This is a genomic window from Phyllobacterium sp. NPDC097923 (assembly GCF_044760925.1).
Lineage (GTDB): Bacteria > Pseudomonadota > Alphaproteobacteria > Rhizobiales > Rhizobiaceae > Phyllobacterium > Phyllobacterium calauticae.
On sequence record NZ_JBIWBL010000001.1, the window covers coordinates 1287959 to 1739837 of the forward strand.

At 59.2% G+C, this 451879-nt stretch carries 454 protein-coding genes, 8 tRNA genes, 2 pseudogenes and 1 riboswitch (1 of these 465 only partly in view); of the genes and pseudogenes, 241 read left to right on the forward strand and 223 right to left on the reverse strand.

Going from position 1 to position 451879, the window contains the following annotated elements; genetic code table 11:
• Window positions 1–636, forward strand: partial view of an endopeptidase La gene (lon, locus tag ACIQWS_RS06540; protein WP_346307361.1) — the final stretch only. Its footprint begins 1791 nt before the window's first position; the window shows 636 of its 2427 coding nt (coding positions 1792–2427); the start codon falls outside the window, past its left edge; its stop codon occupies window positions 634–636.
• A 72-nt stretch (window positions 637–708) separates the two neighbouring features.
• Here the strand turns inward: lon and ACIQWS_RS06545 are convergent, their stop codons facing one another.
• Together ACIQWS_RS06545 and ACIQWS_RS06550 are read right to left on the reverse strand one after the other, a co-directional pair.
• Complete coding sequence (locus tag ACIQWS_RS06545) at window positions 709–1311, reverse strand: HupE/UreJ family protein (protein ID WP_403173141.1); 603 nt, start codon at window positions 1309–1311, stop codon at window positions 709–711.
• Window positions 1312–1525: 214 nt separating this feature from the next.
• Window positions 1526–1601: transfer RNA gene (locus ACIQWS_RS06550), tRNA-Val, on the reverse strand.
• 190 nt (window positions 1602–1791) lie between these two features.
• Here ACIQWS_RS06550 and ACIQWS_RS06555 point away from each other — a divergent pair.
• The 21 genes from ACIQWS_RS06555 to ACIQWS_RS06655 all read left to right on the forward strand — a co-directional run bounded on the left by ACIQWS_RS06555 (window position 1792) and on the right by ACIQWS_RS06655 (window position 22683).
• Window positions 1792–1868, forward strand: a tRNA-Asp gene (locus ACIQWS_RS06555).
• A 353-nt stretch (window positions 1869–2221) separates the two neighbouring features.
• Window positions 2222–3433, forward strand: coding sequence for an MFS transporter (locus ACIQWS_RS06560; protein WP_403173148.1), 1212 nt, complete (start codon window positions 2222–2224; stop codon window positions 3431–3433).
• A gap of 441 nt (window positions 3434–3874) precedes the next feature.
• The gene (locus ACIQWS_RS06565) at window positions 3875–4240 is read left to right on the forward strand and encodes an NADH-quinone oxidoreductase subunit A (RefSeq protein ID WP_091883778.1); all 366 of its coding nucleotides are present in this window, start codon (window positions 3875–3877) and stop codon (window positions 4238–4240) included.
• On the forward strand, window positions 4231–4812 hold the full coding sequence (locus ACIQWS_RS06570; RefSeq protein WP_223615194.1) for an NADH-quinone oxidoreductase subunit B family protein: 582 nt from the start codon (window positions 4231–4233) through the stop codon (window positions 4810–4812). The genes ACIQWS_RS06565 and ACIQWS_RS06570 overlap by 10 nt, the downstream gene beginning before the upstream one ends.
• Window positions 4813–4821: 9 nt before the next feature.
• Window positions 4822–5430 carry an NADH-quinone oxidoreductase subunit C gene (locus ACIQWS_RS06575; protein WP_403173171.1) on the forward strand — a complete coding sequence of 203 codons (609 nt, stop codon included), beginning with the start codon at window positions 4822–4824 and terminating at the stop codon, window positions 5428–5430.
• A 42-nt stretch (window positions 5431–5472) separates the two neighbouring features.
• Complete coding sequence (locus ACIQWS_RS06580) at window positions 5473–6663, forward strand: NADH-quinone oxidoreductase subunit D (protein WP_346306524.1); 1191 nt, start codon at window positions 5473–5475, stop codon at window positions 6661–6663.
• Window positions 6663–7661, forward strand: coding sequence for an NADH-quinone oxidoreductase subunit NuoE (gene nuoE / locus ACIQWS_RS06585; protein ID WP_403173180.1), 999 nt, complete (start codon window positions 6663–6665; stop codon window positions 7659–7661). The genes ACIQWS_RS06580 and nuoE overlap by 1 nt, the downstream gene beginning before the upstream one ends.
• Window positions 7662–7727: 66 nt before the next feature.
• A complete protein-coding gene (nuoF, locus tag ACIQWS_RS06590) occupies window positions 7728–9032 on the forward strand; it encodes an NADH-quinone oxidoreductase subunit NuoF (protein ID WP_105735490.1) in 1305 nt (434 codons plus the stop codon).
• A gap of 12 nt (window positions 9033–9044) precedes the next feature.
• Window positions 9045–9638, forward strand: a complete 594-nt coding sequence (locus tag ACIQWS_RS06595) for a helix-hairpin-helix domain-containing protein (RefSeq protein ID WP_403173192.1) — start codon at window positions 9045–9047, stop codon at window positions 9636–9638.
• 103 nt (window positions 9639–9741) lie between these two features.
• On the forward strand, window positions 9742–11823 hold the full coding sequence (gene nuoG / locus ACIQWS_RS06600; RefSeq protein WP_403173199.1) for an NADH-quinone oxidoreductase subunit NuoG: 2082 nt from the start codon (window positions 9742–9744) through the stop codon (window positions 11821–11823).
• Window positions 11824–11840: 17 nt separating this feature from the next.
• The gene (gene nuoH / locus ACIQWS_RS06605; RefSeq protein WP_223615188.1) at window positions 11841–12887 is read left to right on the forward strand and encodes an NADH-quinone oxidoreductase subunit NuoH; all 1047 of its coding nucleotides are present in this window, start codon (window positions 11841–11843) and stop codon (window positions 12885–12887) included.
• Between the two features lie 11 nt (window positions 12888–12898).
• The gene (gene nuoI / locus ACIQWS_RS06610) at window positions 12899–13390 is read left to right on the forward strand and encodes an NADH-quinone oxidoreductase subunit NuoI (protein WP_091883764.1); all 492 of its coding nucleotides are present in this window, start codon (window positions 12899–12901) and stop codon (window positions 13388–13390) included.
• A 168-nt stretch (window positions 13391–13558) separates the two neighbouring features.
• Entirely contained in the window at window positions 13559–14179 is a 621-nt protein-coding gene (locus tag ACIQWS_RS06615; protein ID WP_403173213.1) for an NADH-quinone oxidoreductase subunit J, read from the forward strand.
• A gap of 12 nt (window positions 14180–14191) precedes the next feature.
• A complete protein-coding gene (nuoK, locus tag ACIQWS_RS06620; RefSeq protein WP_091883761.1) occupies window positions 14192–14500 on the forward strand; it encodes an NADH-quinone oxidoreductase subunit NuoK in 309 nt (102 codons plus the stop codon).
• A gap of 7 nt (window positions 14501–14507) precedes the next feature.
• Window positions 14508–16496: an NADH-quinone oxidoreductase subunit L gene (nuoL, locus tag ACIQWS_RS06625; protein ID WP_346306067.1), complete on the forward strand. Its 1989-nt coding sequence runs from the start codon at window positions 14508–14510 to the stop codon at window positions 16494–16496.
• Window positions 16496–18001, forward strand: a complete 1506-nt coding sequence (locus ACIQWS_RS06630; protein WP_403173226.1) for an NADH-quinone oxidoreductase subunit M — start codon at window positions 16496–16498, stop codon at window positions 17999–18001. Before nuoL ends, ACIQWS_RS06630 begins: the two co-directional genes overlap by 1 nt.
• 19 nt (window positions 18002–18020) lie before the next feature.
• Window positions 18021–19457, forward strand: coding sequence for an NADH-quinone oxidoreductase subunit NuoN (gene nuoN / locus ACIQWS_RS06635; RefSeq protein ID WP_403173232.1), 1437 nt, complete (start codon window positions 18021–18023; stop codon window positions 19455–19457).
• Window positions 19458–19475: 18 nt separating this feature from the next.
• A complete protein-coding gene (locus ACIQWS_RS06640) occupies window positions 19476–20306 on the forward strand; it encodes a biotin--[acetyl-CoA-carboxylase] ligase (protein WP_346306064.1) in 831 nt (276 codons plus the stop codon).
• Between the two features lie 19 nt (window positions 20307–20325).
• Window positions 20326–21999, forward strand: a complete 1674-nt coding sequence (locus tag ACIQWS_RS06645; protein WP_346306063.1) for a ribonuclease J — start codon at window positions 20326–20328, stop codon at window positions 21997–21999.
• Between the two features lie 8 nt (window positions 22000–22007).
• Window positions 22008–22412 (forward strand): methylmalonyl-CoA epimerase, encoded by a 405-nt coding sequence (gene mce, locus ACIQWS_RS06650; RefSeq protein ID WP_223615181.1) that lies wholly within the window; start codon window positions 22008–22010, stop codon window positions 22410–22412.
• Window position 22413: 1 nt separating this feature from the next.
• The gene (locus ACIQWS_RS06655; RefSeq protein WP_223615180.1) at window positions 22414–22683 is read left to right on the forward strand and encodes a DUF1467 family protein; all 270 of its coding nucleotides are present in this window, start codon (window positions 22414–22416) and stop codon (window positions 22681–22683) included.
• Window positions 22684–22766: 83 nt separating this feature from the next.
• Here ACIQWS_RS06655 and ACIQWS_RS06660 read toward each other — a convergent pair whose 3' ends face one another.
• Complete coding sequence (locus ACIQWS_RS06660) at window positions 22767–23768, reverse strand: glycosyltransferase (protein WP_403173257.1); 1002 nt, start codon at window positions 23766–23768, stop codon at window positions 22767–22769.
• A gap of 847 nt (window positions 23769–24615) precedes the next feature.
• Between ACIQWS_RS06660 and proS the strand changes: the two genes are divergently transcribed.
• From proS to ACIQWS_RS06675, 3 genes are read left to right on the forward strand one after another with little or no spacing between them, the layout of a single operon-like run.
• A complete protein-coding gene (gene proS / locus ACIQWS_RS06665) occupies window positions 24616–25965 on the forward strand; it encodes a proline--tRNA ligase (protein ID WP_403173263.1) in 1350 nt (449 codons plus the stop codon).
• Entirely contained in the window at window positions 25962–27251 is a 1290-nt protein-coding gene (locus tag ACIQWS_RS06670) for a lipoprotein-releasing ABC transporter permease subunit (RefSeq protein ID WP_223615177.1), read from the forward strand. Before proS ends, ACIQWS_RS06670 begins: the two co-directional genes overlap by 4 nt.
• Window positions 27251–27937 carry an ABC transporter ATP-binding protein gene (locus ACIQWS_RS06675; protein ID WP_105735461.1) on the forward strand — a complete coding sequence of 229 codons (687 nt, stop codon included), beginning with the start codon at window positions 27251–27253 and terminating at the stop codon, window positions 27935–27937. Before ACIQWS_RS06670 ends, ACIQWS_RS06675 begins: the two co-directional genes overlap by 1 nt.
• A gap of 5 nt (window positions 27938–27942) precedes the next feature.
• Here the strand turns inward: ACIQWS_RS06675 and ACIQWS_RS06680 are convergent, their stop codons facing one another.
• Window positions 27943–28206, reverse strand: a complete 264-nt coding sequence (locus ACIQWS_RS06680) for a hypothetical protein (protein WP_403173280.1) — start codon at window positions 28204–28206, stop codon at window positions 27943–27945.
• An 81-nt stretch (window positions 28207–28287) separates the two neighbouring features.
• Window positions 28288–28869 carry a histidine phosphatase family protein gene (locus tag ACIQWS_RS06685; protein WP_403173284.1) on the reverse strand — a complete coding sequence of 194 codons (582 nt, stop codon included), beginning with the start codon at window positions 28867–28869 and terminating at the stop codon, window positions 28288–28290.
• A 138-nt stretch (window positions 28870–29007) separates the two neighbouring features.
• Here ACIQWS_RS06685 and dnaE point away from each other — a divergent pair, with 138 nt between their 5' ends.
• Both dnaE and ACIQWS_RS06695 read left to right on the forward strand, forming a co-directional pair.
• Window positions 29008–32517, forward strand: a complete 3510-nt coding sequence (gene dnaE, locus ACIQWS_RS06690) for a DNA polymerase III subunit alpha (protein ID WP_403173288.1) — start codon at window positions 29008–29010, stop codon at window positions 32515–32517.
• Window positions 32518–32635: 118 nt separating this feature from the next.
• Window positions 32636–33517 carry a GyrI-like domain-containing protein gene (locus ACIQWS_RS06695; protein ID WP_403173292.1) on the forward strand — a complete coding sequence of 294 codons (882 nt, stop codon included), beginning with the start codon at window positions 32636–32638 and terminating at the stop codon, window positions 33515–33517.
• A gap of 262 nt (window positions 33518–33779) precedes the next feature.
• Here the strand turns inward: ACIQWS_RS06695 and ACIQWS_RS06700 are convergent, their stop codons facing one another.
• Together ACIQWS_RS06700 and ACIQWS_RS06705 are read right to left on the reverse strand one after the other, a co-directional pair.
• Window positions 33780–35096, reverse strand: coding sequence for a DNA polymerase IV (locus ACIQWS_RS06700; protein WP_403173296.1), 1317 nt, complete (start codon window positions 35094–35096; stop codon window positions 33780–33782).
• 70 nt (window positions 35097–35166) lie between these two features.
• The gene (locus ACIQWS_RS06705) at window positions 35167–35457 is read right to left on the reverse strand and encodes a DUF3572 domain-containing protein (protein ID WP_403173299.1); all 291 of its coding nucleotides are present in this window, start codon (window positions 35455–35457) and stop codon (window positions 35167–35169) included.
• A gap of 301 nt (window positions 35458–35758) precedes the next feature.
• Between ACIQWS_RS06705 and ACIQWS_RS06710 the strand changes: the two genes are divergently transcribed.
• Together ACIQWS_RS06710 and ACIQWS_RS06715 are read left to right on the forward strand one after the other, a co-directional pair.
• On the forward strand, window positions 35759–36130 hold the full coding sequence (locus ACIQWS_RS06710; protein ID WP_008122893.1) for a response regulator: 372 nt from the start codon (window positions 35759–35761) through the stop codon (window positions 36128–36130).
• A gap of 28 nt (window positions 36131–36158) precedes the next feature.
• A complete protein-coding gene (locus ACIQWS_RS06715; protein ID WP_346306752.1) occupies window positions 36159–37538 on the forward strand; it encodes a PleD family two-component system response regulator in 1380 nt (459 codons plus the stop codon).
• Window positions 37539–37621: 83 nt separating this feature from the next.
• Here the strand turns inward: ACIQWS_RS06715 and rpmG are convergent, their stop codons facing one another.
• From rpmG to topA, 6 genes are all read right to left on the reverse strand, one after another.
• A complete protein-coding gene (gene rpmG / locus ACIQWS_RS06720; protein ID WP_105735448.1) occupies window positions 37622–37789 on the reverse strand; it encodes a 50S ribosomal protein L33 in 168 nt (55 codons plus the stop codon).
• A 107-nt stretch (window positions 37790–37896) separates the two neighbouring features.
• The gene (locus tag ACIQWS_RS06725; RefSeq protein WP_403173308.1) at window positions 37897–39075 is read right to left on the reverse strand and encodes an MFS transporter; all 1179 of its coding nucleotides are present in this window, start codon (window positions 39073–39075) and stop codon (window positions 37897–37899) included.
• A 3-nt stretch (window positions 39076–39078) separates the two neighbouring features.
• The gene (locus tag ACIQWS_RS06730) at window positions 39079–39840 is read right to left on the reverse strand and encodes an NUDIX hydrolase (protein WP_374042793.1); all 762 of its coding nucleotides are present in this window, start codon (window positions 39838–39840) and stop codon (window positions 39079–39081) included.
• Complete coding sequence (locus ACIQWS_RS06735; protein ID WP_346307231.1) at window positions 39815–40246, reverse strand: DUF983 domain-containing protein; 432 nt, start codon at window positions 40244–40246, stop codon at window positions 39815–39817. Before ACIQWS_RS06735 ends, ACIQWS_RS06730 begins: the two co-directional genes overlap by 26 nt.
• Entirely contained in the window at window positions 40243–42567 is a 2325-nt protein-coding gene (rnr, locus tag ACIQWS_RS06740) for a ribonuclease R (protein WP_403173312.1), read from the reverse strand. The genes ACIQWS_RS06735 and rnr overlap by 4 nt, the downstream gene beginning before the upstream one ends.
• An 11-nt stretch (window positions 42568–42578) precedes the next feature.
• The gene (topA, locus tag ACIQWS_RS06745) at window positions 42579–45185 is read right to left on the reverse strand and encodes a type I DNA topoisomerase (protein ID WP_403173313.1); all 2607 of its coding nucleotides are present in this window, start codon (window positions 45183–45185) and stop codon (window positions 42579–42581) included.
• A 351-nt stretch (window positions 45186–45536) separates the two neighbouring features.
• On the opposite strand from topA, the gene ACIQWS_RS06750 reads away from it, so the two are divergent.
• Window positions 45537–45737, forward strand: a complete 201-nt coding sequence (locus ACIQWS_RS06750; RefSeq protein WP_346307229.1) for a hypothetical protein — start codon at window positions 45537–45539, stop codon at window positions 45735–45737.
• Here ACIQWS_RS06750 and dprA read toward each other — a convergent pair.
• The 7 genes from dprA to ACIQWS_RS06785 form a co-directional block, all read right to left on the reverse strand.
• The gene (dprA, locus tag ACIQWS_RS06755) at window positions 45711–46838 is read right to left on the reverse strand and encodes a DNA-processing protein DprA (RefSeq protein WP_403173314.1); all 1128 of its coding nucleotides are present in this window, start codon (window positions 46836–46838) and stop codon (window positions 45711–45713) included. The two genes, ACIQWS_RS06750 and dprA, sit on opposite strands and share 27 nt — an antisense overlap.
• The gene (plsY, locus tag ACIQWS_RS06760; protein ID WP_346307227.1) at window positions 46835–47443 is read right to left on the reverse strand and encodes a glycerol-3-phosphate 1-O-acyltransferase PlsY; all 609 of its coding nucleotides are present in this window, start codon (window positions 47441–47443) and stop codon (window positions 46835–46837) included. Before plsY ends, dprA begins: the two co-directional genes overlap by 4 nt.
• Before the next feature lie 22 nt (window positions 47444–47465).
• On the reverse strand, window positions 47466–48752 hold the full coding sequence (locus tag ACIQWS_RS06765; RefSeq protein WP_403173315.1) for a dihydroorotase: 1287 nt from the start codon (window positions 48750–48752) through the stop codon (window positions 47466–47468).
• A complete protein-coding gene (locus ACIQWS_RS06770) occupies window positions 48749–49714 on the reverse strand; it encodes an aspartate carbamoyltransferase catalytic subunit (protein WP_403173316.1) in 966 nt (321 codons plus the stop codon). Before ACIQWS_RS06770 ends, ACIQWS_RS06765 begins: the two co-directional genes overlap by 4 nt.
• A 268-nt stretch (window positions 49715–49982) precedes the next feature.
• Window positions 49983–50768, reverse strand: coding sequence for an ABC transporter ATP-binding protein (locus tag ACIQWS_RS06775; RefSeq protein WP_403173317.1), 786 nt, complete (start codon window positions 50766–50768; stop codon window positions 49983–49985).
• Complete coding sequence (locus ACIQWS_RS06780) at window positions 50765–51541, reverse strand: ABC transporter permease (protein ID WP_403173318.1); 777 nt, start codon at window positions 51539–51541, stop codon at window positions 50765–50767. The genes ACIQWS_RS06775 and ACIQWS_RS06780 overlap by 4 nt, the downstream gene beginning before the upstream one ends.
• Before the next feature lie 225 nt (window positions 51542–51766).
• Window positions 51767–52714, reverse strand: coding sequence for an ABC transporter substrate-binding protein (locus tag ACIQWS_RS06785; RefSeq protein ID WP_346307223.1), 948 nt, complete (start codon window positions 52712–52714; stop codon window positions 51767–51769).
• Window positions 52715–52995: 281 nt separating this feature from the next.
• Between ACIQWS_RS06785 and ACIQWS_RS06790 the strand changes: the two genes are divergently transcribed.
• Window positions 52996–54627 carry an acyl-CoA dehydrogenase family protein gene (locus ACIQWS_RS06790; RefSeq protein ID WP_403173329.1) on the forward strand — a complete coding sequence of 544 codons (1632 nt, stop codon included), beginning with the start codon at window positions 52996–52998 and terminating at the stop codon, window positions 54625–54627.
• 412 nt (window positions 54628–55039) lie between these two features.
• Window positions 55040–55387 (forward strand): DUF6105 family protein, encoded by a 348-nt coding sequence (locus ACIQWS_RS06795; protein ID WP_346307013.1) that lies wholly within the window; start codon window positions 55040–55042, stop codon window positions 55385–55387.
• Here the strand turns inward: ACIQWS_RS06795 and ruvX are convergent.
• Complete coding sequence (ruvX, locus tag ACIQWS_RS06800) at window positions 55357–55851, reverse strand: Holliday junction resolvase RuvX (RefSeq protein WP_403173345.1); 495 nt, start codon at window positions 55849–55851, stop codon at window positions 55357–55359. The genes ACIQWS_RS06795 and ruvX overlap by 31 nt on opposite strands.
• A gap of 129 nt (window positions 55852–55980) precedes the next feature.
• Between ruvX and ACIQWS_RS06805 the strand changes: the two genes are divergently transcribed.
• From ACIQWS_RS06805 to ACIQWS_RS06850, 10 genes are all read left to right on the forward strand, one after another.
• A complete protein-coding gene (locus ACIQWS_RS06805; protein WP_223615155.1) occupies window positions 55981–56685 on the forward strand; it encodes a metal-dependent hydrolase in 705 nt (234 codons plus the stop codon).
• 69 nt (window positions 56686–56754) lie between these two features.
• Entirely contained in the window at window positions 56755–58347 is a 1593-nt protein-coding gene (locus ACIQWS_RS06810; protein ID WP_403173354.1) for a hypothetical protein, read from the forward strand.
• 90 nt (window positions 58348–58437) lie between these two features.
• Window positions 58438–58725: an Asp-tRNA(Asn)/Glu-tRNA(Gln) amidotransferase subunit GatC gene (gene gatC / locus ACIQWS_RS06815; RefSeq protein ID WP_223615153.1), complete on the forward strand. Its 288-nt coding sequence runs from the start codon at window positions 58438–58440 to the stop codon at window positions 58723–58725.
• A gap of 9 nt (window positions 58726–58734) precedes the next feature.
• A complete protein-coding gene (locus ACIQWS_RS06820) occupies window positions 58735–59217 on the forward strand; it encodes a GNAT family N-acetyltransferase (RefSeq protein WP_346307126.1) in 483 nt (160 codons plus the stop codon).
• Window positions 59218–59229: 12 nt separating this feature from the next.
• Complete coding sequence (gene gatA / locus ACIQWS_RS06825; RefSeq protein ID WP_403173373.1) at window positions 59230–60711, forward strand: Asp-tRNA(Asn)/Glu-tRNA(Gln) amidotransferase subunit GatA; 1482 nt, start codon at window positions 59230–59232, stop codon at window positions 60709–60711.
• Window positions 60702–61181, forward strand: coding sequence for a GNAT family N-acetyltransferase (locus tag ACIQWS_RS06830; RefSeq protein WP_403173386.1), 480 nt, complete (start codon window positions 60702–60704; stop codon window positions 61179–61181). Before gatA ends, ACIQWS_RS06830 begins: the two co-directional genes overlap by 10 nt.
• 9 nt (window positions 61182–61190) lie before the next feature.
• Window positions 61191–61985: a YdcF family protein gene (locus ACIQWS_RS06835; protein WP_403173395.1), complete on the forward strand. Its 795-nt coding sequence runs from the start codon at window positions 61191–61193 to the stop codon at window positions 61983–61985.
• Window positions 61985–63163 carry an NAD(P)/FAD-dependent oxidoreductase gene (locus tag ACIQWS_RS06840; RefSeq protein ID WP_403177545.1) on the forward strand — a complete coding sequence of 393 codons (1179 nt, stop codon included), beginning with the start codon at window positions 61985–61987 and terminating at the stop codon, window positions 63161–63163. The genes ACIQWS_RS06835 and ACIQWS_RS06840 overlap by 1 nt, the downstream gene beginning before the upstream one ends.
• Window positions 63164–63175: 12 nt before the next feature.
• A complete protein-coding gene (locus tag ACIQWS_RS06845; protein ID WP_403173397.1) occupies window positions 63176–63916 on the forward strand; it encodes a GNAT family N-acetyltransferase in 741 nt (246 codons plus the stop codon).
• A gap of 121 nt (window positions 63917–64037) precedes the next feature.
• Complete coding sequence (locus ACIQWS_RS06850) at window positions 64038–64217, forward strand: hypothetical protein (protein ID WP_403173399.1); 180 nt, start codon at window positions 64038–64040, stop codon at window positions 64215–64217.
• Between the two features lie 683 nt (window positions 64218–64900).
• Here ACIQWS_RS06850 and ACIQWS_RS06855 read toward each other — a convergent pair.
• Window positions 64901–66433 (reverse strand): acyl-CoA carboxylase subunit beta, encoded by a 1533-nt coding sequence (locus ACIQWS_RS06855; RefSeq protein ID WP_223615145.1) that lies wholly within the window; start codon window positions 66431–66433, stop codon window positions 64901–64903.
• Between the two features lie 178 nt (window positions 66434–66611).
• Here ACIQWS_RS06855 and ACIQWS_RS06860 point away from each other — a divergent pair, with 178 nt between their 5' ends.
• Both ACIQWS_RS06860 and ACIQWS_RS06865 read left to right on the forward strand, forming a co-directional pair.
• Window positions 66612–67694: a YjgN family protein gene (locus tag ACIQWS_RS06860; RefSeq protein WP_403173405.1), complete on the forward strand. Its 1083-nt coding sequence runs from the start codon at window positions 66612–66614 to the stop codon at window positions 67692–67694.
• 1 nt (window position 67695) lies between these two features.
• Window positions 67696–68754, forward strand: a complete 1059-nt coding sequence (locus tag ACIQWS_RS06865; protein WP_403173408.1) for a M48 family metallopeptidase — start codon at window positions 67696–67698, stop codon at window positions 68752–68754.
• A 2-nt stretch (window positions 68755–68756) separates the two neighbouring features.
• Here the strand turns inward: ACIQWS_RS06865 and ACIQWS_RS06870 are convergent, their stop codons facing one another.
• The 6 genes and pseudogenes from ACIQWS_RS06870 to ACIQWS_RS06895 form a co-directional block, all read right to left on the reverse strand.
• Window positions 68757–69227 carry an SRPBCC family protein gene (locus ACIQWS_RS06870; RefSeq protein WP_346305680.1) on the reverse strand — a complete coding sequence of 157 codons (471 nt, stop codon included), beginning with the start codon at window positions 69225–69227 and terminating at the stop codon, window positions 68757–68759.
• Window positions 69217–69567, reverse strand: a complete 351-nt coding sequence (locus tag ACIQWS_RS06875) for a metalloregulator ArsR/SmtB family transcription factor (RefSeq protein ID WP_346305679.1) — start codon at window positions 69565–69567, stop codon at window positions 69217–69219. The genes ACIQWS_RS06870 and ACIQWS_RS06875 overlap by 11 nt, the downstream gene beginning before the upstream one ends.
• Window positions 69568–69637: 70 nt before the next feature.
• Window positions 69638–69871, reverse strand: a pseudogene (locus ACIQWS_RS06880) (multiprotein-bridging factor 1 family protein); the annotation flags it as partial.
• Between the two features lies 1 nt (window position 69872).
• A complete protein-coding gene (locus ACIQWS_RS06885; protein WP_403173416.1) occupies window positions 69873–70058 on the reverse strand; it encodes a helix-turn-helix domain-containing protein in 186 nt (61 codons plus the stop codon).
• Between the two features lie 70 nt (window positions 70059–70128).
• Window positions 70129–70365, reverse strand: a complete 237-nt coding sequence (locus tag ACIQWS_RS06890) for a hypothetical protein (RefSeq protein WP_403173420.1) — start codon at window positions 70363–70365, stop codon at window positions 70129–70131.
• 80 nt (window positions 70366–70445) lie between these two features.
• On the reverse strand, window positions 70446–70685 hold the full coding sequence (locus tag ACIQWS_RS06895; protein ID WP_403173423.1) for a multiprotein-bridging factor 1 family protein: 240 nt from the start codon (window positions 70683–70685) through the stop codon (window positions 70446–70448).
• Between the two features lie 124 nt (window positions 70686–70809).
• Here ACIQWS_RS06895 and ACIQWS_RS06900 point away from each other — a divergent pair, with 124 nt between their 5' ends.
• On the forward strand, window positions 70810–71013 hold the full coding sequence (locus tag ACIQWS_RS06900; RefSeq protein WP_403173425.1) for a hypothetical protein: 204 nt from the start codon (window positions 70810–70812) through the stop codon (window positions 71011–71013).
• Window positions 71014–71036: 23 nt separating this feature from the next.
• On the opposite strand, the gene ACIQWS_RS06905 is transcribed toward ACIQWS_RS06900, so the two are convergent.
• Together ACIQWS_RS06905 and ACIQWS_RS06910 are read right to left on the reverse strand one after the other, a co-directional pair.
• Entirely contained in the window at window positions 71037–71351 is a 315-nt protein-coding gene (locus tag ACIQWS_RS06905; RefSeq protein ID WP_403173428.1) for a BrnA antitoxin family protein, read from the reverse strand.
• A gap of 253 nt (window positions 71352–71604) precedes the next feature.
• Window positions 71605–72045, reverse strand: a complete 441-nt coding sequence (locus ACIQWS_RS06910; RefSeq protein ID WP_403173430.1) for a VOC family protein — start codon at window positions 72043–72045, stop codon at window positions 71605–71607.
• A 332-nt stretch (window positions 72046–72377) separates the two neighbouring features.
• Here ACIQWS_RS06910 and ACIQWS_RS06915 point away from each other — a divergent pair, with 332 nt between their 5' ends.
• The 5 genes from ACIQWS_RS06915 (at window position 72378) to ACIQWS_RS06935 (ending at window position 75850) form a co-directional block, all read left to right on the forward strand.
• Window positions 72378–72959 carry a cold-shock protein gene (locus ACIQWS_RS06915; protein WP_223615133.1) on the forward strand — a complete coding sequence of 194 codons (582 nt, stop codon included), beginning with the start codon at window positions 72378–72380 and terminating at the stop codon, window positions 72957–72959.
• An 8-nt stretch (window positions 72960–72967) separates the two neighbouring features.
• A complete protein-coding gene (locus tag ACIQWS_RS06920; protein ID WP_403173438.1) occupies window positions 72968–73480 on the forward strand; it encodes a DUF192 domain-containing protein in 513 nt (170 codons plus the stop codon).
• Window positions 73481–73682: 202 nt separating this feature from the next.
• Window positions 73683–74453 carry an alpha/beta hydrolase gene (locus tag ACIQWS_RS06925; protein WP_346307597.1) on the forward strand — a complete coding sequence of 257 codons (771 nt, stop codon included), beginning with the start codon at window positions 73683–73685 and terminating at the stop codon, window positions 74451–74453.
• A gap of 259 nt (window positions 74454–74712) precedes the next feature.
• Window positions 74713–75537 (forward strand): serine O-acetyltransferase, encoded by an 825-nt coding sequence (cysE, locus tag ACIQWS_RS06930; protein ID WP_223615130.1) that lies wholly within the window; start codon window positions 74713–74715, stop codon window positions 75535–75537.
• 106 nt (window positions 75538–75643) lie between these two features.
• Window positions 75644–75850 carry a DUF3126 family protein gene (locus tag ACIQWS_RS06935; RefSeq protein WP_105733161.1) on the forward strand — a complete coding sequence of 69 codons (207 nt, stop codon included), beginning with the start codon at window positions 75644–75646 and terminating at the stop codon, window positions 75848–75850.
• Window positions 75851–75893: 43 nt separating this feature from the next.
• On the opposite strand, the gene ACIQWS_RS06940 is transcribed toward ACIQWS_RS06935, so the two are convergent.
• A complete protein-coding gene (locus tag ACIQWS_RS06940; protein WP_403173450.1) occupies window positions 75894–76619 on the reverse strand; it encodes a hypothetical protein in 726 nt (241 codons plus the stop codon).
• A gap of 151 nt (window positions 76620–76770) precedes the next feature.
• On the opposite strand from ACIQWS_RS06940, the gene ACIQWS_RS06945 reads away from it, so the two are divergent.
• Window positions 76771–77298: a gamma carbonic anhydrase family protein gene (locus ACIQWS_RS06945; RefSeq protein WP_403173453.1), complete on the forward strand. Its 528-nt coding sequence runs from the start codon at window positions 76771–76773 to the stop codon at window positions 77296–77298.
• 12 nt (window positions 77299–77310) lie between these two features.
• Here the strand turns inward: ACIQWS_RS06945 and ACIQWS_RS06950 are convergent, their stop codons facing one another.
• From ACIQWS_RS06950 to ACIQWS_RS06960, 3 genes are all read right to left on the reverse strand, one after another.
• The gene (locus ACIQWS_RS06950) at window positions 77311–77928 is read right to left on the reverse strand and encodes a transglutaminase-like cysteine peptidase (protein WP_403173460.1); all 618 of its coding nucleotides are present in this window, start codon (window positions 77926–77928) and stop codon (window positions 77311–77313) included.
• 285 nt (window positions 77929–78213) lie between these two features.
• Entirely contained in the window at window positions 78214–78822 is a 609-nt protein-coding gene (locus ACIQWS_RS06955; protein WP_346307594.1) for a PilZ domain-containing protein, read from the reverse strand.
• Window positions 78823–78925: 103 nt separating this feature from the next.
• Window positions 78926–79555 carry a PAS domain-containing protein gene (locus ACIQWS_RS06960; protein ID WP_403173466.1) on the reverse strand — a complete coding sequence of 210 codons (630 nt, stop codon included), beginning with the start codon at window positions 79553–79555 and terminating at the stop codon, window positions 78926–78928.
• A 320-nt stretch (window positions 79556–79875) separates the two neighbouring features.
• On the opposite strand from ACIQWS_RS06960, the gene ACIQWS_RS06965 reads away from it, so the two are divergent.
• Both ACIQWS_RS06965 and ACIQWS_RS06970 read left to right on the forward strand, forming a co-directional pair.
• Window positions 79876–80574 (forward strand): rhomboid family intramembrane serine protease, encoded by a 699-nt coding sequence (locus ACIQWS_RS06965; protein ID WP_288193936.1) that lies wholly within the window; start codon window positions 79876–79878, stop codon window positions 80572–80574.
• A 125-nt stretch (window positions 80575–80699) separates the two neighbouring features.
• Window positions 80700–81131, forward strand: a complete 432-nt coding sequence (locus ACIQWS_RS06970; RefSeq protein WP_223615123.1) for a CBS domain-containing protein — start codon at window positions 80700–80702, stop codon at window positions 81129–81131.
• A gap of 23 nt (window positions 81132–81154) precedes the next feature.
• On the opposite strand, the gene ACIQWS_RS06975 is transcribed toward ACIQWS_RS06970, so the two are convergent.
• The 3 genes from ACIQWS_RS06975 to folE form a co-directional block, all read right to left on the reverse strand.
• Window positions 81155–82054, reverse strand: coding sequence for a patatin family protein (locus tag ACIQWS_RS06975; protein WP_288193934.1), 900 nt, complete (start codon window positions 82052–82054; stop codon window positions 81155–81157).
• Window positions 82055–82269: 215 nt separating this feature from the next.
• Window positions 82270–82689: a phosphoribosyl-AMP cyclohydrolase gene (hisI, locus tag ACIQWS_RS06980; protein WP_403173479.1), complete on the reverse strand. Its 420-nt coding sequence runs from the start codon at window positions 82687–82689 to the stop codon at window positions 82270–82272.
• Between the two features lie 26 nt (window positions 82690–82715).
• Window positions 82716–83342 carry a GTP cyclohydrolase I FolE gene (gene folE / locus ACIQWS_RS06985; RefSeq protein WP_223615120.1) on the reverse strand — a complete coding sequence of 209 codons (627 nt, stop codon included), beginning with the start codon at window positions 83340–83342 and terminating at the stop codon, window positions 82716–82718.
• Between the two features lie 278 nt (window positions 83343–83620).
• Between folE and ACIQWS_RS06990 the strand changes: the two genes are divergently transcribed.
• The 4 genes from ACIQWS_RS06990 (at window position 83621) to ACIQWS_RS07005 (ending at window position 87644) form a co-directional block, all read left to right on the forward strand.
• On the forward strand, window positions 83621–84067 hold the full coding sequence (locus tag ACIQWS_RS06990) for an iron-sulfur cluster assembly scaffold protein (protein ID WP_288193931.1): 447 nt from the start codon (window positions 83621–83623) through the stop codon (window positions 84065–84067).
• Window positions 84068–84074: 7 nt separating this feature from the next.
• Window positions 84075–84437 carry a membrane protein insertion efficiency factor YidD gene (gene yidD / locus ACIQWS_RS06995; RefSeq protein WP_403173492.1) on the forward strand — a complete coding sequence of 121 codons (363 nt, stop codon included), beginning with the start codon at window positions 84075–84077 and terminating at the stop codon, window positions 84435–84437.
• 302 nt (window positions 84438–84739) lie between these two features.
• Complete coding sequence (thrS, locus tag ACIQWS_RS07000) at window positions 84740–86722, forward strand: threonine--tRNA ligase (protein WP_403173497.1); 1983 nt, start codon at window positions 84740–84742, stop codon at window positions 86720–86722.
• A gap of 97 nt (window positions 86723–86819) precedes the next feature.
• Window positions 86820–87644 carry a lysophospholipid acyltransferase family protein gene (locus ACIQWS_RS07005; RefSeq protein WP_346306628.1) on the forward strand — a complete coding sequence of 275 codons (825 nt, stop codon included), beginning with the start codon at window positions 86820–86822 and terminating at the stop codon, window positions 87642–87644.
• Window positions 87645–87658: 14 nt separating this feature from the next.
• On the opposite strand, the gene ACIQWS_RS07010 is transcribed toward ACIQWS_RS07005, so the two are convergent.
• On the reverse strand, window positions 87659–88702 hold the full coding sequence (locus ACIQWS_RS07010) for a hypothetical protein (protein ID WP_346306629.1): 1044 nt from the start codon (window positions 88700–88702) through the stop codon (window positions 87659–87661).
• A gap of 124 nt (window positions 88703–88826) precedes the next feature.
• Here ACIQWS_RS07010 and ACIQWS_RS07015 point away from each other — a divergent pair, with 124 nt between their 5' ends.
• Window positions 88827–89408: a nitroreductase gene (locus ACIQWS_RS07015; RefSeq protein WP_403173505.1), complete on the forward strand. Its 582-nt coding sequence runs from the start codon at window positions 88827–88829 to the stop codon at window positions 89406–89408.
• Window positions 89409–89414: 6 nt separating this feature from the next.
• On the forward strand, window positions 89415–90020 hold the full coding sequence (locus ACIQWS_RS07020; RefSeq protein WP_403173508.1) for a flavin reductase family protein: 606 nt from the start codon (window positions 89415–89417) through the stop codon (window positions 90018–90020).
• A 173-nt stretch (window positions 90021–90193) separates the two neighbouring features.
• Here the strand turns inward: ACIQWS_RS07020 and ACIQWS_RS07025 are convergent, their stop codons facing one another.
• Entirely contained in the window at window positions 90194–91063 is an 870-nt protein-coding gene (locus ACIQWS_RS07025) for an HpcH/HpaI aldolase/citrate lyase family protein (protein WP_403173512.1), read from the reverse strand.
• On the reverse strand, window positions 91063–91518 hold the full coding sequence (locus ACIQWS_RS07030) for a MaoC family dehydratase (RefSeq protein ID WP_403173517.1): 456 nt from the start codon (window positions 91516–91518) through the stop codon (window positions 91063–91065). Before ACIQWS_RS07030 ends, ACIQWS_RS07025 begins: the two co-directional genes overlap by 1 nt.
• Window positions 91519–91700: 182 nt before the next feature.
• Between ACIQWS_RS07030 and ACIQWS_RS07035 the strand changes: the two genes are divergently transcribed.
• From ACIQWS_RS07035 to lpdA (ACIQWS_RS07055), 5 genes are all read left to right on the forward strand, one after another.
• On the forward strand, window positions 91701–92849 hold the full coding sequence (locus ACIQWS_RS07035; protein WP_403173521.1) for a DUF2336 domain-containing protein: 1149 nt from the start codon (window positions 91701–91703) through the stop codon (window positions 92847–92849).
• 290 nt (window positions 92850–93139) lie between these two features.
• Entirely contained in the window at window positions 93140–94387 is a 1248-nt protein-coding gene (locus ACIQWS_RS07040) for a 3-methyl-2-oxobutanoate dehydrogenase (2-methylpropanoyl-transferring) subunit alpha (RefSeq protein ID WP_346305911.1), read from the forward strand.
• A gap of 3 nt (window positions 94388–94390) precedes the next feature.
• Window positions 94391–95404, forward strand: coding sequence for an alpha-ketoacid dehydrogenase subunit beta (locus tag ACIQWS_RS07045; protein ID WP_403173524.1), 1014 nt, complete (start codon window positions 94391–94393; stop codon window positions 95402–95404).
• A 9-nt stretch (window positions 95405–95413) separates the two neighbouring features.
• Window positions 95414–96700, forward strand: coding sequence for a dihydrolipoamide acetyltransferase family protein (locus tag ACIQWS_RS07050; protein ID WP_403173532.1), 1287 nt, complete (start codon window positions 95414–95416; stop codon window positions 96698–96700).
• Between the two features lie 4 nt (window positions 96701–96704).
• The gene (gene lpdA, locus ACIQWS_RS07055; protein ID WP_346306053.1) at window positions 96705–98102 is read left to right on the forward strand and encodes a dihydrolipoyl dehydrogenase; all 1398 of its coding nucleotides are present in this window, start codon (window positions 96705–96707) and stop codon (window positions 98100–98102) included.
• A gap of 640 nt (window positions 98103–98742) precedes the next feature.
• On the opposite strand, the gene parE is transcribed toward lpdA (ACIQWS_RS07055), so the two are convergent.
• Together parE and ACIQWS_RS07065 are read right to left on the reverse strand one after the other, a co-directional pair.
• Window positions 98743–100848 (reverse strand): DNA topoisomerase IV subunit B, encoded by a 2106-nt coding sequence (gene parE, locus ACIQWS_RS07060; RefSeq protein WP_346305109.1) that lies wholly within the window; start codon window positions 100846–100848, stop codon window positions 98743–98745.
• 131 nt (window positions 100849–100979) lie between these two features.
• Window positions 100980–101360, reverse strand: a complete 381-nt coding sequence (locus ACIQWS_RS07065; RefSeq protein ID WP_223615098.1) for a helix-turn-helix domain-containing protein — start codon at window positions 101358–101360, stop codon at window positions 100980–100982.
• 184 nt (window positions 101361–101544) lie between these two features.
• Between ACIQWS_RS07065 and ACIQWS_RS07070 the strand changes: the two genes are divergently transcribed.
• Together ACIQWS_RS07070 and ACIQWS_RS07075 are read left to right on the forward strand one after the other, a co-directional pair.
• A complete protein-coding gene (locus ACIQWS_RS07070; protein ID WP_346305110.1) occupies window positions 101545–102471 on the forward strand; it encodes a DMT family transporter in 927 nt (308 codons plus the stop codon).
• 98 nt (window positions 102472–102569) lie between these two features.
• Window positions 102570–104582 carry an acetyl-CoA carboxylase biotin carboxylase subunit gene (locus ACIQWS_RS07075; RefSeq protein WP_403173548.1) on the forward strand — a complete coding sequence of 671 codons (2013 nt, stop codon included), beginning with the start codon at window positions 102570–102572 and terminating at the stop codon, window positions 104580–104582.
• A gap of 124 nt (window positions 104583–104706) precedes the next feature.
• Here the strand turns inward: ACIQWS_RS07075 and lipB are convergent, their stop codons facing one another.
• Window positions 104707–105423 carry a lipoyl(octanoyl) transferase LipB gene (gene lipB, locus ACIQWS_RS07080; protein WP_403173552.1) on the reverse strand — a complete coding sequence of 239 codons (717 nt, stop codon included), beginning with the start codon at window positions 105421–105423 and terminating at the stop codon, window positions 104707–104709.
• Between lipB and ACIQWS_RS07085 the strand changes: the two genes are divergently transcribed.
• The 4 genes from ACIQWS_RS07085 to ACIQWS_RS07100 all read left to right on the forward strand — a co-directional run bounded on the left by ACIQWS_RS07085 (window position 105422) and on the right by ACIQWS_RS07100 (window position 110010).
• Window positions 105422–105727 carry a hypothetical protein gene (locus ACIQWS_RS07085; RefSeq protein ID WP_403173555.1) on the forward strand — a complete coding sequence of 102 codons (306 nt, stop codon included), beginning with the start codon at window positions 105422–105424 and terminating at the stop codon, window positions 105725–105727. The genes lipB and ACIQWS_RS07085 overlap by 2 nt on opposite strands.
• Window positions 105692–105776, forward strand: a tRNA-Leu gene (locus ACIQWS_RS07090). Before ACIQWS_RS07085 ends, ACIQWS_RS07090 begins: the two co-directional genes overlap by 36 nt.
• Window positions 105777–105990: 214 nt before the next feature.
• Window positions 105991–109167: an autotransporter domain-containing protein gene (locus ACIQWS_RS07095; RefSeq protein ID WP_403173562.1), complete on the forward strand. Its 3177-nt coding sequence runs from the start codon at window positions 105991–105993 to the stop codon at window positions 109165–109167.
• A gap of 105 nt (window positions 109168–109272) precedes the next feature.
• A complete protein-coding gene (locus tag ACIQWS_RS07100; RefSeq protein ID WP_223615093.1) occupies window positions 109273–110010 on the forward strand; it encodes a BPL-N domain-containing protein in 738 nt (245 codons plus the stop codon).
• Between the two features lie 114 nt (window positions 110011–110124).
• Here ACIQWS_RS07100 and ACIQWS_RS07105 read toward each other — a convergent pair whose 3' ends face one another.
• From ACIQWS_RS07105 to ACIQWS_RS07125, 5 genes are all read right to left on the reverse strand, one after another.
• Complete coding sequence (locus ACIQWS_RS07105; RefSeq protein WP_403173575.1) at window positions 110125–110487, reverse strand: hypothetical protein; 363 nt, start codon at window positions 110485–110487, stop codon at window positions 110125–110127.
• A 222-nt stretch (window positions 110488–110709) separates the two neighbouring features.
• Window positions 110710–111981, reverse strand: a complete 1272-nt coding sequence (locus tag ACIQWS_RS07110; protein ID WP_403173581.1) for an alkyl sulfatase dimerization domain-containing protein — start codon at window positions 111979–111981, stop codon at window positions 110710–110712.
• Window positions 111982–112109: 128 nt separating this feature from the next.
• Window positions 112110–112856: an ABC transporter ATP-binding protein gene (locus tag ACIQWS_RS07115; RefSeq protein ID WP_223615090.1), complete on the reverse strand. Its 747-nt coding sequence runs from the start codon at window positions 112854–112856 to the stop codon at window positions 112110–112112.
• Between the two features lie 42 nt (window positions 112857–112898).
• Window positions 112899–113705: an ABC transporter permease gene (locus ACIQWS_RS07120; RefSeq protein ID WP_403173588.1), complete on the reverse strand. Its 807-nt coding sequence runs from the start codon at window positions 113703–113705 to the stop codon at window positions 112899–112901.
• 186 nt (window positions 113706–113891) lie between these two features.
• Window positions 113892–114356, reverse strand: coding sequence for a GNAT family N-acetyltransferase (locus tag ACIQWS_RS07125; protein WP_403173592.1), 465 nt, complete (start codon window positions 114354–114356; stop codon window positions 113892–113894).
• Window positions 114357–114627: 271 nt separating this feature from the next.
• Here ACIQWS_RS07125 and ACIQWS_RS07130 point away from each other — a divergent pair, with 271 nt between their 5' ends.
• Window positions 114628–116673, forward strand: a complete 2046-nt coding sequence (locus ACIQWS_RS07130; RefSeq protein WP_403173597.1) for an FAD-dependent oxidoreductase — start codon at window positions 114628–114630, stop codon at window positions 116671–116673.
• A 233-nt stretch (window positions 116674–116906) separates the two neighbouring features.
• On the opposite strand, the gene ACIQWS_RS07135 is transcribed toward ACIQWS_RS07130, so the two are convergent.
• The 7 genes from ACIQWS_RS07135 to ACIQWS_RS07165 form a co-directional block, all read right to left on the reverse strand.
• Window positions 116907–117908 (reverse strand): ABC transporter substrate-binding protein, encoded by a 1002-nt coding sequence (locus ACIQWS_RS07135; RefSeq protein WP_403173601.1) that lies wholly within the window; start codon window positions 117906–117908, stop codon window positions 116907–116909.
• 393 nt (window positions 117909–118301) lie between these two features.
• Window positions 118302–119684 carry an FAD-binding oxidoreductase gene (locus tag ACIQWS_RS07140; protein WP_403173602.1) on the reverse strand — a complete coding sequence of 461 codons (1383 nt, stop codon included), beginning with the start codon at window positions 119682–119684 and terminating at the stop codon, window positions 118302–118304.
• A complete protein-coding gene (locus ACIQWS_RS07145; RefSeq protein ID WP_223615083.1) occupies window positions 119681–120493 on the reverse strand; it encodes an ABC transporter permease in 813 nt (270 codons plus the stop codon). The genes ACIQWS_RS07140 and ACIQWS_RS07145 overlap by 4 nt, the downstream gene beginning before the upstream one ends.
• A gap of 3 nt (window positions 120494–120496) precedes the next feature.
• Window positions 120497–121327: an ABC transporter permease gene (locus ACIQWS_RS07150; RefSeq protein WP_346307238.1), complete on the reverse strand. Its 831-nt coding sequence runs from the start codon at window positions 121325–121327 to the stop codon at window positions 120497–120499.
• Window positions 121328–121397: 70 nt separating this feature from the next.
• Window positions 121398–122513: an ABC transporter substrate-binding protein gene (locus ACIQWS_RS07155; RefSeq protein ID WP_403173621.1), complete on the reverse strand. Its 1116-nt coding sequence runs from the start codon at window positions 122511–122513 to the stop codon at window positions 121398–121400.
• A gap of 65 nt (window positions 122514–122578) precedes the next feature.
• On the reverse strand, window positions 122579–123685 hold the full coding sequence (locus ACIQWS_RS07160) for an ABC transporter ATP-binding protein (RefSeq protein WP_403173632.1): 1107 nt from the start codon (window positions 123683–123685) through the stop codon (window positions 122579–122581).
• A gap of 126 nt (window positions 123686–123811) precedes the next feature.
• Entirely contained in the window at window positions 123812–124702 is an 891-nt protein-coding gene (locus ACIQWS_RS07165) for a LysR substrate-binding domain-containing protein (RefSeq protein WP_403173636.1), read from the reverse strand.
• Window positions 124703–124815: 113 nt separating this feature from the next.
• Between ACIQWS_RS07165 and ACIQWS_RS07170 the strand changes: the two genes are divergently transcribed.
• The 3 genes from ACIQWS_RS07170 to ACIQWS_RS07180 all read left to right on the forward strand — a co-directional run bounded on the left by ACIQWS_RS07170 (window position 124816) and on the right by ACIQWS_RS07180 (window position 129053).
• Window positions 124816–126399, forward strand: coding sequence for an amidohydrolase (locus tag ACIQWS_RS07170; protein WP_403177548.1), 1584 nt, complete (start codon window positions 124816–124818; stop codon window positions 126397–126399).
• A gap of 15 nt (window positions 126400–126414) precedes the next feature.
• Window positions 126415–127350, forward strand: coding sequence for a dimethylarginine dimethylaminohydrolase family protein (locus ACIQWS_RS07175; protein WP_403173641.1), 936 nt, complete (start codon window positions 126415–126417; stop codon window positions 127348–127350).
• A gap of 278 nt (window positions 127351–127628) precedes the next feature.
• Window positions 127629–129053 carry an aldehyde dehydrogenase family protein gene (locus ACIQWS_RS07180; RefSeq protein WP_403173643.1) on the forward strand — a complete coding sequence of 475 codons (1425 nt, stop codon included), beginning with the start codon at window positions 127629–127631 and terminating at the stop codon, window positions 129051–129053.
• Window positions 129054–129083: 30 nt separating this feature from the next.
• Here the strand turns inward: ACIQWS_RS07180 and ACIQWS_RS07185 are convergent, their stop codons facing one another.
• The 4 genes from ACIQWS_RS07185 to ACIQWS_RS07200 are packed head-to-tail and all read right to left on the reverse strand — an operon-like array spanning window position 129084 to window position 133379.
• Window positions 129084–130670, reverse strand: a complete 1587-nt coding sequence (locus ACIQWS_RS07185) for a 5-guanidino-2-oxopentanoate decarboxylase (protein ID WP_403173645.1) — start codon at window positions 130668–130670, stop codon at window positions 129084–129086.
• Window positions 130667–131854: a pyridoxal phosphate-dependent aminotransferase gene (locus tag ACIQWS_RS07190; protein WP_403177551.1), complete on the reverse strand. Its 1188-nt coding sequence runs from the start codon at window positions 131852–131854 to the stop codon at window positions 130667–130669. The genes ACIQWS_RS07185 and ACIQWS_RS07190 overlap by 4 nt, the downstream gene beginning before the upstream one ends.
• Window positions 131854–132510: a TetR family transcriptional regulator C-terminal domain-containing protein gene (locus ACIQWS_RS07195; protein ID WP_346305228.1), complete on the reverse strand. Its 657-nt coding sequence runs from the start codon at window positions 132508–132510 to the stop codon at window positions 131854–131856. The genes ACIQWS_RS07190 and ACIQWS_RS07195 overlap by 1 nt, the downstream gene beginning before the upstream one ends.
• Window positions 132507–133379, reverse strand: a complete 873-nt coding sequence (locus ACIQWS_RS07200; protein WP_105732940.1) for a dimethylarginine dimethylaminohydrolase family protein — start codon at window positions 133377–133379, stop codon at window positions 132507–132509. Before ACIQWS_RS07200 ends, ACIQWS_RS07195 begins: the two co-directional genes overlap by 4 nt.
• Before the next feature lie 170 nt (window positions 133380–133549).
• On the opposite strand from ACIQWS_RS07200, the gene ACIQWS_RS07205 reads away from it, so the two are divergent.
• From ACIQWS_RS07205 to ACIQWS_RS07245, 9 genes and pseudogenes are all read left to right on the forward strand, one after another.
• Window positions 133550–134374, forward strand: coding sequence for an ABC transporter ATP-binding protein (locus tag ACIQWS_RS07205; protein ID WP_105732939.1), 825 nt, complete (start codon window positions 133550–133552; stop codon window positions 134372–134374).
• Window positions 134375–134434: 60 nt separating this feature from the next.
• A complete protein-coding gene (locus ACIQWS_RS07210; RefSeq protein ID WP_403173655.1) occupies window positions 134435–135214 on the forward strand; it encodes a transporter substrate-binding domain-containing protein in 780 nt (259 codons plus the stop codon).
• Window positions 135215–135478: 264 nt separating this feature from the next.
• Window positions 135479–136192 carry an ABC transporter permease gene (locus ACIQWS_RS07215; protein ID WP_223615218.1) on the forward strand — a complete coding sequence of 238 codons (714 nt, stop codon included), beginning with the start codon at window positions 135479–135481 and terminating at the stop codon, window positions 136190–136192.
• Window positions 136192–137031: an ABC transporter permease gene (locus ACIQWS_RS07220; RefSeq protein WP_403173660.1), complete on the forward strand. Its 840-nt coding sequence runs from the start codon at window positions 136192–136194 to the stop codon at window positions 137029–137031. The genes ACIQWS_RS07215 and ACIQWS_RS07220 overlap by 1 nt, the downstream gene beginning before the upstream one ends.
• A gap of 194 nt (window positions 137032–137225) precedes the next feature.
• Entirely contained in the window at window positions 137226–139232 is a 2007-nt protein-coding gene (locus ACIQWS_RS07225) for a CocE/NonD family hydrolase (protein WP_403177556.1), read from the forward strand.
• Between the two features lie 121 nt (window positions 139233–139353).
• A pseudogene (locus ACIQWS_RS07230) lies at window positions 139354–140943 on the forward strand (ABC transporter substrate-binding protein).
• Between the two features lie 11 nt (window positions 140944–140954).
• Entirely contained in the window at window positions 140955–141914 is a 960-nt protein-coding gene (locus tag ACIQWS_RS07235) for an ABC transporter permease (protein WP_223615068.1), read from the forward strand.
• 9 nt (window positions 141915–141923) lie between these two features.
• On the forward strand, window positions 141924–142754 hold the full coding sequence (locus ACIQWS_RS07240; protein ID WP_288193685.1) for an ABC transporter permease: 831 nt from the start codon (window positions 141924–141926) through the stop codon (window positions 142752–142754).
• Window positions 142747–144408 (forward strand): ABC transporter ATP-binding protein, encoded by a 1662-nt coding sequence (locus tag ACIQWS_RS07245; RefSeq protein WP_346307279.1) that lies wholly within the window; start codon window positions 142747–142749, stop codon window positions 144406–144408. The genes ACIQWS_RS07240 and ACIQWS_RS07245 overlap by 8 nt, the downstream gene beginning before the upstream one ends.
• A 28-nt stretch (window positions 144409–144436) precedes the next feature.
• Here ACIQWS_RS07245 and ACIQWS_RS07250 read toward each other — a convergent pair whose 3' ends face one another.
• The 6 genes from ACIQWS_RS07250 to ACIQWS_RS07275 form a co-directional block, all read right to left on the reverse strand.
• The gene (locus ACIQWS_RS07250) at window positions 144437–145387 is read right to left on the reverse strand and encodes an alpha/beta hydrolase (protein WP_403173676.1); all 951 of its coding nucleotides are present in this window, start codon (window positions 145385–145387) and stop codon (window positions 144437–144439) included.
• Entirely contained in the window at window positions 145384–146166 is a 783-nt protein-coding gene (locus tag ACIQWS_RS07255; RefSeq protein WP_403173678.1) for a carnitinyl-CoA dehydratase, read from the reverse strand. The genes ACIQWS_RS07250 and ACIQWS_RS07255 overlap by 4 nt, the downstream gene beginning before the upstream one ends.
• A complete protein-coding gene (locus tag ACIQWS_RS07260; protein ID WP_403173681.1) occupies window positions 146159–148231 on the reverse strand; it encodes an acetate--CoA ligase family protein in 2073 nt (690 codons plus the stop codon). Before ACIQWS_RS07260 ends, ACIQWS_RS07255 begins: the two co-directional genes overlap by 8 nt.
• Before the next feature lie 189 nt (window positions 148232–148420).
• Complete coding sequence (locus ACIQWS_RS07265) at window positions 148421–149584, reverse strand: acyl-CoA dehydrogenase family protein (RefSeq protein WP_130269263.1); 1164 nt, start codon at window positions 149582–149584, stop codon at window positions 148421–148423.
• A gap of 3 nt (window positions 149585–149587) precedes the next feature.
• On the reverse strand, window positions 149588–150649 hold the full coding sequence (locus ACIQWS_RS07270; protein ID WP_403173685.1) for a carnitine 3-dehydrogenase: 1062 nt from the start codon (window positions 150647–150649) through the stop codon (window positions 149588–149590).
• A 4-nt stretch (window positions 150650–150653) separates the two neighbouring features.
• On the reverse strand, window positions 150654–151559 hold the full coding sequence (locus ACIQWS_RS07275; protein ID WP_105732925.1) for a 3-keto-5-aminohexanoate cleavage protein: 906 nt from the start codon (window positions 151557–151559) through the stop codon (window positions 150654–150656).
• A 76-nt stretch (window positions 151560–151635) separates the two neighbouring features.
• On the opposite strand from ACIQWS_RS07275, the gene ACIQWS_RS07280 reads away from it, so the two are divergent.
• Window positions 151636–152625 carry a GlxA family transcriptional regulator gene (locus tag ACIQWS_RS07280; RefSeq protein ID WP_403173688.1) on the forward strand — a complete coding sequence of 330 codons (990 nt, stop codon included), beginning with the start codon at window positions 151636–151638 and terminating at the stop codon, window positions 152623–152625.
• 93 nt (window positions 152626–152718) lie between these two features.
• Window positions 152719–153198: a thioesterase family protein gene (locus ACIQWS_RS07285; RefSeq protein ID WP_346306057.1), complete on the forward strand. Its 480-nt coding sequence runs from the start codon at window positions 152719–152721 to the stop codon at window positions 153196–153198.
• Window positions 153199–153304: 106 nt separating this feature from the next.
• Here ACIQWS_RS07285 and ACIQWS_RS07290 read toward each other — a convergent pair whose 3' ends face one another.
• The gene (locus tag ACIQWS_RS07290) at window positions 153305–154201 is read right to left on the reverse strand and encodes a LysR substrate-binding domain-containing protein (protein WP_403173693.1); all 897 of its coding nucleotides are present in this window, start codon (window positions 154199–154201) and stop codon (window positions 153305–153307) included.
• Window positions 154202–154361: 160 nt separating this feature from the next.
• On the opposite strand from ACIQWS_RS07290, the gene ACIQWS_RS07295 reads away from it, so the two are divergent.
• From ACIQWS_RS07295 to ACIQWS_RS07305, 3 genes are read left to right on the forward strand one after another with little or no spacing between them, the layout of a single operon-like run.
• Window positions 154362–155594: an aromatic ring-hydroxylating dioxygenase subunit alpha gene (locus tag ACIQWS_RS07295; RefSeq protein WP_403177561.1), complete on the forward strand. Its 1233-nt coding sequence runs from the start codon at window positions 154362–154364 to the stop codon at window positions 155592–155594.
• Between the two features lie 42 nt (window positions 155595–155636).
• A complete protein-coding gene (locus tag ACIQWS_RS07300) occupies window positions 155637–158084 on the forward strand; it encodes an FAD-dependent oxidoreductase (RefSeq protein WP_403173697.1) in 2448 nt (815 codons plus the stop codon).
• Window positions 158081–160525, forward strand: a complete 2445-nt coding sequence (locus tag ACIQWS_RS07305) for an FAD-dependent oxidoreductase (protein ID WP_403173700.1) — start codon at window positions 158081–158083, stop codon at window positions 160523–160525. The genes ACIQWS_RS07300 and ACIQWS_RS07305 overlap by 4 nt, the downstream gene beginning before the upstream one ends.
• 182 nt (window positions 160526–160707) lie before the next feature.
• Here ACIQWS_RS07305 and rocD read toward each other — a convergent pair whose 3' ends face one another.
• On the reverse strand, window positions 160708–161916 hold the full coding sequence (rocD, locus tag ACIQWS_RS07310) for an ornithine--oxo-acid transaminase (RefSeq protein ID WP_403177564.1): 1209 nt from the start codon (window positions 161914–161916) through the stop codon (window positions 160708–160710).
• Between the two features lie 28 nt (window positions 161917–161944).
• Entirely contained in the window at window positions 161945–162928 is a 984-nt protein-coding gene (gene rocF, locus ACIQWS_RS07315; RefSeq protein ID WP_403177568.1) for an arginase, read from the reverse strand.
• 176 nt (window positions 162929–163104) lie between these two features.
• On the opposite strand from rocF, the gene ACIQWS_RS07320 reads away from it, so the two are divergent.
• From ACIQWS_RS07320 to ACIQWS_RS07345, 6 genes are all read left to right on the forward strand, one after another.
• Window positions 163105–163530 (forward strand): Lrp/AsnC family transcriptional regulator, encoded by a 426-nt coding sequence (locus ACIQWS_RS07320; RefSeq protein ID WP_105732917.1) that lies wholly within the window; start codon window positions 163105–163107, stop codon window positions 163528–163530.
• A 28-nt stretch (window positions 163531–163558) separates the two neighbouring features.
• A complete protein-coding gene (gene pabB, locus ACIQWS_RS07325; protein ID WP_403173713.1) occupies window positions 163559–164953 on the forward strand; it encodes an aminodeoxychorismate synthase component I in 1395 nt (464 codons plus the stop codon).
• Entirely contained in the window at window positions 164950–165540 is a 591-nt protein-coding gene (locus tag ACIQWS_RS07330; protein WP_403173716.1) for an anthranilate synthase component II, read from the forward strand. The genes pabB and ACIQWS_RS07330 overlap by 4 nt, the downstream gene beginning before the upstream one ends.
• A 149-nt stretch (window positions 165541–165689) precedes the next feature.
• Window positions 165690–167138: an aldehyde dehydrogenase family protein gene (locus ACIQWS_RS07335; protein ID WP_346305835.1), complete on the forward strand. Its 1449-nt coding sequence runs from the start codon at window positions 165690–165692 to the stop codon at window positions 167136–167138.
• Between the two features lie 147 nt (window positions 167139–167285).
• Window positions 167286–168698, forward strand: coding sequence for a magnesium transporter (gene mgtE, locus ACIQWS_RS07340; RefSeq protein ID WP_223615051.1), 1413 nt, complete (start codon window positions 167286–167288; stop codon window positions 168696–168698).
• Between the two features lie 125 nt (window positions 168699–168823).
• Complete coding sequence (locus ACIQWS_RS07345; RefSeq protein WP_105733149.1) at window positions 168824–169210, forward strand: MerR family DNA-binding transcriptional regulator; 387 nt, start codon at window positions 168824–168826, stop codon at window positions 169208–169210.
• 188 nt (window positions 169211–169398) lie between these two features.
• On the opposite strand, the gene ACIQWS_RS07350 is transcribed toward ACIQWS_RS07345, so the two are convergent.
• The gene (locus tag ACIQWS_RS07350) at window positions 169399–170373 is read right to left on the reverse strand and encodes a heparan-alpha-glucosaminide N-acetyltransferase (RefSeq protein ID WP_403173720.1); all 975 of its coding nucleotides are present in this window, start codon (window positions 170371–170373) and stop codon (window positions 169399–169401) included.
• Window positions 170374–170587: 214 nt separating this feature from the next.
• Between ACIQWS_RS07350 and ACIQWS_RS07355 the strand changes: the two genes are divergently transcribed.
• Window positions 170588–171787 (forward strand): MFS transporter, encoded by a 1200-nt coding sequence (locus tag ACIQWS_RS07355; protein ID WP_403173723.1) that lies wholly within the window; start codon window positions 170588–170590, stop codon window positions 171785–171787.
• On the opposite strand, the gene ACIQWS_RS07360 is transcribed toward ACIQWS_RS07355, so the two are convergent.
• Window positions 171782–172501: a DUF599 family protein gene (locus tag ACIQWS_RS07360; RefSeq protein WP_346308331.1), complete on the reverse strand. Its 720-nt coding sequence runs from the start codon at window positions 172499–172501 to the stop codon at window positions 171782–171784. The genes ACIQWS_RS07355 and ACIQWS_RS07360 overlap by 6 nt on opposite strands.
• Before the next feature lie 584 nt (window positions 172502–173085).
• On the opposite strand from ACIQWS_RS07360, the gene ACIQWS_RS07365 reads away from it, so the two are divergent.
• The 3 genes from ACIQWS_RS07365 (at window position 173086) to ACIQWS_RS07375 (ending at window position 176709) form a co-directional block, all read left to right on the forward strand.
• Window positions 173086–174486 carry an L-serine ammonia-lyase gene (locus ACIQWS_RS07365; protein WP_403173730.1) on the forward strand — a complete coding sequence of 467 codons (1401 nt, stop codon included), beginning with the start codon at window positions 173086–173088 and terminating at the stop codon, window positions 174484–174486.
• 155 nt (window positions 174487–174641) lie between these two features.
• Entirely contained in the window at window positions 174642–176171 is a 1530-nt protein-coding gene (locus ACIQWS_RS07370; RefSeq protein WP_403173731.1) for a nucleobase:cation symporter-2 family protein, read from the forward strand.
• A gap of 103 nt (window positions 176172–176274) precedes the next feature.
• Window positions 176275–176709 carry a DUF1489 family protein gene (locus ACIQWS_RS07375; protein ID WP_105732907.1) on the forward strand — a complete coding sequence of 145 codons (435 nt, stop codon included), beginning with the start codon at window positions 176275–176277 and terminating at the stop codon, window positions 176707–176709.
• 10 nt (window positions 176710–176719) lie between these two features.
• Here ACIQWS_RS07375 and ACIQWS_RS07380 read toward each other — a convergent pair whose 3' ends face one another.
• Window positions 176720–176989 carry a hypothetical protein gene (locus tag ACIQWS_RS07380; protein ID WP_288193660.1) on the reverse strand — a complete coding sequence of 90 codons (270 nt, stop codon included), beginning with the start codon at window positions 176987–176989 and terminating at the stop codon, window positions 176720–176722.
• Between the two features lie 48 nt (window positions 176990–177037).
• On the reverse strand, window positions 177038–178498 hold the full coding sequence (locus ACIQWS_RS07385) for an SPOR domain-containing protein (protein WP_403177573.1): 1461 nt from the start codon (window positions 178496–178498) through the stop codon (window positions 177038–177040).
• Window positions 178499–178671: 173 nt separating this feature from the next.
• Between ACIQWS_RS07385 and ACIQWS_RS07390 the strand changes: the two genes are divergently transcribed.
• The 6 genes from ACIQWS_RS07390 to ACIQWS_RS07415 all read left to right on the forward strand — a co-directional run bounded on the left by ACIQWS_RS07390 (window position 178672) and on the right by ACIQWS_RS07415 (window position 184215).
• Entirely contained in the window at window positions 178672–179004 is a 333-nt protein-coding gene (locus ACIQWS_RS07390; protein ID WP_288193659.1) for a phasin family protein, read from the forward strand.
• 186 nt (window positions 179005–179190) lie between these two features.
• Window positions 179191–179544, forward strand: coding sequence for an ATP-dependent Clp protease adapter ClpS (gene clpS, locus ACIQWS_RS07395; RefSeq protein WP_105733146.1), 354 nt, complete (start codon window positions 179191–179193; stop codon window positions 179542–179544).
• A gap of 6 nt (window positions 179545–179550) precedes the next feature.
• Window positions 179551–182025, forward strand: coding sequence for an ATP-dependent Clp protease ATP-binding subunit ClpA (gene clpA, locus ACIQWS_RS07400; protein ID WP_403173736.1), 2475 nt, complete (start codon window positions 179551–179553; stop codon window positions 182023–182025).
• A 66-nt stretch (window positions 182026–182091) separates the two neighbouring features.
• Entirely contained in the window at window positions 182092–182850 is a 759-nt protein-coding gene (locus ACIQWS_RS07405) for an AzlC family ABC transporter permease (protein ID WP_403173741.1), read from the forward strand.
• A complete protein-coding gene (locus tag ACIQWS_RS07410; protein WP_403173745.1) occupies window positions 182847–183197 on the forward strand; it encodes an AzlD domain-containing protein in 351 nt (116 codons plus the stop codon). The genes ACIQWS_RS07405 and ACIQWS_RS07410 overlap by 4 nt, the downstream gene beginning before the upstream one ends.
• Window positions 183198–183276: 79 nt before the next feature.
• Window positions 183277–184215 carry a phosphatase PAP2 family protein gene (locus tag ACIQWS_RS07415; RefSeq protein ID WP_403173748.1) on the forward strand — a complete coding sequence of 313 codons (939 nt, stop codon included), beginning with the start codon at window positions 183277–183279 and terminating at the stop codon, window positions 184213–184215.
• Here ACIQWS_RS07415 and ACIQWS_RS07420 read toward each other — a convergent pair.
• The 4 genes from ACIQWS_RS07420 to ACIQWS_RS07435 form a co-directional block, all read right to left on the reverse strand.
• Window positions 184212–184646, reverse strand: a complete 435-nt coding sequence (locus tag ACIQWS_RS07420; protein WP_346308444.1) for an HIT family protein — start codon at window positions 184644–184646, stop codon at window positions 184212–184214. The two genes, ACIQWS_RS07415 and ACIQWS_RS07420, sit on opposite strands and share 4 nt — an antisense overlap.
• Before the next feature lie 250 nt (window positions 184647–184896).
• On the reverse strand, window positions 184897–186081 hold the full coding sequence (locus ACIQWS_RS07425) for a GNAT family N-acetyltransferase (protein WP_403173750.1): 1185 nt from the start codon (window positions 186079–186081) through the stop codon (window positions 184897–184899).
• Between the two features lie 115 nt (window positions 186082–186196).
• On the reverse strand, window positions 186197–186916 hold the full coding sequence (locus tag ACIQWS_RS07430) for a glycerophosphodiester phosphodiesterase (protein ID WP_403173754.1): 720 nt from the start codon (window positions 186914–186916) through the stop codon (window positions 186197–186199).
• 2 nt (window positions 186917–186918) lie between these two features.
• The gene (locus tag ACIQWS_RS07435) at window positions 186919–187383 is read right to left on the reverse strand and encodes a RidA family protein (RefSeq protein WP_403173757.1); all 465 of its coding nucleotides are present in this window, start codon (window positions 187381–187383) and stop codon (window positions 186919–186921) included.
• Window positions 187384–187503: 120 nt separating this feature from the next.
• On the opposite strand from ACIQWS_RS07435, the gene ACIQWS_RS07440 reads away from it, so the two are divergent.
• Entirely contained in the window at window positions 187504–188328 is an 825-nt protein-coding gene (locus ACIQWS_RS07440) for a cell envelope integrity EipB family protein (RefSeq protein WP_403173760.1), read from the forward strand.
• A 2-nt stretch (window positions 188329–188330) separates the two neighbouring features.
• On the opposite strand, the gene ACIQWS_RS07445 is transcribed toward ACIQWS_RS07440, so the two are convergent.
• Both ACIQWS_RS07445 and ACIQWS_RS07450 read right to left on the reverse strand, forming a co-directional pair.
• The gene (locus tag ACIQWS_RS07445; protein WP_403177579.1) at window positions 188331–188612 is read right to left on the reverse strand and encodes a helix-turn-helix domain-containing protein; all 282 of its coding nucleotides are present in this window, start codon (window positions 188610–188612) and stop codon (window positions 188331–188333) included.
• Window positions 188612–188935, reverse strand: coding sequence for a type II toxin-antitoxin system RelE/ParE family toxin (locus tag ACIQWS_RS07450; protein ID WP_403173763.1), 324 nt, complete (start codon window positions 188933–188935; stop codon window positions 188612–188614). The genes ACIQWS_RS07445 and ACIQWS_RS07450 overlap by 1 nt, the downstream gene beginning before the upstream one ends.
• A gap of 278 nt (window positions 188936–189213) precedes the next feature.
• On the opposite strand from ACIQWS_RS07450, the gene rpsB reads away from it, so the two are divergent.
• The 13 genes from rpsB to lpxB all read left to right on the forward strand — a co-directional run bounded on the left by rpsB (window position 189214) and on the right by lpxB (window position 202367).
• Complete coding sequence (gene rpsB, locus ACIQWS_RS07455; protein ID WP_105732893.1) at window positions 189214–190008, forward strand: 30S ribosomal protein S2; 795 nt, start codon at window positions 189214–189216, stop codon at window positions 190006–190008.
• Window positions 190009–190125: 117 nt separating this feature from the next.
• Entirely contained in the window at window positions 190126–191049 is a 924-nt protein-coding gene (tsf, locus tag ACIQWS_RS07460; RefSeq protein ID WP_346306826.1) for a translation elongation factor Ts, read from the forward strand.
• Between the two features lie 101 nt (window positions 191050–191150).
• Window positions 191151–191873 carry a UMP kinase gene (gene pyrH, locus ACIQWS_RS07465; RefSeq protein ID WP_105732891.1) on the forward strand — a complete coding sequence of 241 codons (723 nt, stop codon included), beginning with the start codon at window positions 191151–191153 and terminating at the stop codon, window positions 191871–191873.
• A gap of 57 nt (window positions 191874–191930) precedes the next feature.
• Window positions 191931–192491, forward strand: a complete 561-nt coding sequence (gene frr / locus ACIQWS_RS07470) for a ribosome recycling factor (RefSeq protein ID WP_105732890.1) — start codon at window positions 191931–191933, stop codon at window positions 192489–192491.
• A gap of 40 nt (window positions 192492–192531) precedes the next feature.
• A complete protein-coding gene (locus ACIQWS_RS07475) occupies window positions 192532–193251 on the forward strand; it encodes an isoprenyl transferase (protein WP_346306825.1) in 720 nt (239 codons plus the stop codon).
• Window positions 193248–194099 carry a phosphatidate cytidylyltransferase gene (locus ACIQWS_RS07480; protein ID WP_403173784.1) on the forward strand — a complete coding sequence of 284 codons (852 nt, stop codon included), beginning with the start codon at window positions 193248–193250 and terminating at the stop codon, window positions 194097–194099. Before ACIQWS_RS07475 ends, ACIQWS_RS07480 begins: the two co-directional genes overlap by 4 nt.
• Before the next feature lie 54 nt (window positions 194100–194153).
• Entirely contained in the window at window positions 194154–195293 is a 1140-nt protein-coding gene (rseP, locus tag ACIQWS_RS07485) for an RIP metalloprotease RseP (protein WP_346306823.1), read from the forward strand.
• A gap of 229 nt (window positions 195294–195522) precedes the next feature.
• A complete protein-coding gene (gene bamA, locus ACIQWS_RS07490; RefSeq protein ID WP_346306822.1) occupies window positions 195523–197892 on the forward strand; it encodes an outer membrane protein assembly factor BamA in 2370 nt (789 codons plus the stop codon).
• A 53-nt stretch (window positions 197893–197945) separates the two neighbouring features.
• Window positions 197946–199004: a UDP-3-O-(3-hydroxymyristoyl)glucosamine N-acyltransferase gene (gene lpxD, locus ACIQWS_RS07495; RefSeq protein ID WP_223615029.1), complete on the forward strand. Its 1059-nt coding sequence runs from the start codon at window positions 197946–197948 to the stop codon at window positions 199002–199004.
• Window positions 198997–199482 (forward strand): 3-hydroxyacyl-ACP dehydratase FabZ, encoded by a 486-nt coding sequence (fabZ, locus tag ACIQWS_RS07500; RefSeq protein ID WP_346306821.1) that lies wholly within the window; start codon window positions 198997–198999, stop codon window positions 199480–199482. The genes lpxD and fabZ overlap by 8 nt, the downstream gene beginning before the upstream one ends.
• Window positions 199482–200315 (forward strand): acyl-ACP--UDP-N-acetylglucosamine O-acyltransferase, encoded by an 834-nt coding sequence (lpxA, locus tag ACIQWS_RS07505; RefSeq protein WP_403173816.1) that lies wholly within the window; start codon window positions 199482–199484, stop codon window positions 200313–200315. Before fabZ ends, lpxA begins: the two co-directional genes overlap by 1 nt.
• Window positions 200299–201189, forward strand: coding sequence for an LpxI family protein (locus ACIQWS_RS07510; RefSeq protein WP_403173823.1), 891 nt, complete (start codon window positions 200299–200301; stop codon window positions 201187–201189). Before lpxA ends, ACIQWS_RS07510 begins: the two co-directional genes overlap by 17 nt.
• Window positions 201186–202367: a lipid-A-disaccharide synthase gene (gene lpxB, locus ACIQWS_RS07515; protein WP_403173828.1), complete on the forward strand. Its 1182-nt coding sequence runs from the start codon at window positions 201186–201188 to the stop codon at window positions 202365–202367. The genes ACIQWS_RS07510 and lpxB overlap by 4 nt, the downstream gene beginning before the upstream one ends.
• 63 nt (window positions 202368–202430) lie before the next feature.
• On the opposite strand, the gene gltA is transcribed toward lpxB, so the two are convergent.
• Both gltA and gltX read right to left on the reverse strand, forming a co-directional pair.
• Window positions 202431–203723, reverse strand: a complete 1293-nt coding sequence (gene gltA / locus ACIQWS_RS07520) for a citrate synthase (protein ID WP_105732880.1) — start codon at window positions 203721–203723, stop codon at window positions 202431–202433.
• 301 nt (window positions 203724–204024) lie between these two features.
• Window positions 204025–205449 carry a glutamate--tRNA ligase gene (gltX, locus tag ACIQWS_RS07525; protein WP_403173839.1) on the reverse strand — a complete coding sequence of 475 codons (1425 nt, stop codon included), beginning with the start codon at window positions 205447–205449 and terminating at the stop codon, window positions 204025–204027.
• 232 nt (window positions 205450–205681) lie between these two features.
• Between gltX and ACIQWS_RS07530 the strand changes: the two genes are divergently transcribed.
• Complete coding sequence (locus tag ACIQWS_RS07530; RefSeq protein WP_403173845.1) at window positions 205682–208003, forward strand: ComEC/Rec2 family competence protein; 2322 nt, start codon at window positions 205682–205684, stop codon at window positions 208001–208003.
• On the opposite strand, the gene lexA is transcribed toward ACIQWS_RS07530, so the two are convergent.
• Entirely contained in the window at window positions 207997–208716 is a 720-nt protein-coding gene (gene lexA / locus ACIQWS_RS07535; RefSeq protein ID WP_105733144.1) for a transcriptional repressor LexA, read from the reverse strand. The two genes, ACIQWS_RS07530 and lexA, sit on opposite strands and share 7 nt — an antisense overlap.
• A 188-nt stretch (window positions 208717–208904) precedes the next feature.
• Here lexA and ACIQWS_RS07540 point away from each other — a divergent pair, with 188 nt between their 5' ends.
• Window positions 208905–209747 carry a GNAT family N-acetyltransferase gene (locus ACIQWS_RS07540; protein WP_346306816.1) on the forward strand — a complete coding sequence of 281 codons (843 nt, stop codon included), beginning with the start codon at window positions 208905–208907 and terminating at the stop codon, window positions 209745–209747.
• 4 nt (window positions 209748–209751) lie between these two features.
• Here the strand turns inward: ACIQWS_RS07540 and ACIQWS_RS07545 are convergent, their stop codons facing one another.
• The gene (locus tag ACIQWS_RS07545; RefSeq protein WP_223615020.1) at window positions 209752–210780 is read right to left on the reverse strand and encodes a substrate-binding domain-containing protein; all 1029 of its coding nucleotides are present in this window, start codon (window positions 210778–210780) and stop codon (window positions 209752–209754) included.
• 420 nt (window positions 210781–211200) lie between these two features.
• Between ACIQWS_RS07545 and ACIQWS_RS07550 the strand changes: the two genes are divergently transcribed.
• The 6 genes from ACIQWS_RS07550 to ACIQWS_RS07575 all read left to right on the forward strand — a co-directional run bounded on the left by ACIQWS_RS07550 (window position 211201) and on the right by ACIQWS_RS07575 (window position 217361).
• On the forward strand, window positions 211201–212463 hold the full coding sequence (locus ACIQWS_RS07550) for an ABC transporter substrate-binding protein (RefSeq protein ID WP_403173884.1): 1263 nt from the start codon (window positions 211201–211203) through the stop codon (window positions 212461–212463).
• A 116-nt stretch (window positions 212464–212579) separates the two neighbouring features.
• Window positions 212580–213527, forward strand: a complete 948-nt coding sequence (locus ACIQWS_RS07555; protein WP_346306815.1) for a sugar ABC transporter permease — start codon at window positions 212580–212582, stop codon at window positions 213525–213527.
• Window positions 213527–214357 (forward strand): carbohydrate ABC transporter permease, encoded by an 831-nt coding sequence (locus ACIQWS_RS07560; RefSeq protein ID WP_223615017.1) that lies wholly within the window; start codon window positions 213527–213529, stop codon window positions 214355–214357. Before ACIQWS_RS07555 ends, ACIQWS_RS07560 begins: the two co-directional genes overlap by 1 nt.
• Window positions 214358–214362: 5 nt before the next feature.
• Complete coding sequence (locus ACIQWS_RS07565; protein ID WP_403173899.1) at window positions 214363–215373, forward strand: ABC transporter ATP-binding protein; 1011 nt, start codon at window positions 214363–214365, stop codon at window positions 215371–215373.
• 46 nt (window positions 215374–215419) lie between these two features.
• Complete coding sequence (locus ACIQWS_RS07570; protein WP_346306813.1) at window positions 215420–216202, forward strand: ThuA domain-containing protein; 783 nt, start codon at window positions 215420–215422, stop codon at window positions 216200–216202.
• A 109-nt stretch (window positions 216203–216311) separates the two neighbouring features.
• A complete protein-coding gene (locus ACIQWS_RS07575; protein WP_403173909.1) occupies window positions 216312–217361 on the forward strand; it encodes a Gfo/Idh/MocA family protein in 1050 nt (349 codons plus the stop codon).
• Between the two features lie 91 nt (window positions 217362–217452).
• Here ACIQWS_RS07575 and glp read toward each other — a convergent pair whose 3' ends face one another.
• From glp to ACIQWS_RS07600, 5 genes are read right to left on the reverse strand one after another with little or no spacing between them, the layout of a single operon-like run.
• Complete coding sequence (gene glp, locus ACIQWS_RS07580) at window positions 217453–218661, reverse strand: gephyrin-like molybdotransferase Glp (protein ID WP_403173919.1); 1209 nt, start codon at window positions 218659–218661, stop codon at window positions 217453–217455.
• Between the two features lie 3 nt (window positions 218662–218664).
• Window positions 218665–219165 carry a cyclic pyranopterin monophosphate synthase MoaC gene (gene moaC / locus ACIQWS_RS07585; RefSeq protein ID WP_346306811.1) on the reverse strand — a complete coding sequence of 167 codons (501 nt, stop codon included), beginning with the start codon at window positions 219163–219165 and terminating at the stop codon, window positions 218665–218667.
• Complete coding sequence (gene trpC / locus ACIQWS_RS07590; RefSeq protein WP_403173941.1) at window positions 219162–219980, reverse strand: indole-3-glycerol phosphate synthase TrpC; 819 nt, start codon at window positions 219978–219980, stop codon at window positions 219162–219164. Before trpC ends, moaC begins: the two co-directional genes overlap by 4 nt.
• Before the next feature lie 2 nt (window positions 219981–219982).
• Window positions 219983–221002 carry an anthranilate phosphoribosyltransferase gene (gene trpD, locus ACIQWS_RS07595; RefSeq protein ID WP_403173946.1) on the reverse strand — a complete coding sequence of 340 codons (1020 nt, stop codon included), beginning with the start codon at window positions 221000–221002 and terminating at the stop codon, window positions 219983–219985.
• Window positions 221003–221020: 18 nt separating this feature from the next.
• Window positions 221021–222913, reverse strand: coding sequence for a SurA N-terminal domain-containing protein (locus ACIQWS_RS07600; protein ID WP_403173955.1), 1893 nt, complete (start codon window positions 222911–222913; stop codon window positions 221021–221023).
• A gap of 154 nt (window positions 222914–223067) precedes the next feature.
• Between ACIQWS_RS07600 and tpiA the strand changes: the two genes are divergently transcribed.
• The 17 genes from tpiA to ACIQWS_RS07685 all read left to right on the forward strand — a co-directional run bounded on the left by tpiA (window position 223068) and on the right by ACIQWS_RS07685 (window position 238844).
• The gene (gene tpiA, locus ACIQWS_RS07605; protein WP_403173964.1) at window positions 223068–223832 is read left to right on the forward strand and encodes a triose-phosphate isomerase; all 765 of its coding nucleotides are present in this window, start codon (window positions 223068–223070) and stop codon (window positions 223830–223832) included.
• A 112-nt stretch (window positions 223833–223944) separates the two neighbouring features.
• A complete protein-coding gene (gene secG, locus ACIQWS_RS07610) occupies window positions 223945–224415 on the forward strand; it encodes a preprotein translocase subunit SecG (RefSeq protein WP_403173980.1) in 471 nt (156 codons plus the stop codon).
• A 208-nt stretch (window positions 224416–224623) separates the two neighbouring features.
• Window positions 224624–225304 (forward strand): L,D-transpeptidase, encoded by a 681-nt coding sequence (locus ACIQWS_RS07615; RefSeq protein WP_346306805.1) that lies wholly within the window; start codon window positions 224624–224626, stop codon window positions 225302–225304.
• A 145-nt stretch (window positions 225305–225449) separates the two neighbouring features.
• Window positions 225450–227078, forward strand: a complete 1629-nt coding sequence (locus tag ACIQWS_RS07620) for a CTP synthase (protein WP_403173990.1) — start codon at window positions 225450–225452, stop codon at window positions 227076–227078.
• Window positions 227079–227133: 55 nt separating this feature from the next.
• The gene (locus tag ACIQWS_RS07625) at window positions 227134–228030 is read left to right on the forward strand and encodes a VOC family protein (RefSeq protein ID WP_403173996.1); all 897 of its coding nucleotides are present in this window, start codon (window positions 227134–227136) and stop codon (window positions 228028–228030) included.
• Window positions 228027–228860 (forward strand): 3-deoxy-8-phosphooctulonate synthase, encoded by an 834-nt coding sequence (kdsA, locus tag ACIQWS_RS07630; protein WP_403177584.1) that lies wholly within the window; start codon window positions 228027–228029, stop codon window positions 228858–228860. Before ACIQWS_RS07625 ends, kdsA begins: the two co-directional genes overlap by 4 nt.
• 142 nt (window positions 228861–229002) lie before the next feature.
• Entirely contained in the window at window positions 229003–230280 is a 1278-nt protein-coding gene (eno, locus tag ACIQWS_RS07635) for a phosphopyruvate hydratase (protein WP_223615004.1), read from the forward strand.
• 182 nt (window positions 230281–230462) lie between these two features.
• The gene (locus ACIQWS_RS07640) at window positions 230463–230795 is read left to right on the forward strand and encodes a septum formation initiator family protein (protein ID WP_223615003.1); all 333 of its coding nucleotides are present in this window, start codon (window positions 230463–230465) and stop codon (window positions 230793–230795) included.
• Window positions 230796–230923: 128 nt separating this feature from the next.
• Window positions 230924–231955: a pyruvate dehydrogenase (acetyl-transferring) E1 component subunit alpha gene (pdhA, locus tag ACIQWS_RS07645; protein ID WP_346305418.1), complete on the forward strand. Its 1032-nt coding sequence runs from the start codon at window positions 230924–230926 to the stop codon at window positions 231953–231955.
• 13 nt (window positions 231956–231968) lie between these two features.
• Window positions 231969–233357, forward strand: a complete 1389-nt coding sequence (locus ACIQWS_RS07650; protein WP_403174005.1) for a pyruvate dehydrogenase complex E1 component subunit beta — start codon at window positions 231969–231971, stop codon at window positions 233355–233357.
• Between the two features lie 16 nt (window positions 233358–233373).
• On the forward strand, window positions 233374–234705 hold the full coding sequence (locus tag ACIQWS_RS07655; protein WP_403174007.1) for a pyruvate dehydrogenase complex dihydrolipoamide acetyltransferase: 1332 nt from the start codon (window positions 233374–233376) through the stop codon (window positions 234703–234705).
• An 8-nt stretch (window positions 234706–234713) separates the two neighbouring features.
• Window positions 234714–235352 (forward strand): SGNH/GDSL hydrolase family protein, encoded by a 639-nt coding sequence (locus ACIQWS_RS07660; RefSeq protein ID WP_346305420.1) that lies wholly within the window; start codon window positions 234714–234716, stop codon window positions 235350–235352.
• 23 nt (window positions 235353–235375) lie between these two features.
• Complete coding sequence (gene lpdA, locus ACIQWS_RS07665; RefSeq protein WP_346305421.1) at window positions 235376–236821, forward strand: dihydrolipoyl dehydrogenase; 1446 nt, start codon at window positions 235376–235378, stop codon at window positions 236819–236821.
• A 22-nt stretch (window positions 236822–236843) separates the two neighbouring features.
• Window positions 236844–237107, forward strand: coding sequence for a hypothetical protein (locus tag ACIQWS_RS07670; protein WP_403174018.1), 264 nt, complete (start codon window positions 236844–236846; stop codon window positions 237105–237107).
• A gap of 15 nt (window positions 237108–237122) precedes the next feature.
• Window positions 237123–237401, forward strand: coding sequence for a GlsB/YeaQ/YmgE family stress response membrane protein (locus tag ACIQWS_RS07675; RefSeq protein ID WP_223614997.1), 279 nt, complete (start codon window positions 237123–237125; stop codon window positions 237399–237401).
• Between the two features lie 14 nt (window positions 237402–237415).
• Window positions 237416–238381: a lipoyl synthase gene (lipA, locus tag ACIQWS_RS07680; protein WP_130269307.1), complete on the forward strand. Its 966-nt coding sequence runs from the start codon at window positions 237416–237418 to the stop codon at window positions 238379–238381.
• A 4-nt stretch (window positions 238382–238385) separates the two neighbouring features.
• Entirely contained in the window at window positions 238386–238844 is a 459-nt protein-coding gene (locus ACIQWS_RS07685; RefSeq protein ID WP_105732851.1) for a type II toxin-antitoxin system RatA family toxin, read from the forward strand.
• A gap of 77 nt (window positions 238845–238921) precedes the next feature.
• Here ACIQWS_RS07685 and ACIQWS_RS07690 read toward each other — a convergent pair whose 3' ends face one another.
• Entirely contained in the window at window positions 238922–239551 is a 630-nt protein-coding gene (locus ACIQWS_RS07690) for a DUF1062 domain-containing protein (protein ID WP_403174038.1), read from the reverse strand.
• A gap of 355 nt (window positions 239552–239906) precedes the next feature.
• Window positions 239907–240635 carry a class I SAM-dependent methyltransferase gene (locus ACIQWS_RS07695; protein ID WP_403174045.1) on the reverse strand — a complete coding sequence of 243 codons (729 nt, stop codon included), beginning with the start codon at window positions 240633–240635 and terminating at the stop codon, window positions 239907–239909.
• A gap of 299 nt (window positions 240636–240934) precedes the next feature.
• On the opposite strand from ACIQWS_RS07695, the gene ACIQWS_RS07700 reads away from it, so the two are divergent.
• A complete protein-coding gene (locus tag ACIQWS_RS07700; RefSeq protein WP_403174052.1) occupies window positions 240935–241363 on the forward strand; it encodes a GNAT family N-acetyltransferase in 429 nt (142 codons plus the stop codon).
• 2 nt (window positions 241364–241365) lie between these two features.
• Here ACIQWS_RS07700 and ACIQWS_RS07705 read toward each other — a convergent pair whose 3' ends face one another.
• The gene (locus ACIQWS_RS07705; RefSeq protein WP_403174057.1) at window positions 241366–241857 is read right to left on the reverse strand and encodes a CinA family protein; all 492 of its coding nucleotides are present in this window, start codon (window positions 241855–241857) and stop codon (window positions 241366–241368) included.
• Entirely contained in the window at window positions 241854–243047 is a 1194-nt protein-coding gene (locus ACIQWS_RS07710) for a bifunctional 2-C-methyl-D-erythritol 4-phosphate cytidylyltransferase/2-C-methyl-D-erythritol 2,4-cyclodiphosphate synthase (RefSeq protein ID WP_223615209.1), read from the reverse strand. The genes ACIQWS_RS07705 and ACIQWS_RS07710 overlap by 4 nt, the downstream gene beginning before the upstream one ends.
• Before the next feature lie 192 nt (window positions 243048–243239).
• Here ACIQWS_RS07710 and dusB point away from each other — a divergent pair, with 192 nt between their 5' ends.
• From dusB to ntrC, 3 genes are read left to right on the forward strand one after another with little or no spacing between them, the layout of a single operon-like run.
• Window positions 243240–244238, forward strand: a complete 999-nt coding sequence (dusB, locus tag ACIQWS_RS07715) for a tRNA dihydrouridine synthase DusB (RefSeq protein ID WP_403174063.1) — start codon at window positions 243240–243242, stop codon at window positions 244236–244238.
• Entirely contained in the window at window positions 244235–245392 is a 1158-nt protein-coding gene (locus tag ACIQWS_RS07720; RefSeq protein WP_223614991.1) for a nitrogen regulation protein NR(II), read from the forward strand. The genes dusB and ACIQWS_RS07720 overlap by 4 nt, the downstream gene beginning before the upstream one ends.
• A gap of 2 nt (window positions 245393–245394) precedes the next feature.
• Complete coding sequence (gene ntrC, locus ACIQWS_RS07725) at window positions 245395–246861, forward strand: nitrogen regulation protein NR(I) (protein ID WP_403174070.1); 1467 nt, start codon at window positions 245395–245397, stop codon at window positions 246859–246861.
• Between the two features lie 104 nt (window positions 246862–246965).
• Here the strand turns inward: ntrC and ACIQWS_RS07730 are convergent, their stop codons facing one another.
• The 6 genes from ACIQWS_RS07730 to ACIQWS_RS07755 form a co-directional block, all read right to left on the reverse strand.
• Entirely contained in the window at window positions 246966–247331 is a 366-nt protein-coding gene (locus ACIQWS_RS07730; RefSeq protein WP_403174076.1) for a hypothetical protein, read from the reverse strand.
• A complete protein-coding gene (locus tag ACIQWS_RS07735; protein ID WP_403174082.1) occupies window positions 247331–247870 on the reverse strand; it encodes a lipid II-degrading bacteriocin in 540 nt (179 codons plus the stop codon). Before ACIQWS_RS07735 ends, ACIQWS_RS07730 begins: the two co-directional genes overlap by 1 nt.
• A 648-nt stretch (window positions 247871–248518) precedes the next feature.
• Entirely contained in the window at window positions 248519–248869 is a 351-nt protein-coding gene (locus ACIQWS_RS07740) for a DMT family protein (protein ID WP_403174091.1), read from the reverse strand.
• Between the two features lie 165 nt (window positions 248870–249034).
• Window positions 249035–249685 carry a hypothetical protein gene (locus ACIQWS_RS07745; protein WP_403174093.1) on the reverse strand — a complete coding sequence of 217 codons (651 nt, stop codon included), beginning with the start codon at window positions 249683–249685 and terminating at the stop codon, window positions 249035–249037.
• Between the two features lie 64 nt (window positions 249686–249749).
• The gene (locus ACIQWS_RS07750) at window positions 249750–250490 is read right to left on the reverse strand and encodes a CbtA family protein (protein WP_403174098.1); all 741 of its coding nucleotides are present in this window, start codon (window positions 250488–250490) and stop codon (window positions 249750–249752) included.
• 12 nt (window positions 250491–250502) lie between these two features.
• Window positions 250503–250712: a CbtB-domain containing protein gene (locus ACIQWS_RS07755; RefSeq protein ID WP_130269314.1), complete on the reverse strand. Its 210-nt coding sequence runs from the start codon at window positions 250710–250712 to the stop codon at window positions 250503–250505.
• A 31-nt stretch (window positions 250713–250743) separates the two neighbouring features.
• A riboswitch (cobalamin riboswitch) is annotated at window positions 250744–250895 on the reverse strand.
• 65 nt (window positions 250896–250960) lie between these two features.
• Between ACIQWS_RS07755 and ACIQWS_RS07760 the strand changes: the two genes are divergently transcribed.
• The 9 genes from ACIQWS_RS07760 (at window position 250961) to ACIQWS_RS07800 (ending at window position 258164) form a co-directional block, all read left to right on the forward strand.
• The gene (locus tag ACIQWS_RS07760; RefSeq protein ID WP_403174106.1) at window positions 250961–251539 is read left to right on the forward strand and encodes a histidine phosphatase family protein; all 579 of its coding nucleotides are present in this window, start codon (window positions 250961–250963) and stop codon (window positions 251537–251539) included.
• An 86-nt stretch (window positions 251540–251625) separates the two neighbouring features.
• Window positions 251626–251997: a copper homeostasis periplasmic binding protein CopC gene (gene copC, locus ACIQWS_RS07765; RefSeq protein WP_403174114.1), complete on the forward strand. Its 372-nt coding sequence runs from the start codon at window positions 251626–251628 to the stop codon at window positions 251995–251997.
• Entirely contained in the window at window positions 251997–252881 is an 885-nt protein-coding gene (gene copD, locus ACIQWS_RS07770; protein ID WP_403174121.1) for a copper homeostasis membrane protein CopD, read from the forward strand. The genes copC and copD overlap by 1 nt, the downstream gene beginning before the upstream one ends.
• Window positions 252882–252973: 92 nt before the next feature.
• Window positions 252974–253714, forward strand: a complete 741-nt coding sequence (locus ACIQWS_RS07775) for an NAD-dependent epimerase/dehydratase family protein (RefSeq protein WP_403174127.1) — start codon at window positions 252974–252976, stop codon at window positions 253712–253714.
• 107 nt (window positions 253715–253821) lie between these two features.
• Entirely contained in the window at window positions 253822–254319 is a 498-nt protein-coding gene (locus ACIQWS_RS07780; protein ID WP_403174134.1) for a hypothetical protein, read from the forward strand.
• 112 nt (window positions 254320–254431) lie between these two features.
• Window positions 254432–255685, forward strand: coding sequence for a hypothetical protein (locus ACIQWS_RS07785; protein ID WP_403174136.1), 1254 nt, complete (start codon window positions 254432–254434; stop codon window positions 255683–255685).
• A gap of 219 nt (window positions 255686–255904) precedes the next feature.
• Window positions 255905–256780, forward strand: a complete 876-nt coding sequence (locus ACIQWS_RS07790; protein WP_403174142.1) for an aldo/keto reductase — start codon at window positions 255905–255907, stop codon at window positions 256778–256780.
• 109 nt (window positions 256781–256889) lie between these two features.
• The gene (locus ACIQWS_RS07795) at window positions 256890–257096 is read left to right on the forward strand and encodes a molybdopterin-binding protein (RefSeq protein WP_223614977.1); all 207 of its coding nucleotides are present in this window, start codon (window positions 256890–256892) and stop codon (window positions 257094–257096) included.
• 126 nt (window positions 257097–257222) lie between these two features.
• The gene (locus ACIQWS_RS07800) at window positions 257223–258164 is read left to right on the forward strand and encodes a GNAT family N-acetyltransferase (RefSeq protein ID WP_403174151.1); all 942 of its coding nucleotides are present in this window, start codon (window positions 257223–257225) and stop codon (window positions 258162–258164) included.
• 6 nt (window positions 258165–258170) lie between these two features.
• Here ACIQWS_RS07800 and ACIQWS_RS07805 read toward each other — a convergent pair whose 3' ends face one another.
• Complete coding sequence (locus ACIQWS_RS07805) at window positions 258171–258497, reverse strand: hypothetical protein (protein ID WP_288193780.1); 327 nt, start codon at window positions 258495–258497, stop codon at window positions 258171–258173.
• Between the two features lie 305 nt (window positions 258498–258802).
• Here ACIQWS_RS07805 and ACIQWS_RS07810 point away from each other — a divergent pair, with 305 nt between their 5' ends.
• On the forward strand, window positions 258803–259165 hold the full coding sequence (locus ACIQWS_RS07810) for a DUF6481 family protein (RefSeq protein WP_403174163.1): 363 nt from the start codon (window positions 258803–258805) through the stop codon (window positions 259163–259165).
• 27 nt (window positions 259166–259192) lie between these two features.
• Here the strand turns inward: ACIQWS_RS07810 and ACIQWS_RS07815 are convergent, their stop codons facing one another.
• The 4 genes from ACIQWS_RS07815 to ACIQWS_RS07830 form a co-directional block, all read right to left on the reverse strand.
• On the reverse strand, window positions 259193–259705 hold the full coding sequence (locus ACIQWS_RS07815; protein ID WP_346306180.1) for a DUF1993 domain-containing protein: 513 nt from the start codon (window positions 259703–259705) through the stop codon (window positions 259193–259195).
• A gap of 67 nt (window positions 259706–259772) precedes the next feature.
• Window positions 259773–260855, reverse strand: coding sequence for an ABC transporter ATP-binding protein (locus tag ACIQWS_RS07820; RefSeq protein ID WP_346306179.1), 1083 nt, complete (start codon window positions 260853–260855; stop codon window positions 259773–259775).
• Window positions 260852–262393, reverse strand: a complete 1542-nt coding sequence (locus ACIQWS_RS07825) for an ABC transporter permease (RefSeq protein ID WP_403174177.1) — start codon at window positions 262391–262393, stop codon at window positions 260852–260854. Before ACIQWS_RS07825 ends, ACIQWS_RS07820 begins: the two co-directional genes overlap by 4 nt.
• A 210-nt stretch (window positions 262394–262603) precedes the next feature.
• Window positions 262604–263614: an iron ABC transporter substrate-binding protein gene (locus ACIQWS_RS07830; RefSeq protein ID WP_346306178.1), complete on the reverse strand. Its 1011-nt coding sequence runs from the start codon at window positions 263612–263614 to the stop codon at window positions 262604–262606.
• Between the two features lie 339 nt (window positions 263615–263953).
• Between ACIQWS_RS07830 and ACIQWS_RS07835 the strand changes: the two genes are divergently transcribed.
• Window positions 263954–264193 (forward strand): hypothetical protein, encoded by a 240-nt coding sequence (locus ACIQWS_RS07835; protein WP_346306177.1) that lies wholly within the window; start codon window positions 263954–263956, stop codon window positions 264191–264193.
• 24 nt (window positions 264194–264217) lie between these two features.
• Here the strand turns inward: ACIQWS_RS07835 and ACIQWS_RS07840 are convergent, their stop codons facing one another.
• The 5 genes from ACIQWS_RS07840 to ACIQWS_RS07860 form a co-directional block, all read right to left on the reverse strand.
• Window positions 264218–266335 carry a peptidase domain-containing ABC transporter gene (locus ACIQWS_RS07840; protein WP_403174187.1) on the reverse strand — a complete coding sequence of 706 codons (2118 nt, stop codon included), beginning with the start codon at window positions 266333–266335 and terminating at the stop codon, window positions 264218–264220.
• Window positions 266316–267638: an HlyD family secretion protein gene (locus ACIQWS_RS07845; RefSeq protein WP_403174198.1), complete on the reverse strand. Its 1323-nt coding sequence runs from the start codon at window positions 267636–267638 to the stop codon at window positions 266316–266318. The genes ACIQWS_RS07840 and ACIQWS_RS07845 overlap by 20 nt, the downstream gene beginning before the upstream one ends.
• Window positions 267631–268113, reverse strand: a complete 483-nt coding sequence (locus tag ACIQWS_RS07850) for a hypothetical protein (protein ID WP_403174200.1) — start codon at window positions 268111–268113, stop codon at window positions 267631–267633. The genes ACIQWS_RS07845 and ACIQWS_RS07850 overlap by 8 nt, the downstream gene beginning before the upstream one ends.
• A gap of 54 nt (window positions 268114–268167) precedes the next feature.
• Window positions 268168–268548 (reverse strand): hypothetical protein, encoded by a 381-nt coding sequence (locus tag ACIQWS_RS07855; RefSeq protein WP_403174204.1) that lies wholly within the window; start codon window positions 268546–268548, stop codon window positions 268168–268170.
• Window positions 268549–268766: 218 nt separating this feature from the next.
• Entirely contained in the window at window positions 268767–269246 is a 480-nt protein-coding gene (locus tag ACIQWS_RS07860) for a hypothetical protein (protein ID WP_403174208.1), read from the reverse strand.
• A 735-nt stretch (window positions 269247–269981) separates the two neighbouring features.
• On the opposite strand from ACIQWS_RS07860, the gene ACIQWS_RS07865 reads away from it, so the two are divergent.
• A complete protein-coding gene (locus ACIQWS_RS07865; protein WP_346306171.1) occupies window positions 269982–270557 on the forward strand; it encodes a DUF1349 domain-containing protein in 576 nt (191 codons plus the stop codon).
• A 21-nt stretch (window positions 270558–270578) separates the two neighbouring features.
• Here the strand turns inward: ACIQWS_RS07865 and ACIQWS_RS07870 are convergent, their stop codons facing one another.
• The gene (locus ACIQWS_RS07870) at window positions 270579–271283 is read right to left on the reverse strand and encodes a GntR family transcriptional regulator (RefSeq protein WP_403174214.1); all 705 of its coding nucleotides are present in this window, start codon (window positions 271281–271283) and stop codon (window positions 270579–270581) included.
• A gap of 136 nt (window positions 271284–271419) precedes the next feature.
• Between ACIQWS_RS07870 and ACIQWS_RS07875 the strand changes: the two genes are divergently transcribed.
• The 6 genes from ACIQWS_RS07875 (at window position 271420) to ACIQWS_RS07900 (ending at window position 276682) form a co-directional block, all read left to right on the forward strand.
• Window positions 271420–272976 carry a sugar ABC transporter ATP-binding protein gene (locus ACIQWS_RS07875; protein WP_403174225.1) on the forward strand — a complete coding sequence of 519 codons (1557 nt, stop codon included), beginning with the start codon at window positions 271420–271422 and terminating at the stop codon, window positions 272974–272976.
• Complete coding sequence (locus ACIQWS_RS07880) at window positions 272973–274298, forward strand: ABC transporter permease (protein ID WP_403174234.1); 1326 nt, start codon at window positions 272973–272975, stop codon at window positions 274296–274298. Before ACIQWS_RS07875 ends, ACIQWS_RS07880 begins: the two co-directional genes overlap by 4 nt.
• Before the next feature lie 67 nt (window positions 274299–274365).
• The gene (locus ACIQWS_RS07885) at window positions 274366–275295 is read left to right on the forward strand and encodes a substrate-binding domain-containing protein (protein ID WP_223615208.1); all 930 of its coding nucleotides are present in this window, start codon (window positions 274366–274368) and stop codon (window positions 275293–275295) included.
• Window positions 275296–275473: 178 nt separating this feature from the next.
• Window positions 275474–275791 carry a helix-turn-helix transcriptional regulator gene (locus ACIQWS_RS07890; RefSeq protein WP_288193807.1) on the forward strand — a complete coding sequence of 106 codons (318 nt, stop codon included), beginning with the start codon at window positions 275474–275476 and terminating at the stop codon, window positions 275789–275791.
• Window positions 275784–276245, forward strand: coding sequence for an SRPBCC family protein (locus ACIQWS_RS07895; RefSeq protein WP_403174239.1), 462 nt, complete (start codon window positions 275784–275786; stop codon window positions 276243–276245). Before ACIQWS_RS07890 ends, ACIQWS_RS07895 begins: the two co-directional genes overlap by 8 nt.
• Before the next feature lie 83 nt (window positions 276246–276328).
• Window positions 276329–276682, forward strand: a complete 354-nt coding sequence (locus ACIQWS_RS07900; RefSeq protein ID WP_346308302.1) for a DUF1428 family protein — start codon at window positions 276329–276331, stop codon at window positions 276680–276682.
• A 36-nt stretch (window positions 276683–276718) separates the two neighbouring features.
• Here ACIQWS_RS07900 and ACIQWS_RS07905 read toward each other — a convergent pair whose 3' ends face one another.
• Window positions 276719–277192, reverse strand: a complete 474-nt coding sequence (locus ACIQWS_RS07905) for a DUF2127 domain-containing protein (RefSeq protein ID WP_403174248.1) — start codon at window positions 277190–277192, stop codon at window positions 276719–276721.
• A 20-nt stretch (window positions 277193–277212) separates the two neighbouring features.
• Window positions 277213–277917, reverse strand: a complete 705-nt coding sequence (locus ACIQWS_RS07910; RefSeq protein ID WP_374042735.1) for a hypothetical protein — start codon at window positions 277915–277917, stop codon at window positions 277213–277215.
• Between the two features lie 204 nt (window positions 277918–278121).
• Here ACIQWS_RS07910 and ACIQWS_RS07915 point away from each other — a divergent pair, with 204 nt between their 5' ends.
• Complete coding sequence (locus ACIQWS_RS07915; RefSeq protein WP_403174253.1) at window positions 278122–278487, forward strand: nuclear transport factor 2 family protein; 366 nt, start codon at window positions 278122–278124, stop codon at window positions 278485–278487.
• Window positions 278488–278549: 62 nt separating this feature from the next.
• Here ACIQWS_RS07915 and ACIQWS_RS07920 read toward each other — a convergent pair whose 3' ends face one another.
• Genes ACIQWS_RS07920 through ACIQWS_RS07935 form a run of 4 tightly spaced genes read right to left on the reverse strand, consistent with a single transcriptional unit; the run spans window position 278550 to window position 282283 of the window.
• The gene (locus ACIQWS_RS07920) at window positions 278550–279326 is read right to left on the reverse strand and encodes an ABC transporter permease (protein WP_346308300.1); all 777 of its coding nucleotides are present in this window, start codon (window positions 279324–279326) and stop codon (window positions 278550–278552) included.
• The gene (locus tag ACIQWS_RS07925; RefSeq protein WP_346308299.1) at window positions 279310–280140 is read right to left on the reverse strand and encodes an ABC transporter ATP-binding protein; all 831 of its coding nucleotides are present in this window, start codon (window positions 280138–280140) and stop codon (window positions 279310–279312) included. Before ACIQWS_RS07925 ends, ACIQWS_RS07920 begins: the two co-directional genes overlap by 17 nt.
• Window positions 280141–280151: 11 nt before the next feature.
• Window positions 280152–281153 (reverse strand): ABC transporter substrate-binding protein, encoded by a 1002-nt coding sequence (locus ACIQWS_RS07930; protein WP_403174264.1) that lies wholly within the window; start codon window positions 281151–281153, stop codon window positions 280152–280154.
• A 47-nt stretch (window positions 281154–281200) separates the two neighbouring features.
• Window positions 281201–282283: a 4-oxalomesaconate tautomerase gene (locus ACIQWS_RS07935; RefSeq protein ID WP_403174268.1), complete on the reverse strand. Its 1083-nt coding sequence runs from the start codon at window positions 282281–282283 to the stop codon at window positions 281201–281203.
• A 113-nt stretch (window positions 282284–282396) separates the two neighbouring features.
• On the opposite strand from ACIQWS_RS07935, the gene ACIQWS_RS07940 reads away from it, so the two are divergent.
• The 10 genes from ACIQWS_RS07940 (at window position 282397) to hflX (ending at window position 293594) form a co-directional block, all read left to right on the forward strand.
• Window positions 282397–283296, forward strand: a complete 900-nt coding sequence (locus tag ACIQWS_RS07940) for a LysR family transcriptional regulator (protein WP_188346345.1) — start codon at window positions 282397–282399, stop codon at window positions 283294–283296.
• 194 nt (window positions 283297–283490) lie between these two features.
• A complete protein-coding gene (locus ACIQWS_RS07945) occupies window positions 283491–285767 on the forward strand; it encodes an ATP-binding protein (protein ID WP_403174276.1) in 2277 nt (758 codons plus the stop codon).
• On the forward strand, window positions 285757–287118 hold the full coding sequence (locus ACIQWS_RS07950; RefSeq protein ID WP_223614954.1) for a sigma-54 dependent transcriptional regulator: 1362 nt from the start codon (window positions 285757–285759) through the stop codon (window positions 287116–287118). The genes ACIQWS_RS07945 and ACIQWS_RS07950 overlap by 11 nt, the downstream gene beginning before the upstream one ends.
• A 135-nt stretch (window positions 287119–287253) precedes the next feature.
• Entirely contained in the window at window positions 287254–287658 is a 405-nt protein-coding gene (locus tag ACIQWS_RS07955; RefSeq protein WP_403174284.1) for a RidA family protein, read from the forward strand.
• Window positions 287658–289034 carry a Trk system potassium transporter TrkA gene (trkA, locus tag ACIQWS_RS07960; RefSeq protein ID WP_288193756.1) on the forward strand — a complete coding sequence of 459 codons (1377 nt, stop codon included), beginning with the start codon at window positions 287658–287660 and terminating at the stop codon, window positions 289032–289034. Before ACIQWS_RS07955 ends, trkA begins: the two co-directional genes overlap by 1 nt.
• A gap of 21 nt (window positions 289035–289055) precedes the next feature.
• A complete protein-coding gene (locus ACIQWS_RS07965; protein WP_403174294.1) occupies window positions 289056–289820 on the forward strand; it encodes an MBL fold metallo-hydrolase in 765 nt (254 codons plus the stop codon).
• Between the two features lie 8 nt (window positions 289821–289828).
• On the forward strand, window positions 289829–290932 hold the full coding sequence (locus ACIQWS_RS07970) for a lactonase family protein (RefSeq protein ID WP_403174299.1): 1104 nt from the start codon (window positions 289829–289831) through the stop codon (window positions 290930–290932).
• A 12-nt stretch (window positions 290933–290944) separates the two neighbouring features.
• Window positions 290945–291811 (forward strand): D-amino-acid transaminase, encoded by an 867-nt coding sequence (locus ACIQWS_RS07975; protein ID WP_403174306.1) that lies wholly within the window; start codon window positions 290945–290947, stop codon window positions 291809–291811.
• 119 nt (window positions 291812–291930) lie between these two features.
• Window positions 291931–292176, forward strand: a complete 246-nt coding sequence (gene hfq / locus ACIQWS_RS07980) for an RNA chaperone Hfq (RefSeq protein WP_091885912.1) — start codon at window positions 291931–291933, stop codon at window positions 292174–292176.
• Window positions 292177–292184: 8 nt separating this feature from the next.
• Window positions 292185–293594 (forward strand): GTPase HflX, encoded by a 1410-nt coding sequence (gene hflX / locus ACIQWS_RS07985; protein ID WP_346308289.1) that lies wholly within the window; start codon window positions 292185–292187, stop codon window positions 293592–293594.
• A 6-nt stretch (window positions 293595–293600) separates the two neighbouring features.
• Here the strand turns inward: hflX and mazG are convergent, their stop codons facing one another.
• The 13 genes from mazG to ACIQWS_RS08050 form a co-directional block, all read right to left on the reverse strand.
• The gene (mazG, locus tag ACIQWS_RS07990) at window positions 293601–294422 is read right to left on the reverse strand and encodes a nucleoside triphosphate pyrophosphohydrolase (RefSeq protein WP_403174330.1); all 822 of its coding nucleotides are present in this window, start codon (window positions 294420–294422) and stop codon (window positions 293601–293603) included.
• A gap of 76 nt (window positions 294423–294498) precedes the next feature.
• A complete protein-coding gene (locus tag ACIQWS_RS07995) occupies window positions 294499–294735 on the reverse strand; it encodes a hypothetical protein (protein WP_403174333.1) in 237 nt (78 codons plus the stop codon).
• A gap of 38 nt (window positions 294736–294773) precedes the next feature.
• A complete protein-coding gene (locus ACIQWS_RS08000) occupies window positions 294774–295796 on the reverse strand; it encodes a hypothetical protein (RefSeq protein ID WP_403174337.1) in 1023 nt (340 codons plus the stop codon).
• Window positions 295797–295958: 162 nt separating this feature from the next.
• Window positions 295959–298115 (reverse strand): hypothetical protein, encoded by a 2157-nt coding sequence (locus tag ACIQWS_RS08005; RefSeq protein ID WP_403174342.1) that lies wholly within the window; start codon window positions 298113–298115, stop codon window positions 295959–295961.
• A gap of 517 nt (window positions 298116–298632) precedes the next feature.
• Window positions 298633–299103, reverse strand: a complete 471-nt coding sequence (locus ACIQWS_RS08010; protein WP_346306347.1) for a YbaK/EbsC family protein — start codon at window positions 299101–299103, stop codon at window positions 298633–298635.
• On the reverse strand, window positions 299100–299909 hold the full coding sequence (locus ACIQWS_RS08015) for an MBL fold metallo-hydrolase (protein WP_403174355.1): 810 nt from the start codon (window positions 299907–299909) through the stop codon (window positions 299100–299102). The genes ACIQWS_RS08010 and ACIQWS_RS08015 overlap by 4 nt, the downstream gene beginning before the upstream one ends.
• A complete protein-coding gene (locus ACIQWS_RS08020; protein WP_403174360.1) occupies window positions 299902–300690 on the reverse strand; it encodes a TatD family hydrolase in 789 nt (262 codons plus the stop codon). The genes ACIQWS_RS08015 and ACIQWS_RS08020 overlap by 8 nt, the downstream gene beginning before the upstream one ends.
• Window positions 300691–300711: 21 nt before the next feature.
• The gene (gene metG, locus ACIQWS_RS08025) at window positions 300712–302262 is read right to left on the reverse strand and encodes a methionine--tRNA ligase (protein WP_223613433.1); all 1551 of its coding nucleotides are present in this window, start codon (window positions 302260–302262) and stop codon (window positions 300712–300714) included.
• A 148-nt stretch (window positions 302263–302410) separates the two neighbouring features.
• Window positions 302411–303469 carry a DNA polymerase III subunit delta' gene (locus ACIQWS_RS08030; protein ID WP_403174368.1) on the reverse strand — a complete coding sequence of 353 codons (1059 nt, stop codon included), beginning with the start codon at window positions 303467–303469 and terminating at the stop codon, window positions 302411–302413.
• Window positions 303466–304140, reverse strand: a complete 675-nt coding sequence (gene tmk / locus ACIQWS_RS08035; protein ID WP_346306352.1) for a dTMP kinase — start codon at window positions 304138–304140, stop codon at window positions 303466–303468. Before tmk ends, ACIQWS_RS08030 begins: the two co-directional genes overlap by 4 nt.
• 89 nt (window positions 304141–304229) lie before the next feature.
• Entirely contained in the window at window positions 304230–305453 is a 1224-nt protein-coding gene (locus ACIQWS_RS08040) for a D-alanyl-D-alanine carboxypeptidase family protein (RefSeq protein WP_403177594.1), read from the reverse strand.
• Complete coding sequence (locus ACIQWS_RS08045) at window positions 305440–306708, reverse strand: septal ring lytic transglycosylase RlpA family protein (protein ID WP_403174376.1); 1269 nt, start codon at window positions 306706–306708, stop codon at window positions 305440–305442. Before ACIQWS_RS08045 ends, ACIQWS_RS08040 begins: the two co-directional genes overlap by 14 nt.
• A gap of 286 nt (window positions 306709–306994) precedes the next feature.
• On the reverse strand, window positions 306995–307129 hold the full coding sequence (locus tag ACIQWS_RS08050) for a hypothetical protein (protein WP_264319122.1): 135 nt from the start codon (window positions 307127–307129) through the stop codon (window positions 306995–306997).
• 538 nt (window positions 307130–307667) lie between these two features.
• On the opposite strand from ACIQWS_RS08050, the gene ACIQWS_RS08055 reads away from it, so the two are divergent.
• The 6 genes from ACIQWS_RS08055 (at window position 307668) to ACIQWS_RS08080 (ending at window position 311919) form a co-directional block, all read left to right on the forward strand.
• Window positions 307668–308453: a response regulator gene (locus tag ACIQWS_RS08055; RefSeq protein WP_403174382.1), complete on the forward strand. Its 786-nt coding sequence runs from the start codon at window positions 307668–307670 to the stop codon at window positions 308451–308453.
• Window positions 308454–308463: 10 nt separating this feature from the next.
• Window positions 308464–309012, forward strand: coding sequence for a hypothetical protein (locus ACIQWS_RS08060; RefSeq protein ID WP_403174386.1), 549 nt, complete (start codon window positions 308464–308466; stop codon window positions 309010–309012).
• Window positions 309013–309084: 72 nt separating this feature from the next.
• Window positions 309085–310383, forward strand: a complete 1299-nt coding sequence (locus ACIQWS_RS08065; protein WP_346306358.1) for a sensor histidine kinase — start codon at window positions 309085–309087, stop codon at window positions 310381–310383.
• Window positions 310380–311147: a TylF/MycF/NovP-related O-methyltransferase gene (locus ACIQWS_RS08070; protein WP_403174395.1), complete on the forward strand. Its 768-nt coding sequence runs from the start codon at window positions 310380–310382 to the stop codon at window positions 311145–311147. Before ACIQWS_RS08065 ends, ACIQWS_RS08070 begins: the two co-directional genes overlap by 4 nt.
• 130 nt (window positions 311148–311277) lie before the next feature.
• Entirely contained in the window at window positions 311278–311568 is a 291-nt protein-coding gene (locus ACIQWS_RS08075) for a hypothetical protein (protein WP_346306360.1), read from the forward strand.
• A 66-nt stretch (window positions 311569–311634) separates the two neighbouring features.
• A complete protein-coding gene (locus tag ACIQWS_RS08080; RefSeq protein WP_403174400.1) occupies window positions 311635–311919 on the forward strand; it encodes a hypothetical protein in 285 nt (94 codons plus the stop codon).
• A 75-nt stretch (window positions 311920–311994) separates the two neighbouring features.
• Here the strand turns inward: ACIQWS_RS08080 and ACIQWS_RS08085 are convergent, their stop codons facing one another.
• Window positions 311995–312189: a hypothetical protein gene (locus ACIQWS_RS08085; RefSeq protein ID WP_403174403.1), complete on the reverse strand. Its 195-nt coding sequence runs from the start codon at window positions 312187–312189 to the stop codon at window positions 311995–311997.
• A gap of 408 nt (window positions 312190–312597) precedes the next feature.
• Here ACIQWS_RS08085 and ACIQWS_RS08090 point away from each other — a divergent pair, with 408 nt between their 5' ends.
• The 3 genes from ACIQWS_RS08090 (at window position 312598) to ACIQWS_RS08100 (ending at window position 315787) form a co-directional block, all read left to right on the forward strand.
• Window positions 312598–313818 (forward strand): helix-turn-helix domain-containing protein, encoded by a 1221-nt coding sequence (locus ACIQWS_RS08090; protein ID WP_403174406.1) that lies wholly within the window; start codon window positions 312598–312600, stop codon window positions 313816–313818.
• A 44-nt stretch (window positions 313819–313862) separates the two neighbouring features.
• A complete protein-coding gene (locus tag ACIQWS_RS08095; RefSeq protein ID WP_403174411.1) occupies window positions 313863–314492 on the forward strand; it encodes a DUF6923 family protein in 630 nt (209 codons plus the stop codon).
• Between the two features lie 77 nt (window positions 314493–314569).
• Window positions 314570–315787: an MFS transporter gene (locus tag ACIQWS_RS08100; protein WP_346306365.1), complete on the forward strand. Its 1218-nt coding sequence runs from the start codon at window positions 314570–314572 to the stop codon at window positions 315785–315787.
• Here ACIQWS_RS08100 and ACIQWS_RS08105 read toward each other — a convergent pair.
• Window positions 315784–316398 carry a GNAT family N-acetyltransferase gene (locus ACIQWS_RS08105; RefSeq protein WP_403174423.1) on the reverse strand — a complete coding sequence of 205 codons (615 nt, stop codon included), beginning with the start codon at window positions 316396–316398 and terminating at the stop codon, window positions 315784–315786. The genes ACIQWS_RS08100 and ACIQWS_RS08105 overlap by 4 nt on opposite strands.
• A 68-nt stretch (window positions 316399–316466) precedes the next feature.
• On the opposite strand from ACIQWS_RS08105, the gene ACIQWS_RS08110 reads away from it, so the two are divergent.
• The gene (locus ACIQWS_RS08110) at window positions 316467–317267 is read left to right on the forward strand and encodes an endonuclease/exonuclease/phosphatase family protein (protein ID WP_403174429.1); all 801 of its coding nucleotides are present in this window, start codon (window positions 316467–316469) and stop codon (window positions 317265–317267) included.
• Here ACIQWS_RS08110 and ACIQWS_RS08115 read toward each other — a convergent pair.
• Window positions 317209–318861 carry a sensor histidine kinase gene (locus ACIQWS_RS08115; RefSeq protein ID WP_403174434.1) on the reverse strand — a complete coding sequence of 551 codons (1653 nt, stop codon included), beginning with the start codon at window positions 318859–318861 and terminating at the stop codon, window positions 317209–317211. The genes ACIQWS_RS08110 and ACIQWS_RS08115 overlap by 59 nt on opposite strands.
• Before the next feature lie 266 nt (window positions 318862–319127).
• Here ACIQWS_RS08115 and ACIQWS_RS08120 point away from each other — a divergent pair, with 266 nt between their 5' ends.
• Window positions 319128–319718 carry a response regulator transcription factor gene (locus ACIQWS_RS08120; RefSeq protein ID WP_403174437.1) on the forward strand — a complete coding sequence of 197 codons (591 nt, stop codon included), beginning with the start codon at window positions 319128–319130 and terminating at the stop codon, window positions 319716–319718.
• Window positions 319719–319733: 15 nt separating this feature from the next.
• Here the strand turns inward: ACIQWS_RS08120 and ACIQWS_RS08125 are convergent.
• From ACIQWS_RS08125 to ACIQWS_RS08155, 7 genes are all read right to left on the reverse strand, one after another.
• Window positions 319734–319823, reverse strand: a tRNA-Ser gene (locus tag ACIQWS_RS08125).
• A 224-nt stretch (window positions 319824–320047) separates the two neighbouring features.
• Complete coding sequence (locus tag ACIQWS_RS08130; protein WP_403174440.1) at window positions 320048–320275, reverse strand: hypothetical protein; 228 nt, start codon at window positions 320273–320275, stop codon at window positions 320048–320050.
• A gap of 153 nt (window positions 320276–320428) precedes the next feature.
• Window positions 320429–321406: a GAF domain-containing protein gene (locus tag ACIQWS_RS08135; protein ID WP_403174447.1), complete on the reverse strand. Its 978-nt coding sequence runs from the start codon at window positions 321404–321406 to the stop codon at window positions 320429–320431.
• A gap of 132 nt (window positions 321407–321538) precedes the next feature.
• Window positions 321539–322792: a class I SAM-dependent methyltransferase gene (locus tag ACIQWS_RS08140; protein ID WP_403174450.1), complete on the reverse strand. Its 1254-nt coding sequence runs from the start codon at window positions 322790–322792 to the stop codon at window positions 321539–321541.
• 137 nt (window positions 322793–322929) lie between these two features.
• Entirely contained in the window at window positions 322930–323733 is an 804-nt protein-coding gene (locus ACIQWS_RS08145) for an anti-sigma factor family protein (protein WP_403174452.1), read from the reverse strand.
• Complete coding sequence (locus ACIQWS_RS08150) at window positions 323730–324341, reverse strand: RNA polymerase sigma factor (RefSeq protein WP_346307044.1); 612 nt, start codon at window positions 324339–324341, stop codon at window positions 323730–323732. Before ACIQWS_RS08150 ends, ACIQWS_RS08145 begins: the two co-directional genes overlap by 4 nt.
• A 63-nt stretch (window positions 324342–324404) precedes the next feature.
• Window positions 324405–324968 carry a hypothetical protein gene (locus ACIQWS_RS08155; protein WP_346307043.1) on the reverse strand — a complete coding sequence of 188 codons (564 nt, stop codon included), beginning with the start codon at window positions 324966–324968 and terminating at the stop codon, window positions 324405–324407.
• Between the two features lie 221 nt (window positions 324969–325189).
• On the opposite strand from ACIQWS_RS08155, the gene ACIQWS_RS08160 reads away from it, so the two are divergent.
• Complete coding sequence (locus ACIQWS_RS08160; RefSeq protein WP_403174465.1) at window positions 325190–326203, forward strand: Tim44 domain-containing protein; 1014 nt, start codon at window positions 325190–325192, stop codon at window positions 326201–326203.
• A gap of 83 nt (window positions 326204–326286) precedes the next feature.
• Here ACIQWS_RS08160 and ACIQWS_RS08165 read toward each other — a convergent pair whose 3' ends face one another.
• Entirely contained in the window at window positions 326287–326661 is a 375-nt protein-coding gene (locus ACIQWS_RS08165; RefSeq protein WP_346307041.1) for a hypothetical protein, read from the reverse strand.
• A 294-nt stretch (window positions 326662–326955) separates the two neighbouring features.
• Here ACIQWS_RS08165 and ACIQWS_RS08170 point away from each other — a divergent pair, with 294 nt between their 5' ends.
• The 11 genes from ACIQWS_RS08170 to ACIQWS_RS08220 all read left to right on the forward strand — a co-directional run bounded on the left by ACIQWS_RS08170 (window position 326956) and on the right by ACIQWS_RS08220 (window position 336121).
• Window positions 326956–327612, forward strand: coding sequence for a response regulator transcription factor (locus ACIQWS_RS08170; protein ID WP_346307040.1), 657 nt, complete (start codon window positions 326956–326958; stop codon window positions 327610–327612).
• Window positions 327609–328985, forward strand: coding sequence for a HAMP domain-containing sensor histidine kinase (locus ACIQWS_RS08175; RefSeq protein ID WP_346307039.1), 1377 nt, complete (start codon window positions 327609–327611; stop codon window positions 328983–328985). Before ACIQWS_RS08170 ends, ACIQWS_RS08175 begins: the two co-directional genes overlap by 4 nt.
• Window positions 328986–329108: 123 nt before the next feature.
• Window positions 329109–329792 carry an MtnX-like HAD-IB family phosphatase gene (locus ACIQWS_RS08180; protein ID WP_223613344.1) on the forward strand — a complete coding sequence of 228 codons (684 nt, stop codon included), beginning with the start codon at window positions 329109–329111 and terminating at the stop codon, window positions 329790–329792.
• Window positions 329793–329815: 23 nt separating this feature from the next.
• Window positions 329816–331237 carry an aminotransferase class III-fold pyridoxal phosphate-dependent enzyme gene (locus ACIQWS_RS08185; protein WP_346307038.1) on the forward strand — a complete coding sequence of 474 codons (1422 nt, stop codon included), beginning with the start codon at window positions 329816–329818 and terminating at the stop codon, window positions 331235–331237.
• Window positions 331238–331241: 4 nt separating this feature from the next.
• Window positions 331242–332195: an arginase family protein gene (locus ACIQWS_RS08190; RefSeq protein WP_403174482.1), complete on the forward strand. Its 954-nt coding sequence runs from the start codon at window positions 331242–331244 to the stop codon at window positions 332193–332195.
• Entirely contained in the window at window positions 332192–332545 is a 354-nt protein-coding gene (locus tag ACIQWS_RS08195) for an EamA family transporter (protein WP_403174484.1), read from the forward strand. The genes ACIQWS_RS08190 and ACIQWS_RS08195 overlap by 4 nt, the downstream gene beginning before the upstream one ends.
• Window positions 332542–333417 (forward strand): fatty acid desaturase, encoded by an 876-nt coding sequence (locus ACIQWS_RS08200; protein ID WP_346307035.1) that lies wholly within the window; start codon window positions 332542–332544, stop codon window positions 333415–333417. Before ACIQWS_RS08195 ends, ACIQWS_RS08200 begins: the two co-directional genes overlap by 4 nt.
• Entirely contained in the window at window positions 333404–334222 is an 819-nt protein-coding gene (locus ACIQWS_RS08205) for a carboxylesterase (RefSeq protein WP_223613338.1), read from the forward strand. Before ACIQWS_RS08200 ends, ACIQWS_RS08205 begins: the two co-directional genes overlap by 14 nt.
• Window positions 334203–335381: a GNAT family N-acetyltransferase gene (locus tag ACIQWS_RS08210; RefSeq protein WP_403174491.1), complete on the forward strand. Its 1179-nt coding sequence runs from the start codon at window positions 334203–334205 to the stop codon at window positions 335379–335381. Before ACIQWS_RS08205 ends, ACIQWS_RS08210 begins: the two co-directional genes overlap by 20 nt.
• Window positions 335378–335794, forward strand: coding sequence for an EamA family transporter (locus ACIQWS_RS08215; RefSeq protein WP_346307033.1), 417 nt, complete (start codon window positions 335378–335380; stop codon window positions 335792–335794). Before ACIQWS_RS08210 ends, ACIQWS_RS08215 begins: the two co-directional genes overlap by 4 nt.
• An 81-nt stretch (window positions 335795–335875) precedes the next feature.
• On the forward strand, window positions 335876–336121 hold the full coding sequence (locus ACIQWS_RS08220; protein ID WP_223613335.1) for a hypothetical protein: 246 nt from the start codon (window positions 335876–335878) through the stop codon (window positions 336119–336121).
• Window positions 336122–336125: 4 nt separating this feature from the next.
• Here the strand turns inward: ACIQWS_RS08220 and ACIQWS_RS08225 are convergent, their stop codons facing one another.
• A complete protein-coding gene (locus tag ACIQWS_RS08225) occupies window positions 336126–336590 on the reverse strand; it encodes a flavin reductase family protein (RefSeq protein ID WP_403177599.1) in 465 nt (154 codons plus the stop codon).
• A gap of 543 nt (window positions 336591–337133) precedes the next feature.
• Between ACIQWS_RS08225 and ACIQWS_RS08230 the strand changes: the two genes are divergently transcribed.
• From ACIQWS_RS08230 to bfr, 12 genes are all read left to right on the forward strand, one after another.
• Complete coding sequence (locus ACIQWS_RS08230; RefSeq protein WP_403174499.1) at window positions 337134–337286, forward strand: hypothetical protein; 153 nt, start codon at window positions 337134–337136, stop codon at window positions 337284–337286.
• 72 nt (window positions 337287–337358) lie between these two features.
• Window positions 337359–338441, forward strand: a complete 1083-nt coding sequence (locus tag ACIQWS_RS08235; protein ID WP_346307031.1) for an alkene reductase — start codon at window positions 337359–337361, stop codon at window positions 338439–338441.
• Between the two features lie 193 nt (window positions 338442–338634).
• Window positions 338635–338793 carry a hypothetical protein gene (locus ACIQWS_RS08240; RefSeq protein WP_223613330.1) on the forward strand — a complete coding sequence of 53 codons (159 nt, stop codon included), beginning with the start codon at window positions 338635–338637 and terminating at the stop codon, window positions 338791–338793.
• A 203-nt stretch (window positions 338794–338996) separates the two neighbouring features.
• Window positions 338997–339179 carry a hypothetical protein gene (locus tag ACIQWS_RS08245; protein ID WP_223613329.1) on the forward strand — a complete coding sequence of 61 codons (183 nt, stop codon included), beginning with the start codon at window positions 338997–338999 and terminating at the stop codon, window positions 339177–339179.
• Between the two features lie 134 nt (window positions 339180–339313).
• Window positions 339314–339676: a putative quinol monooxygenase gene (locus tag ACIQWS_RS08250; protein ID WP_346307030.1), complete on the forward strand. Its 363-nt coding sequence runs from the start codon at window positions 339314–339316 to the stop codon at window positions 339674–339676.
• A 105-nt stretch (window positions 339677–339781) separates the two neighbouring features.
• Window positions 339782–340021 carry a hypothetical protein gene (locus ACIQWS_RS08255; RefSeq protein ID WP_346307029.1) on the forward strand — a complete coding sequence of 80 codons (240 nt, stop codon included), beginning with the start codon at window positions 339782–339784 and terminating at the stop codon, window positions 340019–340021.
• A 92-nt stretch (window positions 340022–340113) separates the two neighbouring features.
• Window positions 340114–340422, forward strand: a complete 309-nt coding sequence (locus tag ACIQWS_RS08260) for a hypothetical protein (RefSeq protein WP_346307028.1) — start codon at window positions 340114–340116, stop codon at window positions 340420–340422.
• Between the two features lie 313 nt (window positions 340423–340735).
• Window positions 340736–340981 carry a hypothetical protein gene (locus tag ACIQWS_RS08265; protein WP_105732755.1) on the forward strand — a complete coding sequence of 82 codons (246 nt, stop codon included), beginning with the start codon at window positions 340736–340738 and terminating at the stop codon, window positions 340979–340981.
• Between the two features lie 143 nt (window positions 340982–341124).
• Window positions 341125–341586 carry an iron-responsive transcriptional regulator RirA gene (gene rirA / locus ACIQWS_RS08270; RefSeq protein WP_223613325.1) on the forward strand — a complete coding sequence of 154 codons (462 nt, stop codon included), beginning with the start codon at window positions 341125–341127 and terminating at the stop codon, window positions 341584–341586.
• A gap of 70 nt (window positions 341587–341656) precedes the next feature.
• Window positions 341657–341971 (forward strand): antibiotic biosynthesis monooxygenase, encoded by a 315-nt coding sequence (locus ACIQWS_RS08275; protein ID WP_288191552.1) that lies wholly within the window; start codon window positions 341657–341659, stop codon window positions 341969–341971.
• Between the two features lie 423 nt (window positions 341972–342394).
• Entirely contained in the window at window positions 342395–342706 is a 312-nt protein-coding gene (locus ACIQWS_RS08280; RefSeq protein WP_223613323.1) for a (2Fe-2S)-binding protein, read from the forward strand.
• A complete protein-coding gene (bfr, locus tag ACIQWS_RS08285) occupies window positions 342672–343157 on the forward strand; it encodes a bacterioferritin (RefSeq protein ID WP_346307026.1) in 486 nt (161 codons plus the stop codon). The genes ACIQWS_RS08280 and bfr overlap by 35 nt, the downstream gene beginning before the upstream one ends.
• Window positions 343158–343223: 66 nt before the next feature.
• On the opposite strand, the gene ACIQWS_RS08290 is transcribed toward bfr, so the two are convergent.
• The 6 genes from ACIQWS_RS08290 to pcsA all read right to left on the reverse strand — a co-directional run bounded on the left by ACIQWS_RS08290 (window position 343224) and on the right by pcsA (window position 349814).
• On the reverse strand, window positions 343224–344291 hold the full coding sequence (locus tag ACIQWS_RS08290) for a BMP family ABC transporter substrate-binding protein (RefSeq protein ID WP_288191553.1): 1068 nt from the start codon (window positions 344289–344291) through the stop codon (window positions 343224–343226).
• 56 nt (window positions 344292–344347) lie between these two features.
• Window positions 344348–345268, reverse strand: coding sequence for an ABC transporter permease (locus ACIQWS_RS08295; RefSeq protein ID WP_223613321.1), 921 nt, complete (start codon window positions 345266–345268; stop codon window positions 344348–344350).
• A 1-nt stretch (window position 345269) separates the two neighbouring features.
• On the reverse strand, window positions 345270–346361 hold the full coding sequence (locus ACIQWS_RS08300) for an ABC transporter permease (RefSeq protein WP_403174529.1): 1092 nt from the start codon (window positions 346359–346361) through the stop codon (window positions 345270–345272).
• Window positions 346361–347944, reverse strand: a complete 1584-nt coding sequence (locus ACIQWS_RS08305) for an ABC transporter ATP-binding protein (protein ID WP_403174533.1) — start codon at window positions 347942–347944, stop codon at window positions 346361–346363. Before ACIQWS_RS08305 ends, ACIQWS_RS08300 begins: the two co-directional genes overlap by 1 nt.
• A 140-nt stretch (window positions 347945–348084) precedes the next feature.
• Complete coding sequence (locus ACIQWS_RS08310; RefSeq protein WP_403177606.1) at window positions 348085–349062, reverse strand: quinone oxidoreductase family protein; 978 nt, start codon at window positions 349060–349062, stop codon at window positions 348085–348087.
• A complete protein-coding gene (gene pcsA / locus ACIQWS_RS08315; RefSeq protein WP_403174543.1) occupies window positions 349062–349814 on the reverse strand; it encodes a phosphatidylcholine synthase in 753 nt (250 codons plus the stop codon). The genes ACIQWS_RS08310 and pcsA overlap by 1 nt, the downstream gene beginning before the upstream one ends.
• A gap of 162 nt (window positions 349815–349976) precedes the next feature.
• Between pcsA and ACIQWS_RS08320 the strand changes: the two genes are divergently transcribed.
• The gene (locus ACIQWS_RS08320) at window positions 349977–351176 is read left to right on the forward strand and encodes a UbiH/UbiF family hydroxylase (RefSeq protein WP_403174545.1); all 1200 of its coding nucleotides are present in this window, start codon (window positions 349977–349979) and stop codon (window positions 351174–351176) included.
• On the opposite strand, the gene ACIQWS_RS08325 is transcribed toward ACIQWS_RS08320, so the two are convergent.
• The 3 genes from ACIQWS_RS08325 to ACIQWS_RS08335 all read right to left on the reverse strand — a co-directional run bounded on the left by ACIQWS_RS08325 (window position 351173) and on the right by ACIQWS_RS08335 (window position 354507).
• Window positions 351173–352519 (reverse strand): Nramp family divalent metal transporter, encoded by a 1347-nt coding sequence (locus tag ACIQWS_RS08325; RefSeq protein ID WP_403174550.1) that lies wholly within the window; start codon window positions 352517–352519, stop codon window positions 351173–351175. The two genes, ACIQWS_RS08320 and ACIQWS_RS08325, sit on opposite strands and share 4 nt — an antisense overlap.
• Window positions 352520–352860: 341 nt before the next feature.
• A complete protein-coding gene (locus ACIQWS_RS08330; protein WP_403174554.1) occupies window positions 352861–353502 on the reverse strand; it encodes a class I SAM-dependent methyltransferase in 642 nt (213 codons plus the stop codon).
• 60 nt (window positions 353503–353562) lie between these two features.
• Entirely contained in the window at window positions 353563–354507 is a 945-nt protein-coding gene (locus ACIQWS_RS08335; RefSeq protein WP_403174557.1) for an AEC family transporter, read from the reverse strand.
• 103 nt (window positions 354508–354610) lie between these two features.
• Between ACIQWS_RS08335 and hspQ the strand changes: the two genes are divergently transcribed.
• Entirely contained in the window at window positions 354611–354949 is a 339-nt protein-coding gene (gene hspQ / locus ACIQWS_RS08340) for a heat shock protein HspQ (protein WP_346307019.1), read from the forward strand.
• A gap of 58 nt (window positions 354950–355007) precedes the next feature.
• Here the strand turns inward: hspQ and ACIQWS_RS08345 are convergent, their stop codons facing one another.
• Window positions 355008–355628 carry an invasion associated locus B family protein gene (locus tag ACIQWS_RS08345; protein ID WP_223613314.1) on the reverse strand — a complete coding sequence of 207 codons (621 nt, stop codon included), beginning with the start codon at window positions 355626–355628 and terminating at the stop codon, window positions 355008–355010.
• Window positions 355629–356225: 597 nt separating this feature from the next.
• On the opposite strand from ACIQWS_RS08345, the gene ACIQWS_RS08350 reads away from it, so the two are divergent.
• The gene (locus tag ACIQWS_RS08350) at window positions 356226–358004 is read left to right on the forward strand and encodes an extracellular solute-binding protein (protein WP_346307047.1); all 1779 of its coding nucleotides are present in this window, start codon (window positions 356226–356228) and stop codon (window positions 358002–358004) included.
• 10 nt (window positions 358005–358014) lie between these two features.
• The gene (locus ACIQWS_RS08355) at window positions 358015–358680 is read left to right on the forward strand and encodes a DsbA family oxidoreductase (RefSeq protein WP_105733124.1); all 666 of its coding nucleotides are present in this window, start codon (window positions 358015–358017) and stop codon (window positions 358678–358680) included.
• 26 nt (window positions 358681–358706) lie between these two features.
• Here ACIQWS_RS08355 and mfd read toward each other — a convergent pair whose 3' ends face one another.
• The gene (gene mfd, locus ACIQWS_RS08360) at window positions 358707–362204 is read right to left on the reverse strand and encodes a transcription-repair coupling factor (RefSeq protein WP_403174571.1); all 3498 of its coding nucleotides are present in this window, start codon (window positions 362202–362204) and stop codon (window positions 358707–358709) included.
• Between the two features lie 6 nt (window positions 362205–362210).
• The gene (locus ACIQWS_RS08365) at window positions 362211–362498 is read right to left on the reverse strand and encodes a succinate dehydrogenase assembly factor 2 (RefSeq protein WP_346307017.1); all 288 of its coding nucleotides are present in this window, start codon (window positions 362496–362498) and stop codon (window positions 362211–362213) included.
• 130 nt (window positions 362499–362628) lie between these two features.
• Here ACIQWS_RS08365 and recG point away from each other — a divergent pair, with 130 nt between their 5' ends.
• Window positions 362629–364737 carry an ATP-dependent DNA helicase RecG gene (gene recG / locus ACIQWS_RS08370; RefSeq protein ID WP_403174576.1) on the forward strand — a complete coding sequence of 703 codons (2109 nt, stop codon included), beginning with the start codon at window positions 362629–362631 and terminating at the stop codon, window positions 364735–364737.
• Window position 364738: 1 nt separating this feature from the next.
• On the opposite strand, the gene glmS is transcribed toward recG, so the two are convergent.
• The 3 genes from glmS to ACIQWS_RS08385 all read right to left on the reverse strand — a co-directional run bounded on the left by glmS (window position 364739) and on the right by ACIQWS_RS08385 (window position 368873).
• A complete protein-coding gene (gene glmS, locus ACIQWS_RS08375) occupies window positions 364739–366562 on the reverse strand; it encodes a glutamine--fructose-6-phosphate transaminase (isomerizing) (RefSeq protein WP_223613310.1) in 1824 nt (607 codons plus the stop codon).
• Window positions 366563–366668: 106 nt separating this feature from the next.
• On the reverse strand, window positions 366669–368033 hold the full coding sequence (glmU, locus tag ACIQWS_RS08380) for a bifunctional UDP-N-acetylglucosamine diphosphorylase/glucosamine-1-phosphate N-acetyltransferase GlmU (RefSeq protein WP_346305534.1): 1365 nt from the start codon (window positions 368031–368033) through the stop codon (window positions 366669–366671).
• Window positions 368034–368126: 93 nt separating this feature from the next.
• Complete coding sequence (locus ACIQWS_RS08385) at window positions 368127–368873, reverse strand: cytochrome c biogenesis CcdA family protein (protein WP_403174586.1); 747 nt, start codon at window positions 368871–368873, stop codon at window positions 368127–368129.
• A gap of 291 nt (window positions 368874–369164) precedes the next feature.
• Here ACIQWS_RS08385 and ACIQWS_RS08390 point away from each other — a divergent pair.
• From ACIQWS_RS08390 to ACIQWS_RS08405, 4 genes are all read left to right on the forward strand, one after another.
• A tRNA-Lys gene (locus ACIQWS_RS08390) sits at window positions 369165–369240 on the forward strand.
• A gap of 147 nt (window positions 369241–369387) precedes the next feature.
• The gene (locus tag ACIQWS_RS08395) at window positions 369388–369858 is read left to right on the forward strand and encodes a hypothetical protein (RefSeq protein WP_223613308.1); all 471 of its coding nucleotides are present in this window, start codon (window positions 369388–369390) and stop codon (window positions 369856–369858) included.
• Window positions 369859–370037: 179 nt separating this feature from the next.
• On the forward strand, window positions 370038–370499 hold the full coding sequence (locus ACIQWS_RS08400) for a GNAT family N-acetyltransferase (RefSeq protein WP_223613307.1): 462 nt from the start codon (window positions 370038–370040) through the stop codon (window positions 370497–370499).
• Between the two features lie 236 nt (window positions 370500–370735).
• Window positions 370736–371227, forward strand: coding sequence for a histidine kinase (locus tag ACIQWS_RS08405; RefSeq protein WP_223613306.1), 492 nt, complete (start codon window positions 370736–370738; stop codon window positions 371225–371227).
• Window positions 371228–371262: 35 nt separating this feature from the next.
• Here ACIQWS_RS08405 and ACIQWS_RS08410 read toward each other — a convergent pair whose 3' ends face one another.
• The gene (locus ACIQWS_RS08410; protein WP_346305122.1) at window positions 371263–372114 is read right to left on the reverse strand and encodes a LysR family transcriptional regulator; all 852 of its coding nucleotides are present in this window, start codon (window positions 372112–372114) and stop codon (window positions 371263–371265) included.
• 90 nt (window positions 372115–372204) lie between these two features.
• Here ACIQWS_RS08410 and ACIQWS_RS08415 point away from each other — a divergent pair, with 90 nt between their 5' ends.
• From ACIQWS_RS08415 to ACIQWS_RS08425, 3 genes are all read left to right on the forward strand, one after another.
• Entirely contained in the window at window positions 372205–372669 is a 465-nt protein-coding gene (locus tag ACIQWS_RS08415; RefSeq protein WP_346305121.1) for a RidA family protein, read from the forward strand.
• Between the two features lie 26 nt (window positions 372670–372695).
• Window positions 372696–373484, forward strand: a complete 789-nt coding sequence (locus tag ACIQWS_RS08420) for an SDR family oxidoreductase (RefSeq protein ID WP_403174603.1) — start codon at window positions 372696–372698, stop codon at window positions 373482–373484.
• Between the two features lie 80 nt (window positions 373485–373564).
• On the forward strand, window positions 373565–373942 hold the full coding sequence (locus tag ACIQWS_RS08425; RefSeq protein WP_403174609.1) for a nuclear transport factor 2 family protein: 378 nt from the start codon (window positions 373565–373567) through the stop codon (window positions 373940–373942).
• Between the two features lie 9 nt (window positions 373943–373951).
• On the opposite strand, the gene ACIQWS_RS08430 is transcribed toward ACIQWS_RS08425, so the two are convergent.
• Window positions 373952–375433 (reverse strand): MFS transporter, encoded by a 1482-nt coding sequence (locus ACIQWS_RS08430; protein WP_403174617.1) that lies wholly within the window; start codon window positions 375431–375433, stop codon window positions 373952–373954.
• A gap of 119 nt (window positions 375434–375552) precedes the next feature.
• On the opposite strand from ACIQWS_RS08430, the gene ACIQWS_RS08435 reads away from it, so the two are divergent.
• Window positions 375553–376092, forward strand: a complete 540-nt coding sequence (locus ACIQWS_RS08435) for a TetR/AcrR family transcriptional regulator (RefSeq protein WP_288191571.1) — start codon at window positions 375553–375555, stop codon at window positions 376090–376092.
• 3 nt (window positions 376093–376095) lie between these two features.
• On the opposite strand, the gene ACIQWS_RS08440 is transcribed toward ACIQWS_RS08435, so the two are convergent.
• Entirely contained in the window at window positions 376096–377508 is a 1413-nt protein-coding gene (locus ACIQWS_RS08440) for an ATP-binding protein (RefSeq protein ID WP_403174623.1), read from the reverse strand.
• Complete coding sequence (locus tag ACIQWS_RS08445; protein ID WP_403174630.1) at window positions 377505–378221, reverse strand: response regulator; 717 nt, start codon at window positions 378219–378221, stop codon at window positions 377505–377507. Before ACIQWS_RS08445 ends, ACIQWS_RS08440 begins: the two co-directional genes overlap by 4 nt.
• A 320-nt stretch (window positions 378222–378541) precedes the next feature.
• On the opposite strand from ACIQWS_RS08445, the gene ACIQWS_RS08450 reads away from it, so the two are divergent.
• The 3 genes from ACIQWS_RS08450 to ACIQWS_RS08460 all read left to right on the forward strand — a co-directional run bounded on the left by ACIQWS_RS08450 (window position 378542) and on the right by ACIQWS_RS08460 (window position 379707).
• Window positions 378542–378835, forward strand: coding sequence for a hypothetical protein (locus ACIQWS_RS08450; RefSeq protein WP_403174634.1), 294 nt, complete (start codon window positions 378542–378544; stop codon window positions 378833–378835).
• A gap of 42 nt (window positions 378836–378877) precedes the next feature.
• Window positions 378878–379105: a hypothetical protein gene (locus ACIQWS_RS08455; protein WP_403174638.1), complete on the forward strand. Its 228-nt coding sequence runs from the start codon at window positions 378878–378880 to the stop codon at window positions 379103–379105.
• A 347-nt stretch (window positions 379106–379452) separates the two neighbouring features.
• Window positions 379453–379707: a GlsB/YeaQ/YmgE family stress response membrane protein gene (locus tag ACIQWS_RS08460; protein ID WP_105732726.1), complete on the forward strand. Its 255-nt coding sequence runs from the start codon at window positions 379453–379455 to the stop codon at window positions 379705–379707.
• Between the two features lie 78 nt (window positions 379708–379785).
• On the opposite strand, the gene ACIQWS_RS08465 is transcribed toward ACIQWS_RS08460, so the two are convergent.
• Both ACIQWS_RS08465 and ACIQWS_RS08470 read right to left on the reverse strand, forming a co-directional pair.
• Complete coding sequence (locus ACIQWS_RS08465) at window positions 379786–382869, reverse strand: efflux RND transporter permease subunit (protein ID WP_403174647.1); 3084 nt, start codon at window positions 382867–382869, stop codon at window positions 379786–379788.
• On the reverse strand, window positions 382866–384089 hold the full coding sequence (locus ACIQWS_RS08470; protein WP_403174652.1) for an efflux RND transporter periplasmic adaptor subunit: 1224 nt from the start codon (window positions 384087–384089) through the stop codon (window positions 382866–382868). Before ACIQWS_RS08470 ends, ACIQWS_RS08465 begins: the two co-directional genes overlap by 4 nt.
• Window positions 384090–384262: 173 nt before the next feature.
• On the opposite strand from ACIQWS_RS08470, the gene ACIQWS_RS08475 reads away from it, so the two are divergent.
• Window positions 384263–384841: a TetR/AcrR family transcriptional regulator gene (locus tag ACIQWS_RS08475; protein WP_346305531.1), complete on the forward strand. Its 579-nt coding sequence runs from the start codon at window positions 384263–384265 to the stop codon at window positions 384839–384841.
• On the opposite strand, the gene tgt is transcribed toward ACIQWS_RS08475, so the two are convergent.
• The 5 genes from tgt to coaD are packed head-to-tail and all read right to left on the reverse strand — an operon-like array spanning window position 384842 to window position 388715.
• Window positions 384842–385975 (reverse strand): tRNA guanosine(34) transglycosylase Tgt, encoded by a 1134-nt coding sequence (tgt, locus tag ACIQWS_RS08480; protein WP_346305530.1) that lies wholly within the window; start codon window positions 385973–385975, stop codon window positions 384842–384844.
• A complete protein-coding gene (gene queA, locus ACIQWS_RS08485) occupies window positions 385972–387051 on the reverse strand; it encodes a tRNA preQ1(34) S-adenosylmethionine ribosyltransferase-isomerase QueA (RefSeq protein ID WP_403174668.1) in 1080 nt (359 codons plus the stop codon). The genes tgt and queA overlap by 4 nt, the downstream gene beginning before the upstream one ends.
• Before the next feature lie 17 nt (window positions 387052–387068).
• Entirely contained in the window at window positions 387069–387578 is a 510-nt protein-coding gene (locus ACIQWS_RS08490) for a peptidylprolyl isomerase (RefSeq protein ID WP_199537961.1), read from the reverse strand.
• 22 nt (window positions 387579–387600) lie between these two features.
• The gene (locus tag ACIQWS_RS08495) at window positions 387601–388185 is read right to left on the reverse strand and encodes a peptidylprolyl isomerase (RefSeq protein ID WP_223613290.1); all 585 of its coding nucleotides are present in this window, start codon (window positions 388183–388185) and stop codon (window positions 387601–387603) included.
• 38 nt (window positions 388186–388223) lie between these two features.
• Complete coding sequence (gene coaD, locus ACIQWS_RS08500; protein WP_288191578.1) at window positions 388224–388715, reverse strand: pantetheine-phosphate adenylyltransferase; 492 nt, start codon at window positions 388713–388715, stop codon at window positions 388224–388226.
• 197 nt (window positions 388716–388912) lie between these two features.
• Between coaD and ACIQWS_RS08505 the strand changes: the two genes are divergently transcribed.
• Window positions 388913–389068, forward strand: coding sequence for a hypothetical protein (locus ACIQWS_RS08505; protein ID WP_346305528.1), 156 nt, complete (start codon window positions 388913–388915; stop codon window positions 389066–389068).
• Here the strand turns inward: ACIQWS_RS08505 and gyrA are convergent.
• A complete protein-coding gene (gyrA, locus tag ACIQWS_RS08510) occupies window positions 389065–391785 on the reverse strand; it encodes a DNA gyrase subunit A (RefSeq protein ID WP_403177617.1) in 2721 nt (906 codons plus the stop codon). The genes ACIQWS_RS08505 and gyrA overlap by 4 nt on opposite strands.
• Window positions 391786–392101: 316 nt before the next feature.
• Here gyrA and ACIQWS_RS08515 point away from each other — a divergent pair, with 316 nt between their 5' ends.
• The gene (locus ACIQWS_RS08515; protein WP_223613286.1) at window positions 392102–392731 is read left to right on the forward strand and encodes a MarC family protein; all 630 of its coding nucleotides are present in this window, start codon (window positions 392102–392104) and stop codon (window positions 392729–392731) included.
• A gap of 1 nt (window position 392732) precedes the next feature.
• Here the strand turns inward: ACIQWS_RS08515 and ACIQWS_RS08520 are convergent, their stop codons facing one another.
• Together ACIQWS_RS08520 and ACIQWS_RS08525 are read right to left on the reverse strand one after the other, a co-directional pair.
• Window positions 392733–394028 carry an NAD(P)/FAD-dependent oxidoreductase gene (locus ACIQWS_RS08520; protein ID WP_403174685.1) on the reverse strand — a complete coding sequence of 432 codons (1296 nt, stop codon included), beginning with the start codon at window positions 394026–394028 and terminating at the stop codon, window positions 392733–392735.
• 51 nt (window positions 394029–394079) lie between these two features.
• Window positions 394080–394973 carry an AraC family transcriptional regulator gene (locus ACIQWS_RS08525; RefSeq protein WP_403174690.1) on the reverse strand — a complete coding sequence of 298 codons (894 nt, stop codon included), beginning with the start codon at window positions 394971–394973 and terminating at the stop codon, window positions 394080–394082.
• Window positions 394974–394992: 19 nt separating this feature from the next.
• On the opposite strand from ACIQWS_RS08525, the gene ACIQWS_RS08530 reads away from it, so the two are divergent.
• A complete protein-coding gene (locus tag ACIQWS_RS08530; RefSeq protein ID WP_403174693.1) occupies window positions 394993–395400 on the forward strand; it encodes a DUF2000 family protein in 408 nt (135 codons plus the stop codon).
• A gap of 8 nt (window positions 395401–395408) precedes the next feature.
• On the opposite strand, the gene ACIQWS_RS08535 is transcribed toward ACIQWS_RS08530, so the two are convergent.
• Entirely contained in the window at window positions 395409–395846 is a 438-nt protein-coding gene (locus tag ACIQWS_RS08535) for a YqaA family protein (protein ID WP_403174697.1), read from the reverse strand.
• Window positions 395847–395877: 31 nt separating this feature from the next.
• Window positions 395878–396405 carry a single-stranded DNA-binding protein gene (locus ACIQWS_RS08540; protein WP_223613281.1) on the reverse strand — a complete coding sequence of 176 codons (528 nt, stop codon included), beginning with the start codon at window positions 396403–396405 and terminating at the stop codon, window positions 395878–395880.
• Between the two features lie 435 nt (window positions 396406–396840).
• Between ACIQWS_RS08540 and uvrA the strand changes: the two genes are divergently transcribed.
• The 4 genes from uvrA (at window position 396841) to glnA (ending at window position 402721) form a co-directional block, all read left to right on the forward strand.
• Window positions 396841–399762, forward strand: a complete 2922-nt coding sequence (gene uvrA / locus ACIQWS_RS08545; protein WP_403174707.1) for an excinuclease ABC subunit UvrA — start codon at window positions 396841–396843, stop codon at window positions 399760–399762.
• 78 nt (window positions 399763–399840) lie between these two features.
• On the forward strand, window positions 399841–400641 hold the full coding sequence (locus tag ACIQWS_RS08550; RefSeq protein ID WP_403174712.1) for a DUF72 domain-containing protein: 801 nt from the start codon (window positions 399841–399843) through the stop codon (window positions 400639–400641).
• Between the two features lie 258 nt (window positions 400642–400899).
• Window positions 400900–401238, forward strand: coding sequence for a P-II family nitrogen regulator (locus tag ACIQWS_RS08555; RefSeq protein ID WP_008123000.1), 339 nt, complete (start codon window positions 400900–400902; stop codon window positions 401236–401238).
• Window positions 401239–401311: 73 nt separating this feature from the next.
• Window positions 401312–402721, forward strand: coding sequence for a type I glutamate--ammonia ligase (glnA, locus tag ACIQWS_RS08560; protein WP_223613278.1), 1410 nt, complete (start codon window positions 401312–401314; stop codon window positions 402719–402721).
• A 454-nt stretch (window positions 402722–403175) separates the two neighbouring features.
• Here the strand turns inward: glnA and ACIQWS_RS08565 are convergent, their stop codons facing one another.
• Genes ACIQWS_RS08565 through crcB form a run of 3 tightly spaced genes read right to left on the reverse strand, consistent with a single transcriptional unit; the run spans window position 403176 to window position 405409 of the window.
• Window positions 403176–403970 carry an ATP12 family chaperone protein gene (locus tag ACIQWS_RS08565; RefSeq protein ID WP_403174726.1) on the reverse strand — a complete coding sequence of 265 codons (795 nt, stop codon included), beginning with the start codon at window positions 403968–403970 and terminating at the stop codon, window positions 403176–403178.
• Window positions 403971–404005: 35 nt separating this feature from the next.
• Window positions 404006–404995, reverse strand: a complete 990-nt coding sequence (locus tag ACIQWS_RS08570; protein ID WP_403174733.1) for an RluA family pseudouridine synthase — start codon at window positions 404993–404995, stop codon at window positions 404006–404008.
• 36 nt (window positions 404996–405031) lie between these two features.
• Window positions 405032–405409, reverse strand: coding sequence for a fluoride efflux transporter CrcB (gene crcB / locus ACIQWS_RS08575; protein WP_346306200.1), 378 nt, complete (start codon window positions 405407–405409; stop codon window positions 405032–405034).
• 205 nt (window positions 405410–405614) lie between these two features.
• Here crcB and ACIQWS_RS08580 point away from each other — a divergent pair, with 205 nt between their 5' ends.
• Window positions 405615–407393: a glucan ABC transporter ATP-binding protein/ permease gene (locus ACIQWS_RS08580; RefSeq protein WP_403174741.1), complete on the forward strand. Its 1779-nt coding sequence runs from the start codon at window positions 405615–405617 to the stop codon at window positions 407391–407393.
• 91 nt (window positions 407394–407484) lie between these two features.
• On the opposite strand, the gene ACIQWS_RS08585 is transcribed toward ACIQWS_RS08580, so the two are convergent.
• From ACIQWS_RS08585 to rpsL, 35 genes are all read right to left on the reverse strand, one after another.
• Entirely contained in the window at window positions 407485–408795 is a 1311-nt protein-coding gene (locus ACIQWS_RS08585; protein ID WP_403174746.1) for a replication-associated recombination protein A, read from the reverse strand.
• A gap of 17 nt (window positions 408796–408812) precedes the next feature.
• Window positions 408813–410240 (reverse strand): DegQ family serine endoprotease, encoded by a 1428-nt coding sequence (locus ACIQWS_RS08590; RefSeq protein ID WP_374042635.1) that lies wholly within the window; start codon window positions 410238–410240, stop codon window positions 408813–408815.
• 98 nt (window positions 410241–410338) lie between these two features.
• Window positions 410339–410761: a type II toxin-antitoxin system VapC family toxin gene (locus ACIQWS_RS08595; protein WP_403174754.1), complete on the reverse strand. Its 423-nt coding sequence runs from the start codon at window positions 410759–410761 to the stop codon at window positions 410339–410341.
• The gene (locus tag ACIQWS_RS08600; RefSeq protein ID WP_403174756.1) at window positions 410761–411003 is read right to left on the reverse strand and encodes a type II toxin-antitoxin system Phd/YefM family antitoxin; all 243 of its coding nucleotides are present in this window, start codon (window positions 411001–411003) and stop codon (window positions 410761–410763) included. The genes ACIQWS_RS08595 and ACIQWS_RS08600 overlap by 1 nt, the downstream gene beginning before the upstream one ends.
• Window positions 411004–411139: 136 nt before the next feature.
• On the reverse strand, window positions 411140–411568 hold the full coding sequence (rplQ, locus tag ACIQWS_RS08605) for a 50S ribosomal protein L17 (RefSeq protein ID WP_223613272.1): 429 nt from the start codon (window positions 411566–411568) through the stop codon (window positions 411140–411142).
• Between the two features lie 67 nt (window positions 411569–411635).
• Window positions 411636–412649, reverse strand: a complete 1014-nt coding sequence (locus ACIQWS_RS08610) for a DNA-directed RNA polymerase subunit alpha (RefSeq protein WP_112526662.1) — start codon at window positions 412647–412649, stop codon at window positions 411636–411638.
• A gap of 109 nt (window positions 412650–412758) precedes the next feature.
• Window positions 412759–413148 (reverse strand): 30S ribosomal protein S11, encoded by a 390-nt coding sequence (gene rpsK / locus ACIQWS_RS08615; RefSeq protein ID WP_008124952.1) that lies wholly within the window; start codon window positions 413146–413148, stop codon window positions 412759–412761.
• Window positions 413149–413278: 130 nt separating this feature from the next.
• Complete coding sequence (gene rpsM, locus ACIQWS_RS08620) at window positions 413279–413647, reverse strand: 30S ribosomal protein S13 (protein ID WP_008124949.1); 369 nt, start codon at window positions 413645–413647, stop codon at window positions 413279–413281.
• Window positions 413648–413858: 211 nt separating this feature from the next.
• Window positions 413859–414509: an adenylate kinase gene (locus ACIQWS_RS08625; RefSeq protein ID WP_223613271.1), complete on the reverse strand. Its 651-nt coding sequence runs from the start codon at window positions 414507–414509 to the stop codon at window positions 413859–413861.
• Window positions 414506–415846 (reverse strand): preprotein translocase subunit SecY, encoded by a 1341-nt coding sequence (gene secY, locus ACIQWS_RS08630; protein WP_223613270.1) that lies wholly within the window; start codon window positions 415844–415846, stop codon window positions 414506–414508. The genes ACIQWS_RS08625 and secY overlap by 4 nt, the downstream gene beginning before the upstream one ends.
• Before the next feature lie 217 nt (window positions 415847–416063).
• Window positions 416064–416540: a 50S ribosomal protein L15 gene (rplO, locus tag ACIQWS_RS08635; RefSeq protein ID WP_105732698.1), complete on the reverse strand. Its 477-nt coding sequence runs from the start codon at window positions 416538–416540 to the stop codon at window positions 416064–416066.
• A gap of 20 nt (window positions 416541–416560) precedes the next feature.
• Window positions 416561–416761 carry a 50S ribosomal protein L30 gene (rpmD, locus tag ACIQWS_RS08640; protein WP_105732697.1) on the reverse strand — a complete coding sequence of 67 codons (201 nt, stop codon included), beginning with the start codon at window positions 416759–416761 and terminating at the stop codon, window positions 416561–416563.
• A gap of 66 nt (window positions 416762–416827) precedes the next feature.
• Entirely contained in the window at window positions 416828–417391 is a 564-nt protein-coding gene (gene rpsE / locus ACIQWS_RS08645; RefSeq protein WP_105732696.1) for a 30S ribosomal protein S5, read from the reverse strand.
• Window positions 417392–417492: 101 nt separating this feature from the next.
• A complete protein-coding gene (gene rplR, locus ACIQWS_RS08650) occupies window positions 417493–417855 on the reverse strand; it encodes a 50S ribosomal protein L18 (protein ID WP_105732695.1) in 363 nt (120 codons plus the stop codon).
• Between the two features lie 12 nt (window positions 417856–417867).
• Window positions 417868–418401, reverse strand: a complete 534-nt coding sequence (rplF, locus tag ACIQWS_RS08655; RefSeq protein WP_105732694.1) for a 50S ribosomal protein L6 — start codon at window positions 418399–418401, stop codon at window positions 417868–417870.
• Between the two features lie 25 nt (window positions 418402–418426).
• Complete coding sequence (rpsH, locus tag ACIQWS_RS08660) at window positions 418427–418825, reverse strand: 30S ribosomal protein S8 (protein WP_091876988.1); 399 nt, start codon at window positions 418823–418825, stop codon at window positions 418427–418429.
• A gap of 12 nt (window positions 418826–418837) precedes the next feature.
• Window positions 418838–419143 carry a 30S ribosomal protein S14 gene (gene rpsN, locus ACIQWS_RS08665; RefSeq protein ID WP_223613268.1) on the reverse strand — a complete coding sequence of 102 codons (306 nt, stop codon included), beginning with the start codon at window positions 419141–419143 and terminating at the stop codon, window positions 418838–418840.
• A 25-nt stretch (window positions 419144–419168) separates the two neighbouring features.
• Entirely contained in the window at window positions 419169–419732 is a 564-nt protein-coding gene (gene rplE, locus ACIQWS_RS08670) for a 50S ribosomal protein L5 (protein WP_223613267.1), read from the reverse strand.
• Entirely contained in the window at window positions 419725–420039 is a 315-nt protein-coding gene (gene rplX / locus ACIQWS_RS08675; RefSeq protein WP_105732691.1) for a 50S ribosomal protein L24, read from the reverse strand. Before rplX ends, rplE begins: the two co-directional genes overlap by 8 nt.
• Window positions 420040–420050: 11 nt before the next feature.
• Window positions 420051–420419, reverse strand: a complete 369-nt coding sequence (gene rplN, locus ACIQWS_RS08680) for a 50S ribosomal protein L14 (RefSeq protein WP_008124924.1) — start codon at window positions 420417–420419, stop codon at window positions 420051–420053.
• An 85-nt stretch (window positions 420420–420504) separates the two neighbouring features.
• On the reverse strand, window positions 420505–420747 hold the full coding sequence (gene rpsQ / locus ACIQWS_RS08685; RefSeq protein WP_099999158.1) for a 30S ribosomal protein S17: 243 nt from the start codon (window positions 420745–420747) through the stop codon (window positions 420505–420507).
• An 11-nt stretch (window positions 420748–420758) separates the two neighbouring features.
• Complete coding sequence (gene rpmC, locus ACIQWS_RS08690) at window positions 420759–420959, reverse strand: 50S ribosomal protein L29 (protein ID WP_105732690.1); 201 nt, start codon at window positions 420957–420959, stop codon at window positions 420759–420761.
• A gap of 12 nt (window positions 420960–420971) precedes the next feature.
• Window positions 420972–421385 carry a 50S ribosomal protein L16 gene (gene rplP, locus ACIQWS_RS08695; protein WP_091877000.1) on the reverse strand — a complete coding sequence of 138 codons (414 nt, stop codon included), beginning with the start codon at window positions 421383–421385 and terminating at the stop codon, window positions 420972–420974.
• 41 nt (window positions 421386–421426) lie between these two features.
• On the reverse strand, window positions 421427–422134 hold the full coding sequence (gene rpsC / locus ACIQWS_RS08700; protein ID WP_105732689.1) for a 30S ribosomal protein S3: 708 nt from the start codon (window positions 422132–422134) through the stop codon (window positions 421427–421429).
• Window positions 422134–422523 carry a 50S ribosomal protein L22 gene (gene rplV / locus ACIQWS_RS08705; RefSeq protein ID WP_008124914.1) on the reverse strand — a complete coding sequence of 130 codons (390 nt, stop codon included), beginning with the start codon at window positions 422521–422523 and terminating at the stop codon, window positions 422134–422136. The genes rpsC and rplV overlap by 1 nt, the downstream gene beginning before the upstream one ends.
• Before the next feature lie 2 nt (window positions 422524–422525).
• On the reverse strand, window positions 422526–422804 hold the full coding sequence (gene rpsS, locus ACIQWS_RS08710) for a 30S ribosomal protein S19 (protein ID WP_008124912.1): 279 nt from the start codon (window positions 422802–422804) through the stop codon (window positions 422526–422528).
• 15 nt (window positions 422805–422819) lie between these two features.
• The gene (rplB, locus tag ACIQWS_RS08715; RefSeq protein ID WP_112526650.1) at window positions 422820–423653 is read right to left on the reverse strand and encodes a 50S ribosomal protein L2; all 834 of its coding nucleotides are present in this window, start codon (window positions 423651–423653) and stop codon (window positions 422820–422822) included.
• A gap of 20 nt (window positions 423654–423673) precedes the next feature.
• Window positions 423674–423967, reverse strand: coding sequence for a 50S ribosomal protein L23 (locus ACIQWS_RS08720; RefSeq protein WP_223613265.1), 294 nt, complete (start codon window positions 423965–423967; stop codon window positions 423674–423676).
• Window positions 423964–424584, reverse strand: coding sequence for a 50S ribosomal protein L4 (rplD, locus tag ACIQWS_RS08725; protein ID WP_223613264.1), 621 nt, complete (start codon window positions 424582–424584; stop codon window positions 423964–423966). The genes ACIQWS_RS08720 and rplD overlap by 4 nt, the downstream gene beginning before the upstream one ends.
• Window positions 424584–425321, reverse strand: a complete 738-nt coding sequence (gene rplC / locus ACIQWS_RS08730) for a 50S ribosomal protein L3 (protein ID WP_105732685.1) — start codon at window positions 425319–425321, stop codon at window positions 424584–424586. Before rplC ends, rplD begins: the two co-directional genes overlap by 1 nt.
• A 25-nt stretch (window positions 425322–425346) precedes the next feature.
• Window positions 425347–425655 carry a 30S ribosomal protein S10 gene (gene rpsJ, locus ACIQWS_RS08735; RefSeq protein ID WP_008124902.1) on the reverse strand — a complete coding sequence of 103 codons (309 nt, stop codon included), beginning with the start codon at window positions 425653–425655 and terminating at the stop codon, window positions 425347–425349.
• A gap of 62 nt (window positions 425656–425717) precedes the next feature.
• Window positions 425718–426893, reverse strand: a complete 1176-nt coding sequence (tuf, locus tag ACIQWS_RS08740) for an elongation factor Tu (RefSeq protein ID WP_105732669.1) — start codon at window positions 426891–426893, stop codon at window positions 425718–425720.
• A gap of 65 nt (window positions 426894–426958) precedes the next feature.
• Window positions 426959–429046, reverse strand: coding sequence for an elongation factor G (fusA, locus tag ACIQWS_RS08745; protein ID WP_403174869.1), 2088 nt, complete (start codon window positions 429044–429046; stop codon window positions 426959–426961).
• Between the two features lie 33 nt (window positions 429047–429079).
• On the reverse strand, window positions 429080–429550 hold the full coding sequence (gene rpsG / locus ACIQWS_RS08750; RefSeq protein WP_105732683.1) for a 30S ribosomal protein S7: 471 nt from the start codon (window positions 429548–429550) through the stop codon (window positions 429080–429082).
• 60 nt (window positions 429551–429610) lie between these two features.
• Entirely contained in the window at window positions 429611–429982 is a 372-nt protein-coding gene (rpsL, locus tag ACIQWS_RS08755; protein WP_008121760.1) for a 30S ribosomal protein S12, read from the reverse strand.
• 503 nt (window positions 429983–430485) lie between these two features.
• On the opposite strand from rpsL, the gene ACIQWS_RS08760 reads away from it, so the two are divergent.
• Complete coding sequence (locus ACIQWS_RS08760) at window positions 430486–430767, forward strand: hypothetical protein (RefSeq protein WP_403174885.1); 282 nt, start codon at window positions 430486–430488, stop codon at window positions 430765–430767.
• 110 nt (window positions 430768–430877) lie between these two features.
• On the opposite strand, the gene rpoC is transcribed toward ACIQWS_RS08760, so the two are convergent.
• The 11 genes from rpoC to ACIQWS_RS08815 all read right to left on the reverse strand — a co-directional run bounded on the left by rpoC (window position 430878) and on the right by ACIQWS_RS08815 (window position 445646).
• A complete protein-coding gene (rpoC, locus tag ACIQWS_RS08765; RefSeq protein WP_346306319.1) occupies window positions 430878–435086 on the reverse strand; it encodes a DNA-directed RNA polymerase subunit beta' in 4209 nt (1402 codons plus the stop codon).
• A gap of 143 nt (window positions 435087–435229) precedes the next feature.
• Window positions 435230–439381, reverse strand: coding sequence for a DNA-directed RNA polymerase subunit beta (rpoB, locus tag ACIQWS_RS08770; RefSeq protein WP_223613255.1), 4152 nt, complete (start codon window positions 439379–439381; stop codon window positions 435230–435232).
• A gap of 194 nt (window positions 439382–439575) precedes the next feature.
• Complete coding sequence (rplL, locus tag ACIQWS_RS08775; protein ID WP_105732676.1) at window positions 439576–439953, reverse strand: 50S ribosomal protein L7/L12; 378 nt, start codon at window positions 439951–439953, stop codon at window positions 439576–439578.
• A 47-nt stretch (window positions 439954–440000) separates the two neighbouring features.
• Entirely contained in the window at window positions 440001–440519 is a 519-nt protein-coding gene (rplJ, locus tag ACIQWS_RS08780; RefSeq protein ID WP_105732675.1) for a 50S ribosomal protein L10, read from the reverse strand.
• Between the two features lie 348 nt (window positions 440520–440867).
• Entirely contained in the window at window positions 440868–441566 is a 699-nt protein-coding gene (gene rplA / locus ACIQWS_RS08785) for a 50S ribosomal protein L1 (RefSeq protein WP_182552812.1), read from the reverse strand.
• 4 nt (window positions 441567–441570) lie between these two features.
• Window positions 441571–441999: a 50S ribosomal protein L11 gene (gene rplK, locus ACIQWS_RS08790; RefSeq protein WP_105732673.1), complete on the reverse strand. Its 429-nt coding sequence runs from the start codon at window positions 441997–441999 to the stop codon at window positions 441571–441573.
• A gap of 138 nt (window positions 442000–442137) precedes the next feature.
• The gene (nusG, locus tag ACIQWS_RS08795; RefSeq protein WP_223613252.1) at window positions 442138–442668 is read right to left on the reverse strand and encodes a transcription termination/antitermination protein NusG; all 531 of its coding nucleotides are present in this window, start codon (window positions 442666–442668) and stop codon (window positions 442138–442140) included.
• A 23-nt stretch (window positions 442669–442691) separates the two neighbouring features.
• Window positions 442692–442892 carry a preprotein translocase subunit SecE gene (secE, locus tag ACIQWS_RS08800; RefSeq protein ID WP_091886799.1) on the reverse strand — a complete coding sequence of 67 codons (201 nt, stop codon included), beginning with the start codon at window positions 442890–442892 and terminating at the stop codon, window positions 442692–442694.
• A 225-nt stretch (window positions 442893–443117) separates the two neighbouring features.
• Window positions 443118–443193: transfer RNA gene (locus tag ACIQWS_RS08805), tRNA-Trp, on the reverse strand.
• A 144-nt stretch (window positions 443194–443337) separates the two neighbouring features.
• Window positions 443338–444624, reverse strand: coding sequence for a hypothetical protein (locus tag ACIQWS_RS08810; RefSeq protein WP_403174918.1), 1287 nt, complete (start codon window positions 444622–444624; stop codon window positions 443338–443340).
• Between the two features lie 74 nt (window positions 444625–444698).
• Entirely contained in the window at window positions 444699–445646 is a 948-nt protein-coding gene (locus ACIQWS_RS08815; RefSeq protein WP_403174926.1) for a hypothetical protein, read from the reverse strand.
• Window positions 445647–445986: 340 nt separating this feature from the next.
• On the opposite strand from ACIQWS_RS08815, the gene ACIQWS_RS08820 reads away from it, so the two are divergent.
• Window positions 445987–446514: an STM3941 family protein gene (locus ACIQWS_RS08820; protein ID WP_403174930.1), complete on the forward strand. Its 528-nt coding sequence runs from the start codon at window positions 445987–445989 to the stop codon at window positions 446512–446514.
• Between the two features lie 81 nt (window positions 446515–446595).
• Here the strand turns inward: ACIQWS_RS08820 and tuf (ACIQWS_RS08825) are convergent, their stop codons facing one another.
• The 3 genes from tuf (ACIQWS_RS08825) to ACIQWS_RS08835 all read right to left on the reverse strand — a co-directional run bounded on the left by tuf (ACIQWS_RS08825) (window position 446596) and on the right by ACIQWS_RS08835 (window position 448291).
• Window positions 446596–447771, reverse strand: a complete 1176-nt coding sequence (gene tuf / locus ACIQWS_RS08825; RefSeq protein ID WP_105732669.1) for an elongation factor Tu — start codon at window positions 447769–447771, stop codon at window positions 446596–446598.
• Between the two features lie 239 nt (window positions 447772–448010).
• Window positions 448011–448084, reverse strand: a tRNA-Gly gene (locus ACIQWS_RS08830).
• A gap of 122 nt (window positions 448085–448206) precedes the next feature.
• Window positions 448207–448291 (reverse strand) — tRNA-Tyr (locus ACIQWS_RS08835).
• 260 nt (window positions 448292–448551) lie between these two features.
• Here ACIQWS_RS08835 and rlmB point away from each other — a divergent pair.
• The 3 genes from rlmB to ACIQWS_RS08850 all read left to right on the forward strand — a co-directional run bounded on the left by rlmB (window position 448552) and on the right by ACIQWS_RS08850 (window position 450733).
• Complete coding sequence (gene rlmB / locus ACIQWS_RS08840) at window positions 448552–449415, forward strand: 23S rRNA (guanosine(2251)-2'-O)-methyltransferase RlmB (protein WP_223613247.1); 864 nt, start codon at window positions 448552–448554, stop codon at window positions 449413–449415.
• Between the two features lie 113 nt (window positions 449416–449528).
• On the forward strand, window positions 449529–450137 hold the full coding sequence (locus ACIQWS_RS08845) for a cytochrome b (protein ID WP_403174939.1): 609 nt from the start codon (window positions 449529–449531) through the stop codon (window positions 450135–450137).
• Between the two features lie 2 nt (window positions 450138–450139).
• Window positions 450140–450733 carry a YceI family protein gene (locus ACIQWS_RS08850; protein ID WP_403174949.1) on the forward strand — a complete coding sequence of 198 codons (594 nt, stop codon included), beginning with the start codon at window positions 450140–450142 and terminating at the stop codon, window positions 450731–450733.
• 16 nt (window positions 450734–450749) lie between these two features.
• Here the strand turns inward: ACIQWS_RS08850 and ACIQWS_RS08855 are convergent, their stop codons facing one another.
• Complete coding sequence (locus ACIQWS_RS08855) at window positions 450750–451736, reverse strand: sterol desaturase family protein (protein ID WP_403174955.1); 987 nt, start codon at window positions 451734–451736, stop codon at window positions 450750–450752.
• Between the last annotated feature and the right edge of the window lie 143 nt (window positions 451737–451879).

Sequence of the window (451879 nt, forward strand, 5' to 3'; positions counted from 1 at the left end):
GAAGATCAGGTAGGCGTTGTCACAGGTCTTGCCTGGACTGAGGTGGGCGGCGAACTGCTGACCATCGAAGGCGTCATGATGCCCGGCAAGGGCCGCATGACTGTAACGGGCAACCTGCGTGACGTGATGAAGGAATCGATTTCCGCAGCGGCATCCTATGTCCGCTCCAGAGCCATCGATTTCGGCGTCGAGCCGCCGCTGTTCGACCGCAGGGACATCCACGTGCACGTGCCGGAAGGCGCGACACCGAAGGACGGTCCGTCGGCCGGTATCGCGATGGTGACAGCCATTGTCTCGATCCTGACCGGTATTCCGGTGCGCAAGGATATCGCCATGACCGGCGAGATCACGCTGCGCGGACGGGTCCTGCCGATTGGCGGCCTGAAAGAGAAGCTGCTTGCCGCCCTGCGCGGTGGCATCAAGACGGTTCTGATCCCGGAAGAAAACGCCAAGGATCTGGCGGAAATTCCGGACAATGTGAAGAACGGCCTTGAGATCATCCCGGTATCGCGTGCCGGGGAAGTGATCAAGCATGCGCTCGTGCGTCAGCCGGAGCCGATCGAATGGACGGAACCGGTCAACGTGCCTGCCGCTGCCGTGGTCGAGGATGATGCTTCGGCGCAGATCGCGCACTGAAGTCATCGGAAATAAACAAACAAAAAGCCGGGCAAGCAATTGCCCGGCTTTTTGATTCGGCATCCGAACTGTTTAGAGCGCACCTGTCATGATGCCGACACCCGCGAGTGCCGCCAGGCCGCCAATGAGTCGCACCGCACTGGGGCCGGTGTGGCGGCTGATTCTGCCGATGGCAAAGCCGATGCCGATACCGGCGCCGTGGAGCAGGGCGGTGGCTGCCATGAAGCCGCTGGCATAGGCGAGACCGCCGGCACTTTCCGGCATTTCCGCGCCATGGGCATAGCCATGAAAAATGGCGAAGAGGCCGACGAGGGCGGTTGCAATGGCCACAGGCGCCTGAATCTCGAAGGCGACGGCTGCTCCGAGCACAATCACCGAGAGTGCGATGGCGAGCTCGACGAAGGGCAGGCTTACTCCGGCAGCGCCGAGCGCGCCGCCAGCGGCCATCATCCCGACAAACGCTGCCGGAACGAGCCACAGGGCGCGTCCGCCCAGCTGGAAGGCAAGGATGCCGACGAGAATCATCGCCAGGACGTGATCGAGGCCGGACATGGGGTGGGCGAAGCCATGAGTAAAGCCGCTGGTGTCACCCACGCCGACATGCGCATGGGCAAGGGCAGGGTAAAGCGTGGCGAATGAAAGGATTGCGATTCGTGCTGCGCGGTTGTTTGGCATGTGATGTTCCCGTTTTCTGGTTTGCTCTTGGAAGGAGGAGAACATTGTTGCCGCAGAAAATTGCTGGCGCAAAGGATAAAATATTGCAGTTGCTCACTGCGGGCGGGAAAAATCCGCAAGCGGCGAAACCCAATCACGCACGCATGTCGGCTGCGATGTGAACGGACCAGTTATCTCGGCTGAAAGAAAGGGAAGAAAACATCCCGCTGGGGAATGGTGGGCGATGAGAGACTCGAACTCCCGACATCTTCGGTGTAAACGAAGCGCTCTACCAACTGAGCTAATCGCCCCCTCACAAAGGGTGTGTGGGGAGCGTTTAGGCGTTTCGTGCGATATTGGCAAGAGGGTATGAGACACTTTTATGATTTGTTTGAAGAGTTTTTCACAATCGCATTTTTCCTGTCGACTAGCGCTTGACACTCCCCCGCGAACCCCTTAAACGACCGCTCACACCAGATGAATTTCTGGTTTGCAAAGTGCGCGGGTGTAGCTCAGTTGGTTAGAGTGCCGGCCTGTCACGCCGGAGGTCGCGGGTTCGAGCCCCGTCACTCGCGCCACTTTCCCTCTCAAGCAATTGATGTAAATGCTTGATATTACGGAAAGTGGTGCCCCGCACGCTTGCATCTCTTCTCTCCCGAATGTTCCCGTAGTCCACCGCCTGTTGCTGTCCGGTTCACACGTCTGGCTCCTGCCGGTTTCTGATGCGGCTTAGGAAAATCAGTCCTGTCTGTTTTTCCGCTGGCATGCGGACGGCGAATCTCTTCCGCTGTTTTTCAACCCGTGGATACGATTCGCCGCCGGGATGAATCGCCCCGCATAAATGCATTGCTGCGTTGCACAAAAATCAGTTGTGAAACCTTTGTGGACTAGGCAGCATGATTCCTTACTCCAGCTCTGATGGTTGCCGCCCATGCCCTTGCCGATTCTCGCTCTTGCCATTGCCTCCTTCTGCATCGGCACAACCGAATTCGTGATCATGGGTCTGTTGCCGGAAGTCGCGGCCGACCTGCGTGTCACCATTCCCCATGCGGGCCTGCTGGTGACCGGCTATGCGCTTGGCGTTGTCATCGGTGCACCCATCATCGCCATTGCCACGGCATCCCTGCCGCGCAAGCCCGTGCTCATTGGTCTTGCGATGCTCTTTGTCGTCGGCAATCTGTTCTGCGCCATTGCCCCCAATTACTGTATGCTGATGATCGCTCGCGTGGTCACCGCCTTCGGCCACGGCGCTTTCTTCGGCATCGGGTCGGTGGTGGCCGCCAGCCTCGTGCCGCGCCACAAGCGCGCCAGCGCCATCGCGCTGATGTTTGCCGGGCTGACACTTGCCAATATTCTCGGCGTGCCCGCCGGGACCGCCCTCGGCGAGCTCTATGGCTGGCGCTCGACCTTCTATGCGGTCGTCGCCATCGGTGTCGCCGCGGTCATCGCCATCGCGCTGCTGGTTCCCGCGGCCGGGGAAGAAGAGAAGGGCGGCGGCATTCTCAGCGAGATCAAGGTTCTCGGCAAACTGCAGGTCTGGCTTGCCATGCTGATCTCGGCGCTCGCCTCCGGCAGCCTGTTTGCCGTCTTTACCTATATCAAGCCGATCCTCACCGATGTGTCCGGCCTATCGACCGCGGCGGTAACCTGGGTTCTGCTGCTGTTCGGGGCCGGGATGACCGTCGGCAACGTCATCGGCGGCAAGCTTGCCGACTGGAAGCTGATGCCCACCGTCATCGGCACCCTGGTCACCGTGGTGTTCACCCATGCCCTGCTGGCGGAAGTCAGCGGCACGGCGGCAGCGGCAATCGCCGTGGTGTTCCTGTGGGGCATGCTGACCTTCGTCATCGTTCCCCCGTTGCAGATGCGGGTGGTCGAAACCGCGAGCGAAGCCCCCAATCTGGCGGCCACGCTCAACCAGGGCGCATTCAACGCGGGCAATGCCGCCGGTGCCTGGGTTGGCGGCGCGGCGCTCACCTGGGGCGTGTCCTATCAGAACCTGCCCTTCGTGGGATCGGCGCTGGCCTTGCTCGGTCTTGGCGTGGCCGTCTGGTCGCTGCTGCTCGACCGCAGGGCGCAGAAGCAGCAATATCTATCCGAAGAGGGGGAAAGGCTCAGTCTGGAGCCTCTCGCGGGTCTCTAAGCGCCCCTCTTTCCCAAACTCTGCACAACAGCATTCGCGCCCTGGCGCGCGTGCTGTTTCCACGCGCGCGGCATATCAGCATTTTGTCCTAAATCGTTTATAGGACCGAATGTCGCAGTTCTGAAAACCACGTCGCGGACAAACAGGCCGGCAAGGCACATTAATATCATTCTAAAGAGTGATTCAGCTGTGTTTTGCGGGCCAAACCGGCTTAAAACTGCGAAATTCGCGGCTTTTTATGGATATGCGTCACGAAATGGTGACAAAAAACCGGTGGTATTGGGGCGATTGTTGCACTTGCGCGCATGGCGCTAACGCGCTAACCCTCGCCGCATCGTACCGGTGTCAAAGCTGGTGCGGTCTGTCGCGTATTGGTGGCAGTCATGTGCATAACATGGCATTCTTGTCAGCCTGAGTTCACAAGGCGGAAAAAGTCGGATCATGAACGAGCTTTTAAGTTCCTACCTGCCCATCGTTATCTTCATCGGGGTAGCGCTGGTAATCGGTTTGGCACTGTTGGTTGCGCCTTTTCTGGTCGCATACAAGTCGCCAGACCCGGAAAAATTGTCGGCCTATGAGTGCGGCTTCAACGCATTCGATGATGCCCGCATGAAATTTGATGTCCGCTTCTATCTTGTCTCGATTCTGTTCATCATCTTCGATCTGGAAGTTGCCTTCCTCTTTCCGTGGGCCGTGGCCTTCAGCAAGATCGGCTGGTTCGGTTTCTGGTCGATGATGATCTTCCTCGGCGTTCTGACAATCGGCTTTATCTATGAGTGGAAAAAGGGAGCGCTGGAATGGGATTGACCGCTAGCCAAACCACCCTCGTGGCACCGAAACCCAAAGGCATTCTTGATCCCGGTACGGGCAAGCCGATCGGTTCCGATGATGCGTTTTTCGGTGAGATCAACAATGAGCTCGCCGACAAGGGATTTCTCGTAACCTCCGCCGATGCGCTGGTCACCTGGGCGCGCACCGGTTCGCTGATGTGGATGACCTTCGGCCTTGCCTGCTGCGCGGTCGAAATGATGCACACCTCCATGCCGCGCTATGATGGCGAGCGGTTCGGCTTTGCCCCGCGCGCGTCACCGCGTCAGTCCGACGTGATGATCGTTGCCGGCACGCTGACCAACAAGATGGCTCCGGCGCTGCGCAAGGTCTATGACCAGATGCCTGAGCCGCGCTACGTCATCTCGATGGGCTCCTGCGCCAATGGCGGCGGTTACTATCACTATTCCTATTCGGTGGTGCGTGGTTGCGACCGCGTCGTGCCGGTGGATATCTATGTGCCGGGCTGCCCGCCCACGGCCGAAGCGCTGCTCTATGGTGTTCTGATGCTGCAGAAGAAAATCCGCCGCACCGGCACGATCGAGCGATAGGAGAGGGCGATGTTTGAAGAAGCATTGAATGAACTCTCCAGCTACCTCCAGGAAAAGCTGGGTGCGTCGCTGAATTCGGTGGTCCTGGCCTATGGCGATCTGAGCGTTGAAGTCGACGCGGCAAAACTGCTGGATGTTCTAACCTTCCTGCGTGACGACGTGCAGTGCCAGTTCATTTCGCTGATCGATATCAGCGGCGTGGACTATCCCTACCGCTCGCATCGCTTTGACGTGGTCTATCACCTCCTGTCGCCGCGCCAGAATCTGCGCATCCGCGTCAAGGTGGCGACGGACGAAGATACACCCGTGCCTTCCGCCACGCCGGTCTATCCCGGTGCCGACTGGTATGAGCGCGAGACCTACGATCTCTATGGCGTGCTGTTCTCCGGTCATCCGGATCTGCGCCGCATCCTGACCGACTACGGTTTTGACGGCCATCCGCTGCGCAAGGACTTCCCGCTGACAGGCTTCGTCGAAGTCCGTTATGACGACGAGGTCAAGCGCGTCGTATATGAACCTGTCGAACTGCGGCAGGAATTCCGCAATTTCGACTTCCAGTCACCCTGGGAAGGCACGGATTATGTGCTGCCGGGTGATGAGAAGGCTAAAGCGAATTGAATGCGTGCGAATACAGACGTGTAAGACGCCAGGAAGCGAAATATGACTGAACACAGCGTCCGCAACTTTAACATTAACTTCGGCCCGCAACATCCTGCGGCGCACGGCGTTTTGCGTCTTGTGCTTGAACTGGACGGTGAGGTGGTCGCGCGCGTTGACCCGCATATCGGTCTGCTGCATCGCGGCACCGAGAAGTTGATGGAAGCCAAGACCTATCTGCAGGCCGTGCCCTATCTCGACCGCCTCGACTACGTGGCGCCGATGAACCAGGAGCATGCCTATGCGCTGGCCGTCGAGCGCCTGCTCGGCATTGAGGTGCCCAAGCGCGGTCAGCTGATCCGTGTTCTGTTCTCGGAAATCGGCCGTATTCTTTCGCATCTTTTGAACGTGACCACGCAGGCCATGGACGTCGGTGCCCTGACGCCGCCGCTCTGGGGCTTCGAAGAGCGCGAAAAGCTGATGGTGTTCTACGAGCGCGCCTGCGGTGCCCGTATGCATGCGGCCTATTTCCGTCCCGGCGGCGTGCATCAGGATCTTCCCGACAGACTCATCGAGGATATCGGCAAGTGGTGCGATCCGTTCCTGCAGACCGTCAAGAATCTCGACGACCTGATCACCCCGAACCGCATTTTCAAGCAGCGTAACGTCGATATCGGCGTCGTGAAGCTGGAAGACGCATGGGCATGGGGTTTCTCCGGCGTCATGGTACGCGGCTCGGGTGCCGCCTGGGATCTGCGCAAGTCGCAGCCCTATGAATGCTATTCCGAGATGGAATTCGATGTTCCGATCGGCAAGAACGGCGATTGCTACGACCGTTATCTCATCCGCATGGAAGAAATGCGCCAGTCGGTGCGCATCATGCGCCAGTGCGTCGATCTTCTGCTGGGCAAGGAGCGGGTAGGGCCTGTTTCCAACATGTCCGCCAAGATCGTTCCGCCGAAGCGCGGCGAGATGAAGCGGTCGATGGAAGCGCTGATCCATCACTTCAAGCTTTACACCGAAGGGTATCACGTGCCCGCGGGTGAGGTTTACGCTGCCGTTGAAGCGCCCAAGGGCGAATTCGGTGTGTTCCTGGTGTCCGATGGCTCCAACAAGCCATACCGCGTCAAGCTGCGCGCCCCGGGCTTTGCCCATCTCCAGGCCATGGACTTCCTGTGCCGTGGCCACATGCTGGCCGACGTCTCCGCTGTCCTTGGCTCGCTCGATATCGTATTTGGTGAGGTTGATCGCTAATGTCCGTCCGTCGTCTTGCAGAAGATAGCGTCCAACCAGCAGCCTTCGCGTTCAATCGCGAAAACACTGCCTGGGCCAAGCAGACCATCAAGAAATATCCCAAGGGCCGCGAACAGTCCGCAGTTATTCCGCTGCTGATGCGCGCGCAGGAACAGGATGGCTGGGTCACCAAGGCTGCCATCGAGCATGTTGCCGTCATGCTCGACATGCCGCTGATCCGCGTTCTGGAAGTGGCGACATTCTACACGCAGTTCCAGCTGAAGCCGGTCGGAACCCGTGCCCATATCCAGGTTTGCGGCACCACGCCGTGCATGCTGCGCGGCGCGGAAGACCTGAAGAAGGTCTGCCAGCACCGCATCCATCATGAGCCGTTCCACACCAACGAATCCGGCACTTTGTCGTGGGAAGAGGTCGAATGCCTCGGTGCCTGCGTCAACGCGCCGATGATCATGGTGTTCAAGGATACTTATGAGGATCTGACGCCCGAACGCCTCGAGGAAATCATCGATGCTTTCGAAGCCGGCAAGGGCGATACGATCACGCCCGGCCCGCAGATCGACCGTTTTTTCTCCGCCCCCGAGGGCGGCGCAACGACGCTGATTGAAGGCAATGGCGCGGCCAAGCCGAAGCGTGCGGCAAAGGCTGCCGATGCCGCTGCAGTTCCGGCCGCCAGTGCGACAAAGCAGGACGAGGCACCGGCAAAGGCCGTATCGCTCGAGGACAAGAACCGTCCCGCCGCGATCGACAAGCCAGCCGTCGTGGATGATCTCGAACTGATTTCCGGCGTCGGCCCGAAGATTGCAGGCATCCTGCATGAACTCGGCATCTATACATTTGCCCAGGTCGCCGGCTGGAAAAAGGCTGAGCGCGAATGGGTTGACGGTTACCTCAACTTCAAGGGCCGTATCGAACGCGACGACTGGGTCAAGCAAGCCAAGGCCTTGGCCAAGGGCGGCGAAGCCGAGTACATCAAGGTTTTCGGCAAGAAGCCGAGATAAGATCATTGGCGGAAACGATGTGCGTTTTCGCTGGAGAATGGACGAAGAGAGTAGGACGGGTGCGATATGCTCGCTGACAAAGACCGCATCTTCACCAATATTTACGGCCTTTTCGACAAGTCGTTGAAGGGTGCGATGTCGCGCGGCTGCTGGGATGGCACTGCGGGGATCATCGCCAAGGGCCGTGACTGGATCATCAACGAGATGAAGGCATCGGGCCTGCGCGGCCGTGGCGGCGCCGGCTTTCCGACGGGTCTGAAGTGGTCCTTCATGCCCAAGGAAAGCGACGGACGCCCGCATTATCTCGTCATCAACGCCGACGAATCCGAGCCGGGCACCTGCAAGGACCGCGATATCATGCGCCACGATCCGCATACGCTGATCGAAGGCTGCCTGATTGCCGGTTTCGCCATGGGCGCCAACACCTGCTACATCTATGTGCGCGGCGAATATATCCGCGAGCGTGAAGCGCTGCAGGCCGCCATTGACGAATGCTATGACGCCAAGCTGCTCGGCAAGAACAACAAGAACGGCTGGGACTACGATATCTATGTCCACCACGGCGCCGGCGCCTATATCTGCGGTGAAGAAACCGCGTTGCTGGAAAGCCTTGAAGGCAAGAAGGGCCAGCCGCGCCTGAAGCCGCCATTCCCGGCCAATATGGGCCTTTATGGCTGCCCGACCACCGTCAACAATGTTGAATCGGTTGCCGTTGCCCCGACCATCCTGCGCCGTGGCGCTGCCTGGTTCTCCGGCATCGGCCGTCCGAACAATGTCGGCACCAAGCTGTTCATGATCTCCGGCCACGTCAACCGTCCATGCACGGTCGAAGAAGCCATGGGTATCACCTTCCGCGAGCTTGTCGACAAGCATGCGGGCGGCGTTCGCGGCGGCTGGGACAACCTCTTGGCGGTTATTCCCGGCGGTGCGTCCTGTCCGGTCGTTCCGGCTGCCGATATCATCGATTGCCCGATGGATTTCGATGGCCTGCGCAACGTCAAGTCGTCCTTCGGCACGGCGGCTGCGATCGTCATGGACAAGTCCACCGACATCGTTCGTGCCATTGCGCGCCTGTCCTACTTCTTCAAGCACGAGAGCTGCGGCCAGTGCACGCCATGCCGCGAAGGCACGGGCTGGATGTGGCGCGTCATGGAACGCATGGCGGTCGGCAATGCGCAGAAGCGCGAGATCGACATGCTGCTCGACGTGACCAAGCAGATCGAAGGCCACACCATCTGCGCGCTCGGCGACGCGGCGGCATGGCCGGTACAGGGTCTGATCCGGCACTTCCGTCCGGAAATCGAACGCCGTATCGATGAGTTTACACGCAACGCTTCTGCGGCAAGCCCCGTGCTTGTTGCGGCGGAATAGGGTTGAGGGGATATGCCGGATACCGGAACAGACAAGCGATCGGGTGCGGACTGGTCGGCAGTGATGCCGAAGCAGATCGTTCCGGCTGCCAATCTGCTGACACCGCCGATGGGCGCGATGGCGGCGGCGTCTGTTGTGGGTCTCGGCATCGCCAGTCAGATGTGGGGTCTGTGGGCGGGTGCTCTTGCCGGTATGCTTGATGCCAACACGAAGCTGAAGCCGCTGGACGCATCGCCAGCGGCCGAGGCAAAGCAAGCGCCTGATGTTGCTGAGTTGAAGACGATCATACGCAACAAGGCTACAGAAACTGCACCAAAGGCGGTTGCTGGCAAAAAAGCCAAGCTGGCGGTGGTTTCAACGGGGCCGTCGAAACCGGCGGCAATCGCAAAGCCGGCCTTGCCGGATGACCTGAAGCGGATTTCGGGCGTTGGCCCGAAGCTGGAGCAGGTCTTGAACGGTCTTGGCATCTACACCCATGCGCAGATTGCGGCGTGGTCACCCCAGGAGATTGCCTGGGTCGATGATCATCTGAAATTCGGCGGGCGTATCGTGCGGGATGAGTGGGTCAAACAATCCGCTGCCTTGGCGGGGGTGAAGCCCGAATAAAGCCATGCTGGCTTGGACCGGCATGGAGCAATTGAAGGTATTTCAGCGGTTTCGCGGGAATGCCAAATGAAAATGCGGAATGTTCCGCGAGGTTGGACAGACGATGGCAAAGATCAAAGTCGACGGTAGGGAAATCGAAGTACCGGATCACTACACGCTTCTGCAGGCTGCGGAAACGGCGGGTGCCGAGGTGCCGCGATTCTGTTTCCATGAGCGTTTGTCGATCGCCGGCAATTGCCGCATGTGCTTGATTGAAGTGAAGGGCGGACCGCCCAAGCCTGCCGCGTCCTGCGCCATGGGCGTGCGCGACCTGCGTCCGGGCCCGAACGGCGAGACGCCGGAGATTTTCACCAACACGCCGATGGTCAAGAAGGCCCGCGAAGGCGTGATGGAATTCCTGCTGATCAACCATCCGCTGGATTGCCCGATCTGCGATCAGGGCGGCGAGTGCGACCTGCAGGATCAGGCGATGGTCTTCGGTATCGGTGCGTCGCGCTACAAGGAAAACAAGCGCGCCGTTGAAGACAAGTATATCGGACCGCTCGTCAAGACGGTCATGACGCGCTGCATTCACTGCACGCGCTGCGTCCGCTTCACCACGGAAGTGGCCGGTATTTCCGAGCTCGGCCTGATCGGCCGCGGCGAAGATGCCGAAATCACCACCTATCTCGAGCAGGCGATGACATCGGAGCTGCAGGGCAATGTGATCGATCTTTGCCCGGTCGGTGCGCTGACATCCAAGCCATACGCCTTCCAGGCCCGTCCATGGGAATTGACCAAGACCGAATCCATCGATGTGATGGATGCCGTCGGCTCGTCGATCCGCGTCGATACCCGCGGCCGCGAAGTGATGCGCGTGCTTCCACGCGTCAACGAGGCGGTGAACGAGGAATGGATTTCCGACAAGACCCGCTTCATCTGGGATGGCCTGCGCACCCAGCGCCTCGACCGCCCCTATGTGCGTCGGGATGGCCGTCTGGTTCCGGCAAGCTGGCCGGAAGCGTTCGAGGCGATCAAGGCCGCCGTTGCCAAGACGACGGGCGACCGGATCGGCGCGATTGCCGGCGATCTCGCCAGCGTCGAGGAAATGTATGCGCTCAAGCAGCTCATCACATCGCTCGGCTCCGCCAATATCGACGGACGTCAGGACGGAACGGTTCTGAACACGGCCAATGGCCGCGCCTCCTATATCTTCAATCCAAGCATTGACGGTATCGAAGACGCTGACGCGGTACTGATCATCGGTTCCAATCCGCGCTTTGAAGCGTCGCTGCTCAATGCGCGCCTGCGCAAGCGCTGGCGCGCTGCCGGAATTCAGATTGCGCTGATCGGCGAACAGGCCGACCTGCGCTTCAACTACGAATATCTCGGCGCCGGCGCAGATACCCTGGCGGAACTCGCCAACGGTTCGCTGAAATTCCATGCGGTGCTGAAGAAGGCCAAGAAGCCGATCATCATCATCGGGCAGGGCGCGCTCAGCCGTGCAGACGGCAATGCGGTTCTCGGTCTCGCTGCCAAGATTGCGGCGGATACCGGCGCGCTTGCCGATGACTGGAACGGTTTCGGCGTCATTCACACAGCTGCCAGCCGCGTCGGCGCGCTCGATATCGGTTTCGTGCCCGGCGAAGGCGGCAAGTCGGTTGCGCAGATGCAGGGGGCACTCGACGTGCTGTTCCTGCTCGGCGCCGACGAATTGAACTGGGCCGGCAAGGGCGGTGCCTTCACCGTCTATATCGGCACCCATGGCGATCAGGGCGCGCACAATGCCGACGTGATCCTGCCGGGCGCGACCTATACGGAAAAGTCCGGCACCTTCGTCAACACCGAAGGCCGTGTGCAGATGACCAACCGCGCCGCCTTTGCGCCGGGCAATGCCAAGGAAGACTGGGCAATCCTGCGCGCACTCTCCGATGTGCTCGGCAAGAAGCTGCCATTCGACTCGCTTGCCGCCCTGCGCGCACAACTTTATGCAGAATACCCGCACCTGGCCGTCATTGACGCCATCCAGGCCGGTGATGCTGCCGACATCAAGAAACTGGCCAATGCGTCAGGCACCGTCGACAAGACGGCCTTCGTATCGCCGGTCCAAGACTTCTACTTGACCAACCCGATCGCCCGCGCCTCAGCCGTCATGGCTGAATGTTCCGCGCTGGCCAAGGGCGGCTTCAAGCAGGCGGCCGAGTAGGCGGGGAAGAGACTGATATGGAAGATATTTTCGCAACCTACATCCTGCCGCTGCTGATTATCCTCGGAAAATCAGTGCTGATGCTCGTGGTGATGCTGCTGATCATCGCCTACCTGCTTTACGCGGATCGCAAGATCTGGGCGGCAGTTCAGTTGCGCCGTGGCCCGAACGTCGTTGGACCGTTCGGCCTGCTGCAGTCCTTTGCCGACCTTCTGAAGTTCGTGGTCAAGGAACCGATCATTCCATCCGGCGCCAACAAGGGCATTTTCCTTCTGGCTCCGCTGGTGTCTTCGGTGCTGGCTATGGCGGCCTGGGCGGTGATTCCGGTCAATGAGGGCTGGGCGATTGCCAACGTCAATGTCGGCATTCTCTATGTGCTCGCCATTTCCTCGCTCGAAGTCTACGGCGTCATCATGGCCGGCTGGGCATCGAACTCGAAGTACCCGTTCCTCGGTGCGCTCCGCTCCGCCGCGCAGATGGTGTCCTACGAAGTCTCCATCGGTTTCGTCATCGTCACCGTTCTGCTCACTGTCGGTTCGCTGAACCTTACGGATATCGTCTTGTCGCAGAAGACCGGTCTCGGCACCATGGTCGGCCTGCCCAATACCTTCCTTGACTGGCATTGGCTCGGCCTGTTCCCGATGTTCGTCATTTTCTTCATCTCGGCGCTGGCCGAGACCAACCGCCCGCCTTTCGATCTGGTCGAAGCGGAATCGGAACTCGTTGCCGGTCACATGATCGAGTATTCGTCGACCGCGTTCCTGCTGTTCTTCCTCGGTGAATATGTCGCCATCACCCTGATGTGCGCATTGACCACGATCCTGTTCCTCGGCGGCTGGCTGCCACCGGTCGACGTCTGGTTCCTGAACTGGGTACCCGGCATCATCTGGTTCATGCTCAAGCTTTTCTTCGTCTTCTTCATGTTCGCCATGGTGAAGGCATTCGTTCCGCGCTACCGCTACGACCAGTTGATGCGTCTGGGCTGGAAGGTGTTCCTGCCGATCTCGCTCTTCATGGTCATCGCCACCGCGGCGTTTCTTAAAATCACCGGCCTGACACCGTAAGGAGAATCAGCATGGCACAACTCGCACAAGCTGCTAAATCGCTCCTGCTGGCGGAGTTCGTCGGCGCCTTCTTCCTGTCGATGCGCCAGTTCTTCGCCCCCAAGGCGACGCTGAACTACCCCTACGAAAAGGGACCGCTCAGCCCGCGCTTCCGCGGAGAACATGCGCTGCGCCGCTATCCCAACGGCGAAGAACGCTGCATTGCCTGCAAGCTCTGCGAAGCGATCTGCCCGGCGCAGGCCATCACCATCGAAGCCGGTCCGCGCCGCAATGACGGAACGCGCCGCACGGTGCGTTATGACATTGACATGGTGAAGTGCATCTATTGCGGCTTCTGCCAGGAAGCCTGCCCGGTGGATGCCATCGTCGAGGGCCCGAATTTCGAGTTCGCCACGGAAACCCGTGAAGAGCTTTATTATGACAAGGACCGGCTGCTCGCCAATGGCGACCGCTGGGAACGCGAGCTGGCACGGAACATCGCAATGGATGCGCCGTACCGGTAACAATTGAGTGGATGGGGCGTCGTCCCGTCCGAGTGCGCGCATGTGTCTTAGGGCAGGGTGCTTCTACCCGCCCCGAACATGCGTTATGAGGCTGCGAATACGCGGAATCTCCGTGAATCGCTTTTAAAATGGCAGAACAGTCTGCCGGAATGGAAATCGGGGGAACCCATGCTGACAGGTATTGCGGCGGCGTTTTTTTATCTCTTCGCCTTCATCACCGTCGCCAGTGCGTTCATGGTGATTGCGGCGCGTAATCCCGTGCACTCCGTGCTGTTTCTGATCCTCGCCTTCTTCAACGCGGCGGGGCTCTTCCTGCTGACGGGTGCTGAATTCCTGGCGATGATCCTTCTTGTGGTCTATGTCGGCGCGGTGGCCGTCCTCTTCCTCTTCGTCGTGATGATGCTGGATGTGGATTTTGCCGAAATGAAGCGCGGGGCGCTGCAATATGCGCCCATCGGCGCGCTTGTCGGCATGATCCTTGCGGTGGAACTGATTGTTGTTCTCGGCGGTTCGGTCTTCACGCCAACTATTGGCCGCGTGGTTGTTCAGCCAACACCCGATATCGCCACGCGCAGCAATACGGCGGCGCTCGGCGACATCCTCTACACGGATTACATCTACTACTTCCAGATTGCCGGTCTCGTGCTTCTGGTCGCCATGATCGGCGCGATTGTGCTGACGCTTCGCCACAAGGAAGGCATCAAGCGCCAGAACATCTCGCAGCAGGTCGGACGCACGCCTGAAACGGCCATCGAGGTCAAGCAGGTCGAAACGGGCAAGGGTATTTGACAGGAGCGCATGATGGTCATCGGTATTGCACATTATCTGACAGTTTCGGCGCTCCTGTTCACGATGGGGATCTTCGGTATCTTCCTCAATCGTAAGAACGTGATCGTCATCCTGATGTCGGTCGAATTGATCCTGCTCGCCGTCAACCTGAATTTCGTGGCGTTCTCCGCTGCACTGGGTGATCTGGTCGGACAGGTTTTTGCATTGTTTGTCCTGACCGTAGCGGCCGCTGAGGCTGCCATCGGTCTGGCTATTCTCGTCGTGTTCTACCGCAATCGTGGATCGATTGCCGTAGAAGACGTCAACATGATGAAAGGTTGACGGGGGCATGCTGTATCTGGCGATTGTCTTCCTTCCGCTGCTCGGCTTTCTGATCGCGGGTCTATTCGGCTCGTCCATCGGCGCGAAGGCGAGCGAGTATGTCACCACCGGTCTGATGATCGTGGTTGCGGTTCTCTCATGGATCGCATTCACGACCGTGGCGCTCGGCCATGGCGAGGCGTTCAAGGTGCCGGTCATGCACTGGGTCGAGTCCGGCTCGCTGAGCTTCGACTGGGCCCTGCGCATCGATACGCTGACCGCTGTCATGCTGATCGTCGTCAACACGGTGTCGGCGCTCGTCCATACCTATTCGATCGGCTACATGCATCACGATCCGCATCGGCCGCGCTTCTTCGCCTATCTCTCGCTCTTCACCTTCGCCATGCTGATGCTGGTGACCGGCGACAATCTGGTTCAGATGTTCTTCGGCTGGGAAGGCGTGGGTCTTGCCTCATACCTGCTGATCGGCTTCTGGTTCAAGAAGCCTTCGGCCAATGCCGCGGCGATGAAAGCTTTCATCGTCAACCGCGTCGGCGATTTCGGTTTCCTTCTCGGTATTTTCGCACTGTTCGTGCTGTTCGATACGGTTCAGTTCGACACGCTGTTCCAGTCCGCCGCCCAGTATCTTCCGGCGGAGGGCGCAGGGGACGGCAAGGTGGTCCTGAATTTCCTCGGCTATGCCTTGGGCAAGCAGGAAGCGATTACGGTTGCCTGCCTGCTGCTGTTCATGGGTGCGATGGGCAAGTCCGCGCAGTTCCTGCTGCACACCTGGCTGCCTGACGCCATGGAAGGCCCGACACCGGTGTCCGCGCTGATCCATGCGGCAACGATGGTGACCGCAGGCGTGTTCATGGTTGCCCGCCTGTCGCCGATCTTCGAACTGTCGCACACGGCGCTGATCGTTGTGACGCTTGTCGGCGCGACGACCGCCTTCTTCGCCGCCACGGTCGGCCTGGTGCAGAACGACATCAAGCGCGTCATCGCCTATTCCACCTGCTCGCAGCTCGGCTACATGTTCGTGGCGCTTGGTCTTGGTGCCTATGGCGCGGCGATTTTCCACCTGTTCACGCACGCCTTCTTCAAGGCCCTTTTGTTCCTTGGCGCTGGTTCCGTCATTCACGCGGTTTCCGACGAGCAGGACATGCGTCACATGGGCGGCCTGCGCAAGCTGATCCCGCAAACCTACTGGATGATGGTCATCGGCACCGTCGCGCTGACCGGCCTCGGTATTCCAGGCACGTCGATCGGCACCGCCGGCTTCTTCTCCAAGGATGCGATCATCGAGTCGGCCTATGCGTCGACCAGCCCGGCGGCAAGCTATGCCTTCATCCTCCTGGTTATCGCAGCGCTGTTCACCAGCTTCTATTCATGGCGCCTGATTTTCATGACGTTCCATGGCAAGCCGCGCGCGTCGCACGACGTCATGCATCACGTGCATGAATCGCCCTATGTCATGCTGGTGCCGCTGTTCATCCTGGCCATCGGCGCGCTGTTTGCCGGTGTCATCTTCCGCGAATACTTCTTCGGCCACGAATATGCCGAGTTCTGGAAGGGCGCACTGTTCACCGGCAAGGAAAACGAGATTCTGGAGCTGCACCACCATGTGCCTGCTCTGGTTGCTGCCTCGCCGTTCCTTGCGATGCTCGCCGGGTTCATCCTGTCCTGGTACTTCTACATCCGCTCGCCGCAGACACCTGTCCGGCTGGCCGAGCAGCACCGCGGCCTGTACCAGTTCCTGCTCAACAAGTGGTATTTTGACGAACTCTACGACTTCCTGTTCGTGCGTCCGGCCAAGGCCCTTGGCAGGTTCCTGTGGAAGAAGGGCGATGGCTGGCTGATCGACGGCCATGGTCCGGATGGTATCTCGGCCCGCGTCGTGGATGTCACCAACCGCGTGGTGCGCCTGCAGACCGGTTACCTCTATCATTATGCGTTCGCGATGCTCATTGGGGTCGCCGCACTCGTCACGTGGATGATGCTCGGGAGCAACTTCTAATGACCGACTGGCCAATTCTATCGACTGTTACCTTCCTGCCATTGGTCGGTGCGTTCCTGATCCTTCTGATCCGGGATGACGGTGAATCCGCGCGGCGCAATATCCGCAACGTGGCGCTGTGGACGACGGTCATCACATTCCTGCTTTCCCTGCCGATCTGGTACTATTTCGACAAGGGCCATGCCGGCTTCCAGTTCGTGGAAAAGGCAGCCTGGCTCGACTCCGGGATTTCCTACCATATGGGCGTGGACGGCATTTCGATGCTGTTCGTCATCCTGACGACATTCCTGATGCCGCTGTGCATCCTGGCCAGCTGGGAAGCCATCCAGAGCCGGGTCAAGGAATACATGATTGCCTTCCTCGTGCTGGAAACACTGATGATCGGTGTATTCTGCGCGCTGGATATCGTGCTGTTCTACGTGTTCTTCGAAGCCGTGCTGGTGCCGATGTTCATCATCATCGGCGTGTGGGGCGGCAAGCGCCGCGTCTATGCCAGCTTCAAATTCTTCCTCTACACGCTGCTCGGCTCCGTGCTGATGCTGCTGGCCATCATGGCCATGTACTGGCAGGCTGGCACGACCGATATCCCGACGCTGCTGGCTTATCCGTTCCCGGCCTCCATGCAGACATGGCTGTGGCTGGCCTTCTTCGCGTCCTTCGCCGTGAAGATGCCGATGTGGCCGGTGCACACCTGGTTGCCGGATGCGCACGTGGAAGCACCAACGGCAGCATCAGCCATTCTGGCCGGCATCCTGTTGAAGCTCGGCGGTTACGGCTTCCTGCGCTTCTCCCTGCCGATGTTCCCGATTGCGTCCGCCGACTTCGCTCCGCTGATCTACACGCTTTCGGTTGTCGCCATCGTCTACACCTCGCTGGTGGCGCTGATGCAGGAAGACATCAAGAAGCTGATTGCCTACTCCTCGGTTGCGCACATGGGCTATGTGACCATGGGTATCTTCGCCGCCAACGAGCAGGGCATCCAGGGCGCGTTGTTCCAGATGCTGTCGCACGGTCTGGTTTCGGCCGCACTGTTCCTCTGCGTCGGTGTTGTCTATGACCGTACCCACACCCGCGATATCTCCGCCTATGGCGGCCTCGTCAACAACATGCCGAAATATGCGGTGGTGTTCCTGGTCCTGACCATGGCCAATGTCGGCCTGCCGGGCACCTCGGGCTTCATTGGTGAATTCCTCACGCTGCTTGGCGTCTTCCGCGTCAACACCTGGGTTGCGCTGTTTGCAACATCAGGCGTGATTTTCTCGGCGGCCTATGCGCTGTGGCTCTATCGCCGCGTCGTGTTCGGCTCGCTGGACAAGGAAAGCCTGAAGTCGCTTCTGGATATGTCGCCGCGTGAAAAGCTGGTGGTCTATCCGCTGGTGATCCTCACCATCTTCTACGGTGTTTATCCGATGCCTGTCTTCGATGCGACGGCAAGCTCGGTGCACGCCCTTATCAATCAATACAATAACGCGCTGTCCGCAGCCGCCACACTGGCGCTGAAATAGCAGGAAGAGGCCAAGGCCGATGCAGACCGACATGATTGCCAACCTGACGCTTATGGCTCCCGAACTGCTCATCGCAGTGGGCGCATTGGCTCTACTGATGATCGGGGCCTTCTCCGGTGAACGGGCGAATTCCCTGGTCAACGGACTGGCGGTTGCCGTGCTGCTTGCAGCATTGGCAATCCTCGTTCTCTTCCCGCACGATGGTCACGTCTTCGGCCGTGCCTTCGTTTCGGATCCGTTCGCGCGCTTCATGAAAGTGCTGACGCTGGTCGGCTCGATCGTTGCGCTCGTCATGTCGGTTGGCTTCGCCAAGGCGGAGAAGTTCGACAAGTTCGAGTTCCCGATCCTCATCCTGCTGTCGACCCTCGGCATGCTCTTGATGATTTCGGCCAATGACACCCTGTCGCTCTATCTCGGCCTCGAACTGCAGTCCCTGGCGCTTTACGTCATCGCTGCAATCAACCGCGACAGTGCCCGCTCGACCGAAGCCGGCCTGAAGTACTTCGTTCTCGGCGCATTGTCGTCGGGCATGCTGCTCTACGGCATTTCGCTCGTCTACGGCTTTACCGGCCATACCGGCTTTGCGGGCATCGCCGAGGCGCTGGCAGGCGGCGAGCGTCAGCTTGGCGTGGTGTTCGGCCTCGTGTTCATCTTTGCCGGTCTTGCCTTCAAGATTTCCGCCGTGCCGTTCCACATGTGGACGCCGGATGTCTACGAAGGTGCGCCGACGCCGGTGACCGCCTTCTTCGCCAGCGCGCCGAAGATGGCCGCCATGGCGCTTCTGACACGCGTTGCCGTCGAGACGTTCCAGCCGATCACCCATGACTGGCAGCAGATCATTGTCTTCATCGCCATCGCGTCGATGGTCCTGGGCGCATTCGCAGCCATCGGCCAGCGCAACATCAAGCGCCTGATGGCCTATTCATCGATCAGCCACATGGGCTACGCGCTTGTCGGCCTTGCCGCCGGTACGCAGGTCGGTGTGCGCGGCGTGGCGATCTACATGCTGATCTACCTGATCACGACGCTCGGCGTGTTTGCCTTCATCCTGGCCATGCGCCGCAAGCACGGCAATGTCGAACTGATCGAGGATCTGGCCGGCCTGTCCCGCACCAATCCGATCATGGCGACGATCTTCACCATCCTCATGTTCTCGCTGGCCGGTATTCCGCCGCTCGCCGGATTCTGGGGCAAGTGGTACACCTTCCTTGCCGCGATGCAGGCCAATCTCTATGCGCTGGCCATCATCGGTATCGTGGCTTCGGTCGTGGGTGCGTTCTATTATCTGCGCATCATCAAGATCATGTGGTTCGATGAACCGGCTGGCGGATTCGTGCCGGTTGCCGGTGAACTGCGCCTGGTCCTCGGTGTCTCGGGCCTGCTGACGCTGCTTTATGTCCTGATCGGCGGACCGGTCAGCACCTATGCGGAAGCTGCCGCGAAAACGTTCTTCTGAGGCCGGGAACCCTGATCAATGGGCTTCTCGCTCTCGCCGCTGGCGCAGCAAAACGGCTTCCGGATGGAGGCCTTCGATACGGTCGGCTCGACCAATGCGGTCGCGCTGGAGCGCGCGCAGGCTGGCGATCCCGGACGGCTGTGGATCGTTTCGAAGAAACAGGAAAGCGGGCGCGGGCGCCGCGGCCGCGCCTGGGCCACATCACACGGCAATCTGGCGGCCTCCCTGCTGCTCACCGGCAATTTCGAGTTGAAGACGGCGGCAACCCTCGGCTTTGTCGCCGGGCTTTCCCTGGCGGACGCGCTTGACGCCGTCTGCCCGCAAGGCGCGGTTTCGGTCGGCGTCGATGGTATCGGTGCCAGCAGGTCGGATTTGCGTGTCGAGCTGAAGTGGCCGAACGATCTCCTGGCCAACAAGGCCAAGCTTGCCGGCATTCTCCTGGAATCGACGCATCTGCCCGACGGGCGGTTTGCCGTCGTCGTCGGCATCGGCGTCAATGTGGTTGCTTACCCCGAGGACGTGCCTTATCCAGCGACATCGCTGAAGCAGCTTGGTGCGGCCTGCGATGCGGAAACGCTGTTTCTGGCGCTGTCCGATGCCTGGCAGGAAAACAGCCGCATCTGGAACGAGGGGCGCGGGCTTGCCGACATTCGCAAGCGCTGGCTCAAGCGCGCGGCAGGAATTGGCAGTGAAGTTGCGGTGCGGGTCGACGGCTCGGTGCTGCGTGGTATATTCGAAACAATTGACGAAGACTGCCGTTTCGTCATACGCGATAATGATGGGGAACGGGTGAAGATTGCTGCCGGCGATGTTCATTTCGGAGCAGTTGCATCGGCAAGTGCCGGATAGCCGGTTGTAAGGAGTATAAATGGCAAATTCCGATCAGGCAGAGCTCGTGTTCCTGCCTTTGGGCGGCGTTGGTGAAATCGGGATGAATCTGGCCATGTATGGCTATGGCCCGGCACACAAGCGCGAATGGGTGGTCGTCGATATGGGCGTCACCTTCGCCGGACCGGATCTTCCAGGCGCTGATCTCGTTCTTCCCGATATCCGTTTTCTGCAGGCCGAGCGGCACAATCTCAAGGGGATTGTGATCACCCATGCCCATGAGGACCATTATGGTGCCTTGCTCGACCTGTGGCCGCTGTTGAATGTGCCGGTCTATGCGACGCCGTTCACCGCCGGCTTGCTGGAAGCCAAGCGCCAGTCGGAGCCGGGTGCGCCGGATATTCCTGTCACCATTTACCGCGCTGGCGAAAGGTTCAATGTCGGCCCCTTCGAGTTCGAAGCGCTTGCCGTGACCCACTCGATCCCGGAACCGGTCTCGCTGGCGATCAGGACGCCACTGGGCATCGTCGTTCACACCGGCGACTGGAAGATGGACCCGGAGCCGTCGCTTGGACCGCTGATCGACGAGGCCGGATTCCGCGCGCTCGGCGACGAAGGCGTGCTGGCGATGATGTGCGACTCCACCAATGCCTTGCGTGACGGGGAATCGCCCTCCGAGCGCGAGGTCGGCGACAGCCTGCGTGACATCATCGAAAATGCCCGTGGCCGCGTGGCCATCACCACCTTTTCGTCCAATGTCGGACGTATCCGTTCCATTGCCATCGCCGCCCGCGATGCCGGACGCCAGGTGCTGGTGCTCGGCCGCTCGATGAAGCGGATGATCGATGTGGCCAGCGAACTGGGTTATCTCGACGGCATTCCGGAATTTCTCTCCGAAGAGGATTACGGTTTCATCCCGCGCGAGAATATCGTCATCATTCTCACCGGCAGCCAGGGCGAATCCCGCGCGGCGCTGGCCAAGCTTGCCCGTGATGAAATGCGCAATGTGGCGCTGTCGGCCGGCGACACGGTCATCTATTCCTCGCGCACCATTCCCGGCAACGAAAAGCCGATCATCGAGACAAAAAACCTTTTGATCGAGCAGGGCATCCATATCATCTCCGACGATGATCAGCTGGTGCACGTCTCGGGCCATCCGCGCCGCAATGAGCTGAAGCGCATGTATGAATGGGTGCGTCCGCGCATTCTCGTTCCGGTCCACGGCGAAGCCGCGCATCTCGTGGCGCAGGGCTCGCTTGCGGCCATGGCCGGTATTCCCGAGGTGCCGCAGGTGCGCAATGGCGACATTCTGCGTCTGGCGCCGGGCAGGGCGGAGATCATCGATCAGGCGCCGTTTGGCCGCGTCATGAAGGACGGCAAGCTCATCGGCGACGAGGAAGAGGTCGGCATTGTCGACCGGCGCAAGCTGTCCTATGTCGGCCATGTCGCGGTATCGATGCTGCTCGATGCGAAGTACAACATCATCGAGGACCCGGAAATCGTGCCGGTCGGCCTGCCGGAGAACGATCGGGAAGGCGAACTGCTTGAAGACCTGCTGTACGATGCGGCCGTTGGTGCGGTGCAGAGCATCCCGCGTGAAAAGCGTCGGGATTTGGCGATGGTCCGCGAGGCGGTGCGCCGCGCCGTCCGTGCCGCTGCCAACGAGGCCTGGGGCAAAAAGCCGATCGTCACCGTGTTCGTAACCCGCACGTGAGGTCAGGGATGCTCGGTCGTCTGAATCATGTCGCCATTGCCGTCCCCGATCTTGCCGCGGCATCGGCAGTCTATCGCGATACGCTCGGTGCGACACTCACCGAGCCGCAGGTTCTGCCGGAGCATGGCGTGACCGTCGTGTTCATCGATGTCGGCAACACCAAGATCGAGCTTCTCGAGCCCTTGAATGCAGATTCGCCCATTGCGGCGTTCCTGGCAAAGAACCCGTCCGGCGGCATGCATCACGTCTGCTACGAAGTGGCCGATATTCTGGCGGCACGAAATCAGCTAAAACAGCAGGGCGCCCGTATCCTCGGTGATGGCGAACCCAAAATCGGCGCCCACGGCAAACCGGTGCTGTTCCTTCACCCGAAGGATTTCAACGGGACGCTGATCGAACTGGAGCAAGTCTGACATGCCCATCGCAACTGGAATGGCGATCTATTTCATCTTCTGGTGGCTGACGCTGTTCACCGTGCTGCCATTTGGCCTGCGCACCCAGGCCGATGAGGATGACGTCACGCTGGGCACAACAGCCAGTGCGCCGCACAAGCACCGGATGGGACGCGTGTTCCTGATCACCACCGCGATTTCCGCCGTGGTTTTTATCCTCTTCTACATCGTCAACCAGAAGCTTGGTTTCGGCGTCGAAAGCATTCCGGTTTTCTTCCCGCAATTGCATTAGGACTGCGGTTTGATCAGGCATCCGCACCGTGGTGCATTGTGCGTGGTGAGCTTGTCGAACCACGCATAACAAATGTGCAATCGTCAAAAACCGCTTGTCCGCCGATAGTGCGACGATCTCTTGCCAAGGCAGCCCTGACAGATGCCGAAAATACTGCCCATGCATGCCGCCAGCCGCACCAGCGCTTCGCCGCGCGTGAACGGCGCCGCAGCGGCGTAGCTGCACAGTTTGACCACCCGGATCGCCAGCGAGCCGGGGATGCGCAGCAAGGTCAGCGCGCGTCGCTGGTCGAGCTTCCGGCATGTTTCAACCGAACTGCTGTCCCGGTCACGGCGGAAATGGTAGCTGAGGGTCAGCCGGTCCATCGGCACGGTTTCGTAGGCAATGGCATGCGGCGTCCAGCCGGTCCTGGCGCCGAGTTTTTTGGCGTCCCTGTACAGGCGCCAGTCTTCCCCGCCGGCCAGATCAAGCGTATCGTCGAAACGCAGTCCCGTCCGGTCAAAGAAACTCAGCCTGCCCATCCAGCTGCCGGTTGCCAGCAGAATCCGGTGCGCTTCGTTGCGCTGGCATCGCCGCCGGGCCTTGCGTTCGCTTTCCATGCCCCTGCGGTTGAGACCGGCCCAGACCAGTTGCGCGGAAAACGGCGCGTTGGCGGAAATCGGCGCGGCGCGTACGGGGGAGCCAACGATATCGAGCCTCGAGGCGTCCAGTTCCGCCAGCAGTTCAATCAGCCAGTCGGGCTCCACCCGTTCATCATCATCGGCAAATGTCATGAGATCGTGATTGCCGGTCAGGGCGCATGCCAGCGCATGGTTGCGGGCACGGGCAATGCCGAGACGCGGTTCCACCTCGTATTGAACCGTCCATTGCGGCACGAGCGCCCGGAACTGCGCGATGACATCGTGCAGTGTTGCCTTCTCATTGTTCTCGACGATGAGAAAATGCAACCCGACATCACGGGGCACGCCCATGGCGGCATAGGACTGCAACAGGTTCTGCAGCATGAACGGACGATTACGTGTAATCGTGCTTATGCATATGCTGCGCTTGCCGGGCTCAGCCGCGCCGCGTGTGTGAATTCCCATGGTTCGTCCCCGAACATTGTAACGTCGCTGATGTGCCAATCCCCGCGCCTGGCACACTGATCCTGTGACGCCAATTTAACAGGCGAAGATGAGCTGAACATTGCGACATTGGTCTTAGATCGCGCTCCGGGGATGAGGCGAAATTGTGCGAATCGACGCCGGCATCATCGTGCCGTTGCGGACCTGCCGGATGGAGGGGGGAAGGGAAATATCCCATCAAGTGTGAAGGCTGGTCGGGGTGAAGTCGCATCTGCCTGCCGACCAAGTAGTTGCAAAATAGAACTGAAGCAACGCGATCAAGACGCGGCAGTCTGTGCAACCACCTTTAAGTTTATTTGATAAGTGCTTGTATTGCCGCAACAAGACAAAAAAAATGCAAGGCTTTCGCCTTGCATTGTTAGATCGCGTCTGACCCTATTCCATTTGCATGGTGGCTGCGTATTACCGCGCCAAAGGTCACATCCTCCCAAGACTTTGACCGCGCTGGAAAGCAGAATTATTCTTACTTTCTCATTATGATTAAAAAAATAGCGGACTGCCTTCGAAATGTCACGAAAAATATTCGGTACAGTCATTTTTTGCTTACAAATCTGGCAGCGTAACAAAACTGTCACAAATCTGAGATGTCTCATTTGGCGTTGGCGGGTTCCCAACCCGCTGTTAAGCCGCTAAGAAACATTGCTGCGTCGCGGATTAATCCGGGTTTTGGGCGGGACGCGGCAACACATTTGGCGGCGTATGAGTCTTTCCGGAAATCGGCAACGATTTTTGGGTAATACGCTAACTTTGCACTTGGTTTTGCCTGATTCTTCAAGCATTCAGGCTGTGTTTCAATTTGGTGATCTCAATGCGGCTTTCCCGTTATTTCCTGCCTATCCTGAAAGAAAATCCCAAAGAGGCGGAAATCGTCTCGCACCGGCTGATGCTGCGTGCCGGCCTGATCCGTCAGGAGTCGGCTGGCATCTATGCCTGGCTGCCGGCAGGCCTGCGCATCCTCAACAAGGTGTCCAACATCATCCGCGAGGAACAGAATCGGTCCGGCGCCATCGAGCTGCTGATGCCGACGATCCAGTCCGCCGATCTGTGGCGCGAAAGCGGCCGTTATGACGCCTATGGCGACGAGATGCTGCGCATCAAGGATCGCGGTGACCGCGAGATGCTGTTTGGCCCGACAAACGAGGAAATGATCACCGAGATTTTCCGGGCTTATGTGAAGTCCTACAAGGACTTGCCGCTCAATCTTTATCACATCCAGTGGAAGTTCCGCGACGAGCGCCGCCCGCGTTTCGGCGTCATGCGCTCGCGTGAATTCCTGATGAAGGATGCCTACAGCTTCGACATCGATTTCGAAGGCGCCAAGGCCGCCTACAACCGCATGTTCGTGGCTTATCTGCGCACATTCTCGCGCCTCGGCATCAAGGTCATCCCGATGCGTGCGGATACCGGTCCCATCGGCGGCGACCTCAGCCACGAATTCATCATTCTGGCCGAAACCGGCGAGAGCCAGGTCTATTGCGACCGTGCCTATCTCGACCTGCCGGTTCCGGGTGCCGATACCAATTTCGACGACAATGCGCAGGTCGCCGATATCGTGACCAAATGGACGACGCCCTATGCGGCGACGGATGAAATGCACGACGAAGCCGCCTGGGACAAGGTCGGTGCGTCCGAACAGCTTGCCGCACGCGGCATCGAGGTCGGCCACATCTTCCATTTCGGCACCAAATATTCCGAACCGATGGGCGCCAAGGTCACCGGTCCCGATGGCAAGGAACACATGGTTTCCATGGGCTCCTACGGTATCGGACCCTCGCGTGTCATTGCCGCGATCATCGAGGCATCCCATGACGAGAACGGCATCATCTGGCCGAAGGCTGTTGCGCCGTTCGGTGCGGGCATCGTCAACATGAAGCCGGGCGACGAGGCGTGCGACGCGGCATCCGCCAAGGTCTACGAGGCCTTGACCAATGCCGGTCTCGAGCCGCTGCTGGACGATACGGATGATCGTCCCGGTGCGAAATTCGCCAAGATGGACCTGATCGGCCTGCCGACGCAGGTGATCATCGGGCCGCGCGGTGTTGCCGCGGGCGAAGTCGAGATCAAGGATCGCGCGACGGGTGAACGGGAAACCCTGAGCATTGAAGCTGCAATCAACAAGCTTGCAGGCCCCGCTGACTTTCAGGCTGGAACTCTATGACAGAATCGGCCGTCACTGCTGTACAACAGGGTCCCAAGCCGTTCTCTGCCTATGAACGGATGATCGCGTGGCGCTATCTGCGCGCCCGGCGCAAGGAAACGTTTATTTCGGTGATTGCCGGTTTCTCCTTCACCGGCATCATGCTCGGCGTGGCGACGCTCATTATCGTCATGGCCGTCATGAACGGTTTTCGCAGCGAATTGCTGACGCGCATTCTGGGCATCAACGGCCATGTCATCATGCAGCCCATGGACCGGCCACTGGATGACTACGACAATGTGATCAAGCGGATCGATGCGGTTCCCGGTGTTTCCTTCGCCATTCCCGTCGTGGAAGGCCAGGTGCTCGGCCAGGGCAATGTCGGGCAGGGCACCGGCACGCTCGTACGGGGTCTGCGCGAAGAGGATATCAACAAGCTCCAGCTCGTCGCCAAGAACGTCAAGCAGGGCACCTTCGCCAATTTCGACAAGGCGGGCGGCGTGGCCATCGGCACGCGCATGGCGGAAAATCTGGGGCTCGGCATCGGCGACAAGCTGACATTGATGTCGCTGGACGGCGATGTGACGCCGCTCGGGGTTTCGCCGCGGGTGAAATCCTATCCGGTCGTCGCCATTTTCCAGATCGGCATGTCCGAGTATGACGCCTCGATCGCGCTCATGCCGCTGGATGAAGCGCAGCTCTATTTCAACCAGGAGGGCAAGGTCCAGTCCATCGAGATCTTTGCCAACAATCCCGACAATGTCGACGCGCTGAAAAAGCCCATCGAGGATGCGGCGCAGCGTCCGCTGATGCTCACCGACTGGCGCCAGCGCAACGTCACCTTCTTCTCCGCCCTGCAGGTGGAGCGCAACGTCATGTTCATGATCCTGACGCTGATCGTTCTCGTGGCGGCCCTGAACATCATTTCCGGCCTGATCATGCTGGTGAAGGACAAGGGACGCGATATCGCCATCCTGCGGACGATGGGCGCGACGCGCAACTCGGTCATGCGCATCTTCCTGATGACGGGCGCGGCAATTGGCGTGACCGGCACGATTGCCGGCGTGGCCCTGGGTGTCCTCGTCTGCCTCAACGTCGAGCGCATCCGGCAATTCTTCTCCTGGTTGTCTGGTACGACCCTGTTCAATCCGGAGCTTTATTTCCTGAGCACCTTGCCCGCGAAGATGGATTTCAATGAAACCTTCACGGTCATCCTGATGGCGCTTGTCCTGTCGTTTCTGGCAACGCTTTTCCCCGCATGGCGCGCGGCCAAGCTCGATCCCGTTGAAGCCTTGAGGTACGAATAATGTCAGCCGGGCCCATTCTTCAGCTGACCAGCGTCGGCCGCCGGTACAATGAGATCGACCGGGAACTGGTTATTCTGGACGATGCCAATTTCTCCCTCGGCAGGGGCGAGATGGTTGCGCTTGTCGCGCCGTCGGGCGCCGGCAAGTCGACGCTTCTGCACACGGCGGGTCTCCTGGAACGGCCTGACAATGGCGATGTGATTCTGGACGGCCGCGCCTGCGGTTCGCTGTCCGATGAAGAGCGCACCGCCATCCGCCGCAACGACATCGGTTTCGTCTATCAGTTCCACCATCTCCTGCCGGAATTTTCTGCACTGGAGAACGTGATGATGCCGCAGATGATCCGCGGCATGAAACCCCGCGTCGCCTCCGAACGCGCGCAGCAGCTGCTTGATTACATGAAGGTGGGCGCACGCGCCTCGCACCGGCCGTCGGAACTGTCCGGCGGCGAGCAGCAGCGTGTTGCCATCGCCCGCGCGGTCGCCAATGCGCCGCTTGTGCTGCTTGCCGATGAGCCCACCGGCAATCTCGATCCGGTGACGTCCTCCTATGTGTTCGAGGCGCTGGAAGCCCTGGTGCGCCAATCCGGCCTGTCGGCGATGATCGCCACGCACAATCACGAACTGGCCCGCCGCATGGATCGCCGCGTCACGCTCAAGGACGGCAAGATCACCACGGTCTCCTGATCCGTTCACGCCATACAAAGCAAACGGGCGCGGAGAAATCCGCGCCCGTTTGCGTTTGGCGGCACCCGCTCGGCGGCCCGCGTTTTACCCTCTGTTAAGAAATCGACAACCATAGCGCCAATGGCAGCTTTGGTGTGCTTGACTTTGGAACAAAAATAGAACAAAACATATACATAGAGCAAACGAAGAAGGGTTTTACCGATGAGCGAACTTTTCCAGGACGTCATGTCATTCGTTACAGTCAGTCTGTTTATTGCAACATTCGCCATGTGGGTCAGCGTTATCTGAAAGAACCGGCGGGGCCGGGATGACTAGGTTTCCCCTGGTTCCTGGCCCGCGGGCGTCGCCCATCATGTCTGGTTCCACATGCGGACAACCGGTTCCGTCAGGTCGTGCTCATAGCCGAGGACGCTGATGCTGGTGGTATCCAGAACGAAAAGCGCGCCGCCTACGGGCGGCAAGCCAAGCCAGCGGGCCGTCAGCACCCGCAGGAAATGCGAACTTGAGAAGATGAGAATCCTGTCATTCGCCGCGCGGATGGCGTGGATGATCCGGTCGGCACGCGCACCGACATCGGCTGCGGATTCGCCGCCGGGGCAGCCGTCGCGAAAAAGCTGCCAGCCGGGACGCTCCGCCAGGATCGCCTTGGTGGTGATGCCCTCATAGGTGCCATAATCCCATTCCGCCAGATCGTCCTTGATCACGCGGGCGTCGCCAAATCCGGCGAGGGCGCAGGTTTTCGATGCGCGCTGGGAAGGGCTCGACCATATGGCGGAAAAGGCAAGGCCCTGCAGCCGGCCCGCCAGGGTACGGGCTGCCGCTTCGCCCGCGGCCGTCAGCGGCATGTCGGTTCGCCCGGTGTGCTGGCCGGACAGGCTCCATTCCGTCTGACCGTGCCGCACCAGATAGATTTCGGGATATGCATTGCTCATTCACGGGCCTTTCGGTGGCGCATCACAGGTTGTTCACAGTCGCACGATCCAGCGGTCAAAGTATAGGTGGACACTCCAAGGTGGTTGCCCGAGAATGCGCGGGTGGTGAATCAGCGCGTTCGCCGGAATTTTCTGGAGATGGATACAGTGGCAGACGGACAGGGCAGACCCGGCGAAGGCAGTGCGGAAAAGCAGGCGCTTCGTTTCGTCCATCTGCGGGTGCATTCCGCCTATTCCCTGCTGGAAGGCGCGCTGCAGGTCGCCAAGGTCATCGATCTCGCCACGTCCAACAAAAGCCCGGCCATCGCCATCACCGACACCAACAATCTGTTCGGGGCGCTCGAATTTGCCCAGAAGGGTTCGAAGTCCGGCTTGCAGCCGATCATCGGCTGCCAGCTCGACATCGCCTTTCACGATCAGGCGGAGGAAAGCCGCAGCGCCAACCGGCGCGAAGCGCTCGGGCTTGCGCCGCTCGTGCTGCTGGCGGCGACGGAAACGGGCTATGCCAATCTCGTCCGGCTTGTCAGCCGCGCCTATCTGGAAACGCCCGCCGGCGATCCCGTCCATGTTGCCGCTTCCTGGCTGCCGGGGTTGACCGACGGTATCATCGTTCTTTCCGGCGGCCCCGAGGGGCCGATCGCCAAGGCGATCAAGGACGACCGCATCGACCGTGCCCGCCAGCGGCTCATCCATCTGCGCTCGCTCTATGGCGACCGGCTCTATGTCGAGCTGCAGCGCCATCGCGGCTATGACCGTGCCCTGGAAGCGACCCATATCGCGCTTGCCTATGAGCTGGAACTGCCACTGGTCGCCACCAATGACGTGTTCTTTTCCAAGAGCGCCGACTATGAGGCGCATGATGCGCTGCTGGCCATTGCGGCGGGTTCGCTGCTTTCGATCGACGATCGCCGCCGCCTGACGCCCGACCATTATCTCAAGACTGAAGACGAGATGGTGGCGCTGTTTGCCGATCTGCCCGAGGCACTGGAAAATACCGTCGAGATCGCGCTGCGCTGTTCCTATTATCCAAAAAACCGCGCGCCGATCCTGCCGCGCTTCACCGGTGAAAGCGACGATCCCGAAGCGGCCCTGCAGGAGGAAGCCGACGAGCTGGCCCGGCAGGCGCGGGAAGGCCTGGCAAGCCGCATTGCGACGCTCGGCATGGCTGATGGCCACACGGCGCAGGAATATGCCGACCGGCTGGAATATGAGATTTCCATCATCACCCGGATGAAATATCCGGGTTATTTCCTCATCGTTTCCGACTTTATCAAATGGGCGAAAGCCCATGATATTCCTGTCGGTCCCGGTCGCGGCTCCGGTGCTGGTTCGCTTGTTGCCTATGCGCTGACGATCACCGACGTCGATCCGCTGCGCTTCTCCCTTCTGTTCGAACGCTTCCTCAATCCCGACCGCGTTTCGATGCCGGACTTTGACATCGACTTCTGTCAGGAGCGGCGTGACGAGGTCATCCGCTATGTCCAGGCCAAGTATGGCCGCGATCAGGTGGCGCAGATCATCACCTTCGGAACGCTGCAGGCGCGCGCCGTGCTGCGCGACGTCGGCCGCGTGCTCGAAATGCCCTATGGGCAGGTGGACCGTCTGACCAAGATGGTTCCGGCCAACCCGGCCAATCCGGTGACGCTGGCAAAGGCCATCGAGGATGAGCCGCGCCTGCGCGAAGAGCGCGACAAGGAGCCGGTTGTCGAGCGCCTGCTGGACATCGCATTGAAGCTGGAAGGGCTGTACCGCCACGCCTCGACCCACGCCGCCGGTATCGTCATCGGCGACCGTCCTCTGTCCGAACTCGTGCCGATGTACCGTGATCCGCGCTCAGACATGCCGGTCACGCAGTTCAACATGAAGATGGTGGAAGAGGCCGGGCTGGTCAAATTCGACTTTCTCGGGCTGAAAACCCTGACGGTGCTGCAGACTGCGGTCAATCTGGTCAAGCGGCGCGGCATCACCGTGGATTTGTCCAATCTGCCGCTCGATGACAAGCTCAGCTATGAAATGCTGTCGCGCGGCGAGACAGTCGGCGTGTTCCAGGTGGAAAGCACCGGCATGCGCAAGGCGCTGATCGGCATGAAGCCGGATCGGATCGAGGACATCATCGCGCTTGTGGCGCTGTATCGTCCGGGTCCGATGGAAAACATCCCGACCTACAATGCGCGCAAGAATGGCGATGAGGAGATGGCGTCGATCCATCCCAAGATCGACCATCTCGTCAAGGAAACCCAAGGCGTCATCATCTACCAGGAACAGGTGATGCAGATCGCGCAGGAAATGTCTGGCTATACGCTGGGCGAAGCCGATCTGCTGCGCCGTGCCATGGGCAAGAAGATCCGCTCCGAAATGGACATGCAGCGCGTCCGTTTCGTCGACGGCGCGGTGGAACGCGGTGTGACCAAACCGCAGGCCAACTTCATTTTCGACCTCTTGGCAAAGTTCGCCGACTACGGCTTCAACAAGTCGCACGCCGCCGCCTATGCCATCGTGTCGTTCCAGACCGCCTATATGAAGGCGCATTATCCCGTCGAGTTCCTCGCTTCGTCGATGACCTACGATATGGCGAACACCGACAAGCTCAACGATTTCCGCCGCGAGGCGCTGCGGCTGGGCATCGAGGTGGTCACCCCTTCGGTCAATACATCGTTCCGCTTGTTTGAAGTCGGCGACAACCGCATTTTCTATTCGCTCGCCGCCATCAAGGGCGTCGGCGAGGCGGCGGTCGATCATATCGTCGAGAAGCGCGGTGACACGCCCTATGCCAGCCTCGAGGATTTCTGCGAGCGGATCGATCCGCGCGTCGTCAACCGGCGCGTGTTTGAAAGCCTGATCAACGCCGGGGCATTCGATTGTTTCGGGCGCGAACGCCCGGCGCTCATTGCCGGTCTCGACCGCATCATCGGCCATGCGCAGCGCACGCAGGAAGACAGCGTCAGCGGACAGGCGGATATTTTTGGCGGCATGGCCGCAGGCGGATCACAGGGGCTGCAGTTGCCCAATGCGGCGCCATGGCTGTCGGCGGAAAAACTGCGGCGCGAATTCGAAGCCGCCGGTTTCTACCTTTCCGCCCATCCGCTCGACGAATACCGGCCGATCCTGGAAAAGATGCGGGTGCAGAGCTGGGCCGAGTTTTCCGCTGCGGTCAAGCGCGGCGCCAATGCCGGACGGCTCGCCGGAACCATCACCGCCAAGCAGGAACGCAAGACCAAGACCGGCAACAAGATGGGCATCATCCAGTTTTCCGATGCTTCAGGCCAGTTTGAGGCCGTGCTTTTCTCCGAAGCGCTGGCACAGTACCGCGATCTCTTGGAGCCGGGACGCTCCGTCGTGGTGACGGTCGGCGCCGAAGACCGGCCGGAGGGCATCAGCCTGCGCATCCAGACGGCGCAGTCGCTTGAGGATGAAGCCACACGCATGCAGAAGGCTTTGCGCCTCTATATGCGCTCCAGCGAGCCGCTGAGCGCCATCACGCCCTATCTCGCCCCGCAGAATGACGGCCAGATCGTGTCGCTCATCCTGATCAAGGAGAATGGCGCCAGCGAAGTGGAGATCGAACTGCCCAACCGCTACCGCGTCGGCCCGCAGGTCGCCAGCGCCATGAAGGCCATTCCCGGCGTCGTCGATGTGGAGATGGTTTAGGCCACAACCGCACTGAGGCGCGTTGGACTGTATCGATCGATCCCTCCCAAACCGCAAGATCGGTCGAGCGCTGTATATCCGCAAGGGGCTAGCTGGTGCCGCCACGGAGGAACAGGCGATGAAGGCGGCACTTGAAAACTACCATGCCCGGATGCAACGGGTGCTGGATCACATCGAACAGCATCTTGACGATGATCTGGGCCTGGAAGCGCTGAGCGGCGTCGCGGCGTTCTCGAAATACCATTTCCACCGGCAGTTCACGTCCACCTTCGGGTTATCAGTGCATCGCTATGTCCAGCTTGCCCGTATGAAGCGCGCTTCGTATCGGCTGGCCTATATAGACGCCCAAAGCGTCACGGATATAGCGATGGATGCCGGTTACGACGCACCCGATGCCTTCGCCCGCGCCTTTCGGCAACGGTTCGGGCAATCGCCTTCGTCGTTCAGAAAATCTCCCGATTGGGAGCCGTGGCTTGCGGCCTTCGGGCCTTTTGACAATGCGAGGAGCAAGCTCATGCAGAAGACTTTTACCACCAATGACGTGACGATTCGCGATGTGGCCCCGACGCGGGTGGCGATCATGGAACATCGGGGTGACCCTGCCATGATCGGTGCCACCATCCAGCGGTTCATCGCATGGCGCAAGGCCGCTGGGCTGCACCCCAGGACAAGTCCGACCTTCACGGTCTGGCATTCCGAGCGGCGTCCCGCATCGCCTGCCGATTACAGCATGGACCTTTGTGTCGGCACCGATCAGCCGGTCGAGGCGAACGGCGCGCAGATCAAGGCCGGCGAGATTCCCGGTGGTCGCTGTGCGGTGCTGCGCGTCGTCGGCAACACCGACAATCTGGAGCCCGCCGCGCTCTATCTGTATCGTGACTGGCTTCCCGCCAGCGGCGAGGAAGCGCGCGACTTCCCGATCTATTGCCAGCGTCTGAGCTTTTTCCCGGAGGTGCCGGAGCATGAGGCGGTCGCGGAGTTGTTTCTGCCGCTGAAATAGCGCCGGTCAATGGTGGCTTGGCCATCTCTGCTGCAAAAGGCATCCCGCGTGGTGCGTGGTTCGCCCTTCGACAAGCTCAGGAAGCTCACCATGAGGGAGCGTGAGGATTGCAGGGAGTTATATTCTGCAACCTCTGCGATTAGCCTTGCAGCCCACCCAGCCCCCTCATGGTGAGCTTGTCGAACCACGCACCATCGTCATTGCAATCCAAAACAGTCCGGATTCATTTTCTCCGAAATTTCCCGTAAATCCCTGAATCAAATCAATCAATCTCGTCCGGGACCGGCCGTGTCCTTTGCCTGATCTTGCCGAAGGTATAGCCGGTTTCGACGGCATTGTTGCCGAATTTTCCGCGCAGCTTGTCGATGGCCGTCTCCGCCACGGCCCGCTTGGTCGCCTGCACATCGACAAGATCGAGCGGATCGGCGCGGCCGTCATCGCTGAGGTCACTCACGCCGATGCCGATGAGCCGGAACCGCGTCCCGTCGATCTCCTTTTCCAGCAGCGCCAGTCCCGTGCGGAAAATCCGGTCGGCAAGCTGGGTCGGGTCGGCCAATTGGCGATTGCGGGTCTTCAGCTTGAAATCGCGGGATTTGAGCTTGAGAGTCACCGTCCGGCCGGCAATATCGGCGGCCTTCAGGCGGCGTGACACTTTTTCGGACAGCGAGCGCAGGATCGGAACCAGCTCTTCCAGCGTGCCGATATCCTCGTTGAATGTCGTTTCCGCCGATACGCTCTTGGATTCGCCGTCCGGCTCCACCCGGCGCGTGTCGATACCGCGCGACAGCTGGTAGAGGCGCTGGCCCATGCTGCCATAGGCGGCCATCAGCGCGCCAAGCTCCATGGTCTGCAATTGGCCGATGGTGCGGATGCCGTCCCGTTCAAGCGTGGCGGCAAACACCTTGCCAACGCCCCAGATCATCGTCACCGGCTTGTCATGCAGGAAATGCGGGGTTTCCGCTTCGCCGATGACGGAAAAGCCGCGCGGCTTGTCAAAATCCGAGGCGATTTTTGCCAGGAACTTGCAATAGGAGAGGCCGACGGAAACCGACAGGCCCATTTCCTTTTCCACCCGGTTGGAAAACTGCGCCATGACCCGCACCGGCGGATCGTGGTGCAGGCGCTGCGTGCCGGACAGATCGAGAAACGCCTCGTCGATCGACAGCGGTTCCACCTGCGGCGTCAGATCGCGCATCATCTGGCGGATTTCGCGCCCCACGCGCACATATTTTTCCATGTTCGGGCTGATGACCACCGCATGCGGGCAGGCCTCCAGCGCCTTGAACATCGGCATGGCGGATTTCACGCCATGAATGCGCGCGACATAACAGGCGGTGGAGACCACGCCGCGCTTGCCGCCGCCGATGATGACGGGCTTGTTGCGCAGTTCCGGATTGTCGCGCTTTTCCACCGAGGCATAGAATGCATCGCAGTCCACATGGGCAATGGAGAGCCTGTAGAGTTCCGGATGGCGCAGCAGGCGCGGGCTGCCGCATTGCTGGCAGCGGCGCCCGGCCGAGGTCTGCGCTGTCAGACAGTCGCGGCAGAATCCAAATTCAGGATCGTTGAGGGGGGCCATGATGCTCGGAACATAAATAGAACATGCCGAACTTACTGAAGAGACTGGCCTCATGCAAGCCGTTTGCGCGTTAGTACACATCCTCCTGCCGTCCGCCCGGCAGCAGCCGCAGCGCCTGCTGGAACAGGGCAGGGTCCGTCTCTCTCGCCGCGCAATAGCGCATCAGCGTCGGTTCATGCGCCAGGTAGAACTGCAGCACGCCGGCCAGAAACCCCGGCTCCTGCGCCGCCTGGCGGATTTGATCCGCCGTGATGCCCGTAAGGGCAAGAAAACGCGGCAGCAATTCACTGTCCTGCGCCAGGAAAACCAGGGCATTGATCGCCAGATCCTGTGCATTCTCAAGGTTCATCTGCTGTTTCATTCTGTCTGTCTGTCCCGAAATGTGTGTTCATCCGAACACCCTTGAAAACAATATTCCCGTTTGACCGCCTGCCGCGACCCCATTGCAGGCGGAAGGGCCAATGACCAATTGAATCTCTACAAAAGAAGATGTTCAATAAAGCCTTGGTTAAACATGATCTGCAGCATTTTTTGACCGCCGTGAAGAGTTACCTTTTCATCAATCAAAACGCGCTATTACTTGCATCCATTCAATGATGCTGCGGTGGGAGCCTTGTCAAGGCGGCAATCCCACGCCACGCATGATCAACGGGACGTTGCCAATGGTGAAGAAAGTCATGATTGTCGAGGACAATGAGCTCAACATGAAGCTCTTCCGCGACCTTATCGAAGCCAGCGGCTATGAAACGATCCGCACACGCAACGGTCTCGAAGCCCTCGATCTGGCGCGCGAGCATCGGCCCGACCTGATCCTCATGGATATCCAGCTGCCGGAGGTTTCCGGGCTGGAAGTAACCAAATGGCTGAAGGCGGATGATGATCTGCATGTGATCCCCATCATCGCCGTGACGGCCTTCGCGATGAAGGGCGACGAGGAACGTATCCGGCAGGGGGGCTGCGAGGCCTATATATCCAAGCCGATTTCCGTGCCGAAATTCATCGAAACCATTAAGTCTTATCTTGGTGATGCGTGAGCCGCCTGTTTTCCCGGAGAAGTGAACTATGACGGCCCGCATACTTGTCGTAGATGATGTTCCTGCCAACGTGAAGCTTCTGGAAGCGCGGTTGAGCGCCGAATATTATGAAGTCGTCACGGCGTCGAACGGCTATGAAGCGCTGGAATTCTGCGAAAACAACAGCGTCGATGTCATCCTTCTCGATGTCATGATGCCGGGCATGGACGGGTTCGAGGTCTGCCGCCGGCTGAAGTCGCAGCCCGCCACCGCGCATATCCCGGTCATTCTGGTGACGGCGCTCGATCAGGATATGGACCGGATCACCGGATTGAATTTCGGCGCCGATGATTTTCTCACCAAGCCGGTCAACGACCTGCAACTGCTTGCCCGGGTGAAAAGCCTGGTGCGGCTGAAGAATCTCACCGACGAATTGCGGCTGCGGGTGGCAACGACCCGCGATGTCGGCCTTGAATCCATCCTGCGCTTTCCCAGCGGTGTCGAAGCCATAGCCCGGGATGCCAAGGTGCTGCTCATCGACGAGCGGCCCGGCAGCGTCGAACGAATCAGAACGATTCTGGCCGAGGAATGCACCGTCGACGTGCAGACCGATCCGCAGACGGGTTTTTTCGACGCCATTCAGGGCAATCACGACTGCCTGATCATCGCATCGAGCTTTGCCGATTACGATCCGCTGCGCATTTGCGCGCAGTTGCGCTCGCTCGACAACACGCGGTCGATGCCGATCATAGTCGTCGCGGATCAGGGCGAGGAACCGAAGGTTCGCCGCGCGCTGGAGCTTGGCGTCAACGATTATGTGGTGCGGCCGCTCAATTCCAACGAATTGCTGGCGCGCCTGCGCACGCAGCTGCGCCGCAAGGCCTATCATGACGGCCTGCGCGCCAGTGTCGTCAAGACTTATGAGATGGCCGTCACCGACAGCCTGACGGGCCTGCACAACCGGCTCTATCTGGAAACGCATCTGGCCACCCTGTTCAAGCGTGCCGTCGACCGCCGCCGTCCGCTGTCGATCCTGATGACGGACATCGACCGCTTCAAGCTGATCAACGACACCTATGGCCACGATGGCGGGGATGAGGTGCTGCGCGAATTTGCCCAGCGCCTGCGCCGCAACGTGCGCGGCAGCGATCTCGCCAGCCGCTATGGCGGGGAAGAGTTCTTCATCGTCATGCCCGATACGGATCTGACGATGGCGGCCATTGTCGCCGAGCGTATCCGGCGTGAAGTGGCCTCGACGCCGTTTTTCGTCGATGACGGCGCCACCGGCGTGCCGGTGACCATCAGCATCGGCATTGCCAGCGTGCAGTCGAAGGATGACAGCGTGCAGAACATGCTCAAGCGCGCGGACGAGGCGCTGTATGGCGCCAAGGCGTCGGGCCGCAACAAGGTTGTCTCCGAGGCGGCGTGAGGCCGCCCGAATCGGACTGCCAATCCCCGGAAACAAAAATGCCGCCCGAAGGCGGCATTTTGAACATGCGGGAAAATCCAGGATTACTTGATCTTGGTTTCCTTGAATTCAACGTGCTTGCGTACAACCGGGTCGTACTTGCGGAAAGAGAACTTCTCTGTCTTCGTACGGCTGTTCTTGCTCGTCACGTAGAAGAAACCGGTGTCAGCGGTCGACAGAAGCTTGATCTTGATATTTGCAGCCTTAGCCATTTTCAGTTTACCTGTCTTTACTAGAAGAGGACCGCCGTTCAGTCCAACAACGTGGCTATAAGCGGAAATTCAGGCGGACATGTACCAACACTCGCCGAAAAGTCAAGCTAGTTCCTGCGCCTTATCAGCCGCGAACCGACCAGAAGCGCGTAACCGGCGAAGAATACCGCCAATGACACGGCAAATCCGCCGGGGCCCATCGCATCCATGCCAAGCCCCAGTGCCTGCGGACCCACCAGCATGCCGACGGCGTAGCAGAACACGAACGCCGCATTGGCCGAGGCGAGTTCGCGCCCGGTGAGCTGTGAGCCGAGATGCGCAAGGCCGACCGTATAAAGCCCGGCCACCACACCGCCCCAGATGAAGAACAGGCCGGCCACCAGATACCAGTTGGCGGTGATGAAGGGCAGGATGCACATGCCGGCAAGCCCGACCAGCGCGCAGACAAGCAGGATCTTGCGGCGGTCCTGCACATGGTCGCTGAGCAGGCCGATCGGGATCTGCATCAGCACATTGCCAAGGCCGATCGTGGTCAGGAGCAGGGCGGCATCCGCCTCGCTGTAGCCGATGCGCGAGCCGTAGACCGGAAACAGCGCGAAGCCGCCGGTTTCCACCGCGCCGAACACGAAGACGGCCGCCGTCGCCGTCGGCACCGCCCAGATGAAGGGCGCGAAGGGCACATGTTCCTCCTCGTGAAAATCGGGGCTTTCCTTCCAGGCAAGGAGAACAGGCAGCATGGCGAAGATGATGATGCCGAAGCCGACGGCGAACGGCGTGATGCCGGTGCTGCCGATGCGCGAAAACAGCCAGGGCCCCAGCGCAAAGCCCATGGACAGCACCGTGGCGTAGACGCCGAGCACCAGCCCGCGTTTTTCTGGCGGCGCGGCGGTGTTGATCCAGTATTCCGACAGGATGAACAGCATGGTCAGGGCGAAATGCAGGAAGACGCGCAGCACCACCCAGACCCAGAAATCGCTGAAGACATAGAAGCCGAAGAAGGAGCAGGCGCCGATCAACAGCATCAGCAGCAGGGTCGGCACCACGCCGAGCCGCGCGGCGATGGAGGCGGCGAAGGGCGCGGCAACGATGGAGGCAATGCCGGCAACCGCCGCATTGAGGCCAATCATCGTGGCGGAGTGGCCGCGATTCTCCAGGATAACGCTGAGCAGCGGAATGCCGAGGCCGATGGCGACACCGACGGCACTGATCGTCGCGATGGCCGCAACAAGGGCGCGCCAGGATGACCGGACCACGATCTGGTCGGACGTCTTCTGCATTGCATCCATGAACTAGAAGACCTCTCGGACGAAGCGCCCGTATTTCATGCGGTATTCAACGACGGTGTGGCCGGGTTGCAGGGCCGGATTGGTCTCCAGCACCGCCTGCGCCTCCTGGATGATGGCGCGGGTGATCGTCGGAATATCGAGCTTCAGGGCGTCGTTGAAGGGCAGCCAGCACAGCTCTTCGAGCTCCAGCGACGGCCCGGTGCCTTCGGGCAAGCTGTCGGCCACCGCTTCGCGGAAGGCCATGAAAAAGCGCGTGTCGAAGCGGCGCGAGCCGCCGGGCGGCGTGGTGGCGCGGGCAAAATAGCGCATGGCCGAAAGATCGGGCAGGATGCCGCGCTGGTCAAAGGCCGCCCAGTCGGGGTGGCCGATGGCGGCGGGTGCGTGCCGGCCGAGGAACAGCCCGGCTTCCTCAAACGTCTCGCGGATGGCGGAAAGGGCGAGGGCGCGGCAGCGCTGGGTGCTGGGGCGCGTGCCCATGCCCTTCAAAAGATTGCCCTCGTCGGCCGGCGTCAGCTCGCCGAAGGCGGCAATCCGGCCATCGGCCCGTTCGGTGCGCCCGCCGGGAAACACGAATTTCCCCGGCATGAAGACATGGCGCATGTGGCGCCGGCCCATGAGGATGCGCACATCCTTGCCCGTACGGTCGACGAGCAGCAGCGATGCGGCATCGCGCGGCCGCAGGCGGGCATGTGCGGCTTTGGCAGGCGCGGATTTGTCGAGGTCGCTCAATGGCATCGTGTCACCGTTCCGGCGGTTCCAGCTCATCGGTTTCGCCGCCGAAACCATGCATGTAATTGGCCCATTGCAATCCAATGATCGCGCCCTTTATCGGTTGGAGCAGGGCGATGGACATGGCAACCGTGAGGGGTGCCCAGATTGCCAGATGCACCCAGCTTGAAAGCAGGACGAGCGTTTCCACCGCAAGGAATCCGCCCAGCACAATATGGCCTACAATTGTGATGGTTATATAAGCAGGAAAATCATCGGCTTGCTGGTGGGTATAGTCCTCGCCGCAGACGGCGCAGCGGTCGACCGATTTGACGAAGGCGCGGAACAGTTTTCCTTCGCCGCAATGCGGGCAGCGGCCGCGAAAGCCGCGCCACATGGCCTGACCGACCGGGCGGGCGGGTCTTGCCGGGGCCGTATCCGCACCAAAAATATGTTCCGTCATCCCTTACCTCTTCGCCCGCCGCGGGAAAACCCGCCCGGACGTTTCTGGCTTCCGCGCGCAAAACGCTTGGCCTTGTGGTGCGAGCGCACGCCGCTTGGAACGGCATGCGGTTCGGTCAGCATTTCGAACCGCAATGCACCCGCCACCGGCAGGGCCTCGATCAGGCGCACATCGACGATATCGCCCAGCCGGAAGCCCTTGCCGCTTCTTTCGCCCGAAAGGGCATGGTTGGTTTCGTCGTAAAGATAGTAATCATCGCCGAGGGTTGAAATGGGAATAAAGCCATCGGCACCATATGTCGCAAGGGCAACGAACAGCCCGGCCTTGGTCACGCCGGAAATCCGCCCCTGGAAACTGCTGCCGACCTGTCCGGCGAGGTGATGGGCAATCAGACGGTCGACCGTGTCACGCTCGGCCGCCATGGCGCGCCGCTCCGAGGTGGAAATCAGCGCGGCGATCTCCGGAAGGTCTTCCTCTTCCTTATGGGTGATGCCGTCGGGGCCGAGCGCCAGCGCCGCGATCAGCGCGCGATGCACGATTAGGTCGGCGTAACGGCGGATCGGCGAGGTGAAGTGGGCATATTTCTGCAGGTTGAGACCGAAATGGCCAATATTCTCGGGGTTGTATTCCGCCTGCGACTGCGAGCGCAGGACGACCTGGTTGACCAGTTCCTGCTGTTCGCTGCCTTCGACGCGCTTGAGAATATGGTTGAACTGGTTCGGGCGCAGTTCGGCGCCGCGCGCCAGCGAAATATCCAGCGTGCGCAAAAACTCACGCAGAATTTCCTGCTTGGCCAGCGAGGGCGCATCGTGGATGCGGAAGATCAGCGGCTGGCGCTTGCGCTCCAGCGTTTCGGCGGCGGCGACATTGGCCTGGATCATGAATTCTTCGATGAGCTTGTGCGCATCGAGCCGCGGCGGAATCACCACCTTGTCGACCTTGCCTTCCGGCGTCAGCAGGATTTTCTTTTCCGGCAGGTCGAGTTCCAGCGGTTCGCGTGAATCGCGCCCGCGCTTGAGTACGGCATAGGCCGCCCAGAGCGGCTTTAGGATGCTGTCGAGAATGGGCGCCGTCTTCTCGTCGGTCGCACCATCAATGGCGGCTTGTGCCTGCGGATAGGACAGGCGCGCATGCGAGCGCATCATGATGCGGTGGAATGTGTGCGAAATCTTGCGCCCGTCGGCACCGAATGTCATGCGCACGGCGAGGGCGGGGCGGTCGACCAGTTCCTTCAGCGAGCACAGGTCGTTGGAAATGCGCTCGGGCAGCATGGGAACGACGCGGTCGGGAAAATAGACCGAATTGCCGCGCTTCAGCGCTTCGCGGTCGAGCGCCGAACCCGGCGTGATGTAGGCGGCGACGTCGGCGATGGCGACGGTTGCGATGAAGCCACCGGGATTCTTCTCGTCCGCGTCCGCTTCGGCGCAGACGGCATCGTCGTGATCCTTGGCGTCGGCCGGATCGATGGTGACGAGCGGCACGTGCCGCCAGTCCTCCCGGTGCGCCATGGTGGCGGGCTTGGCCTTTTCCGCCTCGGCAATGACGCTGTCGGGAAACACATGCGGAATCTCGTGCTCGTGGATGGCGATCATCGACAGCGCCCGCTCGCTGGCAACGGAGCCGATGATCTGGCTGATCCGGGCAAGCGCCAGCCCGTAGCGGCCGATCTTGCTTACTTCGACTTCAACGAGGTCGTTCGCCTTGGCATTGTTCAGCTGGGCCGGGTCAACGGAAAGCTCCGCCTGCCGCCGCTCCACCGGCTCGATCCGCCATTCGCCATTGTCGAGATGGCGCAGCACGCCCAGCACCGCATCCTTGCGGTGTTCGATGCGCTTGATGATGCGGGCCGTATAGGCCGGACCGCTCGGATCGGCGCCCTGGAAAATGCGGGCGAGAACGCGGTCGCCGACGCCGGGTGTCGGGCCCTTCTGGTTGCGCGAGGCGCGGATGAAAACGGTAGGCGGCCGATCCTCGTGATCAGCCGGCCATTCGGCCGGCTTGGCAATCAGCCCGCCATCGCCGTCACGTCCGGTGATGTCGAGGACAGCAACGCTCGGCAGGCTGCCGGGAACGGCAAGGCGCTTTGCCCGCTTTTCCACCAGGCCGTCATCGGCCAGATCGCGCAGAATGTCTTTCAGGCCGATGCGTGCATCGCCCTTGAGGTTGAAAGCCTTGGCAATATCGCGTTTGCCCGCGCGGTCCGGATTCTCCTTGATGAACTGGAGAATTTCCTCGCGGCCCGGCAGATAGGGCTCGCGACCGGTGTCTGCGGAACTGGCAGGCCGCTTTTTTCCTTTGGGTGGAGAGATACGGCGTGCCAATGTTCGGGTCCTTAACTAGCTTTTTTCGTCGCCGCCTTTTTGGCGGCTGGTTTCTTGGCGGCGGGTTTTTTTGCCGCGGGCTTGCGGGCAGGGGCTTTCTTGGTGCCCTTGGCCCCGGCCTTCTCGGTGATCAGGAGCAAGGCTTCCTCGACGGTGACGGTTGCCGGGTCCTTGCCCTTCGGCAGGGTCGCATTGACCTTGCCCCAATTGACATAGGGACCGTATTTGCCGTCGCGCACGGTGATCGGTCCGCCGTCTGGATGTTCGCCCAGCTCTTTAAGCGCCGCCGGTGTGCCGCGCCCGCGGCCCGGGCCCTTGGCCAGCTTTTCCGCCAGCACCGTGACGGCGCGGTTGAGGCCGATGGAGAACACGTCTTCCGCGCTTTCCAGATTGGCATAGGTGCCGTCATGCGAGAGGTAAGGGCCATACCGGCCGATACCCGCCGAAATCATCTTGGCCGATTCGGGATGCTGGCCCACATCCCTTGGCAGGGACAGCAGCGCCAGCGCCTTTTCATGGTCCATGGCGTCGATGGTCCAGCCCTTCGGCAGGCTGGCGCGCTTGGCTTCCTTGCCGTCGCCGCGCTGTACATAGGGGCCGAAACGGCCGTTGCGCACGCTGACGTCCTCGTCCGTATAGGGATCCTTGCCGAGCACCTTCGGCTCGTCGCCATTGCCGTTCTCACCGGAGGCTTCGCTGCCGCCGAGCTGACGGGTGAACTTGCATTCCGGATAGTTCGAGCAGCCGACGAACGCGCCGTACTTGCCGAGCTTCAGCGAGAGATTGCCGGTTCCGCAGACCTGGCAGATGCGCGGGTCGCTGCCGTCTTCGCGCGGCGGGAAGACGAGCGGGCCGAGCTGGTCGTTCAGCGCATCGAGAACATTGGTGACGCGCAGTTCCTTGATGCCGTCGACCGAACCGAAGAAATCGGTCCAGAAGTCGCGCAGGACATCCTTCCAGCGCAGCTTGCCGTCGGAAATCTCGTCGAGCTTTTCCTCCAGATCGGCGGTGAAATCATATTCCACGTAGCGCTGGAAAAAGCTCTCGAGGAAGGCAATGACCAGACGGCCCTTGGCTTCGGGAATGAGCTTGCGCTTTTCGATGGTGATGTATTCGCGGTCGCGCAGGGTGGCGAGGGTCGCCGCATAGGTCGAGGGACGGCCGATGCCGAGCTCTTCCATCCGCTTGATCAGCGTGGCTTCCGAATAGCGCGGCGGCGGTTCGGTCGAATGCTGCGTCGCGTTGATCTTTTCGCGGGCGAGGGCCTCGCCGGCACGAATCTCGGGCAGGCGGGCGCCGTCCTCATCGACATCCTCTTCCTCGCGGTGATCCACATAGGCACCGAGGAAGCCGTCAAACTTCACCACGGACCCGTTGGCCCGCAGCTGGGCAAAACTTGAACCATTCTGCGCGTCAATGTCCACGACGGTCCGTTCGATATCGGCCGACTGCATCTGGCTGGCGATGGCGCGCTTCCAGATCAGCTCATAGAGCCGCGCCTGGTCGGCATCGAGGAACTGGCGCACATCCTTCGGGTGGCGGTTGAAATCGGTCGGGCGGATGGCTTCGTGCGCTTCCTGGGCGTTTTTCGCCTTGGTCGAGTAGAAGCGCGGCTTCTCCGGCACGTATTTTTCGCCGAATACCTTGCTGATCGTCTGGCGCGCCGCCTGAACCGCTTCCGGCGCCATCTGCACGCCGTCCGTACGCATATAGGTGATCAGACCGGCGGTCTCGCCGCCAAGGTCCATACCCTCATACAGCCGCTGGGCGATCTGCATGGTGCGCGAGGCCGAGAAGCCGAGCTGGCCGGATGCCGCCTGCTGCAGGGTGGAGGTGGTGAAGGGCGGTCCGGGATTGCGCTTGGTCGGCTTGGCTTCGACGGATGCCGCCTTGAAGCTTGCGCCCTCCAGCATGGCGCGCAGCGCACCGGCCTGTTCGGCGTTCTTGATGTCGAGCTTGGCGAGCTTCTTGCCGTCGACGGAAATCAGCCGGGCTTCGAAGCCGTCATTGCGCGGTGTCTTCAAGAGCGCTGCAATGTTCCAGTACTCTTCGCGCACAAAGCGTTCGATCTCGGCTTCGCGATCGGCGACGAGCCGCAGGGCGACCGATTGCACGCGGCCGGCGGAGCGGGCGCCGGGCAGTTTGCGCCAGAGCACCGGCGACAGGGTGAAGCCGAAGAGATAGTCAAGCGCACGCCGGGCGAGATAGGCATCCACCAGCGGCATATCGATGTCGCGCGGATTGGCCATGGCGTCGAGCACGGCGTTCTTGGTGATCGCATTGAACACCACGCGCTTGACCGGCTTGGTGCCGATGGCCTTTTTCTGCCGCAGCACTTCCAGGACGTGCCAGGAGATTGCTTCACCCTCGCGATCCGGATCGGTTGCGAGAATGAGGCCGTCACTGTCCTTCAGGGCCTTGACGATATCGCCGAGACGTTTGGCGGATGCCCCGTCGACTTCCCACGACATGGCGAAATCTTCGTCCGGGCGAACGGACCCGTCCTTGGCAGGCAGATCACGGACATGGCCGAACGAGGCCAGAACCGTATAGCCTGAACCCAGATATTTGTTGATTGTTTTAGCCTTGGCGGGCGATTCGACGACGACAACGTTCATTATTGAATTGGGCTTTCCTGCTCTTGTCACATTACAAAAGCACAGTTTTCACTTCGAAACAGGTCTTGTGAAATGAACAGGCTTGCTCGGAACGTCAAGGCCTGTGCGTGAAAAATCGTTAAATGCAACTTAAAGTTGCTATTTGAAATATTGCAATTAATGATATTATCCATGCGTCTCAGGCGCTTTATTGAGAAAGGCAGCGAGTCCCGCCTTTTTTAAGAAAGCGAATCACTATTTGATTGTTTTTGTGGAGGTTCGGACTGGCAAACTGTGAAATCCACCGGATTAAAGACCTATATAATATAACTTTATTTATTTCTGTATAAATGCGTATTTAAGGACGAAGTCATGGGTGAGAACAAGTTCAGTCGGACAGAAAACATAAGATATATTCAGCAAATGCTGGGAGAATTGCGCAGTATGGCCAAGTTGAATGACCTGGACATGCTGGCCTATCTGATCGAGATCGCTTACATCGAAAGCAATGATCTTCTGGCAAAAGAGACAAATATTGTCGCCCCTCTAAAGAAGCGAAACACTTCCACCTGAGTGACGCTGCAGCCGGCCGGCCAGATCGAGTTCGAGCAGAATAAGCGATATGGCCGCCGGATGAATTCCGCTTGTCCTGATGAGGTCGTCGACATCGGCGGGCGTTGGACCCAAAAGGGTGACGATCCGGTCGCGGTCTGTCTCGTTGGGCGGGGGAATGGACGGAAAGGCGGATTCCGGCGCGAAAAACGCCGTATCGTCGAGGGAGGGCCGGTCCACAAGCGGTCCGATGGCCGACAGGATGTCGGCGGTTTCAGTCACGAGAATTGCGCCGTTCTTCAAGAGGGCATTGGTGCCCTTGGCGCGCGGATCGAGCGGCGAACCGGGGACGGCGAAAACCAGGCGGCCGAGTTCTCCGGCGAACCGGGCGCTGATCAGCGAGCCGGATCGCTCCGCCGCCTCGACAACCAGCAGGCCGAGGGAAAGCGCCGCGATGATCCTGTTGCGGCGCGGAAAATCCCGGGCACGCGGCTCCCAGCCGAACGGCATTTCGCTGATGACGGCGCCGCCGCTTGCGGGGATCGCTGCGAAGAGGTCGAGATTATCCGGCGGATAGGGCTTGTCCAGGCCGCCGGCCATGACGGCAACGGTGCCGCTGTCAAGGCTTGCCTCATGCGCCGCCCTGTCGATGCCGCGGGCAAGCCCGGAGATGACGGCATAACCCGCCTGTCCCAATTCCCGTGCAATGATCCGCGTCAGCTTGATCCCGATGAGCGAGGCATTGCGCGCGCCGACAATGGCGACAGCCGGAAGCCGAAACACCGCCGCATCGCCCTTGATCGCCACCAGCGGCGGCGGATTGTCGGCATGGCGCAGATAGCGGGGATAGTCGGGTTCGCCGATACCGGTGAAGACGGCCCCCATGCGCGCGGCCATCGCCATTTCGCGCCGGGCCTCGTCGAGGCTGGCAATCCGGATGGGACGGCGGCCGCCGCCGCGGCGCACCAGTTCCGGCAGCATTTCCAGAGCGTCGGAAGCCGAGCCGTAGCGCGCAATCAGATGGCGGAAGGTGACCGGGCCGACATTCTCACTGCGGATCAGCCGAAGCCAGCTCAGTCGCTGGCTGTCAGAAAGGCGGATGCCTTTCTGATCCTCCGTCACCCCTTGGACCCGATCTTGCCCTCGGTGCCGGCCATGAGGCGCTCGATATTGGCGCGGTGCTTGATGAAGACGATGACCGTCAGGATGAGGAAGAGCAGGGCGATGGCGTGGTAGCCCATGACATAGAGAATGATCGGGGTGGCAACCGCCGCGATCAGCGCCGACAGCGAGGAATAGCGGGTGGTGTAGGCAATGATCAGCCAGATGGCGGCGAAGATCAGCGCCACCTGCCAGACAAGGCCGAGCAGGACGCCGAGATAGGTGGCGACGCCCTTGCCGCCCTTGAATTTCAGCCAGACCGGAAAGATGTGCCCGAGAAAGGCGCCGAGACCGGCGACAATGGCGGCCTGCGGGCTGATGGCGCCGGCAATCAGCACGGCAGCGGTTCCCTTGAACATGTCAAGCAGCAGCGTTGCCGCCGCCAGCTTCTTGTTGCCGGTGCGCAGCACGTTGGTGGCGCCGATATTGCCGGAGCCGATGCTGCGCACGTCGCCGAGGCCCGCGAGCCGTGTCAGGATCAGCCCGAACGGAATGGAGCCGAGCAGGTAGCCCAGGACCAGCGCGGCGAAAAGATATCCTGCCTGCCCGTTGATGAAATCCGACATGCTCTCTTCCCCGGTTTTCTCTTCAGATGGTGAAAACGGACTTGCCCGCCACAAATGTCTGCAGAACGCGGCCCTGGAAACGGGCGCTTTCAAAACAGCTGTTCTTGGAGCGCGACCGCAGCTGTTCTTCCTTCACAATCCACGGCTCGTCAAGATCGACTATGGTCATATCCGCCCGGGCGCCCGGCTTGAGCGTGCCCGCATCGAGGCCGAAAATTTTAGCCGGGCCGCTGGAAAGCGCTTCGACGACGCGGATCAGCGGCACATCGCCATTGTGGTAGAGCCGCAGGGCGGCGCCGAGCAGGGTTTCCAGGCCGATGGCCCCGGCCGCCGCATCGGCGAAGGGCAGGCGCTTGGTGTCGACATCCTGCGGATCGTGCGACGAGACGATGATGTCGATGGTGCCGTTGCGCAGCGCCTCGACCATGGCCAGCCGGTCTTCCTCGAGCCGCAGCGGCGGCTGCAAGCGGAAGAAGGTGCGGAATTCGCCAATGTCATTCTCATTAAGTGAAAGATGGTTGATGGAGACGGCTGCAGTGGCATTGACGCCGTTCTGCTTGGCGCGGGCCACCACCTCGGCGGACATGGCCGTCGAGATTTGCGCGGCGTGATAGGTGCCCTTGGTCAGCGCGGCGAGACGCAGGTCGCGTTCGAGCGGGATGACTTCCGCTTCGCGCGGCGTGCCGGAAAGGCCGAGCCAGCTGGCATAGAGGCCTTCATTCATCACACCCGATATGCCGAGATAGGGATCCTGCGTCTCGTGCGACAGCACAACCCCGAAATCCCTGGCATAGGTGAGGGCGCGGCGTAAGAGCTGCGTATCGGCGATGGAATGGCGCCCTTCCGTGATCGCCACCGCACCCGCCGCACGCAGCAGGCCGATTTCGGTCATTTCCTGGCCCTGCAGCCCCTTGGTGACCGCTGCCGCCGGATAGACATTGACCACGGCCGTATCGCGCGCCGTGCGCCGGACGAATTCGACCAGCGCCACATTGTCGATCACCGGATCGGTGTCCGGCATCATGATGATGGAGGTCACGCCGCCGGCCGCTGCCGCATGGCTGGCCGAGGCGATGGTTTCGCGGTGTTCGCCACCGGGCTCGCCGATGAAGACGCGGGCATCGACGAGGCCCGGCAAGACGGTTTTTCCCGTGCAGTCGATAACCGCTGCCCCTTCGGGCGCACCCTGGTTGCGGGCATCGGCGCCGCTGGCAACGATGCTGCCATCCCTGACGATGATTGTTCCGGTCTCATCGAGACCGCGGGATGGATCGACGATCCGGGCATTGTGCAGAACGGTCGTGCTCATCCCGCTACTCCTTCCGCGTTGCGGCGCGGGTCCAGCAGCGCTTCCATCACCGCCATGCGCACGGCAACGCCCATTTCAACCTGTTCCTGAATGACGCTCTGCGAGCCGTCGGCCACATCCGAGGCGATTTCGACGCCGCGGTTCATCGGTCCGGGATGCATGACCAGCGCGTCGGGCTTGGCATGTTTGAGCTTTTCGCGATCAAGCCCGTGATAGTGGAAATATTCGCGCACCGACGGCACGAAGGCGCCCGCCATGCGCTCACGCTGCAGGCGCAGCATCATCACCACGTCGGCGTCTTTCAGACCCTCTTCCATCGAGTTGAAAACCTCGACGCCCATCTGGCTGATCCCGGCGGGCAAAAGGGTCGAGGGGGCGATGACGCGCACCCGCGCCCCGAGGGCGTTGAGCAGCAGGATATTGGAGCGGGCCACGCGCGAATGCAGCACGTCGCCGCAGATCGCCACGATCAGCCGGGCAACCTTGCCCTTGGCGCGCCGGATCGTCAGCGCATCGAGCAGGGCCTGCGTCGGGTGTTCATGCGCGCCGTCGCCGGCATTGACCACCGAGCAGCCCACCTTTTGCGCCAGCAGGGCGGCGGCACCGGCGGAGCCATGCCGGATGATCAGGATATCCGGCCGCATCGCATTCAGCGTCATGGCGGTATCGATCAGCGTTTCGCCCTTTTTCACCGAGGAATTGCCGACCGACATGTTCATCACATCGGCGCCGAGCCGTTTTCCGGCCAGCTCGAAGGATGACTGTGTCCGGGTCGATGCCTCGAAGAACAGGTTGATCTGCGTCCGCCCGCGCAGGACACTCTTTTTCTTCTCGGACTGGCGCGAAACCGCGATCTCGCTGTCGGCAAGGTCGAGAAGAATATTGATGTCCTCGGGGGAAAGGTTCTTGATGCCAAGCAAATGGCGGTGGGGAAACAGCAGGGGGAGCGTTTTTGATGTCATATCAAGTCCCCCCTATAGGCTTGATGCCGCCGCCCCGCAAGCGTTTGGCAGCATATCCCGCCCTGTTCCCCCTAAAAAATCCCTTGTTCTTATAAGTTCGTGACGCTGCATGAATATTGTGCGTGGTTCGACAAGCTCACCATGAGGGAGGTGGTTTGACTGCAATGCCAATCTGATAGGTTGCAGAATATGACTCCCTGCAATCCTCACTCTCCCTCATGGTGAGCTTGTCGAACCACGCACAATGGTGATGCAATAAAGTAAAACCCTAATGCGCCTCGGCGGCCAGAATGGCCTCGCTGCGGATTTCTTCCGTCAGCTTCAGCCGCATCCCGGTAAACTCCGGGCTCGCCTTCACCGTATAATGCCGGGGATGGCCGAGCGGCACGGGCATGATGGATTTGATCCGGCCCGGCCGCGCCGACATCGTCACCACCCGCGATGCCATGAAGATTGCTTCCTCGATATCGTGCGTGACGAAGATGACGGTCTTCTGCTCGTGCTCCCAGATACCGAGCAGCAGCTCCTGCATCAGCCCGCGCGTCTGGTTGTCGAGCGCGCCGAAGGGTTCGTCGAGCAGCAGGATTTTCGGATTGTTGGCGAGCGCCCGGGCAATCGCCGTGCGCTGCTGCATGCCGCCCGACAGCTGCTTCGGCCAGTGATTCTCGAAACCGCGCAGGCCCACCTTGTCGATATAGGAGGCGACGATGTCGCGCCTTTCCTTTTCGTCGATCCCGCGTTCGCGCAGGCCGAAGCCGATGTTCTGCTCAATCGTCAGCCACGGAAACAGCGTATAGGACTGGAAGACAACGCCGCGATCCGCGCCTGGGCCCGTCACTTCCTGCCCGTCGAGTGTCACTGTGCCGCTGGTTGGCCGGTCGAGCCCGGCGACAATGCGCAGGAGCGTGGACTTGCCGCAGCCGGACGGTCCGAGGATCGAGACGAAGTCGTTATGCGCAACGGTGAGGTCGGTGGGCTGCAATGCCTCGGTCGGCTTGCCGCCGTGCACGCCCGGAAAAATGCGGCTGACGCCTTTGATGACGAGCGTGCTCATGCGAGCCTCCAGGCGAAAAGCCGGCGATTGACCGATTTGAACAGGAAATCCGAAATCAGGCCGATGACACCGATGACGATGATGCCGAAAATGATCTGTCCGGTGGCAAGCAGCGCCTGGCTGTTGATGATCATGTAGCCGATGCCGGAGGATGCACCGATCATTTCGGCGACAATGACATAGGTCCACGCCCAACCGAGCACCAGCCGCAGCGTTTCGGCGATATCAGGTGCATTGGCCGGAATGAGGACGCGCTTGACGATGCCGCGATCATTGGCGCCGAGCGTATAGGCGGCTTCCACCAGATCGCGGCGCGTGTTGGCGACGGCCACGGCCACCATCAGGATGATCTGAAACACCGCGCCGATGAAAATCACCAGCAGCTTCTGCATCTCGCCGATACCTGCCCACAGGATCAGGAGCGGAATGAAGGCCGAGGCGGGAAGATACCGGGCAAAGGAGACGAAGGGTTCCAGCATGGCCTCGATGGGCTTGTAGGCGCCCATGGCAATGCCGAGGGGAACGGCGATGATGGCCGCGATGACAAAGCCGCCGACAACCCGCCAGATCGTCATGCCGATATCGTAGAGAAAATTCTGCTGGGACAACAGGAGCCAGCCGTCATGCAGCATGGTCAGGGGATCGGCGAGGAATGTGCTGGATACGAAGCCGCCGAAGGTTGCGGCGGACCATGCCGCAATGAACAGGATAAAGAAGAGGACGCCAAGCAGGACGCGTGACGACGCCCCGATCGGCTGGAGAGGTTGAACCATGAGTGTTCCGATGCAAAGAGTGAAGGTATAACCCTAGGAGTGCCGATGTTGTCCGGTTGAAGTGGCTGCAAGCTGCAGTGCGTGGTTCGACAAGCTCACCATGAGGGAGGTGGTTTGATGCAAGGCCAATCCGATGGGTTGCAGAATAGTGCTCCCTGCAATCCCCCACCTCCCTCATGGTGAGCTTGTCGAACCACGCACCCTCCTCTTGCAGCCATCAGCTGATTACTTGATGAAGCTGGTATCGACGATGGTGCTGATATCCGGCTTCTTCTTGATGACGCCAATTTCAAGCAAAAGGTCTGCCGCCTCGTCGGAGAATTTGGCAAAATCCTTCTCGAAGAAGGCCTGGTTGGCTGCCTTGTCCTGCCAGCGCAGATATTGCGCGGAATTGCCGAACACCTCTGCCGTCTGCTTCACGTCGGCACCCATGATCGCGTAGGCCTTGTCCTTATCGGCTGCGATCAGCTCCAGTGCGTCGAAATAGCTCTTGGCGAAGGCCTTGGCTGCTTCCGGATTCTTTTCGAGGAATGCATTGGTGCAGCCAAAAGTGTCCATCACGACGGGATAATCCAGCGTGGTGGCGATGATCTTGCCCTTGTCCGGGGCGGCGCGCACGGTGGACAGATAGGGCTCATACGTCATCGCCGCGTCGTTCTGCCCGGCGACAAAGGCCTGGGCCGCCGGTCCCGGCTCGAGATTGACGACCTTGACGTCCTTCAGCGACAGGCCGTTGTGCTTCAGCATCCATGCCAGGACGAAATAGGGCGATGTGCCGGGCGCCGATGCGGCGATGGCCTTGCCCTTGAGGTCGGAAATCTTGGCGACGTCGCTGCGCACGACCATGCCGTCGGCGCCGAATGACTTGTCCATCTGGAAAATCTGCTTGGTGGCGACGCCATTGGCGTTCCAGGCGATCCAGGTTTCCACCGTGGTGGCGGCGCACTGCACGTCGCCCGATGCCAGTGCCAGATGGCGGCTTGCCTGCGGAATCTTGGTCAGCGTGACGTCAAGGCCGTTCTTCTTGAAGATGCCGGCCTCCTTGGCCAGCGTCAGCGGGGCAAAGCCGGTCCAGCCGGACAGGCCGACGGAAACCGCCGTGTCCGCCTGTGACGGGACGGCGGATGCCAGAAGTGCCGCGCATGCAGCGCCGAGATACCATTTGAATTTCATCTGATTGACCCCTTTGTTCATTTTTTTGGCACGATGAATATAGAGGCATGATAGGCAGGCAGCTTTTCATTTGTCTAGACATAAGCTTGCACCCGGATACAGAAAAAGCTGCCTGAGACATTTTGCATCGGCGCCGTCATTCGGCTAGAAGAAGATGGATCGGTTAACCGCTTGTCAGAACCTTCATTCCATAAATGCGCGACTCAAGATTGCGGCGCTGACGTGTTCGGATGAAACGGGCCATGCCGTAAAGACAGCTCATATTGGATCAGGACATTTTCTTGAAAACCCACGACGTTCTCAACCAGACACCCTCCATGATCGGCCTCAACGCCTATCTCGGCGATCCGTTGCTGATGCAGATCACCAAGCGGTTTCCGCAGGCGACCCGGACGGAGCTGGAACAAAGCGGCCGGTTTGTCCTGTCCGGTGATGCGCAGGATCTGGCGCGGCTCGCCAATACGGAAACGCCCAAGCTGCGCACCCATGACCGCCAGGGCTTTCGCGTCGATGTCGTCGATTACCATCCGGCCTATCATGCGCTGATGCGCCGTTCCGTGGCGCAGGGCCTGCATTCATCCATCTGGGAAGACGGCCCGACGGAAAACGGCCTGCGCCATCAGGCGCGCACGGCGCGCTTCTATACGGCAGCGCAGCTGGAATGCGGGCATCTCTGCCCGATCACCATGACCAGCGCGTCGCTGGCGGCCTTGATGTCGTCGCCAAGCCTGTACCGCGAGTGGTCACCGCTGGTCCTGCCGCGCAAATATGATTCCAGCAACAAATCCCCGGCCAAGAAGGCAAGCCTGACGCTCGGCATGGGCATGACGGAGAAGCAGGGCGGCACGGATGTGCGCACCAATACGACGCGCGCCGAACCCGCCGGCAGCGGTTTTTACCGGATTACCGGCCACAAATGGTTCATGTCGGCGCCGATGTCCGATGCGTTCCTGGTGCTGGCGCAGGCGCGGGAAGGCTTGTCCTGTTTCCTCGTGCCGCGCATCCTGCCCGACGGATCATCCAACGGCTTCCGCTTCCAGCGCCTGAAGGACAAGCTCGGCAACCGCTCCAATGCATCGTCCGAAGTCGAATTCGACAATGCGCTGGGCCAGATGGTCGGCGCTCCGGGCGACGGTGTCAAAACCATCATCGACATGGTGACGCTGACGCGGCTGGACTGTGCCATCGCCTCGGCCGGGATGATGCGCGCCGGTCTTGCCGAGGCGGTGCACCATGCACGCCATCGCATCGTGTTTGACGGGCCGCTGTTTGACAAGCCGCTGATGCTGCGGGTCATGGCCGACATGGCGCTGGATGTGGCCGGCGCGACGGCGCTGACCTTCCGGCTGGCCCGCGCTTTCGACAATGCGGCGCAGAGCCGCGGCGAGGCGGCCTTTGCCCGGGTGATGACCCCTGTGGTGAAATACTGGGTTGCCAAGATCGCGCCCGCCTTGCTGTACGAGGCGATGGAATGCCTCGGCGGCAATGGCTACATCGAGGAGGGCAATCTTGCCCGCCATTACCGTGAAGCCCCGGTCAATGCCATCTGGGAAGGCTCCGGCAATGTCATGGCGCTGGACGTGCTGCGCGTTCTCAAGCGCGGGCCGCAGCTGTTCGACGAGGTGCTGAACTGGATCGGCGCCCAGCTCGGACGCGGCGGGCAGGGCACGGTCGAGGTGCTGCGCGCCGCCATGCGCGTTGCGGAAAATGACGAAGGCGCCGCGCGTATCCTGACCGAACAGCTGGCACTCGCCGCAGCGGGCGCCGAACTGCGGCACCTGCACTCTGAAGATATCGCCGATGCGTTCATCGAAACCCGCCTCGGCGGGCAGTGGCGCACCACCTACGGCATGCTCGATGCCCGTCACAACGCCAAGAGCATCGTCAACTCGCTCTATCCCCCGGCCAACTGAGCGCCGTTTCTGCTGGCATAGTCGTCGCGCGTGGTTCGACACGCTCACCATGAGGGAGGGTGAGGATTGCAGGGAGCTTTATCCTGCAATGTTTCCGATTGGCTTTGCAGCCCACTCATCTCCCTCATGGTGAGCGTGTCGAACCACGCATAACGCACGGTGCCCGCTGTTTTTCGACGCGCCTGCACACCGCTTTTGTCAAATATTCCCATCGACCGTGGATCAGCCCTCTTTCAAGTCCAAAAACTGCCCCGGCTAATACCTTCAATTTTAATAAAATTTTTTTAAATTAACCTTAACAAACGGTTTACGTTGCGCCTAAACTCTTAGCAGATATCAATGTGATTCGAAAATACCTCGTGATTTCACGGGGTTACACAACCGCCACCGTCTTCCCCGCTAGGAGAAATGAATGCGCAGCTTCCTGATATTCTGGGCAGGCCCGTTAAGCTTTCTGTGGGGTTGGTATTTTCTGTCGTACTACGATCTGAGCATGGGGATGTACTTCTTCAGCCGTGAAATGCACGATCTGGTCTTCACCATTTACGGCAATATTCTCGGGATCGCGCCGGAGAGCATTCCGCCGCTGGTCGCCCGTGCCTGCATCGTCGATACGGGGCTGGTTTTCTGCCTGATCGCCTTCCGCCGCCGCAAGCAGATCATCGCCTGGGTCAAGGTGTGGCGGGCAAACCGTGCCGCCGCCGCGGCATCGGCCAATACGGCGCTGGCCTATTCGAAGGAATTGCCGTCCGCGTCCTGACGCAGGCTCTGCAGGCGGTCCAATGCCCCTTGCAGGATGAACGCCGCCGCAGCGGAATCGATCCGCTCGGCGCGTTTTTGCCGTGATACATCCATGCCGATCAGCGCGCGCTCGGCCGCAACCGTCGATAGACGCTCGTCCCAGTAGACGAAGGGCAGGTCGGTCAGCTTTTCCATGTTGCGCACGAAGGCGCGGGTGGCCTGCACGCGCGGGCCTTCGCTGCCGTCCATATTGACCGGCAGGCCGATGACGATGGCGCCGACATTGTCGCTTTTCAGCGCCTTCAGCAGATCCTGCGCGTCGTGGGTGAACTTGCTGCGCTTGAGCACCGGGCGCGGATTGGCAAAGGAAAAACCCCGGTCTGAAATGGCGATGCCGATGGTTTTCGTGCCCAGGTCGAGCCCCGCGACGGTCTGGCCGTCGGCGACATGATCTTCGAGCTGTTCAATGGTCAGAACCGTCAAGGGTGTTTCCTGCACTTGAATTGGCCGGCGAAAGGCCGTTGTATTTCGCCGTTGTAATTCGAATGAATGTCACATAGCTGCAATAGACGGTTGTGGCGAGCAAAGACTGACAATGGAAGGGAAAACCACATGAAGATTACCTGGCTTGGCCATTCGGCCTTTCGCATTGAAATCGCCCAGAGCACGATTCTGATTGACCCTTTCCTCAACGGCAATCCGGGTGCGCGCGGCGTCGACCCGAAGGAAGCGACACGCGGCGCCACCCACATCATCCTGACGCACGGTCATGGCGATCATGTCGGCGATACCGCCGCCATTGCCAAGGATACCGGCGCGGTGGTGATCGGCAATGCCGATCTGGTGACCTGGCTCAACAATCGCGGTGTCGCCCGGGTCGATCCAACCAACACCGGCGGGACCGTATCGCACAATGGCTTTACCGTGACCTATGTCAACGCGCTGCATTCCTCGGCACAGATCACCGAGGATGGCGTGTCGCATTCGCTGGGTTCGGCCAATGGCGTCGTCCTGCATTTCGACAATGAGCCGACGCTCTATCACATGGGCGATACGGACATCTTCTCCGATATGGCGCTGGTCAACGAACTGCACCAGCCGGAGATCGGCATCGTGCCGATCGGCGACCGCTTCACCATGGGCGGTGCCGTCGCCGCATTGGCAACGCAGCGCTATTTCAAATTCGCCAGGGCGATCCCATGCCATTACGGCTCGTTCCCGATCATCGACCAGACCGCCGACAAATTTGTCGCCGCGATGGAAGGCAGCAAGACGCAGGTCTTTGTCGCCGGGACAAATGATCAGTTTACGGTTTGAGTTTGGGTTGCTAAAGCCGTTGTGATTTTGGTCGTCACCACGACGATAGGCTGAGCTATTGGAGGTATTGTGCGTAAACTATTCCTGATTTCCTGCGTCATGGCGTTGTCGACACCGGCTTTCGCCCAGACAATCGATGCCAAGGGCGCCGATGAGCTTGCCAATACCCTGTCGAAATATGTCGGCAAGACCGCACTCAGCAACGGCATTCTCAAGGTAACGCCCGAGGCCGACGGCTACCGCGTTACCTTCAGCACCGATGCTTTCCTCAAAACCATGCCGAAGCAGGACCTGCTGAAGGGCAGCCTGGGGGATTACAGCATCCTGACCAAGCCGCTGGCCGACGGAACATGGAATGTGACATCGGGCAATATACCTGCGGCGGCCTTCGACGTGAGCGGGCCCAAGGGCCCAGAGTCGTTCCATTGGTCGGTTGATGGCGGCAGTTGGACCGGACTGTTCGATCCGAAGATCGGCACGTTCTCGACCTCGACCTTCGCCTATGATGCGTTCAAGCTGTCGCTGAAGTCGGCGGAACAGGATATCGACGCCAGTGCCAGCGGGGCAAAGGGGCAGATGCTTGCCAAGGCCGCTGCATCGGGCGGCATCGATATCAATATGACGCAATCCCTCGCAAATTTCAGCGAAACGATCGTCACGAAGCTCCCCACGCCTGATGCGGCCTCCGAAGAAGGCGAAGCAGCCAAGACCGAAACGCCGGCTGCCGGTGAACCGGTGAAGGTGACGCTGCGCAGCGGCGAACTCGGCAGCGTTGCCGAGGGCAAGGGCTTCCGCAACCGGGAGCTCCTGGACCTGTGGGCATTCGTCGTCGCCCATATGGACGAGAAGAAGCTCAACAAGGCCGGACAGGACGAGCTCAAGCTGAAGCTGCGGGCGGCGCTACCGCTCTGGGACAAGCTCAAGGGCGAGTATCATTTCAAGGACTTCAACGTTGAAACGCCGCTGGGCAATTTCGCCGCCCAGAACATTTCGCAGGAAACCAACCTTGACGGCATCAGCAAGGATGGCGCCTATCACTATGCCATGCGCACCAATGGCCTGAAATATCCGGCCCTACCGATCCCCGAATGGGGTGTGCCTTTCCTTCCGACCGATGTGGAACTGGTGATCGGGACTGCCGGTGTCGATCTCGATACGGTCGTCAAGGGCGCCATCGATGATATGGACCTGAACCGCGACAAGGTTCTCTCCGAGGAATTTGAAGCGGCAACGGCCGCCCAGTTCCTGGTTGCGCCGCCCAAGCTCGTGATTTCTAAGAGCCTGGTGCGTACCGCCGACGCGGAACTGACGGTCGAAGGCGAGATGACCTTTGCCGGCCTGAAGCCTGCAAGTCACACCACCTGGGAAATGGCCGGTTTCGACAAGGTTGTCGAGCGCCTGAACAAGGCGGCGGAAACCGACGCCGAAATCCAGAATTACATCACCTTCGTCAAGCTGGCGAAGGATTTCGGTACGGAAGTCGACGGCGGACGGATCCGGTGGGTCGTCGATCAGCAGGCCGACGGTTCCGTTGCGATCAATGGCAATCCCGTGAAAGGTCCGGACCCGGTTGTTGAACCCGGCAGTGAGGATGTCATCGACGTACCTGCACCCGATGATGAAGAAGACAATCCGGATGCGCAGGCGGACAAGGCGCAGTAATCGGCGCCCGGCATGCCGACTTGTCCGTTGCGCTTGCCCGCAACGGACACTATAGCTGCTTGATCAAGAATTGAATTTTCGGGAATCCCAATGTCTGTCGATATTTCCACCGTCAAACGCGTTGCGCGTCTTGCCCGTATTGCCGTGAGTGAGGATGATGCGACCCGCATGACCGGCGAACTGAATGCCATCCTCGGTTTCGTCGAACAGCTGAACGAAGTCGATGTGGCGGGTGTCGAGCCCATGACATCGGTCACACCCATGGCCATGAAGAAGCGCCGGGACGTCGTCAATGACGGCGGCAAGGCGGCCGATATCGTTGCCAATGCGCCGGTCACCGAAGAGAATTTCTTCGTCGTTCCGAAAGTGGTGGAGTAAGGCGCAGCCATGACGATCACGGTCGCCATCGAAACGCCCCTGCAGGATGACGTCCGCGCCCTTGTGGATGCGCTGAATGCGCATCTTCTGCCGCTGTCGCCGGTCGAATTCCAGTTCAAGATGACGGTGGAAGAGATGGCAGGCGACGACACCACGGTGTTCATCGCCCGCGACGAAACCGGACAGGCGGTGGGCTGCGGTGCGCTTAAGCAGCATGACGCGGAAACCGGCGAGATCAAGCGCATGTTCACCCTGCCGTCCGTGCGCGGCAAACGCGTCGGTTCGATCCTGCTCGAGGCCATAACCGGGCTCGCCCGCGACAAGGGCATGTCCCGGCTTGTGCTGGAGACGGGTGTCGGCCCCGGTTTTGACGCGGCATGGCGGCTGTATGAGCGTTCCGGCTTCACCCGCTGCGGTGCGCTCCTCGATTATCCGGATTCGGAACACAGTGCATTTTACGAAAAGCGGCTCGCCCTCGCGCCAGCCCAATAAACAGGACTTGATATGACCGATCTGACCGCTCTCACCATTGCCGAGGCGCGCGACCAGCTGAAAGCCAGGGCGATCACCGCTACTGAGCTGACCAGTGCCTATCTCAAGGCAATCGAGACCGCGAACGGGGCCTTGAACGCCTATATCGCCGTCACGCCGGAGAAGGCGCTTGACATGGCCAAGGCATCCGATGCCCGTCTGGCTGCAGGCAAGGCCGGGGCGCTGGAAGGCATACCGCTGGGTATCAAGGACCTGTTCGGCACCGAAGGCATCCACACGCAGGCCTGTTCGCATATTCTCGACGGCTTCAAGCCGCATTATGAATCCACCGTCACCTCCAACCTGTGGGCCGATGGCGCCGTCATGCTCGGCAAGCTCAACATGGATGAGTTCGCCATGGGCTCGTCCAACGAAAGCTCCTATTACGGTCCGGTGAAAAACCCGTGGCGCGCCAACGGCTCCAACGCCGATCTGGTGCCCGGCGGTTCGTCCGGCGGCTCGGCCGCTGCGGTCGCCGCCCGCCTGTGTGCCGGTGCCACGGCCACCGATACCGGCGGTTCCATCCGCCAGCCCGCCGCCTTCACCGGTACCGTTGGCATCAAGCCGACCTATGGCCGCTGCTCGCGCTGGGGCATTGTCGCCTTCGCCTCGTCGCTGGACCAGGCCGGACCGATTGCCCGCGATGTGCGCGATGCGGCGATCCTGCTCAAATCCATGGCCTCGGTCGATACCAAGGACACCACATCGGTTGATATCGCCGTTCCCGATTACGAATCCATCATCGGCAAGCCGCTGACCGGCCTCAAGATCGGCATTCCCAAGGAATACCGTGTCGAGGGCATGCCGGAAGAGATCGAAAAGCTCTGGCAGCAGGGCATTGCCTGGCTGAAGGACGCCGGTGCATCCATCGTCGATATCTCGCTGCCGCACACGAAATACGCGCTGCCGGCCTATTACATCGTGGCCCCAGCGGAAGCCTCGTCGAACCTTGCCCGCTATGACGGCGTGCGTTACGGCCTGCGCGTGCCGGGCAAGGACATTGTCGACATGTATGAAAGGACCCGCGCCAGCGGTTTCGGCGACGAGGTCAAGCGCCGCATCATGATCGGCACCTATGTGCTGTCAGCCGGTTATTACGATGCCTATTACTTGCAGGCGCAAAAGGTCCGCACCCTGATCAAGAAGGATTTCGAGGACGTCTTCCATGCCGGCGTCGATGCGATCCTGACACCCGCAACCCCGTCGGCAGCCTTCGGTATCGCCGATCAGGATCTGGCATCCGATCCGGTGAAAATGTACCTGAATGATATTTTCACGGTCACGGTCAACATGGCGGGTCTTCCCGGCATCGCCGTGCCTGCCGGACTGGACAGCCGGGGCCTGCCGCTTGGCCTGCAGCTGATCGGACGCCCGTTCGACGAGGAAACCCTGTTCCAGATCGCCTATGTCATCGAACAGGCCGCAGGCAGGTTCAACGCGCCGAAATGGTGGTAATCAGGCCTGCCACGCAAGCCGACATCGCGGCACTGGCCGCGGTCGGCTCACGGGCCTGGGCTTCGAATATCTTTTCGTTTGAACCGGAACTGCCCGGCATGCGCGCGCATGTCGAGCGTGCCTACCAAGCCTTTGCCGAGGAACATTTTGCCCGCGTGCTGGTTGCCGAGGCGGATGGTGTCATTCTCGGCTGGGGCGCGCGCGAAAAGAACGATGACTACATCTCGGATATGTGGGTCGATCCCGGCCATCAGGGGCAGGGCATCGGTTCGCTCCTGCTCAAGGCGCTGAAAGCCGACATTGCCGCGGCGGGATATGCAACCGCCCGGCTTGAATCCCATGCGCGCAATGCGGGTGCCATACGCCTGTATGAGCGCGAGGGCTTTGAAATCGTGCACCGGAGCCTCGAATGGTCGGAGAGCCTCGAACGCAAGATCGAGAAGGTCAAAATGCTGGCGAACCTGACGTAGGAACTTTCAATGTTTTTCTTTGTTTCCAAGGTGTTCTGGTTCGTTGCTCAACCCTTGAATTTTTCCATTCTGCTGATGGGCCTCGCATTTTTTTCCGTGTGGTTCTCCTGGCGGCGCATGGCGATGACCGCATCCGCCGGGGCATTTCTGATCCTGGGGCTGGCCGTCTGGAGTTCGCTGGGCGCGCTTCTCATGCATCCGCTGGAAGACCGGTTCCAGCGCCCGTCGCCCGCACCGTCACATGTCGATGGTATCATCGTCCTTGGCGGCGGTTTTGAAGGCGGGGTCAATCTGGTGCGCGGCGGCTATGAGCTCAATGCCAGCGGTGACCGCTTCGTTGAAACGGCGGTGCTGGCGCGGCGTTACCCCGAGGCAAAGGTCGTGGTCACCGGCGGCGGCGGTACGCTGGTGCTGGAGGGCGAGGGCGATGCCGCCACGGCGCCGCGCCTGTTGACGGCGCTCGGCGTTGCCGCCGACCGGCTGGTTCTCGAAAATGAATCGCGCAACACCTACGAGAATGCCCAGTTCACCAAAAAGCTGCTCGACATCAAACCCGGCGAGACGTGGCTGCTCGTCACGTCAGCCTTCCACATGCCCCGTTCGGTCGGGCTGTTCCGCAAGGCGGGCTTCGACGTGGTGCCATGGCCTGCCGATTACCGCACGTCCGGCATCGAGTATCCCGGATTTGCCCAGGACAACCCGATCGATTCCCTGCAGAACCTGACGATTGTCCTGAAGGAATGGGTCGGGCTTTTCGCCTATTGGGCGACCGGCCGCACCGATGAACTGTTGCCGTCGCCATGATGAAGCAGGTGGACGTTCTCATCATCGGCGCGGGCGCTGCAGGCATGATGTGCGCTGTCGAGGCGGGCAAGCGCGGCCGCTCGGTTCTCATTGTCGATCACGCCAAGGCGCCCGGCGACAAGATCCGCATTTCCGGCGGCGGGCGCTGCAATTTCACCAATCTCAACGCCGCCCCGCAGAACTACATCAGCAAAAACCCGCATTTCTGCATTTCCGCGCTGCGCCGCTATAACCAGCGCCATTTCATCGCGCTGGTCGACCGCTATGGTATCGCCTGGCATGAAAAGACGCTGGGCCAGCTGTTCTGCGACGGTTCGGCCAAGCAGATCATCGATCTGCTGGTCACGGAGATGAAGCACGCCAATGTCGAGCTGCGGTTGCAGACGGTGGTGGAGTCCATTGAAGCAACGACGGATGGCTATGCCGTTGCGCTGTCCGGCGAGCGCGTGCGCTGTACCTCGCTGGTGGTCGCCTGCGGCGGCAAGTCCATCCCCAAAATGGGCGCAACCGGCTTTGGCTATGACATCGCAAAGCAGTTCGGCCTGGCGCTGACCGACATCCGCCCGGCGCTGGTGCCGCTGACCTTCGATGACAACACGCTCGCACCCTTGAAACCCCTGTCCGGTATTTCCGTCGATGCCGTCATCAGCCACGGCAAGACAAAATTTGCCGAAGCGATGCTCTTCACCCATCGCGGTCTCAGCGGCCCGTCGATCCTGCAGATATCGTCCTATTGGCGCGAGGGCGACACGATCAGCGTTGCCATGCTGCCGGGCGTCAAAATTCTTGACGCGCTGCGCGCCGCCCGTGCGCGCAATGGGCGGCAGGCGCTGCAGACAGCCCTGTCGGAGCTTCTGCCGAAGCGGCTGGCGCAGCTGATCGCCGAAAACAGCGGCATCCACAGCCATCTCGCCGATGTCTCCGACAAGCAGTTGCTCGGCGTCGAGAAGGCCATCAATGAATGGCAGGTCAAGCCCGCCGGGTCCGAAGGCTACCGCACGGCGGAGGTCACGCTGGGCGGTGTCGACACGGACGGGCTCGACCAGAAGACGATGGAAGCCAAATCCGTCAAGGGTCTCTACTTCATCGGTGAAGTGGTCGACGTGACGGGTTGGCTCGGCGGCTATAATTTTCAGTGGGCCTGGTCATCCGGCTGGGTGGCAGGGCAGGCGGTTTAGGAGAAAGCAGTGATGGATGATCTGAACTGGCGTGTCGAGGAAGCGTGTTTCAATGCGTGGCCATCGCCGCGGCAGGTTCTGCATGGCGGCTGGCTGATGCGGTTTTCCGGCGGCGGCGTTCGCCGCACCAATTCGGTCAACCCTTTGCGCGGACCGCGCGCCGAACCCGCCGGCGTGATCGATGCGGCGGAAAAACTCTATGGCGCGCTCGGCCGCGACTACATTTTCCGGGTTCCGACCATCGCCGATGAAATGGAGTCGCATCTGGTCGAGCGCGGTTACCGCTTCGAGGGCGGCAGCACGGTTCTGCATTGTGACCTGCGCCGCCATCGCCCAAGCGGCTCTGCTGCCGCCGAACTGTCGCGCGAGATGACGCCGGGCTGGTCGCGTGACGGCAAGCGCATCTCTGGCTGGTCGGATGATGAGCAGGCGGTTTTCACCGATATGATCGTCTCCATCGTCGTGCCAAAGGCCTTTGCGTCCGTCACCATGGACGGCCGGATCGTTGCCAAAGCCTATGGTGCCATCAGCAACGGCCTGCTGGTGCTGGAATCCGTCGCCACCGATGCGGATTACCGCAAGCGCGGCTATGGCCAGCGGGCGGTTGCAACCCTGCTCGACTGGGCGCGGGATGAAGGCGCCGAGGGTGCCTGTCTGCAGGTTCTCACCGACAATCAGCCGGCGCGGGCGCTCTATGCCTCGCTGGGTTTTGACCGCGAACTGCACAGCTATCACTATCGCCGGAAACCATAGTCGGCAAGAATCTCCAGCAATGCCGTTAATCGAATTGCCTGATGCCGGGAAACCTGCTTCCCTGACGGCACAGCGTGTCTGTTGAAGCCGCTGTGCAGTCAAACTGGGAGGGAAGACAGCCATGTGGATCAAACTGACCGACGTCAACGGCGATCACATCACACTCAACTTTGCCCATGTCGTGTCGTTCAACCCTTACGGGACGGGAACGCACATCGTGACCGTCACCGCTGGCCTGACCTTCTTCGTCAAGGAGACGATTGACCAGATCCAGCGCAAGGTCGGCATCGAGTCCATCTAGGCCGCCACACGATCACCCCGGTTGCAAAGCCCTTGGTGCGTGGTTCGACAAGCTCACCATGAGGGACGTGGTTTGGCTGCAATGCCAATCGCAGGCGCTGCAGAATATCGCTCCCTGCAATCCACGACCTCCCTCATGGTGAGCTTGTCGAACCACGCACCACAACTATGCACTCAGCCTCTGCCACGCCTGTTGCGTTAACCATAAGAGCGGGATCATCCCGGCCGAAACGGCCTTTTACTGTTGTTTCATAGTGTAATATTTACGTGATATTTACGGACGGGGAACCTTTTTACGATTTGTTGGTTTTATTCAAACGAGAGTCAAAATCGGATACAAATAGTGATTTGTTAAATCGTTTGAATTTTCTTAATGTCACAATGCATCCGAAATACAGACGCATGCTGAAACAGGATTATTCTCTTGGCGAGAGTAGTTTAACTAGAGGTGTGAACAATGCTAACAATAAATAAAGAAACGTCGTCGCCGTCTGAAGCACGTGTCATCAAACTGCCGAAGGTCGGCGTGAAGTCGAGCGCAACAATGGTCAAGGCCGCCGCCAAATTGGCAGAGCCATGTGACAAGCGCACCATTTCGCAGATCCTTCGCGAATCCAGCGGCGGCTTCAGCTTCCGCCGTTAATTCCCCGATATTCTTTCTGTCTTGAATACCGATATCCCGCCCTAAAGCGGGATATTGTCATGTTTCTTCCAGGGATTTTCGAGATCCTTGTTGCGCAGCATGCGCAGTGCCCGTGAAACCCGCTTGCGCGTGGAATGGGGCATGATCACCTCATCAATGTACCCACGCTCGGCCGCCACGAACGGCGACAGGAAGCGATCCTCGTAGCGCTTCGTGTGCGCCGCGATTTTCTCCGCATCGCCAATATCCTTGCGGTAGATGATTTCCACCGCGCCCTTGGCTCCCATCACAGCGATTTGCGCCGACGGCCAGGCATAATTGATGTCGCCGCGCAGATGCTTGGACGCCATCACGTCATAGGCGCCGCCATAGGCCTTGCGGGTGATGATGGTGATCTTCGGCACCGTTGCCTCCGCATAGGCGAACAAGAGCTTGGCGCCATGCTTGATCAGGCCGCCATATTCCTGCGCCGTGCCGGGGAGGAAGCCCGGCACGTCGACAAACGTGACGATGGGAATGTTGAAGCAGTCGCAGAAGCGGACGAAGCGCGCCGCCTTGCGCGAGGCATCGCTGTCCAGCACGCCCGCCAGAACCATCGGCTGGTTGCCGACGATGCCGACGGTGCGGCCCTCGACGCGGCCGAAGCCGACGACGATGTTTTTGGCAAAACTTTCCTGGATCTCGAAAAAGTCGGCCTCATCGACGGTTTTGCGGATCAGTTCCTTGATGTCGTAGGGCTTGTTGGCATTGTCCGGCACCAGCCGGTCGAGCGAGTAATCCGGCTCGTCCGTGTCCTGGAAACATTCGATCTCGGGAATATCGGCGGTGTTGGATGCCGGGAGGAAATCAATCAGGCGGCGCATCTGCAACAGGGCGGCCACGTCATTGTCATAGGCGCCGTCGGCAATCGACGATTTGGTGGTGTGGATCGACGCGCCGCCCAGCTGCTCGGCCGTCACCGTTTCATTGGTCACGGTCTTCACCACATCCGGCCCGGTGACGAACATGTAGGACGTGTCGCGCACCATGAAGATGAAATCCGTCATGGCGGGGGAATAAACGTCGCCGCCCGCACACGGTCCCATGATCACCGAAATCTGCGGGATGACGCCGGACGCAAGCACGTTGCGCTGAAAGATTTCCGCATAGCCGCCGAGCGCCGCCACGCCTTCCTGAATGCGCGCGCCGCCCGCATCGTAAAGCCCGATGACCGGCGCGCGGTTGCGCAGGGCCATGTCCTGGATTTTCTGCACCTTTTCCGCATGCGCCTCGGACAGCGAGCCGCCGAACACGGTAAAATCCTTGGCGAAGACGAAAACCGTGCGCCCGTTGATGGTGCCCCAGCCGGTCACGACGCCATCCCCGGCAAATTTTGTCTCTTCCATGCCGAAATCGGTGGAACGGTGTTCGACGAACATGTCGAACTCCTCGAAGGAGCCTTCGTCGAGGAAAATGTCGATGCGCTCGCGCGCCGTCAGCTTGCCGCGCTTGTGCTGGGCCTCGATCCGCGTCTTGCCGCCGCCCTCCCGCGCAATGGTCCTGCGGCGTTCAAGCTCGATCAGCACATCCTTCATGGCATCCTCCTCATTGTGATATTTCTGATATCAGGACAAACCGGCCTGCGAAAGCGGTTTGTCGGCGATATCAAACGGCCGTCGCGGCGAAATTCCGGCCGCGTGATTGCTATCCCGTCCCAAGTCGGGCTAAGCCTGTTCCTGGAGTCCTGTCGGACAAAACTGTTTCGGGGGAAACATGGAAGGCTCGCCACAACCACGGTTCGGCCGTCCGGCTGAATATACCGGTCACCGGTTTGCGTTTTCCGGCACCGCCAAGGAATATTTCGGCATCTGGATCGTCAATGTATTGCTGACGATTGTGACGCTCGGCATCTATTCCGCCTGGGCAAAGGTGCGGCGCAATCGCTATTTCTACGGCAACACCAAACTGGCCGACGGCCGGTTCGATTATCATGCCCGGCCGAAGCAGATTCTGATCGGCCGCATCCTCGTTGTCGGCTACCTCATCCTCTACAATATACTGCTCCGGTTTTCGCCGCTCCTCGGCGGGCTGCTCGGTCTGGTGTTCATCGCCGCGATCCCCTGGCTGATCGCGCGGGGTCTGCGGTTCAGCGCGCGCGTTACCAGCTACCGCAATGTGCGCTTCGATTTCACCGGCGGTTATTGGGGTGCGGTCAGGGCTTTCTTCCTCAGCAGCCTTGTGGCGGGGATTTCCTTCGGCCTGCTTGCGCCCATCGCCAGCCGGTGGACCTTGCGCTACACGCTCGGCAACCTGCGCTATGGCGGCAAGGTGTTTTCGCCGGACCCGACGATCGGCGCGCTTTATCGCGTCTGGGTTTTACCCGCCGTACTCACGGTTGCCGGGCTTTTTCTTTTCGGAATTCTGATCGCCGGCGCATCGGCCGGGCTTGCGGCAATGAAGGCGGAGGCTTCGAGCGGCGAAGTGGCATTCATTCTGCTCATATATCTTCTGTTCGTGCCCGTGCTGCTGATCTATGCCGTCACGGGACTGCTCTATTCCGCCGGCATACGCAACGCCGGTCTGAGTGCCACGACATTCGATGACAGGCACTATCTCTATTCCGACATGCCGCGCTGGACCTATGCCTGGGTCGTGATTTCCAACCTGATCGTCACGGTCTTCACGCTTGGGCTGATGCGGCCCTGGGCCGCCGTCCGGCTGGCGCGCTTCCACGCGGACTATACGGCCATTGTCTTTGACGGCGATGTCGGCGAGATTTTCTCGGATATCAAGGACAGCGGTTCGGCTGTCGGTTCGGAATTCATGGATATCGAAGGTATCGACTTTGGCTTCTGACATGGGAAAACTGACGACAGGCCTCTGGTACCGCGAAGGATCGAGCGCGGGCCGGGGAGCCAGTCTGGTTTTCGCCGACGATGCCGTATCCGTCGTTGCCGTGGACGGAACGGTCCTGTCCGCCGCCGCCTTCGATCAGATCGGCATCAGCGACCGTGTCGGGTCGATACCGCGGCGCCTGACCTATCCCGACAGAACCAGTTTCGAGACGATGGACAATGACGCCATCGATGCGCTGGTGGCGGCGCAGAAGGGGCGCAGCGCCGGGTGGGTGCACCGGCTGGAGCGGTTCCATCCGCGGCTGCTGGTGCTTGTCCTCCTGACGTTCGTCTTCGCCTTCTCGATCTACCGCTTTGCCGTGCCAGCGCTGGTCGAAGTCGCCGTCGTGGTGACGCCACCGGTTGTCCCCGCCCTCATGTCGAAAGGGACGCTGCAAACGCTCGACACCACGGTTTTCTCGCCCAGCACGTTACCGGATGCCGACAAGGTCAAGCTGAATGAGGGCTTCGGCAAACTCGCGGCCAAATCCAGCCTCGGCGCTGGCGGTTTCAATCTGAATTTTCGCGATGGCGGCATCATCGGCCCCAATGCCTTCGCGTTGCCGGACGGGACGGTCGTCATCACCGACCAGCTGGTCAGGCTGGCGGATGGCGACACGGATATGCTGCTCGGCGTGCTTGCCCACGAGATCGGCCATGTGGAGCTGAAACACAGCCTGCGCCAGCTCTACCGCGCCGCCGGGGTTGCCGGGCTGATCATGCTGATCGGCGGCGATATCGGCGGCAGCACCCATGACGTGCTGGTGCAGGGCGGCGGTTTGCTGGCCTTGTCCTATTCACGCGCCGACGAAAGCGCCGCCGACCGGCACAGCGTCGAATTGATGCAGAAGGCCGGTTTTGATCCCGCGGCCATTGCCCGCTTCTTCGCGCTGGTGGAAGAAAAGCTCGACGACCACAGCCCCACCAGCATGCTGCAAACCCATCCCGGTACGCCCGAGCGGCGGAAAATGGTGCTCGACTATGCCGGGGCGTTGAAGGCGAGGGCCGGGACGGCTAATTAGGGTCAGGCCAGTCGCTGGACGAAGGCCGCCAGCTGGCCGATGGCGGTGCCCCAGCCCTCGTCGAATCCCATTTCATCATGCTTGCGGGCGTCGGCGGCGTCCTTGTGCAGGACGCGCGAGGCGTAGCGGGTGCCGCTGCCCTCAGCTTCGAAGGTGATGATCGCGGTCAGGGCCAGCCAGGGTTCGGCCGGTTTCCAGCCGCCGGTCATGACCGTGGTGAACACCAGTTTCGCTTCCGGCACGATCTCCAGGAAACAGCCGTCGACGTGCGGCTGGAAATCGCCGCCGTCCTCACGCATGCGCGTCTCGAACGCGCCGCCGGGGTGAAGGTCAAGCTTGACCACCTTGCATTCGATGGGGGCGGGGATCCACCATTTCGCCAGATGCTCCGGCGTGCTCCAGGCCTTCCAGACGAGGGCGGGCGGCGCCTTGATGAAACGCGCAATCGTCAGTTCGGATGGGTCAACCGGCATCTTCCGCACTCCCGTTCATCTGGGTTTCGACATAATCGGCCAGCCGGTCCGCCCGGCCCTGCCAGAGGGCCCGCTGCTCCGCGAGCCAGCTTTCGGCGGCCGCGAGCCTTTCGGTATCCACCCAGCAGGTGCGCACGCGGCCGATCTTTCTGGAATGGATCAACCCGTCGGCCTCAAGCACCCGCAGGTGTTTCATGAAGGACGGCAATCCCATGGCAAAGGGTTCCGCCAGTTCCTTGACCGGGGCGGGGCCGCGGGTCAGGCGGCTGACCACGGCCCGGCGGGTGGGGTCGGCGAGGGCGTGAAAGGCGGCATCCAGCGATATCTGATAGTTTTCCATATGGAGAACTATAGTAAAAAGTTTTCCATTTGGCAAACTGTTTTAGGTGCAAAAGTGAATTGCGCTAATCCGCCAGCCGGACACCGGCGCCGCCGGCGCGCTCGGTGCCCTTGTCGAGAAAGACCACCCCAGCCGCCGTCAAGGCGTCCTTGAGATCGTCAAGCGTCCGGTCATAGGGGACGCGTTTGCCGGTTTCGAAGGTTGCAATGGTCGCCGGCGCAACCTTTGCCACCTCCGCAAGCTTGGATTGCGACCAGCCAATCAGGGCGCGTGCAGCACGGCACTGTGCGGGGGAGAGTATCACGCTATTTCAGCCTGACACCCGGCCCGCCATCGGCGGTCTGGCCATCGACGAGGAAGGAAACCCGTGCCTCAAGCACCTGTATGATGGCTTGCAGATTGTTGGTCACCGGCGTTGACCTGCCGGTTTCGAAATTGCGGACAGTGGACAGGCCCACCCGCGCAGCCTTGGCCAGATCCTCCTGAGACATGTTGGTGAGCGCGCGTGCAGCCCTGCATTGATCGGCGGTTAAAGGCTTTTTCTCCACGAGGTGTTGACCCTCAGTCCTTCCGGAGTCGTACGCCCGGCTGGCCGTGATTGAGAAATTCCACACCCGCTTCCTCAAGCACGCGCATGACAGCCCGTATCTTGTCGAGGCCGCTTGTGAGTACAGCAGGCCCCTTCTTCTCCATGGCGCTTATCGTATTGATGTTCAGGCCTGCGCCCTTTGCGAGGGTTGTTTGGTCCATATCCACAAGCGCGCGTGCCGCGCGAAGCTGGTTTCCCGTCGTCAGCAATGCACGCTCCCGATCTGGTCCGCTTGTGATTGTTCCATAGGCCCGGGCTGGCAGCAATATAGACGATGGTATGAGGGAACTTATTCCCGCCGCAGCCGCATACCCGGCCCGCCATCGATGTTTTGCCCATCGCCAAGAAAAACCACGGACTTGGCTTCAAGCGCCGCTTGAATGGCCCGCAAGGTGGACGCTTTGGGGTCGGCCAGACCGCGCTCGATATTGTTGAGGCCGGTTGTCGACAGGCCAGCCAGCGTTGCGAGCTCCGCCTGGGTCAGTCCCAGCATCGCCCGTGCGCCGCGTATTTGCTCAGGAGTAATCATGGTTTTTTGTATTCTGTAATTGATTTTTTAACAAGCGAGCTTGACGCGGTGGCAAATTGATAATAATTTAAGTATGATTGATAAAATAACAATTTTTGGATTTATATGATAGCGAGACTCCCTCATGAGCAATCGATCAACCCAGCTGGTGGATGCCAGCAATCTGCTGATTGAACTCAAGAACCTTGTCGAAGTGCTGTGCATGGCCGCGTCCGATATCCACGATGAGCGGCAGCAATGCGCAATCCAGTGCATTTGCGATATTGCCGATGAGCGGATTGCCGCAATCAATGCGGCGCTGGACGATGTGCGCCAGGAGCCGGTTTGAATCCATCCGCAGCGGGCGGATGATTATTTCACCTTGGCCTGTTTGAGGGCGTCGTTGATGCGGCTCTGCCAGCCTTTGCCCGTGGCCTCGAATTTTGCCAGGACATCCGGGTCGAGCCGCAGGGTGACCGGCGTCTTGGTCACGGCCAGAGGCGGGCGGCCACGCGCGGCGATCTTTTTGTCGATTTCGCGGGCGAGTTCGGGAAACACCTCCCTGAACGGCCGCATCTGTTGGATTTCGCCGTCGGTCAGTTCGGGACTGTCGACGGCATCCCAGTCTTCTCTGGTATAGCCGCGGCCCGGTTGGAATGCCTTCTGCAATTCGCGTTTGACAGCCATCAGATCAGCTCCCTTTCCTTCCGGTCGCCATTTGCAAGGCGTGCGGTGCGTGGTTCGACAAGCTCACCATGAGGGACGACGAGGAGTGCAAGAAACTCTATTCTGCAACATTTCTGATTGGCTTGGCAGCTATCATTTCGGCTAACTTTACAGCCCACCTTCCTCATGGTGAGCTTGTCGAACCACGCACCTTGCATCAAACACCATCCATCACCGCCGCCTCTCAGGCGGCGGTGATGACATTGGCATAAATTTACCAGCTGCCGGTATTCGGCATCGACAGCCAGGGTTCCTGCGGCGGCAGCGGTGCGCCTTTCTGCAGGATTTCGATGGAAATGCCGTCGGGCGAGCGGACGAAGGCCATGTTGCCGTCGCGGGGCGGGCGGTTGATGATGACGCCGCTGTCCTGCAACTTCTGGCAGGTGGCGTAGATGTTGTCGACGACATAGGCGAGGTGACCGAAATTGCGCCCGCCCGTATAGGTTTCCGGGTCCCAGTTGTAGGTCAGTTCCAGTTCCGGCGCCCGTTCGGCCACGGCGCGGCCCTTGTCGTCGGGAGCGGCCAGGAAAATCAGCGTGAAACGGCCTTTTTCGTTTTCAGTACGCCGAATTTCCTCAAGGCCGAATTTGTTGCAGTAGAAATCCAGCGATTCATCGATATCGCGGACGCGGACCATTGTGTGAAGATAGCGCATCGTTTTCCCTTGATGTGTGCGTCAGTGTATGAAAGGCGGCAGCAACCGGACGGCTGCCCCGGGCAATTGTGCAATTGCCTCGGGCAATCGTGTCATTGCCCCGGGGTGATCACGCGATCGCCGGGCTAGGCGCCTACATCTTTTTGGTAACATTATTTTCATGACGCCACAAATTGACAGGCTTGCAACGGGTGGTTGAACCGGTCATCACAAGATTTGCACCTGTTTTTCAACAAAAACAGCCAGATGATACTTGCCCTCATCCATTGGACAGGTGTTATTCTGACTCCAGAGAATCAGTGGTTGCTTTCAGGAGAGGAGGGGCTCGCTTCATGTCAGACAGACCAGTATCAGCCCGGCATTCCCCCGATGATGAACAATTAGCCGATGGCCTCGACCTCATCGAGGTTTCGGGCGCTATCAAATGGTTCGATGTCGCCAAGGGATATGGCTTTGTGATCCCTGACAATGCTGATCTGCCTGATATACTCCTGCATGTGACCTGCCTGCGCCGCGACGGCTTCCAGACCGCGCTCGAAGGCGCGCGTGTCGTGTGCGAAGTCAAGCAGGGCGAGCGCGGCATGCAGTGCTTCCGCGTGCTTTCGATGGACAGTTCCACCGCCGTTCACCCGACCGAACTGCCGCCGGTGCGCACCCATGTCACCGTCACGCCGTCGAGCGGCCTCGAACGCGTTCTGGTCAAGTGGTTCAACCGCACCAAGGGCTTTGGGTTTCTTACCCGCGGCGAAGGCACCGAGGATATCTTTATCCACATGGAAACCCTGCGCCGCTTCGGCCTGACCGAACTGCGTCCGGGACAGGTGGTGCTGGTCCGCTTCGGCAATGGTGACAAGGGCCTGATGGCTTCGGAAATTCACCCGGATATCGGCACGCAGCTGCCGGCATCCCACTAAGACTTCCCATGAACAGGCTGCTCCGCGTGTGCCGGTCTTTACTGATCGGCCTCTTTGCGCTGGTCCTTGCCGCATCGGCCGTGCCCGCCGCCGATCAGCAGCCGATGCATCTGCCCATCGATGCGGCGCCGCTGGTGATCAACACCGCCAGGGGCGATGTTCCCTTTCAGGTGGAGGTGGCCGATACCGACGAGGAGCGCGAGCGGGGATTGATGTTCCGCACCGACCTTAAGGACAACAGCGCCATGCTGTTCGTGTTCGAGGACAGCCGTCTCGTCACCATGTGGATGGAGAATACCCCTTCGGCGCTCGACATGATTTTCCTCGATGAAAACGGCCGTGTGTCGGCGATTCGCGCCAATGCGGTGCCGTTTTCCCGGACGACGATTTCCTCCGGCGGTCCCGCGCGGTTCGTCATCGAAGTCAAGGCGGGCACGGCCCGGCGGCTGGGCGTTGCGGTCGGCGACAAGGTCCGCCACCCCGCGATTGCCGCGGTCTGCGGCACCTGCACCAAAAAATAGGCTGCATTCGCGTGCTTCGTGGTTCGACAAGCTCACCATGAGGAAGGTGGAGGATTGCAGGGAGCTATATTCTGCAACCCATCAGATTGGCCTTGCGCCAAACCACCTCCCTCATGGTGAGCTTGTCGAACCACGCACGATGACCCATAGCATTGCGCCTTGTTTCCAGGAAAAAAGCCCCTTACCATTTTTGACCAGATCAATGAGTCCCGACCCCATGCAGTTTTTTGAGAATGATGGATTGAAGCTCGCCTATCTCGATGAGGGCGCGGGCGAACCGGTCCTGCTGATCCACGGCTTTGCCTCGTCGCACTTCTACAATTGGGTGCAGCCCGGCTGGGTGCCGGCCCTGACCGCCGCCGGCTACCGGACCATCGCCATCGACAATCGCGGCCATGGCCAGTCGGACAAGCCGCATGAAAAATCGCTGTATACGCCGACCCTGATGGCCGGGGATGCCGCGGCCTTGCTCAGGCACCTCGGCATCGCGAAAGCCCATGTGATGGGCTATTCCATGGGCGCGCGCATCACCGCTTTCCTGGCGCTGGAACATCCCGAACTGGTGCACGACGTCATTTTCGGCGGGCTTGGCATCGGCATGGTGGAAGGCGCCGGCGACTGGAATCCCATCGCCGAGGCGCTGCTGGCGGAAGACGCCGAAACGGTGACGCATCCGCGCGGAAAAATGTTCCGCATGTTCGCCGACAAGACCAGAAGCGACAAGATCGCCCTGGCCGCCTGTGTCATCACCTCCAAGGAGGAAATCAGCGAAGCCAATATGGCGCGCATCACCCAGCCAGCGCTGGTTGCGGTGGGAACGAAGGACGACATTGGCGGCAACCCGCACCGGCTGGCGGCGCTGATGCCGCAGGGCGAAGCCATCGACATCCCCAACCGCGATCACATGCTGGCCGTCGGCGACAAGGTGTTCAAGGAAGCGGTGATCCGGTTCCTGAAAGCCCATCCGCTCTGACGGTGCGCGTAAACCGCAAGAAGATGTGTGGTGCGTGGTTCGACAAGCTCACCATGAGGAATGGAGTGGGCTGCAGGGAGCTCTATGCTGCAATGGTTCCGATGAGCGTTACAGCGCCAACGCCCCTCATGGTGAGCTTGTCGAACCACGCGCAAACCGCGACACTGTTTCAGCCCGGTGAATTTGGGGTGTCAACACATCGCTTTTGCCGTATGCTGGTGGCAACGCAAGACTATTGGCTGATTGCCTGGAGTAGGACATGTCCGCAAGCAACCCGATGAAAATGACCGGATCGGTCAAACAGATGGATCCGATCTGGCTGTCCATCCGTGCCGAAGCCGAGGAAACCATCCGCCAGGAGCCGCTGCTGGCGACGTTCCTGTACACCACGATTCTCAACCACCAGTCGCTGGAGCAGGCGGTCATTCACCGCATTTCACAGCGGCTCGATCATCCGGATGTCGAGTCGGAACTGCTGCGCCAGACCTTTACCGCGATGATGGACGCCACGCCGTCCTGGTCGCAGATCCTGCGCGTCGACATCCAGGCCGTCTATGACCGCGATCCCGCCTGCACGCGGTTCATCGAGCCGATCCTTTATTTCAAGGGGTTCCAGGCGATCCAGACGCACCGGCTGGCCAACTGGCTGTGGAACGAGGGCCGCAAGGACTTTGCCCTCTACCTGCAGAGCCGCTCATCCTCCGTCTTCCAGACCGATATCCATCCTGCCGTGCCGATGGGGCAGGGCGTGTTCTTCGACCATGCCACCGGCATCGTCGTCGGCATGACCGCCGTCATCGAGGACAATGTGTCGATCCTGCAGGGCGTTACGCTCGGCGGCACCGGCAAGGAAACCGGCGACCGTCATCCGAAAATTCGCCACGGCGTGCTGATCGGCGCCGGGGCCAGCATCCTTGGCAATATCGAAATCGGCCATTGCTCGAAAGTTGCCTCCGGTTCCGTGGTGCTCAAGCCCGTGCCGCACAATGTCACCGTCGCCGGGGTTCCCGCCCGCGTCGTTGGCGAAACCGGCTGCGCCGAACCGTCCCGCGCCATGGACCAGCTCATCACCAATTTCGACTGAAACCGGGCGCTTCAGTGATTGAAACGAACATGCCGGCCCTTTACAGGGCCGGTTGCTGCATGCCACAAGCCCGCTTCACAATTTTGCATTCGACAGGAGAAACCGCGTGAAACCCGAAGAACTGAAAAAACTCGACAGCTATTTCAAGCGTACATTCAGAAACACGGAACTCACGGTAAAGGCCCGTCCCCGCAAGGACGATTCGGCCGAACTCTATCTTGGCGATGAATTTCTCGGCCTGATCTACAAGGATGAAGACGAGGGCGAACTGTCCTACAACTTCTCCATGGCCATTCTCGACATGGATCTCTAACGGTTAACGCCGTTTGGAATGGAAGTGCCGCCCGCATTCGGCGTCACTTCGGTGTCTTGAGATGGCCTTGCGCAAAGGCCAGGACCTTTTGCTCCAATTCCTGCCAGTTGGCGAGAAATTCGCGCGGGAATCGGTAGGTCAGCTGCAAATCCTCACCGATAAAAACATCCCGCTGGCAGGAGGCGAGATTGCTTTTCGACGTGGCCTCGTCGAGGCAGCGCGCGACAAAGAAGCTGCGGCCCTTGCTTTCCGGTGAGGAGACGAGCTGTTCACTGACGAAACCGCTGGTGGCGCGAAAGGTTTGGATGGTCAGGCCCGCCGGGCCTTTGATGCCGGGGCCGTCCGTCAGGGTGCTATAGACCGGACCGTAGCGGCCGGACATGTCGCGCGAGGTTGCGCGCGGCTCAAACGTCAGGAAGAGCAGCGCCTTCTTTTCCCCCGCACCGTTGAAATCCCGGATGAATTCCGGCTGGTAGCCCTGCATGTCGGGCCAGTGCAGGTATAGGTCAACCCGCTGCGCCACGCCGTCGCGCCGCTGCGCCCGGAAGCGGATGGTGTTGGCCGGCAGCGCCAGCACGCTGTTGCCGATCACCACCTCATGCACATCGGTGTCTTCCGTATGCCCGCCGAGGGAAATCGTATGGCCGAAATAATGCCCGGCAACGACAAGCCCGAGGGTCAGGAGGGCGAGTGCCGCGACGCCATAGAAAATGCGCTGCAGAAAGGGGCTGCCCGTTATCGATTCCACGCGCTGTGCGGAAGCTTGCATCAACCTTCGGGTCCTGTTGCCTCGGTTGACAGGAAGGCTAACCTCAAAGTGCTGATTTATGGTTAACCACACGTGAAAGTTGTATTCGCATCGGCATCGCCAAGCGGGCGGCGGGTCGCTAAGCTGAGCGCAAGGAATCTGAGGAGGAACCATGCCCCTATTCACGCTCGACGGCCACGCGCCTGAATTTGAACACCGGAAATCGAACTGGATCGCGCCCGATGCGACGCTGGTCGGCAAGGTCTTTCTCGGTGAAAATGCCGGCATCTGGTTCGGTGCCGTTCTGCGCGGCGACAATGAACTGATCCATGTCGGCCGCAACACCAATGTGCAGGAACATACGGTGATGCACACGGATATGGGTTATCCCCTGACGATCGGCGAGGGCTGCACCATCGGCCACCGCGCCATGCTGCACGGCTGCACCATCGGCGAGAACACGCTGATCGGCATCGGCGCCATCATTCTCAACGGTGCGAAAATCGGCAGGAATTCGCTGGTGGGTGCCGGGGCGCTGGTGACGGAGCGCAAGGAGTTCCCCGACAATGCGCTGATTGTCGGATCGCCGGCACGGGTCATCCGCACGCTGGACGAGGCTGCCATCGAACAGCTCCGGCTTTCCGCCGCCCATTATGTCGAGAATGCCAGGCGTTTCATGCGCGGGCTTGAGATCAGCTGATCCTGTCCGGCATTATTTCCCGATGCTGCCGACCAGAACCTGGCGGTCGTCGGTGATGGACACCCATGCGCCGGTATAATGCGTCGACTGGCGCTTCAGATAGTCATAGCTCGTTTCGTTCCACGGCTTGATCTGCGGTTCCAGATTGTCGAGCACATAGTCGCCCCGGTCGGTGCGCACGGTCAGAACCGCATGGCCTTCGCCGTTCATCTGGCGCACGACGGTGATCAGCAGCGCGCTGACGGGCAGACCGCGCTGCATCAGCATCCGGCGCTTGAGCAGCACATAGTCTTCGCAGTCGCCGACATTGCCGACCTTGTCGGGATAGCCCCAATATTCCTCGACGCCGTAGATTTCCATGTCCGTGGCCGGCTTGATATCCGTGTTGACCTGGGTGTTGACCTGAACCAGCTGCGCCCAGACTTTTGGCGTCAGGGACACCGGCGTGTCGCTGATGCTGCGGATGCGGCATTCGTCCTGGTAGATCTGGCAGAAATCGTAATGGCCGATGGGCTGCGAAGTGCGCCCGCCGGTCTGCATCACCGTCGCCGTGGACCGCGCCGGGCCCGCCTGGGTGCCTATGCTCATCAACAGAAGGGCTGCGCCCGCAAGAATTATGCTTTTTATCATACCGTCGTCTCCCCGGTTGAGGTGACAATGACAGGGAGACCTTGATCTGACGGAAATCTGAAGCAGTAAATCCGAACAAAACGGGTAGCAAAAAATAAACTATCACCCGTTGCAAAGTATTATTGAATATTACTGTTTTGTTTAAAGCGTGAATTTCACAAAGTATACGAAGTATATTTCGGTTAAAGTTTGGTTTTTCTCGGAAAGCAATTATTTATGATCGCTTAAAGCGTGCCGCTGCATGGCTTGCACGCTGAAGTCATTTGGTAACCAAGCGAATGATATTTAATTCTGCAGGGAGATTTCGATGGCTTCGCGGCTCTGGACCGTCGCGAACTCGATGGCAATGCCTTCCTCGAAATGGCGCACGACACGTCCGCGCATGGAGCCGAGAACGACCTGGCTGTGCAGGGCAGGGCGCATGCGGATTTCGACGGCCGCGCCGGAGATCGACAGATCGATGATGCGGCAGGGATATTCGCGGCCATCCGCCATGCCGAGCTTGGCAATGGGATTGCGCGGCGCGATACGCTGGTGGCGCCGGTCTTCCGGCATGTCCAGCTCATGCTTGTTGGCAAGCCAGGTCAGCTGCGCCGCGATCTTGTTCTTCTTGCGCTCCGATGCGACCAGCGAAAGGTAAAAGCCGTTGCTGACGAGGCGCTCCACCGTGCCTTCGATGCGGCCGATATGATCGACATAGGCGATGATGCGCTCGCCCGTGCCGGCCATGACTTCCGTGGTGAACAGGGCCTCGCCCGGCGACATTTCACTGATCTGGCCGACATGTTCGCTCCGGTCTTCCAGCATGAAGCGGCCGTAAAGTTCGACCTTCACGCGATGGAATTTTCCCGTCGTGGCGATAGTCTGGGTTGAATCGTCACGGGTCAGATGCATGAAGTGTGTCCGAAGGCTTAAAATGACTCTTTATCTCTGAAGATTAGAACACAAGTCTTAACGGCGATGTAACGCAGGCATGGTTTGCTTAGAATTTACTAACCTAATCCAAGATTTTCCCGCCGTCGAAGACCATGAGATGCCTGACCCGGCGGCTGCCATTGGGAGCAGGCAGGAGTATATTGGAAATCAGGGGCTTGTGATCTTCAGCCCGGACGCTGCCGGCAGGTATATTGGCAGGATTGCGCGGATCGATCATCGAGATGGACCGCAGGCTGTTTTCGATGATCGCGTCGGATTCCAGCCAGAACGGCTTGCCGGCCGGTGCGATCATGCCGAGCAGGTGCCGTTCATGCACCTCGTTGGCGAGGGGCAGCAGGATGAGGTTGAACAGCATCTTGCGCCCGCGGCTGCTCTTGCCCTCATAGGTCGACTGGACGACAGTCTTGCTGGTCAGGCTGCTGGCGATGATGCGCGCGATGACGGCCTTGTCCTTGGCCTGCCAGATGGAGCTGAAGCTCTGGCCTTTCAGTTCGCGGCCATAGATCGAGCAGATGCGCGTTCCCGCCAGCCGGAACCGCGCTTCGCCGGGGCCGCTGGCGCGCAGGATGAAGGTTTCGGACAGGCGCGAGCGGATGAGCGCGGGCGAAATCTCCCGCCGTTCCGGCGCTGCACGGGTTCCGCGCAGATCGTTCCAGTAGGCGAAGATCTCGCTGGTTCCGTCGTGCCGCATATGCTGCTTCCTGTTGATATTCCGGTCTTGCGCCACGAACCAAGCACCACCCGCTGTCCACGAGCGCTGACTTTGGCACCGGCAGGCGGGAAGCGCCATTGGCGAAGCGGCTGCGTCCACCGCAGGGGACGATTAAGGTTAACAAATGGTTTAGATTGAGCGGGCGGTGCCGGTATGCGACAAGGGGGGCGAGTAGAGTTCTATGTTCATGTATCCAGCTTGGGGCCGTTCAACATCATTGAACGGCCTTATTTTTGTTTGGAGAGTTTGCTGCTAAGCACGCATTGCAATGAATCAGTTGCGGGAAGAATGACAGACCTATGAGCACCCCTGATCAATCACCGGCACGCGAGCCGATCTTCAACATTCCCGGCGTCATCCTCGCCATATTCGCCATCTGCGCGGCGGTGTTCCTGGTCGAAAACTATGTGCTGACCGAGGCGCAGGACAACAATTTCCTGCTGGACTATGCCTTCATTCCCGCGCGGTTTTCCCAGTTCGGCGGATTTTATTCGCCCGCCGCTTGGCTGACCACCATCACCTATTCCTTCATGCATGGCAGTTTTGCCCATATAGCGCTCAATATGGTCTGGCTTGCCGCCTTCGGCTCGCCGCTGGCGGCGCGCATCGGGCCGCTGCGCACGTCGCTGTTCTGGATCGTCACCGCCGTTGCCGCCGTCATGATGCACTTTGCCATTTACCCCGCCAGCCCGATCCCGCTGGTCGGTGCCTCCGGCGCCATATCCGGCATGATGGGGGCGGCCGCGCGCTTCGGTTTCCGCCGCTCGACCCAGCGCAATTCCGCTGCGTTTACCGGGCCGATCCTGCCGATTGCCGTTGCGCTGCGAACCCGCACGGTTCTCGTTTTCGTCGCCGTCTGGTTCATTACCAATATCGGCACCGGCCTTTTCGCCGTCGTGCCGGGAGATGCCGCAACGATCGCCTGGGAAGCGCATATTGGCGGCTTTCTCATCGGGTTTCTGGGCATTGCCCTGTTTGATCGCAGCGACCGGCGCTGAATTGTTGGTATGATTGCAAAGCTGTTGCATTGGGGGCAACATACGCGCACCATGGCGTATTGATCGCCGGGATAAAGGAGGATCGCGGCGGTCAGCGTTAGGACTTATGTGCAAGGAGGACGTACATGACAGTCAAAATGATACTGGAACGCAAAGGCTACGACGTTTTTAGCGCAGCACCCGAAACGACCCTTGGCGACGCGGTCGCCGCACTGGCCAAACACAAGATCGGCGCCATTGTCATCGTCGATGACAAGAAGGCCATCAAGGGCATTTTGTCCGAGCGCGACGTCGTGCGCGCCATTGCTGCCGATGGCGCCGATGTGCTCTGGCGTCCCGTTTCTGAAATCATGACCATCAAGGTCAGCGTGTGCACGGAAAAGCATACGGTCAACCAGGTCATGGAAATGATGACCCGCGGCCGCTTCCGTCACCTGCCGGTCGAAAAGGATGGCCGGTTGCACGGTATCGTGTCCATCGGCGACGTGGTGAAGCTGCGCATCGAGGAAGTGGAGCGCGAGTCCCAGGAAATTCGCAGTTATATCGCAACCGCCTGAAGCGGTTGCGCTGACGGATCGGGTCAGAACACGACCTTCTGCATGCGCTCAAGCTCGCCGAGCCGGGCCATGGTTTCCTCATAGCCGAGTTTGATCGCCTCGTCGGCGCGGTGAAACTCGGCAAGCCCCACATGGCCGATTTTCGGCAGCAGCGCGATGTCAGGCGGATCGCCGGCCATGCGGGCGCGGGAAATCCGGTCCTGAATGATGTTGAACGATTCCATCATCACGCCCGTAATGCCAAGCCGCGTGGCGCGCGCCGCGCGGAAATGCGCCACCGCGCCCTCGCGTTCGGCATCGGCGGCAAGCGTCGCTCCGGCGGAATGCTTGATCACCGCGGCACGCCCGAACTGGTCGTAGTGCAGGTTCACCGCCACCACCAGAGGCTGCTCGTAGGAGCGGCAGACGGAAACCGGCACCGGATTGACCAGCGCGCCGTCCACCAGGATGCGGCCGTTGCACTCGACCGGCTCGAACACGCCGGGCAGGGCATAGGATGCCCGCATGGCGGTGATCAGGTTGCCGCGCGTCAGCCAGATTTCGTGGCCGGTGTTGATCTCCGTGCACACCGCGATGAACGGTTTCGGCAGGTCTTCGATGGACAGCTCGGAGAGATGATCGCGCAGGCGCTTGTCAAGCTTCATGCCGCCGAACAGGCCGCTGCCGCCGAACCGCAGGTCCAGCAGCGAGAAAATGCCGCGCTTGGTCAGGCTGCGCGCGAATTCCTCCAGCTGGTCGAGCTTGCCGCCGAGATAACAGCCGCCGACCAGCGCGCCGATCGACGTTCCCGCAATCATGGAAATCTCGATACCGGCCTCGTCGAGCGCGCGCAGCACGCCGATATGCGCCCAGCCGCGCGCCGCGCCGCCGCCCAGGGCCAGCGCGATGGGGGCTCTCTTGTCACTGTGGGGGGACGGATCCATGACAGGTGTTTCAGGACCGTTCGTAACGCCAATCGGTTCTGCCGCACGTAACCGTCGCGATGCCCATTCGAGCATGGCATGCACTCCTAAAGTCGTATTCGCACATTATCCCCTCACTTTGGTATCCAAAGGATGAATATTGCGGAATTATGGCCGCTTAGCCAACCAACGAAAACGAGAGCAGCCGATCAACGGCACCGGAGAGCAGAAATATGCTACGCCTCCGGCGTCATGACCAGATGGGATGTGCCATTTTCGCTGACGACCTGACGGTAGAAACATGATCGGCGGCCAGTATGGCACGTCGGGCCGTTTCCAGCCACCGTTACCTCCAGCCAAAGCGCATCCTGATCGCAATCGGTGCGCATTCGGACAACGGTTTGCAGGTTTCCGGAGGTCTCGCCCTTCTTCCACAGCGACTGGCGCGACCGCGACCAGTAATGGGCGATGCCGGTCTCCAAAGTCAGACGCAGCGATTGCGCATTCATGTGCGCCACCATCAGGAGATGGCCGTCACGCGCATCGGTGACGACGGCGGTCACGAGACCGGCGGCATCGAAGCGCGGTGCGAACACCGCGCCTTCTTCGTTTGCATGTGTGTCGGCAAGGGGCGACGAAAAGGAACCGTTGGACATGACTGCCAATTCTGCAAAAGACTGGTTTAGCGACCCTTGACGAGGGTCATGAAGCGGACCTGTTCGTTGACATCACCCTTGAAAGCACCGGTAAAGGTGGTGGTGGTCGTCGTCGAACCGGACACGCGGATGCCGCGCATGGCCATGCACATATGCTCGGCCTCGATCATGATGGCCACGCCGCGCGGGCGCAGCGACCCCTGGATCGCATTGGCGATCTGGGCTGTCATGCTCTCCTGCGTCTGCAGGCGGCGGGCATAGATATGCACGACGCGGGCGATCTTCGACAGGCCGACTACTTTCTCGCCATCGGGCAGGTAGGCGACATGCGCCTTGCCGATGATGGGAACCATGTGATGCTCGCAGTGCGAAAAGAACGGTATGTCCTTGATGAAAACGATGTCGTCATAACCGGCAACTTCTTCAAAGGTGCGTCCAAGCACTTCCTCCGGGTCTTCATCATAGCCCGAAAACAGTTCCTTATAGGCTTTTGCCACGCGCTGCGGCGTGTCGAGCAGGCCTTCACGGTCCGGATTGTCGCCGGCCCAAAGCAGCAGTGTGCGAACGGCAGCTTCCGCTTCTTCCTGGGTTGGGCGTCGTAGATTATTCTGATTGCCAGTCGGTGACTGCAAACTTTTTATTACCGCATCCATCGCGATCTCCCGTAGTCGCCCTCAAGGGAGCGACGAGTTAAACGGCAATACACGATAGTCGTTCCGAAACGAATACGTGGTGTATTGAAGCCGGCTTGGCCCTGAGGCTGAACCTGGGCGACTACATCTACCATTGACGCAGAATTTACGCCATGGCGCTTTGTGCTCGCCCGCTCACATACTATATAGAGAGTGAATTCGGGATTCATAGGGCCAAAGCGATGGACAATTGTCTGTTTGCGCTTCGCTTCGGGCCGTGTCACCAGCGGAAGCTCATTATGATCAATGACGTCTACAACACGCGCATTCTGGAGTTTGCCGGGAATATCCAGCGCCTTGGCCGTCTGGACAATCCCGATGCAACCGCCACGGCGCATTCGAAACTCTGTGGTTCGACAGTGATCGTCGATCTCAAGGTCAAGGACGGCGTGGTGACGGATTTCGCCCATGACGTCAAAGCCTGCGCGCTCGGCCAGGCGTCGTCGTCGATCATGGCGCGGCATGTGGTCGGCGCGACCAGCGAGGAATTGCACGCTGTGCGCGATGCCATGTTCAAAATGCTAAAAGAGAATGGAGCGCCGCCGCAGGGGCGCTTTGAAGATTTGAAATTTCTCGAGCCGGTGCGCGACTACAAGGCCCGGCACAATTCCACCATGCTGACCTTCGAGGCGGTGGTGGATTGTCTCGACCAGATCGAGAAGAAAAACGCCGAAGCGGCGGCCTGAACCGCCGATGTGCGCTGACCCCGCCCACAACCATTCCCGTGCGGCGGGAAAGAAATATTCCCGCAACTGGAACGGACCATGGCGCAAAACGCCGGGGCGGCTGTTCGGCACGGCCTTCGTCCGGCTGTACCAGCTGACGCTGTCCGGCTTCATCGGCAATTCCTGCCGCCACCTGCCGACCTGTTCCGAATATGCCTATGAATCCATTGCCCGTTACGGCCTGTGGACCGGGGGGTGGATGGGCCTGTTCCGGTTCGTCCGCTGCGGGCCGGGCGGCACCAGCGGTCACGATCCCGTGCCGGCAACGCTGGACAAGCGTTTTGTCTGGTACATGCCGTGGCGGTACTGGGGTGTGAGCAAACCGCACTAGGGATTTTCTGCTGTGTCATTCGCAGTGCTGTGGTGCGTGGTTCGACAAGCTCACCATGAGGGAGGAGGATGATTACAGGGAGCTAAGTTCTGCAACGTTCGCGATTGGCCTTGCAGCCCACCCAACTCCCTCATGGTGAGCTTGTCGAACCACGCACCACCCACTTGCAGCGGTCAAAACCCGCTTTTCCGCAACCGCCACTTTACGCCGGATCAATCTGCGCATAAAAGTCCGCTCGCCGGAGCCGTTCCGGTCATGAAACACCACCCGCGATTGTTGGCGGGACTGGATAGGAGCAACTGATGTCACAGACAGTTTCCAAAACTGTATCCATGCAATTCCCCGATGGCTCGAAGCGCGAATACGACGCGGCCATATCCGGTGCGGAACTTGCCGAATCCATTTCGAAATCCCTGGCCAAGAAGGCCGTGGCCTATGCGGTCGACGGCGTCGTGCGCGATCTCTCCGACCCGCTGCAGCAGTCCGGCAGCATCGAGATCCTGACCCGCGACGATCCGCGTGCGCTTGAGCTGATCCGGCACGATTGCGCCCACGTTCTGGCCGAGGCCGTGCAGGAGCTGTTTCCGGGCACCCAGGTCACCATCGGTCCGGTGATCGAGAACGGATTCTACTACGATTTTGCCAAGAACGAGCCTTTCACGCCCGATGACCTGCCGCTCATCGAGAAGAAGATGCGCGAGATCATCGCCCGCAACAGGCCGTTCACCAAGGAAATCTGGTCGCGCGAAAAGGCCCGCAAGGTCTTTGCCGACAAGGGCGAGGCCTACAAGGTCGAGCTGGTCGATGCGATCCCGGAAGGGCAGGACCTGAAGATTTACGCGCAGGGCGACTGGTATGATCTGTGCCGCGGCCCGCACATGGCCTCGACCGGCCAGATCGGCAATGCCTTCAAGCTGATGAAGGTGGCCGGTGCCTACTGGCGCGGCGACAGCAACAACCCGATGCTCAGCCGCATCTACGGCACCGCTTTTGCCACCGATGCCGAGCTGCAGTCCTACCTGCATGTGCTGGAAGAGGCGGAAAAGCGCGATCACCGCAAGCTCGGCCGCGAAATGGACCTGTTCCATTTCCAGGAGGAGGGCCCCGGCGTCGTGTTCTGGCACGCCAAGGGCTGGCGCATGTTCCAGACGCTGGTCAGCTATATGCGCCGCCGTCTCGACGGCGTCTATCAGGAAGTCAACGCGCCGCAGGTGCTCGACAAGTCCCTGTGGGAGACGTCGGGTCACTGGGGCTGGTATCGCGACAACATGTTCAAGGTCACGGTTGCCGGTGATGAAACCGACGACGAGCGTGTCTTCGCGCTCAAGCCGATGAACTGTCCCGGCCACGTGCAGATCTTCAAGCATGGCTTGAAGTCTTATCGCGATCTGCCGGTGCGGCTTGCGGAATTCGGCAATGTGCACCGCTATGAACCATCCGGCGCGCTGCATGGCCTGATGCGCGTGCGCGGGTTCACGCAGGACGATGCGCATGTCTTCTGCACCGACGAGCAGATGGCAGCCGAATGCCTGCGCATCAATGACCTGATCCTGTCCGTCTACAAGGATTTCGGTTTCGACGAGATCACCATCAAGCTGTCGACGCGCCCGGAAAAGCGCGTCGGTTCCGATGCGCTGTGGGATCGGGCTGAAAGCGTGATGATGGGTGTGCTGGAGCAGATCCAGCAGCAGTCGAACGACATCAAGACCGGCATTCTGCCGGGCGAGGGTGCGTTCTACGGCCCGAAGTTCGAATACACGCTGAAGGACGCCATCGGCCGCGAATGGCAATGCGGCACGACGCAGGTCGATTTCAACCTGCCCGAGCGGTTCGGTGCGTTCTATATCGACTCGACTTCCGAGAAGAAGCAGCCGGTGATGATCCACCGCGCCATCTGCGGCTCGATGGAGCGCTTCCTCGGCATTCTCATCGAAAACTTTGCCGGTCATCTGCCGCTGTGGTTTGCGCCGGTGCAGGTGGTTGTGGCCACCATCACCACGGAAGCCGACGATTACGGCAGGCAGGTCGCCAAGGAACTGAAGGCGGCGGGGCTGCAGGTCATCACCGACTTCCGCAACGAGAAGATCAACTACAAGGTGCGTGAGCATTCCCTGCAGAAGGTACCGGTCATTCTCGTCTGCGGCATGCGCGAGGCGGAGGAGCGGACGGTGAACATGCGCCGTCTGGGTTCGCAGAACCAGACGTCGCTCAGCCTTGATGATGCGATCCGGCAACTCGGCGAGGAAGCCACGCCGCCGGACCTGTTGCGCGCTGCTGCGGAGTAGGCCCGCACATCGCTTTGTGACAGCGTGGTGACTTTCATCACGCTGTCATGGAGTTGCGTGACTATTCAGCCGTTTCATTATTTGCCGGGATGCGATCGTGCAGTTCAGAGAACTCTCCTACGCCAATGACACCCAGTCGCGCATCACCCAATGGCTGATCCGTTCGATTGAAGGCCTGTCCGGCCGCGACCATTATGTCCGGCTCTACAATGCCTGGCGCACCGACATCGTCCCGGCGGGGATCGACGTGTTCTGCCGCATGATGGACCTGATCAACATCAAGCTCGATGTTCAGGATCAGTGGCCGCCGCAGCATCTGCCCGACACGCCGCTGGTGATTGTCGCCAACCATCCTTTCGGTATCGGCGACGGCATTGCCGCGCTGGCGCTGGCCGAACAGCTCGGCCGGCCGTTCCGCGTGCTCATCAACAACGACCTGATGAAGGTGCCGGAAATCCGCCCCTATGCGCTGCCGGTCTGCTTCGACGAAACCAAGGAAGCGGTGGCGATGAACATGGCCACCCGCCATGAGGCGGTGCGTTTGCTGAAAGAAGGCGTCACCATCGTCGTCTTCCCGGCGGGCGGCGTTGCCACGGCGCCCAAGGGTTTTGGCCGGGCGGAGGATCTGCCCTGGAAGATTTTTCCGGCCAAGCTGGTGCAGCAGGCCAAGGCATCGGTCATCCCGGTGTATTTCGGCGGGCAGAACGGCCGGGTTTTCCATCTCGCCAGCAAGATTTCGATGACGCTGCGCATTTCGCTGCTCATCCGCGAATTTCGCAAACTGTCCGGTAAGGCCATCACCGTGCGCATCGGCCGCACGATGGACTGGTCGGAACTGGCGCCGCTGGCCGACCGCAAGAATTTGCTGGATTATATGTATGGCGCAGTGTTTGCGCTGGCTCCGGCCGCAACGCGCCGCTGAGCCCCAGTCCTGGCTCAGTCCAGCGGATCGTCGCCGCTGGCGGGCTGATTGGCGGTGGAGGCGGCGCTGGCGCCGTTGGTCGCCAGAAGTTCCACATCCTGGTTGCGCCCGGCAACGACCTTGAAATCGCGCTGGTAAATCTTGTCCTTGTTCTTGGCGATGATGACGTATTCGCCTTCCGCCAGCACCATGGAGGCGAAGGCGCCGACGCTTTCGCGCACGATGTCGCCCGAGGTCGTCAGCACCGACCAGGCGGTATCGGCAAGCGCTTCGCCGCCCGCCTCGCGCACCAGTTTCATCGTCAGCTGCGCGGCACGGTGCTCCACATTGGCCTCGGTGATCTTGCCGGCCTCGACGCGGATATCCGCGCGGATGACCGCATTGGCCGTGCCGTAATTGGAGACGATCTGATAGGTCCCGGCATTCAGCCGCACCACGCTTTCAGGCTTGACGTCGGGGATGATCAGCGCCCGTTCGCCGCTGGCGTCCTCGTGGTCCTCATAGATGGAGAATCGCAGCTGGTCCTGCGGGATGCGCGCGCCGCCGGACAGAACCGCGTTGAGCTTGACGCCGCCCGCGTCGAGAATCATCGTCTCGTTGCGCTTGGCGCGGGTCATGGTGATGCGCTTGGTGGCGCCCGCCCGGCCGAAGGCCACATGCACGAGATAGCTGCCGGGGGCGAGGTTGAACGCGGTGGTGCCACCCTTGGCCGTTGCCAGCAGGGGCAGCTTGCCATCCGCATCGGCGTCCGGTGAGAACACGCGCCAGACGAGGCCGCGGCCGATGTTTTCGCCGTTCTCCGCCAGTTTCGCCGACAGGACCAGCTCGGCTTCCGTGGCAAGCGGATTGTTGGCCGGGGCTTTCGGGTTGGCATATTGGTTGAGATTGGGGATCGACGGCAATTCCACATCGGGCGTGGCGATGTCGGGTGCAAGCGCCTGCGCCCGGGCACCCGTGGTCAGCAGGCCCGTGGTCAACAGGGTTGCTGCCAGTGCCGCCGGCAAAATCCAGGATGTGCCGGAGCCGAAGCCCGCTTTCTGAGTGTCGAATATGCCCATGCACTGTTTTGATCCGAAGCCAGTGGCAATTTCAAGGCTTTTTCACGCGATCATGACTTTACACGGCCGGTGAAACCGCGACATTGTCCGCCCATTCGAAAAACAGCATCTGGTACCCCGTTTCATGCCTTCTCCCATCATTGAATTTCTGTCGCAGCGCAGCTCAACCCCCATTTCCGCCATTGGCCTTCCCGGTCCAAGCGATGAGGAGATCGAAACCATGGTCCGCATCGCCGCGCGGGTGCCCGATCATGGCCGCCTGACACCCTGGCGCTTTGTGCTGTATCGCGGCGATGCGCGCGTCGAGGTTGGCAAATATCTCGCCGATCTGGCCGAGGAGCGGGAAGGGCCGCTGACCGAACAGCGGCGTGAGCAGGAGCTGAAGCGCTTTGCCCGCGCGCCGCTGGTCATTGGCGTGATCTTCTCCAAGGTCGATCATCACATTCCGGAATGGGAGCAGTTCCTGTCCTCCGGCGCGGCGGCGATGAACCTCGTCCACGCAGCCAACGGCCTTGGCTATGCCACCAACTGGATCAGCAACTGGTATTCATCCGATGAGAAGGGCCGGGCGCTGCTCGGGCTGGCGCCGCATGAGCGGGTGGCCGGTTTTGTCCATATCGGCAGCTGCGACACGAAAGTGCCGGAGCGCCCGCGTCCGGAGGTAAAGGATATCCTGTCCGAATATGCCGGACCGTGGAAGGGCTGAGCCGCCATGTTCTACAAGTTCGATGATGGCCATGGCCTGCCGCACGATCCGTTGAAGGCCATCGTTTCGCCCCGTCCCATCGGCTGGATATCCAGCCGTTCGGCGGAGGGCAAAATCAACCTGGCGCCGTATTCCTTCTTCAACATGATCAGCACGAAACCCTGCCTGATCATGTTTTCCTCGGAGGGGCGCAAGGACAGCGTCACGTTCATCGAGGAAACGCGCGAATTTGCCGCCAATCTCGTCAGCGCCAACCTTTCGGTGGCGATGAACAAGACGTCGGTCAATGCGCCGCTCGGCGTCAGCGAGTTCGACTATGCCGGCCTCAATGCCGCCGACTGCCGGCTGATCGGCGCGCCGCGCGTGGCGGAAGCCTTTGCAACGCTGGAATGCGTCGTCACCGACATCCGCCATCCCACGGACCGTCACGGCAATCCGGTGCAGGCAATCATGGTCACCGGCGAAGTCGTCGGCGTTCACATCGACGAGGCGATCCTGACCAACGGGCTTGTCGACATGACCAAGGCGCAGCCGGTGTCGCGGCTTGGCTACATGGACTTTGCTACGGTGTCGGAAACGTTTCAGATGTTCCGGCCGAAATGGGAGGGGTGAGGTAAAAAGCCTTGCACTTACCGAAGTGCGTGGTTCGACAAGCTCACCATGAGGGAAGTGGTTGATTGCAAGGCTCATCACAGGCCTTGCAGAATACAGCCGCCCTGCAACTCGCTTCATCCCTCATGGTGAGCTTGTCGAACCACGCACTGTCAGGCATGCCGTCGAACGGCCTAAGCAGCACCAACCCGCCCCATCAGCCGTTCCGCCCGGCGCAGATGCGGGCGGTCGAACATCAGCCCGTCAATGCCGATGACGCCCGCAGCGGGATCGTCGGCGAAGGCCCGGATGATCTTTTGCGCCTGTGCCACCGCTTCGGCCGAGGGCGTGAACACCGCGTTGATCACCGGGACCTGCGCCGGATGGATCGCAAGCTTGGCGGTAAAGCCGTCGCGTTCAGCTTCGGCGCATTCGCGGGCAAGCCCGGCATCGTCCTTGTAGTTGATGTAGACCGTATCGATGGCGGCGACATCGGCGGCCGAAGCGCCGAGAACGGTCAGGGCCCGCGCCAGCCGGAACACGTCCGTATAGCGCCCGTTGTCATCGCGCACGGCGCGTGCGCCAATGACCGCCGACAGGTCTTCCGCACCCCAGGTGAGACCGATCAGCCGTGCCGACGCATCGGGGTAGCTGGCCGCCGACAGGGTGCCGAGCGCGGTTTCGGTGATGATGGCGAGAATCCGCGTCGAACCCTCCGCCGCCTCCGCATGCGCCTCGTGCACGTTCAGCTTGGCCGACAGCCGCGTGACATCCCTGCCGCTGTTGGATTTGGGCAGGAGAATGCCGTGCGGCAGCGACGGCATGACCGCGCCGAGGTCGGCATCGGCAAGCCCGCTCGCCAGATCGTTGATGCGCACGAACAGGCGCGGCGAACTCTTGTCACGGTTCGATTTGAGAAAATCCGCCGCGATCTGCCGGGCAGCGGGCTTGCGTTCGGCGCTGACCGAATCTTCGAGATCGATCAGCAGCACATCCGCGCCGCTGGCGAGGCCCTTTTCCAGCTTCTTTTCCGAATCGCCCGGCACAAACAAAAGCGAGCGCATCAGGCAGCGCTCCGGGATTTCATCATCGCCTGGCGCGTGCATTTGGCGACGAGAACACCGTTCTGATTGTAGGCGCGGTGCTCGAACGCGACGATGCCGCGATCCGGCTTGGATTGGGACAGCCGCGTTGAAAGCACCGTGGTCTCCACCCGCACCGTATCGCCGTGGAACAGCGGCGCGGGGAAGGTCACGTCGGTCATGCCCAGATTGGCAATCGTCGTGCCGATGGTGGTGTCGTTGACGGAGATGCCAATCATCAGGCCGAGCGTGAACAGCGAATTGACCAGCGGCTTGCCCCATTCGGTCTTGGCGGCGAAGTCGAAATCGATGTGCAGCGGCTGCGTGTTGAGCGTCATGACCGAGAACAGCATGTTGTCGCTCTCGGTGATGGTCTTGCGCAGGCTGTGATTGAACACGTGCCCGACTTCGAATTCTTCCAGATACAGTCCGGCCATGTGCTGGCGTCTCCTCAATGCGAATTTTTGCAAAAGACTAGGTCGGCTTCGGCAGGTTCGCAACACGGCAGCATAAACTTCTGCTTTGTGACTGATTGAACATGGTTAATCGACATGGTGAACCGATCGTAAACCTTTTGCCGCTAGCCTCGGTTGCAATAAGGGCTTGGGGTATAAAATTCATGACAATACAGCATTATCTGGCGATGGTCGGACATGCTTCTGCGGCGCAGCGTTGCCATGCCGCAGGCGCGCTGGCCCATGTCTATCTCGAAACCGGACGCGCCTTCGAGGATCGCTGTGCGGCGGAGGCGGCGCTGACGCTGCTGCTGGACGACCCGTCGCCAAAAGTGCGCCTCACCCTGGCCGAAGCTTTCTCCACCAGCGCCCATGCGCCGGCTCACATCGTCGCCGGGCTGGCGCGCGACCAGGCGGAAATCGCCGCCTACATGCTGGCGCGCTCGACGGTGCTGACCGATATTGACCTCATCGACTGCATTGCCGGCGGCTGCGCGGAAAGCCAGAGGGTAATCGCGGGCAGGGCCAAGGTATCCTTTGCCGTCAGCGCTGCCCTCATCGAGATCGCCGAACCGGTTGCCGTTCTCGAATTGCTGGCCAACAGCCGCGCCGAGATTGCCGATATCAGTTTCCGTCGTCTGGTCGAGCGCCTTGGCCATGTCGCCGATATCCGGTCGCTGCTCGCCGACGATGACCGCTTGCCCGCCGATTGCCGCCATGCGCTGGCGATCAAGGTGGCCGAAGCCCTGTGCCAGATGGATATGGTCATGGCCCTGATGGGCGAGCGCCGTGCCAGGCGCGTCACCAGTGAAGCCTGCGTCAAGGCGTCGATCAGTCTGGTTGCCGAAACGCCGCCAGCGCAATATCCGGCGCTGATCGAGCATCTGCAGCTGCGCGGCGACCTGACCACCGCCTTTGTCATCCGCATCGTCGCCTCCGGCAAGATCGATTTCTTCGGTGCTATTCTGGTGGCGCTGTCCGGGCACAACCTTGCCCGGGTGCGCAACCTTTTGATCGATGGCCGCGATGCGGCGCTCGGCGCCCTGTTCAGTGCCGCCGGACTGCCCGACAGCACGCACCAGCCGCTGCGCGTCGCGCTGCATGCCTGGCGCGATGTCGCCAATGGCAAGCTGGCCATCGGGCCGCAGGAAGTCACGCGCCGCATGATGGAGCGTCTGGCGCCGGAAAAGCCTGTATCGGCGCACGACCTGACCGCGGCCAATGACGGCATGCAGTCGCTCCTGCGCAAGATCTATCTGGAAGCGATTCGGGAGAATGCGCGCAGCCACGCCCTGGCCATCGCCGCCGCCTGACCCGGCTTTTTTCGCCATGAGCACGCATTTGATTACAAAATCCGATGCCCGTGTGAACGAATGAATATGCGCGCCGCATGTTCGGTGATGCAAAATTGCTTTTTTCCGGTGCAGCGCCGTGGCCCGGTCGCGAGGCTACACCGGAATGATCATAGATTTCATATTGTTGGCGCCGGATATTGATGCTTGCAGGCATTTTGAGAGAGCAGGGTGGAATAATAAGACAGTATTACTGACCTAATATTTCATGGTAGAGTGCGGAAACGTCGCGTGACTGGGAGGTCTGCTGAATGCCCGATGATTCCACGAGTGAATTTGGTCCACTAAGCCTGCACGTGCCGGAACCGGCCGTGCGTCCCGGCGGCGAGCCGGATTTTTCCAATGTGAACATTCCCGAAGCGGGTTCGGTGCGCCGTCCGCCCGTCGATGCCAATCCGGAGGAAATCCGCGATCTGGCGTTTTCGATCATCCGTGTTCTCAACCGCGATGGCGAGGCTGTCGGCCCCTGGGCTGGCGAACTGACGGACGAGCAGCTGGTTGAAGGCCTGCGCCACATGATGACGCTGCGCACCTTCGATGCGCGCATGCAGATCGCCCAGCGGCAGGGCAAAACCTCCTTCTACATGCAGCATCTGGGCGAAGAAGCCGTGAGCTGCGCGTTCCGCATGGCGCTGTCGCCGGGCGACATGAATTTCCCAACCTATCGTCAGGCCGGTCTTCTGATTGCCGGCGGCTACCCGATGGTCGAGATGATGTGCCAGATCTATTCCAACGAAAGAGATCCGCTCAAGGGCCGCCAGCTCCCCATCATGTATTCCTCGAAAGAACACGGGTTCTTCTCGATCTCCGGCAATCTGGCGACGCAGTATATCCAGGCCGTCGGCTGGGCCATGGCATCGGCGATCAAGAAGGATACCAAGATCGCGGCCGGCTGGATCGGCGACGGATCGACGGCGGAATCGGATTTCCACGCCGCACTGGTCTTTGCCTCCACCTACAAGGCTCCGGTTGTCCTCAACATCGTCAACAACCAGTGGGCGATCTCCACCTTCCAGGGCATTGCCCGCGGCGGTGCCGGTACGTTCGCCGCACGCGGCCTCGGCTTCGGCATGCCTGCCTTGCGGGTTGACGGCAATGACTATCTCGCCGTTTTCGCCGTGGCCAAATGGGCCATCGAGCGGGCGCGGCGCAATCTCGGCCCGACCATCGTCGAATATGTCACCTACCGTGCCGGGGCGCATTCCACCTCGGACGATCCGTCCGCCTACCGGCCGAAGACCGAATCCGATGCCTGGCCGCTTGGCGATCCCGTCATGCGGCTGAAGAACCACCTGATCGGGCGCGGCGTCTGGTCGGAGGAGCGCCACACCCAGGCCGAAGCGGAAATTCTCGACAGCGTGATCACCGCCCAGAAGGAAGCCGAAAGTTTTGGCACGTTGCATGCGGGCGGCAAGCCGTCGGCGCGTGACATGTTCGAGGGTGTCTACGAGGAAATGCCGCCGCATCTGCGTCGTCAGCGCCAGCAGGCGGGAGTGTGAGCGATGCCGCGTAAGACAATGATTGAAGCCATCCGCGACGCGATGGATGTGATGATGGAACGCGACGACAACGTGGTCGTGTTCGGTGAAGACGTGGGCTTCTTTGGCGGTGTGTTCCGCTGCACCCACGGCCTGCAGGCCAAATACGGCAAGACCCGCTGTTTCGATGCGCCGATCAGCGAAGGCGGTATCGTCGGTGCCGCCATCGGCATGGCGGCCTACGGCCTGAAACCCTGCGTCGAAATCCAGTTCGCCGACTATGTTTATCCGGCCTATGACCAGATCGTTTCGGAAGCCGCGCGCCTGCGCTACCGCTCCAATGGCGGCTTTACCGCACCGCTTGTCATCCGCATGCCGGCGGGCGGCGGCATTTTCGGCGGCCAGACCCACAGCCAGAGCCCGGAAGCGCTGTTCACGCACGTATCCGGTCTGAAGGTCGTCGTGCCATCCAATCCGCACGATGCCAAGGGCCTGCTGATTGCATCCATCGAAGACCCGGACCCGGTGATCTTCCTCGAACCGAAGCGGCTCTATAACGGTCCGTTCGACGGCCATCATGACCGCCCGGTGACGCCGTGGTCGAAGCATGAGCTGGGCGAGGTGCCGGACGGGCATTACACGGTGCCGCTGGGCAAGGCCATCAAGCGCCGCGAGGGCAAACAGCTGACCGTGCTTGCCTATGGCACCATGGTCTATGTGGCGGAAGCTGCCGCCGAGGAGACCGGCATCGATGCGGAGATCATCGATCTGCGCACGCTGCTGCCGCTCGATCTGGAAACCATCGTCGAATCCGTCACCAAGACGGGCCGCTGCGTCATCGTGCATGAGGCAACGCTGACCTCCGGTTTCGGCGCCGAACTCGCCGCACTCGTCCAGCAGCATTGCTTCTACAATCTGGAAGCGCCGGTGGCGCGGGTGACGGGCTGGGATACGCCCTATCCGCATGCGCAGGAGTGGGACTATTTCCCCGGTCCCGCACGCGTAGGCCGTGCATTCCTTGAAACGCTGGAAGGGTAGGAGCAGACGATGGGTGAATTTGTCATCAAGCTGCCGGATGTCGGTGAAGGCGTTGCAGAAGCCGAACTCGTCGAATGGCATGTGAAAGTCGGTGATCTCGTGCGCGAGGACATGATCCTCGCCGCCGTCATGACCGACAAGGCGACCGTGGAAATTCCATCCCCGGTCGACGGTGAAATCCTCTGGCTGGGCGGCGAGATCGGGCAGGTGATCGCCATCGGTTCGCCGATCATCCGCCTGAAGGTCGAAGGCGAGGGCCATGCGCCCGCTGCGGAACCGGCGAAGCCGGTCAAGGCTGAAGAGCCGAAGGTCCAGCCTGCCAAGGCGGAACCAAAGCCGGAGATCAAGGTTGAAAAGCCCGCTGCTCCGGTTGTCCATACACCGGTATCCGCGCCAGTCACCGTTGGCGCGCCGCGCGCCGAGGGCGACAAGCCGCTGGCCCCGCCGGCGGTGCGCCTGCGGGCGCGGGAAGCGGGCGTCGACCTGCGCCAGGTGACCGGCACCGGTCCGGCCGGGCGCATCACCCATGAAGATCTCGACACCTTCTTTGCCCGCGGCGCGCAAAAGCCCGTGGTCTCCGGTCTTGCGCCGGATACATCGGTCAAGGAAATCAAGGTGGTGGGCCTGCGCCGCAAGATTGCGGAAAAGATGGCGATAGCCAAATCGCACATCCCGCACATCACCTATGTCGAGGAGATCGACGTCACGTCGCTGGAAGAACTGCGCGCTTTGCTCAATGGCAAGAAGCGTGCCGACCAGCCGAAACTGACGCTGCTGCCGTTCCTGATGCGCGCCATGGTGAAGGCCATCGCCGAACAGCCGCAGCTGAATGCGCTTTATGACGACGATGCCAACATCATCCACCAGCATGGCGGCGTGCATATCGGCATTGCGGCGCAGACGCCGTCCGGTCTTGTGGTTCCCGTGGTCAAGCACGCGGAAGCCCGCGATCTCTGGGGCTGCGCCGCCGAAGTCAATCTTCTGGCCGAAGCGGCCAAGACCGGCACGGCAACGCGCGAGCAACTGACCGGTTCGACCATCACCATCACCTCGCTGGGCAGCATGGGCGGCATCGTCACCACCCCGGTGATCAACTATCCCGAAGTCGCCATCATCGGCGTCAACAAGATGATGACCCGGCCGATGTGGGATGGCGCGGCCTTCATTCCGCGCAAGATGATGAACCTGTCCTCAAGCTTCGATCACCGCGTGATCGACGGCTGGGACGCCGCAGTCTTCATTCAGCGGATCAAGACGCTGCTCGAAACGCCAGCGCTGATATTCGTGGAGGGTTGATCCGATGAAAGATATTTCCTGCAAGCTGCTGGTCATCGGCGCTGGCCCCGGCGGCTATGTCTGCGCCATCCGCGCCGGACAGCTCAATGTCGATACGGTGATCGTCGAGGCGGCGAAGGTCGGCGGCACCTGCCTGCTCGTCGGCTGCATTCCGTCCAAGGCGCTGATCCACGCGGCCGATGAATTCGCCAAGGTGGCGCATTTCGCCGCCCGGCAGACGCCGCTTGGCATCTCGGTTGCCGAACCGGCCATCGATTTCAGCAAAACCATCGCCTGGAAGGACGGTATCGTCAGCCGCCTCAACAACGGCGTTGCCGGCCTGCTCAAGAAGGCAAACGTCAAGATCGTCACCGGCAAGGCCCGCTTCCGTGACGGCAAGACCATCGAGGTGGAAACCCTGACCGGCCTGCAGATCATCCGCGCCGAAAACGTCGTCATCGCCACCGGTTCGGCGCCGGTCGAGGTGCCCTCGCTGCCGTTCGGCGGCAATGTCATTTCCTCGACCGAAGCGCTTTCGCTGCCGGACGTTCCGGAAAAGCTCGTCGTGGTTGGCGGCGGCTATATCGGGCTCGAACTCGGCACGGCCTATGCCAAGCTGGGGTCCAAGGTCACGGTTGTCGAAGCCCAGCCGAAGGTGCTGCCGCAATATGATGCGGAGCTGACCCGCCCGGTGGTCAAGCACCTGAACACGCTCGGCATCACCGTGCTGACCGGCGCCAAGGCCAAGGGGGTCAGCAGCAAGGGCGATGCGTTGTTGATCGAAACCGCCGACGGCAAGGACGAACGCATTGCCGCCGACAAGATCCTGGTCACGGTCGGGCGCAAGCCTGTCACCTCAGGCTGGGGGCTGGAAGAGATCGACATCGATATGGATGGCCGCTTTGTCCGCATTGACGACAAGTGCCGCACCTCCATGCGCGGCGTCTATGCCATCGGCGATGTCACCGGCGAGCCCATGCTGGCGCACCGCGCCATGGCGCAGGGCGAGATGGTGGCGGAAATCGTTGCGGGCGAGAACCGCAGCTGGGACAAGCGGGCCATTGCCGCCGTCTGCTTCACCGATCCGGAAATCGTCACGGTGGGCCTGTCGCCCGACGAGGCCAAGCAAGCCGGGCATGAGGTCAAGATCGGGATGTTCCCCTTCGCCGCCAATGGCCGCGCCATGACCAAGGAAGGCGAGGAGGGCTTTGTCCGGGTCGTGGCTGCCGCCAGCAACCATCTCATCCTTGGCATCCAGGCCGTCGGCCATGGCGTCTCCGAACTGTCGGCTTCGTTTGCGCTGGCCATGGAAATGGGCGCGCGGCTGGAAGACATCGCCGGAACCATCCACGCCCATCCGACGCAGGGCGAGGGGTTTCAGGAAGCCGCGCTCAAGGCGCTTGGCCACGCGCTGCATATCTAATCAACCTGTCTTCGTATCAAGGGCGCCGGAAACGGCGCCCTTTGCATGCGCCGGGCGCGGCATTGCCTTGCCACGCCCGCGATCGCATCTGGCCATTGCAAAGGAGGAAAGACGGGCGGTCCCTGGGAACGCGGGTCTTGGGTATTCTGGTATGCGATGCTTGCGATCCTGGGACCACCCGCCCCGGCGATTTCAGGTCTTGCCTGTTCTGCCTCGTTTCCTCATCGGAAACGCGCACAGCGTCAGCGCAACCTCCTCGCCCCGCAGGTTTTCCCTGCGGGACGAAGTGCCGATCCTTTCCCGACTTTCGAAGGTTTCCGGAAGCATTCCCGCCGGAAAGGACAGGGATGAGAATATCCCGGGTTGGGACGTGGTGGATAAGTTGGAGTGATTTTTGTTTGATGGGTGGATGGCAGAGCCATTGTGGGTGGTTCGACAAGCTCACCATGAGGGAGGTGGAGGGCTGCAGGGCGTTACATCCTGCAACGTTTGTGATTGGCATTGCAACCAAATCACTTCCCTCATGGTGAGCTTGTCGAACCACGCTTAACGCGTTCTGCCACCCGCTAAAAGTTGGCTCCCCCAAAACAAAATGGCGATGCAAAGCACCGCCATTTGAAACAGGTTTCATCGCTGAATATCAGATGTCCAGCTCTTCCACGAACGCGGCGCGGTCCTGGATGAAGCGGAAGCGGGCTTCCGGTTTCGTGCCCATCAGATCATCGACCGCGAGTTTTGTTTCCTCGATCCACTCCTCGTCGATCTGCACCCGCAAAAGCGTGCGCTTCTTGCGGTCCATCGTCGTTTCCTTGAGCTGGTCGGCGCGCATTTCGCCGAGGCCCTTGAACCGTCCGATCTCGATCTTGCCCTTGCCGGTGAACAGCGTGCGCATCAGTTCATCCTTGTGCGCATCATCGCGGGCATAGGCGACCTTGCCACCCTGGGCGATGCGGTAGAGCGGCGGCACGCCGAGGAACAGATGGCCGTTGCGGATGAGTTCCGGCATTTCCTGATAGAAGAAGGTGATGAGCAGCGACGCGATGTGCGCACCGTCGACGTCGGCATCGGTCATGATGATAATGCGGTCGTAGCGCAAATCCTCGTCGCGGTATTTTGACCGCGTGCCGCAGCCGAGCGCCTGGATCAGGTCGCCGATCTGCTGGTTGGCCGTCATCTTTTCCCGCCCGGCGCTGACGACGTTGAGAATCTTGCCGCGCAGCGGCAGCACCGCCTGCGTGGCGCGGTCCCGCGCCTGCTTGGCCGAGCCGCCGGCGGAATCACCCTCGACGATGAAGAGTTCGGCGCCGAGCGCACCGGTCTGGGTGCAATCGGCAAGCTTGCCCGGCAGGCGCAGCTTGCGCACCGCCGACTTGCGGTTGACTTCCTTTTCCTGGCGGCGCTTGACGCGCTCGTCGGCACGCTCCACCACCCAGTCCAGCAGCTTCGATGCTTCCTGCGGCGAGGCGGCAAGCCAATGATCGAATGGATCGCGGATGGCATTTTCGACAATGCGCTGCGCTTCGACCGTGGCAAGCTTGTCCTTGGTCTGGCCGACGAATTCCGGTTCGCGGATGAACACCGAGAGCATGGCCGCCGACGAGATCATCACGTCATCGGTGGTGATGATCGACGCGCGCTTGTTGCCGGTCAGTTCCGCATAGGCCTTCAAGCCGCGGGTGAGGGCGATGCGCAGACCCGCCTCATGCGTGCCGCCTTCGCCTGTGGGAATCGTGTTGCAGTAGGAATGGACAAAGCCGTCGCCGCCATACCAGGCAACCGCCCATTCCAGCGCGCCGTGCCCGCCGGACTTTTCCGTCCTGCCCGCGAACATGTCGCGCGTGACCTGAAAATCCTTGCCGAGCGATGCCGCCAGATAATCCTTCAACCCGCCGGGGAAGTGAAACACCGCCTTGTCGGGTGTCGGGTCCTTCGGGTCGAGCAGGGATGGCGCGCAGTTCCAGCGGATTTCAACGCCGCCGAAGAGATAGGCCTTTGACCGGGCCATCTTGAAAAGCCGGGCCGGATCGAACTTGGCGCCCTGGCCGAAAATCTCCGGGTCCGGATGGAAGGTCACGCGCGTGCCGCGACGGTTGTGCACCTCGCCGACATCCTCGATCGGTCCGAGCGGATGGCCGCGCGAGAACCGCTGGCGGTAGAGGCGCCGGTTGCGGGCCACTTCCACTTCCACGTGATCGGACAGGGCGTTCACCACCGATATGCCGACGCCGTGCAGACCGCCCGATGTTTCGTAGACGTCGGAATCGAATTTGCCGCCCGCATGCAGGGTGGTCATGATGACTTCGAGCGCGGATTTGCCAAGCTGCTTGGGATCGGGATGCGGATCGACGGGGATGCCGCGGCCATTGTCGGTAACCGAGAGATAGCCGTTCTCGTCCAGTTCGATATCGATGAAGTTGGCGTGTCCAGCAACCGCCTCGTCCATCGAGTTGTCGATGACTTCGGCAAAGAGATGGTGCATCGCCCGCTCGTCGGTGCCGCCGATATACATGCCCGGACGGCGGCGAACGGGTTCGAGACCATCGAGAACCTGGATCTGTGCCGCATTGTAGCCGCCGCTGCTGTCGGGGGCGGCCCGTGCCGGGGCCTTCGCTGCCGCAACCGGTGCGATTTTCACAGGCGGTGCCACCGGCGTCGCGGCAGGTTCGACCCTGGTCTGGTCCACCGCTGCCTGGCGTTCCCGGGCTGTTTTGACTACCGCTGAAAAGAGGTCGTTATTGTCATCCATATCGTATTTTGGCCAATGCTACAGGGGCTGCGAATCACCGGCAATCTTGACATGCTTCGCCGGGAAACGCGATGGGCGTTCGTGATCTGTTCCGGGATTCACCACAGAACTATGCGGTTAAAACCCAAGTTTCAAGCGGCTTTGAGGCGCGACACGGCTTTTTCGAGCTCTTCGATCCGCTCGCCCAGCTCCTGGTGCAGAGCCTTGAGATTGGCGATCTGGCTTTTCAGCAGGCGGTTTTCGTCCGCCGTGTCGCTCTCGTCGGGCGATTGTCCGACCCCGTGTATGAGCCAGGTCTGCGTGACCCCGAGCGATCCGGCCAGCATGAACAGGCGGTGGACACCGGGCTCCGACCGGTCGGATTCCCAGGCGGCGATGGTTTCCGGCTTGACGCCGACACGCACCGCAAGCTGCGCCACCGTCATCGACTTGGCATCGCGCGCGCGGGAAAGGCGGCCACCCAGCGTGTCCGTGTCGGGCATGGCAGTGATGATGTTGGAGATGAAATTCATGGCTTTCTCCATCTTTTTCTTGTTTTTAAAGTGTAGACGAAAGCTTTTGCACCATTTGGAAGCAGAAAAGTCAAATCCGGCGGCATTTTGCTTCCATTTTGCATTATGCGGATGATTGCATTTTTCCGCAGAGCCGATATGGCTGGGGTCCCACCTGAGCCATTTGTCCCGGAAAGGCCGCACCATGCAAAACACAACCTCGCCGCAAATGAGGGGCGTCGGAACGATGGCCGGTGCGATGTTTATCCTGCCGATGATGGATGCCATCGCCAAATGGCTGTCGACGGTGGACAGCCTGCCGCCGGCCACGGTGACGCTGTCGCGCTTCGTCGTCCAGACGATCCTGACCATGCTGATCATCGTGGCGCTGACCGGCATGCGCTCGCTCAAGCCGCACAACCTCTGGGGCAATCTGCTGCGTGGTTTTCTGATGGGCATCGGCAGCCTGTGCTTCTTTGCCGCCGTCAAATACATGCCGCTTGCCGATGCCATGGCGGTGTTTTTCGTCGAGCCGCTGATGCTGACGCTGCTCTCGGCCGTGGTGCTGAAGGAAACCGTCGGCTGGCGCCGGCGCATTGCCGTTGCGGTCGGGTTCATCGGGACACTGATCGTCATCCAGCCGAGCTGGGAGCTGTTCGGCTGGGTTTCGCTGCTGCCGCTGGGCACGGCGGCGCTGTTTGCCGTCTATCTCGTTCTCAACCGCCGCCTGGGCGTGCACGACACGCCGCTGGTCATGCAGCTCTATGCGGGCATCGGCGGCACGGTGACGGTGATCGTCGCGCTGTTCTTCGGTGCAGCCTTCGGCGTCAGCGATATGACGCTGGGCACGCCTGCAACCGGCATGTCCTGGTTCCTTTTGTTTGCCATCGGCGCGATCGCCACGGGCGGGCATCTCCTCGTGGTGCAGGCTTCGCGCCTTGCGCCGGCGTCGCTGCTGGCGCCGTTCCAATATCTGGAAATCGTCATGGCCGTCATCATCGGCCTGTTCGTATTCCAGGAGTTTCCGACCGCATCGAAATGGCTGGGCATTGCCATCATCATTGCCTCGGGTGCCTATGTGGTCTGGCGCGAGGGGAAAAAGCAGAAAACGCCGGAGCCCGCTTTCAATTAACCGGCCTGCTTTCCATGCAAGCACTGACAATAGCAGTTGAGCAAATCAGCCATTGGCAATAGAACCAGAGGCGCATTTTGTGCGGGAGGTCCATAAAAGTGTTCAAGAAAATCCTGATTGCCAACCGTGGGGAAATTGCCTGCCGCGTGATCAAGTCGGCAAGGAAAATGGGTATCGCCACGGTGGCGGTCTATTCCGATGCGGATCGCGATGCTGTTCATGTCGAGATGGCTGACGAGGCGGTGCATATCGGTCCGGCGGCGGCCTCCGAGAGCTATCTCGTCGCCGACAAGATCATTGCCGCCTGCAAGGCGACCGGCGCTGAGGCCGTTCATCCCGGCTATGGCTTCCTGTCCGAGCGCGCCTCCTTTTGCGAAGCGTTGGAGAAGCAGGGCATCGTCTTCATCGGGCCGAAACCCAGGGCGATCATCGCCATGGGCGACAAGATCGAATCGAAGAAATTCGCCAATGCCGCCAAGGTGAACACCGTGCCGGGCTTTCTCGACATCATCACCGATGCGGCGCATGCGGAAAAGATCGCCGGTGAGATCGGTTATCCCGTGATGATCAAGGCCTCCGCCGGCGGCGGCGGCAAGGGCATGCGCATTGCCTGGGACGAGAGCGAAGTGCGCGACGGCTTTGAACGCGCCACCTCGGAAGCGCGCAATTCCTTCGGGGATGATCGGGTTTTCATCGAAAAATTCGTGGTCGAGCCGCGCCATATCGAAATCCAGGTGCTGGGCGACAGTTTTGGCAACTGCATTTATCTCGGTGAGCGCGAGTGCTCGGTGCAGCGTCGCAACCAGAAGGTGGTGGAAGAAGCCCCGTCGCCATTCCTCGACGAGGCCACCCGCAAGGCCATGGGCGAGCAGGCCGTGGCCCTGGCCAAGGCAGTGGACTACCAGAGCGCCGGAACAGTCGAGTTCATTGTCGACAAGCACCGCAATTTCTACTTCCTCGAGATGAACACCCGCCTGCAGGTGGAACATCCTGTGACCGAACTGATCACCGGCATCGATCTGGTCGAGCAGATGATTCGCGTGGCGGCGGGCGAAAAGCTCGCGCTGAAGCAGTCGGACGTCAAGCTGAACGGCTGGGCCATCGAAAGCCGCCTTTATGCCGAAGATCCCTACCGCAATTTCCTGCCGTCGATCGGCCGCCTGACGCGCTACCGCCCGCCAAGCGAAGGCCCGGTCGGCAAGGCCATCATCCGCAACGATACCGGCGTGACGGAAGGGTCGGAAATTTCGATGTTCTACGACCCCATGGTGGCAAAGCTCTGCACCTGGGCGCCGACCCGGCTGGAAGCCATCGACGCCATGGCCGATGCGCTCGATACCTTCGTCGTCGACGGCATCGAGCACAACATCCCGTTCCTGGCCGCACTGATGCAGCATCCGCGCTGGCGGGAAGGGCGGCTGTCCACCGGCTTCATCGCGGAAGAATTTCCCGACGGCTTCCATCCGATTGCGCCAACCGCCGGGGACAGGGACGTGCTGGCCGCCATTGCCCTTGTGGTGGAACTGGTGCGCAAGGGCCGTCTCGACGGCCTCAGCGACCGCCTGCGGCCGCATACGGGCAAAATCCGCGCCGAATGGGAGGTGCGGATCAACGACGAATACGTGCCGGCGAAAATTCACCGCAGCGTGGCCAAGCCGCCGGTCAAGATCGAACTGTCGCTGCATGGCGGCGAAGCCATCACCATCCGCAGCGACTGGCGGCCCGGCGATGCGGTCTGGGACGGCTATATCGACGACCGCGCGATAAAGGCGCAGCTGCGTCCCGTGCTCAACGGCGTGCGCATCGACTGGAAGGGCATGTCGGTGATCGGCCATGCCATGCAGACGCATGTGGCGGCGCTGGAAAAACTGATGCCGGTGAAACTGCCGCCGGATACGTCGAAAATGCTGCTGTGCCCGATGCCCGGCCTGATCGTCTCGATCAACGTGGCGGAGGGTCAGGAGGTGAAGGCGGGTGAAACGCTGGCGATCGTCGAAGCCATGAAGATGGAAAACGTGCTGCGCGCCGACCGCGATCTGACCGTATCGGCCATCAATGCCAAGCAGGGTGACAGCCTGGCCGTGGATGCGGTGATCATGGAGTTCGCCTGATCTGGTTGCATGACCATCGTGCGTGGTTCGACAAGCTCACCATGAGGGAACTTGTTGGCTGCAATCAACCCACATCCCTCATGGTGAGCTTGTCGAACCACGCAGATCGGTTCTGCCAAATCCTCTAGCGCTCGACCGGCCCGAACACAGGCTCGAATGCGTCCCGCAGCGCCCGGTCGAGATCGTCCATGCCGACGGGCAGGCCGAGATCGACGAGGCTGGTCACGCCATGGCCGCGCACGCCGCACGGCACGATGCCGTCGAAATGGGCAAGCTCCGGTTCCACATTGATCGAGATACCGTGGAAGCTCACCCATTTGCGCAGGCGGATGCCGATGGCGGCGATCTTGTCTTCGGCGGGAGACCCGTCCGGCAGCGGCGGGCGTTCCGGCCGGGTCACCCAGACGCCGACGCGGTCTTCGCGCCGCTCGCCGCGCACGTTGAACGCGCCAAGCGTGGCAATGATCCATTGCTCCAGCGCCGCCACGAAGGCGCGGATATCCTCGCGCCGCCGCTTCAGGTCGAGCATGACATAGGCCACGCGCTGGCCGGGGCCATGATAGGTGTATTCGCCGCCGCGACCCGTGGCATAGACGGGAAAGCGGTCGGCGGCCAGGAGGTCGCCGTCCTTGGCGCTGGTGCCGGCGGTGTAGAGCGGCGGATGTTCGACCAGCCAGACCAGTTCTGCGGCCGTGCCGGCGCGAATCGCCGCGACGCGGTCTTCCATGAAGGTGAGGGCGGTATCGTAATCGGTCAGCCCGTCGGCGACGCGCCACTCCACTTTCGGGGAATCGCTTTGGGCAAAAAACGCGGAGACGAGATCGTCGCGGTTGTTCTTCATGATCGGAAACCAAACTTTCGACTGTCGCTTCATCCCGGATGAATGGCGGCGGATGGGCCGTTTGCGGCCATCAAAGCGCCGATTCCCTTGGGATAAAGATGGTGAGCCGCATATGGACTTTTTCCTGGAAGATTTCCAGTGTGCGGGGTGCGGCATAACTTTCACCCGGCTTTGTGAAAAACATTCGGGTTTATTGCCGACAGGGCTTGTTTCACTGAAATTCATTTGCTACATGCCGCGAGCCGACACGTTCGGCTTCTACCACAGTGCGGTCGTGGCGGAATTGGTAGACGCGCAGCGTTGAGGTCGCTGTGTCGCAAGACGTGGAAGTTCGAGTCTTCTCGACCGCACCATTTGGTTTCTCTTCAAGATTGAAATCATTGCAGAATAGGGCAGCCCAGCGGCTGCCCTATTGCATTTCCGACTGGCAGTCTTCCTGCCAACACCATGGTCGCTCCGCTTCTGATCAAAATAGGCCGGAACTACGGCATCTGCCGTATTGATGCAATGAACGGCGCACATTACGGATGATGGTTGCGTCGGGAATGGTGTGGGGCGAGGGGAATAATGCCGAGATCGAATTGGCCGGAGGGGCTTGTCCCCCACCGGCAGGTATGGGGTGCGCGCCCAACACTATTGGCGGCATGGCTGTTCTTCATCTGTTTGGCCGTATTCTGGCCCGCCCTGTCGCAGGCCCAGACAGCGCCGGTTGCAAATCCCGCAATGGTCACTGTCGCCTATGGCAGCACTGCCAATTCTGTAACACTCCGTATTGGCGGCGGCGCGCCGACATTTGTGGCGGTCGCAGACGCTGCAGTGCATGGGACTGCGTCAGCATCCGGAACGACGATCACCTACACGCCGGCAAGCGGTTATGCCGGAGCTGACAGTTTCACCTATACCGCCACCAATTCGAGCGGAACGTCGGCTCCAGCCACTGTTACAGTGACGATCTCACCACCTAGTTTTACCGTCACACCATCGTCGTCCCATACCGCCCAGGTTGGCGCCCCATATACGCAGACCTACACTTTCGCTGGCGGCCAAGCGCCTTTCCGTATCGCTTTCATCAGCGGCGTCCCGCATGGCGTGACCGTCACGTCAGTGACAGGCAACAGCGTTACCCTCTCCGGGACTCCGCAGGTTGCCGGCAGCTTTGGCATAACCGTGAGTGCGCAGGACAGCAGCACCGGTAGCGGCCCTTTCACAATCACCGGCGCTTTCACGCTGAATGTATCGCCATCGACAGTGACGTTAAGTCCGGTAGGGCCGACGCTGCCGGATGCCAGTTCTGGTTCCGCTTATAGCCAGACATTCTCTGCCAGTGGTGGCACAGCCCCCTATAGGTTCACGATTGTGAGCGGCGCACCTCCCGCGGGCATGACATTCAACACCGCGACGGGAGCCCTAACGGGAACGCCAAGCGCCAGCGGTACTTTCCCTTTCAGCGTGCAGGCGACGGACAGCAGCACGGGCCCCGGCACGCCGTTTTCCGCCACGAATAATTATTCGCTGGTGGTCAATGCGCCGCCGGTCATCATCGTCCTGTCGCCTTCAACCCTTCCCAACGGCACATCGGGCGTCAACTATTCCCAAACAATGGTGGCGACCGGCGGGGTGGGCCCCTATACGTTTGCGATCACATCCGGGGCGTTGCCCAACGGCATAACGTTAAGCAGCGCGGGCGTTTTGTCTGGTGCACCGACTCAGGCTGGAGCGTTCAGTTTCACTGTAACCGCCACCGACAACCAGAGTATCACCGGCGTTCAGGCCTACACATTGATAATCAATCAGGCCGCGCCGGTTGCGGTCAACGATGCCGCCGCAACCTTGGCCAACCAGGCCGTCACCATTCCCGTGATTTTCAACGATGGCGGTATAATAACCTCCATTGCCGTCACCAGCGCGCCTTTGCATGGCGCGGTGGCCGTGAACGGTCTTAACGCCGTGTATACCCCGGCCGCAAACTTCTTCGGCACCGATATCTTCACCTACACCGTCACCGGGCCCGGCGGCACGTCTGCCCCGGCGACGGTCACCATTACCGTATCGCCGCTGGCTGTCCCGGTCGCCGCTGCGCATAGCGCTGCAACGATGGCTGGACATGCCACCACCATTGACACGGCGGCGAGCGCCACCGGCGGTCCGTTCACGGGCGCGGCCATTGTTACCCCTCCGGCTTTTGGCAGCGCGACCGTATCGGGCACCAATATCATCTACACGCCGCCAGCAGGGGCGTCAGGCGCGGTCAGCATCGGCTATACGCTGAGCAACGTGTTCGGAACGTCGCTGCCGGCCACGATCACGCTGACGGTCAATCCGCTGCCGGTGGCCGCTGCCCATTCCGTCACCACACGGGCGGGAACGCCGGTGACGGTAAACCTGACAGAAGGTGCAACCGGCGGTCCGTTTACCGCCGCGACCATGGTGTCGCTCAGTCCATCGGGGTCAGGCACCGCAACCATTCGCGACAGCGGCAACGGCGGCAGCCGGGCTTTCCAGCTGGATTTTGCACCCGCCGCCACGTTCAGCGGTGTTGCTACGGTCAGCTATACCCTTGGCAATGCATTCACCACATCGGCTCCCGCCAATGTTACGATTACGGTGATGGCAAGGGCCGACCCATCAAAGGACGTGGAAGTCATCGGTATCGTCAATGCCCAGGCGGAAGGCGCACGGCGGTTTGCCGATGCCCAGCTGTCGAATTATGGCGACCGGTTGCGCCAGCTGCGCCGGGGCGGCGGCAATGAGTCCAGCCAGGGCATCAGCCTGAACACGCCGCGCCGTGACGACGGGGCAAAGGATCGGCGCGACCCGGCCGACGCAACGCCGCTCGGGTTTTTTACCGAGCCGAGACGGACCCGGCCTGCCGAGCCGTTCAACAGAGTGGTCGCGGAAAAGCCCGCTCCGTCCCGCTTCGGCGTCTGGACGGCGGGTCAGGTCGACATTGGCGATACATCCGGCAAATCCTCCGGTTCGGCCCGAGATTTTACAACCTCCGGTGTGAGTGCCGGGCTGGATTACCGTTTCAACGAACGGTTGACCGCCGGTATCGGTCTTGGTTACGGCAGGGACAGGACGGATATTGGCAGCAATGGTACGCGCAGCGAAGGTGAAAGCTGGAGCATCGGAACCTATGCGAGCTGGCGGCCGATCAGGAACACCTATCTGGAAGCCGTGCTCGGCTATGGCGCGCTTTCCTTCGACAGCAAGCGCTATCTGACGGACGATGGCGGCTTCGCCAATGGTTCCCGCGATGGGCAGCAGGTGTTCGGCAGCGTGAAGGCCGGTTATGAAATTAGCCGGGATGCCCTCTACTTCACCCCCTATGTCGGGATGGACGCATCCTGGACGAAGCTCGATGCCTTCAACGAAAGGGACGGCGGATCGAACAGCCTGCGCTTCGGCAGCCAGACGGTGAATTCACTCGTTGCCGTGGTGGGTTTTGAGACGGATTATACCTATCGTTTCACCGGCTACACGTTCACGCCGAACCTGAAAGCCGAATGGCGCTACGACATGGCAAATGCGAGCGACATTGACCTGAATTATATCGATTGGTCCGGCGGCCCGTTGTTCAGTCTCAAGGGGGATGGCACGGTGCGCAACGCGGTCCGACTGGGCCTGGGTTTCGACGTGGTGCTCGACCAGGGGCTGAATCTTGGCCTTGCCTACAACACCACGCTTGGAGAAGGCGGCGCCATTCGTCATGGCTTCAATGCAAAGGCCGGCCTGAGGTTCTAGGCGCCGTCGCTCCGTACAGCTTGCGCTGGCTGGTTCCTTCTCAAAATTAAACCGCAATTCGATTTAGGGTAGATCGCACCGCATCACTCTAAAGGAATTGTTCTGATGTTCAGCGCTGCAAAATACGCACTTCTCGCATGTTTTCTCGTGTTGAATGCTCCCGCCAATGCGTCGCAATCCGCCGTTGCGCTCGTATATCGCGGGCCCGCCGGTTGTGATGATTGTTCATCGGCGGCCGCCGAAGCCCTAAGGAACAGCACCTTCCATTTTGATGTTAAATTCATCGGCCCCAATGAGCAGCTGAAGCTGGTGCCATCCAGTTTCATTGGAGCTTCCTTATATGTACAACCCGGCGGCGGACAGGACATTGACGGCGCGAGGAGAAGCCTGGGCAAGGCGGGCATCCAGGCCGTCCGGGATTTTGTATCCAAAGGCGGCCGGTATTTTGGAATTTGCATGGGCGCGTATCTCGGTACGGATTTGGGCTTTGACATCGTCGAAGGAGAAACGGATTCCGAGGTCGGGAGGCCGGGGTTTTCCGTGTCCGATATCGGCGATCACGTGGTGCCGGTTCAATGGGCAGGGGCGTCATTGTGGACATATTTTCAGGATGGTCCGCATCTGCCCAGAAATCATGCGAATTCAGGTTTCCGGGAACTTGCCCATTATCAGAATGGCGATCTGGCGGCCGCTCGTTACGCATTTGGCAAAGGCAGCGCGACTTTGGTCGGGCCGCACCCTGAAGCGCCCCAGAAATGGTATGATCATTACGGTCTGCACAATCCTGATGGTGTGAACTCCAGGCTGATCCAAGGATTGCTGAACGCGGCGATGGCAGAATGAGGCTCCGGGGACCAGACCCGTCATCATCCGCGTGGATGCCGCTGGCAATACCAGAACAATAGCGGTCATCCCCGGGCGGAAAGAGGGGGAAAGCCCGGGGCGTCGCGGATCAGGTCAAAAACTCGGGCCGCTGTTGGTCGTCCACTCCGCATCGGGTACACCATCGGTAAAGCCGCGTTGCGCAACCACGAACGTGATGTCGGACTCCAGGACAAAGGGCGTCGTTTCATAATAGGCGGTTGCAATGCAATCTTTTTCGGCGCGTGTCAGCCCGCGGCTGGTGATGACGTCAACGTTGTATTCGTTCTCGTCGGTGGGTGCCAGTTTTACTTTATAATGACAGTCACGTGGAATATGGATCCTGATTACTTCGATGCCAAAGGGCCATCTGACCTTCACGGAACCTCCGCGATCATAGTATTGATCGGTTGTGATCTCGTTCGACAGTGCTGGAGATGATGACTTGTGCTTTGTCATTTGCTTTTTTCCTCCAATATCCCGGAAGTATCCAACAACGGTTGCATCAGGAAATCAAGGTGACGACGATGTCCCTACTTGGGTCGCGCGGGCGCCAGAAGGCTGCCGGGTGCACACCCGCCGGCAGGAGAAACAAAGCCAGATAAGAATGGTTGGATGGCGGCCATCCCGGCCCTGTGCCGGCGAAGCATGCAAGGTCCGGCGCTTTGCCGCCTGAGCCTGCTATGGCAGGTGTTCTTCGGACTCGCGCTGCGAATAGGCCAGGATCGCCTTGCCGATCAAGGAGGTCTCCTCGACGATGCAGTCGGCATAGATGGCCGCGCGTACGCGGTGAACCGCCTTGTCCTGCGGCGCGGCTGCCACGGCAAATTCGATCAGGTGTGCGGCCACGCGCGCCTGGCCCGCGGCCCGCAGCGCCTCGGCTCGTTGCGTGACGTTTTCGACGCCGCCTGCAAGGTGCGCGATTTCCCGGCCGAGGTCCCGGTCAGCCGCCGGCTTGAGATGCGCGGGGTTTCCGTCAAACCAGCCGGCATAGAGATGCCAGACGCTGCGCACGACAAAAGCGGGATCATCGTATTTCGGCAGAAGATAGGGTTTGCCGAGAAGCTCCGAGGGCACGCGGACGCTCTGCAGGATTGAATTCAGCGTGTCTCCCCTGTTCATCCGCTCAAGTGTCTGGCTGACGAGGCTCTCCAGGGCACTGGCAGCGTCATCCAGCATCTGCGCCACGCGCGCGGCGCCGGCAACGACCGGTCCATGGCCGGGAACCAGGATGTGGGGTTCGAGCGCATGCATGTTGCGCAGCGTTGACGCCCAATCCTGCGGATATCGCTGCACCTTGCGCGGATTGCCGGCATTCGGGAACACCCAAATGACGAAATCACCGCTGACCAGAATTTTCTTCTGCGGCAGCCAGACAAAGGTTGCATCGTCCGTTTCACCGCGCCCGTGCGTCAGTTCCATGCGCAGACCGCCGATATCGAGGCTGAGCCGATCGTCATAGACGTCGTCGGGGCGCCGGTGCTCGCCGGGGAAGACATAGCCGGCTTTGTTGAACTGGCGTCCCATGACGAGACTGTTCAGATCCTGCGACTGGTCATAGCGTGCGAAGCGCTGCAAGACGTTGCGGTGTGCAACGATCCGCGGGCGGGCAACACCGTTGGCGTCAGCCTCCTCGTCGAGGAGCCGGGCACCCCAGGTATGGTCGATATGGCCGTGGGTATAGATAACCGTGTGGACGGGGCTGCTGTCCCAGCGGCGGATCACATCAAGCGTTTCCCGCGCGGTCTCCCTGCCGCCCGTATCGATGAGCACCAGCCCGGCGCCGGTGCGGATGGCCGTGACATTGCCGACGACGTAATGCGTGGAGACAACAATCATATCGTCGCTGACGGTCTGCGCGGAACCGCCGGCAACCGCCGCGCTCCATTCTTCCATGGCCGCTTCGCCGCGCCATAATCTCTCGAAAAGGCGGTTCATCTCTGTGTCATGCATGGAATGGATCCTTCATCGCGATGGCCCCGCATACAGCAGGCCTCCTGACAGCCTCGTGTCAGGAGGCATTGTCCCTCCGCGCGGGTCAAGAGCGACCCGGATGTCTCCAGCATGTTTCGCGCTTGGCGCTACTGATGGCCGAAATACGCGTTCGCGACGGTTTCGGCATCGCCATCCATCTTGACCTTGCCATGCTCGAGCCAGACGATACGGCTGCAATTGGCGAGGAGCAACTGTCTGGAGTGGCTGGCGATGATCAGGATCTTGGTCTTGTTGACGAGGTCGTGCAGGCGCTCATTGGCCTTGTTCTGAAAGCTTTCGTCGCCCGCTGCCAGCCATTCGTCCATGATCAGGATTTCCGGCTGGATGACGGTCGAGATCGAAAAGGCCAGGCGCAGCTGCATGCCGGTCGAATAGGTCCTGACCGGCATGTCGAGGAAGTTGCCGAGCTCGGAGAATTCTTCGATCTCCGCCTGCTTGGCGGCCATCTCGCGCTTGGAAAAGCCGAGCAGCGCGCCGCGGATGCGGATGTTTTCCCGCCCCGTGGCTTCCGCATCGATGCCCAGCGAGATGTTGATCAGCGAGGTGCATTTGCCGTTGATGGCGATGCGCCCGCCGGAGGGATAGTACACGCCGCTCATCACGCGCAGGAGCGTGGTTTTCCCCGAGCCGTTGTGCCCGATCAGGCCGAGCCGTTCGCCGTCGTTCAGGCTCAGGCTGATCGATTCCAGGCCGCGGATGATCACATGGCCTTCGGCGTTCGAGCCGATGGTGCCGCCCGTCGCCAGACTCATGACCTGGTTCTTGAGGGACCGGCTTTTCGCATTGTAGATCGGAAAATCCACAGTGACGTTATCGAGTATCATAGAAGTCATGTTGGCCTTCGCAGGAAAATGGTGGGGCGTGCCGAAAGGGTTTTAGAGCCAATAGGTGATGCGCGAGCGGTAGCGGTTGAGGAAGAGCAGGGCGATGATCCATCCGATGATGGCCATGCCGGCAACCACGCCCCAATTAAGCGCGGTGCCCGTCTGCCCGAGCAGCGGCTCGCGGACCACGCTGATGAGATGATAGAACGGGTTGAGATCCAGCATCAGCATGGATTTGTCCGCCGGCAACTGGTGCGGCTGCCACATGATGGGCGTCACATACATGCCGACCTGCATGACATTCTGGATGATCTGAGTCAGGTCGCGATAGCGCGTGCACACCACCGCCAGCACCACCATCATCCACAGAAGGTTGAGCGAGACGAGAACGAACGCCGGGAAGACCAGCAGGGCGGTCCATCCCATGAACTTGCCGAACAGCAAGAGCACGATGGGGAAAATGACGATGTTGTGGAACAGGATGATGGAGTTGCGCCACCAGGTGCGCAGGACATAGGTGAAGAACGGCAGCGGCAATTGCAGCATCGTCTCGGTATTGGAGATGAAACTGAGGCAGCCCTCGTTGATCAGCTGCGAAAAATACCCCCACATGATGAGGCCGACGCAGATGAAGGGCAGGAACTCGGACATGGGCGAGCGGAAAATGGTGCCGAATATCAGGCCCAGGGCGCCGATGAGCACGCCCATGTTGATGGTCAGCCAGAAGGCGCCCACGCTGGAGCGCCGGTAACGCTGCGCCACGTCCTGCCAGCCCAGAAGCGCGGCGAGATGAAAATTGTTCACGGCAGCCGTGATATCTTCCCATGCGGTGATTTTCTGCGAATTCGCTATGGTCATGTCGACGCGCGTCTTTCCTTACAATGCGGGCTTTAGCATGCGGGCAAGGCCCTGCCGGACCTGCCTATACACCGGTTGGCAGAACAATTCCAAGCCGCATCGTATTTCATCAACACGGTAGAAGCGCGGCGGCATGACGATGGGTCGAGCAAAACCGGCTCCGGACAGGAGATTTGCGGTGATCGCCTAGTGCAGCGGTTTGACCAAAAAGAGGCACGGATGACCTTCCGCCCACAATGTGGGGAAGATTTCCGCCTTGAGAAAACCGTTGCGGTCATAGAAGGCGCGCGTGCTGTCGAGATGCGGTTCATGCCGGCCGCGCGGCGCCAGCGTCTTGACCGTCAGTAGCGAACAGCCGGACTGGCGCGCATGGGCTTCGGCGGCCTGGAGGAGGGAACGGCCGATCCCCCGGCCATGGAATTCCCGGCGTGTGGCGATCACAAGGATTTCCGCCGCCGCCGGCGGGTGGTATTTGAGCGCGATGAAACCGGTGCAGGTTCCGCCGTCCGTATGGGCGAGAACGGGCAGCCCGGTCACCAGATTGGCGCAGGCAGCAATGCCATCCGGTTCCTCGAACCATTCCGGCAGGCCGTTCATGATGTCGGCGCACAGGGCGCTCTTGTTGTCAGGGCAGGTGATTTCACTGATCATCGGGGCGATCTCTCCGCTGTTGGTTGCACCCATGCGAAATACGGCATGAAAAATTTTCATCCAGGATGTAGACGCGGCGCGGCCGAGCGGATTTAGGGAATTTCTTTGCGATCAAGCGGTTGTGAATGCCGGTACGATTTGCACTGAAATCGCAAGGCTGGACGGGCCGCGATGCGCATCTGACGAATCCGCACCACAATAGGTCGCGCGGGAGAAACCCGTCGGGTGATTCCCGCTGTAGGATCGCGGAAAACAACGGGAACCCAGACCATTGCCCTCACATGCCGATCCGCTTCTGCAACCCTATCAGCTGAAACATCTGCGCCTGAAAAACCGTCTGATGTCGACCAGCCACGAGCCGGCCTATTCGGAAGACGGAATGCCGAAGACGCGCTACCGGCTCTATCATGCGGAGAAGGCCAAGGGCGGCATCGCCCTGACGATGACGGCGGGGTCGGCGGTCGTCTCGCGCGAGTCGCCGCCGGCCTTCGGCAATCTTCATGCCTATAAGGACGAGATCGTGCCCTGGCTGCGCGAACTTGCCGACGATTGTCATGAACACGGTGCCGCCGTGATGATCCAGCTGACGCATCTTGGCCGCCGCACCAGCTGGAACAAGGCGGACTGGCTGCCCGTCGTTTCGGCTTCGCCGGTGCGCGAGCCTGCGCACCGGGCCTTTCCCAAGGAAGCGGAAGACTGGGATATCGAGCGGATCATTGCCGACTATGCATCGGCGGCGCAGCGCATGCAGGCGGCCGGGCTCGACGGCATCGAGTTCGAGGCCTACGGCCATCTCATGGACGGGTTCTGGTCGCCCGCCACCAACCGGCGCGAGGATGAATATGGCGGTTCGCTCGACAATCGCCTGCGCTTCACCTGGGCGGTGATCGACGCCGTGCGCCGGTCCGTCGGCCCGGACTTCATCGTCGGCATCCGCATGGTGGCCGACGAGGACTGGGAAAAGGGCCTGTCGCGGCAGGAGGGCGTCGAGATTGCCCGGCGCATCGCGGCATCGGGCAAATTCGACTTCCTCAACATTATTCGCGGCCATATCGATACGGATGCGGCGCTCAACGAGGTCATTCCGGTGCAGGGCATGCGCTCGTCGCCGCATCTCGATTTTGCCGGGGATGTCCGGCAGGAAACAAAGTTCCCGGTCTTTCATGCGGCGCGCATCGCCGATGTGGCCACCGCGCGCCACGCCATTGCCGAGGGCAAGCTCGACATGGTCGGCATGACCCGCGCCCATATCGCCGACCCGCATATCGTGCGGAAAATCGAGGCGGGCGAGGAGCATCGCATCCGCCCCTGCGTCGGCGCGACCTACTGCCTCGACCGCATCTATGAGGGCGGCGAGGCCCTGTGCATCCACAATGCGGCGACCGGCCGCGAAGGCACCATGCCGCACGCCATCGCCAAGGCGGCAACCAGCCGGAATGTGGTCGTCGTCGGGGCAGGGCCTGCCGGACTGGAGGCGGCGCGTGTTGCGGCCGAAGGCGGGCACAGCGTCACCGTGCTGGAGGCTTCGGACCATGCGGGCGGGCAGGTGCGCCTTGCCGCGCAGAATCCGCGGCGTAAGGAGATGATCGGCATTGTCGACTGGCGGCTCGAGGAGCTGCAGCGGCTGGGTGTTTCCCTGCGCTACAATGTCTGGGCCGAATCCGGCGATGTGCTTGGGCTTTCACCCGATGTGGTGGTGATCGCCACCGGCGGACTGCCGCAAAATCCGCCCCTGGCGGCGGGCGATGATCTGGTCACCTCGAGCTGGGATATCCTGGCAGGCGCGGTGAAGCCGGGCGAAACGGTGCTGCTCTATGACGATAATGGCGGCCATCAGGGCATGAGTGCGGCGGAGATGATCGCGCGCGCCGGTTCAAAGCTCGAACTCGTCAGCCCGGAACGGTTTTTCGCGCCTGAAATGGGCGGCATGAACCACGTGCCTTACATGCGCGCGTTCCACGAGCACGGGGTGCGGGTGACCATCAACACGCGGCTGATGAGCGTCGCCCGCAACGGCAACCAGCTTGTCGCGACATTGGGCTCGGATTTCGATCCGGACTATCACGAGGAACGGCTGGTGGATCAGGTGGTTGTCGAGCACGGCACTTTGCCGATCGATGATCTCTACCGCGAGTTAAAGCCGCTGTCGCGCAATGGCGGGGCGGTGGATTACGGCAATCTGGTCAATGGCGGCGCCATTTTCCCGCAGCGGCTGGCGGAGGGGCAATTCGATCTGTTGCGCATCGGCGATGCGGTGCATGCCCGCAATATCCATGCCGCCATCTATGACGGGCTGCGTTACGCCATCCGGTTTTGAGGATTGTCATGTGAAGTTGCCGCCGGGCGGGATTGGGTATCTCTCCCCTTGCGGGAGAGAACGGATTTTCTTGGATTTAGCCCCTTTGCTAAATCCTTAGAAAATCCAAGAGAGGGGAAATTCAAGTTCTCCAAAATCCCCTCTCTTGCGATTTCTAGCACTTAGCCAAGAGGCTAAGATGCTGAAATCGCTTTCTCCCCCACAAGGGGGGAGATAAATGACGTCAGCTATTGTTACTTCAGCGAAGCCTTGACCTTGGCGGCCACGTCGGCGCTGACCCATTTGGTCCAGATGTCCTCGTGGTTCTTGAGGAAGTATTTTGCGCCGTCTTCACCGGTTGCCTGATTGTCGGTCATCCAGGCGAGCAGTTCGTTGACGGTCTTGTTGGACCATGACCGCGCCTTCAGGTAGTCCATGACCGGGCCGGACTTTTCGCTGAACTTCTTGGTGACCACCGTATCCACTTCGGCCAGTTCCCAGGCGTTCTTTTTCGGGTCGGCGCAATCGGCCACAGTGTTGCAGCGCTTCCATTCCGCCGCGTTGAAAGGCGCGCCGTGATCAAGCCTGACCATCTGGTACTTGCCGAGGAGGGCGGTGGGCTCCCAGTAATAACCGACCCAGCCCTGCTTGCGTTCATAGGCCTTGGCGAGCGACCCGTCGAGGCCGGCGGCTGACCCGGTGTCAACCAGGGTAAAGCCCTTCTTCTCCGCATCATAGGCCTTGAAGAACTGTGCGGTCGCCAGCGTGCCGCCCCAGCCGGGAGGACCATTGAACACAGCGCCCTTGGAAGCGTCTTCCGGTGCCGGGAACAGTTCGGGATGTTTCAGCGCATCGTCGATGGTCTTGATGTCGGGGTGGGCATCGGCGATGTATTTCGGAATCCACCAGCCCTGCACGCCGCCGTCCGACAGCGATTTTCCGGTATAAACGAGCTTGCCATCGGCAACGGCCTTGTCGAGGATATCGCGCATGAAATCGACCCAGCCTTCGGGAGCGATGTCCGGCTGGCCCTTTTCGGTCATCGATGTCAGGGTCGGGATCGTATCGCCCTGCACGATGTCGGCATTGCAGCCATAGCCCTTGTTGAGAATGATCTTGTCGAGATTGGCGAGAACCTCCGCCGATTGCCAGTTCATGCTGGCAATGGTCACGTCGCCGCACTCGGCTGCCGATGCCGTGCCCGCGGCACCCATCAGGGCAAAGGCCATGACGCTGCTCATCAATAGTGTCTTCATGTGAGAACCCCTTTTGTTGGTTTTATGGTGGTGGAGATGGCCGTTCGCAGCAGCACCGGACGCAGGGACTGCACCCGGCCTGTACAAAGCCGATAGGAGAATGGCTGGACCATGGCTGAAACGATAACCCTGCATGGGGTGCCCGAGAAGCCCGAACGCGCCACATGCTTTGTTCTCAGCGACATGGCTGGGAAGAGCAGAATACGCTTGTTGCAATGATATCGTGCGTGGTTCGACAAGCTCACCATGAGGGAGATGGCGGGCTGCAAGGCCAATCGGAAATGTTGAGTTTGAACACTCCTGCAGAATATGGCTCCCTGCAAAGCACCAATCTCCCTCATGGTGAGCTTGTCGAACCACGCACACCAGTAATGCCATGTGTTATTTGAATGGCTAACCAATAATTTTACCCGGGTTCATGATGCCGTTCGGATCGATGGTCCGCTTGATCGTCCGCATCAGGGAAAGTTTCACCGGGTCGGCCAGCGCCTGCAGTTCCGGCATCTTTTCAAGGCCAATACCGTGTTCGGCGGAAAACGAGCCGCCCATCTGCCGCAGGTTGGCATAGACGATGTCCTTGACCGCATCCTTGTGCGGGTTCTCATCTTCGCCGGCCACGCAGATATGCAGATTGCCGTCGCCGAGATGGCCGAAGGCAAAGCCCCTGACATCGGCGCCGAGCGACGCGACGCCGCTGTCGAACTGCCTGAGATAGGCATCCAGATGCTGCAGCGGCACGGAAATGTCGAACCAGTAGCCATGCGGATAGGCACGGGTGATGACATTGCTGTCTTCGCGGATATTCCAGATGTCGTTCCGTTCCTTGCCGCTCTGGGCAATGATGGCGTCGAGCACCAGTTCGTTTTCGATGGCAGCGCCAAGCGCCTCTTCCAGCGCTGTTTGTGCGGCTTGCTGGTCGAGGCCTTCGGTTTCGACAATGAGATAGACCGGCGCTGCGGTGAATGCGGCGAGCGATGCGGGACCAAGGGCTTCGACGGCAAGGCTGAAGTAGTTCTGCGCCATGAATTCGGTGCGCAGCAGACGCAGCGCGCGATCCTGCCGGAGCGTCTGGAACAGTGACACCGCCGTTGCGGCGGACGGGCAGGCGACAAGTGCGGTGGCGGTAAACCGGTCGACCGGCGCCAGTGCGAGGACGGCGCGGGTGACGATGCCGAGCGTGCCTTCCGCGCCGATGAAAAGCTGCTTCAGGTCATATCCCTCATTGCTCTTGGTCACTTCGGCGAGATCGCTCATGATGGAGCCGTCGGGCAGGACCACTTCGAGCCCCAGCACGCGCTGGCGCATGACGCCGAGCCGGAATGCTTCCATGCCGCCCGCATTGGTGGAAATCATGCCGCCGATGGTGGCGCTGCCGCGCGAGGGGATGTCAATGCCGGTGGTAAGGCCGACCTTGGCGGCTTCCTCCTGCAGCGCCTGCAGGGTGACGCCGCTTTCGACGATGGCGGTTCCCGCCGCCGCGTGTACGGATTCGATGCGGTTGAGCGCAGCCAGCGACAGAATGATTTCGTCCCTCTGCGAGACGGCGCCGCCGGCAAGGCCGGTGCGCCCGCCATGCGGGACAATGGCGATCCGGTTGTCGTTGCAGAATTTGACGATGGCGCAGACCTGTTCGACATTTCGGGGGATGGCCATCAGCCCCGCATCGAGATTGTACGGATCGGAGCCCGGATGAATGGCCCGCAAGGCGTCGCCCGTCTTGATTCCGCCCGCGCCGGTTATCGCCTCAAGCGCTGCTACACTATGGTCTGCAATCATTTTGTCTCCGATGTCCCGCGCCGTTCGATGAAAATCCTCAGGGCGAGGATGACCGCGGTGACGATGATCAGAAGCACGGAAATGGCGGCGATGGCAGGATCAATATTGTCGCGCAGGCCCATCCACATCAGGCGTGGCAGGGTAATGGCATTGACGCTGGTGATGAACAGGGTAACGCCGATCTCCTCCCAGGACAGTACGAAGGACAGCAGCGCCGCGGTGGCGATGCCGAATTTGATATTGGGAATGATGATGCGGAAGGCGCGGGTGGTCAGATCAGCGCCAAGACCGCGGGCGGCGAGATCGATGCGCCGGTCCACCTGGAACAGCGCGACGAGGATGAGAACCACGGCAAAGGGCGTGATCATCACCGCATGGGCCAGCGCCACGCCGATCCATGTGTCATAGCCGATGAAGCTGTTGAAGGCGGAAAGCGTCGTCATGAGGAAATACAGCGTCATGGCCGATACGACGGGTGGGACGATCAGCGGCAGCAGCACGAAGCCGATGAGCAGCGCGGAAAAGCGCGGCTGGAACATCCAGATGCCGAGGCCGAACAGGGTGGCGAGCACCGTGGCGATCGCGCTGGAAAGAATGCCGATGCGCAGGCTGAGCAGCACGCTCTGTCCCCATGCCGGATTGTCGATGAGGGCCTGGTAATGTCGCAGCGACAGCGTGCCCGTCGGCATCGACAGAAACCGTTGCGGCGTGAACGAGACGGGCACCACGGCCAGAAGCGGCATCAGCAGGAACAGTGCGACAGCGGTGGCAATGATCAGGAGGACGGGACCGGGACGGGATGATTGCATGGGTCAGCCCACCAGATGCGCGGGTTTGATGAAGCGGCGCATGAGTGCGAGCAGGATGCCGATGAACAGCACCAGCACCACGCTGATCGCCGCACCGAGCCCCCAGTCGGGGCTCTGGAAGATCCGCAGATACACCAGTTCTGCCACCATGACGCTGCGGCCGCCGCCGAGAATGGCCGGGGTGACGAAGAAGCCGAGGGCGAAGACGAAGACGATCAGCGCCGCGCCGATCAGGCCGCCATAGGTCAGCGGCACGAAGACGCTCCAGAAGATGCGGCTGCGCGATGCGCCCATGCCGCGCGCCGCCAGAAGCACGCGCTCGTCAATGGCGCGCATGGCCGAGGCAATGGGAAAGACCGCGAAGGGAATAAGAAAATGCGTCATGCCGACGATGACGCCGAACTCGTTGCGAGCCAGCGCCAGCGGTTCGCTGATGATACCGGCCGCCTGCAGCCAGGTGTTGATGAGGCCGCGATTGGAGAGGAGCGCCAGCCAGCCGAAGGCGCGGGTCAGCACGGAAATCCAGAAGGGCACGAGAATGCAGAATTCCGCCAGCATGCGTTGCACCGGTGTGCCGCGCACCCAGACATAGGCGATGGCATAGGCCATGACCAGCACGGCGGCGGTGACGATCAGGCAGATGCGCAGCGTGCGGATGAACACGGACTGGACGAGCGGATCGGTAAGCACGGCGCGATATTGCCCAAGCCCCGGTTCGGGCAGGGTGACGCTCCATCTGACGACACCGAGAAACGGCACCACATAGGCAAGCCCGAGAAACAGCAGCAGCGGCGCAAGCAGCAGGATTGTTCGTGATGTCGCCGACTTTCCCATTCAAAATCCCTGTTGCTGTCAAAATGCGGCCGGTGATCTCCCCCGCAAGGGGAAGATCACCAAGCCATGCTCAAGCCGAGATGACTTTCGTGTATTCGTCGAAAGCCGAGGCATAGTGTTCGGCATACCATTCCATGTTCAGCGGGATCTGCTTGGCCATGTTGGCCGGATCGACGCAATTGACCCGCTTCTTGTCGGCTGGAATGAGCGCATCGGTGGCCGGATTGGCCGGGCCCTGTCCGAGCAGTTCGAACATCTGCAGCTGGCGTTCCGGCGTCTGCGCGCTGGCGATGAACTTCATCGCATTGTCCTTGCCGCCGGGATTGTTTTTCATGACGGCCAGGGCGCCGGGTGAAATCAGGCCCTGATCCCAGACGAATTTGATATTGCCGCCGGAATCCTTTTCGAGCAGTTGCGCGCGGGTCGACCAGATCAGCGCCATGGAGGCTTCGCCGTCCATGAGCACGGACTGGCTCTCGGCGCCGCCGCCCCAATAGGCCACGACGTTTTCCTTGAAGGCGGCGATCTTGTCATGGGCGCGCTTCAGGTCGAGCGGGTAGAGTTTTTCCGGCGCCACACCATCGGCCATCAGCGCCGCTTCCCACATCGCCGAGCCCCATTTGTAGAGGGAGCGCTTGCCGGGGAATTTCTTCACATCGAAAAAGTCGGCCATCCCCGTTGGCACGTGATCGCCGAATTTCGACGAGTCATAGGCGATGATGTAGGAGAAGAAATAGGTCGATGCCGCATGATCCCAGCCGAAGCCGGGGCGCATCTTTTTCCTGTCGACAATGGCGTAGTCGATTGGCTGGAGCATGCCCTGCTTACCCAAGGTGATACCGGAGAAGGGATCGATGTCCATCAGGTCCCAGCTGGGCTTGCCGCTCTTGAACTGGGCGGTGATGGCGCCTTCCGTCGGGCCGGAACCGTCCATCTTGACGGCAATGCCGCTCTCCTTGGTGAAGGGCTGGCCATAGGCCTTGTCATAGGCGGTCATGGCATCGCCGCCCCAGTTGACCAGCACGAGGTCTTTCGCCTGTGCCAGTGCCCGGTTCGAGCGCATGAGGGCCGGCGCACCCGCCAGCAGCATCGCGGCCATCTGGGTAAACCGGCGGCGGCTGATTTCGCCGCGTTCCACCTTTTCAGCCAGTATTTCCAGGCAGTCTTTTTGAAATGCGTGATCCATTGTGTTCCCCTAGGATTGTTATTGTCACATTCCGTATGTCCGGCCCTGTGGCCGTATGCGTGGTTCTAGGTCTGGTGCGGCAGTAAAAACCCCTGTTCTATGGGCCAGGACACCCAGACATCGGCGCGGTGCGCAAAGGGCGGCGTTGCAACCGTCGGCATCGACACCGCGATCGATGCCCCGGTGCGGGTTTTCAGGTGATAGCGGGTGACGGCGCCGAGATAGGTCGCATCCTCGACCCGGCAGGCGATGGCATTGTGCCCGGCGTTCTGCGGCGCTGCCGCGATGGTCATATGTTCGGGGCGCACGGCGGCGACGGCTTTTGGCCCGATCTGCGGTTTGGTCCGGGCAAGCACGATGGTCCTGTCCTCGAACTGCCCGGCCGCCCTGTCGCCATCGAGGCGCAGCGCATCGAGCGGCAGAAGATTGATCTCGCCGAGAAACTCCGCGACGAAGCGATTGGCCGGCCGTTCATAGACGTCCTGCGGGCGTCCGACCTGCAAAAGCTCGCCATGGTTGAAAATTGCCACGCGGGAGGACAGAGCGAGGGCCTCCGACTGGTCATGCGTGACGAAAACAAAGGTCGTGCCGGTTTCCTGATGCAGGCGTTTGACTTCCTCCTGCATCATCTCACGCAAATTCTTGTCGAGAGCGGAGAAGGGCTCATCCAGCAGCAGCACCGAGGGTTCGAAAGCCAGCGCCCGCGCAAGAGCAACACGCTGCTGCTGGCCGCCGGAGAGTTTTGTCGGCAGCTTTTTCTCGTGCCCGATGAGGCCGACCCGCTCGACCATCTCGCCGACGCAGCGCTTGATGTCGGCGGCGGAGCGACCGCGCACCTTGAGCGGGAAGGCAATATTCTGTTCAACCGTCAGGTGCGGGAACAGGGCATAACCCTGGAACACCATGCCGTAGGAGCGGTCTTCGGCCGGCACATCGGTGATATCCCGGCCATCCATCATCAGGCGGCCTTCACTCGGCGCGGTAAAGCCGGCGAGAATCATCAGGAATGTGGTTTTTCCCGATCCGGAAGGACCGAGAAGGGTGAGAAACTCGCCGCGTCCGATGTCGAGCGACAAATCCTTCAGCGCACGGAATGCACCGAACGTCTTGCCAATGGAAACAGCCTTGATCTCGGCGGCTTTCGCATCGCCCAGTTGCATGCGTTGAGGCATTGATTGACCTCTTTCCCCTTCTTTTCGGGAAAGCCTAGGCACAATCTCCGGTGACGACAATTGAAATATATTGCCGCGATACGTGAATGAAATTCACGCCAGCATGAGCAGATGTTATTCCTGACCTCATGCGTTGCGCGTTTGCGACAGGCGCGATTTCAGCCATTCCGTGAACGCCAGCTGGGCCGGATGCTCGATCTTGGCGAAATCCGTGACGAGAAAATACGACTTCGGCGACTTGATGCTGAGGTCGAACGGACGGATGAGTTGACCTGCCTTCATGGCTTTGCGGCAGGTGAGCTCATCGCCCATGGCAACGCCCTGCGCCGTGATGGCGGCGGAATAGACAAGGTTCATGTCGGAAAAGATGATGCCGCGCTCCGAATCCGGGTTCTCGACATTGGCCAGCGCCATCCAGCGGGTCCAGTCCTCGAAATCGCCCAGATGCAGCAGCGGCGCGCGCAACAGGTCTCTTGGCTCGGCGATGCCGCCGATCTTGTTGAGCAGCACCGGGCTGCACAGCGGCGTGAATTCTACCTCGCACAGCAGTTCCACCGCGCGGTTCGGCCAGTTGCCGTCGCCGAAGGCTATAAAAATATCGACAGTGGAATCAGTCACGTCGTCGAGCTTGCGCGGCGTGACGATGCGCAGCGCGACGTCGGGATATTTCTGCTGAAACTCGGCGATATGGGTGCACAGCCACAGCGACGCGAAGCCCGCCGTCGAACTCACGCACAATGATCCGCCGACACCTGCCGGGCTTTGCCGGCCGCCGGCATCGTCGATGACGATCAGCGCCTTGCGCACGTCATTGGCATATTTGCGGCCGCGCGGCGTGAGCGCCACGCCCTTGCCGTCGCGTTGCAGCAGTTCGAAGCCGAGGTCGCGCTCCAAAAGGCGCAGCTGATGGCTGACCGCACTGCGGGTGAGATGCAGCTCTTCCGCAGCACGCCAGACGCTGCCGTGCCTTGCAAAACTCTCGAGCGACCGCAGGGCCTGGGTGGAAGGAATGCGCATGAATGGAATTCCGGTTGATGAGGTGAATAGAATTTGCACGTTTTGAAAAAACATATCACTTTTTGTCCCGCCTTCCAGATGATTATCTCGCCGCAACGGGGAGATGGATCGTGATCACGGCAGCAGGAAGCACAGCGCTGGATTTTGTCGATGCGCATCAGGCCGACCTGTCGGCATGGACGCGCACCATTTTCGATTTCGGCGAAACCGCCTGGCGCGAATATCAATCGGCGGAATGGTATGTGGCGCTGCTGCGCCGCGAGGGTTTTGACGTCGAGGTCGGCTCGGGCGGCATGCCCACGGCATTCTGCGCGCACTGGACCAACAGGGCGGGAACAACTGGCAAATCCCCTGTCATCGGCATGTATGCGGAATATGACGCCGTCCCCGGCAACTGCCAGGATGCGGCCACGGTCAAACGGCCAAGACCCGGCCTGAGCGAGCATGCGGGCGGCCACACGGACCCGCATTCGGGGCTCGGCATTTCCAGTCTCGGCGGGCTGCTGGCAACAAAGGCCGCCATGCAGAAGCATGGCATTGCAGGCACGCTGCGCTTTACCGGCGAACCCGCCGAAAAGGTGCGGGGCTCGAAACCCATCCATGCCGCCAAGGGCTATTATGACGGGCTGGACGGGATGATCTCGTTTCATCCGTTCTACATGCTGCCGCTGTGCAATACGGTGCGCTGGGAGACCCACTGCGGCGCCGCCTATTCGATGATCTACCGCTTTGTCTGCGACCAGCCGGAGGGCTGGGGGCTCAGCGACGGTGCGCCGATCCCGCAATCCCATTCGGCGGTGCGCGCCCCCGGCGCCAACGATGCGCTGATGATGATGTACATGGCCTCGAAGGCGCTGCGCGATTCCATGCTGCCGCATCAGGGCGGCTGGTCGATCAGCGAAGCGATCCTGACGGCGGGGCAGGCGACGGCCGACAATCTTCCCGCCGGGCTTGCGGAAATCCAGTACATGATGCGCGTGCCTGACATTGCCATGGCCGAGCGCGTCACCGCCGTGCTCGACCGCAACGCCGAGCACGCTGCCGCCATGACCGGCTGCCGGGTGGAGCGGCACTGGGTGTGCAAGTCGCGGCCCGGTCTTGCCAACCATGCCATGGCCGAAGTGACCTGGGATGCCCTGCAGGCTGTCGGCGCACCGCGCTGGAACGAGGCGGCAAAGGCGGTTGCGCGGGAGATTCAGGTGAATGCCGGGATCGATGCGATGCGGGACCCGTTTCTCGATGAATGCGAGGCATTGATCGCGCCTCGGGAAGCCGAAGCGATCCTGCGCCGCGACCTGCCGCCATCGCAGATCAATTCCACCTCCGACGACTATACCGACATGACATGGCACGCGCCGACCGTACGGTTCTACGTGGCGCGGCCCGCCCTGAAGGCACCGAAGGGATTTGCCTATCCCGGCTGGGTGATGAATGCGCTCGGCGGTATTTCCGCGACCATCGATCCGATGGTGCTGACCGCCGCCAGGACGGTGGCGGTGACGGCCCTGCGCCTGCTTGAGGATGGCGGGGCGAGGGACAAGGCAAAGGACGAATTCATTCAGCGCACCGGCGGCGGCATTGGTGGGTCAAACTGGATCGCACCGCTATGCGACTACGAGCCGCCGATTCATTTCCGCTGGCCGGAATATGTGACCACTGCACGCGGGCGGGAGTGGTGGATACCCACGCGCCCCTGACGAGGAGACGGACCAATGACACGCCATGAACAGGGCTTTGACAGCGATGCTTTCACACTCAAGCGCCGCAATCCGAACGGCGGCACCGCGCCGCTGAAAGGCTGGGGCTTTCGCAACGAAACCGACCCGCTGACCGATGTCCTTTTGGGCTCCCCAGCCTTTCTGCGCCACATGGCGACAAGCTCGCTGTCCCGCAAGCATCTGCGCGAGGCGCCGTGCAACATTCAGACCGCACAGGCCCAGCACAAGGAACTGGTCGCCGCCTATGAGCATTTCGGTGTGAAGATCCACTGGCATGAGCCGGAACCGGAACTGCCGATGCAGGTCTATTCCCGCGATTCCAGCGTCATGACGCCCTATGGCGCCATCATCACAGCCATGTCCAACTGGTGGCGGCGCGGCGAGAACTATGCCGCGATCCGCACCTATGAAAAGCTTGGCATTCCGATCTACGACATGGTGACCGCCGGCACCTTCGAGGGCGGTGATTTCAACGTGATCGAGGAGGGCTGCGTCCTCATCGGCTGCGGCGGCGCCCGCACGCAGGAGGAGGGCGCGCGGCAGGTGGAGGAATGGTTCCGGCGGGAAGGCTGGGAGACGCGCCTTGCCTTCATCGATGAGTATTACGTGCATATCGACCTGATGGTGGTGCCGATTGCGCCGAAACTGACCGCCGTGTGCCTTGCCTGCACCGAGCCGGGCATTGTCGACTGGCTGAAAGCCAAGGGCCACGAGATCATCGATGTGCCGTTTCAGGACACGATGAATCTCGGCTGCAATTTCATGGCGCTGGGCAGGGACCGGATCATCGCGCCGTCGTCGAGCAAGACGCTGATTGACAAGCTGCGCGCGCGCGGATTCGAGGTGGCTGCGGTGGATATGAGCGAGATTTCCAAAACCGGCGGCGGCATTCACTGCATGGCACAGGCGCTGGTGCGCTCGGCGGAGTGAGAGTGGTTTTACCCCCCTCTGTCCTGCCGGACATCTCCCCCACAAGGGGGGAGATCACATTGACATCAATGATTCCGTATCATTTTCAACGTTGAAGGTTGGCTGAAACCATTGTGAAAGCTGATCTCCCCCCTTGTGGGGGAGATGGGCGGCAGCCCAGAGGGGGGTGATAGCGATAGTCGGCCACCACATAAACTTTCCGTCGTTTTTCCTTCTAGCAACCAAGCGAAAAGCCCCATACCATTTCCGGGACAAACGGCATTCATAAGGAGGCGACGATGCTCATCAAGCGGGATTTCTACATCAATGGCGCATGGGTGCCGCCTCTCATGGCCAATGATCTCGAGGTGATCAACCCGGCGACAGAAAAGCCGATCGCTGTCATCTCCATGGGCACGGCAGCCGATATCGACCGCGCCGTGGCTGCGGCGAAAACGGCCTTCCAGACCTACAGCCGGACGTCGGTGGAGGAGCGGCTGGCGCTCCTGGAAAAGCTGCTTGAAATCTACAAGCGCCGATATGACGAGATGGCGCAAACCATTACGCTGGAGCTCGGCGCGCCGATCACCATGAGCACCCAGCAGCAGGCGGATGTCGGTGTCGGCCATCTCCAGGGCTTTATCGACGCGCTGAAAGCCCTGCATATGCGCGAGGAACTGCCGAATGGCGATCTGCTGGTGCGCGAGCCCATCGGCGTGTGCGGGCTGATCACGCCGTGGAACTGGCCGATCAACCAGATCGCGCTGAAGGTCGTCCCGGTGCTGGCCACCGGCAGCACCTGTGTGCTGAAGCCGAGCGAGTTCACGCCGCTCAATGCGCTGCTTTACGCGGAGATGGTGGATGAGGCAGGCTTTCCAGCGGGCGTGTTCAACCTCGTCAACGGCGACGGTGCGACGGTGGGCGCGGCTTTGTCGAAGCATAAGGACGTCGACATGATGTCGTTCACCGGCTCGACCCGCGCCGGTATCGCCGTCAGCAAGGATGCGGCCGAAACGGTCAAGCGCGTCACGCTGGAACTGGGCGGCAAGTCGCCGAACATCGTGTTCGAGGATGCCGATCTGGAAGATCGCGTCGCGGGCAGTGTGCTCGAATGTTTCAACAACAGCGGCCAGTCCTGCGATGCGCCGACGCGCATGCTGGTGCAGCGCTCGGTCTACGACAAGGCGGTGAAAATCGCCGAAGCCACCGGCAGGCAGGCACAGGTCGGTGATCCGCAGGAGGAGGGCGATCATATCGGCCCGCTCGTCAGCCATATCCAGTATGGCCGGGTGCAGAACCTGATCGAAGCGGGTATTTCCGAGGGCGCACGGGTGCTGGTCGGCGGTGCGGGCAAGCCAGCGGGCTATGAAACCGGCTATTTCGTCCGCCCCACCATTTTTGCCGATGTGCGCAACGATATGCGCATTGCGCGGGAAGAAGTGTTCGGGCCCGTGCTCGCGCTCATCCCGTTCGATACGGAGGAAGAAGCCATCGCCATCGCCAATGACACGCCCTATGGCCTCGCCGCCTATGTGCAGACGGGCGATGCCAAGCGCGCGGAGCGGGTGGCATCAAGGCTGAAAGCCGGCATGGTGCATATCAATGGCGGCCCGCATCGCTATGGCAGCCCGTTCGGCGGCTATAAGCAGTCCGGCAATGGCCGCGAGGGCGGAAAATTCGGGCTGGAAGACTTTCTCGAGGTCAAGACTATCCACCGGCCGTAACGGGCAGAAATGGTTGATGGCGAAGCGCCATCAACCAATCAATGTTTCATCGATTTCAATCAGATAGGCCTGTCCGCTCGCCTTGGCTTTCAACAGGGCGGCGGGCAGTTCCTCCAATGTTTTCAGCTTCTGCGAAGCCACGCCATAGGCTTCTGCGATTTTCAGGTAATCGGGTGCCGAGGGACGCACGCCCACCGGATTGATGTGGACATCGCGCATGGCGCGCTCGATTTCCTGATAGCCCTGATTGTTCCAGACGACGAAAATAACCGGGACTCTCTCGTCGACCGCAGCGCCGAGTTCCCCCAGCACGAACTGAAACCCGCCATCGCCCACGATGCAGATCGTCGAGGTCTCGGGCTGGCCGAGGGCCGCACCGATGGCGGCGGGCGGGCCGAAGCCGAGCGCGCCGAAGCCTGTCGCTGCATTGAACCAGCCGCCGACGCGGTCATGATCGTAATAGAGATTGCCGGAATAGATGGCCTGCGTGGAATCGCCGACGATGAGTGAGCCCGGCAGCGTGTCGCGCAGGATATTCAGAAAGCGCACATGGCTTTGCGTGCGCGGACCGATCTCAGCCCATGCCGCATCGCGTGTTGCCAGGGCGCGGTCTTCGCCGGACTTCGTGTTGCGCCGCGCGGGCAAGGTAGCAGCGAGCGCTTCGACGGTTTCCCTGGCCGAAGCCTCGATGGGCATGAAGGCGGGACGTCGGTCGAGTTGTCCGGCATCGATGTCGATGCGCACAAGGCGTTTCAACTCGGGAAAACCGCCATCGCCATACATGTCATAATCGGTCGGTCCCATTTCCGTGCCGATGGCGAGGACAAGATCGCTTTCCGCAAGAAGAGTGCGCACGGCGGTGAGGCTGGCGCTGGCCGGGATCAGCAGCGGGTGATTGTGCAGGATGCCGCGCGCATTGGTGGTTGCCACCACGGGCGCATCCAGCTTCTCCGCCAAACCCTTGAGTTCCGCCGCAGCGCCCTTGGCGCCGCCGCCGATGAGAATGACCGGACGTTCCGCCGCAAGGCACTGGCGGGTGAGTTCCGCCATGGTTTCGGCCGATGCCTGCGGGATTGGCGCATCGGACAACTGGCGGCTCGCACCATCCAGCGGCTGCGCCATCACGTCGAGCGGTATCTCGATATGCACGGGGCCGGGACGCCGCGAGGCGAACAGCGCAAAGGCGCGGGCGAGCACGATGGGCAATTCGTCCGCTTTTTCAATGCGATGCGAGAACATTGCAACCGTCTGCAACATGGCGCGCTGATTGGGCAGTTCATGCAGGAAACCCATGCCCTTGCCGAGCGAGTCCCGCTGGTTGACGCCCGATATCACCAGCATGGGAATGGAATCGGCGCGCGCCTGGCCCATCGCGGTGATCGTGTTGGTGATGCCGGGACCGGTGATGACAAAGGCAACGCCGGGCTTGCCGGTTGCCCGGGCATAGCCGTCGGCCATGAAGCCCGCGCCCTGTTCGTGGCGCGGCGTGATGTGGCGTATCGTCGATGCGGCAAGGCCGCGATAGAGTTCGATGGTGTGGACACCGGGAATGCCGAAGACGGTATCGACATCGTAGGATTCAAGCAGATGGACGAGGGCTTCACCGACCGTGGTCATGCGGATTTCCGTTGCTGGAGGCGGGTTGCGAGGCGGACGATCCCGGCGCAGGCGGCATCGATCTTGTCATCGGCGACGCTGAGGCTGAGACGCAGGTACCCGGCGAGATTGTCGCCGAAGGATTCGCCGGGCATGACGGCCACGTGTTCCTCTTCGAGAAGACGCATGGCGAAATCATTGCCGCTCAATCCGGTGGCGCGGATGTCGGCGAGAATGAACATGCCCGCCTGCGGCACGTCGGCGCCGATGCCGGCAATGCCGTCGAGCCGCTTGGAGATCAGTTGGGCGCGGCGGAAATAGCTCTCGCGCATCGTGGCAGCGGCCACCGATGGCTGGCCGAGGGCATAGGCGGTCATGTCGGCGATGAAGGGCTGGACGCCGAACAGCATGGATTCGGACAGCGGCAGCAGTTTCTGTGTGAATTCCGCCGGGCCGACGCACCAGCCGCTGCGGAAACCCGGCGCGGCATGGGATTTGGAAATGGAGGCAACGGCAATCGTCCGGTCGGCGAGTTCCGGCCGGTCGAGCGGCGAGGCAAAACTGCCGTCAAAGATCAGCAGTTCGTAGACCTCGTCGGAGACGATCCACAGATTGTGTTTGCGGCAGACTTCACCGATCTCGGCCACTTCCTTGGCGCTCAGCACGGCCCCGGTCGGGTTGTGCGGGGTGTTGAGGAGGAGGACACGGGATTTCGGCGTGATCGCCTTTTCCAGATCGGCGGCCTGCATGCGGAAACCATTTTCCGGCCGCAGCGGAACGGACACGCGCGTTGCGCCGGTGGCGCGGACGACGCCGTCATAGGTGGCATAGAGCGGGTCGCCCGTGATGATCTCGTCGCCTTCCTCGGCAAGGCCGAGCATGACGAGCGACAGCGCGGTCTGCGTGCCGGGAAAGCACAGGATGTGTTCCGGACCGATGGCCCGGCCGGTGCGTGCGGTGTACTTTGCCGAAAGCGCCGCGAGAACGCCGGGTTCGCCACGCCCGTTGGAATAGCCGGTGCGGCCGGAGCGCATGGCGTGTTCGGCCACATCCAGCATGTCGGTGGGGGTGGGAATATCCGGTTCGCCGATGGTGAGCTCAATGATCTCATGACCCGCGCGCTTCATTTCGCGCGCACGGATATGCACGGCCCATTTATCCGATCCCAGTCCGGCCAGACGGCCGGTCACAGACGCATAGCGCATCATTGGGCGCCTCCTTCAGCTTGTAATGAAATTCCCAGTACGGCTTCAATAGCGGCAACCCCGGTTTCCGCCAATTCCCCATCGTCGAAAATATCGCCGGCAAGACAGCCTTCCAGCCATAATCCGTCGATGATGGCGTTGATAGCGATGGCGTGGCGGCGGGTATGGTTCGGTTCCGCCGGTTTGCCGGCGGCGCGCAGCGCCTCGCGGATCAGGATTTCCAGCTCGTCGCGAAAGCCGAGATAGCCGTCGCGATGGGCGGAGGCCATGGCCGGGTCGGCATGCACCAGCGCAATGAAACCCGCCCACAGCGAGAGGTTGTGCGGGTCCATGATCGGTTCGCCGAGATTGGCGGTAACGAACGCCTGCAGGCGCGAACGCGGATCGTCAGCGGCATTCTGCAAGGCATCGCTGGCCTGCACGGTCATGCGGTTCATCACGGCGCGGTAGGCGGCGCCGATCAGGTCGTCCTTGGTCGGGAAGTAATAGCGGATCAGCCCGGCGGTTACATCGGCCCGCTGGGCGATTTCGCGCACGGTCGCACCGGCAAGACCGCGCTCGGCCACACATTCAAGCGTCGCGGCGATCAGATCCTCGCGGCGCTTGTCCTCGCCCTCACGGCGAAAGGTTTTGCGTGTGGCCGATTGTGCGTTCATTGCCGGAAAACCGGACGGGTGAGGCAGGTCGGGCCGCCCTCGCAGGCAATGCACAGCGCATCCGCCTCGAAGGTCGTGACGGTGCAGCCGGCGGCTTCCATGGCGGCCTTGGTCTTTTCGAATCCCGCCACGGCGATGACTTCATAGGGCGCCGTCGGCAGCACGTTGAGGTTGAGGCCGTTGCTGGCGGCAAATTCGTCTTCCGGCGCGGCGATCAGGCGAATGCCGCGCTCCTTCAGCAGCTGGTAGAAAGCGGCGGGCAGCAGCGGCAGGTGCACCAGCGCCAGGTCTTCGGCCAGCGGCGAAATGATCGACATCAGGTGCAGGCAGGCCTCTTCGCCCTGCCACAGCGGCAGGTCGAACCCGAGGACGGTGACGCCAAGCGGCTCGAGGATGGCGGCCATCTGCTCGATACCGGCCTGATTGGTGCGCACGCCGCGGCCGATGGCCAGGGTCTTGCTGTCGACCCAGACGCAGTCGCCGCCTTCGACGGTGCCCGGCGCGACGATGCGGCCGAGCACCGGCACATCCATCTGGCTGTAGGTTTCGTGGTGCAGGTCCGTCTCGTCGAGGCGCAGGGATTTGCCCATGCGCAGCAGGATCGCGCCCTTGTCGGTGACAAGCGAGGGGTCGTGCGTGAACACGGAATCCGACAATCCGTCATTGCCGTCCCTGATCCAGGTGATGTCGGCGCCCGACTGGGCGACGAGACCGGCAAAGACGCGGTGCTGTTCGGATGCGCGGCGCGGATCGAACTGCGGACCGTAATGCCAGACGTCGCGTTCGGCGCCCGCCATGACGCGGTCAGGCATGCGCATGATGACGCGTTTCAGGGGAAGGGCCATGGACTGGGAACCGAATGCGCTCATGCGACTGCTCTCTCGTAAAAATTGTATCTGGGAGTATTTATACGCTTGCATAATTAGAGCGCAAGTGGTGTGATGCCCTAAATTAGGCAGTTTCGCCTCATGCTGACAAAACAGGCAGAAATGAACGGTGTCATGACAGCAGGTGCAAGACAACCCATGGGAACCCGGCAATGACGGAGGCGTTGCGCGCATCCGTTGCCACGGACCCGCTCCAACCCGGTGCGGCCGAACGGGCCGAAGCCATCCACGTCTGGAACCTGCACAAGAAGTTCGGCGCCCTTGAGGTTCTCAAGGGCGTTTCGCTGACAGCCAGGGACGGCGACGTGGTCGCCATGATCGGCGGCAGCGGCTCGGGCAAATCAACCTTCCTGCGCTGCATCAATTTCCTCGAAAACCCGACGAGTGGCGTCATCCGCATCAATGGCGAGGACGTGCAGATGGTCAGCGACGGCGAGGGCGGCCAGTACCCCGCCAACCGGCGCCAGATCGAGCGTATCCGCAGCCGGCTTGGCATGGTGTTCCAGAATTTCAACCTCTGGCAGCACATGACCCTGATCCAGAATGTCATCGAAGTACCGGTTCACGTGCTGGGGATGAAGCGTGACGAAGCCATGGCCATCGGCGAGCAATTGCTGGAGCGGGTCGGGCTGTCGGCCAAGCGTGATGTCTATCCCGCCTTTCTCTCCGGCGGCCAGCAGCAGCGCGGCGCCATTGCCCGCGCGCTCGCCATCCAGCCGCGCGTCATGCTGTTCGACGAACCGACCTCCGCGCTCGATCCGGAACTGGTCGGAGAAGTCCTGAAAGTGATCGGTGACCTCGCCAAGGAGGGGCGGACGATGCTCCTGGTCACGCATGAGATGAAATTCGCCCGGGAAGTGGCGAGCCATGTCATGTATCTGCACAACGGTATCGTCGAAGAAGAGGGGCCACCGGAAGAATTGTTCGGATCACCAAAATCCGAACGTTTGAAGCAGTTTATCCGTACTGTTTCATAAGTCGCATGAAAAAATACAGGGAATAATCCTGGGGAACAATAAAGAGAAATGGAGATAGGAATGAAAGCTTTCTTGAAATCAGCGGTTGCCGCCGCTGTGCTGGTTGCCGGAATGGGAGTTGCCAGCGCTGAACAGATCAAGGTCGGCATTGCCGCCGAACCCTATCCGCCCTTCGCCTCGCCGGATGCCTCGGGCAAGTGGGAAGGCTGGGAAGTCGATGTCGCCCTTGCCATCTGCGCACAGGCCAAGCTTGATTGCGTCATCACGCCCGTGTCGTGGGACGGCATCATTCCGGCGCTGACCACCAAGAAGATCGACATGATCGCCGCTTCCATGTCGATCACGCCGGAACGCGAGAAGACCATCGATTTCTCCGACAAATATTACAACACGCCAACGGTCATTCTCGGCTCGAAGGACGTCAAGATGGACGCGTCGCCGGAAGGCCTGAAGGGCAAGGTGCTCGGCGTGCAGGTGTCGACCATCCACCAGGCCTATGCGAAGAAGCATTTCGCCGCGACCGCCGCCGAAATCAAGGAATACCAGACGCAGGACGAAGCCAATCAGGATCTGGCTGCCGGACGCATCGACGCCACACAGGCCGATTCGCTGGCACTCGAGACCTTTGCCCAGACCGATGCGGGCAAGGCCTGCTGCGAAATCAAGGGCAAGGTTGCGCCCGATCTGGAAGTGCTTGGACCCGGTGTCGGTGTCGGTCTGCGCAAGGGCGAGACGGAGCTAAAGACCAAGATCAATGCGGCCATCAAGGACATTCGCACCAACGGCAAGTATGACGAGATTTCGAAGAAATATTTCAACTTCGATATTTACGGGGGGTAAGCCGCTCACTTGATGGTGGTTCGCGGTACTGGTGCGTGGTTCGACAAGCTCACCATGAGGGAGAGGGGTGCTGTAAGGCTAACCGGAAAGATTGCAATCCGAACGGTCTTGCAGAACTTGGCTCCCTGAAGTCTTCACTCTTCCTCATGGTGAGCTTGTCGAACCACGCACCAGCACCATGGGCCTTGTGAGAACGGTAACGCATTGTTTTGAATCGAGGATCGCTTGGCCGACGCATCGATTGCTCCCGCCGCAATAGCCGGCATGTTCGACCTTCTGTCGCCCAATCCGCCGGGTTGGGGCGGCAACCTCCTGCGCGGTCTGGCGAATTCGCTGCAGATCGCCGTCGGCGCCTTTGGCATGGGATTGCTCATCGGCACGGTCGGCGCCTATGGCAAGCTTTATGGCGGCCCGCTGGTGCGCGACATCGCCGCCATCTACACCACCATCGTGCGCGCCGTGCCGGAACTGGTGCTGATCCTGTTGCTCTATTATGCCGGTACCGACATGATCAACCGCGTGCTGGAAAGCCTTGGCTATCAGCGCGTCGACATCAGCGGACTGGTGGCGGGGATCGTGGTTCTCGGTTTCGTACAGGGCGCCTATGCAACCGAGGTGCTGCGCGGTGCCATCAAGGCCATTCCGCAGGGGGAAATCGAGGCGGCGCGGGCCTATGGCATGTCGCCAGTTCTGATGATGCGCCGCATCACCCTGCCGGCCATGCTGCCACATGCGCTGCCGGGCCTTGCCAATCTCTGGCTGATCTCGACCAAGGATACAGCGCTGCTGGCGGTTGTCGGTTTCAGCGAGTTGACGCTCGTCACCCGGCAGGCGGCGGGCACAACAAAGGCGTATTTCCTGTTCTTCATCGCCGCCGGCATCCTCTACCTCGCCATCACGCTGTTTTCCAATGTCATCCTTGCCAAGGTCGAGCAATGGGCGCGGCGCGGCATGCCTTCCGTCAAGGAGGCGCGGTAATGACCGAGACGCCGCTGGAAACCCCGATCGAGACATTCCCGATCCACAAGGACAGCGACACGAGCGGTCAGGCGCGCACACTGCCGCCGCACCGCATCGTTCTCATCTTCATCGGCCTCGCGCTTGTGGCCTCGGCTATTGTCTTCATGCGCTGGGACTGGCTGCCCAATTACGGCGATCTGATCCTGCAGGGCCTGTGGCGGACGATCTGGATACTGGTCGTCACCGTGATCATCGGTTTTCTGCTGGCGGTTCCGCTTGGGCTGGCACAGGCAGCCGGGCCCGCCGTGGTGGCGGTGCCGGCACGCGTGTTCTGCACGGTGATCCGCGGCACGCCGCTGCTCCTGCAGCTCTGGCTGCTCTATTACGGGCTGGGCTCGTTGTTTCCGCAATATCCGTGGATACGCAGTTCCGAACTCTGGCCTTATCTGCGGCAGGCGTGGCCCTATGCCGTTCTCGCCCTGTCCCTGTCCTATGCGGGCTATGAGGGCGAAGTCATGCGCGGCGCCTTCGCCGGTGTGCCCAAGGGACAGCTCGAATCCGCGCGGGCCTTCGGCATGCGCCGCTTCACGATTTTCCGCCGCATCTGGCTGCCGCAGGCCATTCACCGCGCTCTGCCGACGTTGGCGGGCGAGGCGGTCCTGCAGCTGAAATCCACGCCGCTGGTGGCGACGATTACGGTCGTCGATCTCTACTCCGTGGCCTCGCGCGTCAGGCAGGATACCTACATCACCTATGAGCCGCTTCTGCTGCTGGCGGCCGGGTATCTGGTCATCACCGGCATCATCGTTTTCCTGTTCCGGCGGCTGGAAAAGCTCATACCATCGAGGCTCGGATGAGACTTTTTCATCGTGACGCAAATGACCGCACATATGTCGCAAGTGTTTGGTCCGCTTAGCCGGACAGATGCGCATAGTAGGATAAAAAGGAACACCTCGCAAAAGACGAGAAAATGGGATTGATGTTTTCACCGGGTGTTCTGCCCGGTGTGCGTTATCTGTTTTCAGCTCCGCTGTGAGGACGAAAGATGATAATGCGGACAGTCGAAACATTTCAGCATCAAGTGAAAGAAACCGCCGATCTGGGCATTGTCTTGCCCGATGGCTGCCGCCTGTCGGCCCGGGTCTGGATGCCCGAGGACGCCATGGAAAATCCGGTTCCCGCGATTCTCGAATTTCTGCCCTATCGCAAGCGCGACGGCACGACGGCGCGCGATAATCTCACCCATCCCTATATCGCCGGGCATGGCTATGCCTGCCTGCGCGTCGACATGCGCGGCAACGGCGATTCGGAAGGGCTGATGGAGGATGAATATTCGGTTCAGGAGCTGAACGATGCCTGCGCGGTGATCGAATGGATCGCGGCGCAGCCCTGGTCAACAGGCAAGGTCGGCATGATGGGCATTTCCTGGGGCGGGTTCAATTCATTGCAGGTGGCCGCGCTGCAGCCGGAAGCGCTGAAGGCCATCATCACGCTCTGCTCCACCGACGACCGCTATGCCGATGACATCCATTACAAGGGTGGGCTGCTGCTCAACGAGAATCTGGGATGGGGCGCCACCATGCTCGCCTATTCCTCCCGCTCGCCCGATCCGGCTCTGGTCGGCGACAAGTGGCGCAGCATGTGGCTGGACCGGCTCGATCATGAACCGTTCCTGCCGGCCGTCTGGCTGGCGCACCAGACGCGCGACGCCTATTGGAAGCGCGGCTCGGTCTGCGAGGATTTTTCCGCCATCAAGGCCGCCACGCTGGCCGTGGGCGGCTGGGGCGATGCTTACAAGAACGCGGTGCCGCGCCTGATGGAAGGCATAAAGGCACCGGTCAAAGGCATTGTTGGACCCTGGGTGCACAAATACCCGCATTTTGCCGTGCCGGAACCGCGCATCGGCTTCCTGCAGGAGGCACTGCGCTGGTGGGACCGCTGGCTGAAGGACATCGATACGGACGTCGAGAACGATCCGGCCTATCGCGGCTATCTCATGGATTCGGTCCGTCCCAAGAGCTGGTACACGGAGCGTCCGGGGTACTGGATTGCCGAGCCGCAATGGCCGTCGAAGACCATCCGTAGCGAGGTCCTTCATCTTGGGGCGGACAAGTCGTTGAGCGCCAGACGGGGCGGGGCGTTTTCCCATCTCGTCGCCTCGCCGCAGGATTGCGGCATGATGGGCGGCGAATATTGCGCCATCTGGCTCGGGCCGGAGCTTCCCGGCGACCAGCGCCGCGATGATGCGCTGTCGGTCTGCTATGACGGCGATATCCTGGAAAAAGCGGTCGATATTGTCGGCGCGCCGGACATCAGCCTGACGGTGTCCAGCGACAAGCCTGTTGCCATGGTTGCCGTGCGCCTGTGCGACGTGCATCCCGATGGTGCTTCAACGCGCATCACCTATGGCGTGTTCAACCTGTGCCACCGCGACAGCCATGAAAAACCTCAAGCGCTCACGCCGGGCGAACCGGTAAAAATCCGCTTCAAGCTCGATGATATCGCTTATCGCGTACCTGCCGGGCACCGGCTGCGCATCGCCGTTTCCTCCAGCTATTGGCCGATGGTCTGGCCATCGCCGGAAGCGGTCAGCCTGACGCTGCATGCGGGCGCGCTCGACCTGCCGTCGCGCGATCTCGCCACCGGCGATGAATGGACCTTTCCCGAGCCCGAGGCCGCGTCGCCCTGGCAGCTCGACATCCTGCGCAAGGGCACGAACAGCCGCCGGATCGAACATGATCAGGTCAGCGGCAGGATCATCCTGTCGATCGAGGATGATTTTGGCGAAGCCAGGGACAAGGAACATGGGCTCGTCCACGGCAGCGTGGCGCGCGAACGCTGGGAAATCCATGCGGACGATCCGCTGTCCGCCTATGGCGAGACGCATTGGACGGAACTGTCCGGCCGCGACGAATGGCGCGTCCGCACGGAAACGTTCACCACGATGCGGTCGGACAAGGCCAATTTTCATCTGACCGGCCGGATCGAAGCCTACGAAAATGACGAACTGGTTTTCGAGCGGAATTTCGCCGAGACGATCGCGCGTCAATACATCTGATTGCTGGAGGAGAACGTTAGACAATCACGTTAACGGTTGAAATTTACGGGTATCAAGTCGCATAATTCACAAAAACCGAATTTGGACGCCATGCGTTCCAAGCAACAAAAGGGGAATGGGTATGTCAAGAGAACTCGATTATCTGAGCCGCAAGGTCGCCCGCGGACATCTGTCGCGGCGTGACTTTCTCGGCCGTGCAGCAGCCCTCGGTGTCACCACCGTTTTTGCCAATTCACTTCTGTCCAGTGCGGCCCTCGCGGAAGGCCCGGTCAAGGGTGGCACGCTGAAAGCCGGCATGCAGGGCGGTGCCTCGACCGACAGCATGGATCCCGCGACATGGCAGAGCCAGGTGCCGTACAAGTTCGGCCGCCAGTGGGGCGAGCAGCTTGTCGAAATCTAGCCGGACGGCACGCTCAATCCAAAACTGGCAACCGAATGGGGATCAACCCCCGACGCCAAGGTCTGGACCTTCAAGATCCGCAAGGGCGTGCAGTTCCACAACGGCAAGGACATGACGGCCGATGACGTCGTGGCCACGATGGAGCGCCACTCCGACGCCAATTCGAAGTCCGGCGCCCTCGGCGTCATGAAGGGCATCGAAAGCGTGAAGAAAGACGGCGATACCGTTGTTTTCACATTGAAAGAAGCCAATGCCGACCTGCCGTTCCTGATGGATGACTACCATCTGATGATCCAGCCGAACGGCGGCAAGGACAAGCCCACTGCCGGTATCGGCACCGGACCGTACAAGGTGGTCAAGGACGAGCCGGGCGTACGGCACATCGGCGAAAAATTCGCCAACTACTGGGATGGCGACAAGCGCGGCCATGCGGCGCAGATCGAAATCATCGTCATCAACGATGCCACCGCCCGCACGGCTGCCCTGCAGTCCGGCCAGGTGCACATGATCAACCGCGTCGAGCCGAAGATCGTCGATCTGGTCAAGCGCGTGCCGGGTGTGACCATCCAGAACGCGGCAGGCAAGGGACACTACGTCTTCATCGCCCATTGCAACACGGCGCCGTTCAACAACAACGACCTGCGTCTGGCGCTGAAATACGCCATGAACCGCGAAGACATGGTGCAGAAGATCCTGCGCGGCTATGGCACCATCGGCAATGATTTCCCGATCAACAAGGCCTATCCGTTGTTCTCGGACGATATCGAGCAGCGCGCCTACGATCCCGACAAGGCGGCTTTCCACTTCAAGAAATCCGGCCATGACGGCGCCATACTGCTGCGCACCTCCGATGTTGCCTTCCCCGGCGCCATCGATGCGGCCCAGCTCTACCAGCAGAGCGCGGCCAAGGCCGGCATCAAGATCGAGGTCAAGCGTGAACCGGGCGATGGCTACTGGTCGGAAGTCTGGAACAAGCAGCCGTTCTCGACATCCTATTGGGGCGGCCGTCCGACACAGGACCAGATGTATTCGACCGCCTATCTGTCCACCGCCGACTGGAACGACACGCGTTTCTTCAATGAAAAGTTCGACAAGACATTGATTGCAGCGCGCGCCGAACTTGATCCCGTCAAGCGCAAGCAGATGTACCGTGACATGTCGGTCACGGTGCGCGACGAGGGCGGTGTCATCGTGCCGATGTTCAACGACTTCATCGACGCCACCAGCGCCAAGGTTGGCGGCTGGGTGAAGGACGGCAATCAGGAAATGAGTGGCGGCTATGCCTTGTCCCGCTGCTGGCTGAACGCCTAAGGCCGGGGCGAATGAGCGGTCCCGTCCTCAAACTGGTGGCCCAGCGCATTGCGATGGGCCTTCTCCTTCTCCTTGCCGTCTCGGTGCTGATTTTTGCAGGCACCCAGATATTGCCGGGAGACGTGGCGCAATCCATTCTCGGCCAGTCGGCCACACCGGAGGCATTGGAAAACCTGCGGCGTGACATGGGGCTGAACGATCCGGCCTATATCCGCTACCTGCATTGGCTCGGCGGCATATTGACCGGTGATCTCGGCACGGCGCTTTCCAGTGGGCAGGACATCGCATCGTCGCTCAAGGGGAGGTTGTGGAACACGTTGTTCCTCGCCTTCTGGGCGGCGGTGGTTTCCATTCCGCTCGCCATCGGACTGGGTTTGCTGGCCGTGCGCTACCGCAACGGCTGGGTGGACAAGATCATCTCCGGCCTCGGCCTCGCATCGACGTCGTTGCCGGAGTTCTTTACCGGTTATCTTCTGATCTACTTCGTCGCCGTGCGCCTGCAATGGTTTCCGAGCGTCTCGACCGTCTATGACGGCATGCCGCTTGGCGAAAGGCTGAGCGCCATCGCCCTGCCGGTGACGGTGCTGACGCTCGTCGTTCTCGCGCATATGATGCGCATGACCCGGGCGGCCATTCTCAACGTCATGCAGTCGGCCTATATCGAAACGGCTGAGCTGAAGGGGCTGACGCCGTTCCAGATCATCGCCCGCCATGCGTTCCCCAACGCCATTGCCCCGATCATCAATGTGGTGATGCTCAACCTGGCCTTCCTTGTCGTCGGTGTCGTCGTGGTCGAGGTGATCTTCGTCTATCCCGGCATGGGGCAGTATCTGGTCGACCACGTGGCCAAGCGCGACGTGCCGGTCGTGCAGGCCTGCGGACTGGTGTTCGCGGCTGTTTACATCACCCTCAACATCATTGCTGATATCGTGGCGATTGTTTCCAATCCCCGCCTCAGACATCCCAAGTGAGGCCGCGCCATGCTGAATGTTAAGAACATCCCCATCAGCGCCTGGATCGGCCTGATCATCACGGCGGTCTTCCTGTTCGCGGCCATCTTTGCGCCGTGGGTTGCGCCTTATTCCGTCGGCGAAACCGTTGGCGATGTGTGGGAGCCCATGTCGGCGAAATACTGGCTCGGCACGGACAATCTCGGCCGCGACCTGCTTTCCCGCATGATCTACGGCGCGCGCATCACCATCTTCATCGCCGCCATGGCGACGGCGCTGTCCTTCATTCTCGGCTCGGTGCTGGGTTTTGCCGCCGCCGTCATCGGCGGCTGGTTCGACCAGCTGATGTCGCGTTTCGTCGATCTGATCATGGCGATCCCGACGCTGATCTTCGCGCTTGTGGTGCTGTCGGTCCTGCCCGGCAATGTCACCACGCTGATCCTCGTCATGGGCCTGCTCGATGCCACGCGCGTCTACCGGCTGGCGCGGGCTGTGGCGGTCGACATCAATGTCATGGATTTCGTCGAGGCGGCAAAGCTGCGCGGCGAGGGGCGTATCTGGATCATTTTCCGCGAGATACTGCCCAACGCCCTGACCCCGCTGGTTGCCGAACTTGGCCTGCGTTTCATCTTTGCCGTGCTGTTCCTGTCGGCGCTGTCCTTCCTCGGCCTCGGCGTTCAGCCGCCGGATGCGGACTGGGGCGGCATGGTCAAGGAAAACAAGGAAGGCATCGTCTTCGGCATCCCGGCCGCGCTGATCCCGGCGGCCGCCATTGCGATCCTCGCCATCTCGGTCAATCTCGTCGCCGACTGGATTCTCAACCGGACCACCAGCCTGAAGGGAGGACGTGGCAATGGCTAAAGCGCCTGCGAAGGACAAGACCGGCCTGCTTCTCGACATCCGCAATCTGCGGATCGAGGCCACCAGCTATCCGCCCGGCGAAGCGCCGCGCAATGTGGTGATCGTCGACAATGTCTCGGTAAAGGTTGAACGCGGCAAGGTGCTCGGCCTGATCGGCGAATCCGGTGCCGGCAAATCCACCATCGGCCTGTCCGGCATGGGATTTGGCCGCGGCGGCGTGCGCATCACCGGCGGCGAGGTATTGCTCAATGGACGCGACATTCTCAAAGGCGGTGCGACCATCCTGCGGCAAATCCGCGGGCGTGAGGTCTGCTATGTCGCGCAGTCCGCCGCCGCTGCCTTCAATCCGGCGCGCAAGCTGATGGACCAGGTGGTTGAAGCGGCGCTGCAGCACAGGATCGCCACGCGCGCCGAGGCGGAAAAACGCGCCGTCGGCCTGTTCAAGAAGCTCGGTCTGCCCAACCCTGAAACCTTCGGGCAGCGCTTTCCGCATCAGGTCTCGGGCGGGCAATTGCAGCGGGCCATGACCGCCATGGCACTGTGTTCCGAGCCGGATCTGATCGTGTTCGACGAACCGACAACGGCGCTCGACGTGACTACGCAGATCGATGTGCTTGCCTCGATCAAGGATGCCATCCGCGACACCAACGTAGCCGCGCTCTACATTACTCACGATCTGGCCGTGGTGGCGCAGGTGGCCGACGACATCATGGTGCTGCGCCACGGCAAGATGGTGGAATATGGCGATACGCGCCAGATCATCAAGGAACCGCGCGAGGACTATACACGCCAGCTGGTGTCGGTGCATCACATCCCGCATCAGGAAAAGACGAGCGCTGACACACCCATCCTGTCGGTGCAGAACATCACCGCGGCCTATGGCGGCGGGCTGGTCAAGGTATTGAAGAACGTCTCCGTGGATCTGCATCTCGGCCAGACACTGGCGGTTGTCGGCGAATCCGGCTCGGGCAAATCCACGCTGGCGCGTGCCATCACCGGTCTGCTGCCGCCGATGGAAGGCACGATCACCTTTGACGGGCGCACGCTTTCGCCGCGCCTTGCCAACCGCACGCGCAACGATCTGCGTGAGTTGCAGATGATCTACCAGATGGCCGACGTGGCGATGAACCCGCGCCAGACCATCGGCACGATCATCGGCCGTCCGCTCGAATTCTATTTCGGCATGCGCGGCAAGGAGCGCGACGCACGCATTGCCGAACTGCTCGACAAGATCGAGATGGGCAAAGGCTTTGCCGACCGCTACCCCGCCGAACTGTCCGGCGGACAGAAGCAGCGCGTCTGCATCGCCCGGGCACTCGCCGCCAAGCCGAAACTGATCATCTGCGACGAGGTGACCAGCGCGCTCGATCCGCTTGTCGCCGACGGTATCCTGAAACTGCTGCTCGATCTGCAGGCGGACGAACATGTCGCCTATCTCTTCATCACCCACGATCTTGCGACGGTGAAATCCATCGCCGACGCCATCGCCGTGATGTATCGCGGCGAGGTGGTGCGCTACGGTCCGAAAACGCAGGTGCTGAAGCCGCCCTTCGATGCCTATACCGACCTGTTGCTGTCATCGGTTCCGGAAATGGAGCTGGGCTGGCTGGAAGGTGCGGTCAAGAACCGGCGCATGGCAAGCGCCGGGAATTGATCTGCGTCACAAAACTGCAAAATCGGGTTTAAAGCTGGCCCGGCCAGCGCCCCTGACCCAGCAGATGCACGGCGGTGCAGATGCGGCGGAAACTGGAGCGCGCGCGCGTAACACTGTGGCGGGCACGCAGATAGCCGTGCACGAGGCCGGGCTCATTGTTCCAGATCGCCTTGCCGCCCGCCGCTGTGACGCGCTGACAATACTGCCTGCCATCGTCGGAAAGCGGATCGCATTCGGCCGAGATCACGACGGTATCGGGCAGATTAGAAAAATCCGTATCGGCCAGCGGGGCAAAGCGCGGGTCGGTCGACCAGTCGCGGCCGCCGCTTCGGATTTTCGCATAATAGGCGGTATCGCGCGTCGTCAGCATCGGTGCTTCCGCATGGGTGAGGTAAGACCCCTGGTCCTGCGCGCCGCCCAGTCCCGGATAGATCATGACCTGGCCGATCGGCGCGCGATCACCATGGCGCACATGGTGCGACACGGCTGCCACCAGATTGCCGCCGGCGCTGTCACCGCACAGGACAATCGGCAGGCTGGATGTTGCCGCCACGTGTTCGAATGCCGCAAGGCAATCCTCGAAGGCGGCGGGATGCGCGTGTTCCGGCGCAAGGCGATAGTCGACCGCGATGACGTGAAAGCCGGTGGCCTCGCAAATCTCGGCGCAGACATCGTCATGACTGTCGAGACCGCCGACGACAAAACCGCCACCGTGGAAATAGAGGCATACCGCTTCCGGATTGCTACCTGCCTTGTCGTAGAGACGCACCGGAATCGTGCCGCCATCGGCCTCGATGAAACGATCCATTGCCGAGATGCCCGCAGGGTAGCCGGCAAAGAAGGCCTTGCACATGGTGTTGTAGACGTCGCGCTGCTGCGCGACGGTATAGTCGACGGCATCGGGCGGATAAAAGCTGTTCGTCCGCTCGATGAAGGCCCAGGTTTCCGCGTCGATCAGGACTGAATAATCCGTGCTCATCTGCCCTTCCATACGGGATCGCGTTTTTCGGCAAAGGCTTTGAATCCTTCCTGACCGTCTTCCGAAGCATAAAGCATGTCAACCGTGCGGAATTTGCGCTTGGTGATCCAGTTCATCGCGTCCTGGAAGCTCATGTCTTCCGCTTCGCGCGCCACTTCCTTGATGGCGGCGAACACCAGCGGCGGGCCGCTTTCCAGAAGCCGGGCGATTTCCCACACCCGTTCCATCAGCTTGTCCTTGGGCAGGACCTCATTGACGAGCCCCCAGCGGTGCGCCTCGGCGACATCCATCCAGCGGCCGGTCAGAAGCAGGTCCATGGCGACGTGGTAGGGAATGCGCTTGGGTAGTTTCACCGTTGCGGCATCGGCCAGCGTGCCCGCGCGAATCTCAGGCAGGGCAAAGCTCGAATGGTCGGAGGCATAGATGAGGTCGCAGGAGAGGGCGAGTTCGAACCCGCCGCCCACCGCCATGCCGTTGACCGCGGCAATGACAGGTTTGTTGAAATCGCGCATTTCCTGCAGCCCGCCGAAACCGCCGACGCCGTAATCGCCGTCCACGGCATCGCCGCCTGCGGCGGCCTTGAGGTCCCAGCCGGCGCAGAAGAACTTGTCGCCTTCAGTCTGCACAATCGCGACCCGAAGCTCCGGATCGTCACGGAACTTTTGAAACGTTTCACCGAGCAGGCGGCTGGTCTTCAGGTCGATGGCATTGGCCTTCGGACGGTCCAGCGTGACTTCAAGAATACCGCCCTCGCGGCGCGTCCTGACAACATCATTCATGCAGCTCTCCCCTGGTGATCAACAAAGCATCGGCGATCCATGCGCCTTGGCCGCTGCGGCATACAAGCAGCGGATTGATATCGAGTTCAACGATCCGGCCGGCATTCTTGACCGCAAATCCGGCAATGCCAAGGATGGCGTCCAGCGCCGCATCCAGATCAGCCTTCGGCTTGCCGCGATAACCGTCGAGCAGCGGAAACATGCGCAGGGAGCGAAGGGCGGCTTCGATCTGCGCACGGCTGGAGGGCAGCAGCAGCGTGACACTGTCCTGCAGCAGTTCCACCAGCACGCCGCCGGTTCCGAGGGTCATCAGCGGCCCGAACTGCGGATCATCGACAATGCCGACGATCAGTTCCGCAACGGCGTCGGTCACCATGCGCTCGACATAGAGGCCGCTGCCGATGGCAATCAGGTCGGTTGCCGCTGCGCGCACGGTGTCCGTATCGCGCAGATTGAGCCGCACGGCATTGTGCTCGGATTTGTGCGCAACGCCGAGCGCCTTGAGCGCAACCGGGAATGTCAGGTCCTCCGCAGCCGCAATCGCGGCGTCGACCGTCTGGCAGCGCCAGCCCAAGGGCACGGGCAGGCCATGCTTCGCCAGAAGAGCCTTTGCGGCGGCTTCGTCGGGCGCCTGTTCGTCCGTGCCACGGATTTCCGGGGAGACGACCGGCTGAGCAAGGGGTGTCTTCCATGCCTTGCCGATGAAGGCGGCGGCCTCGGCCGCGTCGAATGCTTCGGCGATGCCGCAGAGCGGTGCAATGCCCTGCGCCATCAGCCCGGCCATGTACGCCTCCGGGATATTTTCCGGCAGCGAGGCGACGATGGCGCCCTTGGCCCTGTTGGTTTTGAGGGCCGATTCAAGGCCGCGCACCGTCGACCACCAGTCGACATCGGAACAGCGGTCCTTGCGCGGAAAATCGAGCACGAGACAGCTCAGGGCAAAACCGCCGGATACCATGGCCGTGAAAGTCTCGGTCAGCGCCGGTTCGTTGTTCCAGATGAACGTGTGGTAATCCAGCGGGTTGGCGACGGCGACCAGCGGCCCCAGCGTGGATTTGACCTTGGCGCGATGCTCCGGTGTGAGCGGTGGAAAGTGGATGCTTCGCCCCTCGGCACTGTCGGCCATGACGGAGGCTTCGCCGCCGGAACAGCTCATGGAACACAGCGTATCGCCATCGAGCGGCCCGTGCACATGCAGCAGTTTCAAGGTTTCGAGGAACGAGGCGATGGAATTGACGCGGGCAATGCCGAGCCGCTTCAGGAATGCATCCGACGCCGCATCCGATCCGGCCAGCGAGGCCGTGTGCGACACCGTGGCGGCGCGCGCCTGCGCGGAGCGTCCGACCTTCATGGCAACGATGGGCTTGTTCAGTTCCCGCGCCCGTTTTGCCAAAGCTTCGAATTTCGCCGCCGACTGGAACGCCTCGATGTGCAGGCCCAGCGCCGTGACCCGTTCATCCTCAAGCAGGGCAATGGCCATGTCAGGCAGGCCGGTCTGCGCCTGATTGCCTGCCGTCATCACGTGAGCAATCGGCAATCCGCGCGTCTGCATGGTCATGTTGATGGCAATGTTGGACGATTGCGTGATGATGGCGACACCGCGCTCATCGGCGGCGAGCCTGCGCCCGCCATGCTGATCCGGCCAGAGCAGGGCGCCATCGCAGTAGTTGATCAGGCCATAGCAGTTCGGACCGATAATGGGCATGTCGCCCGCCGCCGCGATCAGTTCATCCTGCAGGCGTGCGCCATCCGCGTCGTCGGCGCCAGCTTCAAGAAACCCAGAGGCGTAGCAGACGGCAACACCCGCGCCGCGTTCGCGCAACTGCCTGACGATATCGAGGGTCAGAAAGCGGTTGACGCCGACAAAGGCAGCGTCGGGACTGCCGGGAAGATCCGCAACGGAGCGGTAGGCCTTGAGGCCAAGCACTTCGTCATGTTTCGGGTGGACCGGCCATATCTCGCCGGAGAACCCCATTTTCTGCGATTGCTTGATGACTTCGGCGGCCTGAAGGCCACCGAAGACAGCGATGGTTTTGGGACGGAGCAGACGGTCGAGTGCGCGCATGTGTCAGACACCCCCCTCTGTCCTGCCGGACATCTCCCCCACAAGGGGGGAGATCAGCCAGCATTGCCGTTTCTGCGAAATTTGAAACGTTTCCTGTTGTGCAAAAGCATTCATGCCAATGTGATCTCCCCCCTTGTGGGGGAGATGGGCGGCAGCCCTGAGGGGGGTACAACCTGACCGCATAATCACTTACGCTCCGTGCGGGCGAAGCAGGGCGCGCGAGATGATATGCCGCTGGATTTCGGATGTGCCTTCCCAGATGCGTTCGACGCGTGCGTCGCGCCAGATGCGCTCAAGCGGCAGGTCGTCCATCAGCCCCATGCCGCCGTGAATCTGGATCGCCTCATCGGCGACGAAGGCGAGCATTTCCGTGGCCTTCAGCTTGGCCATGGCCATGTCCTGATCGGTGACGGTACCCTGATCGAACTTCCAGCCCGCCTCGAAGGTCAGGAGATCGGCGGCCTTCAGCTCCGTTGCCATGTCGGCGAGTTTGAACGAGACGCCCTGGAACTTGCCGATCTGCTGGCCGAACTGTTCGCGCTGCGCCGCATATTCGATGGCATGGCCAAGCGCCCGTTCCGCCCGGCCGAGACAGGTGGCCGCGACCTGCAGCCGTGTGGCACCGAGCCAGGTATTGGCAACCTCAAATCCCTTGTGAACCTCGCCAAGAATGGCATCGGCAGGCAGCCGGCAATCGTCGAATTCGACGATGGCATTGGTGTAACCCCGGTGCGAGACGTTGCGATACCCCTCACGGATCGTCATGCCAGGATGGCCCTTGTCGACGAAGAAGGCGGTGATTTTCTTCTTCTTGCCGCGCGGCGTGTCTTCCTCACCGGACGCCACGAAGAGGATGACGAAATCCGCTTCCAGCGCGTGGCTGATGAAATGCTTGGTGCCGTTGACGACCCAGTCACCGCCCTTTTCCACGGCCGTCGCCTTCATGCCGCGCAGGTCGGAACCGGCGCCCGGTTCCGTCATGGCGAGGCAATCGGACTTTTCGCCGCGAATGCAGGGATAGAGGTATTTTTCCTTCTGCGCGTCGGTACCGGCGAGCAGGATGTTGGACGGACGCCCGACGCAGGACCAGTGCAGCGCATAATTGGCGCGGCCAAGCTCCTTTTCATACAGCAGCCACGTCACGGTATCGAGACCGGCACCGCCGACGGATTCCGGCATGTTCGCCGCATAAAGACCGGCTGCTATCGCCTTCTGCTTGAGTTCGTCCGCAAGCTCCTTGCGCAGGACTCCCGTGCGCTCCACTTCCGCCTCATGCGGATAGAGCTCGTTTTCGACAAAGGCCCGCGTCGTCTCGACAATCAGCCTTTGCTCCTCCGAAAGACCGAAATCCATGATTTAAGCCTTCTTCTTGGGTTTGGTGGATTTGGCCTTTTCAGCCGCCTTGGAGACCGCAGGCTTCTGTGCCAGTTTCGACAACTGCTTGGTGTAATCCTTGTAGAGCGCACCGGCACCCCAGCCCTTGCCCTTGTTCTGGCGCGAAAGGGCATCCATGATCGCGACGAGATTGTCGTCGCGGATGCGTTCCAGCTCGCGGATGGACAGGCCATGCGCCTGTTCATCGGACTGTGCGGCGATCTTGTCGACGAGTTCATCGGTGAGTTCGGGTACGTCCATCAGCTTGGTCCACGGCCAGGAAAGGCAGGGGCCGAACTGGGCCATGAAGTGGCGCATGCCGGCTTCGCCGCCCGCCACGCGATAGACCTGGAACATGCCCATCTGCGCCCAGCGGATGCCGAAGGAATAGCGCATGATATCGTCGAGTTCCTCGACGGTGGTGATGTCGTCCTTGATCAGCCACAGCGCTTCGCGCCAGACGGCTTCGAGCAGGCGATCGCCGACAAAGGCTTCGATTTCCTTGCGGATGACCACCGGCTTCATGCCGATGGAGGCATAGAGTTCCCGCGCGGTTTCGATGGCTTCCGGCGAGGTCAGCTTGCCGCCGACGATTTCAACCAGTGGCAGGAGATAGACCGGATTGTAGGGATGGCCGACGACGAGGCGCTCGGGATGCTGCATCGATGTCTGCATGTCCGACGGCAGGATGCCTGACGTGGACGAGCCAATGATGGCATCGACCGCCGCATGCTTGTCGATCTCCGCCAGCACCTTGTGCTTGAGGTCGAGGCGTTCCGGCACGCTTTCCTGGATGAAATTGGCACCGGCAACAGCCTCGGCGATTGTCTTGGCGAAGGTGAGTTTACCCTCTTGCGGCAGGCCGCCGGGCACCATGGTCTTGTAGGCGCGGCGTGAATTCTTCATCACCTCGCTGACCTTGCGTTCCGCCTCCGGGTCCGGATCGAAGATCGAGACGTCGATGCCGTTGAGAATGAGACGGGCAACCCAGCCCGCACCGATGACGCCGCCGCCGACGGCTGCCGCTTTGCGAATGACGCTCATGATCTCACCAGCCCTTTGTCAGTTTCATGCGGGCCCGAACCTCGTCCGGTCCCAGAATGCGGGCGCCGATGCCCTCGGCGACCTTCACGGCCCGTTCGACCAGCTGGCCGTTGGTGGCAAGGACGCCCTTGTCGAGCCAGATATTGTCTTCGAGGCCGACGCGGATATTACCGCCGGCGAGCATGGCCATGGCGGCATAGGGCAGCTGGTTGCGGCCGATGGAGAAGGCCGAAAACGTCCAGTTGGCGGGCAGGTTGTTGGTCAGCGCCAAAAGCGTATTGATATCGTCGGGCGCACCCCACGGAATGCCCATGCAGAGCTGCACCATGACCGGGTCTTCCAGAAGCTTCTGGTCATAGAGCCATTTGGCCAGCAGCAGGTGGCCGGTATCGAAAATCTCGACTTCCGGGCGCACGCCAAGCGCCTTGATCTGCGCCGCCATGTCTTTCAGCATGGCAGGCGTGTTGGTCATGACGTAATCGCCTTCGCCGAAATTCATCGTGCCGCAATCGAGCGTGCAGATTTCCGGGCGCAGCTTGGCCACGTGCACGAGCCGTTCGGTGGCGCCGACCATATCGGTTCCAACAGGTGAGGGCGGCATCGGCTGTTCGGTGCTGCCGAGCGTCAGGTCGCCGCCCATGCCGGCGGTCAGGTTCAGCACCATGTCGACGCCCGATGCCTTGATCAGCTCGACCACTTCCGCATAGAGCGCGACATCGCGCGATCCTTTGCCGGTTTTCGGATCGCGCACATGGATATGCGCCACCGCGGCACCGGCATTGGCGGCGGAAATGCATTCGTCGGCGATCTGCCGCGGGGTGACCGGAACCTTGTCGGACCGGCCTGTCGTGTCGCCAGCGCCAGTGACGGCACAGGTGATGAATACGTCGCGATTGGGGGTGAGTCCCATTGCTTTGCTCCCATTTTTTCGTTGGGCAAATCATGCAGCTGTTGCAAATGCATGCTTTGCAATATACGAACTTGATTTGATGAATAGCGAAACGTCGCCCCTCTTTTTGCCCAACACCAAAACGCTTGATGTGACGGTCCTCGTCTTCAGCGGCGCATCGCTGATGTGCGTGGCATCGACCATCGATCCCATGCGCGCCGCCAACCGCGTCTCGGGCAGCACCCTGTTCAAATGGCGGATCGTGTCGCTGGATGGCAACCCGGCGATCACCACCTGCGGGCTGCCGATTGCCGTCTCCGGCGCGTTCGATCCGGCTGACAAGGCAGACATGCTGCTGATGATCGGCGGCTTCGGCACATCGGATATTTCGCGCACCACCTTCACCGCCGGCCTGCGCCGCGCCATGCATCACTACCAGATGATCGGCGGCATCGAGGCGGGGTCATGGCTGCTTGGCCGGGCGGGGCTGCTGCGGGGACGGCGTGCCACAACGCACTGGGAGGACATGGAGGAATTCACCGCCGAATTTCCCGAGGCGGATATCCGGCCGGACCGCTATGTCATCGATGGGCCCGTCTTCACCACGGGCGGCGCGTCGCCGACCTTCGACCTGATGCTGCATCTCATCCGCTCGCGCTGCGGCATGTCCGTGGCGCTCGATGTGGCGAGCGTCTTCATCTACGACGAAGCGCATGCATCCAATGTTGCCCAGCCGCTTGTCTCGCTGGGGCGGCTCGACGGCGTACATCCGAAACTCGCCACGGCGATTCGGCTCATGGAGGGGCATCTCGATGCGCCGCTCACCGTCGGTGCGATCGCCAAACGCTGCGGTCTCAGCGCCCGCAGCCTGGAAAAAATTTTTGCGAAGGCCGTGGGCGAGGGACCCGGCCGCTACTATCTGCGGCTGCGCCTGAAGATCGCGCGGCGGCTGATCACCGACACCAAAACCCCGCTGGCCGATATCGCCGCGCGTACGGGTTTTTCATCCGCTGCCGCATTCGCCCGTACGTTCCGGACGTTTGAAGGCAAGCCGCCGAGCAGCCTGCGCGCGGCAGCCAATCGTTAGGCAGCCGCCATTATCAGTCGTTTTTGACACAGTGGACGGGCGGCTGCCATGGTTCAAATGCCGCCGAGTTTTACCAATGAGGGGAATACCAGCATGCCAGAAGGTGATTTGTACCGCTCCGCTCCGATAGCCATGGAAAAGGAATGGATCGATTATAACGGCCATCTGAACATGGCCTATTACAACGTGGTGTTCGACCGCGGCGGCGACGAATTCCTTGCCGAACTGGGATTTGGCCCGAAATATGCGGCGGAACGCAAGCTGACGATCTACACGGCGGAGGTTCATATCTGCTACGTGCAGGAGATCCATCTTGACCATCTGGTGACGGTAACCAGCCAGCTCATCGATTTCGACGGCAAGCGTCTGCACACCTACAACGAAATCATTCACGTCGATGGCTGGGTTGCCGCGACGTCGGAAGTTCTGTCACTGCATGTGGATATGAACGGCCCGAAGGTTGTGCCGTTCCCGGAGGACGTGCTGCCAAAGCTTGCGTTTTACCGGGATGCCCATGCGAAGCTCGGGATTCCGGCGCGGGTTGGAAAATCGATCGGGATTAAGAGGAAGTAGGTTTGCAAGAGCACCGTGCGTGGTTCGACAAGCTCACCATGAGGGAATCCAGTGCTTTGCAAAATGCAACTTCCCTCATGGTGAGCTTGTCGAACCACGCACAAGCCTATGCAGCCTCGAACTGCTCCACCAGCCACTTCTCGAACTGGCGGATGCGCGCTTCATTGACCCGCTCCTTGCGGCAGATCATGTACCATGCACTGGGTTGCGGGACTTTCAGCGCGAACGGTGCCACCAGACGCCCCGCCTTCAGATCGTCGGCGACGAGAAAGCCCGGCGCGATGGCCAGTCCCTGACCATCGAGGGCCGATTGCAGGGCGGCGAGGTAGGTGTCGAACTTCAGCGTCACCGCCTGGCCGCTATCGGCAATCCCTGCGGCATCGAGCCACGTGCCCCAGTCCTCCGGCGCGGTATAGAGCGCCAGACGCGGCACCTTGTTGAGTGCCTTTGCCTCGGTGTCGCCCGCGATCCGCGCCGCAACCGCCGCGCTGCACACCGGAAACATCTCGGCTTTGACAAGCAGCCGGTAATGCAGGTTCATCCGCTCCGGCCGGGTCGTGTGGATGATGCCGATATCGGAACTGTCGATATTGAGTTCCCAGTCGAGCTGGCTGGTGCCGATGCGGATGGCAAGGTTCGGGTTGACCTTGCGGAAGTCGGTCAGGCGCGGAATGAGCCAGCGGATGGCGAAGGTCGCATAGGTTTCAATCGCCAGATCATCCGTCGTGCCCAGCCGGTTGATCAGCGCCGTGCCGCGGGCGATCTTTTCGAAGGCATCGCGCATATAGGGATAATACAGCGTCCCGGCATCGGTCAGCGCCACGCCGCGCGGCAGGCGTTCGAACAGTTTTACCCCGAGAATCGCCTCAAGCTCGGAAATGCGGTGGCTGATGGCCGATTGGGTGACGCCAAGCTCATCGCCCGCCAGGCGAAAGCTCAAGAGACGGGCCGAAGCTTCAAACGCGCGCAACGAGCCGAGCGGGGGTATTCGGGGCTTCGACATCATCGGGCGGCATCCTGTAAAACAGACTGTTGAGAATAATTCATGTCTTGATGAGCAACCATCGCTTGAACGGCGCCCAATGCGGAATCATTCTAATCTGCGACGCATCCGGGAAACAAGGGAGCGCGTCGGGGGACCACTCTTTTTGAGCGAGGCTAACATGGGCGCGGAACAGGCATTGGCTGGCGTTGCACCGGCAGGCGACAAGATCGACCGCATGATTGCGGACCACCGGCCCGGCCATGGGCTGACGCGCGCTTTCTACATGGACCCGGATGTCTATGCCCGGGACATGGAACGGGTGTTCCGCCGCCATTGGCACTGCATCGGCCATGCCAGCATCATTCCCAATGCGGGCGATTTCGAGCTGTTCAAGATCGACTCGGAGGCGGTGATCGTTTCGCGCACCGAGGATGGCGCGATCCACGCATTTCTCAATGTCTGCCGCCATCGCGGCGCCGAGGTCTGTACCCAGCAGAAGGGCAATGCCCGCTTCTTCGTCTGCCCCTATCACGCCTGGACCTACATGAATGACGGCAGCCTGCGCGCGGCACGGCTGATGCCGCGGGACTTCGACCGCAGCGCGCATGGCTTGAAAAAGCTGCATGTACGGGTGGCCGAAGGGCTGATCTTCATCTGCTTTGCCGACGAACCGCTGAATTTCGACATTATCGAGCAGTCGCTGCGCACGACCTGCGGGCAGTATGGCTGGGCCGATGCCAAGGTGGCGCACCGCGAGACCTATCCGGTGGATGCTAACTGGAAACTGGCCGTGGAAAATTACGTCGAGTGCTACCACTGCGGCCCGGCCCATCCGGAATATTCGCAGACCCATGCGCTTGAGCAACCGCTGGAAAAAATCACCGAGCTGAATGCGCGGATGGAGCAGCGCACCTGTGCGCTTGGTATTGATATCGCCACAGGCGACCATTGGCAGAGCTCCGCGCAAGGCAATGAAACGATTCACACGTTCCGCTATGCGCTCTATGACGGCGTATCGAGCGGCAGCCAGGACGGCTCGCCCGTCGGCCCGCTGATGGGCCGTTTCACCGAATTCGACGGCGGCGTGACCTCCATCCATCTTGGCGGCACGAGTTTCCTCGTGTGCTACCCCGATCACGGCATGATTTATCGTTTCATTCCGAAGACAGCCGATACCTGCGAGATGGAGCTGATCTGGCTGGTGCGCGGCGATGCCGAGGAGGGCCGGGATTACGATCTGGAAAAGCTGACATGGCTGTGGAAGGTGACCACGGCCGAGGACAAGACGATCATCGAACACACGGCGCGCGGCGTGCGCTCGCACTACTTCGTGCCGGGGCCCATCGCACCGATGGAACACAACGAGTTGCGGTACATCCAGTGGTACCTCGATGAAATCGCCCGGGCATGACCGGGCAGCAAAACCACAGCATGAGACCACGGGAGACTATGCATGTCTGAATTTCCAACGTCGGCGCGGGTCATCATCATCGGCGGCGGGGCGGTCGGCGTCTCGTCGCTGTATCATCTGGCCAAGGCGGGATGGACCGACTGCGTGCTTCTGGAGAAGAACGAGCTGACATCGGGCTCCACCTGGCATGCGGCGGGCAATGTGCCGACTTTCTCCGCCTCGTGGTCGGTGATGAACATGCAGCGCTATTCTGCCGAGCTGTACCGGCGGCTGGCGCAGGAAGTCGACTATCCCATGAACTACCATGTCACCGGCTCGCTGCGGCTCGCCCATGGCAAGGAACGCATGCGCGAGTTCCAGCGTGTCAAAAGCATGGGCCGCTATCAGGGCATGGATATCGATGTGCTCGGCGTCGATGAAATCAATGGCCGCTATCCCTTCATTGCGACGCATGATCTGGCGGGCGCGCTGTACGATCCGAACGATGGCGATATCGATCCGGCCCAGCTGACGCAGGCGCTGGCCAAGGGCGCGCGCGACATGGGCGCAAAGATCATCCGTTTCTGTCCGGTGACAGGCGCCCGGCGCGACGGTGACGAATGGGTGATCGCGACGCCGCAGGGCGAGATCCGCTGTGAATATGTGGTCAATGCCGCCGGTTACCGGGCGCAGGAAATCGGCAGGCTGTTCGGCCGCGAGGTGCCGATGATGGTCATGAGCCATCAATATCTGCTGTTCGATGAAATCCCCGAGATTGCCGCATGGAGCCGCGAGCAGGGCCACAAGCTGCCGCTGCTGCGCGATGTGGATTCGTCCTACTATCTCCGGCAGGAAAAGAACGGCATGAATCTCGGCCCCTATGAGCGCAATTGCCGGGCGCATTGGGCCACCCCAGACGATCCGATGCCGGATGATTTCTCCTTCCAGCTGTTTCCCGACGATCTTGAACGGCTCGAATGGTATCTGAACGATGCGATCGCCCGCGTGCCGATCCTTGGCACGGCCGGTCTGTCGAAAATCATCAATGGCCCCATTCCCTATGCACCGGATGGCAATCCGCTGATCGGGCCGATGCCCGGCGTGCCCAATGCGTTCGAAGCCTGTGTTTTCACCTTCGGCATCGCGCAGGCGGGTGGGGCAGGCAAGGTTCTGGCGGAATGGGTGACGGAGGGCGCGACCGAATGGGATATGTGGTCCTGCGATCCGCGCCGCTTCACCGCCTTTGCCGACCATGACTACAGTGTCGCCAAGGGCGTGGAAGTCTATGGCCATGAATACGCCATCCATTTCCCGCGCCACACCTGGTCTGCGGGACGCAACAAGAAGCTGTCGCCGCTGCATGCGCGCGTGACCGGGTTGGGTGCGCAGTTCGGCGTCTATAATGGCTGGGAGCGGGCAAACTGGTATGCGCAGCCCGGCGACGACACGTCGGAAGCGGCGACCCAGACATTCACGCGGGAAGGGCCCTGGCAACGGCGCATCCGCGAGGAGTGTCATGCGGTGCGCGATGCGGTCGGCATTCTCGATCTGCCCGGCTTCTCCCGCTTCAAGGTGAGCGGCACCGGGGCACGCGACTGGCTGTCCGGCTTGATCACCGGTCTGGTGCCGAAACCCGGCCGCATCGGCCTTGGCTATTTCGCCGATGCCAAAGGCCGCGTCGTTACCGAAATGTCCATCATGGCGATCGATGAGGACGTGTTTTTCCTCATTACCGCAGGCGTTGCCGAGTGGCACGATCTGGAATGGCTGCAAAAACATCTGCCCAGGGGCAGCGCAATCAGCATCAGCAATGTCACCGAGCAGTTTTCCTGCCAGATCGTCACGGGCCCGAAGGCGCGCGATCTCTTTGCCGGTATCTGCGATGCGGACCTCGGCAAATCCTGGCTGTCGCACCAGACGACGCAGATTGCCGGTCGCTATTGCCAGCTTGTGCGCGTGTCGTTTGCCGGGGAACTGGGCTGGGAAATCCACAGCAAGGTCGCCGATACCCAGGCGATTTTCGATGCGGTCTGGCAGGCGGGGCAGCCATACGGGCTAAAACCGTTCGGCATGTATGCGCTGGACTCGCTGCGGCTGGAAAAGGGTTATCGCGCCTGGAAGGGCGATCTTTCCACCGACTATACGCCTTTGCAAAGCGGGCTCGACCGTTTCATCAAATGGGAAAAGCCGGAATTTCTCGGCAAAGCCGCACTGGAAAGCGAAAAGCAGCACGGCGTGCAGAAGCGCTTCGTCACGCTGACTGTCGATGCCGGCGATTGCGATGCGCCCTACATGTCGACGCTCTGGCACCAGGGCAGCATCGTTGGCGAAACCACCTCGGGCGGCTGGGGCCACCGGATCGACAAATCCATCGCGCTCGGCATGCTCAAGACCGAACTCACCGAACCCGGAACGGAAATCGAGGTCGAGATTTTCGGCGAACGTTTCAAGGCTACCGTGCATCCGGATCAGCCGCTCTGGGACCCCGCTAACGAAAGAATCCGCGCATGAGTTCTCTTCCGGCCAAGGCCAGAGCCGTCATCATCGGGGGCGGCGTTTCCGGCTGTTCCGTCGCCTATCACCTTGCCAAGCTGGGCTGGACCGACATTGTTCTCTTGGAACGCAAGCAGCTGACCTCGGGCACCACATGGCATGCGGCCGGGCTGATCGGCCAGCTGCGCGCCTCGCAGAACATGACGCGGCTCGCCAAATATTCCGCTGATCTCTACGTCAAGCTGGAGGCGGAAACCGAGGTGGCCACGGGCATGCGCCAGGTGGGGTCCATCACCGTGGCGCTGACCGAGGAACGCAAGCACGAGATCTATCGCCAGGCTTCTTTGGCGCGTGCTTTCGATGTGGATGTGCGGGAGATTTCTCCACAGGAAGTCAAGGAGATGTACCCGCATCTTAACATATCGGATGTGGTCGGGGCGGTGCATCTGCCGCTGGACGGGCAGTGCGATCCCGCCAATATCGCCATGGCACTGGCCAAGGGCGCAAGGCAGCGCGGCGCGAAAATCTTCGAGAACGTGAAAGTCACCGACATTCACAAGAAGAACGGCCGGGTATCCGGCGTTTCCTGGGCCAGGGGCGAGGAACAGGGCACGATCGAGACCGATGTGGTGATCAACTGCGCGGGCATGTGGGCGCGTGATCTGGGGTCCATGTCGGGCGTGACGGTGCCTCTGCACGCCTGCGAGCATTTCTATCTCGTCACCGAGGCCATCCAGGGGCTCGGCCGCCTGCCGGTGCTGCGTGTCCCGGATGAGTGCGCCTATTACAAGGAAGATGCCGGCAAGATGATGCTCGGCGCCTTCGAGCCCGTGGCCAAGCCGTGGGGCATGAACGGCATTTCCGAAGATTTCTGCTTCGATCAACTGCCGGAGGATTTCGAGCATTTCGAACCGATCCTCGAAATGGGCGTCAACCGCATGCCGATGCTCGGCACGGCGGGCATTCACACTTTTTTCAACGGCCCGGAGAGCTTTACCCCGGATGATCGCTATTATCTCGGCGAGGCACCGGAACTCGGTGGTTACTGGGTGGCGGCGGGCTACAATTCCATCGGCATCGCATCGTCAGGTGGCGCCGGCATGGCGCTGGCCCAGTGGATTCACGATGGCGAAGCGCCGTTCGATCTGTGGGAAGTGGATATCCGCCGGGCCCAGCCGTTCCAGAAGAACCGGCGGTATCTGAAGGAACGCGTCTCCGAGACGCTTGGCCTGCTCTATGCCGACCATTTTCCCTATCGGCAGATGGCGACCTCCCGCAATATCCGCCGTTCGCCCATCCATGAACATCTGAAGGCACGCGGTGCCGTTTTCGGCGAAGTGGCCGGATGGGAACGGGCAAACTGGTTCGCCAATGACGGGCAAGAGCGCGAATACCGCTATTCCTGGAAGCGGCAGAACTGGTTCGACAATCAGCGCGCGGAACATCTGGCGGTGCGCAACGGCGTCGGCCTGTTCGACATGACCTCGTTCGGCAAGATCCGCGTCGAGGGCCGCGATGCACTGGCTTTCCTGCAAAGACTTTGCGCCAACCAGCTGGATGTCGAACCCGGCCGCATCGTCTACACGCAGATGCTCAACAATCGCGGCGGTATCGAAAGCGACCTGACCATCACGCGCCTGTCGGAGACGGCATTCTTTGCCGTTGTTCCCGGCGCCACCCTGCAGCGCGATCTCGCCTGGATGCGCAAGCATCTCAAGGACGAATTCGTGGTCATCACCGATGTGACGGCGGCCGAATCCGTGCTGTGCCTGATGGGGCCGAAATCCCGCGAGGTGATCGAAAGGATCAGCCCCAACGATTTTTCCAATGCGGGTCATCCCTTCGGCACCGCGCGGGAAATCGAGATCGGCATGGGCCTCGCCCGCGCCCACCGCGTCACCTATGTCGGCGAACTCGGCTGGGAGCTTTATGTCGCGTCGGACCAGACCGCCCATGTGTTCGAGGCGCTGGAGGAGGCCGGTCAGGCGTTGGGTCTAAAACTATGCGGCCTGCACACGCTGGATTCCTGCCGGATCGAAAAGGCCTTCCGGCATTTCGGCCATGATATCACCGACGAAGACCATGTGCTGGAGGCAGGGCTCGGCTTTGCCGTCAAAACCACGAAGGGCGATTTCATCGGGCGTGATGCGGTGTTGCAGAAGAAGGAAAACGGGCTGGACCGCAGGCTGGTGCAGTTCCGTCTTGCCGATCCCGAGCCGCTGCTGTTCCACAATGAAGCCATCGTGCGCGATGGCGAAATCGTCGGAACGATCACCTCAGGCAATTACGGCCATTATCTCGGCGGTGCGATCGGGCTTGGCTACGTCGCCTGCCGGGGCGAAAGCACCGAACAGGTGCTGGCGTCAAGCTATGAGATCGAGATCGCCGGAGAGCGCGTGAAAGCCTTGGCATCGCTCACGCCGATGTACGATCCGAAGGCGGAGCGGGTGAGGATGTAAGTATTTCACCCCCCTCTGTCCTGCCGGACATCTCCCCCACAAGGGGGGAGATCAAATCGGCATCAATGGTTTCGCCTTATTTTCAATGTTGAAGATTAATTGAAATAGCTGTGAAAGCTGATCTCCCCCCTTGTGGGGGAGATGGGCGGCAGCCCAGAGGGGGGTGTTGAACCCCCTAGGCCTCAATTCATGCTGGTTAGCACTTCGTTGAACTGTTCCAGCGCCCAATCGATCTGATCGCGCTTGATCACCAGCGGCGGCGCGATGCGGATCGTATCGCCATGGGTGTCCTTGGCGAGAATGCCGCGTTCCTTCAGTTCGTAGCAGAAGCGGTTGGCACCGCCGGCTTCCGGATGTAGCTCGATGGCCAGCATCAGGCCGCGGCCGCGCACTTCGCGCACGATATTGCTGCGGATACCCTTGAGCTGCTGCAGGAAATATTCGCCCTCGATGCGCGAATTCTCGATCATGTTTTCTTCGGTCAAAACACGCAGCGCGGCGCGGGCAATGGCGCAGGCCAGCGGATTGCCGCCGAACGTGCTGCCGTGCTGGCCGGGTTTCAGAACGCCGAGCACATCGCTGTTCGACAGCACGGCGGAGACGGGATAGAAGCCGCCGGAGAGCGCCTTGCCGATGAGCGTCACGTCGGCCTCGATCGCCTCATGCTCTTCCGCCAAAAGGGCGCCGGTGCGGCCAAGGCCGGTCTGGATTTCATCGAGGATCAGCGTGATGTTGTTCTGCGTGCAGAGCGCGCGCACCTTGGAGAAATAGCCTTTCGGCGGGATTTTCACGCCGGCCTCGCCCTGGATGGGCTCGACAAGGAACGCCACGGTATTGGGCGTCAATGCCGCTGCAAAGGCATCGATATCGCCGAAAGGAACGACCTTGAAGCCCGGCGCAAACGGGCCGAAATTCTCGCGGGCGGACGGATCCGTGCTGAACCCGACGATCCCCATGGTGCGGCCGTGGAAATTATCGGAACAGACGATGATCTCGGCGGCATTCTCCGGCACGCCCTTGACCTCGTAGCCCCATTTGCGCACGGCCTTGATGGCGGTCTCGACGGCTTCGGCACCGCTGTTCATCGGCAGGATCTTGTGCGAGCCGGTGAGGGTTGCCAGCTCTTCGTAGAACAGGGCCAGCTGATCGTTGCGGAAGGCGCGCGAGGTCAGCGTCAGCTTTGACGCCTGTTCGGTCATGGCCGCCAGGATCTTGGGATGGCAATGGCCCTGGTTGACGGCGGAATAGGCTGAAAGACAGTCGAGATAGCGGTTCCCATCGATATCCCAGACATGCACGCCTTCACCGCGCGACAGAACCACATCAAGCGGCTTGTAGTTGTGAGCGCCAAGACGGGACTCGGTCGAAATCAGTTGGGCGGCTGTTTGCAGCAAAATATCCTCCTATTTGCCAATTTTCTTATACGTTGAGCGCCGTGGTGCTCTGGTCTGAAACGGCGGGCCGTTCATAAATCTGCCGGCCGAACAGGCTGGCGACGAGATCGACGAGCAGCATGGCGCTCTTGCCGCGATCATCGAGGAACGGATTGAGCTCGACGATGTCGAGCGAGCCGACAACGCCGGAATCATGCAGCATTTCCATCACGAGATGGGCTTCGCGGTAGGTGGCGCCGCCGGGAACCGTCGTGCCGACACCCGGCGCAAGCGACGGATCGATGAAATCCACGTCAAAGCTGACATGCAGGATGCCATTGGCCTTCTGCACCCGCTCGATGATGCGGCGCATCAGCTTGGCCACGCCGAACTCGTCGATCTGGCGCATGTCGATGACGTCGATGCCGCGTTCGCGCAGGAGCTTGCGCTCGACCGTGTCGATGGAGCGGATGCCGAAGAGATGCAGGTTTTCCGGCTTGATCAGGCCATGCGGCTCGTCGCCGAACACGCCTTCAAGGCCGGGCTCGTTGCACAGGAGCGCTGCGGACATGCCGTGCATGTTGCCGGAGGGCGAGGTTGCCGGGGTGTTGAAATCGGAATGCGCGTCGAGCCAGAGCACGAACAGTTCGCGGTTGTTTTCCTGGCAGTAGCGGGCGATGCCGCCGACCGAGCCCATGGACAGCGAATGGTCGCCGCCCAGAATGACCGGAAAACTGCCGTCCTTCATCGCCTCATAGGTTTCAACGCAGAGCATGCGCGACCATGCGGCGATCTTTTCGATGTGATGAGCAAGGCCGGTGACGGGCGCAACGGCTGGCAGGGTCTGCGGCAAGCGAAGATCGCCATGATCGTCGACCGGATGGCCCATCTCTTCCAAAGTGCGGATGAGACCGGCGGTGCGCAGCGCTGCCGGGCCCATCAGGGCGCCGAGACGACCGGCACCTTCCTCGATGGGCGCGCCGACGATCGTCAATTTCTGTTTGGGGTCGTTCTCAAAGTTGCTGAGCATGTTCATCAACAAGCGCCACTTTCGCGTTTGAATGGTCAATCAAATGAAGCCGGGGGATTCACCGGCGCAGCCAGTATACTGCCACCCCGAGACGGTGACAAATAGACAGCATCCTGATAGAAATGCGCTGCTTAATGTGCAGTTTGCGCATCTCAATTGTACAAATTGGAACAGACATGGATGATCTTGACCGCCGCCTCTTGTCACTGCTGCGCGATGACTGCCGCATGCCCGTCTCGTCGATGGCAACGCTGCTCGGCATTTCGCGCGCCACAGTGCGGGCCCGCGTCGACAAGCTGACCACCGATGGCACCATTCAGGGTTTTACCGTGACGCTGAAGGCGGGCGCCGGCGTTTATGGCGTTCGCGCCATCGCCATGATCGAAGTGGCCGGGCAGGGTGCGGAAAAGGTCATCCGCCGCCTGCAGGGATTTCCCGAAATTCGCGCGCTGCATACCACCAACGGTCGCTGGGATATTGTTGCGGAGATCGAGGTGGAGACGCTGGAAGCGTTCGATCACACGCTGCGTGACATCAGGCATATTGACGGAATCACCCTGACCGAGACAAGTATCCTGCTTTCCACCCGCAAGAGCGGATAGACGCATGGTCGTGAAAGGCTGACAACGGATGCACATCCGTGAAATCCCCTGGCTGGAACCAGTCGACGCTGCCGAACGCCTGAAGCCGTTCGGCGGGCTGAGCTTTCTTGACAGTGCCATGCGGCACGACCAGCTTGGCCGCTATTCCTACGTGGCTGCCGATCCCTTCGGCACGCTGGCGGTCCGGGATGGTGCGGCCAGCTGGAACGATCAGCCACTGGATCTCGGCCCGCTGGAAGCGCTTTCACGCTATCTCGAACTCTACCGGCTGGAGGATCAGGCTGATCTTCCACCCTTTCATGGTGGGGCTATTGGCTATTTCTCCTATGAATTCGGACGTTTGCTGGAGAATCTTCCCGAACCTCTCAAACAATCTCAAGGCGAAGTACCCGATGCCATCTGGAGTTTTTACGATGTCGTCCTTGCCTTCGATCACCTGACGCAACGGGTCTGGCTCGTCTCGTCCGGTTTGCCCGAACAGGCGGATGAAAGGCGTGCCGCCGAACGCGCTCATGTCTTTCTTGCGGCGCTCGAGAAGCCGGTGAACACGCAAGCCCCCGCGCGGCCACGCGTTGCGCGCAATATCTGGCAATCCAATTTCACGCGCGAAGCCTATATGCAGGCGGTGGCGAAAGTCGTCGAATACATTCTCGATGGCGATATTTTCCAGGCCAATATCGCGCAACGCTTTATCGCCGATCTTCCCGAAAACTATCCCGTCTGGGCCTTCTACAAGGCGCTGCGCCAGCGCAATGCCGCGACATTTGCCGCCTATCTGGAGCACGATGATCTGGTCATCGCGTCGAGTTCGCCGGAGCGGTTTCTTTCCGTTCGGGGCCGGGAGGTGCAGACACGGCCGATCAAGGGCACGGTGCCGCGCTCGGCCGACCCGGATATCGACCGGCGGCATGCGGAAACCCTGCGTGCTTCTGAAAAGGATCGCGCCGAAAATCTGATGATCGTCGATCTGATGCGCAATGATCTGTCGCGGGTCTGCAATCCCCATTCCGTGCTCACGCCCGTGCTGTGCGGGCTGGAATCCTACGCCAGCGTGCATCATCTGGTGTCGGTCGTCACCGGGCGTCTGGCGGACGAAAAATCACTGCCGGACCTGATCCGTGCGGCTTTTCCCGGCGGCTCCATCACCGGTGCGCCGAAACTGCGGGCGATGGAAATCATCACCGAGATGGAAGAGGTCGCGCGCGGTGTCTATTGCGGCTCGATCGGCTTTTTCGGTTTCAACGGCAATATGGACACCAACATCGCCATCCGCACCGTGCTGTTCCAGGGCGGCAAGGCGGTGTTCCAGGCAGGTGGCGGCATCACGGCGCTCTCCGATCCCGCGGCGGAGTATCAGGAGACGCTGGACAAGGCGGCGCGGATTTTCGATGTGTTCGACATGGCCGGAGATGCCGGCTCATGATCCTCATCATCGACAATTATGATTCCTTCGTTTTCACTGTGGCGCGCTATTTTGCCGAGCTCGGCGAGGAAACACGCGTCGTGCGCAACGACGCAATCACCGTTGCCGACATAGAAGCGCTGCAACCCGCGGCTCTGGTCATCTCGCCGGGTCCCTGCGGGCCGCATGAAGCGGGGCAGTCGCTCGCCATCATCGAAGCCTTCAGCGGCAGCATTCCCATTCTCGGCATATGCCTTGGCCACCAATGCATCGGCGAGGCCTTCGGCGGCACGGTCCTGCGGGCGCAGGAACCCATGCATGGCCGCTCGTCCCTGATCCAGCATGACGGAACGGGCGTTTTCAAGGGCTTGCCGAGCCCGTTCAAGGCGGGGCGCTATCATTCGCTGATTGTCGTTGCGGACAAGGACAATGCGTCGCTCACCGTAACGGCCCGCTCCGACAGTGGCGAGATCATGGGGCTTGCCCACCGGGAGCACCCGACATTCGGGGTGCAGTTCCATCCGGAGTCGGTGCTGACGGAATATGGCCACGCCATGCTCGGCAATTTCCTGCGCATCGGGCGTGCCTTCCATCAACCCGGGAAATGACGATCAGACGTCAGCGCGCCGCTATTTTCGCCTCTTTGTTCGATATTCCTGTTGGCTGCCGGTCCATTCATCCGCTACACCAGCAGTCCAACGGATGCACATCCGCCCTGAACCAACCCAATCCGACAGCACCAGGCAGGAGACCAACCATGCTTCGCAAGACCGATTTCTATATCAATGGAAAATGGACCGCTCCGGCCGTGGCAAAGGATCTTGATGTCATCAATCCTGCCGATGAGCAGCCTTTCGCCGTCATTTCAATGGGCTCGGCCGCCGATGTCGATGCCGCCGTTGCCGCCGCGCGCAAGGCATTCGCCACCTGGAGCCTGACAAGTCGCGAGGAGCGCATCGCCTGGCTCGAGCGCCTGACCGCCGCCTACGAGACGCGCATCAATGACATGGCGCAGGCCATCTCCTCCGAAATGGGCGCACCGATCAAGATGGCGCTGGAAGAGCAGGCAGCCTCGGGCACCGGCCACCTCAAGGCGTTCATGCGGGCGCTGAAGAGTTTCGAATTCGAGCGCCCGCTCGACGAGCACAACCCCAACGTCCGGATCGCCTATGAGCCCATCGGCGTCTGCGGCCTGATCACGCCGTGGAACTGGCCGATGAACCAGGTTGTGCTGAAAGTCGTGCCTGCCATCGCCGCCGGTTGCACCGTGGTGCTGAAGCCCTCGGAAATCGCGCCGATTTCGTCGGTGGTTTTTGCTGAAATTATCGATGCATCGGGCCTTCCCGCCGGTGTGTTCAACATGGTCAATGGCGATGGTCCGTCCGTGGGCGCTGTCATGTCGGCGCATCCGGGCATCGACATGATGTCCTTCACCGGCTCGACCCGTGCCGGCATTGCCGTGACCAAGGCTGCCGCCGATACGGTCAAGCGCGTGTCGCTGGAACTCGGCGGCAAGTCGCCCAACATCGTTTTCGCCGACAGCGATGTCGAAGCGGCGGTCACGCGCGGTGTCCTGCACGTGTTCAACAATACCGGACAGTCCTGCAATGCGCCGACGCGCATGCTGGTGGAACGCTCGGTCTACGACAAGGCGACTGAGGTGGCCGCTGCCACGGCGAAGGCGACCGTTGTCGGTGATCCCGCGCAGGACGGCGATCATATGGGCCCGCTCGTCTCCGAGGCGCAGTTCAACAAGGTGCAGGGGCTGATCGAACAGGGCATCAAGGAAGGCGCACGCCTGATCGCCGGTGGCACCGGCCGTCCGGAGGGCTTCAATCGCGGCTATTTCGTCCGTCCGACGGTGTTTGCCGATGTGAACAACGAGATGACGATTGCCCGTGAGGAAATCTTTGGGCCGGTACTGGCGATGATCCCGTTCGATACGGAAGAAGAAGCCGTCGAAATCGCCAACGATACGCCATACGGTCTTGCCGCCTATATCCAGTCGGGCGATCGCGAGCGGATCAAGCGTGTGTCGAAGCAGCTGCGTGCGGGCATGGTGCGCATCAACGGCGCGTCGCACAAGGCGGATGCGCCGTTCGGCGGCTACAAGCAGTCCGGCATCGGCCGCGAAGGCGGTCACTGGGGGCTGGAAGACTTCCTTGAGGTCAAGGCCATCAGCGGCTGGGAAGACAGCGCCGCCTGACCGGCAGCGCCGCGCACCCGGTCCCGCCGGGGGAATAACCTTCTGAATTGACGCGTAATCCCCGGAGAAATCGATTTGGATTTCGGGGGTTATGCGTTAACTGACACTGTATGGTGCAAGTCGTGTCGGGAAGGCAGGTGCGGATCGATGGACGAAACGGAAACATTGCCTCCGCCCGCCGATGACGAGCGGGACGTCGACATTTACGGCGAAGACGGTGCCGTCCGCTCGTCCTATCTCGCCCGTGTCGGCGCCGCCATTGCGGATCGTGATGTTCTGTTCCTGCGTTCCCATGTCGGTAAACTGCACCAGTCCGAACTAGGCCACGTTCTTGAAGCGCTGCAATCGGAGCAGCGCGCGGCGCTCGTCGAACTGCTGGGCGATGAATTCGATTTTGCCGCGCTGACCGAAGTCGACGAGGCCGTGCGCCTCGAAATCGTCGATGCCATGCCGAATCAGCAGATCGCTGAAGCGGTTCAGGACCTGGATTCCGACGATGCCGTCTACATCCTGGAAGATCTCGACCAGGAAGACCGCGACGAGATTCTGGCGCAGCTGCCATTCACCGAGCGCGTGCGCCTGCGCCGGTCGCTCGGCTACCCGGAAGAAACCGCCGGACGCCGCATGCAGACAGAGTTCGTCGCCGTGCCGCCGTTCTGGACCGTCGGCCAGACCATCGACTACATGCGCAACAATGCCGACCTGCCGGAATCCTTCTCGCAGATTTTCGTCATCGATCCGATGTTCCGGCTGCTCGGTGCCATCGATCTCGACCGCATCCTGCGTGCCGGCCGCGACAGCAAGATCGACGAGATCATGCATGAGACGCGCCATGCCATTCCCGCGACAATGGACCAGGAAGAGGCGGCACAGATCTTCGAGCAGTATGACCTTCTGTCGGCTGCCGTTGTCGACGAGAATGAACGGCTCGTCGGCGTGCTGACCATCGAGAACATCGTTGACGTCATCCAGGAAGAGGCCGAGGAGGACATCATGCGCCTCGGCGGCGTCGGCGACGAAGAACTGTCCGACTCCGTCCTGTCCACCTCGCGCTCGCGCACGCCCTGGCTGGTCGTCAACCTGTTCACGGCGTTTCTCTCCGCCTCCATCATCGGGCTGTTTGACGGCACCATCCAGCAGATGGTGGCGCTGGCGGTGCTGATGCCCATTGTTGCCTCCATGGGCGGCAATGCGGCGACCCAGACCATGACCGTGACCGTGCGTGCGCTGGCGACACGCGACATGGATATCTACAATGCGGGCCGCATCATCCGGCGCGAGGCCTCGGTCGGTTTGATCAACGGCATGGTGTTCGCCGTGCTGATCGGCATGGTCGCCGGCTTCTGGTTCCACAATGCCGAACTGGGCGGGATCATCGCCTCGGCCATGATCATCAACATGATGGCCGCTGCGCTCGGCGGTATTCTGATTCCCCTGCTGCTCGACAAGTTCGGGGCCGATCCCGCCATTTCGTCGGCTGTCTTTGTCACCACCGTGACCGATGTTGTCGGGTTTTTCTCGTTCCTGGGACTGGCGACCTGGTGGTTCGGACTGGCCTGACAGCTGATTTTCCAGCATTTGAGACTAACGTTCATTTATGCTAACAAAGGTACAATTGACTTTTACGTAATTGCGTGGCCAAACATCCATGTGAAATAGTAAGAAAAATCAGAGCAATGTCTGTCATGCGCGAATATTATTCCATTACTGAGCTGACGCGGGAGTTCGGCGTTTCCACCCGGACATTGCGCTTCTATGAGGATGAGGGGCTGATCCACCCCGTCCGCCGCGGGCGCACACGCCTGTTCCGGCCATCGGACCGGCATCTGCTCAAGCAGATCCTGCGCGGCAAGCGGCTCGGTTTTTCCATCGCGGAAATCCACGAGATCGTGCAGATGTACCGCGAGCCGCCGGGGGAAATGGGTCAACTGCACCTGTTGATGAAGCGCGTCGAGGAAAAGCGCGGCGACCTGCGCCAGAAGCGCCGTGACATCGAGGAAACCCTGGCCGAACTCGATCAGGTTGAAGAAGCCTGCATCGAACGGCTGGCGGAACTGGGCGTCAATACCTGAGAGCTGGTACTGCCCTTCTGCATGGTTCGTGCTGTGTGGTGCGTGGTTCGACAAGCTCACCATGAGGGTGGTGGGTTGGCTGCATGCCAATCGCGAACGTCGCGGAATAGGGCTCCCCGCAACTCTCAACCTTCCTCATGGTGAGCTTATCGAACCACGCACACTGCAACTGCCGATGAACATTTCAATCAGGGCTGCATCGCTTCCTGCGTGCACATGCCGGTGATGTCCTGTATCTGCGGGTCATTGTCCTGGTTGCGCTTGCCCGTATAGACATCGTCGAAAATCTTCTGCGTCTCCAGCTGACCCACCGTGCAGGTGCAAAAACGTTCGCAGAACGCCCTGTCATTGTCCACCGAGCAGCTACGGGTGCATTCCCGGTCGAAAACCTCGTGCGGTGTAAGCGTGGCTGGTGGAAACACCTGCGCGATCAGGAAAACGCAGCTGATCAGCACCGGCTGATGGATCAGATAGAACGCCAGGCTGTGCTGGCCGATGAATCGCAATCCCCGGTCGAGCCAGGCCGGACGGATGGTTCCGGCGAAAATGCGCATCCGGTCGAGGTGCAGCATTGTCTTGGCGAGGGCCATGCCCGCCAGGACCGGGCCGAACCACGGGAAAATCGGCACGTAATCATTGGAACGGATGGGCATTTCCGACAGGCCGAGCGGCCAGAGCGCCGGGGCGTCGAATGCAGCGGAGGCCAGGTAATGCGGCGCGGCGATAACGGCCGCGGCGGCGACGGCGATGACAATGGCGGGAAGGCGCAGAAACAACAGGCCGAGCACGCTGGCGGCGGCAATCTCATGCAGGATGCCGAAGAACACAAAACTGTCCGGTGTGATGTACCGGGTGACGAGCGTGATGGCGAGGGAGGCCGCGACGATCTGCGCCAGGCGGATGCCGAAAGAGCGCAAGCGGATACCGTTGCGATGGGCCAGCACGAGGCTGAAACCGACAAGCACCAGAAAGGTCGAGGCAATGATGCGGGCATAAAGCTTCCAGGCCCCATGGCCCGTGGTGCCAGGCTCCATGTAGCCGAAAAACTCGAAATCCCAGCCCGTGTGATAGGTCGCCATGGCAATGAGCGCGATCCCACGCAGCACATCAAGCCTGCCGAGACGGGATTTGGCGGGCGGGGCAAGCGTCTCGGTCTGGCTCATGCGGGAATCTCGATGATTGCAACTCCTGACAGGCTAGGGGAGTTGCAACACAAAATCCATGTGTTTCCGGCACGCATCACGGCAGATATTTCGCACTTGTTTCAAAGGTTTCTGCGAAACAGACATATAATGTCGCTTGATTGACTGCTATCCATGGTTTCGCGCTCCAATGTCAGGGGGCGCTCGAATCAGCATTTCCCCGATAGCCAAGCCAGTGATCAATCAAGTTCGCCATCCCATCTGGATCAGCACGGCCAAACGTCCGACAGCCCGGGTGTTTGCGATCCTGTTTGGCATCGAGTCGATGGCCCGGGCGATCATCACCAGCGTGGTGCCGATCCAGACCTACGACTTGCTGCAGAGCGAGCGCAGCGTCAGCATCCTCTACACCTGCATGTCGATGCTGGGGCTGATGGTCACCCTGTCGATTCCCCTGCTGATCGTCCGCATCCCGCGCCGCTGGGTCTATACGGCCGGCGCCACCTCGCTGATCCTGGGATGCTGCGCCTTTGCGCTGGATACGGTGCCGGGGCAGGCGGCGGGGCTGTTCCTGCGCACGTTCGGGGCAGGCGCGCTGTCCATCACGCTCAGCCTCTACATCATGGACCATATCAAGAAGGGCGAACTCGTCCGCGCCGAGTCCGTGCGCATGGCGACGGCGACCTTTGCCTGGACGGCCGGGCCGTTCCTCGGCGTGTTTCTCTACAGCACCATCGGCATGATCGCGCCGTTCCTGTTGTCGATCGGCTTTTCCCTGCTGCTTCTCACGCTGTTCTGGTACTTTCGCCTCAGCGACAATCCCGCCCTGCAGAAGGGGCCGAGCCGGGCGGCCAATCCGATTGCCAACGTCCGGCGGTTTGTCGCGCAGCCACGGCTGCGGCTCGCCTGGCTCATCGCTTTTTCGCGGTCGTGCTACTGGAGCACGTTCTTCGTCTACGGGCCGATCCTGATGGTGGCGACGGGCCAAGGCAAGCTGGCGGGCGGCCTGCTCGTCTCCCTCGGCAACCTTTTCCTGCTGGGATCGATCCTGTGGGGCAAGGTCGGCATGGCCAAGGGGCTGATGCGGACGATATCAGGCGTTTTCATCCTTCTGGCCATTGCGCTGGCCGGCGCCGGGTTGGCGGGTGAGAAATTTCCGATGATCGCGGCGCTCATGCTGCTCGCCGGAGCGTTTTTCTGCGTTGCGCTGGATACGCTGGCTTCGACCACCTTCATTCGCGCGGTTCACCCGCACGAGCGCGCGCAGATGACCTCGGTCTACCGGACCTATCTCGATTTTTCCGAGCTTCTGCCGGCATTCTTCTATTCGATCATCCTGACATTCTTCAGTCTTGGCGCGATCTTCATCGCCCTGGGCACGCTGATGGTCTTCACCGCCGTCGTCGTCTGGCGCTATCTGCCGCGTAGCTTATGAATCTGCATTGGCGTTGTTGCGCATCAGCGCGTCGCGGGCATTGGAGAAGAACTGACGGCGCAACAGCACAACCGCCACAAGGCTCGTCGTGATCATGAACAGCAGCGGGTCGAGAAACCATCCGAGATAGCCGATGGAAAAGAAGATGCCGCGCAGTCCGCTGTTGAAGTGCTGGCCGGCCAGGATGTTGATTTCCGCCGCCCGGTTGACGCTGAAAATGACCTGCGGATCGTCCGGCGCCTTGTCGCGGGCCATAGGCACGCCGCCGATCAGGATCGAGCAGTAGTTGAACAGCCGGTAAGCCCAGGCGAATTTGAAAAAGGCATAGGCGAAGAGCACCAGCAGGCCGAGAACCTTGGTTTCAAACAAGCGCTCGGTCGTCTCGCCGAGGAACGGGATATCGTGGAACAGCGTGACCACCCGGCCGGATGAATTCAGCAGGCCGAAACAGCCGCCGATGGCCAGAATCGACGTTGACGCAAAAAAGCCGGTGCCCTGCTGCAGGCCGATCATGATGCTGGTGTCGATCATGCGCAGTTCGCGGCTCGACATGGTGGTCATCCACTGCCGCCGGGCAAAATTCATTTCCGATGTCAGCGAGCGCCGGTTGAGAAATCCCTTGTCCGTGGTGCGCGAATAGAGCACCCACACGCCAAAGAAATAGACGAGGGCCAGCGCATCGAGCCAGTAGGACATAAAGCGTGCGGGTTCCATGCGGGCTCTCTCGGTGTGAGACAAAGACGTGCACAAACACATGACTCAGTTTGCAGATTCACTCAACACGAATTTACCCCAATCGTAAACGGCGCAGCGTGCTGAAGCTTTCTTTAACATGTTGAAATCATTGAAGTCATGCGGCCAGAACAACGCAGCCTTGCGCCGCGCCGCCCTGATTTTGCCATCTTTGGCGTTGCGAAGGACGGCATGGACGGATATACCCGCGTTCCCAGGGAGGGAGCGTTTCGACAGAATCGTATCCTTCCGAGAGCAACAGGGAAATACAAAATTCATGGACGATAGCGTTCAAAAGTCCTGCTGGGGCATCACCGCCTGGGCAGTTGTCGGTTTCGCAGTGATCATGCTGGTGACCTATCTCATCGCAGTGCACTGATAAAAAATCAGGCTCCAGTCCAGTTGAGCCGGAATAAATTTCTGATGGAGGGGTGCAGTGCGTCTGCACCCTTTTTCTTTGGTCCGGCATGTCGTAGAAACACAACGCTAGGTCGGTGGCTGGCTTCGGCTTATGTCTTGGAGCAGCCATTATAGCGCGATACAATTTCACTGTTTGAGGTAGCCGGATGTTCCTGTCGGTTTTCGATCTTTATAAAATCGGCATTGGTCCTTCGAGTTCCCATACGATGGGCCCGATGACCGCCGGCAGCCTGTTCCTCGAAGAGTTGAAGAACGGGCAATGGCCACGCCCGACCGGCGTGAAGGTGGATCGCCTGCGCGTGCATCTGCATGGATCGCTGGCGTTCACGGGCATTGGTCATGCGACGGACCGGGCGGTGATCCTTGGCCTCTGCGGCCTTCTGCCCGCGACGGTCGATCCCAACCAGATGGATGCGCTGCTTGAGACGGTCAAACAGGAAAAACGTATTCGCCCCGAGGGGCATCCCGCCTACCGCTTCGATCCGGCAACCGATCTGATCATGGACCGCAGGACACCGCTGCCGGGGCATGCCAACGGCATGGCCTTCGAAGCCTATGATGCGGATGAACGCCTGCTTCTGCGCCGCATCTTCTATTCGATCGGCGGCGGCTTCGTCGTCACCGAGGAAGAGCTGGAAAGCGCAAAGACCCGTACTGCACCAAAACCCGAACATCCCGTGCCGTTCCCGTTCAAGAACGCGGCCCAGATGCTGGCCATGAGCGCGGAGAGCGGGCTCTCCATCGCGGAAATGAAACGCCGCAATGAAGAAGTCTTCATGAGCCGGGATGAGCTTAACGCCGGTCTTGATCGCATCTGGTCGGCCATGCGCTCCTGCATTGATCGCGGGTTGGAGCAGGAAGGCATCATGCCGGGCGGCCTCAAGGTCAAGCGCCGCGCCCGTTATCTGCATGACCGGCTGCAGGAGGAGTGGCGGCAGAACCGCATGAATCCGCTGCTGGCCAATGACTGGCTGTCCGTCTACGCCATGGCGGTGAACGAGGAGAATGCTGCGGGTGGACGCGTCGTCACCGCGCCGACCAATGGCGCTGCGGGCGTGGTTCCCGCCGTGCTGCGCTATTACCTGCATTTCCACGACGATGCCGATGCCGAAGGCATTCGCGACTTCCTGCTGACATCGGCGGCCATTGGCGGCGTCATCAAGCACAATGCCTCGATATCAGGCGCGGAGGTCGGCTGTCAGGGCGAGGTGGGCTCTGCCTCGGCCATGGCAGCTGCCGGGCTCGCTGCTGTGATGGGCGGTAATGCCGCACAGATTGAGAATGCGGCGGAAATTGCGCTCGAGCACCATCTCGGCATGACCTGCGACCCCGTGGCCGGCCTCGTCCAGGTCCCCTGCATCGAGCGCAATGCCCTGGGCGCGGTCAAGGCGGTGACGGCGGCATCCCTGGCGATCAAGGGGGACGGCACGCATTTCGTGCCGCTCGACGCCTGCATCGAAACCATGCGCCAGACCGGAAATGACATGAACGAACGCTACAAGGAAACCAGCCTTGGCGGTCTTGCGGTCAATGTCGTGGAGTGCTGAGATTGATTGAATCGGCGCGTGCAATACCCGCACGCAGCCGAAAACACTTTCAATAAATCAGATACAGTCAAATCCCAAAAAGCTGCCATAGTTTTCCTCCCGCCCGATCAGCAATGTTTGGTTGGGCTGCATAAAGGTATTGGGAGGACACTACCTTGGCATCACGATTGAATGAAAATACGCCAGAGGACCGTCCGGAGGACGAGAATCTGGGGCTGGCGGCCAATATGGCCTATGGCTTTCAGCATGTTCTGACCATGTATGGCGGCATCATTGCCGTTCCGCTGATCCTTGGCCAGGCGGCAGGGCTGTCGTCGAACGATATCGGCCTTTTGATTACCGCGTCGCTGTTTGCCGGTGGGCTGGCGACAATCCTGCAGACGATGGGCCTGCCCTTTTTCGGCTGCCGCTTGCCGCTCGTTCAGGGCGTGTCGTTTTCCGGCGTGGCGACCATGGTCGCCATCACGGGCAATGGCGGCATCGAGGCGGTGCTGGGCGCCGTCATGGTCGCCTCGTTCATCGGCCTGCTGATCACGCCGGTCTTTTCCAGGATTACCCGGTTTTTCCCGCCATTGGTCACCGGGATCGTCATCACCACCATCGGCTTGACCCTGATGCCGGTCGCCGCGCGCTGGGCGATGGGCGGCAACAGCAAGGCGCCGGATTTCGGCAGCATGGCCAATATCGAGCTGGCGGCAGTGACCCTTGTCATCGTGCTCCTGCTCAGCAAGGTCGGCAGTGCCCGGATTTCACGGCTGTCGATCCTGCTGGCCATCGTCATCGGCACTCTGATTGCGCTGGCACTGGGCATGACCGACTTCTCCAAGGTGAGCGAAGGGCCGTTCATCGCCCTGCCGACGATCTTTCAATGGGGGTATCCGACCTTCCAGGTAGCGGCGATCATTTCCATGTTCATCGTGATCATGGTCACGCTGGTCGAAACATCGGCGGATATCCTGGCCGTGGGCGAGATTATCGAGACCAAGGTGGACTCGCGCCGTCTCGGCGATGGTCTGCGCGCCGACATGCTGTCGAGCCTGATCGCGCCGGTGTTCGGCTCATTCACGCAGAGCGCCTTTGCCCAGAATGTCGGGCTGGTTGCGGTGACCGGCATCAAGAGCCGCTATGTGGTGGCGACGGGCGGTCTGTTCCTTGTCGTTCTGGGTCTGCTGCCGGTCATGGGACGCATCGTTGCGGCGGTGCCGAGTGCCGTCCTCGGCGGCGCTGGCCTCGTGCTCTTCGGAACCGTGGCTGCCAGCGGCATCCGCACGCTGTCCAAGGTCGACTATGCCAACAACATGAACCTCATCATCGTCGCGACGTCGCTCGGGTTCGGCATGATTCCGATTGCATCGCCGAATTTTTACGATCATTTCCCCACATGGTTCGCCACGATCTTCCATTCCGGCATCAGTTCGGCCGCGCTCATGGCGATTGCGCTGAACATCGTGTTCAACCATCTGACCGCGGGCAATTCGGACCAGCAGTCGGTCTTCGTCGCCGGTACCGAGCGGGTGCTGCGCTATCAGGATATCGCGCAGTTGCACGACGGCGACTACTTCCTGAATGGCAAGCTCTATGATGCCAACGGCGTCGAGGTGCCGGTCGTTGCGGCGGACGTTCATGCCCCGGCGGTCAAACGGCAATCGGGGGGCGGGGCGGCCATACCCGCAACTGGTCACTGAGACTTTTACCGGCGGGCAGCATCACCATGCTTCCCGCCGGCGCTTTGTGGAGAACCCGCCGGTTTCGGTTGACCTAGCCGCCTGAAAGCGTCAAATCTCCTGCATGGCTCTCAATCTCGTCAAACTTTGTGTCGGCTGCACTGCGATCGAAGATCTCGCGGCGTGGATCGATTTTCGCCTGGATGAGCGCAGGCGTGCCGGCCTGTCGCCCGAACAGTTCCACACGACACGCATGGTTCCCAAGCGCGTCGAGGAATTGCTGGCCGGTGGATCGCTTTACTGGGTGATCAAGGGCAACATCCAATGCCGCCAGATATTGACGGACATTCGCACCTTCACCGATGATGAGGGGATTTCACGCTGCCATCTGGTGCTGGATCCGCGCATCATCGCGACGGAATGGCAGCCACGGCGGGCGTTCCAGGGCTGGCGCTATCTGACAAGCGAGGATGCACCGGCGGATGAGGGGCAGGGCAAGGGCCGGGCCAAACTGCCACCGGAACTGCGCAACGAACTGGCGTCGCTGGGGCTGCTCTAGCCCCGAACTATCAGGAAACCTTGAGGCGGACTGCGGTCACACCATTGTGACCGGCGGTGCGGATGTGCAAGCGCACGGGAGGCATGGCCGCGCGGCGCGTTCTCGCCGCCTGGCACAGCAGCACGTTCACAAGGTCCATCGTCTTGAACGCTGCGTTGCCGCGCCGCAGATCGGCAAGGCGCTGCGCCGCCTGCTGCAACGCGTGCATACCGCCAAAGAGCGACCGGGATTCCTTGCCGGCAGCACCGGCAGAACCATGGAAATCATTGACACTCGACATTCGCAAAACCCTCAACTCTGTACAAACTGGGTCTTTCAGATCACTGCCTCAGGATTGGGGCGCAATTGCAAAGCAGTGGTAGTTTTGACGCTTCAGCGCGGTGCAGGCATTGTTTGCAGCCTTGGCTGAGGCAATGCCGGCAAAGCGGGCGCGGTAATAGGTTGCCGAACCCTTCTGGAATTTTTCAGTGTAGGGCGACAGGGTGGCGAGCGAGCCGCCGACCTCTGATGCCGCGCGGGCAAGGATCGCCTTGGCTTCGTCGGCACTGCCCATCGACCCGATCTGCACCATCCAGCCGCTGGCTGTACCCTTGTCCGAAGCCGAAGCGGTGGTAACCGGATCGACCTCTGCCTCATCGTCGGATTCGGCTGCCGCAGCGCGTGCGGTCGGAGTCGGAACGGTCAGGATCTGCGCGGCTGGCGACTGGGCCGGGGCGGAGGCATAGGCCGTCACGACATTGCTGGTTTTCGCAACAACTTCGGCACGTTGTGTCGGCATCGGCGCATCGTCGTCTTCGGGCAGTTCGACGGCTGCGACCTGAACCTTGCTGTTCTTGCGCGAGGCCAGCAGATTGCCGCCGTCGCGGCGCGAGGCGCTGGGCATGTACTGTTCGATCAGCTTGGCCATCTGCGCATCGCGGGCGCCGCCGCTGGTGCCGCCCATCACGACTGCAACCATCTTCTTGCCGTCGACATTCACCGACGAAACGAGGTTGAAGCCGGAATCGCGGGTGTAGCCGGTCTTGATGCCGTCGACGCCGCGCACCTTGCCGAGCAGGCGGTTGTGACCGGCGATGCGACGGCCGCGATAGCTGAAGCTGCGGGTGGAGAAATAATCATAATATTGCGGGAAATGCTCGCGCAGGGCGATGCCGAGCAGGGCAAGGTCGCGCGCCGACGAGCGCTGCTGCGGATTGGGCAGGCCCGAGGCGTTGCGGAACGTGGTGTTGCGCATGCCAAGCTGGCGCGCCTTGTTGGTCATCATCTGGGCAAAGCGCTGTTCCGAACCGCCGAGATATTCGCCGATGGCTGTTGCCGAGTCATTGGCCGATTTGGTGATGACGGAGAGAATGGCCGCTTCCGCGCTGATGGTCTGGCCGGGCTTGAAGCCGATCTTTGTCGGCGGCTGGCCGGCGGCATAGGCCGAAACGGGAATGGGTGTCGACTTCGAGACCTTTCCGGCTTCCATCGCTTCAAACAGCATGTACAGCGTCATCATCTTGGTCAGCGACGCCGGAAAGCGCTGGGCATCGGCATTGGACGAGTAGAGCGTCTTGCCGGTGTTGGCATCCACCACGATGGCCGATGCCTTCGAGGATGCTTCTGCCCTGGGTGTCTGTGTCAGGCCTATTCCGGAAGCGAGCGCCAAAGCCAGGAATGTATGGGTAAGTCTGGTAAAAAGTCTGGAACCTTGGCGGGCTGGATAAAGCACAATCAACACCTGCTCATACTGAAGCGTATATGGAATTTGACTGACGTAATGTTGCGTCAGGTACGGATCGTCGAACATTACCCGCAACAGCGTTACCAAACTGTTTATGGTAACCGGAATGTTCACGAATTCCGCGGCATTGCGTTGTTTAAAATTGTCGGAAATTATTGCGATGCACAAAAAATTTGACTTTTTGTGCAGTGCACACTAAATACGGCTACGCAGAAATTTAATCCATGGAAGGATTTATCATGGCCAACCCATTCGAAACTCTGAGTGAATCCAGCAAGGAATTCGTCAACAACTCGATGAAGAGCGTTTCGGTCCTGTCGCAGGGTTTGCAGACAATCGCCAATGAAGCGGCTGAATATTCGAAGAAATCCTTCGAAGACGGCACGGCACTGGTTGAAAAGCTCGGCACGACCAAGTCGGTCGAGCAGCTCTACGAAGCGCACACCGCATTCTCCAAGAAGGCCTATGAAGCATTTGTTGCCCAGGCCACCAAGTTCGGCGAACTCTATGCCGACCTCGCCAAGGAAGCCTACAAGCCCTACGAGGCGGCAGTTGCCAAGGTTACCAAATAAATCCAGCCTTATTTGCGGCTTGCGAAAGGTCCGGTTGCGCGTGCAACCGGACTTTTTTTATTTGCGCGCCCGAAAACGGGCCGAGTGATATTGCATGCTTTGTGAGAGGGCTTAAAATCAGCGCGTTGCGACCTACATAGAATGCACAGGGCAACACATGACCACCAAATGCGGGTATTGGAAGAGATGAAGCGGTTTGCACCAACAATGCAAGATGAAGACAAAGGCAGCGGCAATGGCCCCGGCCGGGGAACGGCTGTCATCACACGTACCAAGCCTAAGCTGAAGAAGCCGAGTCTTTACCGGGTGTTGCTCCTGAATGACGATTACACCCCCATGGAATTCGTCATTCATGTTCTGGAACGCTTTTTCCAGAAAAACAAAGAAGATGCCACACGCATCATGCTTCATGTGCATAATCATGGAGTCGGAGAGTGCGGCGTCTTTACCTATGAGGTCGCGGAGTCCAAGATGACCCAAGTCATGGACTATGCGCGGCAAAACCAACATCCGCTACAATGCGTGATGGAGAAAAAGTGAGGTTTCATGCCATCTTTCTCACCTAGTCTGGAGCGGGCCCTCCATCAGGCGCTGACAATCGCGAACGAGCATCATCATGAATATGCGACGCTGGAGCATCTGCTCCTCGCGCTCATCGATGATCAGGACGCGAGCAGTGTCATGCGCGCCTGCAATGTTGACCTCGCACAGCTGACCCGCACGGTGACCGACTATGTCGATCACGAACTGGACAACCTTGTCACCGGGTATGACGAGGATTCAAAACCAACTGCCGCGTTTCAGCGCGTCATCCAGCGCGCCGTTATTCACGTTCAATCCTCCAACCGTGAAGAAGTAACCGGCGCCAACGTTCTCGTCGCTATTTTCGCCGAGCGGGAAAGCCATGCGGCGTTCTTCCTGCAGGAACAGCAGATGACCCGTTACGACGCGGTCAACTACATCTCCCATGGCATCTCGAAGCGCCCCGGCGCATCCGAGCCGCGCACCCCGCTGGGTACGGAGAGCAACAACGAAGAAAACCACGCTTCCGAGTCGGAAGAGGGTGCAACGAAGAAGAAGCAGGACGCTCTGACGGCCTACTGCAACAATCTGAACGACCGCGCGAAAGCCGGCAAGATCGATCCGCTGATCGGCCGCGATCAGGAAATCAACCGGACGATCCAGATTCTGTGCCGTCGTTCCAAGAACAACCCGCTCTATGTCGGTGATCCCGGCGTGGGCAAGACGGCCATTGCCGAAGGTCTTGCCAAGCGGATTGTCGAAGGCAAGGTGCCGTCGGTCCTGGCCGACGCCACGGTGTTTTCGCTCGATATGGGCACGTTGCTGGCCGGAACACGCTATCGCGGTGATTTCGAAGAGCGTCTGAAGCAGGTCATCAAGGAGCTCGAAGAGTTTCCGGGTGCGATCCTGTTCATCGACGAGATTCATACGATCATCGGTGCGGGAGCCACGTCGGGCGGCGCAATGGATGCGTCGAACCTTCTGAAGCCGGCCTTGTCTTCCGGTGCGATCCGCTGCATCGGCTCGACGACGTACAAGGAATTCCGCCAGTTCTTCGAGAAGGACAGGGCGCTTGTCCGGCGGTTCCAGAAGATCGACGTCAATGAGCCGTCCATCCCGGATGCCATCGAGATCATGAAGGGTCTTCGCCCGTATTTCGAGGACTTCCACAAGGTCAAGTACACGGTGGAAGCGATCAAATCGGCGGTGGAACTGTCGGCACGCTATATCAACGACCGCAAATTGCCCGACAAGGCAATCGATGTGATCGACGAGACAGGTGCCAGCCAGATGCTGCTGCCGGAAGGAAAGCGCAAGAAATCCATCGGCGTGAAGGAAATCGAGGCAACCATTGCCACGATGGCCCGCATCCCGCCGAAGACCGTGTCCAAGGATGACGAAGCGGTTCTGTCCAATCTCGAGGCCGAACTGAAGCGCGTCGTTTACGGTCAGGACCTTGCAATCGAAGCTCTGTCCTCCTCGATCAAGCTGGCCCGTGCCGGCCTGCGCGAACCGGAGAAGCCGATTGGCTCCTACCTGTTCTCGGGTCCGACCGGCGTCGGCAAGACCGAAGTTGCCAAGCAGCTGGCGCTGTCGCGCGGCGTGGAACTCCTTCGTTTCGACATGTCGGAATATATGGAGCGTCACACGGTTTCGCGTCTGCTCGGTGCACCTCCCGGCTATGTCGGTTTCGACCAGGGTGGTCTTCTGACCGATGGCGTCGATCAGCATCCGCATTGCGTGCTGCTGCTCGATGAAATCGAAAAGGCCCATCCGGATCTGTTCAACATCCTGTTGCAGGTCATGGATCACGGCAAACTGACGGATCACAACGGCAAGCAGATCGATTTCCGCAATGTCATCCTGATCATGACAACCAACGCGGGTGCGTCGGATGCCGCACGTTCGGCCATCGGTTTCGGCTCCTCGCGTCGTGAAGGCGATGACATGGAAGCGATCAACCGGCTGTTCACGCCGGAGTTCCGCAACCGTCTCGATGCCATCATTCCGTTCGGTCCGTTGCCGATCCCGGTCATCCATCAGGTGGTCCAGAAATTCGTCATCCAGCTTGAGGCACAGCTTGCCGATCGCGGCGTGACGTTTGATCTGAAGCCCGAGGCAATCGCCTGGCTGGCCGAAAAGGGTTACGACGACCGTATGGGCGCCCGTCCGCTCGGCCGCGTCATTCAGGAGCACATCAAGAAGCCGCTGGCTGACGAAGTGCTGTTTGGCAGGCTGAAGAAGGGCGGTACCGTTGTCGTCTCGGTTGCCGAGAAGGCCGATGGTTCCAAGGGTCTCGTGCTTGACTATATCGCCGACGAAGTGGCGGTGAAGCCGAAGCAGGAAATCGCCGTCGAGAAAAAGCCGGTGGCGAAGAAGAAGCCTGCGCCGAAGAAGCCGATACTTGAAAAGGTGACGGCCGGTCCTTCCATCGCCGACGAGCCAACGCCGCCATCGCGCGGCAAGGCATCGGTGCCCAAGGTGCCGCGCAAGAAGTAACGAAAAGGCCGCCTCCGGGCGGCCTTTTTCTTGCTGGCATGGCAGGATCGGGCTATCGGTTGAATCATGGGCGATTCCGAATTTCCTTCATCACAGACGCCGGCGGATGACACCGGGAGAACGCGGTTCTCCTGGTTTCTGTCCGGCATGGCGATGATCTTCAGCATCCCGGCCTTCATTCTGATGACGGCGCATGTGGGCTTTGCCGGTTTTGCCAGCGAGAATGGCGTATCCCTGCTGCAGGCAAGCTTCATGGTCGCGACGATCTGGGCGCTTCCGGCCAATATCGTCCTGATCGGCGCAATTTCCGGCGGTTATTCTCTCATAGGGGCGGCGGTTGCGGTCGCCCTGTCGTCGATCCGTCTCATGCCGATGGTTGCCGCCTTCATCCCGGAAATGCGAGGGCCGAAAACGCGCAGGATCACGCTGCTTTTGCTGTCGCATTTCATTGCCGTCACCGCCTGGGTCATGGGCATGGAGCGATTCCGCCACATTCCGCGCGATATGCGCGTCAGCTATTTCGCCGGGCTCGGCATCACGCTGACCGTGACCAATTCGCTCGTGGTGGCACTGGTCTATTTTCTGTCGACGGATTTTCCGCCGGTTGTTTTCGCCGCGCTGTTCTTCCTGACGCCGATGTATTTCCTGACGTCGCTGTGGGGATCGGCGCGCGACCGGTCGGTCCACGTGGCCATGGTATCGGGTCTCGCACTGTTCCCGCTCATTCATCACCTGGCACCGGCCTATGATCTGCTGCTGACGGGCTTTGCCGGCGGCGCGGTGACCATGGGCTATGTACGGTGGGCGAGGGGGCGCGCGGCATGACCTGGCACAGCCTGACCGACTGGTGGTGGCCCTATCTCTTCATCCTGCTGGCGGGCTGGCTGCCCACGGATATCTGGCGCTATCTGGGGGTTCTCATCGGCGGCCGCGTGCGCGAGGATTCCGATGCGCTCATCGCGGTGCGCGCCGTTGCAACGGCGCTCGTCGCGGGTGTCATCGCCCAGCTCATTCTTTATCCCAGCGGGGCGCTGGCCGCGTCCTCGGTGTTCCTGCGCCTTGGTGCCGCCGCTGTCGGGTTTCTGGCCTATCTGCGCCTTGGCCGCCATGTGATCGTCAGTGTCATCGCGGCGGAGATGGTCTTGATAATAGGGCTTTTTCTCAATTTTTAGCTTTGATTAAGCCAATCGCTTAACGGGATAAACATCCCCGCTCTCTAGGTTTGCCGGAGTACTCGTGCGGGGAGTTCAGATGAGGTCGAAGAGTCAGACCCTTTGGAAAGCATTGGTTGTTGCCGGAATACTGCTGGTCGATGCGGTGTGGATTGCCGTGTCTAACTTCCGGTTCGACACTTTCAGTGCCTTGAAAGCGGTCGTCCTGACAAGCCTCTGCAGCATCGTGGCCTATATCTATCATGCAAAGCGGCCGGTGCGTCATCTGAGCGTGATGTGCGTTGAAACGGCGATTCTCATGGCATTCAGCGCTGCCGCGGCGGTATTGAGCTATCTGGTGACATCGCTTGATTTTCCCTCCGTAGACGTCCCGCTCATGCGCCTTGACGCTCTGCTTGGCTTCGACTGGCTCGCCTATGCGCAATATGTTGGCGATCACCCCTGGCTGGGTCTGTTGTTCTCGATCACCTATCTGACGACGCTGGCTCAAGTCGCCTGTGCCGTCATCATCCTCGGCGTAATGGAGGATGCGAAAAGGGCACAGCACTTCGTTGCAGCTGTCATGGCGGGCGCCCTTGCGTGCATCCTGATTTCGGCGGTTCTGCCTTCAGCAGGAGCATTGGCGACAATCAAACCTGCCGATGCCATATGGAAAATACACAGGCCGGTGGTGGATCTGGCCTACAAGCAGACCTTCTTTGATCTTCGCTCCGGCGTTGATCAGTGGATTTCGTTCTACTCCATGAAAGGACTGATCGCATTTCCGTCCTATCACGGGACCCTCTCGGTCCTGCTGGTGCTGGCTTTTTCCGGTGTCCGGTTCTGGTTTCTGCCGATCCTGATATTGAACACCATTATCCTGATCGGCACGCCGATCGAGGGAGGACATCATCTTGTCGATGTCATCGCAGGCGTCGGCGTGGCTCTGATATGCTGGTACGGTACCGGACTGCTTTACAAACCGGGCCGTGCTGCCGCCATCAGAACGATCCAGCGTCCTGCCATGGCGACAGCCTAAGCGGCCTGTGCGAGCGCCTGTCTGATTTTGTCAGCGTTGGCGGCGAGCACGCCCTGATCTTCCATCTGACCCGTATGCGGCTTCAGTGCAACACCTTCAAAGCGCGGAATGATGTGGAAATGCAGATGGAAAACCGTCTGGCCCGAGGCCGGTTCGTTGAACTGGCTGACCGTCACCCCATCCGCGTCAAAAGCTGTCTTGACGGCGCGCGCAAGCTTCTGCGTCGTGGCAATGGCGGCCGCGAGGCTGGCCGGCGCGGCATCGAGGATGTTGCGCGAGGGCTGCTTGGGTATGACCAGGCAGTGGCCCTTGCCCTGCGGCATCACATCCATGAAGGCATAGGTGTCGGTATCCTCGTAGAGCTTGTGCGAGGGAATCTCGCCGCGCAGGATTTTTGCGAACACATTGTTGTCGTCATAGGTCTGGCTCATGGGGCACCTGTCTTTCCTGAATGATGAATCGGATGTTTGCCATGTGCTAGTGGTCCGATTCTGACATTTGCAACCCCTTTGATACAAGCCATTCTGGCAAATGTCAGAATCAAAGGACCACTAGCAAGCATATAATTCTAGTGGAACTTTGAATTTGACATTCGCATGTTGCAGATGATGTCAAATGGGATGCGAATGTCAAATTCGTTCCACTAGCGCAAGGTCAAGCGTGCCCGGGCAAATGGTGTGTTCAGCAGTCGGATTTCTTGAAGGGGGCGTGTTCGTTCAGCACGTCGCTCATCATCGCAACGTCATTGCGCTCGTGCTCAAGAAAACCGGCGACGGCGCGGCGCAGACCCTCATGCGCGATATAGTGGGCGGAATGGGTGGTGACCGGCAGATAGCCGCGTGCCAGCTTGTGCTCGCCCTGGGCGCCTGCCTCGACCACATGCAGCTTGCGTTCAATGGCAAAATCGATGGCCTGATGATAGCAGACCTCGAAATGCAGGAACCGGTGGTCCTCGATGCAGCCCCAATGGCGGCCAAAAAGCCGGTCGGAACCGATGAAATTGATGGCTCCGGCGATGTAGCGGCCGCCGCGCCGCGCCATCATCAGGACGATGTCGCCGGGCATGCGCTCGCCGATCAGCCGGTAGAATTCCCGATTGAGATAGGGGCGGCCCCATTTGCGGTTGCCGGTGTCCGTATAGAAGGTGAAGAAGTCGTCCCAGACCGGTTTGGTCAGGGCGTTGCCGGTGAGGCGGTCGATGGAGATGCCATCAGCCAGCGCTTCGCGCCGTTCGCGCTTCAGGGCCTTGCGTTTGCGCGCGGCAAGACTGTCGAGAAAATCATCATAGGTTGCATAGCCTTCGTTGAAGAAGTGAAACTGCTGATCGATGCGATGCAGGAAACCGGCTTCGTTGAATGCCGGCAGATCGTCTGTATTCACAAAGGTCGAATGCGCGGATGAAACCCCGAGCTGTCCCGTGAGCTGCCGCAGGCCATTGGCAAGCGCTGCCCGGACAGCCGGACCGTCCCAGTCCCGGTGCACAAGCAGGCGAGGGCCCGTCGCCGGCGTGAAGGGAATGCTGGCCTGCAATTTGGGATAATAGCGCCCGCCGGCCCGCTCGAACGCGTCGGCCCAGCCATGGTCGAAGACATATTCGCCCTGGCTATGGCCCTTCAGATAGCACGGCACCGCGCCGATGACTGTCCCTGTGACATCCTCGAGGCGCAGGAACTGCGGCAGCCAGCCGGACTTGCGGTCGACGCAGCCGGAATCCTCAAGCGCGGAAAGAAAGGCGTGCGAAAGAAACGGATTGTAGCCAGGCGCGCCGCTCGACGTTCCCGAGAGCTGCGACCATTCCTCCGGCGTAAACGCGCCGATTCCATCGCCGACGCGCAAGGTAAACTCGCCCTGATCAAGATTTGACATTGCTGAACTTGGTTTCCTGACGTTGCCGGCAGGATGAAAGTCGCCTCGCTGCCTCTGATTAAACTAGGTATTCCACCCGGCGATACAAGAGGCAGCGCGGCAGGACCGCCGTGTTTCAAACGGAGCGGGGATCAAAGCCTTCGAACGTGATCTGATCCACATGCGCATCGCTCGTGGCCTTGTCCGCGGGGCTGCGCACCGTCCATGAAATGACGGGCAGGCCGAGCCTTCCCTTCACGAAGCCGACAAAGCGGCTTTCGAGATGATGGACATTGTAGGAGACGAAATCGATATCATGGGCGAGCATGGAGAAATGCGCCTCCAGATCGCGGTCATCGATCCCCTCCGCCGTGAGCCCGGCCGGAATCCCCGGAGCGTCCCTGCCGAACAGCCGGATGAGGTGATGGTCGAATGACATGATGGCGGCATTGCCCTCATATCCGGCCAGATCCTCCGCGACTGCCTTGACGAGACCATCGTCCCTTCCCGGAATACCCTTCAATTCGATGACGATCGGCACGCGGCCGGCAATGAGCGTGAGCGCTTCTGCGAGTGTCGGCACGTGGTCCTTTGTACCGCCGACCCGCAACGCGGCGGCGTCGGCCACCGTGACATCATGAATGTTGCCGGGCTTTGCAACCAGACGATCCAACGTGCCGTCATGGAACACGATGGCTTTGCCATCGGCGGAGAGGTGTACATCGCATTCGATGGCAAAGCCGGCACTTGCCGCCGCATCAAAGGCTGAAAGCGTATTCTCCCAGCGGGATTTGTTGAGATCATGCAATCCGCGATGGGCAATGGGGCTCTTAGTGAGCCATTCCAATGATGCCATGATCAGCGGACCTCGATGATCGCTTCGATTTCAACCGGCGCATTCAACGGCAGCACCGCTGTGCCCACGGCGGAACGGGCGTGGCGGCCCTTGTCGCCGAGCACGGCCACGAGCAGGTCGGACGCACCATTGGCGACGAGGTGCTGTTCGGTGAAATCCTTGGAGGAGGCGACAAATACCGTGATTTTCACGATACGCTCGATCTTCTCGAGATCGCCGAGCGCGGCCTTTGCCTGGGCAAGGATATTGATGGCGCAGGCCTTTGCCGCTTCCTGGCCCTGCGCCAGATCGACATCAATACCGAGCAAACCGGTATGGACCAGCTTGCCCCCGGCCAGCGGCAATTGCCCCGACGTGAGAAGCAGTGAACCGCTGCGTGCGAAGGGCACATAGTTTGCGGCCGGAGCGGCGGCAACGGGCAGGGTAATTCCAAGGTCGTTTAGACGGCTGTCGATGGTGCTGGTCATTGGGTTTCTCATCCTTCTCATGCGGAATCGCAAGTGATTGTGAATGAAGTTGCGATTTTTGCCTCGCTTCCGCCAAGAGTTTTTTTAATATGGCCATTCGAAAACTGGAGAATCTTGTCAATGCGTCTATTCCCCGTCCTCGTTTTCAGCCTGAGTGCCCTTGGTCTTTCCGGATCATCGATGGCTCTCGCCGCTGGAACAGCGACTCTCGTACCACACCGCGCCATTTATGATCTCAAGCTGGATAACGCGCAGGAAAGCAGTGGTATCACGGGGCTGACAGGCCGCATGGTATACGAATTCAATGGTTCGGATTGTGAAGGTTACACGACAAATTTTCGCTTTGTGACGCGCGTCGACATGGAAGAACAGCCTCAAAGGGTGACCGACCAGCAGACCACCACGTTCGAGTCGGGGGACGGCGCCAAATTCCGTTTCGTCAACAAGACATTTGTCGACCAGAGTCTGACCAAGGAAGTGCGCGGCGATGCGCTTCTGGACAAGGACAAGACGGAAATCTCCCTTACCAAGCCGGAAGCGAACAAGGAAAATCTCGAGCTTTCACAGTTCCCGACACGCCACATGCAGGAATTGATCGAGAAGGCGATCGCCGGGGATGTGTTCTACCAGACAAAACTGTTCGACGGCTCCGAGGATGCCGACAAGGTCATGGCGACGACGGTGGTCATCGGCAAGCCCGCTCCCGGTGATTCCGATGACGAGACGAAGAAGATGGGCGCGCTCGAGAAGGAAAACACCTGGCCGGTTTCCATCGCCTATTTCGACGATACGGACAAATCGGAAGGGCTGCCCAGCTACCGCATCAATTTCAAACTCTATCGCAATGGCGTGACCCGCGATCTCAAGATGGATTACGGCGATTTCTCCATGACCGGCAAGCTCGTCAATCTGGAGCTTTTCGATGCGCCGAAGTGCACGAAATAGGCTTACGCTGCCTGACTTATATCCAGCCGGACGGTGAGTCCGGCATCTCGGGCGATATTGATCAGTGTATCCAGGCTGAAATGCGTGATCCGGCCGCGCAGAAGATCATTCAGGCGCGGTTGCGTTAATCCGAGACGCTGCGCGGCTTCGACTTGCGTGAGCTTCCAGCTTTTCACCTGCTGCTCGATCGCAATCATCAGGCTGGATCGCATGGACATGTTGGCGGCTTCCGCGGAATTGCGTTCCAAGGCATCCCATACACTTGAGAAACTCTCTCGCTTCATCATTTTATCTCCAGAAGTCTTTGTAGCCGCAGGGCAGCTATATTCAGGTCTTTGCTTGCCGTTTTCTGAGTCTTCTTCTGAAATGCATGCAAAACATAAACGACGTCTGCCAAGGCGGAGATATAGATAACCCTGAAAGCCCCCTGGCTATCCCGCACACGTATTTCACGTACGCCACTTCCGATGACAGGCATCGGGCGCCAATCGGTTGGAGACAGGCCAAGTTGTAACTTGTGCAGTTGAACGCCAATCTCCTTGCGTATGGCCTCGGGGAAATCCCGGAGTGAAGCGAGTGAATTGCCGGCAAACTCCACACGTTTCATATTGATTGCCCATTATATCAGTTTTTGTATAAAACGCACAAGAGTATAGCGGGCGGCCCGTAAAACGGACATTGAACGATGGTCGTAAGAGGGCTGGTGCAATCAAATGCAGCGAAAATTAGCCGTAGCTCTTGCGTTTGCCGGTAATATCCATTAACAGCCGCTTCATTCCACACACGGGATTTGGGTTGATATCGGGAGAAATCCGATATGGCCTCCGGTGGCGGGTTTCCCGCCTCTTTCCTGTGGAGGTTAAACCGGAAAAGGAAAACTAAGAGATGGCATTGCCTGATTTCAGCATGCGTCAGCTCCTCGAAGCTGGCGTTCACTTCGGCCACCAGACACATCGCTGGAACCCGAAAATGGCACCATACATTTATGGTGACCGCAACAACATTCACATTCTTGACCTGGCCCAGACTGTTCCGCTGCTTCACCGCGCGCTGCAGAAGGTTTCCGACACCGTAGCCCGTGGCGGCCGCGTTCTGTTCGTCGGCACCAAGCGCCAGGCTTCGGACATCATTGCCGATGCGGCAACCCGTTCGGCCCAGTATTACGTCAATGCCCGCTGGCTCGGCGGCATGATGACCAACTGGAAGACGATCTCGAACTCCATTCAGCGTCTGCGCAAGCTGGACGAACTTCTTTCCGGCGAAGCGCAGGGCTTCACCAAGAAGGAACGCCTGAACCTCGATCGTGAACGCGAAAAACTCAACCGCGCCCTCGGCGGTATCAAGAACATGGGTTCGATCCCGGACCTGATCTTCATCATTGATACCAACAAGGAAGCGATTGCCATTCAGGAAGCCAAGCGTCTCGGCATTCCGGTTGTAGCCGTTATCGACTCCAACTGCGATCCGGACCAGATCGACTTCCCGATCCCCGGCAACGACGATGCATCGCGCGCCATTTCGCTCTATTGCGATCTGATTGCCAAGGCTGCTCTTGATGGCATTCTGCGTCAGCAGGGCTCGCTCGGCATCGATGTCGGCGCCCAGGAAGAAGCACCTGTCGAGCCAGCGCTCGAAGAGCCGGCACAGGCTCCTGCACAGGACGGTGAAGCCTCCGCTTGAGGCTTCATATACCCGTCGTAACGGGTGACTAAAAACAATTGTATTGGCGCATGACGCGCCGCAAAGTTGGCATGCTGGTTTCCCCAGTATGCCTTCGCTTTGAGAAGAGGCGACATAATGAGCATTTCTGCATCACAGGTAAAAGAACTCCGCGAAATCAGCGGTGCCGGCATGATGGACTGCAAGGCAGCCCTGACCGAAACCAATGGCGACATGGAAGCTGCCGTTGACTGGCTGCGTGCCAAGGGCATTTCCAAGGCCGACAAGAAGGCCGGCCGTACGGCTGCCGAAGGTCTCGTTGGCGTTGCAACCAACGGCAAGAAGTCGGTTATCGTTGAAGTCAACTCCGAAACGGACTTCGTTGCCCGCAACGACGCGTTCCAGGACATCGTTCGCAACGTTGCGACGGTTGCTCTTGGTAGCGATGGTTCCACAGCTGCCGTTGCTGCTGCGACCTATCCGGCAACCGGCAAGTCCGTTGTCGACACCATCAAGGATGCGGTTGGCACAATCGGCGAAAACCTGTCTTTCCGCCGCTCTGCAGCGCTCAGCGTTGGTGAAGGCGTTGTTGCAACCTACATCCACAACGCTGTTTCCGACGGTCTCGGCAAGCTCGGCGTTCTCGTTGCCATCGAAACCGCCGGCAATGCCGACGCTGCCAATGCATTCGGCCGCCAGGTGGCCATGCACGTTGCGGCAACCAACCCGCTGGCTTTGACCGCCGCTGAAGTCGATCCGGCTGCCGTTGAGCGTGAAAAGGCTGTTTTCACCGAATCTGCACGCCAGTCCGGCAAGCCAGACAACATCATTGAAAAGATGGTCGAAGGCCGTCTGCGCAAGTTCTATGAGGAAGTTGTACTTCTCTCGCAGGCTTTCGTCATCAATCCCGACCTGACTGTCGAAGCCGCTCTGAAAGATGCGGAAAAGGCAATCGGCGCACCGGCCAAGATCACGGCATTTGCCCGTTTTGCTCTGGGCGAGGGCATCGAGAAGGAAGAGACCGATTTCGCAGCGGAAGTTGCAGCAGCTGTGAAGAAGTAATTTCACAACTGACGAAATCAGAGGGCATCGCGTGACAACGCGGTGCCCTTGGTGTATCCGGGCTTCGAATATCTGAAATGCACGACTCTGCGGGAGGTCTTATGGTTGGTACGGCTGTCTATAAACGCGTTCTACTGAAAGCCTCCGGTGAAGCCCTCATGGGCGATCAGGGTTTCGGTATCGACGTTGCGGTTGCCGACCGTATTGCCAGTGATATTGCCGAAGCGCGGGCGCTCGGCGTTGAAGTCGGGGTGGTGATTGGCGGCGGCAATATTTTTCGCGGTGTCGCCGTCGCGTCGAAGGGCGGCGACCGGGTCACCGGCGACCACATGGGCATGCTTGCCACGGTGATCAATTCACTGGCCTTGCGCACCTCCCTCGTCAAAATTGGCATAGACACCGTCGTCCTGTCCGCCATTGCCATGCCTGAATTGTGCGAGACGTTCTCGCAGAGACAGGCGACAGCCTACATGGACATGGGGAAGGTCGTGATTTTTGCCGGCGGCACGGGCAATCCATTCTTTACGACAGATTCGGCCGCAGCATTGCGCGCAGCCGAAGTGGGTGCCGATGCCCTGTTCAAGGGCACGCAGGTTGACGGCGTTTACACCGCCGATCCCAAAAAGGACCCCAGCGCCGTCCGCTTTGAGCGACTTACCCACAAGGAGATGCTCGATCGCGGCCTTACGGTGATGGATACAACAGCCGTGGCCCTTGCGCGCGAGAACAATATCCCAATAATTGTCTATTCAATCCACGAAAAGGGTGGTTTTGCCGAAATTCTGCAGGGCAGAGGACGCGCGACAATCGTTTCCGACGATTGACCCGCCAACCTCGCAGGGGCTGACCAGAATAACGGAAAGAATATAGGAGCGTTGAATATGAGTGATGCACTCGATTTGAATGACCTGAAGCGCCGTATGGATGGTGCCGTGCAGGCATTGAAACATGACCTCAATGGCCTGCGGACAGGCCGTGCATCGGCGAGTTTGCTGGAGCCGATCACCGTCGAGGCCTATGGCTCGCATATGCCGCTGAACCAGGTCGCCAACATCACCGTGCCCGAATCACGCATGCTTGCCGTCTCGGTCTGGGACAAGTCGATGGTTGGCAAGGTCGAGCGTGCCATTCGCGAGTCGGGTCTCGGCCTCAATCCGATCACCGATGGCAACAATCTGCGCATTCCCTTGCCGGAACTCAATGAGCAGCGCCGCAAGGAACTCGTCAAGATTGCCCATCAGTATGTGGAGCAGGCGAAAGTTGCCGCCCGCCATGTGCGCCGCGATGGTATGGACGAGTTGAAAAAGCTCGAAAAGGATGGCGCGATCAGTCAGGATGACAACCGCGTTCTTTCCGAAAAAGTACAGAAGCTGACGGACGAGACCATTGCCGAAATGGACAAGGTCGTTGCAGTCAAGCAGACGGAAATCATGCAGGTTTAGTCTGTTTTTAGCCCGTTAATACCACCGGAGGTTGAATGCCATGTCCAATCCGCGCCACATTGCCATCATCATGGATGGAAATGGCCGTTGGGCAAAAGCACGTGGCCTGCCACGCACCGCCGGTCACAAGGCGGGCGTCGACGCGCTGCGCGAGACCATTCGCGCCGCCGGCAAAATGGGCATTCCATATCTGACCCTGTTTGCGTTCTCATCGGAAAACTGGTCGCGCCCGCGATCCGAAGTGTCTGATCTGATGGGCCTGCTCAAGCTGTTCATCCGGCGCGATCTGGCTGATCTGCATCGCGAGAATGTGCGCGTGCGCATCATCGGCGAGCGGGAAGGCCTGGCGAAGGATATTCGCGCCCTCCTGACAGAAGCAGAAAGCCTGACCGAGAAGAACACGGCACTGACGCTGATCATTGCCTTCAACTACGGTTCGCGCAATGAAATCACCCGCGCGGTGAAGGCGCTGCTGTCCGACGTGGCAGCGGGTGTTCTGACGCAGGACGAGGTGACCGCCGAGGCTATCGGCGAGCGGCTCGATACGGCGGGCATTCCGGATCCGGATCTGATCATCCGCACCAGCGGCGAGATGCGGCTGTCGAACTTCCTGCTCTGGCAGGCGGCCTATTCGGAGTTCATGTTCCTGCCGTGCTACTGGCCGGATTTCAAATCGACCCACCTGGCGGAAGCGATCGAAACCTTCCACATGCGCGAGCGGCGCTTTGGCGGCGTCAATCAGCAGGAAATAGCTCTGTGACGGCTTCGGGGCCATCCGCACCGGACAAGGGCACCGGCCGTCTCAGCAATCTGCATATACGAACCCTCAGTGCCGTTGTCATGATTGCAATCGCCGTCGCCCTGACCTGGGTTGGCGGCGTGCCATTTGCGCTCATGGCCAGTGCCATCGGTTTGGGTGTTTTCTATGAATGGCATGCCATAACGCTGGATCGCTCCAGCCTGCTGACCCGCGGCGTTGCCTGGGCCTGCCTGATCGTTGTGCTTGGACTTTTGCTGCTGTCGCACAACGGATTGTTGATCATTGCCATCTTGCTGGCAGGAGCCGCGCTGACAGCCATGCTGGGCGGCCGGCAGTCCGGCCTATGGCCGGCGATCGGTCTGCTCTATGCCGGATTTCCGGCCATCGCGCTGACATTCGTGCGCGGCGACACGGGAGATGGCTTTGCCGCTGTTCTGTTCCTGTTCGCCGTCGTCTGGTCGACCGATATCTTCGCCTATTTCAACGGACGGGCACTGGGCGGGCCAAAACTGGCTCCGCGTTTCTCGCCGAATAAAACCTGGTCTGGGGCCATTGGCGGCGCTGCCGCGGGCGTGGCTGCCGGTGTGGCCTGCGCAGCCTTCATTACCCCGGCCGGCGGCGTGCCCATTCCGCTCATCGCCTTCGTGCTGTCGGTGACCGCACAGATCGGCGATCTCGGCGAATCATGGGTCAAACGGAAATTTGGCGTCAAGGATTCGGGGTACATGATCCCCGGTCACGGTGGCGTGATGGACCGAGTGGATGGACTTGTAGCCGCAGCGGCATTGCTGTACCTCATCGGGGCAATTCTGGTGAAGCCGGAAACACCTTACGACATTCTTTTCTAGCAGGCTGAGCTTAAGTGACCCTCTGATGGGGTTGGGCAAGGCCCGGAGGACACTTTGACGGATACGCTGAGCTATATCTTCGGCACGCACGGTTTGCTTATCGGTACGATTTTACCCTTTCTGATTGTACTCACGGTTGTCGTCTTCGTTCACGAGATGGGGCACTATCTCGTAGGGCGGTGGTGCGGCATCGGCGTCCAGGCCTTTTCGATCGGTTTCGGGCCTGAACTGTTCGGGTTCAACGACCGCAGCGGTACCCGCTGGAAATTGTCGGCGATTCCCCTGGGCGGTTATGTGAAGTTCGCCGGCGACGAGAGCGTCGCCAGCTCGCCGATCGGCTTGTCTGAAAACATGACCGCTGAGGAGCGTGCCGTGGCTTTCCACACCCAGCCCGTGTGGAAACGCGCAGCGACGGTCTTTGCCGGCCCGGCGTTCAATATTCTGCTGACGGTTGCGATCTTTTCCGTTTTCTTTGCGCTCTACGGCCGCATGGTGGCGGACCCGGTGGTTGCGGAAGTGCGTCCGGGCGGCCCTGCTGCCGTGGCCGGATTTCAGCCGGGCGACCGCTTCATCAGTGTGGACGGAGACAAGGTGGAAACCTTTGCCGATGTTCAGCGGCATGTTTCGGCACGGGCTGGCGATTCCCTGAAATTTGTCGTCGAGCGCAAGGGGCAGGAGGTCAGCCTGACCGCCACTCCGGAGCTTGCCGAACAGAAGGACGCCTTGGGCAATCCGGTGAAAGTCGCCGCGATCGGTGTAGTGAACAATCAGGAGTTCGGCAATTTCCGGCGGGTGACGTACAACCCCATCGAATCAGTCGGCCAGGCGGTGCGTGAAAGCGGTTTCATCATTGCCCGGACGGGCCAGTTTTTCAGCCGTTTCTTTGCCGGCAGGGAAGACAAGTGCCAGCTGGGCGGACCGGTCAAAATTGCCACGATGGCAGGGCAGGCTGCCAGTCAGGGGATCGACTGGCTGATTCAGCTGACCGCCATGCTGTCGATCGGCATCGGTTTGCTCAATCTTTTCCCGCTGCCGCCCCTGGATGGCGGACATTTGATCTTTTATGCCGTGGAAGCGGTCATCCGCAGGCCAGTAAAGCCGGCCGTTCAGGAGATTTTCTTCCGGATAGGCTTCCTTCTGGTGCTGGGATTCATGGGTTTTGTTGTGTTTAATGATCTTTTCGCCTGTCGGTGATGAAAATTAAACATTAGTGAAAATTAAAGGGGTGGGGTGGAAAAGCGTTATGATCTGTTTACTATAAGCCGTGAATGGCGTGGCAGGGATGCCACGCTTTCGTGTGAAGTAAATAGATTTTAACCGTAAGCCTTGCGTGTATGTAAAAACCGGCTATGACGGTGTGCGAGTAATTGCTTAGTCCGGGATCTCGCCCGGGGACAACGAGAAACAAAGGTTTAGTAGGCCTATGGCGGCAAGTTCAAAATTCGTTGGTGCAGCGTCGGCGCTCGCCATTTCAGCGGCTCTGGTAAGTTCGGGAGCGATCGTTACGACGGTTGCGGGGATTACAGCAGCACAGGCAGCAACCGTCAGCCGCATTGAAGTGCGCGGGAACACCCGTGTGGATGCCCAGACAGTCAAGGACAATCTCGGCATCACGCCAGGCAAGCCTTTTTCCAACAATGATATTGATGCTGCCACCAAGCGCCTGTTCAACACGGGTCTGTTCGGCGATGTGCGCATCACCCAGTCCGGCGGTGCGTTGATCGTTACCGTGTCCGAGCACCAGGTCGTCAATCAGGTCATTTTCCGCGGCAACAAGAAGATCAAGGACGCGCAGCTGACTGGTGTCGTGCAGTCGAAGTCGCGCAGCGCCTTCAGCCAGCAGACGCTGGACGCTGATACCGAGGCTGTCCGCGCCGCTTATCGCAACATCGGCCGCAGCGATGCTACGGTAAGTTCGCGCATCATGGATCTCGGTCAGGGTCGCGTCAATGTTGTCTTCGACATCAATGAAGGCGACCGCACCAAGATCGCCAACATCGTATTTGTCGGCAATAACGCCTTTGGTGAGCGCCGCCTGCGCGACGTGATCTCGACCAAGCGTTCCAACCCGTTGTCCTGGCTGACGCGCAATGACGTGTACAGCGAAGATCGCATGCGGGCGGACGAAGAGTCGCTGCGCCGCTTCTATTACAACCGCGGTTATGCGGATTTCCGCGTCGTCTCGTCGACAGCCAATCTCGATGCTGCCACCAACGAATACACGATCACCGTTACGGTTGAAGAGGGTGAGAAGTACAAGTTCGGCGGCGTAGAAATCCAGAGCTCGGTCGAGGGTGTCGATACATCCAAGCTGGGTGGTCTCGTGCAGACATCCGAAGGCGATACGTATAACGCCAAGGAAGTCGAAGACTCCATCATCAAGCTGTCCGAAAAGGTGGCTGGCCAGGGTTATGCCTTTGCCAAGGTGGAACCGCGCGGCGACCGCAACTTCGAGAACCACACGATTTCGGTCGTCTACAACATCGACCAGGGTCCGCGCGCCTATCTCGAGCGCATTGAAATCCGCGGCAACGAGAAGACACGTGACTACGTCATCCGCCGTGAGTTCGATGTGAGCGAAGGCGATGCGTTCAATCAGGTTCTGATCCAGCGCGCCAAGAAGCGTCTGGAGCGGCTTGAATTCTTCCAGACCGTCAATATCTCGACCGCTCCCGGCTCGCAGCCTGACCAGGTTATTCTGGTTGTGGACGTTGTCGAGAAGTCGACCGGTGAATTCTCCATCGGTGGCGGTTATACGACCGGTGGTGAAAGCCCCGGACCGACAGTGGAAGGCTCGATCACCGAGCGCAACTTCCTCGGTCGCGGTCAGTATATCCGTATTGCTGCCGGTGGCGGTCTGAACAACAACCGTACATACTCGCTGTCCTTCACCGAGCCTTACTTCCTCGGTCAGCGTATTTCGGCTGGTTTCGATCTGTTCAAGCGCCAGTCTGGCGTCAATGACAAGTATCAGACCGATTTGACCGGCGGTACGATCCGTTTTGGTCTGCCGATCACCGAAACACTGACGGCGGGTGTTGCTTACAACCTGTCGCAGGAAAAATACACGATCGAAGACGCTGCGAAGATCCCGGGGACGGACATTCCTGATCCGTCGCAGATTTCGCAGGCATTCATTGATGCGGCAAATCGCGGTACGTGGATCAAGTCGTCGGTCAGCTGGTCGCTTGTCTACAATACCATCGACGATACGAAAAACCCGCATGATGGTCTCTATGCCAAGTTCAACCAGGAATATGCTGGTGTCGGCGGCGATGCCAACTACCTGAAGACAACGTTCAAGGGCAGCTACTACAAGACGCTTTCCCAGGAAATGGACATTGTCGGCCTTGTCGGTGTCGGCGCTGGCTATATCAAGGGATTTGGCGACGATCTGCGCGTGTTTGACACGTTCAAGAACAATCAGGAAATGATTCGCGGCTTCAAATATGCCGGTATCGGCCCACGCGACTTGAGCGTGGCAGATGCCAAGGGCAGCTTCCTGGGTGGTAATACATACTTCAATGCCACCGTGGAAACGCAGTTCCCGCTGCCGATCGTTCCTGAGAGCCTGGGTATTCGTGGCGCCCTGTTTGCCGACGCTGCTACATTGTATGGCAATGATCTCAAGCAGGCATCGAACACCAGCATGGAATGGCGCGCATCCGCGGGTGTAAGTATCATGTGGGCATCGCCGTTCGGTCCGCTGCGCTTCGACTACGCTTTCCCCGTCAAGAAAGTGGATGGCGATCAGGTGCAGAACTTCAACTTCGGCATGTCGAGCAAATTCTGATAGATTGCTGACCTCCCGGGGGAGCATATTTCCCCGGGGGAGAAAGTTAGTCGATGGCCGATCCGATCTTTTATGAGCCACTGCTGAACGTGACTGTTGGTCAGATCGCCGATCTGACCAATGGCGTTCTTGTGGACAGTTCTCTGGCCAACCGGCCGGTCGCCCGCCTTGCATCCCTGGCTGATGCCGGTCCCGATGCGCTTGTGTTCATCGATGGCAAGAAGAACGCGCAAAATCTCGAAGGTTTGAAAGCCGCCGGCGTTTTGTGCACGGACGAAGTCAAAGCAAGCGTGCCCAAGACCGTAGCCGTTATCGTCAGCCGCCATCCGCAGCAGGATTTCGCCGCCATTGGCCGCGCGCTTTATCCGCGGGCGGTGAATGCGCATCTCTGGAGCGGCGAAGAGACGGGTGTTTCACCGCACGCCATCATTGATCCGACCGCCGAAATAGAAGACGGCGTGACGATCGAGCCCGGTGTCATCATCGGCAAGCGCGTTTCCATCGGTGCCGGCACCGTCATTGCCGCCAGCGTGGTGATCGGCAATGGCTGCAAGATTGGCCGCGACTGCTATATCGCGCCGAGCTGCTCGGTCCAGTATGCCTTTCTTGGCAATCGTGTGCTGCTGCATCCGGGCGTGCGTATCGGGCAGGATGGTTTTGGTTATGTTCCGGGCAAGGCCGGCCTCGACAAAATGCCTCAGCTTGGCCGCGTCATCATCCAGGACAATGTCGAAATTGGCGCCAACACGACCATTGATCGCGGCGCGCTCGCCGATACGGTGATTGGCGAAGGCACAAAAATCGATAATCTCGTGCAGATTGCCCACAATGTTCGTATTGGACGCCATTGCGTGATTGCTGCGCAATGTGGCATTTCCGGTAGTGTGGTGCTTGGCGACATGACGATGCTGGGTGGCAGCGTCGGCATCAAGGATCACGTCAATATCGGTTCCCGCGTGGAAATCGCCGCAGCAAGCGGTGTGATGAATGATATTCCGGACGGAGAGCGGTGGGCCGGTGCGCCCGCGCAGCCGTTCAAGCAATGGTTCCGTGAAATCGCGAGTGTCCGCGCGATGACCAGGACCAAGAAGGAGAGCAGTTCAGATGAATGAAAATGTACAGGCGAGCAGTCTTGGCGTCGCGGACATCCAGAAGCTTCTGGCAAATCTGCCGCATCGCTATCCCTTTCTGCTGATCGACCGCATCGTCGATATCGATCGCGATGTCTCGGCCACGGGCATCAAGAATGTCAGCATCAACGAGCCGCATTTTGCCGGTCATTTTCCTGAACTGCCGATCATGCCCGGCGTTCTGATCGTTGAAGCCATGGCCCAGACCGCCGGTGCTATCGTGCTGTTCCACAATGGCAGCGGCAAGCCGGGCAAGGTCTTCTTCATGACCATCGACAATGCCAAGTTCCGCAAGCCTGTCGTGCCGGGTGATCAGCTCAAGCTGCGCGTGACCAAGCTGAAGCAGCGCGGCAACATCCATAAGTACAGCTGCGTTGCGGAAGTTGACGGCGTGAAGGTTGCCGAAGCTGAAGTGGCGGCAATGGTCAGCTTCCCAGAAGAAGACGAGACCGGAGCTTGATGTCCAATTCCAGCATTCATCCCACGTCGATTGTCGAGGCGGGCGCAAAGATTGGTGACAGGGTAAACATCGGGCCATTCTGCCATATCGGACCGGAAGCGGTCATTGGCAATGATGTCACTTTGCTGAGTCATGTCGTCATCATGGGGGCGACCACCCTCGGCGATGGCGCAAAAGTCTACCCGAACGCCATTCTGGGCGGCGATCCGCAGAACACCAAGCACAAGGGCGGGCACACCACGCTCATCATTGGCCGGAACTGCACGATCCGCGAAGGCGTCACGATGAATCGCGGCACCGATGGCAGCCGGGGTTTGACCACGGTTGGCGACAACTGCATGTTCCTGGCCTATTCGCATGTGGCGCATGACTGCGACATCGGCGACAACGTGACCTTTGCCAACAATGTCATGATCGGCGGCCATGTGTCCGTTGGCAACAATGTCATCATTGGCGGCGGTGCGGCCTTGCATCAGTTTGTGCGGGTTGGCCACCACGCGTTTGTCGGCGGGCTTGCAGCAGTGGCACTGGATGTCATTCCCTATGGCATGGTGATCGGCAATCACGCCTATCTGGGCGGCCTGAACATTGTCGGCATGAAGCGCTCGGGCATGGCCCGCCCGGAGATACACAATCTGCGCCGTGCGGTGCGCATGCTGTTCGACCGCAGCAAGCCGGTCCGCAATCGCGCCGGTGACGTGCGTCTTGCCTTTTCTCAATCGCCGGCGGTTCTCGATCTGGTCGATTTCATCACCGCTGATACCAAACGTGCCTTCTGCACGCCGCCCCTCGGTTCCGGAATCGAGACCAGCGACAGTGACGACAACAGCTAAGACAACGGATGGGACGCAACCGGCGGCCATAACGGGCCGCACGGCGATTGTCGCGGGCAACGGGCTGCTGCCCATTTCCATCGCGGAAAGCCTGCAGAAGCAGGGTGCGAACCCCCTGATCATTGCCATCAAGGGTGAGGCATCGCCCGAGATCAATGCGCGCAAGCACGCCGAAATCTCGATCGTCGAGCTGGGCGGCCTGATGAAAATCCTGAAATCGGAAGATATCAGCAATGTCGTGCTGGCGGGTGGCGTGCGCCACCGGCCGGAATTCTCCGCAGCGCTGCGCCCCGGTAACGGCAATCTCGTCGCGTTGTATCGTTTCATGCGGGCTTTTCGCCTCGGTGACGATGGTTTGCTCAAGGCCGTGATCTCAACCATTGAATCCTACGGCTTCCGGGTTGTCGGCGCACACGAGATCGTTCCGGATATTCTGGCGCCTGAAGTGGGCACCATCACCCGGAAGAAAGCCGATCAGGCAAGCATTGCCGATATGCGGGCCGCCCGCGCGGCGGCCATCATGATCGGCTCGCTCGATATCGGGCAGGCGGCGATTGCCGTCGGCAGCCGCGTGGTGGCGCTGGAGGGCGTGGAGGGCACCGACGCCATGCTGCAGCGGGTGGCCGAACTGCGCGTTGCCAAGCGGATCAACCGCAAGGGCGGTGTGCTGGTGAAATGCGCCAAACCGCAGCAGGAAGTGCGGGCGGATTTACCGGCCATCGGCGTAAGCACCGTGGAGAATGCGGTGAAGGCCGGTCTGAAGGGTATTGCCATCGAAGCGCGGCGCACGCTGATCCTTGGCTATGCCGAAACAATCGCCGCTGCCAACGAAGCCGGTATTTTCATCGAAACTTTTGCGCAGGAGGCCGAGTGAAAACAGCAGCAAAGCCGCTTCGCCTTGCCATTGTCACCGGCGAAGAGTCCGGCGACCTGCTTGGCGCCGATCTGGTGCAGGCCCTGCGGCGGCAGTATCCGGGCGAGGTGACGCTGACCGGTGTCGGCGGCGAGCATCTCTCAGCGCTTGGCCTTAACTCCTTGTTCGACCAGCACGAAATCGCTCTGGTCGGGCTGACGGCCATCGTCACCAAACTGCCGCAGCTCATCCGCCGCATAGCGCAGCTGGCCAAAGCCATCATTGCGGCGAAACCCGATTGCCTCGTGATTATCGACAGCCCGGATTTCACCCACCGCGTCGCGCGCAAGGTGCGGGCGGCGGATCCCTCGATCCCGATCATCAACTATATCAGCCCGTCGGTCTGGGCCTGGCGCCCGGAACGCGCCAAGGCGATGCGCGGCTATATCGACCATGTGCTGGCCATTCTGCCGTTCGAGGTGCAGGCATTGCAAGATCTCGACGGCCCGCCTGCCACTTATGTCGGCCACAGGCTGGTGACCCATGCGCCGCTGCTGGCGGCGGCAGAGCGGAACCGGGCGCGGGAAAGCAGTTTCGCTGACAGAACCGAACACAATCTTGTTGTCCTGCCGGGGTCACGCAGAGCAGAAATATCAAGCCTTTCCAAACCTTTCGGTGAGGCAATTGAACTGCTGGCGGAACGCGGCAACCGCTTCAGGCTGACATTGCCGACGCTTCCCAAAGTCGAACCACTGGTGCGCCAGCTCACGGCCGGCTGGAAAATCCAGCCAAACATTGTGGTGGGTGAAGCGGAACGCCTGAAAGCCTTCGCCGAAGCCGATGCGGCTCTGGCTGCGTCCGGGACCGTGTCGCTGGAACTCGCACTGGCGCGCATCCCGACGGTGTTGTCATACCGGCCTGACTGGCTGGCGCGCATGTTCATTGCGCCGCGCATCAAGGTCTGGAGCGCCGCCTTGCCCAATATCATCGCCGACAAACGGGTTGTGCAGGAATATTTCAACCAGTTCGTTCGTCCCGGACCACTGGCGCGCGAAATCGAACAACTGCTGAAACCCGGCCATGCCAGGGCGTTGCAGCTTGAGGGTTTCGACGAGATCGCGGCATTGATGCGGACCGAACGGCCATCCGGCGAGATTGCCGCCGGGAAAGTTCTCGACTACGTGCATCAGAGGGCCTGAGGAACAGGCTTTTGGGTATGAAAAAGGCGCCGAATGGCGCCTTTTTTCGTATTCTGGATGATCTTATTTGCGATTGCCGACCGGAACGTAGTCGCGCTGTGTTGCACCGGTGTAAAGCTGGCGCGGGCGGCCGATCTTCTGGTGCGGGTCTTCGATCATTTCCTTCCACTGGGCAATCCAGCCAACCGTACGGGCAACGGCGAACAGCACGGTGAACATGGTGGTGGGGAAGCCGAGCGCCTTTAAGGTGATGCCGGAATAGAAGTCGACATTCGGATAGAGCTTCTTCTCGATGAAATATTCATCGGTCAGGGCAATACGCTCCAGCTCCATGGCGACGTCGAGCAGCGGATCGTCCTTGATGCCGAGTTCGGCGAGAACTTCCTTGGTGGTCTGCTGCATGATCTTGGCGCGCGGATCGTAGTTCTTGTAGACGCGGTGGCCAAAGCCCATCAGGCGGAACGGATCATTCTTGTCCTTGGCGCGGTTGATGAATTCCGGAATGCGGTCAACCGTACCGATTTCGCCGAGCATGTTGAGGGCGGCCTCATTGGCGCCGCCATGGGCCGGGCCCCAGAGGCAGGCAATGCCGGCAGCGATACAGGCGAACGGATTGGCACCGGACGAACCGGCAAGCCGCACCGTCGACGTCGAGGCATTCTGCTCGTGATCAGCGTGCAAAATGAAAATCCGGTCCATTGCGCGGGCAAGAACCGGATTGGGGACGTAGTCTTCGCACGGCACGGCAAAGCACATGTGCAGGAAGTTGGTGGCGAAATCGAGATTGTTCTTCGGGTAAACGAAGGGCTGGCCGATGTGATACTTGTAAGCCATCGCAGCCAGGGTCGGGATCTTGGCGATCATGCGGATGGATGCAACCATGCGCTGATGTGGATCGGAAATATCGGTCGAGTCGTGATAAAAGGCCGACAGGGCGCCAACGCAGCCGACCATGACAGCCATGGGATGGGCGTCACGGCGGAAGCCGCTGAAGAAGCGCGACATCTGTTCGTGCACCATGGTGTGGTGCGTTACACGATAGTCGAAATCATGCTTCTGGCTCTTTGTCGGCAGTTCGCCGTAAAGCAGGAGATAGCAGGTTTCGAGGAAGTCGCCCTTTTCGGCGAGTTGTTCGATTGGATAGCCGCGATGCAGCAAAATGCCTTCGTCACCGTCGATATAGGTGATCTGCGACTCGCAGGAGGCTGTGGATGTAAAACCCGGATCGTAGGTGAATGCACCCGTGTTCTTGTAGAGTGTTCCAATGTCCACGACATCAGGTCCGATGGTGCCTTTTTTAATCGGTAACGCAAACTCGTGACCATTCAGATCGATGTTGACGCTATTCTCAGACATTGCCGTTCCTTTCTTGCTTCAGCTCCCGCTGACATCCCGTGTACCATTCCGAAGTTCGCTGCTTGAGCAGTAGACTCTCGTCGAACTTCGGAAGTGAAAGCACACGAGTTACTTCATATTCCAGTATGCCTTTGAAACAGGATGTTCCTTGCAGGCAGGTTATTTTCTGACCTCTGCGTTCAGCACACTGGCCCAAAGCCTTGACCTCTTTGCAAGGTCTTTATCCTGATTTTCTCAGGCACGTCACCGTAGCCGAACGGCACAATGTTGCAATGCAAAAATGCACCGTCGAGGCTGCGGATTAACCTTTTATCCGGTCTTCGATACGCCCCAGCGACTCCTCGCGGCCAAGCACCGCCAGCACGTCGAAAACCCCCGGAGATGTTGCTCTTCCTGTCAATGCCGCCCGCAAGGGCTGGGCAATTTTACCCAGTTTCAGGCCGGTATTTTCCGCATGAACCCGCACGGCCGCATCCAATGCTTCGGCGGTCCAGTCATTGACGGCCGACAGCGCCGGAAGAACGCCGGAAAGCACACCCAGGCCCTCTTCGTTCAACAGGCCGGCTGCCTTTTCATCCAATGCCAACGGGCGCTGCGTAAACAGGTATTTCGCACTGTCCGCCAGTTCGACCAGCGTCTTGGCGCGTTCCTTCAGGCCGGGCATTGCCGCCAGCAATTGCTGACGGGTCCGGTCATTGAGCCGCGACAGAATGTCCGCGCCGCCTTCGATTTCCGGCAGGATGTCGATCATCGCCTTGACCAGGTCGGCATCGGCGGAGAACCGCATGTAGTGACCGTTGATCGCTTCGAGCTTCTGGAAATCGAAACGCGATGCGCCGCGATTGATGTCGGAAATCTCGAACCACTCGATCATCTGCGCATCGGACATGATCTCGTCATCGCCATGGCTCCAGCCAAGGCGGACGAGATAGTTGCGCAGGGCGGCGGGCAGATAGCCCATGGCGCGATAGGCTTCCACGCCGAGCGCACCGTGACGCTTCGACAGCTTTGCCCCATCCGCACCGTGAATCAGCGGAATATGACCCATCACAGGGATATCCCAGCCCATCGCATCATAGATGATCGCCTGGCGCGCCGCATTGGTCAGGTGATCGTCACCACGGATGATGTGGGTGACGCCCATGTCATGGTCATCGACGACAACCGCGTGCATGTAGGTCGGATTGCCGTCGGAGCGCAGGATAATGAAATCATCGAGATCCTTGTTGGGAAAGCGCACATCGCCCTGTACGAGGTCGCGCACCAGGGTTTCGCCGTCCTGCGGCGCCTTGATGCGGATAACCGGCTTGACGCCTGCAGGGGCTTCCTTCGGATCGCGATCGCGCCAGCGGCCGTCATAGCGCGGCGGGCGGCCCTCGGCGCGGGCTTTTTCGCGCATTTCCTCAAGCTCTGCCGGCGAAGCATAGCAATAATAGGCCTTGCCCTTGGCGACCAGCTCTTCGGCGACTTCCCAGTGGCGGGGCGCGCGCTCGTATTGCGACACCGCATCGCCATCCCAATCGAGGCCCAGCCACTTCAGGCCATCGAGAATGGCCGTGACAGCCGCTTCCGAGGAGCGTTCCCGGTCCGTGTCTTCGATGCGCAGCAGCATCTTGCCGCCCGTATGCTTGGCATAAAGCCAGTTGAACAGGGCCGTGCGGGCGCCGCCAATATGGAGGTATCCGGTCGGGGAGGGTGCAAAACGGGTAACAACAGGTGACGACATAAGGACTCCAACAGACGTCTCGGCCATTAGCCTAACATCCAATCGATTTGATCTGGCGTTGATGTAGCATAGGAGCGCTGTCGTGCAAGGGCATTGGCAGAATTGGAGGCAAATGCAGGGGCCAGGCACCAGTACACAAACGAGTGAACGGCAGTTTTTTGATCGTCCGGCGGACGATGAGCCGGGTCTTGCGCCCCGAATATCCCAAAATGTTGGTGTCACCCGGCGAGGCGTGAGTCTGTCCGCAGCGCTGCGCCGGCGCATGGGGTTGGGGCAGGATTTGCTCCCGGCCGTTTCCCGGGCATGCGGGCGGGATTATGATCGCGGCAGTCTTTTCCTGTTCGTTCCGGTTTTTGCCGGCAGCGGCGCCATCGTCTATTTCAGTCTGCCATCGGAACCGCGGCTGAGCGCCATCCTCTTCGGATTGACCGCGCTTGCCGGGTTCAAACTCCTGGCACGCGAGCGGCATCTGACGGGGATGGGTCTTTCCGCCGCCGTGCTGGTTGTCATGGGCATGCTCTGCGCCAAGCTGGAAACGCTGCGTCTGGATACGCCAATGCTCGGCTCCGCCGTCACCACACGGCTGACCGGCCGCATCGTCGCGATCAACCGCGCCGAACGGGGCGGCTGGCGCGTGACGGTGGACGTGATAACCACGGAGCGCCCGCTGCTGCGCTATGCCCCGGCAAGGCTGGTTGTATCGGCCCGAGCCTTGCCACCTGAAGCTGCCATAGGCAGCGGGCTGCGCGGTCTGGCGCATCTGCGCCCGCCATCCGGTCCCGTGCGATCCGGCAATTACGACTTTGCCTTCCACAATTACTACAGGGGCATCGGCGGCAGCGGCTTCTTTCTCGGCAGGCCGGAAGCAGCCTCTCTGCCTGAACCGGCTGATTTGACAACCAGAACGCTGTTTGCCGTCGCTGCGATGCGCCAGGCACTCACTGATCGTATCCTCGGTCATATGCCGGGAGAAGCCGGTGCCATCGCCGCATCGCTGATCACCGGCCAGCGCGATGGCATCAGCGAGGCCACCAACAACGCCATGCGGCTGAGCGGCCTGTCGCATATCCTCTCCATTTCGGGATTGCACATGGCGCTCGTGGCCGGGATCGTCATCGGCTCGCTGCGTGCGTGCATGGCCTTCTTTCCGGACTTTGCCGCGCGCCATCCCATCAAGAAATTTTCGGCATGCGCAGCGCTGCTGGCGTCGGCATTCTATCTGCTGCTCTCGGGGATCGACGTGGCGGCCCAGCGCAGCTTTGTCATGCTGGCAGTCATGCTTGTCGCCATGACCGTGGACCGGGCGGCGCTGTCGCTGCGGAATGTTGCCCTGGCCGCCTTGGTAACCATTGCCATCGCGCCGCACGAGGTGATGGGACCAAGCTTCCAGATGTCGTACTCGGCCACAGCCGCACTGATCGCATTCTACGGCTGGTGGTCGCCGCGCAGGGCCGGCCGGACCGCGCGGCGTGCCTCCGGCAACAGCCTGTTGTTGCGGCTGCCCGGCAAGATCGGCGATCATATCAGTGATGTCGCGCTGACATCCCTGGTCGCCGGTTCGGCCAGTGCGATCTTTGCCGCCTATCATTTCAACAATACGGCGCCGCTCGGGCTGATCGGCAACGCCTTTGCCTTGCCCGTGGTCTCGGTTCTGGTCATGCCCTTCGCCGTACTGGCGCTGTTGCTGATGCCGTTCGATCTGGATTTCCTGCCGTTCGCCGTCATGGAACGCGGCATCGAGCTGGTGGTGTTCATCGCCCATCACGTTGCCGCACTCTCGCCCTCGGGCAATCTCGGTCCGATGCCGCAGCCGAGCCTTATCCTGATGAGCGTGGCACTTGTGATCCTGCTTCTCACGACGTCGTGGTTGCGTCTGTGCGGTCTGCCGCTGTTTGCTGCGGCCATCCTGATCATGGCACGCACAGCGCCGCCGGATATCGTCCTGTCGGAGGATGGCCGGCTGGCCGGTGTGCGCAATGGCACGGCATTGATGATCAATCGCCCGCAGGGCGGCGCCTTCACGTTAAACAACTGGCGGCAGGGTTTTGGGCTGGAACAGATCGTCAAACCGGCGCGGATCGGCAAAGAGGCAGCGGAGGGTGCCTTCGAATGCGCCGGAAAGCTCTGCCTGGCGCGCGAACCGGGCGGTCTCATCATCGCCTATACGGATGATCCCGCGCAAAGGAACCCCGCATGCAGCGAGGGGAATATCGTCGTGCTGGGCTTTGCCGGTGTGGACACCGATTGCCCTGTTCCGGGCCCAATGGTGATCACGCGCCGCGATCTCGCCTTGAACGGTGCTGCGGAAATCCGGTTCGGTTCCGGCGGGCAAGGGCAGGGTGACGTGACGGATCTATCGAAAGCCGGAGAAGCGCTGGAGCAAAGGGTGCAGTCGGCCCGCCTGACCTGGGCGATCGGTCCGCCGGACCGACCCTGGAACAAGTACCGCACTCATTCCAATGCGGCGCGCAACCGGCCGGAGCATTCACGCAAGGCCCACGCGATCGAAGGCGTCCCGAACAATGTCGAACGGGACGCGGCGGCCGGTCAGTAACGGCGGATCAGGCCGACGAGCTTGCCCTGCACCCGCACGCGGTCCGGTCCGAAAATCCGCGTTTCATAGGCAGGGTTGGCGGCTTCCAGGGCAATCGAGGCACCCTTGCGGCGGAACCGCTTGAGGGTGGCTTCCTCATCATCGACCAGCGCCACGATGATTTCGCCTGGGCTTGCGGTGTCGCCGCGCTTGATGACGACGGTATCGCCATCAAAAATACCCGCTTCGATCATCGAGTCGCCCTTGACCTCAAGCGCATAATGTTCGCCGCTGCCGATCATATCTGGCGGAAGGCTCAGCATGTGGGTCTGGTTCTGGATCGCGGAAATCGGCACACCAGCGGCAATCCGGCCCATGACCGGAATGCTGACATTGGCAGGCATGTCCATATCGTTGGAGGCGCGCGGCTGCGGCTTGGGCGGTGCAACATTGCGTCCGAGACTGCCCTCGATGACGCTCGGCTCGAACTTTCTCTGGCTGTTGAGGCCGGGTGCGATGGAGTCCGGCAGGCGCAGGACTTCCAGCGCGCGTGCCCTGTTCGCAAGCCGGCGAATGAAGCCGCGCTCTTCCAGCGCAGTGATCAGCCGGTGAATGCCGGATTTGGAGGCCAGATCCAGCGCATCCTTCATTTCGTCGAAGGATGGCGGAATGCCCGTCTCCTTCAGACGCTCATGAATGAAGAGAAGAAGTTCATGTTGTTTACGCGTGAGCATCGGCGATCCTTTAGCAGGGAATCGGAAAAACAAAACCAGAACAAACACTATCTGTTCCAGCATTGTTCTACAAGTGCTTAATATTCCGTTGCGGCAATGCTGGAAGCTTGGTTACGAAGCATGTGGGGGCAGAAATGCACCCGTTCAGGGTACTGTTCCGTCGGTTTCCAACTGGATATCACAATATCATGACAGCTTTCATCCGAATCGCCGAGCGCCAGGACCTTGACACCATCATCGACTGGGCAGCTGCCGAGGGCTGGAACCCCGGTTTGGACGATGCGGACGCATTCTGGGCCGCGGACCCCAAAGGCTATCACGTGCTTGAGGTCAATGATGAACTGACGGCAGCGGTCTCGCTGGTCCGCTATGCGAGAGACTACGGCTTTCTCGGCTTCTACATGGTGCGTCCGCAATCGCGCGGGCTGGGTTTCGGCTGGTCGCTCTGGCAGGATGTGCTGAGCGGATTTGCCGGACAGACCATCGGCCTTGATGGTGTCGTTGCCCAGCAGGAAAACTATCGGAAGTCGGGGTTTGTCTATGCCCATGCGAATTACCGCTATGGCGGCGCCCCCGGCTGCAGGGCACCCGTCAGCGACGATATCGTCGCCATCGATGCGCAATGGATCGGCGCCGTCGCCGCCTATGACCGTCAATTCAATCCCGAACCACGGGAATCGTTTATCCGTGCCTGGCTCGGCCCGTCCGGCTCGCGCCACGGCCTGGCCTGCATTGCCGACGGAAAAATCGCGGGGTATGGCGTCGTGCGCGCATGCCGCGAGGGTTGCAAAATCGGTCCCTTGTTTGCCGAAACCGAAGAGATCGCCGACCGGCTGTTTCAATCGCTCGCAGCAAAGGCCGGGGATGCACAGGTCTTTCTGGATATTCCCGGGACCAATGGGGCCGCGCGGCGCCTGTGCGACCGGTACGGTCTGGCGCCGGTGTTCGAAACCGCACGCATGTATCGCGGACCGGCGCCCGAATTGCCGCTCGACCGGATTTTTGGCATCACAACCTTCGAATTGGGCTAGGCACTCACCGGCGCGGGGCGACGGGCGGACCGCTCGATTGGCGCAGGATGAGTTCGACCGGCCATATCTCGTGGATGTTCTCGACCGGCTCGCCGTCAAGGACGCGCACCAGCAGTTCGGCGATACGCGACCCGGCGGAGCGGATCGACGACCGGGTGGTGGTCATGGCGGGGACCATGTTGCTGGCATTGAGATAGGGGAACACGTCGTCATGGGCGATCACCGAAACTTCCTTGCCGAGTTCGTAGCCTTTTGAACGGATGGCGCGGAAAATGCCGAGCGCCGTCATCATCGAGCCGGCGAGAATGGCGGTCGGATGCGGCGTATAGGACAAAAGCCGCTGCGCCTCATGAAAACCGGTTTCGTCGGAAAAACGCTCATGCACGATGAAGCGCGGATCGACGGCAATGCCGCGCTCCAGCAATGCTTCGCGATAACCCATTTCGCGGTGTTCGGAAAAGGTGTGGCCCTTCAGCCCGTCGATCATCGCGATATGCCGGTGGCCGAGATCGATCAGGTGCGATGCCGCCTGCCGGAAGGCGCCGGCATTGTCGATATCGAGCCAGGCATGCGGGGCGGCGATATTGGTTCGCCCGTGCAGCACAAAGGGAAATTTCGCTTCCGTCAGCATGGCAACCCGCTCGTCCATCAGGGTGGGGCCGGTGACGATGATGCCGTCCACGCGCTTGCTGGAAATCAGCCGCCGGTAGGCCGCAAGCTCGTCATTGTTGATGCTCGGGCTCATCAGCAGGTCCATTTCGTGCTGCGACAGCTGCTCGGCCAGACCGGAAAAGAACTCGCTGGTGTGCGGACCGAAACGTTCGCTGCGGTCGCGCGGCATCAGGATGCCGATGGCGCCGATGCGGCCGATGGCAAGGCGCCGGGCATTGGCATTGGCGCTGTAACCGAATTTGAGAGCCGCCTGGCTGACGCGTTCGCGCGTCGCCTTGTTGACTTCAGGATAGCCGTTCAGGGCGCGACTGACGGTCGTTTGCGAGAGGCCCAGTTGTTCAGCCAGTTCCTTGAGTTTCATGGCAAGCAATCCAGTACGGTCTGTTCAGGCAATGCAGATATGACTCCAAATAATAAACATAACCAGAGGCTAAATTCAAAGCGCTTTGGTAAATTGCTCGCGATATTGTGATCCGCGAGCGGCGCAGTGCTGTTTCAACAGGGCGGCAGCCCGGAATTCACGTTCTCAGCAATACCGTATAATGCACTGTAACATATATATAATAATTCATTTCTCCATGCGGTTTACCTTGATGTCTGGCTTGTGCCGCCAATTTGCGGCTTGACAGGTGAAAGAGCCTTTGTCATTTTTCATTCAAAGCGCTTTGAATTTTGATGTTTCAAATGATTTCCAAAGCGCTTCAGGAGGAGTTTTTGAAGAGGGGCCAAGCATCGTTGCGATGTACGGCAGCCGATTCTGTCAGATTTTTGGGAGGAAATCATGAAAGCCAAATCATTCATTGCGACCCTTTTGACCACGACCTTGCTGGCTTCAGGGGCTTTTGCCGCCAATCTGGCGATTGTATCCGGCGACACCGGCAATGGACGCGAGTTCCTGCGCAAGCAGCTTGACCAGTTCGAGAAGGAAACCGGCCACAAGGTGTCCATCGTTGCCATGCCAGCCAACAGTTCCGACAATTTCGGCCAGTACCGGCTGTGGCTCGCCGCCGGCAATACCGACATCGACGTCTACCGTACCGACGTGATCTGGGCGCCGCAACTGGCCGACCAGTTCCTCGACCTGAAGGAAGCCGCCAAGGACGTTATCGATCAGCACATACCGTCGATCATCGAAAGCCAGACCGTCGGCGGCAAGCTGGTCGCCTTGCCGATGTTCACCGACGCCCCGGCGCTCTACTACCGCAAGGACCTGCTGGAAAAGTACAAGAAGCCGGTGCCAAAAACCTGGGACGAGATGGCGGCAACCGCCAAGGAAATCCAGGACGGCGAGCGGGCGGCTGGCAACAAGAGCATTTATGGCTTTGTCTTCCAGGCCAATGCCTATGAGGGCCTGACCTGCAACGCGCTCGAATGGGTAAAATCCTCGGGCGGCGGGCAGATTGTCGAGGCGGACGGCACGATTTCGATCAACAATCCGGAAGCCGCAGCGGCCATCGACCGCGCCAAGGGCTGGGTCGATACCATCTCGCCCAAGGGCGTGCTCGCCTATACCGAGGAAGAAGCACGCGGCGTCTGGCAGACCGGCAATTCCGTTTTCATGCGCAACTGGCCCTATGCCTATGCGCTGGCCGGGGCCGATGGCAGCGCCATCAAGGGCAAGTTCGACGTGGCGCCCCTGCCGAGCGGCAAGGATGGCCAGAACTCCGCTGCAACGCTTGGCGGCTGGAACCTGGCGGTTTCAAAATATTCGAAGGCGCCCGAAGAGGCGATCAAGCTGGCGCTGTTCCTCGGCTCGCCCGCACAGCAGAAGGCGCGGGCGATTTCCCAGGCCAGCATGCCGACCATCAAGGTGCTCTATGACGACAAGGACATCGCCGCCGCGCAGCCGCTCATTCCAAACTGGAAGCCGGTGTTTGAAAATTCCGTTCCGCGCCCCTCGGCGCCGACGAAGGTGAAATACAATGAAGTGTCCAACATGTTCTGGAGTGCGGTCCACGATACATTATCGGGCAATGGCACCGCTGCCGAAAACCTTGAGCTTCTGGAAGCAAAGCTGACCGAACTCAAGGGAAACAGCTGGTAGACCCCTGCCAGCAAAAGGGCACGGTGCGGATGGCGTTCACAACCTCCCGAACCCCGTTCGCACCGTTTGCCTGACGCTTTCGCTTCATCCGGAACCACACGGGCAGGAATACGAGCATGACGCCTTCCACCGCACGTTCAGAGCTTTTGCGGCAGCGCGCCCGCTCGGCGCAGCTGTTTCTCATTCCGATGATCATCGCGCTGGCCATCGTTGCCGGCTGGCCCTTGCTTCGGACAATCTATTTCTCGTTCACCGATGCCTCGCTGACCAATATGAGCGCGGCCAAATGGGTGGGATTCAAGAACTATCTGTCGTGGATCCAGCTGAAAAGCGGCCGCACGATCTTTTCAGGACTTCTGGTCGATCCGACCTGGTGGAACGCCGTGTGGAACACGGTGCGCTTCAGCATCATCTCCGTGGCGCTGGAAGCCTTTTTCGGCATGATCGTCGCGCTTGTTCTGAATGCCGAGTTCAAGGGCAGGGGCATTGTCCGCGCTGCCATCCTCATTCCCTGGGCGATCCCGACCATCGTGTCGGCCCGCCTGTGGGGCTGGATGCTGAACGACCAGTTCGGCATTCTCAACGATCTGTTCATGCGCCTTGGTTTCATCAGCCATCCCATTGCCTGGACGGCGAGTGCCGATACGGCCATGACGGCGGTGCTGATCGTCGATGTCTGGAAGACCACGCCCTTCATGGCGCTGCTCATTCTGGCAGGCCTGCAGATGGTGCCGAAGGACATTTATGAAGCCGCGCATATCGACGGCGTGCATCCGATCCGCCAGTTCTTCCGCATCACGCTGCCGCTGATCAAGCCGGCACTGATGGTCGCCATCATTTTCCGCCTGCTTGATGCCATGCGCATTTTCGACCTGATCTATGTGCTGACGCCCAACAGCTCGCAGACCAAGACCATGTCGGTACTGGCGCGGGAAAATCTCATCGAATTCGACAAATTTGCCTATGGCTCGGCACAGTCGACACTGCTGTTTCTGGTGATCGCCCTGATGACCGTGCTGGCGATCTGGCTTGGCCGCGTGCGCCTCGATGGAGGAGACCGCTGATGATCTGGAATCTCACCAAGAACACGGCGTTTTACGCGCTCGTCACCCTGATTGTCGTGCTGGCGGTCTTTCCGTTCTACTACGCCATCATCACCAGCTTCAAAACCGGCAGCAACCTGTTCACCGTCGAGTATTTTCCGTCGTCGTTCTCGCTGGAAAACTACGTCTCGGTCATCAATGCCGGCAGTTTCACCCGCAATCTGCTGAATTCGCTTGTCGTGTCGACACTGGTGGTTCTGCTGGCACTGCTGATCGCCGTCACCGCATCCTTTGCACTGGCCCGTGTGCGGTTTCGCGGCCGCTCGCTGCTGCTGCTGACCATCCTGTCCGTCTCGATGTTCCCGCAGATCGCGGTGCTGGCGGGCCTGTTCGAGGTCGTGCGCTTTCTCGGCCTCTACAACACGCTGTGGAGCCTCGTCTTTTCCTACACGATCTTCACACTGCCGTTCACCGTGTGGGTGCTGACCACCTTCATGCGCGATCTGCCTGTCGAAATCGAGGAGGCGGCCATCGTCGATGGGGCCACTCCCTGGGTCATCATCACAAAGGTATTCCTGCCGCTGATGTGGCCGGCGATGGTAACGACCGGACTGCTCGCCTTCATCGCGGCGTGGAACGAGTTCCTGTTTGCCCTCACATTCACGTCTTCGACGGAGGTGCGCACGGTGCCTGTCACCATCGCGCTTTTGTCCGGAGCCAGTGCGCATGAAATCCCGTGGGGCACGATCATGGCCGCATCCGTCATCGTGACGGTGCCGCTCGTTGTTCTCGTCCTGATTTTCCAACGCAAGATCATTTCCGGCCTCACCGCCGGCGGCGTCAAGGGGTAACTCAAATGACAGCTATTCATCTCAACAATGTCCGCAAGTCCTTCGGTACGTTCGACGTCATCAAGGGGGTCGATCTGGAAATCAGCCCGAGCGAATTCATGGTGTTCGTCGGCCCTTCCGGCTGCGGAAAATCCACGTTGCTGCGGTTGATCGCCGGGCTTGAGGATATCACCGCCGGAACGCTCGCCTTCGACGACAAGGTGGTCAACAGCCTGACGCCGTCACAGCGCGGCATTGCCATGGTGTTCCAGTCCTATGCGCTTTATCCGCACATGACGGTGTTCGACAACATGGCGTTCGGCCTGAAACTGGCCAAGAGCGGCACAGACGAAATCAAGCGGCGGGTGAACGAGGCAGCGGACATGCTGCAGATCACCGCCTATCTCGACCGGCTGCCGAAACAGCTTTCCGGCGGCCAGCGCCAGCGCGTGGCCATCGGCCGGGCCATCGTGCGCGATCCGAAAGTCTTCCTGTTCGATGAACCGCTGTCCAATCTCGATGCGGCCCTGCGGGTGCAGACACGGCTTGAGATCGCCAAACTGCATGCAAAAATGCACGAGACCACGATGATCTACGTCACCCACGATCAGGTGGAGGCGATGACGCTTGCAGACCGGATCTGTGTGCTGCGCGACGGCATCGTTGAGCAGGTCGGTACGCCGCTGGAGCTTTATGAGAAGCCGCAATCGGTCTTTGTCGCCGGTTTCATCGGGTCGCCGAAGATGAATTTCCTGACCGAGAAACATGCGGATACCTACCGCGCTCACACGCTTGGCGTGCGGCCGGAGCATCTCGAAATCAAAGACAAGGGCGGCACCTGGAACGGCAAGCTGATCCTGTCAGAAAACCTCGGTTCCGAGACCTATCTCTACATCGATATTGGCGCGAAGGACCCGCTTGTCGTCAGACAGGACGGGACTGCAAGCCAGCAGCCCGGCGAACTGCTCCACATTTCGCCTATCAACGACAATGTCCACCGCTTCGATCAATCGGGCAGGCCGGCAGCGTCAAACTGAACTGAGCATCCTCCCAACCGCATATGCAATGAATAGGAAGACAAAGATGACCATCCGCACGCTCGTCTGGGGCGAAAATGTTCATGAACAGCTGAACAAGACCGTCGCCGAAATCTACCCCGAAGGCATGCACAACCAGATTGCCAAGCTTCTGAAGTCCGACAGCAATATCTCGGTCAAGACCGCCACCCTGCAGGAACCCGAACACGGCCTGACCGACAAGGTACTGGATGAAACCGATGTGCTGATCTGGTGGGGGCACCGCGCCCACGGCGATGTTGCGGACGACGTGGTCGAGCGCGTTGCCAAGCGCGTCTGGGAAGGCATGGGTATCATCGTTCTGCACTCCGGGCATTTCTCCAAGATTTTCAAGCGCCTAATGGGCTCGCCCTGTGCGCTGCACTGGCGCGAAGCCGGTGAGCGCGAGCGGCTCTGGGTGGTCAATCCCGGCCATCCCATCGCCAAGGGCCTGCCACGTTATTTCGAGCTTGAAAACGAAGAGATGTATGGCGAGCCATTCTCCGTGCCGGAACCGCTCGAGACGATCTTCGTGTCATGGTTTCAGGGCGGCGAGGTGTTCCGTTCCGGCCTGACCTACCGCAAGGGCGCGGGCAACGTGTTCTATTTCCGTCCCGGCCACGAAACCTATCCAACCTATCACGATGCGACGGTCGGGCTTGTCCTGCGCAATGCGGTGAACTGGGCCTATAACCCCAATCGCTATCCGGAGCTCAATACGGCACCGAACACGCCGGTCGAACAGGCCATCGAGCCTATCACCGCCCGCGGCGGCAGCCTGCATGAAGCTGGCGAGGAAGGTTTCCGCTAAACACCGATCCGATCGGGGACGGCCCGCGCGCGGCCGTTTCCAATATCCGCAGTATCAATGCCGGCACCGCGTTGCAGCGTGCGGCACATTCATGTGAAGGACTGGACCAATGCGTCTTTTGATCTTGGGTACCGGCAGTATGGCCAATTCCCATGCCAAGAATTTCGCTGAAATCGAAGGGGTAACACTGGCAGGCGCGGTGGATGTCGATGCGGGCCGGGCGGAAGCATTCCGCGCGGAATATGGCATCGAGCGGGCATTCACCTCGCTGGAGGAGGCACTGGCCTGGGGCGATTTCGATGCGGTGGCCAATGTCACGCCCGACAGCATCCACCACGCCACGACCCTGCAGTGCATCGCGGCGCGCAAGCACGTGTTCTGCGAAAAGCCGCTTGCGGCCAATTATGAAGATGCAGCCGAAATGGCCGATAAGATCGAGGCGGCGGGTCTCGTCGGTATGGTGAACCTGACCTATCGCAATGTCGCGCAGCTGCAGGCGGCCCGCAAGCTGGTCACCAGCGGCCAGATCGGCAAGGTCAGACACGTGGAAGCATCGTACCTGCAAAGCTGGCTTGTCTCGAAAATGTGGGGTGACTGGCAGACGGAAAGCCGCTGGCTCTGGCGTTTGTCAAAGAAGCACGGCTCCAACGGCACGCTTGGCGACGTCGGCGTGCATATTCTCGATTTCGTCGTCTATGGCACCGATACGGAAATCGACGAGGTGTTCTGCCGCCTCAAGGCATTCGACAAGGCGGAAGGCAATCGCATCGGCGAATATGAACTCGACGCCAATGACAGTTTCACCATGACGGTAAGCTTCACCAATGGCGCGCTGGGTGTCGTCCATTCAAGCCGCTGGGCCACGGGCCATGTCAATGAGCTGCGCCTGCGCGTCTACGGCGACAAGGGTGCATTCGAAGTCGTGCACCGTCATGACGGCTCCAAGCTGCTGGTCTGTCTCGGCGATGACGTGGAAACGGCGGTGTGGAAAGAGGTCGAGGTCGAGCCTGTCGCGACAAACTATCAGCGGTTTGTCGAGGCGGTCAAACAGGGCAAAACACTCGAACCATCTTTCCGGCACGCGTCTAGGTTGCAAAAAGCAATAGACCTTGCCAATATAACGGAAAGTGACCGTAGAGAGCACCGGTTAACTGCCTGATTTGAGTATAAGAATTGCCTTGGGTTGCTCTCAGGCGATACCGCTCTGGAGTTGTGGACTGACCCATGACTCCAGAGGCCCGGTTTTTAAATCAGCGTAACATCAGGATTGTACAGGGCGAACCGGCGGCAAGGGCTGGCGCATGCGGTTCGCGGATGATCAGGCCATTGGCGTCGGCGAGGAATTTCAGCATGGATGAATCCTGCAGCGGAAACGGCGTCGCGGTCAGCGTGCCATCCGGTCCGGTGACGATGCGCGCCCGGACATAGTCCTGCCTCTGGTCATTGGTCGGCATATCAGTGCCGAGAACCGCAGCGCGCAGATCGGGCGTGTGCGATAGTCCCATGAGGGTGCGGATAAGCGGCGTCAGGAATATGTGCGCACAGATCAGGCTGGATACGGGATTGCCGGGCAGGCCGAGAATGCGCATGCCTTGGAGATGGCCGAACATCAGCGGTTTGCCGGGACGCAGGGCGATTTTCCAGAAATCGAGTTCCATGCCGCGCGCGGCAAGGGCAGGCTGGACCAGATCATGGTCGCCAACCGAGGCGCCGCCCAGTGTCACCAGGATATCGGCCTGCGCTGCAACAGCGCGATCCAGCGCGTCGCTCAGCGCTTCGAGCCGGTCTTCGGCAATGCCCAGATCGATGGCGATGCCGCCCGCATTGCGAACGATTTCAGCCAGACCATAACTGTTGGAAGCAATGATCTGGTCGGGCCGGTAGCTTTCGCCGGGGCTGACCAGTTCATCGCCGGTCGCCAGTATCGCGACGCGCGGACGCCGCACGACGGACAGATGCGGATGATCGGCGGATGCGGCGAGGGCAAGGGCCGCCGGATCAAGCTGCCGGCCGGCGGCAAGCAGGACATCGCCGCTGTTGAAATCGAGGCCGGCCGCGCGGATGTTGCGGCCAAAAGCAATGGTCTCGACGATCTCCACCTCGTCGCCATGCGGCAAAGTGTTTTCCTGGATGACCACGCTGTCGGCACCCGTCGGCACCGGTGCGCCGGTGAAGATGCGCACGGCTTCGCCCGGATCGACCGAGCCTTGGAAGGCATGTCCGGCAGCGGATTGACCCACCAGCTTCAGGCGGACAGGCACGCTGGCGACATCGGCGGCGCGCACGGCATAGCCATCCATCGCCGAGGCGGCAAAGGGCGGTTGCTGGCGGCGGGCATGCAGGTCGGCAGCGAGCACGCGTCCGCCCGCATCGCCGAGCGCAACGGTTTCCGGTTCCAGCAGATCCACATTGGCCAGGATGCGCCGCAGCGCTTCGTCAACCGGAAGGAGGTCTGCCATCGTTCAATTCCCGTCTGAAGTTTCCGCGGACCAATCGCCGGATTTTCCGCCCGATTTCTGCAACAGGCGAATATCCTGAATGATCATACCCTTGTCGGCGGCTTTTGCCATGTCGTAGATCGTCAGGCATGCAATGGAAACCGCGGTGAGCGCTTCCATTTCGACCCCGGTTTTGCCCGTCAGCTTGACGGTGGCACGCACCCGCAGACCCGGCAGGGCCTTGTCGGCATCGATATCGACGCTGATCCTGCTCAGAAGCAGCGGATGGCAGAGCGGAATGAGGTCATGGGTTTTCTTGGCGGCCATGATCCCGGCGATGCGGGCCGTGCCGATGACATCGCCCTTCTTGGCATTGCCGGAAAGGATCAGCTCGAGCGTTTCCGCCAGCATCCGCACGGACCCTTCCGCCACGGCAACCCGTTCGGTCTCGGCCTTGCCACCGACATCGACCATATGGGCCGCGCCGGTGCTGTCGAGATGAGTCAGCTTCGGCGCGGTTGTCATGCGGCGCTTGTCTGCTGGTCCGCTGTGCCATGCAGAAGCGCGTGGGTCGCTGCCGCCACATCGCTCTGGCGCATCAGGCTTTCACCAACGAGGAAACTGCCGATGCCGGATTTGGCGAGGCGCTGGCAGTCCGCATGGCTGAAGACGCCGCTTTCGCTGACCAGCAGCTTGTCCGCCGGCACCATTCTGGCCAGTCGTTCGGATACGGCGAGATCCACATGAAATGTGCGCAGATCGCGGTTGTTGATGCCGAGAAGCGGCGAGGTAAGCTTCAGCGCCCGGTCCATCTCGGCTTCGTCATGCACTTCGACCAAGACATCCATGCCAAGCGCCATCGCCGTTTCTTCGAGCGCTGCGGCCAGCGTATCGTCGACGCTGGCCATGATGATCAGAATGCAATCGGCACCCCAGCTGCGGGCTTCAAAGACCTGATAGGTATCGAAGAGAAAATCCTTGCGCAGGGCAGGCAGGCTGACGGCGGCGCGGGCTGCAGTCAGAAATTCCGGCGCGCCTTGAAACGACGGTGCATCGGTCAGCACGGATAGGCAGGCTGCGCCACCCTGTTCATAGGCTTTGGCCAGCGCGGGTGGATCGAAATCCGGGCGAATCAGGCCTTTGGAGGGGCTCGCCTTCTTGATCTCGGCAATCAGGCCGAATGTATTGGCGGCGCGTTTCCGCTGCAAGGCGCTGAGAAAACCGCGAGGGGCGTCCTGATCCCCGATCCGGGCCTTGAGGTCATCGACGCTCAGGCGTGTCTTGGCGGCAGCAATCTCTTCACGTTTGTAGGCTTCGATCTTGCGAAGAATATCAACCATGGTCAGTCAGCCTTGCTGTTGGATACGTGCACCAGCTTCTTTAGCACATTTCGCGCCGCGCCGCTGTCGATGGAATGGGCCGCCATGCTGATACCGGTTTTCAGGTCGCCGGTGGCGCCAGCGACAACCAGTCCGGCACCCGCATTGAACAGGGTGATATCGCGATAGGCACCATGCGCGCCGTCGAGGACGGAGAGCAGCGAGACCGCGTTTTCTTCCGCCGTGCCGCCCTTGAGATCCTGGGGATCGACAAGGCGCAGGCCAAAGGCTTCGGGTTCGATCTCGAAGGTGCGGATCACACCGTTTTCAAGGGCAGCGACTTTGGTGACGCCCGCCGTGGTGATCTCGTCGAGACCATCGCCATGCACGACCCACACGGATTCCGAACCGAGGTTCTTCAATACCTGCGCGATGGGTTCAACCCATTCGAGCGCATAGACGCCGACGAGCTGGCGGGTAACGCCCGCGGGATTGGTCAACGGGCCCAGCAGATTGAAGATGGTGCGGGTGCCAAGTTCGACCCGGGCGGGGCCGACATGCTTCATCGCCGGATGGTGCGACGGCGCGAACATGAAGCCGATACCGGCTTCCTCGATGCAGGTGGAAATCAGATCTGGACCGATTTCGATGTTGATGCCGAGCGCCGCCAGCGTATCGGCCGCGCCGGAGCGCGAGGACAGGGCGCGATTGCCGTGCTTGGCAACCGGCACGCCGGCGCCGGCCGCGACAAAGGCGGCGCAGGTTGAAACGTTGTAGGAACCCGACTGGTCCCCGCCGGTGCCGACGATATCGATGGCGCCGGGTACGGCTTTCACGGGAAGCATTTTCGAGCGCATGGCCGAGACCGCTCCGGCAATCTCGTCAACCTGCTCGCCGCGCACCCGCAAGGCCATGAGCAGGGCGCCGATCTGCGCCGGGGTTGCCTGTCCCGACATCATGATGTCGAAGGCTTCCACGGCTTCCTCGCGGGAAAGCGCTTTTCCCGCTGCCGCGATGCCGATGAAACGTTTCAGTTCAGCCATTCCTGGGTCTCACTGCAATCACTGGCGGGCAAGCGCCTGATTAATAACGGTCTTGTTGATGGTCACGGGATAGACGGTCTGCAATTGCATGACCAACTGATCGAGCAGATCGTCAGACAAGCGCGACGTGAAGGTATCCTTCTCCGCCTTGGTCAGCGAGTCCGGCCCCACATTCAACGGTTCGATCGATTCCGTCACCTTGAAGATCAGCTTCGACTGGTCCGCCGCCGATTCCGTAACGCCGACCAGACCGTTGGGCCCGTCGAACACCGAGGCAACGCCGCCGACACCGAGGTCGGTATCCTTTGACTGGCGCGTGATGCCGCGTTTGGTTTCCTTGGTGAACTTGAATTCGGCCGCGATGTCGTCAAGCGATGTGCCGGATGCAACGCGCTTGCGCACTTCCTCGGCCTTTTCGTTGAGGCGCTTTTCAAGCTCGGCCGTCCGCCAGTTGTCCGTGACCCGCGCCTTCACTTCGTCGAGGGTGCGGTCGCGTGCCGGTGTGATGCCGGTGACATCGTACCAGAGGAAACTGTTCGGACCGATATTGAGCGGCTCATTGTCAAAACCCTGATCGGCAAGGAAGGCGGCGGCCAGAAGATTTTCACCGAACGGAATACCCGGAATCTCCTTGTCGTCCGGTCCGCGGCCCGACTGGTCGACGGCATCGATGGTGACCACCTTGAGGTTCTGTTTGGCGGCGGCATCGGCCATGGTGGCGCCGTCGGCCCGGGCATTCTCATAGGCGTCGTGCACGGACATGACTGACGATGCGGCGAGGGAAAGCGCGATCGTCTCGCGAATGTCCTTCTCCACCTCGGAAAGCGGCTTGATGACTTGCGGTGCGGCGGCAGTCGCCCGCACGATGACCGGGCCAAACGCGCCGGTGATCACGTCGCTGACATTTCCGGCCTGAAGCTTGAAGATCGCATCGGCAATGGTCTGGTCGGGCAGGGCGTTGCGCTGGAACGTACCAAGACGCACGTCATTCATTGTCTTGCCTTCGGCCTTCACTTCATCATCGAACGAGGTGCCTGCAGCCAGACGGTCATGGGCAGCCTTGGCTGCATCGGCATTGGCAAAGGTCAGCTGTTCAATGGTGCGGGTTTCCGGCGAGGTATAGCGGGCAATGTTCTTGTCATATTCCGCCTTGATCTCCTCGGGCGAAACCGATGCCTGGTCGGCAATGTCCTTGGGTTCAAGCTTGACGTAGGTGATCTTGCGGTACTGCGGCGCGGCGTAGGCTTCCTTGTTCGCGTCGAAATAGGTCTTTAGGTCCGCATCGCTGGGGGCAGGGATGTCGGTGATGAAGGATTTCGGCATCGAGACATAATCGATGGTGCGGGATTCGCCTTTATAGGTCGCGACCGCCTTCAGCAGCGTATCGGGCACCGTGATGCCGTCGGCGACGGCTTCGACGATCTGCTGGCGGCGGGCGATCTTGCTGCGGCTGTCGAGATAGCCTTGCGGGGTCATGCCGGCATTGCGCAGCACCAGATCAAACTGGCCGGGATTGAAACGGCCGTCAGGTCCCTGAAACGCCGGATCTTCGGCGGCCAGCTGTGCCAGGCGATCCTTGGACAGGCCAAGCGACATCTTCCGCGCTTCCTCGTCGAGCACGACACCGGCGACAAGCTGCGCCTGCACCTGATTGCTGACGCCAATGGCATCGGCCTGTTCACGGGTGAAACGCTGGCCAAAACGCTGCTGCAGGGCCGCAAGCTGGCGGTCATAGGCCAGACGATATTCGACCGGTGAGACTTTCGAGCTTCCGGCGCTGATCGCCGAACCATTGCCGACGGCGCTGAGAATGGTATTGGAAACGCCCCAGCCAACAAAACTGACGCCAAGAAGAGCAAGAAGCAGCTTGGCTACCCAGGTCTGGGCCACGTCGCGCAAGGAATCGAGCATAGAAAGTCACCGTAACAGTATGAGGCTCAAATTGAATTGCTTAGGGGAATAGCGTCATGAAGGGCTTGTGTCGATTGCTTTATCAAGTGAATTTGCTAGTCAGACAATCAAATGACCGAGAAATCATCAAATCTATCGTCTTGAGGAACGCCGAATGACCCCTGATGTCCGTCCACTCGTCGCTGGTAACTGGAAAATGAACGGGACGGGAGAGTCTCTGGATGAACTGCGCATTATCGTCAACCGGCCGAATTCGGCCATCGGCGAGAAGATTGACGCATTGATCTGCGTGCCGGCCACGCTGGTTTTCCGGGCAGCCCAGTCCGTCGAAGGCGAGGCGCTTGCCATTGGCGGCGAGGATTGTCATGCGAAAAAGTCCGGTGCGCATACGGGCGATATCTCCGCCGACATGTTGAAGGATGCCGGCGCATCGCATGTCATTGTCGGACATTCCGAGCGGCGCACGGATCACGGCGAGACCGACGCAATGGTCAATGCCAAGGCCGTGGCCGCATGGGATGCCGGACTGGTTGCGATCATCTGCATCGGCGAGACCGAAGCACAGCGCAAGGCTGGAGCAACGCTCGATATCATTGCAACGCAGCTCGCCGGTTCCATCCCTGATGGAGCTACCGCTGCCAATACGGTTATCGCCTACGAGCCCGTATGGGCGATCGGGACCGGATTGACGCCGACCGCCGATGATGTCCGTGAGGTTCACGCGTCGATCCGTGCGGCGCTGACCGCGCGTTTTGGCGCGGAAGGCGCGCGGCAGCGCATTCTCTATGGCGGCTCGGTAAAACCCTCCAATGCGGTCGAGCTTCTGGGCATCGCGAACGTCGATGGTGCACTTGTTGGCGGCGCGAGCTTGAAAGCGGTGGACTTCCTGGCCATCTGTGAGGCGTACCATTCGCTCTGACGAGCATCAAAAGCGCCGAATTGCCGAGAAAACTGTCCGCTGACGGGCTTGGTTTATTAAGAGATACGGTGTAAAGAGCCGCGTCCGACACCTAGAAAGCAGAAAATACCCCATGCAAACCGTCGTCATCGTCATTCATCTTCTGATTGTACTTGCCCTCGTTGGAGTTGTGCTCATGCAGCGCTCTGAAGGCGGCGGTCTTGGGATCGGTGGCGGCTCGGGTTTCATGAGCGCACGCGGCGCTGCCAACGTGCTTACGCGGGCAACGGCGATTCTTGCGACGGGCTTTTTCATCACGTCCCTGGCGCTCGGCATCATGTCGCGCTACGCCGAAAGCCCGACGGATATTCTCAACCGTATCCCGGCAACGACGGGTGGACAGCCTGCAACCGGCGGACAGCCAGCTGGCAGCGGCGGCATTCTCAATCAGCTTCCGGGTGCTGCGACCACAACGCCGCCGGCGTCTGACGCTTCGGCACCGGCCGCACCAGCGGCTCCGGCACCGGCCGAATCAACAGCGCCTGCGCCTGCTGCTCCGGCCGCGCCGGCACAGCCTGCAAACCCTGTTCCCAATTCGCAGTAACCGCCGCTGAAACTGATTCTTTGCGGATGCGCAGCAAATGTGTTGCGCTTCCGCAACCCTTGGCGGTGAAGAATCAGTCTGGGCTGTTCTTCACGGTGATTTGCATTGAGTGGAAAACAGTCTTCAGATATCGCCATAGTCAGGTTTGGCCTTGGGGGCCTGGCAAGTGCCGCTGATGGCGCGTGCATATTATCCGGGAACTAACACTATGATTTCACGTCGCTCTCTGCTCATCGGAATTTCTGTTCTGGCCATGTCCGGATCGGCATTCGCTCAGTCCACCATCAACACGGCCGCAACGCCTGCCGATGCGGCAAAGGTTGACGCGACGCCAACCGCTTCCACTGCAAAACCAGCCAAGGTTTCGCAGGCCCGCAAGCCAGCCCGTGCAACGGCGGCAGCGGCCAAGCGCAACTATTCACTCGATCCGAAGTATCTGCCGCAGGACGTTTCCTTCACCGGTTACAAGACCGGCACCATCGTCATCGATCCGAAGCAGAAGTTCCTTTATCTGGTTGAATCCTCCACGACCGCACGCCGCTATGGCATTGCCGTCGGCAAGGAAGGTCTCGAATTCAAGGGTACCGCCGAAATCCGCACCAAGCGCGAATGGCCCCGTTGGATCCCGACCAAGGAAATGATCGAGCGCGAACCAAATCATTACGCCAAGTATGAGAACGGCATGGACGGTGGTCCAGGCAATCCGCTCGGCGCGCGCGCTCTCTACCTTTCACAGGGCAACAAGGATACCTATATCCGTATTCACGGTACCGTGCAGCCCTGGACCATCGGCAGCTCCGCTTCGAACGGTTGTTTCCGCATGGTCAATGATCACGTGATCGATCTTTACAACCGCGTCACTGTTGGCACGGAAGTGGTTGTACTGTAAGAACTATTCGTCGCTGAATTGAAACGGCCAGACCTAACGTCTGGCCGTTTTGCTTGTTTGAAAAAGATATTGGCACGGGAAAAACGGCTTTCATGCCGATTTTTTTGTGGCCAAATCACTCACAAAGGACTAACGAGATAAGCCCATGGCCCGATATGTTTTCATCACTGGCGGCGTGGTTTCTTCCCTCGGAAAAGGCATCGCCGCAGCTGCTTTGGCAGCCCTCCTTCAGGCTCGTGGATACCGTGTACGGATTCGCAAGCTTGATCCTTATCTCAACGTCGACCCCGGCACGATGTCGCCGTATCAGCACGGCGAGGTCTTTGTGACCGACGATGGCGCTGAAACTGACCTCGATCTTGGTCATTACGAGCGCTTTACGGGGCGTCCTGCCAACAAGCAGGACAATATCACCACCGGACGCATCTACCGCAACATCATCGAGAAGGAACGCAGGGGTGACTACCTCGGCGCGACCGTTCAGGTGATTCCGCACGTCACCGATGAGATCAAGAATTTCATCGTCGACGGTAATGAGGATTACGATTTCGTGCTGTGCGAAATCGGCGGTACAGTCGGCGATATCGAAGCGATGCCGTTCCTCGAGGCGATCCGCCAGCTCGGCAACGACCTGCCGCGCGGCAGCGCTGTCTATATCCACCTGACCCTGATGCCCTATATCCCCGCAGCGGGCGAACTGAAGACCAAACCGACCCAGCACTCCGTCAAGGAACTGCGCTCGATCGGTATCGCACCGGATATTCTGCTGATTCGTGCGGATCGCGAGATTCCGGAATCGGAACGCCGCAAGCTGTCGCTGTTCTGCAATGTCCGCTCGTCCGCGGTCATTCAGGCGCTCGACGTCGATACGATCTATGACGTTCCGATGGCCTATCACAGGGAAGGCCTCGATTCGGAAGTTCTGGCGGCATTCGGAATCGATCCTGCACCAAAGCCCCGCATGGAGCGTTGGGACGAGGTCAGCAAGCGTATCCACAATCCGGAAGGCGAAGTCACGATTGCCGTTGTCGGCAAGTACACCGGCCTCAAGGATGCCTATAAATCGCTGATCGAAGCCCTGCACCATGGCGGCATGGCCAACAAGGTGAAGGTCAATCTCGACTGGATCGAATCGGAAATTTTCGAACAGGAAGATCCGACGCCCTATCTGCAGAAGGTACACGGCATTCTGGTGCCGGGCGGCTTCGGCGAGCGTGGCTCGGAAGGCAAGATTCTGGCGGCAAAATTTGCCCGCGAGAAGAAGGTCCCGTATTTCGGTATCTGCTTCGGCATGCAGATGGCGGTCATCGAGGCCGCTCGTTCGCTGGCAGGCGTCGAGAAGGCATCGTCCAGCGAATTCGGTCCGACGAATGAACCGGTCGTCGGCCTCATGACCGAGTGGCTCAAGGGCAACATGCTGGAGAAGCGCACGCAGGCTGGCGATCTCGGCGGCACCATGCGTCTGGGTGCCTATGAAGCCATGCTCAAATCCGGCACGCGGATTGCCGACATCTATGGTTCGACCGATATATTCGAGCGGCATCGCCACCGGTATGAAGTGAACATCGATTACAAGGACCGTCTGGAAGATTGCGGTCTGGTGTTCTCGGGCATGTCGCCGGATGGTGTTCTGCCGGAGACCATCGAATATGCCGATCATCCATGGTTCATCGGCGTCCAGTACCATCCGGAACTGAAGTCACGGCCATTCGAACCGCATCCGCTGTTCGCCTCGTTCATTCAGGCGGCCATGGACCAAAGCCGGCTCGTTTGAAACAATATGGGGTGTGGCTTGAATTGCATTGCTCTTTAAGGCACACCCTTTTCCCATGACCATTGCAACTCCGCGCACGCCCCGACCTGTTGATCATCTGGTTCTGCCTGTTGTGGAACTCGATACGGCGCGCCAGCGTCTGGAAGCGCTCGGCTTTACCGTTGCGCCATCAGCGCAGCATCCGTTTGGCACGGAGAATGCCTGCGTCTTCTTCTCGGATAACACCTATCTTGAACCCCTTGCCATCGCACAGCGCGAAACCTGTGAAACCGAAGCCAGAAATGGCAATGTTTTTGTTGCGCGCGATCAGGCCTATCGTTTCCGCAACGGGCAGGACGGTTTTTCCGCCCTGGTCATGGGAACGCAGGATGCTGGGGCAGATCACAAGGAGTTTGTGAGATCTGGCATTTCGGCTGGCGAAATACTCGATTTTTCAAGAGCCTTCAAAACACCTGATGGAGCAGAAGGTGTGGCCAGTTTCCGGTTGGCCTTTGCCGCGGACCTGCGGGCTCCCGATGCCTTCTTCTTTACCTGCCAGCGTGTCAATCCGCCGAAAGTGGACCGCACGGCCCTGCAGACTCACAGGAATGGCGCGATCGGGTTGCGTGAGATCGTGCTGTCGGAAGTCAATCCGACGGATTTCCAGTATCCCTTGCAGGAACTGGTCAACCAGCGCGACGTCAACGCCCATTCCTTCGGCATGGATATCCGCGCTGCCAATGCCAATATCACCGTGCTGACACCTGCCGGTCTTCGATCCTTTCTCGGTCTGGGTGCGCCGGAAAACGAGCGGGGTTTGCGCCTGCAGGCCTTTGTTGTCGGTGTTCGCGATCTGGCTGCGGTTGAAACGCTGCTCGCCAACAACAATATCTCCACCGAAAAGCGCGGCTCCCGCCTGATTGTGCATAGGGCACCGGGACAGGGCGCTGCCATTGTATTTGAGGCTGCCTGATGTCCCTGAATTCCACTGTCTCCGCCGGCCCGGTTGCCTTTTCCAATACCGCGCAGTTTTCGCTGATTGCCGGGCCTTGCCAGATGGAAAGCCGCCAGCATGCCTTCGACATGGCGGGCGCGCTGAAGGAGCTGACCGGCAAGCTCGGCATCGGACTGGTCTACAAGTCGAGCTTCGACAAGGCCAACCGGACGTCGCTGACCGGCAAGCGCGGCTTCGGCCTTGAAAGTTCGCTGCCGGTTTTCGCCGATATCCGCAAAGAGTTCGGACTGCCGACGCTGACCGACGTTCACACGGAAGAGCAGTGCGCGGTTCTGGGCGAAGTGGTCGATGTGCTGCAGATCCCGGCGTTTCTCTGCCGCCAGACCGATCTGCTGATCGCCGCTGCCAAGACCGGCAAGGTGGTCAACATCAAGAAGGGCCAGTTCCTTGCGCCTTGGGATATGAAAAACGTCATTGCCAAGGTCACGGAAAGCGGCAACCCTAATGTGATGGTGACCGAGCGCGGTGCTTCCTTCGGCTACAACACGCTGGTATCGGACATGCGTTCGCTGCCGATCATGGCGGGCTTCGGCGCGCCGGTGATTTTCGATGCGACTCATTCGGTGCAGCAGCCGGGCGGGCAGGGCGGTTCCACCGGTGGGCAGCGCGAATTTGTCGAGACGCTGGCGCGTGCCGCCGTTGCCGTCGGCGTGGCCGGCGTGTTCATCGAAACGCACCAGGACCCAGACAATGCGCCATCGGATGGCCCGAACATGGTACCGCTCGACCAGATGCCGCGTCTTCTGGAAAAGCTGCTGGAGTTCGACCGGATCGCCAAGTCGGCGTGATCTGATTTTCAGGAAAAGGCCGTCTCTGACGGCCTTTTTTCTGTTTTGAGCAACAAATCGTCCTCATGGGGATTTTCCTTGTCATCTTCATTCGCTATTCCAGTGGCGAATGCTGCCCAATGCAAATTGAAGGAAAAGCCTTATGACTGCTATTGTCGATATTATTGGCCGTGAAATTCTGGATAGTCGCGGGAACCCGACTGTTGAGGTCGATGTCATTCTCGAAGACGGCTCACTCGGCCGCGCGGCGGTCCCATCCGGCGCATCGACGGGTGCACATGAAGCTGTTGAATTGCGCGATGGCGGCACACGCTATCTCGGCAAGGGCGTTCTGAAGGCTGTCGATGCCGTCAATGGCGAGCTGTTCGATGCAATCGGCGGTCTCGACGCGGAGAACCAGATCCACATCGACAAGACCATGATCGATCTCGATGGCACACCGAACAAGAGCCGTCTTGGCGCCAACGCCATTCTTGGCGTATCGCTCGCCGTTGCCAAGGCCGCCGCTGAATCCTCCGGCCTGCCGCTCTACCGCTATCTCGGCGGACCGAACGCCCATGTCCTGCCGGTGCCGATGATGAACATCATCAATGGCGGCGCGCATGCCGACAATCCCATCGATTTTCAGGAATTCATGATTCTGCCGGTTGGCGCATCGTCACTGGCCGAAGCCGTGCGTTACGGTGCGGAAGTGTTTCACACGCTGAAGAAGCGCCTGAAGGATGCCGGCCACAACACCAATGTGGGCGACGAGGGCGGTTTTGCGCCGAACCTGAAGACGGCACCGGCTGCACTGGACTTCATCATGGAGTCCATTGAGAAAGCCGGTTTCAAGCCGGGCGAAGAAATCGCCATCGGTCTGGATTGCGCTGCAACCGAATTCTTCAAGGACGGCAATTACGTCTATGAAGGCGAGAAGAAGAGCCGCGATCCGAAGACCCAGGCAAAGTATCTGGCCAAGCTGGCGGCTGACTACCCGATCATCAGCATCGAAGACGGCATGTCCGAAGATGACTGGGAAGGCTGGAAATACCTGACCGATCTGATCGGTGACAAGTGCCAGCTCGTCGGCGACGATCTGTTCGTCACCAACTCGGCGCGTCTGCGCGATGGCATCAAGATGGGTGTGGCCAATTCCATTCTCGTCAAGGTCAACCAGATCGGCACGTTGTCGGAAACTTTTGACGCGGTCGATACGGCGCATCGCGCTGGCTATACCGCCGTCATGTCGCACCGCTCCGGTGAAACCGAGGACTCGACGATTGCCGATCTCGCCGTCGCCACCAATTGCGGACAGATCAAGACCGGCTCACTTTCCCGCTCTGACCGGATCGCCAAGTACAACCAGCTGATCCGTATCGAGCAGGAACTCGGACCGCAGGCCCGCTATGCCGGCCGTGGCATTTTCCGCAGCCTCTGATACGCGTTACATTCGAGCGATTGAGATGGCGGGCCCTGTGCCCGCCATTTTGTTTTGGTGGGGCGGCTCCGGGGCAGCCGGAACGGCAAATTTAATCGGCTGTTAAGCAAAACATTGTTTTATGACCGTGTGACTAATCGGGCCATCGTGACCTGATTCCGCATCCCTTCGGGTCATTTGCCATGTGGACAAAACAGAGACGGAAAACCAATCGCGGACGGCTTGTCGTGCCGATCCTCGCCTCGATGTTTTTCGCCTATTTCGGTTTCCATGCCTATCACGGCGAATACGGTCTCTATTCCACCATCAAGCTGCAGGATCAGACCCGGCTGCTGCGCGCCCAGTACGACGCGGTTAAGGCGTCGCGCACGGAGCTTGAACGGGAAGTACAACTTATGCATGATGGAACAATCGAGCGGGACATGTTAGATGAACAGGCCCGCAAGGCGTTGAATGTATCGCGGCCGGACGAAGTCACAATTATGCGTGGCTCGGGTGATTTAACTATTAACTGAATTCCGGTTAATTCACTTTTTATCGTGCATTTTGAACGTCTTATTTGCATAGCTCTTATTCAATTCTGCATATTGTAAGTTCTGCTCCTGCTGCTATTGTCGTCCGACAAAATAACAGGGAGTGAGATATGGCTACGAGGGCGAAAAAAAGCCCTGCGCGTTCTGCGCAGACCTCTGCTGTCAAAGCACCAAAACCAATCGAGTACACAAAGGAGCAGGAGCTCCACGCCTACGGCGAAATGCTGCTGATCCGGCGTTTCGAAGAAAAGGCCGGCCAGCTCTACGGTATGGGTTTCATTGGCGGTTTCTGCCATCTCTATATCGGTCAGGAAGCTGTTGTGACCGGCATGCAGGCGACACTGGTTGAAGGCGATCAGGTCATCACCGGTTATCGCGACCACGGCCACATGCTGGCCTGCGGCATGAGCGCCCGGGGCGTCATGGCCGAACTGACCGGACGCCGCGGCGGCCTTTCCAAGGGCAAGGGCGGCTCCATGCACATGTTCTCGAAAGAGAAGCACTTTTACGGCGGTCACGGCATCGTCGGTGCGCAGGTCTCCCTCGGTACGGGCCTCGCCTTTGCCAATCGCTACCGCGACAACGGCAATGTCTCCCTGGCTTATTTCGGTGATGGCGCGGCCAACCAGGGCCAGGTCTACGAAAGCTTCAACATGGCGGCGCTCTGGAAGCTGCCGGTCATCTACATCATCGAAAACAACCGTTACGCCATGGGTACGGCGGTTTCCCGCGCTTCGGCCGAAACCGATTTCTCCCGTCGCGGCATTTCCTTCAACATCCCCGGTATTCAGGTCGACGGCATGGATGTCCGCGCCGTTCAGGCTGCTGGCGAAGAAGCCACCGCATGGGCGCGCTCCGGCAAGGGCCCGATGATCCTGGAAATGCAGACATACCGGTATCGCGGTCACTCCATGTCGGATCCGGCCAAGTACCGTTCCAAGGACGAAGTGCAGAAAATGCGCTCCGAGCATGATCCCATCGAGCAGGTGAAGAGCCGGTTGATCGACAAGGGCTGGTCCACCGAGGACGACCTGAAGAAGATCGACAAGGACGTTCGCGACATCGTTGCCGACGCAGCGGATTTCGCCCAGTCCGATCCGGAGCCGGATGCATCCGAGCTCTATACCGACATTCTGCTCTAAGGGAGGCGCAACCATGCCTGTAGATATTCTGATGCCAGCGCTCTCGCCGACCATGGAAGAGGGCAAACTGTCGAAATGGCTGAAAAAGGAAGGTGACAAGGTCACCTCCGGCGACGTTCTCGCGGAAATCGAGACCGACAAGGCGACGATGGAAGTGGAAGCGGTCGATGAAGGCACCATCGGCAAGATTCTCATTGCCGAAGGCACCGATAACGTGAAGGTCAACACCGTCATCGCCGTTCTCCTGGGCGATGGTGAAAGCGCCGATAGCGCGCCAAAGGCTGCAGCCGCTGAAGCGCCCGTCAAGGCGCAAGAGGCCCCGCAGCAGGAAGCGGAGGCTGCAAAGCCGGCCGCGACCGTTCCGGCAGCGCCGAAGACCGAAGTTGCCGCCGATCCGGATATTCCGGCAGGAACCGAAATGGTTTCGACCACCGTGCGCGAAGCACTGCGCGACGCCATGGCGGAAGAGATGCGCCGTGACCCCAACGTTTTCGTCATGGGTGAAGAAGTCGCCGAATATCAGGGCGCCTACAAGATCACCCAGGGGCTGCTCGACGAATTCGGCCCGCGCCGTGTTGTCGATACGCCGATCACCGAACACGGCTTTGCCGGCGTGGGTGTTGGCGCGGCCATGACCGGCCTGCGTCCGATCGTTGAGTTCATGACCTTCAACTTCGCCATGCAGGCGATTGACCAGATCATCAATTCGGCGGCCAAGACACTCTATATGTCCGGCGGCCAGATGGGCGCACCGATGGTGTTCCGTGGTCCTTCCGGTGCGGCTGCCCGCGTTGCTGCCCAGCACTCCCAGTGCTATGCCGCTTGGTACAGTCATATTCCGGGCCTCAAGGTCGTCATGCCCTACACGGCTGCCGATGCGAAGGGTCTGCTCAAGGCTGCGATCCGCGATCCGAACCCGGTCATCTTCCTCGAAAACGAAATCCTCTACGGTCACTCCTTCGATGTGCCGAAGCTCGATGATTTCGTCCTGCCGATCGGCAAGGCCCGTATCCACAAGAAGGGCACGGACGTTACGCTCGTCTCCTTCGGCATCGGCATGAACTACACGGTCAAGGCTGCGGAAGAGCTGTCCAAGCTCGGCATCGATGCTGAGATCATCGATCTGCGCACCATCCGCCCGATGGACATTCCGACGGTTGTCGAATCGGTCAAGAAGACCGGCCGCTGCGTCACCATCGAGGAAGGCTATCCGCAGTCCTCGGTCGGTACGGAAATTGCCACCCGCGTCATGCAGCAGGCTTTCGATTATCTCGATGCGCCGATCCTGACGATTGCCGGCAAGGACGTTCCGATGCCTTACGCGGCCAATCTGGAAAAGCTGGCATTGCCGAACGTTCAAGAAATCGTCGAGGCCGTCAAAGCTGTGACATACACAGCGTAAAGGGGAGGAAATCGATATGCCGATCAATATCACCATGCCGGCTCTTTCTCCCACGATGGAAGAGGGCAATCTTGCCAAATGGCTTGTCAAGGAAGGCGATAAGGTTGGTCCCGGCGATGTGATTGCCGAGATCGAAACCGACAAGGCAACGATGGAAGTCGAAGCGGTCGACGAGGGCACGGTCGCCAAGATCGTGGTTCCCGCCGGTACGGAAGGCGTCAAGGTCAACGCGCTGATCGCCATTCTGGCGGCGGACGGCGAAGATGTCGGCGCTGCTGCCAAGGGCGGCGACGCAGCTCCCGCGAAAGCAGAAGCCGCACCTGCGCCCGCCAAGGCCGAAGCACCCAAGGAAGCGGCTCCAGCGCCAGCGGCACCCGCTGCAACTGTTGCCGCTCCGGCAAAGTCCGGCGACCGGACATTCTCGTCACCGCTGGCCCGCCGCATCGCCAAGGATGCCGGTATCGATCTTTCCGCTGTAACGGGCTCCGGCCCGCATGGCCGCGTCATCAAGAAAGACGTCGAGGCAGCAATCTCCGGTGGCGGTGCCAAGGCACCTGCTGCAGCTGCAGCGGCCACGCCGGCGGCGGCTCCCAAGCCGATGTCGGACGATACGGTGCTGAAACTGTTCGAGGAAGGCTCCTACGAGCTCGTGCCGCACGACGGTATGCGCAAGACGATTGCCAAGCGTCTGCTGGAAGCCAAGTCGACCGTTCCGCATTTTTATCTGACGGTCGATTGCGAACTCGACGCACTGCTGGCACTGCGTGCCCAGATCAATGCGGCATCGCCGATGCGCAAGACGGAAAAGGGCGATGTTCCCGCCTACAAGCTGTCCGTCAATGACATGATCATCAAGGCGATGGCTCTGGCCCTGCGCGATGTTCCGGACGCCAATGTGTCCTGGACCGAAGCCAACATGGTCAAGCACAAGCATTCCGACGTGGGCGTTGCCGTGTCGATCCCCGGCGGCCTGATCACGCCGATCATCCGCAAGGCCGAGGAAAAGACCTTGTCCACCATCTCCAACGAGATGAAGGACCTGGCCAAGCGCGCGCGCGACCGCAAGCTGAAGCCCGAGGAGTATCAGGGCGGCACGACTGCGGTTTCCAACCTCGGCATGTTCGGCGTCAAGGACTTCGCCGCCATCATCAACCCGCCGCATGCCACCATTCTGGCAATTGGTGCGGGTGAAGAGCGGGCCGTCGTCAAGAAGGGTGAGATCAAGGTTGCCACGGTCATGTCCGTGACGCTCTCGACCGATCACCGCGCCGTCGATGGAGCCTTGGGTGCCGAGCTTGCTCAGGCCTTCAAGCGCCACATCGAAAACCCGATGGGCATGCTGGTCTGAGGCCGCCAATGAAAACGGTGCTCTGCTATGGCGATTCACTGACCTGGGGGTATGTTCCCGACGGGTCAGGGCGCCATGCGCTGGGCGATCGCTGGCCACAGATTTTGCAGGCAGAGCTTGGCGGCAGCGTGAATGTTGTCGCGGATGGCCTGAACGGGCGGACAACCGCCTTCGACGACCATCTCTCGGGGTTTGAACGCAATGCTGCCAAGACGCTGACCACCGCGCTTGGCACGCATTTTCCGCTCGACCTCGTGATTGTCATGCTCGGCACCAACGACATGAAGAGCTTTATCTGCGGCAGTGCGCAGGGCGCCAAGCGCGGCATGCAGCGGCTGATCGAGATCATCCGTACGGCGCCCTACCAGCTTGATGCGAAAGCGCCTGACATCCTGATCATGTCGCCGCCGCCGCTGGGCGAGACGGATGGTCCGGAATTCCGGCTGGTGTTCGAGCAGGGCATCGAACAGTCCCGCCTGCTCGCCGCCTTTTATGAAGATGCCGCCCGGCAGGCCGATTGCGCGTTTTTCGATGCGGGATCGGTGGCGAAGACATCACCGGTCGATGGCGTGCATCTGGATGCAGACAATACACGGGCAATCGGCAAGGCCATTGCACCAATCGTTCGAGGCATACTCGATATTTAGTTCAGTCTTAGGAGGACCGAGACTTGGCCAATACTTACGACGTGATCATCATTGGTTCCGGCCCGGGCGGCTACATCGCCGCTATCCGTTCCGCGCAGCTGGGATTGAAGACGGCCATCGTGGAGCGCGAGCATCTCGCCGGTATCTGCTCCAACTGGGGCTGCATACCGACAAAGGCGCTGCTGCGCTCGGCAGAAATCTTTCATTACGCCGAACACGCGAAGAATTACGGCCTGAAGATCGAAGGCAGCGTGACTGCTGACCTCAAGGCCATCGTTGCACGCTCGCGCGGCATTGCCGAGCGGATGAATGGCGGCGTCGGCTTCCTGATGAAGAAGAACAAGGTCGATGTCATCTGGGGCGAGGCCAAGCTGACCAAGCCCGGCGAGATCGTCGTGTCCAAGACCACCAAGAAGCCGGTCGAGCCGCAGGCGCCGCTGCCCAAGAATACCCTGGGCGAGGGCACTTATACGGCCAAGCATATCATCATCGCCACCGGCGCCCGTCCGCGCGCGCTGCCGGGTATCGAGCCTGATGGCAAGCTGATCTGGACCTATTTCGAGGCGATGAAGCCGGAAGACATGCCGAAATCGCTGCTCGTCATGGGGTCTGGCGCCATCGGCATCGAATTCGCATCGTTCTACCGCACGATGGGCGTCGATGTGACCGTTGTCGAGGTCATGCCGCAGGTCATGCCGGTTGAAGACACCGAGATTGCCAACTTTGCCCGCAAGCAGTTTGAAAAGCAGGGCATGAAGATCATTCTCGATGCCAAGGTGACCAAGGTCGAGAAGTCAGCCAATTCCATCACCGCCCATGTGGAAAAGAAAGACGGCAAGGTCGAAAAAATCACCGCGGACCGTATGGTCTCGGCTGTCGGCGTGCAGGGCAATATCGAAAACATCGGCCTTGAGGCACTTGGCATCAAGACCGATCGTGGCTGCATCGTCATTGACGGCTATGGCAAGACCAATGTTGCCGGCATCTACGCCATCGGTGACGTTGCCGGGCCGCCCATGCTGGCACACAAGGCCGAGCACGAGGCTGTCATCTGCGTCGAGAAGATCGCCGGACTGCCGAATGTGCATCCGATGGACAAGGCCAAGATCCCGGGCTGTACCTATTGCAACCCGCAGGTCGCTTCCGTTGGTTTGACCGAAGCCAAGGCAAAGGCTGAGGGTTATGACGTGCGCGTCGGCCGTTTCCCGTTCGTCGCCAATGGCAAGGCGATTGCGCTCGGAGAAGACCAGGGCATGGTCAAGACCGTCTTCGACAAGAAGACCGGCCAGCTCCTTGGCGCCCATCTCGTCGGTGCTGAGGTGACGGAACTGATTCAGGGTTTTGTGGTTGCGATGAACCTCGAAACGACCGAAGAAGAACTGATGCACACGATCTTCCCGCATCCGACCCTGTCGGAAACGATGAAGGAAAGCGTGCTGGATGCCTATGGACGTGCACTGAACGCCTGATAACGAAAGGAATTCCGGTCCGTTGGTCACCATCAAGGACAGCAAACCCTGGATTCGCCTGTCATGGGCAATCCTCAAATGGTCGACCCTGATCGGCTTTGGGCTGGGGTTTGCTGCGTCTGCCTTGAGTCTGGTTTCCGGCAACACCATATCCATCAATGGCACGGCCATCGGCGGCTGGACCGGTGTGTGGGTCGTGACTTTTGCCTGCGGGTTGGGTGGTTTTCTTTTCGGTGCTATATGGGCTCTGGTGTTTCGTGCCATTGCGATTGCATCAGGACGATAGGGCGAGCGAGGGAAAATGGATCAGCCAGTCGGTATCATGAGCATGCCCGGTGTCGGTTTCTTCGGGATGCTGGTCATCGGCTTCATCGCCGGATATATCGCGGAAAAGGCGATGAGCCGCAATCATGGCTTGTTCACCAATATTCTTGTTGGTATTGCCGGATCGTTCGTGGGTGGCACGCTGGCCGGATTGTTGAATTTCAACTTTTACGGCTTTTTTGGAAATCTGATTGTTGCGACGGCGGGCGCAATTATCATTCTGTGGATTTTTGGCAAAGCCAGATCCTCGAATTAAACTAGGAAGTCCTGATGGTAACGGTTCTCGATACGATCGATCAAAAGCGGCGCCTGCGGCATCCGGAAAAGGCGCATCGTCCGGATACGGAAATTCTGAAGAAGCCGGACTGGATTCGCGTCAAGGCGCCGGTCTCCAAGGGCTATGCGGAAACGCGCGAGATCGTGCGCTCGCACAGCCTCGTGACCGTGTGCGAAGAGGCCGGTTGCCCGAATATCGGCGAGTGCTGGGACAAGAAGCACGCCACCTTCATGATCATGGGCGAGATCTGCACCCGTGCCTGCGCATTCTGCAATGTCGCAACGGGATTGCCGACGGCGCTTGATCCGAACGAGCCGGAAAATGTCGGCAAGGCCGTCAAGAAAATGGGCCTGACCCACGTGGTCATCACCTCGGTCGACCGTGACGATCTTCCCGATGGCGGCGCCCAGCATTTTGCCGACGTCATCAACGCGATCCGCGCGATTTCTCCCGGCACAACGGTTGAAATCCTCACGCCGGATTTCCTGCGCAAGGACGGTGCGCTCGAGATCGTCGTTGCCGCGCGCCCCGACGTGTTCAACCACAATCTGGAAACGGTGCCTTCCAACTATCTCAAGGTACGTCCGGGCGCCCGTTATTTCCATTCCATCCGCCTGCTGCAGCGGGTGAAGGAACTCGATCCGACCATCTTCACCAAATCCGGCATCATGGTCGGCCTCGGCGAAGAGCGCAACGAAGTGCTGCAGCTGATGGACGACCTGCGTTCGGCCAATGTCGACTTCATGACCATCGGCCAGTACCTGCAGCCGACGCGCAAGCATCATCCGGTTCTCAATTACGTCACGCCAGACGAATTCAAGTCCTATGCGACCATCGCCAAGACCAAGGGCTTCCTGGTGGTTGCATCGAGCCCGCTGACACGCTCGTCGCACCATGCGGGTGATGATTTCGCCAAGCTGAAGGCTGCACGCGAGGCGCTGCACGCCAACCGAAGCTGACTGAATGCCGAAATTCGATACGACACGCCCCGTGGTGCATCGGGCCGAGCAGATGTTCGATCTGGTGGCGGATGTGGAAAGCTATCCGCAGTTCCTGCCGATGTGCGAAAGCCTGAAGGTGCGCTCACGCAAGGAGCGGGACGGCAAGACGCTGCTCATTGCCGATATGACCGTGGGCTACAAGCTGATCCGCGAGACGTTTACCAGCCAGGTCCTGCTCAAGCCGGACGAGAAGGTGATCGAGACCAAATATGTCGACGGGCCGTTTCGCTATCTCGACAACAAATGGCAGTTCGTGCCCTCCGCAAACCCGGAACATTCCGAGGTCAAATTCTACATCGACTACGAATTCAAAAGCCGCACGCTCGGTTTTTTAATGGGATCGATGTTCGATATTGCCTTCCGGAAATTCACCGAGGCCTTTGAAAAACGCGCCGACCAGATTTACGGCCGCGATTCATAAGGCATAACTATCTTTTGATTTGCCAGCTAATTAAAACACCCCACAGCGCAGGAATCGCCGCCGTGGGGTGTTTTGTTTCAGGCGTTCACCTGTCTGCTAGCCGCATCGATAATCCTGCCGCGCTCTGGTTCGTCGGAAATATCCAGGAGAACGACCAGACCGTCTCCAACGCTTTTTCGCAGAATGTTGCGACCTGATGGCGCCGTGGACAGCAGGCCGTCGCTTTCGAGTGTCTGTATCCGGCTGCGGGATAAAGCCAGTTCCGAAGCCAGAAGCCGGTCGAGGCGCACGGTCGTTGTCAGTGGCAGTCTGAGTTCAATCGATAGATGCGTTACATCCAGCGCGTGAGATAGAAGCTTCTTCCTGACGGTAACATCTGAGAACTCCGTGGCCTCCATTGCCTTCAACCCCGCTGGATTGAATGCCAGACGCTCGAGCCATTCCGGATCGTTGGTCTGAAGCGCCGCAAGGATTTGCAGGTCGATATCCCGGACATGCCTGCGCTCGAAAATCGTGCGGTTCCACGTGTTGTCGCAGACCGTGCATTTGTAGATGAGCCAGGCATCGAGTTTGCGGCCATTGGCGTTGAGCCGGGCCTTGCCGCTGGATTGGAAGGGCCGCACGCAGCGGCAATGGCTGCAGGCGATGAGGGGCTGGGGAGCCGCTCGTGGAACAATGGTCCATTGGACACAGAGAGTATTGGACATGCCGTCTTGATCTTCCTTTTGGAAGTTCAGCAAGAAGGCTGTCAGACAGTCATGGACTGAGCGCGGTGTGGCGTGTTCGGGGATGGGAAGAGTTTTGGGCCGATGCGTCTGCGCAAAGCACACGCTTGAATTGCCAACCGGCCTCTAACTCTGCCACCCGCTGAACATGTGTCAGCACTGCCGGAACGCAACGCGCGTTGTCAGCAGCACAGGGTAATACAGGCGAGACCGGTCTTTACGATGGCAAAATGGGACTCCAGGCGGGTCAAAAACTCTTCCGCGCTGAGCCGTATCAAAATCCGGGCGCCATTGGAAGCCCCCGGATTTCTCCCGATCAAATGGCGTCTTGCGGTTTTTAGCGCTGCGCCACAACCAGCAGGAACATCGGCCTCTCCAGTTCCTCGGCAAGCTCGGGCCGCGCGATGATCTGTTCTTTCGTCGGCTTCCATTCTTCCACGTGGGAGATGGTGAAACCCGCTGACATCAGCAGATTGAGGATGGTGCCGATTGTCCGGTGCTGTTTGATGACGCCTTTGGCCAGCCAGTCGGTCACACGCGGTCCCTCGACCAGATAGCCGTCGACGGGCCAGGATTTGCGGCCTTCCGCATCAATCGACCAGCCGGGACGGGATGGTGCCATAAAGATGGGATGTTCCATCGAGAAGATGAATGTCGCGCCGGGAACGAGTGCCTTGTGAACGGTCCGGAACAGCCCGGCCAGATTGTCGATGTAATGCAGGGTGAGTGAGCTATAGGCGAGATCAAACGCTGCCTCGGGCAAGTCAAGCACCTCCAGATCGGCTCTGTCATAACGAATGGCCGCATCTGTCGACATTGATCGCGCCCGCGCCAGCATGTTTTCCGAAACATCGAGGCCCAGCACCTCTGCGGCACCGTTTTCGCGCGCCCAGCGGGCAAACCAGCCAAAACCGCAACCGAGATCCACGGCGCGCAGGCCGTTAAGGTCTGGCATCAGCGCCTGCAGGGCAGGCCATTCCGCGGCACTGGCAAGACCGCCCACCGAGCGGCCCAACTGGCTGTAGCCTTCGAAGAAGGCCGGCGTATCGTAAATATTCTGTGTCATCGTGTTCTCCATCTTGATGCCGATGGACGGCGCGCACCATAAAAAAGCCCCGTCCGTTGCCGGCGGGGTTTGCTGGTGACGCGTTGCGCTTTTCGATCAGCGTGCACGAAGTCCCTGCATCCCGCCTGTTGGGATGCCGGCAACCCGCGCAACAATCAAAACGTCATTCTCGATCATGGAACCGATATCCCATGCTGGCGGTGAGGATGTCAAGAATGGCAAGTTTCCGCGCATCGGATGATTGATCGCAGCGGGACGATTCAGCTAGAACTGCGGCGCAACCAGCTTGGGAGAGAATGATGAGTGGCGTTGAGCCCGATTACACCCTTCACGGGGAAGCACCATCCGTTGACGACTATTGCCGGTTGCGGGTGATTTCCGGTTTGAGTCCGAAGAGCCGTGAGGCGGCTCTCATCGGTCTTCCCAACACGGTCTGCGGCGTGACGGTGACACTGGACGGCAAGGCAGTCGGCATGGGCCGCATCGTCGGGGATCGCGGCTGCTTCTATCAGGTGGTGGACATTGCGGTTGATCCCGCCCATCAGGCGCGCGGGCTTGGCAAGAGGATCATGGCTGCGTTGATGGACCATGTGGCGGCGGAAGCGCCTGATGGCGCCTATGTCAGCCTCATCGCCGATGGCCCGGCCAAACATCTCTACGCAAAATTCGGCTTCGAGCCGGTGACGCCGGATTCCATCGGCATGGCGTTCCGGGTGTCGCGCACCTGAGGTCAGGCGAGCGTCTTCAACACCAGATCGAGCGCCGTTTCGACGGCGTTTTGCCGGATGTTCGCGCGTCCCTGATCGGGAAAAACATGCCGCACAGCCTGCGGTGCCTGTCCCTTGAGGGCGACACCGAACCAGACGAGACCAACCGGCTTGGCCGCCGATCCGCCGCCGGGACCTGCAACACCCGTCACCGCCACGGCAATACCGGCGCGGGAGTGTTGCAATGCGCCCGCGGCCATGGCCAGCGCCACTTCCTCCGATACGGCGCCATGGGCAGCGATCACTTCCATCGGAATGCCGAGCATCGCGTGCTTGGCTTCGTTGGAATAGGTGATGAAGCCGCGATCCACCACATCGGATGACCCGCCGATGTCGGTGAGCGATGCCACAATCAGCCCCCCGGTGCAGGATTCGGCTGTTGCCAGCAAAATGCCCCTGGCGCGGCAGGCTTCCAGAACCGCGATGGCTTTTGCCTCTGCAATCAGTCCGCTCATTCCGGCAATCCTCCCGGATAGATCACCGATGCCGTGGCGATGGCGGCGATGCCTTCCTTGCGGCCGATAAAGCCCATTTTTTCATTGGTCGTCGCCTTGACCGATACACGATCGGGCGTAATCCCGAGCATTTTCGACAGGGCGGCGGTCATCGCCTCGCGGTGCGGGCCGACTTTCGGTTCCTCGCAGATCAGGGTGATATCGGCATTGGCGATGCGCCCGCCCGCCGCCTTGACGATTTTCACGGCATGCTCGACGAAAATATGCGAGGCGGCACCCTTCCATTGCGGGTCGGACGGCGGGAAATGCGTGCCGATATCGCCCGCGCCGCGCGTGGCCAGCAAAGCATCGGTCAGTGCATGCAAGGCGACATCCGCATCGGAGTGGCCATTGAGCTTGCGGTCATGTTCGATGAAGACGCCGGCGAGCGTCACACCATTGCCGGGCTCGAAAGAATGCACGTCATAGCCGTTGCCCGTGCGCACATCCGGGAAGGCGGCATGCCTTTGCGACAGACGGTCATCAGCCATATCGATATCCTTTGCCCAGGTGAGTTTCGTATTGTCAGCCGATCCCTCGACAATCCGCACCGGCAGGCCCTGCCACTCGGCAATGGCGGAATCATCGGTGAAATCGGAACGGCCGATGGCGAATGCCGCATCGTGCGCCGCCATGATCGGCCCATAGGGGAAGGCTTGCGGCGTCTGTGCGGCATAAAGCCCGGCGCGCGGCACCGTGGCGCTGACCATGGCATCATGGCCCGCTGCTTTCAATGTATCGGAGACGGCAAGCACCGGCAGAACACCGATATGCGGCGTCAGGTTGAAAATAACCCGCTCGAGCAGGTCGGCTGATATGAACGGTCGCACACCGTCATGGATGAGCACGTGGTCCGGCGCCTGGTCCTTCAGGGCGAGCAAGCCAAGCCGGGTTGATTCCTGCCGCGTCGGCCCGCCGGTTACGCATGTGACCCGTGCCGCATAGTCTCCTGCCGCCTGGGCGAAGAGGGATTCGTCTTCCTTGTGGATGACAACGACGACATCGTCGATGAACGGGCAGCCGAGAAAGGCCCGCAGCGTATGCGCCAGAACCGCTTCACCGCCGATCTTGCGGTATTGCTTCGGTCCTTCAACGCTTTGGCCCGCGCGTTCCCCGCGACCAGCCGCCACAATGACGGCTGCCACCCGCATCTGCTTGTCGTTTGTACCTGCCGCCACACTTCTCTCCGTAACTCCAGACTGCGTTACCTCTTGCCGAGGCGAAAGACCAGAGGTTTAAACGAAATCTCGTCCATTCGAGGTGCTCTTTGCCTTGCCTAGTCCGGTGTTCCTGTCTAAAGGATAGGCGATTGGAAAATTGCATACGAAACAGGCAATAGTGACGTGATCGATCTGAATCAACCACTCGAGATAGGCGGCGTGCAGCTGCGTAACCGGGTGTTCCTTGCGCCGATGTCCGGTGTGTCCGACCTGCCGTTCCGCCAGCTGGCGTGGAAGGCCGGCGCAGGCATGGTCGTCTCCGAAATGGTTGCCAGCGCCGAGCTGTGCACGCGCGAGCGCGGCAACCTGCTGCGGCTGCGTGGAGACGGTCTCGGCACCCATGTGGTGCAGATCGCCGGACGCGAAACAAAGTGGATGGCGGAAGCCGCGCGCATTGCCGAAGGCGAGGGCGCGCATATCATCGATATCAATATGGGCTGCCCGGCCAAGAAGGTGACCGGCGGTTTTTCCGGTTCGGCGCTGATGCGCGATCTCGACCATGCCCTGACGCTGATCGAGGCGACCATCGCTGCGGTAAAGATTCCCGTGACGCTGAAAATGCGCCTGGGCTGGGATGACGACACGATCAATGCGCCGGAACTTGCCGCCCGTGCCGAACAGGCTGGTGTGCAGATGGTGACAGTGCACGGACGCACACGCTGCCAGTTCTATGAAGGCAAGGCGGATTGGCACGCCATCCGTGCCGTCAAGGCGGCTGTTTCCATCCCGCTTGTTGCCAATGGCGATGTGTTGAACCGCGACGATGCCAATGGCATTCTCGAAGCATCCGGTGCCGATGCCGTTATGGTCGGGCGTGGCTCCTATGGGCAACCGTGGCTACCCGGAACAATCGTTCATGGCGTGCAGAACGGGCAGGACACTGGCATGATCGCCGACTATGCAGTCGCCCATTACGAGGCGATGCTGGCCCATTACGGCGAGCCGACCGGCATTCGCCATTCGCGCAAGCATCTCGGCTGGTATCTGGAAAAGCACGGTGTCGATATCAGCGCGGCTGAACGCGCCGCGATCATGACCGAAACCAATCCGCGTCTGGTTGCCGGGCGCCTGCATGCCGCACTCGCGCGGCCGGACGAACATGACATGAAGAAGGTTGCATGATGACATCGGCAGACAATGTTGCGATGGACGACAAACTGGCCGGGATCGTTCTTAATGCGATCCGCCATCCGGTGATCATGCTCGATGAAAGCGGGCATATTTCCTATGCCAATTCCGATGCGGAAGCGTTTTTTCGCTCCAGCGCCAGCATACTGAGCCGCAACACGCTGGAAATGCTGCTGCCATTCGGCAGCCCGTTGCTGGCTCTGGTCAAGCAGGTGCGGGAAAGCCCGTCGCCCGTCAATGAATATCGCGTCGATGTTTCGTCGCCGCGCCTCGGACAGGACCGCATTGTCGATCTCTACGTCACGCCGGTCAGTGAAGCGCCGGGATCGATCGTCATCCTGTTCAAGGAGCGGTCAATGGCGGAAAAGCTCGACCGGCAGATGACCCATCGCGGCGCCGCCCGTTCGGTGACCGGCCTTGCATCCATGCTGGCGCACGAAATCAAGAACCCGCTGTCGGGTATTCGCGGTGCGGCGCAGCTGCTGGAAACCGGCCTCAACGATGATGACCGCGCGCTGACGCGGCTGATCACCGACGAGACCGACCGGATTGTCTCGCTTGTCGACCGCATGGAAGTGTTTTCGGACGAGCGCCCGATAGAGCGGGAGGCGGTGAACATCCACGTTGTGCTGGATCACGTCAAAGCCATCGCCAAGAACGGCTTTGCCAGCCACATCAAGTTCCACGAAGATTATGACCCGTCGCTGCCTTATGTTTTTGCCAATCGCGACCAGCTGGTGCAGGTGTTTCTGAATCTCGTGAAGAATGCGGCGGAATCCATCGGCACGAGCGAGCCGGGCGAGATCACGCTGTCGACCGCCTTCCGCCCCGGTATCCGCCTGTCAATTCCGGGCATCCGCAACCGGGTCTCCCTGCCACTCGAATTCTGCGTGCAGGATACCGGTTCCGGTGTTTCACCGGATATCATGCCGCATCTGTTCGATCCGTTCATCACGACAAAGCCGAACGGCTCGGGTCTCGGCCTGGCGCTCGTTGCGAAAATCGTTGGCGATCATGGCGGTGTCATCGAGTGCGATTCCGTACCGCGCAAGACGACATTCCGCATTCTGATGCCCGCATGGCAGAGCGATCCGTCGGACGACGACCATGCGGATGAAATGATTATATCGAAAAAGGCAGGATTCTGATCATGAGCTTGGGCAGCATTCTCGTTGCGGATGACGACGCAGCAATCAGAACAGTCCTCAATCAGGCGCTGTCGCGTGCCGGTTACGATGTGCGCATCACGTCTAATGCAGCCACCCTGTGGCGCTGGATTTCCGCCGGTGACGGCGATCTTGTCATCACCGATGTGGTGATGCCCGATGAAAACGCTTTCGACCTTCTGCCACGCATCAAGAAATCGCGCCCCGATCTGCCTGTTATCGTTATGAGCGCGCAGAATACCTTCATGACGGCAATCCGCGCTTCCGAGGCCGGGGCCTATGAATATCTGCCAAAGCCATTCGATCTGACCGAGCTTGTCAGCATTGTCGGCCGTGCCTTGGCGGAGCCGAAGAAAAAGCCGGAAAAATGGGCCAATGAAGAACAGCCGGATACCATGCCTCTGGTGGGCCGCTCGCCCGCCATGCAGGATATCTACCGTGTTCTTGCCCGCATGATGCAAACCGACCTGACCGTGATGATTTCAGGTGAATCCGGCACGGGCAAGGAGTTGGTGGCGCGGGCGCTGCATGAATATGGCCGTCGCCGCAAGGGGCCGTTCGTCGCCATCAACATGGCCGCCATTCCGCGCGACCTGATCGAATCCGAACTGTTCGGCCATGAACGGGGTGCTTTCACTGGTGCGCAGAACCGGTCGAGCGGCCGCTTCGAACAGGCGGATGGTGGCACGCTGTTCCTCGATGAAATCGGCGATATGCCGATGGAAGCGCAAACGCGTCTGCTGCGCGTACTGCAGCAGGGCGAATATATGACCGTGGGCGGGCGGACGCCGATCAAGACCGATGTGCGCATCGTGGCCGCGACAAACAAAGACCTGCGGACGCTGATCAATCAGGGCATGTTCCGCGAAGATCTCTATTACCGCCTGAATGTCGTGCCGCTGCGCCTGCCGCCGCTGCGCGAGCGCGGCGAGGATATTCCCGATCTTGTCCGGCATTTCTTCAAGATGGCGGCAAAGGACGGCCTGCCGGAAAAACGCATCACCGCCGATGGTCTCGACCTGATGCGCCGCTATCCCTGGGCCGGCAATGTGCGCGAACTGGAAAATCTGGTGCGCCGTCTCGCCGCGCTTTATCCGCAGGAAGAAATCAATGCGGATGTGATCGAGGCGGAACTCAAGGCCGACCTGCGGCCGGCGGAGCCGTCCTCCTCATCGATGTCCAACGAGGACATCACCATCGCGCAGGCGGTGGAGCTGAACATGCAGCGCTACTTCCTGTCCTATGGCGATGATCTGCCGCCGGTCGGGCTTTACCAGCGCGTGCTGGAGGAAGTGGAATACCCGCTCATCCTGTCATGCCTGACCGCCACCCATGGCAACCAGATCAAGGCAGCCGAACTGCTCGGCCTCAATCGCAACACTTTGCGCAAGAAAATCCGCGAACTGGGTGTCAACATCTACAAGAACACCAAGAACGATCTGGGCCGTTGATTCATCAGTTCGCTGATTGAGCGGCGGATTTAAATGTTGGTTTTCCCAGAGCTTGCTATTTTGTACAAACGGGATCGTACGCTCGTACGATCCCGTTTCTGCATTTAATCAGCCTTGAATGTCTGATCAACTGAAAGCTCTACTCTTTCATCGCAGGCCATTGTAGCGAAGTATCGTCCTATACGTTTGCCATCGCTTTTAACGTAAACCGTGACTTCCCAGCCGCGGATGCCAGAATTGTATCCAAAATCCTCATCCAGTTCGAGATCATCGTACTGAAAGCCATTTTTTGCAATTTTAGTGACGTAAAAAAGTATGCCGTACTTAACTGTTGCGGTTTGCATCTCCGGGCATTGCGTTGTTCTGTCCCTGAGTAATGGGATGCCATAGACAACAAATACGGCAAACAAGAACACCACCGTCACGATGGTCCCGGTCACGCCCAGGACCCATTTCAATAGTTTTCGCATTAGTGCCCCTCCCAGGAGATGGGGATGGAGCCTGGCATTGATATGTCATAGTTCGTGCCCGGCAGGAGATTTACTGTTCTTGTGAACAGTTCCTGCATCATTCCACGATGATCGCTTGGATTGAAATCATAATGATCATCATAGGCGCGAACCTCACCTTGGAAGTTCCATGTTCCGTCTTGATGACGAGTCATGTCCCCTTCTAGCTTCAACGAGATGTTCCCTAGGTAGGCCGCTGCAATTGCATTATCTTCTGCTGTGTTATGATTAAATTTCTCAACTACAATGTGTTTCGTTCCGATAAAGTTTGAGTCATTGGTGTACTGACTTAACTGGTTGATTTCTCTTATTTTCACCTGATCCGCCCGAAGGTTGAGACCGATCTGATTTAAGGGGACGCTCAATGCTTCTCCATGGCCTTGAAGATAATGCGCCATGGCCTTGAATGGTGACGCTATTCCTCCGGATAATGTGGTGTCATTTTTGTCATAGGTCTTGGCGCTCTCTGGTTCGGAGTCCGTTCCGTTCAGAATATCCAAAGGCGTATTCTGTTTGCCGAGGACATTATCGAGAAATGAGAGACCATTGAGCCAGGTGATGAAATCGCCGGGCGCATCTAGGAGCGCGTTCAGGCCGCTTACAATCCATTTCCGTATACGGATTATATAACCTACTCCCCGCCCAACCGGTGAATGAATTGCCGGGATTACTGTCTTCCCAGGATTTAATAATGATTGGTTTCAAGATTATCGTTTCAGGCATGCTCAAATCTCCTTAGTAAAAATAAAAAAGCATCAAAATGAAAATCCGCTTCGCCAAGCCATGCGGGGATAAACGAAAAAGGGACGTCATTACGTTTGAAACAGGCCGGGAGAATGGGATCCTGCGTATTAAATATTCTAAATATCACACATTGTTAATAAATATGATTATTATAGTCAAGAAATAAATGGGGCGCGTTGTTGATGACTTCCTTCATGGCAAAGAATGCTGGGCGGGGTGATCGGCGGGCTTCCGTGAATCCGGTTGAAATTGGTCCTATCCATGCTCTGAAATTACAGAAAATAGCCGAAACCGGATGCCGCATCGCAGATAGCAAGTAGTCTTTCCCCGCTGTCGGTCCTATAATTATCTGACTAACTATACTTCCCGTCTGCACCATCGAGCACGTGCACGGCCGTTTGATCCTAGAGCGGACCCTTGAACACGAAGAATGCGCCGCCGCAGATCATCGCGAAGCCGACGAGGTGGTTGATGGTGATTTTCTCACCCAGATACATCACCGAAAAACCGGCAAAGACCAGAAGCGTGATCACTTCCTGGATGGTCTTCAGCTGGGCGGCGGAATAGATCTCGTGACCGTAGCGGTTCGCCGGTACCGCAAGGCAGTATTCGGCAAAGGCAATCATCCAGCTGATGAAGATGACCAGTAAGAGCGGCCGGTCCGCGAATTTGAGATGGCCGTACCAGGCAAATGTCATGAAAACATTTGAGCCGAGCAACAGGAGGATGGGCCGGATATAATCAAAGGAGGGCATGAAGTGTCCTTGGCTCTAAGCGTCATGGGGCAGGGAATGCAGTAACGTTCAAACGGTCAAAACGATCCGGACAGCAGGCTTACGTCAAGTCGCGCGCAGCGGAAAGGGCGATCCGGGGTTTGGCGACAAGACATGCGCGGTGTGACCTAAAGGCCATAGCCTTGATCAGGCGTTGACAGGCTGTCGTGGCGGGCGTGTCAGATGGATGACGGCAAAAAGCGCTGAATCAAGCAGCATCGCGAATCCCAGGAAGGAAAACAGGCTGGTCAGGTGTCCAGGCACATCGCTCCAGCGCGGCCTGATGATATCAGCCGTGTTGTAGGGATCGCCGCTATACTGGCACATAACGAAAGAGCCGCCATTGCGCACAAGTGTGGCATCGAGATCGGAGACAAGGGCACTGACGGCGTCCCGGTGTTCAGGCATGTCACGCATATACACAAGCACAGCCTTCGTCGCAGCAAGATAGGCGTGTGAACAGGCATTGAACGGGCTTTGCTCGTCGGTGACACTGCCGGGGACCATGCCCCAGAGACAATAGCTGTATTGGATATTGGTGTAGTTCAGCAGCCGCCGGAATTTCTCATCGGTGCGGGTCATGCGGGCCGCCAGATCGAGAATCGGCTTGCGGTAGTCGGCGATTAGCGCCATTTCACCATGCGACAAGCTTGGAATGGAAATGCCCGACGTATCGGTACCGGCGCTGCTGCGGTGCGCCCATCCGCTTTCGGTTTGCAGCATGAACAGGCATGCGACCAGAGCCAGGAACCAGCCTGCCGGGCATCCCATGGGGATATCGAAGCGTTGCGGTCTCATGACAGTCCCATCGGCAGCGGCAACCTGAACGCCCGCAGGACGTTCAGGTATGGCGCGACCGCGCTCAGCGTGCCGCATGCAGACGATAGCGCGGACGCTGTCCGGCCAGAACCCGTTCAGCCAAAGCGCCGAAGAGCAGACCAAGCGTGGTCCAGACGATCACATGGATCCCCAGCGAAGCGACGCGGAAGTTCCAGAGAACGGTCGGTGAGAACTGTTCGGGAACTTCGTTGATGGCGGGAAGCGAGTATTGCACCAGCGCAATGAACACGACATAGGCGGCACCGGCCATCAATGTCGCGTTCCATGCGCCGTGCTGGGCATAAAGGCGCTTTGCCAGACCCACAGCCGCCGCAAGGGCACCGAGCGAAACCACCAGCATGACGAAGAACAGTTCCGTTCTGGCGCCGATGGTATCCGGGCTGCCAACCGCAGGCGGATTCATCGGGTACTTGATGCAGGGAACGAGAACAATTGCCACAAAACCCGCGAGCGCCAGCAGGGCCGCCGTACTGCGCGGGCTGAGGGAACTGACCCGGCCATGCACAAAGGCAAAAACCAGGGAGAACAATCCGCCAAGCGCGGCACTGTAGACGACAATGCCGGTAAACAGGCCGATGCCGGCCTGTGTCGCCCGCGTGACAAGCTCCGGTTCAGCCGCTGCGCCGGCCGCCGTGCTCATCTTTTCCTCGAAGGCAATGGCGTGATCAACCTGCGGTTCGCCGAACACCCGGGCAAACCCGAACGCCAATAGCCCGGCGATGACCCCTACGATCATGCCGCGGATCAAAAGATCTCTTGTCATTGTTTTGTTTCCTCAGTGGCAGGGAAATCCGAGGAGATGGCGGCCGTCATGAACGAATTCGTGCACATACATGCCCGAGAAGAGCGACATCGCACCTTCTTCCGCACCAATGAAATAGATTGCGAGCAGCATGATCAGCCCGCCGAAAATGGCCCATGGCAAGACTTCGCCAAGAGGAATGGGCGTGACGCCTGCTGACGGCGTAAGAGCGATATCGGACATGAATTTTCTCCCAGAATGACGCGTTCACTAACGGAATAAATGATGTTGCGGCCAGGGTCTGGCTTTCAATCAGTGAAAAAGGACTGATTAATTACAGTGGCGCGACCGCTCCGGAATTTCACCGGCTTCCAAACTCGCAACAGCACGGTTATATCTGTGCGCGCCGCAGACTGTCAATGAACGGTCTGCGGGCTGTTTCCGGTTTTTTCCTGAGGGTTTTGAGGGATATTTTGGCCAGAGCCACGCGGTTGACCCTTGTTTGCCATGGCGCCACACCGGCGATCCGCACAGGTGCTTTCCCCGCTGACGAAGCGCTTGAACCCGGGGAAGCCCAAAACCTGCAGGCTATTGCCGGGCATTTGCGCCGTGCGCACCGTGTTTTGACCAGTCCGGCGCTGCGCGCCCGGCAAACCGCCGATGCCCTGGGTTTGGAATCCGTTGTCGATGCGGCGTTGGCGGATATCGGTTACGGAAAATGGGCGGGTAAGACGCTCGCCGCTGTCCACCAAGCCCACCCCGACGATGTGACGGACTGGATGAACAATCCCGCCTCGGCCCCGCATGGCGGCGAATCCATCCATGATTTTCTCGTCAGGATTGCAGATTGGATGAGCGCGCATATGCATGATGGCGGTCACACAATCGTGGTGACGCACGCTTCCGTCATTCGCGCCGCTGTTCTGAGCGTCTTGCAGGCACCGGATTCCGCATTTTGGCGCATCGATGTCGAGCCGCGCAGCTGTACGGAAATGAGCAGCGACGGCCGCCGGTGGATGCTTCGCGCTGCCGCCTGCGTGCCGCCGCGCCCAACAGGGATTCTGCCATGATCCCGGCAAAAATCAGGCTTAGCTTTCGCCGCGCGGTCGCACCCTTTCTCCGGATCCGTCAAATCCGCCCGCTCACAGGAGTTCTCATGTCACGGCTCATTCGTATTTTTGCTGTCGCAACCGTCCTCAATGCCGGCCTGTTGGGGCAGGTATTGGCGCACGCCCATCTTGAATCGGCAGTTCCGGCCGAAAACGCCATCGTGAAGGTCTCGCCCGTCGAGATCGATCTGACGTTTTCCGAGGGTTTGAACCTGAAATTTTCAGGCGCAACGATCACCGGCCTGGGCAAGGCGACCGTATCGACAGGACAGGCCAAACTGTCGATCAACGACCACAAGACACTGGTCATTCCGCTGTCGGCACCCCTCGCGTCGGGGGAATATACCGTGAACTGGACCGCACTTTCCACCGACGGTCACAAGACCAAGGGCAGCTATACATTCACCGTCAAACCCTGATGGGGTTGGAGACCACGCTTGTTCTGTGCAGGTTCGTGCACAATGCATCCACGATGTTCCTGTGGGGCGCGTTTGCCTATCTCGCACTGCTTGTGCCCAAACCCCTGGCGCTGGAGATCGGGGAGCGCCTGCGTCCGGCGAGCGGCATCGCGGTCTTTCTGGCTATCGGAACGATCTTTGCTGCGCTGCCGCTGCAGGCTGGAATGATCGGGCAGGGCTGGAGCGATGCCGTCGATCTCGGAACCATCCGGGACGTGCTGTTTGAGACAAGCGTTGGCCGCGGCTGGGCGATACAGGTCGCCGCCGCCCTGCTTTTGTTGCCCGCATTGGCTCTGTCGCCACGCCGCGCGCACATCGCTCTTGCCATGGCTTCGGGACTGCTTCTGGCAAGCCTGGCATTTTCCGGCCATGCCACAATGCGGGAGGGCTGGATTGGCGCGGCCCACCGTTTCAACGATATGGTGCATGCGCTCTCGGGCGGCGCGTGGATCGGAGCGCTGATACCGGTTATGCTGATCCTTGGCCGGTTGCGCCAGGCGGAATGGCGTGTGGCTGCGCAAACGGCGCTGATGCGGTTTTCGTCGGCCGGTCATGCGGCCGTCGCATTGGTGATCGCATCCGGCGTGGTCAATACCACACTCGTCCTTCGACGTCTGCCGGCTGATTGGACATCCCCCTATCAGGCCTTGCTGGCGCTGAAGATCACTCTGGTTGTGGTGCTGACCGGACTGGCCCTGATCAACCGCTATGTTTTTGTTCCGCGCATGCGCACCAGCGAGGCAGGTTCCATACGCGCCATACGGCTCGGAACCCTGACGGAGATCGCACTGGGCATTGTCGTGCTCGGGCTGGTTGCCTGGTTTGGCATGCTCGAACCCGTCTAGGTCGAAAAACGCGAGCGCCATGTCACGTTCGATTGGGCTGTCTCGTCTTGGTGGCGCAAGAGCAATTGCAGGCAATGACAGGAGACAGGCACATGATCAGGAATATCTTTCTCGCAGGCGCCAGCGGCGCCGTTGGCAGGCGGCTCGCACCGCTGTTGGTGGAGGCCGGATATGTGGTGACCGGCACCACGCGAAGCGCCGAGAAGGCCGCTTCCTTGCGCCAGATCGGGGTTGAGCCGGCCATTGTCGATGTTTTTGGCGCCGAAAAACTCAAATCCGTTGTGGCTGAGGCCGCGCCCGATGTGATCATACATCAGCTCACGGATTTGCCGCATGGTGTCAGTCCAGCGGCGATGAAGGATTTCATCAGCCGTAATGCCCGCATCCGCAGCGAGGGAACCGCCAATCTCATACAGGCGGCAAAAGCCGCGGGTGTCGGGCGTATCATCGCGCAGAGTATCGCCTGGGCCTACGCGCCGAAAACCGGTGTGTTCATCGAGACGGACCCGCTTGATCTGCACGCTGACGAACCCCGCGCGACGACCGTTGCCGGTGTCGCGGCCATGGAACAGGCTGTGTTGAACGAGCCGGGCATGGAGGGTATTGTCCTGCGCTACGGCTTTTTCTACGGGCCGGGGACCGGCGTCGATATGCCGGCCAATCCGGATTTGCGCGTCCATGTCGATGCGGCCGCCAGCGCGGCACTCAGGGCTATCGAGCGCGGTGCAAGCGGCGCCTACAATGTTACCGAGACAGACATTGTCGCCAGCAGCGGGAAAGCTCGCAATGCGCTCGGCTGGGACGCCGCATTTCGCGTTGACGACCGCCCGTAGATCCTCGCGATAACAGGCGCGTGGCGAATCGACAGACGCCTCCCACAGAGTTGGGAGACGGGCAAAGCGCAATCTGGTTCTAGCACAGGTGGCAGAACCGGAATCCGGTGCCCGTTTTGACGGGAGTTTTAACCGTGCTTTCGTTTCAGCTTGGGATGCCATGCCCTATGCTGTGGCCAATCGTCAAAGAATGGCCCATGAAAAACGTGTCCGACCTGAACAGCAAATCTGCCGGCCGCGCCGGCAAGAATACGTTGGAAGAGCAAAGCAGGCAGGCTTTGCTCTCCAGCGCAGCCGGGCGTTCATCGAAAGCGGTAAAGCGCACAATGAGCCAGTATTTCAAGAGCTTGTCGGATGTTGATGCGGCCAGACATCACGTGGAGAAGGCCAGGCGCACCGCTGATGACAGCTTGAACCGGGCCAAAGCTGCACCAAAACCGCATGAAATCACCAACCCGGCCTTTGTTGCGCTGTTCGAGGCGCACCAGCATGACCGGGAGGTGCTTTTTGCTGCCATGCGCGCGCTTGACCGGGCTCAGGAAGTGCTGCAATCGGAGGCAGAAAAGACGGCATTTTTTGCCAGGGACGACGATCAGCCGCGCTGATAGTTGCAATCTATAGGTGAATAAGCACACCACAAGATTGTATTTTACAGACTTTTGCTTTCCGCCGGCCTATCAATCCGCTGTTCGATGTCATCAACAACGGAAAATCTGCGTGAAAAAACTCATTTCCCTGATCATGGCGGCAAGTTTTGCCTGCTTCGCTTTTTCAGCAGCAGCGCGGGCGGACAATGCCGCGACCGAGCTGTTCCAGAAATATCTCGCCAATGGCCGTATCGGCGAGGCCGACGAGCAACTGCTGGCCTTGGCGGCGAAAGCGACAAACAATGCCGATGCGCAGCTGGGGCTGGGCCTTGTGCGCACCGCCCGCGCGTTCGAAAAGCTGGCGCAATCGCTTTTCAAACATGGATTTGGTTCGAAATCGGATGGCTATGAATTGTATCTGGGGCTGGGCGCCAGCCAAATCGCCAGAAACGGCAATCCGGAACCCATCACCTATGAGCAGTTCCGCGGTATTCTCGCAACGTTCATTGCCGATCTCGATTCTGCCGACAAGGCACTTGCCGCCGTTGGCGACAAGCCGGCAAAGCTGAAGGTCGATCTTTCCGTTGCCCGGTTTGACTGGAATGGCGACGGCAAGGTTGGACCGGAAGATCATATCGGCCGTGCCATTTCGGATACCAATGAAAACGGCGATCCCCTGCCTTTCATTGTCGGTTTCGACACCGCCGATGCGAAATGGCTACAAGGCTATGACAATCTGCTGATGGCCGTCGCCAAGGCATGGCTTTCCCATGATTTTTCCGAAAGCTGGAACAGCAGCTTCAGCGTGGTGTTTCCCCGCGCTGTCTCGACCATGTCGGCGGTCAACGGCAGAGGCGCGGACGAATATACGATGTTCGGAGTGAACAAGGCACAGGCCGATGACATCGCCGATTTCATAACCCTCATTCACACCATTCGCTGGCCGGTTGCCGACACGGCGATGTGGAGCGATGTGCGCATTCACCTGAAGAAGGTCATTGCACTCAACCGGGAAACCTGGGCTCTCATCGACAAGGAAACCGACGACGACCACGAGTGGTTGCCCGGCCCGAAGCAGAAGAGCGGCGTGCTGCCATCCTTCAATGTCACGCAGGAGCGCATCCAGGCCTGGCTCGCGGTATTGTCGCAATTCGAGGCGGCCCTTGACGGCAAGATCCTCATTCCCCATTGGCGCTTTGACAAAGGCATCAATCTGGCCAAGGTTTTTGACGATCCAAAGCCGTTTGATTTCATCCTCTGGCTCACCGGTCCGGCTGCCGTGCCGTATCTTGAGGACGGCCCGGCGATGAGCAGCGGCGAATGGAACCAGATCACGGCGATCTTCGAAGGAAATTTCGCCTCTTACGCCTTTTATTTCAATTAGAATAAAGCCGTTCGGGTGTCGGCCGATGGCAATCGTTGGCCGATCTCGTGACGAGTAACGAGGGCGGGCGCTTCTTCAAGCCTTAAACTTTGGCCATTGCGGTCTATATGTATCAAGGACGCACCGTGGCGTGCGTTCACGATCTTGCGCGCGTTCCATGCGCAACAGACGTTCCCGACTTTCATCGAATACTCCAATTCAAACGAAAGAACTGTGACAATGTCCCAATCCATTGCATCCCAATCCGGTACATTCAGAATTGGCGGCGATATCGAAATCAATCGTCTTGGCTTTGGCGCCATGCGCATCACTGGCCGTGGTATCTGGGGGGAGCCCGCCGACAAGCCGGAAGCCATCCGCACGTTGCAGCGCCTGCCGGACCTTGGCGTGAATTTCATCGATACAGCAAATTCCTATGGTCCGGATGTTTCAGAACTTCTGATCAAGGAAGCCCTTCATCCCTATGGCAACATTCTCGTTGCCACCAAGGCTGGCCTTACGCGCGAGGGGCCGGACCGTTGGACGCCGAAGGGTGATCCGAAATACCTGATCGACGAGGCGCATAAGAGCCTTCGGCAGCTTGGTGTTGATCAGATCGGTCTCTGGCAATTGCACCGGATCGACTCGAAAGTGCCGCGTGACGAGCAGTTCGGCGCTGTGAAATCGCTGCTCGACGCGGGTGTGATCCGCCACGCCGGACTGAGCGAGGTGTCCGTTGAAGAGATCAAGGCCGCTTCGAAATTCTTCAAGGTGGCGACCGTGCAGAACCGCTACAATCTCGTTGATCGCGCAAGCGAGGATGTCGTGGATTACTGCACGCAGAACGGAATCGGCTTCATACCCTGGTTCCCGCTGGCTGCCGGAGATCTGGCAAAGCCAGGCTCGTTGCTGGACACCATCGCTGCCCATCACAAGGCGACGCCGGGCCAGATCGCCCTGGCATGGGTGCTCAAGCGCAGCCCGGTCATTTTGCCCATACCGGGAACATCCAAGGTCAGGCACCTTGAGGAAAACGTCGATGCCGCGAGGATCAGCCTCTCCGATGAGGAATTCAGCGCGCTTGACCGGGAAGGCAAGGCACACGCCGGACGATAGATTTCCTCGGGAAAACGCAGAAAAGGCCCGGTTTTCCGGGCCTTTTTCTTTTGCTTCTTGTAAACAGCATTCGCCCGTCTAAAGTGCGGCAAACAACAGGAGAAACGCCATGAAGATCAGTGCACGCAATCGGCTGAAAGGGACAGTTGTCGAAGTGACAAAGGGGGCAACGACGGCCCATGTCCGCATCGATGTCGGCGGTTCAATCGTCACGGCATCAATCACCAACGAAGCCGTTGACGAGTTGCAGCTGAAGGTTGGCGACAGTGCCTATGCCGTCGTCAAGGCTTCCGACGTCATGGTCGCCGTTGACTGATTGACCGGTCACGCCGGCAATGAAGGTGCCCGTTCGCGGGCACTTTCCGTTTGTGCCGACAACCGCTTGCCTTTTAATGTTGACTGAGTCAATACTCAAGCCAGTCAACAGCAAAGGAATGGGCCGATGTCGGAACCGGTCGCAGAAATACGCACGTTCAATCGCTTCTACACCCACATTATCGGCCTCTTGGATGAGCATCTGACCGACAGTCCGTTTTCGCTTCCCGAAGCGCGCATTCTCTATGAGCTTGCCAGTAATGACACCGTCAAAACGGCTGCCGACCTCTCGCGGATACTCGATATGGACACCGCGCAGATCAGCCGGATACTGGCGCGGTTCAAAGCGCGCCAGCTTGTCAGCAGCACGGTCAGCACCGATCATGCCAAGCTGCGTATCCTCTCGCTGACGCCGGAGGGGCAGGCTGCCTTCGCAGCGTTGGACCGAAGCGCAATCGACAGGGCCAATGCGGTGCTTGCGCCGCTCGATTCAGCCCGTGTCAGCCGCTTGACCCAATCCATGCGCGAGATCCGCTCCATACTGGACAATCATCGATCCGAAACGGTCAGCCCGGCTCCGGCCTACATCTTGCGGACTCCCAGGGCAGGTGATCTTGGCCTGGTCGTTCACAGGCAGGCCTATCTTTACAACAAGGAATACAATCTGGATTGGACGTTTGAAGGTCTGATCGCCGGCATCATGTCCGGGTTCATCGCAAACTTCGATCCGGCACGGGAGCAGGCGTGGATTGCCGACCGGAATGGTGAAATTGCCGGGTCGGTCTTTCTCATGCGTACGGACGACCCGCAGGTCGGCAAATTGCGCATGCTCTATGTGGAACCGTCAGCGCGGGGATTGGGCATCGGCTCGGCGCTTGTTGCCGCCTGCATCGAGCGGGCGCGGGCGGTCGGCTATCACAAGCTTACCCTCTGGACAAACGACTTTCTGCTTTCGGCCCGGCGCATTTATCAGGAAGCCGGATTCAAGCTCATGGAGGAAGAACGGCACCATTCTTTCGGCCACGACCTCGTTGGACAGACGTGGACACTTGATCTGCGGCCGGAGTGAACCGGCCTAAGACTTGACGCGGCGCAGAAGCTCGCGGGCAATCTGCAGCACATCCTTTTCGCGGATGCCCACCGTGACATCTTCGACATCGTCGATGGTTTCGCCCGCAACCAGCCGGATCGGGTTATGGCCCTTGGCAACAATCATTGTCTGTACCCGGCGCGGAATGGCCGGCAGCAGGAAGCGTTTGACGCATTCGACCAGCACCTCGCGCTTGTTGGGTGCCAGCTTGCCGAGTTTTTCGCGCAGCAGCGCGCCAAACATATTGCCGTCGGCAAAACCAAATTTGCTATCAAGATCAAAGGCATGCAATTGATATTCAAAGTGAGCCATGTTGCTCTCCCATGGGCGTCCGTCCGTGGTGCCAGATTGCGACGCCTGATCGTTTCCAGAGATATGGTGCGTGACCCGAAGGTTTTCACGTTCTTTTTGCCAATCGACACCAGATATTACAATGAGCCGGAAATCTTGATAATTCAATTGGTCTTTAGACGGGGCTTTCATTGTCACGGCGCGCCGGGTAGGTTACAGGAACTCTGTCTGCGGCGCCGCGCGATGCGGTGCGTTGTAGCGTGAACGGCAGGTGCCGGGCGCGCCTCCGGCAGATCCAAAATGACCCATACAAGGACTACCCCGGTTTGAAACATCTCAATGAATTCGCTGATCGCCGCAAAGCGGCGGCCGAGGCCAAGCAACTGCTTCTCAAAAAGTTCGAAAAAGCACCCAAGCCGACCGACCCGGAGGTGCAGGCAAAACGCGCAGAACGGGAAGCCATTGCGGCGGCACGTGCGGCACGGCAGGCAGAGCGTGAGCGCGTAAAGCAGGAAGAGCGGGACCGCCAGCTTGCGGAAGCCGCAGCCGTGGCAGAGGCAGCAGAAGCCGCTGCTAAGGCGCTTCAGGCCGAGTCAAGCAACCGGATCGCCCGCGTCATCGCCGATGAGGCCGAGCGCAAGGCGGAACGCGATCGCCGCTACGCTGCCCGCAAGGCAAGACAGCGCTAACGGCTTTTTACTCCAAGGGTTCTGACCCTAGTTGCTGTAGGCGCCCAGATAATCCAGCTTGCCGATGGGAACCCCATTGTGCCGCAGGATGTCATGGGCGGTCGTGACGTGGAAAAAGAAGTTCGGCAACGCGAACTGCAGCATGTAGTCATGGCCGCCCAGATGCGCCTTGTGCGGACCAAAGCTCAGGGTAACCTCGCGGCCTTCGCTGTCATCGAGCACTGATGTGTCCAAGCCTTCCAGAAAGGCCACGGTCTTGTCTATCCGCGCCTTCAGATCGGCAAAGCTCACTTCATCGTCGGGAAAGCTTGGCACTTTGACATCGGTCAGGCGGGCAATCGTCGCCTTGGAGGTGTCACTGGCCCGTTGGATCTGCCCCGAAAAGGGCAGCATGTCGGGGGCCAGGCGCGCGCTGACAAGCACGGAAGGGTCAATCTTCTTTTCCTGCGCATAGGCTTCGGCCTTGGCAATCAGCGCCGAAACGATCGAAAACCCGCGGATAAAGACCGGGACTGAAATCTGGTACATGGAAAGCGGCATGGGTGTTCCTTCCGGGAGCATGCTTGTTTAAGCAGTTGCGCTTTCCGATTCCGGAACAGCAACCGCATCAGGCAAATATATGCGGCTCGCCAAGGACTTCAATGCGCACATGATCCCCGGTTGCAGGAAGATTGACCGCGGAACACTTTATCTGCACCGGCGCGGCCCTCTGGCCATTGCAGGAACCGTGATCTCCCATGATGGCAAGCGTCACCGTGCACACCGCCCCGCCAAATTCGATGTCAACGACCCTGCCATAACCGGCATTCTCGTCAGGGGCGGCTACGGCGTCGCTCTCGGTGACGGAGACTAGTTTCAGCTGTTCGGGGCGCAGCATGATTTCCGCTGTGCCCAGCCGTTCGGCTGTCTGCGCCTTCAACCGGCCAAAGGCGCAATCGATCCAGCCGTTGCCGATCTGCGCCGGCAGCAGAATTGCATCGCCGAGAAACGAGGCCGTCGTGCGGTCGGACGGGTTCAGATAGAGCGAGCGCGGCGGACCGGCCTGAACCAGTTTGCCCTGCCGCATCACGGCGACCTGATCGGCAAAGGACAGGGCTTCCGCCTGATCGTGGGTGACCAGAATGGTGGTAATGCCGGCTTTTTTCAGAACCGCGGCAACAGCCTTGCGCATGTTTTCGCGCAGACCGGTGTCGAGCGCGGAAAACGGCTCGTCCAGCAGCATCAGCTTGGGCTGGCGTGCCAAAGCTCGGGCAAGCGAGACCCGTTGCTGCTGTCCGCCGGAAAGCTGATGCGGCCGGCGGTTCAGCATGATGGGGTCGAGCTCGACCATATCCATGAGGGCAAGGATGCGCTGGCTGCGGTCGGGACTGCGCTTGTCCAGGCCAAAGCCGATATTGTCGGCGACGGTCAGGTGCGGGAAAAGCGAGCCATCCTGCGTCACGAACCCGACACTGCGGCGATGCGCCGGAACGATCGCCGCACCCTCGGCCAATACGTCGCCATTCAGTGTCACCTGGCCGCTGTCCGGGGCTTCAAACCCGCCGATGAGGCGCAGCAGGGTGGTCTTGCCCGATCCCGATGGTCCGACAACCGCCGTACGGCTGCCTGCTGCGACTGACAGCGTGACGTCATCGACGGCGGTGGTGACACCGTATCGTTTTGTTACACCGCGAATGTCGAGAAAGGTCATCGTCCAATAATCCGTTTCGATTGGGCATGCAGCAGGAGCGTGAGGGGCAGGGACAGCACCACCATCATCAGTGCATAGGGCGCGGCCGCCGCATAATCAATCTCGCTGGTCAACGACCAGAATTCCGTCGCCAATGTTCGCGTGCCATTGGGCGCAAGCATCAGCGTGGCCGTCAATTCATTGGTAATGCCGAGCGCCACCAATGCGACGCTGGCGGCGGCGCCGGGCGCAGCCAGCCGCATGGTAATGCGCGTGACCGCCTGCACCGGCGTGCGCCCAAGCGCCATGGCGGCCCGCTCCAGTTCGACAGGCGCCTGCGCGATGCTGGCCCGCAGTCCGACGAGGGCGCGCGGCAGGAAAAGCAGACCGTAGGCGAGCAGCAGCGTCGCGGCGGTCTGGTAAAGCGGCAGGACAACACGCACCGTGATGGTGACAAGCGCCAGCGCGACCACGACCCCGGGCAGGGAGCCGACATAATAATGGCAGGCCTCGAGGGCCCGCTGCATGCGGCTGGGAGCCCGCACCGAAAGCCAAGCCATGGGCGTCGCTGCGACGGTGGCCAGCAAGGCCCCGGCAACAGCCAGCAGCAGTGTTGTCCCGAAGGCAGTGCCGATTTCGTTCAGCTTCCACACCGACGTGCCGCCGGCAATCAGCCAGCGGCCAAGGGTGACGAATGGAACGCCCAGCGCCAGCGCCGTGGTTGCCAGCGGAATGAGCAGGCAGGGCAGGGCAAGCCAGCCCAGCCGGTATTTTGTGATCGGGCGCGCCGATCCCGAGCCGACACGCGCATAACGTTCATTGCCGCGGATCAAAGCTTCAAGCGCCAGCAAGCCGGCGCAGCACAGCACCAGCACGCCGGCCAGCATATTGGCGGCAGGACCGTTGAAGGTCGACTGGAACTGGTCAACGATGGCTGTCGCGAAGGTATCGAAGCGGATCATGACGAAAAGGCCGTATTCCGCCAGAAGATGCAGGCCGATCAGCAGGGAGCCGCCGCAAATGGCAAAACGCAGCTGCGGCAGGAGCACCCGGAAGAAGACCCGCCACGGACCGAGGCCAAGCGACGCGCCGACATCTTCCATGGCCGGATCGACGCGCCGCATCTGTGCTGCGACCGGAAGATAGAGAAACGGGAAATAAGCCAGAACGGAAACCAGCACGCCGCCGAACAGGCCATGCAGGCTGGGGGCCATGCTGATCCAGGCATAGCTGTGGACAAATGCCGGGACCGCAAGCGGCGCAACCGCCAGCCACGCCCACAGGCGGGCGCCAGGCAGGTCGGTGCGCTCGGTCAGCCAGGCAAGGCTGACCGCCAGAACGATGGAAAGCGGGATTGTCCAGACTTCCAGCAGCACCGTATTGATCAGGAGTTCGCCGACGCGGGCGCGGAACACCAGGGTGACCACCATATCCCACCCGGTCTGGATGGTCACCCAGATGACGAAACCGAGCGGCAGAAGGCTGAGCAGGGCAACAAGCCCGGCGAGGCCGAAAACGGATAAAAACGGCAGGCGACGCACGGCATGATGCGGGACCAAGGCCAGCTGCGCAGCAGCTGCATCGGGACGTTGGCGGTTTATTGATCCGGTAGACAACAATTCACATTTGCTTTCATATGCACGAACACCCGCCGGCGGCCAGATTGGCCTTCATACCCGAAGGGGAATCGAACAACACCCCCTGCAAGATCAAATGTCTGTGCAGGAGGTGTCCAGAGTTATTTCATTGCCGGCTAACCGGCATTGTGGTTACAGCAGGCCCGCTGCCGTCATCAGGTCCGTTACCTTCTTGCTGTTCAGCTTCGAAGGTTCGACCTTCGGCGCCTGCAGATCGGCCAGAGGCACCAGAGCGGCATTGGATGCCGCATCCTTGCCAACGGCATATTCGAAGGAATCACCATCCTTCAAGATTGCCTGGCCAGCCTTGCCGGTGACCCACTTCAGGAACGCCTGGGCATCTTCCTTGTGCTTGCTCGAAGCCAGAACACCGCCGCCGGAAATGCTGACGAATGCGCCCGGATCCTCATGCTTGAAGTAGTGCAGGGACACGTTCTTGGTGTTTTCGCCGGTTTTGGCCTTATCGCCGAAATAGTAATAGTGATAAATCACCGCGCCTTCGATTTCTCCGGCATTGACGGCCTTCATGGCAACGCTGTTGCCCTTATAGGCGGTCGCATTTTCCTTGAGTGCCTTCAACCACTTGGCTGTGGTTTCCTCGCCCTTGAGTTCCAGAAGCGCGCTGACGATCGCCTGGAAATCCGCGCCAGCCGGTGCGGCGCCCCAGCGGCCCTTCCAGCTTGCATCGGCAAGGTCGAGCAGCGACTTCGGCAGCTTGTCTTCCGTCAGCTTGTTCTTGTCATAGGCGAACACGGTGGAGCGGGCGGCAACGCCGGTCCAGCGGCCATGTTCCGGGCGGTAATTGGCCGGCACCTGATCGAGGACTGCCTTGTCGAGCGGTGCGAACAGCTTGGCATTGTCGACCAGAACCACTCCCGGGGAATTTTCCGTCAGGAATGCGTCAGCCGGGGAAGCAGCGCCTTCCTGCACGATCTGGTTGGCCAGTTCCATGTCCTTGCCGTTGCGGATCGTCACCTTGATGCCGGTTTCCTTGGTGAAACCGTCGGCCCACGCCTTGGTCAGGCTTTCATGCTGCGCATTATAAACAACGATGCCATCGGCGTTCTGCGCCATCGCCGGCGCGGCGATCAAGGCAACAGCGAGCGCCGCGGCACTTGCAAAAGTCGGAAAGTTGATTTTCATAAAAACCTCTTTGATTTGTATGGCTTGCAGAGCAAATTTCGGTTGCGCCAGCAATGGACCCCGGAACAAGTGAGCCATACAAAACATGAGCGGTCTGGTCAACAAAAAATGGTTGGCGTTTATAACCCAAAATGCCTATCACAAAATAGTTATCACCCGCATTGTCGGGTGTGATTTGCGTTCCGGCGCAAAGAGGAATCTACTCGTTTTGTCCGCGATTTTGGCGTGCCTCAGGCACGGCAGTGCGGCATTGAAAAACTTTCAGTCATATCCAGGGAGTGTGTCATGCCTTTTTCAAGCAGGGACCAACGCATTCACTCCACGACGGATTGGGACATCATGCAGCAGGCCCATGACCGGGCTTCCAAAATGCTCGATCGCTGCCCGAAAACTCACGCTCGCTGCAACCAGCTCGCCCGGATTGTCATTGCGATCTACGAAAGCGGTGTGCGCGATGTGGATGAGTTGGCCGTCATGGCGGCAAATCGCGAACTGAACGTCTTGGCGGAGAGAGGACATTTTCAAAAGCCGTTCCGCTTCACGCCAGCCGACGAACGCCCGCAAATACTGCATTCGTGAGAGCGTATCTCTTGTGATCGCGCTTCAGGATATGGCTTCCTCGATTATGCCGTTCTGAATTCTGATTGTTCTATGCGCAAGAGCGATGCTTGATTGCCGGTGCGCCACAATAATTCGCGTTATGGCAAGGCTGGCCAGTGCGCCGTTGATCTTTTTCTCATTGTCTTCGTCAAGATGGCTGGTCGCCTCGTCGAGAAACAGGATTTTTGGCTGGCGGTAAAGCGCGCGCGCCAGAAAAATCCGCTGTCTTTGGCCGCCGGAAAGTGCGCTGCCCATATCGCCGACGAGTGTCTCGTAGGCCATAGGCATACGGTTTATCTCGTCGTCGATGGCCGCAAGTCGTGCGCATTGGCATACCCGCTCGCTATCGTGTTCCGGATCGAAAGCGGAGATATTTTCGGCGATCGTACCGGCGAAAAGCCGGTCATCCTGCAGAACACAAGCAACCGCTTTGCGGTAGTAAGATGCGCCGAGGCGGTTGATATCCTGTCCATCGATCGACAAACGACCGTCCTGAATCACCAGCAATCCCGCCAGGAGCTTCATGAGCGTGGTTTTGCCTGCGCCGGATGGACCCGTCAGAGCAATGATTTCTCCCGGATTGATGGTGAGATTGACATTCGTCAGAACAGGCGGGTCACCATCACTATAACAAAAGGTCAAATCCCTGACTTCCAATCTGCCCTGCAACCGCGACATGTCCCGCTCGACCCACGCGGCGCCGGTTGCCTCCTCGGGGGTGTTCAGGGCGATATCGGCAAGGCGTTCGGCATGCATACCGAGCATGTTGAGCCGGACGGCCAGACCGATGAGCGCAGACACCCGCCCGGTGAACTGGTCCTTGTAGGCAAGGAAAGCAATGAGCATACCGATGGTCATGGCTCCGTCCATGACGGCCGAAGCTCCCAGCCAGAGCATGATGATGCGGTCAAAACCATCAAGCAGATCGCTTGTCGTACCAAAAACCAGATCGAGTTTCCGGATGCGCAGGTCCGCATTGATCGATTCGACCATCAGGTTAAGCCATGCGCCGCGCCGTCGTTCCAACAGATCGAGCGCCTTGAGGCTGGCAATGCCCCGAATGGATTCCAGAAAGTGTGAATCCTCTTTGGCTCCCTGCACGATGGCTGCCTCGTTGGCTGCCCGATAGGCCGGGTAGGAGACAACGCGAATGAGGGTCTGGATCGCCAGCGTGGCGACAGCGACCCATGTCAGCCAGCCACCATAGATCAGCATCAGGCTCAGCGAGCCCGCAACAACCATGACATCGAGGACAGCCGCAACGATGTCCGTGGTCAGCGCCGACTGAATGGGAACGAGCGAGGAAAAGCGCGACACGACATCGCCGATATGACGCTTTTCGAAATAGGACAAGGGAAGGCGCAGCAGGTGATCGAACAGTCCGGTTGTCCATTGCAGGTTGAGACTGGTGCCCATGACAAGTCCGGCCCAGCCGCGTGCAATCCCGATCATCGTCTGGAGCAGCAGGAACAGGCATAGGCCAATCGCGATGGTGATGAGCAGATCGTGATCGGCCGAGACGACAACCTGATCGATAATGATTTGCGAACCCACCGGGCTGACGAGCGCAAAAACCTCCAGGCAGAGCGACAGCAGAAAAAGCTGGGTCAGCGCGCGCTTGAGGCCGGCGACATTGCGGAACAGATCGCTCAGGCGAATGCGTTCTCTTTCGACTTTTTTCGCAAAGCCGCCGGTCGGCAACAACTCCAGCGCGACGCCGGTGAAATGGGCCGAGGCTTGGCCGAACGTGAGAGAGCGTCGCCCGAGCGCAGGGTCGTGGACGACAATTCCCTTTGCCGTTGTCCTTGCCAGGACGACAAAGTGGGAGAAATCCCAATGCAGAATGCAGGGCAAGCGCAGATCGGCAAAATCTGCAACATCGAGACGAATGGCCCTGCTGGCAAACCCGAGCTTTGTCGCAATGCGCATCAAGGATGTGAGCGCCGTGCCCTTGATGGAAGCCGCGTGCCTGCGGCGAAGGGCGCCAATATCCACTCGGTTGCCGTGAAAACCACAGATCATGGCGAGACAGGCAAGCCCGCATTCGGCCACTTCCGTTTGCAGGATAACCGGCAAGCGATGCCTGAAGCCGAATGACACCCTATTGAGCACCGGATTCATTTCTTGTGCTTGATCCCGGCCTGCCGCCAATGCTGCCGCTCAGGCTGTAGAGCGGCTCCAATATCCATTCATACAGCTTTCTTGTTTCCAGAAAGACATCGGCTTCGACGTCCATGCCGACCTGCAATGGTTCACGTTTGCCATAGGCAAGCACGGTGTCCTGTTCCGGTTTGGCGGTGACCCGATAAAAGCCGCTGGGCGGCTGTTTTCCCGCGATTTGCCCGCCGGCAATGCCTTCACCGTCCGCCGCGCGCAACGCGACGCGGGAAATCTCTGCAATGATCGCGGGATACTGGCCGAATTTCTGATAGGGAAACGGCGCATAGCGCAGAAGCACAGGCGATCCCTGTCTGATAAAACCGATTGCCGCGCTTGAGGCAAAAAAGTGAACTTCCAGATGCCCCGATACAGGCAATATGGACAAAAGCGGTGTGCCTGCGCCAACCGTCTGCCCCGACTGGACAAGCACGGCTGTCACCGTGCCATCCTGTGGCGCCGTCACCAATATTTCCCGGTTGCGCTCCATATCTGCGCTCTGTTGATCAAGAGCCGATATTTGTCGCCGCAACCCGCCGATGGCGGACGCCGCCTCATGATCGAAGCCCCTGAGCTTGGAACGGATCTCCTGCAATTTGGACTGCAGCTGGATGGTGTCCCGGCGCAGGTTTTCCAGCAGTGCGCGCTGCCCCATGTAACTTTCCCGCCGCACCTCAAATTCTCGTTGTGCAACAATGCCTTTCTCAACGACGCCTTCCAGCCTGTCGGCGAATTGCTTCAGGGTTTCCGCATAGGTGGCCGTGACGGATATCTGTGCCGCAACCTGGGCAATCTCCCGCTCGAGCGCATCCGCCTGCTTTTGCAGATTGTCCCTTTGTTCCTTGTCCAGTTCAACGCGGCGCGCAATCTCCGCCTGCAGTTCGTTTCGCTGCAGGCGGATCTGGCCGATGATGGCGGCATAGGTGTTTCCATCGGAGGTCGTACTATCGGTGCTCAATACATACAGGCGGTCGCCTTTATGCACGGGCTGCCCCTCGCTGGCTGAGGTTTCGACAACCCGTCCGGCTTGCGGAGCAATCAAACGCACGACGCCGACGCTGGTCTGCACCGTGCCGGTGAGGCGGACCCTGCGCGTGTATTCGCCAAATGCCACGAACATGCCGATCATTGCGACCGCAACCACCGCACACCCCGTTGCCACTGTTGCGGATATCGGGCGCAATAGTTGCGGGCGCCCGAACCATTTGTGCTTACGGCTGTCGATGGCTTCCTGACGGAAAAGCGCAAGGTTTGCTCTCTCATTCACGGGGGGCAATGCTTATGCGCCGTTCAAAATAGTAATAGCCAAACAGAAGAACCACCTCGGCGAGTGTATATGGCAAGGACAACACGAGCGTATAAGAATATAGGGGTAGGGTCGGCAGCTGATAGAGAGTAAAATTCGACGCAAAATGCACCAGTGTGCAGTAGAAGATTGCCGCGTAAATCCATCTGGCTTTGGCATAAACCAATGATGTAAAAATGTGAAAGCTGGTTGAGGAGACAACGACGAACAAGGTTCCAAGCACTGCAAACACCGGACCGGCACCAAGTTCCAAAGTGTGCTCGTAGACCACCGGTGTCTTGAACACACATTCGAGGCCAAAAAACAGGAAATAGGACGGTATGCGGAACCTGGTGTCGCGGAACAGGACAACGAGGTAAGCCTTGATCAACTCCTCAATCCCGGCCAAAATAAATGTCGTTGATATATCCCAGGCCAAATCCAAAGCATTGCTCATGGTTCAGGATTGAGAGGGGTAAGCGCGGCCATGCCGCGCTTTAAGATATTCAGGCTAGCGGGACCGGTATTGACCTTTGCCGCCACTACCTGTTTCCGCCTTGGTTGGGGCCATTGCCGTCGCCACTACCGCCGGTATAGTCGCCCATCGCGTTGTAGGCACCAAAATCTGGCGTACCGCCGCCTTTGAACGCACTTTTGATGGCCTGGCCAATATACTTAAGAGATTATCCTTCGGATTATTGGACGGCAGTCTCGATGCCTCATAGGTATGGTCCATGATGGAGCCGCCATCGGCCCCCTTGCCAATGCCTTTACCCGTAGCACTTGAGCTTTTGCTGTTACTGGATGTTTGGCCTTTGGAATAACCGGTGTCGCGATCCAAAGCGCCTCCACCAACGACGAACGATATTTCATGCTCGGTTAGTTCGCGCATCAAAATCTCTTTATTTGAATAATAAAATCAATATGTTGAAATATGAAATCTACTCGATGGATTTATTGTGTTCATAAATGCAGTGTTGTCAAAAACGCTGTTTGATTGTCAATTCATGGAGTTCGCGCAAACCCTCTATCAGGGTACATTGATTGGATGGATGATACTTCCATGCATCGCCGATGCCAATCCGTAGCTATACTTACAGCCGCCCGCGCTCAATCGCAGCGCGCAACGTTTATCCATCGTTCGAAATGAAAGTAGGCAAAGAGAATGATTATCGCGACTGATGTATATGGCCACCAGATGAACGCGTAGATTTTGAGGGGAATAGCGGGCAAATAATCCATCGTCGTGTTGACGGCGGAATGAATGACTGTGCAGTAGAAAATTGCCGCATAAATCCATCTGGCTTTGGCATAAACCAATGATGTAAAAATGTGAAAGCTGGTTGAGGAGACAACGACGGACAAGGTTCCAAGCACAGCAAACACCGGATCGGCACCAAGTTCCAACATGTAATCATAAATCACCGGCGTCTTGAAAGCGCACTCCAGACCAAAAAACAGGAAATAGGACGGTATGCGGAACCTGGTGTCGCGGAACAGGACAACGAGGTAAGCCTTGATCAACTCCTCAATCCCGGCCAAAATAAATGTCGTTGAAATAGTCCAGGCCAAATCCAAAGCATTGCTCATGGTTCAGGATTGAGAGCGGCAAGCGCGTGCGATTATTTATGGTTTTCGTCAGTCAATTCTTTTGGTCTGACCGTTAACAGCGCGATGGAAAAGCACGCGAAAACTCCGGAAAATACGAGTGTTGCTGAAATGAAATCTGTATCGTCTCCACAGTACAGTAGGCTAAACAGAGTTGAGCCTACGATGGATTTCAATATTACTTTATAAGAATTGGTAAAAGTTGAATCTTTTATGCATGAAAACGCAATAATTATTGATGGTATTGATAGTAACTTTAGTATCAATAGGATGTGCGGGTGGTTTCTAAACGTCGAGTCCGATATTATGATTGCTGCTAGTGCAAGAAAAACAAGTGTGTTGCAGCCGCTCTTTTTATGGTGAGAAAGCATTGGCATAGACATTATCCGCAAGACCATTTTTGAAATGAGAACGGCTGGTCATCAATAAAATCATCGCTGCAAGTCCGCCGTTTTCAATCACATTTGCAAATCTGAGCAAAATACCTTGATTGCCTTTCCATCTGTTGCACCCACATAGCCTGACGTACCCCTACGGCATGGCCAAAACCTGCGCGGCCAAGGCGACCACTGGATCAAGAACTTTCGCCATGATGCTCCGGTGCACCACCAGTGCCAATTGGTAACCATACCTATCGCTGCAATGGATTTCAGCGCCAGCCGCAATCTGCTACACCGCATCTGCCGTTTCAGGCCGGATTCGCGTGTGGAGAGAGTGATGACTGATGCGTTCAACTGGCTCAATGCGCCGCCGTCCCATCACGGCGAAGCCCGTCTGCTCACGCTTGCGACGGCTGAGAACACCGATTTCTGGCAGCACACCTTCTATGGTTTCGAGCGCGACAACGGCCATGCCTATCTGACGCCGGTCAGCGGTGATTTCAGCGCCCGCGTGACAGTGCGCGGCGATTACCGGGAACTCTATGACCAGGCTGGTCTGATGCTGCGGATCGACGCCCGGACCTGGATCAAGACCGGCATCGAATATACCGACGGCCTCATGCATTTCAGCGTTGTCGTGACCAAGCGCGTATCCGATTGGTCCGTCATTCCCCTGCACAGCGCCCGTGTCGACGACGCGGTGCACATCCGGCTGACCCGCCATGATGATGCGGTGCGGGTCCAGTATGCCATCAATGATGCGCCGTGGCAGCTGGCGCGGCTCGCGCCATTTCCCAAAGACGATGCGTCGGTCGGTATCATGGCCTGTTCGCCGCAGCGCGGCGGCTTTGCGGCGGAATTCCGCGATCTCGAGGTCGGCCCGGCAATCCCGCGTGACCTGCATGCGGACTAGGCCGCGGCGAGGGGCGGCTTGCTAATCGGCAAACAGCTCCGGCCGTTTGGTCTGCAGCTGCAGCAGCATTTTGCCCATCTTCGAAATATGCTCTTCCATCGCCGCCGCCGCGCGCTCGACGCTGTTGTCGGCAATGGCATCAACAATAGTCTGGTGCTCTTTCAGCGTTTCGACCATGCGCGTTTCGTAGTGCAGGAGCAGCCGCCGCACGCGGTCGATCTGGCTGCGCTCCTTGGCGGCAATTTCGCGCAATCCAACCAAACCCGCCGCATCGCAGATCATGTCGTGCAATTCCTCGTCGAGCGCGTAAAACCCCTCAAAGTCCTTGGAGTCCGCCGCCTTGCGCTGCCGGTCGAGATTATCGCGCAGGCGCTGCACGATGTCAGCCGAGCTGCGCTCCGCCGCCCGCCGGATGGCCGCCGTTTCCAGGGCAATGCGCACGAATTGGGCTGTCTCGATCTTGTCGAGGCGCAGCCGGGCAACGAAAGTGCCGGTTTGCGGGTAAATCTCCACCAGGCCTTCGTCGGCGAGGCGGTTGATGGCATCGCTGACCGGCGTGCGTGATACGCCGAGCTGCAGCGCCACCAGTTCCTTGCGGATGGCTTCGCCGGGCGCCAGCTGCGATGAAATGATGGCCTGACGCAGGATGGAATAGACCTGGTCCTTGCGTGTGACCGCAATGACCTTCTGTTCCCTGAAACTCTTGCCGCCTGACCCCAATTGCACGTCCAAAGCTCCCCGGTAGGCCCTGTTGCATGGCAGGAGGCTGAATTCCATTTCTCCGAATGAAGCATTTGACTCCTGCACAATAACATCTAACATGTTACATATTAACTTGAAAGAATGTTTTGGGAGGAGCATTTTGGATAGTCAGCTGCCGATCGTCTCGATGCGCGGCATCAGCAAGTCATTCGCTCATATTGTTGCCCTGCGAAGTATCGATCTCGACATCTATCCGGGCGAGATTCATGCCATCATGGGGGAGAACGGTGCGGGCAAGTCGACGCTGGTGAAAATCCTCAGCGGCGTGCATCGTCGCAGCGGCGGTGACATGCTTGTCCGGGGGCGGGCGGTCGACTTTGCCTCGCCGCGGGAAGCCGAGCACAACGGCATCGCCATCATCCACCAGGAACTCAACCTCATCCCAAGCCTCAGCGTGTCCGAGAATATTTTTCTCGGGCGCGAGCCGCTGATCGGCGGCCTGTTCATTGATCGCAGGAGCATCGAGACGAAGAGCGCAGAGCTGCTCGACCGTTTCGGCATCGATATCGATCCGCGTGCCGACGTGGAGAATTTGCGCGTCGGCGAGCAGCAGCTTGTCGAGATTGCCCGCGCATTGTCCCTGAATGCCGACGTGCTGGTTCTGGACGAGCCGACCTCGGCGCTGTCGGAGGCCGAAGCCCAGAGACTGGCCAGTTTTGTGCGGGAACTGGCCCGCAACGGCGTTGCCATCATCTACATTTCCCATCGGATGAATGAAATATTCTCGCTTGCCGACAAGATCACCGTGTTGCGCGACGGCAGCTTCATCGCAACGCGCCGGGCCCAGGATGTGAGTGAGCGCGATCTCATCCGCATGATGGTTGGGCGCGATCTGGCAGCACCGGAACCCAAGGCGGATCGATCGGGCAGGCCGATTGTACTTGAAGCGCGCAATCTCGCCCTACGCCGCCCGAATTCGCGCGGCAGCATGCACAATGTCGTCGACGATGTGAGCTTCGATCTCCACGCCGGCGAAATTCTCGGGATCGGCGGGCTGCTCGGTTCCGGGCGCACTGAAGTGCTCGAACTGATTTTTGGCGCGGCGACTGGAGAACGCTCCGGCACGATCACCCGCAACGGCACCAGCCTTGCCGCCGCGTCCCTGACCCCACGCCGGTCGGTGGCGAAGGGCATTGCCTTCCTCACCGAAGACCGCAAGGGAACGGGTCTTCTCATGAATGCGGACATCCGGGCCAATGCCGTTCTGCCGTCCTTGCCGTGGCTCGCGCCGTTCGGCTGGATCAGCCGCCGGCGCGAGGACCCCGTGGCGGGCCGGATCATCAAAGCGATGCACGTGCGCTGCGATGGCCCGGACCAGAAGATCGATCAGCTGAGCGGCGGCAACCAGCAAAAGATCGTGCTGGGCAAATGGCTGGAAACCCGGCCCAGCGTCGTCCTCTTGGATGAACCGACCCGGGGGATCGACGTCGGCGCCAAGGATGAAATCTACGAGCTCCTGAAAAAACTCGCTTTGTCCGGCGTGGCGGTGATCATGGTGAGTTCCGAATTGCCGGAACTTCTTGCGCTCTCCAGCCGCATCCTCGTGATGTGCGAGGGCAGGGCGGCGGGCATTCTTGAGAGCACAGCGTTTTCCGAAGAACAGGTGATGGAACTGGCGACACCCCTGGGCACGGCTCTGACAAAGGACGCGGCATGACACGAACGAGCGAGCAGACAATGCAGTCATCCCAAGGCAATCTTAGCCGGATCAAGCGCCTGCTGAATGCAACCAAGCTCTACTGGGGATTGGTGCTGCTCTTTCTGGTCGGCATTTTCTCATCGCCAATCTCGTCCAAGGGGCACAATATTTTCCTGTCCTATGGCAATCTGTCCGATGTTTTCCGGCAGATTTCGGTTACCGGCATTACTGCCGTGGGCATGACGCTGGTGATCCTCATTGCCGGAATTGACCTGTCGGTCGGGTCCGTGCTTGCGCTGGGTTCCGTCGTCTGCGCCATGCTTCTGACCAATGAGGGCTGGTCGGCGGCCTATACCATCGGCGTTCCCGCCATTTTCGTGCTGGCATTCCTTGTTGTGCTGGGGGCGGGGCTGTTCCTTGCCAAGGTACCTGGCCGCTCGTTTGGCGAGCCCGAAAATGACCGGACGCACCTGAACCGCATTATCGCCCTTGTGGCTGTGATCGCCGCGGCCGCGACCGCCTGGTGGGTCGCCTCCGGCGCGGATGCAAAGGCCGGCGTGCTGCTGGTGCTCGTGGTGGTTCCGGCCGTCGGTTTCATGCTCGGCATGGTCAACGGCCTGGTCATCGTCGGCGGCCGCCTGCAACCGTTCATCGTGACACTTGCCATGATGGTGGCAGGACTGGGCATTGCCCGCCTGACGGCGGGCCAGAACACGGCAGTCTGGCCGGTCTATACCGGCAGCAACGCGACGGCGAATTTCGAATTCCTGCGCGCGCTCATTTTCGGGCTGATTCCGGTGCCGGGTCTGATTTTCGCCGGTATCATTCTCCTGTTCTGGGTGATCCTGAAATACACCAAGTTCGGACGGTACATCTATGCCATCGGCGGCAACGAAGAGGCGGCGCGGCTCGCCGGTGTGCCGGTCTGGCGGGTAAAGATCAGCGTCTATGCCATATCGGGATATCTCGCCGCGCTGGCCGGCATTCTCTATGTCGCGCAATACAGGCAGGGAAAGCCCGATGCGGGCATGGGGCTTGAACTCGACGCCATTGCTGCCGTGGTGATCGGCGGCACCAGCTTGATGGGCGGGCGCGGCTCGATGATTGGCACCCTTGTCGGCGTCCTCATCTTCGGCTTTCTCAGCAATATCCTGCAGCTCAACAATATCGACAGCAACACGCAGCTGGTGCTCAAGGGCATCATCATCATCGTGGCGGTGCTGCTGCAGGAGCGGCGCTCCAGCGGATGGCTGTTTTTTCTCTCCCAGCTCATGACAGCCACGCCGTCCAAGAAATCCGTGCCCGGCAAGCCAGAAAACCGGCAAGGGCAGGGTGATTGAACCAACAACAAGGACTATCAGGGAGGATAGCATGAGACTGACACGCAGACATTTTGCCAGACTGGCAATGGCAACCGCCTTCATCGCGCCGCTGGCGCTGCACATGCCGGGCGCATGGGCCAAGGACAAGTATGTCATCGGCTTCAGCCAGACCACGACCGTCGAGCCCTGGCGCGTCCAGTTCAACAAGGATCTGGTTGCCGAAGCCAAGAACCATCCGAATGTTGAGCTGCTTGTCGCCGATGGCCAGGACAAGACGGAAAAGCAGGTGGCCGACGTTGAAAACTTCATCCGGCAGGAAGTGGATGCAATCCTGATTTCACCCAAGGAATCCGCAGGCCTGACCGGTGTCGTGGAAAAGGCGATGGATGCCGGCATTCCGGTGATCGTGCTTGACCGCAACGTCGATACCGACAAGTTCACCCAGTGGATCGGCGGCGACAATGTGGTGATCGGCGAAGCGGCGGGACAACATGCCGTGGAACTCCTCGGCGGCAAGGGCAAGGCCAAGGGCACCGTCGTTGAAATCTGGGGTGGCCTCGGCACGCAGGCGAGCCATGACCGCAGCAATGGTTTCCACAAATACACCGACGCGGAGAAGGGCATCACCTATCTCCTGGACAAGCAGTCCGGCGACTGGAAGCAGGATCAGGCCTACAACATCATGGCAACCGCTCTGCGCAACCATGAGGACATCAAGCTGGTCTACGGCCACAATGATCCGATGGCTTATGGTGCCTATCTCGCCGCCAAGGATGCGGGGCGCGAGAAGGACATCCTGTTCCTTGGTGTCGACGGACTGCCGAATGAAGGCGTCCAGTGGGTCAACAAGGGGGAGCTTGCCGCAACGTTCCTCTACCCGACACCCGGAGCGGAAGGATTGCGCCAGGCGCTGAAAGTTCTGGCGGGCGAAAAGGTGGAAAAGAAGATCGTTCTCGGCACTGAAACCATCACCAAGGCGAATGCGCCGGAGATTCTCAAAAAGAACGGTCTTTGACCACTGAGAGCCAAGAAGTGGAGTAACCGCTTTAGAAAGAGCGGTTACTCCATTGTTATTTTGTCAGTATTTCAGTTTTCAAGTTCTGATGCATGGCTGTTGCACAGGGTGCGCAACCCAGCGGCATCGCGTAATGATTTGACATGCAACTAAAAGGTTGCATAATGTAGATATGACCATAGACGCGACATTCCGGGCCCTTGCCGATGTGAGCCGGCGCCAATTGCTCGACAATCTCTTTGCCAGGAACGGCCAGACGCTGGGCGAACTCTGCGAGGGCATCGACATGACGCGTCAGGCCGTAACCAAGCATCTTGCAATATTGGAAGAGGCCAATCTCATCGCGACGGTCTGGCGGGGCAGGGAAAAGCTGCACTACCTCAATCCGGTGCCGATCCATGAAATTTCCACGCGCTGGATCCACAAGTATGAACAGGGTCCGCTGCGCACCCTCGATGAACTCAAGAAAACCCTGGAGGAAGACGGCCATGACTAAACCCAGATTTGTGTACGTGACCTATATCCGCACAACGCCGGAAAAGCTCTGGCACGCGCTGATCGATCCGGAATTTACCCGGCAGTATTGGGCGGGAACCTGGCAGGATTGCGATTGGCAGCCCGGTTCCTCGTGGAAACTCATGATTCCGGATGGGCGGGTCGGCGATGCCGGAGAGGTTGTTGAAATCGATCCCCCCAAACGCCTCGTTCTGTCCTGGCGCAACGAATTCCTGCCGGAATTGAAGCAGGAGGGATTTTCGCGCCTCACCTATGAGCTTGATCCGATGGGCGATATGGTGAAACTGACTGTAGTCCATGAGATGGACCGGCCGGAATCCAAGCTGATCGAACAGGTTTCCACCGGATGGCCCAGCCTTCTCTCAAGCCTCAAGAGCCTGCTTGAGACAGGTGAATCGCTTGAAGCGACACGCCATTGGCCGAAAGATATGTAAGCGCCCGAATAAAATCGGGAACGATGTAGAATGTCGGCCCGTTCAATCGTCCTAGGGCCGTTGAACCGAATGAGGAGGGTATGATGACCTATGTTGATGGATTTGTGCTTGCCGTACCGAAGGACAAGATCGATGCCTATAAGGCCATGGCGCGCGTGGCTGGTGACGTCTGGAAGGAACATGGCGCGCTGGCCTATGTGGAATGCCTTGGCGATGACGTTCCCTATGGCGAACTCACCTCGTTTCCACGCGCCGTGCAGGCGAAGGACGATGAAATCGTCATCTTTTCGTGGATTGTTCATGCGTCGCGAAAGCAGCGGGACGAAACCAACAAGAAAGCCATGGCGGATCCACGACTTGCCAGCGATAAATGGGAGATGCCCTTCGATGGCAAGCGCATGATCTATGGCGGGTTCGAGTCCTTCATGGAACTCTGACACCCATAAAAGGGATTTCAGCGCAATCGGGGTGACCTACCGCGCGACGTGCTTTTGAACCAGTCGATACTCATGCCAGATGAGCAGCATGACAAACAGGTCGAAAACCGTCAGCACGATGAGCGCCGGACTCTGCGTGTAGGAGTAGCGATAAAGCTGATAGGCGATGAATAGCCCCAGAACCACGAGGGACAGCGGATAGGCCCACAGCTTGTTGCGCAGCAGCGCAATGACAAGCAGGGCTTTGATCAGCCCGTGGCTCAGCAGATAAAAGGCGTAGAAATGCTGGCTGCTGACGGAGAAATCGCCGGCAAGCCTTGCGAGGTGCGTGGCGATATAATCATCGGGATCGTCCAGGAGTCTCGTCTGTGTGAACGTGTTCACCATCAGCCGGATAGAGGCCGTGTTGACAAAAACCAGGATCAGACCGCCGATACACTCGATGAGTGCATGGGCGCCCTTCAACAGGATGCTGATCTCGAAAATCCGGTGAATGCGCGTCTCGTTCATCAGGGCTTCCCGTTTCGCCGCTACGCCAGGATATTGACGGCGCGTGCTGCGACAAGGGCGATGGTCAGCAGGGAGAGCGACGCTTCCGCCATCATGAGCAGTTTTGCCCGTGGTGACAGGGGCATCGTGTCGGTCGGCGAGAAAGCCGTCGCGTTGGTGAATGACAGAAAGAGGTAGTCGATGAAGCCGGGTGACCAATCCTTCAGCCGTTCATCCTGAATGACCATTTGCGGGAACTGGAAATCGCCATAAGTTTTTGATGTCAGCCCGCGGCTGGCCGGGCCGCCACGGTCGATGCTCCAGTACCAAAGGGTGAAGGCGATGACGTTCGTCACCCATATGTTGACCGCATCGATCAGGAGCGTCTGCGCCGACCCGGCGTGACCGCCGAGAAGGGCTCTTACAAGAAAATACAGCGCGACAAAGTTCATGAAGGTGATCAGGATTGTCAGGCCGAGGGCGGCGCGGCGGATCAGGCGCCGCGAACGCCCGACCAGATGAAAATGCTCATCCGTTGTTGCTTGCCTTGCCCGCGTCTGTACCCATGCGGTTGCCATGGACAGCGGCGCCAGCAGCAAAAGCTCGATCACCGGCGCGAGCCAGCGCGGCCCCCACGAAAAATCATTCACCAGCAGAAACTGCAATCCGGCAACGACGAGGACGGCGGCGCGCGCCATCCAGAAGTCCAGTGCATGGGTCCGCACCGCCATATGCTTCTGACGGATATCCGTGTGAGCTGTCTGCACTTGTTTTCACCCCGTTGCTGAAAGACCGCTGCATCCACTGCTGCACCGAAACAGTGCACGGACAATTATGTCCTTGAAGCGGCGGCAGCTGTCAAACGCCTGCGATTTCGGGCACGGGGGTTCTGGAACAAATGCGAGGGATAGTGCACTGTCCAAGGGCTCAAACCGGAGTAAGACCCCCTCATGCTGCTCAGTCCCGTTGAAACAACCCGCCTTTACCACGCTGCCATCAACTCCCTCGACTTTGAGGCACTTGCCGGCTTTTTCGCAATCGATGCCGTCTATGCATCGAGCGGTATCGGCGAGATTGCCGGGCAGGAGGCTATCCTGGACGCATTCAAGGTCTATTTTGCAAGCTATCCCGATCAGGTTGCCGAGGACGATCTGATCGAAGAGCTGTCGCCCCAATCGGCCAGATCGGTTTGGCGTCTGGTCGCAACGCACCGCCAGACGGGTGAAGTGTCCCGGCGTTCCGGCGAGGAAGTCATTCTGTTCGATGCAGCCGGGAAAATTCTGCGCGTGACGGTTCAAGACCGCGATGCCTCCTGAGAAGTCCCGGAAAGCACCGCGGCAAACCGCATTTATGGCTGTCACCAGGCAGCCTGACGGGATCAGGCTGTCTTCTCTTCAGCCGTATTTGGTCGCCATTTGATCAGCCGGTTCTCCACCACGTCGAGCACGCGGTCAATGACGAGAACAAAGACGGCCAGGATGATGATACCGGCAAAAACGCCGACTGCATCGAAATTGCCTTCCGCCTGCGCGATCAGATAGCCAAGGCCTGCCGACGCGCCAAGATATTCACCGATGATGGCGCCGACGACCGCGAAGCCGACCGAGGTGCGCAGGGAGGACAGAATCCAGCTGGCGGCAGCAGGGAAGTAGACATGGCGCAGGAGTTCTGAACGCTTTGCACCGAGAATACGGGCATTGGCCAGAACCACCGGATTGACTTCGCGCACGCCCTGCATGGCATTGAAGAACGTGATGAAGAACACGAGTGTGACGGCAAGCGCCACCTTCGACCACAACCCGAGTCCGAGCCACAGCACGAAGATCGGCGCAAGCACCACGCGCGGAATGGCATTGAGGCCCTTGATGAACGGGTCGAGAATGCGTGCGGCACTGCGACTGAGGCCGAGCCAGACGCCGGCGGCAACGCCCAATCCCGTTCCGATGACATAGCCGAGCACGGTTTCCGTCAGCGTGATCGTGACATGGCGATAAAAATTGGGATCGATGACCCAGTTGACGATCTGGTTGAAAATGTCGACGGGTGCCGGAAAGAAGAACACGTCGATGACGCCGGTCGACACGCCAAGCTGCCAGCCGCCGAGGATGGCCACAAGCAGGCCCAGTTGGATCAGTCGTTCAGTCGCGACGTTCATAGCTCTTCTCCACTTCGCCGCGCAGCGACGCCCAGATATTGCGGTACAGATCCATAAAACGTGGATCCAGTTTGATTTCAGCGACGTCGCGCGGTCTCGCAAGGTCCACGTCGAAGCTGTCGATAACCCGGCTGCGCGGTCCGGCGGCAAGCACCGCCACCCGGTCGCCGAGCGCGATCGCTTCCTCCAGGTCATGGGTGATCATCACCACGGCGCGGCGCTCCTCCTGCCACAGGCGCAGGAGCTCATTCTGCATCAGATGCCGGGTATGGATATCGAGCGCCGAAAACGGCTCGTCCATCAGAATGACTTTCGGACCGGTAATCAGCGCCTGCGCCATCTGCACACGCTTGCGCTGGCCGCCGGACAGCTGGTGCGGATATCGCTGCTCAAAACCCTTCAAGCCCACCTTGGCCAGCCACATCATCGACCGCTCGCGGCGTTCCGCCGTTGCGACGCCTTTGAACAGCAGCCCGAGTTCAACATTCTCGATGGCGGTTTTCCAGGGCAGCAGGGCATCCTGCTGGAACAGGTAGCCGATATCGTTCTGGATGCCAGAAACCGGATTGCCGTCAATCGCGACGCGGCCGCCGGACGGCTTGAGCAGCCCGGCGATGGCATTCAATATCGTGCTCTTGCCGCATCCGGTGGGACCGACGATGGCAAGAAACTCCCCATCGGCCACCGTCAGATTGACGTTCTCCACCGCAACGAACGTGCCGAATGACATCGTTACGGAATCGATGGACACCATCGCTTTTCGCGGCTGTTCAACGGTTGCGGCCGCAACCGGTTTTACCATTGCCAAGGCCATGGTTCTCTCCCTCAGTTCGTGCCTTCGTGCGGCGCTTTGTCGACGAAATGGTTGGTGTAGGTCTTCTTCAGGTCGATGTCCGTTGCCGCCACCTTGTCATTGAAGCTTTTCAGGACTGCCAGCGGCGTTTCGACTTCGGTCTCGTTGAAGCGGCCGTCGACCGAGAAGATGGGCTTGGCGTTTGCCACTGCCTTTATGTAGGTTTCCTTGTCTCCGGAAATGAAGGCCTCGGGAAGTTTTTGAACGATTTCCTCCGGAGCGCTCTTGTTCATCCATTCCAGGGCCTTGACCGTTGCATTGACGACCTTCTGGATCGTCTCCGGATTCTTGTCGATGTAGGACTGAGTGGCGTAGAGAACCGAGGTCGGATAGATGCCGCCGTAGATCTCCTTGGCGCCGTCGTCGCTGCGCGCGTCGATCAGGATTTTGCCGACGCCCTTGGCTTCAATGAAGGTCGCCGCCGGATCGTAGTTCACCAGGAGGTCGACCTTTCCCTGTTCGAGAGCGGCGACGGCTGCCGAGCCGGAACCGACGCCGATGAGCGAAACGTCATCCGCCGAAAGCTGGTGGCGCTGCAGATAGTAGCGAACGAAGAAATCCGACGAGGAGCCGGGAGCGGTAATGCCGATCTTGGCACCCTTGATGGTTTCGGGCTTTGCCGGATCGAATGTGCTGTTCTTGCCGCCTGCAAGCACCAGCCCCGAATTGCGTGCCAGCAGCACGATGCCAACAACGTTCTTCTTCTGCGCCTGCATCTGGATCGTGTGATCGTAGAAGCCGACCGCTATGTCGGTCGAACCGGCGACGAGCGCCTGCAGCGTTTTCGAACCGCCCGAGGCAAAATTCTCGACGGTGACATCAAGCCCTTCCTTTTCATAAAGGCCGAGGCCCGAGGCGACCGGAAATGGCAGGTTGTTGAGATTGTAAGAGCCGACGCTGATGCGGACAGGTTCGGCAAACGCCGATCCTGCGAATGCCACCGTCGCCGCCAGAGCGAGCATGAGTTTATGCATGGTATTTCCTCCCAGATGTGCGATGCCCTCCCGGCAACCGCGTTCAATTATGCTGCGCAAACCATTTGCGCTACAGGTTTGGCAAAGACTTGACCCTCGAACAGACGCCGGGCGGTCCGCAATATGCCGGCGACCGTGGTGCCATTGCGGGATTCCAGCTTGACTTCCAGACGGCCGCTCGGATGTTCGAGAACAAGATTGACCGGAAGCGTGCGCCCTGCGATCAGGCGTGACGCGACCGTGGCATCGCTGATGCACGCCGTGGCGATGCCGACGGCTCCCGTCGTGGCGAGGGAGGGATGGCACTGGTGCGGCATGAAATAGCGCACATTCAGATCACCGCCGGCTTTCGGTTTTGAGATGAGGACGGGTTTGGGCGTGACTTGCATCCGCACGTCGCCCATGCCCATGCGCTGGCCCGCCTGCAGCCGCAGCCTTTCCAGCCGCTCGAGGAGGGCACGGTCGGCATTGAGTTCGACAGCGCTCTCATAACCGGTTGCTCCGATGGACGCAGCCTCGAGTATCATCATCGGCATGGCGCAATCGATGCAGGTGACATCGATGCCGTCGATGATCTCGCGGGGATGGCCCGTTGGAAACAGCCTGCCGGTCCGTGCACCGGCGGCGTCCATGAATGTCAGGGCAATCGGCGCAGCGTACCCTGGCACCCCGTCAATCGATGCATCGCCGAGATAGGCCACGCGGCCGTCGGGCGTCGGCACCTCCGCCTCGATCAGCTTGCCGGTGTTGACATTGTGTATCCGCACTCCCGTTACCGCTCCCGTCGTCCTGACCAGACCGGCTTCGATGGCAAACGGGCCAACGGCAGCAAGCATATTGCCGCAATTGGGGGATGTGTCGACCATCTGCTGATCGATCCGTACCTGGGCAAAGAGATAGTCGACGTCGGCACCTGTTACCGTGGACGGGCCAACGATGGCAACCTTGCTGGTGACCGGGTTGCCGCCGCCGATACCGTCGATCTGCAGGGGATGACCGGACCCCATCACCGACAGCAGGATCTGGTCGCGCTGCTGCGGATCGGAGGGAAGATCCGATGCCAGAAAAAACGGTCCCTTGGACGTACCGCCTCTCATGAGGACGCAAGGTATGCGAAGGAGGTCATTCATGGCGCAGTGCTCTTTATTATTCATGCGTTCAACAGAACAATCTGTCGGTTTCTTGCATTTTGCGGTAAGGTGATTGATATGTGAAATGCAAAGTTTGCGAGGATTGATGTGATATGAGCATTAATTGTGAGATACTGGATCTGCGGGCTTTTCTCTCGGTGGTGGAGCTGGAGAGCTTTCACCGGGCGGCGGAAGCCTTGAATCTCTCGCAACCTGCGTTGAGCCGGCGCATCCAGAAGCTGGAGGCAACCATCGGAGCGCCGCTTCTGGAGCGGACCACGCGCCATGTCTCGGCCACGGCGGTGGGAAGCGAACTCATTCCGCTCGTTCAGCGCATGCTGGAGGAATTTGACGGCTCGCTCTTTGCCGTGCGGGATATCGGCGCCCAGCGCAGCGGGCTCGTCACCATCGCCTGCCTGCCCACCGCCGCCTTCTATTTTCTGCCGACAGTGATCAAGCAGTTCAATGCCGAATACCCGCACATCCGCTTCCGCATCCTTGACCTTCCCGCCACCGACGGGCTTTTGGCTGTTGCCCGCGGCGAGGTGGAATTCGGCATCAACATCATGGGCGCTGCCGACCCCGATCTGATTTTCGACCGGCTGATCGAGGACCCGTTCGTGCTTGCGGCGCGCAAGGATCACCCGCTTGCCGCCAAAAGCGAACTCGGATGGGAAGACCTGACGCCCTATCCGCTGATTACCGTGCACCGCTCCAGCGGCAACCGGACGCTGCTGGACGCGGCATTGGCGAAATCCAACCTGAAATTGCGCTGGTTCTACGAGGTGACGCACCTGTCAACGTCGCTCGGCCTCGTCGAGGCGGGACTGGGGATTTCCGTGCTGCCCAAGCTGGCAACGCCGCAGGAGGAGCACCCGTTTCTCGTCACCCGGCCGATCCGCAATCCGGAAATTTCGCGGACCATCGGGGTTGTCCGGCGGCGGGGAGGAACATTGTCACCCGCTGCCGAGCGCTTTCTCAACATGCTGATTGGCACTTGGTCGGAAGGTTAGGGCGGCGCGAAAACTGCTTCTTCAAGGGAAGCTGTGATCTGCAATATGCTGGCCATTGACCGGGTCAACCCGAAAGGATCAGCCGTGCCAACCGTGCGGTGTTGAAGCAATTCTGCACAGGTTTCGACGAGAGGGCGTTGCATTTCCGCCACAATGTGTTGCATGAGTGCAACTTGGTTGGGATGACGTAAGCAATGCTCTTATCAAATTCGGTCAATCAGTTGGGAAACTCGCTCACGGCTGCCGCTGGCGGCAACACGCAGCGCTTTTACTCCCGTATCGGCGTTGTCACGGTTGTTCTGGCGCTTTTGACGACGGGCGTAACGTTTTTCATCCTCACGGGAATGACCCCGGTTCAGCCCGAGAGCAACCTCACTTTTGTCCTGACCGGTCTCAATGCGCTGCTGATTCTCGCCTTGATCGTGCTGATTGGCCGCGAAGTCTATCGCATCAGCCAGGCCAGGAACCGGGGGAAGGCCGCTTCCCGCCTGCATGTGCGCCTCGTCGTGCTGTTTTCGCTTGTCGCTGCGGTGCCGGCCATGCTGGTGGCCATCGTTGCATCGGTCACGCTCGATCTCGGGCTTGATCGCTGGTTCGAAATGCGGACCACGACGATCGTCAACTCGTCGATCAGCCTTGCCAATTCCTACATTCAGGAAAGTGCGCGCAACCTGCAGGGCACGACGCTTGAAATGGTCAGCGATGTCGACGCACAACGCTCGCTGTACAATCTGGACCGCACGAGCTTCACGCGCTTCCTGACCCAGCAGGCGCTCGGCCGCGGCCTGATCGGTGCATTCATCATCCGCTCCAACGGTGACACCTCCGTTCGCGCCGACATACGCACGAATTTTTCAATTCCGCCGGTCGCGAAATCCATTCTCAACACGGCACAGGACGGCAAGCCTGTGCTCATCCCGCCGGAACGGACCAATCTGCTCAGCGCCGTCGTCAAACTCCAGCAGATACCGGATATGTTCCTCTACACGGTCCGCCCGGTCGACGGGGACATTCTCAACTCCATGCGCGCCATCGAGGGCAACAATCTCGATGCGGGAAAACCGGTTGCCAATGGTGTGGACACACAGATTCTGTTTGCTCTGCTCTACTTCGGCCTGACCCTGACTTTGCTTCTGTCGGCCATCTGGACCGGCATTGCGGTCGCGGACCGGCTTGTGCGCCCCATCCGGCTACTGATAGGTGCAGCGGATGATGTTGCAACCGGCAATCTGGATGTCGCGGTGCCGGTGCGCCGTTCCGACGGCGATGTCGGGTCGCTCTCCCAGACTTTCAACACCATGGTGCGCCAGCTGGGAACGCAGCGCCGCGACCTCGTTGCCGCCAAGGACCAGATCGACGAACGCCGCCGTTTTTCCGAAGCGGTGCTGTCCGGCGTAACGGCAGGGGTCATCAGCGTGGATGCCGATGGGGCAATCGGCATCATGAACCGATCCGCCGAAGCGATGTTCGATCTGGACCCCGTCACGACCGTCGGCAAGAATCTGACGGCGCTCGTCCCGGAAATCGGGCTGGTGTTCGAGGTTGCCCATGCCACGGGCCGGTCGGTTTACCGCGAACAGGTATCGATGTCGCGCCGCGGCAGCGCCCGGACGTTCAATGTCCAGATTACCGTGGAGGACGCGGAATCCGCTGACCACTCCTATGTGGTCACCGTCGATGACATCACCGATCTGGTGGAGGCGCAGCGTTCATCCGCCTGGGCCGATGTCGCGCGGCGCATCGCCCACGAAATCAAAAATCCGCTCACGCCCATCCAGCTGTCGGCGGAACGCATCCGCCGGCGTTACGGCAAGGTGATCACCGAAGATCGCGAAGTTTTCGATCAGTGCACGGAAACCATCATCCGGCAGGTGGGTGACATCGGGCGCATGGTCGACGAGTTTTCATCCTTTGCGCGCATGCCCAAACCGGAAATCAAGGCGATGGATTTGCGCGAAGCCTTGCGCGAAGCCTCGTTCCTCGTCGAAGTCAGCCGCAGCGACATCCGCTTCGAGCGGGATTTCGGCAACGTGCCGCTCATCGGGCAATTCGACGGCCGGCTTATCGGGCAGGCGTTCGGAAACGTTATCAAAAATGCTGCAGAAGCAATTGAATCCGTTGTGAAAGATGGACTGGGTGACGGACATATCCGTATCCGGTCGAGGCAGGAGGGAGACGCTCTGATTGTCGAAATTTCCGACAATGGCAAAGGCTTGCCGCGTGAACACCGGCAGCGTTTGCTTGAACCCTACATGACGACGCGCGAGAAAGGCACAGGTCTTGGCCTCGCAATTGTCAAAAAGATCGTTGAAGAACATGACGGTCAAATTGAACTGCACGATGCCCCCGCGGACTTCCACGGCGGGCGGGGTGCAATGATCCGCATGGTTTTTCCCACGACCCATACCAATACACAGACAGCCGACAATTCCGATCCATCGGCGAAACAGGTGAATTCAAATGGCATCTGACATTCTTGTCGTCGACGATGAAGTCGACATCCGCGAGCTTGTTGCAGGAATATTGAGCGACGAGGGGCACGAAACCCGTGTGGCCTCGGACGCGGACAGCGCATTGGCGGCGATCGATGATCGCATTCCCCGCCTGATCTTTCTGGACATCTGGATGCAGGGCAGCCGGCTCGACGGTCTTGCCCTGTTGGACGAGATCAAGAGCCGCCATCCCGATATTCCCGTGGTCATGATTTCCGGTCACGGCAACATCGAAACCGCGGTTTCGGCCATCCGACGCGGCGCCTATGATTTCATCGAGAAGCCGTTCAAGGCTGACCGTCTGATTCTTATCGCCGAACGGGCACTCGAAACATCCAAGCTGCGGCGCGAAGTTTCCGACCTGCGCAAGCGCTCGACGGAAAGCTCCGAACTGCTCGGCACGTCGCTGTCGATGAACCACCTGCGCCAGACCATCGAGCGTGTCGCGCCGACCAACAGCCGCATCATGATCACCGGTCCGTCCGGCGCGGGCAAGGAACTCACGGCACGGGCCATCCACGCCCTGTCGACCCGTTCCAAGGGACCATTCGTCAACCTGAACGCGGCGACGATCACGCCGGAACGCATGGAAGTCGAGCTTTTCGGCACGGAATCCGATGGCGGCGAGCGCAAGGTGGGGGCGCTGGAGGAAGCCCATGGCGGCATTCTCTACCTGAACGAGATTGCCGACATGCCGCGTGAAACGCAGAACAAGATTCTGCGCGTGCTCGTCGATCAGCAGTTTGAACGGGTAGGCGGCACCAAGCGCATCAAGGTGGATGTACGGATCATCTCCTCGACCGCGCAGAACCTCGAAGCGATGATTGCGGAAGGCCGGTTCCGCGAAGACCTGTTCCACCGGCTGGCCGTGGTTCCCGTGATTGTTCCGCCCTTGGCGGACCGGCGCGATGACATTCCTGCGCTTGTCGAATTCTTCATGACGCAGATTGCCGAGCAGGCGGGTATCAAGCCGCGCAAGATCGGCCCGGATGCGATGGCCGTGCTGCAGTCCCATTCCTGGCCGGGCAATATCCGCCAGCTGCGCAACAATATCGAGCGCCTGATTATCCTGGCGCGCGGCGATGATCCGGAAGCGGTCATCACCGCCGATCTGCTGCCTGCGGAAATCGGCGACACGCTGCCGAAGGCTCCAACCGAATCCGACCAGCACATCATGGCTCTGCCGCTGCGCGAGGCGCGTGAGCGCTTCGAGAAGGAATATCTCATCGCGCAGATCAACCGGTTCGGCGGCAATATTTCCCGCACGGCGGAGTTTGTCGGCATGGAGCGTTCGGCCCTGCACCGGAAGCTGAAATCGCTCGGGGTCTAACCGCTTCACGCAATCTCGGGGGGCTTCGGGGGAATACGTTGGTAGACGACAGTATTCGGTTGCGACTCTCCGGCTTTTACGGGAAAGTCGGCGGCCTTTGCCCTGCGGCATCGGCCTTCATCATGGGAGTGAGGAATGTTTCGCCCTGTCAATCCGCCCGGTCCATCCATTCCGGGTCTGTCTCAAGCCATGCTGATTGAAGGCGGCAAGCTGCTCGTCCTGTCAGGGCATGTGCCTTTCGATTCGGAAGGCAAGATTGGCGGCAAAGACGTGGCAGCGCAGCTTGATCTGGTATTTGCCAATATTGCGGCAACGCTCAGGGCGGCAGGCACGGATTTTGCCAGCATCGTCCGCCTGACCTATTACATCCGGGATTTTGACCAGGCGATGCTGCCGGAAATACGTGGCGTTCGTGACCGCTGGGTCAACACCGAGTGCCCGCCGGCCAGCAGCCTCATTGGCGTGGCGGCCCTGTTCCATCCCGATGTTCTCATCGAGGTGGATGCCATGGCCGTGATTGCCGAAGGCGAAACCAGCTGATGCGTGTAATCATCTGCGGCGCAGGGCAGGTTGGATATGGCATCGCCGAACGGCTGGCTGCCGAAGACAACGATATTTCGGTCATCGACACGTCGGCCGAGCTCATTCAGGTCATACGCGATACGCTGGATGTGCGCGGTTTTGTCGGTCACGGCGCCCACCCGGATGTTCTGGCGGCGGCCGGTGCCGAGCAGGCTGATATGATCATTGCGGCAACGCTTTATGACGAGGTGAACATTGTTGCCTGCGAGGTCGCGCATGCGCTGTTCAACGTGCCGACCAAAATCGCCCGCATCCGCGCGCAGGCCTATCTGCAGCCGCACTATCAGGACCTGTTTTCCCGCGATCACATGCCGATCGACGTCATCATTTCGCCTGAGCTTGAAGTGGGTGAGATGGTATTGCGCCGCATCGCCTTGCCCGGCGTGAGCGATGTCGTCCGCTTTGCCGACGAGACTATCGTGGTGATGGCGATCGAATGCCTGGAAGACTGTCCGGTCATCAACACGCCGCTCATTCAATTGAGCAATCTCTTTCCCGATCTGCCGTCGACAGTGATGGCCATCATCCGCAATGACACGTTGCTCATTCCGCGCTCCGCCGATCACCTCTTGGCCGGTGACATCGCCTATGTCGCGACAACCAAGTCACAGGTGCGCCGCACGCTGGCGCTGTTCGGTCACGAGGAGCCCGAGGCAACACGCATCGTCATTGCCGGCGGTGGCAATGTCGGGCTCTACGTCGCCCAGACAATTGAAGCCAAGCAGCCCAAGACCAAGGTCAAGCTGATCGAACCCAATTTGACCCGTGCCAATGCCATCGCAGACGGGCTTCGGCGTTCCATGGTGCTGCATGGCAGTGCGCTGGATCAGAAACTGCTGCTGGAAGCGGAAATCCAGGATGCGGACCTTCTGGTCGCGCTGACCAATGATGACCAGGTCAACATGCTGGCCGGCGTCATGGCCAAACGCCTCGGCTGCAAATCCAGCCTCGTCCTCATCAACAATCCGGATTATCTCGACCTGAGCAAATCCCTCGGCATCGATGCCCATATCAGCCCGCGCAGCGTCACCATTTCGCGTGTGCTGCAACATGTGCGGCGCGGCCGTATCCGGGCCGTACACAGCGTCCAGAAGGGCCGGGCGGAGATTATCGAGGCAGAGGCGCTCGAAACCTCGCCGCTTGTCGGCGCCCCGCTGCGCGACCTAGACCTGCCGGACGGACTGCGGATCGGCGCGATCTACCGCAACGGCGAAGTCATCCGCCCCGACGGTTCGGTCCGCATCAAACCGCAGGACCGGGTGGTCATCTTTGCCACGGCCGAAGCGGTCAAACAGGTCGAGCAGATGTTCCGCGTCAGCCTCGAATTCTTCTGATCGGCAGAAAGACGCACCGACATGAAACTGCAACTTCTCCGCAATGCCACGCTAAAACTGAATTATGCCGGTTCAACCGTCCTGATCGATCCATTTTTCGCTCCCAAACACAGCCGCCCGTCCTTTACCGGCCGTTCGCCGAATCCCATGACGGATCTGCCGGTTTCAACCGACGAGATCCTTGATGGCGTCGAGCTTGTACTCGTCTCGCATCTGCATGCGGATCATTTCGACCCCGTGGCGCAGGAACTTGTCCCCAAGCATCTGCCGCTGATCTGCCAGCCGGGCGATGAAGAGAAAATCCGCTCCTTCGGTTTCACCGACGTCACGCCATTGACCGGGGATCTGACGTGGAAGAATATCCGCCTGACCCGCCGCGACGGCAATCACGGCACCGGGGCCGTGCTTCCGCTGATGGGCAATGTCATCGGTTTTACCATCGAGGCGGATGGCGAACCCTCGATCTATTGGGCAGGTGATACCATCCTCTATCCGCCGGTGCGCGAAACAATCGAAGCGACGCAGCCCGATATCATCGTCACCCATTCCTGCGGTGCCAAATGGGACGGTGTTCTCATCGTCATGGATGCGGAGCAGACCATCGAGATCTGCCGCATTTCACCCCCGAAGACAAAAGTCATCGCGACGCATATGGAAGCCCTTGACCATGCAACGGTCACCCGCGACGATCTGAAGGCCCATGCGCAGGCAGCGGCTATCGATTCCCACAAGCTGATCATCCCTTCCGATGGAGAAACCCTCCATCTCACAGCCCCCAACCCATGAGACCAACCATGCCAAAGACCTATGCTTTTGTCGGCAACCTGAATCGCAACGCTCTGCCCAATGCCGGAAAGGGCATCAGCGTCTTCCGCTTTGACGACAATACCGGTGATCTCACGCTCGTCAGCGAATACCTCGCAATCGACAATCCCGGTTATATCGCCATCGACGAAAAGCGCCGGCGTCTTTACGCGGCAGTGGAAATCCCCGAATGGAACGAGGGGATGGCTGTCGCCTTCGATATCGATCCGGCCTCGGGAGCCTTGTCCTATATCAACATGCAGCCGACCCTTGGCAACACCACCTGCCATCTCGGGTTCGATATGTCGGGCGAGACGATCTTTGCCTCCAACTATACCGTTGCCGCGCTGGGCGAACGCCCCGGCAATGCCGTGGCTGCTTTCGCCATCCGCGCCGACGGCGGGCTGGAGCCGGCCTTTGCCGCTGCTATTCATGAGGGCAAGAACGCGATCCTGCCGACGGACAAGCGGCAGCATGGTCATTGCGCCGTCGTCAGCCCGGATAATCGGACCGTGTTTGTCTGCGATCTCGGCCTGGACCGGATCATGGCCTATAAGCTGCCGTCGAAGGGCGGGAAACTGGAGCTGGCAGCAACGCCGTTCACGACCTTGCCCGATGGTGCCGGACCGCGCCATATGACATTCCACCCGAATGGGAAGATTGCTTATGTTATCAATGAATTGAACAGCACTGTTTCAGTTCTGCATTATAATGCCGAAACCGCCGAGCTGACGCTTGGCCAGACGCTTCCGTCCATCCCTGCGGACTTCACCGCGACCAATACCTGCGCAGAGATCGCCGTCAGTGCCGACGGCCGGTTCCTTTATGGCTCCAACCGTGGGCACAACAGCATCGTCAGCTATGCGATTGCCGCCGACGGCAGTCTTGCGCTGATCGGCTGGACACCGTCGCAGGGCCTTGGCCCACGCAACTTCGTCATCGATCCCACAGGCAAGTTCATGCTCGTTGCCAATCAGAAAGGCGGGGGCATCGCCGTGTTCAAACGCGATATCGAAACGGGTGCGCTGGAAGATACCGGCAAGCGTGCGGACCTGCCAACGCCCATGCGCATGGTCTTCGGCCAGTTCGAATAGGAGGCTCTACCGATGTCCCGTATCGCCTATGTCAACGGCCAGTACATTTCCCATGCCAATGCCGGTGTTCACATTGAAGACCGCGGCTACCAGTTTGCCGACGGCGTTTATGAAGTCTGCGAGGTTGCCCGCGGCAACATCATGGACATGACGCGCCATCTCAACCGCCTCGACCGCTCGCTTTCGGAGCTGCGGATCGGCTGGCCGATGAACCGGAAGGCGCTGCAGAGCGTGATCGCCGAGGTGGTCCGGCGCAACCGTGTTTACAATGGCATGGTCTATCTGCAGGTGACGCGCGGTGTCGCCAGGCGCGACCACGTCTTTCCGGCGGCCGACACGCCGCCTTCCATCGTCATCACCGCCAAGCGCACGGATCCCGTCATGTTCGCTGCCCGGGCGGCAAAGGGTGTGAAGGTCATCACGGTGCCGGAAAACCGCTGGGACCGGGTGGACATCAAATCTATCGGCCTTTTACCAAATGTTATGGCGCGCCAGCAGGCCAAGGAGCAGGGCGCTCAGGAAGCCTGGTTCATCGATCCGGATGGCACCGTTAGGGAAGGCGCGGCAACAAATGCGTGGATTGTCACCATGGACGGCGTTCTGGTGACCAGACAGGCGGAAACCGGCATTTTGCGCGGTATTACCCGCACAACCATCTTCGATGTGGCCAAAAAGCTGGGATTGACGATCGAGGAACGCGGCTTTTCTGTCGAGGAAGCCAAGCGGGCGCGCGAAGTTTTCATGACCGCAGCCACCACTGTTGTGATGCCAATCGTTGCGATTGACGGCGAATCGGTGGCAAATGGGCACCCGGGAACGATCGCACTTTCGTTACGGGAAGCGTTTTTTGACATTGCGGAAAAAACGCCATCCTGTTAACCGGAGTATGAGGGGACTAACAGAAACCATTTTTCACCTCCTGCAGGAGTAGGCTTTCTGCTCCCGTTGCCGAAATTTGTATGAGACACGTTTGCTGATCGCATAAAAGGACAAAAACAATGGCTGAACGATCGCAGAATCTTCAGGACCTATTTCTGAATTCAGTCAGAAAACAGAAGATTTCTCTGACAATTTTCCTCATCAATGGCGTCAAACTGACCGGTATTGTCACCTCGTTCGACAATTTCTGCGTCCTGTTGCGCCGCGACGGCCATTCTCAGCTCGTCTATAAACATGCCATCTCGACCATCATGCCGAGCCAGCCTGTGCAAATGTTCGAAGCTGAGGCCGAAGACAGCGACTGAGATAACATTTGACCAAAGAAACAAGGCGTAACGCGCAAAACCCTGGCGGATCAACCGATAATGGTGAAACCGCCAGAGAAGCCACGCGCGCAATCGTCATTGTACCGGTTTTGCCGACGCGCTTTTCCGATGGCAAGGCCGATGACCACGGCCGCATGAAGCACCAGCCCGAATTCCAGCGCAGCGACGATGCGCGGCTGGAAGAGGCCGAAGGCTTGGCCCGCGCCATCGATCTGGACATTGTCCATTCCGATATCGTGCAGGTTTCAGCGCCGCGTCCGGCGACCTTGCTGGGGACAGGCAAGGTTGAAACGATTCATGAGCTCATCGAGGCCTCCCATGCGGAGCTCGTGATCGTCGATCATTCCCTGACACCGGTACAGCAGCGCAATCTCGAAAAGGCATGGAACGCCAAGGTTCTCGACAGGACCGGGCTCATCCTTGAGATTTTCGGACGGCGCGCCCAGACGAAAGAGGGCGCCCTGCAGGTGGAACTTGCGCACCTCACCTATCAGAAGGGACGGCTGGTGCGCAGCTGGACCCACCTTGAACGCCAGCGCGGCGGCGGCGGCTTCCTCGGCGGTCCCGGTGAAACACAGATCGAGGCCGACAGGCGCGCACTGCAGGAAAAGATCCTGCGCATCAAGCGCGAGCTGGAAACGGTGGTGCGCACCCGCACCCTGCACCGCAGCAAGCGCAAGAAGGTGCCGCATCCGGTCGTGGCGCTCGTCGGCTATACCAATGCGGGCAAATCAACACTGTTCAACCGGCTGACCGGAGCAGGGGTCGTGGCCGAAGACATGCTGTTTGCCACGCTTGACCCCACCTTGCGCCGTATCCGGCTGGAGCACGGCGAGACGATCATCCTTTCCGACACGGTGGGTTTCATCTCCAATCTGCCCACGCACCTCGTTGCCGCTTTCCGGGCGACGCTGGAAGAAGTGGTTGAGGCCGATCTCATCCTGCACATCCGCGATATCTCCGATCCGGATACAGCAGCACAGTCCGAAGATGTCCACGCGATCATGACCAGTCTCGGCATCGAGCGCGGCGATACGAAGCGCATTCTCGAAGTGTGGAACAAGATCGACAGGCTTGACGATGCGGGCCGCGAGTCGGCGCAGCGTCTCAGCGCAGCGGTGAAGGGCGACGAACATCCGATTCCGGTGTCGGCGATCACGGGCGAGGGCGTCGACGCCCTGCTGAAGGAAATCGAGAACCGCATTGCCGGCAAGCTGAAGCATGTCAAAATCACCCTGCGCCCGGACCAGATGCGGCTGATGGACTGGATCTATCAGCATTCCAGCAATGTGAAGCGCAAGGATCTGGATGACGGCTCGGTATCCCTCACCATGGATATGACTGTGGCATCGCATGCCAATCTGGATGAGAAATTATTGCGGCGGAACAACGGGTAAACGGTGTTACTTCGCGGTTTTGGCTTCCTGCCAGAGTGCTTCCATTTCATCGAGTGTCGCCGCGTCGAGCGTCTGTTTCTGCTCGTTCAGCTTTCGCTCGATATAGTGGAAGCGTGACCGGAACTTTTCATTGGTGCCGCGCAGGGCGCTTTCCGGTTCAAGCTTCAAATGGCGGCCGAGATTGACCATGGCAAACAGCAGGTCGCCATATTCTTCTTCCGTATTTTCGCGATCACCATTGGCAATGGCCTGTTTCAACTCGCCGATTTCTTCCTCGATCTTGTCGAGAATGGGCGCGGCTTCCGACCAGTCAAAGCCAACCTTGGCCGCCTTCTGCTGCAGTTTGAGTGCGCGCATCAGGGCAGGAAAGCCGTGCGGAATGTCGTCGAGGAAACCGGTCGGCTCCACGGCGCCCAAATTGAGCGCAGCACGGCGCTCGCGCCGCTCCGCCTTTTCCTCGGCCTTGATCTTGTCCCACATGCCCTTGGCCATGCCGGCACCGCGGGCGGCCTCTTCACCGAAGACATGCGGATGGCGGCGGATCATCTTGTGCGTGATCGCCTGGACCACGTCACCGAAATCGAATGCCTGCATCTCTTCCGCCATCCGCGCGTGAAACACCACCTGCAGCAGCAGATCGCCCAATTCTTCGCGCAGATCGTCGATATCATCGCGCTCGATGGCATCGATCACCTCGAAGGCTTCCTCGAGCGTATAGGGGGCGATGGACTTGAAATCCTGCTCAAGATCCCACGGGCAGCCGGTCACCGGCGTGCGCAGGGCCTGCATGATCTCAAGGAGGCGGGTGATATCGCGTGATGGTTTCATACGAAATATACTAAGGCAGGAGCAGGGCGGCTGATATGACCGAGCTGACATGCCGGTGGCTTGTCCACAGGATCGGTCAGCGTTTCCCGGCCGCCTGCAGGGATATGGGCCCGATCACGTCATATACCACCCTGACGCCGTCCACCGTTTCCGGAAGCTCGGTCGTTTCGGGGAGCTGATCGCGCATATTGACCTTGATGGCGTAGGAGTCACCGATGCGGATCAGGCCGACACCAATGACGGTGCCGCACGATCCGGCCAGTTCCCTGGCTTTCGGCTTGGCAAGCCGCGCCTGTTCGATGGAGGTGCTCATGGCTTTAATTTAGTGCATCCCGGCCACTCCCGCTAGGGTCAAACCGGCATTGTCAGCCCCAATTTCTCCAGCACGATGGAAAGATCATTGGCGAAGGTGACACCCTTGCCGTTGGTGCCGCCCTGGTCGCTGCCGGCGAACAGCAGGGCGCAGGCATAGCCCTTTTCGTCCATGATCACCGATCCGCTGTCGCCGCCCGAGCTGAACGGACCGCTGCCTGTGGTCTGGATCTCGATCTGGCTGTCAAAACCGATATCGCCGAATTCATAGCTGACCACCACGTCATCGACTTCGATTGCCGTGACAACACCTTGCGTCACGCCGGTTGTCCTGCCGATCTTGAACACCTTGTCGCCGGGACGGAGCGGGGTCTTGCGCAGGCCCTTCAATTTTCCCGCATCCATCAGGGTCACCGCGTTGAAGTCGATATCCGCATCGATGGAGGCGATGGCCGCGTCGACCAGGTTGTTTGCGCCTGATGCGACCGGCTCGAAAGCCAGCAGTTCGCCGACCTTGTCCTTGCTTTTCCTGCCGCCGTCATAGGCGGCGGGCTGCAGGATCGCATCGCCGATCTTCGCCTTGTTTTCATTGGCCAGCACATGATTGTTGCTCAGAATGACCGCCTTGCCGCTCGCCATGTGCTGCGCAAAGCCGCCAAGCGTGCCCGCCGTAATCGAATAATGCCCGACCGACGCGCCGATCAGCAGCGGCCTCTGACGCAGCTGATGCCAGGGCAAGACAGCCGGCGCTGCCAGAGCGCTGCCTTTGAACACGGTGCCGATATAGGTGATGTCGGCCTTGTTGCGGGCTGCTTCCTCGATCTGCTGGCGCAGATAAGCATTTGTTTCGAGCGCACGGCGCTGGACGCGGACGGCGAGCCGGTAATCCTTCTTTCCGTCGCCGGCGGCAATGCCAAGCGCGATACCGCCTTCGACGCCGGTCAGACGCCGTATTGCAGTAGAGCGGACAATGCGGCGCTCTGCGCGGATTTCAGTGACAAGCGGTCGAATGATCTGTTCTGCGATTTCGTTTTTCAGCGCGCGTACAGTTTTCAAATCCACGGTGGTCATCCTTCTTGTATCTACAAGTTCAGGGCACGTGTGCGACTCGACGATGAGCTTAGCCGTGGAGATATGGTTTGGCGAGCGGTGTGAGCAGGGGCTATAGCCCCTGCTTGTATATCTGGCGTTCAAGGCAAGGCCTTCACCAAGGATCGTCTGGGACTATTTTATGAACTGAACTGCTGATTTGGTATTGGCAGCAGCAACTGCATCCGCGTTTTTCATCGTATCGGAAACATCGACATCAAGAGACCAGATGCGAACATTGGCGGGATTCATTGCATCAAGAATATTGGGAATCCCTTGTGAATCTGCATCCGCAGGAGCAATGAAAGAAGCGCTCCTATCGACGGTAATGACACCCTTTATGTCGTCATATGTAGATCTGGCATCGAGAGGTGTCAAAAGTTCACCGCTAACATCATTATTTTGCTTATAATATTCAATCCCCCATATGGAGCTGTATAAATCCCTTTTTACTTCCTTTCCAGTTTTATAATCCCAATAACGATGGCTCTCACTGCTAGACAGAATACCCTCATTATGTATTGCATACTGGATATATGGCGTGTTGGCGTAATTTGCATTTGATAAATAAGTTCCCGCCGAAATCACGAAGTCCAGTTTGAAATTACGCTGGTCCAGTTGTGCGATGCGATATTTGTCGCTTTGAACATTTGCGGACATGTAATCGAGGCAAATATCAATACCGAAAGGCAGCCCTTCAATAATGTTGTTTTGAAACTTGTTCGAAATGAGCTTTCCCTGCGAATCAAAAGATTTCGCGAGGGATGAACTTACAGATGCAATGGAAATATTAACTCCACCATTTACGCTGAGTACGCATTTTTCAATATAATTGTATGCGTTGGGATTGCTTGGATTGGCTTTGAGACTTTCGCCTCTTACAGTGACAACTTTACCATCTATTATGACATCATTGCAATTAGGTGTAGGAGGCCCATCTTTGTAATCTATGGTGGAGACCAGCCGTTTGGGCCATATCATATAGGCGGGGCGAGGGTAGCGTGGATCGTTCAATGGCAGATTATGCGTGCAAACGAGATGATTGCGCGCACCATATATGGTTCCAGTTCCTCCTGCATATTTGCCGTTACTTGCCAAGAACGCATTGGGTTCTTGCGCCAGAGTCGCGACAGTGCCCGGCAGCAGAACAATCCTGCCATATTTATCTTCCGGAAACTTCGATATCAGTGTTCTCGCGTTGCGCGTTACTATATCGAGATACAAGTCACCAGATTTGACCAATTCGACTTCATTCAGAAAATCGCCCCAAGGCACATTCCAGAAGAACTCCGGAGCTGTGAAAAAACTGACATCAAATTCCGTCGGGCGGTGTTTTTTGAAAGCCGTCACCATGGCCCGGTAGAAGAGCGCAAACCTGTTGTCCAAAGCACGCTTCAGGTAGGTTTCAATTCCTTCGTAGACAAGTGGTTTGGTCTTGTCTTTCGGATCGGTAGTGCGAGCCGAATCAGGGGTGATGGCTGGCGGTATCTTGTTGTCAGAGGCGTATTTGAGATATGTGTCTGCGCTTTCAAACGTGATTGTCTTTTTGGGATCTTTCGAATTGTCGATTGTTACCACTGTTCCCATGAGTGTAACTTTGCTGCGCGTGGAAATTTGCGTGAATGAATTATATTCCAAATTGTAGATTCCAACATTCATTCTGGTCCGCTTGATTGCTGGAGGAGCTGGCGGCTTCACCGGCTCAGATGGGCTTGGCGAGGGCATAGGCGCTTTCGTCAGGGCGGTATTTCCCACAACTGCTTGGGTAGTTAGTGGAACGACGCCGATCGAAGCTACAGCCGTTGCCGCAGTCGGTGGCGCGGATTGCACCACAAGCGGTTTCACAGGCTCGGACGATGCTGACTGAGACTTGCCCGCTTCCGGAAAAACACCTTTGTCCGGCGCGGGCTCAGCGGGCGGCGCGATAATCTCGGACCGTTCCGGGATATGCGTGACAGGTACAGTCGTTGGCGGCGGTTCGGTGGGCGGGGCGGGAAGCGACGGCAGAACATCTGTCGTCGCGTAAGGGGGAAGCGGTACGGAAAGAGATGGTGCCGAGATAGGAACTTCCGTCTCAACAACCGTTTCGGAAGGAGTATCAAATGTCGCAGGAGACGCCGCGATAGTAGTATCATCCGGTGCCAGGCCAGCATCTTCCGTACACCCACCCAACACGGCTAGCAGAGACGTGGCAGGTAGATAAGCACAGCCCATCAACAGAGCTCGCCTTAACTGCGATGGTTGATCGGTATGGAAAGGCAGATTGCGCCTCGGTTCAAAATTGATTTTCACTTTATGCCTCGCAAAAATTGCTGAAATATCGTTTTCATCCCGAAATTACGGGCTTAATTAAATGGCGAAATAAAAAACCAGTCACCACAGTTCGATACGCAAATTTTGTGCCAGTTATCCCGACGTGGCTGCAATTAGCCAACATCTGAGATAAGGCAGGGATAACCATCCATGTTGTGACAATCCAAACCGTAAACTGCGGATCTGCTCGTGAGACCAGTCTGCCTCGCCACAGCTTTCGAAAATGGAAACAGCCTAACTAATGGGCTCTTATCGGTATTCGCACAAAAAATATGCAGAAATCATTGTTGAAGTCATCCTGCTCTAGCTTGCAGCATCCGCGCTATGAGATGGCGTTCATTCATGTTCAACTGACGAAAAGTGGAGGGCGTTGCATCCTACGGAAGACGAGAGGGGATTTGTGCACTTTGCAGTTGTAAATGGAATGTACCCCGGCTACATACAAAGATCGCATAAGATAGATTATGGAACCAAAAGGCAGGTCGGAATGGCTCGATCAGCCCGTAATATCGGCTATTTCAGCCTTCGCGGCCGTCATCAAAGCCTGCGGTTCGGCCGGAAAAACAAAGTTCGTGCCGCCTGCTGCAGCCCAGACGACATCGAACTGCATCAGTGTTTCATCCGCATAGGCCTTGATGTCGATCAGATGCCCCAATGGCGATACGCCGCCAATGGCAAAGCCCGTCTCCTTGCGGATGTGCTTTGGATCAGCCCGGTGCAGCGTTTCTCCGGTCAGCCGCGCAGCCTTGGCAAGATCAAGCTGGCGCGGTCCGGAAACCAGAAACAGATAAAGCTGCTGCGTATCGGTGCCCTGAAAAATCAGCGACTTGACGATCTGCGCGACCGTAACACCACATTGAACAGCCGCATCTTCCGCCGTATGGGTTGAATCGGCCATCTGGCGGATTTCGATTTCAAGGCCTGCAGCATGGGCTGCCTGACGGACACGTTCAACGCTCTTGCTCATGCTTCAACCTCAAAGGACAGGCCGTCAAAGGCCGGTTCGACATGGTCTGGCGTATCGCGCAGGACAGTTCCATAATCCAGTGGTACATGCATATGAGTCAGAATGGCTCGGCGCGGCCTCAGCTTTCCGATCCACTCCATTGATTCATCGAGAGAAAAATGGCTTGGGTGCGGACGGTACTGCAACGCGTCGATGATGAGTATATCGAGCCCGTGCAGCTGGGCCGCTGTTGTTTCCGGAAACGCGCTGACATCGGAACAATAGCCCACATCGCCAATGCGGAAGCCCAGCGACAGGATATCGCCGTGCACCTGCGGCAGCGGCAGAAAGCGGATCGCACCGCCCGCACCGTCAACCTCAAAAGCCTCGTGATGCACGATCTCATGTGGCCGCAGGATCGGCGGATAGCTCGAACCTTCCGGCGTCTTGAAACAATAACTGAAGCCTTCGACGAGCCTGCGCTGGGTCGCCTGATCGGCATAGATATCAACCAGATCGCGCCGGTCGATGACAAAGGTCCGGAGGTCATCGAGGCCGTGAATATGGTCCGCATGCGCATGGGTATAGACGACGGCATCGAGCCGTCCGGAGCCGAAATCGATCATCTGCGAGCGGAAATCCGGCCCCGTATCGATGACGACGGTGGTCACGCCGCCATGCGCGGCAATGCGCTCCACCAGCATGGACGCCCGGCGTCGGCGGTTTTTCGGATTGTCCGGATCGCAATTGCCCCAATCACCATTGATGCGCGGCACGCCCGGAGACGAGCCGCAGCCCAGAATGGTAAAGCGCAGGCGATCAGGCATCGGCGGGCCTTGGCATCTTGGTGAACAGGCGGAATACATTGTCGGTGGTCAAAGTGCCGATTTCCTCGACGCTGACACCGATGGTGTCCGCCAGCACGGCAGCCGTATGGGTGACAAAGCTCGGTTCGTTGCGTTTGCCGCGATGCGGCATGGGTGCGAGATAAGGCGCGTCCGTTTCAACCAGCAGCCGGTCGCGCGGCACATTTCTGGCGATGTCGCGGATTTCCGGCGAATTCTTGAATGTCAGAATACCGGAAAACGAGATGTAACCGCCAAGCTCGACACCAACCCGCGCCAGTTCGGCACCAGAGGAGAAGCAATGCAGGATGAAGGGGAAGGCCCCCTTCCCTGATTCCTCGCGCAGGATCGCAATCATGTCCTCATCGGCACTGCGCGCGTGAATGACCAGCGGCAGACCGGTCGCGCGTGCCGCGGCGATATGGGTGCGAAAACCCTGCTGCTGTGCTTCCGGCGGCGCATAATCATAGTGATAGTCGAGCCCGGCTTCACCGATTGCCACCACCTTCGGGTGTTCGGCCAGCTTGATCAGGTCATCGGCGGTAACGTCGAGTTCCTCATGCGCATTGTTCGGGTGCGTCCCGACCGAGGCAAAGACGCTGTCATAGCGTTCGGCGATGCCGATAATGCCGTCCAACTTGCGAACGCGCGTGCAGATGGTGACCAGCCGCACAACACCAAGATCCAGCGCGCGCTGGACAATGGCGTCACGTTCTTCGGCAAAATCCGGAAAATCCAGATGGCAATGGCTATCGACAAGCATGAAAAAGATCCGGGTTCCTGATCAGGCGCCTTTGTCTGCCTCGACATAGCGCGGGAAGATCGGCTGCGGCGCGGGCAAATCGGCGCCGGGCACCAGTTCGCTGCCGCCGAGAAGATCGGTGAAGTTACGCTTGTCCGCAGGCACGGCCAAGATATCGAGCAGTTTGGCTGCCGATCCCGGTATGAACGGCAGGCAGAGAATGCCGACGCGCCGGATCACTTCCGCCGTCACGTAGAGAACGGTTTCCATCCGTGCGGGATCGGTCTTCTTCAGTGCCCATGGCTCTTGCGAGGCAAAATACCGGTTGGCTTCCGCCACCACGGCAAAGATCGCCCCAAGCGCCAGATGCATGGCCTGCGTGCCGACGGCCTTGCGGGCTGTCTCCAGCGCTGCCACCGCCTGGTCAAGGATGGCCTTGTCGACATCGGTCAATGCGCCGGGCTGCGGAACCTTGGCTTCGCAGTTCTTGTTGATCATCGACAGCGAGCGCTGCGCCAGATTGCCGAGATCGTTGGCAAGATCCGCATTGGTGCGGTTGACGATCGCCTCATGGCTGTAATTGCCGTCCTGACCGAAAGGCACTTCGCGCAGCAGGAAGTAACGTACCTGATCCAGGCCGTAATGTTCGACCAGGGAGAACGGATCAATCACATTGCCGACCGATTTCGACATTTTCTCGCCGCGGTTGAACACGAAGCCGTGGCCGAAGACGCGCTTTGGCAGTTCGATCCCTGCGGACAGCAGGAAGGCCGGCCAATAGACGGCATGGAAGCGAATGATATCCTTGCCGATGATATGCACGTCGGCGGGCCAATAGCGCCAGCGCTCGGCCTTCTCATCGGGATAACCGGCCGCCGTGATGTAATTGGTCAGCGCGTCGACCCAGACATACATGACGTGTTTCTCGTCGCCGGGAACCGGAATGCCCCAGTCGAAGGTCGTGCGCGATACGGACAGGTCCTTCAGCCCGGATTTGACGAAGGAGATGACCTCGTTGCGGCGCTCGTCCGGCCCGATAAAGCTCGGATTGTCGGCATAGAGCTTGAGCAGGCGATCCTGATAGGCGGACAGGCGGAAGAAATAGCTTTCCTCTTCCAGCCATTCGACGGGCGACCCCTGCGGGCCGTAGCGCACGCCATCGGCACGCACTTCCGTCTCGTCTTCCTGGTAATAGGCTTCATCGCGCACGGAGTACCAGCCGGCATAGGAATCCTTGTAGATATCCCCGGCTTCGACCATTTTTTTCCAGATCGCCTGCGATGACGCGTAATGCCGCTCCTCGGTGGTGCGGATGAAGTCGTCATAGGACGCATTCAGGAGATGGCCCATGTCACGGAAAAGCTTGGCATTTCTGTCGGCAAGCTCACGCGGCGTTATGCCTTCCTTGCGTGCCGTTTGAAGCATCTTGATGCCATGTTCGTCCGTACCGCTGAGGAAGAACACATCCTTGCCGTCATGGCGGTTGAAACGGGCAATCGCATCCGTCGCGATCAGCTCGTACGCATGACCGATATGCGGGCTGCCGTTCGGATAGGAAATGGCTGTGGTGATGTAAAATGTTTCGCGGCTCATACGTAACCTGATTTGCTTCGGAATTGGCATCTTGGGAAGGCGTCAGGCTGACATAACCCATGTCCGGCCTGATTGCTATACCGGTCGTAAACACATGAATTCAATTGAAATACTATTCCGCATTCATGTGATGTGACCGGGTGGCAGATCAAGAAGCACGCAGGGCGCGGTGCATCCTGTCGAGAAAGATAAGAACGGACTGTTTGCGGTCAAGGTTGAAGGCATCGGCTTCACGGGCTTCGCCCTGCATGTCCTGCCACAGTGTCGACCAGTGATTGGCCTCGGCCACGGCACCCTTCTCCGCAGCCTCCCTCGCCTTCGCCGCGATCCGCGAAAAAATGTCCTCAAGGAAAAGGTCAAACTGAATTTCCGAATCGCGTCCCGACAAGGCGGTTCCAAGCGCCTGCGCCTTGGGAACGTCGAATACCGGCTTTGTCAGTATCGCTTCGATGGTCTGCGATATCTCCAATCCGCCAAACGCCACAAGCAGTGCCGCCTTGCGCACGCTGCCGTCCGCGTGGGTCACCAGTGCCTCGGTATCCGGCATCTGCTCCGCACCAAGGCCGATGGTTGCCAGCGCCGACAACAGGTCGCTGCGCTCCAGCCCCTCAAAACGGATGGACTGGCAGCGCGAGCGGATCGTTGGCAGCAAGCGCCCGGAAGAATGCGAGATCAAAATGAACAGCGTTCGCTGCGGTGGTTCTTCAAGAGTCTTCAGTAACGCATTGGCTGCATTGCGATTCATGTCATCTGCCGGGTCAACGATAACAATGCGCCACGCACCGTCATGCGCCGTCCGGTTGAGAAAATGCGTCACCCGGCGAATCTCATCCACCGTGATCCCGGTCTTGAATTTTCCGGTCTTGGCATCGAGCGGGCGGCTGATATGCAGCACGGCCAGATGTGTCCCGGTGGCAATCTGCCGGTAGGGCGCGACGGAAAAATCGGGCACAGCCAGTTCCAGCGGCGCATCACGCTGCACCGGATGCTTGAGCATGTGTCCGGCGAGGTGGAAGGCCAGCGTGGTCTTGCCCACGCCCTGCGGTCCCTCGAGCAAAAGTGCATGATGCATGTGGCCGGATTGATAGGCCTGCGCCAGAAATGAACGGATGGACGGGTGACCGAACAGCGCGGGATTGGCCGACGGAGCGGGAATACCGTCAATGGTGTCATGCGTGGCGGGCACGTCGGGAAGCGTATCGCTCATTGTGCCGCCCCCGCTTTGGCCTTTTCCTTTATCGCCCGCCGCGCCTTCAGGCGATCGACGAGGCGGGCAATATCCGCCGCGATATCGTCAACCGGCCGGTCCGCAGGCACCACCTTGCACCGGCCCGGTTCAGCCTTGGCGATGGCCAGATAGGCGTCCCGGCGCTTGCGGTGCATTTCGATGGTTTCCTTTTCGAAGCGATCGGCGGTGCCTGTTCCGCGGCGCGCATTTGCGCGCTGCAGCCCGATTTCCGCCGGCAGATCGAGAATTATGGTCAGATCAGGCATCAGTCCGTTGACGGCTGCCCTTTCAATGGCGCGCATCAGACCGGCATCGAGATCGCCGGTGACCCCCTGATAAACCCGGCTGGAGTCGATATAGCGGTCGCAGAGCACCATGCTGCCCGTGTTGAGCGCGGGGCGCATGACCTGCTCGACGTGATCATTGCGCGCGGCGGCAAACAGCATCGCTTCCATGGCGGGACCGAAGGATTCGGCAGCGCCGCTCAGGATGACATGCCGCACAGCCTCGGCACCGGGTGAGCCGCCCGGCTCGCGGGTCACCACCACATCATCGCCGGCTGCACGCATATGCGCTGCCAGTCGGGTGATCTGGGTGGATTTGCCAGCGCCCTCGCCGCCCTCAAAGGTAATGAACAGTCCTTGTTGCACGCCGTCAGCCGTCTTTCGATAAAGAGTCGCTTTTGATCTCTAGACGAGGTTCTAACGGGCGGGACCGAAAAGGTCGAGCCGGGAAAATCCTAAAGCTTCAGGCGGCGCGTCCAGCCGGTGGTGAGTTCCAGGACCGCATCGAGCGTGCGCTTCTGCAGATCACCGGGTTCAACGGCTTCGCCCGTGTAAACCGGCGTTTCCTGCGCCAGCGCATCGCCGATCCAGATCCGCAGCACGCCGACCTGCTCGTCCGCCTTGACCGGAGCCAGCAACGGGCCCTTATACACGACATGGGCCTTGAGGCGATCCTTGTTGGCCGTCGGGACGAGAAGGCTGATCTTTTCGTGTGCCTTGAGCGGGACGCTGGATTTGACACCGCCAAACACGCTGGCTTCCGCGATGGTCTCGCCTTCGGCAAAGATATTGACTTCCTCGAAGGCGCTGTAGGCCCATTCAAAGATTTTCTTGGCTTCTTCCGCCCGCTCCTTGTCCGTCGCCAGACCGCTCAGGGCGGCGATGTAACGGCGCCCATTATGTTCGGCCGAACCGACAAGACCATAGCCGGATTGTTCGGTATAGCCGGTTCCCATGCCGTCAGCGCCGATATCCAGCTTCAGCAAGGGATTGCGGTTGCGCTGGAAAATATTGTTCCAGGTGAAGCTCTCCTGCGCATAGGTGCGATAATATTCCGGATATTCGTGCTTGATGTAGCGAGCCAGCGTGACAAGGTCCGTCAGCGACACCTTTTGCTCCGGATCGGGCAAGCCGGTCGAATTGCGGAACGTCGAATTCTTCAGGCCGATTTCCTTCGCCCGTGCGTTCATCATCTCGGCGAATTTTTGTTCCGACCCGGCAATGCCCTCGGCCAGGATGATGCAACCGTCATTGGCTGACTGCACGATAACGCCCTGGATGAGGTCGCCGACGCTGATCGACGACTTGAGCTTGGCAAACATGGTCGAGCCGCCGGACGGCGCCCCGCCCCTGCGCCAGGCATTTTCGCTGACGGTATACTGGGTGTCGATCTTGATCTGGCCGGTCTTGAGCGCATGAAAGACCAGTTCCATGGTCATCAGCTTGGCCAGCGCGGCTGGTTCGATCAGCGTATCGGGTGTTTTGGCGTAGAGAATGGTGCCTGTCTGGTCTTCAAGCATCAGCGCCTGCTTGGCCTTGGTATCGAACAATGCTTCCTGCGCGTGGACCGGCGACGCGGCAAGCAGCACGACGGCAAGACTGGCGGCAAGACTGGCGGCAAGCTTACGGAATGGCTGTAACGGCAATGTTCTTTGAAGTGGGAAATCAGTTTCCGTCATCGCGTACGACAAACGCATCACCTGCTCCCGCTTTCCAGGCAGCCTGCAGCAAGGCATCGGTATTCTTTCCCGCGCTGGTCCGTGCAATCAGAGCGATGCGCGGGCCATCCGGGCTGTTGACCTCGGACAGATCGACCTTGCCCAATGGCGCGAGAGCGCTCATGACACGGCCCGCTTCGGACCTGTCGGCAAAAAGGCCGACATCGACATATTCACCCGCCGGTGCCGCTGCGGATTCACGCAGCTTGTTTTCATTCTTCCACGCGTCGGAAATGGCCTTCGGCGATATCAGACTGTTCATCGCCACCGCCGTGGCATTGGCACTTGCCACACGCTCGCTGGCGTAGGAACTGACGAATGGCGATGCGCGCCGTGGGCCGCCCTTCAGCGATCCGAGCAGGATCGCCGGCTTGTCGTCGATATAGGGACCAACGAGCGGCAGAACCGGCTGTATATCATAGCCGAACGGCATTGCACCCATGGCGGCATTCATCTGCGGCTGCGCGGGCGCGCCAAGACTGACCGCCTGATCATTGAACGATACCGGCGCCACATTCAGGCTCGCAACCTGAACGCCCTGCACCTTCGGCTGCCGCATACCGGGAATGGAAAGGGCATTGCGCTGGGTGGGTGTCGGCCCATTCATGGCAATCATGGTGCCTGAATCCGGCTGCATCAGACGATCACGCGTACCGGGCGCACGATACGACGCGAGCAAAAAGCCGTCATCGCGCCCTTCGAGCGGCGCGCGGCCGACATACTCGACCTTCACGTCGGCCGTACCCGTGTGCTGGTAATCGAGCATCGTCGCAGCCTTTTGCGACAGATCGATCACGCGATCGCTGTGATACGGTCCGCGGTCGTTGACGCGCACGATCACGGAACTGCCATTGGCAAGATTGGTCACGCGCGCATAGCTCGGCAGCGGCATGGTCGGGTGCGCCGCCGACAGGTGGTTCATGTCGTACACTTCGCCATTGGCAGTGAGGCGGCCATGAAAGGCCGAGCCGTACCAGGATGCCCGCCCCTGACGCTTGTAGCCCAGCTCTTCCCTGGGATAATACCACTTGCCGCGAACCTGATAGGGCCTGCCGATCTGGTTGCGCCCGCCGCCGCGCGGCATGTTGCGAAAATCCGTGACGACGCGCGGGCTGGCTTTGACGCCATACTCCGATTCAGCGAAATATTCCTTGCCGTGGCTTCGTTTAGCAACCTTTGCCGTGGGTGACGCGCAGGCTGCCATCAGGGCGCCCATCGCAACAACTCCCGCAATTCGAAAAGCTTTGGCTTTTGACAATGCAAACTACCGGCTGGATGCCGTCCCCACACATTTTACGCAACGATACCGAACAGAACCCGGTGCAGCCCCAGAACCCATCATGGAGTATTGCACCAGAATTATAACTCGCACCGATAGGTTGACAGCACCTTAACAGAACAGGGAGACATTGCCTGTCATGGCTAACTTTGGTTAACGGGCGCCCCATCCGCAAAGGAAAGGTGTGATGCGGAGACGTGAAGCGCGTTCGGCGCAGGCGTCGTTAGAGCCAGCCGCCGAAGATATAGGTCAGAAGCGCTGCGGCGGCCACGCCCCCGACGAATATGGCGATATACCAGACATTCGAGCTGTGGCTTGGCCAGACCTCTTCGTCATCGTCATCAAAATCGTCGATCATTCTCCTTGCATCCTCCTGTGGGCCCGGCTTGTCGGAAGCTGCACACGTCCTCCAGGCCGAGCCCTGCCAACGGGGTTTCGCCAGCGTTCTTCAACTCGGATTGCCGATGAAAGTTCCAATCAAGGCGTCCAGCCTCGCTGGCGATGGACCTTCAGAGCATGCCGGACACGCCGAACGCGATATGCAGCAGCGAAACAACTGCGCGGTGCTTTCTTTTCGCGGCCCGGTTGTATTCCGGCTTCATACAACTAAGTATATCTCAAAGAATTTCGGGGGTCTTCAAGTATGTATATAATCAAGCACGGTGTGCGAAACACGCTTGGTGATGTTTTATGGGACGAACCCCTTCCCCTACAATTTGAAACAATTGAAGATTGCAAGCTTACTATCAGCTCGCTGATCGAGCGCTATGATCACGGTGAGTTTGAACAGGAAAACGACCGGTGGTGCACGTGGAACGATAGCAAGCAGAACGAGTTTCACTATTGGTGGATCGTTGCAGTGGCGCCATTGTCTTAGGAAAAACCAATGCATACCCATGGCACCTTACGCATTCTTGCCTGTTATCATGCGTGAATTGTCCGCATGCAGTAGGTGCCGCGATGATACCTATTTTTCGCGAGACGAGCCTGTTAAAACCCCACGCATGGACCACGCGAATGTAAAAATTTCCAAAGTTCTGATCATCGAGGATGATTATTTTTATGCGGATTCGCTGAAGCGGCACTTCAAGACATCTGGCCAGCAGGTGGCGACCGCCGAGACCTTCCATGCGGCGCAGATGGCTATCGAGGCGGATGAATTTGACCTGATCATCATCGATCCGGGGCTTCCAGACTATGGAAGCGAGATGGAATCCCGCGATGTGCGCCTGAAAATCATCGAGTCCATCATCAATTCCACTCCCGCAGCCGTTCATCTGGTCATCACCGGCCGGTATTCGACCGATGAGGCTGAAACATGCAGAAACCTCGGCGCGAAGGGATATCTGGGCAAAAATCGCCTCAATGCTCCCACCCTCGCCAGCATTCTTGAACTCATGACCCGTTCTGAATTTGTCGTGCATCGGGGGAGCGAGACGATCAGCGATGCTTTTCCGGGCTATTATTATCCGTTCCTCTCATTGTCGGAGGAAGAATGCCTCCAATGGGTGGAAGACCGCCCGAAGGGCATGAAACGCAATGAACTGTTTGTGCTTATGGCAAAGCATTTTAAGATGAAAAGTGCCGAGATGGCCGAGCAGAAATACAAACGGGCGCGAAGCAAAGTCCTGGCGCATGGCCGCAAAATCACTGCCGACAATGATGATCCTGCAACCGATTGAGGAAAAGGCCGTGGAAATACACAACGGTTGGCGTGCCTGCTTCTTGGGCCTTGTGCTCTTATGCGCGGTTCCCGCCGCTTCCGCCGGCATAGTCGACCCGCATGTTCTCCAGATCGAACGCCAAAACGGAAAACCCATCGCCTCCTACAAAGAGGACGATCTGGCAAAATCATTTTCCTATCGGGAGATTCAAACCAAGACGCCTTGGACCAACGACGTACAGCGCACCTATCGCGGTTTTTCGCTGATCGAGATATTGGCGAAGAACGGATTGGCCAATGCGAAGGTCATAAAGGGCATAGCGCCCAATGATTATTCCGCCAGAATCGATATGGACGAAATCAAACGTTACAATCCGATCGTTGCCTCACAGATCGCCTGCAATGACGTCGAAGCCAAGGCAGGAAAATGCCATGAGGGCGAATTCCGCCCGCTTGAGGCCGACGATTTTGGGCCATTCTACATTGTCTGGCCTTTTGACAGCATGCCCAAGGCCTATGACCCGGGAGATCACTCAAGATGGATCTGGTTTCTCACCGAGCTGCAATTTGAGCAATAATTTTTGATCGCGCATCAAGCCGCGTGACGCTTAAACGATGAATGGGATTGATTTCAGACACGTGGTGGATAGGTGAGACAGATACTCCGCGCAAACGGTACGTACATCCTTGCCATTTCCTTTGGTCTCTTTGTGCTGATCGGCCTGGCCTCATTTCTGCAAACGGACAAGTATCGCAGTCAGGCCTATGACATCATCGGGGAAGTCAACGAGGTTCAGTGGCGATCGACCCAAGCGCGCGAAAAAATGGTCAGCATCATGGGATGGGCCCGGCTGGCTGCGCTCACCAAATCCCAGGAGTATCGCGCCAAAATCCTGTCTGAAAGCACCTATCTCGCCATCAATGCCAAGACGCTGATCGCTTTGCCCTATACCGAGAAGATCATGCCCAAAGTGGATATCGATCTGATCAAGACACTGCTCGATTACATAAACAACGAGCTGATGCCGCAGCTTGCGCTGGCCGATCCAGACTACAGTCTGATTGTGGCCAGGTTTGAAGACTTCTGGCCGGCCATTGTCTTGACGACGACGGGCAACCTCGGAAACACCCAGAAACGCACCGCCGATCTCGAGCAAAAAGCGCTCTACGACAATTTCCTGTACGCCTTCGTGTTTGCAACCGCGATCATGGTCGTTCTGTTCGCCATGGTCGCCTATAGAAGCAAGGCACTCTACAACAATCAGGTCCGTCAGTTCGCGCTGCTCTTTTCCCACATGACCTTCACGCGAATCAACGGACTGTCCATGTGGATGCACGAGACGCTTTCGCCCGAGGAAAACCCCGATCCAAAACTGCTCGACATGGCCCGCAAGCGGATCACTGATCTGTCGGTTGTCACCGATTGGCTGGCCCGGATCGCCTATCCCAAATTTGATCAGGACAATACGCCGATCGTGACGCTGGGAACGATCCTTGATCAGATCACGCGTCCCGATGGATCGACCATTCCCATTGTGCGCGCCGATGTGAAAGCAATGCAGTTGCTTGTACCGCAGGGGCAATTCCATCTCATGCTTCACGAGCTTTTGCGCAACGCCAAGGACGCCGTCGAGGATGAGCCGCACCCGCACATTGTGATCAAGGTGAATATCGCCAGACGCTGGCCGATTGGAAAAGACCTGATCGTCGCCATCGAGGATTCCGGCGTCGGCATGTCCCGGGAACAGATCAAGAAGGCCACGACACCGTTCTTCTCGACGAAGGGCGAGTCGCGCGGCCATAGCGGACTGGGCTTGACAGGTTGTGCGCGTCTTATTCAGACAATGGGTGGCTCTCTTGCGATTCAATCATCAAAAGGCAATGGTACGACTGTTACACTTGCCTGCCCGCTATCGAATCTCCCAGTTATAAAGTGGAACCACGCATGACCAGTTTGCCGCAACAGGAACGAAGCTACGGACTAGACCAGGTGATCGCCGAACTGCAGGACCGGCTGGATCGGTATGAGCAAACGAATGTCGCTCTTGCCCAACAGGTCGAGCATCTGCAAACGCGTCTCCTTGCACCGAACAGGTTCAGATGGGACGTCATCGACAAGGTCACCGATTACTTCAGGGGCGCGCAAATCAAGGGAGATTATCTCGAATTTGGCGTCTATCAAGGCGAGACCTTTGCCTATGCGTGCAACGTGATAGGGCGGGAAAATCCGGAGATGCGCTTTGTCGCCCTGGATTCGTTCGAGGGCTTGCCGCAACCAAAGAAGGGGATAGACGAGTCCGGCGGCTATAGCGGCGGCTTCTTCGAAGGCCAGTTCTCGTGCAACGAGACGCAGTTCAAGGAAAATCTCAAGCTGCGCAATGTTGATCTGGCGCGCGTTACGACCATCAAGGGCTGGTACGATCAGACGCTGCAACCAGGACATGCACAGTCTTCGCCTATCCAGACCGTTGCGTTCGCGTGGATTGATTGTGATCTCTACGAGTCCACAGTGCCTGTGCTGGATTACCTCACCTCCCGTTTGACGGTCGGGTCTGTCATGCTGTTCGATGATTGGCGTTGTTTCAGGAATCTCCCGGAATTCGGCCAGCAAAGAGCATGCAGGGAGTGGCTGGCGAGAAACCCCCAGATCAAGCTGAATCTGCTTATCGACAATGACTATCACGGTTACGTCTTCTCCGTTGCCGCCTGTTAGTAATAACCGCGATATGAAGTAAAAATTCGACGTATTTATTTAACGAATATTTTGGTTCAGCGTTGTTGCTTGCGGGGCTGTCGAAGCGTATTCTCTCCCCCATAGTGCCGAAGAGCACGGGGGAGAAAAAATGAGTAAATTGGACCGTGATCCAGAACTCAATAAACTTGCAAGATACCTCATTCACCAATCGCTTCCTCTTGCCATAAGTACCTCCGGTTACAATCCGACCACGAGGGACCTGGACATGATCGAAGAAGCATTGAAGGCCCGCTACGGGACGGATCTTGCCAGTGTCTCCGTGCGGGAAATCGATGAGTTTCTGCATCGGCGCTTCAGCAGGCTGAGCGAACGGCCGAATCGGCGCACAATTCACCGCTTCCTCAAGATACTCGCGGGTAAAGACCGGAAACGAAGCTGAATGGCTGTTCGGTTGTCTCAGAAAGACACACGAAGGTCATTCAGTTGCATTTGACGTAACATCCCATTGGGGCAAACCTATTATTCCTGGAACAGCAATGGAGAGATGAATATGCGTGCACTTATAGCGATCGCACTTCTGGTGTTGGCAGCAAGTCCGGCCGTGGCGGACGGCACCTGTAAAAGCCAGGCCGAGGCCAAAAAGCTTTCCGGCGCTGCTTTGACCAATTTCACGAAGAAATGCGCGGCAGATGCGGCAACAACCTGCGATACGCAGGCCGCCGCCAAGAAGCTTGCCGGCGCCGCAAAAAACAGTTTCGTCAAGAAATGCGTGAGCGATACAACAGGCTAAGTCAGGCAGCTCCATTCAACGCGGAAGACCGCAAGCCGGCTGCGCCGGTTTTCATCATCGAACAGCCGGATTGTGTCACCGGCTGTCGGTGTTGTCACCGGTATGCGTCTGGGGGGTGAGATTGTGATCGCCGGCATTTCTGAAATCGGCCCCCATTCTGCCGAGAAACAGCACCATCATCGAAACCGCCACGAATGCAAATAGAACCGGCCAAACCGACATCACATAGGGTTGGTAATCTATTTTTGTATTCTCGCCTTCCTGATCCACAGAGCCCCCTGCCCGCAAACGACGTCATTCCCAGCTTAACGCCGGCACAAAGATGCTACCTGCAGATTAATATCATCTGAACAAATGAATGCTTCGCATTGTGTTTGTACAAGCGATCTAGCCCGCGTGCGCAAGCGCTGGCGTTTCATGAAAAAGCCCAACTCCGGTGCTCATGATATCCTCGTTGCTACTCTCCATGAGGCAATGGGAGGCTCGGTGATATTCTTCCCCCGTCAATGCCCCAACCGAGCCTCACCCGCCCTCCTGTTCAAATGCTGCGCAAAGAAGCGCAGGATTTCGCAAAGCCCCCTAATTCGCCGATCAAAGTTGCAATACTGGTTATTGTCCGTGAGATGGACTACGACTCGCTGATCGAACGATCGGAGTAACAAGTGTGACGGCCATCCGATGGACTCGCTGATCAACGCCGCAGCGCACGCCCTTGCGACAGGTGATACTCTCGGCGCATTGAAACGGGTGGCGCTGCGTGACGACGCACCCGCTCTTGCACTGCGCGGCATCGCCATGGCGCAACTTGGCGAATTCCCGCGCGCCAGGACCTTGCTGCAGAGCGCGGCGCGGGCATTCGGCGCAAAGGAGGAAAAAGCCCGCGCGCGGTGCATCGTTGCCGAAGCGGAAATTGCCCTCGTCTCGCGCGATCTGGGGTGGCGCGTAAAGGCACTGGACATGGCGCGGGCAACACTCGAAGCCCATGGCGATCACGTCAATGCCGCCCATGCACGGACCGTGGATATTCGGCGGCTGCTTCTGGTCGGTCATGTGGACGCGGCCGAGCGCGCCCTCGCCAAGCTTGATCCCGCGCCGCTGCCGGCAACGTCGAGAGCGGCGCTCGCCCTGGTGGCTGCCGGAATTGCCATCCGGCGCCTCAACACGTCTGCAGCGCGCGAGGCACTCCGGCGGGCCGAGAATGCCGCGGCTGAAGCAAAGATCCCCGCCCTTATCGCGGAGGTTGAGCAAGCCTCCCATATCCTCAAAACACCTGCCGCCCGTCTGATCCAGCGCGGCGAGGAACGTCCCCTCTTGCTGGAGCAGATCGAAACGCTGCTCGCATCCGGAGTGCTGGTCGTCGACGCGTGCCGGCATGTCGTTCGGGTCGGGGACCGGGTGATATCGCTTGCCACGCGCCCGGTTTTGTTCGCGCTGGCCCGCGCGTTGGCCGAAGCCGCGCCTGGCGACGTGCCAAGAGCCGCGCTCCTCGCCCGTGCATTCGGGGCAAAGCATGCCGATGAATCGCATCGCGCCCGTCTGCGGGTCGAAGTCGGTCGGTTGCGCGAGGAATTGCGCATGTTGGCAGATGTGTCCGCAACAGCGCGGGGCTTTTGCATGACACCGCTCGACGCCAGCGGCATCGTTGTCCTTGCGCCGCCCATGGAGGAAGCGCATGGCGCGGTTCTCGCCTTTCTTGCCGATGGCGAGTCATGGTCAAGCTCCGCTCTGGCCATTGCCCTGGGGGCCAGTTCCCGGACCGTCCAACGTGCCCTTCTGCTACTTGCGGAAGCGGACAAGGTGCAATCGTTCGGTCGCGGACGCGCCCGCCGCTGGATCAGTCCGCCCGTGCCGGGTTTCCCGACAATCTTGTTACTCCCCGATCTCCTGCCAAGTGATTAGGGTCAGGAGGAAATATTCAGCAGTCAGGTGACGAGGATGAAATCATGAAACAATCGGCAAAAATTCTCCGCGAATATGGCCCGTTTCCCGGCACTGACCAGGTGGCCGGGGTTACCTTCGATGGCCGGAATGTCTGGTTTGCATCGGGAGAACGGCTGAATGCCCTTGATCCGGCGAGCGGGACCGTCTTGCGCTCCTTGGACATCGCCGCGCACGCCGGAACCGCTTTCGATGGCCAATATCTCTTCCAGATTGCCGAAGATCGCATCCAGAAGGTCGACCCGGAGACAGGCCGCGTGCTCTCGACAATCCCGGCGCCCGGCGGCGGCGGCGATTCAGGGCTTGCATGGGCAGAAGGGACGCTTTGGGTCGGGCAGCACCAGGGCCGGAAAATCCGCCAGATCGATCCGCAGACAGGCGCTATTCTGCGCACCATCGAGTCCAAGCGCATGGTCACCGGGGTGACCTGGGTTGACGGCGAACTCTGGCACGGCACCTGGGAACAGGATCAAAGTGATGTCAGGCGCATCGATCCCGCGACCGGCAATGTCCTGACCATTCTCGACATGCCCGCAGGCACCGGCGTGTCCGGGCTCGAGTCCGACGGCGGCGATCAGTTTTTCTGTGGCGGCGGCAAAAGCGGTAAAGTGCGCGTTGTCGCGCGGCCCCGATAACACGGCGGGGTGAACAACGGTTTGCACAGCCCGCATGGCAAGGGCTTTCGGCAACAGCCAGTAAAATGGAGAGAGCAATGAGCAATGCTTCGTATCGCTGGGTAATCGTTGCAGCCGGCGGCTTGCTGGGCTGCATGGCCATCGGCGCCATGTTTTCCCTCCCGGTTTTCCTCCAGCCCATTGCCCGGGACACGGGCTGGTCCGTCACCGGCGTGTCCGGCGCCATGACGATCGGGTTCATCGCCATGGCATCGGCTAGCATGCTGTGGGGGAACCTGTCTGACCGCTTCGGCGCGCGTCCCGTGGTGCTGACGGGATCGGTGCTGCTGACCGCAAGTCTGGCGCTGGCCAGCCGGGCCACGTCGCTTGTCGAATTTCAACTGGTCTTCGGCCTGTTTGTCGGCGCCGCGACTGCCGCGATCTTCGCGCCAATGATGGCATGCGTCACCGGCTGGTTCGATACCCAGCGCAGCCTTGCCGTGTCTCTTGTTTCGGCGGGTATGGGCATGGCGCCGATGACCATGTCGCCGCTGGCGGCATGGCTTGTTTCGATCCATGGCTGGCGGACATCCATGCTGATCATCGCTGCGGTTGCTGCTGCCGTGATGATTCCCGCCGCCCTCCTGGTGCGCCGCCCGCCGGCCGCCGACATGGGAAATACCATGGCGCTGCAGGACGCAGAGCCGCAATCATCCATGTCGATCGGGCAAGCCATCCGGTCTCCTCAGTTCATCATCCTGCTGCTGACCAATTTCTTTTGCTGCGCCACCCACTCCGGCCCCATTTTCCACACGGTGAGTTACGCGGTCAGCTGCGGAATCCCGTTGATCGCAGCGGTTACGATCTACAGCCTGGAAGGGCTGGCGGGACTTGGCGGCCGGGTTGTCTTCGGTGTCCTCGGTGATCGCTTGGGCGCTAAGCGCGTGCTGGTCGGCGGGTTGCTGCTCCAGGCGTTCGGGGCGCTGGCCTATGTCTTCGTGCGGGAACTTGCCGGGTTTTATGCGGTGGCCGCACTATTCGGCTTCATCTATGCCGGTGTCATGCCGCTCTATGCCGTACTGGCGCGCGAGAATTTCCCGATGCGCATGATGGGGACCATCATCGGCGGAACGGCCATGGCCGCCAGCTTGGGCATGGCAACGGGTCCGTTGGCCGGCGGTTTGATCTATGACACATTCGCCAGCTACGAATGGCTCTACATCGGAGCCTGGGCTATCGGTATCGGCGCATTCCTGATCGCCCTGACATTCAGGCCGTTTCCGCAAGCCCAGCCTGTTCCCGGGTTTCAGCGTTAATTGGCACCCGTTGCCGACAAAGCCTTGGCCATTTCAGTGGTTGGCATCCAGCCATCCTCTTCGTAAATCGGCCGTCCTGCAACCGTCGCATGCAGGATGGCATAGGTGATCCCCCGCGCCAGAAACGCGCTCTCCGCTTCTTTCATCAATCGGCGAGCAATTCCCCGGCCCCGGTATTCAGGCTCCACGAAGACATTGAGGACATAGCCGCGTCGGGAGTCCATCGGATGGGCGGGGTGCGGAGGCCAATCGATTTCCATCAGCCCCACGGCACCAACCGGGCAACCATCTTCCTCGGCGACGAAACCGAAATAGGACCCGGCGGTCAAACGTACCGCAAGCCATTGCCGGAAGGGTGCCGCCATGAGTGTCAAAACATCCTGAGCCCGGCCAGCCTCAAGAAACATCCTCTCCCGGTGCTGGCATATCAAATCAAGATCAGTGGCAATGATGGCGCGCGTATGCATGATTGGCCTTTTCAACAACAACGGAAACGTCAAAGACGGAAGCATCCGAATCCGGGTTTTATCAACCATCAGAAGTTTAATATTTTGAGATTCCCGTTTGCCGATGGCGCTGATTGTTTTTCCAGTGGGTCGGCTCCCGGCCAAGGTTTGCTTATTGGGAGCAGTATCCTAACCTGTCCCCGCTTCAAATGAGTCCTCTGGAGATGCAGCGCATGCGAATCATGAGCCTCAATGGCTGGGGCGGCAAGCTGCACGAACCGTTGATATCCTATCTCCAAACGGATCAGCCGGATATTCTATGCCTGCAGGAGGTGGTCCACAGTCCCGAGACCAGCGAAGATTGGCTCTTGTATCGCGACGGGGATCATGTCCTGCCCCAGCGCGCGAATTTTTTCCGCGATGTTGCGGCCGCACTTGCCAACCATACGGCCATATTCTGTCCGGCAGCGCAAGGCGTACTGTGGAACGGCGATCAGCCGGTGCCATCGCAGTGGGGGCTCGCGACGTTTGTGCGCAACTCCCTGCCGGTTACGGCGCAGACGCAGGACTTCGTGCACAAGGGGTTTTCGCCGCACGGCTATGGCGATCATCCGAGGTCGCGGTCTGCGCATGCAATCCGGGTTTACGACTATGCGCGCGACCGGATGGTCGCCATCGCCCATATGCACGGACTGCGCGATGTCAACGGGAAGATGGATACGCCCGAACGGCTGGCGCAGGCCCGCAGGCTGAAGCAACTGGCATCCCGGATTGCCGCGCCGGGTGACCCGCTGATCGTGTGCGGCGATTTCAACGTCGAACCCGGAAGCGAGACCTTTGCCGTGCTCGCCGAAATAGGGCTGACGGATCTGGTCACGGCCGGAAGGTTCAACGGAACCCGCAGTTCACATTATCGCAAGCAGGGACGGTTTGCCGATTACATGCTGGTGAACCAGAATGTCGAGGTTCGGGAATTCACGGTGGTGACGGAACCGGAAGTGTCAGACCACTGTCCGTTGATCCTTGAGATATGAGCGGCGATGTCATCCCTTCCCCAGGCAGCACAATCCAGAACACCGCTCCGTTGTCATTGCGGGCATGAAGCGTACCACCCGACCGGTCAAGCAACCGCGCGCACAGCGAAAGACCGAGGCCCATGCCGTTCTCCTTGGTCGTGAAGAACGGACGGAACAGGTTTTTCAGGACCTCGTCGGATAGTCCCGGGCCGTTATCAGCAATTTCGATGATATTGACCGTATCCTGACTGAACGTCCTGATGGTGATCCTCTTGCGGTCATGCCTGCACTCAGACAAGGCGTCAACAGCATTCCGCAGAAGATTGTGAATGACCTGTTCGAGTTCAATGGCCCCCACAACCGATTTTGGCGAGGGAGTGGCAAAATCCATCGAAACCTCGATATTCTGTTCCCTGAGTTTCACCCGCAGCAGCTCGACCATGTTCACGATGAACGGGTTGAGCTCCTGCAACATGGGTTGAATATCATTCCCGACAATGTAATCGCGCATTCTGTGGAGGATTTTGCCGGCACGTTGAGCCTCGCGAACATTGGCGGCGAGCGCTTGCTTGAGGCTGCCGTCCCTCTTTCCGGCTTCCCCCTTCTCCATGAGAATGAGTCCCGCCTGGCTCTGGCTGAGCAAAGCGGTAAGGGGCTGTGCGAGTTCATGGGCAATGCCTGATGCCAATTCGCCGACAGCATTGACGCGCGAGGCCTGGAACAAGCGGTTTTCATGCCGGAGCGATTCCATCTGCCGAAGCGCGCGCTGCTCCGCCGCTTGCGCGTCTGCCAATGCCGCGCGCTGGCGCCTCAGCAAATGAAATGCGTAAAGCGCGGCGAAGCCAAAAATCGACAAGGGGACGATCATCCGCCAATCAAACACGTCACCAAATGCAACATGCTTGTCGAAATGAATATGAGCCTGGGAATCATCGTCTGGACGAAGGGGAGTTCGCGTCAGATCTGCTGTCAACCACGGCATGTAGCCGGTAAAAAGTCCGTGCGTATGAGGGTTTCGCACATAAACCGGTCTGTCCCCAAGGCGAACCTGAAGTTCTATTGCCTCCGGCAAAGCGATCGATTGAATCGCCTTTGCCACATCATAGATCACCACAATGGCTGCAGGCGTCCTGCCATTCATTGCTTTTGTCGCAAACAAAACATGCTCGGCTAAGTGAGGCATCGCATAGGCAACCGTTTCCCCTTCAGGCTGGAGCGCCACGGCACGCATGATTGCTGGCAAATCCGCTTCTCCCGGCTTGCTGGTCGCGGAAGGAACAGTGATCCATTCAGTCAGTTCGGACTGACCGGGTCTCATCTCATAAAGTTGGATTCTATCCAAAAAAGCATAGGCTTTCATAATGCCCGTGGCCACATGGATAAAAGAGGGCTCCGTGTCGCCGTCGGGCAATTGCAAAACAAGTTCCAGCAGCGTGACACTTGCACGCCTCTGCGAATATTGATTTGTCAGTTCTATCGCCAATCGCGACCGGTCTTCGGCAAAATCGTTCCGCAGATTGGTCAGGGATATCGCAGCAACGACAATCAGGATCACAATTTCAATCGCAATCCATTGAAAGAGAAACGTCCTGATCGGGATTGATTTCATCATCATTGCACCAAATGTGGCTGTCCAATCCGCTATATTCACCTGACAGGTCCAGGATCATGGAATCATAGCATATTATCAGGTCGGATATGATGCCCCGGCATACCGGTGCAAAGCGCGCAATCCGCCGTTCTTTACGGTGACAGAAAATGCTATGTGAATAGAACTTACCCATGCGCGTCATCCGGACTGGCCAGGCAATCCTGTTTACCCGCGCAACAATGACGAGCGATATTCCGAATTCAAATCCGAGAGGCAGGATTGATCGTATGACATCGCGGTACCCCATCTATCTGATCGATGATGACGATACGGTAAGAGAAGGTCTGTCGCTGCTCTTTCGGGCCAGCGACATGGCCGTCCTGACCTTCGTTGACGCCAACGCTTTCCTGGAAAAAGTCGATCGGAACAAGCCGGGATTCCTGCTGGTGGATCTGAAAATGCCGCAGGTGAATGGCCTTGAGCTGCATCAACAGCTCGTTGCACGGGGAATACGCTGGCCATTGGTCATTTTGACCGGGCACGGAGATGTTGCGGCCTGCCGCGCAGCCTTTCAGGTCGGTGTCATGGATTTTCTCTCCAAGCCCGTTGACGCCGATACCCTGTTTGCAACCATCCACGCGATGGAACGATTGCTCGACACCGCGCTCGAGCGGCAACAGGACGAGGCCTTGCTTGCGACGCTGACGCCGCGCGAAAGCGAGATCCTGAGCATGATCTGCCGCGGCTTCGACACGAAGGGTATCGCCAGTGCCCTCGGCATATCGCCCCGGACTGTCGACGCCCACCGCGTGAACATCTCGACAAAACTTGGCACGACGTCCGTTGTCGAATTCGTTCGCATGACGATGGGTGGATGATGGCACAATGGGATATGGCGGAGGGGGTGGGATTCGAACCCACGGTAGGCTCTCACCTACGCCGGTTTTCAAGACCGGTGCCTTAAACCGCTCGGCCACCCCTCCTTAACCGCACTCGGTATTCCATCGCTGCGGGCCGGTTATCCCGCTGCCTGTACTCAAGCTGGTCGGAGGCCTTTATAGCCATTCGCATTGCCGCGTCAACCGGCACCCGGGCAGTGTTGCACTTTCATTGCAACGCATATCGGTGCGGGTGATTTTGCCGTTGCTGCGAAAGGCCGTCGGCGGCGCTGGATGAAGGTCAGCGCCACCGACGAAGCAAGCCCTGGTCAGGAGCTCGCTTTTGGGGAAATTCTGCTATTTGCCGGATCGCCGCGCACCGCCAGACCCATCAACGAAAATGATCGGGAAAGCTGTAAGCCCGCATCGCGTTGCAGGTTTTCACTGGAAACGGCATGACACGGAATAATAAGTGTTCCCGTTGCGATGATCGGGTTTTGTTCCAGGCCTATGCCAAGGCATTCCTGAAATCGGGTCAGGCAGCGTTTGAAATCCACCTGGTTGTTTCTCTCCACCTGTTTCGAACCGGCTCTTGCGGCGTTACGGGAAGAGTTACTCAATATTTATAGTGTGTCAGCCCCGTCCGCTCACGTGCAAACTCGATCTGTCGCAGTTTTGCGACAAATCAAGGCAAAAAAATCAACTGCCGTTCAGGAAAGGCCGAGGCGCTTCAGCTTGCGGTGCAGGGTCGCCCGGCTGATACCCATATCGGCCGCGGCAGCGGATACGTTGCCGCCGCTCCGGGCCAGCGCCCTTTGAATCGCACCGCGTTCGGCCATGGCGAAATCGCGCGCCGCCGACTGGTGCTGTCCCAACAGATCAGCCGCCGGCAACGGAGAAGCGAGCGAGTCGTCGGTCAGACCGAGCAGCTGGCGCGCCGAGCGCGATGCGCCGATCACGAGGTCATCCTCGTCGACGGCGATCAGCGCGTTCAAAGCCCGTTCACTCATCCAGTTGTCACCGGGCGGCGCCAGGACAATGCGTGCCTTGGGGAACGCAAGCCGGAAATTTTCCGCCTCCACGCGCCTGGCAGCGTCAGTTACGGCTATCGATATCAGCTTGACGAAATCGTCGGTCAGGTCATGGCGCGCGGAGGATACATCGATAACGGCGGCCAGACGGCCGCGATGATCGAAGATGGGTGCAACCGTGCAGGATAAGGCCGTGTTTCTGCTGCGGAAATGCTGGTCGCGATGGATGGTCAAAGCCCGTTGCTCGGCAATGGCCGTACCGATGCCGTTGGTTCCCTCGGATTCCTCGCTCCACACCGCGCCGGTCCACAGACCCATCCGGTAAAAGGCTTCGTCGTCCGCCACGCAGCCGCGCCGGTCAACCGGGATGCTGTTCTTGTCGGCCAGCAGAATGCAGCAGCCTGCACCGCCGACGGCGGCATAAAGCCGGTCGAGACTGGTCTGGGCCGTCATGATGAGGGAGCCGAGCCGTTCCCGCGCCTGGTTGAGCTCATGTTCGGTCAACACGTTCGGCCCCTTTCCTTCGACAGGATTGAGGCCATAGAGACGCATCGACCGCCGCCATGACGCGATAAGTGCCGATTGTGCAGCAGCGCTGCCCGACGAAAGCGCTGATTCAATATATTCAGCGTGCAAACCGCTCTGGAGCGTTACCATGGTCCCCTCCGAGGCCGAGTAGTGTGGTCCAGACTATTGTTGAGTGACGACCACGGTCAAGCCCACGCGGTCACCTATTACAGAACGACCTCTCCAGCTACAATGCGGGCAAACGACACGGTGCCTGCCCCGTCAGGCGTTCGCCGCCTGCAGGATTTTGGCTTTGCTTTGCTCGTGCTCGCGAATGTAATTGCGTGTCAGGGGAACGACGTCGTTTTTCTTTGCGAGCTGGAACTGGAAAATCACCAGGTCCTCATAGCGGAACGCCGACTCCGCCGCCGCGAGATAGAACTCCCACATCCGGCAGAAACGCTCGTCATAGAGCTGCGCCGCATGCTGCCAATGAGCCATGAACCGTTCGCGCCAGGCGGCCAATGTCGACGCATAGTGCAGCCGCAGAATTTCAATATCCGTGACCATCAATCCGGCTTTTTCGATTTCGGGCAATATCTCGGACATGGACGGTATGTAGCCGCCGGGGAAAATATACTTGTCGAGCCACGGCGTTGTGAATCCCGGCACGGCCGAACAACCGATCGTATGCAGCACCATGACACCGTTTTCGTCCAGAAGCTCAGCGCATTTGCGGAAAAACTGGCCGTAGGATGCGACGCCGACATGTTCGAACATGCCCACCGAAACAATCCGGTCAAATGTTCCGTTCAGGCTGCGGTAATCCTGCAGGGCGAAATTGACCCGATCGGGCTGGCTCCTTGTTCCCGGCCGATTTCTGGCAAATTCGAGCTGTTCCTCCGAAAGCGTGACGCCCAGCACGTTGCCTGCGGGCGCTTCAGCGGCCAGATGCAGCGCCAATCCGCCCCAGCCGCAGCCGATGTCAAGAACCCGGCTGTCTGGCCGCAGCAGAAGCTTGGCGGCCAGATGCCGTTTCTTGGCCAACTGCGCATCTTCCAGGCTTTGCTCCGGATGTTCGAAATAGGCACAGGAATACTGGCGGTCGGCATCCAGAAACAGGCCATACAACCGGCCGTCCAAATCATAGTGATGGGCAACATTGCGCTTTGACCGCGCCGGCAGGTTACGATGACGGAAACCCCGGAAGCGTGCGCGTAAAGCATCGATCACGCGTGTCGGCAGCGGATGCGTTTCATTTTGCGCCTCGCGCAGCACCAGGCAGAGAAAATCGTAGATCGTCCCCTGCTCGACGATAAAGCGTTCGTCCATGAACAGCTCGCCCAGTTGCATATCGGCGTCCATGAGAAAGGCCCATTGGGCGCGCTTGTCGGTGAAACGCACAATCACCGGATCGCCGCTGCCGTCGCCGAAGATCAGGCGGGCGCCGCTTGCTGTCAGGATTGTCAATGAACCCCGGGTGACGATGCGGGAGAAAGCGAAGCGAAGAATCCGGTCCACGGGCGAAAGAGGCATTCAGACACTCCTGAGACGAAAGGTTTTCGGCTCGTAGCATGTGCCGATGATCACAGGATTACGCGAACCTGAAGCCAAAATGAAATGAAAACGGTTTCAGTGCCGTCTCCGGAACGCGCTCTCACAGGGGAGCGGCGCTATACGGCCAGGCTTTGATGCAGCCTGTCGCTCATTGTCTTGATGGCATCCGGTGATTCGTGCCCGATCAGCATGAACGCGTGGGTATCGCTGGACCAGTACACGACATTCATCCCATGGCGCCGTTCGGTATCCGCGGCCCTTGGTCCCTTGGAGGACTGGACAATACACAGTGCCATCGGCGCCTGCGCCGCGTCCAGATAGGTAATCTGTGCCAGGGCCCTGCCCTCATAGGCCAGAATCTGAGCCCGCTTCAATACGGCGCCCGGCAGCTGCACGCGATCAGGCGTCAGCGAAAGGCCAAGTTGCGACCCGACATCCCGCAATTGCGCCGACTGTACCGCAACGTCCACGGGTCCATTGCCCAATGTCTCCCGGGTATAGAGCGACATGTATTGCGCGACGACCGCGCGCCAGTCACTGCCGTCCTGATCGCCGCGCAGACTGGACCGGAGGCCGAGGAAAGTCCGGTCGACCGCCACACCGACGGCAATGAAACCGATTGCCGCTGCCAGGAAACTCCGCCGATTCCAGCCGTTGACCTGTGGCCTGACCGGCTCGGGCGGCGAAATGCCGGCCAGCATGGATTGCAGTTTTTCTGCCGGTGCCTTGTCAAGCAGCGGATAAAAGGCATTCTTGAAGGGCAAGTTGCTCGAGGCGAGAAAATGCAGACGGTCGGCAACGGCCTCGTCGCTCTCGATCAGGCCTTCGACCTGCCGGCGTGTATCCGGATCAAGTTCGCCGTCGAGATAGGCCACCAGCATTTCATCGTTTTTCATGGTGTTGTGGTTGGGGTCGGTCATTGCGCGCTCCCCTCCTGCCTGCCCTGACCAGCGGATGCTGCAAGCTTCGCGCGCGCAGCTGCCAGCCGGCTCATGACCGTACCGATGGGAATATCCAGAAGTTCGGCCACCTCGCGATAGGAAAGCTCCTCGACATAGGCGAGGAAGACCACTGTCCTTTGCGCCTCCGGCAGAGCCTGAACCTGGCGCAGAACCTGATTGGCAAAGATATGCGTCTCGGTGTCCCTCGCCCCGTCGAAAATCAGGGTTTCATCGGCATCGACAAAGCCCTGCCCCATCCGCACGCGGCGCGACCGGACTTCGTTGAGCCAGATGGAATGAAGGATGGAAAACAGCCAGCGATCAAGCCGCGTGCCATGCGCAAACTGGTTTGCCCGCTCCAACGCCCGCACACAGGTTGCCTGCACCAGATCGTCGGCCACATCGCGCTGGTGAGACAGCACCACCGCATAGCGCCAAAGCCGCGTAAGGTGTTGGGAAAGTCCCGTCCGGATTTCCTGCTCGTTTGCGATGGTCGCCTCCGCATCGGACCGGGCAACACGGTCCGATGACTCCTTGCTACGCTTTGACTGACTATAAGCAGGAACCGTTGGATATGCGACAGGCATGATGAATCCGCTTTGAATTGTCATGATTGCTCGCCGGTTCGCTGGTTCGCGGCGCTCACTTCCCTACAGCTTGGACGGATTCTCGATGGCTTCCGCCAGATCGCGATATTCCTCGCAACCGGTTCCGCAAATACCTCTGATCTTGGCCAGCTGATCCTTGGCAAGATCAAGATGACCTTTGATGACGTAGGCTTCGCCGAGATATTCGCGCACTTTGGCGTATTGGGGGTCGAGCTCAACGGATTTCATGTAATAGCCGATCCCTTCATCCGTGCGGCCCAGCTTGCGGGTGGCATAACCACGGTAATTCAGTGCGACGGCGGTATTGGGATTCTTCAGCGTATCGAGGACGCCAAGCGCTTCTTCATAGCGGCCGGCCTCTGCCAGTGCGAAGGCATAATTTGTCAGATCGGAATCCGGAAGCAGGCTGCCCTGCTGCTTGACGCATTTTTGCGCTTTCGAGCTCCAGACTTCGCCCTTCGGGCAGGTCGGCGTCGCGTTCGAATCGCCGCCACCGCCTCCAGCCGCATATACAGGACCGGAAATGACTGCACCTGCAAGGCATGCGCCGAGCAGGACGACCGGATAAATCCGGCCAACGGACGGGAATTTTCCTATGTTGAACATCACGTTTTCTCCTGAAGCAAAGGGACTGCGATGGGAGAACACGCGGGATATCCGCTTTATTCGGCACGCCGGGAAATATTCTTTAAAATCCAATAGTCGGAAACCAAAAAATCCACCCAGAATTGTCCGTTTTATCCTGGTCGGCACTTAAAATTGCCGGCACCGCTTTCTATATGCGGGTGGCGCGCTGAAAATTGGCTGGTGCGTAACAGGAGAAATTTATGTCTGGTACTGCTTCCCGCATCATTCGCATCGTTGTGTTGCTCGTTCTGGCCTTGGCTGTCACGCTGAGTGCATTTGATATCGCCGACGCAAGGCGGGCGAGCGGCGGATTTGGCAGCCGCGGCACGCGCACGTTCGATGCGCCCGCAGCCACCCGGACAGCACCGTCGCCTGCCGCGCCGATTGAACGGACAATGACCCCGCGCCCGCAAACGAATCAGCCCTCGGCCATGCAGCCGCAGGCAGCCGCCCCGCGCCCCGGTTTCTTCAGCGGTTTTGGCGGCTCCATGCTGGGCGGCCTGCTCGTCGGCGGTTTGATCGGTACGCTGCTCGGTCACGGTTTCGGCGGCGGCTTCGGTTTCCTCGGCATGCTGCTGCAGATCGGCCTGGTGATTGGCGCGATCATGCTGGCCATGCGGTTTTTCGCCCAGCGCCGGCAGTCGCCTCTTGCCGCTTCGGGTCCGGTATCCGGCCAGGGTTTTGGCCGGCAGGCTGACCCGTCCGCATCCCCCTCATTCCGTATTCCGACCGTTGGAGCGGCGATGGGTTCCGGTTCTTCCCAGCCTTCCCAGAACGCGAGGCCGGCACAAGCCTCCGCATCGACCGATGAACTCGGCCTGACGCAGTCTGACCTCAATCAGTTCGAACAGCTTCTGACCAAGGTGCAGACCGCCTACGGGACGGAAAATTATGCTGAACTGCGGTCCCTCACGACACCGGAAGCCATGTCGTATCTGGCGGAAGAGCTCGGGGAGAATGCAACGAAGGGCGTGCGCAACAGCGTTTCCAACGTCAAGCTGCTCCAGGGCGATATCGCTGAATCGTGGCACGAGAACAATGCCGATTACGCCACGCTCGCAATGCACTATTCCAGCATCGATGCGATGCTCGACCGCACAACGGGCCGTCTTGTCGATGGCGACAACACCAGGCCGACCGAAACCACGGAGGTGTGGACCTTTGTGCGCAAGGATGGCTCGGAATGGAAGCTGTCAGCCATTCAGGCAGCTTGATCCGGTCACCCCTATTGATTTGAACAACGGCGCAGGAGCAAAGCTTCTGCGCCGTTGTTGATTCTCCGGGATCGTTGCCGCGTTTACTGCTTGACGACGTGCCAGACGCTGCCGACGCCGTCACCGCCGGTTTCGCCTTCCTTTGCATCCTTGGCAAAGGTGTAGAGCGGCTTTCCATCGTAAGCCCACATATCCTTGCCATCGGCGGCTTTGACGAGCGACCACTTGCCTGCGGCCTTCGCTTTGGCATCGGCGTGGAAAGCCGGCCATTTTTTCAGGCAGTCCGCATCGCAATTGGATTTGCCTTTGGCATCCTTGTCGAACGTATAGAGCGTCATGCCTTTTTCGGTGGCGAGCACCTTTCCGGCTTTTGTTTCAACCATCTTTGCCGGCTCAGCGGCAAATGCTGTCAGGGTCGTGGCAGCCAGAAGACTCATTGCTATCAGCAGTGTTTTCATCGATTTCACTCCCTCATCGGTTTGACCGGCGACACGCCAGCAATACCCATTTTACGCGAATGTACGTCGCGGTTCATGACGGTGCGACCCATTCTGATCCGAATTGAGGCACAAGAGAAGAACCTGCGAACAACAATTGAGACGATTGGTAACGAAGCGAAAACAGCGTAATGATTGTTTCAATCCAATGTAGGCTGGAACCCGGTCGCCTGCAAAAAACCGAGATTCCGGCCTATCCGCCACCCGTTACTGCCCCAAATGCTGTTTTCCAGCATTCAAACGATGATCTGAACAATGCGATTGCTGCTTATTGAAGATGACACGATGCTCGGCTCCTCGTTGAAGAAGGCGCTGGAAAAGCATGCCTATGGCGTCGACTGGATGCAGGACGGTGAAACCGGGCTCGCAGCCATGCAGGATTCGAGCTTTGCTGTTGTCGTTCTTGACGTCAACTTGCCCAGGATGAGCGGACTTGAAGTGCTCAGGGCGACCCGGCGCGACAAGAATCTTGTTCCCATTCTGCTTTTGACCGCCCGCGATACCCCGCTGCACAAAGTGGAAGGCCTCGACAGCGGCGCCGACGATTATCTGGTGAAACCTTTCGATCTCGATGAACTGCTCGCCCGCTTGCGCGCCCTGGTTCGCCGCAGCGAGGGGCGTGTCGACACGATCCTGAGATGCGCCGATGTCGAAGTCGATCCCGCAGCCAAGGTCGTGCGCAAGGCTTCAAACCAGGTGATGATGACCGCCAAGGAGTTCCAGCTGCTGAAGCTCCTGATGGAACGCGCCGGCAAATACGTCACAAAAAGCGATATCGAATATGCGCTGTACAGCGCCGAGAGTGCGGTCGAAAGCAATACAACCGAAGTCACGATCTATAATCTGCGCAAGAAACTCGGCAGCGATTTCATCAAGTCCATCCGGGGCGTGGGCTATATGGTGGACGCATGAGCAGGCCTACCCTTACCCGCAATCTGTTCTTTCGCGTTACGCCGACGATCCTCATCACCATGGCCATCATCGGCGGTTTTGCATTCAACAGCGCGACGCGTGAAATCAACAATGTCTACGACGCACAATTAATCAATGATGCCAATGTCCTGTGGATGCTTCTTCACAATCAGTTTGATGAAACGGGAGACGTCCCGCCCAAGCAGATCGCCGATATCGATTTCAACATGGGCAACCAGCTTGCGCTGAACGAGGACGCGGATGACTATGCCGACGCGCATATGTTCCGGGCATGGAAGGACAACAAGATCGTCCTTTTCTCCGGATCGACATTTCCGGCTGAAATCCCCTTGCAGCGCGCCGGCTTCACCAATGTTCCCTATGACAGCGAACTTTGGCGGATTTACTCCCTGCCGATCCCCGAAACGCATGTTGTGATCGAGGTGGCGGAAAAGGTCGCCATGCGCCAGACGCTGGTGTCGAACATCCTGCTCAACCTTATCTTCCCTCTGCTGATCCTCATCCCGTTGATCGCACTGTTGATATGGTTTGGCATCAACAGCGGCCTCAGCACCATCCGCATGCTGGTGCAGCAGATCCGCAGCCGCTCTCCGGATGACCTTTCGGCCATTCCGGTCGATACGCTGCCAAGGGATCTGTCACCGCTCGGCCGCTCGATCAACCAGTTGCTCGAGGATCTCGATGATTCGCTCAAGGCGGAACGGCGCTTTGCCGATCATGCAGCCCATCAGTTGCGCACGCCGCAGGCCGCATTGAAGCTTCTGCTGCAAATGTTGGCCCAGGCTGACAACGAGAAGGAGCGGCAGGCCATCATCGCCGACCTTATCATCAGCAATGAAAGGGCCACCTATCTGATCGAGCAATTGCTGCGTGCCGCCCGCGTCGGTCATCAGCCCATGCAATTGCAGGCCGTGCCGCTGTACAGCAGCGTGGCATCCATTGTTGCCGAAATGGGAAATCTGATAACGGCAAAGCAGCTGGACATGTCGCTTGACGGGGACGAGAAGGCGCTGGTGCGGGCCGATGAGCCTCTGCTTCGTCTCATGATCAGCAATCTCATCGAAAATGCGGTGAAATATACGCCCGCTACCGGCAAGATACGCGTGGCAATTACCGCGGCCAACAATTACTGGCGCCTGTCCATTTCAGACAGCGGGCCCGGTATCGCCGAACATCACCGGGAGGCCGTATTCCAGCGATTCTATCGTATTGATACGCCGCAGATCGAGGGAACCGGGCTGGGCCTGACGATCGTTGCCGATATCGTCAAGCGCCTGTCCGGCACGATTGCGCTGAAATCCCCAGCTTCCGGAAAGGGTCTTCTCGTAGAAGTGCTTCTACCAAAAGCATAATTTCGCTTCCACAGGACTGCTCTGTCCGCCCTCCATCGATTTCAGTTTGGCATCATCTTCGCATAATTTAGCGATCATCCATCGATGCTAGAAGCTCCTCACGTTCGCACGAGGAGTGTCTGCATGCATGTATTTTGTGATTTTGATGGCACCATTTCGCTTGAGGACGCTACCGATTTCATTCTGGAACGATTAGCCAGCCCTGCCTGGGAAGATATCGAACAGCAATGGAAGCAGGGCCTCATTGGTTCCGCTGAATGCATGGCACGCCAGATTGCCCTGATCGAAGCAACGCATCAGGAACTGGACAGCGCGCTTGATGACATCGCCATTGATCCGACCTTCCCTGCCTTTATCGACTTCTGCTGGGCCCAGGGCATTCCGGTCACGATCATCAGCGACGGTGTCGACTATTTCATCAAACGCATCCTTGCCCGGCACAAGCTCGATTATCTCCCGGTCATCGCCAACAAGCTGACGATCTCCGGTGTGAATGGTCACACCCGCTATGAACTCAGTTCACCGTACAGCGATATCGATTGTTCGTCAGCCGCCGGTGTCTGCAAATGCCGTTCCGTCGAGGCCTTCGATACGAGGGTCTATATCGGCGACGGCCGCTCCGATTTCTGCGTCTCCGACAAGCCGGAACTGGTCTTCGCCAAGGACAAGCTGGCCGAGTTTTGCACGGAACAAGCCATTCCGTTTGTCGGCTACGAGAACTTTTCCGATCTTACCCAGAGCCTGAAGAATGCGCTCCCCGGCTTCAACCGCCATCACGAGAGCGCTCCCCGTTACGCCACGGCGTAAAAATGCAACAGAAGAGAATCTTCATGAAAACCAACCTTGCCATCGAGCAGAATGACAATGCTGCCCCCAAGCAGATATCCGAAGCCGAACTTCGCGCCCTTGAGCAGGAATATTGCTCGCATGGCGATACAGTTCACTATACCGATCATCCGATGTTCTTCGACCGGTGCGAAGGCTCCTACGTCTACGACGCCAAGGACACCCCGTTCCTCGACTTGCAGATGTGGTATTCGGCGGTCAATTTCGGCTACCGCAATCCGCGCCTGAACGCCGCGGCGCATCGCCAGCTGGATACGCTTCCCCAGGTTGCCTCGCAGTACCTGCATCGCGAAAAGGTTGAACTGGCTGCCATGATCGCCAAGGATGCCGAGCGCAAGTTCGGCGCCAAGGGCCGTGTTCATTTCAACGTCGGCGGTTCGCAGGCCGTTGAAGACTCACTCAAGCTGGTGCGCAACTATACCGGCGGCAAGAGCCTGATGTTCGCCTTCGAGGGTGGTTATCACGGCCGTACGCTCGGTGCATCCGCGATCACCTCGAGCTATCGCTATCGCCGCCGCTACGGTCATTTCGGCGACCGCGCCCAGTTCATCGAATTCCCCTACCACTTCCGCGGCCCCAAGGGCATGAGCAAGGAAGAGTATGGTCATTACTGCGTTCAGAAGTTCGCCCGCCTGTTCGAAAGCGAATATAACGGCGTGTGGGACCCGAAGACCGGCAAGGCCGAATACGCCGCCTTCTATGTCGAGCCGATCCAGGGCACCGGCGGCTATGTCATTCCGCCGATGAACTTCTTCAAGGAACTCAAGAAGGTCCTCGATGATCATGGCATTCTGCTCGTGGTCGACGAAATCCAGATGGGCGTCTACCGCACAGGCAAGCTGTGGTCGATCGAGCATTTCGGCGTGACACCCGACGCACTCGTGTTCGGCAAGGCAATCACCAACGGCCTCAACCCGCTGTCCGGTGTGTGGGCCAAGGAAGAGATGATCAATCCCGGCATTTTCCCGCCCGGCTCCACCCATTCGACCTTCGCCAGCAACCCGATGGGTACCGCTGTTGCCCTCGAAACCATGAAAATGCTCGAAGAAGAAGACTTCGGCGCAGCCGTCATGGAAAAGGGTGCCTATTTCCTCGATGGTCTGAAAGAGCTGCAGAAGCGTCATCCCACCATCGGCGACGTTGACGGCCTCGGCCTCGCGCTGCGTGTCGAAATCTGCAAGGAAGACGGCTTCACGCCCGACAAGGCAGCGCTCGACTGGATGGCCGATGAAGGCATGAAGGGCGATCTGGTCGTCGGCAACAAGAAGTACGGTCTCGTGCTCGATGTTGGCGGCTACTACAAGAACGTCATCACCTTGGCACCAAACCTGCTGATTACCCGTGAGGAAATCGACCTGGCGCTCACCCTGCTCGATCAGCTTTTCACGCGCGCCGCCAAGAGATAATCGGATGCAACTCCTCCTTCTTCACCTTGATGATGCGCTGGAGTTGCAACCCGACTTCGTGCGCGCCTGTATGCGAACCGGCGCGCGCCAGATCCACGCGGAAGACCATGGCCTGATGGTTCGTCTGTGGGGCCACCAGACGGCCATCGACGCCCTCGACGACTGTCTTTCCCGGCAAATGGTTGGCGATCAGAAGCAGCCGCATCTGTGTTTCATGGGATCGGGCGATTTCCACCATGTCAGCGCCCTGCTGGTCGCGGCCGCCCTTGAAAACAATCCAGGCCCGGCAACGCTCATTCACTTCGACAATCATCCGGACTGGGTGCATTTCGGCAACGGCATGCACTGCGGCTCGTGGATCAACCGCGCCCTGCAGCATCCCGGCCTTGAAAAGATTGTGACAATCGGTGTCTGCAGCGACGATCTGACCAATCCTGAACGCAAGGGCGCCAACCTGTCCCTGCTGCAGCAGGGACAACTGGAACTTTATCCCTATAGCCATGCGCCAAGCCGGGTGCGCAAGAACTATGGCAGTGGTGCCAGCTATGAGCAGAAAAACGGTGTCTTGAGCTGGAAGACAATCTCGGAGATCGGTGAAGACAATTTCATCGGTCAGCTGTTGTCGCGCATCAAGACCGAGGCCGTGTACCTCACCATCGACAAGGATGTGCTGGTGCACGATGACGCCATCACCAATTGGGATCAGGGACACATGCGTCTGCCCTATGTGCTGTCTCTCATTACCGAGATCAGCAAGCGCCACCGGATTATCGGTGCGGACGTGACCGGTGACTATTCGACGCCGTCCTATGCCGGCAACTTGTGGACGCGCTTCACCAAGCGTGCGGAAATCTTCATTGACCAGCCGCACACGACGCCCGACCCGGTGCTCACAACCAATATCAACAGTGCTGCGAACCATGCATTGCTGGAAGTCCTGTCGGAGGCCATGGGATGACCGGCACCCTCACCCCTGCCATGCTGGCCCTGATCGCGTTCTGTGTGCTGACGGAGACCGCACGGGAAGTCTGCTTCAAGCATTCCGCCGACAACGAAACACTGTCCGCGGCTTTGGTCAAACCCATGACCTGGCTCGGCGTCTTTTTCTGGGCTCTCGAACTCGTCGGCTGGACGATCGTGCTCGAACACGTGCCGCTGTCGATTGCCTTCCCGCTCATGGCCTTGAGCTATGTCGTCATCGTGCTCGCCGGAGCATGGATATTCAAAGAACAAATCAACCTTCGCCACGCAGCCGGTGTGCTGTTCATCACAGCCGGCGTGGCTTGTGTAGGAGCAACAGGATTATGAAACTCTTCGCTCATACAAGGTGGGATATAGCGCCTGTTCTGGCAGCCATCGCTCACCTTCTCTTCAATATCTATCTGGTTGTCGGCTTCGAAAGCCGCCCTCTGTGGCTGTCGCTCGTTCTCGGCGGGTTCTATGCAGTGTCGATCTCGTGGAACATCAACAGCATTTCGCACAACTTCATCCACACGCCCTACTTCAAGCCGCGTGCGATGAATTATGCCTTCAGCCTGCTCGAATCGATCACGATCGGTTTCTCGCAGACCTATTATCATTGGATTCACATGCGCCATCACTCGGGCAACAGCGACCGTCCGAACGAAAAGGGTGAAACCATCGACTGGCTGTCGATTTATCGCCACGGCAAGAATGGCGAGCCGGAAAATGTATGGAGCTATACGTTCCTGAGCTTCTTCCGCGACAGCCTCGGCGATATTCACAAGGCCATCGGCAAGAACCGCCCGTTTGACGCCAAGTGGGGCCGTTTCGAACTCTATGCATTCCTGGGGCTGGCAGCGATCGGCTTCCTTTATGACTGGAAGGCAATGCTGTTCTTCGTTCCCTTCTACTATCTGGGGAATTGTCTTTCCTCGCTCAACGGCTATTACGAACACCTCAACGGCGACCCGGAAGAACCCATCGCCTGGGGCGTCAGCAGCCATAACCGCTTCTACAACTGGCTGTGGTTCGGCAACGGCTACCATGCCGAGCACCACTATCGTCCGAAGACCCATTGGACCGAACTGCGCACCTTCCACGAAAAGATCAAGGAAGACCAGGACAAGGCTGGCGTCCACGTCATCAGCACCTGCCATGCGCTGGGCTTCATGGCCAAGGAAAACAGAAACCCGGATATGATCGATGCAGATGTCTGATGGATTGAGCTATTTCCTCGAAGGCTCGAATGGCAAAGGTGTATTGCTTGTTCATGGACTGACGGGTGCCCCGGCAGAAATGAAAATGCTGGCGCGACAGCTGAATCGCAAGGGATACAGCGTCTATGCTCCGCTTCTGGCGGGGCATGGCGTTGACATGGCAACCCTGACGCAAACGCGCTGGCAGGATTGGCTGCACAGCGTCGAGGAAGCGACGGAAAAATTCGCGCCCTACAACAATGAAACATTTGCGGCCGGCATCTGCATCGGCGGCAAATTGTCGATGATGGCCGCACACCGCAAACCGAACAGCATCAAGGCTGTGGCGATCTATTCGCCCTGCTTCCACTATGACGGCTGGAACGTGCCGCACTATTACTGGCTGCTGTCGCCGTTCATCGAACTCCTGTCATACATCCCATCTGTTGCCCGGCTGAATTTCAGCGAAACATCGGCGCTGGGCATCAAGGATGAACGCATCCGCCGCATGATGGAAAGCATGGAAGCGGAAGGCGTCATCGACAAATTCCCCGGCAAGGGCATTGTCGAGATGTACCGTCTCGGCAAGGAGCTGAAGAAGAACCTGCCGCAGATGCAAACGCCCACACTGATCCTGCATGCGACGGAAGACGATCTGAGCAGCCCGAAACATGCGCGCTACATCAGCCGCCATATTGGCGGGCCGCATCAGTTGAAATGGATCGAAGACAGCTACCATATGATCCACGTGGACCGGCAGCGTCAAAAGGTCGGTGACTATACGGCGGAATTCTTCGAGGCAAACAATGCACCAGCCTATGCATGATCAGTTCCTGCCGCAGACGGCCGCATCGCCGGCAATCCCGGCGGTGGCGCAGGCGCGCGTGTTCGATTCCATCCGCGATATCGGCCACGAAGCATGGAACATGTGCTTTGCCGGGGAAGTCGAGGATTATGACTGCCTGCTGGCCATCGAGGAAGCCGGCATCGCCGGTTTTGCCTTCCGCTATGTCACGGTCGTCGAGAACGGGCGGCTGCTGGCGGCCATGCCGGCGTTCCTGACCGATTATCAGCTGGATACGACATTGGAAGAAGGCCGCCTGCGCCAGTTTCTGCGCCGCATACGGCAAACCTATTCGCGCTTACTCACACTGAAGCTCGCCTGTCTGGGCTCTCCATGCACCGAGAACGGCGTCACGGGCTTTCATCCCGATCTGCCGGAACAGCGCAAGGCCGAGCTGTTTTCGCTGGTCTTGTCTGGATTTGAGCACTACGCCAAGGCGAATGGCTGTTCACTGATCGGGATCAAGGACGTACCGGAGCCAACCACGGCAGCCTTTGGCACTGTCTTCTCCGACCGTGCCTTCGCAGGCATTCCGGGGTTGCCGACGGCCTGGCTCGACATCAATTTCGACTCCATCGAAACCTATATGGCGCGTCTTTCCTCCGGCACCCGCAAGGATATGCGCCGGAAGATGAAGTCATTCGAAAAGATCCGGATTGAAAACCGATCCGACTTCGGAACGATGCTGCCGCAGGTCATGGCGCTCTACCACGACACCCGCAACCGCAGCGAATGGCAGTTTGAAGAACTGACCGCAGATTATTTCGACGGCGTCCTGCGCCGCATGCAGGGACGGTCATTCTGCACCTTCTACTACGCCGGCGACCAGCTCCTGGCCGCCAATCTGCTCGTGCATGACGGCAACACGCTGATCGACAAGTTCTTCTGCATGAACAGCGCCGAAGGCCGCGCCTACAACCTGTACTACCTGAGCTGGTTCACCAATCTGCGCCATTGCCTGGAACATGGGATGACCCGGTATCAGAGCGGGCAGGCCTATTACGAGAACAAGATTCGTCTCGGCAGCCAGCTCACGCGCAACACCATGTATTTCAAGCACCGCAATCCGGTCGTGCAATGGGCATTGCGGCTGGCTTCGCCGCTCTTCGCTGCGGATGAAACGCTGAAGGACAGCGCATGAAGCCGATCAATCTCGTCTGGTTTGCCATTCCCCTCTTCAACACCCTGTTTCAGGTTTTCATCAAGCTTGCGGCGGAACAGATGACCGGGCTTGGCTTTAATATGGCCTGGCTGATCCACGCCGCCACGTCGCCCTGGATGCTTGCAGCCATTGCCGCCGAAGTCATCTGCTTCGTTTTCTGGCTGCAAGCGCTGGCCCAGCTCGACCTGAGCAAGGCATTTCCTCTGACCGGTATCAGCTATGTGATGATCCTGGCGACCAGCTGGCTGATCTTCCAGGAAGACATCACGCCGCTGCAGATTATCGGCAGCACACTGATTCTGATCGGGGTTTGGCTGATTGGAACAGCGTCGGGGGAGCGAAAGGACACGGAACCGTCACTCTCCGGCGCTATACCCCATAAATTGCGTTAGGCGGATGATGTTTGACTGCGTGTCCATATTTCGATGTAATCTGCCATGACAAGACCGCATGCACCGCGAAGGTCAGGACCTATGGATCGCTACGAAACTTTTGCAACCTGGATCTTCATTGCATTTGGCGTGCTGGTTCTTGCCGGATTGATGGCGTTTTCGATCACAAGCAATGACCAGCCGGCATTTCTGTTTGCACTCGGTGCGTCCTGCACCGGGTTTTTTCTGGGCTTTGCCGTCGTTTTCAATCAGCCCAAACTGTATGGCTTGATTCTCCTAGCCACGATTGTCCTCGTGGGCTGCTCGATTGCCGCCATTGTCACCTGACTGATCACTCGACCGGCTGTGTGATGTGTCGGTATGCGCCGTGCCAGTAGAGCAGCGGTTCAGCATTCCGGCGTAACGTGACAGCGCGCACCCGGCCGATGAGAATGCCGTGCGAATGCCGCTCGATGGCATCGTCGAGCTCGCAGTCAAGCACTGTCAGGGCATTCTTCAGCGCCAGGGTTCCCGTGGCCAGCTCCTGCCACTCCGCGTCCAGATAGCGGTCTATCCCCTTGCGCCCGCCACGTCCCGCAAAGCTGTCAGCCACGTGCCGCTGGTCATGCGCCAGAACATTCACGCAGAAACTGCCATGGCGCTGCAGGACCGGCCAGGACGACGAATCCCGGTTGAGACTGACAATCACCGAGGGCGGGTCAATGGCTAGGGATGAAACAGACGTGGCGGTAAACCCCGTGCGGTCGTTGCCGCGTCCGACGGTGACAACGCTCACGGCGCCCGCAAGATGGCGCATGGAATCCTTGAACAAGTCAGCTTCCACGGTCAATTCATGCTGGGCGGCACGCGCCCCGGTCTGAAAGACGGACATTTTTTCCTCATTCATTGGATCATCCTGGGGATCACTCTGGCAGGCGGTCGTTCGATCGGACGGCCACGCACCCCTGCATTGCAGCACATAGGTATAGCGACAAACCAGATTGTGCTTTGCTCAACCTGCGACCATTCGGCAATTTTGTTTTGCGTTTTTTGGCTATTTCGAGAAACCAAATCCAAAACGTCTGCAATGACGACCGGAGAGATGGAGATTGATGGTGCTACGCGCGCCGGAATGGCTCAGACGTGAGTCCCCGGAATCAGCGCCAAGCCACTGCGGAGGCAGCAATGCCATTTTGTCCGCGAATGACGAAAACAGACTGAGAGGAGAACTTATTTCCAGTCATTGGCATTTTGAGACAAAATCATACCCAGGAGGCCATCAAAATAGTAATCTCTATCGTGTTAATCGTCTATCGAATGCCCGATGATTGGCAGCACCCGCATGGAGAGAACGAATCTGATGGCGTCCACTGACTACACGACCACCCGCGTTGCGCCAGCTCAGGCATTCCGGCGCCTCTTCAAAAACAGAGACCGCATGACTGTCGCGGTGATTTTCGCCGTTGCCTTTGCATTCCATCTGGCCGCGTTGTTTAATCTCCTGCCTGCATGATCCAAGATCGGGATGCCGTTCAGGCGATTATTCCCATACCTTCCCGCATGATCCAGATGAGCGGACGATCCCATGGCTTCCCTGTTCTCTTCGCTGACAATCGGTGATCTCACACTGCCAAGCCGGATCGTCATGGCCCCGATGACGCGCCACCGCGCGCTGCACGGGAAAATACCCGGCAGCCTCAATGCGCTTTATTATGCGCAGCGCGCCAGCGCCGGGCTTGTCATCACGGAGTCGACGGAAATCGATCCGCACAGCAGCGTCGAGGTGCCAACCCGCCCGGGCCTTTACAACGACGCGCAGCAAGCCGGCTGGCGCCTGGTAACAGACGCCGTGCACGCAGCGGGCGGGCGGATTTTTGTCCAGCTGTCGCATATGGGCAGAGCCGCCCTTCCCTCGCAATTGCGGGATGGCCGTTGGCCCGTCGGTCCTTCAGCCCTGGCGGCTGCCGGAAAAATCTATACGGCAAACGGTCCCGAACCCTATGTCGAGCCGCAGGCGCTCTCTCTCGATGACATCGCCGGGATTGTCGGTGAATTCGCCGATGCGGCGGCGCGTGCAAAAAATGCCGGGTTTGACGGCATCGAAATTCACGGTGCCAATGGCTATCTCGTCGATCAGTTTCTGCGCGATGGCAGCAATGTCCGCACCGACGGCTATGGCGGTTCGGTGGAAAACCGCTTCCGCTTCCTGCGTGAAATCATCGAGGCGGCGAAGGCGTTTTGGCCGGCGGGCCGCATCGGCGTTCGACTTTCGCCGACCAATCCCTTTCAGGGCATGAGCGACAGCGATCCCGTTGCGCATTTTTCTGGGATAGCCGCCCTGCTCCAGCCTCTTGGCCTTGCTTATCTGCACATTGTGGCACCGGCTGTTGTGCCCGATGGACAAGCCGATGCTGCGCCTGCCATCCGGGCAGCATTTCAAGGTCCGCTGATTGTTGCAGGCGGCTACAGGCGCGAACACGCGGAAGCCGTGCTGGCCAATGGCGGCGCCGATCTGGTTGCCATTGGCGAAGCCTACATCGCCAATCCGGATCTTCCGCAGCGCTGGCGTACCGATGCCACACTCAATGCGGCCGACAAATCGACATTCTATACCACCGACGCCAACGGCTATACGGATTATCCGAGCCTTGAACTTGTTGACGATTGAAAGCGTCAGCAGGAACCAGAATATTTTCACTCCGTGTGGAACCAATCCTTCGCTGAAGCATTGTGTGGGTACTGGTAACCCCAACCAGTCTTGGCTTTCCCCCACAAGCCAACACAGCCCAATCCTCATACCCCTTGAGGATTGGGCTTTTTTCTTTAGCATTGCGGTTCACACAATCGAAACGGAGGAAGCAATGTCCATTGATAGCGCCAAGCAAGCCATCGAGACTGCGATCCATCGCGGTGATTTCAAGAGCATGGGGATTGCCGTCTTCAAGGCAATCAATGCCTTGGAGGAGCGCATCCGGCAAATGGAGGAAGAGATCGCCAGCCTGAAAGCAAAAGTGAACTGAGCTCCGGCCATTCTTTCTTTGAAATGAAAGCTGGCTATGTTAAACTTTTGCCAAGTTGAGTGTAGCGGTACCTTGAGCCTGCGCCGCACTGAAACGATGCGTGATATTTTTATCCAGAGTCCAGTTTGTTAGAGCCAAATCAAGCCTCAACCCGTGAAACCCCTTCCGTTTAGGCAGGGGTTTTGCTTGTAAGGATGACCGCTATGAAAATCGTTCTGACGATTGTCGCGTTGCTTCTGATCATCATGGGCACCGTCTGGGCGTTGCAGGGCCTGAGCATCCTCGGCGGCAGTTTCATGGTCGGCCAGACGCGCTGGCTGTATATTGGTCTCGTCACAATCGTGATCGGTGCCATTCTCCTGGTCTTCGCCACCGTGCGGCGATAGCAGGCGGCCTTCCGCCATTCCGCCCATCCATCCCGTCCAAATCCAGACTTTACAATGCCTTGGCTATGCTTCTGTCTGGATTTGTCAGGAGGCCGCTGATAGAACGGCAGAATGAACGCGGGAGGCGAAGTTTCATGACCGAACTGACAATTATCGTAGAATTCGAGACCCATGAAGGTCGCGAAGAGGAATTCACCACGCTCATTCGCGAGCATGCGCGCAAAACACTGGATGAGGAACCGGGCTGCCTGCGGTTCGAGGTCATCAAACCCATTGCGCGGGACGGCACCCCCATTGCCAACAAGGTCATGGTCAACGAACTCTATGCCAATGAAGCGGCGGTTACCGCCCACGAAAACAATCCGCGCATGGCGAAAGTGCGTGCCGCCAATGCACCATTGCTCAAATCCAGCCGGCTGATCCTGGCCAAGTCGCTGAGCCCCAAGCCGGCCGACGGCATGACCACCATGGAACTGAATGCCAGCAATGACGATTGAGGAGCTATGCCTAACGTCGAATGTCGTCGGGCATCGAAATATGCGATGAACAATTCCAGCACTTTTTCATTCTCTGTCCCTGCCGCGGCTACAAGAAGGTTTCCTGTGAAAAACAAACTGGCACTGGCCATGCTTTTGCCCTGTCTTTTGACCATCAGCAATTGCGGTGCCATGCGCTGGATGGATGAGACATCGAAAGCGTCCGGTCCAACCAGTTGTGCCGGCTGGAACAAGATCCGCATCAAGCCGGAAACAGCCGTCTACCTCGCCCGCAATGATTTCTCGGCCGGAATAGACATCGATTCCCATAATCTCAATGGACAATCGCACGGCTGCTGGAACTGACGGGCCGCGCCTGTCTGTCTGCCGAGCGGGCTTTCTGGAACCAAATGCTGCCGCCACCGTTATTCCCCTGTATCGATGAAAGGAATTCCGGAATGGCAACGAATATATCCAAAGCCCGTGACGCAGCCGAAGAGGATCTGGAAAGCCAGATCGCCGCATTGCGCAAGGAGCTTTCAGGGATAACCCAATCCCTGTCCGACCAGGGTTATGATCTGCTCGACCAGGCGAACGCGACCTACCGTTCGGTTAGGCGGCATGGCCGCAAAGCCGCGCGGTTCGTCGGTGATGAAGCACAGGTCGTGGCAGACAAGGCCAAGGAAAATCCCCTGATCACGGTTGCTGTTATCTCAGCAATTGCCGGGATCGGTCTGCTCGCCGGTTTGAGCGCCTATCGCCGGTAAATGCCCCTGCCCTTGAAATGGGCAATGCGGCCACCTATATCAGTTGCAGAAATTCGGCTCCGTCTTTGAGCACGGATGTACTGGCACTGGTGTCGAGCCGAATTCGGAAAGGTCGGGAATTCCCGGCCTTTTTTATTGTCTTTTTGCATCAGCCGCACCCTTATGGCGAGACTTTAGCGCGTCATCTGTTGCACCCGTGGGACGGAACATCTATGAAAGACAGGAATACAGCCTTGATCGGGTTGGATGAGGTTTTACATTGAGACTGAGCCCCTTCGATTCCAGGATGGGGTGTTGAGAGCGAGCTGCCTGAATGGACAATTTCGAGAAATACGCACTGGCTTTGATGGTCGTATTCGGTGCCCTTATCATTGGCGGCCTGATGGCCGTCCATATCGCATGGGTCCATAAAGCCGGATTTCTCTACGCATTGGCCGCTGCCATTGTTGTCTGGGCCGCCGGATTTGCCGTTCTGTTTGACAAGCCGCGTGTCTATGGTTTCCTGCTGCTTGTGGCTGCTGCTTTCATTACGGCATCGATCGTCGTTCTGGTTCGCTGATCACGCCTGACCCGGCCTTCCAATGCACCATTGGAAAATATGAAACTTAGGTTCATATTATTATTTACTTTATCAAGAATAATTCTAAAGTAGCGTCTCGTTCCCATAGCATGACCTGATTTCGGGTTGAGAGAGATATTCCCATGCGACTGACCAGACAGACCAATTATGCCATTCGTATTCTGATGTATTGCGCCGCCAATGATGGCAATCTGAGCCGGATCGCCGAAATTGCGCACGCCTACACAGTCTCGGAACTTTTCCTGTTCAAGATCCTGCAGCCGCTCGTTGAAAACGGTTTCATTGAAACCGTACGCGGTCGCAATGGCGGCGTGAAACTCGGCAAGCCTGCCAAGGACATCACCCTTTTCGACGTGGTGCGCGTGACCGAAGAAAACTTTGCCATGGCGGAGTGCTTTGAGAACGATGCCGCGGAATGCCCCTTGATCGACAGCTGCGGTTTGAATGCCGCCTTGCGCAAGGCATTGAACGCCTTCTTCGAGGTGCTCGCCCAGTATTCCATCGATGATATCGTCAAGACGAGAGACGTGCGCGCCCTCCTCGGTATCGACAATCTGGCACCCCGCCTCGCCACGGCGAGCTGACAGAATTTTCTTGGGTGACCGGCCCCGGGGATCGGTCACCAATCACAATCCGCATGAATGGAGTTGCGCCATGTATATCGCCATGAATCGTTTCAAGGTTCAGTCGGGCTCCGAAGACGCGTTTGAAACCGTGTGGAAGTCACGCGACTCCCGGCTGTCCTCGGTGCCCGGCTTTGTCGAATTCCACCTGCTGCGCGGCGCCCGGAACGAGGAAGAGAATTACACCCTCTATGCATCGCACACCGTGTGGCGGACCCAGGCGGATTTCACCGCATGGACTCAGTCCGAACATTTCCGTGCAGCGCATCGCAATGCCGGCGATACCAAGCCGAGTTACATCGGACACCCGCAATTCGAGGGGTTCTCCGTGGTCGAGGGTGCCTGATTTAGTCTTTTTGCGACAAATGAGACGTTTTGACACATGCGTGGCCGGCGATGCATTTTGCCAGCCAGGACGGCAAAATCGACGAAATATGATTGAATTGGTTATGTTATTTTCCCAGTTTAGAATTATTCCAAGCTATTGATATCACGGCATATTCAGCGGCCGGCATTTGACAGAATTCGGACAAACCAGTCTTATAGGATCAGTATTGCGAATAACGCATGACCTTTAATGTTAGGGCCTTGAACCCTTGCGATTGGAGGAACCCTTGTCTGGTTCGAAAGTATTTCCAGGTTGCGGAACAATGTTTCCGGGCCAATTTCTGCAAAGCGCCACCCGTCCTGTCACTAGGAGAAGTTCTGACATTGTAAAACTGTCAGGATTTTCGGGTATTTATTCTTATGAATGTGGCGCTTAGACAACATGCTTGTATGTCATTGCAATATCATCACCCAGAAAGAAATCGAGAATACTATCACTGAACTTCTCGATGCTGACCCGTGGCAACTGATTGTCCCGGCAAAAGTCTACCATGCCATGCAGAAGCGTGGCCGCTGCTGTGGCTGCTTCCCAAACGTCGTTGAAACCATCATAAAGGTGACGGAAGAATATCACCTCCGCCACGGTTCAAACGATTCTGATGCTGTCTCGTTTATCGATCGTGTGCGGGCATTGCGTCACGAATACGGGAGTTCACGGCATGAAAGGCGACAAAAAGGTCATCGAGCGGCTTAACGAGGCACTGTTCCTCGAATTGGGAGCGGTCAACCAGTATTGGTTGCATTATCGCCTGCTGGACGATTGGGGTTACAAGCTGCTCGCCAAGAAGGAGCGCGCCGAATCCATCGAGGAAATGCAGCACGCTGACAAGATCATCGAGCGCATCATCTTCCTCGAAGGCCATCCAAACCTGCAGTCCATCGGCGCCCTGCGCATCGGCCAGAACATCAAGGAAGTTCTGGAAGCCGATCTGGCCGGCGAATATGACGCTGTGAAGTCGTACAAGAAGTCGCGTGAGATCTGCGCGGAAGTGGGCGACTACGTCACCAAGGAACTCTTTGACGAGCTTCTGAAGGACGAGGAAGGCCACATCGATTTCCTCGAGACCCAGCTCGACCTTCTCAAGCGCATCGGCGTCGAGAATTATGGTCAGCTCAACGCGGCGCCAGCCGACTCCGCTGAATAAGCGACCCATCGCATTCACAAAAAAGGGCGCCCATGGGCGCCCTTTCCTTTTGTATCGCGGCAAACCTTATTTCGGCAGCTTGTCGTCCACGCCGGCAACGTAGAAGTTCATGCCGAGAATGGTCTTGTCGTCGGCGGTTTCACCAGCCTTCAGCCATTCGGAGCCGTCCTGCTTCTTGACCGGACCGGTGAAGGGCTTCAGCGCACCGGATGTGATCTTGGCCTGGGTTTCCTCGGCCAGTTTCTTCACATCGTCAGGCATGTTGGTGTAGGGCGCCATGACCACGAGGTTTTCATGCATGCCGTGGAAAACATTGTGGGTCTTCCATGTGCCATCGATCACGGCCTTGGCCCGTTCGATGTAGTAAGGGCCCCAATTGTCGACGATGGCGGTCAACTGGGTTTCCGGGCCGAACTTGATCATGTCGGAAGCCTGGCCGAATGCCTTGATCTTGCGTTCCGCGGCAACCTGCATCGGCGCGGTCGAATCCGTATGCTGGGTGATGATATCGACGCCCTGGTCGACCAGAGCCTTGGCGGCATCGGCTTCCTTGCCCGGATCGAACCAGGCATTGGCCCAGATCACCTTGACCTTGAAGTTCGGGTTGACCGACTGCGCACCCAGCATGAAGGAGTTGATGCCCTGCACCACTTCGGGGATCGGGAATGAACCGATATAACCGGCAACGCCAACCTTGGATAGCTTGGCGGCAATCACACCCTGTACGTAGCGGCCTTCATAGAAGCGCGAATTGTACACGGCAACATTGTCTGCCGTCTTGTAGCCGGTCGCGTGTTCGAACTTCACATTCGGGAATTTCTGCGCAACCTTGATCGTCGCATCCATGTAGCCGAACGAGGTCGTGAAGATCAGCTTGTTGCCGGCACGCGCCAGACGCTCGATGGAGCGCTCGGCATCGGCGCCTTCAGGCACGCTTTCGAGGAAGGTTGTCTCGACCTTGTCGCCAAGCGCCTTTTCCATTTCCTTGCGGCCCTGATCGTGCTGGTAGGTCCAGCCGAAATCACCGGGCGGTCCGATATAGATGAAGCCGACCTTCAGTTTGTCTTCGGCATGGGCCGCGCCCGCAACGGCAAAGCTGGCAGCCATGGACAGCGCCATAAGCAGTTTTTTCATTCGTGTTCACCTCTCTGTTAAACCAAAAGCCTTGTCTTTTATTCTCGCCCGGCTGCTCAGCGGTCGGGCACGAAGGGTTTGCCGAGGGATGTCGGCGTATTCATCAGGGTCAGCCGCTTGTTCCGCGAAATCAGAACAAGCACGATAATCGTTGCCAGATAAGGCAGCGACGACATGAACTGCGAGGGTATGCCGATGCCAAGCGCCTGGGCGTGCAGCTGGCCGATGGTGACAGCGCCAAAGAGGTAGGCGCCCGCAAGAATCCGCCATGGCCGCCACGAGGCGAACACCACCAGTGCAAGCGCGATCCATCCCCGGCCCGACGTCATGTTTTCCACCCATTGCGGCACATAGACGAGCGATAGTTGCGCACCGGCGAGCCCGGCGCAAGCGCCCCCGAACATCACGGCGAGATAACGCACCCGAATAACCCGCACGCCAAGCGCATGCGCCGAGGTATGATTGTCACCGACGGCGCGCAATGTCAGTCCGGCACGGGTGCGGAACAGGAACCATGTGACGCCGATGGTCAGAAGGATCGACATATAGAAAATCGGATCCTGTCCGAACAGGAATTTCCCGACGACCGGCAAATCCGTCAGCACCGGAATATTCAGGGACTGCATCCGCACGCCGGGCAGCCCGACAAAACTCTCGCCGATCATGGCGGAAGCGCCCAGCCCCAGCAGCGTCAAAGCCAGGCCCGTTGCCACCTGATTGGTCACCAGCGTCAGCGTCAGGAAACCGAACAGCAGCGAAAAGGCAGCCCCGGCCAGAATGGCTGCGAACATGCCGAGCCACGCCGATCCGGTGAGCTGCGCAACGCCGAATCCGGCAACAGCACCCATGATCATCATGCCTTCGACGCCAAGATTGAGCACGCCAGAGCGTTCCACGACCAGTTCGCCCATGGCAGCGATCAGCAAGGGCGTTGCGGCTGTGGCAACCGTCAGGAGAATGGCTTCGAACATACCCATGTCATGCCCCCTTTGCTGCGGCGTCGCTGTGCCGGGTGACGAAGCGGATGCGGTAATAGATAAGCGTGTCGCTCGCCAGCACGAAAAACAGGATGATGCCTTGGAAGATGCGCGCCGATTTCTCGGAAATGCCGAGCGAAACCTGTGCCGCTTCACCGCCCAGATAGGACAGCGCCAGAACCAGCCCTGCGGCGACAATGCCAAGCGGGTTAAGACGGCCAAGGAAGGTAACGATGATGGCAGTAAAGCCATAGCCGGGCGAGATTGTCGTGCGCAATTGGCCGACTGCGCCGGAAACCTCGGCAATCCCGGCAAGCCCGGCCAGCGCCCCGGAGACCAGGAACGCGAAGAATGTCAGGCGCCCGGCGCTGAAACCGGCAAAACGCCCTGCCCGCGCGCTGCGCCCCAGCACCTTGATTTCAAAGCCGTTCAGCGTGCGCGACAGCATGAACCAGACAAGGAGTGCGGCGACAATCGCCAGAACAAATCCCCAATGCGCCCGGCCTGACGAAGCCCATATCTCGGGAAGGATGGCACTGGAATTGAACTGCACCGTTTCGGGGAAGTTGAAACCCTGCGGGTTGCGCCAAGGGCCGCGCACGATCCAGTCGAGGAACAGTTGCGCCACGTAGACCAGCATCAGGCTCGTCAGAATCTCGTTGGTGTTGAACCGCACCTTGAGGAACGCCGGGATGGTCGCATAGGCCATCCCGCCCGCCATGCCCAGCAGCAGCATCATCGGCAGGACATACCAGCCCTGAAAATCCGGGAAAACCACCGGCAGGATCGATCCGGCGATCCCACCCATGATCAATTGCCCCTCCGCGCCGATATTCCAGTTGTTGGAAAGGAAGCAGACGGAGAGCCCCACGGCGATCAGGATCAGCGGCGCTGCCTTCACCAGCAGCTCATGCCACGACCAGATCTCGGTCAGCGGCTCGATGAAATAGGAATAGAGCGCCGAAACCGGGTTCTTGCCAAGCAGCGCAAACAGGATGGCGCCGGCAATCAGCGTGAGGAACAGGGCGATGAACGGCGACAGCGCACTGAACAGTGCCGAATGTTGCGGACGCCTGACCAATTCGACACGCATCAGGCCGCCCCTGCACTTGCATGGGCCGACGCGGTATCGGCACCGCCCATCATCAAACCGACACGTTCCATATTCATCGCTTCAATCGGGACCGATTGCGACAGGCGCCCATGCACCATGGCGGCAATCCGGTCGGAGATTTCAAAGAGTTCATCGAGATCCTGGCTGATCACGATCACGGCGGAACCGCTGCGCGCTAGATCGACGAGCGCCTGCCGGATATGGGCGGCAGCACCGGCGTCGACGCCCCAGGTCGGCTGGTTGACCACCAGAACCGATGGATTGCGGTCCAGCTCGCGCCCGATCAGAAATTTCTGGAGGTTTCCACCGGAAAGCGCTGATGCATCTGGGTTTTCCGCACTTTTACGAACATCCATCTGTGCGACGATCCGCTTTGCCGCAAGGGCAAGGCTGGATTGCTGGAGCAGCCGCAACAGGCCGCCGCCGAGGAAGACCTTTCCATCCGTGGCGTAACGCGACAACAACAGATTGTCGGTCAGCGACATATTGGGAACCGCACCGTGCCCAAGTCGCTCCTCCGGCACAAAGGCCGCGCCCAGCCTGCGCCGCGCGGAGATACCGGATCGTCCGGTGTCCCTGCCGCGAATACGGACAATGTCCGGCCGTTCCTGCAGCACTTCGCCGGATATGGCTTCGAACAGTTCGCCCTGTCCGTTGCCGGCGACACCGGCAATGCCAAGAATTTCACCCGGATTGACGGCCAGCCGGATATCATGCAGCGGCACGGAAAACGGGCCGCGCGGCTTCTGCGACAGGCCGTTGACTTCAATCAGTGCCGATTGGGTTGCTGGCGCCGCGTTCGGACGGCGTTCGATGACGTGGATGTCGCTGCCAACCATCATGCGCGCCAGAGAACTTGCGGTTTCCTGGCGCGGGTCGCACTGGCCGACAACCTTGCCGTGGCGCAGCACCGTTGCCCGGTCGCACAGCCGCCGCACCTCTTCCAGCCTGTGGCTGATATAGAGGATCGATTTTCCCTCCGACTTCAACCGCTCCAGCGTGACAAACAACAGGTCGGCTTCCTGCGGCGTCAGTACCGATGTCGGTTCGTCGAGAATGATCAGGTCGGGATTTTGCAGCAGGCAGCGGATAATCTCGATACGCTGGCGTTCGCCCACGGAAAGATCGCCGACGAGGGCATCAGGATCAACCGGCAGACCATAGGTCCGGCCGATGTCCCGCGCCTTTGCGGCGATGGTGTTGAGGTCGGTTTTCTCGTCGAGCGACAGCGCGATGTTTTCGGCGGCAGTCAAGGCATCGAAAAGCGAAAAGTGCTGGAAAACCATGCCGATGCCGAGCGATCTTGCCATTGCCGGATTGGCGACCGCAACCGCTTTGCCCTTCCAGCCGATCTCACCTGAAGTCGGCTGCAGCGCGCCGAACAGCATTTTGACCAGCGTGGATTTGCCAGCGCCGTTTTCCCCCAGGAGGGCGTGAATTTCTCCGGTGCCGATTGTCAGGTCGATCCCGTCGCAGGCTTTCAGAGAGCCGAAAATTTTGGTGAGCCCGGTTGCTTCCAGAAGTGGATGCCCAGCCCCGTTCTTATCGCTTATGCTTGTCATAGTTCCCCACGGCCCAGGACGATTATTCTGAGGTGCCCCTAACCATTTCCGATCCTATGTCGGGCAGCATCGATTTGGGAAGTGCAAAACCAGAGGTTGCGGCCTTTTGCGCACATTATTCGAGCATCATTTTCAGCGGCTTAAGGAATAAGCACCGTAGTCCCGGTCGTTTTGCGCGCTTCAAGATCGCGATGCGCCGTCGCCGCGTCCTTGAGGGCATAGGTCTGACCGATATCGATGCGCACCACACCGCTTTCCACTTGGTCAAAAAGCGCACGCGCTGCATTTTCAAGCGCAGCCCGCGCCGCGACATAGACGAACAATGTTGGCCGCGTCAGGTAGAGGGAGCCCTTGCGCGACAGGATGCCGAGATCGAATGGCGCAACCGGACCGGATGACTGGCCAAAGCAGACGAGCATGCCGCGCGGACGCAGGCAGTCCAGCGACCCGTCGAATGTATCCTTGCCGACGGAATCGTAGACCACGTCGACACCCCTTCCGCCGGTAATTTCCTTCACCCGTTCGACAAAGTTCTCGGTGCGATAGTTGATGACATGGTCGAAACCGTTCTCGAGCGCGAGTTTTACCTTCTCGTCCGAACCGGCAGTGCCGATGACGGTCGCGCCGAGATGCTTGGCCCATTGGCCGGCTATCAGCCCGACACCGCCGGCCGCCGCATGAAACAGGACCGTGTCGCCCTTCTTGACCGGAAAGGTTTCCCGCAGGAGATAATAGGCCGTCATGCCCTTCAGCATCATCGAACCGGCCTGCTGGAAGGAAATGGAGTCCGGGACCTTGACGAGCCGGTCGGCCGGCATGATGCGTTCCTCCGCATAGGCGCCGATCGGATTGACATAGGCGACGCGATCGCCCGGTTTCACATCGGTAACACCAGGACCGACGCTGAGCACGACGCCCGCGCCCTCATTGCCCGGAATGAGCGGCAGACCGCCTGGCGACGGATAGAGGCCGGTGCGGAAATAGACATCGATGAAATTCAGGCCGATGGCCTCATTGCGCATACGCACTTCGCCGGGGCCCGGCTCACCGACGGTAACATCTTCATAGACCAGCGCTTCAGGACCACCCGTCTGATGAATACGAATTGCCTTGACCATCATGCCTTCTCCGTCCGTCCAAGATTGGGAAATGCCTGCATCACCGCCCCGATGAGGAAGAGGTAGATGCCTGTGACCGAAATACCGGCCCGCACCCAGAGGGGCGAATCCAGATGCTGGTACAGCGAAAGTACGCCGAAAGCGCACCACAGGAAGAAAATCGTGAGATTCAGCGGCCGCAGGCGCTGCACGCGCACCGGGTGCAGGAAATAGATCGGCAGGAACGAAACGATGGCGGCACCGAGGACAATGGCAAATGCCACCCATTCGCCGGGCTTGACGATGAACAGGGTGAACACCAGCATGTTCCAGACGACCGGAAAGCCCTTGAAGAAGTTTTCCTTCGTCTTCATGCCCGTATCGGCATAGTAGATCGCACTGGATACGACGATGATCGCCGCCGCCAGAAAGGACAAGCCCTCGCCCATGAAGCCGCGCTGATACAGCGCAAAGGCCGGGATGAGCACATAGGTCATATAGTCGATGATGTTGTCGAGCAGTTCGCCCGACCAGTTGGGCAGCACATATTTGACTTCGAGCTTGCGCGCGATCGGCCCATCGATACCGTCAACGAACAACGCCAGCCCCAGCCACCAGAACATGGCCGTCCAGCTTCCTTCGCTGGCCGCAACCACCGAGAGGAACGCCAGGAAGGAACCGGAGGCGGTCAGCAAATGCACCGAGAAGGCCTTGGCTTGTGGTGCCGTCACTTTTTTGGGTTTAACGCCCCGGGGCAAAGTTGGTTTTTTCACGGTCCGCGCCAATCTGCTGCATGATACTGATCCGCTTGTCGCTATATGTTACCAAGGACAAACGATTTGCGAGCAGCTTTTCTTGAAAACGACCCAAAGCGCAAGCAATGTTCCTGATATAAACTGTTGAAAGCCAAAACGGCTTGGAAGCGGAGACAGATGATGACCAGCACCCGAACGGATCCCATTGTTGTTGCAGGAACCGGTCATGTCGGCCTGATTGCCGCCATTGCCCTTGGTCAGCACCTTGAAAACGTCGTCAGTCTCGGCGTTATCCCCACCGGCACAGACAAGCGCACGACGGCTCTGATGATGCCCGCCATCCGTTTTCTCCAGCGTATCGGTCTCTGGGATAGCATTGCGCCACATGCCGCCCCCATCGGATCCATGCGCATTCTCGATGGCACCAACCGGCTGGTCAGAAGCCCTGTGGTGACGTTCGAAGCCTCCGAGATCGACGAAGACGCCTTTGGCTACAACATCCCCAATGCCGCGCTCACCAAAACGCTCAGCAATGCGCTGAAGCAATCGCCGGTCCGCCATGTCGCCGCGTCGGCAACCCACTATCATCCGGTGGACAATGCCATGGCGGTCGAAGCCAGTGATGGTTCGGTGTTCACGGCCAACATCGTTATTGCCGCCGATGGCCGCTCGTCCCTGGCCCGGGAAGCAGCGGGCATCTCCGCGCGCACCTGGCAGTACAACCAGACTGCGGTGGTGCTCAGCTTCAGCCACACGCGCGATCATCATGATATTTCAACGGAATTTCACACGGAGCATGGCCCGTTCACGCAGGTGCCGCTGGCAGGGAAACGGTCAAGCCTCGTCTGGGTGACGACACCCGCCCATGCGGCGGAACTTCTGGACCTGAATGCGGAACAGCTGGCGGTCCGCGTCGAGGAACGCATGCAGTCCATGCTCGGCGCCGTCACCATCGATGTTGAAGCACAGGCCTGGCCGCTGTCGGGCCTTGTCCCGAACGCCTTTGCCCGCAACCGCGTGTTTCTGGCGGGCGAATCGGCGCATGTGTTTCCGCCCATTGGAGCGCAGGGACTCAATCTCGGCGTCCGGGATGTGGAAACACTGCTTGATACCCTGCCCGCCGATGGCAGCGATCTTGGCGCCACGGCGGTTGTTTCGGCCTATAACCGCAAGCGCAGCCCCGATATCATCGCCCGCACCGGCGCGGTCGACGCGCTGAACCGGTCATTGCTGTCGGACTTCCTGCCCGTGCAGATGGTGCGCAGCGGCGGCCTGGAACTGCTCCGTACCTTCTCGCCGCTGCGCAGTTTTCTCATGCGTGAGGGTCTGCGCCCCGGCAGCGGCTTTCGCTGGCCGCGCCGGGAAGGAAAGCGCGCCTAAACGAGAACAAAGTCCAGCAGCAGCTTGATGTTCAGCACGGCAATCACCACCGCAATGATCATGGCAAGCACCGTGAGCCATTTCGGCGAGACCAGGACACCCATTTTGGTCTTGCTGGCGGTGAACATGACCAGCGGAAACACGGCAAAGGACAGCTGAAGGCTGAGCACGACCTGCGTCAGGATCAAAAGCTTGGCCGTTCCGCTGTCGCCGTACCAGACGGTCACCGCCCCCGCTGGAACAATGGCAATGGCACGGGTGATCAACCGGCGCAGCCAGGGCGCCAGCCTGATTTTCAAAAAGCCTTCCATCACGATCTGTCCGGCCAGTGTCGCCGTCACCGTCGAGTTGATGCCGCAGCACAGCAAGGCGATACCGAACAGGGTCGGGGCGAAACCCCAGCCGAGGAGCGGCGCAAGCAGTGAATGCGCTTCGCCGAGTTCCGCCACTTCGGTCCGCCCCGTCTTGTTGAAGGTCGCGGCGGCAAGGATCAGGATCGCCGCGTTGATGACCAGGGCAAAGGTCAGCGCAATGGTGGAGTCCCACGTGGCATACTTCAGCGCCTGACGCTTTTCCGGCGTGGTGTGGCCGTAGTCGCGCGTCTGGATGATGCCGGAGTGCAGATAGAGATTGTGCGGCATCACCGTCGCGCCGAGAATGCCAAGCGCGAGATAGAGCATTTCCGGGTTGGTGACGATTTCCGTTGTCGGGGCAAATCCCTTGATCACGGCGGCCCAATCGGGATCCGCGAGGAAAATCTGGATGCCGAAGCACAGCGCAATCACGCCCAGCAGCGTGATGATCAGCGCTTCCACCCAGCGGAAGCCAAGCTTTTGCAGATAGAGGATCAGGAAAACGTCGAGCGCGGTGATCAGGACGCCGAGTTCAAGCGGGATGCCGAAAATCAGGTTGAGACCGATCGCGGTGCCGATGACTTCAGCAATGTCCGTGGCGATGATGGCAAGCTCCGCCATGAACCAGAGCGTATAGGCAACCGGCCGTGGAAAGGCATCGCGGCAGGCCTGCGCCAGGTCCCTGCCCGATCCGATTGCCAGACGCGCGCAAAGCGCCTGCAGGACCACGGCCATGATGTTGGAGACCAGCGCGACGACAAGCAGCGTGTAGCCGAACTTCGAACCGCCGGCGAGCGATGTCGCCCAGTTTCCCGGATCCATATAGCCCACGGCAACCAGATAGCCCGGTCCCACAAAGGCTGCGGCCCTGCGCCAACCCGGTCCCGCTGTCCTGACAGCAACCGAGCGATGCACATCCGAAAGCGATGCATCACCCCGTTCGCGCCGCCAGCCTTCGTCCGTATCGGCTGCCTGCCGCAAGGAATCCATGAAATACCTCTAATCGCAATTGCAAATCATTCGCAATAGTACACAGAAAGCCTTTGCCCACAAGGGCCGTCTTCCTGCGACGAAACAGCCCACATTGGGAAGGAAAGACGCCATCATGTCCGGGAACGCTCGAAAAGCCTGCAGCACGTTTTGTGCGTGGTTCGACAAGCTCACCATGAGGGAAAGCGAGGATTGCAGGGAGCCGTGTTCTGCAACGTTCGCGATTGGCGTGCAGCTCTCCACCTCCCTCATGGTGAGCTTGTCGAACCACGCACAAAGGTCATGCCTGCATTGTCTGGAAAACACAGGCGCTGCGGCAGACAAAACCTGCAGGCATCGCCTCAGATCAGTTCAAAAACACCGGCATTCACTTTTGCGTCCGTCACTTGCCCGAAATCCGGCACCGCATATTCCGCAATGAGCCGGAGCCGCTCGCGCGGAAGATGTGCCCGGCCGGGATCGCCGATAAGAACCTTGGCGCCCACCAGAAGACAGCGATCGAGGAAAAGCAGAACACGCTGCGCGAGGTCGGGCGCGTAAAACAGATCGCCAACAGCAACCAGATCGACAACCATCGCCGGGCCAGCCGTCAGATCCGCATGCATCGATGTCAAGCAGACACCGTTGAGATCGGCATTGAGCTGTTGCGCGGCAATGGCATTCCTGTCTGTTTCGGCGGCGGCCACATGGATCGCACCTGCCTTTGCCGCCGCTATGCCAACAATCCCTGAACCCGATCCAAGATCCAGCACGCGCTGCCCCTTCACGACCTCCGGGTGATCGAGAAAATAACGGGCGAGCACTGCCCCGCCCGCCCAATGATAGGCCCAGTATGGCGGTTCGGGATCGGGATTGGCATCGGAGGCGATAAGGCGGCGCAATCCGCTCGCCGGCGTGGCGCTGTGGAGCACAATTTCCGGAACTGCCGGGACAGCCATGACAGGCATATGCGCCTGAATGAATTCCGCACGATCTATGGTCAAAAGCGCTCCGGCAACACGGCCACGGCCCGGCCGTTCGCCGGGTGGACCTGCAGTTCCTTATCAGGGAATGAGGCCGTGCGTCATCACGTAAAGCCACAGGGTCAGGGTCACGACTGAAAACAGCGTGGTTGCCAGGATGCTGCTCGAAGCCCGTTCGACCCAGACCCCATATTGCTGGGCAATGACAAAAACATTGGTTGCCGTCGGCAGCGCCGCCAGCAGCATGGCGGTGTACACCCAGATCGGCGGGAAATCGCCGGCAAGGTGAAGGATGCCGTAGATAAGCAATGGCTGGAAAACCAGCTTGATCGGGACAATCAGATAGAGTTCCGGCGGCACCCGCTTCAGGGGGCGCAAGGCAAGGGTGACGCCCATGGCAAAGAGCGCACAGGGTGCGGCGGCCTTGGCCAGCAGATCAATGAGCCTGTCGATGGACGCGGGCGGTTCGAACCCGGTGACAGCAGCGACGACGCCCAGAATGGTTGCGATGATGAAGGGGTGCAGGAAGATCTTCTTGAGCACACTGACCGCCAGTTCATGCGGGCGGCGCTTGTCTTTGCCGGACAACGCCATCATGAGGGGCGCCATGACAAAATGCAGCGTGTTGTCAAAACAGAAGATCAGGGCAACCGGTACGGCAGCGGGTGCGCCGAAAGCCATGATGGCCAATCCCGGCCCCATATAACCAATATTGCCATAGGCGGCGGCGAGGCCCTGAATGGTGCTTTCGTCTATTTTGCGCGTTCTGAAAAAAGCAAAGCCGAACATCACCAGAAAAACACAAAGTGTTGATGCGGTGCAGCCGATAATAAAGGCCCACTGAGTCAGCTCAGCGACAGGTGTCTTTGAAAGGATCTGGAAAAACAGTGCCGGCAACGCCACATAGACAATGAAAACGTTCATCCATCCCAACGCTTCCAACGGCTGACGACTGATGCGGGCAACCAGGAATCCCAGAAAGATCAGGCCGAAAAATGGGAGAACGAGATTGAAAACGCTGAGCATGACGAGCTTTGACTGTTGGGAACGCGACCGGAAATGGCAGGACGCCATCGATGCTCGCACGATTTGATGGAGACAGGTATGTCTCTGATATCTATAATGAATGATGATGATGAAACAAATACGCCACGCAAAATTTCAGATCGGGCAGGTTGTAAGCCACCGGATATTCGCTTTTCGCGGCGTAATTTTCGATGTCGATCCTGAATTCAACAACACCGAAGAATGGTATCAAGCCATTCCCGAAGATATCCGGCCAAGCCGCGACCAGCCCTTTTACCATCTCTTTGCCGAGAACGCCGACAGCGAGTATGTGGCCTATGTCTCCGAGCAGAATCTTGTCGCCGATACATCCGGCGTTCCCTTGCGGCATCCGCAGATCAAGGACATGTTCGACAAGCCGCTAAATGGTGTCTACCGGGTCAAAAGTCCGCATATCAACTGAGAAACCCCACAATAAAAAAGGGACGCCAAAGCGTCCCTTTTCCGTGTCGATGGTTCGATCAGTTTCCGGCCTTGGCCTTCGCCTGCTCGGCCTTCATCTTGTCTTCGAATTCCTTCTGGCGCTTCTGGACTTCTTCCTGAAGCGTCTTCTGGCGATCTTCGATTTCCGACTGCTGCAGGCCGGGGCCGTCAAACGCCTGGCTGAAACCGGTCAGCGCAACGGTGATCGGATTTGGCTTGTTCTGGAAGTTGACCGAAGTCAGCGTCAGCTGATTGCCCTTCTTGAAGGCAGCGACGAGTTCATCCGACATGGCGACTTCCGAAATGCAGCGATCCGGGAAGCAGATGGCGAAATCGATCTTCTGGGTCTTGCCGCCATTGATCTGCAGTCCAACGCCTGGACCGATCAGACGGCCGGTCGGCACGGAAACCTGGAAAATCTTGCGATTGACCTTGCCCTTGATTTCGATGAGGTTGACGGCAGTCAGAAGCTGGCCGCTATCGGCGGTCACGATGTTCTGCGTGTTGCAGATGTCGTTTTCTTCCTGCTTGGAGCAAACCTTGAACCAACCCTGCGGCGTTCTCTGCTGCTGGGCTGATGCTGGTACTGCCGCGGCGGCGAGTAATGCAATTGCACCCGCGATGGATGCGGTTGCAGCGAATGTCTTCGGGTTGGACATGGTCAACTGGTTCCTTTCAGCGCACTTATCCGAAGTGTAACTTGATCACTTAGAATTGCTTTCTCTGGATTGGTTACCAAATGAGGCAACAGAGTGACCCTTCGTCTCGAACGCCGTGTTACACTGCATGTTAATGCAAATCCAGACTACTTTTAGGGTCAAGACCCATTAACATGATCGAAATGGCGCCTGAAACGGCAAGAAGATGCCGCGCATGTTCCGGTCCGGCCTCAGGCCGGGCCGAAAGGCGCATGCGCAAGTCGATATTTGGAGCATGGTCTTGCCCGAAAAGTCGAACAACTTTTCGGGACCATGCTCTGAGAGACGCGAAGGGCGGGGTCTTTCCCCCGGGCCGAGCGGCTCGACACAGCAGCTTGCAGCCGTTTCGGCGTCCGCAGGATATGGTCCATTTCGACCAGATTAATGGGTCTTGACCCTAGCTCTGTTGTCATTTCAGGAAGATGATTACACCCCTTTGGCCGCAGAATCGTCATGAGATGGTAATCTCGTGGGCGAATCAAAGGAAAATCCCGCCAAAGGGACCATAAGGTTGAGACAATGCTGAAGAAAAGTTTCCAGATTCTGGCCCTGCTGACCATGACTTGTTCGATGACAAGCGCGGTTCTTGCCGAGCCAAAACATGGAATCGCCATGCGCGGCGAGCCTGCCCTGCCCGCTGATTACCCCTATTTCCCCTATGTGAATCCCGATGCACCCAAGGGTGGCTCGATAACCTATGGCGTGGTCGGCACATTCGACAGTCTCAATCCCTTTCTGATCAAGAGCATGCGCACCTATGCGCGTGGCACGTTCGGCGATGCCGAATTTGGAAATCTGGTCTACGAAACGCTGATGCAGCGCAGCGCCGACGAGCCGTTCACCATGTATGGCTTGCTGGCGGAAAAGGTGGAGACCAACGAGGAACGCACATTCGTTGAATTCACGCTGAATCCGAAGGCAAAATGGTCCGATGGCCAGCCCGTCACGCCGGATGACGTGATCTTCACCTTCAATCTCCTAACGGAGAAAGGGCGCCCGCCCTTCAACACGCGGACGAAACTGATCTCGAAGATCGAACAGGTCGGCGAGCACGGCGTCCGCATCACGTTCAATGATCAGGCCAACCGGGAATTCCCCCTCATTCTCGCGCTGATGCCGGTTTTACCGAAGCATGCCATCGATGCTGACAATTTTGACCGGTCGCCGCTTGCCATCCCGGTTGGCAGCGGGCCCTATGTGGTGTCGCAGGTGCAGCCGGGGCAGCGTATCGTCTTCAAGCGCGATCCCAATTACTGGGCGGCGGATTTGCCGAGCCGGCGCGGCTTCAACAATTACGACGTGATCACGGTGGAATATTTCCGCAATCTGCAGGCGCAGTTCGAAGCATTCAAGAAGGGTGTTTTTGACGTGTTCATGGAAGGTGACCCCAACAAGTGGGCTTCTTCCTACGGCTTTCCCGCCTTCAATGACGGGCGCGTCGTCAAAAAGACGTTTGAGACCCATTCGCCCGCCAATGTCTATGGGTTTGTCTTCAATACCCGCCGCGACGAGTTCAAGGACCGGTATGTCCGCGAGGCGCTTGCCCTGATGTTCGATTTCGAGTGGACCAACCGCAACCTCTATGCCGGACGCTATCAGCGCCTGGCCAGCTATTGGCAGGGCTCGGAATTGTCGGCGCTCGGAAAGCCCGCCGATGCAACCGAACGCGCCATTCTTGCCCCGTACCCCGACGCAGTTCTTCCCGAAGTCATGGATGGCACCTACACGCCGGCCACGACGGACGGCTCGGGCCGCGATCGCAAGGAAATGAAGCGCGCCTACGATCTGCTGGTCAGCCGCGGTTACGCGATCAAGGACGAGCAGATGCTCGATCCGAACGGCAATCCGCTGAGTTTCGAAATTTTGACCCGTTCCGTGGCCGAGGAGCGGCTGGGTATCGCCTACAAGCGCACGCTGGAGCGCCTCGGTATCGCGGTCACGATCCGCACGGTCGATGACGCGCAGTATCAGAAACGCCTGCAAACCTTTGATTATGATGTGATTCTTGGCGCCTATTCCGGGTCCCTCTCGCCGGGATATGAACAATATGCCCGCTGGGGCAGCCAATCGAAGAACATCGAGGGCAGCTTCAACTATGCCGGCGTTGCCGACCCGGTTGTCGACGCGCTGATTGACAAGATGCTTGCCGTCCACGGCCAGGCGGAATTTGTCAGCATCGTGCGCGCCCTCGACAGAGTGCTGATCTCCGGCCATTATATGGTGCCAATTTACTACCAGCCCGAGCAATGGATTGCCTATTGGGCGCATCTGCAACACCCGGACAAGACATCTCTCAACGGCTACCAGCTTCAGACGTGGTGGTCTGACAAACGATAGGTTGAATATCATGACCGAAAAGAAATTTACCATCGACGTTGTGTCGGATGTTGTCTGCCCCTGGTGCTTTGTCGGCCGCAAGCGGCTGGAAAGCGCCCTCGCCCTCAATCCCGATCTGGACGTGACGGTCAACTGGCGTCCGTTTCAGCTGGACCCGACGCTTCCGAAACAGGGCAAGGACCGCAACCGCTACATGACTGAGAAATTCGGCAGCTCGGACCGTATTTTTGAAGTGCATCAGCAATTGATCGAGCTCGGCAAGGAAGAAGGCATCGAGTTCGACTTCGAGGCCATCGAGATTGCCCCCAATACACTGGACGCGCATCGCCTGATCCGCTGGGCCTCGCAGGCCGGTCCCGATATCCAGGACAAGATCGTCGGCATTCTCTTTTCCTATTATTTTGAACAGGGAAAGAACATCGGCGACCATCAGGTGCTGATCGAGGCGGCTGAAGAAGGTGGCATGGACAGCGCCATCGTCGCCAGCCTGCTGCCAACCGATGCGGACAGCGTCGGCGTGCGCCAGGAAATCGACACCGCCAACCAGATCGGCGTGCGCGGTGTGCCCTGCTTCATCCTGGATCAGAAATATGCGGTCATGGGCGCACAGTCCGCCGATGCGCTGGCCGATGCCATCCGCCAGACAGCCGACGGTTTCGAACCCCGCCCGACCTGATATGAAGCGCCGGTGGAGGCTGGCCGCTACGCTGCGGCCAGTTTCGCCAGCTGGGTCATCACGACGGCAGCGCCATTCAGGCGCTTTTCCGCGGTTGGCCAATCGCGCACGAACACGATGCTCTGGTCCGGGCGGATTTTCGCCATCGAGCCCTGCTCGCCGATCATCTTCACCAATGCCGCCGGATTGCTGAACGTCTTGTTGCGGAACTGGATGACGATGCCCTTCGGCCCGGCATCGAGCTTGTCAACATTGGCACGGCGGCACAGCGCCTTGATGTAGACAATCTTGAGAAGATGCTGCACTTCATCCGGCAAGGGTCCGAACCGGTCGATCAGCTCGGCGCCAAAGCCGTCGATATCCTGCAGTTCCTCCAGATCGGCGAGACGGCGATACAGCCCCAGCCGCAATTGCAGGTCCGGCACGTAGGTTTCCGGAATCATCACCGCCGTACCGACCGCAATCTGCGGCGACCAGTGACCATCCTCGACCTCGCCCGTCCCCTTGATCTCCGCGACCGCCTCTTCCAGCATCTGCTGGTAGAGCTCGAAGCCGACTTCCTTGATATGGCCGGACTGTTCTTCGCCGAGCAGATTGCCAGCCCCGCGAATATCCATGTCGTGGCTCGCCAGCTGGAAACCGGCACCGAGCGTATCGAGCGATTGCAACACTTTCAGCCGCCGGTCGGCCATCTGCGTCAGCATCTTGTTGGCGGGCAGCGTGAACAGGGCAAAAGCGCGCTGCTTCGATCGGCCGACACGGCCGCGCAACTGGTAGAGCTGGGCAAGACCGAACATGTCGGCGCGGTGGATGATCAGCGTGTTGGCCGTCGGGATATCAAGACCGGATTCAACGATGGTCGTCGACAACAATACGTCGTATTGCCCGTCATAGAAGGCATTCATGATGTCGTCGAGTTCGCCCGGTGGCATCTGACCGTGCGCGACGGCGACTTTCAGCTCCGGCACCTGCGAATCCAGAAATTCCTTGATCTCGCTGAGGTCCGAAATGCGCGGGCAGACATAGAAGCTCTGACCGCCGCGATAACGCTCGCGCAGCAATGTTTCGCGGATAACCAGCGGATCGAATGGCGAGACGAACGTGCGCACGGCCATGCGGTCGACCGGTGGCGTGGTGATAAGCGACAATTCGCGAACGCCGGTCAGCGCCAGCTGCAATGTGCGCGGGATCGGCGTTGCCGACAGGGTCAGCACGTGGACGTCGGATTTGAGATCCTTCAGCCGTTCCTTGTGCTTGACGCCGAAATGCTGCTCTTCGTCGATGATCAGAAGACCGAGATTCTTGAACTTGATGCCCTGCCCAAGCAAGGCGTGGGTGCCGACGACAATATCGACCTGTCCTTCGGCAATACCCTTCTTGTTCTCGGCCAGTTCCTTGGCGCCCACCAGCCGCGACGCCTGCGCTACATTGACCGGCAATCCCTGGAAGCGCGTTGAAAAGGTCTTGTAATGCTGGCGCGACAACAGCGTGGTTGGCACGACCACGGCCACCTGAACCCCGTTGAGCGCGGCGACGAAGGCGGCGCGCAGCGCCACTTCCGTCTTGCCGAAGCCCACATCGCCGCAGATCAGCCGGTCCATCGGCTTGCCAAGCGAAAGATCATCGATAACGGCCTCAATGGCCCGGTCCTGATCTTCCGTCTCTTCGTAGGGGAAACGCGCGGCAAACTCGCCATAAAGCCCATCGGGCGGCGTAAGCACGGGCGCGCCGCGCATCTGCCGTTCAGCGGCAATGCGGATGAGGTGACCGGCAATCTCCAGCAGGCGCTTCTTCAGCTTGGCCTTGCGCGCCTGCCAGGCACCGCCGCCCAGCTTGTCGAGCACCGCCGTCGAGCTCTCCGAGCCAAACCGGGACAGGAGTTCGATGTTTTCAACCGGAAGGAACAGACGGTCATCGCCCGCATAGTGGATTTCCAGGCAATCATGCGGCGCACCGGCTGCCGTGATCGTCCGCAAGCCGACAAACCGGCCGATGCCATGGTCAACGTGCACGACAATATCGCCGGCATTCAGCGCCGCCACTTCGCTGATGAAATCCTGATCGCGCTTGCGGCGCTTGGAACGGCGAATGAGCCGGTCGCCCAGAATATCCTGTTCGGCGACGACAACGAGATCGCCCGCGTCGAAACCGGTTTCCAGCGACAGGATGCCCGCCGTAATCTTGTCGCGCGCCAGCGCCTTGACCGTGCGCAGGTCTTCGACCAGTTCGATCTTTTCCAGCCCATGCTCGTTCAGAACCTGGATGAGCCGGTCACGCGAACCCTCACTCCATGCGGCCAGCAGCACTTTTTTGCCGGCGGCCCGCTCATCGGCGATATGCTTGACCACACTGTCAAACACATTGGCGTCCTTGGCCGTGCGTTCCTCGACAAAGGTACGCCCGCGATGCGCGCCGGCGTGAATGACGGAGCGGCCGGTCGCGAACGGCGCATCGAACGGCGAGAAGTCGACCCGCATGCCCGAGGCCACCGCCGCGGCTTCCACCTCCGCCGGTGTCAGGTAGAGCGAGCCCGGCTCGACGGGCTTGTAGGGCACCGCCTCGCCCGGTTCCGTGCCATCCGACTGCTTCTTGCGCGCCTCATAGTGATCGACCACCATCTTGTGGCGTTCAGCCATCGCCTCATGCGCCAGATGATCGAAGATGACAGGCATGCGGCCCGCATGGTCGAAGACGGTTTCCATGCGCTCGTAGAACAGCGGCAGCCAGTGCTCCATGCCGGCAAAGCGGCGGCCTTCCGATATCGCCTGATACAGCGCATCGTCACGCGACGGCGCGCCGAATTTCTGCACATAGTGCGAGCGGAACCGGCTGATCGTCTCCGGCGAGAGCGTGATTTCGCTCATCGGCTGCATCGAGAATTCGGTTTTCTGGCTGGATGTGCGCTGTGACGCAGCGTCGAATGTGCGGATGGATTCCAGCGTGTCCCCGAAGAAATCAAGCCGCAGCGGCTCTTCGGCGCCGGGCACGAACAGGTCGAGAATGCCGCCGCGCACGGCATACTCGCCCACATCCCGAACTGTTGAAACGCGCTCAAACCCATTGTTTTCAAGACGTTGAACAAGCGCGTTCATGTCAATTCTGTTGCCGGGCTTCGCGAGAAAGAGCTGTTCGGCCAGGACTTTGCGCGGCGGCAGCTTTTGCAGCACCGCATTGGCGGTCGCAAGGATGACGCCGGGGTGTTTCTGATCGCGCAGCGCCGCAAGGCCAGCCAGCGCCGCCAGGCGCCGCGCCGCCGTGTCCGAACCGGGTGACACGCGGTCATAGGGCAGGCAGTCCCAGGCGGGCAGTTGCAGCACCGGCAGATCGGGCTGAACGAAGCTGAGCACCTGTTCGATGTCGGCGACGCGCTGACCATCGCTGGCGATGAACAGCACGGGACCGCCCGCTCCCGCCTCGGCGACCACCTTGGCAAGCGCAAATGCTTCATATCCGTCGACCACACCATCAATGACGACGTGTCCGTTGATATCCGGTTTCAGTCCGAGTTTGGAAAAGGCATTCATGTCGAATCAGAATTTCATTGCGTTGCGGGAAGCCAGAATCCTGTGAAAGATCGGCGTATCGAATTCTTCGGGAACCTCGGCTTCCCCTGTAACCCATTTCAGCAGGTCGCGGTCGAGCGCTTCCATCAGCGCTTCATACTGGTCGAGTTCCGCCTCCGTCAGGCTTTCGATGTGCGCATCGGCAAACTGTCCGAGAATCAGATCCATCTCGCGCATGCCGCGATGCCAGGAACGGAAGAGGATTTTGCGCTGTCTTGGCGGCAGATCAACTGTTGAACGACTGCTTCCGGTCATGGACAGTCTCCCTTGAAATATCGTGAAAAGGCTTCGATGGTCGGGAAGCCAAAGGATTGCGGCTGGGTATAGCGCGCATTGGCGCCGCTGTCAGCCTTGCAACACGCTTTGAAGACGTTAAACCTAGGGAATGCGTCCTTCACTGCTCGATCCCCTTTTTGCTTCTGTTCGCTCGCTGCCCGGCATCGGGCCGAAAGTGACTGATCTGCTTGCCACGCTGCTGGGAACGCAGCCACCCGGAACCGAACCGCGCGTCGGCAATCTGGTCTACCTGCCGCCCAACAGTGTCATCGACCGGCGCAATCGTCCCGGCATCGCCCATGCACCGGAAGGCGCCATCGTCACGCTGGAACTGCGTGTCGACCGCCATCAGCCGGCACCAAGCGGGCGAAGCAACTTGCCGCACCGGGTTTTTGCCCATGACGATACAGGGGAAATAGGGCTTGTTTTCTTTCATGCCAAAAAGGCGTGGCTTGAAAACACTCTGCCCGTGGGTGAAACGGTCATCGTTTCCGGCCGCATGGAATGGTTCAACGGCCGTCCGACCATGGTTCACCCCGACCATATCGCCAGCATCGCCGATGCAGCGTCGCTGCCGCTGGTCGAACCGGTTTATCCGCTGACGGCGGGCCTGTCGCCCAAGGTCCTGGCACGCGGCATACACGAAGCGCTGGCACGCACACCGGAATTGCCTGAGTGGATCGAAGCGCCCGTGCTGGCAAAACACGCGTTTCCCACGCACCGGCAGGCGCTTGAAACGATTCATCGGCCGCAGGACCCTTCCGATATCGCACTGGATCATCCCGCGCGCCAGCGGCTTGCCTATGACGAGTTTTTGGCAGGTCAGCTGGCTCTCGCGCTTGTGCGCCTGAAAACCCGCCGGTTGTCCGGCCGCAAGCTGGAGGGCGACGGCAGCCTGAAAGCCAGGGTCATCGCGGCCTTGCCCTATGATCTGACGGGCAGCCAGCAGCAGGCGATCAAGGAAATCATCGCCGATCTGCGCCAGCCGGAACGGATGCTCAGACTGCTGCAGGGTGACGTCGGATCCGGTAAAACCATCGTCGGCCTTTTGGCCATGGCGCACGCCGCCGAATCCGGCGGACAATCCGCGCTGATGGTGCCCACGGAAGTTCTGGCCCGGCAGCACTATGCCACCATTGCGCCGCTTGCGGCCAAGGCGGGCCTGCGGACAGCCCTGCTGACCGGCCGGGAAAAGGGTCGCGAGCGTGAAGACATTCTTGATGGCCTGCGTTCTGGCGCTATCCACATCGTCATCGGCACGCATGCGCTCTTTCAGGAAAAGGTGAACTACCACGACCTTGTCTTTGTAATCATTGATGAACAACATCGGTTCGGCGTGCATCAACGGCTGCTGCTTCAGTCCAAGGGATCTGCACCGGATATGCTGGTCATGACAGCGACGCCCATTCCGCGCACGCTGGTTCTGACCGCTTTCGGCGATATGGATGTGTCGAAACTGACAGAAAAACCCGCCGGGCGCCGACCAATTACCACTGCCATCCTGCCGATGGAGCGCTTGAGCGAGCTGGTCGACCGCATGCGCCGCGCCATCGCCGACGGGCAGAAAATCTACTGGATCTGCCCGCTGGTCGAGGAATCGGAACTGGTCGACCTGGTTTCGGCTGAAGAGCGTTTCCAGTCGCTGCAGCCCTTGCTGGGTAATCAGATCGGCCTTGTCCATGGCCGCATGACGGGGCCGGAAAAAGACGCCGCCATGCTGGCCTTCAAGAATGGCGAGACACGCCTGCTGATTGCAACCACAGTCATCGAAGTCGGTGTGGATGTGCCCGATGCAACGATCATCGTGATCGAACATGCCGAGCGGTTCGGTCTTGCCCAGCTGCATCAGCTGCGCGGGCGTGTCGGGCGCGGCGACAAGCCGTCAACCTGCCTGCTGCTTTACAAGGGCCCGCTCGGCGAAGTGGCACGGGCGCGCCTGGAAATCATGCGCGAGACGGAAGACGGTTTCCGCATTGCCGAGGAAGACCTGAAGCTGCGCGGCGAAGGCGAATTGCTGGGCACCCGCCAATCCGGCACGCCGGGTTTTCGCCTCGCCAGCATCGAGGCGCATCAGGAGCTTCTCGAAATCGCCAGAAAGGATGCGCGCTATATTCTCGGGCGCGATCCGGAACTGCAGAGCGCGCGTGGCGAAGCCTTGCGCGTCCTGCTCTATCTCTTCGAGCGCGATGAAGCCGTCCGGCTGCTCCGCGCCGGATGAACTATTCCACCGTGACCGATTTTGCCAGATTGCGCGGCTGATCCACGTCCGTTCCCATGAACACCGCCGTGTAGTAAGCCAGCATCTGGATCGGCAGCGCATAGATGATCGGCGTGATGATTTCGGGCATATCCGGCAGAATGACCGTATGCATGGTTTTCAGCGTGCTTGCCGCCGCGCCGCGCTCATCGGTGATCAGGATGATCTTGCCGCCGCGCGCTGCCACTTCCTGCATGTTCGATACGGTTTTTTCAAACCAGTGGTCATAGGGGGCAATGACGATGACCGGCATGGATTCATCGATCAGCGCGATCGGGCCATGTTTCAACTCGCCCGCCGCATACCCCTCCGCATGAATATAGGAAATTTCCTTCAGCTTCAGCGCGCCTTCCAGCGCCAGCGGGAAACTCGTGCCGCGGCCGAGATAAAGCGCATGCTTCACCTGCGAGAGATCGCGGCTGATCGCCTCCATCTGCTGCTCGAGCTTCAGGGCCTGTGTCGCATAGCGCGGAATTTCGGAGAGTTCATGCACCAGACGGCGCTCGTCTTCTTCCGAAATGGTCCCGCGCATCTTGCCGGCAATAACCGCAAGCGACGCGAGCACCGACAACTGGCAGGTGAACGCCTTGGTGGAGGCAACGCCGACTTCCGGACCGGCCAAGGTCGGGAAGATGGTGTCCGACTCGCGCGCCATGGTCGATTCCCGCACATTGACCACAGAACTGATGGTCAATCCCTGCTGCTTGCAGTAGCGCAGCGACGCCAGCGTATCGGCGGTTTCGCCGGACTGGGAGACAAACAGCGCAAGGCTGTCCTTGGACAGGGGCATTTCACGATAGCGGAATTCCGAGGCCACATCGATATCGACGGGAAGCCGCGCGATCTGCTCGAACCAGTATTTGCCGATCAGTCCGGCATAGTAAGCCGTTCCGCAGGCGGAGGCTGCAATCCGGTCGACCCTGGCAAAATCGACGGGTGCCGCATCGCTGCGGATAATGCCCTTGGAAAAATCGAGATAATTGGCCAGCGTATGAGAAATCACTTCGGGCTGTTCATGGATTTCCTTTTCCATGAAGTGCCGGTGATTGCCTTTGCTGACGAGGAACGCCGTACCGGCTGATTTTTCGATGCGGCGCTGCACGGTTGCACCGGCCTCGTCATAGATCACCACACCCTTGCGCGTCAGCACGGCCCAATCGCCGTCTTCCAGATAGGACAGGCGGTCGGTGAACGGGGCAAGCGCAATGGCATCCGAGCCCAGATACATCTCGCCGTCACCATAACCGACCGCAAGCGGCGGACCGTTGCGCGCCGCAATCAGCAGGTCGTCTTCGCCCTTGAACATGATGGCAATGGCAAAGGCACCGCGCAGCTGCGGCAAAGTCTGGCGAACGGCTTCAACGGGCGCAAGACCGCGATCCAGCGCACGCGTCACCAGGTGCGCGACCGTCTCCGTATCGGTTTCGGTCTCGAAGACGTAGCCGTCTTTTTCCAGCATGCTGCGCAGTTCGGCAAAATTCTCGATAATGCCGTTGTGAATAACCGCAAGACGCGGCGTGGTATGCGGGTGCGCATTGCGCACCGTCGGCGCTCCATGCGTGGCCCAGCGGGTGTGGCCGATGCCGATGGTTCCGGAAAGCGGCTGGTCCTTCAGCAGCGTATCGAGATTGACGAGCTTGCCTTCGGCGCGCCGCCGGTCGAGGACACCCTCGTCCAGCGTTGCAACACCGGCGGAATCATAACCGCGATATTCCAAGCGTTTCAGCGCGTCCACCAGCAAAGGCGCAACCTGCTCGCGTCCGATAATTCCTACAATACCGCACATAAAAAGCTCCGATGGCTCAGGGTCTCGATTTCAACCTGCCTAGAGGGAATCCGTACCGGCAGGAAGTCAAATTCCGTTTCAATGTCTGGCACGAACTGCCAATGCGTTATTCCGCAGCCTTCTTGGCCTTTTTCTGCGCGGCATAGCCTGCGCGCAGCTGAACCGCCCGGCCTTCCTTGTTGACCTGATGCGCCCGGCCGAACGCCAGCGCATCCGCCGGGACATTCTGCGTAATCACGCTGCCCGAAGCGACATAGGCATTGTCGCCCACCGACACCGGCGCGACCAGCGACGTGTTGGAGCCGATAAAAGCACCGACCCCGATCTCCGTCAAAGCCTTGTTGTAGCCGTCATAATTGCAGGTGATCGTTCCGGCACCAATATTGGCATCGGCACCGACCGTGGCATCACCGAGATAGGTCAAATGGCTGACCTTTGCGCCGACGCCGATCCTGGTGTTCTTGACCTCGACGAAATTTCCAACCTTGGCATTGGCAGCAAGATCGGCGCCCGGACGCAGCCGGGCGAACGGGCCGACATTGGCACCCGGCCCCACCTTCGCCCGTTCCAGATGGGAAAAGGCGTGAATGACGGCGCCTGTCGCAACCGACACCCCCAAACCGAAGACAATATGCGGTTCCAGCACCGCATCGGCTTCAATCAACGTGTCGTGGGCAAAAAACACGGTCTCCGGCGCCTGCATACTAACGCCAGCGAGCATCATTGCCCGCCGCTTGCGGTTCTGCCAGATGGCTTCGGCTTCCGCCAGCTCGACGCGGGTGTTGATGCCGATGACATTGTCGACGGCAATATCGATGGCAACGACGGATTTTCCCAGTGCATTGCCGATTTCAACCACGTCCGTCAGATAATATTCGCCCTTGGCATTGGCATTGGTGACCTTGTCCAGGAGCTGCAGGGCACTGTCGCCGTGCAAGGCCATCAGGCCGCCATTGCAGAAACCGATTTTTTTCTCGTCTTCGCTGGCATCCTTGTCTTCGCGGATGGCGATCAGCTTGCCGCCCTTTTCGATCAGCCGGCCATACCCCGCCGGATTGTCCGGCCGGAAGCCCATGACAACGACATCGGCACCCCTGGCCAATTTGGCCCGTGCCCGATCCAAGGCGGCAGTTTCAATGAGGGGCGTATCGCCGAACACCACAAGGATATCGTCATAGCCGCGCGCGATCGCATCGCGGGCAGCGAGAACCGCGTGGGCGGTGCCGAGCCGTTCAGTCTGTTCGTGCACCGTGACATGGGAAACCACCGATTGCACCGCGTCACGCACCGCATCGGCGCCGCGGCCGACAACCAGGGCGATATCGCTGCCCCCGGCGCTGTGAACCGCCTTTGCCACATGCGCTACGATGGGCAGACCGGCGATCGGATGAAGCACTTTCGGCAGCGCTGATTTCATGCGCGTGCCCTCACCGGCGGCAAGAATGACCGAGAGGCAGGTACGTGATGTCATTGTCAGAATTCCGGATCCGTTTTGGCTCGACACAGTTTTACGCCCGATCGTGGCATAATCCCGGTTGCCAATGCATGAACAAGTTCCGCTTCTTTAGCCGAGTTGGCCAAGGATGGGAAATGTTTCAAGCAGCCAGAAAGAGAATGTCTGCAATCCGCCGGTCAGGAACAACACGCCGGTGATGACCAGCAGCCCGCCCATCACCTTTTCCACCTTGCCGAGATGCATGCGGAAGCGCGTGAGGAACCGCATGAAGTAGCCGGAAAACAGGGCGGCAATGATAAAGGGAATGCCGAGGCCCAGCGAATAGATGGCAAGCAGCAGTGCCCCATCGGAAACCGTATCGCGGCCGCCCGCAAGGGCGAGGATTGGCCCGAGAACCGGCCCGATGCAGGGCGTCCAGCCGAAGGCGAAGGCCAGTCCCATGACATAGGCTGCCAGCGGGTTTGCCGGCTTGCCCCTGGTCTGGAACCGCGCTTCGCGCGACAGGAAGGCAAGGCGGAACACGCCAAGGAAATTCAGCCCCATCAGGATGATGACGACACCGGCGGCAATGGCGATCTCCTGCTGCCACATGCGCAGCAGCCCGCCAATCGTCGAGGCGCCCGCCCCCAGCAGCACGAAAACAGTCGAAAACCCGAGAACGAAACAGAAGGATGAAAGCAACAGCGCCTGCCGCACCGGTGAAACGCGGGCAGCAGGCTGATCGGAACGGAAATCCTCCACCGTCACGCCGGCCATGTAGCAGAGATAAGGCGGCACCAGCGGCAATACACAGGGAGATAAGAACGACAGCGCACCGGCACCGGCAGCGGTCAGATAGGATACATCAAGCGCCATATGCGCTCCTCGTTTGGCATTTCAATTCTGATGGAAGCTGCCATAGGCCGAATCCCCTACAAATTCCAATCACCTTTTCGCCAGTTCGGCACACGGATGCGCTGTGATTGTCGCCACCGGCAGCGCTAACCCCGCGTAAAATGCCTCCGATGCCCGGAAAAACCGTGGACAGGGCAAAAGCAGGGCTTAATCTTGCAAAAACAGTGCAGAATAGCTGTTGACCAATGCCGATGTCATCCCTATGTTCCGCCGCAATTCCCAAGGGGTAGCGCAAGCGCCTTCCCTGCGTGGGAGCGCGTAGCTCAGCCGGTAGAGCAACTGACTTTTAATCAGTAGGTCCGGGGTTCGAACCCCCGCGCGCTCACCATCAGCTCAACCATTCACATCTGCCAATCGCCAATCGGCCGTCCAAGCGCCCGACAGGGACAGTCGTGGGCCTATACCCGTCGATCAGACCGCAGTAAGATTGGGCCGGAACCGTCAACAAGCGGTGCCGTGGGGACCAAAACAAAAAATGAACGGAAACATCAAGGACAAGAACAGAGCCCTGATCCGGCTCGTCTACGAAAAAACACGCAGCGACGGGCCGCAATCCATGGCCCCCTTGCTTGACAGCGATTTCGTGGCCCGCATCGGCGACAGCGTGCCATGGGGCGGCGTTTACACCGGCCCGGAACACTATCTGAGCACATGCGTGCGCCAGTATTCGCTCTACCTCGAACCGACATCCGTCGTCTATGAAACCCTGAATTGCCAGGATGACGAAGTACACGCACTCGTTCATCTCAAGATGCATGAAGGCGATGCGACGGTACCATTTCTCCACACCTGGACGATTCGCGGTGAAAAGCTCATCCATCTCAATTCCGTCTGCCTGCAGCCGGCTCTCCTGTCCGGCTCCCTCCTGTCGATCCGCAGGAGGCGGCCAAAACGTCTGAAACTCTACGAACGCCTGATGACGATCAAGCGGCGTCAGAATATATGAGGGCGAGAGCAGGCTGTTCTGGCCAAGATCAATAAAACCATCGCCGGTACGCGTGCCTGCCCCGCGCGCCGGCAACACCAAAAATATCTGAAATACCCATTGTCCCCGGGCCGTTTCGTGTTTTAGCTTCCTTCCAGCCGACCGCCCCCACACTTTCCCCGAGAATGCAGGATGAACACATGACCAACGATCTTCTCGTTCGCCCCGTTACCCGTCAGGATTATGACCAGTGGCTGCCACTTTGGGATGGTTACAATGCGTTTTACGGACGGTCGGGCCCGACAGCGCTGGCGGCGGACATCACCCGCACAACGTGGGAGCGATTCTTCGATGCCTATGAGCCGGTCAATGCCCTTGTTGCGGAGAGCGGCGGACAGCTCCTGGGGCTGACGCACTACATCTTTCACCGCAGCACCATTTCGATTGCACCAAACTGCTATCTGCAAGACCTGTTCACCAACGAGGCGGCACGGGGAAAGGGCGTCGGCAGAGCCCTGATCAACGGCGTTTACGAACGGGCGCAGCTTGCAGGGTCCCCTCGTGTTTATTGGCTCACCCACGAGACCAATCACACCGCCATGGAACTCTACAACAAAGTGGCGGACCATTCCGGCTTTGTAGTTTATCGAAAGATGTTTTGAACGCTCCGCTTCTTCTGAAGATCAATATTCAATCTCAGGGGTGATATTTAACATACGCAGAAATAAATTTTTTGTTCTTGGTGAAAATTACCAGGAATTACCATTGTTATTGTTCATATATATGCAATAATCCGCAGATATACTTCTAATATACCTAGAAAACCTGAAAGAAAAAAGCGAATTGGGAATAGTCCGCAATTCGCAATGCTCTGCGTTACAACCCAAGGGGAATTCATATGAAGAAAATTTTGCTGGCGACCATGATCGCACTGGCGCCTGCTGCAGCGCCCGCCGCGACCCTCACATTTCCGAGCGAGGCGCCGGTTGCGTCGATCACCATCCCGAATAGCTGGGGACCCAAGGAAACCGAAGGTGGGATCGACGCCACATCCGATGATTCGGCCATCTATCTCTCCGTCGATGTGGCCGATGCCAAAACATCCGACAAGGTGATCAGTGATGCCATCGATTTTCTGACGGAAAACGGCGTGAAGATCGATGACTCCACCAAGAAGACCTCAACGGACCAGATCAACGGAATGGACATGACCAATCTGGACTGGAGCGGCACGGACAAGGAAGGCGCCGTGAACATCGGATTGTCATTTGCCGCGCCCACACCGGACAAGCTCCTTGTCATCACCTATTGGGGTTCCAAGGGCACACAGGAAAAACACGCCCCCGAACTCCTGGCAATCATCGGTTCGCTCAAGCCGGCCGCGAAATAACATATCCCAAGACGGGAGTGTCCTGACTGCGGGAGTCAGGACACCAGTTTTTCCCGCAAAAACACCCCGAGTTCCCGCACGATGTTGGATGGGTCCTTGCCGACAAACAGTCCGAAATCGGCACTTGGCGCCGCCGGCAGATTGCGGCCGCTGTCAATGGTTTCGCAGTCGGGCGGCAGGCTTTCCGGCAACATGAGACTATAGCCAAGTCCGGCACGCAACGCGCCGATGAGCGCACCATAGCTCGAGACCCGGCACGCCACGGACCATGCGACCCCGGCACTGGCGAACGCCACTGTTGTCTTGTCCTGCCAGGTGCAGGAGCCTTCGAAGACGATGAGGGGGATGGGATCGCCCTCACCGACATCGATCAAACGGCTGCCGCTCCAGACCAGTTGCCGCGACCAGTGAAAAAACGGCGCAAACGAAAAGCGCGATGGATCGGCAACAACAATATCCAGCTTGCCCGACTGGAGACTTTGGCTGAGTTCGCCGCTGTGCGCCGTGACGAGATCAAGTTCCACTTGCGGAAATCTCTTGCGAAATTCCGCCAGCAGAATGGGCAACCGTGTAACGACAAGATCTTCAATCAGCCCGAGCCTCACCCGCCCGACCAGCTGGCGTCCCTCGATCTGCTGACGCGCATCTTGGCCAAGCGCAATGAGCTTGCGGGCGTAAGCGACGAGAATTTCACCTGAATCGGTCAGTGACACACCGCGTGACGAACGCTTGAGAAGCTGCGTGCCGAGATCCGCCTCCAGCCGCTTGAGCTGCATGCTGACCGCTGCCTGGGTACGCGCCAGTTTCTCCGCCGCACCGCTGACGGTACCCGTTTCGGCAACCACGAGCAGCGCTCGCAACAGGTGCGGATCAAGATTCATGTCCATCAAAAAACCTTATATCGATATAAGCAATATCAAGATACATTATCTCTACCAAGCATGGCAAGGAATGCTCCCCAGCAGAAGGAGATTGCCTTGACGAGTTTCCGTGACCGTTTTGAACAGGCCGGCCTGACCTGGCCGGATATCGCACCGGCCGATTTTCCGTTCGCACCGGCGATCCGCATCGACAATGTCGTCTATATCTCCGGCCAGATACCCGAGGTGGGAGAAGACATCGCCTACACCGGCAAAGTCGGCGAAACGATCAGTCTCGAAGAGGCAAAACAGGCGGCTGCGATGTGCGCTGCCAACATCCTATTCTGGTTGAGCAGGGAATTGGATGGAGACCTGAGCCGGGTTGTCCAGGTGGCTAAAATCACGGTTTATGTAAACGCCGTCGCCGGGTTCAGCGATTATTCAACCGTCGGCAACGGCGCATCCGAACTGTTGCTTAAGGTACTCGGAGACAAGGGCAAGCATGCCCGCGCGGCGATTGGCATGGCGGGCCTGCCCCTGAATGTTCCGGTCGAAGTCGATGCCATCATCCATGTCCGCTAACCCATTGAAAAAGTGAGAACTCTACCATGAACCTTGGACTGGAAGGAAAACGGGCGCTTGTGCTCGGCGGCAATAAGGGGCTTGGCCGCGGCGTCGCCAGCGCTCTGGCCGAAAACGGCGTGGTTGTCGCCATCGCCGGACGGAACGATGCGGCGTTGAACGCCACGATAAGCGCGCTGCGCGTGCATTCGCCCCGCTCCTTCGCCCTCAACGCCGATCTTGCCGATCCGGTGGCTTTGGCCGCCATGCTTGACCGTGTTGATGAGGCGATGGGCGGCATCGACATCCTGCTGCTGAATGGCGGCGGGCCGCCGCCGTTTCCGGCGGCGTCGCTGAATATTGTCCAATGGCGCACCCAGTTCGAAGCCATGTTCCTGTCCGGCGTGCGTATCGCCGCGCATTTTCTGCCGGGGATGCGCGAGCGGCATTGGGGCCGCATCCTCGTGGTGTCGTCCACCAGCGTCCGGGAGCCGATTGCCGGCCTGACCGCATCCAACGCGTTGCGCGCTGCCGTTGCCGGCTGGGCAAAGAGCCTTGCCGGCGAAGTCGCTGCCGATGGGATAACGGTCAATCTGCTGCTCGCGGGACGCCTCGCCACGGCACGCACCGACATGCTGGATCGCATGGATGCCGAAGCACGGGGTGTTGACGTCGCCGTCATTGCCGCAGAGAGCCAGGCGGATGTGCCTGTCGGCCGCTATGGAACGGCGGATGAGTTCGGGGCCGTGGCTGCCTTTCTCGCCAGCGAAAAGGCTTCCTACGTCACCGGGGCGGCAATCCCGGTGGATGGCGGCTTGTCGCACGCGATCATTTGAATCAAGCTTTGTTTATGCGCAGCCGGACCTGTATCATGGGCCGGCCACCGCAAAAATCATCCAATCGAAGGAACAGCCCCATGCCGGAACGCAGCCGCGTCGATGCTTTTGTTGCAACTGTCGTCAGCGGTGATCATGTGAAAGCAATCACCGATTTCTATCATGAAAATGCCTCCATGCAGGAGCCCGGCAAAGAACCGCGCCGCGGCCGCGAGCTGCTTGAAAAGCACGAACAGAACGCGCTCGACCGGCTGGACCGGATGTATACACACCCGGCCCACGCCGTCCTGATCGATGGCGACACCGTCGTCATTCAGTGGATATTCGACGCGACATCCAAGGATGGCGTGACCCGGCGTCTCGAAGAACTCGCGCTGCAGCGCTGGCAGGGTGACCGCATCATCGAAGAACGTTTCTTCTATGACACCGCGTCGGCGTGGGCCGTGGTCCAGCCATAACGCTGCAAATCAGCTTCTGCCTGCCCGTGTTGCCAGCTTGATTGCCGTTGCCGTGAGGATCAGCGTGGCGGAAGCCACGAGAATGACCGAGGTGAACGCACTTTCGAACGCATCCCGGGCAAAGCCGACCAGGGCGGGTGCGACGTCCGGTGCGAGTCCCTTTGCATAGATCAACGCCTCATCGAGGCTGTCATAGACCATCACCGGCGCATTCATGCTGTCAGGCAGCGTCAGGCTGATGCTGTAGATCGTCGACATGAGACTGCCAAGCAAGGCGACACCCATGGCACCGCCGAGTTCGTAGGACACTTCTTCAATCGACGCCACCGTACCGGCGCTTTCTTCCGGCGTGTTGAGCATGATGGCGCTCGAGGCCGCCGTCATGGCCGCACCGAAGCCAAAACCGAGAACGGCAAGGCTGGCGATCTGCACGAGCGGTCTTGCGTCATGGACGTAGAGCAGGCTGGCAACGCCGAGCCCAGCGGCTGCAAGACTGGCCCACATGATGGGTTCCGAGCCAAGGCGCGGCAGCGCCAGGCCCGCCAGCGGACCTGCTGCGAAGGCAGCGAGCGGCACCGGCAGGATCAAAAGCCCTGCTTCGAGCGGCGACAGGCCCATGACCAGCTGAAATCGCTGGCTCAGCACCAGCTCCATGCCCACGAGCGTGAGAGAGGCGATGAAGGCGGTCGCGACACCCGACGAGAATCTCCGGTTCCGGAACAATCTGAAATCGATCATCGGTTGCGCCGAGCGTCCCTGCCGCCGGACAAACAGCCACAGGAAGACGATGCCGATCATCGCAGCAACCAGTGCCGCGGCATAAACCGGTGTTTGCTTGCCGAATTCCTTGATCGCATAGGTCACGCCGACAAGCCCGACCATGATCTGCGCGGACGCCACGAGATCCCAGGGGCGCGTCGTATCGCCCGCGCGGTTCGGGATGATCCACAGCGTGAAAACCAGCGCCACGACGACGATAGGAACGTTGATCAGGAAAACCGAGCCCCACCAGAAATATTCGAGCAGGACACCGCCCAGCACAGGGCCGACGGCCGCGCCGCCCGATGCAATCGCCGCCCAGATGCCAATGGCAAAGGCGCGCTCCCGCTCATCGGCAAAGGTCTGCCGGACGATGGAAAGCGTGGCCGGCATCATCATGGCTGCGCCAACCGCCAGCAAGGCGCGCGAAGCGATGAGCACCCCGCTTGTCGGGGAAAATGCGGCTGCCAGCGAGGCAAGGCCGAACACGACGAGACCGCCGGCAAACAATTTCTTGTTGCCGATGCGATCGCCAAGCGCACCGGCACCGGGCAATAGGCCGGCGACAACCAGCGGATAGGCGTTGACGATCCACAGCTTGGCCGAGGCCGAAGCATGAAGATCATGGGTCAGACGCGGCAGAGCCGTGTAGAGAACTGTCATGTCGATGACGACGAGGAACAGCGCGCTGGAGACGATCGCAAGGACCAGCCAGCGGTTTTGGGGTAGCATTTTTTCACCATTGGAGCATTTGCCGCTCCCGTTATATTTGCGGTCATGCATTGATTGGGTATCGCTGCATCGTGGCATATATAAATACGTTCGTATTGAAATGGAAGAGGAAGACTGTTTTGGGCCGGAAACGCACGATTGATCGGGGCAAGGTTCTCGATGCGGCGGAAGCCGTGGTGAGCAAGGTGGGCGCTGCGGCGCTCACCATCGATGCGGTGGCGAAAGCGGCCGGGATCACCAAGGGCGGCGTGCAATATTGCTTCGGCACCAAGGGCGCCCTTATCGATGCGATGCTGGAACGCTGGGGTGAAGCCTATGATGCGGAGGTCGTGCAACTCACCCAGGGAACCCCAGTTTCGCCGATACGCGCCCATCTGGAAGCCACGCGCAAAGGCGACGAAAGCTCCAACGCCAAGGCGGCAAGCCTGATGTCATCCCTGATCCAGACGCCGGAGCACCTTGCCAGCACCCGCGCCTGGTACAAAACCAGAATGGCGGATTTCGATCTGTCAACCGAAGCGGGCCGCCGCGCGCGCATCGCCTTCATCGCCACGGAAGGCATTTTCATGCTGCGCTTCTTCGGCTTCATGGAGATCGGCGACCGCGACTGGAACGCCGTCTTTGACGATATCCAGTCCTTTGTGCTGACCGGGGAATAGACGTCAGGATGCCAGAGGAATTGTCAGCTCCGCCCGCAATCCGCCCTCCGGATCGTTTTCAAGCTTGATGTCGCCGCCGCTGCGCCGGGCAATGTTGCGGGCAATGGTCAGGCCAAGACCAAACCCGCCCGTTTGCCGGTTGCGCGACCCCTCCACCCGGCGGAATGGCTGGAACACCTCGTCCAGCTTGGCCTGCGGAATACCGGGACCGTGATCCTTGATAAGCAGGACAATCTCATTGCCGGCCAGCTTCAGACTGACATCGGCGCGTTCGCCATAGGCCACCGCATTGTCGATCAGATTGGTGACACAGCGGCGCAAAGCGATCGGCCGCCCGGTGCAGACGAGCTTGCGCGAGCCGATGCCTTTCTTTTCAAACGTCACTTGCGGATAATTATCGACAATTGAGTCGACCAGAGACCAGAAATCGATCTTTTCCTGTTCTTCATCGACCACTTCATAGGTGGCAAAGTCGATGACCGAACGGGAAATCGCCTCGATATCGTTGAGATCCTGCATCAGCGACTGGCGCAGCTGGGATTTGCGCAGCAATTCAAGCCGCAGGCGGATACGGGTCAACGGCGTGCGCAAATCATGGGCAAGCGCCGCCGCCAATTGTTCACGGTCGGCCACATATTCGCGCAGTTGCGCCTGCATGGCATTGACGGCGCGCGCCGCCGATTTGTACTCGGTGCTGCCGAATTCCGGCAAAGGCGGAATTTTGACATCCTCGCCGATGCGCTTGACCGCGCTTTCCAATGCACGATACGGCGCCGTCAGCCGGCGCATGGCCCAGATCGACAAGATGATGACAATGGCCGCGACGGCGCCGAACAATGGCAGCGTCTGCACGGTGAGGATCGGATCGATGGGCGAAACCGGCGTCACGAAGTTCAGCCATTGGCCGTCGCTGAATTCGATGGATGCGATCAGGCCGCCGCTCTTGCTGAAATCCTGCGCGAGCGCCGACAGCTGCTTTTCGACAACGCCGACATCCGCACCAGGTGTGCTGGAATCCGAATCGGTTTCCGGCGTGGCGTTGGGCGATTCGCGGCGAACCCGCGCATCCGTCACGCCAAAGGCTGAAAACCGCGCGACAAGCACGTCTTCAAGCTCGGCCAGATTGTCATCGGACGCAATCGCCGATGTCACGGCCGGATCATCCGACATATAGAGCGGGCTCGACGCATTCGACATGGCGCCGGCAAGCCGGGTGCGCTCCGGCGGCGGCGCGGCGTAGAGCAGCTTGACCAGCGTGTACGCCCGCTCGCTCAGGCGAAACAGCTCAAGGATGTTGTTGCCTTCGCTGCGGTCACGCGAGACGATGGACAGCGTCGCGATCTGCGTGGTGATCAGTCCGGCAATCAGGATCAGCAGGATCCAGCTTGGCAGGGACTGGGGCAGAAACCGCTTCATTCCGCCACGACTTCCGGCACAAACTGATAACCGCCGCCGCGAATGGTCAGGATCAGTTTCGGCGACCGCGGATCGTCTTCCATCTTGCGGCGCAGACGGCTGATCAGAATATCGATACTGCGATCATATCCGTAAGCGACGTTGCTCCCCGCAAGCTCCATCAACTGATCGCGGCTGAGCATGCGCTGTGCACTCTTGACCAGCGTTTCCAGCAGATTGAATTCGCCGCTGGTCAGTTCCACCCGCACATTGTCGGGCGACACCAGCCGGCGGCGCGAACAATCCATCGTCCATCCGGCAAATTTGTAAACCTTCGGCTCGATCCGCCGGTCCGGGCCCGGGCCGTCCAGACGGCGCAGAACCGCCCTCACCCGTGCCAGCAGCTCGCGCGGATCGAACGGTTTCGACACATAGTCATCCGCCCCCATCTCCAGCCCGACGACGCGGTCCGTGGTTTCCGTGATGGCCGTCAGCATGATGATCGGCACGCGTGAGTGCATGCGGATATCCCGGCAGATCTCCATGCCGCTCTTGCCCGGCAGCATCACGTCGAGAATGAGCAGGTCGACGGGTGTGCGCGAAAAGATGGCCTGCATCTCTTCACTGTCCCTGGCGACGGAGACACGCATGCCGCGCTTTTTCAAAAACTCGTGCAGCAAATCGCGAATGGCATCGTCATCGTCGACAATCAGGATATGCGGCTCAGATTTCATGCGAATCTTTCAACGTGTCAGGCCTAGTGGAACGAATTTGACATTCGCATCCCATTTGACATCACGCGGAACATGCAAATGTCAGAATCGGACCACTAGCTTTGATTATCCGGCAACAAGATAAAGGCCGAAATCCGCATTGACCAGCCGCCACTCATCACTTCCCGGCGATTTACCGCCGCTTCCCGCTTTCAGAAACAATCCAGAAACAAAACACTACAGAGCGGAAAAACGCGCGCAATAGTCATGCCCGATAACAGGCACACCGAACCTGTTCGCAATCACTGAACAGGACAACACTTCGAACGCCAAAGGGTTTTATGCGCAACGTCCTGACCATATCGACACTCATTCTGACCGGCGTGCTGTATGCCGCTGCGCCAGTCGACCTGTCGATGGCCGATGAAACGCTGACCCGTTCCGAGCTTTGCGGCAAACTTCAGCTGCAAACTCAACAAGCCATCACCGAACACGCCGAGGCAAAACGGGCAGCCAAGGCGAGAGCACTTCAACGCAGGGCAACAAGGTTTTGTGCAAGCAACAAGCAGGCACAAGGCATCAGAACGTTCGCACAAGCGTTGAAACTGCTCGGTGTGCAGCCGATTGATGACTGATCGACTGTGTCCCATGAGCCCATATCAAAAGGAAACTGACCTATGAAAAAGTCCCTCTACACAGCTCTCGGCCTTGCTGTTGCTCTCGCTGTTTCGGCTCCGGTTCTGACAGCTTCCAGCGCCAACGCAGCCACTGCTGCCGCACCGGCAGCCGCAGCAGCACCAGCTGCTACCAAGCACACTGCAAAGAAGCATGCTGTTAAGAAGACCCACAAGCACAAGACCCACAAGAAGGCCGCTGCCAAGAAGGCCCCTGCCAAGAAAATGTAATCTTCCTGGCCCGCAATTCTTGAATTGCCTGCAACTATGCCGGTCGTGGGAAACCATAGCCGGCATAGCTTTTTCAAGCGTTTCTCCGCTTCTTCCCAAATTTTGCTGAAACCGCAAGAAGCGCAATGATTTCCGGGTGATAGTGCCTTGGCCGCCCGTCAGATTGCTTCAATGCACTATATATTGCGGTGTTTGATCGCCATCCATACAAGTTTTATTATCCAAAACAGATTTCCCATCGTAAAATCCTTGTGATGATTCTACGGCCGATCCCGGATCGCCCATGAAGAGCGGCATCCACGGTCTGCAGGACCATCGTAACGCAACCGGCATGTGGAGAGACGACTATGGGTGGAGAATCACTTCTTATTTTCCTGTTAGTGGGACTGATCGCTGGGTGGCTGGCGAGTCAGCTTGTCAGCGGGGGCGGCTTTGGCCTCATCGGCGATCTGATCATCGGCGTTATCGGCGCATTCATAGCGGGATATCTCCTGCCGCGTCTGGGCATATCGCTGGGTGCCGGAATTCTGGGCGCCGTTATTTCGGCGACAATCGGCGCTGTCATCCTCCTCATCATTCTTCGCGCCGTTAAGCGAGCCTGACGATACCAGCTATTTGAAACGACAAAGCCTCCGAACCGGCAAGGTTCGGAGGCTTTTTGTTGTGCAGCGTTCAACCGGTCAGGTACGGCCGAATTGCGCATCCCCGTTCGGCTCAGGCGCCGCAGTTGGCTCAGCCGCGTGATCCCTGTGCGAAATGAAGGTGTAGAACATCGGCACCACGAAGAGCGTGAAGATCGTGCCGACCAGAATGCCGGAGAAAATCACCAGGCCGATGGAGTAACGGGCTGCCGCACCCGCACCGGTCGCCGTGATCAGCGGGATAACGCCGAGTGCCATGGCGGCCGTCGTCATCAGGATCGGGCGAAGACGGGTCTTGGCAGCCAGAATGATCGCATCATGCCGCGATATCCCATGCAGTTCCCGCTGCTGGTTGGCAAATTCCACCATGAGAATGCCGTGCTTGGTAATCAGCCCGACCAGTGTGATCAGCCCCACCTGCGTGTAGATGTTCAGCGTTCCCAGCCCCATGTTCAACGGAACAATCGCACCGAAGATCGACAAGGGCACCGACATCATGATGATGAACGGATCGCGGAAGCTTTCGAACTGCGCGGCAAGCACCAGGTAAATCACGACAACCGCCAGAATGAAGGCAATGAGGATCGTGTTGCCCTGGGTGATTTCCAGACGCGACTGGCCGATGTAATCGAGGAAGAACCCATCCGGCATCAAAGGACGTGCCGTATTGATGACCGTCTGCAGGCCTTCACCTGTGGAGACGCCCGGCATCGGCAAGGCACTGATCGTCGCAGAATTCAACTGGTTGAACTGCTCGATGGCTGCCGGAGCCGCATTCTGCACGATTTTGACCACGGCCGACAAAGGCACCATGTCACCCGAGGCGCTTTTGACAAAATACTGGCCGAGGTTTTCAGGATTCGATCTGAAATCCTGCGGCACCTGCGGAATGATGTCATAGCTGTTGGAATCGCGGTCGAACTTGGCAATCTTGCCGCCACCGACCAGCAATCCAAGCGTCTGGCCGATGTCACTCACCGGCACGCCAAGAGCCGCCGCACGGTCACGATCGATCGTTACCGTCGTCTGCGGTGCATTGAAGGACAGGGAATTCTGCACGACAATGAACTTGCCGGACGCCTGAGCCTGCCGCTTTACCTCTTCGGCGATTTCAAACACCTTGTCCGACGGACCGGTTGATTGAAGAACCACGGAGATCGGCAAGCCGCCGCCGCTGCCCGGAAGGGTCGGCAGGGCAAAGATATAGGCCTGCGCACCCGCCACCGGAGCAATCATCTTCTGCAGTTCCTGCTGAAGCTGCTTCTGCGACTTGGTGCGCTGTGACCAATCCTTGAAGACCCAGATGGCGAAAGCGGAATTCGTCGTGCCAAGGCCGGCAATGTTGAAGCGGGCCTTGAGCTCCGGCAGATCCTTCGTCAGCGCATCGATCTGGTTGGCATAGAGCAGCGTATAGTCGGTCGTTGCATATTGCGGGGCATTGACCAGCGAGACGAGGAAGCCGCCATCTTCTTCCGGTGCCAGTTCGGATGCCGTTTTGGTAAACAGAAATCCTGTCAAAGCCACCAGAATGATAACGATCAGCAATGTCACCGGCCGGAAGGCCAACGACCCGGCAACGCGCCGTTCATAGACACCTTCAAGCCAGCCGAAGCTTCTGTCCACGATGCGCTGGAAACGGCTGTGATTGCCGGGTTTCAGCAGCAGCGCGCACATCATCGGCGAAACCGTCAAAGCCGCGACACCGGAAATGATAACCGCACCGGCGAGCGTAAAGGCGAACTCGCGGAACAGCGCCCCGGTAAGACCGGCGGTAAAACCGAGCGGTGCGAACACGGCAGCAAGCGTGATCGTCATCGCGATGATCGGCCCGGTGATTTCCTTCATGCCCTTGAGCGAGGCATCGAGCGGCTTCAGCCCCTCTTCGATGTGGCGATGGATGTTTTCCAGAACAACGATCGCGTCGTCCACGACGAGACCGATGGCCAGAACCATCGCCAGCAGGGAGAGAAGGTTGATCGAATAGCCCAGCAGGAACAGGAAGAAGCACACGCCGACCAGCGAAATCGGAATCGTGACGACCGGAATGATGACGGAGCGGAACGAACCAAGGAAGAGAAGGATCACCAGAACAACGATGAGCACGGCTTCACCGATGGTCTTGTACACTTCATCGACCGACGAACTGATCTGTTCCGTCGAATCGTAAAGCATGATCATGGTCATGCCATCGGGCAGAGTTGCCTGGATCGCCGGCAATTCCTTGCGCACGGCCGCCGTCATATCCAGCGGGTTCGCCGAAGGTGTCGGGAAAATGCCGATAAACGTACCGCTCGAGCCGTTGAAGGTCACGCGCGTATCCGTGCTCACCGCGCCAAGCTCGATCCGCGCGATATCGCGCAACCGCACGATGCTCTTGGCGTCAGATTTGATCGGCAGGGCACCGAATGCCTCTGGCGTCTGCAATGTGGTCTTCAGCGTGATCGGCGAAGCGGTGTACAGGTTCTGCACCTTGCCCGGCGCCGACAGGAAGTTGGACTGATTGATGGCAGCCAATACTTCCGAAGCCGTCGTGGTATGCGCCGCCATCTTAACCGGATCGATCCAGACGCGCATCGAGAAAACCTGACCGCCCAGGATCTGCGCGTTGGCAACGCCCTGAATGGTCGACATGCGCGGCTGGATGACGCGCTGCAGATATTCGGTGATCTGCTCGCTCGTCATGTTCGGGTTCTGCACGGCGAGGTACATCGTCGCAAAATTCTGCCCCGTGCCCTTGGTGATGACAGGGTCGTCCGCCTCCTTGGGCAGATTGCCGCGCACCTGGTTGACCTTGGAAATGACCTCGGTCAAAGCCGCATCAGGATTGGAGCCAAGCTTCATGTGAACGGTGACGGTGCTCGAAGACGGCGACGACGATGACGTCACGTAGTCGATGTTTTCCGTCGTGGTCACCGCATTGGCGATGGGCGCAGAGATGAATCCCTGAATAAGATCGGCACTTGCCCCAGCATAGGCCGTTGTAACGGTGATGGCCGTTTCCTCGACCTTCGGATATTGGCGAATCGAAAGATTCGTCAAACCCTGCGCGCCAAGCAGAATGATCATCAAAGCGACAACCGTCGATAGAACGGGGCGGCGAATGAAAACTTCTGAAAAATTCATTTCTTGGGCAGTCCTGAATCGGTTGTATTTGCTGGGTTCACGTCATTGGCGATTGTGACCACCGAACCGGCGTTAAGGCGGTTCTGACCGGCCGTTACAACGATGTCGCCTTTGTTCAGACCCTTGGTGACTTCAACCAGAAGGCCGGAACGGCGGCCGGGCTTGACGAAAACCTGTGCAACGACAAGCTTGGGCTCTTTCTTCTCTGCAGTCGCGCCCGCGGCAGCAGGCTTCGCCGCATCGGCAGGCTTGGCCGCATCCGTTGCTGGCTTGGCCGCATCTGCCGGCTTGGCTGCGTCGGGTGCCGGGCGAACGACATAGATGTAGTCGCCGTAAAGGCTGGAGACGAGCGCCGTCTGCGGCAAGGTGAATACGCCTTCTTCCTTGGGAAGCTCGACACGAACCTGCGCGAACTGGCCGGGCCGCAACTTGCCTTCGGGATTATCGACTTTCGCACGCACCGACACCAGGCGCGTCGACGGATCAATACGCGGTTCGATCGCCGTGATCTGGCCTTCATAGGGCTGATCTGCATCCGAAAGGCTGAGCTTGATCAGCTGGCCGATCTTGATCAGATTGAGATTCTGTTCGTTGACGGTGAAATCCACACGCATGGTGGACAGGTCCTGCAGCGACACGACGACCGTGCCCGGCGACAGATACTGGCCAAGCTCGATGCGCGGAATACCGACCGTACCCTTGAACGGTGCCTTGAGCAGCTTCTGCTCCATGACAGCTTCCAGCTTGGCAATTTCAGCCTTCTTGGCCAGCGATGCTGCCTGCGCCGTATCCACATTGGATTCCGCGCCGACACCGCGTGTATTCAAGGTGCGGGCACGCGCCAATGTCTGGTCGTTCAGCACATCCTGCGCCTTGGCGGCGACGATATCGGCCTTTTCGATGGCGTCATCCAGCTGCAGCAGCGGTGCGCCCTTCTCGACGATATCGTTGGCTGTGAACGGGATGTCCTTGACGATACCCGCAACTTCCACGGCCAGCTCGACACCCTGGATGGCGCTGACAGTACCGATGGCTTCGATATTCGGCGTCCAGACGGCGGGCTCGACCGTATAGGTCGAGACGGATTGCGCCGGCTGCTGCATGGTCGCGAAGAACTGCTTGATCATTCCATCGCGGAAAAAGTTGAACCAGACCAGCCCTCCGGCAAGCACCACGACCAAAATGAGAATGATCACGGGTAGAATGTAGCGCTTAATCATCAGGAACCGCTCCGCAACAAAACAATGGCCAGCAAAGTTTGTTGCTAGCCTGTCAAATGAGAATAACGTGATGTGGACTTGATTGCCACGCGCACTTTACTGTACCGTCCGGACGGTAAAGTCAATAGAAGCGGAATCCCTTATGGACGCAAAGTTGTAGAAAAAGGAACGGAATGCGGGCGGCCACACTCACCACCAAAGATAAGATTCTGCAGGCTGCTGCGGAAATTGCCATGGAGGTTGGTCCGGTCCATCTCTCCCTTGATGCCGTCGCACGGCGCGCCGGGCTGTCGAAGGGCGGCCTGCTCTACACCTTCCCGACCAAAGCCAAGCTTCTGGAAGCGCTGGTCGAACACCACGTCGCTGAATTCGACGAATCGCTGCGCATGCAGGAAGCACGCCGCAACCACAAGGTGAACAGTGTGGTTCAGGCCTGCATCGAGGTCTATCGCGCTGAATTCGTGCTCAACGAGCCGGAGCCGTCGGGCATTCTGGCAGCCATTGCCAATGATCCAAGCTTCATTGATCCGATCCGCCGCTACAACAAGCAATTGCTGGACCGCATGAAGGAGAACTCGGAGGACCCGACCATGGCCCTCATCGCGTTCCTGACCATCGAGGGTTTGCGCAGTTTGAAACTGCTGGATATGGACACCCTCACCCACGAAGACCAGATCGCTGCCATTGACGGCCTGCGTCAGCTCTTCGCGCCGTGCGATCCCGACAAGCCGTCCCAGCCTGCAAATGGCTGATCAGGCATAGGGCTTGATGTCGCCCTCGGCCCAGGCGGCTTGGGTTTCCGCGCTGAAAGCATCAAAGCGTTTTGCTTCGATGGCATCGCGGATACCTTGCATATGCTGCTGGTAATAGGCCAGATTGTTCCACGTCAGCAACATGCCGCCCAGCGCTTCACCCGATTTGACCAGATGATGCAGATAGGCGCGGCTGTAATCGCGTGCGGCCGGGCATGAGGATTCCTCATCGAGCGGACGCGGATCATCCGCATGGCGCGCATTGCGCAGATTGACCTTGCCGCGGCGGGTAAAGGCCAAGCCATGCCGGCCCGCCCGTGTCGGCATCACGCAATCGAACATGTCGATGCCGCGCGCCACGGATTTCAGGATGTCGTCGGGTGTGCCTACACCCATCAGATAGCGCGGCTTTTCTTCTGGAAGCTCTGGACAGGTCACATCCAGCATGTCGAGCATGACCTCCTGCGGTTCGCCGACAGCGAGACCGCCGACGGCATATCCCTTCAGATCCATCGCCTTCAAAGCCTGCGCCGAGCGGATGCGCAGATCCGGCACATCGCCGCCCTGCACGATACCGAACATGGCTTTCCCCGGCTGGTTGCCGAACGCCGTCTTGCAGCGTTCCGCCCAGCGCAGCGACAGTTCCATGGCGCGCTGGATGTCTTTCGGTGTTGAAGGCAGGGCAACGCATTCATCCAGCTGCATCTGGATATCGGAGTCGAGCAGCCCCTGGATTTCAATCGAGCGTTCCGGGCTCATCTCATGGGCACGCCCGTCGATATGCGAGCGGAAAGTCACGCCCTTTTCGTCGAGCTTGCGCAGTTGCGCCAGGGACATGACCTGGAAACCGCCGGAATCCGTCAGGATCGGCCCAGGCCAGCGGGCAAAATCGTGCAGTCCGCCGAGTTTTGCAATCCGTTCGGCGCTCGGGCGCAGCATCAGGTGATAGGTATTGCCGAGAATGATATCGGCACCGAGTTCGGCAACCTGATCCATATACATGGCCTTGACCGTGCCCGCCGTGCCGACGGGCATAAAGGCGGGCGTGCGGACAGTGCCGCGCGGCATGGTGATTTCACCGCGCCGGGCCTTGCCATCGGTTGCGATCAGTTTGAATTCAAAATTTTCTGTCATGATGCGGATCGCCATAACAGGCTTGCATCGCCATAGGAATAGAAGCGGTAGTGATTTTTGATCGCATGGGCATAGGCCGCATGCATGCGCTCGAAGCCGCTGAAGGCCGACACCAGCATGAACAGTGTCGATTTCGGCAGGTGGAAATTGGTCATCAGCAGGTCAACCGCCCGGAACCTGTAACCCGGCGTGATGAAAATATCCGTCGGGCCCGACCATGCCCGGATAACGCCATCTTCGCCCGTCGCGCTTTCCAGCAGACGCAGCGAGGTCGTGCCGACGCTGACGATACGGCCGCCCCGCGCCTTCACGGCATTGAGTGCATCCGCCGTCTTCTGGTCCACATGGCCGATTTCCGCATGCATCTTGTGGTCTGCCGTATCGTCCGCCTTGACAGGCAGGAACGTGCCCGCGCCCACATGCAGCGTGACGAAATGCTCTTCGATGCCGCGCTTTTTCAGATCGTCCAGCAAATCAGGGGTAAAATGCAGTCCCGCCGTGGGTGCGGCAACGGCACCTTCCTCGCGGGCATAGACGGTCTGGTAATCCTCCTTGTCGCGGCCATCTTCCGCCCGCTTGGAGGCTATATAGGGCGGCAGCGGGATATGCCCGACCGCGGCAATGGCCTGATCAAGATCGGCGCCGCTGAAATCAAACACCAGCAGGACTTCGCCGGCGTCACCCTTTTCGGCGACAGTGGCCTGCAACGATCCGAGCAGGCAGGCATTGTTGCCGTGACCGAAATCGATCCTCTCGCCCTGCTTGATGCGTTTTGCCGGGCGCAGGAAGGCTTTCCAGCGATCCGGTCCCGCCCGCATATGCAGCGTCGCACTGATCTGAGCCTTTACACCCTTGCGCTCGCGAAACCCTTCAAGCTGTGCGGGTATCACTTTGGTATCATTGAAAACAAGAGCATCGCCAGGGCGCAGAAAATCGCCGAGATTGCGAACGGTACTGTCGTCAAATCCGGAACTGTCCGCTTTCACAAGCAAAAGCCGCGCTGAATCGCGCGGCTCTGCAGGTCTCAATGCGATGTTTTCTTCCGGCAGATCAAAATCGAAAAGATCAACACGCATGGTCTGTCAATGCGATCTTATTCGGCGTCTGCGGCAACGCGCATGGAAACGATCGAATCCGGATCCTGCACGGGCTCGCCGCGCTTGATCTTGTCGACATTGTCCATGCCTTCGATGACCTGGCCCCAAACCGTGTACTGGCGATTGAGGAAGCCCGCATCGTCGAAGCAGATGAAGAACTGGGAATTGGCCGAATTCGGGTTCTGCGAACGGGCCATCGAGCAAGCGCCGCGGCCGTGATTGGCGTTGGAGAACTCTGCCTTCAGGTCCGGCTTTTCCGAACCGCCCATGCCCGCACGCGACGGATTGAAGGACGAACCGCCCTTCTTGCCGAACTTCACGTCGCCGGTCTGCGCCATGAAACCATCGATGACGCGGTGGAAGACGACACCGTCATAGGCGCCTTCGCGTGCCAGTTCCTTGATGCGCTCGACATGGCCAGGTGCGAGATCGGGGTAAAGTTCGATGACGACATTGCCCTTGGTGGTTTCGAGCAGGATCGTGTTTTCTGGATCTTTGTAAGCCATTTCCGGCATCTCCTTTGTTAGATTATTTTGCCGGACCGACAGTGACCTTGATCATCTTGTCCGGATTTTCAACGGCGCCATTCTGCGCTTCATTGCCTTTTTTGATCTTGTCGACCGCTTCCATGCCGCTCGTCACCTTGCCGACGACCGTATACTGGCCGTTCAGGAATGCGCCCTTGTCGAACATGATGAAGAACTGCGAATTGGCCGAATTCGGGTTGGACGAACGTGCCATGCCGACGGTGCCGCGCACGAAGGGTTCCTTCGAGAACTCGGCAGGCAGGTCCGGACGCTTCGAGCCGCCGGTTCCAGCGGCAGCCTGATTGTAGCCCTTTTCGGTATTGCCATACTGCACGTCACCGGTCTGGGCCATGAAGCCGGGAATGACGCGGTGGAACACGACATTGTTGTAGGCACCTTCCTTGGCCAGCGCCTTGATCTGCTCGACATGTTTCGGCGCAAGGTCGGGACGCAGCTCGATCTTGACGTCGCCGTCCTTCAGCTTGATCGTCATGGTGTTCTGGTCATCGGCCCAGCTTGGGGTCAAAGCAGCAAAAGACAGGGAAGAAACGGCTGCCACAAGAAGCGCAGTGCGAAATACGGACATACAGAAAGTCTCCAACGGATGGGGATGAGAAGAAAGCCCTATTTGAATTTGGCCCTGAGCGCCTCGGCGACAAGAGCGGGAGCAAAATGCCGGACGTCGCCGCCCATGGCCGCAATCTGGCGGACCAATGTGGCAGTAATCGTGCGGACCGAAGGATCAGCCGGCAGGAACACGGTTTGCAGCTCCGGCGCCATGGTGCCGTTCATACCGGCCATCTGCATCTCGTAATCGAGATCCGTGCCGTCCCGCAGGCCACGCACCATCAGGGAAGCGCCGTGTTTGCGGGCGGCATCAATCAGCAGACCATCGAAGGACACCACCTCGAGCCGCTGGCTGTCCTTGCCGAAAACATCCGCAGCAACCCGTTTGATCAGGTCCACGCGCTCGTCGAAGGAAAACAGCGGCGCCTTGCCCGGATGAATGCCAATGGCCACGAACACCTTGTCAGCAAGGCGCAACGAGCCCTGCAGGACATCCATGTGTCCATTGGTGATCGGGTCGAAGGATCCGGCGTAAATTGCGATTGTCATACCGTCTCCTAGCCGTTTTATCCGGCGCTTTCAATGGCCGGGAACAGTCCTGCCTTCATGATAAATGAACGGAAGATGAACGGGCGCATCAGCAAGCATTCAGTTCCCGCCAACTATAAAGAACGCAGAAAATGAAACCTTTCGGCCCCTATTGCGTTGTTAGTCACAGGAAAGCTGAAGATTGAAGGGATAAATGAATGTTTGTACTTCTGAGCGTAGGCATGATGATCGCGATGATGGTTTCCGCCGTCGTCATGATGCTGGAAGAAAACAAAAAGCGGGAAGCCAAAGTTAAGACATCCCGCTTCGGTGTTTATCCCATGAACGGTCAGAACGACCGACTGCGGTTCTAACTCTCGTCAGAACCGCTTTCCCCTGCTGTCTCGGCTTCGCCTTCGGCAGGAATGACTGCCTCGAGCTCTTCGTCATCACTGTCGGTTTCCGAAATCCGCTCGACCGACACAACCTTCTCGCCATCGGCTGTATTGAAGATCGTCACGCCCTTTGTGGAGCGTCCGGCGATACGAATGCCATTGACCGGCACGCGGATCAGCTGTCCGCCATCCGAAACCAGCAGGATCTGATCCGAGGCCTCGACCGGGAACAGGGACACAAGCTTGCCGATTTCGTCCGTCTTGGATGTATCGGTGGCGCGGATACCCTTGCCGCCGCGTCCCGAGACACGGAATTCGTAGGATGACGAGCGTTTGCCGTAACCATATTCGCTGACGGTCAGGACCGTCTGCTCGCGGTCGCGCAGTTCCGCATAACGCTCGGCATTGAGATCAGCCACATCCGTGGCTTCTTCGCCCACCAGTGCCACTTCCTCAACGTCATCCGCACCCTGTGCACGCCGGTCAGCCGCTGCCTGCTTGAGATAAGCGGAGCGTTCAGCCGGGCTTGCATCCACGTGGGCAAGAATTGCCATCGAGATGAGCGTATCGCCCTTGGCAAGCGTAATGCCGCGAACACCGATGGAGTTACGGCCGGCAAAGACTCGTACGTCAGTGACGGGGAAACGGATGCACTGGCCGCCGGCAGCAGTCAGCAGCACATCGTCGAACTCATCACAGGTATCCACGCCGAGGATTTCATCGCCCTCTTCTTCCAGCTTCATCGCAATCTTGCCGTTGCGATTGACCTGAACGAAGTCAGAGAGCTTGTTACGGCGCACGGTGCCGCGCGTCGTGGCAAACATGACGTCGAGATTGGTCCAGCTTGCCTCGTCTTCGGGCAGAGGCATGATTGTCGTGATGCGCTCGCCCTGTTCCAGCGGCAGCATATTGATCAGTGCCTTGCCGCGGGACTGCGGCGTGCCGATCGGCAGGCGCCAGACCTTTTCCTTATAGACAATGCCGCGGGATGAGAAGAACAGCATCGGCGTGTGGGTGTTGGCCACGAACAACCGTGTGACGAAATCCTCGTCCTTCATGGTCACGCCGGACCGGCCCTTGCCGCCGCGGCGCTGCGCGCGATAGGTCGTCAATGGCACACGCTTGATGTAACCCGCATGGCTGACGGTCACGACCATGTCTTCCCGGGCGATCAGGTCCTCGTCGTCCATATCAGCGCCGCCATCGGTCAGTTCCGTGCGGCGGGGCGTGCCGAACTCGTCGCGGATGGCGGCAAGTTCGTCCTTGACGATGGTCATGATGCGCAGACGCGACGCGAGGATTTCCAGATAATCCTTGATTTCAACGCCGATCCTGTTGAGTTCATCGGCGATTTCATCGCGTCCGAGGGCGGTCAGGCGCTGCAGGCGCAGATCGAGAATGGCCCGTGCCTGCTCTTCCGACAGGTTATAGGTGTTGTCGTCATTGAGCGTGTGGCGCGGATCGGCGATCAGCGTGATCAGCGGTGCCACGTCGTTGGCCGGCCAGCGGCGTTCCATCAACTGATCGCGCGCCGTTGCCGGATCGGGCGCCTGGCGGATCAGCGCGATGATCTCGTCGATATTGGCAACGGCAATCGCCAGACCAACCAACACATGCGCGCGGTCACGCGCCTTGCGCAGCAGGAATTTCGTGCGGCGGCTGACGACTTCCTCGCGGAAGGCGACAAAGGCGCGCAGAATGTCCATCAGGTTCAACAGGCCCGGCTTGCCGCCGTTGAGCGCCACCATATTGGCGCCGAACGAGGATTGCAGCGGGGTAAAGCGATAGAGCTGGTTGACGATGACATCGGCGACGGCATCGCGCTTCAGCTCGACGACCACGCGGTAACCGTCGCGGTCGGACTCGTCGCGGATGTCCGAAATGCCCTCGATGCGCTTTTCACGCACGAGATCGGCCATCTTTTCGATCATCGTCGCCTTGTTCACCTGATAGGGCACTTCGGTGATGATGATGGCTTCGCGGTCGCCGCGCATCGCTTCGATGGCGACCTTGCCGCGCATCAGGATCGAGCCGCGGCCGGTGCTGTAGGCGGAATGAATGCCGGAACGGCCGAGAATAATGCCGCCCGTCGGGAAATCCGGACCCGGAATGATTTCCATCAGTTCCGCCAGATCGATGGCCGGATTGTCGATCAGGGCAATGCAGCCATTGATGACCTCGGCCAGATTGTGCGGCGGAACATTGGTCGCCATACCCACGGCGATGCCGCCGGAGCCATTGACCAGCAGATTGGGGAAACGGGCGGGAAGAACCACCGGCTCCTGCTCGCGGCCGTCATAATTGTCTTGGAAATCGACCGTTTCCTTGTCGATATCCTCAAGCAGGGATTCCGTCACTTTTTCGAGACGGCACTCGGTGTAACGCATCGCCGCCGGGGAATCGCCGTCGATGGAGCCGAAATTGCCCTGCCCGTCGACCAGCGGATCGCGCAGCGACCAGTCTTGCGCCATGCGCACCAAAGCGTCGTAGATCGAGGCGTCGCCGTGGGGATGGTATTTACCCATGACCTCACCGACCACACCGGCGGACTTACGGTAGGATCTGTTCCAGGACAGGCCCATTTCGTTCATCGCATGCAGGATGCGCCGGTGCACAGGCTTCAGACCATCACGCACGTCGGGCAGTGCGCGGCTGACAATCACGCTCATGGCATAGGAGAGATAGGAGCTTTGCATCTCCTCGATAATGGAAATTGGCTCAATGCCGAAATTTCCGCCTGGTTTATCGTCTTCTGGGCCGGATGGTGGGGTTAGTTCAGACACGAGGCACTCATCTTTCGTATAGAATCAATCTTCATCTTATAGCGGCTTTTCAAGGCAAAAGCCAACTGGAGGCACCGCAATACACAGCAGAAAACCCTTTGTTTTCAATAGGATACAACAGTTCATTTCAATCGGTGAAAAACTTGGTTGCAAAATTCCAACTTTATCGACGCTTAACCCCGAATCCGCTATTCTCGCTCAGCTTCAATCAGAGAAGAAAAGCAAAATCGTGGCGCTTTATGACACCCTGCTCAATGCGCTCGTTACCCTCATGGTGACGATCGATCCACCGGGACTGGCGCCGCTGTTTCTGGCGCTGACCAGGGGCATGAATCGCAAGGAGCGCGGCCAGGTTGCCCTGCGCGCCAGCATCACCGCCTTTGTCGTGCTGACGATCTTCGCCGTAGCGGGCGCACAGATCCTGGCGCTGTTCGGCATCACCATCGGCGCCTTCCGGATTGCCGGCGGCCTGCTCCTGTTCTGGATCGCCTTCGAGATGATTTTCGAAAAACGCCAGGAGCGGCACGAGAAGAGCGCCACCGTTGCCATCACCAAGGATCATATCCGTAACATCGCCGCCTTTCCGCTCGCCATTCCGCTGATCGCCGGTCCCGGCGCCATCTCCGCAACCATCCTGCTGGCCGGCACCTTGTCCGAGCCGACATCGCGGCTGGCGCTGATCGGCATCATCCTAATCTGCATCGCCGCATCCTATGTCGTATTTTTCCTCGCTGAGCGCGTCGACCGCTTTCTGGGTGAAACAGGCCGCTCGATCCTGACACGCCTTCTGGGAGTCATCCTGGCGGCATTGGCGGTGCAATTCGTGGCCGACGGCATCAAAACCTTCATCACGACATGAATCATTTCAGATGATCTTCCTCCGCGGCGTCCTTCTGCGTGATCAGGCGGGCGCTGCGCGTGCCGCTGACGGAAATCCACAGCCAGCTCATCGCCACGGCAAGACGGTTGCGCACGCCGATGAGGAAGTAGATATGGGCAAGTCCCCATAGCCACCAGGCGACATAGCCCTTGAGCTTGATCCAGCCGAAATCCGTCACCGCCGCGCGCTTGCCGATCGTTGCAAGATCGCCCGCATGGCGATAGCGGAAAGGCTTTGGCGCGGTATCGCCGGCCAATCGCGCCCTGATTGTTTTTGCCACATGGATTCCCTGCTGCTTGGCAGCGGGCGCAATGCCGGGAACCATGCCCTTGCCGCCATTCTTGACCGTTGCCGTATCGCCGATGACAAAGATATCCGGATGCCCCGGAGCGGTCAGATCATCGTTGACGGCAACACGCCCTGCCCGGTCCGCCGCCACGTCGAGCCATTTTGCTGCCGGAGAGGCCTGGACACCCGCGGCCCAGATGATCGTCGCCGCGCCGACAAATTGTCCGGCATATTCCACGCCATCCGCCGTGCAGCTTGTCACTGGATTGCCCAGATGCACCTGCACGCCGAGCTTTTCGAGCGCCCGCTGCGCATAGGCGGAAAGGTCAGGCGCGAAGGCGCCAAGCACGCGCGCTCCGCCTTCGATCAGGATCACCCGCGCCGTGGCGGGGTCAATCACCCGGAATTCACCTTTCAGCGTATCCCTCGCCAGATCGGCAATGGTACCGGCGATTTCCACACCCGTCGGCCCGGCGCCGATGATGACGAAGGTCAGCAATGCCGCCCGGCGCGCCGGATCGGGCTCGCGTTCGGCCTTTTCAAAGGCGGTTAGAATACGCCTGCGGATCGTCGTGGCATCTTCAAGCGTCTTCAATCCCGGCGCAAACGGCTCCCAGTCGTCATGACCGAAATAGGCATGGCGGGCTCCTGTCGCCAGCACCAGCGTGTCATAGGGAATGACCTCGCCATCGGCGGTCGAAATGGTTCGCGCAGCTGTATCCACGCTTTCAACAGTTCCAAGCAATGTCTTGATATTGCTGTATTTGCGCAGGAGATGCCGGATAGGCCAGGCAATTTCCGAGGTCGCCAGCGTCGACGTCGCGACCTGATAGAGCAGCGGCTGGAAAAGATGGTGATTGCGCTGGTCGACCACGGTGACGGCGACATCCGCATTGCGCAGGGAATTGGCGGCTTCCAGCCCGCCGAATCCGGCACCGACGATAACCACCCGGTGCGGGGTGTTCGAGGGCGTCGCGGTGTCTGTCATGGCAGGTTCCTTGTGCACTGCACAACACGTATCAGACCTCGGGTGGAAAGGTCAAACATCGCGGCTCGCCGTGGTCAGCGCGGCCCACCGTCCGGGCGTGATGCCATAGGCCTTCTTGAACTGCCGGTTGAGATGGCTCTGGTCGGCAAATCCGGTTTCCACCGCGATTTCCGCCAGCGGCACGCCCAGTTTCATCAGATCCTTCGCGCGCTGCAGGCGGCGCATCAGCAGGAAACGATGCGGGCTTGTGGCATAGAGGGCGCGGAAGTGCCGTGACAGCGCATAACGGTCAAGGCCGCTGACGGCCTCCAGCTCGCGCGAGCGCACCAGCCGCAGGGCATTGTCCGCAAGATAGTCGCGGGCCATGCCCGCCTGCCGCACCGCGGGCCTGCCCATCGGTTTCAACGGCTGCTTTGCATGGCGCGCCAATCCCAGCGTCAGCCGCGATACGATGTCATCCACCAGCAGTTCATCCATTTCCGCATCGGGATTGCCGAACGCGGCGGATATGGCCGAGACCAGCGGCGCATCGGAAAAGACCGGCTCCCGCACGAAAGGCAGCGTGCCATGATCGGCGCCAAGGACCTCGATGGCCAGCGCCGGCTCGAGATAGATCATCCGGTAACGCAAGCCGTCATCGGTGCCTGCCCCGCCATCATGCACCTCGTCGGGATGCAGAACCATGATGTTGCCGGGAAGGCTTTGCCGCTTTTCCCCGCGATAGCGGAATGTCTGGACGCCGTGCAGCGTCACGCCGATGGCATAGGTATCGTGCCGGTGCGGTTCGAAGGCATCGCCGGTGAAACGCGCTTCCATGCGCTCGACACCCGGATTGGAAGGCGCCGACAGGATGGCATCGTGCGCCGGACGCTCGCACAAACGTCCAAGACCGCGCAGCACTTCCTCTTTTAGATTTTCACCCGGCATCCGGCAGACTCGATCCATGAATGGAGACCTAGATTTGGTGTTTGATACGAAAATTACAATTGTCGTGCGTGACGATCTTGCGACATGGCAGAAACTCAACGTCTCGTCATTCCTGGCAAGCGGCGTTGTCGCCCAGTCCCCCGGATTGATCGGCGACCCCTATATGGATCGGGCCGGCCATCATTACCATCCCTTGCCCATCCAGCCGATGATCGTGCTCACGGCGGATCAGGCAACCCTGTCGGCCATCCACCGCCGCTCGCTCGAACGCGAGGTCAAATCCTGCCTGTATATCGAGGAGATGTTTTCAACCGGATATGATCAGGCCAATCGCGCCGTGTTTGCCCGGTTTGCACCGGATGATGCGAGGGTTGTCGGCATTGCGCTGCACGCGGAGAAGAAGATCGTCGACAAGATCACCAAGGGCGCCAGGATGCACCCGTAACACCGGCGCTACCAGCCGGATACAAGCGCGAATACAACGAGATACCGCACAGTCTTGGCAATGGAGACCAAGAGCACAAAACTCCAGAGCGGCTCGCGCAACACCCCGGCAATCAGCGTCAGCGGATCGCCGATCACGGGTGCCCAGCTCAACAGCAGGGTCCACTTGCCATAACGCTGGTACCAGCCCGTGGCACGGTCGAGCTGCGCCTCGCTGGCCGGGAACCATTTGCTGTGGCGGAACTGATCGATCCCGCGCCCGAGCAGCCAATTGACCACCGAGCCAAGGACGTTGCCCACGCTGGCAACAGCGATCAATGCGATTGCCGGATAGGAATGCGAGAGCAGCAGTCCGGCAAGCAGCGCCTCCGACTGCATCGGCAAAATGGTTGCGGCCGCAAAAGCGGCCGCGAACAATCCGGCATACACGCCGAGATCAACAAGCATGATCAAACCGGCAATGGCTTACAGAACAGGCTCAGAACGGGATCTCGTCGTCGAGATCGCGCGAGAAGTTGCCACCTGCATTGCCGCCGCCGCTGGACGGCGAAGCGCTGGAACGGCCGAAATCCGAACCATAATCGCCATTGTCGGAGACCTGGCCCCGGCTCGAATTGTCGAACGAGCGGCCGCCGCCAGAACCGGCACCCTCGCCGCGTGAATCGAGCATCTGCAATTCACCACGGAACTTCTGCAGGACGATTTCCGTCGAATAGCGGTCATTGCCGGTCTGGTCCTGCCACTTGCGGGTCTGCAGCGCGCCTTCCAGATAAACCTTCATGCCCTTCTTGAGATACTGTTCAGCCACCTTGGCCAGGTTGTCGTTGAAAATGACGACGCTGTGCCATTCGGTCTTTTCCTTGCGCTCGCCGCTGTTCTTGTCGCGCCAGCTTTCCGAGGTGGCAATGCGCAGATTGACCACGGGATCGCCTGAACCAAGACGCCGGACTTCCGGATCAGCGCCAAGATTACCGACCAAAATTACCTTGTTGACACTGCCAGCCATAAAAATACTCCACAAAATTAGCTTTTCGATTTGGCGCCATCATACAGAAGCCGCTCATTGCGCGGGCAACTGTCTGGCTCTATCCACAAAATACTGCTCGCTTCGACCGCCAATGCCGCCAGCCTCCTGACAATTCAGTGGCAACTGACACTCTCCTGACAAATCTGTCAGTAGGCTTGCACGCGCACTTATCCGTTCAATGCCCTTATCCCATGCCTGTCTGGCTTGTCAGGCACGGAACTCCCGGATTTTACGCCGGTTTTACCTCGCCCGCAATATTTGTTCTTTTTTTGTTCTATCACTTGCTCTATGGATGTCAACATGGCTATGGTGATTCCAACCCAGGTGCCGCCTCGTAATTTGCTGGAAACTTTCTAAATAAGGGAAAGACTCCGGCCAGCGAGCCAGTTCCTCCCCCATAACGGCGTGACAGTCATGAGCGATCAGAAATTTATATCCATTCGTGGTGCCCGCGAACACAATTTGAAGAACATCGACCTCGATCTGCCGCGCGACAAACTGATTGTCATGACCGGCCTGTCGGGATCGGGCAAATCTTCGCTTGCCTTCGATACCATCTATGCGGAAGGCCAGCGGCGTTATGTCGAGAGCCTGTCGGCCTATGCCCGGCAGTTTCTGGAGATGATGCAGAAGCCCGATGTCGACCAGATCGACGGCCTGTCTCCGGCCATCTCCATCGAGCAGAAGACGACGAGCCGCAACCCGCGCTCCACCGTCGGCACTGTCACGGAAATCTACGACTATCTGCGCCTGCTCTATGCCCGCGTCGGCATCCCCTATTCACCGGCGACCGGCCTGCCGATTGAAAGCCAGACCGTCAGCCAGATGGTGGACCGTGTATTGGCGCAGGATGAAGGCACCCGCCTGTTCATTCTCGCTCCCATCGTGCGCGGCCGCAAAGGCGAATACCGCAAGGAACTGGCCGATCTGCAGAAGCGCGGCTTCCAGCGCGTGAAGGTCGACGGGATATTCTACGAGATCGCCGACGTTCCGGCCCTCGACAAGAAATACAAGCACGACATCGATGTGGTCGTCGACCGCGTTGTCGTGCGCCCGGACATCTCCGCACGTCTGGCGGACAGCCTTGAAACCGCGCTCAAGCTTGCCGACGGCATTGCCCTGGCGGAATTTGCCGACAAACCGTTGCCTGCCGACGAGACATCCGGGGAATCCGCCAACAAATCCAAGAACGAGACGCACGAGCGTTTGATGTTCTCGGAAAAGTTTGCCTGCCCGGTTTCCGGCTTCACTATTGCCGAAATCGAACCGCGCCTGTTCTCGTTCAACAATCCGTTCGGCGCCTGTCCGACCTGCGATGGTCTCGGCACTCAGAAGGCCATCGATCCCAACCTGATCGTGCCGGATGAAAGCCTGACGTTGAAGAATGGCGCCATTGCCCCGTGGTCAAAGTCGAGCTCGCCCTATTACAACCAGACATTGGACGCCTTGGGCAGCAGCTACGGCTTCAAGCTGGGCGACCGCTGGCGCGACATCAATGAAGACGCGCAAAAGGCCATTCTTTACGGTACCGGCAGCCGCGAGGTGCATTTTTCCTACGATGACGGCCTGCGGTCCTACAAGACGACGAAACCTTTCGAAGGCGTCATTCCCAATCTGGAGCGCCGCTGGAAGGAAACGGATTCGGCCTGGTCGCGCGAGGAAATCGAGCGCTTCATGTCCGGCACGCCCTGCCCGGCCTGCGGCGGCTATCGCCTGAAGCCAGAAGCGCTGGCGGTGAAGATCGGCGGCCTGCATATCGGCCAGATCACGGAAAAGTCGATCCGCCATGCGGATGCCTGGTTCAGTGACATCGACAAGAGTTTCAATGACAAGCAGACGGAAATCGCAGCACGCATCCTCAAGGAAATCCGCGAGCGCCTACGCTTTTTGAACGATGTCGGCTTGGATTACCTCGCCCTGTCGCGCAATTCCGGCACGCTGTCGGGCGGCGAGAGCCAGCGCATCCGGCTGGCGTCGCAGATCGGCTCTGGGTTGACCGGCGTGCTCTACGTTCTGGATGAGCCGTCCATCGGCCTGCATCAGCGCGACAACGAGCAGCTTCTCAAGACGTTGCGGCACCTGCGCGATCTCGGCAACACCGTGATCGTGGTGGAACACGACGAGGACGCGATCCTCACCGCCGACTATGTCGTCGATATCGGACCGGCTGCCGGTATTCATGGCGGTGAAATCATCGCTTCCGGGACGCCAGCCGATATCATGGCAAGCCCGAAGTCGCTGACCGGCAAATATCTGTCCGGCGCGATCGAGGTGGCCGTGCCGTCCGAACGGCGCAAGCTTAACAAGAAGCGCATCAAGATTGTCGGCGCGCGCGGCAACAACCTGAAGAACGTGTCGGCGGAAATTCCGCTTGGCACCTTCACGGCCGTGACCGGTGTTTCCGGCGGCGGCAAATCCACCTTCCTGATCGAAACCCTGTTCAAGTCGGCCTCGCGCCGCATCATGGGGTCGCGCGAGCAACCGGCAGACCATGACCGGATCGACGGCCTGGAATTTCTCGACAAGGTCATCGATATCGACCAGTCGCCAATCGGCCGCACGCCGCGCTCCAACCCGGCCACCTATACCGGCGCCTTCACGCCGATCCGCGACTGGTTTGCCGGTCTGCCCGAGGCCAAGGCGCGCGGCTATCAGCCGGGCCGGTTCTCGTTCAACGTCAAGGGCGGCCGCTGCGAGGCCTGCCAGGGCGATGGCGTGATCAAGATCGAGATGCACTTCCTGCCCGATGTCTATGTCACCTGCGACGTGTGCCACGGCAAGCGCTACAACCGTGAAACACTGGAGGTGCTGTTCAAGGGCAAATCCATCGCCGATGTGCTCGACATGACGGTCGAGGAAGGTGCTGAGTTCTTCGCGGCCGTTCCCGCCGTGCGCGACAAATTGCAGACGCTGGCAAAAGTCGGCCTTGGCTACATCCATGTCGGCCAGCAGGCCAATACGCTGTCTGGCGGCGAAGCCCAGCGCATCAAGCTCGCCAAGGAATTGTCGCGCAAGGCAACCGGACGCACGCTCTACATCCTCGACGAGCCCACAACTGGCTTGCATTTCCATGATGTGGCCAAGCTTCTTGAAGTGTTGCATGAGCTCGTTGACCAGGGCAATACCGTGGTGGTGATCGAGCACAATCTCGAAGTCATCAAGACGGCGGATTGGGTCATCGATCTTGGCCCCGAAGGCGGCGATGGCGGCGGCGAGATCGTTGCCGTCGGGCGTCCCGAGGATATCGTGGCCGAGCCGCGTTCCTATACCGGCAGGTTCCTGAAGGAACTGCTGCAGCGGCGACCCGGCAATCGCGCCCAGGCGGCGGCGGAATGACAGACAAACCCGCCGGAAACGGCGGGTTTTGTTTATGGGCCGGTTTGAATGAATACGGATTGACGGGAGGACACCATCATGACCGCAAGCGGAACGATCAGAACAGGTATCGGCGGCTGGATTTTCGAACCCTGGCGCGGCACATTCTATCCCAAGGGCCTGTCGAAGGCCAAGGAGCTCGAATATGCCGGGCAGCACCTGAGCACGATCGAGATCAACAGCACCTATTACGGCACCCAGAAGCCGGAAACCTTTGCCAAATGGGCAAGCTCGGTGCCGAACGGTTTTATTTTTTCGGTCAAGGGCAACCGGTTCGTCACCAATCGCCGCGTTCTAGCGGAGGCCGGCGAGTCGATGGAACGTTTCATCAAGTCCGGCATCGCCGAGCTTGCCGACCGGCTGGGGCCGCTGCTCTGGCAGTTTGCCCCAACCAAGAAGTTCGATGCCGAAGATTTTGGCGCCTTCCTTGATCTCCTGCCGGAGAAGGAAGGCGGTATTGCGCTGCGTCACGCGGTCGAAGTGCGCCATCCCTCGTTCATCGATCCCGATTTCATCGCGCTCCTGCGCCAGAAGAATGTCGCCGTGGTCTATGCCCATCATTTCGATTACCCCGAGATCGCCGATGTGACCGCCGATTTCGTCTATGCCCGCCTGCAGAAGGGCGACGATGCCGTCGAAACCGCCTATCCGGCCAAGGAGCTCGATCAGTGGGCAGAGCGGGTTAAACTTTGGGCAAAGGGCGATGCGCCGGATGACCTGCCCCTAGCCGCTCCCTTGGTCAAACCGGACAAGCAGCCGCGCGATGTTTTTGCCTATTTCATCCATGAGGGCAAAGTGCGCGCGCCGCAGGCAGCCCAGGCGCTGAAGGACCGTCTCTGACGAGAGGCAGGTTGAGTCGAAGGTCATGCAGCATAAAAAACAGGCAGATTGATTATAATTTAATCAGAGCTGCCTTTTTCTGAATGTTTGTTGCCATGGCTAAATGGCAGGGAGTTCAGAAAACTCCCCGCTCAGTCATCGGTAAAATCCCATTCCTCGAATAAATTCGCTTTAGGGGTCGACTTGGCATGCTTCCTGCTTTTTGTTGTGCAAGCGGGCAAGAGGTCCGCTCGCCATACATAGGGAGTTTATTCTCTGATGAAGAAAATTGAAGCCATCATCAAACCATTCAAGCTGGATGAGGTGAAAGAGGCACTGCAGGAAGTGGGGCTTCAGGGCATTACCGTGACGGAAGCCAAGGGTTTTGGCCGCCAGAAAGGCCATACGGAACTGTATCGCGGCGCTGAATATGTCGTCGACTTCCTGCCAAAGGTGAAAGTCGAGATCGTTCTGGGCGACGAGTCTGTCGAAGCAGCCATCGAGGCGATCCGCAAGGCCGCACAGACCGGCCGTATCGGCGATGGAAAGATATTCGTTTCCAACATCGAGGAAGTCGTGCGCATCCGTACCGGTGAATCCGGTATCGACGCCATCTAGTCCTGCTATCCCATTGCCGGTGCTCCCGCACCGGCCCATCCGCTATCATCGTCGCTGAACAAGGAAAATTGACATGACGACCGCAAAAGACATTCTCAAACAGATCAAAGACAATGATGTAAAATTCCTTGACCTTCGCTTCACGGATCCGAAGGGCAAGCTGCAGCACGTGACGATGGACGTTGCCGAAGTCGATGAAGACATGTTTGCCGATGGCGTCATGTTCGATGGTTCCTCCATTGCCGGCTGGAAGGCCATCAACGAATCCGACATGGTTCTCATGCCTGACACCGACACGGTGCACATGGACCCGTTCTTCGCGCAGTCGACCATGGTCATCCTCTGCGACATTCTCGACCCGATCTCCGGTGAAGCCTACAACCGCGACCCGCGCGGCACCGCCAAGAAAGCCGAAGCCTACATGAAGGCGGAAGGCGTTGGCGACACCATCTTCGTTGGCCCGGAAGCTGAGTTCTTCGTCTTCGACGACGTGAAGTACAAGGCCGACCCATACAACACAGGCTTCAAGCTCGACTCCACCGAACTGCCGTCCAACGACGACACCGATTATGAAACCGGCAACCTTGGCCACCGCCCGCGCGTCAAGGGCGGTTATTTCCCGGTTCCTCCGGTCGATTCCTGCCAGGACATGCGCTCGGAAATGCTCACGGTTCTGACCGAAATGGGCGTTCGCGTTGAAAAGCATCACCACGAAGTGGCGGCAGCACAGCACGAGCTGGGCATCAAGTTCGACGCCCTCACCCGCAACGCCGACAAGATGCTGATCTACAAGTACGTCGTGCATCAGGTTGCCAATGCCTATGGCAAGACAGCCACCTTCATGCCGAAGCCGATTTTCGGCGACAACGGCTCGGGCATGCACGTGCATATGTCAATCTGGAAGGATGGCAAGCCAACCTTCGCCGGCAATGAATATGCCGGTCTGTCGGAAAACTGCCTGTTCTTCATCGGCGGCATCATCAAGCATGCCAAGGCAATCAACGCCTTCACCAACCCGTCGACCAACTCCTACAAGCGTCTGGTCCCAGGTTACGAAGCTCCGGTTCTGCTGGCTTACTCCGCCCGCAACCGTTCGGCGTCCTGCCGTATTCCGTTCGGCTCCTCGCCGAAGTCGAAGCGCGTTGAAATCCGCTTTCCGGATCCGACAGCCAACCCCTATCTCGGCTTTGCCGCGATGCTGATGGCCGGTCTCGACGGCATCAAGAACAAGATCCATCCCGGCCAGCCGATGGACAAGGATCTCTATGATCTTCCTGCCAAGGAACTCAAGAAGATCCCGACCGTCTGCGGTTCGCTGCGTGAAGCGCTCCAGAGCCTCGACAAGGATCGCGGCTTCCTCAAGGCCGGCGGCGTGTTCGACGATGACCAGATCGACAGCTTCATCGAACTGAAGATGGCCGAAGTGATGCGCTACGAAATGACCCCGCATCCCGTCGAATACGACATGTACTACTCAGTCTGATCGGATCAGTTTGTCTATAAAGGAAACCCCGGGCATGCCCGGGGTTTTTCATTAGACCAAGGTATGGTCTTTAAAATTCGCGGAAGAATGATATATTTGCCTTGGAGTGAGAGGCGAGCTTTCGCCCGCCTCCCTCTTCCTAGATGATGAATCGAACCCGGAGCAAGACTTGCCAGCCTGTCCGGGTTCTTTTCATTTCCAGGGTGATAACAAGCGGTTTGAACCGCATCGCTTCACCTCCAAGTTCAAAGGCAAGGCCATTGCCATGGTCGGAAGGCCCATCTTTCCGACGCGCTGCTGGCACAGCGCATCCTGCTTCGCCCTTGAAACTCTGTATTGAAATTATTGCGCTCGGTTTTGGTGAAGGCAATAAACGTACAGTTGAATCAATGCGATACAGCAATATCCTGACTAGATATATGGTAGCAAAGACGTGCTTCAGACCCAGTCCGCGCTATGACGCCGCGATCGCCTGAAGCACCTTCACCGCAGCGATCATCTCGCGCTCACGCAAAGCCCGCCGGGCTGACGCTTCCGCATCTTCGCCCCACTGCTCGATCGTCCAGTCTTCGTCGACATGCGCCAGCATCCAGGCTTCGTCGCCGGTAATACGGCCCTTTGCCACGGCAAGCGCGAGAATAGCCGATCCGGTCAGTGTCGTGATCGTGTGCAGGGCGGCAACGGTAAAGGCATCCCTGAACTGTCCGAGATGCACGCCGAGCGCGGCAAGCGTCTCGCGCGGCTGTTCCACATGCATGACGCCCTCGGCAAGGACGAAACGTGCGCCAAGATCGGAGGCGGCCCAATCGATAATGGGATCCCAGAGGTCCGTCTGGCGCTTGACCAGCCGTTCAGGCGAACCCGCGCGATAGCACAGCATGTCCGAAGAGGCGAAACGCAGCACGTCCTCAAGCACGACCTGGGGATCGCTGATGATCCCATCGATCGCCGTGTTGGCCAGACGGGTGGCAGGCATGCGCGCCGGGACGATATCCTTGTCCTGCGCGGCGAATTCATCGGCAATCATCTGCGCCAAAGCGCGGTTTGGCAGCAACAGATCCTGCCGCGCCGGCGTCTTGACGCGCTTGCCGTCCAGTTCAACGGCAAACTGACCATCCCGCTCAACAACCGCTACCGCATTGTAGAAGCGCTTGGGAAACGGCAGATTCGACTGGACCTGCGCCCGGCGCACCGGATCCGTATCCGACGGACCTTGCGGCATGTCCATATTGAAAAGGTCATTGTTCATCGTCATCGTCCGTATGCGTTACCGGTCAGCCTGTTCTAATTCTCTTCGTCGCCGTCGCTTTCGTCGAGACCCAGAAGGTTCCACGTCTGCACCATATGCGGTGGCAGCGGTGCCGTGACATCGATGATCCCGCCCGATGGATTGGGAATGCGGATGCGGCGCGCGTGCAGGTGCAGGCGGTTCTGGATGCCGCCGGGGAAAGACCAGTTGGTGTCGGCCTCGAAATATTTGGGATCGCCGATGATCGGGCAGCCGATATGGGCGGCATGGACGCGCAACTGATGCGTGCGGCCGGTATAGGGCTCCATTTCCAGCCAGGTCAGCACCTGCCCGGCGGATTCGATGACCCGGTAATAGGAAACCGCATGATCGGAGTCGGGCTCCCCGTGCTGGGCAACACGCATCCGGTCGCCATCGGGCGTTGTTTCCTTGACCAGCCAGGTGGTGATCTTGTCCTCGCGCTTGCGTGGAATACCCTTGACCAGTGCCCAGTAGGTTTTCTTGGTCTCGCGCTCGCGGAACGCCGCGGTCAAAGCCTGCGCCGCACCGCGCGTGCGCGCAACCACGAGAACGCCTGATGTATCGCGGTCAAGCCGGTGCACAAGCCGGGGTTTTTCACCCTTCTTGTTGCGCCATGCTTCGAGCATGTCGTCCACATGGCGATTGACGCCGGAACCGCCCTGCACTGCCAGGCCAGCCGGCTTGTTGAACACGAAAACCTTGGGATCTTCGTAGAGCAGCATCTGGGAGAGGACGTCACCATCTTCCCGGCCGCGAATGCTCTTGCCGGTCAGGTGCTGGCCTTCGGCCTTGGCGTCCACCTGCAAGGGCGGAATGCGCACGGTCTGGCCAGCCTGCAGGCGCGTATCGGACTTGGCGCGTGAGCCATCCACCCGGATCTGCCCGGACCGCAGCAATTTCTGCAGGTGTCCGAAGCCCAATCCCGGATAATGTACCTTGAACCATCGGTCGAGGCGCATTTCCGCTTCGCCGGTGTCAACTGTCTTCTGCTCTACCACTGCCATAAGTCATACCTTGTCTAATCAGGCATGCGCTTAGCACTAAGCGACCGCTCTTGCGAGCCATAATCCGAAAAACAACGCCCCAATGCTCAAGATGACGCTCGCAAGCACATAAATCAGCGTGAAAAGTGCTTCTCCGCGGTTCCACAGCAGCGCAACGTCGAGCGAGAACGAGGAAAAGGTGGTGAAGCCTCCCATAATGCCAACCGCAACAAACAGGCGCAGCTCGGTGGAACCGTTGAAACGCCGGGCCAAGAGCTCAATGAACAGGCCCATCAGCAATCCGCCGGCCACGTTCACGGTCAGCGTTCCCCAGGGAAAAGCCATGCCAAAAATCCGGGTCATCAGCACGCCGACGAGATATCGGGCAACCGAACCGATAGCTCCGCCTGATGCAACCAGTAATATTGCGTTCACTTTGCCTCACCTCCGGCAGTTTATTCTATGAAGTCAAATATTTGACTCATCACGGGACGTTAACAAACGTAGAAAAATGTTCCTTGAACAGACGCGGAACTGACACAACTTTAGAGCATTGAATATTGCAGCGCACAAGCACCTCATGCAGAGTCAAAAATTGAGGAATGTGCGCAGAAGCGGGCATAACGAGCGGAGTGGCAAAGTGTCATTGATACAGATCTATTGGAAATCTCTCCAATATCTTGGGGCGGAAAGGCGTGCAACCACGTTTATCTGCCTGGTCAACGTTGCGTTGGCCCTGACCATGCTGTTTGAGCCCGTACTTGTGGGCCGCGTCATTCAGGCCATCTCCACCAAGACAGCCATATGGCCGCCTCTGAGCCAGCTGGCCGGTGTTGGTTTGTTCCATATCGTTGCCAATGTTCTGGTTTCGCGCGAAGCGGACCGGCTTGCGCATCGCCGCAAACTGTCGGTGCTGACGGAATCGTACAACCGCGTGATCAGCATGCCGCTCGCCTGGCATCATCAGCGCGGCACATCCAATGCCATGCACACCCTTCTGCGCGCGATTGAAACACTGTTCAGCCTCTGGCTTGAATTCATGCGCACGCACCTTGCCACCACCGTTGCTCTGGTCGGACTTGTTCCGCTGGCTTTGGCCCAGGATTGGCGTCTCGCTTCGGTTCTGGCCGTGCTTGGCGTCATCTATGTCATCGTCAGCCGTGTTGTCACAGCCAAGACCAAGGACGGTCAGGCTCAGGTCGAGCGTCATCATATCAAGGCATTCAGCCACGTGACCGACTCCATGGGCAATATCTCCGTCCTGCAAAGCTATAACCGCATCGACGAAGAAACCCGTGCCTTGCAGTCCTATACAAAACAGTTGCTGGACTCGCAGTATCCGGTTCTCAACTGGTGGGCCCTCGCTGCCGGTATCAACCGCATGGCCTCCATCATTTCGATGGTCGTCATCCTGTTCCTCGGCTCCTATTTCGTCATGCACAACCAGATGAATGTCGGCCAGGTTGTTGCCTTCACCGGCTTCGCCGCCCTGCTCATCGGCCGTCTTGACCAGCTCAGCGCCTTTGTGAACCAGATCTTTGCTGCCCGCGCCAAGCTGGAAGACTTCTACGAAATGGAAGATTCCGCGGCCTACCAGGCCGAACCGAAGGCCGTGCATGACCTCGACAACATCAGCGGCGAAGTCGAATTCCAGAACGTGTCGTTCGAATTTGCCAAGTCCACACAGGGCCTGAAGAATGTATCGTTCAAGGCGAAAGCCGGCCAGACGGTTGCCATCGTCGGTCCGACAGGCGCCGGCAAGACGACGCTGATCAACGTGCTGCAGCGCGTCTACGATCCCAAGGAAGGCCGTGTGCTTGTCGATGGCATCGATACCCGCACCATCAGCCGCCGCTCGTTGCGCAATGCAATCGCCACGGTGTTTCAGGATGCAGGCATGTTCAACCGCAGCATCGAGGAAAACATCCGCGTCGGCCGTCCGAAGGCTTCGGACGAGGATGTTGCGGCGGCGGCGGCAGCAGCCGATGCCAGCGACTTCATCCTGTCGAAGTCAGCCGGTTTCGACACGATGGTTGGTGAACGCGGTTCGCAGCTTTCCGGCGGTGAACGCCAGCGTGTTGCCATTGCCCGCGCCATCCTGAAGGATGCACCGATCCTCGTTCTCGACGAGGCAACCAGTGCGCTTGACGTCGAAACCGAGGCACGCGTCAAGGCGGCCGTCGACAAGCTGTGCCAGAACCGCACGACCTTCATCATCGCACACCGCCTGTCGACGGTTCGCGACGCTGACATCGTGCTCTTCATGGATCACGGTGAGATCGTCGAGTCCGGCAGCTTTGACGAGCTGGCACACCAGAACGGCCGCTTCACGGCGCTGCTCAAGGCCGGTGGTCTCAAGCTGGACGACGACACGGCAAACGTCACGCCCTTCCCGCGCAAGCCGCCGGAAGCCGCGTAATCCTGGAGATGATCAACCCGATAAAAAGGCCGCTTCATTTGAAGCGGCCTTTTTCTTGATCCCAATCGGACGTGCCGACGTCAGGCGCGGCCTATTCGCCGCGCTCGACCCTCAGCCGGTTCCAGTATTCGATCCGTTTGCGGATTTCGCGTTCGAAGCCGCGCTCGGGCGGATTGTAAAAGGTCTGGCGGCCAAGCGCGTCGGGAAAATAGTTCTGCCCGGAAAATGCATCCGGCTGGTCGTGGTCGTAGGCATACCCCTTGCCGTAGCCCTCACCCTTCATCAGCTTGGTCGGTGCATTCAGGATGTGCTTGGGCGGCACAAGCGAGCCGTTTTCCTTTGCCGTGCGCATCGCCGCAGCAAACGCCGTATAGACCGCGTTCGATTTGGGAGCCGTCGCCAGATAGACGCAGGCCTGCGCCAGCGCGAGTTCGCCCTCGGGTGAACCGAGATAGTCATAGGCATCCTTGGCCGCATTGCAGATGACCAGAGCCTGCGGATCGGCGAGCCCGATATCCTCACTCGCCATCCGCACCAGACGCCTGCCGATAAACAGCGGGTCTTCTCCCGCATCGAACATGCGGCAGAGATAATACAGCGCTGCATCCGGATCGGACCCGCGCACGGATTTGTGCAGGGCAGAGATCAGATTGTAATGCCCGTCCTGCCCCTTGTCATAGACGGGGGCGCGGCGCTGCACGATCTGCTGGACCCGCTCGACATTGAAGATTTCGCCGGTGCGGGCCGCGCGCCAGACTTCCTCGGCCAGTGTCAGGATCGCCCGGCCATCGCCGTCCGCCATGCGCACCAGGCTCGCCCGCGCCTCGTCGTCCAGAGGCAGCGGCTTGCCTTCATGTTCCTCGGCGCGCTGCATCAGCGCCATCAGGCTGGCTTCGTCGTGCGGATGAAACACAAGGACGCGCGCACGTGACAAGAGAGCGGCATTGAGCTCGAAGGACGGGTTTTCCGTGGTCGCACCCACGAGCACAATCGTCCCGTCTTCCATGACAGGCAGAAACGAATCCTGCTGGGCACGGTTGAAGCGGTGAATCTCGTCGACGAACAACAGTGTCTGGCGGCCCGACATTTTGCGGGCGCGGGCCATGTCAAAAACCTTCTTCAGGTCGGCAACACCGGAAAAAATGGCCGATATCTGTTCGAAGGCAAGATTGGTCTCACCAGCAAGCAACCGCGCCACGGTGGTTTTACCCGTTCCGGGCGGTCCCCAGAAAATCATCGATCCCAGTGAGCCGGATTCGATCATGCGCGTCAGCACGCCTTCCGGTCCGGTCAGGTGCTCCTGGCCGGTGACTTCGCCAAGCGAGCGCGGACGCAAACGGTCAGCAAGCGGCCTGCTCCGGTCCGAAGCCGGATCCTCCTTTGCTGCAAACAGATCCGTCATTGCCCCATCTGCCTCATTTATCGAATGATCTGCCGGATGATTGCGCCATCCCGCTCGAATTCAAAGCGCCACAGGACCGGCTTGGTTGCCATCACAGTCGCCAGATCGGCGGCGGTCGCAATATCACGACCATTGACCTTGCGCACGATATCGCCGGGCTGCAAGCCGATCCGCGCGGCCGGCGTATTGGCAAAAATCTTTTCCACCGCAACGCCGGTCGTTTCCGCCGACAGGTGCAGTCTTGTCGCGCTGCTGGGCGTGAGTGTGATGACCTGCGCGCCGGAAAGCGGATTCTTGCCCTGGATCACCGTCTTGTTGGCGGGATCGTCCGGCCGCGGCTTTTCCAGAACGAGGGAAATCACCTTCTCCTTCGACCGGCTCAAGACATTGAGCTTGACGGTCTTGCCGATCCCGGCGGTCGACAGGCGATAGCCCAGGCCATCGAAATTCTCGATGCGGAAATCATCAACCGCCAGAATCACGTCACCAACCTGCAGTCCGCCTTTCTCAGCCGGTCCATCCTTGGCAACGTTCGTGACGAGCGCGCCATAGGGCTGCTTCATGCCCAGGCCTTCGGCCACATCGGACGTCACGTTCTGGAAGGTCGCGCCGATATAGGGGCGCTCGAACTTGTCGCCGCCCTGCTTTGCCGTTTCAACCACGGCCCGCACCATGTTCGACGGGATGGCGAAGCCGATCCCCACCGAACCGCCGGAGCGGGAGAAGATCGCCGTGTTGATGCCGACAAGCTTGCCGTCCATGCCGATGAGCGCGCCACCGGAATTGCCGGGATTGATCGCCGCATCCGTCTGGATGAAGAAATCAAAATCCGAAATCCCCACCCGGGTACGCGCCTGCGCCGAGACGATGCCGCTGGTGACGGTCTGGCCCACGCCAAAGGGATTGCCGATGGCAAGAACCAGATCACCCACCTCAACCTTGTCCGAATCCGCCAGCTGCAGGATCGGCAATTGCTCCCCGGCCTCGATCTTGAGGATGGCGAGATCCGTTGATTCATCCTTCAGGAGAATGCGCGATTCAAACTCGCGGCCATCCGAGAGGGCAATCTTGACAGTTTCCGCATCGCGGATGACGTGGTTGTTGGTGACCACGATGCCCGAGGCGTCGACGATAACGCCGGAACCGAGCGATGACTGGATGCGCGGCGGGCCATTGAACTGGCCGCCAAAGAACTGCTCGAAAAACGGATCACCGGCAAAAGGCGAACGCTGCTGCACTTCCCGTGCCGCATAGACATTGACGACCGCCCCGGCAGTCTGCTTGACGAGCGGCGCAAACGACAATTGTGTATCCACACGTGATGCCGGAACCTGCTTTGCCGTATCGGCCGCCGTCTGCGCATGCACCGGGACGATCATGGCGGAAACGAGTGCGGAGGTGACGAGCAGCGCCCGGGCCGATTGCGCGATTTTGGAACAACTCATGTCGATCTCCCGAACTGATGAATCAGTAAAACGTGTTAATCCAATGTGCTGAATTTCAACGCGGATACCAGCCATGAAACAAAGCAAATTTGAGACATTCAAAGCAGCTTCGTCATTGCGCCGATATTCTCGCCCGCTTCAGCAAATTTGCGGTCCAGGGTATAGATGGTGGCGCCGTGATGAATAGCAACCGCCAGATGGAGCGCATCACCCGCTCTTACCCCTGACACGTAGCGATCTGTGATCTGAGCAGCCGACCGAAACATCAATGCCGTGATAGGCAGTGTTTCAAAGGATTCGCTCACGAGACGATGAAAGGCGGCAAGAGAACTGTTGCGATGCTGCACCTGCAGTTGCTGGGTGCGTACCTTGAGGGACAAGGCTGACGAGAACTCGGTGATTGTCCAATCACTCACAGCCATTTTTTCATTGTGCTGGCTTGCGAGCCAGTCAAGCACGCGTGCTGTCTGGCTTTCCGATGTCAGCGCAGCGACGAGAACGGATGTGTCGAGGTAAAGCATCAATAGCGGTCTTGATCACGCATCGCGCGGACAAAGTCGCCGCCCGAGACCGGCTGTTCCGGCATATTTTCCGTAAGCTGTCGCAATGCCGCTATATCGATCGGCTTGCGCGGCACGCCGGCTGGCACCAGTTGGGCTACCAGTTTGCCCCGGCGCAAAATCTGCACGGTCTCTCCCGCTTCGACCTGATCGATCAATTCGCTGAGATGTGCTTTCGCGTCAACAAGATTGACTGTACCCATCCGGCTCTCCTGACCATTTAACTAGTCATATATAGCGTCAATACAGTCCAGTTTCAACGGCGCGAAAGTCGAGCAAAAACAGAAAAGGGGCCCGTAAAGGCCCCTGTCCCAAAATCATCGATGCGGAAGCGCTGGATTATGCGGCTTCGGCTTCGTTTGCCTGTTCGGCAGCAACGCGGGCCAAATCCTTGGAACCCTTGGCGCTGACATCGCGATCAACGAACTCGACAACGGCGAGCGGTGCATTGTCACCGGTGCGGAAGCCTGCCTTCATGATGCGGATGTAACCGCCGTTGCGCTGACCGTAGCGCGGAGCAAGCGTGTCAAACAGCTTTGCTACGAGCTTGGCATCGCGGATCGCCGAAATGGCCTGACGACGCGCGTGCAGATCACCGCGCTTGCCGAGCGTGACAAGCTTTTCAACGATGGGACGAATTTCCTTGGCCTTGGGCAGCGTTGTAACGATCTGCTCATGCTCAATCAATGATGCAGCCATATTGGCAAACATCGCCTTACGATGGCTGGCAGTCCGGTTAAGCTTGCGGCCTGAATTACCGTGGCGCATGAGCCTTCTCCTTCAATTTCTCAGTTCGGGCTCATTGCCCGGGCTTGGTTGTCGGGCAGAGCCCGGATTAATACTGGTCTTCGTAACGCTTCGCGAGGTCTTCAATGTTTTCTGGCGGCCAGGATGGGACTTCCATACCGAGATGGAGACCCATGGAAGCCAGAACTTCCTTGATTTCGTTCAGCGACTTGCGACCAAAGTTCGGTGTGCGCAGCATTTCTGCTTCTGTCTTCTGAATAAGATCGCCGATATAGACGATGTTATCATTCTTCAGGCAGTTTGCCGAGCGTACGGAAAGTTCGAGTTCGTCGACCTTCTTGAGCAGAGCCGGATTGAACGCAAGTTCAGTGACCTGTTCCTGCTGTACTTCCTTCTGCGGCTCGTCAAAGTTGACGAAGATCGCCAGCTGGTCCTGCAGGATGCGTGCTGCATAGGCAACGGCATCTTCGCCGGAGATCGAACCATCGGTCTCGATGGAAAGGATCAGCTTGTCATAATCGAGAACCTGTCCCTCGCGGGTGTTTTCGATCTTGTACGATACTTTGCGAACCGGTGAGTAGAGGCTGTCAACCGGGATCAGGCCGATTGGCGCATCTTCTGCACGGTTGCGGTCAGCCGGAACGTAGCCCTTGCCGGTGTTGACGGTGAATTCCATGCGGATTTCAGCGCCTTCGTCCAGCGTGCAGATAACGTGTTCTGGGTTGAGGATTTCGATATCGCCAACCGTCTGAATGTCGCCAGCCGTCACAACGCCTGGGCCTTCCTTGCGGACGACCATGCGCTTGGGACCATCGCTTTCCATGTGGATCGCGATTTCCTTGATGTTCAGGACGATGTCCGTCACATCTTCACGAACGCCGGGGATCGACGAGAATTCATGCAGAACGCCATCGATCTGTACGGCAGTCACGGCAGCGCCGCGCAGCGAAGACAGAAGCACACGGCGCAGAGCATTGCCGAGCGTCAAGCCGAAGCCGCGTTCAAGCGGCTCGGCGACGACCGTTGCCTTTGTCTTCGAGCCGGAGGTCTGAAACTCGACCTTGTTCGGCTTGATCAGTTCTTGCCAGTTTTTCTGGATCATCTAGTTTTTCCCTATCCTTGCCTTGCCACCATCCAATCGTGGCAATGAAGCGTGGAAACCGCAGAGGAGCTGAATGTCAGCTCATGCGGCCAAATCTTGTCGAAACAGATTAGACGCGGCGACGCTTGCGCGGGCGGCAGCCATTGTGCGGGATCGGGGTCACATCGCGGATCGACGTGATCGTGAAACCAGCAGCCTGGAGCGCGCGCAGAGCCGATTCACGGCCGGAGCCCGGTCCGCAAACTTCAACTTCGAGCGAACGCATGCCATGTTCCTGTGCCTTCTTGGCACAATCTTCAGCAGCCATCTGTGCAGCGAAAGGCGTGGATTTACGCGAACCCTTGAAGCCCTGCGCACCGGCGGAGGACCAGGCAATCGCGTTGCCCTGCGCATCCGTGATGGTGATCATCGTGTTGTTGAATGTCGAATTAACGTGGGCAACGCCCGACGAAATATTTTTACGCTCGCGGCGGCGAACGCGTGTGGCTTCCTTGGCCATAGTAGTCCTTTCAGTTGATCTCGACGCCCCCGTATTTCCAGAGGCTCCACCATGGTTTCAGTTAAAGTGCGAAACCAGCACTTGTCTCTGCAATAGCAGAACCGGCGCAGCGAACCGCGCCGGCGTGATCTTACTTCTTCTTGCCGGCGATTGCCTTGGCAGGACCCTTGCGGGTACGCGCATTGGTATGCGTACGCTGGCCGCGAACCGGCAGGGAGCGGCGATGACGCAGACCGCGATAGCAGCCCAGATCCATCAGACGCTTGATGTTCATCGAAACTTCACGACGCAGATCACCCTCAACGTGGTAATCGCGGTCGATCGTTTCACGAATCTGCAAGACTTCGGCATCGGTCAACTGATTGACACGACGCTCCGCAGGAATGCCGACTTTCTCGACGATTTCCTGTGCAAACTTTTGACCAATCCCGTGAATGTACTGAAGCGCGATAACAACGCGCTTGTTCGTCGGGATGTTGACGCCAGCAATACGAGCCACGTCTGTTCTCCTTGTTAACCGGCAGAGCTGGGCAGTCAACGCGACCGGCCAGATGACGGGATGAAAATGATATCCGGGACAAACACAAACGATCAGCCCCGAACCTGCTTTACCGGATCGGCGCCGATCGCTTCATATCCAAGCGAATTTCCGCCGTCTTTGAAGGAATCGCTCCGAAAAGTCAACTCCTCCCGTACATTTTTGTCGGAAACTAAAGTTCCGCCAAAATTTTTTCGATCGATTTGGTGACTTCTTCGAAGTCCGCCATGCCATCGACCTTCTTCAACTTGCCCTTGGCGTAGTAATAGCCGATCAGGGGCGAAGTCTGCTTGTAGTATGCCTCGAGCCGCGTGCGGACCGTTTCAGCATTGTCATCGGGACGCCGCTTGAATTCCGTCGAACCGCATTTGTCGCACACGCCCGGTACCTTGGGCTGCTTGTTGGTGTCGTGATAACCGGTGCCGCACTTGGCACAGGTGTATCGACCCGAGATCCGCTCGACGAGCACATTGTCGTCGACCTCGAGCTCGATGACGCAATCCAGCTCAAATCCCTTGTCCGACAACATATCCTCGACCGCATCCGCCTGGACGAGTGTCCGCGGATAACCATCGAGAATGAAGCCATTGGCTGCATCGGGCTGATCAATGCGCTCGGAAACGATCGCATTGACGATTTCGTCGGATACCAGCTTGCCGGCATCCATCACAGCCTTGGCGCGCAAACCGACATCGGTTCCGGCTTTGACTGCGTCCCGCAACATGTCCCCGGTGGAGAGCTGCGGTATCCCTAGTTTTTCTACCAAGCGCTGAGACTGAGTTCCCTTACCTGCCCCCGGTGGTCCGAGAAGTATTAATCTCATCTGTTCCGCTTCCCTCCACGGAGCTTAGACTTCTTGATAAGCCCCTCATATTGATGCGCGATCAGGTGACCCTGGATCTGTGCAACCGTATCGAGCGTAACGCTCACGACAATCAGCAGCGATGTACCGCCGAGATAGAAAGGAACGCCAGCCCAGGAAATCAGGAACTCTGGCAGCATGCAGATCAACACGAGATAGGCTGCGCCAAGAACTGTAATGCGGGTCAGAACGTAGTCGATATATTCGGCCGTGCGTTCGCCAGGGCGAATGCCGGGAATAAAGCCGGAATGCTTCTTCAGCTGATCGGCGGTGTCCTTCGGATTGAAGACGAGCGCCGTGTAGAAGAAGGCAAAGAACACGATCATCGCGGCATAGGACGCCATATAGAGCGGCTGGCCATGGCCAAGCGAGGAAAGGATCGTCGTCGCCCAGCCGGGAAGACCTTCACTCTTGGCGAAGCCGGCAATGGTCGCAGGCAACAGCAGCAGCGAGGATGCGAAGATCGGAGGAATAACACCCGCTGTATTGAGCTTCAGCGGCAGGTGCGACGTATCGCCCTGGAACATGCGGTTGCCGACCTGGCGCTTCGGATACTGGATCAGCAGGCGGCGCTGTGCGCGTTCGACGAAGACAATGATACCGATGACGGCGATGGTCAGGATGATGATCGCCAGAATAACCGGGGTCGACAGGGCACCGGTACGGCCGAGTTCCAGCGTGCCGGAAATGGCCTGCGGCAGGTTGGCGACAATACCGGAGAAGATGATCAGCGAAATACCGTTGCCGATACCGCGTGCCGTGATCTGTTCGCCCAGCCACATCAGGAACATGGTTCCGCCGACGAGCGTGATAACGGTGGAAAACAGGAAGAACGGTCCGGGATTGGTCACGATACCCTGACTTCCCTGCAGGCCGACGGCAATCGCATAGGCCTGAACCGTTGCCAGAAGCACGGTGCCATAGCGCGTATACTGATTGATGACCTTGCGGCCCTGCTCTCCGTCCTTCTTCAGCTGTTCCAGAGCCGGGATGACCGAAGTCATCAGCTGAACAATGATCGATGCGGAGATGTAGGGCATGATGCCCAAGGCAAAAATCGCCATACGGGCCACGGCACCGCCGGCGAACATGTTGAACATGCCGAGGATGCCCTGCGCCTGATGGTTGAAGGCCTGGGCATAGGCGCCGAGATTGATACCCGGAAGCGGGATATAGGTGCCAAGCCGGTAAACCAGCAATGCCCCAAGTGTAAACCAGATGCGCTTTTTAAGCTCTTCAGCTTTGGAAAAAGCAGAGAAATTAAGATTGGAGGCGAGCTGTTCAGCGGCTGATGCCATAAGTAGTCTCCGGTCTGCGCCCGTCAGGCACTGACGGTCCTACCCAGATATGTGCCGTTACTGCGCCGTGCTTTCCCAAAACGTGCAGGGAATGCATCAACACTAAGATTTACCCATCATATTTACCAAAAGAATGATGCGGATTGATTTGGTAAATATGATCGGGGAAGACAAGATACAAGCGGCGACCCGGAGGGCCGCCGCTCATTCAATAGAATTATTCTGCAGCCGCTGCAACAGCAGGAAGCTTGACCGAACCGCCAGCCTTTTCGATCTTTTCGATCGCGGCCTTGGAGGCACCAGCAACTTCGATCGTTACCGCCGTTGTGATATCACCACCGGAAAGCAGACGAACGCCGTCCTTGGCGCGGCGGATAACACCGGCAGCCTTCAGGGTTTCAATCGTGATCGCAACCTTGGCATCGAGCTTCTTGGCATCGATGGCAGTCTGGATACGGCCAACGGATACTTCATTGAAGTTCTTCATGAAGATGTTGGTAAAGCCGCGCTTTGGCAAGCGACGGTAAACCGGCATCTGGCCGCCTTCGAAGCCGTTGATGGCAACGCCGGAACGCGACTTCTGGCCCTTCACACCGCGACCGGCAGTCTTGCCGGAGCCGGAGCCGATACCACGGCCAACGCGCTTGCGCGCTTTGGTGGCGCCTGGGTTTTCACTCAGATCATTGAGTTTCATTTGATCAATCTCCGGAGTTCTTAAGCCTCGTCCACAACGCGGACGAGATGCTGAACTTTCGCAATCATGCCACGGACGGAAGGCGTATCTTCCAGAACCCGGCGACGATGCATCTTATTGAGGCCCAGGCCGATCAGCGTTGCGCGCTGTTCTGCCGGACGGCGGATAGGGCTGCCGATCTGTTCGACCGTAACCGTCTTACCCTTCTTCTTCTCAACCATGACTTATATCCTTTAGTCTACAGCTAGCGGGACCGAGATCCCTGCCCTGCTGCGCCAGCTTCTGGCCTATTCTTCCGAACCGACCACGTCGCGGCGACGAGCCTGCAGTGTGGAGTACTTGATACCGCGCTGGGCAGCGATGTCCTTGGGGTGCATCTGGTGCTTCAAGGCATCGAATGTCGCACGAACCATGTTGTATGGGTTCGACGAGCCAAGCGACTTGGCAACAACGTCCTGTACGCCCAGTGTCTCGAAGACAGCGCGCATTGGACCGCCGGCGATGATACCTGTACCAGCTGTGGCTGCACGAAGCAGAACCTTGCCGGCGCCATGACGGCCTTCAACATCGTGGTGAAGGGTACGGCCCGAACGCAGCGGTACGAAAATCATTTCGCGCTTGGCGGATTCGGTTGCTTTGCGGATGGCTTCCGGCACTTCGCGCGCCTTGCCATGACCGAAACCAACGCGACCCTTCTGGTCGCCAACGACGACGAGAGCTGCGAAACCAAAACGCCGGCCGCCCTTGACGACCTTGGCGACGCGGTTGATGTGAACAAGCTTGTCAACGAATTCGCTATCGCGCTCTTCGTTGCGGCCGCGATCCTCGCGGTTCCGTTTTTCCTGTGCCATGCTCCTAATTCCTTTTTCTTTTCCGGTAGCACGAATGATAGTAACGAAATCCGGCTTGCAGGAGACAAGCTCCTGCAGTTCCGGATTTCGGATGTCTTGCTTTAGAAGCTGAGACCAGCTTCGCGAGCAGCTTCAGCAAGTGCCTTTACACGGCCGTGGTAAATGTAGGCGCCACGATCGAAGACAACTTCCTTGATGCCAGCCTTGACAGCACGCTCTGCAACGAGCTTGCCGACGAGTGCTGCTGCACCCTGGTCTGCACCGGTCTTGAGCTGACCCTTCAGGTCAAGATCAAGTGTCGATGCGGATGCAATTGTATGTCCACGCGCATCATCGATGATCTGCGCATAGATATTCTTTGAAGAACGGTGGACGCTGAGCCGCGGACGGTCACCGGCAACCGCCTTGAGCTGGCGGCGAACACGCGCAGCGCGACGCTGAATAATTTCTTTCGGCGATGCCATGACACGAATTCCTTACTTCTTCTTACCTTCTTTGCGAACGATCTTCTCGCCCGCATATTTAACGCCCTTGCCCTTGTAGGGTTCTGGACCACGATATTCGCGGATCTCAGCGGCGACCTGGCCGACCTGCTGCTTGTCGATGCCCGTGACGACGATTTCCGTCGGCTTCGGTACAGCAACTGTGATGCCAGCTGGTACGTCATAGATCACTTCGTGGCTGAAACCGAGCGACAGCTGCAGGTTCTTGCCCTGCATGGCCGCACGATAACCAACGCCGTTGATCTCAAGGCGCTTTTCAAAACCGTCCTTAACACCTGTGAAGATGTTGACGATCATCGTGCGGCTCATGCCCCACTTCGACCGGGCGGTCTTGCTGCTGTCACGCGGATCAACGCGAACGGCATTATCTTCGAACTTGACCAGAACTTCGTCGTTGGCGACAAAGCTCAGTTCACCTTTGGGCCCCTTGGCCTTAATGGTCTGGCCGTCAACGCTGGCTGTTACGCCTGGCGGGACTGCCACTGGTTTTTTACCGATACGAGACATTTTTCAAACCTTTTCAAGCCAGCGGTTAGAATATACGGCAGAGCAATTCGCCGCCGACATTCTGTTCACGTGCCTCGTGGTCTGCCATCACGCCCTTCGGCGTCGACAGGATCGAAATACCAAGACCGTTAGCAACCTGCGGAATCGACTTGACCGAAACGTAAACGCGACGGCCAGGCTTCGAAATACGGGTAATCTCACGGATTACAGGTACGTTCTCAAAATACTTCAGTTCGATTTCGATCTCGGACTTGCCGTTTTCAAAATCTACCTGGCTGTATCCGCGGATATAACCTTCAGACTGCAGAACATCCAGAACGCGTGCGCGCAGCTTGGAGGCAGGTGTGGAAACCTTGCCCTTTTTGCGCATGATGGCGTTGCGGATACGTGTCAGCATATCGCCGAGAGGATCTGTCATAGACATCCGTCTTCTCCCTTACCAGCTCGACTTCACGACGCCGGGCACCTGGCCGAGCGAACCCAGCTGGCGCAATGCGATACGCGACATTTTCAGTTTGCGGTAATAACCGCGTGGACGACCGGATACTTCGCAACGATTGCGAATGCGAACCTTGGTCGAATTCCGTGGCAGTTCTGCCAGCTGGATTGTCGCGCGGAAGCGCTCATCCAGCGGAAGCGACTGGTTCATCACGATTGCCTTCAAACGGGCACGCTTTGCAGCATACTGCTTGACGAGCAAACCACGGCGCTTGTTCTTTTCGACTGCGCTAGTCTTTGCCATTTCAAATACCTCGCTACGCTTGCCGTTACTGCCGGAAGGGGAAGTTGAAGGCGCGCAGGAGAGCGCGGGCTTCATCATCCGTCTTTGCAGTCGTGCAAACGATGATGTCCATGCCCCAGATCTGATCAACCTTATCGTAGTTGATCTCCGGGAACACGATGTGTTCCTTGATGCCCATGGCGAAGTTGCCACGACCGTCAAAGCTCTTCGGGTTCAGACCACGGAAATCTCGAACGCGCGGCAGCGCGATCGTGATCAGGCGATCCAGGAATTCATACATGCGCTCTTTACGAAGGGTAACCTTCGTGCCGATCGGCATATTCTCACGTACCTTGAAGGTAGCGATCGAATTACGCGCCCGGGTAATAACCGGCTTCTGACCAGCAATCAATGCCAGATCTTCAGCTGCGACAGTTGGCTTCTTGGAATCAGCCGTAGCCTCACCAACGCCCATGTTGAGAACAACTTTGGTGATGCGGGGAATCTGCATCTCGTTGTCATATTTGAACTGCTCGAGAAGGTCTTTACGTACCACTTCCAGGTACTGCTTCTTCAAGCGTGGTTCGATCTTTGCACTGGTATTAGCCATCGATCAGGTCTCCTGAGCGCTTTGCTACACGTACCTTCTTGCCGTCTTCAAGAACCTTGAAGCCAACGCGGGTCGGCTTGCCATCCTTGGGGTCGGCGATCGCGAGGTTCGACAGATGGAGCGGCGCTTCTTTCGAAATGATGCCGGCTTCCTGGGTCTGTGTCTGCTTCTGGTGACGCTTGACAACATTAACGCCGCGAACGAGCGCCTGCTCGTCCTTCGGCAAAACTTTGATTACTTCGCCGGTACGGCCCTTGTCCTTACCAGCAAGAACGACAACGCGGTCGCCTTTACGGATCTTCTGCATCGTCTGCTCCTTTAGAGTACTTCTGGAGCCAGCGAGATGATCTTCATATGGCTCTTTGCGCGGAGTTCGCGCGGAACCGGTCCGAAGATACGCGTGCCGATAGGCTCTTTCTTGTTGTCGATCAGGACGGCGGCGTTCTTGTCGAAACGAATAACGCTCCCATCCGCGCGACGGATATCCTTGGCGGTACGAACAACCACCGCCTTCATCACGTCACCTTTTTTAACACGGCCGCGCGGAATTGCTTCCTTGATCGAAACGACAATAATGTCGCCGACCGAAGCATATTTCCGCTTCGAGCCGCCCAGCACCTTGATGCACATGACACGACGTGCGCCGGAATTATCCGCGACGTCGAGGTTTGTTTGCATCTGAATCATGACTAGCCGCCTTCTTCTTGTTCAACCGGACTGGGCTTTCCTTGCCCCTCGCGATTGTTGCGTACTTACATACAGATAATTAATATTAACTTGCTGGGGCGTCTGTAACGACAACCCAACGCTTGTCTTTCGAAATCGGCTTCGATTCCTGGATGGAAACGGCATCGCCGACCTTGAACTGGTTATTCTCGTCGTGCGCCTTGTACTTCTTGGACTGGCGCACAGTCTTCTGGAGGAGCGGGTGCGAATAGCGCCGCTCGACCTTGACCACGACGGTCTTGTCGTTTTTGTCGCTGACGACAACGCCCTGCAGAATGCGTTTAGGCATGGTTTTCTTCCTTAAGCCTTGCTCTCGACCGCTTTCTGGCGGGCGACTGTCTTGATGCGCGCGATATCACGGCGGATCTGCCGGACACGTGCGGTTTTTTCCAACTGGCCAGTCGCCTTCTGGAAGCGCAGGTTGAACTGCTCTTTCTTCAGCGTAGCCAACTCTTCATTCAACTGATCGAGGCTCAAGGCCCGGACTTCTGCGGATTTCATAGCATCCACCCCTTATTCTGCGATGCGCTGAATAAAGCGCGTCTTGACCGAAAGCTTGGCAGCACCAAGGCGAAGAGCCTCACGAGCCACATCTTCCGGAACGCCGTCGAGTTCAAACATGACGCGGCCTGGTGCTACACGAGATGCCCAGTAGTCCACGGAACCCTTACCTTTACCCATGCGGACTTCGGTAGGCTTCGATGTTACGGGCACATCCGGGAAAATCCGGATCCACACACGGCCGGCACGTTTCATGTGACGGGTAATTGCACGGCGAGCGGCTTCGATCTCACGCGCGGTAACGCGGTTCGGCTCGAGGGCCTTCAGGCCGAAAGCACCAAAATTAAGATCCGTGCCGCCTTTCGACGCGCCGTGGATACGGCCCTTGAACTGCTTGCGGAACTTTGTGCGCTTAGGCTGCAGCATTGTTCTCTACTCCAAAATTCTCTTTCCGGAAAGACGCTATTTTAAGCGTTTTCGCGGCGACGGTTCTGACCCTGATGACCATCACCTTCAACAGCGCGACGTTCGGAGGCCATTGGGTCATGCTCAAGGATCTCGCCCTTGAATACCCAGACCTTGACGCCGCAGATGCCGTAGGCGGTGTGTGCTTCAGCAGTTCCGTAGTCGATATCGGCACGAAGTGTATGCAAAGGCACGCGACCTTCGCGGTACCATTCCATACGCGCAATTTCCGCGCCGCCGAGACGACCCGAGCAATTGATACGAATGCCTTCTGCACCAAGACGCATGGCCGACTGAACGGCACGCTTCATGGCACGGCGGAATGCAACACGGCGTTCCAGCTGCTGAGCGATGGACTGCGCAACCAGGACTGCATCTGTTTCCGGCTTGCGGACTTCAACGATATTGAGCGCTGTTTCCGCATTTGTCATTTCTGACAGCTTGCGGCGCAGCTTCTCGATATCGGCGCCCTTCTTGCCGATGATCAGACCCGGACGGGCAGCATGGATCGTCACGCGGCACTTCTTGTGCGGACGCTCGATCACCACCTTGGAAATGGCAGCCTGCTTCAGCTCGTCCATCAGATACTTGCGGATCTTCAGGTCTTCATGCAGCAGCTTGCCGTATTCACCTGTGTTCGCGTACCAACGCGAGTCCCAGGTCCGGTTGATGCCAAGGCGGAAGCCAACCGGATTAATCTTCTGGCCCATTATGCGGCCTCCCCTTTTTCCTCAGCTTCGCGGACAACGATCGTCAGATGCGAGAATGGCTTCTCGATCCGGCTTGCACGACCGCGACCACGAACGTGGAAACGCTTCATCACGATTGACTTGCCAACATAGGCTTCAGCAACAACCAGAGCATCAACATCCAGGTCATGGTTGTTCTCTGCGTTGGCGATAGCTGATTCGAGAGTCTTTTTCACCGTCCCTGCAATCCGCTTGCGCGAAAATTCCAGATCGGCAAGAGCGGCGTTAACCTTCTTGCCACGGATCAAAGCAGCCACCAGATTTAGCTTCTGAGGGCTGATACGGAGCGTACGGGCAACGGCTTTCGCCTCGTTGTCCTTAAGCTGGCGCGGAGCCTTAGCCTTGCCCATCTTTATTTCCTCTTCGCTTTCTTGTCCGCGCCGTGACCGTAATAGGTACGCGTCGGAGCGAATTCACCAAACTTGTGTCCGATCATCTCTTCGTTGACCGAAACCGGCACATGCTTGTTACCGTTGTACACACCGAAGGTCAGACCGACGAACTGTGGCAGGATCGTGGAGCGACGGCTCCAGATCTTGATAACTTCACTGCGACCGCCCTCACGTACCTTCTCAGCCTTCTTGAGAAGATAGCCATCGATGAACGGGCCTTTCCAAACTGAACGAGCCATTTCAGACTACCTCTCTTACTTCTTGCGCTGATGACGCGAACGAGCGATGAACTTGTCCGTCGACTTGTTGGAGCGCGTCTTCTTGCCCTTCGTGGGTTTGCCCCACGGCGAAACAGGATGACGACCACCTGACGTACGACCTTCACCACCACCGTGCGGGTGATCAACCGGGTTCATGGCAACACCGCGAACGTGCGGGCGCTTGCCAAGCCAACGGCTGCGGCCGGCCTTACCAAGGCTGATATTGCCATGGTCAGGATTGGATACTGCACCGACCGTGGCGAAGCACGAACCGTGGACGAGGCGCTGTTCACCCGAATTCAGGCGAAGGATTGCCATGCCCTGGTCGCGGCCGACGAGCTGCGCATAGGTACCGGCGGAACGGGCGATCTGACCGCCCTTGCCTGGCTTCATCTCCACATTGTGGATGATGGTGCCGACCGGGATCGACGACAATGGCATCGCATTGCCTGGCTTCACGTCCGTCTGTGCGCCAGCGATAACGCTGTCGCCGACAGCCAGACGCTGCGGAGCCAGGATGTAGCTCAGCTCACCGTCTTCGTAGCGGATGAGAGCAATGAATGCGGTCCGGTTCGGATCGTATTCAAGGCGTTCAACCTTGGCAGCCACGTCATGCTTGCGGCGCTTGAAATCTACAAAGCGGTATGTGCGCTTGTGACCACCACCCTGGTAGCGTGCAGTCACGCGACCGGAGTTGTTACGACCACCCTTTGAATGAAGACCTTCGGTCAGCGCCTTGACAGGCTTGCCCTTGTAGAGCTCCGAGCGGTCCACGATGACCAGCTGACGCTGGCTTGGTGTGGTTGGATTATAATGTTTGAGTGCCATTGTCTTTACTCCACGGCCCCTCAGAGACCAGTCGAAACATCGATCGACTGCCCTTCGGCAAGCGTCACGATAGCTTTCTTGACATCACTCTGGCGCCCGACGATGCCGCGGAACCGCTTCACCTTGCCTTTGCGCACAGCTGTATTGACTGCAGTTACCTTCACGCGAAACAGCGCTTCGACTGCGGCCTTGATTTCCGGCTTCGTTGCCTTGCGGGCCACGTTGAAGACGACCTGGTTATGTTCGGAAACCAGGGTCGACTTTTCGGTGATAACCGGGCTGACGATCACGTCGTAATGGCGAAGATCGGTCATTTGAAACGCTCCTCGAGAGCTTCAACTGCAGCCTTGGAAAGCACGAGCTTGCCGCGACGCAGGATGTCATAAACATTGATGCCCTGAATTGGCAGAACATCGATGTTCGGGATGTTCGAAGCAGCGCGACGGAAATTCGCATCAATCTCGGCACCGCCGATGAGAAGCGCATTTTCGAAGCCCAGCTTGGCGAACTGCGAAACAAGTACCTTTGTCTTGGCGTCGGTAGCGGCCAGCTCATCGATGATGATGAGCTCGGAAGCCTTTACCTTGGCAGACAGGGCATGACGGAGCGCGAGAGCGCGAACCTTCTTCGGCAGGTCATGTTCGTGGCTGTGAACAACCGGACCATGCGCCTTACCACCGCCGCGGAACTGCGGAGCACGTGCCGAATGGTGACGGGCGCGGCCCGTACCCTTCTGCTTGTACATCTTGGCGCCGGTGCGTGCGATTTCCGAACGACCCTTTGCCTTGTGTGTTCCCTGCTGCTTGCGGGCGAGCTGGTAACGGACCATGCGCTGAAGGATGTCGTCGCGTGGCTCAAGGCCGAAAATCTCTTCCGAGAGCTTCACCTTGCCGGCGTCTTTGCCTTCAAGTGTTGTAATTGTGAGATCCATTATACGGCTCCCTCAGTCGTCTGAGCTACTTCTGCATCAGACACAGCTGCTGCGGCGTTTGCGGCCTGGCGAACACCAGCTGGCTTGGGGGCAGTTGCCGGCAGCGCTACCTTGACGGCATCGCGTACCAGGATCCATGCACCCTTGGAGCCAGGAACAGCACCACGAACGAGAATAAGACCACGATCCAGATCCGTCGAAACGACTTCGATGTTCTGGGTCGTCACGCGGGTCTGACCCATGTGACCGGCCATCTTCTTGCCCTTGAACACTTTACCCGGGTCCTGACGCTGACCGGTCGAACCGTGAGCGCGGTGTGTTACCGAGTTACCGTGTGTGGCGCGGTGACCACCGAAGTTGTGGCGCTTCATCGAACCGGCAAAACCTTTACCGATCGACGTACCCGTCACATCAACCTTCTGACCAGCAACGAAATGCTCGGCCGTGATCTCAACACCGACATCCAAGAGGTTGTCGGCAGAAACGCGGAACTCAGCCACTTTCGCCTTTGGCTCAACGGAGGCCTTCGCGAAATGACCGCGCAATGCCTGCGTTGTATTCTTTACTTTGGCCAGTCCAACACCGAGCTGAACAGCTGTGTAGCCATTCTTCTCGACTGTACGCTGAGCCACGACATGGCAATTCTCCATACGAAGAACTGTCACAGGTACATGCTCGCCTGCGTCATTGTAGACGCGAGTCATGCCCAGCTTCTGTGCAATTACACCTGAACGCATCGGTTCGTCCTTCCGTCCTCAAGCCTTACAGCTTGATCTCGACATCAACACCAGCGGAAAGATCGAGCTTCATCAGCGCGTCTACTGTCTGCGGGGTTGGGTCTACGATATCGAGAAGACGCTTATGAGTGCGCATCTCGAACTGTTCGCGGCTCTTCTTGTCGATGTGCGGCGAGCGGTTTACTGTGAACTTCTCGATCCGTGTAGGAAGCGGGATCGGTCCGCGCACATTGGCACCGGTACGCTTGGCAGTCGACACGATTTCCCGCGTCGAATCGTCAAGGATCCGATGATCAAACGCCTTGAGGCGAATGCGGATGTTTTGACCGTTCATTTCATCTTTTCCTTGTTTAGCGGAGACGCCTATAGCAGGCGCCTCTGCATAAAACCTTAATATTATTCAATGATCGAAGCGACGATGCCTGCACCGACGGTGCGGCCACCTTCACGGATAGCGAAGCGCAGCTTCTCTTCCATTGCGATCGGCACGATCAGCGTCACATCAACCGAGATGTTGTCGCCGGGCATGACCATTTCCGTGCCTTCCGGCAGCGTCACCACGCCCGTCACGTCGGTCGTGCGGAAGTAGAACTGCGGACGGTAGTTGGAGAAGAATGGCGTATGACGGCCACCCTCGTCCTTCGTCAGGATGTAGGCTTCTGCCTTGAACTTCGTGTGCGGCTTGACCGAACCTGGCTTGGCAAGGATCTGGCCGCGCTCGACGTCTTCACGGCCAACGCCGCGGATCAGCGCGCCGATGTTGTCGCCGGCCTGGCCCTGGTCGAGCAGCTTGCGGAACATTTCAACGCCGGTCACCGTCGTCTTCGTCGTCGGCTTGATGCCGATGATTTCAACTTCTTCACCAACCTTGACGATACCGCGTTCAACGCGGCCCGTCACAACCGTACCACGACCCGAGATCGAGAACACGTCTTCGATCGGCATCAGGAACGGCTGGTCAACCGGACGCTCCGGTGTCGGGATGTACTTGTCGACTTCCGCCATCAGCGCGCGCACCGCGTCTTCGCCGATTTCCTTGTTGGAATCTTCCAGTGCGGCCAGCGCCGAACCCTTGACGATCGGCACATCGTCGCCCGGGAAGTCGTACTTCGACAGAAGCTCGCGCACTTCCAGTTCAACCAGTTCCAGAAGCTCGGCATCGTCAACCTGGTCGACCTTGTTCAGGAAAACCACGATTGCCGGAACGCCAACCTGACGGGCCAGCAGGATGTGCTCGCGCGTCTGCGGCATCGGGCCGTCGGCAGCCGATACAACCAGGATCGCGCCGTCCATCTGCGCCGCACCGGTGATCATGTTCTTCACATAGTCGGCGTGGCCGGGGCAATCGACGTGCGCGTAGTGGCGCGCTGCCGTCTCGTACTCGACGTGCGCCGTCGAAATGGTGATGCCGCGCGCCTTTTCTTCCGGTGCCGCGTCGATCTGGTCGTACGCCTTGAACTCTCCGAAATACTTCGTAATCGCTGCCGTCAACGATGTCTTGCCATGGTCAACGTGACCAATCGTGCCGATGTTGACGTGCGGCTTGTTACGTTCAAACTTGCTCTTAGCCATCTGAGCTCTCCGTTATATGTTCGCCTGCTCAGGCTTAACTCAACTGTCACGCGCAACCGTCAGGGTTACGCAAACTTCTTCTGAATTTCCTGTGCGACTGCTGTCGGAACAGGTTCGTAGTGATCAAACTGCATCGTGTACTGTGCACGACCCTGGCTCATCGAACGCAGCGTGTTCACATAACCAAACATGTTGGCCAGCGGCACGTTTGCATTGACGACCGTAGCAATGCCACGGGCTTCGGTACCCGAAATCTGACCACGACGTGAATTCAGATCGCCGATTACGTCACCGACATAATCTTCAGGCGTTACAACTTCGACCTTCATGATCGGCTCGAGCAGCTGGGCACCAGCTTCGCGGGCAGCTTCGCGGAATGCCGCACGGCCTGCGATTTCGAATGCCAGAACCGACGAGTCGACATCATGGTAGGCACCGTCGATCAGCGTGGCTTTCACGCCGAGCATCGGGAAGCCTGCGAGCGGACCCGCACCCATGACGCTTTCAATACCCTTCTGAACGCCCGGAATGTATTCCTTCGGTACAGAGCCGCCGACGATCTTCGATTCGAAGATGAAATCGTCGCCATCGTGGGGTTCGAAGATGATCTTGACGCGAGCGAACTGACCCGAACCACCCGACTGCTTCTTGTGGGTGTAGTCCTGTTCCTTCTTGCGTGTGATCGATTCACGGTAGGCAACCTGCGGCTGACCAACATTCGCCTCGACCTTGAACTCGCGACGCATACGGTCAACGAGAATGTCGAGATGAAGTTCGCCCATGCCGGCGATGATTGTCTGACCCGACTCTTCATCCGACTTGACGCGGAATGAAGGATCTTCAGCAGCAAGACGGTTCAGCGCAATGCCCATCTTTTCCTGGTCGGCCTTGGTCTTCGGTTCGATCGCGATTTCAATAACCGGATCGGGGAATTCCATGCGTTCCAGGATAACTGGCTTCAGCGGATCGCAGAGCGTGTCACCTGTCGTTGTTTCTTTCAGGCCTGCCAGAGCAACGATGTCGCCGGCAAACGCTTCTTCAATGTCTTCACGCGAGTTGGAATGCATCTGCAGCATACGGCCGATGCGTTCGCGCTTGTTCTTGACTGTGTTGTCGAGCGAAACGCCCTTGGTCAGCTTGCCGGAATAGATGCGGCAGAAAGTCAGCGAACCAACGAACGGATCGTTCATGATCTTGAATGCGAGCATCGACAGAGGCTCTTCATCCGAAGACTTGCGGGTTGTCTCGCCATCGGTCTTCGGGTCGATACCCTTGATCGAAGGAACGTCAACCGGCGAAGGCAGGTATTCAACAACACCATCAAGCAGAGGCTGTACGCCCTTGTTCTTGAAGGCCGAACCGCAGAATACCGGATGGAATTCAACACGGCAGGTGCCGGTGCGGATCAGAGCGCGCAGAGCGTCGTTGTCAGGCATGTTGCCTTCCAGATACGCTTCCATCGCAGCTTCATCGACTTCTACGGCAGCTTCGATCAGCTTTTCGCGGTATTCTTCAGCCTTGGCTTGCAGATCAGCAGGGATCTCAACGACATCCCACTGCGCACCCAGCTGCTCATCGCGCCAGACCAGAGCCTTCATTTCGATCAGATCGACGACGCCCTTGAATTCTGTCTCTGCACCGATCGGCAGCTGCATGACAACAGCCTTGGCACCAAGACGGGTCTTGACCATTTCAACGCAGCGATCGAAATCGGCGCCGGTCTTGTCCATCTTGTTGACGAAGATCATGCGCGGAACATGATACTTCTCAGCCTGACGCCAAACGGTTTCCGTCTGCGGCTCTACGCCGGCATTGGCATCGAGCAGTGCAATCGCACCGTCGAGAACGCGCAACGAGCGCTCGACTTCAATCGTGAAGTCGACGTGACCTGGCGTGTCGATGATGTTGAAGCGACGCTTCTTGCCATCGCGGCCTGTCCAGTAGGTGGTGGTTGCAGCGGACGTGATCGTGATGCCACGCTCCTGCTCCTGCTCCATCCAATCCATGGTTGCAGCGCCATCATGGACTTCACCGATTTTGTGCGACTTGCCGGTGTAATAAAGAATACGCTCGGTGGTCGTGGTCTTGCCGGCGTCGATGTGCGCCATAATACCGAAATTACGGTAGTCTTCGATTTTATATTCGCGGGCCATGATATGGTGCCTTCAAGAATAGGGTTTCGACGATTACCAGCGGTAATGCGAGAATGCGCGGTTGGCTTCTGCCATGCGATGCGTGTCTTCACGCTTCTTCACAGCCGAGCCACGGTTGTTTGCCGCATCCAGGAGTTCGCCGGACAGGCGATCAATCATCGTGGTCTCATTGCGACCGCGAGCAGCATTGATCAGCCAACGGATGGCAAGAGCCTGACGACGCTCTGGACGAACATCGACCGGAACCTGGTAGGTCGCACCACCAACACGGCGCGAGCGCACTTCAACGTGCGGCGCAACATTGTCGAGGGCCTGATGGAACAGGGCAACCGGCTCCTGCTTGCTCTTGGCTTCAACCGACTCAAGCGCACCGTAAACGATACGCTCAGCGATCGACTTCTTGCCATGATGCATGACTGCATTCATGAACTTCGTCAGAACGAGATCGCCGAACTTTGGATCCGGGTTGATCTCACGCTTTTCTGCACTATGGCGTCTGGACATACTTTTTGTCTCTTATCTGCATCGGGTTGACCTACCTGGTGGCCAAAGTCCCGGAAAATCTTACTTCGGACGCTTTGCACCGTACTTGGAACGGCGCTGCTTACGGTTCTTGACGCCCTGCGTATCGAGAACACCACGGATGATGTGGTAACGAACGCCCGGCAAATCCTTGACACGGCCGCCACGGATCATCACGACAGAGTGTTCCTGAAGGTTGTGGCCTTCACCCGGAATGTATCCGATAACTTCGAAGCCATTCGTCAGACGCACCTTGGCAACCTTACGCAGAGCCGAGTTCGGCTTCTTCGGGGTCGTCGTATAGACGCGGGTGCAAACGCCGCGCTTCTGCGGGTTTTCCTGCAAGGCAGGAACTTTATTGCGCTTTACCGGCGCAGTGCGCGGCTTGCGGATCAACTGGTTTACGGTAGGCATTCAACCTTCCCTCTTTGTAATGCGTATCAAAGCGCACGCGCTTCGGCACAAATCTCGTATCTTCGCCCGTCAGGGCCGTTTCAGCGCCATGCTCATGCACGAATTCGGGCAACTAAACCACCGCGAGGGTGGTTGCCCGAATAAAAGCAGAGGAAGCCTTAAGAGCTTCATGCGAGCGGCAAATTGCATTTCGATCGTAAAACGAACCCTGTTTGAGATGAACTCCAGAGCGTGTCGCTCCGAAACAGCCAATCTCACATCGGCTCAGATGTGCTGCTGATACTTTGTCCCCTGCTCCACGTCAAGCCTGAACACCAAATTTTATTAAGGTTTGGAGCGTTTTGGGGCGCTTTGCGGCCTGATGGTAAGATTGTTTCGCCTAAAGAGCACGAATTCAAGCAATCTTTCGCATCGTGCACAGAGATTTATGGCATTGGCGAGACGCCTGCGGCCATTTTGGCTAGTCTTATGGCTTGTAACACACAGATTCGGGAATCATTAACATGTCCACTGCCCCTGTCGACTCAAAGCCGGTCCATCTCATCGTTGCCGACGTCTGGAAGAAAGGCGAGGAAGAGCCGCTGCAGGTGCATGTTCTCCTGATGAACGACGATGCCGACGGGCTGGTTGAAACCGCCCTGCAGATTCTGGCCAATGAAGGCTATGAAGAGGCTGAACTGTTGGAGATCGGCACGCTGACAAGCGAACCGGAGGAAGAACCGCACCTCTCCGCCTGGAAGACCGCCCTCACCGGCCAGGCCGCGCTGATCGAGTTTGACCAATGAACTAGAGGGGCTGGCATTACGCTCACCTGCCCATCAGCATTCACGTCATAGCCCAAACAAAAAGGCCGCCCCGAAAGGCGGCCTTTTCAATGTCGTCGTGTGCAATCGGCTTATTCGGCCGGGGTGCCTGTCATGTCGGTCAGCATGGCGTCGACCTTGGCAGCACCGGCTCCACTTTCCTTGCGGCGCTCGTCGATGATCAGCTCGTCGCGGGCACCGGCAATGCGGCGGATCTGCTTGACCGTTCCACCCGTACCAGCCGGGATCAGACGGCCAACGATGACGTTTTCCTTCAGGCCCTGCAGCGCATCCATCTTGCCGGCAACGGCAGCTTCCGTGAGGACGCGTGTCGTTTCCTGGAAGGACGCAGCCGAGATGAAGGACGGCGTCTGCAGCGAAGCCTTGGTGATACCCAGGAGAACCGGAGTACCGTAGCCTGGCTTCTTGCCATCTTCCTCGAGACGTTCGTTGATCTCATCCAGCTCGATCCGGTCGACATGGTCACCGGCGATGAAGCCAGTGTCGCCGGATTCGGTGATTTCGACCTTCTGCAGCATCTGGCGGACAATCACTTCGATGTGCTTGTCGTTGATCAGAACGCCCTGCAGACGATAGACTTCCTGGATTTCATTGACGAGATACGAAGCGAGTGCTTCCACGCCCTTGATGGCCAGAATGTCATGCGGTGCCGGGTTGCCGTCGAGGATGTAATCGCCCTTTTCGATCGCATCGCCATCCTGAAGATGGAAAGGCTTGCCCTTGGGGATCAGATACTCAACAGGCTCGAGCGTCTCGTCGTTCGGTTCGATGACGATGCGGCGCTTGTTCTTGTAGTCGCGGCCAAAACGAACCGTACCATCGATTTCGGCGATGATCGCATGGTCCTTCGGACGGCGTGCTTCGAACAGTTCCGCAACGCGCGGCAGACCACCGGTGATGTCCTTGGTCTTGGCGCTTTCCATCGGGATACGGGCAAGAACGTCACCCGCCTTCACGTGCGAGCCGGGCTCAACCGACAGGATCGATTCAACCGACAGCTGGAAGCGTGCATCGCCGCCCTTTGCCAGTTTCAGAACCTTGCCGGCCTTGTCCTTGACAACGATGCAAGGCTTCAGGTCCGAACCGCGCGGTGTCGAACGCCAGTCGATGACCACGCGCTTGGTGATACCGGTGGACTCGTCCGTCGTTTCCGAAACGGAGAGACCGTCGACCATGTCTTCGAATTCGACATGACCTTCGACTTCCGTCATGACCGGGCGGGTATAAGGATCCCACTCGGCAACACGCTGGCCGCGCTTAACCGTATCGCCATCATCGACATAGATGCGCGAACCGTAGGTGACGCGGTGTGTCGCCCGTTCCTTGCCTGTCGCATCAAGAATGACAACAGCCATGTTACGGCCCATGACAACCAGATGGCCATCGGAGTTGCGCACCACATTGCGGTTACGGATCTGCACCGTGCCTTCATAGCTGGCTTCGAGGAACGACTGATCCACAACCTGCGCCGTACCACCAAGGTGGAACGTACGCATCGTCAGCTGCGTGCCAGGCTCACCGATCGACTGAGCGGCGATAACGCCGACAGCTTCACCCTGATTGACCGGCGTACCACGGGCCAGATCGCGGCCGTAGCACTTGGCGCAGATGCCGCCACGGGTCTCACAGGTGAGCGCCGAACGGATGCGGATGGACTGGACGCCCGCCTTTTCGATGGCATCGATATCGAACTCGTCGATGATGTTGCCGCCGGTAACCAGAACGTCACCCGTCAGCGGATGCAGGATGTCTTCAAGCGCCGTACGGCCGAGAACACGCTGGCCAATGGTCGCAACGACCTGACCGGCATCAACGATCGGCTGCATGGTGAGGCCCGTTGTCGTGCCGCAATCCACCGAGATGACGATGCAATCCTGCGCGACGTCGACGAGACGGCGTGTCAGGTAACCGGAGTTGGCCGTCTTCAAGGCGGTATCGGCAAGACCCTTACGGGCACCGTGGGTCGAGTTGAAGTACTCGTTCACGGTCAGGCCTTCCTTGAAGTTCGAAATGATCGGCGTTTCGATGATTTCGCCCGAAGGCTTGGCCATCAGTCCGCGCATGCCGCCCAGCTGGCGCATCTGGTTCGGCGAACCACGGGCACCCGAGTGCGACATCATGTAGATCGAGTTCATCTGTTTCTGGCGGCCAGTGACAGGATCGAACTCGACAGCCTTAATGCGGGCCATCATTTCGTCGGCGACCTTCTCGGTGCACTTGCCCCAGGCGTCGACGACCTTGTTGTACTTCTCGCCCTGAGTGATCAGGCCGTCATTGTACTGCTGTTCGTATTCGGTCGCCAAAGCTTCGGTCTCGGCAACGAGCTTCGCCTTGGTTTCCGGAATGACCATGTCGTCCTTGCCGAAGGAAATGCCGGCACGGCAGGCATGGGAGAAGCCGAGCTGCATGATACGATCGCAGAAAATGACCGTCTCTTTCTGTCCGCAATGGCGATAGACCGTGTCGATCATCTTGGAGATGTTCTTCTTGGTCATTTCCTGGTTGCAGATGTCGAAAGGCACGTTGTGGTGCTTCGGCAGCAGCTCACCGATGATCATGCGACCAGGCGTGGTCTCATAGATCTTCGATGTCGGCTTGCCGTCCGCATCAATGCTCTTGAAGCGGCCCTTGATCTTGGTGTGCAGGGTGACAGCACCGCTGCCGATGGCATGGTGAAGCTCGCCCATATCGGCAAAAGCCATGCCTTCGCCCGGCTCTTTGGCCGCCACGATCGACAGATAGTACAGGCCCAGAACCATGTCCTGCGACGGAACGATAACCGGCAGACCGTTGGCGGGGTGCAGGATGTTGTTCGTCGACATCATCAGAACGCGGGCTTCAAGCTGCGCTTCCAGGGAAAGCGGAACGTGAACAGCCATCTGGTCACCGTCGAAGTCCGCGTTGAAAGCGGTACAGACGAGCGGATGCAGCTGGATTGCCTTGCCTTCGATCAGGGTGGGTTCGAATGCCTGGATGCCAAGACGGTGCAGCGTCGGCGCACGGTTCAGGAGAACCGGATGCTCGCGGATGACTTCGTCAAGGATGTCCCAGACTTCCGGCTTTTCCTTTTCAACCAGCTTCTTCGCCTGCTTGACGGTCGAGGAGTAACCCTTGGCGTCGAGACGGGCATAGATGAAGGGCTTGAACAATTCGAGCGCCATCTTCTTCGGCAGACCGCACTGGTGCAGCTTCAGTTCCGGACCGGTCACGATGACCGAACGGCCGGAATAGTCGACGCGCTTGCCGAGCAGGTTCTGGCGGAAGCGGCCCTGCTTGCCCTTGAGCATGTCGGACAGCGACTTCAGCGGACGCTTGTTGGCACCGGTGATGACGCGGCCGCGACGGCCGTTGTCGAACAGTGCATCAACCGATTCCTGAAGCATGCGCTTCTCGTTGCGGATGATGATGCCAGGTGCGCGCAGTTCAATCAGGCGCTTCAGACGGTTGTTGCGGTTGATCACACGACGATAGAGGTCGTTGAGATCGGACGTCGCAAAGCGACCGCCATCCAGCGGAACAAGCGGGCGCAGGTCCGGCGGAATGACCGGAACGATCTTCATGATCATCCATTCCGGACGGTTACCCGATTCCAGGAAGTTTTCGACGATCTTCAGACGCTTCATCAGCTTCTTCTGCTTCAGATCCGAAGTCGTTGTCGCCAGCTCTTCACGCAGATCGCCGGCAATCTTCTCCAGATCCATGGAAGCCAGAAGCTCATGGATAGCTTCCGCGCCGATCAGTGCCGTGAAGGAATCTTCACCGAACTCATCGACAGCGATCATGTATTCTTCCTCTGAAAGCAGCTGATGCTCTTTCAGGGATGTCAGGCCGGGTTCGGTCACGATGTAGTTCTCGAAATAGAGAACGCGCTCGATGCCCTTGAGGGTCATGTCGAGCAAAGTGCCGATACGGCTTGGCAGAGACTTCAGGAACCAGATGTGCGCAACCGGGGCTGCGAGTTCGATATGGCCCATGCGCTCACGGCGAACGCGCGACAGCGTTACTTCCACGCCGCACTTTTCGCAGATGATGCCCTTGTATTTCATGCGCTTGTACTTGCCGCACAAGCATTCATAGTCCTTGATCGGCCCGAAGATCCGAGCACAGAAGAGACCATCCCGCTCAGGCTTGAATGTGCGGTAGTTGATCGTCTCCGGCTTCTTGATCTCACCGTATGACCAGGACAGAATCTTCTCAGGGCTGGCAATCGAAATCCGGATGGAATCGAATGCCTGTACAGGCACCTGAGGATTGAAAAGATTCATGACCTCTTGGTTCATGCCGTTTCTCCATGGGGCAAAAATTGCCCTCTGCTTGCGATGGAATGATCCGCCGTCGCGGGTCCATCTAGATCAAATGCCGCTTCTGCAGCGGCTCGAAACAAAATGGTCGGGTGCGCGGCAAACCGCGCACCCCAACTTTTTTACTCTGCCGCGTCAGGCAAAGCCTGCTGCTCTTGCTGGCGTGTATCGTCCAGCTCGACATTGAGACCGAGCGAACGCATTTCCTTGACGAGAACGTTGAAGCTCTCCGGAATACCGGCCTCGAACGTATCGTCACCACGGACGATCGCTTCATAGACCTTGGTACGACCGGCGACGTCATCGGACTTGACCGTGAGCATTTCCTGCAGCGTGTAGGCCGCACCGTATGCTTCCAGGGCCCAGACCTCCATTTCACCGAAACGCTGACCGCCGAACTGGGCCTTGCCGCCCAGGGGCTGCTGCGTGACGAGCGAGTATGGTCCGATCGAACGGGCGTGGATCTTGTCGTCGACCAGGTGGTGCAGCTTCAGCATGTAGATGTAGCCGACAGTCACCTGACGATCGAAAGTTTCACCCGTACGTCCGTCATAGAGCGTCGACTGACCGGAAGCCTTCAGACCCGCCTGCTCCAGCATCACGTTGATGTCTGGCTCATGCGCACCGTCAAACACCGGCGTTGCAATCGACACGCCGCGCTTCATCTGCTCACCAAGACGCACGATGCTCTCGTCGTCATAGTTGCGGACTGGCTCGTTCCGGTCGTTGTCGGGGATGATCGACTCGATCGTCGCCCGCAGCGGCTGGATATCGCCCTGTCCACTGGCTGCATACTGCGCCTTGTAGGCTTCGATCAGATCACCGATCTTCTTGCCCATTCCGGCGCAGGCCCAGCCCAGATGCGTTTCCAGAATCTGGCCAACGTTCATGCGGCTTGGCACGCCAAGCGGATTGAGCACGATGTCGACATGCGTTCCGTCTTCGAGGAACGGCATATCTTCAACGGCGGCAATGCGCGAGACAACACCCTTGTTGCCGTGACGGCCGGCCATCTTGTCGCCTGGCTGGATCTTGCGCTTCACAGCAACAAAGACCTTGACCATCTTCATGACGCCCGGAGGCATCTCGTCGCCGCGCTGTACCTTTTCGACCTTGTCCATGAAACGCTGTTCGAGCAGCTTCTTGGAGTCGTCGTACTGGTTGCGCAGAGCTTCGATTTCGCCTTGAAGCTTTTCGTCCTCGACAGCGAACTGCCACCACTGGGAACGCGGGTGTTCACCCATGACTTCCGTCGTGACAACAGTGCCCTTCTTGAACGACTTCGGTCCGGCAACGGCAGGCTTGCCATTGAGAACGTCAGCCAGACGGCCATAGACGTTGCGGTCAAGAATAGCCTGTTCGTCGTCGCGGTCCTTGGCCAAACGCTCGATTTCCTCGCGTTCGATCGCCATGGCACGTTCGTCCTTTTCAACGCCGTGGCGGTTGAAAACGCGAACTTCCACAACAGTACCGTAAGTCCCGGGCGGCATGCGCATCGAGGTGTCACGGACATCGGAAGCCTTTTCACCGAAGATGGCGCGCAGAAGCTTCTCTTCCGGCGTCATCGGGCTTTCGCCCTTCGGCGTGATCTTGCCGACGAGAATGTCGCCGGGCTGAACTTCCGCACCGATGTAAACGATACCGGCTTCGTCCAGGTTCTTCAGGGCTTCTTCCGAAACGTTCGGAATGTCGCGCGTGATTTCTTCCGGTCCAAGCTTCGTATCGCGGGCCATGACTTCGAACTCCTCGATATGGATCGAGGTGAAGACGTCATCCGAAACGATCTTCTCAGACAGAAGGATGGAATCTTCGTAGTTGTAGCCATTCCAGGGCATGAACGCGACGAGCACGTTGCGGCCGAGCGCCAGATCGCCCAGGTCCGTCGAAGGACCGTCGGCAATGATGTCGCCCTTTTCGATCCGGTCGCCAACACGAACCAGCGGACGCTGATTGATGCAGGTGTTCTGGTTCGAACGCTGGAACTTCATCAGGCGGTAGATATCGACGCCAGATTTGCCCGGTACGAGATCTTCCGTCGCACGGATAACGATACGCGTCGCATCGACCTGATCGACGATACCTGTGCGGCGTGCACCGATGGCGGCGCCGGAGTCACGGGCAACGATCGGCTCCATGCCGGTACCGACGAACGGTGCCTCGGCGCGAACCAGAGGTACGGCCTGACGCTGCATGTTCGAGCCCATCAGAGCGCGGTTGGCGTCGTCGTTTTCCAGGAACGGAATCAGCGCTGCGGCAACCGATACGAGCTGCTTCGGCGACACGTCCATCAGATCCACGTTTTCACGCGGAGCCATCAGAACTTCACCCGCATGACGGCAGACAACGAATTCGTCCGTGAAGGCGCCGGAAGCGTCGAGTTCCACATTGGCCTGCGCCACGTGATACTTGGCTTCTTCCATCGCCGAGAGATAGACGACGTCGTCCGTCACCTTGCCGTCAACGATCCGGCGGTACGGGCTTTCGATGAAGCCGTACTTGTTGACCCGGGCAAAGGTTGCGAGCGAGTTGATCAGACCGATGTTCGGGCCTTCCGGCGTTTCAATCGGGCAGATACGACCGTAATGCGTCGGATGCACGTCGCGGACTTCGAAGCCGGCACGCTCGCGGGTCAGACCACCAGGTCCAAGTGCCGAAAGACGGCGCTTGTGGGTGATTTCCGAAAGCGGGTTGGTCTGATCCATGAACTGCGACAGCTGCGAAGAACCGAAGAATTCGCGAACAGCAGCGGCTGCCGGCTTCGCATTGATCAGGTCCTGCGGCATCACGGTGTCGATTTCGATGGACGACATGCGTTCCTTGATGGCGCGCTCCATGCGGAGCAGGCCAACGCGGTACTGGTTTTCCATCAATTCGCCGACCGAACGCACGCGGCGGTTGCCGAGATTGTCGATGTCGTCGATTTCACCGCGACCGTCGCGCAGATCGACCAGCATCTTGACCACAGCAAGGATATCTTCCTTGCGCAGGATGCGGACAGTGTCTTCCGCATTCAGGTCGAGACGCATGTTCATCTTCACGCGGCCGACAGCCGAGAGATCATAGCGCTCGCTATCGAAGAACAGCGACTTGAACATGGCTTCAGCCGAGTCGATTGTCGGCGGCTCACCGGGACGCATGACGCGGTAGATATCGAACAGGGCGTCCTGACGGCTCTCGTTCTTGTCGACGGCCAGCGTGTTGCGGATATACGGTCCGATATTGACATGGTCGATATCGAGAACGTTGATCTCGGCTACACCCGTGTCGAGCAGAACCTTGAGGGTCTTCTCGTCCAGCTCATCACCGGCTTCGAGATAGACTTCACCGGTTTCCATGTTGACGATGTCTTCGGCAAGATACATGCCGAACAGGTCGTCTTCCGTTGCCTTGATGAACTTCAGGCCCTTCTCAGCAAGCTGCTTGGCAGCGCGGGCTGTCAGCTTCTTGCCGGACTCGAGAATGACTTCACCCGTATCGGCATCGATAACATCGGTTGTCGCCTTGAAACCGCGGAAACGATCGACGGAGAACGGAATGCGCCAGGTGTCGCCGTCACGGCTGAACATCAGCGAATTGTAGAACGTCGACAGGATTTCTTCGCTGTCCATGCCCAGCGCCATCAAAAGCGATGTCGCAGGAATCTTGCGGCGGCGGTCGATACGCGCATAGACCACGTCCTTGGCATCGAACTCGATGTCAAGCCAGGAACCGCGGTAAGGAATGACGCGCGCAGCAAACAGCAGCTTGCCCGACGAATGGGTCTTGCCCTTGTCGTGATCGAAGAAAACGCCCGGCGAACGGTGCATCTGCGAAACGATGACGCGCTCGGTACCGTTGACGATGAACGTGCCGTTATCGGTCATGAGCGGCATGTCGCCCATGTAAACGTCCTGTTCCTTGATGTCCTTGATCGACTTGGCGCCCGTATCCTCGTCAATATCGAACACGATCAGGCGCAGCGTGACTTTCAGCGGTGCAGCATAGGTCAGATCGCGCTGACGGCATTCGTCAACGTCGAATTTTGGAGCTTCAAATTCATACTTGACGAATTCAAGCATGGAAGCGCCGGAGAAATCCTGGATCGGGAACACAGACTTGAACACAGCCTGCAGACCTTCATCAAGACGCCCGCCTTTCGGCTCCTCAACCATGAGGAACTGATCGTAGGAAGCCTTCTGAACCTCGATGAGGTTCGGCATCTCTGCGACTTCAGGGATCTTACCGAAAAACTTGCGTACGCGCCTACGACCGTTAAAAGTATGGGTCTGAGCCATCGTCGCTCCTCGTCTTTGCGCCAGCGGAAACTGGCATGTTTCTTAAAACCGCTTTTGCGGCCCCGTGAACGGGACAAAACCCGTTTCCTGAAAGCATCGGAATTGCCGTCAGGAAAAGGGTTCAGTACCGGGTTGCCCAAAAAGGGCAGATCAGCGGACAGGGCTTGTCGCCCTGCCCGCCAAAAATGTTGGACTTACTTGAGTTCAACCTTGGCGCCAGCTGCTTCGAGCTGTGCCTTGATCTTGTCAGCTTCGTCCTTGGTAGCAGCTTCCTTGACTGGCTTGGGAGCAGCTTCAACGAGGTCCTTGGCTTCCTTGAGGCCGAGACCGGTGATTGCGCGGACTTCCTTGATCACGTTGATCTTGTTAGCGCCGGCATCGGTCAGAACGACGTCGAATTCAGTCTTTTCTTCAACGGCTGCAGCAGCTGCACCGCCGCCAGCGGCAGCAGCAACAGCAACAGGAGCAGCAGCAGAAACGCCCCACTTCTCTTCAAGAAGCTTGGAAAGTTCAGCAGCTTCCAGAACAGTCAGGTTGGACAGGTCGTCTACGATCTTTGCGAGATCAGTCATTTTGGTTTTCCTTTACAAGGTTCGATATATTGACAGCGAGAACGGCCTTATGCCGCTTCGTCCTTCCGGGCATAGGCGCCGAAAACGCGGGCAAGCTGGCCTGCCGGTGCGTTTACGATCTGAGCGATGCGCGTTGCTGGTGTCTGGATCATACCAACCAGCTTTGCACGCAACTCGTCGAGTGACGGCAGTGCGGCAAGAGCCTTCACGCCATCAGCGTCGAGAGTTGTTGCTCCCATCGAGCCACCGAGGATGACGAGCTTCTCGTTACCCTTGGCAAATTCGATGGCGATCTTTGGTGCCGTAATCGGATCATTCGAATAGGCAACAAGTGTCTGACCTGTGAACAGGTCAGAGATGCCTTCCGATTCCGTGCCCTGAAGAGCGATCTTGGCAAGGCGGTTCTTCGCGACTTTAACGGTGCCACCAGCATCACGCATCTTGGAGCGAAGATCGCTCAGCTGCGCAACGGTGAGACCGGTATAGTGGGCCACGACAACTGAACCGGAGTCCTTGAAGACGCCGTTCAGCCAAGTGACAAATTCGCGCTTTTCCGCTTTTTCCACTGTCTCTCTCCATTTGGCAGAAACGCACGGTGCGTCCCTGCCGGGTTGCCTTTTGTTGCAAGGCTTCAATCCGAAAACCGAAACCAAACAACACTTGAGGATCCTGTCCCCCCTGCTTCGCCGGAAATCCGGCTGCAAGCGAAAGGCAACTACGGTTCGAACCTTGTCTCGGTGGATTTTTCCACCCTAACAAAGCTGTTCCACGTCTCATGCAGGCTCATGACAATTAAGGCGAGCCACCTGCAATCTCGGACAGGATAACCGGACTTTCATCCGGTTATCCAGGCCCCGAAAGGCCTGGAATTCTTTAGAACTCAAGCCGTTAGGCCCGAGTTTTCACATCAGCTGTTACGCAGGGCGTACAGTCGACGGATCAACCTTGACGCCAACGCCCATCGTCGAAGAAATCGCGACGCGCTTGACATATTCACCCTTGGCGCCTGCCGGCTTTGCCTTGGTGACGGCATCGGTGAATGCCTTGATGTTTTCTTCCAGCGCCTTGACATCGAACGATGCCTTGCCGACGCCGGCGTGAACGATACCGGCCTTCTCGACGCGGAACTCGACAGCGCCGCCCTTGGAAGCCTTGACCGCCGCCGTAACATCCGTCGTTACGGTGCCGACCTTCGGGTTCGGCATCATGCCGCGCGGGCCGAGAACCTTACCGAGACGACCGACGAGCGGCATCATGTCCGGAGTGGCAATGCAGCGATCGAAATCGATCTTGCCGCCATTGACGATCTCGAACAGATCTTCCGCGCCAACAATGTCAGCACCGGCCTTCTTGGCTTCTTCAGCCTTGTCGCCACGAGCGAAAACGGCAACGCGAACCGTACGGCCTGTGCCGTTTGGCAGATTGACAACGCCGCGAACCATCTGGTCCGCATGGCGGGGATCAACGCCAAGGTTCATCGATACTTCGATCGTCTCGTCGAACTTGGCAATGGCACGTTCCTTGACCATGGCAACAGCCGAAGTCAGATCATAGAGCTTCTCGCGGTCGACGCCTTCACGAACCTTGGCTACACGCTTTGATACTTTTGCCATCGTCTCAGCCCACCACTTCCAGGCCCATCGAACGGGCAGAACCTTCGACCATGCGCATGGCGGATTCGACATCCGCTGCGTTCAGGTCTTTCATCTTCGCCTGCGCGATTTCACGGACCTTGTCGCGCGAGATCTTGCCAGCAACCACCTTGCCTGGCTCCTTGGAACCGGACTTCAGGTTTGCAGCCTTCTTGAGGAAGTAAGACACCGGCGGCGTCTTCATCACAAAAGTGAAGGACTTGTCCTGATAGTATGTGATCACGACCGGAATGGGCGAACCTTTTTCCAGTTCCTGCGTGGCCGCATTGAAGGCCTTGCAGAATTCCATGATGTTGATGCCACGCTGACCAAGTGCCGGTCCGATGGGAGGAGACGGTGTTGCCGATCCTGCCGAAACCTGCAGCTTGAGCTGGCCTGCAATTTTCTTAGCCATAACTTCTCTGCCTTATCATTATGCCGGAAAACCGGCGGTTGCAGTTTGGTGGTACGGATTGAAGACCCGGCTAAAGGTCACCTCACCTCCCACCATTCGCCACTGACGTGGCTGGCCGCCCGTCGGGCGGCCGATTGATCAGATCTTTTCGACCTGGCCAAATTCCAGATCGACCGGCGTAGCGCGGCCGAAAATGGAAACTTCCACCTTGAGGCGCGAACGCTCTTCGTCGACTTCCTGAACGACACCATTGAACGAAGCAAACGGACCGTCGGCAACACGAACGCTTTCGCCGATCTCGAACGAGATCGAAGCCTTCGGACGCTCGACACCTTCCTGAACCTGCATCAGGATCCGATCGGCTTCCTTGTCGGAAATCGCAACCGGCTTGTTGTCGGAACCGAGGAAACCCGTCACTTTCGGCGTATTCTTGATCAGATGATACGCGTCATCCGTCAGATCGGCACGAACAAGGACATAACCCGGGAAGAACTTGCGCTCAGCATCAACCTTGCGGCCGCGGCGCACTTCAACCACCTTTTCAGTCGGCACGAGGATCTTCTCGAAAAGATGCGACAGACCCTTCTGCCTCGCCTTTTCTTCGATCGACTCGGCGACCTTCTTTTCAAAGTTCGAATAGGCGTGAACGATATACCAGCGCGCGGTCATTCAAATTTCCTTGTCAGCCTGCGTTAACGACCAAGACCGAGAACGAGATCAATCCCGAAGGCCATCAACTGATCAGCTGCGAAGAAGAAAATCGCAGCAAAAAACGCCATCACCATCACCATAGCGGTGGAAATGAGCGTCTCACGGCGTGAAGGCCAGGTGACCTTTGCCGTTTCCGCGCGCACTTGCTGAAAAAAACTTATCGGGTTTGTCTTGGATGCCATTTACCGCTCGTGCGTGTCATGTTGTTGTAAACTCAATATGTTGTCATGGTAACAACACGCTTTGTTCACACCATTACGGCCCGTAAAGCTGATCGTTCAGCTCCACGCACCGCGTGTCTGTTGATGTTACATAGAACCGATTCCGGTAAAACACAAGTCCCCGGTTTCGTTTCTTTCCAAACATCTGTCAGCACACCATCCAATCGTGTGCGGGCAGACTATGAGTGGCAGGGGAGACAGGATTCGAACCTGCGACCTACGGTTTTGGAGACCGCCGCTCTACCAACTGAGCTACTCCCCTACAGTCCGGGGCGTACATTCCACAAAGCGCTGCGCTTTTCAAGCCCCTATTGCCGCCGCGCGCCGCTTTATGAGAAATTCGTCGCGTGACGCGCAGATTTGACGGTTTTCCCGCGCCGGCAGAGATGAAAGCCGCTGCCTTTTCTCAGGCTTTCGGTGGAACAGGCTTCAGTTCCACACAGTTGCCGGGCTTTGGATCGCGGTTGCAAATCCTGCCGGCAGTGAATGCACGAGAATCACCCTCGTCCGTCGCAAACTTGAAATCCGACAACTCGTTATACTGCAATATGTAGATATCGCTGGCGGAAACGGCAAGCATCCGGTCGACGAGGCTGGGTTTGACACCCATTTCCACGAAATAGGCAACGAGTTGCTTGCGATAGCCTTTACGCACCTCCGTGGTTTCATACGTCCCGGTTGGTTTCCGGCTGACAACTTTTCGATCAATGATTTTCTTCTTGCCGTTCACGATCCTGTAGCGTGTCTGATAGGTAATCATGAGATTTGTGACCGTGGTGGTGATCTGGTGAATCCCGACCCGCGCCTCATATCCGGCCAATCGCTTTAAGCCGCCCGCGGCAAAAAACGGACAGGCGGACAGACAAATCCCACCGCCCGGAAAAGCATAACCGGCATAAGCCCCATCGGCAAAATCGGGTTTGCAGCTCTTCGGGCCTGGCGTGCATCCCAAATACATCGTCTTGCCGATGGCAACGTCCAGGCCGCGCTTGCGGATGATCCGCCCCATCTCGATGGCTGCATTCACGGCACCTCCCCTCGAGTCGATCACAAGCGGCAGCCGCCGCTTGCCGGCCTGGTTCAGGATTTTCCGCAGCTTTGCCGGCGTATCCGGCTTGATCGTCCCCGTAGCCGCGATCCATTCCGGGCAATTCGGTTTGCAAACCTCGACGTCGGCGCGCACAATCGCAAACGCCATGGGACTATCAGCCACGAGAAGATTCGACTGATACGTGTCTGGTCGTGGTTGGATCGGTTCTGGTCTCGGGATATTTCCCGCTTGCGGCGAAAAAAGCGGAGCATAGGCGGGCACGCCCGCCACACAATTCTTCGTCGGATTGCAAATGGATGCGCGATCCGGCGTCCAGGCCGGGCATGACATATCGCAGAAGGGGCCGGTGCTGGGCGCGGACTGCCCCGGAGAGCTGTAGGACGGGCCGGTTAGGTCACCATCGCGCAGGATCGGTTGCACTGTTGTTGCCGGTCCCGAGGCAAGGCCGAGCGGTGGTGGAACATATGGCTGGCTGGTCGGGCCCGGGCCGGGCAATCCGGGCCGTTCGGCATCCGCAGCAAGCAACGGCGTTGTCAAACCTGCAAACAGAGCAAAAGCAAGGCTAAGAACAATCAATAAGCGGGAAAAGCCATCGTGGCAGCGCAACCGGCAATCATCGAACGCAACTTTCGTCAACGCCATGCTCTTCCCCACAAGCCATTCCCCTGCCCATCTATAAGCGGAACGGCTTCGCTATCAATGGGGTGTCAGAAATATCAGTCCATTCTCGAAACAATCTTGGAACCGGCAGATTTGAGTTCAACACAGTTTACCGCCTTGGGCTCCTGCTCACAGATGCGCGTGGCCGCAAGGTCGCTGACATCCCCCGTTCCCGACACGAGCTTGAACGCATCCAGTTCATCCTGCGTCAGAACCGAGATATCCTTGGCCGGAATGGAGAGCATCCGGTCGACAATGGCCGGATTGATACCCATGCCGGTGAAATAGGCGAGCAGTTTCTGGCGATATCCCTTGCTCAGATCGGTGCGTTCATAGGAGCCGGCGGGCTTGCGCCCGACGATCTTGGTATCAAGAATCTTCTTCTTCCCGTTCACCATGCGGTAGCGCGTCTCATAGGTGATGCGTGTCTGCGTATAGACCTGCGTGATCTGGTGTACGCCGATCAGGGCCCAGGGACCGACGAGACGCCTTTCGCCCGCCGCGAAGATATAGGGACAGGCGGAGAGGCAATAGGCGCCCGCCGGATAGGGAAACCCGGCATAGGCCCCATCGGCATAACGGTCGGGCTTGCACTTCTGGTCGGGGCTGCATCCTTCAAAGCGGGTCCTGCCGATGGCAATGTCGAGGCCGCGTTTGCGGATCATGCGGCCGACCTGCATGGCCGCGTCGACGTTGCCGCCATTCGATTCCATGATGATCGGCAGGCGCCGTTTGCCCATGACCTTCAGAATTTTGCGCAGCTTGGCCGGCGTGTCGTCCAATATGGTGCCGGAGGCCCATATCCATTCCGGACAGGCGGGCTCGCAACTGGGCACGGCGCTGCGGACTATGGCAAAGCGCATGGACTGCAGGACGGGTGCGCCGGCCTGCTTCTTTCCCGCCAGAACGGGCGCGACAAGCGCCAGTTGGAGCAACAATGCCAGGAGAACACAGGCAGCCATGCCTGAAAGAACGCTGCATCCGGCCAAACGATAACCAAACATGTCAATCCCGATAACTACCAATTGCCCGCTGCCGGATCGCTGCGGTATCCTTGGAGCCGAATATGCTCTGTTGCCGCAAGGATAGCCGAAGGGTTCGGAAGGGTAAACAGAAAGCACCTGCCCTTTCGCCGCAGGGGCGCGTTGTCCTCGGCAGCAGCGTGTTGAAGCGCAAGCTCTCGATAAGTATACAATTGCAATAAAGTGTGAATTGACGCGTCATAGGATTGTCATGCTCACGTCATCCATTTACGTCATCACATTTTCGTGAATTTAACCTGTCCCTTCCCGCGACCGGGCCGGCATCGACCGGCGGTCACGGGGATTGGCGAAAGAGATCAAAATGGACGCGCGCCAAACGATCAAAATCAAATCCTCGTTCTCGAAACCATTGCAGCATATTGCCATGACGAGCATGCTGTCATTCTATTCAATCGGGGTCGTCATCTATGAATTGCTCGGCAGTGAGCCGGAAAACCTGATCGAATACATCGCCTGTGCCGGTTCCGTGGTTTTCCCGCTTCTGACGGGCCGCCTGGTCTGGCGGCTGCTCAAGACCCGCGATGCGATCACCATCTCGCCGGAAGGCCTGTGCGACAAACGCCTGGCCGACGAGACCATTCCCTGGAAGAACATCAACGACGTGGCGTCATGGAATGACAACCGCGAACAGACAATCGTGCTGGGTATCGATCCCCATCAGGTGGATCAGCTCGGCCGGGGCATCAAATCGAGGATCGTCCGGGCATCGCTGTTCCGCATGCCGAAGGGCATCTACATCGATGGCCGGGTCCTGTCGATCGACTTCGATCGCCTGTTCGAACTCGTTGCCGCTTACCATCGCACCTACGGCAAACCGAAATCCGTCTGATTTCATCAGGCAATAGCTGCAGGCAAACAAAAAAGGCGGCCACTGGCCGCCTTTTTCCGTATTCAACTTGTCTTGCGACAATTACTCGATGATTGAAGCAACAATCCCTGCGCCGACCGTGCGGCCACCTTCACGGATAGCGAAGCGCAGCTTCTCTTCCATTGCGATCGGCACGATCAGCGTCACATCAACCGAGATGTTGTCGCCGGGCATGACCATTTCCGTGCCTTCCGGCAGCGTCACCACGCCCGTCACGTCGGTCGTGCGGAAGTAGAACTGCGGACGGTAGTTGGAGAAGAATGGCGTATGACGGCCACCTTCGTCCTTCGTCAGGATGTAGGCTTCTGCCTTGAACTTCGTGTGCGGCTTGACCGAACCTGGCTTGGCAAGGATCTGGCCGCGCTCGACGTCTTCACGGCCAACGCCGCGGATCAGCGCGCCGATGTTGTCGCCGGCCTGGCCCTGGTCGAGCAGCTTGCGGAACATTTCAACGCCGGTCACCGTCGTCTTCGTCGTCGGCTTGATGCCGATGATTTCAACTTCTTCACCAACCTTGACGATCCCGCGTTCAACGCGGCCCGTCACAACCGTACCACGACCCGAGATCGAGAAAACGTCTTCGATCGGCATCAGGAACGGCTGGTCAACCGGACGCTCCGGCGTCGGGATGTACTTGTCGACTTCCGCCATCAGCGCGCGCACCGCGTCTTCGCCGATTTCCTTGTTGGAATCTTCCAGTGCGGCCAGCGCCGAACCCTTGACGATCGGCACATCGTCGCCCGGGAAGTCGTACTTCGACAGAAGCTCGCGCACTTCCAGTTCAACCAGTTCCAGAAGCTCGGCATCGTCAACCTGGTCGACCTTGTTCAGGAAAACCACGATTGCCGGAACGCCAACCTGACGGGCCAGCAGGATGTGCTCGCGCGTCTGCGGCATCGGGCCGTCGGCTGCCGATACAACCAGGATCGCGCCGTCCATCTGCGCCGCACCGGTGATCATGTTCTTCACATAGTCGGCGTGGCCGGGGCAATCGACGTGCGCGTAGTGGCGCGCTGCCGTCTCGTACTCGACGTGCGCCGTCGAAATGGTGATGCCGCGCGCCTTTTCTTCCGGTGCCGCGTCGATCTGGTCGTACGCCTTGAACTCTCCGAAATACTTCGTAATCGCTGCCGTCAACGATGTCTTGCCATGGTCAACGTGACCAATCGTGCCGATGTTGACGTGCGGCTTGTTACGTTCAAACTTGCTCTTAGCCATAGCTGTCGTTCTCTCGTCATCACAACCGGTCTAGGGCCGGTACCATGTTTGTAGCTCAGACGAGACAGCAAGCCGTCCGTCAGCTCAGTCGCCCGCCCGGTCTGATCAACCGGATCGGATTGGTTTCGTCTTGTTCATGCTCGTTCATATGGGGACACATGAGCGGCGTGCAATGCTCAAGACAAAAATCGAAGAGCACCTCTGCGCGCTCACGCGTGCACGCGGTGCTCTTGCAAATCTGGAGCGGGTAGCGGGAATCGAACCCGCATATTCAGCTTGGAAGGCTGCTGCTCTACCACTGAGCTATACCCGCACATATTACAGTGCCGTGCATGCAAAACGCACTGGAACCACCGTAACATTTTAAACGGCGCACAAGCCATACCAAAACCAGTTCCGGTTTTGGCTTGTGCATCAGGCGCTCGGTTCCGGCAGTGGTGGAGGAGGTTGGATTCGAACCAACGTAAGCCAAGCTAACGGATTTACAGTCCGTCCCCTTTAACCACTCGGGCACTCCTCCGGTCACTACCGATAGAACCGCGCCATCAGGCACTCTGCAAAACCAGCTGCCGGATTTGTTTTCCAGCGGCGGCTTGCGGGTGGCCTTATGCCGACTAGCTTTCGTGGTGTCAACAGTCTGCGGAAGAAAATGACGGGTCCTGTGAAAATCATTGTCCCGGGCCGTTCGCCGGTACGGCCAAAGCGATCAAAGCGGGAGCATCTGCATTTTCGCCAAGAAGCATATATCGCCGGGCGGCATGAAGGGTTATAGGTTGCGGCATGAGCGAAGAAAAACCATCCCGTACACCCAAAGATTCCCACTACGCCACGCTGCGCCGCCAGTTTCGCGACAAGAAGGCCGGAGGGCCGCCGCAGGCCCAGCGCCCCACGCGGCCCGCTGCGGAAGGCACACAGGCGCCTGAAGGGCTCGTGCGCCTGTATGGCCTGCATACGGTGCGCGCCGCGCTGGACAACCCCCAGCGCCAGATCAAGCGCATGCTGGTGACGAAGAATGCCCTCGACCGGCTGGAGATCGCTGATTCGTCCGCCCTGCCCTTCGATGTCGATATTGTCGATCCGCGTGCGATTGATCGGGAAACCGGCTCCGAAGCCGTGCATCAGGGCGTCATGATCGAAGTCAAGCCGCTGAAGACCCAGTCGCTGAAGGCTTTGAAAGACAGCCAGCTCCTGCTGATTCTCGACCAGGTCACCGATCCGCACAATGTCGGCGCGATCATGCGGTCCGCCGTTGCCTTCGGTGCCGGTGCCATCGTGACCACCGCCCGCCACAGCCCGCAGGAATCGGGCGTCCTGGCCAAGGCCGCATCGGGCGCGCTTGAACTCATTCCGCATATCGAGGTGCGCAACCTCGCCGACGCCATCCACGAACTGCACGAGCTCGGCTTTGCCACCATCGGTCTTGATTCGGAAGGCCCGCTTGAACTCGAAAAAACCATGGCGCATGACCGTATCGCGCTGGTTCTGGGCGCCGAAGGCAAGGGATTGCGGCAGAAGACCCGTGAGACGGTAACCCACCTCGCCCGTCTCGACATGCCCGGCGCGATCAAATCGCTCAATGTTTCGAATGCCGCAGCCATCTCGCTGTATGCGGCACAGCGGTTTCTGAGCACAAAAGCCGGATAATCCGCGCCGCCGAACAAAAGAAGCGGCGGGCCGAATAATTTTCACCGCTGCGGTGTTCATTCCACATCAGGGTAGCCCCTCCCCAGGGGCTGCTTGTGCGATGGAGTGTACCGATGCTGCGAAATGATGCGGAATCCTATGGCGTGGTGACGATCCTCTTCCATTGGATCATTGCCGCCATTTTCCTGGGACAGATTCTGCTGGGCTATCTGATGGTCCGCACCGGCAACTACGCCTTGCAGTTCAGCCTTTTCCAGTGGCACAAATCCCTGGGCTTTCTCATTCTGCTGCTCTCGGGCGTGCGGCTTCTCTGGCGGATGGCAAATCCGCGACCGCGTGCGCCCGACAGCATGAGCCGGATCGAGCGGGCCGCGGCGCATGTGGCGCACGGGTTCCTCTACATCGCCCTCTTTGTCATTCCGTTGACCGGATGGGCGCTCGCCTCCAGTTCGCCTTTGCAGATACCGACCTATGCCTTCAATCTGGTGGTGATACCGCCCTTGCCTCTGACGATCTCGGATCAGGCCGAAGCACTCTGGACAGCCAGTCACGCCTGGCTTGCCTATCTCTCCGCCATTGTTGCTGCCGCGCACATTCTGGCAGCCCTGCACCATCACTTCTGGAAAAAGGACATTGTCCTCCTGCGCATGCTCGGCGCGCGCCGCCCGGCCCCAGTTCGGCCGCGTGCCGATCCCCTGCGCATTGCAAACAAGGATACTTGATCATGAAAATCGCCCGGGCTTGCATCAGCGCCGTTCTCAAGGCCGTCATACCACTTCTGCTCGCCATAGCGCCTGCACTGGCAAACGCCGACACGCTGGCCGATGTGGCAGGCCGTTACAAGATCGATGCATCGTCCCGCATCGGCTTCGTCGTCGAGCAAATCGGCGGCGGGGGCATATCGGGCGACTTCAAGAAGTTCTCGGGCGTGTTTTCCCTGAACAATGGCGATATCAGCCGATCGAGCATCGAGTTCACGCTGTTTCCCGAAAGCGTCAACACCGGCCAGTCGCGGATCGAAAACTTCCTGCGTTCCGACGCGGTGTTCGACGCGCAGAACTTTCCAACCGTCACCTTCAAGTCAACGCATATCACCCAGACCAGCCCCAACACCGCGACAATCGACGGAATATTGACCGCCCGCGGCAAGAGCAGCCCGGCCAGTTTCCAGGCCAGTCTTGCCACCCATGACCGCAACGCCATCGTCTTTCATGTCGAAGGCAAGGTGATGCGCTCGAGATACGGCATGGATGTCGGCACGCCGATCTATTCGAATGTCGTGCAGTTCAACATGACCATCCACGGCCAGCGCGGATGAACCGGCGATAGCCGCCTCAATCCTTGTCGCCGGCCTTGTCGCCAGCGAGTACTTTCGCCGCGACCGATGAAGCTCCGGCCTCATCGCTTTTCTTCGGGGCATAACCGAGAATCTGCCGAACCCCCTTGGACGAAAAGGGTTGCGCCAGCTGGCCAAGAAAGCTCTTGGCCACCTTGCCGCTGATGCCGATATCGACAGGCGATGGCCGCGGTGGATTGAAATAGGTCCCCAGAATCTGATCCCACAGCACCAGATTCTCACCGTAATTGGTGTTGCCTTCCGACAATTCCTTGGAGTGGTGCCAGCGATGCAACCGTGGCGTGCTGAGAATCCAGTCAAGCGGTCCGGTGCGCACATCGACATTGCAATGGGTCAAAAGCCCGGTAAACGCGGTCACGGCGCTGATCCACAGGAACACCGGCAGCGGTGCGCCGAGCAGATAGAGCGGTATCTGGCTGAGCGCGATCTTGAACAGCGAATCGATCACATGGAAGCGGCCCGTATTGACCACCCACAAACGCTCGACACTGTGATGCAAGGCGTGAAACCGCCAGAGTGCCAGTTTTTCATGGGCCAGCCGGTGCGCGATATAGAGCCCGAATTCGGCGATGATCAGTCCGAGGACAACCTGGATCGCCAAGGGCCACGCGCTCGGCCAGATATGTGCCGACGTACTGAGCACCGGCTGGGCGACGATGGCCACAAGCATGGGAAACGATGCGCCAATGGCCGCGGCAATCTGCACAGCGCCCTTTGTCAGCAACGTATGGGCGATGTCATTGAAGGTTTCGCCGTCGCGTTTCAGCCAGGTTTCCTCATACGGCATGATCCGTTCGAAGACGGCAATGAGCGCCACCACCGAAAAATACACCACATTGAACCACAGAAGCGGCGCTTGCGTTTGAAACGCCGCATAGGTTCCAATGAGACCGACGCAATAGAACAAGGGCCACAATGAATAGGAGAGTGCTGCGTAGAGCCATGAATTCCTGGGGATCAGCATAGGATTATCCCCTTGCCATGAATCATTGCTATCAACCTGTATTCGATGTTTGTCGCAGTCATAATGGGTTCACGTCGTTTTTCATCGGCTCAATTTCTGGCGCCCGCAGGATGCGGCTTCATCTGAAAAGCAGGTTGCGAGGC

Bases quoted from the DNA above. Each gene is read 5' to 3' on its own strand.
- ACIQWS_RS08145 (WP_403174452.1), bottom strand. From the start codon at position 323,733: ATGACCGACCCCAACCACAACACCATGAAAAACGATGAAATGCTGGTG.
- ACIQWS_RS07040 (WP_346305911.1), top strand. From the start codon at position 93,140: ATGCCCGATGATTCCACGAGTGAATTTGGTCCACTAAGCCTGCACGTG.
- ACIQWS_RS06870 (WP_346305680.1), bottom strand. From the start codon at position 69,227: ATGCCGGTTGACCCATCCGAACTGACGATTGCGCGTTTCATCAAGGCG.
- lipB (WP_403173552.1), bottom strand. From the start codon at position 105,423: ATGAAGAACAACCGCGACGATCTCGTCTCCGCGTTTTTTGCCCAAAGC.
- nuoF (WP_105735490.1), top strand. From the start codon at position 7,728: ATGCTCGCTGACAAAGACCGCATCTTCACCAATATTTACGGCCTTTTC.
- ACIQWS_RS06655 (WP_223615180.1), top strand. From the start codon at position 22,414: ATGCCCATCGCAACTGGAATGGCGATCTATTTCATCTTCTGGTGGCTG.
- ACIQWS_RS08365 (WP_346307017.1), bottom strand. From the start codon at position 362,498: ATGACCGGAAGCAGTCGTTCAACAGTTGATCTGCCGCCAAGACAGCGC.
- gltX (WP_403173839.1), bottom strand. From the start codon at position 205,449: ATGTCGTCACCTGTTGTTACCCGTTTTGCACCCTCCCCGACCGGATAC.
- ACIQWS_RS07865 (WP_346306171.1), top strand. From the start codon at position 269,982: ATGACTGATGCGTTCAACTGGCTCAATGCGCCGCCGTCCCATCACGGC.
- ACIQWS_RS08405 (WP_223613306.1), top strand. From the start codon at position 370,736: ATGAAGAAAATTTTGCTGGCGACCATGATCGCACTGGCGCCTGCTGCA.
- ACIQWS_RS07335 (WP_346305835.1), top strand. From the start codon at position 165,690: ATGCTTCGCAAGACCGATTTCTATATCAATGGAAAATGGACCGCTCCG.
- ACIQWS_RS07015 (WP_403173505.1), top strand. From the start codon at position 88,827: ATGCCTTCTCCCATCATTGAATTTCTGTCGCAGCGCAGCTCAACCCCC.
- ACIQWS_RS07135 (WP_403173601.1), bottom strand. From the start codon at position 117,908: ATGAAGACACTATTGATGAGCAGCGTCATGGCCTTTGCCCTGATGGGT.
- ACIQWS_RS07850 (WP_403174200.1), bottom strand. From the start codon at position 268,113: ATGAGCAATGCTTTGGATTTGGCCTGGGATATATCAACGACATTTATT.
- ACIQWS_RS07625 (WP_403173996.1), top strand. From the start codon at position 227,134: ATGACCATTGCAACTCCGCGCACGCCCCGACCTGTTGATCATCTGGTT.
- ACIQWS_RS08540 (WP_223613281.1), bottom strand. From the start codon at position 396,405: ATGGCTGGCAGTGTCAACAAGGTAATTTTGGTCGGTAATCTTGGCGCT.
- ACIQWS_RS07100 (WP_223615093.1), top strand. From the start codon at position 109,273: ATGTTCAGCGCTGCAAAATACGCACTTCTCGCATGTTTTCTCGTGTTG.
- ACIQWS_RS07925 (WP_346308299.1), bottom strand. From the start codon at position 280,140: ATGGCCTTGGCAATGGTAAAACCGGTTGCGGCCGCAACCGTTGAACAG.
- ACIQWS_RS08210 (WP_403174491.1), top strand. From the start codon at position 334,203: ATGCACCAGCCTATGCATGATCAGTTCCTGCCGCAGACGGCCGCATCG.
- ACIQWS_RS08100 (WP_346306365.1), top strand. From the start codon at position 314,570: ATGAGCAATGCTTCGTATCGCTGGGTAATCGTTGCAGCCGGCGGCTTG.
- ACIQWS_RS07730 (WP_403174076.1), bottom strand. From the start codon at position 247,331: ATGCGAAAACTATTGAAATGGGTCCTGGGCGTGACCGGGACCATCGTG.
- ACIQWS_RS08525 (WP_403174690.1), bottom strand. From the start codon at position 394,973: ATGGATCGAGTCTGCCGGATGCCGGGTGAAAATCTAAAAGAGGAAGTG.
- ACIQWS_RS06820 (WP_346307126.1), top strand. From the start codon at position 58,735: ATGACGATCACGGTCGCCATCGAAACGCCCCTGCAGGATGACGTCCGC.
- ACIQWS_RS07250 (WP_403173676.1), bottom strand. From the start codon at position 145,387: ATGAGCACGGATTATTCAGTCCTGATCGACGCGGAAACCTGGGCCTTC.
- rplA (WP_182552812.1), bottom strand. From the start codon at position 441,566: ATGGCAAAAGTATCAAAGCGTGTAGCCAAGGTTCGTGAAGGCGTCGAC.
- ACIQWS_RS08350 (WP_346307047.1), top strand. From the start codon at position 356,226: ATGACTTGTTCGATGACAAGCGCGGTTCTTGCCGAGCCAAAACATGGA.
- ACIQWS_RS07025 (WP_403173512.1), bottom strand. From the start codon at position 91,063: ATGCGCTCGCTTTTGTTTGTGCCGGGCGATTCGGAAAAGAAGCTGGAA.
- rplE (WP_223613267.1), bottom strand. From the start codon at position 419,732: ATGGCTAATACCAGTGCAAAGATCGAACCACGCTTGAAGAAGCAGTAC.
- ACIQWS_RS07345 (WP_105733149.1), top strand. From the start codon at position 168,824: ATGCGCGAATATTATTCCATTACTGAGCTGACGCGGGAGTTCGGCGTT.
- ACIQWS_RS06940 (WP_403173450.1), bottom strand. From the start codon at position 76,619: ATGCAAGCTTCCGCACAGCGCGTGGAATCGATAACGGGCAGCCCCTTT.
- ACIQWS_RS07260 (WP_403173681.1), bottom strand. From the start codon at position 148,231: ATGCGCGCACTCGACCGTCTGCTCCGTCCCAAAACCATCGCTGTCTTC.
- ACIQWS_RS08220 (WP_223613335.1), top strand. From the start codon at position 335,876: ATGGATCGCTACGAAACTTTTGCAACCTGGATCTTCATTGCATTTGGC.
- ACIQWS_RS06795 (WP_346307013.1), top strand. From the start codon at position 55,040: ATGCGCAGCTTCCTGATATTCTGGGCAGGCCCGTTAAGCTTTCTGTGG.
- ACIQWS_RS07095 (WP_403173562.1), top strand. From the start codon at position 105,991: ATGCCGAGATCGAATTGGCCGGAGGGGCTTGTCCCCCACCGGCAGGTA.
- ACIQWS_RS07965 (WP_403174294.1), top strand. From the start codon at position 289,056: ATGAAACTGCAACTTCTCCGCAATGCCACGCTAAAACTGAATTATGCC.
- ACIQWS_RS06705 (WP_403173299.1), bottom strand. From the start codon at position 35,457: ATGAAACAGCAGATGAACCTTGAGAATGCACAGGATCTGGCGATCAAT.
- ACIQWS_RS08070 (WP_403174395.1), top strand. From the start codon at position 310,380: ATGACCAGTTTGCCGCAACAGGAACGAAGCTACGGACTAGACCAGGTG.
- ACIQWS_RS06685 (WP_403173284.1), bottom strand. From the start codon at position 28,869: ATGAGCAATGCATATCCCGAAATCTATCTGGTGCGGCACGGTCAGACG.
- ACIQWS_RS07350 (WP_403173720.1), bottom strand. From the start codon at position 170,373: ATGAGCCAGACCGAGACGCTTGCCCCGCCCGCCAAATCCCGTCTCGGC.
- rpmD (WP_105732697.1), bottom strand. From the start codon at position 416,761: ATGGTTGAGAAGAAGAAGGGTAAGACGGTTACGGTCGAACAGATCGGC.
- rpsS (WP_008124912.1), bottom strand. From the start codon at position 422,804: ATGGCTCGTTCAGTTTGGAAAGGCCCGTTCATCGATGGCTATCTTCTC.
- ACIQWS_RS07660 (WP_346305420.1), top strand. From the start codon at position 234,714: ATGAAAACGGTGCTCTGCTATGGCGATTCACTGACCTGGGGGTATGTT.
- ACIQWS_RS07050 (WP_403173532.1), top strand. From the start codon at position 95,414: ATGGGTGAATTTGTCATCAAGCTGCCGGATGTCGGTGAAGGCGTTGCA.
- ACIQWS_RS07070 (WP_346305110.1), top strand. From the start codon at position 101,545: ATGCAAAACACAACCTCGCCGCAAATGAGGGGCGTCGGAACGATGGCC.
- ACIQWS_RS07225 (WP_403177556.1), top strand. From the start codon at position 137,226: ATGCGGACAGTCGAAACATTTCAGCATCAAGTGAAAGAAACCGCCGAT.
- ACIQWS_RS06920 (WP_403173438.1), top strand. From the start codon at position 72,968: ATGAACAGGCTGCTCCGCGTGTGCCGGTCTTTACTGATCGGCCTCTTT.
- ACIQWS_RS08345 (WP_223613314.1), bottom strand. From the start codon at position 355,628: ATGTCCAACCCGAAGACATTCGCTGCAACCGCATCCATCGCGGGTGCA.
- gatA (WP_403173373.1), top strand. From the start codon at position 59,230: ATGACCGATCTGACCGCTCTCACCATTGCCGAGGCGCGCGACCAGCTG.
- ACIQWS_RS07565 (WP_403173899.1), top strand. From the start codon at position 214,363: ATGACAGCTATTCATCTCAACAATGTCCGCAAGTCCTTCGGTACGTTC.
- ACIQWS_RS06950 (WP_403173460.1), bottom strand. From the start codon at position 77,928: ATGATAAAAAGCATAATTCTTGCGGGCGCAGCCCTTCTGTTGATGAGC.
- ACIQWS_RS08115 (WP_403174434.1), bottom strand. From the start codon at position 318,861: ATGATGAAATCAATCCCGATCAGGACGTTTCTCTTTCAATGGATTGCG.
- ACIQWS_RS06770 (WP_403173316.1), bottom strand. From the start codon at position 49,714: ATGACATCAAAAACGCTCCCCCTGCTGTTTCCCCACCGCCATTTGCTT.
- ACIQWS_RS08850 (WP_403174949.1), top strand. From the start codon at position 450,140: ATGAAAATCGCCCGGGCTTGCATCAGCGCCGTTCTCAAGGCCGTCATA.
- ACIQWS_RS07855 (WP_403174204.1), bottom strand. From the start codon at position 268,548: ATGCGCGAACTAACCGAGCATGAAATATCGTTCGTCGTTGGTGGAGGC.
- ACIQWS_RS08585 (WP_403174746.1), bottom strand. From the start codon at position 408,795: ATGACGGATCTGTTTGCAGCAAAGGAGGATCCGGCTTCGGACCGGAGC.
- ACIQWS_RS08410 (WP_346305122.1), bottom strand. From the start codon at position 372,114: ATGGACATGAATCTTGATCCGCACCTGTTGCGAGCGCTGCTCGTGGTT.
- ACIQWS_RS06960 (WP_403173466.1), bottom strand. From the start codon at position 79,555: ATGCGGCACGACGGAACCAGCGAGATCTTCGCCTACTGGAACGATCTG.
- ACIQWS_RS08610 (WP_112526662.1), bottom strand. From the start codon at position 412,649: ATGATCCAGAAAAACTGGCAAGAACTGATCAAGCCGAACAAGGTCGAG.
- ACIQWS_RS08475 (WP_346305531.1), top strand. From the start codon at position 384,263: ATGCGGGCGGCCACACTCACCACCAAAGATAAGATTCTGCAGGCTGCT.
- ACIQWS_RS07275 (WP_105732925.1), bottom strand. From the start codon at position 151,559: ATGGGACTCACCCCCAATCGCGACGTATTCATCACCTGTGCCGTCACT.
- rpsE (WP_105732696.1), bottom strand. From the start codon at position 417,391: ATGGCACAGGAAAAACGGAACCGCGAGGATCGCGGCCGCAACGAAGAG.
- trkA (WP_288193756.1), top strand. From the start codon at position 287,658: ATGCGTGTAATCATCTGCGGCGCAGGGCAGGTTGGATATGGCATCGCC.
- ACIQWS_RS06895 (WP_403173423.1), bottom strand. From the start codon at position 70,685: ATGATTACTCCTGAGCAAATACGCGGCGCACGGGCGATGCTGGGACTG.
- ACIQWS_RS07440 (WP_403173760.1), top strand. From the start codon at position 187,504: ATGCGTCTATTCCCCGTCCTCGTTTTCAGCCTGAGTGCCCTTGGTCTT.
- ACIQWS_RS07215 (WP_223615218.1), top strand. From the start codon at position 135,479: ATGTTCGACCTTCTGTCGCCCAATCCGCCGGGTTGGGGCGGCAACCTC.
- ACIQWS_RS06580 (WP_346306524.1), top strand. From the start codon at position 5,473: ATGACTGAACACAGCGTCCGCAACTTTAACATTAACTTCGGCCCGCAA.
- lexA (WP_105733144.1), bottom strand. From the start codon at position 208,716: ATGCTCACGCGTAAACAACATGAACTTCTTCTCTTCATTCATGAGCGT.
- rplB (WP_112526650.1), bottom strand. From the start codon at position 423,653: ATGGCACTCAAACATTATAATCCAACCACACCAAGCCAGCGTCAGCTG.
- ACIQWS_RS07800 (WP_403174151.1), top strand. From the start codon at position 257,223: ATGTCGGAACCGGTCGCAGAAATACGCACGTTCAATCGCTTCTACACC.
- ACIQWS_RS07930 (WP_403174264.1), bottom strand. From the start codon at position 281,153: ATGCATAAACTCATGCTCGCTCTGGCGGCGACGGTGGCATTCGCAGGA.
- ACIQWS_RS07140 (WP_403173602.1), bottom strand. From the start codon at position 119,684: ATGATTGCAGACCATAGTGTAGCAGCGCTTGAGGCGATAACCGGCGCG.
- rpsH (WP_091876988.1), bottom strand. From the start codon at position 418,825: ATGTCTATGACAGATCCTCTCGGCGATATGCTGACACGTATCCGCAAC.
- ACIQWS_RS08195 (WP_403174484.1), top strand. From the start codon at position 332,192: ATGACCGGCACCCTCACCCCTGCCATGCTGGCCCTGATCGCGTTCTGT.
- ACIQWS_RS08355 (WP_105733124.1), top strand. From the start codon at position 358,015: ATGACCGAAAAGAAATTTACCATCGACGTTGTGTCGGATGTTGTCTGC.
- ACIQWS_RS08190 (WP_403174482.1), top strand. From the start codon at position 331,242: ATGCAACTCCTCCTTCTTCACCTTGATGATGCGCTGGAGTTGCAACCC.
- hspQ (WP_346307019.1), top strand. From the start codon at position 354,611: ATGATGATGAAACAAATACGCCACGCAAAATTTCAGATCGGGCAGGTT.
- rplC (WP_105732685.1), bottom strand. From the start codon at position 425,321: ATGCGTTCAGGTGTAATTGCACAGAAGCTGGGCATGACTCGCGTCTAC.
- ACIQWS_RS07700 (WP_403174052.1), top strand. From the start codon at position 240,935: ATGAGTGGCGTTGAGCCCGATTACACCCTTCACGGGGAAGCACCATCC.
- ACIQWS_RS08290 (WP_288191553.1), bottom strand. From the start codon at position 344,291: ATGAAAAAACTGCTTATGGCGCTGTCCATGGCTGCCAGCTTTGCCGTT.
- ACIQWS_RS07285 (WP_346306057.1), top strand. From the start codon at position 152,719: ATGCCAGAAGGTGATTTGTACCGCTCCGCTCCGATAGCCATGGAAAAG.
- ACIQWS_RS07235 (WP_223615068.1), top strand. From the start codon at position 140,955: ATGAGCGGTCCCGTCCTCAAACTGGTGGCCCAGCGCATTGCGATGGGC.
- ACIQWS_RS07970 (WP_403174299.1), top strand. From the start codon at position 289,829: ATGCCAAAGACCTATGCTTTTGTCGGCAACCTGAATCGCAACGCTCTG.
- ACIQWS_RS08300 (WP_403174529.1), bottom strand. From the start codon at position 346,361: ATGCGTGTCGAATTGGTCAGGCGTCCGCAACATTCGGCACTGTTCAGT.
- ACIQWS_RS07150 (WP_346307238.1), bottom strand. From the start codon at position 121,327: ATGGGAAAGTCGGCGACATCACGAACAATCCTGCTGCTTGCGCCGCTG.
- ACIQWS_RS08250 (WP_346307030.1), top strand. From the start codon at position 339,314: ATGACCGAACTGACAATTATCGTAGAATTCGAGACCCATGAAGGTCGC.
- ACIQWS_RS06675 (WP_105735461.1), top strand. From the start codon at position 27,251: ATGTCAGCCGGGCCCATTCTTCAGCTGACCAGCGTCGGCCGCCGGTAC.
- ACIQWS_RS07835 (WP_346306177.1), top strand. From the start codon at position 263,954: ATGCAGCAGGCCCATGACCGGGCTTCCAAAATGCTCGATCGCTGCCCG.
- tuf (WP_105732669.1), bottom strand. From the start codon at position 426,893: ATGGCTAAGAGCAAGTTTGAACGTAACAAGCCGCACGTCAACATCGGC.
- ACIQWS_RS07435 (WP_403173757.1), bottom strand. From the start codon at position 187,383: ATGACCAGCACCATCGACAGCCGTCTAAACGACCTTGGAATTACCCTG.
- ACIQWS_RS07365 (WP_403173730.1), top strand. From the start codon at position 173,086: ATGTTCCTGTCGGTTTTCGATCTTTATAAAATCGGCATTGGTCCTTCG.
- ACIQWS_RS08495 (WP_223613290.1), bottom strand. From the start codon at position 388,185: ATGTCCGTATTTCGCACTGCGCTTCTTGTGGCAGCCGTTTCTTCCCTG.
- rplN (WP_008124924.1), bottom strand. From the start codon at position 420,419: ATGATTCAGATGCAAACAAACCTCGACGTCGCGGATAATTCCGGCGCA.
- ACIQWS_RS07115 (WP_223615090.1), bottom strand. From the start codon at position 112,856: ATGACTTCTATGATACTCGATAACGTCACTGTGGATTTTCCGATCTAC.
- ACIQWS_RS07105 (WP_403173575.1), bottom strand. From the start codon at position 110,487: ATGACAAAGCACAAGTCATCATCTCCAGCACTGTCGAACGAGATCACA.
- ACIQWS_RS07805 (WP_288193780.1), bottom strand. From the start codon at position 258,497: ATGGCTCACTTTGAATATCAATTGCATGCCTTTGATCTTGATAGCAAA.
- queA (WP_403174668.1), bottom strand. From the start codon at position 387,051: ATGCGTGTTGATCTTTTCGATTTTGATCTGCCGGAAGAAAACATCGCA.
- ACIQWS_RS08170 (WP_346307040.1), top strand. From the start codon at position 326,956: ATGCGATTGCTGCTTATTGAAGATGACACGATGCTCGGCTCCTCGTTG.
- rplP (WP_091877000.1), bottom strand. From the start codon at position 421,385: ATGCTGCAGCCTAAGCGCACAAAGTTCCGCAAGCAGTTCAAGGGCCGT.
- ACIQWS_RS08535 (WP_403174697.1), bottom strand. From the start codon at position 395,846: ATGCTTGTTGATCTCGGCGTGTATGCCGGATTGTTCGCGGCCGCTTTT.
- ACIQWS_RS07445 (WP_403177579.1), bottom strand. From the start codon at position 188,612: ATGAAGCGAGAGAGTTTCTCAAGTGTATGGGATGCCTTGGAACGCAAT.
- ACIQWS_RS07750 (WP_403174098.1), bottom strand. From the start codon at position 250,490: ATGACAAGAGATCTTTTGATCCGCGGCATGATCGTAGGGGTCATCGCC.
- ACIQWS_RS06805 (WP_223615155.1), top strand. From the start codon at position 55,981: ATGAAGATTACCTGGCTTGGCCATTCGGCCTTTCGCATTGAAATCGCC.
- rpsK (WP_008124952.1), bottom strand. From the start codon at position 413,148: ATGGCCAAGGAAGCCACACGCGTTCGCCGCCGCGAGCGTAAAAATATT.
- ACIQWS_RS07705 (WP_403174057.1), bottom strand. From the start codon at position 241,857: ATGAGCGGACTGATTGCAGAGGCAAAAGCCATCGCGGTTCTGGAAGCC.
- ACIQWS_RS07085 (WP_403173555.1), top strand. From the start codon at position 105,422: ATGATCGGAAACCAAACTTTCGACTGTCGCTTCATCCCGGATGAATGG.
- ACIQWS_RS06855 (WP_223615145.1), bottom strand. From the start codon at position 66,433: ATGAAGGATGTGCTGATCGAGCTTGAACGCCGCAGGACCATTGCGCGG.
- rpsN (WP_223613268.1), bottom strand. From the start codon at position 419,143: ATGGCAAAGACTAGCGCAGTCGAAAAGAACAAGCGCCGTGGTTTGCTC.
- ACIQWS_RS07155 (WP_403173621.1), bottom strand. From the start codon at position 122,513: ATGGATCACGCATTTCAAAAAGACTGCCTGGAAATACTGGCTGAAAAG.
- ACIQWS_RS08590 (WP_374042635.1), bottom strand. From the start codon at position 410,240: ATGAGTTGTTCCAAAATCGCGCAATCGGCCCGGGCGCTGCTCGTCACC.
- ACIQWS_RS07245 (WP_346307279.1), top strand. From the start codon at position 142,747: ATGGCTAAAGCGCCTGCGAAGGACAAGACCGGCCTGCTTCTCGACATC.
- ACIQWS_RS07550 (WP_403173884.1), top strand. From the start codon at position 211,201: ATGAAAGCCAAATCATTCATTGCGACCCTTTTGACCACGACCTTGCTG.
- eno (WP_223615004.1), top strand. From the start codon at position 229,003: ATGACTGCTATTGTCGATATTATTGGCCGTGAAATTCTGGATAGTCGC.
- ACIQWS_RS08595 (WP_403174754.1), bottom strand. From the start codon at position 410,761: ATGCTTTACCTCGACACATCCGTTCTCGTCGCTGCGCTGACATCGGAA.
- ACIQWS_RS08010 (WP_346306347.1), bottom strand. From the start codon at position 299,103: ATGAGCAAGAGCGTTGAACGTGTCCGTCAGGCAGCCCATGCTGCAGGC.
- ACIQWS_RS08155 (WP_346307043.1), bottom strand. From the start codon at position 324,968: ATGTTCAACATAGGAAAATTCCCGTCCGTTGGCCGGATTTATCCGGTC.
- ACIQWS_RS08565 (WP_403174726.1), bottom strand. From the start codon at position 403,970: ATGAACAATGACCTTTTCAATATGGACATGCCGCAAGGTCCGTCGGAT.
- proS (WP_403173263.1), top strand. From the start codon at position 24,616: ATGCGGCTTTCCCGTTATTTCCTGCCTATCCTGAAAGAAAATCCCAAA.
- rpsQ (WP_099999158.1), bottom strand. From the start codon at position 420,747: ATGCCTAAACGCATTCTGCAGGGCGTTGTCGTCAGCGACAAAAACGAC.
- rpsG (WP_105732683.1), bottom strand. From the start codon at position 429,550: ATGTCCAGACGCCATAGTGCAGAAAAGCGTGAGATCAACCCGGATCCA.
- ACIQWS_RS08215 (WP_346307033.1), top strand. From the start codon at position 335,378: ATGAAGCCGATCAATCTCGTCTGGTTTGCCATTCCCCTCTTCAACACC.
- nuoG (WP_403173199.1), top strand. From the start codon at position 9,742: ATGGCAAAGATCAAAGTCGACGGTAGGGAAATCGAAGTACCGGATCAC.
- ACIQWS_RS08015 (WP_403174355.1), bottom strand. From the start codon at position 299,909: ATGCCTGATCGCCTGCGCTTTACCATTCTGGGCTGCGGCTCGTCTCCG.
- ACIQWS_RS07830 (WP_346306178.1), bottom strand. From the start codon at position 263,614: ATGAAAATCAACTTTCCGACTTTTGCAAGTGCCGCGGCGCTCGCTGTT.
- ACIQWS_RS06560 (WP_403173148.1), top strand. From the start codon at position 2,222: ATGCCCTTGCCGATTCTCGCTCTTGCCATTGCCTCCTTCTGCATCGGC.
- bfr (WP_346307026.1), top strand. From the start codon at position 342,672: ATGAAAGGCGACAAAAAGGTCATCGAGCGGCTTAACGAGGCACTGTTC.
- bamA (WP_346306822.1), top strand. From the start codon at position 195,523: ATGGCGGCAAGTTCAAAATTCGTTGGTGCAGCGTCGGCGCTCGCCATT.
- ACIQWS_RS07020 (WP_403173508.1), top strand. From the start codon at position 89,415: ATGTTCTACAAGTTCGATGATGGCCATGGCCTGCCGCACGATCCGTTG.
- ACIQWS_RS07205 (WP_105732939.1), top strand. From the start codon at position 133,550: ATGACGGAGGCGTTGCGCGCATCCGTTGCCACGGACCCGCTCCAACCC.
- clpS (WP_105733146.1), top strand. From the start codon at position 179,191: ATGAAGCGGTTTGCACCAACAATGCAAGATGAAGACAAAGGCAGCGGC.
- ACIQWS_RS08445 (WP_403174630.1), bottom strand. From the start codon at position 378,221: ATGAAATCTGAGCCGCATATCCTGATTGTCGACGATGACGATGCCATT.
- ACIQWS_RS07265 (WP_130269263.1), bottom strand. From the start codon at position 149,584: ATGGATTTCGGTCTTTCGGAGGAGCAAAGGCTGATTGTCGAGACGACG.
- lpdA (WP_346306053.1), top strand. From the start codon at position 96,705: ATGAAAGATATTTCCTGCAAGCTGCTGGTCATCGGCGCTGGCCCCGGC.
- trpC (WP_403173941.1), bottom strand. From the start codon at position 219,980: ATGGTTGATATTCTTCGCAAGATCGAAGCCTACAAACGTGAAGAGATT.
- ACIQWS_RS07390 (WP_288193659.1), top strand. From the start codon at position 178,672: ATGGCCAACCCATTCGAAACTCTGAGTGAATCCAGCAAGGAATTCGTC.
- ACIQWS_RS07840 (WP_403174187.1), bottom strand. From the start codon at position 266,335: ATGAATCCGGTGCTCAATAGGGTGTCATTCGGCTTCAGGCATCGCTTG.
- ACIQWS_RS07120 (WP_403173588.1), bottom strand. From the start codon at position 113,705: ATGACCATAGCGAATTCGCAGAAAATCACCGCATGGGAAGATATCACG.
- nuoK (WP_091883761.1), top strand. From the start codon at position 14,192: ATGGTCATCGGTATTGCACATTATCTGACAGTTTCGGCGCTCCTGTTC.
- cysE (WP_223615130.1), top strand. From the start codon at position 74,713: ATGTCCGCAAGCAACCCGATGAAAATGACCGGATCGGTCAAACAGATG.
- ACIQWS_RS06775 (WP_403173317.1), bottom strand. From the start codon at position 50,768: ATGAGCACGCTCGTCATCAAAGGCGTCAGCCGCATTTTTCCGGGCGTG.
- ACIQWS_RS08275 (WP_288191552.1), top strand. From the start codon at position 341,657: ATGTATATCGCCATGAATCGTTTCAAGGTTCAGTCGGGCTCCGAAGAC.
- mazG (WP_403174330.1), bottom strand. From the start codon at position 294,422: ATGAAACCATCACGCGATATCACCCGCCTCCTTGAGATCATGCAGGCC.
- ACIQWS_RS07450 (WP_403173763.1), bottom strand. From the start codon at position 188,935: ATGAAACGTGTGGAGTTTGCCGGCAATTCACTCGCTTCACTCCGGGAT.
- ACIQWS_RS08260 (WP_346307028.1), top strand. From the start codon at position 340,114: ATGGCAACGAATATATCCAAAGCCCGTGACGCAGCCGAAGAGGATCTG.
- ACIQWS_RS07950 (WP_223614954.1), top strand. From the start codon at position 285,757: ATGGCATCTGACATTCTTGTCGTCGACGATGAAGTCGACATCCGCGAG.
- ACIQWS_RS07740 (WP_403174091.1), bottom strand. From the start codon at position 248,869: ATGCCCTCCTTTGATTATATCCGGCCCATCCTCCTGTTGCTCGGCTCA.
- rplX (WP_105732691.1), bottom strand. From the start codon at position 420,039: ATGCAGAAGATCCGTAAAGGCGACCGCGTTGTCGTTCTTGCTGGTAAG.
- ACIQWS_RS08055 (WP_403174382.1), top strand. From the start codon at position 307,668: ATGGCACCTTACGCATTCTTGCCTGTTATCATGCGTGAATTGTCCGCA.
- nuoN (WP_403173232.1), top strand. From the start codon at position 18,021: ATGCAGACCGACATGATTGCCAACCTGACGCTTATGGCTCCCGAACTG.
- ACIQWS_RS07540 (WP_346306816.1), top strand. From the start codon at position 208,905: ATGACAGCTTTCATCCGAATCGCCGAGCGCCAGGACCTTGACACCATC.
- nuoL (WP_346306067.1), top strand. From the start codon at position 14,508: ATGCTGTATCTGGCGATTGTCTTCCTTCCGCTGCTCGGCTTTCTGATC.
- ACIQWS_RS07320 (WP_105732917.1), top strand. From the start codon at position 163,105: ATGGATGATCTTGACCGCCGCCTCTTGTCACTGCTGCGCGATGACTGC.
- ACIQWS_RS06545 (WP_403173141.1), bottom strand. From the start codon at position 1,311: ATGCCAAACAACCGCGCAGCACGAATCGCAATCCTTTCATTCGCCACG.
- copD (WP_403174121.1), top strand. From the start codon at position 251,997: ATGGGGTTGGAGACCACGCTTGTTCTGTGCAGGTTCGTGCACAATGCA.
- glp (WP_403173919.1), bottom strand. From the start codon at position 218,661: ATGGCAGACCTCCTTCCGGTTGACGAAGCGCTGCGGCGCATCCTGGCC.
- topA (WP_403173313.1), bottom strand. From the start codon at position 45,185: ATGAACGTTGTCGTCGTCGAATCGCCCGCCAAGGCTAAAACAATCAAC.
- ACIQWS_RS06615 (WP_403173213.1), top strand. From the start codon at position 13,559: ATGCTGACAGGTATTGCGGCGGCGTTTTTTTATCTCTTCGCCTTCATC.
- ACIQWS_RS06835 (WP_403173395.1), top strand. From the start codon at position 61,191: ATGTTTTTCTTTGTTTCCAAGGTGTTCTGGTTCGTTGCTCAACCCTTG.
- ACIQWS_RS08075 (WP_346306360.1), top strand. From the start codon at position 311,278: ATGAGTAAATTGGACCGTGATCCAGAACTCAATAAACTTGCAAGATAC.
- ACIQWS_RS08120 (WP_403174437.1), top strand. From the start codon at position 319,128: ATGACATCGCGGTACCCCATCTATCTGATCGATGATGACGATACGGTA.
- ACIQWS_RS06885 (WP_403173416.1), bottom strand. From the start codon at position 70,058: ATGTCTCAGGAGGATCTGGCCAAGGCTGCGCGGGTGGGCCTGTCCACT.
- ACIQWS_RS06860 (WP_403173405.1), top strand. From the start codon at position 66,612: ATGGAAGGCTCGCCACAACCACGGTTCGGCCGTCCGGCTGAATATACC.
- ACIQWS_RS06595 (WP_403173192.1), top strand. From the start codon at position 9,045: ATGCCGGATACCGGAACAGACAAGCGATCGGGTGCGGACTGGTCGGCA.
- ACIQWS_RS08225 (WP_403177599.1), bottom strand. From the start codon at position 336,590: ATGCGCCATCTTGCGGGCGCCGTGAGCGTTGTCACCGTCGGACGCGGC.
- frr (WP_105732890.1), top strand. From the start codon at position 191,931: ATGAGTGATGCACTCGATTTGAATGACCTGAAGCGCCGTATGGATGGT.
- rplL (WP_105732676.1), bottom strand. From the start codon at position 439,953: ATGACTGATCTCGCAAAGATCGTAGACGACCTGTCCAACCTGACTGTT.
- ACIQWS_RS08385 (WP_403174586.1), bottom strand. From the start codon at position 368,873: ATGGCGCTTGATGTATCCTATCTGACCGCTGCCGGTGCCGGTGCGCTG.
- ACIQWS_RS07675 (WP_223614997.1), top strand. From the start codon at position 237,123: ATGGATCAGCCAGTCGGTATCATGAGCATGCCCGGTGTCGGTTTCTTC.
- ACIQWS_RS07210 (WP_403173655.1), top strand. From the start codon at position 134,435: ATGAAAGCTTTCTTGAAATCAGCGGTTGCCGCCGCTGTGCTGGTTGCC.
- glmU (WP_346305534.1), bottom strand. From the start codon at position 368,033: ATGACATCACGTACCTGCCTCTCGGTCATTCTTGCCGCCGGTGAGGGC.
- mfd (WP_403174571.1), bottom strand. From the start codon at position 362,204: ATGAATGCCTTTTCCAAACTCGGACTGAAACCGGATATCAACGGACAC.
- ACIQWS_RS07145 (WP_223615083.1), bottom strand. From the start codon at position 120,493: ATGCAATCATCCCGTCCCGGTCCCGTCCTCCTGATCATTGCCACCGCT.
- nuoE (WP_403173180.1), top strand. From the start codon at position 6,663: ATGTCCGTCCGTCGTCTTGCAGAAGATAGCGTCCAACCAGCAGCCTTC.
- rpmG (WP_105735448.1), bottom strand. From the start codon at position 37,789: ATGGCTAAGGCTGCAAATATCAAGATCAAGCTTCTGTCGACCGCTGAC.
- nuoI (WP_091883764.1), top strand. From the start codon at position 12,899: ATGGCACAACTCGCACAAGCTGCTAAATCGCTCCTGCTGGCGGAGTTC.
- ACIQWS_RS07065 (WP_223615098.1), bottom strand. From the start codon at position 101,360: ATGAATTTCATCTCCAACATCATCACTGCCATGCCCGACACGGACACG.
- dnaE (WP_403173288.1), top strand. From the start codon at position 29,008: ATGGATACAGTGGCAGACGGACAGGGCAGACCCGGCGAAGGCAGTGCG.
- ACIQWS_RS07995 (WP_403174333.1), bottom strand. From the start codon at position 294,735: ATGAGCACCTCCATCGAACAGGCGCGGCTTGCCAAGCCGAAAGCCAGG.
- ACIQWS_RS08420 (WP_403174603.1), top strand. From the start codon at position 372,696: ATGAACCTTGGACTGGAAGGAAAACGGGCGCTTGTGCTCGGCGGCAAT.
- rirA (WP_223613325.1), top strand. From the start codon at position 341,125: ATGCGACTGACCAGACAGACCAATTATGCCATTCGTATTCTGATGTAT.
- ACIQWS_RS07600 (WP_403173955.1), bottom strand. From the start codon at position 222,913: ATGCTCGATTCCTTGCGCGACGTGGCCCAGACCTGGGTAGCCAAGCTG.
- ACIQWS_RS07545 (WP_223615020.1), bottom strand. From the start codon at position 210,780: ATGAAACTCAAGGAACTGGCTGAACAACTGGGCCTCTCGCAAACGACC.
- ACIQWS_RS07905 (WP_403174248.1), bottom strand. From the start codon at position 277,192: ATGAACGAGACGCGCATTCACCGGATTTTCGAGATCAGCATCCTGTTG.
- ACIQWS_RS08175 (WP_346307039.1), top strand. From the start codon at position 327,609: ATGAGCAGGCCTACCCTTACCCGCAATCTGTTCTTTCGCGTTACGCCG.
- ACIQWS_RS06710 (WP_008122893.1), top strand. From the start codon at position 35,759: ATGGTGAAGAAAGTCATGATTGTCGAGGACAATGAGCTCAACATGAAG.
- ACIQWS_RS07650 (WP_403174005.1), top strand. From the start codon at position 231,969: ATGCCTGTAGATATTCTGATGCCAGCGCTCTCGCCGACCATGGAAGAG.
- ACIQWS_RS07710 (WP_223615209.1), bottom strand. From the start codon at position 243,047: ATGCGGGTGGCAGCCGTCATTGTGGCGGCTGGTCGCGGGGAACGCGCG.
- ACIQWS_RS08030 (WP_403174368.1), bottom strand. From the start codon at position 303,469: ATGAGCGATACGCTTCCCGACGTGCCCGCCACGCATGACACCATTGAC.
- rpmC (WP_105732690.1), bottom strand. From the start codon at position 420,959: ATGAAATCCGCAGAAGTCCGGGCCTTGAGCCTCGATCAGTTGAATGAA.
- ACIQWS_RS06875 (WP_346305679.1), bottom strand. From the start codon at position 69,567: ATGGAAAACTATCAGATATCGCTGGATGCCGCCTTTCACGCCCTCGCC.
- ACIQWS_RS07305 (WP_403173700.1), top strand. From the start codon at position 158,081: ATGAGTTCTCTTCCGGCCAAGGCCAGAGCCGTCATCATCGGGGGCGGC.
- ACIQWS_RS08440 (WP_403174623.1), bottom strand. From the start codon at position 377,508: ATGAAGCGGTTTCTGCCCCAGTCCCTGCCAAGCTGGATCCTGCTGATC.
- rplF (WP_105732694.1), bottom strand. From the start codon at position 418,401: ATGTCTCGTATCGGTAAAAAACCAGTGGCAGTCCCGCCAGGCGTAACA.
- ntrC (WP_403174070.1), top strand. From the start codon at position 245,395: ATGAGCTTGGGCAGCATTCTCGTTGCGGATGACGACGCAGCAATCAGA.
- tgt (WP_346305530.1), bottom strand. From the start codon at position 385,975: ATGACAGAAAATTTTGAATTCAAACTGATCGCAACCGATGGCAAGGCC.
- ACIQWS_RS07125 (WP_403173592.1), bottom strand. From the start codon at position 114,356: ATGATCAGTGAAATCACCTGCCCTGACAACAAGAGCGCCCTGTGCGCC.
- ACIQWS_RS06925 (WP_346307597.1), top strand. From the start codon at position 73,683: ATGAGTCCCGACCCCATGCAGTTTTTTGAGAATGATGGATTGAAGCTC.
- ACIQWS_RS07380 (WP_288193660.1), bottom strand. From the start codon at position 176,989: ATGTCGAGTGTCAATGATTTCCATGGTTCTGCCGGTGCTGCCGGCAAG.
- tsf (WP_346306826.1), top strand. From the start codon at position 190,126: ATGAGCATTTCTGCATCACAGGTAAAAGAACTCCGCGAAATCAGCGGT.
- ACIQWS_RS06645 (WP_346306063.1), top strand. From the start codon at position 20,326: ATGGCAAATTCCGATCAGGCAGAGCTCGTGTTCCTGCCTTTGGGCGGC.
- ACIQWS_RS07555 (WP_346306815.1), top strand. From the start codon at position 212,580: ATGACGCCTTCCACCGCACGTTCAGAGCTTTTGCGGCAGCGCGCCCGC.
- ACIQWS_RS07190 (WP_403177551.1), bottom strand. From the start codon at position 131,854: ATGCGCTATGCGTCTGTGACCGGCCGTCTGGCCGGACTGGGATCGGAT.
- ACIQWS_RS08150 (WP_346307044.1), bottom strand. From the start codon at position 324,341: ATGCCTGTCGCATATCCAACGGTTCCTGCTTATAGTCAGTCAAAGCGT.
- ACIQWS_RS07775 (WP_403174127.1), top strand. From the start codon at position 252,974: ATGATCAGGAATATCTTTCTCGCAGGCGCCAGCGGCGCCGTTGGCAGG.
- ACIQWS_RS07270 (WP_403173685.1), bottom strand. From the start codon at position 150,649: ATGAGCGTCATTCGCAAAGCGGCAGCCGTCGGCGGCGGCGTCATCGGT.
- ACIQWS_RS08040 (WP_403177594.1), bottom strand. From the start codon at position 305,453: ATGACGGAAACTGATTTCCCACTTCAAAGAACATTGCCGTTACAGCCA.
- ACIQWS_RS07815 (WP_346306180.1), bottom strand. From the start codon at position 259,705: ATGCCGCTTTCCATGTACCAGATTTCAGTCCCGGTCTTTATCCGCGGG.
- lpxD (WP_223615029.1), top strand. From the start codon at position 197,946: ATGGCCGATCCGATCTTTTATGAGCCACTGCTGAACGTGACTGTTGGT.
- ACIQWS_RS07880 (WP_403174234.1), top strand. From the start codon at position 272,973: ATGACACGAACGAGCGAGCAGACAATGCAGTCATCCCAAGGCAATCTT.
- ACIQWS_RS08810 (WP_403174918.1), bottom strand. From the start codon at position 444,624: ATGGCGTTGACGAAAGTTGCGTTCGATGATTGCCGGTTGCGCTGCCAC.
- lipA (WP_130269307.1), top strand. From the start codon at position 237,416: ATGGTAACGGTTCTCGATACGATCGATCAAAAGCGGCGCCTGCGGCAT.
- ACIQWS_RS06780 (WP_403173318.1), bottom strand. From the start codon at position 51,541: ATGGTTCAACCTCTCCAGCCGATCGGGGCGTCGTCACGCGTCCTGCTT.
- ACIQWS_RS07655 (WP_403174007.1), top strand. From the start codon at position 233,374: ATGCCGATCAATATCACCATGCCGGCTCTTTCTCCCACGATGGAAGAG.
- rpsL (WP_008121760.1), bottom strand. From the start codon at position 429,982: ATGCCTACCGTAAACCAGTTGATCCGCAAGCCGCGCACTGCGCCGGTA.
- pdhA (WP_346305418.1), top strand. From the start codon at position 230,924: ATGGCTACGAGGGCGAAAAAAAGCCCTGCGCGTTCTGCGCAGACCTCT.
- ACIQWS_RS07695 (WP_403174045.1), bottom strand. From the start codon at position 240,635: ATGACACAGAATATTTACGATACGCCGGCCTTCTTCGAAGGCTACAGC.
- rpsJ (WP_008124902.1), bottom strand. From the start codon at position 425,655: ATGAACGGTCAAAACATCCGCATTCGCCTCAAGGCGTTTGATCATCGG.
- folE (WP_223615120.1), bottom strand. From the start codon at position 83,342: ATGGATGCGGTAATAAAAAGTTTGCAGTCACCGACTGGCAATCAGAAT.
- ACIQWS_RS06785 (WP_346307223.1), bottom strand. From the start codon at position 52,714: ATGAAATTCAAATGGTATCTCGGCGCTGCATGCGCGGCACTTCTGGCA.
- ACIQWS_RS08505 (WP_346305528.1), top strand. From the start codon at position 388,913: ATGTTTGTACTTCTGAGCGTAGGCATGATGATCGCGATGATGGTTTCC.
- ACIQWS_RS07685 (WP_105732851.1), top strand. From the start codon at position 238,386: ATGCCGAAATTCGATACGACACGCCCCGTGGTGCATCGGGCCGAGCAG.
- gatC (WP_223615153.1), top strand. From the start codon at position 58,438: ATGTCTGTCGATATTTCCACCGTCAAACGCGTTGCGCGTCTTGCCCGT.
- ACIQWS_RS08280 (WP_223613323.1), top strand. From the start codon at position 342,395: ATGCTTGTATGTCATTGCAATATCATCACCCAGAAAGAAATCGAGAAT.
- ACIQWS_RS07820 (WP_346306179.1), bottom strand. From the start codon at position 260,855: ATGACCTTTCTCGACATTCGCGGTGTAACAAAACGATACGGTGTCACC.
- ACIQWS_RS07330 (WP_403173716.1), top strand. From the start codon at position 164,950: ATGATCCTCATCATCGACAATTATGATTCCTTCGTTTTCACTGTGGCG.
- ACIQWS_RS07180 (WP_403173643.1), top strand. From the start codon at position 127,629: ATGCTCATCAAGCGGGATTTCTACATCAATGGCGCATGGGTGCCGCCT.
- ACIQWS_RS06900 (WP_403173425.1), top strand. From the start codon at position 70,810: ATGAGCAATCGATCAACCCAGCTGGTGGATGCCAGCAATCTGCTGATT.
- ACIQWS_RS08235 (WP_346307031.1), top strand. From the start codon at position 337,359: ATGGCTTCCCTGTTCTCTTCGCTGACAATCGGTGATCTCACACTGCCA.
- ACIQWS_RS07755 (WP_130269314.1), bottom strand. From the start codon at position 250,712: ATGTCCGATATCGCTCTTACGCCGTCAGCAGGCGTCACGCCCATTCCT.
- ACIQWS_RS07035 (WP_403173521.1), top strand. From the start codon at position 91,701: ATGACAATACAGCATTATCTGGCGATGGTCGGACATGCTTCTGCGGCG.
- rplV (WP_008124914.1), bottom strand. From the start codon at position 422,523: ATGGGCAAGGCTAAGGCTCCGCGCCAGCTTAAGGACAACGAGGCGAAA.
- ACIQWS_RS07030 (WP_403173517.1), bottom strand. From the start codon at position 91,518: ATGGCCGGACTGTATCTGGAAGAATTCGAAGTCGGGCACGTGTTCAAT.
- ACIQWS_RS06750 (WP_346307229.1), top strand. From the start codon at position 45,537: ATGGGTGAGAACAAGTTCAGTCGGACAGAAAACATAAGATATATTCAG.
- ACIQWS_RS06660 (WP_403173257.1), bottom strand. From the start codon at position 23,768: ATGGGAATTCACACACGCGGCGCGGCTGAGCCCGGCAAGCGCAGCATA.
- rplQ (WP_223613272.1), bottom strand. From the start codon at position 411,568: ATGCGCCACGGTAATTCAGGCCGCAAGCTTAACCGGACTGCCAGCCAT.
- ACIQWS_RS07185 (WP_403173645.1), bottom strand. From the start codon at position 130,670: ATGACCACGGTCGGTGAAGCCCTCGTCCATCTGCTTGAATCCTACGAT.
- ACIQWS_RS08855 (WP_403174955.1), bottom strand. From the start codon at position 451,736: ATGCTGATCCCCAGGAATTCATGGCTCTACGCAGCACTCTCCTATTCA.
- ACIQWS_RS08550 (WP_403174712.1), top strand. From the start codon at position 399,841: ATGACCGCAAGCGGAACGATCAGAACAGGTATCGGCGGCTGGATTTTC.
- ACIQWS_RS06565 (WP_091883778.1), top strand. From the start codon at position 3,875: ATGAACGAGCTTTTAAGTTCCTACCTGCCCATCGTTATCTTCATCGGG.
- ACIQWS_RS06840 (WP_403177545.1), top strand. From the start codon at position 61,985: ATGAAGCAGGTGGACGTTCTCATCATCGGCGCGGGCGCTGCAGGCATG.
- ACIQWS_RS08760 (WP_403174885.1), top strand. From the start codon at position 430,486: ATGTCCACTGCCCCTGTCGACTCAAAGCCGGTCCATCTCATCGTTGCC.
- ACIQWS_RS06970 (WP_223615123.1), top strand. From the start codon at position 80,700: ATGACAGTCAAAATGATACTGGAACGCAAAGGCTACGACGTTTTTAGC.
- ACIQWS_RS06850 (WP_403173399.1), top strand. From the start codon at position 64,038: ATGTGGATCAAACTGACCGACGTCAACGGCGATCACATCACACTCAAC.
- ACIQWS_RS07430 (WP_403173754.1), bottom strand. From the start codon at position 186,916: ATGGCATCATTGGAATGGCTCACTAAGAGCCCCATTGCCCATCGCGGA.
- ACIQWS_RS07240 (WP_288193685.1), top strand. From the start codon at position 141,924: ATGCTGAATGTTAAGAACATCCCCATCAGCGCCTGGATCGGCCTGATC.
- ACIQWS_RS07255 (WP_403173678.1), bottom strand. From the start codon at position 146,166: ATGAATGATGTTGTCAGGACGCGCCGCGAGGGCGGTATTCTTGAAGTC.
- thrS (WP_403173497.1), top strand. From the start codon at position 84,740: ATGTCACAGACAGTTTCCAAAACTGTATCCATGCAATTCCCCGATGGC.
- ACIQWS_RS06830 (WP_403173386.1), top strand. From the start codon at position 60,702: ATGGTGGTAATCAGGCCTGCCACGCAAGCCGACATCGCGGCACTGGCC.
- ACIQWS_RS07375 (WP_105732907.1), top strand. From the start codon at position 176,275: ATGGCTCTCAATCTCGTCAAACTTTGTGTCGGCTGCACTGCGATCGAA.
- trpD (WP_403173946.1), bottom strand. From the start codon at position 221,002: ATGGCTGAACTGAAACGTTTCATCGGCATCGCGGCAGCGGGAAAAGCG.
- ACIQWS_RS06735 (WP_346307231.1), bottom strand. From the start codon at position 40,246: ATGACGGAACATATTTTTGGTGCGGATACGGCCCCGGCAAGACCCGCC.
- ACIQWS_RS07920 (WP_346308300.1), bottom strand. From the start codon at position 279,326: ATGAACGTCGCGACTGAACGACTGATCCAACTGGGCCTGCTTGTGGCC.
- ACIQWS_RS08625 (WP_223613271.1), bottom strand. From the start codon at position 414,509: ATGAGATTAATACTTCTCGGACCACCGGGGGCAGGTAAGGGAACTCAG.
- ACIQWS_RS07405 (WP_403173741.1), top strand. From the start codon at position 182,092: ATGGGCGATTCCGAATTTCCTTCATCACAGACGCCGGCGGATGACACC.
- ACIQWS_RS08460 (WP_105732726.1), top strand. From the start codon at position 379,453: ATGGGTGGAGAATCACTTCTTATTTTCCTGTTAGTGGGACTGATCGCT.
- rpoB (WP_223613255.1), bottom strand. From the start codon at position 439,381: ATGGCTCAGACCCATACTTTTAACGGTCGTAGGCGCGTACGCAAGTTT.
- ACIQWS_RS08465 (WP_403174647.1), bottom strand. From the start codon at position 382,869: ATGAATTTTTCAGAAGTTTTCATTCGCCGCCCCGTTCTATCGACGGTT.
- parE (WP_346305109.1), bottom strand. From the start codon at position 100,848: ATGGATGACAATAACGACCTCTTTTCAGCGGTAGTCAAAACAGCCCGG.
- ACIQWS_RS08815 (WP_403174926.1), bottom strand. From the start codon at position 445,646: ATGTTTGGTTATCGTTTGGCCGGATGCAGCGTTCTTTCAGGCATGGCT.
- ACIQWS_RS08555 (WP_008123000.1), top strand. From the start codon at position 400,900: ATGAAGAAAATTGAAGCCATCATCAAACCATTCAAGCTGGATGAGGTG.
- fabZ (WP_346306821.1), top strand. From the start codon at position 198,997: ATGAATGAAAATGTACAGGCGAGCAGTCTTGGCGTCGCGGACATCCAG.
- ACIQWS_RS07560 (WP_223615017.1), top strand. From the start codon at position 213,527: ATGATCTGGAATCTCACCAAGAACACGGCGTTTTACGCGCTCGTCACC.
- ACIQWS_RS06575 (WP_403173171.1), top strand. From the start codon at position 4,822: ATGTTTGAAGAAGCATTGAATGAACTCTCCAGCTACCTCCAGGAAAAG.
- ACIQWS_RS08020 (WP_403174360.1), bottom strand. From the start codon at position 300,690: ATGCTTGTCGATAGCCATTGCCATCTGGATTTTCCGGATTTTGCCGAA.
- ACIQWS_RS06725 (WP_403173308.1), bottom strand. From the start codon at position 39,075: ATGGATGCAATGCAGAAGACGTCCGACCAGATCGTGGTCCGGTCATCC.
- ACIQWS_RS07790 (WP_403174142.1), top strand. From the start codon at position 255,905: ATGTCCCAATCCATTGCATCCCAATCCGGTACATTCAGAATTGGCGGC.
- rpsC (WP_105732689.1), bottom strand. From the start codon at position 422,134: ATGGGCCAGAAGATTAATCCGGTTGGCTTCCGCCTTGGCATCAACCGG.
- ACIQWS_RS08570 (WP_403174733.1), bottom strand. From the start codon at position 404,995: ATGGCAGTGGTAGAGCAGAAGACAGTTGACACCGGCGAAGCGGAAATG.
- ACIQWS_RS06915 (WP_223615133.1), top strand. From the start codon at position 72,378: ATGTCAGACAGACCAGTATCAGCCCGGCATTCCCCCGATGATGAACAA.
- ACIQWS_RS06680 (WP_403173280.1), bottom strand. From the start codon at position 28,206: ATGGCGAATGTTGCAATAAACAGACTGACTGTAACGAATGACATGACG.
- ACIQWS_RS08045 (WP_403174376.1), bottom strand. From the start codon at position 306,708: ATGGGCGCCCTGATGGCAGCCTGCGCGTCACCCACGGCAAAGGTTGCT.
- ACIQWS_RS07720 (WP_223614991.1), top strand. From the start codon at position 244,235: ATGATGACATCGGCAGACAATGTTGCGATGGACGACAAACTGGCCGGG.
- ACIQWS_RS06975 (WP_288193934.1), bottom strand. From the start codon at position 82,054: ATGGATCCGTCCCCCCACAGTGACAAGAGAGCCCCCATCGCGCTGGCC.
- ACIQWS_RS08395 (WP_223613308.1), top strand. From the start codon at position 369,388: ATGAACGGAAACATCAAGGACAAGAACAGAGCCCTGATCCGGCTCGTC.
- ACIQWS_RS08205 (WP_223613338.1), top strand. From the start codon at position 333,404: ATGCAGATGTCTGATGGATTGAGCTATTTCCTCGAAGGCTCGAATGGC.
- ACIQWS_RS08820 (WP_403174930.1), top strand. From the start codon at position 445,987: ATGGACGCGCGCCAAACGATCAAAATCAAATCCTCGTTCTCGAAACCA.
- ACIQWS_RS06845 (WP_403173397.1), top strand. From the start codon at position 63,176: ATGGATGATCTGAACTGGCGTGTCGAGGAAGCGTGTTTCAATGCGTGG.
- coaD (WP_288191578.1), bottom strand. From the start codon at position 388,715: ATGACAATCGCAATTTACGCCGGATCCTTCGACCCGATCACCAATGGA.
- ACIQWS_RS08265 (WP_105732755.1), top strand. From the start codon at position 340,736: ATGGACAATTTCGAGAAATACGCACTGGCTTTGATGGTCGTATTCGGT.
- ACIQWS_RS08245 (WP_223613329.1), top strand. From the start codon at position 338,997: ATGAAAATCGTTCTGACGATTGTCGCGTTGCTTCTGATCATCATGGGC.
- mce (WP_223615181.1), top strand. From the start codon at position 22,008: ATGCTCGGTCGTCTGAATCATGTCGCCATTGCCGTCCCCGATCTTGCC.
- rplR (WP_105732695.1), bottom strand. From the start codon at position 417,855: ATGGCATCGCCGAAAGAAATTATTCAGCGTCGCGCTGCGCGTGTTCGC.
- lpxA (WP_403173816.1), top strand. From the start codon at position 199,482: ATGTCCAATTCCAGCATTCATCCCACGTCGATTGTCGAGGCGGGCGCA.
- ACIQWS_RS07915 (WP_403174253.1), top strand. From the start codon at position 278,122: ATGCTGCTCAGTCCCGTTGAAACAACCCGCCTTTACCACGCTGCCATC.
- ACIQWS_RS06570 (WP_223615194.1), top strand. From the start codon at position 4,231: ATGGGATTGACCGCTAGCCAAACCACCCTCGTGGCACCGAAACCCAAA.
- ACIQWS_RS08200 (WP_346307035.1), top strand. From the start codon at position 332,542: ATGAAACTCTTCGCTCATACAAGGTGGGATATAGCGCCTGTTCTGGCA.
- ACIQWS_RS07010 (WP_346306629.1), bottom strand. From the start codon at position 88,702: ATGGGCATATTCGACACTCAGAAAGCGGGCTTCGGCTCCGGCACATCC.
- ACIQWS_RS08430 (WP_403174617.1), bottom strand. From the start codon at position 375,433: ATGCTACCCCAAAACCGCTGGCTGGTCCTTGCGATCGTCTCCAGCGCG.
- rpsB (WP_105732893.1), top strand. From the start codon at position 189,214: ATGGCATTGCCTGATTTCAGCATGCGTCAGCTCCTCGAAGCTGGCGTT.
- ACIQWS_RS07415 (WP_403173748.1), top strand. From the start codon at position 183,277: ATGAGGTCGAAGAGTCAGACCCTTTGGAAAGCATTGGTTGTTGCCGGA.
- ACIQWS_RS07940 (WP_188346345.1), top strand. From the start codon at position 282,397: ATGAGCATTAATTGTGAGATACTGGATCTGCGGGCTTTTCTCTCGGTG.
- gltA (WP_105732880.1), bottom strand. From the start codon at position 203,723: ATGTCTGAGAATAGCGTCAACATCGATCTGAATGGTCACGAGTTTGCG.
- nusG (WP_223613252.1), bottom strand. From the start codon at position 442,668: ATGACCGCGCGCTGGTATATCGTTCACGCCTATTCGAACTTTGAAAAG.
- ACIQWS_RS07195 (WP_346305228.1), bottom strand. From the start codon at position 132,510: ATGAACGCACAATCGGCCACACGCAAAACCTTTCGCCGTGAGGGCGAG.
- ACIQWS_RS07420 (WP_346308444.1), bottom strand. From the start codon at position 184,646: ATGAGCCAGACCTATGACGACAACAATGTGTTCGCAAAAATCCTGCGC.
- ACIQWS_RS07795 (WP_223614977.1), top strand. From the start codon at position 256,890: ATGAAGATCAGTGCACGCAATCGGCTGAAAGGGACAGTTGTCGAAGTG.
- ACIQWS_RS08490 (WP_199537961.1), bottom strand. From the start codon at position 387,578: ATGGCTTACAAAGATCCAGAAAACACGATCCTGCTCGAAACCACCAAG.
- tpiA (WP_403173964.1), top strand. From the start codon at position 223,068: ATGACCCCTGATGTCCGTCCACTCGTCGCTGGTAACTGGAAAATGAAC.
- ACIQWS_RS07860 (WP_403174208.1), bottom strand. From the start codon at position 269,246: ATGAGCAATGCTTTGGATTTGGCCTGGACTATTTCAACGACATTTATT.
- ACIQWS_RS08310 (WP_403177606.1), bottom strand. From the start codon at position 349,062: ATGGTCAAGGCAATTCGTATTCATCAGACGGGTGGTCCTGAAGCGCTG.
- ACIQWS_RS08295 (WP_223613321.1), bottom strand. From the start codon at position 345,268: ATGGGTATGTTCGAAGCCATTCTCCTGACGGTTGCCACAGCCGCAACG.
- ACIQWS_RS07045 (WP_403173524.1), top strand. From the start codon at position 94,391: ATGCCGCGTAAGACAATGATTGAAGCCATCCGCGACGCGATGGATGTG.
- pabB (WP_403173713.1), top strand. From the start codon at position 163,559: ATGCACATCCGTGAAATCCCCTGGCTGGAACCAGTCGACGCTGCCGAA.
- rocF (WP_403177568.1), bottom strand. From the start codon at position 162,928: ATGCTCAGCAACTTTGAGAACGACCCCAAACAGAAATTGACGATCGTC.
- secE (WP_091886799.1), bottom strand. From the start codon at position 442,892: ATGGCATCCAAGACAAACCCGATAAGTTTTTTTCAGCAAGTGCGCGCG.
- ACIQWS_RS07410 (WP_403173745.1), top strand. From the start codon at position 182,847: ATGACCTGGCACAGCCTGACCGACTGGTGGTGGCCCTATCTCTTCATC.
- ACIQWS_RS06955 (WP_346307594.1), bottom strand. From the start codon at position 78,822: ATGCATCTGACCCGTGACGATTCAACCCAGACTATCGCCACGACGGGA.
- ACIQWS_RS07110 (WP_403173581.1), bottom strand. From the start codon at position 111,981: ATGCATGACACAGAGATGAACCGCCTTTTCGAGAGATTATGGCGCGGC.
- ACIQWS_RS07570 (WP_346306813.1), top strand. From the start codon at position 215,420: ATGACCATCCGCACGCTCGTCTGGGGCGAAAATGTTCATGAACAGCTG.
- ACIQWS_RS08095 (WP_403174411.1), top strand. From the start codon at position 313,863: ATGAAACAATCGGCAAAAATTCTCCGCGAATATGGCCCGTTTCCCGGC.
- ACIQWS_RS06990 (WP_288193931.1), top strand. From the start codon at position 83,621: ATGATCAATGACGTCTACAACACGCGCATTCTGGAGTTTGCCGGGAAT.
- ACIQWS_RS07290 (WP_403173693.1), bottom strand. From the start codon at position 154,201: ATGTCGAAGCCCCGAATACCCCCGCTCGGCTCGTTGCGCGCGTTTGAA.
- ACIQWS_RS07200 (WP_105732940.1), bottom strand. From the start codon at position 133,379: ATGAGCGCATTCGGTTCCCAGTCCATGGCCCTTCCCCTGAAACGCGTC.
- ACIQWS_RS06695 (WP_403173292.1), top strand. From the start codon at position 32,636: ATGAAGGCGGCACTTGAAAACTACCATGCCCGGATGCAACGGGTGCTG.
- clpA (WP_403173736.1), top strand. From the start codon at position 179,551: ATGCCATCTTTCTCACCTAGTCTGGAGCGGGCCCTCCATCAGGCGCTG.
- rplK (WP_105732673.1), bottom strand. From the start codon at position 441,999: ATGGCTAAGAAAATTGCAGGCCAGCTCAAGCTGCAGGTTTCGGCAGGA.
- ACIQWS_RS08050 (WP_264319122.1), bottom strand. From the start codon at position 307,129: ATGATCGACGATTTTGATGACGATGACGAAGAGGTCTGGCCAAGCCAC.
- ACIQWS_RS08600 (WP_403174756.1), bottom strand. From the start codon at position 411,003: ATGGGTACAGTCAATCTTGTTGACGCGAAAGCACATCTCAGCGAATTG.
- ACIQWS_RS08400 (WP_223613307.1), top strand. From the start codon at position 370,038: ATGACCAACGATCTTCTCGTTCGCCCCGTTACCCGTCAGGATTATGAC.
- gyrA (WP_403177617.1), bottom strand. From the start codon at position 391,785: ATGCAAAGCTCCTATCTCTCCTATGCCATGAGCGTGATTGTCAGCCGC.
- moaC (WP_346306811.1), bottom strand. From the start codon at position 219,165: ATGACAACCGCGCCGAAGCTGACTCATCTCGACAGCACCGGCGCGGCC.
- nuoH (WP_223615188.1), top strand. From the start codon at position 11,841: ATGGAAGATATTTTCGCAACCTACATCCTGCCGCTGCTGATTATCCTC.
- ACIQWS_RS08450 (WP_403174634.1), top strand. From the start codon at position 378,542: ATGCGCAACGTCCTGACCATATCGACACTCATTCTGACCGGCGTGCTG.
- glnA (WP_223613278.1), top strand. From the start codon at position 401,312: ATGACGACCGCAAAAGACATTCTCAAACAGATCAAAGACAATGATGTA.
- ACIQWS_RS06630 (WP_403173226.1), top strand. From the start codon at position 16,496: ATGACCGACTGGCCAATTCTATCGACTGTTACCTTCCTGCCATTGGTC.
- ACIQWS_RS06730 (WP_374042793.1), bottom strand. From the start codon at position 39,840: ATGAGCTGGAACCGCCGGAACGGTGACACGATGCCATTGAGCGACCTC.
- ACIQWS_RS07295 (WP_403177561.1), top strand. From the start codon at position 154,362: ATGGGCGCGGAACAGGCATTGGCTGGCGTTGCACCGGCAGGCGACAAG.
- ACIQWS_RS08720 (WP_223613265.1), bottom strand. From the start codon at position 423,967: ATGACCGATCTTCGCCATTACGACGTGATCGTCAGCCCGGTTATCACC.
- rlmB (WP_223613247.1), top strand. From the start codon at position 448,552: ATGAGCGAAGAAAAACCATCCCGTACACCCAAAGATTCCCACTACGCC.
- ACIQWS_RS08335 (WP_403174557.1), bottom strand. From the start codon at position 354,507: ATGCTCAGCGTTTTCAATCTCGTTCTCCCATTTTTCGGCCTGATCTTT.
- ACIQWS_RS07935 (WP_403174268.1), bottom strand. From the start codon at position 282,283: ATGAATGACCTCCTTCGCATACCTTGCGTCCTCATGAGAGGCGGTACG.
- ACIQWS_RS06865 (WP_403173408.1), top strand. From the start codon at position 67,696: ATGGGAAAACTGACGACAGGCCTCTGGTACCGCGAAGGATCGAGCGCG.
- ACIQWS_RS07220 (WP_403173660.1), top strand. From the start codon at position 136,192: ATGACCGAGACGCCGCTGGAAACCCCGATCGAGACATTCCCGATCCAC.
- ACIQWS_RS06910 (WP_403173430.1), bottom strand. From the start codon at position 72,045: ATGCGCTATCTTCACACAATGGTCCGCGTCCGCGATATCGATGAATCG.
- ACIQWS_RS08520 (WP_403174685.1), bottom strand. From the start codon at position 394,028: ATGACAGACACCGCGACGCCCTCGAACACCCCGCACCGGGTGGTTATC.
- ACIQWS_RS08320 (WP_403174545.1), top strand. From the start codon at position 349,977: ATGACCAGCACCCGAACGGATCCCATTGTTGTTGCAGGAACCGGTCAT.
- ACIQWS_RS07575 (WP_403173909.1), top strand. From the start codon at position 216,312: ATGCGTCTTTTGATCTTGGGTACCGGCAGTATGGCCAATTCCCATGCC.
- ACIQWS_RS07745 (WP_403174093.1), bottom strand. From the start codon at position 249,685: ATGAGACCGCAACGCTTCGATATCCCCATGGGATGCCCGGCAGGCTGG.
- ACIQWS_RS08110 (WP_403174429.1), top strand. From the start codon at position 316,467: ATGCGAATCATGAGCCTCAATGGCTGGGGCGGCAAGCTGCACGAACCG.
- ACIQWS_RS08140 (WP_403174450.1), bottom strand. From the start codon at position 322,792: ATGCCTCTTTCGCCCGTGGACCGGATTCTTCGCTTCGCTTTCTCCCGC.
- tuf (WP_105732669.1), bottom strand. From the start codon at position 447,771: ATGGCTAAGAGCAAGTTTGAACGTAACAAGCCGCACGTCAACATCGGC.
- copC (WP_403174114.1), top strand. From the start codon at position 251,626: ATGTCACGGCTCATTCGTATTTTTGCTGTCGCAACCGTCCTCAATGCC.
- ACIQWS_RS06905 (WP_403173428.1), bottom strand. From the start codon at position 71,351: ATGGCTGTCAAACGCGAATTGCAGAAGGCATTCCAACCGGGCCGCGGC.
- ACIQWS_RS08425 (WP_403174609.1), top strand. From the start codon at position 373,565: ATGCCGGAACGCAGCCGCGTCGATGCTTTTGTTGCAACTGTCGTCAGC.
- ACIQWS_RS07475 (WP_346306825.1), top strand. From the start codon at position 192,532: ATGTCCAATCCGCGCCACATTGCCATCATCATGGATGGAAATGGCCGT.
- ACIQWS_RS07900 (WP_346308302.1), top strand. From the start codon at position 276,329: ATGACCTATGTTGATGGATTTGTGCTTGCCGTACCGAAGGACAAGATC.
- ACIQWS_RS08135 (WP_403174447.1), bottom strand. From the start codon at position 321,406: ATGGTAACGCTCCAGAGCGGTTTGCACGCTGAATATATTGAATCAGCG.
- yidD (WP_403173492.1), top strand. From the start codon at position 84,075: ATGTGCGCTGACCCCGCCCACAACCATTCCCGTGCGGCGGGAAAGAAA.
- hfq (WP_091885912.1), top strand. From the start codon at position 291,931: ATGGCTGAACGATCGCAGAATCTTCAGGACCTATTTCTGAATTCAGTC.
- ACIQWS_RS06765 (WP_403173315.1), bottom strand. From the start codon at position 48,752: ATGAGCACGACCGTTCTGCACAATGCCCGGATCGTCGATCCATCCCGC.
- fusA (WP_403174869.1), bottom strand. From the start codon at position 429,046: ATGGCCCGCGAATATAAAATCGAAGACTACCGTAATTTCGGTATTATG.
- recG (WP_403174576.1), top strand. From the start codon at position 362,629: ATGCGTCCTTCACTGCTCGATCCCCTTTTTGCTTCTGTTCGCTCGCTG.
- ACIQWS_RS06965 (WP_288193936.1), top strand. From the start codon at position 79,876: ATGAGCACCCCTGATCAATCACCGGCACGCGAGCCGATCTTCAACATT.
- ACIQWS_RS08240 (WP_223613330.1), top strand. From the start codon at position 338,635: ATGTCCATTGATAGCGCCAAGCAAGCCATCGAGACTGCGATCCATCGC.
- ACIQWS_RS07160 (WP_403173632.1), bottom strand. From the start codon at position 123,685: ATGCCTCAACGCATGCAACTGGGCGATGCGAAAGCCGCCGAGATCAAG.
- ACIQWS_RS07640 (WP_223615003.1), top strand. From the start codon at position 230,463: ATGTGGACAAAACAGAGACGGAAAACCAATCGCGGACGGCTTGTCGTG.
- ACIQWS_RS08165 (WP_346307041.1), bottom strand. From the start codon at position 326,661: ATGAAAACACTGCTGATAGCAATGAGTCTTCTGGCTGCCACGACCCTG.
- ACIQWS_RS07165 (WP_403173636.1), bottom strand. From the start codon at position 124,702: ATGCGCATTCCTTCCACCCAGGCCCTGCGGTCGCTCGAGAGTTTTGCA.
- plsY (WP_346307227.1), bottom strand. From the start codon at position 47,443: ATGTCGGATTTCATCAACGGGCAGGCAGGATATCTTTTCGCCGCGCTG.
- ACIQWS_RS06640 (WP_346306064.1), top strand. From the start codon at position 19,476: ATGGGCTTCTCGCTCTCGCCGCTGGCGCAGCAAAACGGCTTCCGGATG.
- secG (WP_403173980.1), top strand. From the start codon at position 223,945: ATGCAAACCGTCGTCATCGTCATTCATCTTCTGATTGTACTTGCCCTC.
- ACIQWS_RS08470 (WP_403174652.1), bottom strand. From the start codon at position 384,089: ATGATTAAGCGCTACATTCTACCCGTGATCATTCTCATTTTGGTCGTG.
- ACIQWS_RS07690 (WP_403174038.1), bottom strand. From the start codon at position 239,551: ATGTCCAATACTCTCTGTGTCCAATGGACCATTGTTCCACGAGCGGCT.
- glmS (WP_223613310.1), bottom strand. From the start codon at position 366,562: ATGTGCGGTATTGTAGGAATTATCGGACGCGAGCAGGTTGCGCCTTTG.
- ACIQWS_RS06945 (WP_403173453.1), top strand. From the start codon at position 76,771: ATGCCCCTATTCACGCTCGACGGCCACGCGCCTGAATTTGAACACCGG.
- ACIQWS_RS07360 (WP_346308331.1), bottom strand. From the start codon at position 172,501: ATGGAACCCGCACGCTTTATGTCCTACTGGCTCGATGCGCTGGCCCTC.
- uvrA (WP_403174707.1), top strand. From the start codon at position 396,841: ATGAGCGATCAGAAATTTATATCCATTCGTGGTGCCCGCGAACACAAT.
- ACIQWS_RS07615 (WP_346306805.1), top strand. From the start codon at position 224,624: ATGATTTCACGTCGCTCTCTGCTCATCGGAATTTCTGTTCTGGCCATG.
- pyrH (WP_105732891.1), top strand. From the start codon at position 191,151: ATGGTTGGTACGGCTGTCTATAAACGCGTTCTACTGAAAGCCTCCGGT.
- ACIQWS_RS07385 (WP_403177573.1), bottom strand. From the start codon at position 178,498: ATGTTCGACGATCCGTACCTGACGCAACATTACGTCAGTCAAATTCCA.
- hisI (WP_403173479.1), bottom strand. From the start codon at position 82,689: ATGTCCAACGGTTCCTTTTCGTCGCCCCTTGCCGACACACATGCAAAC.
- ACIQWS_RS07300 (WP_403173697.1), top strand. From the start codon at position 155,637: ATGTCTGAATTTCCAACGTCGGCGCGGGTCATCATCATCGGCGGCGGG.
- rplD (WP_223613264.1), bottom strand. From the start codon at position 424,584: ATGGATCTCACAATTACAACACTTGAAGGCAAAGACGCCGGCAAGGTG.
- ACIQWS_RS06715 (WP_346306752.1), top strand. From the start codon at position 36,159: ATGACGGCCCGCATACTTGTCGTAGATGATGTTCCTGCCAACGTGAAG.
- ACIQWS_RS08185 (WP_346307038.1), top strand. From the start codon at position 329,816: ATGAAAACCAACCTTGCCATCGAGCAGAATGACAATGCTGCCCCCAAG.
- ACIQWS_RS08090 (WP_403174406.1), top strand. From the start codon at position 312,598: ATGGACTCGCTGATCAACGCCGCAGCGCACGCCCTTGCGACAGGTGAT.
- ACIQWS_RS07955 (WP_403174284.1), top strand. From the start codon at position 287,254: ATGTTTCGCCCTGTCAATCCGCCCGGTCCATCCATTCCGGGTCTGTCT.
- rplO (WP_105732698.1), bottom strand. From the start codon at position 416,540: ATGAAACTCAATGATCTGAGTGAAAACCCAGGCGCCACCAAAGCGCGC.
- ACIQWS_RS08230 (WP_403174499.1), top strand. From the start codon at position 337,134: ATGGCGTCCACTGACTACACGACCACCCGCGTTGCGCCAGCTCAGGCA.
- ACIQWS_RS06700 (WP_403173296.1), bottom strand. From the start codon at position 35,096: ATGGCCCCCCTCAACGATCCTGAATTTGGATTCTGCCGCGACTGTCTG.
- ACIQWS_RS08325 (WP_403174550.1), bottom strand. From the start codon at position 352,519: ATGGATTCCTTGCGGCAGGCAGCCGATACGGACGAAGGCTGGCGGCGC.
- ACIQWS_RS07885 (WP_223615208.1), top strand. From the start codon at position 274,366: ATGGCAACCGCCTTCATCGCGCCGCTGGCGCTGCACATGCCGGGCGCA.
- rpoC (WP_346306319.1), bottom strand. From the start codon at position 435,086: ATGAACCAAGAGGTCATGAATCTTTTCAATCCTCAGGTGCCTGTACAG.
- secY (WP_223613270.1), bottom strand. From the start codon at position 415,846: ATGGCATCAGCCGCTGAACAGCTCGCCTCCAATCTTAATTTCTCTGCT.
- ACIQWS_RS07425 (WP_403173750.1), bottom strand. From the start codon at position 186,081: ATGTCAAATCTTGATCAGGGCGAGTTTACCTTGCGCGTCGGCGATGGA.
- metG (WP_223613433.1), bottom strand. From the start codon at position 302,262: ATGAGCCGCGAAACATTTTACATCACCACAGCCATTTCCTATCCGAAC.
- ACIQWS_RS06670 (WP_223615177.1), top strand. From the start codon at position 25,962: ATGACAGAATCGGCCGTCACTGCTGTACAACAGGGTCCCAAGCCGTTC.
- ACIQWS_RS07175 (WP_403173641.1), top strand. From the start codon at position 126,415: ATGACACGCCATGAACAGGGCTTTGACAGCGATGCTTTCACACTCAAG.
- ACIQWS_RS07895 (WP_403174239.1), top strand. From the start codon at position 275,784: ATGACTAAACCCAGATTTGTGTACGTGACCTATATCCGCACAACGCCG.
- ACIQWS_RS08305 (WP_403174533.1), bottom strand. From the start codon at position 347,944: ATGACAAGCATAAGCGATAAGAACGGGGCTGGGCATCCACTTCTGGAA.
- ACIQWS_RS08180 (WP_223613344.1), top strand. From the start codon at position 329,109: ATGCATGTATTTTGTGATTTTGATGGCACCATTTCGCTTGAGGACGCT.
- ACIQWS_RS08845 (WP_403174939.1), top strand. From the start codon at position 449,529: ATGCTGCGAAATGATGCGGAATCCTATGGCGTGGTGACGATCCTCTTC.
- ACIQWS_RS07975 (WP_403174306.1), top strand. From the start codon at position 290,945: ATGTCCCGTATCGCCTATGTCAACGGCCAGTACATTTCCCATGCCAAT.
- mgtE (WP_223615051.1), top strand. From the start codon at position 167,286: ATGGACGAAACGGAAACATTGCCTCCGCCCGCCGATGACGAGCGGGAC.
- ACIQWS_RS08160 (WP_403174465.1), top strand. From the start codon at position 325,190: ATGTCTGGTACTGCTTCCCGCATCATTCGCATCGTTGTGTTGCTCGTT.
- ACIQWS_RS07620 (WP_403173990.1), top strand. From the start codon at position 225,450: ATGGCCCGATATGTTTTCATCACTGGCGGCGTGGTTTCTTCCCTCGGA.
- ACIQWS_RS08455 (WP_403174638.1), top strand. From the start codon at position 378,878: ATGAAAAAGTCCCTCTACACAGCTCTCGGCCTTGCTGTTGCTCTCGCT.
- ACIQWS_RS07945 (WP_403174276.1), top strand. From the start codon at position 283,491: ATGCTCTTATCAAATTCGGTCAATCAGTTGGGAAACTCGCTCACGGCT.